This window comes from Flavihumibacter stibioxidans (genome assembly GCF_014332695.1).
Classification (GTDB): Bacteria; Bacteroidota; Bacteroidia; order Chitinophagales; family Chitinophagaceae; genus Flavihumibacter; species Flavihumibacter stibioxidans.
In genome coordinates, this window is record NZ_MBUA01000001.1 from 1,153,429 (window position 1) to 1,570,000 (window position 416,572).

Annotated in this window: 357 protein-coding genes, 1 tRNA gene and 2 rRNA genes (2 of these 360 running past the window's edge); 133 read left to right on the forward strand and 227 right to left on the reverse strand. The window is 47.4% G+C overall.

The annotated features are described in order from the left end of the window. From chrA to BC349_RS04905, 5 genes are all read right to left on the reverse strand, one after another. Positions 1 to 192: the 5' end (the start) of a chromate efflux transporter gene (gene chrA, locus BC349_RS04885; protein WP_187255601.1), read on the reverse strand. It extends 1,080 nt beyond the left edge of the window; the window shows 192 of its 1,272 coding nt (coding positions 1–192); it begins with the start codon at positions 190 to 192; its stop codon lies off the left edge, out of view. Next, positions 192 to 1,703 (reverse strand): aryl-sulfate sulfotransferase, encoded by a 1,512-nt coding sequence (locus tag BC349_RS04890; protein WP_187255602.1) that lies wholly within the window; start codon positions 1,701 to 1,703, stop codon positions 192 to 194. The genes chrA and BC349_RS04890 overlap by 1 nt, the downstream gene beginning before the upstream one ends. Positions 1,704 to 1,727: 24 nt before the next feature. After that, complete coding sequence (locus BC349_RS04895; protein ID WP_187255603.1) at positions 1,728 to 3,302, reverse strand: RagB/SusD family nutrient uptake outer membrane protein; 1,575 nt, start codon at positions 3,300 to 3,302, stop codon at positions 1,728 to 1,730. A 5-nt stretch (positions 3,303 to 3,307) separates the two neighbouring features. Then, positions 3,308 to 6,403 carry a SusC/RagA family TonB-linked outer membrane protein gene (locus BC349_RS04900; RefSeq protein WP_187255604.1) on the reverse strand — a complete coding sequence of 1,032 codons (3,096 nt, stop codon included), beginning with the start codon at positions 6,401 to 6,403 and terminating at the stop codon, positions 3,308 to 3,310. 81 nt (positions 6,404 to 6,484) lie between these two features. Continuing rightward, the gene (locus BC349_RS04905) at positions 6,485 to 7,318 is read right to left on the reverse strand and encodes a family 16 glycosylhydrolase (RefSeq protein WP_187255605.1); all 834 of its coding nucleotides are present in this window, start codon (positions 7,316 to 7,318) and stop codon (positions 6,485 to 6,487) included. Between the two features lie 310 nt (positions 7,319 to 7,628). Here BC349_RS04905 and BC349_RS04910 point away from each other — a divergent pair, with 310 nt between their 5' ends. Then, a complete protein-coding gene (locus tag BC349_RS04910; RefSeq protein ID WP_187255606.1) occupies positions 7,629 to 11,957 on the forward strand; it encodes a two-component regulator propeller domain-containing protein in 4,329 nt (1,442 codons plus the stop codon). 94 nt (positions 11,958 to 12,051) lie between these two features. Next, a complete protein-coding gene (locus tag BC349_RS04915) occupies positions 12,052 to 14,583 on the forward strand; it encodes a family 20 glycosylhydrolase (protein WP_187255607.1) in 2,532 nt (843 codons plus the stop codon). Positions 14,584 to 14,603: 20 nt separating this feature from the next. On the opposite strand, the gene BC349_RS04920 is transcribed toward BC349_RS04915, so the two are convergent. Together BC349_RS04920 and trpS are read right to left on the reverse strand one after the other, a co-directional pair. Next, positions 14,604 to 15,239 (reverse strand): deoxynucleoside kinase, encoded by a 636-nt coding sequence (locus tag BC349_RS04920; protein WP_187255608.1) that lies wholly within the window; start codon positions 15,237 to 15,239, stop codon positions 14,604 to 14,606. Positions 15,240 to 15,281: 42 nt separating this feature from the next. After that, positions 15,282 to 16,289: a tryptophan--tRNA ligase gene (gene trpS / locus BC349_RS04925; RefSeq protein ID WP_246456778.1), complete on the reverse strand. Its 1,008-nt coding sequence runs from the start codon at positions 16,287 to 16,289 to the stop codon at positions 15,282 to 15,284. 38 nt (positions 16,290 to 16,327) lie between these two features. On the opposite strand from trpS, the gene gatC reads away from it, so the two are divergent. The 3 genes from gatC to BC349_RS04940 all read left to right on the forward strand — a co-directional run bounded on the left by gatC (position 16,328) and on the right by BC349_RS04940 (position 17,959). Next, entirely contained in the window at positions 16,328 to 16,618 is a 291-nt protein-coding gene (gene gatC / locus BC349_RS04930; RefSeq protein WP_187255609.1) for an Asp-tRNA(Asn)/Glu-tRNA(Gln) amidotransferase subunit GatC, read from the forward strand. 1 nt (position 16,619) lies between these two features. Next, complete coding sequence (locus BC349_RS04935) at positions 16,620 to 17,333, forward strand: ABC transporter ATP-binding protein (protein ID WP_222840072.1); 714 nt, start codon at positions 16,620 to 16,622, stop codon at positions 17,331 to 17,333. 65 nt (positions 17,334 to 17,398) lie between these two features. Further along, entirely contained in the window at positions 17,399 to 17,959 is a 561-nt protein-coding gene (locus BC349_RS04940) for a cob(I)yrinic acid a,c-diamide adenosyltransferase (protein WP_187255610.1), read from the forward strand. Positions 17,960 to 17,966: 7 nt separating this feature from the next. Here BC349_RS04940 and BC349_RS04945 read toward each other — a convergent pair whose 3' ends face one another. Beyond that, complete coding sequence (locus BC349_RS04945; RefSeq protein WP_187255611.1) at positions 17,967 to 18,626, reverse strand: ABC transporter ATP-binding protein; 660 nt, start codon at positions 18,624 to 18,626, stop codon at positions 17,967 to 17,969. 120 nt (positions 18,627 to 18,746) lie between these two features. Here BC349_RS04945 and BC349_RS04950 point away from each other — a divergent pair, with 120 nt between their 5' ends. After that, positions 18,747 to 18,968, forward strand: a complete 222-nt coding sequence (locus BC349_RS04950) for a DUF2795 domain-containing protein (RefSeq protein WP_039131553.1) — start codon at positions 18,747 to 18,749, stop codon at positions 18,966 to 18,968. Between the two features lie 103 nt (positions 18,969 to 19,071). Here the strand turns inward: BC349_RS04950 and BC349_RS04955 are convergent, their stop codons facing one another. The 4 genes from BC349_RS04955 to BC349_RS04970 form a co-directional block, all read right to left on the reverse strand. Next, on the reverse strand, positions 19,072 to 19,887 hold the full coding sequence (locus BC349_RS04955) for an enoyl-ACP reductase FabI (protein WP_187255612.1): 816 nt from the start codon (positions 19,885 to 19,887) through the stop codon (positions 19,072 to 19,074). Positions 19,888 to 19,936: 49 nt separating this feature from the next. Next, on the reverse strand, positions 19,937 to 21,592 hold the full coding sequence (gene recN / locus BC349_RS04960; RefSeq protein ID WP_187255613.1) for a DNA repair protein RecN: 1,656 nt from the start codon (positions 21,590 to 21,592) through the stop codon (positions 19,937 to 19,939). 182 nt (positions 21,593 to 21,774) lie between these two features. Then, positions 21,775 to 22,530 carry a zinc ribbon domain-containing protein gene (locus tag BC349_RS04965; protein ID WP_187255614.1) on the reverse strand — a complete coding sequence of 252 codons (756 nt, stop codon included), beginning with the start codon at positions 22,528 to 22,530 and terminating at the stop codon, positions 21,775 to 21,777. 14 nt (positions 22,531 to 22,544) lie between these two features. Continuing rightward, positions 22,545 to 23,642 (reverse strand): Nif3-like dinuclear metal center hexameric protein, encoded by a 1,098-nt coding sequence (locus BC349_RS04970; RefSeq protein WP_187255615.1) that lies wholly within the window; start codon positions 23,640 to 23,642, stop codon positions 22,545 to 22,547. Between the two features lie 217 nt (positions 23,643 to 23,859). Here BC349_RS04970 and BC349_RS04975 point away from each other — a divergent pair, with 217 nt between their 5' ends. The 6 genes from BC349_RS04975 to BC349_RS05000 all read left to right on the forward strand — a co-directional run bounded on the left by BC349_RS04975 (position 23,860) and on the right by BC349_RS05000 (position 32,309). Continuing rightward, complete coding sequence (locus BC349_RS04975; RefSeq protein ID WP_187255616.1) at positions 23,860 to 25,392, forward strand: carboxypeptidase M32; 1,533 nt, start codon at positions 23,860 to 23,862, stop codon at positions 25,390 to 25,392. Next, the gene (locus BC349_RS04980; RefSeq protein ID WP_187255617.1) at positions 25,389 to 25,796 is read left to right on the forward strand and encodes a hypothetical protein; all 408 of its coding nucleotides are present in this window, start codon (positions 25,389 to 25,391) and stop codon (positions 25,794 to 25,796) included. The genes BC349_RS04975 and BC349_RS04980 overlap by 4 nt, the downstream gene beginning before the upstream one ends. Before the next feature lie 4 nt (positions 25,797 to 25,800). Next, positions 25,801 to 30,213: a PKD domain-containing protein gene (locus tag BC349_RS20090; RefSeq protein ID WP_281384558.1), complete on the forward strand. Its 4,413-nt coding sequence runs from the start codon at positions 25,801 to 25,803 to the stop codon at positions 30,211 to 30,213. A 2-nt stretch (positions 30,214 to 30,215) separates the two neighbouring features. Further along, on the forward strand, positions 30,216 to 31,250 hold the full coding sequence (locus BC349_RS04990; protein ID WP_187255619.1) for a PorP/SprF family type IX secretion system membrane protein: 1,035 nt from the start codon (positions 30,216 to 30,218) through the stop codon (positions 31,248 to 31,250). A gap of 116 nt (positions 31,251 to 31,366) precedes the next feature. Beyond that, the gene (locus tag BC349_RS04995; protein ID WP_187255620.1) at positions 31,367 to 31,837 is read left to right on the forward strand and encodes a redoxin domain-containing protein; all 471 of its coding nucleotides are present in this window, start codon (positions 31,367 to 31,369) and stop codon (positions 31,835 to 31,837) included. A gap of 142 nt (positions 31,838 to 31,979) precedes the next feature. Then, positions 31,980 to 32,309: a T9SS type A sorting domain-containing protein gene (locus BC349_RS05000; RefSeq protein WP_187255621.1), complete on the forward strand. Its 330-nt coding sequence runs from the start codon at positions 31,980 to 31,982 to the stop codon at positions 32,307 to 32,309. On the opposite strand, the gene BC349_RS05005 is transcribed toward BC349_RS05000, so the two are convergent. After that, entirely contained in the window at positions 32,310 to 33,482 is a 1,173-nt protein-coding gene (locus BC349_RS05005; protein WP_187255622.1) for a class I SAM-dependent rRNA methyltransferase, read from the reverse strand. Between the two features lie 181 nt (positions 33,483 to 33,663). Here BC349_RS05005 and BC349_RS05010 point away from each other — a divergent pair, with 181 nt between their 5' ends. From BC349_RS05010 to BC349_RS05040, 7 genes are all read left to right on the forward strand, one after another. Further along, the gene (locus BC349_RS05010) at positions 33,664 to 34,212 is read left to right on the forward strand and encodes a nucleotide exchange factor GrpE (RefSeq protein WP_187255623.1); all 549 of its coding nucleotides are present in this window, start codon (positions 33,664 to 33,666) and stop codon (positions 34,210 to 34,212) included. Positions 34,213 to 34,234: 22 nt separating this feature from the next. Then, positions 34,235 to 35,407 carry a molecular chaperone DnaJ gene (gene dnaJ / locus BC349_RS05015; RefSeq protein ID WP_187255624.1) on the forward strand — a complete coding sequence of 391 codons (1,173 nt, stop codon included), beginning with the start codon at positions 34,235 to 34,237 and terminating at the stop codon, positions 35,405 to 35,407. Positions 35,408 to 35,498: 91 nt separating this feature from the next. Further along, positions 35,499 to 36,122 carry an HD domain-containing protein gene (locus BC349_RS05020; protein ID WP_187255625.1) on the forward strand — a complete coding sequence of 208 codons (624 nt, stop codon included), beginning with the start codon at positions 35,499 to 35,501 and terminating at the stop codon, positions 36,120 to 36,122. 56 nt (positions 36,123 to 36,178) lie between these two features. After that, complete coding sequence (locus BC349_RS05025; protein ID WP_187255626.1) at positions 36,179 to 38,872, forward strand: MFS transporter; 2,694 nt, start codon at positions 36,179 to 36,181, stop codon at positions 38,870 to 38,872. Between the two features lie 9 nt (positions 38,873 to 38,881). Then, positions 38,882 to 39,337 (forward strand): Crp/Fnr family transcriptional regulator, encoded by a 456-nt coding sequence (locus BC349_RS05030; RefSeq protein WP_246456779.1) that lies wholly within the window; start codon positions 38,882 to 38,884, stop codon positions 39,335 to 39,337. A gap of 212 nt (positions 39,338 to 39,549) precedes the next feature. Further along, the gene (locus BC349_RS05035; protein ID WP_187255627.1) at positions 39,550 to 45,105 is read left to right on the forward strand and encodes a S8 family serine peptidase; all 5,556 of its coding nucleotides are present in this window, start codon (positions 39,550 to 39,552) and stop codon (positions 45,103 to 45,105) included. A gap of 33 nt (positions 45,106 to 45,138) precedes the next feature. Next, positions 45,139 to 47,145, forward strand: a complete 2,007-nt coding sequence (locus BC349_RS05040; protein ID WP_187255628.1) for an adenylate/guanylate cyclase domain-containing protein — start codon at positions 45,139 to 45,141, stop codon at positions 47,143 to 47,145. Here the strand turns inward: BC349_RS05040 and BC349_RS05045 are convergent. The 6 genes from BC349_RS05045 to BC349_RS05070 form a co-directional block, all read right to left on the reverse strand. After that, entirely contained in the window at positions 47,122 to 48,765 is a 1,644-nt protein-coding gene (locus BC349_RS05045) for a vWA domain-containing protein (RefSeq protein ID WP_187255629.1), read from the reverse strand. The two genes, BC349_RS05040 and BC349_RS05045, sit on opposite strands and share 24 nt — an antisense overlap. Before the next feature lie 193 nt (positions 48,766 to 48,958). Beyond that, positions 48,959 to 49,498 carry a hypoxanthine phosphoribosyltransferase gene (gene hpt / locus BC349_RS05050; protein ID WP_187255630.1) on the reverse strand — a complete coding sequence of 180 codons (540 nt, stop codon included), beginning with the start codon at positions 49,496 to 49,498 and terminating at the stop codon, positions 48,959 to 48,961. A gap of 1 nt (position 49,499) precedes the next feature. Then, positions 49,500 to 50,660, reverse strand: coding sequence for a glucosaminidase domain-containing protein (locus BC349_RS05055; protein ID WP_222840073.1), 1,161 nt, complete (start codon positions 50,658 to 50,660; stop codon positions 49,500 to 49,502). A gap of 5 nt (positions 50,661 to 50,665) precedes the next feature. Beyond that, positions 50,666 to 51,310 carry an O-methyltransferase gene (locus tag BC349_RS05060; RefSeq protein ID WP_187255632.1) on the reverse strand — a complete coding sequence of 215 codons (645 nt, stop codon included), beginning with the start codon at positions 51,308 to 51,310 and terminating at the stop codon, positions 50,666 to 50,668. Positions 51,311 to 51,357: 47 nt separating this feature from the next. Continuing rightward, the gene (locus BC349_RS05065) at positions 51,358 to 52,053 is read right to left on the reverse strand and encodes an LOG family protein (protein WP_187255633.1); all 696 of its coding nucleotides are present in this window, start codon (positions 52,051 to 52,053) and stop codon (positions 51,358 to 51,360) included. 101 nt (positions 52,054 to 52,154) lie between these two features. Next, positions 52,155 to 53,609, reverse strand: coding sequence for a sodium:solute symporter (locus tag BC349_RS05070; RefSeq protein WP_187255634.1), 1,455 nt, complete (start codon positions 53,607 to 53,609; stop codon positions 52,155 to 52,157). Positions 53,610 to 53,676: 67 nt separating this feature from the next. On the opposite strand from BC349_RS05070, the gene BC349_RS05075 reads away from it, so the two are divergent. Continuing rightward, a complete protein-coding gene (locus BC349_RS05075) occupies positions 53,677 to 54,216 on the forward strand; it encodes an LOG family protein (RefSeq protein ID WP_187255635.1) in 540 nt (179 codons plus the stop codon). A 174-nt stretch (positions 54,217 to 54,390) separates the two neighbouring features. Here BC349_RS05075 and BC349_RS05080 read toward each other — a convergent pair whose 3' ends face one another. From BC349_RS05080 to BC349_RS05175, 20 genes are all read right to left on the reverse strand, one after another. Next, on the reverse strand, positions 54,391 to 54,990 hold the full coding sequence (locus BC349_RS05080) for a hypothetical protein (RefSeq protein ID WP_187255636.1): 600 nt from the start codon (positions 54,988 to 54,990) through the stop codon (positions 54,391 to 54,393). A gap of 111 nt (positions 54,991 to 55,101) precedes the next feature. Continuing rightward, the gene (locus tag BC349_RS05085) at positions 55,102 to 56,145 is read right to left on the reverse strand and encodes a PorP/SprF family type IX secretion system membrane protein (RefSeq protein ID WP_187255637.1); all 1,044 of its coding nucleotides are present in this window, start codon (positions 56,143 to 56,145) and stop codon (positions 55,102 to 55,104) included. Positions 56,146 to 56,162: 17 nt separating this feature from the next. Then, entirely contained in the window at positions 56,163 to 59,819 is a 3,657-nt protein-coding gene (locus tag BC349_RS05090) for a DUF7948 domain-containing protein (RefSeq protein WP_187255638.1), read from the reverse strand. Positions 59,820 to 59,871: 52 nt separating this feature from the next. Beyond that, positions 59,872 to 62,007, reverse strand: a complete 2,136-nt coding sequence (recG, locus tag BC349_RS05095; RefSeq protein ID WP_343063665.1) for an ATP-dependent DNA helicase RecG — start codon at positions 62,005 to 62,007, stop codon at positions 59,872 to 59,874. A 12-nt stretch (positions 62,008 to 62,019) separates the two neighbouring features. Next, a complete protein-coding gene (locus BC349_RS05100; protein WP_187255639.1) occupies positions 62,020 to 63,225 on the reverse strand; it encodes a glycosyltransferase in 1,206 nt (401 codons plus the stop codon). A gap of 91 nt (positions 63,226 to 63,316) precedes the next feature. Next, on the reverse strand, positions 63,317 to 64,480 hold the full coding sequence (locus BC349_RS05105) for a sugar transferase (RefSeq protein WP_222840075.1): 1,164 nt from the start codon (positions 64,478 to 64,480) through the stop codon (positions 63,317 to 63,319). Positions 64,481 to 64,511: 31 nt separating this feature from the next. Further along, entirely contained in the window at positions 64,512 to 64,916 is a 405-nt protein-coding gene (locus BC349_RS05110; RefSeq protein ID WP_187255640.1) for a response regulator, read from the reverse strand. Between the two features lie 291 nt (positions 64,917 to 65,207). Next, a complete protein-coding gene (locus BC349_RS05115) occupies positions 65,208 to 66,386 on the reverse strand; it encodes a glycosyltransferase family 2 protein (protein WP_187255641.1) in 1,179 nt (392 codons plus the stop codon). After that, complete coding sequence (locus BC349_RS05120; RefSeq protein WP_187255642.1) at positions 66,383 to 67,297, reverse strand: ROK family protein; 915 nt, start codon at positions 67,295 to 67,297, stop codon at positions 66,383 to 66,385. Before BC349_RS05120 ends, BC349_RS05115 begins: the two co-directional genes overlap by 4 nt. 27 nt (positions 67,298 to 67,324) lie before the next feature. Beyond that, positions 67,325 to 68,626 carry an MFS transporter gene (locus BC349_RS05125; protein ID WP_187255643.1) on the reverse strand — a complete coding sequence of 434 codons (1,302 nt, stop codon included), beginning with the start codon at positions 68,624 to 68,626 and terminating at the stop codon, positions 67,325 to 67,327. A gap of 10 nt (positions 68,627 to 68,636) precedes the next feature. Next, positions 68,637 to 69,308 carry a beta/alpha barrel domain-containing protein gene (locus tag BC349_RS05130; RefSeq protein ID WP_187255644.1) on the reverse strand — a complete coding sequence of 224 codons (672 nt, stop codon included), beginning with the start codon at positions 69,306 to 69,308 and terminating at the stop codon, positions 68,637 to 68,639. After that, positions 69,301 to 70,320, reverse strand: coding sequence for a sugar kinase (locus tag BC349_RS05135; RefSeq protein WP_187255645.1), 1,020 nt, complete (start codon positions 70,318 to 70,320; stop codon positions 69,301 to 69,303). Before BC349_RS05135 ends, BC349_RS05130 begins: the two co-directional genes overlap by 8 nt. Further along, positions 70,320 to 71,534, reverse strand: coding sequence for a DUF4861 domain-containing protein (locus BC349_RS05140; RefSeq protein WP_187255646.1), 1,215 nt, complete (start codon positions 71,532 to 71,534; stop codon positions 70,320 to 70,322). The genes BC349_RS05135 and BC349_RS05140 overlap by 1 nt, the downstream gene beginning before the upstream one ends. Positions 71,535 to 71,635: 101 nt before the next feature. Next, entirely contained in the window at positions 71,636 to 72,466 is an 831-nt protein-coding gene (gene kduI, locus BC349_RS05145; protein ID WP_187255647.1) for a 5-dehydro-4-deoxy-D-glucuronate isomerase, read from the reverse strand. A gap of 105 nt (positions 72,467 to 72,571) precedes the next feature. Then, the gene (locus BC349_RS05150) at positions 72,572 to 73,942 is read right to left on the reverse strand and encodes a sugar porter family MFS transporter (RefSeq protein ID WP_187255648.1); all 1,371 of its coding nucleotides are present in this window, start codon (positions 73,940 to 73,942) and stop codon (positions 72,572 to 72,574) included. Positions 73,943 to 74,013: 71 nt separating this feature from the next. Next, positions 74,014 to 76,017 carry a DUF2264 domain-containing protein gene (locus BC349_RS05155; RefSeq protein ID WP_187255649.1) on the reverse strand — a complete coding sequence of 668 codons (2,004 nt, stop codon included), beginning with the start codon at positions 76,015 to 76,017 and terminating at the stop codon, positions 74,014 to 74,016. A 14-nt stretch (positions 76,018 to 76,031) separates the two neighbouring features. Continuing rightward, entirely contained in the window at positions 76,032 to 77,384 is a 1,353-nt protein-coding gene (locus tag BC349_RS05160) for a BNR repeat-containing protein (RefSeq protein ID WP_222840076.1), read from the reverse strand. A 3-nt stretch (positions 77,385 to 77,387) separates the two neighbouring features. After that, positions 77,388 to 80,396, reverse strand: coding sequence for a glycoside hydrolase family 88 protein (locus tag BC349_RS19830; protein ID WP_222840077.1), 3,009 nt, complete (start codon positions 80,394 to 80,396; stop codon positions 77,388 to 77,390). A 29-nt stretch (positions 80,397 to 80,425) separates the two neighbouring features. Next, entirely contained in the window at positions 80,426 to 82,042 is a 1,617-nt protein-coding gene (locus tag BC349_RS05170) for a RagB/SusD family nutrient uptake outer membrane protein (protein ID WP_187255650.1), read from the reverse strand. A 20-nt stretch (positions 82,043 to 82,062) separates the two neighbouring features. After that, the gene (locus BC349_RS05175; protein ID WP_246456783.1) at positions 82,063 to 85,005 is read right to left on the reverse strand and encodes a SusC/RagA family TonB-linked outer membrane protein; all 2,943 of its coding nucleotides are present in this window, start codon (positions 85,003 to 85,005) and stop codon (positions 82,063 to 82,065) included. A 376-nt stretch (positions 85,006 to 85,381) separates the two neighbouring features. Here BC349_RS05175 and BC349_RS05180 point away from each other — a divergent pair, with 376 nt between their 5' ends. Together BC349_RS05180 and BC349_RS05185 are read left to right on the forward strand one after the other, a co-directional pair. After that, the gene (locus BC349_RS05180) at positions 85,382 to 86,428 is read left to right on the forward strand and encodes a LacI family DNA-binding transcriptional regulator (protein ID WP_187255652.1); all 1,047 of its coding nucleotides are present in this window, start codon (positions 85,382 to 85,384) and stop codon (positions 86,426 to 86,428) included. An 11-nt stretch (positions 86,429 to 86,439) separates the two neighbouring features. Continuing rightward, positions 86,440 to 87,078 carry a class I SAM-dependent methyltransferase gene (locus BC349_RS05185; RefSeq protein ID WP_187255653.1) on the forward strand — a complete coding sequence of 213 codons (639 nt, stop codon included), beginning with the start codon at positions 86,440 to 86,442 and terminating at the stop codon, positions 87,076 to 87,078. Between the two features lies 1 nt (position 87,079). On the opposite strand, the gene BC349_RS05190 is transcribed toward BC349_RS05185, so the two are convergent. From BC349_RS05190 to BC349_RS05205, 4 genes are all read right to left on the reverse strand, one after another. After that, on the reverse strand, positions 87,080 to 88,498 hold the full coding sequence (locus BC349_RS05190; RefSeq protein ID WP_187255654.1) for an aminopeptidase P family protein: 1,419 nt from the start codon (positions 88,496 to 88,498) through the stop codon (positions 87,080 to 87,082). 16 nt (positions 88,499 to 88,514) lie between these two features. Continuing rightward, positions 88,515 to 89,306 carry an NIPSNAP family protein gene (locus tag BC349_RS05195; protein ID WP_187255655.1) on the reverse strand — a complete coding sequence of 264 codons (792 nt, stop codon included), beginning with the start codon at positions 89,304 to 89,306 and terminating at the stop codon, positions 88,515 to 88,517. Between the two features lie 19 nt (positions 89,307 to 89,325). Next, positions 89,326 to 90,744: a sialate O-acetylesterase gene (locus BC349_RS05200; protein ID WP_187255656.1), complete on the reverse strand. Its 1,419-nt coding sequence runs from the start codon at positions 90,742 to 90,744 to the stop codon at positions 89,326 to 89,328. A 112-nt stretch (positions 90,745 to 90,856) separates the two neighbouring features. Then, complete coding sequence (locus tag BC349_RS05205; RefSeq protein ID WP_187255657.1) at positions 90,857 to 91,276, reverse strand: hypothetical protein; 420 nt, start codon at positions 91,274 to 91,276, stop codon at positions 90,857 to 90,859. Positions 91,277 to 91,659: 383 nt separating this feature from the next. On the opposite strand from BC349_RS05205, the gene BC349_RS05210 reads away from it, so the two are divergent. The 3 genes from BC349_RS05210 (at position 91,660) to BC349_RS05220 (ending at position 94,715) form a co-directional block, all read left to right on the forward strand. Continuing rightward, a complete protein-coding gene (locus tag BC349_RS05210) occupies positions 91,660 to 93,168 on the forward strand; it encodes a S10 family peptidase (protein ID WP_187255658.1) in 1,509 nt (502 codons plus the stop codon). Between the two features lie 14 nt (positions 93,169 to 93,182). Further along, positions 93,183 to 94,283 carry a family 20 glycosylhydrolase gene (locus BC349_RS05215; protein ID WP_187255659.1) on the forward strand — a complete coding sequence of 367 codons (1,101 nt, stop codon included), beginning with the start codon at positions 93,183 to 93,185 and terminating at the stop codon, positions 94,281 to 94,283. Positions 94,284 to 94,430: 147 nt separating this feature from the next. Further along, positions 94,431 to 94,715, forward strand: a complete 285-nt coding sequence (locus BC349_RS05220; RefSeq protein ID WP_187255660.1) for an RNA recognition motif domain-containing protein — start codon at positions 94,431 to 94,433, stop codon at positions 94,713 to 94,715. Positions 94,716 to 95,344: 629 nt separating this feature from the next. Here BC349_RS05220 and BC349_RS05225 read toward each other — a convergent pair. From BC349_RS05225 to BC349_RS05270, 10 genes are all read right to left on the reverse strand, one after another. After that, positions 95,345 to 96,718 (reverse strand): aldehyde dehydrogenase family protein, encoded by a 1,374-nt coding sequence (locus BC349_RS05225; RefSeq protein ID WP_222840078.1) that lies wholly within the window; start codon positions 96,716 to 96,718, stop codon positions 95,345 to 95,347. A 2-nt stretch (positions 96,719 to 96,720) separates the two neighbouring features. Beyond that, complete coding sequence (locus BC349_RS05230) at positions 96,721 to 97,425, reverse strand: gamma-glutamyl-gamma-aminobutyrate hydrolase family protein (RefSeq protein ID WP_187255662.1); 705 nt, start codon at positions 97,423 to 97,425, stop codon at positions 96,721 to 96,723. A gap of 8 nt (positions 97,426 to 97,433) precedes the next feature. Continuing rightward, a complete protein-coding gene (locus tag BC349_RS05235; protein ID WP_187255663.1) occupies positions 97,434 to 98,585 on the reverse strand; it encodes an iron-containing alcohol dehydrogenase in 1,152 nt (383 codons plus the stop codon). 10 nt (positions 98,586 to 98,595) lie between these two features. Continuing rightward, positions 98,596 to 99,966: a glutamine synthetase family protein gene (locus tag BC349_RS05240; RefSeq protein WP_187255664.1), complete on the reverse strand. Its 1,371-nt coding sequence runs from the start codon at positions 99,964 to 99,966 to the stop codon at positions 98,596 to 98,598. After that, positions 99,905 to 101,299 (reverse strand): ethanolamine permease, encoded by a 1,395-nt coding sequence (gene eat / locus BC349_RS05245; protein WP_187255665.1) that lies wholly within the window; start codon positions 101,297 to 101,299, stop codon positions 99,905 to 99,907. Before eat ends, BC349_RS05240 begins: the two co-directional genes overlap by 62 nt. 47 nt (positions 101,300 to 101,346) lie before the next feature. Next, the gene (locus BC349_RS05250; protein ID WP_187255666.1) at positions 101,347 to 102,117 is read right to left on the reverse strand and encodes a LytR/AlgR family response regulator transcription factor; all 771 of its coding nucleotides are present in this window, start codon (positions 102,115 to 102,117) and stop codon (positions 101,347 to 101,349) included. After that, the gene (locus BC349_RS05255; RefSeq protein ID WP_187255667.1) at positions 102,092 to 103,156 is read right to left on the reverse strand and encodes a sensor histidine kinase; all 1,065 of its coding nucleotides are present in this window, start codon (positions 103,154 to 103,156) and stop codon (positions 102,092 to 102,094) included. Before BC349_RS05255 ends, BC349_RS05250 begins: the two co-directional genes overlap by 26 nt. A 20-nt stretch (positions 103,157 to 103,176) precedes the next feature. Further along, positions 103,177 to 104,607 (reverse strand): S41 family peptidase, encoded by a 1,431-nt coding sequence (locus BC349_RS05260; RefSeq protein WP_187255668.1) that lies wholly within the window; start codon positions 104,605 to 104,607, stop codon positions 103,177 to 103,179. A gap of 120 nt (positions 104,608 to 104,727) precedes the next feature. Continuing rightward, positions 104,728 to 106,482 (reverse strand): CHASE3 domain-containing protein, encoded by a 1,755-nt coding sequence (locus BC349_RS05265; RefSeq protein WP_187255669.1) that lies wholly within the window; start codon positions 106,480 to 106,482, stop codon positions 104,728 to 104,730. A gap of 75 nt (positions 106,483 to 106,557) precedes the next feature. Then, the gene (locus BC349_RS05270; protein ID WP_187255670.1) at positions 106,558 to 107,850 is read right to left on the reverse strand and encodes a hypothetical protein; all 1,293 of its coding nucleotides are present in this window, start codon (positions 107,848 to 107,850) and stop codon (positions 106,558 to 106,560) included. Positions 107,851 to 107,887: 37 nt separating this feature from the next. Here BC349_RS05270 and BC349_RS05275 point away from each other — a divergent pair, with 37 nt between their 5' ends. Beyond that, positions 107,888 to 108,979 (forward strand): AraC family transcriptional regulator, encoded by a 1,092-nt coding sequence (locus tag BC349_RS05275; RefSeq protein ID WP_187255671.1) that lies wholly within the window; start codon positions 107,888 to 107,890, stop codon positions 108,977 to 108,979. Between the two features lie 4 nt (positions 108,980 to 108,983). Here BC349_RS05275 and BC349_RS05280 read toward each other — a convergent pair whose 3' ends face one another. Genes BC349_RS05280 through BC349_RS05290 form a run of 3 tightly spaced genes read right to left on the reverse strand, consistent with a single transcriptional unit; the run spans position 108,984 to position 110,994 of the window. After that, positions 108,984 to 109,826: an endonuclease/exonuclease/phosphatase family protein gene (locus tag BC349_RS05280; RefSeq protein ID WP_187255672.1), complete on the reverse strand. Its 843-nt coding sequence runs from the start codon at positions 109,824 to 109,826 to the stop codon at positions 108,984 to 108,986. 23 nt (positions 109,827 to 109,849) lie between these two features. After that, on the reverse strand, positions 109,850 to 110,794 hold the full coding sequence (locus BC349_RS05285; RefSeq protein ID WP_187255673.1) for an SPFH domain-containing protein: 945 nt from the start codon (positions 110,792 to 110,794) through the stop codon (positions 109,850 to 109,852). Continuing rightward, positions 110,791 to 110,994: a hypothetical protein gene (locus BC349_RS05290; protein WP_187255674.1), complete on the reverse strand. Its 204-nt coding sequence runs from the start codon at positions 110,992 to 110,994 to the stop codon at positions 110,791 to 110,793. Before BC349_RS05290 ends, BC349_RS05285 begins: the two co-directional genes overlap by 4 nt. A gap of 198 nt (positions 110,995 to 111,192) precedes the next feature. Between BC349_RS05290 and BC349_RS05295 the strand changes: the two genes are divergently transcribed. Further along, positions 111,193 to 112,908, forward strand: a complete 1,716-nt coding sequence (locus BC349_RS05295) for a hypothetical protein (RefSeq protein WP_187255675.1) — start codon at positions 111,193 to 111,195, stop codon at positions 112,906 to 112,908. A 12-nt stretch (positions 112,909 to 112,920) separates the two neighbouring features. On the opposite strand, the gene BC349_RS05300 is transcribed toward BC349_RS05295, so the two are convergent. Next, on the reverse strand, positions 112,921 to 113,691 hold the full coding sequence (locus BC349_RS05300) for an SDR family oxidoreductase (protein WP_222840079.1): 771 nt from the start codon (positions 113,689 to 113,691) through the stop codon (positions 112,921 to 112,923). Positions 113,692 to 113,773: 82 nt separating this feature from the next. Here BC349_RS05300 and BC349_RS05305 point away from each other — a divergent pair, with 82 nt between their 5' ends. Then, entirely contained in the window at positions 113,774 to 114,010 is a 237-nt protein-coding gene (locus BC349_RS05305; protein WP_187255676.1) for a hypothetical protein, read from the forward strand. A 5-nt stretch (positions 114,011 to 114,015) separates the two neighbouring features. On the opposite strand, the gene BC349_RS05310 is transcribed toward BC349_RS05305, so the two are convergent. From BC349_RS05310 to BC349_RS05350, 9 genes are all read right to left on the reverse strand, one after another. Continuing rightward, the gene (locus BC349_RS05310) at positions 114,016 to 114,378 is read right to left on the reverse strand and encodes an iron chaperone (RefSeq protein WP_187255677.1); all 363 of its coding nucleotides are present in this window, start codon (positions 114,376 to 114,378) and stop codon (positions 114,016 to 114,018) included. 9 nt (positions 114,379 to 114,387) lie between these two features. Further along, positions 114,388 to 114,876 carry a hypothetical protein gene (locus tag BC349_RS05315; RefSeq protein WP_187255678.1) on the reverse strand — a complete coding sequence of 163 codons (489 nt, stop codon included), beginning with the start codon at positions 114,874 to 114,876 and terminating at the stop codon, positions 114,388 to 114,390. 121 nt (positions 114,877 to 114,997) lie between these two features. Continuing rightward, on the reverse strand, positions 114,998 to 115,429 hold the full coding sequence (locus BC349_RS05320) for an RrF2 family transcriptional regulator (protein WP_187255679.1): 432 nt from the start codon (positions 115,427 to 115,429) through the stop codon (positions 114,998 to 115,000). Positions 115,430 to 115,496: 67 nt separating this feature from the next. Continuing rightward, complete coding sequence (gene ric / locus BC349_RS05325) at positions 115,497 to 116,459, reverse strand: iron-sulfur cluster repair di-iron protein (RefSeq protein WP_187255680.1); 963 nt, start codon at positions 116,457 to 116,459, stop codon at positions 115,497 to 115,499. 115 nt (positions 116,460 to 116,574) lie between these two features. Then, entirely contained in the window at positions 116,575 to 118,824 is a 2,250-nt protein-coding gene (locus BC349_RS05330) for a xanthine dehydrogenase family protein molybdopterin-binding subunit (RefSeq protein WP_187255681.1), read from the reverse strand. A gap of 20 nt (positions 118,825 to 118,844) precedes the next feature. After that, complete coding sequence (locus BC349_RS05335; protein ID WP_222840080.1) at positions 118,845 to 119,300, reverse strand: (2Fe-2S)-binding protein; 456 nt, start codon at positions 119,298 to 119,300, stop codon at positions 118,845 to 118,847. Between the two features lie 144 nt (positions 119,301 to 119,444). Continuing rightward, positions 119,445 to 120,074: a response regulator gene (locus BC349_RS05340; protein ID WP_187255682.1), complete on the reverse strand. Its 630-nt coding sequence runs from the start codon at positions 120,072 to 120,074 to the stop codon at positions 119,445 to 119,447. A 1-nt stretch (position 120,075) separates the two neighbouring features. Next, positions 120,076 to 122,031, reverse strand: a complete 1,956-nt coding sequence (locus tag BC349_RS05345) for a tetratricopeptide repeat-containing sensor histidine kinase (protein WP_187255683.1) — start codon at positions 122,029 to 122,031, stop codon at positions 120,076 to 120,078. A 33-nt stretch (positions 122,032 to 122,064) separates the two neighbouring features. Then, a complete protein-coding gene (locus BC349_RS05350; protein ID WP_187255684.1) occupies positions 122,065 to 124,281 on the reverse strand; it encodes a coiled-coil domain-containing protein in 2,217 nt (738 codons plus the stop codon). Between the two features lie 184 nt (positions 124,282 to 124,465). Between BC349_RS05350 and BC349_RS05355 the strand changes: the two genes are divergently transcribed. Genes BC349_RS05355 through BC349_RS05365 form a run of 3 tightly spaced genes read left to right on the forward strand, consistent with a single transcriptional unit; the run spans position 124,466 to position 127,663 of the window. Continuing rightward, positions 124,466 to 125,533, forward strand: a complete 1,068-nt coding sequence (locus BC349_RS05355) for an NHL domain-containing protein (protein WP_187255685.1) — start codon at positions 124,466 to 124,468, stop codon at positions 125,531 to 125,533. Between the two features lie 5 nt (positions 125,534 to 125,538). Further along, complete coding sequence (locus BC349_RS05360; protein ID WP_187255686.1) at positions 125,539 to 126,279, forward strand: fibrobacter succinogenes major paralogous domain-containing protein; 741 nt, start codon at positions 125,539 to 125,541, stop codon at positions 126,277 to 126,279. A gap of 1 nt (position 126,280) precedes the next feature. Next, complete coding sequence (locus BC349_RS05365) at positions 126,281 to 127,663, forward strand: hypothetical protein (RefSeq protein WP_187255687.1); 1,383 nt, start codon at positions 126,281 to 126,283, stop codon at positions 127,661 to 127,663. Between the two features lie 228 nt (positions 127,664 to 127,891). Here BC349_RS05365 and BC349_RS05370 read toward each other — a convergent pair whose 3' ends face one another. The 11 genes from BC349_RS05370 to BC349_RS05420 form a co-directional block, all read right to left on the reverse strand. After that, positions 127,892 to 129,427: a RagB/SusD family nutrient uptake outer membrane protein gene (locus BC349_RS05370; RefSeq protein ID WP_187255688.1), complete on the reverse strand. Its 1,536-nt coding sequence runs from the start codon at positions 129,425 to 129,427 to the stop codon at positions 127,892 to 127,894. 5 nt (positions 129,428 to 129,432) lie between these two features. Further along, complete coding sequence (locus tag BC349_RS05375) at positions 129,433 to 132,492, reverse strand: SusC/RagA family TonB-linked outer membrane protein (protein ID WP_187255689.1); 3,060 nt, start codon at positions 132,490 to 132,492, stop codon at positions 129,433 to 129,435. Between the two features lie 145 nt (positions 132,493 to 132,637). Beyond that, the gene (locus BC349_RS05380) at positions 132,638 to 134,134 is read right to left on the reverse strand and encodes a sulfatase (RefSeq protein WP_187255690.1); all 1,497 of its coding nucleotides are present in this window, start codon (positions 134,132 to 134,134) and stop codon (positions 132,638 to 132,640) included. Positions 134,135 to 134,156: 22 nt separating this feature from the next. Continuing rightward, positions 134,157 to 135,173 carry a formylglycine-generating enzyme family protein gene (locus BC349_RS05385; protein ID WP_246456785.1) on the reverse strand — a complete coding sequence of 339 codons (1,017 nt, stop codon included), beginning with the start codon at positions 135,171 to 135,173 and terminating at the stop codon, positions 134,157 to 134,159. 167 nt (positions 135,174 to 135,340) lie between these two features. After that, a complete protein-coding gene (locus tag BC349_RS05390; protein ID WP_187255692.1) occupies positions 135,341 to 136,870 on the reverse strand; it encodes a sulfatase family protein in 1,530 nt (509 codons plus the stop codon). A 139-nt stretch (positions 136,871 to 137,009) separates the two neighbouring features. After that, positions 137,010 to 141,122 carry a hybrid sensor histidine kinase/response regulator transcription factor gene (locus BC349_RS05395; protein WP_187255693.1) on the reverse strand — a complete coding sequence of 1,371 codons (4,113 nt, stop codon included), beginning with the start codon at positions 141,120 to 141,122 and terminating at the stop codon, positions 137,010 to 137,012. 233 nt (positions 141,123 to 141,355) lie between these two features. Further along, positions 141,356 to 142,792 carry a sulfatase-like hydrolase/transferase gene (locus BC349_RS05400; RefSeq protein ID WP_187255694.1) on the reverse strand — a complete coding sequence of 479 codons (1,437 nt, stop codon included), beginning with the start codon at positions 142,790 to 142,792 and terminating at the stop codon, positions 141,356 to 141,358. A gap of 13 nt (positions 142,793 to 142,805) precedes the next feature. After that, the gene (locus BC349_RS05405) at positions 142,806 to 144,251 is read right to left on the reverse strand and encodes a sulfatase-like hydrolase/transferase (RefSeq protein ID WP_187255695.1); all 1,446 of its coding nucleotides are present in this window, start codon (positions 144,249 to 144,251) and stop codon (positions 142,806 to 142,808) included. A 15-nt stretch (positions 144,252 to 144,266) separates the two neighbouring features. Next, on the reverse strand, positions 144,267 to 145,910 hold the full coding sequence (locus BC349_RS05410; RefSeq protein ID WP_187255696.1) for a right-handed parallel beta-helix repeat-containing protein: 1,644 nt from the start codon (positions 145,908 to 145,910) through the stop codon (positions 144,267 to 144,269). A 105-nt stretch (positions 145,911 to 146,015) separates the two neighbouring features. Beyond that, on the reverse strand, positions 146,016 to 147,416 hold the full coding sequence (locus BC349_RS05415; protein ID WP_187255697.1) for a sialate O-acetylesterase: 1,401 nt from the start codon (positions 147,414 to 147,416) through the stop codon (positions 146,016 to 146,018). A 12-nt stretch (positions 147,417 to 147,428) separates the two neighbouring features. Then, positions 147,429 to 148,271 (reverse strand): glycoside hydrolase family 16 protein, encoded by an 843-nt coding sequence (locus tag BC349_RS05420; protein WP_187255698.1) that lies wholly within the window; start codon positions 148,269 to 148,271, stop codon positions 147,429 to 147,431. A gap of 254 nt (positions 148,272 to 148,525) precedes the next feature. On the opposite strand from BC349_RS05420, the gene BC349_RS05425 reads away from it, so the two are divergent. Beyond that, the gene (locus tag BC349_RS05425) at positions 148,526 to 152,407 is read left to right on the forward strand and encodes a glycosyl hydrolase (protein WP_187255699.1); all 3,882 of its coding nucleotides are present in this window, start codon (positions 148,526 to 148,528) and stop codon (positions 152,405 to 152,407) included. A gap of 83 nt (positions 152,408 to 152,490) precedes the next feature. Here BC349_RS05425 and BC349_RS05430 read toward each other — a convergent pair whose 3' ends face one another. From BC349_RS05430 to BC349_RS05460, 7 genes are all read right to left on the reverse strand, one after another. Further along, entirely contained in the window at positions 152,491 to 153,432 is a 942-nt protein-coding gene (locus tag BC349_RS05430) for a HipA domain-containing protein (protein ID WP_187255700.1), read from the reverse strand. Next, positions 153,429 to 153,761, reverse strand: a complete 333-nt coding sequence (locus tag BC349_RS05435) for a HipA N-terminal domain-containing protein (RefSeq protein WP_187255701.1) — start codon at positions 153,759 to 153,761, stop codon at positions 153,429 to 153,431. The genes BC349_RS05430 and BC349_RS05435 overlap by 4 nt, the downstream gene beginning before the upstream one ends. A gap of 46 nt (positions 153,762 to 153,807) precedes the next feature. Then, positions 153,808 to 154,017 carry a helix-turn-helix transcriptional regulator gene (locus BC349_RS05440; RefSeq protein ID WP_187255702.1) on the reverse strand — a complete coding sequence of 70 codons (210 nt, stop codon included), beginning with the start codon at positions 154,015 to 154,017 and terminating at the stop codon, positions 153,808 to 153,810. A 180-nt stretch (positions 154,018 to 154,197) separates the two neighbouring features. Beyond that, positions 154,198 to 155,736, reverse strand: a complete 1,539-nt coding sequence (locus BC349_RS05445) for a Fic family protein (RefSeq protein ID WP_187255703.1) — start codon at positions 155,734 to 155,736, stop codon at positions 154,198 to 154,200. 396 nt (positions 155,737 to 156,132) lie between these two features. Continuing rightward, positions 156,133 to 156,729 carry a mobile mystery protein B gene (locus tag BC349_RS05450; RefSeq protein WP_187255704.1) on the reverse strand — a complete coding sequence of 199 codons (597 nt, stop codon included), beginning with the start codon at positions 156,727 to 156,729 and terminating at the stop codon, positions 156,133 to 156,135. Next, positions 156,720 to 157,178, reverse strand: a complete 459-nt coding sequence (locus BC349_RS05455) for a mobile mystery protein A (protein WP_187255705.1) — start codon at positions 157,176 to 157,178, stop codon at positions 156,720 to 156,722. Before BC349_RS05455 ends, BC349_RS05450 begins: the two co-directional genes overlap by 10 nt. 367 nt (positions 157,179 to 157,545) lie before the next feature. Continuing rightward, positions 157,546 to 158,040 carry a thermonuclease family protein gene (locus BC349_RS05460; protein ID WP_187255706.1) on the reverse strand — a complete coding sequence of 165 codons (495 nt, stop codon included), beginning with the start codon at positions 158,038 to 158,040 and terminating at the stop codon, positions 157,546 to 157,548. 91 nt (positions 158,041 to 158,131) lie between these two features. Between BC349_RS05460 and BC349_RS05465 the strand changes: the two genes are divergently transcribed. After that, positions 158,132 to 158,938 carry a hypothetical protein gene (locus tag BC349_RS05465; RefSeq protein WP_187255707.1) on the forward strand — a complete coding sequence of 269 codons (807 nt, stop codon included), beginning with the start codon at positions 158,132 to 158,134 and terminating at the stop codon, positions 158,936 to 158,938. A 149-nt stretch (positions 158,939 to 159,087) separates the two neighbouring features. Here BC349_RS05465 and BC349_RS05470 read toward each other — a convergent pair whose 3' ends face one another. The 35 genes from BC349_RS05470 to BC349_RS05640 all read right to left on the reverse strand — a co-directional run bounded on the left by BC349_RS05470 (position 159,088) and on the right by BC349_RS05640 (position 190,763). Continuing rightward, a complete protein-coding gene (locus BC349_RS05470; RefSeq protein WP_187255708.1) occupies positions 159,088 to 159,513 on the reverse strand; it encodes a DUF6943 family protein in 426 nt (141 codons plus the stop codon). Positions 159,514 to 161,149: 1,636 nt separating this feature from the next. Continuing rightward, on the reverse strand, positions 161,150 to 161,530 hold the full coding sequence (gene gcvH, locus BC349_RS05475; RefSeq protein WP_187255709.1) for a glycine cleavage system protein GcvH: 381 nt from the start codon (positions 161,528 to 161,530) through the stop codon (positions 161,150 to 161,152). An 11-nt stretch (positions 161,531 to 161,541) separates the two neighbouring features. Further along, on the reverse strand, positions 161,542 to 161,859 hold the full coding sequence (locus tag BC349_RS05480) for a hypothetical protein (RefSeq protein WP_187255710.1): 318 nt from the start codon (positions 161,857 to 161,859) through the stop codon (positions 161,542 to 161,544). 132 nt (positions 161,860 to 161,991) lie between these two features. Further along, positions 161,992 to 162,765 carry a metallophosphoesterase family protein gene (locus BC349_RS05485; RefSeq protein WP_187255711.1) on the reverse strand — a complete coding sequence of 258 codons (774 nt, stop codon included), beginning with the start codon at positions 162,763 to 162,765 and terminating at the stop codon, positions 161,992 to 161,994. Positions 162,766 to 162,777: 12 nt separating this feature from the next. After that, a complete protein-coding gene (arsB, locus tag BC349_RS05490; protein WP_187255712.1) occupies positions 162,778 to 163,854 on the reverse strand; it encodes an ACR3 family arsenite efflux transporter in 1,077 nt (358 codons plus the stop codon). Positions 163,855 to 163,908: 54 nt separating this feature from the next. Beyond that, positions 163,909 to 164,232 carry an ArsR/SmtB family transcription factor gene (locus tag BC349_RS05495; protein WP_187255713.1) on the reverse strand — a complete coding sequence of 108 codons (324 nt, stop codon included), beginning with the start codon at positions 164,230 to 164,232 and terminating at the stop codon, positions 163,909 to 163,911. A gap of 21 nt (positions 164,233 to 164,253) precedes the next feature. After that, on the reverse strand, positions 164,254 to 164,913 hold the full coding sequence (locus BC349_RS05500; RefSeq protein ID WP_187255714.1) for a formylmethanofuran dehydrogenase subunit E family protein: 660 nt from the start codon (positions 164,911 to 164,913) through the stop codon (positions 164,254 to 164,256). A 5-nt stretch (positions 164,914 to 164,918) separates the two neighbouring features. Next, positions 164,919 to 165,359, reverse strand: coding sequence for a thioredoxin family protein (locus BC349_RS05505; RefSeq protein ID WP_222840081.1), 441 nt, complete (start codon positions 165,357 to 165,359; stop codon positions 164,919 to 164,921). 27 nt (positions 165,360 to 165,386) lie between these two features. Beyond that, on the reverse strand, positions 165,387 to 165,836 hold the full coding sequence (locus tag BC349_RS05510; RefSeq protein ID WP_187255715.1) for a DinB family protein: 450 nt from the start codon (positions 165,834 to 165,836) through the stop codon (positions 165,387 to 165,389). Positions 165,837 to 165,838: 2 nt separating this feature from the next. Next, the gene (locus BC349_RS05515) at positions 165,839 to 166,546 is read right to left on the reverse strand and encodes an aromatic aminobenezylarsenical efflux permease ArsG family transporter (RefSeq protein WP_187255716.1); all 708 of its coding nucleotides are present in this window, start codon (positions 166,544 to 166,546) and stop codon (positions 165,839 to 165,841) included. 1 nt (position 166,547) lies between these two features. Further along, the gene (locus BC349_RS05520; protein WP_187255717.1) at positions 166,548 to 166,946 is read right to left on the reverse strand and encodes a nitrophenyl compound nitroreductase subunit ArsF family protein; all 399 of its coding nucleotides are present in this window, start codon (positions 166,944 to 166,946) and stop codon (positions 166,548 to 166,550) included. Between the two features lie 10 nt (positions 166,947 to 166,956). Then, entirely contained in the window at positions 166,957 to 167,934 is a 978-nt protein-coding gene (locus BC349_RS05525) for a permease (RefSeq protein WP_187255718.1), read from the reverse strand. A gap of 10 nt (positions 167,935 to 167,944) precedes the next feature. Continuing rightward, positions 167,945 to 168,250 carry a hypothetical protein gene (locus tag BC349_RS05530; protein WP_187255719.1) on the reverse strand — a complete coding sequence of 102 codons (306 nt, stop codon included), beginning with the start codon at positions 168,248 to 168,250 and terminating at the stop codon, positions 167,945 to 167,947. A 69-nt stretch (positions 168,251 to 168,319) separates the two neighbouring features. Next, positions 168,320 to 168,778: a rhodanese-like domain-containing protein gene (locus BC349_RS05535; RefSeq protein WP_187255720.1), complete on the reverse strand. Its 459-nt coding sequence runs from the start codon at positions 168,776 to 168,778 to the stop codon at positions 168,320 to 168,322. Positions 168,779 to 168,802: 24 nt separating this feature from the next. Then, a complete protein-coding gene (locus tag BC349_RS05540; RefSeq protein WP_187255721.1) occupies positions 168,803 to 169,000 on the reverse strand; it encodes a hypothetical protein in 198 nt (65 codons plus the stop codon). A 10-nt stretch (positions 169,001 to 169,010) separates the two neighbouring features. Continuing rightward, positions 169,011 to 169,247: a thioredoxin family protein gene (locus BC349_RS05545; RefSeq protein ID WP_187255722.1), complete on the reverse strand. Its 237-nt coding sequence runs from the start codon at positions 169,245 to 169,247 to the stop codon at positions 169,011 to 169,013. A gap of 73 nt (positions 169,248 to 169,320) precedes the next feature. Next, entirely contained in the window at positions 169,321 to 169,626 is a 306-nt protein-coding gene (locus BC349_RS05550; RefSeq protein ID WP_187255723.1) for an ArsR/SmtB family transcription factor, read from the reverse strand. A 40-nt stretch (positions 169,627 to 169,666) separates the two neighbouring features. After that, positions 169,667 to 171,727, reverse strand: a complete 2,061-nt coding sequence (locus BC349_RS05555; protein WP_187255724.1) for a Piwi domain-containing protein — start codon at positions 171,725 to 171,727, stop codon at positions 169,667 to 169,669. A 15-nt stretch (positions 171,728 to 171,742) separates the two neighbouring features. Beyond that, a complete protein-coding gene (locus BC349_RS05560) occupies positions 171,743 to 172,654 on the reverse strand; it encodes a DUF5655 domain-containing protein (protein WP_187255725.1) in 912 nt (303 codons plus the stop codon). A gap of 32 nt (positions 172,655 to 172,686) precedes the next feature. Further along, positions 172,687 to 175,641 (reverse strand): type III restriction-modification system endonuclease, encoded by a 2,955-nt coding sequence (locus tag BC349_RS05565; RefSeq protein ID WP_187255726.1) that lies wholly within the window; start codon positions 175,639 to 175,641, stop codon positions 172,687 to 172,689. A gap of 5 nt (positions 175,642 to 175,646) precedes the next feature. Beyond that, positions 175,647 to 177,665: a site-specific DNA-methyltransferase gene (locus BC349_RS05570; RefSeq protein ID WP_187255727.1), complete on the reverse strand. Its 2,019-nt coding sequence runs from the start codon at positions 177,663 to 177,665 to the stop codon at positions 175,647 to 175,649. A gap of 1 nt (position 177,666) precedes the next feature. Next, positions 177,667 to 178,482, reverse strand: coding sequence for a type IV toxin-antitoxin system AbiEi family antitoxin domain-containing protein (locus BC349_RS05575; protein ID WP_187255728.1), 816 nt, complete (start codon positions 178,480 to 178,482; stop codon positions 177,667 to 177,669). A 206-nt stretch (positions 178,483 to 178,688) separates the two neighbouring features. After that, positions 178,689 to 180,512, reverse strand: coding sequence for a DUF3987 domain-containing protein (locus BC349_RS05580; protein ID WP_187255729.1), 1,824 nt, complete (start codon positions 180,510 to 180,512; stop codon positions 178,689 to 178,691). 61 nt (positions 180,513 to 180,573) lie between these two features. Beyond that, positions 180,574 to 181,494: a BT4734/BF3469 family protein gene (locus BC349_RS05585; RefSeq protein WP_187255730.1), complete on the reverse strand. Its 921-nt coding sequence runs from the start codon at positions 181,492 to 181,494 to the stop codon at positions 180,574 to 180,576. After that, entirely contained in the window at positions 181,481 to 181,777 is a 297-nt protein-coding gene (locus BC349_RS05590) for a helix-turn-helix domain-containing protein (protein ID WP_089766010.1), read from the reverse strand. Before BC349_RS05590 ends, BC349_RS05585 begins: the two co-directional genes overlap by 14 nt. Beyond that, positions 181,774 to 182,073 carry a helix-turn-helix domain-containing protein gene (locus BC349_RS05595; protein ID WP_187255731.1) on the reverse strand — a complete coding sequence of 100 codons (300 nt, stop codon included), beginning with the start codon at positions 182,071 to 182,073 and terminating at the stop codon, positions 181,774 to 181,776. The genes BC349_RS05590 and BC349_RS05595 overlap by 4 nt, the downstream gene beginning before the upstream one ends. Positions 182,074 to 182,271: 198 nt before the next feature. Next, positions 182,272 to 183,297 carry a DUF6617 family protein gene (locus BC349_RS05600; protein ID WP_187255732.1) on the reverse strand — a complete coding sequence of 342 codons (1,026 nt, stop codon included), beginning with the start codon at positions 183,295 to 183,297 and terminating at the stop codon, positions 182,272 to 182,274. Then, entirely contained in the window at positions 183,294 to 184,400 is a 1,107-nt protein-coding gene (locus BC349_RS05605) for a site-specific integrase (protein ID WP_187255733.1), read from the reverse strand. Before BC349_RS05605 ends, BC349_RS05600 begins: the two co-directional genes overlap by 4 nt. Further along, positions 184,397 to 184,771, reverse strand: coding sequence for a helix-turn-helix domain-containing protein (locus tag BC349_RS05610; protein WP_168928005.1), 375 nt, complete (start codon positions 184,769 to 184,771; stop codon positions 184,397 to 184,399). The genes BC349_RS05605 and BC349_RS05610 overlap by 4 nt, the downstream gene beginning before the upstream one ends. A 216-nt stretch (positions 184,772 to 184,987) precedes the next feature. Further along, positions 184,988 to 186,373, reverse strand: a complete 1,386-nt coding sequence (mnmE, locus tag BC349_RS05615; protein WP_187255734.1) for a tRNA uridine-5-carboxymethylaminomethyl(34) synthesis GTPase MnmE — start codon at positions 186,371 to 186,373, stop codon at positions 184,988 to 184,990. A 57-nt stretch (positions 186,374 to 186,430) separates the two neighbouring features. Continuing rightward, positions 186,431 to 187,591: an iron-containing alcohol dehydrogenase gene (locus tag BC349_RS05620; RefSeq protein WP_187255735.1), complete on the reverse strand. Its 1,161-nt coding sequence runs from the start codon at positions 187,589 to 187,591 to the stop codon at positions 186,431 to 186,433. 100 nt (positions 187,592 to 187,691) lie between these two features. Further along, a complete protein-coding gene (locus tag BC349_RS05625) occupies positions 187,692 to 188,525 on the reverse strand; it encodes an energy transducer TonB (protein ID WP_187255736.1) in 834 nt (277 codons plus the stop codon). A gap of 56 nt (positions 188,526 to 188,581) precedes the next feature. Beyond that, the gene (locus BC349_RS05630; RefSeq protein WP_187255737.1) at positions 188,582 to 189,121 is read right to left on the reverse strand and encodes an ExbD/TolR family protein; all 540 of its coding nucleotides are present in this window, start codon (positions 189,119 to 189,121) and stop codon (positions 188,582 to 188,584) included. 26 nt (positions 189,122 to 189,147) lie between these two features. After that, a complete protein-coding gene (locus BC349_RS05635; protein ID WP_187255738.1) occupies positions 189,148 to 189,807 on the reverse strand; it encodes an ExbD/TolR family protein in 660 nt (219 codons plus the stop codon). A 98-nt stretch (positions 189,808 to 189,905) separates the two neighbouring features. After that, a complete protein-coding gene (locus BC349_RS05640; protein WP_187255739.1) occupies positions 189,906 to 190,763 on the reverse strand; it encodes a MotA/TolQ/ExbB proton channel family protein in 858 nt (285 codons plus the stop codon). Between the two features lie 334 nt (positions 190,764 to 191,097). Here BC349_RS05640 and BC349_RS05645 point away from each other — a divergent pair, with 334 nt between their 5' ends. Continuing rightward, a complete protein-coding gene (locus BC349_RS05645; protein ID WP_246456787.1) occupies positions 191,098 to 193,593 on the forward strand; it encodes a zinc-dependent metalloprotease in 2,496 nt (831 codons plus the stop codon). A 71-nt stretch (positions 193,594 to 193,664) separates the two neighbouring features. Here the strand turns inward: BC349_RS05645 and BC349_RS05650 are convergent, their stop codons facing one another. From BC349_RS05650 to BC349_RS05745, 20 genes are all read right to left on the reverse strand, one after another. Continuing rightward, the gene (locus BC349_RS05650; protein WP_187255741.1) at positions 193,665 to 194,939 is read right to left on the reverse strand and encodes an ABC transporter permease; all 1,275 of its coding nucleotides are present in this window, start codon (positions 194,937 to 194,939) and stop codon (positions 193,665 to 193,667) included. A 100-nt stretch (positions 194,940 to 195,039) separates the two neighbouring features. Continuing rightward, positions 195,040 to 196,416 (reverse strand): NADH-quinone oxidoreductase subunit N, encoded by a 1,377-nt coding sequence (locus BC349_RS05655; RefSeq protein ID WP_187255742.1) that lies wholly within the window; start codon positions 196,414 to 196,416, stop codon positions 195,040 to 195,042. A gap of 21 nt (positions 196,417 to 196,437) precedes the next feature. Then, positions 196,438 to 197,895 carry a complex I subunit 4 family protein gene (locus BC349_RS05660; RefSeq protein ID WP_187255743.1) on the reverse strand — a complete coding sequence of 486 codons (1,458 nt, stop codon included), beginning with the start codon at positions 197,893 to 197,895 and terminating at the stop codon, positions 196,438 to 196,440. Positions 197,896 to 197,926: 31 nt separating this feature from the next. After that, positions 197,927 to 199,828 carry an NADH-quinone oxidoreductase subunit L gene (gene nuoL / locus BC349_RS05665; protein WP_187255744.1) on the reverse strand — a complete coding sequence of 634 codons (1,902 nt, stop codon included), beginning with the start codon at positions 199,826 to 199,828 and terminating at the stop codon, positions 197,927 to 197,929. A 1-nt stretch (position 199,829) separates the two neighbouring features. Beyond that, positions 199,830 to 200,168 (reverse strand): NADH-quinone oxidoreductase subunit NuoK, encoded by a 339-nt coding sequence (gene nuoK / locus BC349_RS05670; protein ID WP_187255745.1) that lies wholly within the window; start codon positions 200,166 to 200,168, stop codon positions 199,830 to 199,832. A 36-nt stretch (positions 200,169 to 200,204) separates the two neighbouring features. Beyond that, positions 200,205 to 200,705 (reverse strand): NADH-quinone oxidoreductase subunit J family protein, encoded by a 501-nt coding sequence (locus BC349_RS05675; protein ID WP_187255746.1) that lies wholly within the window; start codon positions 200,703 to 200,705, stop codon positions 200,205 to 200,207. A gap of 8 nt (positions 200,706 to 200,713) precedes the next feature. Next, on the reverse strand, positions 200,714 to 201,259 hold the full coding sequence (gene nuoI / locus BC349_RS05680) for an NADH-quinone oxidoreductase subunit NuoI (protein WP_187255747.1): 546 nt from the start codon (positions 201,257 to 201,259) through the stop codon (positions 200,714 to 200,716). Positions 201,260 to 201,318: 59 nt separating this feature from the next. Next, positions 201,319 to 202,386 (reverse strand): NADH-quinone oxidoreductase subunit NuoH, encoded by a 1,068-nt coding sequence (gene nuoH / locus BC349_RS05685; RefSeq protein WP_187255748.1) that lies wholly within the window; start codon positions 202,384 to 202,386, stop codon positions 201,319 to 201,321. Between the two features lie 54 nt (positions 202,387 to 202,440). Next, entirely contained in the window at positions 202,441 to 203,550 is a 1,110-nt protein-coding gene (locus BC349_RS05690) for an NADH-quinone oxidoreductase subunit G (protein ID WP_187255749.1), read from the reverse strand. 28 nt (positions 203,551 to 203,578) lie between these two features. Then, positions 203,579 to 204,937 carry an NADH-quinone oxidoreductase subunit NuoF gene (gene nuoF, locus BC349_RS05695; protein WP_187255750.1) on the reverse strand — a complete coding sequence of 453 codons (1,359 nt, stop codon included), beginning with the start codon at positions 204,935 to 204,937 and terminating at the stop codon, positions 203,579 to 203,581. 38 nt (positions 204,938 to 204,975) lie between these two features. Further along, positions 204,976 to 205,395 (reverse strand): nuclear transport factor 2 family protein, encoded by a 420-nt coding sequence (locus BC349_RS05700; protein WP_187255751.1) that lies wholly within the window; start codon positions 205,393 to 205,395, stop codon positions 204,976 to 204,978. Positions 205,396 to 205,400: 5 nt separating this feature from the next. Then, on the reverse strand, positions 205,401 to 205,898 hold the full coding sequence (gene nuoE, locus BC349_RS05705; protein ID WP_187255752.1) for an NADH-quinone oxidoreductase subunit NuoE: 498 nt from the start codon (positions 205,896 to 205,898) through the stop codon (positions 205,401 to 205,403). 43 nt (positions 205,899 to 205,941) lie between these two features. Next, complete coding sequence (locus tag BC349_RS05710) at positions 205,942 to 207,183, reverse strand: NADH-quinone oxidoreductase subunit D (RefSeq protein ID WP_187255753.1); 1,242 nt, start codon at positions 207,181 to 207,183, stop codon at positions 205,942 to 205,944. Positions 207,184 to 207,220: 37 nt separating this feature from the next. Further along, positions 207,221 to 207,739: an NADH-quinone oxidoreductase subunit C gene (locus BC349_RS05715; protein ID WP_187255754.1), complete on the reverse strand. Its 519-nt coding sequence runs from the start codon at positions 207,737 to 207,739 to the stop codon at positions 207,221 to 207,223. Between the two features lie 21 nt (positions 207,740 to 207,760). Then, positions 207,761 to 208,342: an NADH-quinone oxidoreductase subunit B gene (locus BC349_RS05720; RefSeq protein WP_187255755.1), complete on the reverse strand. Its 582-nt coding sequence runs from the start codon at positions 208,340 to 208,342 to the stop codon at positions 207,761 to 207,763. Between the two features lie 17 nt (positions 208,343 to 208,359). Further along, positions 208,360 to 208,758 carry an NADH-quinone oxidoreductase subunit A gene (locus BC349_RS05725; RefSeq protein ID WP_187255756.1) on the reverse strand — a complete coding sequence of 133 codons (399 nt, stop codon included), beginning with the start codon at positions 208,756 to 208,758 and terminating at the stop codon, positions 208,360 to 208,362. Positions 208,759 to 208,924: 166 nt separating this feature from the next. After that, complete coding sequence (locus BC349_RS05730; RefSeq protein ID WP_187255757.1) at positions 208,925 to 210,592, reverse strand: tetratricopeptide repeat protein; 1,668 nt, start codon at positions 210,590 to 210,592, stop codon at positions 208,925 to 208,927. A 50-nt stretch (positions 210,593 to 210,642) separates the two neighbouring features. Further along, the gene (locus BC349_RS05735; protein ID WP_187255758.1) at positions 210,643 to 211,563 is read right to left on the reverse strand and encodes a PstS family phosphate ABC transporter substrate-binding protein; all 921 of its coding nucleotides are present in this window, start codon (positions 211,561 to 211,563) and stop codon (positions 210,643 to 210,645) included. Between the two features lie 17 nt (positions 211,564 to 211,580). Next, positions 211,581 to 211,817 carry a hypothetical protein gene (locus BC349_RS05740; protein ID WP_187255759.1) on the reverse strand — a complete coding sequence of 79 codons (237 nt, stop codon included), beginning with the start codon at positions 211,815 to 211,817 and terminating at the stop codon, positions 211,581 to 211,583. 42 nt (positions 211,818 to 211,859) lie between these two features. After that, complete coding sequence (locus BC349_RS05745; RefSeq protein ID WP_187255760.1) at positions 211,860 to 212,681, reverse strand: TonB family protein; 822 nt, start codon at positions 212,679 to 212,681, stop codon at positions 211,860 to 211,862. Between the two features lie 111 nt (positions 212,682 to 212,792). Here BC349_RS05745 and BC349_RS05750 point away from each other — a divergent pair, with 111 nt between their 5' ends. The 4 genes from BC349_RS05750 (at position 212,793) to BC349_RS05765 (ending at position 216,372) form a co-directional block, all read left to right on the forward strand. Then, positions 212,793 to 213,254, forward strand: coding sequence for a low molecular weight protein-tyrosine-phosphatase (locus BC349_RS05750; RefSeq protein WP_246456789.1), 462 nt, complete (start codon positions 212,793 to 212,795; stop codon positions 213,252 to 213,254). A gap of 46 nt (positions 213,255 to 213,300) precedes the next feature. Further along, complete coding sequence (gene hisS / locus BC349_RS05755; RefSeq protein WP_187255761.1) at positions 213,301 to 214,683, forward strand: histidine--tRNA ligase; 1,383 nt, start codon at positions 213,301 to 213,303, stop codon at positions 214,681 to 214,683. Between the two features lie 113 nt (positions 214,684 to 214,796). Next, entirely contained in the window at positions 214,797 to 215,648 is an 852-nt protein-coding gene (locus BC349_RS05760; RefSeq protein WP_187255762.1) for a methylated-DNA--[protein]-cysteine S-methyltransferase, read from the forward strand. 115 nt (positions 215,649 to 215,763) lie between these two features. Beyond that, positions 215,764 to 216,372 (forward strand): alpha-ketoglutarate-dependent dioxygenase AlkB family protein, encoded by a 609-nt coding sequence (locus tag BC349_RS05765; RefSeq protein WP_187255763.1) that lies wholly within the window; start codon positions 215,764 to 215,766, stop codon positions 216,370 to 216,372. A gap of 85 nt (positions 216,373 to 216,457) precedes the next feature. On the opposite strand, the gene BC349_RS05770 is transcribed toward BC349_RS05765, so the two are convergent. Both BC349_RS05770 and BC349_RS05775 read right to left on the reverse strand, forming a co-directional pair. Beyond that, entirely contained in the window at positions 216,458 to 216,853 is a 396-nt protein-coding gene (locus tag BC349_RS05770; protein ID WP_187255764.1) for a hypothetical protein, read from the reverse strand. A 124-nt stretch (positions 216,854 to 216,977) separates the two neighbouring features. After that, positions 216,978 to 217,439: a hypothetical protein gene (locus tag BC349_RS05775; protein ID WP_187255765.1), complete on the reverse strand. Its 462-nt coding sequence runs from the start codon at positions 217,437 to 217,439 to the stop codon at positions 216,978 to 216,980. Positions 217,440 to 217,594: 155 nt separating this feature from the next. Between BC349_RS05775 and rlmN the strand changes: the two genes are divergently transcribed. The 4 genes from rlmN to BC349_RS05795 all read left to right on the forward strand — a co-directional run bounded on the left by rlmN (position 217,595) and on the right by BC349_RS05795 (position 221,372). Continuing rightward, complete coding sequence (rlmN, locus tag BC349_RS05780) at positions 217,595 to 218,638, forward strand: dual-specificity RNA methyltransferase RlmN (RefSeq protein ID WP_187255766.1); 1,044 nt, start codon at positions 217,595 to 217,597, stop codon at positions 218,636 to 218,638. Positions 218,639 to 218,773: 135 nt separating this feature from the next. Further along, complete coding sequence (locus BC349_RS05785; protein WP_187255767.1) at positions 218,774 to 219,358, forward strand: hypothetical protein; 585 nt, start codon at positions 218,774 to 218,776, stop codon at positions 219,356 to 219,358. Between the two features lie 104 nt (positions 219,359 to 219,462). Then, positions 219,463 to 220,617, forward strand: a complete 1,155-nt coding sequence (locus BC349_RS05790; RefSeq protein WP_187255768.1) for a pseudouridine synthase — start codon at positions 219,463 to 219,465, stop codon at positions 220,615 to 220,617. 35 nt (positions 220,618 to 220,652) lie between these two features. Beyond that, positions 220,653 to 221,372 (forward strand): RluA family pseudouridine synthase, encoded by a 720-nt coding sequence (locus BC349_RS05795; RefSeq protein WP_187255769.1) that lies wholly within the window; start codon positions 220,653 to 220,655, stop codon positions 221,370 to 221,372. A 48-nt stretch (positions 221,373 to 221,420) separates the two neighbouring features. On the opposite strand, the gene BC349_RS05800 is transcribed toward BC349_RS05795, so the two are convergent. The 6 genes from BC349_RS05800 to dinB all read right to left on the reverse strand — a co-directional run bounded on the left by BC349_RS05800 (position 221,421) and on the right by dinB (position 227,848). Beyond that, positions 221,421 to 222,797, reverse strand: a complete 1,377-nt coding sequence (locus BC349_RS05800; protein WP_187255770.1) for a Gfo/Idh/MocA family protein — start codon at positions 222,795 to 222,797, stop codon at positions 221,421 to 221,423. A gap of 45 nt (positions 222,798 to 222,842) precedes the next feature. Then, the gene (locus tag BC349_RS05805) at positions 222,843 to 223,442 is read right to left on the reverse strand and encodes a 3-keto-disaccharide hydrolase (protein ID WP_187255771.1); all 600 of its coding nucleotides are present in this window, start codon (positions 223,440 to 223,442) and stop codon (positions 222,843 to 222,845) included. A 187-nt stretch (positions 223,443 to 223,629) separates the two neighbouring features. After that, on the reverse strand, positions 223,630 to 224,550 hold the full coding sequence (locus BC349_RS05810) for a hypothetical protein (protein ID WP_187256002.1): 921 nt from the start codon (positions 224,548 to 224,550) through the stop codon (positions 223,630 to 223,632). Between the two features lie 60 nt (positions 224,551 to 224,610). Next, entirely contained in the window at positions 224,611 to 225,891 is a 1,281-nt protein-coding gene (locus BC349_RS05815) for a metal-dependent hydrolase family protein (RefSeq protein ID WP_187255772.1), read from the reverse strand. A 101-nt stretch (positions 225,892 to 225,992) separates the two neighbouring features. Further along, on the reverse strand, positions 225,993 to 226,631 hold the full coding sequence (locus BC349_RS05820; RefSeq protein WP_187255773.1) for a peroxiredoxin: 639 nt from the start codon (positions 226,629 to 226,631) through the stop codon (positions 225,993 to 225,995). 59 nt (positions 226,632 to 226,690) lie between these two features. Continuing rightward, complete coding sequence (gene dinB / locus BC349_RS05825; protein WP_187255774.1) at positions 226,691 to 227,848, reverse strand: DNA polymerase IV; 1,158 nt, start codon at positions 227,846 to 227,848, stop codon at positions 226,691 to 226,693. 151 nt (positions 227,849 to 227,999) lie between these two features. Here dinB and BC349_RS05830 point away from each other — a divergent pair, with 151 nt between their 5' ends. The 3 genes from BC349_RS05830 to BC349_RS05840 all read left to right on the forward strand — a co-directional run bounded on the left by BC349_RS05830 (position 228,000) and on the right by BC349_RS05840 (position 229,730). After that, positions 228,000 to 228,470 carry a hypothetical protein gene (locus BC349_RS05830; RefSeq protein ID WP_187255775.1) on the forward strand — a complete coding sequence of 157 codons (471 nt, stop codon included), beginning with the start codon at positions 228,000 to 228,002 and terminating at the stop codon, positions 228,468 to 228,470. After that, positions 228,467 to 229,060, forward strand: a complete 594-nt coding sequence (locus BC349_RS05835) for a Crp/Fnr family transcriptional regulator (protein ID WP_187255776.1) — start codon at positions 228,467 to 228,469, stop codon at positions 229,058 to 229,060. Before BC349_RS05830 ends, BC349_RS05835 begins: the two co-directional genes overlap by 4 nt. A gap of 91 nt (positions 229,061 to 229,151) precedes the next feature. After that, positions 229,152 to 229,730: a DinB family protein gene (locus BC349_RS05840; protein WP_187255777.1), complete on the forward strand. Its 579-nt coding sequence runs from the start codon at positions 229,152 to 229,154 to the stop codon at positions 229,728 to 229,730. 10 nt (positions 229,731 to 229,740) lie between these two features. Here BC349_RS05840 and rimM read toward each other — a convergent pair whose 3' ends face one another. The 4 genes from rimM to BC349_RS05860 all read right to left on the reverse strand — a co-directional run bounded on the left by rimM (position 229,741) and on the right by BC349_RS05860 (position 233,297). Beyond that, on the reverse strand, positions 229,741 to 230,253 hold the full coding sequence (gene rimM / locus BC349_RS05845) for a ribosome maturation factor RimM (RefSeq protein ID WP_246456791.1): 513 nt from the start codon (positions 230,251 to 230,253) through the stop codon (positions 229,741 to 229,743). A gap of 195 nt (positions 230,254 to 230,448) precedes the next feature. Beyond that, positions 230,449 to 230,889 carry a 30S ribosomal protein S16 gene (gene rpsP, locus BC349_RS20095; RefSeq protein ID WP_187255779.1) on the reverse strand — a complete coding sequence of 147 codons (441 nt, stop codon included), beginning with the start codon at positions 230,887 to 230,889 and terminating at the stop codon, positions 230,449 to 230,451. Positions 230,890 to 231,003: 114 nt separating this feature from the next. After that, complete coding sequence (ffh, locus tag BC349_RS05855; protein WP_187255780.1) at positions 231,004 to 232,338, reverse strand: signal recognition particle protein; 1,335 nt, start codon at positions 232,336 to 232,338, stop codon at positions 231,004 to 231,006. An 83-nt stretch (positions 232,339 to 232,421) separates the two neighbouring features. After that, positions 232,422 to 233,297: a sigma-70 family RNA polymerase sigma factor gene (locus BC349_RS05860; protein ID WP_222840082.1), complete on the reverse strand. Its 876-nt coding sequence runs from the start codon at positions 233,295 to 233,297 to the stop codon at positions 232,422 to 232,424. Positions 233,298 to 233,610: 313 nt separating this feature from the next. Here BC349_RS05860 and BC349_RS05865 point away from each other — a divergent pair, with 313 nt between their 5' ends. Continuing rightward, positions 233,611 to 233,991: an START-like domain-containing protein gene (locus BC349_RS05865; protein WP_187255781.1), complete on the forward strand. Its 381-nt coding sequence runs from the start codon at positions 233,611 to 233,613 to the stop codon at positions 233,989 to 233,991. Here the strand turns inward: BC349_RS05865 and BC349_RS05870 are convergent. Further along, positions 233,988 to 234,584 (reverse strand): hypothetical protein, encoded by a 597-nt coding sequence (locus tag BC349_RS05870; RefSeq protein ID WP_187255782.1) that lies wholly within the window; start codon positions 234,582 to 234,584, stop codon positions 233,988 to 233,990. The genes BC349_RS05865 and BC349_RS05870 overlap by 4 nt on opposite strands. A 35-nt stretch (positions 234,585 to 234,619) precedes the next feature. On the opposite strand from BC349_RS05870, the gene BC349_RS05875 reads away from it, so the two are divergent. The 7 genes from BC349_RS05875 (at position 234,620) to BC349_RS05905 (ending at position 240,762) form a co-directional block, all read left to right on the forward strand. Beyond that, a complete protein-coding gene (locus BC349_RS05875; RefSeq protein ID WP_187255783.1) occupies positions 234,620 to 236,068 on the forward strand; it encodes an LptF/LptG family permease in 1,449 nt (482 codons plus the stop codon). Positions 236,069 to 236,087: 19 nt separating this feature from the next. Beyond that, a complete protein-coding gene (locus tag BC349_RS05880) occupies positions 236,088 to 236,849 on the forward strand; it encodes a superoxide dismutase (RefSeq protein ID WP_222840084.1) in 762 nt (253 codons plus the stop codon). Beyond that, complete coding sequence (locus tag BC349_RS05885) at positions 236,849 to 237,865, forward strand: cation diffusion facilitator family transporter (protein WP_187255784.1); 1,017 nt, start codon at positions 236,849 to 236,851, stop codon at positions 237,863 to 237,865. The genes BC349_RS05880 and BC349_RS05885 overlap by 1 nt, the downstream gene beginning before the upstream one ends. Positions 237,866 to 237,889: 24 nt before the next feature. Then, on the forward strand, positions 237,890 to 239,257 hold the full coding sequence (locus BC349_RS05890) for a dipeptidase (RefSeq protein ID WP_187255785.1): 1,368 nt from the start codon (positions 237,890 to 237,892) through the stop codon (positions 239,255 to 239,257). Positions 239,258 to 239,315: 58 nt separating this feature from the next. Next, positions 239,316 to 239,702 (forward strand): RNA-binding S4 domain-containing protein, encoded by a 387-nt coding sequence (locus tag BC349_RS05895; RefSeq protein WP_187255786.1) that lies wholly within the window; start codon positions 239,316 to 239,318, stop codon positions 239,700 to 239,702. 213 nt (positions 239,703 to 239,915) lie between these two features. After that, the gene (locus BC349_RS05900) at positions 239,916 to 240,332 is read left to right on the forward strand and encodes an Hsp20/alpha crystallin family protein (protein ID WP_187255787.1); all 417 of its coding nucleotides are present in this window, start codon (positions 239,916 to 239,918) and stop codon (positions 240,330 to 240,332) included. Positions 240,333 to 240,342: 10 nt separating this feature from the next. Further along, entirely contained in the window at positions 240,343 to 240,762 is a 420-nt protein-coding gene (locus BC349_RS05905; RefSeq protein ID WP_187255788.1) for a hypothetical protein, read from the forward strand. A 5-nt stretch (positions 240,763 to 240,767) separates the two neighbouring features. Here BC349_RS05905 and BC349_RS05910 read toward each other — a convergent pair whose 3' ends face one another. After that, positions 240,768 to 241,823 (reverse strand): response regulator, encoded by a 1,056-nt coding sequence (locus BC349_RS05910; protein WP_187255789.1) that lies wholly within the window; start codon positions 241,821 to 241,823, stop codon positions 240,768 to 240,770. Positions 241,824 to 241,953: 130 nt separating this feature from the next. On the opposite strand from BC349_RS05910, the gene BC349_RS05915 reads away from it, so the two are divergent. The 8 genes from BC349_RS05915 (at position 241,954) to BC349_RS05950 (ending at position 250,737) form a co-directional block, all read left to right on the forward strand. Continuing rightward, positions 241,954 to 244,338, forward strand: coding sequence for a heavy metal translocating P-type ATPase (locus BC349_RS05915; protein ID WP_343063650.1), 2,385 nt, complete (start codon positions 241,954 to 241,956; stop codon positions 244,336 to 244,338). A gap of 83 nt (positions 244,339 to 244,421) precedes the next feature. Further along, positions 244,422 to 244,586: a cbb3-type cytochrome oxidase assembly protein CcoS gene (ccoS, locus tag BC349_RS05920; protein WP_187255791.1), complete on the forward strand. Its 165-nt coding sequence runs from the start codon at positions 244,422 to 244,424 to the stop codon at positions 244,584 to 244,586. 20 nt (positions 244,587 to 244,606) lie between these two features. After that, entirely contained in the window at positions 244,607 to 246,730 is a 2,124-nt protein-coding gene (ccoN, locus tag BC349_RS05925) for a cytochrome-c oxidase, cbb3-type subunit I (protein ID WP_187255792.1), read from the forward strand. 22 nt (positions 246,731 to 246,752) lie between these two features. After that, on the forward strand, positions 246,753 to 246,920 hold the full coding sequence (locus BC349_RS05930) for a CcoQ/FixQ family Cbb3-type cytochrome c oxidase assembly chaperone (protein WP_187255793.1): 168 nt from the start codon (positions 246,753 to 246,755) through the stop codon (positions 246,918 to 246,920). A gap of 22 nt (positions 246,921 to 246,942) precedes the next feature. Beyond that, complete coding sequence (locus tag BC349_RS05935; RefSeq protein WP_187255794.1) at positions 246,943 to 248,148, forward strand: cbb3-type cytochrome c oxidase N-terminal domain-containing protein; 1,206 nt, start codon at positions 246,943 to 246,945, stop codon at positions 248,146 to 248,148. Between the two features lie 21 nt (positions 248,149 to 248,169). Continuing rightward, a complete protein-coding gene (ccoG, locus tag BC349_RS05940; RefSeq protein ID WP_187255795.1) occupies positions 248,170 to 249,579 on the forward strand; it encodes a cytochrome c oxidase accessory protein CcoG in 1,410 nt (469 codons plus the stop codon). 10 nt (positions 249,580 to 249,589) lie between these two features. Then, on the forward strand, positions 249,590 to 250,030 hold the full coding sequence (locus BC349_RS05945; protein ID WP_187255796.1) for a FixH family protein: 441 nt from the start codon (positions 249,590 to 249,592) through the stop codon (positions 250,028 to 250,030). Further along, positions 250,030 to 250,737 carry a sulfite exporter TauE/SafE family protein gene (locus tag BC349_RS05950; RefSeq protein WP_187255797.1) on the forward strand — a complete coding sequence of 236 codons (708 nt, stop codon included), beginning with the start codon at positions 250,030 to 250,032 and terminating at the stop codon, positions 250,735 to 250,737. The genes BC349_RS05945 and BC349_RS05950 overlap by 1 nt, the downstream gene beginning before the upstream one ends. On the opposite strand, the gene BC349_RS05955 is transcribed toward BC349_RS05950, so the two are convergent. Together BC349_RS05955 and BC349_RS05960 are read right to left on the reverse strand one after the other, a co-directional pair. Next, positions 250,738 to 250,980, reverse strand: a complete 243-nt coding sequence (locus BC349_RS05955; protein ID WP_187255798.1) for a hypothetical protein — start codon at positions 250,978 to 250,980, stop codon at positions 250,738 to 250,740. Positions 250,981 to 251,033: 53 nt separating this feature from the next. Then, a complete protein-coding gene (locus BC349_RS05960) occupies positions 251,034 to 252,587 on the reverse strand; it encodes a sensor histidine kinase (RefSeq protein ID WP_246456793.1) in 1,554 nt (517 codons plus the stop codon). 308 nt (positions 252,588 to 252,895) lie between these two features. On the opposite strand from BC349_RS05960, the gene BC349_RS05965 reads away from it, so the two are divergent. The 9 genes from BC349_RS05965 to BC349_RS06005 all read left to right on the forward strand — a co-directional run bounded on the left by BC349_RS05965 (position 252,896) and on the right by BC349_RS06005 (position 261,930). Then, on the forward strand, positions 252,896 to 254,173 hold the full coding sequence (locus tag BC349_RS05965; protein ID WP_187255799.1) for a hypothetical protein: 1,278 nt from the start codon (positions 252,896 to 252,898) through the stop codon (positions 254,171 to 254,173). A 90-nt stretch (positions 254,174 to 254,263) separates the two neighbouring features. After that, complete coding sequence (locus tag BC349_RS05970) at positions 254,264 to 255,358, forward strand: efflux RND transporter periplasmic adaptor subunit (protein WP_187255800.1); 1,095 nt, start codon at positions 254,264 to 254,266, stop codon at positions 255,356 to 255,358. Beyond that, the gene (locus BC349_RS05975; RefSeq protein WP_187255801.1) at positions 255,355 to 256,614 is read left to right on the forward strand and encodes an ABC transporter permease; all 1,260 of its coding nucleotides are present in this window, start codon (positions 255,355 to 255,357) and stop codon (positions 256,612 to 256,614) included. Before BC349_RS05970 ends, BC349_RS05975 begins: the two co-directional genes overlap by 4 nt. Position 256,615: 1 nt before the next feature. Continuing rightward, on the forward strand, positions 256,616 to 257,296 hold the full coding sequence (locus BC349_RS05980; protein WP_187255802.1) for an ABC transporter ATP-binding protein: 681 nt from the start codon (positions 256,616 to 256,618) through the stop codon (positions 257,294 to 257,296). A 61-nt stretch (positions 257,297 to 257,357) separates the two neighbouring features. After that, positions 257,358 to 258,140, forward strand: coding sequence for a DUF2490 domain-containing protein (locus BC349_RS05985; RefSeq protein WP_187255803.1), 783 nt, complete (start codon positions 257,358 to 257,360; stop codon positions 258,138 to 258,140). Positions 258,141 to 258,146: 6 nt separating this feature from the next. Continuing rightward, positions 258,147 to 259,193, forward strand: coding sequence for a hypothetical protein (locus BC349_RS05990; protein ID WP_187255804.1), 1,047 nt, complete (start codon positions 258,147 to 258,149; stop codon positions 259,191 to 259,193). Then, positions 259,193 to 260,566 (forward strand): ABC transporter ATP-binding protein, encoded by a 1,374-nt coding sequence (locus BC349_RS05995; protein ID WP_187255805.1) that lies wholly within the window; start codon positions 259,193 to 259,195, stop codon positions 260,564 to 260,566. The genes BC349_RS05990 and BC349_RS05995 overlap by 1 nt, the downstream gene beginning before the upstream one ends. Then, a complete protein-coding gene (locus tag BC349_RS06000) occupies positions 260,544 to 261,170 on the forward strand; it encodes an RNA polymerase sigma factor (protein ID WP_187255806.1) in 627 nt (208 codons plus the stop codon). Before BC349_RS05995 ends, BC349_RS06000 begins: the two co-directional genes overlap by 23 nt. Next, a complete protein-coding gene (locus BC349_RS06005) occupies positions 261,160 to 261,930 on the forward strand; it encodes a tetratricopeptide repeat protein (RefSeq protein WP_187255807.1) in 771 nt (256 codons plus the stop codon). The genes BC349_RS06000 and BC349_RS06005 overlap by 11 nt, the downstream gene beginning before the upstream one ends. Here the strand turns inward: BC349_RS06005 and BC349_RS06010 are convergent. Both BC349_RS06010 and BC349_RS06015 read right to left on the reverse strand, forming a co-directional pair. Next, entirely contained in the window at positions 261,830 to 264,616 is a 2,787-nt protein-coding gene (locus tag BC349_RS06010) for a CHAT domain-containing protein (RefSeq protein WP_187255808.1), read from the reverse strand. The two genes, BC349_RS06005 and BC349_RS06010, sit on opposite strands and share 101 nt — an antisense overlap. A gap of 38 nt (positions 264,617 to 264,654) precedes the next feature. After that, a complete protein-coding gene (locus BC349_RS06015) occupies positions 264,655 to 265,563 on the reverse strand; it encodes a hypothetical protein (protein ID WP_187255809.1) in 909 nt (302 codons plus the stop codon). A 63-nt stretch (positions 265,564 to 265,626) separates the two neighbouring features. Between BC349_RS06015 and trmD the strand changes: the two genes are divergently transcribed. Next, positions 265,627 to 266,304 (forward strand): tRNA (guanosine(37)-N1)-methyltransferase TrmD, encoded by a 678-nt coding sequence (gene trmD, locus BC349_RS06020; protein ID WP_187255810.1) that lies wholly within the window; start codon positions 265,627 to 265,629, stop codon positions 266,302 to 266,304. A gap of 29 nt (positions 266,305 to 266,333) precedes the next feature. Here the strand turns inward: trmD and BC349_RS06025 are convergent, their stop codons facing one another. Next, positions 266,334 to 266,789: an acetyltransferase gene (locus tag BC349_RS06025; RefSeq protein WP_187255811.1), complete on the reverse strand. Its 456-nt coding sequence runs from the start codon at positions 266,787 to 266,789 to the stop codon at positions 266,334 to 266,336. A 41-nt stretch (positions 266,790 to 266,830) separates the two neighbouring features. On the opposite strand from BC349_RS06025, the gene BC349_RS06030 reads away from it, so the two are divergent. Continuing rightward, the gene (locus BC349_RS06030; RefSeq protein WP_187255812.1) at positions 266,831 to 268,207 is read left to right on the forward strand and encodes a Gfo/Idh/MocA family protein; all 1,377 of its coding nucleotides are present in this window, start codon (positions 266,831 to 266,833) and stop codon (positions 268,205 to 268,207) included. Here the strand turns inward: BC349_RS06030 and BC349_RS06035 are convergent. From BC349_RS06035 to BC349_RS06045, 3 genes are read right to left on the reverse strand one after another with little or no spacing between them, the layout of a single operon-like run. Next, positions 268,204 to 269,637 carry a glycoside hydrolase family 125 protein gene (locus BC349_RS06035; RefSeq protein ID WP_187255813.1) on the reverse strand — a complete coding sequence of 478 codons (1,434 nt, stop codon included), beginning with the start codon at positions 269,635 to 269,637 and terminating at the stop codon, positions 268,204 to 268,206. The two genes, BC349_RS06030 and BC349_RS06035, sit on opposite strands and share 4 nt — an antisense overlap. 2 nt (positions 269,638 to 269,639) lie before the next feature. Beyond that, a complete protein-coding gene (locus tag BC349_RS06040; protein WP_187255814.1) occupies positions 269,640 to 271,925 on the reverse strand; it encodes a GH92 family glycosyl hydrolase in 2,286 nt (761 codons plus the stop codon). A gap of 55 nt (positions 271,926 to 271,980) precedes the next feature. Further along, the gene (locus BC349_RS06045) at positions 271,981 to 272,556 is read right to left on the reverse strand and encodes a pentapeptide repeat-containing protein (protein WP_187255815.1); all 576 of its coding nucleotides are present in this window, start codon (positions 272,554 to 272,556) and stop codon (positions 271,981 to 271,983) included. 109 nt (positions 272,557 to 272,665) lie between these two features. On the opposite strand from BC349_RS06045, the gene ypfJ reads away from it, so the two are divergent. Next, the gene (gene ypfJ, locus BC349_RS06050) at positions 272,666 to 273,508 is read left to right on the forward strand and encodes a KPN_02809 family neutral zinc metallopeptidase (RefSeq protein ID WP_187255816.1); all 843 of its coding nucleotides are present in this window, start codon (positions 272,666 to 272,668) and stop codon (positions 273,506 to 273,508) included. On the opposite strand, the gene BC349_RS06055 is transcribed toward ypfJ, so the two are convergent. The 6 genes from BC349_RS06055 to BC349_RS06080 form a co-directional block, all read right to left on the reverse strand. Continuing rightward, positions 273,509 to 274,390, reverse strand: coding sequence for an EamA family transporter (locus BC349_RS06055; protein ID WP_187255817.1), 882 nt, complete (start codon positions 274,388 to 274,390; stop codon positions 273,509 to 273,511). It abuts the gene before it with no gap. 25 nt (positions 274,391 to 274,415) lie between these two features. Next, positions 274,416 to 275,738: a hypothetical protein gene (locus tag BC349_RS06060; protein ID WP_187255818.1), complete on the reverse strand. Its 1,323-nt coding sequence runs from the start codon at positions 275,736 to 275,738 to the stop codon at positions 274,416 to 274,418. Between the two features lie 18 nt (positions 275,739 to 275,756). Further along, entirely contained in the window at positions 275,757 to 276,209 is a 453-nt protein-coding gene (locus BC349_RS06065; RefSeq protein ID WP_187255819.1) for a DsrE family protein, read from the reverse strand. Positions 276,210 to 276,230: 21 nt separating this feature from the next. Then, on the reverse strand, positions 276,231 to 276,440 hold the full coding sequence (locus BC349_RS06070) for a hypothetical protein (protein ID WP_222840085.1): 210 nt from the start codon (positions 276,438 to 276,440) through the stop codon (positions 276,231 to 276,233). Between the two features lie 74 nt (positions 276,441 to 276,514). Next, positions 276,515 to 277,342, reverse strand: a complete 828-nt coding sequence (locus BC349_RS06075) for a ZIP family metal transporter (RefSeq protein WP_187255821.1) — start codon at positions 277,340 to 277,342, stop codon at positions 276,515 to 276,517. A 31-nt stretch (positions 277,343 to 277,373) separates the two neighbouring features. Then, positions 277,374 to 277,925 (reverse strand): NADPH-dependent FMN reductase, encoded by a 552-nt coding sequence (locus tag BC349_RS06080; RefSeq protein WP_187255822.1) that lies wholly within the window; start codon positions 277,923 to 277,925, stop codon positions 277,374 to 277,376. A 137-nt stretch (positions 277,926 to 278,062) separates the two neighbouring features. Between BC349_RS06080 and BC349_RS06085 the strand changes: the two genes are divergently transcribed. Continuing rightward, positions 278,063 to 278,695 carry a hypothetical protein gene (locus BC349_RS06085; protein ID WP_187255823.1) on the forward strand — a complete coding sequence of 211 codons (633 nt, stop codon included), beginning with the start codon at positions 278,063 to 278,065 and terminating at the stop codon, positions 278,693 to 278,695. Between the two features lie 78 nt (positions 278,696 to 278,773). On the opposite strand, the gene BC349_RS06090 is transcribed toward BC349_RS06085, so the two are convergent. From BC349_RS06090 to BC349_RS06105, 4 genes are read right to left on the reverse strand one after another with little or no spacing between them, the layout of a single operon-like run. Then, the gene (locus BC349_RS06090; RefSeq protein WP_187255824.1) at positions 278,774 to 280,969 is read right to left on the reverse strand and encodes a penicillin acylase family protein; all 2,196 of its coding nucleotides are present in this window, start codon (positions 280,967 to 280,969) and stop codon (positions 278,774 to 278,776) included. Between the two features lie 14 nt (positions 280,970 to 280,983). Continuing rightward, positions 280,984 to 281,835: an ROK family protein gene (locus BC349_RS06095; RefSeq protein ID WP_187255825.1), complete on the reverse strand. Its 852-nt coding sequence runs from the start codon at positions 281,833 to 281,835 to the stop codon at positions 280,984 to 280,986. 4 nt (positions 281,836 to 281,839) lie between these two features. Further along, the gene (locus BC349_RS06100) at positions 281,840 to 282,571 is read right to left on the reverse strand and encodes a glucosamine-6-phosphate deaminase (RefSeq protein WP_187255826.1); all 732 of its coding nucleotides are present in this window, start codon (positions 282,569 to 282,571) and stop codon (positions 281,840 to 281,842) included. A 17-nt stretch (positions 282,572 to 282,588) separates the two neighbouring features. Next, positions 282,589 to 283,680 carry a Gfo/Idh/MocA family protein gene (locus BC349_RS06105; RefSeq protein WP_187255827.1) on the reverse strand — a complete coding sequence of 364 codons (1,092 nt, stop codon included), beginning with the start codon at positions 283,678 to 283,680 and terminating at the stop codon, positions 282,589 to 282,591. Positions 283,681 to 283,783: 103 nt separating this feature from the next. Between BC349_RS06105 and BC349_RS06110 the strand changes: the two genes are divergently transcribed. From BC349_RS06110 to BC349_RS06140, 7 genes are all read left to right on the forward strand, one after another. After that, positions 283,784 to 284,518, forward strand: coding sequence for a hypothetical protein (locus tag BC349_RS06110; protein WP_187255828.1), 735 nt, complete (start codon positions 283,784 to 283,786; stop codon positions 284,516 to 284,518). Between the two features lie 175 nt (positions 284,519 to 284,693). After that, positions 284,694 to 285,980: a DUF6242 domain-containing protein gene (locus tag BC349_RS06115; protein ID WP_187255829.1), complete on the forward strand. Its 1,287-nt coding sequence runs from the start codon at positions 284,694 to 284,696 to the stop codon at positions 285,978 to 285,980. A gap of 146 nt (positions 285,981 to 286,126) precedes the next feature. After that, a complete protein-coding gene (leuC, locus tag BC349_RS06120) occupies positions 286,127 to 287,530 on the forward strand; it encodes a 3-isopropylmalate dehydratase large subunit (RefSeq protein WP_187255830.1) in 1,404 nt (467 codons plus the stop codon). Between the two features lie 20 nt (positions 287,531 to 287,550). Further along, complete coding sequence (gene leuD / locus BC349_RS06125; RefSeq protein ID WP_187255831.1) at positions 287,551 to 288,147, forward strand: 3-isopropylmalate dehydratase small subunit; 597 nt, start codon at positions 287,551 to 287,553, stop codon at positions 288,145 to 288,147. Positions 288,148 to 288,169: 22 nt separating this feature from the next. Continuing rightward, complete coding sequence (locus tag BC349_RS06130; protein ID WP_222840086.1) at positions 288,170 to 289,702, forward strand: alpha-isopropylmalate synthase regulatory domain-containing protein; 1,533 nt, start codon at positions 288,170 to 288,172, stop codon at positions 289,700 to 289,702. A gap of 51 nt (positions 289,703 to 289,753) precedes the next feature. Further along, a complete protein-coding gene (gene leuB / locus BC349_RS06135; RefSeq protein ID WP_187255832.1) occupies positions 289,754 to 290,827 on the forward strand; it encodes a 3-isopropylmalate dehydrogenase in 1,074 nt (357 codons plus the stop codon). A 101-nt stretch (positions 290,828 to 290,928) separates the two neighbouring features. Then, positions 290,929 to 291,930, forward strand: coding sequence for a glycosyl hydrolase family 18 protein (locus BC349_RS06140; protein ID WP_187255833.1), 1,002 nt, complete (start codon positions 290,929 to 290,931; stop codon positions 291,928 to 291,930). Positions 291,931 to 291,948: 18 nt separating this feature from the next. Here BC349_RS06140 and BC349_RS06145 read toward each other — a convergent pair whose 3' ends face one another. Both BC349_RS06145 and BC349_RS06150 read right to left on the reverse strand, forming a co-directional pair. Further along, positions 291,949 to 292,980: an NHL repeat-containing protein gene (locus tag BC349_RS06145; protein ID WP_187255834.1), complete on the reverse strand. Its 1,032-nt coding sequence runs from the start codon at positions 292,978 to 292,980 to the stop codon at positions 291,949 to 291,951. Positions 292,981 to 293,048: 68 nt separating this feature from the next. Then, positions 293,049 to 295,808: a family 78 glycoside hydrolase catalytic domain gene (locus BC349_RS06150; protein ID WP_187255835.1), complete on the reverse strand. Its 2,760-nt coding sequence runs from the start codon at positions 295,806 to 295,808 to the stop codon at positions 293,049 to 293,051. A gap of 142 nt (positions 295,809 to 295,950) precedes the next feature. On the opposite strand from BC349_RS06150, the gene BC349_RS06155 reads away from it, so the two are divergent. From BC349_RS06155 to BC349_RS06170, 4 genes are read left to right on the forward strand one after another with little or no spacing between them, the layout of a single operon-like run. Beyond that, the gene (locus BC349_RS06155; protein WP_187255836.1) at positions 295,951 to 297,267 is read left to right on the forward strand and encodes a TolC family protein; all 1,317 of its coding nucleotides are present in this window, start codon (positions 295,951 to 295,953) and stop codon (positions 297,265 to 297,267) included. Beyond that, entirely contained in the window at positions 297,264 to 298,442 is a 1,179-nt protein-coding gene (locus BC349_RS06160) for an efflux RND transporter periplasmic adaptor subunit (RefSeq protein WP_187255837.1), read from the forward strand. The genes BC349_RS06155 and BC349_RS06160 overlap by 4 nt, the downstream gene beginning before the upstream one ends. Positions 298,443 to 298,444: 2 nt before the next feature. Further along, positions 298,445 to 299,191 carry an ABC transporter ATP-binding protein gene (locus tag BC349_RS06165; protein ID WP_187255838.1) on the forward strand — a complete coding sequence of 249 codons (747 nt, stop codon included), beginning with the start codon at positions 298,445 to 298,447 and terminating at the stop codon, positions 299,189 to 299,191. 10 nt (positions 299,192 to 299,201) lie between these two features. Next, positions 299,202 to 300,428 carry an ABC transporter permease gene (locus BC349_RS06170; RefSeq protein ID WP_187255839.1) on the forward strand — a complete coding sequence of 409 codons (1,227 nt, stop codon included), beginning with the start codon at positions 299,202 to 299,204 and terminating at the stop codon, positions 300,426 to 300,428. 33 nt (positions 300,429 to 300,461) lie between these two features. Here BC349_RS06170 and BC349_RS06175 read toward each other — a convergent pair whose 3' ends face one another. Beyond that, the gene (locus BC349_RS06175; RefSeq protein ID WP_187255840.1) at positions 300,462 to 301,559 is read right to left on the reverse strand and encodes an AEC family transporter; all 1,098 of its coding nucleotides are present in this window, start codon (positions 301,557 to 301,559) and stop codon (positions 300,462 to 300,464) included. Continuing rightward, positions 301,559 to 302,743: a pyridoxal phosphate-dependent aminotransferase gene (locus BC349_RS06180; protein ID WP_187255841.1), complete on the reverse strand. Its 1,185-nt coding sequence runs from the start codon at positions 302,741 to 302,743 to the stop codon at positions 301,559 to 301,561. The genes BC349_RS06175 and BC349_RS06180 overlap by 1 nt, the downstream gene beginning before the upstream one ends. A 220-nt stretch (positions 302,744 to 302,963) precedes the next feature. Here BC349_RS06180 and BC349_RS06185 point away from each other — a divergent pair, with 220 nt between their 5' ends. Continuing rightward, positions 302,964 to 303,728 carry a copper resistance protein NlpE N-terminal domain-containing protein gene (locus BC349_RS06185; protein ID WP_187255842.1) on the forward strand — a complete coding sequence of 255 codons (765 nt, stop codon included), beginning with the start codon at positions 302,964 to 302,966 and terminating at the stop codon, positions 303,726 to 303,728. A gap of 172 nt (positions 303,729 to 303,900) precedes the next feature. Further along, complete coding sequence (locus BC349_RS06190) at positions 303,901 to 305,190, forward strand: OmpP1/FadL family transporter (protein ID WP_187255843.1); 1,290 nt, start codon at positions 303,901 to 303,903, stop codon at positions 305,188 to 305,190. Between the two features lie 106 nt (positions 305,191 to 305,296). On the opposite strand, the gene BC349_RS06195 is transcribed toward BC349_RS06190, so the two are convergent. From BC349_RS06195 to BC349_RS06225, 7 genes are all read right to left on the reverse strand, one after another. Next, a complete protein-coding gene (locus BC349_RS06195) occupies positions 305,297 to 305,518 on the reverse strand; it encodes a hypothetical protein (protein WP_187255844.1) in 222 nt (73 codons plus the stop codon). Between the two features lie 23 nt (positions 305,519 to 305,541). Then, entirely contained in the window at positions 305,542 to 305,994 is a 453-nt protein-coding gene (locus tag BC349_RS06200; RefSeq protein WP_187255845.1) for a MarR family winged helix-turn-helix transcriptional regulator, read from the reverse strand. Between the two features lie 90 nt (positions 305,995 to 306,084). Further along, positions 306,085 to 307,209, reverse strand: coding sequence for a glycoside hydrolase family 130 protein (locus BC349_RS06205; RefSeq protein ID WP_187255846.1), 1,125 nt, complete (start codon positions 307,207 to 307,209; stop codon positions 306,085 to 306,087). A gap of 56 nt (positions 307,210 to 307,265) precedes the next feature. Continuing rightward, positions 307,266 to 310,409, reverse strand: a complete 3,144-nt coding sequence (locus BC349_RS06210) for a WD40/YVTN/BNR-like repeat-containing protein (protein ID WP_187255847.1) — start codon at positions 310,407 to 310,409, stop codon at positions 307,266 to 307,268. A gap of 58 nt (positions 310,410 to 310,467) precedes the next feature. Next, a complete protein-coding gene (locus BC349_RS06215; RefSeq protein WP_187255848.1) occupies positions 310,468 to 313,557 on the reverse strand; it encodes a VPS10 domain-containing protein in 3,090 nt (1,029 codons plus the stop codon). Positions 313,558 to 313,624: 67 nt separating this feature from the next. After that, on the reverse strand, positions 313,625 to 314,350 hold the full coding sequence (locus BC349_RS06220) for a LolA-like protein (protein WP_187255849.1): 726 nt from the start codon (positions 314,348 to 314,350) through the stop codon (positions 313,625 to 313,627). 38 nt (positions 314,351 to 314,388) lie between these two features. After that, positions 314,389 to 315,189, reverse strand: a complete 801-nt coding sequence (locus tag BC349_RS06225) for a hypothetical protein (protein ID WP_187255850.1) — start codon at positions 315,187 to 315,189, stop codon at positions 314,389 to 314,391. A 136-nt stretch (positions 315,190 to 315,325) separates the two neighbouring features. On the opposite strand from BC349_RS06225, the gene ade reads away from it, so the two are divergent. From ade to BC349_RS06260, 7 genes are all read left to right on the forward strand, one after another. After that, complete coding sequence (gene ade, locus BC349_RS06230; RefSeq protein ID WP_187255851.1) at positions 315,326 to 316,960, forward strand: adenine deaminase; 1,635 nt, start codon at positions 315,326 to 315,328, stop codon at positions 316,958 to 316,960. Between the two features lie 4 nt (positions 316,961 to 316,964). Further along, on the forward strand, positions 316,965 to 317,555 hold the full coding sequence (locus BC349_RS06235; RefSeq protein ID WP_187255852.1) for a Crp/Fnr family transcriptional regulator: 591 nt from the start codon (positions 316,965 to 316,967) through the stop codon (positions 317,553 to 317,555). A 71-nt stretch (positions 317,556 to 317,626) separates the two neighbouring features. Then, positions 317,627 to 318,043, forward strand: a complete 417-nt coding sequence (locus BC349_RS06240; RefSeq protein ID WP_187255853.1) for an ester cyclase — start codon at positions 317,627 to 317,629, stop codon at positions 318,041 to 318,043. 139 nt (positions 318,044 to 318,182) lie between these two features. Then, the gene (locus tag BC349_RS06245) at positions 318,183 to 319,106 is read left to right on the forward strand and encodes a LiaF transmembrane domain-containing protein (protein WP_187255854.1); all 924 of its coding nucleotides are present in this window, start codon (positions 318,183 to 318,185) and stop codon (positions 319,104 to 319,106) included. Between the two features lie 65 nt (positions 319,107 to 319,171). Continuing rightward, positions 319,172 to 319,531: a DUF4288 domain-containing protein gene (locus BC349_RS06250; RefSeq protein WP_187255855.1), complete on the forward strand. Its 360-nt coding sequence runs from the start codon at positions 319,172 to 319,174 to the stop codon at positions 319,529 to 319,531. Next, the gene (locus tag BC349_RS06255) at positions 319,509 to 320,567 is read left to right on the forward strand and encodes a sensor histidine kinase (protein ID WP_187255856.1); all 1,059 of its coding nucleotides are present in this window, start codon (positions 319,509 to 319,511) and stop codon (positions 320,565 to 320,567) included. The genes BC349_RS06250 and BC349_RS06255 overlap by 23 nt, the downstream gene beginning before the upstream one ends. Further along, the gene (locus BC349_RS06260) at positions 320,545 to 321,315 is read left to right on the forward strand and encodes a LytR/AlgR family response regulator transcription factor (protein ID WP_187255857.1); all 771 of its coding nucleotides are present in this window, start codon (positions 320,545 to 320,547) and stop codon (positions 321,313 to 321,315) included. The genes BC349_RS06255 and BC349_RS06260 overlap by 23 nt, the downstream gene beginning before the upstream one ends. An 18-nt stretch (positions 321,316 to 321,333) precedes the next feature. On the opposite strand, the gene BC349_RS06265 is transcribed toward BC349_RS06260, so the two are convergent. Continuing rightward, positions 321,334 to 322,437: an anhydro-N-acetylmuramic acid kinase gene (locus tag BC349_RS06265; RefSeq protein ID WP_187255858.1), complete on the reverse strand. Its 1,104-nt coding sequence runs from the start codon at positions 322,435 to 322,437 to the stop codon at positions 321,334 to 321,336. 93 nt (positions 322,438 to 322,530) lie between these two features. Between BC349_RS06265 and upp the strand changes: the two genes are divergently transcribed. Further along, positions 322,531 to 323,181 carry a uracil phosphoribosyltransferase gene (gene upp / locus BC349_RS06270; RefSeq protein WP_187255859.1) on the forward strand — a complete coding sequence of 217 codons (651 nt, stop codon included), beginning with the start codon at positions 322,531 to 322,533 and terminating at the stop codon, positions 323,179 to 323,181. 52 nt (positions 323,182 to 323,233) lie between these two features. Then, the gene (locus BC349_RS06275) at positions 323,234 to 324,250 is read left to right on the forward strand and encodes a PorP/SprF family type IX secretion system membrane protein (protein ID WP_187255860.1); all 1,017 of its coding nucleotides are present in this window, start codon (positions 323,234 to 323,236) and stop codon (positions 324,248 to 324,250) included. Here the strand turns inward: BC349_RS06275 and BC349_RS20155 are convergent. Further along, positions 324,212 to 324,355, reverse strand: a complete 144-nt coding sequence (locus BC349_RS20155; RefSeq protein WP_343063655.1) for a DNA-3-methyladenine glycosylase — start codon at positions 324,353 to 324,355, stop codon at positions 324,212 to 324,214. The genes BC349_RS06275 and BC349_RS20155 overlap by 39 nt on opposite strands. Positions 324,356 to 324,498: 143 nt before the next feature. Here BC349_RS20155 and BC349_RS06285 point away from each other — a divergent pair, with 143 nt between their 5' ends. Both BC349_RS06285 and BC349_RS06290 read left to right on the forward strand, forming a co-directional pair. Continuing rightward, entirely contained in the window at positions 324,499 to 325,254 is a 756-nt protein-coding gene (locus tag BC349_RS06285) for an EI24 domain-containing protein (RefSeq protein WP_187255861.1), read from the forward strand. 5 nt (positions 325,255 to 325,259) lie between these two features. Next, a complete protein-coding gene (locus BC349_RS06290) occupies positions 325,260 to 325,973 on the forward strand; it encodes an SAM-dependent methyltransferase (protein ID WP_187255862.1) in 714 nt (237 codons plus the stop codon). Positions 325,974 to 325,981: 8 nt separating this feature from the next. On the opposite strand, the gene BC349_RS06295 is transcribed toward BC349_RS06290, so the two are convergent. Together BC349_RS06295 and BC349_RS06300 are read right to left on the reverse strand one after the other, a co-directional pair. Next, entirely contained in the window at positions 325,982 to 326,389 is a 408-nt protein-coding gene (locus tag BC349_RS06295; protein WP_187255863.1) for a hypothetical protein, read from the reverse strand. Positions 326,390 to 326,419: 30 nt separating this feature from the next. Next, complete coding sequence (locus BC349_RS06300) at positions 326,420 to 327,847, reverse strand: M20/M25/M40 family metallo-hydrolase (RefSeq protein ID WP_246456795.1); 1,428 nt, start codon at positions 327,845 to 327,847, stop codon at positions 326,420 to 326,422. Between the two features lie 66 nt (positions 327,848 to 327,913). Here BC349_RS06300 and bshA point away from each other — a divergent pair, with 66 nt between their 5' ends. Beyond that, positions 327,914 to 329,032, forward strand: a complete 1,119-nt coding sequence (bshA, locus tag BC349_RS06305) for an N-acetyl-alpha-D-glucosaminyl L-malate synthase BshA (RefSeq protein ID WP_187255864.1) — start codon at positions 327,914 to 327,916, stop codon at positions 329,030 to 329,032. Between the two features lies 1 nt (position 329,033). On the opposite strand, the gene BC349_RS06310 is transcribed toward bshA, so the two are convergent. From BC349_RS06310 to dut, 3 genes are read right to left on the reverse strand one after another with little or no spacing between them, the layout of a single operon-like run. Beyond that, positions 329,034 to 330,383 carry a murein hydrolase activator EnvC family protein gene (locus tag BC349_RS06310; RefSeq protein WP_187255865.1) on the reverse strand — a complete coding sequence of 450 codons (1,350 nt, stop codon included), beginning with the start codon at positions 330,381 to 330,383 and terminating at the stop codon, positions 329,034 to 329,036. A 46-nt stretch (positions 330,384 to 330,429) separates the two neighbouring features. Beyond that, complete coding sequence (gene lolB1 / locus BC349_RS06315; RefSeq protein ID WP_187255866.1) at positions 330,430 to 331,248, reverse strand: lipoprotein insertase outer membrane protein LolB1; 819 nt, start codon at positions 331,246 to 331,248, stop codon at positions 330,430 to 330,432. A 3-nt stretch (positions 331,249 to 331,251) separates the two neighbouring features. Then, on the reverse strand, positions 331,252 to 331,692 hold the full coding sequence (gene dut / locus BC349_RS06320; protein WP_187255867.1) for a dUTP diphosphatase: 441 nt from the start codon (positions 331,690 to 331,692) through the stop codon (positions 331,252 to 331,254). Positions 331,693 to 331,696: 4 nt separating this feature from the next. Between dut and BC349_RS06325 the strand changes: the two genes are divergently transcribed. Beyond that, positions 331,697 to 331,900 carry a hypothetical protein gene (locus tag BC349_RS06325; RefSeq protein WP_187255868.1) on the forward strand — a complete coding sequence of 68 codons (204 nt, stop codon included), beginning with the start codon at positions 331,697 to 331,699 and terminating at the stop codon, positions 331,898 to 331,900. On the opposite strand, the gene ispF is transcribed toward BC349_RS06325, so the two are convergent. From ispF to porU, 3 genes are all read right to left on the reverse strand, one after another. After that, positions 331,873 to 332,346, reverse strand: a complete 474-nt coding sequence (gene ispF / locus BC349_RS06330; protein ID WP_187255869.1) for a 2-C-methyl-D-erythritol 2,4-cyclodiphosphate synthase — start codon at positions 332,344 to 332,346, stop codon at positions 331,873 to 331,875. The genes BC349_RS06325 and ispF overlap by 28 nt on opposite strands. Positions 332,347 to 332,452: 106 nt before the next feature. Then, positions 332,453 to 333,646, reverse strand: a complete 1,194-nt coding sequence (gene porV / locus BC349_RS06335) for a type IX secretion system outer membrane channel protein PorV (protein WP_187255870.1) — start codon at positions 333,644 to 333,646, stop codon at positions 332,453 to 332,455. A 163-nt stretch (positions 333,647 to 333,809) separates the two neighbouring features. Beyond that, positions 333,810 to 337,229, reverse strand: a complete 3,420-nt coding sequence (gene porU, locus BC349_RS06340; protein WP_187255871.1) for a type IX secretion system sortase PorU — start codon at positions 337,227 to 337,229, stop codon at positions 333,810 to 333,812. A gap of 151 nt (positions 337,230 to 337,380) precedes the next feature. Here porU and BC349_RS06345 point away from each other — a divergent pair, with 151 nt between their 5' ends. Next, positions 337,381 to 338,952, forward strand: coding sequence for an SUMF1/EgtB/PvdO family nonheme iron enzyme (locus BC349_RS06345; RefSeq protein WP_246456797.1), 1,572 nt, complete (start codon positions 337,381 to 337,383; stop codon positions 338,950 to 338,952). 77 nt (positions 338,953 to 339,029) lie between these two features. Beyond that, on the forward strand, positions 339,030 to 340,325 hold the full coding sequence (locus BC349_RS06350) for a UDP-N-acetylmuramoyl-tripeptide--D-alanyl-D-alanine ligase (protein ID WP_187255872.1): 1,296 nt from the start codon (positions 339,030 to 339,032) through the stop codon (positions 340,323 to 340,325). Here the strand turns inward: BC349_RS06350 and BC349_RS06355 are convergent. Beyond that, positions 340,272 to 341,069, reverse strand: a complete 798-nt coding sequence (locus BC349_RS06355) for a CHAD domain-containing protein (RefSeq protein ID WP_187255873.1) — start codon at positions 341,067 to 341,069, stop codon at positions 340,272 to 340,274. The genes BC349_RS06350 and BC349_RS06355 overlap by 54 nt on opposite strands. Positions 341,070 to 341,160: 91 nt before the next feature. On the opposite strand from BC349_RS06355, the gene BC349_RS06360 reads away from it, so the two are divergent. Next, the gene (locus BC349_RS06360) at positions 341,161 to 341,628 is read left to right on the forward strand and encodes a DUF983 domain-containing protein (RefSeq protein ID WP_187255874.1); all 468 of its coding nucleotides are present in this window, start codon (positions 341,161 to 341,163) and stop codon (positions 341,626 to 341,628) included. 86 nt (positions 341,629 to 341,714) lie between these two features. Here BC349_RS06360 and xylA read toward each other — a convergent pair whose 3' ends face one another. Continuing rightward, positions 341,715 to 343,028, reverse strand: coding sequence for a xylose isomerase (xylA, locus tag BC349_RS06365; protein ID WP_187255875.1), 1,314 nt, complete (start codon positions 343,026 to 343,028; stop codon positions 341,715 to 341,717). Positions 343,029 to 343,072: 44 nt separating this feature from the next. Continuing rightward, entirely contained in the window at positions 343,073 to 344,548 is a 1,476-nt protein-coding gene (locus tag BC349_RS06370; protein ID WP_187255876.1) for a xylulokinase, read from the reverse strand. Between the two features lie 144 nt (positions 344,549 to 344,692). Here BC349_RS06370 and BC349_RS06375 point away from each other — a divergent pair, with 144 nt between their 5' ends. The 3 genes from BC349_RS06375 to BC349_RS06385 all read left to right on the forward strand — a co-directional run bounded on the left by BC349_RS06375 (position 344,693) and on the right by BC349_RS06385 (position 346,740). Next, positions 344,693 to 345,589 (forward strand): AraC family transcriptional regulator, encoded by an 897-nt coding sequence (locus BC349_RS06375; RefSeq protein WP_187255877.1) that lies wholly within the window; start codon positions 344,693 to 344,695, stop codon positions 345,587 to 345,589. A 125-nt stretch (positions 345,590 to 345,714) separates the two neighbouring features. Then, positions 345,715 to 346,014, forward strand: coding sequence for a BACON domain-containing protein (locus BC349_RS06380; RefSeq protein ID WP_187255878.1), 300 nt, complete (start codon positions 345,715 to 345,717; stop codon positions 346,012 to 346,014). Between the two features lie 180 nt (positions 346,015 to 346,194). Further along, positions 346,195 to 346,740: a LytR/AlgR family response regulator transcription factor gene (locus BC349_RS06385; RefSeq protein ID WP_187255879.1), complete on the forward strand. Its 546-nt coding sequence runs from the start codon at positions 346,195 to 346,197 to the stop codon at positions 346,738 to 346,740. A 115-nt stretch (positions 346,741 to 346,855) separates the two neighbouring features. Here BC349_RS06385 and BC349_RS06390 read toward each other — a convergent pair whose 3' ends face one another. The 4 genes from BC349_RS06390 to BC349_RS06405 all read right to left on the reverse strand — a co-directional run bounded on the left by BC349_RS06390 (position 346,856) and on the right by BC349_RS06405 (position 351,744). Further along, positions 346,856 to 349,288: a TonB-dependent receptor gene (locus BC349_RS06390; RefSeq protein ID WP_187255880.1), complete on the reverse strand. Its 2,433-nt coding sequence runs from the start codon at positions 349,286 to 349,288 to the stop codon at positions 346,856 to 346,858. A 309-nt stretch (positions 349,289 to 349,597) separates the two neighbouring features. Then, a tRNA-Ser gene (locus tag BC349_RS06395) sits at positions 349,598 to 349,685 on the reverse strand. A gap of 92 nt (positions 349,686 to 349,777) precedes the next feature. After that, complete coding sequence (locus tag BC349_RS06400) at positions 349,778 to 350,953, reverse strand: asparaginase (RefSeq protein WP_222840087.1); 1,176 nt, start codon at positions 350,951 to 350,953, stop codon at positions 349,778 to 349,780. A 17-nt stretch (positions 350,954 to 350,970) separates the two neighbouring features. Continuing rightward, positions 350,971 to 351,744, reverse strand: a complete 774-nt coding sequence (locus BC349_RS06405) for a TatD family hydrolase (RefSeq protein ID WP_187255881.1) — start codon at positions 351,742 to 351,744, stop codon at positions 350,971 to 350,973. 97 nt (positions 351,745 to 351,841) lie between these two features. On the opposite strand from BC349_RS06405, the gene BC349_RS06410 reads away from it, so the two are divergent. Continuing rightward, positions 351,842 to 352,741, forward strand: a complete 900-nt coding sequence (locus BC349_RS06410) for a hypothetical protein (protein ID WP_187255882.1) — start codon at positions 351,842 to 351,844, stop codon at positions 352,739 to 352,741. 141 nt (positions 352,742 to 352,882) lie between these two features. Here BC349_RS06410 and BC349_RS06415 read toward each other — a convergent pair whose 3' ends face one another. Continuing rightward, positions 352,883 to 353,515, reverse strand: coding sequence for a polysaccharide deacetylase family protein (locus BC349_RS06415; protein WP_187255883.1), 633 nt, complete (start codon positions 353,513 to 353,515; stop codon positions 352,883 to 352,885). A 38-nt stretch (positions 353,516 to 353,553) separates the two neighbouring features. On the opposite strand from BC349_RS06415, the gene gltX reads away from it, so the two are divergent. The 9 genes from gltX to BC349_RS06460 all read left to right on the forward strand — a co-directional run bounded on the left by gltX (position 353,554) and on the right by BC349_RS06460 (position 364,913). Next, positions 353,554 to 355,080 carry a glutamate--tRNA ligase gene (gene gltX, locus BC349_RS06420; protein ID WP_187255884.1) on the forward strand — a complete coding sequence of 509 codons (1,527 nt, stop codon included), beginning with the start codon at positions 353,554 to 353,556 and terminating at the stop codon, positions 355,078 to 355,080. Between the two features lie 168 nt (positions 355,081 to 355,248). Further along, positions 355,249 to 356,229: an NAD-dependent epimerase/dehydratase family protein gene (locus BC349_RS06425; RefSeq protein ID WP_187255885.1), complete on the forward strand. Its 981-nt coding sequence runs from the start codon at positions 355,249 to 355,251 to the stop codon at positions 356,227 to 356,229. Between the two features lie 12 nt (positions 356,230 to 356,241). Further along, positions 356,242 to 357,840, forward strand: a complete 1,599-nt coding sequence (locus BC349_RS06430; protein ID WP_187255886.1) for an ArnT family glycosyltransferase — start codon at positions 356,242 to 356,244, stop codon at positions 357,838 to 357,840. After that, positions 357,806 to 358,750 carry a glycosyltransferase family 2 protein gene (locus tag BC349_RS06435; RefSeq protein ID WP_187255887.1) on the forward strand — a complete coding sequence of 315 codons (945 nt, stop codon included), beginning with the start codon at positions 357,806 to 357,808 and terminating at the stop codon, positions 358,748 to 358,750. Before BC349_RS06430 ends, BC349_RS06435 begins: the two co-directional genes overlap by 35 nt. After that, on the forward strand, positions 358,747 to 359,634 hold the full coding sequence (locus BC349_RS06440; protein ID WP_187255888.1) for a lysylphosphatidylglycerol synthase transmembrane domain-containing protein: 888 nt from the start codon (positions 358,747 to 358,749) through the stop codon (positions 359,632 to 359,634). The genes BC349_RS06435 and BC349_RS06440 overlap by 4 nt, the downstream gene beginning before the upstream one ends. Positions 359,635 to 359,719: 85 nt before the next feature. After that, the gene (locus tag BC349_RS06445) at positions 359,720 to 360,136 is read left to right on the forward strand and encodes a cobalamin B12-binding domain-containing protein (RefSeq protein ID WP_187255889.1); all 417 of its coding nucleotides are present in this window, start codon (positions 359,720 to 359,722) and stop codon (positions 360,134 to 360,136) included. A 77-nt stretch (positions 360,137 to 360,213) separates the two neighbouring features. After that, positions 360,214 to 360,993, forward strand: coding sequence for an enoyl-CoA hydratase/isomerase family protein (locus BC349_RS06450; protein ID WP_187255890.1), 780 nt, complete (start codon positions 360,214 to 360,216; stop codon positions 360,991 to 360,993). Positions 360,994 to 361,043: 50 nt separating this feature from the next. Next, positions 361,044 to 362,444: a class II fumarate hydratase gene (gene fumC / locus BC349_RS06455; RefSeq protein ID WP_187255891.1), complete on the forward strand. Its 1,401-nt coding sequence runs from the start codon at positions 361,044 to 361,046 to the stop codon at positions 362,442 to 362,444. Between the two features lie 135 nt (positions 362,445 to 362,579). After that, complete coding sequence (locus BC349_RS06460; protein WP_187255892.1) at positions 362,580 to 364,913, forward strand: T9SS type A sorting domain-containing protein; 2,334 nt, start codon at positions 362,580 to 362,582, stop codon at positions 364,911 to 364,913. A 180-nt stretch (positions 364,914 to 365,093) separates the two neighbouring features. Here BC349_RS06460 and BC349_RS06465 read toward each other — a convergent pair whose 3' ends face one another. The 8 genes from BC349_RS06465 to BC349_RS06500 form a co-directional block, all read right to left on the reverse strand. After that, positions 365,094 to 365,576 (reverse strand): hypothetical protein, encoded by a 483-nt coding sequence (locus tag BC349_RS06465; RefSeq protein WP_187255893.1) that lies wholly within the window; start codon positions 365,574 to 365,576, stop codon positions 365,094 to 365,096. Between the two features lie 15 nt (positions 365,577 to 365,591). Further along, positions 365,592 to 366,311 carry a lipoprotein signal peptidase gene (locus tag BC349_RS06470; RefSeq protein WP_187255894.1) on the reverse strand — a complete coding sequence of 240 codons (720 nt, stop codon included), beginning with the start codon at positions 366,309 to 366,311 and terminating at the stop codon, positions 365,592 to 365,594. A 41-nt stretch (positions 366,312 to 366,352) separates the two neighbouring features. Further along, entirely contained in the window at positions 366,353 to 368,827 is a 2,475-nt protein-coding gene (locus BC349_RS06475; protein ID WP_187255895.1) for a bifunctional UDP-N-acetylmuramoyl-tripeptide:D-alanyl-D-alanine ligase/alanine racemase, read from the reverse strand. 5 nt (positions 368,828 to 368,832) lie between these two features. Further along, positions 368,833 to 369,792 (reverse strand): TerC/Alx family metal homeostasis membrane protein, encoded by a 960-nt coding sequence (locus BC349_RS06480; protein ID WP_187255896.1) that lies wholly within the window; start codon positions 369,790 to 369,792, stop codon positions 368,833 to 368,835. Between the two features lie 39 nt (positions 369,793 to 369,831). Next, positions 369,832 to 371,544 carry a gliding motility-associated ABC transporter substrate-binding protein GldG gene (gldG, locus tag BC349_RS06485; protein WP_187255897.1) on the reverse strand — a complete coding sequence of 571 codons (1,713 nt, stop codon included), beginning with the start codon at positions 371,542 to 371,544 and terminating at the stop codon, positions 369,832 to 369,834. Between the two features lie 7 nt (positions 371,545 to 371,551). Further along, on the reverse strand, positions 371,552 to 372,298 hold the full coding sequence (gene gldF / locus BC349_RS06490; RefSeq protein ID WP_343063660.1) for a gliding motility-associated ABC transporter permease subunit GldF: 747 nt from the start codon (positions 372,296 to 372,298) through the stop codon (positions 371,552 to 371,554). Between the two features lie 386 nt (positions 372,299 to 372,684). Further along, entirely contained in the window at positions 372,685 to 373,017 is a 333-nt protein-coding gene (locus BC349_RS06495; RefSeq protein ID WP_187255898.1) for a HesB/IscA family protein, read from the reverse strand. A gap of 56 nt (positions 373,018 to 373,073) precedes the next feature. Then, positions 373,074 to 374,249 carry an IscS subfamily cysteine desulfurase gene (locus BC349_RS06500; RefSeq protein ID WP_246456801.1) on the reverse strand — a complete coding sequence of 392 codons (1,176 nt, stop codon included), beginning with the start codon at positions 374,247 to 374,249 and terminating at the stop codon, positions 373,074 to 373,076. A gap of 98 nt (positions 374,250 to 374,347) precedes the next feature. Between BC349_RS06500 and mce the strand changes: the two genes are divergently transcribed. Next, positions 374,348 to 374,752, forward strand: a complete 405-nt coding sequence (gene mce / locus BC349_RS06505; RefSeq protein WP_187255899.1) for a methylmalonyl-CoA epimerase — start codon at positions 374,348 to 374,350, stop codon at positions 374,750 to 374,752. 20 nt (positions 374,753 to 374,772) lie between these two features. On the opposite strand, the gene rnc is transcribed toward mce, so the two are convergent. From rnc to BC349_RS06520, 3 genes are all read right to left on the reverse strand, one after another. Then, positions 374,773 to 375,498, reverse strand: a complete 726-nt coding sequence (gene rnc, locus BC349_RS06510; RefSeq protein WP_187255900.1) for a ribonuclease III — start codon at positions 375,496 to 375,498, stop codon at positions 374,773 to 374,775. 56 nt (positions 375,499 to 375,554) lie between these two features. Next, positions 375,555 to 376,808: a beta-ketoacyl-ACP synthase II gene (fabF, locus tag BC349_RS06515; protein ID WP_187255901.1), complete on the reverse strand. Its 1,254-nt coding sequence runs from the start codon at positions 376,806 to 376,808 to the stop codon at positions 375,555 to 375,557. 93 nt (positions 376,809 to 376,901) lie between these two features. Next, complete coding sequence (locus BC349_RS06520; RefSeq protein WP_026751146.1) at positions 376,902 to 377,138, reverse strand: acyl carrier protein; 237 nt, start codon at positions 377,136 to 377,138, stop codon at positions 376,902 to 376,904. A 198-nt stretch (positions 377,139 to 377,336) separates the two neighbouring features. On the opposite strand from BC349_RS06520, the gene BC349_RS06525 reads away from it, so the two are divergent. Then, positions 377,337 to 377,768 carry a GNAT family N-acetyltransferase gene (locus BC349_RS06525; protein ID WP_187255902.1) on the forward strand — a complete coding sequence of 144 codons (432 nt, stop codon included), beginning with the start codon at positions 377,337 to 377,339 and terminating at the stop codon, positions 377,766 to 377,768. On the opposite strand, the gene mfd is transcribed toward BC349_RS06525, so the two are convergent. Beyond that, entirely contained in the window at positions 377,765 to 381,217 is a 3,453-nt protein-coding gene (gene mfd, locus BC349_RS06530) for a transcription-repair coupling factor (RefSeq protein WP_246456803.1), read from the reverse strand. The two genes, BC349_RS06525 and mfd, sit on opposite strands and share 4 nt — an antisense overlap. Positions 381,218 to 381,305: 88 nt before the next feature. On the opposite strand from mfd, the gene BC349_RS06535 reads away from it, so the two are divergent. Continuing rightward, positions 381,306 to 384,320 (forward strand): T9SS type A sorting domain-containing protein, encoded by a 3,015-nt coding sequence (locus BC349_RS06535; protein WP_187255903.1) that lies wholly within the window; start codon positions 381,306 to 381,308, stop codon positions 384,318 to 384,320. Positions 384,321 to 384,399: 79 nt separating this feature from the next. Here the strand turns inward: BC349_RS06535 and BC349_RS06540 are convergent, their stop codons facing one another. After that, on the reverse strand, positions 384,400 to 384,777 hold the full coding sequence (locus tag BC349_RS06540; RefSeq protein ID WP_187255904.1) for a transmembrane 220 family protein: 378 nt from the start codon (positions 384,775 to 384,777) through the stop codon (positions 384,400 to 384,402). A 111-nt stretch (positions 384,778 to 384,888) separates the two neighbouring features. On the opposite strand from BC349_RS06540, the gene BC349_RS06545 reads away from it, so the two are divergent. Continuing rightward, positions 384,889 to 385,635, forward strand: a complete 747-nt coding sequence (locus BC349_RS06545; RefSeq protein WP_187255905.1) for a ferredoxin--NADP reductase — start codon at positions 384,889 to 384,891, stop codon at positions 385,633 to 385,635. 3 nt (positions 385,636 to 385,638) lie between these two features. On the opposite strand, the gene BC349_RS06550 is transcribed toward BC349_RS06545, so the two are convergent. The 5 genes from BC349_RS06550 to dtd all read right to left on the reverse strand — a co-directional run bounded on the left by BC349_RS06550 (position 385,639) and on the right by dtd (position 388,634). Continuing rightward, positions 385,639 to 385,917, reverse strand: a complete 279-nt coding sequence (locus tag BC349_RS06550; RefSeq protein ID WP_187255906.1) for a hypothetical protein — start codon at positions 385,915 to 385,917, stop codon at positions 385,639 to 385,641. A gap of 88 nt (positions 385,918 to 386,005) precedes the next feature. Further along, a complete protein-coding gene (locus BC349_RS06555) occupies positions 386,006 to 386,296 on the reverse strand; it encodes a hypothetical protein (RefSeq protein ID WP_187255907.1) in 291 nt (96 codons plus the stop codon). Between the two features lie 50 nt (positions 386,297 to 386,346). Beyond that, positions 386,347 to 387,801 carry a glycine--tRNA ligase gene (locus BC349_RS06560; RefSeq protein ID WP_187255908.1) on the reverse strand — a complete coding sequence of 485 codons (1,455 nt, stop codon included), beginning with the start codon at positions 387,799 to 387,801 and terminating at the stop codon, positions 386,347 to 386,349. Positions 387,802 to 387,825: 24 nt separating this feature from the next. After that, the gene (locus BC349_RS06565; protein WP_187255909.1) at positions 387,826 to 388,158 is read right to left on the reverse strand and encodes a nucleotide pyrophosphohydrolase; all 333 of its coding nucleotides are present in this window, start codon (positions 388,156 to 388,158) and stop codon (positions 387,826 to 387,828) included. Positions 388,159 to 388,178: 20 nt separating this feature from the next. Further along, the gene (gene dtd, locus BC349_RS06570; protein ID WP_187255910.1) at positions 388,179 to 388,634 is read right to left on the reverse strand and encodes a D-aminoacyl-tRNA deacylase; all 456 of its coding nucleotides are present in this window, start codon (positions 388,632 to 388,634) and stop codon (positions 388,179 to 388,181) included. A gap of 19 nt (positions 388,635 to 388,653) precedes the next feature. Here dtd and BC349_RS06575 point away from each other — a divergent pair, with 19 nt between their 5' ends. Both BC349_RS06575 and BC349_RS06580 read left to right on the forward strand, forming a co-directional pair. Next, positions 388,654 to 389,433 carry an MbnP family protein gene (locus BC349_RS06575; protein WP_187255911.1) on the forward strand — a complete coding sequence of 260 codons (780 nt, stop codon included), beginning with the start codon at positions 388,654 to 388,656 and terminating at the stop codon, positions 389,431 to 389,433. Continuing rightward, positions 389,430 to 390,431 carry a cytochrome-c peroxidase gene (locus BC349_RS06580; RefSeq protein ID WP_187255912.1) on the forward strand — a complete coding sequence of 334 codons (1,002 nt, stop codon included), beginning with the start codon at positions 389,430 to 389,432 and terminating at the stop codon, positions 390,429 to 390,431. The genes BC349_RS06575 and BC349_RS06580 overlap by 4 nt, the downstream gene beginning before the upstream one ends. Before the next feature lie 3 nt (positions 390,432 to 390,434). On the opposite strand, the gene BC349_RS06585 is transcribed toward BC349_RS06580, so the two are convergent. Continuing rightward, positions 390,435 to 391,079 (reverse strand): hypothetical protein, encoded by a 645-nt coding sequence (locus BC349_RS06585; RefSeq protein ID WP_187255913.1) that lies wholly within the window; start codon positions 391,077 to 391,079, stop codon positions 390,435 to 390,437. Between the two features lie 87 nt (positions 391,080 to 391,166). Between BC349_RS06585 and BC349_RS06590 the strand changes: the two genes are divergently transcribed. After that, positions 391,167 to 392,669 (forward strand): lipopolysaccharide biosynthesis protein, encoded by a 1,503-nt coding sequence (locus BC349_RS06590; protein ID WP_187255914.1) that lies wholly within the window; start codon positions 391,167 to 391,169, stop codon positions 392,667 to 392,669. Between the two features lie 13 nt (positions 392,670 to 392,682). Here the strand turns inward: BC349_RS06590 and BC349_RS06595 are convergent, their stop codons facing one another. Next, the gene (locus BC349_RS06595) at positions 392,683 to 393,333 is read right to left on the reverse strand and encodes an MBL fold metallo-hydrolase (protein WP_187255915.1); all 651 of its coding nucleotides are present in this window, start codon (positions 393,331 to 393,333) and stop codon (positions 392,683 to 392,685) included. Positions 393,334 to 393,403: 70 nt separating this feature from the next. Between BC349_RS06595 and BC349_RS06600 the strand changes: the two genes are divergently transcribed. Next, the gene (locus tag BC349_RS06600) at positions 393,404 to 396,871 is read left to right on the forward strand and encodes a hypothetical protein (protein WP_246456805.1); all 3,468 of its coding nucleotides are present in this window, start codon (positions 393,404 to 393,406) and stop codon (positions 396,869 to 396,871) included. Positions 396,872 to 396,925: 54 nt separating this feature from the next. On the opposite strand, the gene creD is transcribed toward BC349_RS06600, so the two are convergent. The 3 genes from creD to BC349_RS06615 are packed head-to-tail and all read right to left on the reverse strand — an operon-like array spanning position 396,926 to position 399,714. Further along, the gene (gene creD, locus BC349_RS06605) at positions 396,926 to 398,734 is read right to left on the reverse strand and encodes a cell envelope integrity protein CreD (protein WP_187255916.1); all 1,809 of its coding nucleotides are present in this window, start codon (positions 398,732 to 398,734) and stop codon (positions 396,926 to 396,928) included. 44 nt (positions 398,735 to 398,778) lie between these two features. Further along, complete coding sequence (locus BC349_RS06610; protein ID WP_187255917.1) at positions 398,779 to 399,078, reverse strand: winged helix-turn-helix domain-containing protein; 300 nt, start codon at positions 399,076 to 399,078, stop codon at positions 398,779 to 398,781. Positions 399,079 to 399,084: 6 nt separating this feature from the next. Next, positions 399,085 to 399,714 (reverse strand): hypothetical protein, encoded by a 630-nt coding sequence (locus tag BC349_RS06615; RefSeq protein ID WP_187255918.1) that lies wholly within the window; start codon positions 399,712 to 399,714, stop codon positions 399,085 to 399,087. A 117-nt stretch (positions 399,715 to 399,831) separates the two neighbouring features. Between BC349_RS06615 and BC349_RS06620 the strand changes: the two genes are divergently transcribed. The 5 genes from BC349_RS06620 (at position 399,832) to BC349_RS06640 (ending at position 406,813) form a co-directional block, all read left to right on the forward strand. Further along, positions 399,832 to 402,357, forward strand: coding sequence for a DUF5686 family protein (locus tag BC349_RS06620; protein ID WP_187255919.1), 2,526 nt, complete (start codon positions 399,832 to 399,834; stop codon positions 402,355 to 402,357). 46 nt (positions 402,358 to 402,403) lie between these two features. Further along, complete coding sequence (glpK, locus tag BC349_RS06625) at positions 402,404 to 403,903, forward strand: glycerol kinase GlpK (protein WP_187255920.1); 1,500 nt, start codon at positions 402,404 to 402,406, stop codon at positions 403,901 to 403,903. A gap of 85 nt (positions 403,904 to 403,988) precedes the next feature. Then, entirely contained in the window at positions 403,989 to 405,554 is a 1,566-nt protein-coding gene (locus BC349_RS06630) for a glycerol-3-phosphate dehydrogenase/oxidase (protein WP_187255921.1), read from the forward strand. An 11-nt stretch (positions 405,555 to 405,565) separates the two neighbouring features. Further along, positions 405,566 to 406,273, forward strand: a complete 708-nt coding sequence (locus BC349_RS06635) for an MIP/aquaporin family protein (protein WP_187255922.1) — start codon at positions 405,566 to 405,568, stop codon at positions 406,271 to 406,273. Positions 406,274 to 406,300: 27 nt separating this feature from the next. Next, on the forward strand, positions 406,301 to 406,813 hold the full coding sequence (locus tag BC349_RS06640) for a RidA family protein (protein ID WP_187255923.1): 513 nt from the start codon (positions 406,301 to 406,303) through the stop codon (positions 406,811 to 406,813). On the opposite strand, the gene BC349_RS06645 is transcribed toward BC349_RS06640, so the two are convergent. Together BC349_RS06645 and BC349_RS06650 are read right to left on the reverse strand one after the other, a co-directional pair. Then, positions 406,794 to 410,246 (reverse strand): TraB/GumN family protein, encoded by a 3,453-nt coding sequence (locus BC349_RS06645; RefSeq protein ID WP_187255924.1) that lies wholly within the window; start codon positions 410,244 to 410,246, stop codon positions 406,794 to 406,796. The two genes, BC349_RS06640 and BC349_RS06645, sit on opposite strands and share 20 nt — an antisense overlap. 41 nt (positions 410,247 to 410,287) lie before the next feature. Continuing rightward, positions 410,288 to 411,478 carry an aspartate aminotransferase family protein gene (locus BC349_RS06650; RefSeq protein WP_187255925.1) on the reverse strand — a complete coding sequence of 397 codons (1,191 nt, stop codon included), beginning with the start codon at positions 411,476 to 411,478 and terminating at the stop codon, positions 410,288 to 410,290. Positions 411,479 to 411,498: 20 nt separating this feature from the next. On the opposite strand from BC349_RS06650, the gene BC349_RS06655 reads away from it, so the two are divergent. The 4 genes from BC349_RS06655 (at position 411,499) to BC349_RS06670 (ending at position 413,988) form a co-directional block, all read left to right on the forward strand. Then, positions 411,499 to 412,080 (forward strand): gamma carbonic anhydrase family protein, encoded by a 582-nt coding sequence (locus BC349_RS06655; protein ID WP_246456807.1) that lies wholly within the window; start codon positions 411,499 to 411,501, stop codon positions 412,078 to 412,080. A 47-nt stretch (positions 412,081 to 412,127) separates the two neighbouring features. Next, entirely contained in the window at positions 412,128 to 412,295 is a 168-nt protein-coding gene (locus BC349_RS06660; RefSeq protein ID WP_187255926.1) for a hypothetical protein, read from the forward strand. A gap of 25 nt (positions 412,296 to 412,320) precedes the next feature. Then, entirely contained in the window at positions 412,321 to 412,653 is a 333-nt protein-coding gene (locus tag BC349_RS06665) for a hypothetical protein (protein ID WP_187255927.1), read from the forward strand. A 93-nt stretch (positions 412,654 to 412,746) separates the two neighbouring features. After that, the gene (locus BC349_RS06670) at positions 412,747 to 413,988 is read left to right on the forward strand and encodes a PQQ-dependent sugar dehydrogenase (RefSeq protein WP_246456809.1); all 1,242 of its coding nucleotides are present in this window, start codon (positions 412,747 to 412,749) and stop codon (positions 413,986 to 413,988) included. Positions 413,989 to 414,230: 242 nt separating this feature from the next. Here the strand turns inward: BC349_RS06670 and rrf are convergent. Further along, positions 414,231 to 414,342 (reverse strand): 5S ribosomal RNA (gene rrf / locus BC349_RS06675). Between the two features lie 95 nt (positions 414,343 to 414,437). Further along, positions 414,438 to 416,572: ribosomal RNA gene (locus tag BC349_RS06680) — 23S ribosomal RNA — on the reverse strand (it continues 748 nt past the right edge of the window).

Below are 416,572 nucleotides of genomic sequence, written 5' to 3' on the forward strand. Positions count from 1 at the left end.
ATCATTTTCTATTGTCCTGTCTCTATCCACCATGACCCGCTGAATGACAGAAATCAAAGCCATATGTCCGCCAAAGGATACCAGGCCAATCTTAAAAAAAGTAAAAAACAAATAACTAAGGCTTACATCCTTATTATGTTTAATGGCCATTTCCCCCTGCTTTTCCAACATATTAACGCCGATTGCTTCCATCAGAATCCTGGATTTTTAGGTGAAAAACCGGAAATCGCCTCAAGTCTGTAAGGGTCCCCGCCAACCTGAACCTTCCACAAAATTTTACCTTTCATATCTGTAATCAGAAATGCTCTTGGATCAGTCAAACAAAACAGTACCATGTCCTGCCTGTTTCCGAAGAGAGCGGCACTACCCTTTGCGGAGGTATAATATTCCTCCGGCAGGGAAACAATATTAACCGGATTTGCAACCCGCGAGTTTGTATCCAATGAGAAAATCATTGCCCTGGATATTCGGTTTCGTTCACCATTATCTAGCAGCATGTAATGTTGGTCCTGAGTAGGATGAATATAATGCTGGGCACTAAAAATCAACTTTTCATCCAGTTTAAAATCCCCTTTCTCGCCCAGCTTCCAGATTACGCGACCCGTATTATTTTCTACCAGCCAAACCTGGTTCAGATCCCTGAAAGAAATAAGGAAATTCCCGTTCTCCAGCCTGAACACAGCATTTCCATGCACCCAGTCCTTTTTATGTTTTAGTATTTCCGGATCATTTAGGGGATCAAGGTGATCCAGAACGGACCATTCCCAAATCTTTTTCCCGGCTTTATTAAAAAGTACAATACCATCTCCATTCAAGGTATCCTGTTTCAATCCATTCACAGAAGACAAATCAGCAATTTTCTTTGTAAACGTAAGCGCGTAGATGTTACCATCCCTGTCTTTCCTCACTTCATGATGCACCAGTTTATCCATATCCCCCTCTCCCTTCTTCAGGTGGGTAATAATTTTACCGTCCAGTCCCATTTCAATGATTTCATCACCACCGGAGGAAGGAATTTTTTCCGGACCCACAATCGCCAGTATTGTTTTGTCTTTAGTCCAATGGCTGACTTTAACTCCTTTCAGGAATGGTTCATACCAAACAATTTCCCCTTTATTATCAATGATGACGATTGAGCCGGGCTCTGAAAGGATCTGGGTGATGAAATATTGATCCTTAAGCTCACCGCTAATGGAGCTGTCTGAAATTTCAAGGGTAAAATATGGAGTAGCCTGGTAAATTGGTTGTGTTTCCAGCGGGTACTGCTTACTGATTGCATTCCCACGCTTGTTTTTTACACGTACCCGGAATTGGTATTCCGTTTTAGCTGCTGTGTTGGTAATAACCAGTTTGTGTATTTGTTTTGAGGTTGATACTTCCGTGTATAAGGTATCACTGCTACCGGCAACCCAGTATTGTAAGACTGCATCGCAGGTCTGACTGGCTGTAACATTTACTTCAAATCTCAGGCGATTGGATGGTAATTTTACCAGCTCAATATGCTTCACTTTCAGGTGGCCAAATACATCCTGAATTTTTTCATTGAACAGAAATCCTGCAATACCCAAAGCCGCAACTAAAAGCAGCAACCAGAAAATACTTTTCCATTTCTTCACAACTATCACTTTACAAATTTTATAAACATAACTCACGAGTAAAAACTGGTAAAAGATACCGGCATAAACGGTATCTTTTACCAACATATACCCTTAACCAGAATGTATTCACTATTTCACCCTCCCATTATTGATACTTGGGTCAAGGGATGTATTACTTTGAATTTCTTTCTGTGGATACGGAAATAAGGCATAGTTGACCGCATCAGAATAGGTAGACGGATTCTTGAGTGCAGGAACAACTTTCTCTTTAAACTTCAGGAGAGGATTGGATCCTCCGCTCGCCGCAAGTCCCCACCGGATAAGATCGTCCCTTCTCCTGCCTTCCATAAAGAACTCTTTATTTCTCTCCTCAAATATGGCATCCCTCAATGCATCCTTGGAAGAAAAATCAATGAGGGAATAATTTTGCAAACCGCTTCTGCTCCTTATCTGGTTGATCAGGTCCAGGCTTTCCTGATTGATGCCGTTCAATTCATTCAATGCTTCCGCCCGCATTAACAGAACATCTGCATAACGTATAATGGGAACATTGTTATAACCGGAATAATTATAGTTTCCGGTATGCGGATATTTCAGGTTGTACACAAAAATAGCCAGGGTAGTATCCCTATCGGCCTCTTCGCCAATTCCGCCATATTCCTTTGGAACAGCCACCACCTGGCCATAGATGGTATTGTACACTCCGGTTAACAGGTTCCGGCGTGAGTCTTCCGGATTAAAGATTGAATAAAAGGAAAGATGCAGGGGGAAGTTGCCCCATCCCCTGTTGAAATCCCAGGGTGTTGAATTCTGTCCGAAACTATTGGAATTTACACCATAAGCACTGGTTTCATTGGACGATTTCAATACAAAAATGAATTCATTATCCGAACGGTTGTCCCTGGAAAACAAAGAGACTATTCCGCCTTCAGCCGGCGTGCGCAAATCATATCCTTTACCCATTACTTCAGCAAGTTTATCTGCTGCCTTTTTCCATTCCAGCCGGCGCATATATAGTCTGCCCAACAATGATTTAGCAGCTCCTGCAGTTGCCCTTGCAACTTCCGACCCCGGATATGATTCCGGAAGGTTTGCTTCAGCGTATTGGAGGTCTGCAATCATGGCAGCTTCTATATCGGCCTGGTCTGTCAATGGCGGATTTTCATCTGCTTCCGTAAATTCTGAAGAAGGTTTATTCAGCAATGGTACACTTCCCCATAAAGAAGTGGCATCGAAATAGGCAAGTGCCCGCAGAAATCTTACTTCACCGAGATGTTGTTTTTGGAGTGCTTCTGAGGAGCCATTTTCTTTGTAGTTGATCTTCTTAATGATCTCCTCTGACTCGTTGGCTCTTGAAACAAGCCTGTATATACTTGTCCAGACATCGTTAATAGTTGAGTTATTGGCATCATAGGTCAACTGATCAAGTTGCACACCCTGTCTGGCATTGGCCCTTGTAGTCACCACTTCTCCAGGGTATTCATATAACCAGTACAGATAGCCCGCATAATAACCATATCCGCCATTGTCCTTTAATGCAGCATAGGTTCCCCTGACCGCCTGTTCGCCGTTGGCCGGTAAGGAAAGTGTGTTGGCATCCAGCACTGAAAAGGTTTCTTCTTCCAGGCCTTTTTCGCAGGAAAGAAAAGTTGTGCTTAGCATTGCAGCCAGAAAGAATACGTTTTTGTTTATTGTTCGTTTCATAACTATCAGAAGTTTAATTTGGCACCGAAAAGAATCATTTTATTTACCGGATAAGCATTGAAATCCAATCCCCTGGCAACATTCTGGTTTTGAGATGTACTGTTCACCAGGTTGCCAACTTCAGGATCAACTCCTGAATATTTGGTCCAGGTAATCGGATTCTGTGCATTCACATACAGATGGAGAACGGAAACTCCAATTCGTTTGGTCAGCCGCTCTGGAATGGTATATCCCAAGGTGATATTTTTAATACGGAGGAAATCAGAACTTTCAACAAATCTTGAATTCACCCAGCCGCCATGTGCGTTGCCATAAAAGCCTTTGGCGGGAATAGATCCTCCGGTATTTGTCATTGACCAGGTATCGGTTACCAGTTGAGCGAGACCATTACCAGAAGAAATCGGGTTGAGCATATCCTCTTTTTGAATGTTAACCAGTTTACCGCCTGCCTGACCCTGCATTACAATATCCAGCTCAAAGCCCTTATAGGAGAAGCTATTGGTGAAACCATAGTTGACCTTTGGCACGCCAACGCCCAGGACAACTCTGTCTTCCGCGCTTACGATTCCATCGCCATTCACATCGACAAACTTAGGATCGCCTGGTTCGGCATTAGGGTGTGTGGTGGTGAGAACCGGATCTTTGTCCTGAATGATACCGTCATACAGATAACCGTATATTGAGCCGATAGGCTGACCCACACGGATAATAAAAGGAGTTTCAAAACTTGCAGCTCCATCGGGTTTGAATGAACCTACATATATATCCGAATTATTTGTTCCGAGTGATGTGACCTTGTTATTATTCCTGGCATAGGAAAACGTACTTTTCCAGGTAAATCCTTTTGAACGGATATTGGTGGTTTGCAGGAAGAGTTCAAAACCTTTATTGGACACTTCCCCTGAATTTCCGAAACGGGTTTCAAATCCGGTGGAGGGAGAAATACTTCTGTCCAGCAGAAGGTCCTTCGTTACTTTGGTATAATAATCAGCCTGCAGTAAAATCCGGTCATTCAGGAAACCCAGGTCAAGTCCGAGGTTAAAGGAATTGGTTTGCTCCCATTTCAGGTCGGGGTTGGAAAGCCTGGTAATAGCAAGACCGCTGAGAGTAGATACCCCGTCAAATGTATACTTGGTAGAATTATTACCGGAAAATGTTGCCAGTGAGATACCGGAATTGATCCTGTCGTTACCTGTAATACCATAACTGGCGCGCAGCTTACCTGTTCTGAACAAGCCCATATCCTTAATCATATTTTCTTCGGAAAAGTTCCAGGCTATCGCTGCAGAAGGGAAATATCCAAGTTTATTATTATTTCCGAAAACTGAAGAACCATCGATGCGGTAGGTACCGGTAAAGATATATTTGTTATTGTAGTCATAGTCTATCCTTCCAAACCAGCTTTTACGTTTAACCAATGCTTTTCCGGAATATGCAGAGAACTGCTGAGCCATGGCCAGATTATTATAGCCAAGTTCATCACTGCTGAAACTGGTGGCGGTTGTACCCACTTCCTTGTAGGTGAAATTCTGCAGGTTGTATCCTGCCATGAGTTTGAAATTATTTTCCGCCACCCTGAATGAATAATGTGCAGTGGGGTTGAGGATCAGGTCGCGTTCATCCAGATTCGTCACAGAGGCTATGCCTTTTGTACCTACGGCGTTTGGAACGGTAGAAGGTGCAAAATAGTTTACTTCAGTGCGCGACATATCTGCCCCGGCATCAGCCTGAAGAAAGAGTCCCTTAATGAGTTCATAATTCAGTGTGTAATAAGCCTGGGTTCTGAAGGTTGAATTTTCCCTGTCTTCTGCTTCAAAGAAGTGGAGCGGGTTCTGGGCATCCCTGGTGGGAGGCACACCGCTGTCAAAAGTTGAAGCCGGATTGGCTTTCAATACCTGTTTCAGGAAACCGTTAATGGTAGATGGTGCAAGAGGGAGGTCATTTTGTATTCCCATATTACCGAATACGCGTGCTGACATTTTTAGTTTATCATTCACGGTATGGTTGATATTTACCCTTGCACCGATTCGCTTGTAGTTGGAATGCACTACCACCCCGGCCTGGTCCAGGTAATCAAAACTTGCAAAAATATTGGTCTTAGCGCTTCCGCCTTCAAAGCTGATATTGTGGCTCTGCACCTGGGCGGTGCGGAATACCTCGTTCTGCCAGTCTGTTCCCAGCATTCCTTTTTGCAATGAATCAAGTCTTCCATCCGAATAGGGGGGTGTATTCCCTTCCTGCCGGGCAATTGCATTGATGCGCAGTGCATTTTGATGGCCATTCATCAGTTCATAGCGGCTGATCACTTTCTGGAAGCCCGTATAACTGTGAAAGTTCAGGTTACTCTTTCTGGCCGATCCGCTTTTGGTGGTGATAAGGATTACTCCATTTGCACCTCTCGCACCATAAATGGCCGTGGAAGCAGCGTCTTTCAGGATAGTAATGGTTGCAACGTCATCGGGGTTCAGGGAATAGCCGACACGGTCTGCCACCGGAAATCCGTCAATTACGTATAATGGTTCACTGTTAGCATTAAGCGAGTTGGTACCCCTGATCCGGATGGAAAGGCTCGCACCCGGCGTACCATTATTTTGGGTAACCTGAACACCTGCCGCCCTTCCCTGAAGCATGTTTGCCATTGAAAGAGACGACTTGTTCAACTCTTCAGATGTCAGCGTTACAGCGGAGCCGGTAAACTGGCTTTTCTTTTTCAGGCCGTATCCAACGACCATTACATCATCCAATTGGGTGACCGCTCTTTCCAGTGATATATTCAGGCTCCGCTGATTTCCGACCGCAATTTCCCTGGATGAATAGCCGACCATGGAAAATACAATCTTTGTCCCCGGAGTTGCATTGATTCTGAAGGTACCGGCCTCATTTGTGGTGGTACTAATATTGGTTCCCTTAACCGTCACCGTTACTCCCTGCAGGGGCTGATTACCTTCTCCGGTAACAGTTCCCGTAATGCCCTGCTGCTGGTAAGCTCCAACCCCGGCAGGCCCTTCGGCCTCACTGGTATTGCTCGCATTCGCCAGTAGGTTTCCGGAAAGTAATACAGGTACTGCCTGTATCAATAATAGCCGAATCACTGCATTCATGCCCGCAGGACCGGTTTTTTTGTGGTAACATTTTATCATATTTCTATCCATTTATTGTGTGCGGTTTTAAAATTCCGGTCATTAGCGGCGCCGATCACCCTTTTCATTGAACTCTGTTATCCTGATCCAGTCCACATACATATAATCCGTATCAAAATCCGGACGAGCGACCCAGTGCGGGAACCAGATTCCGATCCAGAAAGCCGATGCATTGTCCGGAACCATCTCCTCTGTGGCATGCATGAGTTTGTTATCGAAATACCATTCAATGCGGGGTTTTGACGAATCTCCACCGGTATGCCATTCAAAGCGGTAGAGGTGGTATTGCCCGTCGGCCTGGTCACCAAAATATTTATCAGCATTCCGGTGCCTTTCTGTGCTTACCCCCCTCCAATTTGTCATCAGGCCCCAACTGAGGTCAGAGTCAGACGGTCCATTAGGTGCCTGATTCCTTCCCGGAAACTCAAAATCTATTTCATGATTTACGGTATCATTCTTATAATAGTATGTCCAGAATGCGGAAAGGGCACCCGGCTGGGGACAAATTTTGGCCCTTACTTCATAACTGCCGGAAGCAAACTTCCTTTTGGAATAAACAGCACCACCTACCCTGTTTTTCTCGCCGTGCCCCCAAATTGGTCCCTTGTAATAATTACCATGGGCACGGACAACCAGGTTGCCATCCTGTACAAATACATTCTCAGGTATAACACCGCCATGTGTTCCCTTTGAAAGGTTCTCGCCCCATTTGGCATTTGCTTTCTTCCAGTATTTGCGATCCAGTTTTTTTCCATTGAAATCGTCAAAAAAACTTTGGGACCGACTTTCCAGTGTTCCCGCCAACATTATCAGAACCAATAAAATGGGTTTCAACTTTTGTTTCTTATCCATGTCGATGGTAAACTTGTATTGCACTTAAAATGATTTTACAAGGTTACCTTTTAAGCAATCCCTTCCTGTTTCCTATAGTCCGGATTTCAGGTAATCCTGTACTAATCCGGCCTTTCAGGCCTTTTCCCATACATGAACAGAGATACTTTCTACAGAAAAACTCTTAAGGAAGGAACATGGAATAAAAATTCGAACCGGCACATTATGGTATTATTGTATATAAGGATTTACCCAAAAAGGCCTGCCGTCAATTTTTATTTCCGAAGAGAATTGTCAATATCTATGAATTAATGATAACTTTCTGACGAGCATAACTTTCTAATGCAATCACACTATGAATCGCAGGTGGTTACTTCTTTTCTTTTACTTCGCAGTTTTCCATTTACCGGTTTCAGGCCAGTGGAACCAGTTGAAATTCAGGCAGCTTGGTGCAAACGATGGTTTGTCGGGTAGTCTTGTCCAATATATTTACGAAGACAACCAGGGGTTTATGTGGTTTGGCACGCGCGAAGGACTCTGTAAATACGATGGCTATAAATTCACCATTTTCAAGAGAAGCCTCCATAATAAGAATACAATTAACTGGAATAATGTAATGGCGGTGCAGCAAGACAGCAACAAACTGCTCTGGATTGCCACCACTGAGGGAGGGGTCAACATACTTGACCTTAACAAGGACCAGTTTCAGCAGGTTAATGATTTATTACCACCGGGAAAAGAAATCAGTAAGTATCTTTTGTGCCTTTTCAAGGACAAAAACGAGAATATATGGATAGGCAGCAGTGAAAGCAGCCTGTATGTTGTTAATCCATCCACAGGCCTGTATCGTCAATACAATTTTGGTTCATCTGTCTCTGTGATCACGGAAGATTTCAGCGGCAATATTTGGATTGGCACAGTGAATAACGGTATTATAGTCCTGGATAAAAAAGGAAATCCCACACGATCATTCAGCAGAAAACAAGGAAATGGTGCCGGCCTTACGGATGATCACATCAAATTCCTTTTTGAGGACAGCAAAAAAACAATGTGGGTGGGCACCTATGGAGGCGGGCTGAACCAGTTTGACCGGAAAGGCGGGAGTTTCAGGGAGATCAACCTGGAAAATAACAGGAATAGTTCCGTCCACAAATTCCTTTTGTGTATTGAAGAAGATAAGACCGGCAACCTGTGGATTGGTACTGAAAATGCCGGTTTACAAATATACAATCCGGGTTCCGGCACTACGATCCCCTATCTCCATTATGACAATGACAACACCAGCATTGGCAGCAACACCATAAATTGTATCAGCCGCGATTCCAAGGGCAATATGTGGATCGGCACTTCTAATGCCGGAATATCAATGGTAAGTATTGATGAAGTGCGCTTTACTCATTACAGAAATTTTTCAAACAAAAACAGTCTCTCCAATAATATTGTAAATACTATTTATGAGGACCAGGCACACAGGATCTGGATCGGAACAGATGGCGGCGGGCTGAACCTGTTCAACCCTGTAACCGGTAACTTCAGTTCCTTCAGGCACAAACCGGGAAATAAATCAAGTATCTGCGGCAATTATGTATTGAGCATCGCTGAGGATTCTGAAAAAAATCTGTGGCTGGGAACCTGGGGGGATGGCATTACGGTATTTAACTATGAAACAAACCGATTCAATCATTTCCGGCATGATCCATCTGATCCCGGAAGCCTGAGCAGTAATTATGCCTTCACCATTTTCAGGGACAGCCGGAACAGGATATGGGTGGGCACTTATGGGGAGGGGTTGAACCTGTATGACGGTAAATCAGGAAAATTTATCCGGTTTAAAAATGATAGCAGGCCCCGCAACTACATCAGCAGCAATCATATTCTGTCGATACAGGAGGACCGGAAAGGAAATCTGTGGATTGGTACCGACGGTGGAGGGCTGAACAAATTCAATGAAGCGGACCAAAGCTTTTCTGTATTTACCACAACCGTAGGTTCATATGCTAAAGGAAGTGAAAAACTAAGTAATAACAGCGTTACCTCCATTTGGGAAGACGGGAATGGTCTCCTCTGGATTGGCACCAACTCCGGATTGAATCGTTTTGATCCGGTAACACGTCAAAATAAAACCTACTTCTCTGAGAACGGCCTGGCCAATGATGCCATTGGTGCTGTTTTGGGAGATCGGGAAGGAAATCTTTGGATCAGTACCAATAAAGGAATAAGTAAACTGGCTATCCAAACCGGTCATTTCGAAAATTTTACCACCGCAGACGGACTGCAGGCGGATGAATTCAAGTATGCCAGATGTATGGATCACGAAGGCAGGATATATTTTGGCGGGAGGAACGGTTTTAATGTTTTTTCGCCGGATAAAATCAATGCCATACCATATGATCCGCCACTTTACTTTACCAATTTCCAGTTATTCAATAAGGATATCAGGGTGGCTAAAGATAAAGAAGACCCCTCGCCCCTTAAATCGGTCATTTCCATGACCGACAAAATTGTTCTATCCTACAAACAATCATCTTTTTCGTTTGAATTCGCCTCCCTGAACTATACAGATGCCGGGAAAAAGCAATATTCTTATAAGTTGGAAGGTTACGATGATGAATGGCAGAACCTCGGGACCAGGAACAGCCTTACCTATACCAACCTGGATCCCGGCAAATACACGCTAAAAGTAAAGGGGTTAAAAAATGACCAGAAATGGTCTGACAAAGCAACGCAGGTGGAATTGATCATCACCCCACCCTTCTGGAATACCTGGGCATTTAAGATAGGCATGGTACTGCTACTGGCAGGGTGTATTTCGGCATTCTTTCATTACCGGATAAATTCGGTTAAAAAAAGAAACAGGCAACTCGAAAAAAAGGTGGAATTAAGGACAAAGCAACTTTCAGAAACGAATGTTTATTTGCTTGAAAGCAATGAAAAAATTAACCAGCAAAAAGAGCACCTTGAAAATGTGAATAAGGAGATTGTCAGGAAAACGGACCGAATATTACAGCAGCAGGAGCAAATCCTTACCCAGAACCAGCAACTCGAAACGACTGTAAGTAAACTTGAAGCCAGTAACAACACGAAAGACAGGTTTTTTTCCATTCTGGCACATGACCTTAAAAATCCAATCGCTGCCATCAACGGGCTGGCAGATTTACTGAAATCAAGACTACCCAGCCTGAATCAGGAAGAGATATCAAACTATATAAATAATATCAGCAAATCGTCCGGCTCAGTTCATAACCTGGTAATGAACCTCCTGGACTGGGCAAGGACACAGTCTGACAGCCTTTATTATAAACCGGATGACCTGAATATCCACGAACTGGTACTCAAAAACATTTTCCTGGCGCAGGCTCAGATGACGAATAAAAACATACAATGCCGGGTGGATATCGAAAACACCCATACTATATATGCAGATTACCAGATGATCAATACCGTTATAAGAAACATCTTAAGTAACAGCATTAAATTTACCCCGGCTTCCGGCAGCATTGTCATTAAATCTGAGGCGAGGGAGAATGAAATAGCCATCATCATCAGCGATACCGGAGTAGGTATGCTGCCCCAAATGATTGAAAATCTTAAAAATGCCAGCAGCCAGGGATCGATAGGAACGGCAGGTGAAACCGGAACCGGACTAGGTCTGCAGATTAGTATGGACTTTATCAGGGTGAACCATGGTTCCCTGGACATTGAAAGCATGCCGGGTAAAGGCTCTGTATTTACCATCAGGCTTCCAAAATCCTTACGAATTGTAAATCCCCCGGAAGCTATCCTGACCAGGCAGAAAGAAACCACGGAAGAATGGGCTCCGCAACAACAACAGTCCAATATTCCGGAAACTGAATTCCAGTTGCCAGAACTTCAGCGGAAGGTACTCAAGGGTAAGAGGATACTGATAGTGGACGACAACCCTGATGTGAGAAACTACCTGAAAATTTTACTTTCCAGTGTATTTGAAATTGATGAAGCCACCAACGGACAGGACGGGTTAAAAATTGCGATCTCTTCCCAGCCCGACCTGATCATCAGTGACCTGATCATGCCCGTGATGAATGGAATCGAATTTTGCCAGCAGGTGAAAAACAATATACTGACAAGTCATATTCCCTTACTGATGCTTACAGGTGAAACTACCGAAAAAAGCCAGGTGTCGGGATATGAAGCTGGAGCAGACATTTATCTCACCAAACCCGTCAACAGCCAGATCATCTTTAATGTGATCTATAACCGGATCAAAAACCAGGAAAAGATCAGGAACAAATTCATTGTCACTGAACAGCTCATTCCGGATGAAATTGATTTTAATAAATCAGACAAGGAATTCCTGGAAAAAATGAGCCTGTTTATAGAAGAAAACCTGGACCAGACTGATTTGGATTATAAAAAATTAAGCGAGCATGCTGCTATGAGCCGGACAGTTCTTTATTCAAAATTTAAAACACTCACGGGCATGGGCGTTCATGATTTTATCAAAAACCTTCGACTCAAGAAGGCCCTGAAATTACTGCAGGAAGGCAGGATGAATATTACCCAAATCGCTTACGAAGTTGGTTTTGCCACCCCCTCCTATTTCTCAAAGAGTTTTGCCAAACAATATAAACTTTCCCCCAAAGAGTATGTACTGACATTGAAAAGCAATGCAGAAAACATTAATAATTCAATTAATAACCATTAAAGTAAAGCAGCTGTTTCATTCACCATAAGTACCAGATTACACAATTTCAGGATTATGGGAAAGCCGGAGCATGCAAAACTGACTATTCTTGTACATGACAAATCCTGTAATACTCACCCTGAAGCGTTTATACACTACTGTTATATACTTCGGTCTTTCTGTATCAGTAACCAATGGCCAGCATAAAGCCGTCATTGCAGAAAGCAGACTGGTCTGTGAATGGACCATTGATGACAGGGATTCTGTTCCTGATCCCCTGTTCAACCTGAGAAATACCGGCACTGAGGCACTCCGTCAGTCTGGCTGGAAGATATATTTCAATTCCATCAAAAAGCCTTTCCTTGCCGGCCCCGATACCGCTGCCTATCACCTCAGGCAGGTGAACGGTGATCTTTTTGTCTTAACGGCAGGGAAAAAATTCCCGGTACTCCATCCAGGTCATGCAAGTACCATTAGGATCCGTATTCCTGGCATAAGGAACTATACAGAACTTCCGGCCGGATTTTATATCGTATTTGATGCCTCACCGGAAAAAGGTATTCCGATAAAGAATATCAGTAAGGAAAATTTCAGTACAGAGTATAGTATTGCGCAGGCCACTTACAGAAAAAACGAACAACAGGTACCTGTTTCCTACAACCAGCTTTCACCGGTATTTCCAACTCCGCTTAAGTACACCAAAGGAAATGGGAGTTTTGCAATCACCAGAAATATTCCGATAATATCTCCCCAAGAATTTTCCAACGAAACTGCGCTACTTGTTGCTGACCTTCAATCGATTTTGGGGGCAGTGCCCGGGGTCAGGGAAACCGGGTCGGGACCGGCAATATATTTAAGAAAAGGAAACCAGCCGAAAGGCGGGTATCACCTGAAAGCAGACAAAACAGGCGTACACATTTCCGCATCCGGACCGGAAGGGATTTTTTACGGGATTCAATCATTAAAGTCAATGTTCCCTGCCAAAGTGTGGAAAGAACACCAGAACCTGATAGAAATTCCGGAAGTGGATATAGAAGATGCTCCAAGATTCGGTCACAGGGCATTATTGCTGGACGTGGCGCGGAACTTCCAGTCAAAAGATAAAATCCTGAAATTATTGGACCTGCTGGCGTTGTACAAATTAAACGTGCTGCACCTGCACCTGATTGATGACGAAGGCTGGAGACTGGAAATTCCCGGCTTACCCGAACTCACAGAAGTGGGGTCCAGGCGCGGACACAGCACTGATAAATTCACTATGCTGCCCCCCTCCTATGGTTCCGGGCCCGACAGTACAAATCCTTTTGGATCCGGATTCTACAGCAGAAAGGACTTTATTGAAATATTGCGATATGCAACTGCAAGGCATATAAAAGTGATTCCGGAAATTGAAAGTCCGGGTCATGCGAGAGCAGCGATCATATCCATGGATGCCAGATACTACAGATATATAAATCAGGGAATGAAGAAAGAAGCAGAACAATACCTGTTAAGGGACATCCCGGACAGTTCCAGTTATCAGTCGGTACAAGGATGGAGAGATAATGTAATGAACCCTGCCATTCCTTCTACCTACAGGTTTATCAGCAAAGTAACAGGAGAGATTGTAAAAATGTACCGGGAAGCAGCGGCACCGATTGAAACTATTCATATGGGAGGAGATGAGGTGCCTGAAGGGGTATGGGAGAAATCACCAGCCGTTCATCAACTGCTGAAAGAAAACAGGAGCATTGGAAACAGCTACGATCTGTGGAAATATTATTTCTCCAAAGTAAATGAGATATTAAAGAGCCATGCGATAAAGCTCTATGGCTGGGAAGAAATCGGACTTAAAAGAATCGGAAAAAGGAAATGGGTGGTAGACAGTACTGTGGCAGATAGGAAATACCAGGTAGATGTCTGGAATAATATTATAGGAACCGGTGCCGAAGACCTTGCTTACAGGATGGCAAATGCCGGATTCAGGGTAGTGCTTTCGAATGTAACCAACCTGTATTTCGACATGGCCAGTAATGCCAGTTTTTTTGAACATGGCATGAATTGGGGCGGATTTGTGGACATTGATAAACCATTTTATTTCATTCCTTACAACTATTACCTCACCACCGTTGAAGATGATTTGGGCAGAAAAGTTTCGCCGGATGTATTTAACGGTAAGAAATCCCTGAACCATTCCGCAAGGCAGCATATTGTCGGATTACAGGGCGCCTTGTGGTCGGAAACAATTACAAAAGAAGAAAGCTTTGAATATTTGTTGTTGCCCAAACTGCTTGGACTGGCAGAAAGGGCCTGGGCGGGAGATCCGGCCTGGACCAGCCAAAAAGATTCCATACTGCAGGGCAATGAATACCGGCAGGCCTGGTCAGTATTTACCAGCCAGATTGGGCTGAAAGAATTTGCCAGGCTGGATTATTATCGCGGAGGATTCAGGTATAGAATTCCGGAACCGGGGGTTGAATGCCGTAACGGGCTGGTGATGGCAAATGTTCAGTATCCCGGACTCATCATCCGATATACCACTGACGGATCAGAGCCTGACGCTTCAAGTCCGGAATATGTTGAACCGCTCCGGAAAAAAGGAACAATCATCCTGAAGGTATTTAACCAGGCAGGGCGATCTGGCAAAAAAGTTATCCTGAAGAATTAGACACTCCCTGCTATCACCTATCAGAACAAACCGTATAACTGGGCGTCGACCTTGGTGATGATCTCACCGAGGTCTTCGTCTTTTTCTGCGAATTTGTTTTTGTCTACGTCAATAACCAGTAAAGGGCCTTCCTTATAGGTTTCTATCCACTTGTTATAAAAGTCGTTCAGGCGTTTGAGGTAGTCGAGCCTGATATTCTCTTCGTATTCGCGGCCGCGTTTTTGAATTTGGCCAACAAGTGTGGGTACCGATGCCTGCAGGTAGATCATCAGGTCTGGTGGTTGCACCATTGTTTTCAATGTCTGGAAAAACAGGAAATAGTTATCGTAATCGCGTTTGCTCATCAATTGCATTTCGTGCAGGTTGGGCGCGAAAATATGTGCGTCTTCGTAAATGGTGCGATCCTGTATAACGGTTTCGGTTCCACGATGAATATCCAGTATCTGGTTGATACGGCTGTTCAGGAAATAGATTTGAAGGTTGAAGCTCCACCTGGGCATATCCTCATAGAAATCATTCAGGTAGGGATTATGGTCCACATCTTCAAACTGTGGAATCCATTTATAGTGTTTGCTCAGCATTTCGGTGAGGGTGGTCTTACCAGCACCGATATTCCCGGCAACCGCAATATGCTTAGGTTTTTTTCCTTTGGCCATGATAATTATCCTGTTGTTAGCAGGTCTTTCAATATAGGGAAATTAATAGTATTTCAGTCCAATCGCTTCTCTAACTTTTTCCATAGTGGCAGCTGCACTTTTCCGGGCTTTTTCGGCCCCCATTTCCATGATCCGGCGAAGGTATTGTTCATCATTCCGGATACTCTCGGTCTTCTCGCGGATCGGCCTGATGAAATTCACCATATCTTCTGCCAGCTGTTTTTTCATGTCGCCATAGCGGATTGCAGCATTGTTGTAGTCAGATGTAAATTTCTCCACCACATCCGGTGCGCTGACCAGTTTCATGAGCAGGAAAATATTCTCGATATAATCCGGCATGGGTGTATTGGGTTCCGTGGGCCCCGCATCGGTTTTAGCCTTCATTACTTTCTTGCGAATCAGGTCATCTTCATCAGAGAGATAAAGGGTGGCGTATTGGTTCTCACTCTTGCTCATTTTACCAGCTCCATCGAGACTGGGTACTTTTACCAGTTCTTCCCCGAAGTTGAAAGCGAAAGCTTCCGGAAACACTTCTCCGTAGCGGTGATTGAAGCGGTTGCCAAAATTCCGGGTCATTTCCAGGTGCTGTTCCTGGTCTTTTCCTACCGGAACCAGGGAAGCGCGGTGCAAAAGGATATCCGCTGCCATCAGCACCGGGTAGGTCAGCAGACCAGCGTTGATATTATCGGGGTGTAATCTCGCCTTGTCTTTAAATGTGGTGGTTTTTTCCAGTTCTCCCTTGTAGGCCAGCATGTTCAGGATCAGGTATAACTCAGCCGTTTCATATACATGGCTCTGGCAATAGAGCGCTACTTTTTCGGGGTCCAGTCCGCAGGCGATGTTTTCCGCCAGCACCCGGTGAACATTCGATTTCAGTTCTTTGGTATCGGGATGGGTGGTCAGGGTATGAAGGTCCGCCACCATAAAATAGCATTCATATTCCTCCTGCATCCGTACATAATTACGGATGGCGCCGAAATAATTTCCGAGGTGAAGGAAACCGGTGCTCCGGATTCCGCTCATTACTACCGCTTTTTTTCCATTTTCCATAGCGCGGCGAAGATAAGAACCTTATTTTTGTTCATAGCATGGAACTGACAAATGATATGATCGGACAGCTTGCCAACCTGGCCAGGCTGGAATTTGATGAAAAGGACACTGCCCAGATCAGGGATGACCTGGCCCGGATGATTTCTTTTGTGGAGCAACTGCAGGAATTGGACACTGCGGGTGTAGAACCCCTTTTGCATATGACCGAAAACCTGGATGTGTTGCGGGCCGATGAAATTTCAGGTTCCATGGATCGGAAAACCGCGCTCGAAATCGCGCCGGACGCAGATCAGCAATATTTTTATGTGCCTAAAGTGATCAAAAAATAATATGTCGCAACCGATCATCCACCTTGAATCCATTGAAAAGAGCTATTATATGGGCAAACAGGCGATCCCGGTCTTAAAAGGGATTTCGCTAGACATTTTCAAAAACGAATATGTTGCCCTGATGGGACCATCCGGTTCGGGAAAGAGTACGCTGATGAATATCCTTGGATGTCTCGATTCGCCCACTTCGGGAAGGTATATCCTGAACGGGCAGGATGTGAGCACAATGGTAGATGATGAACTGGCGGCAGTCAGGAATAAGGAGATCGGATTCGTTTTCCAGCAGTTCAACCTGTTACCAAGGCTGACGGCTGCCGAAAACGTTGCACTTCCCCTCGTGTATGCCGGACTGCCCAAAAAACAACGCAATGAAATAGCGCTGGACGTGTTGAATAAAGTGGGACTGGCGGACAGGAGCCATCACAAGCCCAATGAAATGAGTGGTGGCCAGTGCCAACGGGTAGCCATTGCCAGGGCCCTTGTCAATAACCCATCCCTCATCCTTGCAGATGAGCCCACCGGTAACCTCGATTCCAAAACTTCAGCGGAAATCATGGACATTTTTGGTAAAATCCAGTCGTCCGGAAATACCGTGGTGCTGGTTACCCATGAAGAGGATATTGCCCACCATGCCCACCGGATTGTAAGGCTGAGGGACGGACTGATTGAAACGGATAAGCGCAATCCCCAGCCTTCCCTGGCCGGGATGCACTAAGAAATAGGCCATTTACGCAACAATGAGTTCAGTTTATTGTTGCATGACCAATTAGTTTCTACCTTATGGCACTTAAGATTTATACAAAAACCGGTGATGCCGGTAAAACCTCACTAATTGGCGGAACAAAAGTTCCCAAAAGCCATATCAGGATTGAGACCTATGGCACAGTGGATGAGCTGAATTCCTATATTGGCTTTTGTAATGACCTGCTTACAGATGAAGCATCGCGCCTGATGATGAGAGAGATTCAGGACCGGTTATTTACCATTGGCTCTTCCCTGGCATGTGATCCTGAGAAAGAAACCCTGATGAAGATACCCGACCTGAAAGAGTCTGATATCACCTTGCTGGAACAGGAAATCGACCGAATGAATGAAGGAATGCCCCAGATGCGATTTTTCATCTTACCAGGAGGGCACCAGGCTGTATCTTCCCTGCATATTGCCCGCTGTGTTTGTCGCCGGGCGGAAAGACATTGTGTTCACCTGCAACAGGAAAATCTTTTTGTAGAACCCCTTGTAATCAAATATCTCAACCGCCTGAGCGACTATATATTCGTACTCAGCCGATATACCGGCCATTTGCTTGGGGTGGAAGAAATTCCGTGGAAGCCGAGAGTTTAACCGGCATTCATATACCTGCAATCATCTTCCCGTCTTTCATATGCAGCACCCTGTCGCTCATTTGGGCGAGCTCTTCGTTGTGCGTAACGATCAGGAAGGTTTGGTTGAATTCACTTCTGAGGCTGAAAAATAAATCGTGGAGGTCGCGGGCATTGGCAGAATCGAGGTTTCCGGTGGGTTCATCGGCAAAGACGATCCGGGGATCATTGATCAGGGCCCTGGCCACAGCCACCCGCTGCTGTTCACCGCCTGACAGTGCCTGGGGCTTGTTATCAATCCGGTGGCCCAATCCCAGGTGCTTCAGCAATTTTTCCGCTCTTTCCTCCACTTCTTTTTTGGGCCTGTCTGCGATCCAGCCCGGGATACAAACATTTTCGAGTGCAGTAAACTCCGGCAATAGATGGTGAAACTGGAAAACAAAACCGATATACCGATTCCTGAATGCGGCAATTTGACGGTCGCTCAAATTGGTTATCATTGTGTTATTCAGGGTGATTTCGCCCTCGTCCGGCTTGTCAAGGGTGCCCAGGATATGCAGCAGGGTGCTCTTTCCAGCGCCGGAGGAACCTACAATACTTACAATTTCTCCGGGTTTAATATCTATGTCAACCCCCTTCAGTACCTGTACGGCACCATATTTCTTATGGATATTTCTAGCCTGCAGCATTCAAGTAAAATTCGCTCTAAGATATTTATACGAAGCAACAATATTAAGCGTTGTATTCCGAAAGGATTTGGAAATTTCGTTTTAACCCCTACATTTGCCGAAAATTTAAAACCACTACAGATGTTCTGGACTCTAGAATTGGCATCCTATCTGGAAGACGCTCCCTGGCCCGCCACCAAAGATGAACTGATCGACTATGCTATCCGCAGTGGTGCCCCCATTGAAGTGGTAGAAAACCTCCAGGAACTGGAAGATGAAGGTGAAATCTATGAGGGGATTGACGACATTTGGCCCGATTACCCTTCTCAGGAAGACTTCTTCTTCAATGAAGATGAATACTAGAATGGTGAATCGTGAAAGGTGAATCGTGAAGGGAGTCCCCCTGAAAATATTAAAAGCTACCATTCTGGTAGCTTTTTTTATATCATTCACTATTCACCATTCACTATTCCACCCCCAGTTTGGTCATCACTTCCATGCTGACTCCCGTTGTTGAATAACCGCCATCGTGGAAGAGATTCTGCATGGTAACCATGCGGGTAAGGTCAGAGAACAGTGTAATGCAATAGTTGGCACAGTCGTCTGCAGTTGCATTTCCGAGCGGTGCAATGGCGTTTGCATAATCGTAGAAATCTCCGAAACCCTTGATTCCGGTGCCAGCCGTGGTTTTGGTGGGTGACTGGGACAGGGTGTTGATACGCACTTTTTTCTGCATCCCATAGTGGTAACCAAAGCTGCGGGCAATGGACTCAAGCATGGCTTTGATATCAGCCATATCGGTATAGAAAGGATAGGTACGCTGTGCCGCCATATAGGTAAGGGCTACAACACTGCCCCACTCGTTCATGGCATCAAGTTTCCAGGCAACACTCAGCATTTTATGCAGCGACATAGCTGATACATCAATGCCTTTCTGGAAATAATCATAGTTCAGTTCGGGATAGGCGATGTTTTTACGGATGTTCACACTCATCCCGATTGAATGCAGGATAAAATCAATTTTACCACCCAGAACTTCCTGGGATTTGGTAAACAGGTGGGTCAGTTCGTCAATATTGGTGGCATCGGCGGGAATGATTTCAGAACCGGTTTTTTCAGCCAGCTTCTTGATTTCACCCATACGCATCGCGATTGGCGCATTGGTCAGCACAAAAGTCGCGCCTTCTTCATGGGCCTTTTCGGCAACCTTCCAGGCAATGGAATTTTCGTCAAGTGCTCCGGTAATGATTCCGCGTTTTCCTTTCAATAAATTATACGCCATATAACAAGTTTGAAGTTAAATTTTTGAAGTTAGAAGTTGGGCAAAACTACTATTTCATTATCATTTCACGTGCATTTTCCATGGCGGCGGCAGTTGGTTTTTCACCACTCAGCATTTGTGCAATAGCAGTAATTCGTTCCTCTCTGTCCAACTCACGTATATTGGTACTGATGGTTTTCCCGGCAGCCTGTTTGAAAACAAACAGGTGACGGTCGGCTTTACCTGCAATTTGTGGTTGGTGCGTAATACAAATCACCTGCCTTGCTGCGGCCAGTTCTTTCATGATCAGCCCAACCTGGCGGCTGGCCTCCCCCGATATACCTGTATCGATCTCATCAAAAATCAGTGTTGGCAGGTCAATTTTTCCTGCCACCAGTGATTTTATACAAAGCATCAGTCTGCTGAGTTCCCCTCCACTGGCAACCTTCCGGAGTGAAGAAAACTGATTGCTTTTATTACCATCAAACAGAAAATCAATGGCATCTGTACCACTAATGGAGGGTTCTGCAGGATCAAGCTGCACTTTCAATCTTGCATTGGGCATTCCCACCCTGGCGAGCAATTCGTTCACCTGCTTTTCCAGCGAGGGCACCTGTTTTTTCCTGGCAGCACTGATAGAATCTGCCAGGCGCAACATATCTGCTTCAGAGGCCTGAAGCTGTTTCTGCAAGGCAAGTATCTGATCATCCAGTTGCTCAATTGCCAACAGTTTCACCGAGAGTTCATCCATAAGAGCCAGTAACTCGCGGGTAGTCTGAACCCCATGCTTTTTCAGCAGGCGATAGCCCGTATTCAACCTTTCGTTTATCTCTTCAATGCGCCCGGCATCGTGACTGATTTTATCAGCCTGGTGCTCTGCTTCTTCAGCAATATCAGCCAGTTCAATATAACAGGCCTGAATCCTCGCAGACAAATCCGCGACAGCAGCCAATGGGTTGACAAATGGCTGAAGCTGCTGGTGCATTTGCTTTAAAACCTGCACCAGGGGTGTTTCCTGGCCTTTCAGGTGTTCATACACATTTGTCAGTGCCGATTTGATTCCTTCCGCACTGTTCAGAAGTTTAAGTTCATCTTCCAGGCCTTCCAGTTCATCGGGCTTAAACGAGGCTTCTTCCAGTTCGTTATACAAAAAGCGATGATAATCCTGTTCACGGTTGCTGTTATCTTTTCGTTCCTGCAATACTGTTAGTTCCCTCCGGGTATCCTGCCACGCGCGGAATGATTTACGGTACCTGGCAAGATTGTGCTCATTACCCGACATGGCGTCAACCACAGTCAGCTGGAAACCCGTATCGGCCAATGACAGCGTATCAAACTGGTGATGAAGGTCCACCAGCCGGCTGGTAAGGGCCTGTAATTGCCCCAGGGTTACCGGGGTATCATTGACGAATGCCCTTGATTTGCCATTTACGGCAATTTCCCTGCGGATCACCAACTCGGCATTGATATCAAGATCATTCTCCTCCAGGAAATGGATCACTCCCGGTTTATTTGATACGAGGAATACACCCTCTACAAAACATTTTTTATCCTTGTTCAGCACCATGCTGCTGTCGGCCCTTTCGCCCAGGATCAGGGAAAGCGCACCCATCAGGATGGATTTACCTGCACCTGTTTCACCTGTAATGATATTGAGCCCCGCGTCAAAGCGGATCACCAGGTCATCGATGATGGCATAATTTTGTATATGCAGTTCCTGCAACATATTCTGATATGAGGGGGCAATTTATGCAATTGGAAAATGCCTTTGGCAGAAGGGGCATAAATTAAGGGAAAAAACGGGGGCAATGGGGCAATGGGTCAATAAAAAAAGCTACCCGGTGGTAGCTTCCTATTACAAAGTCTTTCATCATTCACCATTCACCCATTCACCCATTCACCCATTCACTACTTCACTTCCACTCCGTCGTTCAGGTCGTTGTCAACCAGGATACGGCCGCAGTTCTCGCAAACGATGATCTTCTTACGCTGCTTGATCTCGCTCTGGCGCTGGGGGGGGATCGCATTAAAGCAACCACCGCAGGCATCACGAAGTACAGGAACTACTGCCAAACCGTTGCGGTAATTGCCACGGATCCTGTCATAGGAATGCAGTAAACGGCTATCAACCTTTTCACGTGCATCAGCCGCCATTTTGTTGAAATGTTTTTCCTCAGCTTCAGTAGTTGCGATGATCTTTTCCAGTTCATCCTTTTTATGCTTCAGCACACCTTCCTTGGTGGCGATGGTCTTCTTGGCCTTGTCGAGTCCAACTACTTTGTCGGATATCTCTTCATTGGCATCCTTGATATGCTTTTCAGCCAGCTTAACTTCAAGCTGCTGCATTTCAATTTCCTTGTTGATGGCTTCAAACTCGCGGCTGTTCTTTACATTGGTGCTCTGCTTCTCGTATTTCTTGATCAGCGCTTCTGACTCCTTGATGGCTTCCTTCTTCTGGTTGATGAATTCATTGATGCCATTGATCTCTTCTTCGATACGGGTCTGGCGAGCGTGCAGGCCCTGGATCTCATCTTCCAGATCGCTCACTTCCATCGGCAATTCCCCTTTCAGGATCTGGAATTCGTCGATCTTGGATTCGATCTTCTGCAATGTTACCAGTGAAACCAGTTTTTCTTCAACCGAAAAGTCTTTTACAGTTGCCATATTTGCTTTTGTAATTAGATATAATAATTCACCGGGTTGGTTCGCACCCCCGTTTTGAAGACGGCAAAGGTAGGAAATTTTTCTGCCAAAATATCATATAGCAGGTCTACGGTGTATTGTTCGCTCTCAAAATGCCCAACATCCGCAATAACAAGCCTGTCATTGGCATCAAAAAACTCATGGTACTTCATGTCACCGGTAATATAAATATCAGCTTTCAATTGTAATGCGTTGTTAACCAAGAAACTACCTGCACCACCACAGAAAGCCACCCGCTGGACCGGTTTTCCCGTAAAAGGGGTATGGCGGATAACAGGTACCCTGAAAACATTTTTCAACCGCTCAAGAAATGCGGTTTCGGCAACAGGTTCGGGTAATTCCCCTATTATTCCTGTCCCAACCATATCAAAAGAATTGGTCAGTGAAATCAGGTCATAAGCCACTTCTTCATACGGGTGACTTGACTTAAGGGCAGCAATCATGGCTGGTTCCAGATAAGCGGGGAAGACCATTTCGAGTTTTACTTCCGGCTCCAGGTGTCTTTTCCCGATTTCCCCCACAAAAGGATTGGCATGGTCACCTGCCCTGAAACTCCCCTCTCCTTCTGACTGAAAACTGCATTCACTGTATTGCCCGATTTGGCCGCCACCAGCGGCAAAAAGTGCGCTGCGGACCTGTTCAAGGTGTGCCGGGGGCACAAAAGTGTACAGCTTTCTGAGGGTGTTTTGCCTGGGAGCCATAACCCGGCGGTTCAGCAGGCCAAGTATGTCCGCGATCCTGCCATTCACTCCATCCATGACATTGTCGAGATTGGTATGGATGGCATAAATCGCGATATCGTTTTTTATGGCAGCTATCACAGCTTTTTCAACATAATTCTTTCCATTGATCTTTTTGAGGCCCGAGAACACAATGGGATGATGAGCTACTATAAGGTTGGCACCCCTTGCTTTCGCTTCCAGTACCACTGCTTCGGTTGCATCCAGTGCCACCACAATTCCCGAGCAATGCCAGCCCGGCTCGCCTGTCAGCAGGCCCGCATTATCATATGACTCCTGGTAAACGGGAGGTGCAAAACTTTCCAGCCCGGCAATTATATTACTGATAATCATGAAACAAAGATAACCTGTGGAGATTCAAAATTTACCGCCGGTTCTGATCACAAAGAGGTACTTCCCCTGGTTTTTTAAATAAACCGCCTCACCCCAAGAGGCCAAACCAGCCTGATTTGGGGAATTGGCAGGTGGCCACTGTCAGGTCCTGATATCTTAAATAAGCCAATGGCCTTTAAGCCCGAATCCTTAGATTGCATCAGGAAACTCCGGTTCTATGGATTTAACTGCTACAACTGAAACCTTATATGAAAGATATGTTGCGGAATTGCAGCAGATTGCCGACATACGTTATGCTGTGGCATTGTTGCAATGGGACCAGGAAACATATATGCCGGTATCCGGTGCAGCTGCGAGATCCAGGCAGGTAGCTACATTAAGCGAGATGGCCCACAGCAGGTTCACGTCCTCCACATTTGGTGAACTGCTGGCTGAATTAATGCAGAGACCGGATCTCACCCCTCAGCAATCAGCCAATCTTCACCTAAGCCATTATGATTTTGAACAACAGGCAAGGGTACCCGCATCATTTGTAAGAACCATCAGCGAAACCGTATCAAGGTCTTTCCATGCCTGGATGGATGCCAGGAAGGCCAATGATTTCAATATTTTCGCACCGGTACTGGAAGAACTTGTTACTCTCAAAAAAGAAGAGGCGGATCTGCTGGGATACGACAAACACCCGTACAATGCATTATTAAACCAGTATGAACGCGGCTGTACAACCGAATTACTTGACAACACTTTCGGCACGCTTCAACCACCGCTAAAAGCTTTACTGGATAAGATTGCAGCCTGTCCGCAGGTGGACGACCGGCTCCTGAAACAGTATTTTCCTGAACAGGACCAATGGCAATTCAGTATGGATCTGCTGGAGAAAATGGGTTATGATCTGGATGCAGGCAGGCAGGACAAGGCCGAGCATCCTTTTACCATAAATTTCTCCAGCCAGGATGTAAGGATAACCACCCGCATTGATGAGCAGGACCTGGGAAATATGACCTGGAGTACAATCCATGAACTGGGGCATGCCCTTTATGAACAGGGTCTACCCGCCGGTCAGTACGGATTGCCACTCGGAGAAGCCGCATCGCTGGGAATTCATGAATCCCAAAGCCGGTTCTGGGAAAATAATATTGGCAGAAGCCTGCCCTGGTGCCAGTATTTTTTACCACATCTTCAGAAATATTTTCCTTCCCAGTTAGGGAACAGCAGTCCGGAACATTTTTTCCGGGCCATCAATAAGGTCTATCCGTCGCTGATCAGGACCGAGGCGGACGAACTTACCTATCATTTCCATGTGATCATCCGGTATGAGTTGGAAAAGGCCCTGATCGGGGGTGAACTTTCGGTTAAGGATATACCCGCATTCTGGGGTGAGCGGTACAACCATTACCTGGGCATCAGGGTGCCTGATGACAGAAGGGGTTGCCTCCAGGATGTGCATTGGAGCCATGGAAGTTTTGGCTATTTTCCCACATATAGCCTGGGAAGCCTGTATGCGGCACAATTTTTCGGGCAATTAAAGAAAGAATTCCCGGACATGGATGAAATAACGAGACAGGGAAAGTTCAATATAGCGCTGGAATGGCTGCGGGGAAGAATACACCAGTACGGCAGGCAGTATACCAGCGAGGAATTATGTAAAAACCTGACCGGGGAAGGAATAAACATTGACCATTTCATGCAATATGTGACAGAGAAATATCGTTTTATTTATTCGTTCCAACCGGAGGGGGATGCATTATGAAAAAATTGTTCTGGCTTACCATAACAATCTGTCTGCTGGGATCATGCAAAAAGGCGATTGAGGATAAGAAAGCAGATATTGTACTTGATGCCATGACAAATGGCCAATGGTACGTTTCTTCGTTTATAGAAGGCGGTTCAGACCTGACGACTTCATTTGCACCCTATGTTTTTCAGTTTTACCGGGATGGTAAAGTGAGTGGATTCACCTCCACCAGTGAAGAAAAGGGAACCTGGGCAGGAGACCCTGATGCATTGACCATTCAATCACAGTTTCCGACAGCTTCCGATCCCGTTAAAAAGTTGAACGCACTCTGGAAGATCCTGGATAGTTCATGGGACTATGTGAAAGCGGAAACAACTGTTGATGGTCAAAATAAACAGTTACAACTGAAGAAGAAGTAGGCTCATGCTGAATAGAACATGGTTTAGAATCCAATCCCCCTTTGAAAACAGGTTGCTTTCTGAAAAAACAAAAAACAGCTTGTTGAAAACAAAGTCGCTATTTATAATCCTTTTCCTGTTAATAACAGGTTTTCGTTTGGCTGCCCAGGCGCCTAATGCTGATTTTTCGGCCAGCAAAACAGAGGGTTGTGCCCCACTTTCGGTAAGATTCACTGATCTTTCGACAAATAACCCAACGGAATGGTTTTGGGAATTTGGCACTGACCAATTTTCTACCCTTCAAAACCCGGTCATCACTTTTTCTACTCCCGGCAAATGGAAAGTACGTTTGGTTGTAAAGAACTCTTCCGGAATTAATGAACTGATCAGGGAAGAATATATTACGGTATATCCTTCGGCAAGGGTTAATTTTTCTGCAAGTTCTAACGTTGCCTGCACTCCCGCCACTATCCAGTTTACAGACCTCACCACAGTCAATGGCGGAACTATCACATCCTGGCTTTGGGATTTTGGCGATGGAACCACTTCCACCCAGAAAAACCCCAGGCATGTATTTACCAACATCGGATATTATAATGTTTCCCTGAGGGTAAAAACAGCAAACGGATGTGAAGTTGAAGTTGCCAAAAACCGCTTCATACGGGTCATCGGTGGTGTTACACCCAATTTTGATTTTTCAAGATCCGGCAGTTGTTCGGCACCGATAGATGTAAATTTTATCAACCAGACTACAGGTCCCGGAGACCTGACCTATCGGTGGACACTGGGAAATGGAAATACATCAACGGATAAAAATCCGTCCACTACTTATACCACATTGGGGACCTTCAATGTTAAGCTTGTTGCAACCAGCAGTTACGGTTGCAGGGACAGTATTACCCGGCCTATTACTTTTTCATCAAACAATACCAGCTTTAATGCACCGGACAGTGTATGCCCGGGTAAGGCGATCACCTTTACCAATAATGGCAATCCGGTTCCAACCAATGCCAGCTGGGATTTTGGCGATGGAACGACTTCAAAGGACCTGAATCCTGTAAAATCATTTACAAACCCGGGCACCTATACAGTTACACTTGTAAATAAGTATGCCGAATGTTCAGGCACATTTACCAAGACCATCAAGGTAACCAGCCCTCCGGTGGTAAATTTTACTTCTGCGAATGCTTTAGGGTGTAAAGCTCCCTACGAAGTAAAATTCCAGGACCTGACGGCTAATGCATCAAATTGGTCATGGGATTTTGGAGATGGTGGTACTTCAACTGAAAAAAACCCCTCCCATACATACCAGGCACCGGGAAACTATTCGGTTACACTTACGATTAAAACAACAGACGACTGCCCGGGAAGCATTACAAAAACTTCCATCGTAAAGATCCAGGAGCCTGGTGAATTGTCGATAAACGGATTACCTCAGTCAGGTTGTTCCCCACAGACAATCAATCCTACCGTTTCATACACAAGCATCGATGGGATAGCCAGCTATGAATGGGATTTTGGCATTCCCGGTGCTATCAGCACTTCAGCAACACCTACTTATACTTACAGCGCAGTTGGTAACTATACAGTGAAGTTAAAAGTGACAACCAACACCGGCTGTACAGATACCCTTACATTGGTAAATGCAGTGAATATCGGCACCAAACCTGTTGTTGATTTTACGGTTGACAATGATACGACCTGTGCCGGAACAGAAGTTACTTTCACATCCAATTCAAGTCCGGCCACCAACTGGCAATGGGATTTTGGGGACGGGGGCAGTTCATCTGAGGAAAACCCTAAATACAAATTCCAGGATACTGGCCTCATGACCATTACGTTAACCGTATCCAATAACGGTTGTACTGAACAACTGGTGAAAACTGATTATGTTTATACCATAGCACCTGTTGCATTATTCACCCCGGAATTTGACTGTAACAACCGGCTGAGGGTATCTTTCCTGAATAATTCCATTACCGATCCTACACACGGAGCCACATCTTACCTGTGGGATTTCGGAAATGGCCAGACAGCAACCACTGAGTCACCAACCATAACTTATGCTGCTTATGGAACCTATACCGTAACGCTTACCGCTACGGATGGTGTCTGTAGTTATACAAGGTCCCAAACGCTGAACCTGTTCGAACTGATAAATACTTTCAGTATCAACAAACCGAATATTTGCCGGAATGAAATTTTCACTCTTTCTGCCTCTGGTACCAGTCCGGCGAATATCAGGTCCTATACCTGGCAGATTAACGGAGGTACTCCATTCCAGGGGGGCAGGACCCTCGATACCAGCCTTGCCGTTAACGGAAAATATGATGTTTCCCTTACCATGGAGGACATCAATGGCTGTACAATAACAACTGCCATTCCAGACATCATCAATATTGTCGGATCCGAAGCTGATTTTACCGTAGTGAATAACGGAGGTTGCGCCAACAGCGAGATCAATATTACAGACCAATCAAGTCCGGCAGGCACCATTACCCAATGGACTTTCAATTTTGGTGATGGCACCAATAAGACCTTTAATGCGCCACCGTTCACTCATGTTTATTCTGGTCCTGGTGTTTTTGATATAAAGCTCAGGGCGAGGGACAATTTTGGATGTATTGATACCATAACCCGTGTAGGTATAGCAACCATTACCAGGCCTGTGGCTAATTTTGGTGCAGAAGACACACTTTTTTGTCCCGGTATAGGATTGCAATTCCGTGATTCATCCACAGGGAATAATCTTACCTATGTCTGGGATTTTGGTGATGGTGGCGGTTCCACCCAGCAGGAGCCTGTGCATACCTATAATGGTCCCGATTCGGTTTACACTGTCAAACTGATTGTTAAAGACGCTTTTGGTTGTACTGACTCCCTGGTCAGGACGAATTATATCAGGATTATGTCCCCTGTGGCTGAATTCTCCATGGTGGATTCATCGGCGATCTGTCCGCCACTGGAAACGAGATTTATATCAGGAGCCAGAAATTATGAATCATTGTACTGGGAATTTGGAGATGGGAACACATCCACCCTTCCGAATACCAATTATTTTTACAATACCTATGGTAAGTATACCGTACGGCTTCACACAATCGGATATGGTGGATGTCGAGATACAGCAACAGCAGAAGTGAATGTATACAATCCTTTTTCCGCCTTATTTTTCGAATATTCACCTAACGAGGAATGTAACGAGATTAAAGTGAATTTCACTGTCGTCCCCCCTCCAAACACGAAATTCTACCTGGTATTTGATGACGGCGCAGTGGATTCATCCCAGGCCACCAACATTACCCACCTATATAACCGCCCCAATGTCTACAGGCCCTGGGTAAAACTGGTAGATAGCCTTGAATGCGAAGTAGCCATCGGCAACCGGCCGGTTATAAGGGTAAAAGGGGTATTGCCGCTTTTTGACATGAGCCAAAGAAGATTTTGTGACACTGGTACGGTTGCCATGAAAGACTTTAGTATTGGCAACGACCCTGTAAGTACCCGTCAATGGGATTTTGGGGATGGCTCGCCGGGCAGTACTGATAAGAACCCTTCACACTATTTCAGCATTCCCGGCACTTATATAGTTACCCAACACGTTACAACTGTCACCGGCTGCGAAAACAGCTATTCAGATACTGTAAGGGTTTTCCGTACGCCCCTTCCCGTTATAACCGGTCCGGATGAAATCTGTCTTAATGAATTGATGACGCAGAATGGTTCAACGGTAGTGCCTGACAGTCTGACCATCTGGAACTGGAACTATGGCAACGGGCAGACCTCCACTGAAAAGGATGCTACTATCAGGTATACCAGCGCAGGACAGGCCACCATCCAGCTTACTACCAGCAACCTGATCGGATGCTCCGCTGACACATCGAAACTCGTTGACATATGGCCGTTACCTGTAATTGAAAATGTTCCCGAGGTTATAATCCCTGTTGGATTTGGCACAACATTGCCCGTTACTTACAGTAATAATGTCACAACCTGGGTGTGGACTCCGTCTACGGCGCTTTCCTGTACCGATTGTCCAACACCATTTGCAAATCCAAAGTTCACGACCAACTACCGGGTAGCAGTAACCGATTCCAACGGATGCCGTGCCACCAGTCATATCATTGTAAGGGTGATCTGTGAAAACAGGAATTATTTTGTTCCGAATACATTCAGCCCGAATAATGATGGCCAAAATGATATTTTCTACCCACGTGGAAAGGGAATCGACAGAATACAATCCATGCGGATCTACAACCGCTGGGGTGAACTGGTATTTGAAAGAAAAAACTTCCCCGTCAACTCACAGGTTGACGGCTGGAACGGAATGATAAGGGGAAAGCAGGCCGAATCAGATGCTTATGTGTATATCATTGAAGTGATTTGCGACAATGCCCAGATCATTCCCCTAAAAGGCAATGTAACCCTGATCAGGTAACCATGAAAAAAATCCTTATCCATATAATTATCTGCCTGCCGGTATTGCTTGCTTTTAGGGGCAATGGCTACGCGCAGGACATTCACTTCTCGCAGTTCTATGAAGCGCCCTTGCTGAGGAACCCTTCCCTGGCCGGTATTTTTACCGGTGATATCAGGGCCCAGATTGTTTACCGCGACCAATGGAACAGTTTTACCAACGCATACAGAAGTGGTTCGCTCAATGTGGAATACAAAATGCCCATCGGCCGGGGAGATGATTTCATCACTGCCGGAATGCAGATGTTGTATGACCGGGCAGGTACGGTAGCACTCACTTCAACCCATCTTTACCCCGCATTAAACTATCACAAAGCGCTCAGCAGTGAAAGGAATATGTACCTGTCAGTAGGGTTTATGGGCGGGCTGGCGCAAAAAAGAATTGACCGCTCCAAGGTAACCACAGACAATCAGTATGCAGGAGGGGCCTATAACCCATCGCTTGCAGACGGGGAAACATTTATAAATTCCAATTACAGCAATCTCGATGCAAGTGTCGGAGCAAGTTTTAATACCAGTTTCGGACCAGACCAGAAAAACAACCTGTTCCTCGGCGTGGCTTACCATCACCTCAACAGGCCGAGAAATTCCTTTTACCGTAATGTCAATGCAGCCCTGAATCCCAAGTGGGTATTTTCCGGCGGATTAAAGTTTGAAGTAAACGAACAGGCCTTCTTCAACCTGCAGGCCGATTACTCACAGCAAGGGGCAGCCGGAGAAGTGATCGGAGGCGCCATGTACGGATATAAATTCGGCGACCCCGAAAACCCTGATTATACCGTCCACATGGGGGCTTTTCTTCGCATGAAAGATGCGCTGATCCCTGCCATAAAAATTGATTACAACCCTTTCTCAATAGGCCTTAGCTATGATGTGAATGTATCCCAACTGAAAACGGCCAGCCAGGGAAGAGGTGGTTTTGAACTATCAATTACTTATATTGGTTTCCTGAACAGGTACAATTCCTCCAAGGAAAGAATCTTTTGTCCCCGTTTTTAATCTGTCCCTCAGCAAAACCATTGGTTATTGTCTGAAAAACAAGAATCCCGGTTATAAGCCGGGATTTTTTTATAACCATTTCATCCCATGATTGTTAGTACGAAAAAAACATGCGTATGAAAATAGAAGTGGGACAAAAAGCTCCTGATTTCAGTTTGTTTTCCTCAGATAAAAGCAAGATTACCCTTTCCGAACAAAAAGGGAAAAACGTGGTTTTGTTGTTCTTTCCCCAGGCATTTACCGGGGTGTGTACAACAGAATTGTGTAATGTGCGCGATAATATTGCATTATACAACAATACAAATGCCCAGGTTTTCGGAATCAGTGTGGACTCAATTTTTACACTGGGTAAATTCAGAGAAGACCAGGGACTCAATTTTCCCCTGCTCAGTGATTTCAACAAGGATGCCTCAAAAGCCTACGATTCCCTGATGGAAGACTTTGTATTTGACATGAAAGGGGTTTCAAAACGATCCGCTTTTATCATTGATAAAGAAGGGATTGTGCGATATGCTGAAATCCTGAATAAGGTAACCGACCTCCCCGATTTTGATGCCATCCAAAAAACTCTTGCCGGTTTGAATTAAATGGCGCTCAATCAGAATATTCTGTTAGAATTTTCATGGGGCCCGGAAATTTCCGGGTCCCGTTTTTAATTTTCAGAAAGGGCATTGTAACTTTGAAAAAATTGGAATACCTTGTTGGGTACTCCTTAACCTGAAATGGCCGATGAAAGTATTTTATACTTTATCAATTTTACTGTTTATCTCTTTCCGCGGTCTGGCACAGTCAGCCCCGCAGGAATCTGATATTCCGGTCATCAGGTTTTACCCAAACCCTGCAGTCACCCAGATCACATTTGACTTTGTCAGGTCTGCCGACCGGAATTATACTTTCCAGGTTTATAATTTCCTCGGGAAAAAAGTATTTGAACAAAAAAGTATCAATCCCAGGACAACCATCGACCTCTCCCAGTATTTCCGCGGGATCTATATCTTCCAGTTGCGCGACAAAACCGGAAGGATCGTTCAATCCGGCAGGTTCCAGGTGGCGAAATAATCAAATCACCTGTACAATCAGGAATTTCAGGTAATGTGTATTTTCCAGGCCCCAAAGGATGGGATGGTCACTGGCCTGGGTCTGGTATACAACCTGGCGAAGTGTCCTTTTCGCGTCTTTTGCCGCCATCTGGATTATTTCCAGGAACAGGTCAGGCTGGACGAGGTTGGTGCAGGAAGTAGTCACCAGGAATCCTCCAGGCTTAACCAGCTTCATTCCCCGAAGATTGATTTCCTTGTAACCGGTAATAGCTTTCTGAATATTTTCCCTGCTCTTGGTGAAGGCAGGCGGATCCAGCATAACCACATCATACTGGCGACCCTCTTTTGCCCATAGTTTCAACACATCGAATGCATTGACTTCTGTAAAACGACAGATATCCCCATAACCGTTCAAGGCAGCGTTCTGGTTTGCCTGTTCAACGGCAGAAGCTGAAATATCCAGTCCCAGCACTGATTTGGCACCATAGTGGGCAGCATGGATTTCAAATGTACCTGTATAGGTAAAGGCGCCCAATACATCGGCACCTTTTACAATATGCTGAATAGCCCTGCGGTTATCCTGCTGATCAAGGAAATAACCGGTTTTCTGGCCATTTTCGATATCCACGTTAAATTTCAGGCCGTTTTCATTGATGAGGATGCGGGTATCAAACGGGGCAGAAAGGAATCCTTTCTGCTGCGGAAGGCCTTCCAGTTCGCGCACCGGCACATCATTCCTTTCATAAATTCCTTTGGGTTGGAAGATCTTTTCCAGTGCGCTGACAATGGCGGGTTTCCATTTATCCATACCAAGTGCCAGTGTCTGGAGGACAAAGTAATCATTGAACTTATCGATAATCAGGGCAGGCAGGAAATCAGCTTCACCGAATACCAGGCGGCAGTTTTCCTGGTACCCGATCTTTATCCGGTACTGCCAGGCTGTATTGATGCGATTGTAGAAAAACGCTTCATTAATCTGTTCTGACTTATTACGGGTAAGCAACCTGACCAATATCTGAGATTTGGGATTAGCATATCCCCTGCCGATAAACTTTCCATCATGGGTCAGGAGGTCCACAATATCACCTCCTTCCAGGGGGCCTTCCACTTTTCCCACTTCGTTGGCAAAAACCCAGGGATGCCCGTTTTCAATTCGTCTGCTGATCTTCTTTTTCAGGTAAACTTGCGTCATGCCCGCAAAGGTAGGGCTGAAATCTGCAGCAGAAAGCGACAAATTGTCCAGAATCACCCCTCTGGCAGAAAAATTGAACCCTATAGAAAAATCTGTAAATAAGGCAAACCCCGGCACCAGGCCATAAGGACTCGGTCAAAAATGGCAAAAAGTACTAGGTTTGCTGCCAATTTGTTCGGTCATGGAAGAAAAAGATCAAAAAGTTACAACAGACATTGACATTAATGCAGACAGCGATGTTCCAGGAACCACCCATTTGAACGAGCCTGTAAAGGAATCCAGTGATCTGGAGAAAATGGAACTGGAATTGGCCGACATGAAGGATAAATACCTTCGTCAGCTGGCGGAATTTGACAATTTCAGGAAAAGGACTGCCAAGGAAAGACTGGAACTGATACAGACGGCAGGAAAGGAAGTGATCGGCCAGTTGCTGGAGGTACTGGATGATGCCGATCGCGCCCAGAAGCAAATGGAGAACAGCGATGATGCAAAAGCCCTGAGAGAAGGCGTACAGCTCGTATTCAATAAATTCAGGAACATATTGCAGTCAAAGGGTCTTAAACAAATGGAAAGCATAGGAACAGATTTTGACCCGGACAGGCATGAAGCGATCACTGAAATTCCCGCGCCGGCAGAGAACCTGAAAGGCAAGGTGCTCGATGAGGTGGAGAAAGGATACTTCCTGAATGAGAAGATCATCCGGTTTGCAAAAGTGGTTGTAGGAAAATAAAAAGTAAAGCACCAGAAAAAAGATGTCAGCGAAAAGAGATTACTACGAAATACTGGGGGTGGCAAAGGGCGCTTCTGCCGATGAGATCAAAAAAGCTTATCGTAAAGTGGCCATGCAATATCATCCCGACCGCAACCCGGGCGACAAAGCGGCAGAGGAAAAATTCAAGGAAGCTGCCGAAGCTTATGAGGTATTGAGTGATGCCGACAAAAGGGCCCAATACGACCGTTACGGACATGCCGGAATGGGATCCGGCGGACGCGGAGGATTCGGAGGCGGCGGAAATATGAATATGGATGATATTTTCAGCCAGTTCGGTGACATTTTCGGTGATGATATTTTTGGCTCCTTTTTTGGCGGCCAGGCAGGCGGAAGGGCCCGTGGCGGCCAGAGAATGAGGGGAGTACGCGGAAGTAACCTGCGCGTTAAACTGAAGCTCAGTTTTGAAGAAATTGCAAAAGGAGTAACCAAGAGCATCAAGGTAAAAAAATATGTCAGCTGCAATACCTGTTCAGGTAGCGGAGCCAAGGATAAAGGAAGTGTTCAGACCTGTTCAACCTGCGGTGGCAGCGGCCAGGTACGCAAAGTAACCAATACCTTCCTAGGCCAGATGCAGACGGTAACAACCTGCCCTGCCTGTAATGGAGAAGGCACCACTATTACCGCAAAATGCGGATCATGTAAGGGCGAAGGACGGGTTTATGGTGAAGAAACAGTAACCATTGATATTCCTGCCGGGGTACAGGAAGGAATGCAACTGAATGTAAGCGGAAAAGGAAATGCAGGGGAAAGAGGCGGAATGCCTGGCGACCTGATTGTGCTGATTGAAGAAGAACAACACAAGGAACTGCAAAGAGATGGCCTGAATGTGGCCTTCGACCTGCATATATCCATTCCGGACGCCATTTTCGGCGTTCAATTGGAAGTGCCCACCATTGACGGAAGGGCAAAAATTAAAATCCCGGCCGGAACCCAGAGTGGTAAGATCTTCCGTTTAAAGGGTAAGGGTTTCCCTGCAGTAAACAGTTACGAAAAAGGCGACCAGCTCATTCACGTGAATGTATGGACGCCGCAGCACCTGACAGGTGAAGAAAAAACGATGATGGAAAAACTTCAGCATTCGGGCAACTTCAAACCTAATCCCGATAAGAATGAAAGAAGTTTCTTCGATAAAGTCAGGGAGATATTCTCCTGAAAATAAAAAGCCGCAAATTTAACATCTGCGGCTTTTTTTATTATATTTCTAATCGGAAATATCACCTGTTCATACAATAAACATGGTTAACATGACAGAATCAGGCTTCCTGAAACTGAAAGAAAACATTATTCAACGCCTCACTGCAGGCCTGGATAAACAGTTAACCTACCACAACCTTGCACATACCCTTGATGTACTGGAACAGGCAGAAAGAATTGCTCATGAAGAAAATCTGACCGATCCCAGGTCTTTATTACTGATCAGGATCGCTGCTTTATACCACGACACCGGTTTCCTTGATACTTATCGTGGGCATGAGGCAAGGTCCTGCGAGATCATGCTTGAAGACCTTGAAAAACATTCATTCAGTGCCGCAGACCTGGATGCAATACAGGGAATGATCATGGCCACCAGGATTCCGCAGAGTCCGGCAAATTTAATGGAGGAAGTGATCTGCGATGCCGACCTTGATTACCTGGGGAGGGATGACTTTCCTCCCATCAGCAACAACCTGATGAGGGAATTTCTGGTATATGGCATCATTAAAAAAGAAACTGAATGGGATCCATTGCAGGTCGGTTTCTTTGAGAAGCACCAGTATTTCACGAAAAGTTCACGAACATTAAGGCAACCCAGGAAATTGGAATACCTTAATTTGCTGAGAGATAAAGTAATCGAAATGAACTCCTCTATAACCCCTGGCCGGAAATGAACTCCATCCGTTTTTGGTTGAATCTTCTAAACGTTCACCGCAGTGAATGGCCAATCGTGAAAAAATTATTCTGGCTGCAGTTTTTCCAGGGAGCCGGAATTTCATTCTTCTTTACAGCTGAATTTGCCAGATTCCTGGAGAAGTTCCCTATTCATGAACTTCCCTGGGTGATGGTATTCTCATCAGGTTTGCTATGGCTGGCAGGATTTGCCTATACCGTACTGGAACACCGCATCTCCTTTAAAAAATTCAATGAAGGCATAATCCTGTTAATGGCGGGCAGCATGTTGCTGGTCAGGGTCGGGAGCAATATTTTTACCGGCGATTGGTTCTATTTTTTCAGCCTTTCATGGTTTTATGTATTGTACCTGCTCAACAACCTTGAATTCTGGGGCATCGCAGCCAGGATTTTCGATATCAGGCAAAGCAAAAGGTTATTCGGGGTCATCAGTGCAGGGGATATTCCTGCCAAATTCATCGGCTACACACTGGCACTCGTTTTTGTTCCATATACCGGAACCCTGAATTTGCTTTTGCTCGGGGTAATCAGTATGGTTATTTCCGTACCGCTTTTCAGAAGTATAGCCAAAGCGGAGAAACAGCATTTCACAGATCCACATGCGACTCATGCGGTTCATGTTTCCAATCATCCTATCCGCAGCCTCTATAATACGTTTTCATCAAATATCATTGTCCGCAGGATCGCAGTTATTTCCCTGCTCGCATCAGCCTGTATCTTATTGGTCAACTATGGCTTTTATGCAAAAGTCAAAGAAGCTTACCATGATGATGTTTCCCTTGCCCGTTTCATTGCCATGTTTATGGCCGGCCTGAGGATTGCGGCACTTATCACCAAAACCATATTCACCGGCCGGCTCACCACATCTCTTGGTGTTCAGCCATCGCTGTTCATCACCCCGATTGTATTACTCCTGCTCGTTGTTCTTACACTTGTTCAAAACAGTATGAATCCGGATGAAAAGATGCTGTTTTATTTTTTCGGAGCATCCTCCATTGCAATAGATGTACTCAGAGCAGCCATCAATTCTCCGGTATTGCTGACCGTTATGCAACCGCTTCCCACCCAGGAAAGGCTTCGGGCACATAATATAGTGAAAGGCATTATGGATCCCTTTGCCACCCTGTTTTGCGGCATCCTGCTTATTATCCTGTTCAGGATCCAGCAGGAAATCAATTTATTGACCATCAGCTACACACTGATCATATTGGCAGTTGGGTGGATCATAGGGATCATTTTTGTAAACAAGGAATACCTGAACATGCTGGTGTCCACCATTTCCAGCAGGTATTTCAGCCAGGAAGAGTTTTCGCTGAATGACAACCTGACTCTTGAAAAAATCAAGGAAAAAATCCAGCTTGGAACGGACCAGGAAGTATTAAGTATTTTGAATATGGTGGGAAGCAAGCAAAACCCTTTATCAACGGACCTGCTGCGCCATTTCATAGCCCACAAATCGGATGCAATCAGGTTGGAAGCCATCCGGCTCATCAGCCAAAAAAACATCAGGCAATTAAAAGAACCACTGGAGGCACTGCTGGATAAATCACAAAATAAAATGATCACAAGGGAAGCTATTGCAGCCCTTTGCAAATTGTCGGAAAGCCCGGCATTGGTTTCAGGATACAAGAGCCACCCTGACAAAGAAATCAGGAATGCTGCTTTATGCGGAATGTTATCTAACCCCCATGAAAGCATAAAAAAAATAGCCGAAGACGAGCTGGGAAATTTGCTTTCATCTGAACATATCCAGGATAAGGAAACCGGACTGGATATTCTGCAGGAGGTTCGGAATGAATACGATCATCCTTTACATGCAACAATCATCCGGGGCGAATTGATCCCATCGCTTTCACGAAAAGCCATTGATGCCATCGGGAAAGCTGCCACGAATGATTCCCTCCTGGCACTCCTGTCACATCTGCCAAAACATGAAAAACCCATCATTTCAGCATTACTGCGTGCGGGATCGAATTCCGTTCCGCATATTGAGCAATACCTGTATCAGCATCACCCATCACCGGCACTTGCCTCACAAATGATCCTGCTTCTCGGAAAAATCGGCGGTAATGAATCCAGGATGGTGCTTGAAAGGCTGGTCAAAACCCAGCCGGTAAGCCTTCCTGCCACCATCAAAGCTCTGTACAGAAGCAAATTTAAAGCGCCCCCTGCCACCCGTGCCATTCTGGAAGACCTGTCCAGGGCATATTTACGGTACGGGGTTGAGATGCTCTACATGCAGATGGCGCTGAAGGAAAAAGGACAGGCAGCGGAGTTGTTATATAATGCGGTGCAAATAGAACTGGCAGAAATCAGAGAATTACTACTCTGTCTTTTCGGCTGTTTGTACGACAGGGAAAAAATAAGGAAATCCAGGAACGGCCTTCTTGCCAATCAACGGGATACAATTGCCAATGCCATGGAAATCATTGAAGTAACTGTACGGAAAGACCTAAGTAAATATTTCAATATACTTTTTGAAGATTCCGGAATTGAAGAACGGTGCCATGCGCTCAGATCCCTTTTCCAGGAAAAAGAATACAATGCCCTTGATGACATAATGAAGCGTATATTGTCTGAAAGACCGATTCTTTACCAGGACTGGACCAAAGCATGTTCATTGTATGTATCACGCAAATACAGGGTAGCGATGGATGATGTTTATTTCAGAAAGTATATTCATTCAGAAAACCAGTTATTGCAGGAAACAGCCCGTTATGCGATGGCTTAAAATAATAGTATGCAACATCAATCATCTGACAGGTTGTTATTGATCGAAAAAGTGTTGATTTTGAAATCCTTGTCAATATTCAGTGAAACCCCGGAAAATATCCTGGCGGATCTTGCCCCGCTGATGCAGGAGGAAGAATATGAGCAGGATTCACTTGTTTTCCCGGAAGGCGAAATTGGCGATTGCATGTATATCATTCATCAGGGAAAAGTAAGGATCCATAAAAATAATACCATTCTGGCTGTGCTGGGGGAAAAGGAAGTTTTCGGTGAATTGTCACTCCTGGATGCGGAAACCCGCTCGGCAAGCGCTACCTGTGCAACAGACTGCACCCTGTTCAGAATTGACCAGGAACCATTTTACGAACTTATCGACTCGAGGCCGGAAATAGCCAGGGGGTTCATTAAAATCCTTTGCCAGCGGCTAAGGGCACAAAACGAAAAGTCAGTTCAATCAAACAATTAAAAGGATAATGGGTATTTTTCCCAGTTGCTGGTAAAAAATTAATTGTTTATCTTTCCCTAATCATTCCCTTCCATCCTCCCCTGAAAACCTTTCCTTAAATCCACCTATCCTAGTTACAGACGTACCACCAGGAACCATCATTTTTATTACCTATTGAAATGTCTGGCATTCAGTATTTAATCTGACTGCCTGGTGTTATTAAACTTTTGACTATGAAATTAAAAGGTACGTCGCATTTCTGTTTCTTTAAGATTCAGAGCCTAATCTTCCTGTTATTATTTGGAACTGTTGTATGGGGTCAGACCAACCTGAAAGATTACGTGCTTTTCAGCGGAGCAACCAGCTGTACAGGTTGTGGTATCGATATCGGATCCGCCGCAAAAATCTGGAGCGGTCAGACAGGAGGTTACGGCCTTATCAGGACGACCGGATCGGCCACTATCAATGGTAATATCCATGCCGGCGGAAGGATTGATCTCACCAACAGCAATGCCATTACTGGTAATATTTCTGCTCAAAACTTCGAAAACCTAACCGGTAACATTATCAGCATTGGTTCCAATGCCCAGATTATTGGCAACATAGATGGCAATGGCAATATTTCTGTGGGTGGCGGCTCTGTAAATGGAAGAATAACGCACCCTGCAGGAACCACCTATTCCGGACCGGCACCCTCTTTAGGAGAAATATTAGGTACTCCCGTACTTCCTGTATTACCCAGCCTGCCGGTTCCATTACAAATGCCTGCAGCAGGTAATGAAGATATTACTACAACGCGATCTATTATCCCTAAGGCCTATAACAAAATAGTACTGAACGGTAATAAGATCATTACATTCGATGGGCCGGGTACCTATATTTTCAGCAGTATCGCCAATACCGGGAATTTCAACAAATTCGTATTTGATTTCAAAGGTTCCGAAACCGGGGTCTTCAGGCTGCTGATACATGGTGACGTGGACCTCTCCAAGTTACTGGTTGAAATTGTGAATGGCGGATCAGGATCCAGGATATATGCAGAAGCCCATGGTACAGGATCCACCGCCAGAGACCGGGCAACAGCCTGGTCGCAATCCAATGGCAGTACCGGTGGGAAAGTGTCGGAATGGTTCGGCACCATTTATGTTCCCTATGGTAATGTGCAGATCGGATCCGGCTCCAGTGTTTCCAAACTCTCCGGTGCCATCTGGTCTGGAAAAAAAATTACAATTGGCAGCAGTGTGGACCTCTACCATTTGCCCCTGGAAGCCTGTCTGGATGCACCAATGGCAAACGCCGGAAGAAATACGACATTGTCCTGCGGCAATAATCCCACTGCATTACTCTCCGGCTCCACCAATATCAGTAATGGTCTATATGCCTGGACCAACAGCAGCGGAACCGTGATCTCCAATGCACTAACGACTTCTGTAACTGCAACCGGCGAATATACTTTCAAAGTAACTGATCCTATAAGCAGGTGCAGCAGCAGCGACCTGGTAACTGTTGAAGACAATTCCCTTGTCTGCCCGCTTTACCAGCCACCGGCACAGGGAAAAGTCACCACTCTCATTGGAGCAGAACTGGAATCACTTGCCGACAATTCCACTTTGGATAACCAGACAGAAAAAATATTCCTTATCCAGAATGGGGCGGTCTACATTGAAATCATCGTGTACGAAGGGAAAAAGAACCAGGTCTTGAACCTGCTGACAGGTACCGGAAATCAATATGACCTGCAGGATATCATCCCCAATGGCCTGAATAATCTGATCATCACCGGCAGGATCCCCATTGGGAACCTGAAAAAACTGAACACATTTAATGAAGACAATAATGATCTGCTGATCAATTTCTGTCGTCCTGTATATCCACCTATTGCCGGATTCGGTCAGACTACAAGCCAGGGAGACAGTGCCATTGCCACCAACAAGGTAAGGGAAGCTTATACACTTACCGGGGCAGGTCTGAAGATTGGTGTTTTATCAGACAGCTACAATACTTTGGGAGCAGCCACAACAGACGTGCAGAACGGCGATTTACCCGGCACGGCAAACGGCAATTTCCCGACACCGGTTCAGGTGCTGAAAGAATACCCTTACGGGCCAAGAAGCGATGAAGGACGGGCAATGCTACAGATCATTCACGATGTGGCGCCAGGTGCCGCATTGGCCTTCAGAACGGGGTTTGTAAGTCCGGGTGATTTTGCCCAGGGCATTCTTGACCTGAAAAATGATGCCGGGTGCGATATAATGGTGGATGATATTACGTTTATAACCGAGCCATTCTTCAAGGATGGTAAAGTAGCGCAGGCTGTGGACCAGGTTACTGCACAGGGTGTCAGTTATTTCTCCGCAGCAGGCAATTACGGCAACAAATCCTACCAGCGGGAATTCAGGCCTGTGGCAGCACCTTCCGGCATAACCGGGCAGGCACATGATTTCAGTGGTGCCGGGGATATGTTCCAGCGTATCAAACTGGTACCGGGAACCTATACCATAGTGTTGCAATGGCAGGACGATGTGTATTCCATTGGCCCTGAAGCACAGGGAACCCAGCACGATTTTGATATCTATCTGACCAACGACAATGGCGTTACATTGTTTGGCTTCAACCGCAATAACCTGGGCGGAGACCCAATAGAAGTCGTGCCATTTTATACCAATACTACCACCTACACCAATATCCTGATTGTGAAGGCAGGAAGTTCTCCAAATGCCTCAGCAGCTCCGATCAACCTGAAATACATCATTTTCAGGGGCGAAGCTACTATTGAAGAATACAATGAAGGCAATGCAACGATCGTTGGACAGTCAAATGCAGCAGGAGCAATGGCAGTGGGTGCCGTACGTTACACCAAGCCAGACAATCCAGGTATAAGCGGCGCTATCAATACTGAAATTTTCTCCTCAGAAGGTGGTACGCCGGTGAATGGAACTATCCGGCAGAAACCTGAATTCAGCGCCATTAACGGCGTGAATACAACCGTTAACCTGGGTACAAATAATTTTGACGGTGATCAATTCATCAATTTCTTCGGAACCTCTGCAGCCGCGCCGCATGCCGCCGCCGCTGCCGCCCTCGTGCAGGAAGCCAGGAAGAAATATTACAACAATGTTCCATTGTCTCCGGCCGAAATGAGAAGCCTGTTAATGAGTACGTCCCTGGATATTGATGCAGGTGGTACTGATTACACTTCAGGTGCCGGCCTGATCCAGCCATTACGGGCCATTGGCACTTTTGCCGCTCCTGTTCCGGTTATCAACAACCTTGACTATCCAACAGGTGACACTGATCCGAAACCAGGACAGGATGGCTTTACAGCTACCATCAACGGAGCATATTTCAACCCTGCCACCCAGGTGTATTTCAGGGAAACACCCCTGCCCGCATCTTCCTACAATTTTGTCAATAGCAATACTATCCAGGTAACGCTTGGCGCATTCAATGACAACCAGACTCTCCAGGCATACAACCCTCCTATTCTTGAGGGTGGTACAGATGGCGGTCTCTCCAATGCAATAAATATTTTAGGGGCCGTAAGGAAGAAGATCACTGTACAAATTAATAACCAGGTTAAAAAATTTGGTGAGCCTGTGCTGGTTGAATCCTTTAGTGCGGATATAAAAATAGACGGGGTAAATATCAGCGACCTGAATATTACTGCCGCAGAACTTGGGCTGAACAATCTTGTTTTCACCACCAATGCAACCCAGTTCTCCCCCATCAATGCTCCGTATTATATAAGGGCAAGGATGCAGCCGCTGGATATGAACGATCCGAATGATGTTGCCCTCAGCGAAACCTACCAGTATCCTGCAACAACGGAAGATGGAACATTTATATCGCCTGAAACACCCGATGGTACACTGAGGGTTCAAAAACTACCGGTCACCATTACCGTTGATTCTAAAAGCCTGGTATATGGGCAGAAGATAGCCGATTTCGGGTATACTTATCAGTTAGTACCGGGCACCCATAATATTCCTGAGAACCAACAACAGGATGTCCTTAATGCCCTCAAGGCAAGTCATGAAACATACCTGGTGAATGATGCCAGCGCACTGGTAGAGGGTAATTTGCTGACGCCGGACCAGTTGGCCAACCTGGATGACCTGGGATTCCTTGTTAGTCTCAGGGGAATCGTTAGCCTCAGGGGAATCGTTAGCCTGAGGGGAATTGTTAGTGGCCAGCCGGTATATGATACCACCCAGGTTCTTGACCTGGCGCCTGGTTCCATCACGCAATATCTCGGCGGGAATGAGATCATAGAAATGGAATCCGCTGAAGGTATTTCCAACCTCAGAGGTATCGTGAGTCTTCGCGGTATCGTGAGTCTTCGCGGTATCGTAAGTCTCCGCGGCATTGTCAGCACGCTTACCAATTCATCCCCCATTGTGTCAAGCGAAGGCTCAGGAGGTTCCAACAAAGCGAATGTAGCTGTCATTGTGGATGAGTCCGACGTAGAACAGGCAGAACAGGGAATTTCAGAATACAGGTCAATTGCCCTGATTACCGGTATTATGGCGGGTGAGCACCGGATCATTCCGGCTGCGCTGCTTTCCGAAGACTATGAAGTCACCTATGTACCGGGAGTTTTGACTGTCAGCAAAGCCCCGCTTACCATCGGTGTGTCTGACAAGACATATTCTTACGGTACAACTGATAACAATTACGACACGACAGTTCAGTGGCTGCAGTTTGAGGACAGGCTGGAAAACGTGCTGACCGGTGAAATTGGTTTTGCCGTATTGGACAATAATGACCAGCCTGTTACCGGTATTGTACCTGGTGGCACATTCAAGGTAGTTCCGACAGGAATCAGTCTTATCAATCCTTCCAACTACACCCTGAACATTGACCCGGGCACACTGGTTGTAACACCATTGACAGTGCATGTCGACCCCGACAGCATTGTGATCAATGAAGGCGGAGCGGTTCCGGTTTATACTTACCAGTTCAGGGGATTGAATGCGACAGACTTACAAAACCTGAATAACCTGATCAGCACTCCACCGGTATTTGGTAGTGCTTACACGGATGGCGGTACACCTGGCATTTATAAGATAACCCTGCAGACACCAATGGTACTCACTGCACCGGGAAGCTTTACCATTTCCTACGGGGAAGATTCACTATTTGTAAACCCGGCCAGGAATAATACCAAAAAGGTTAAACCGATACTGCAATGTGTGGAAGTATTAAGGACACCGGTGAATGGATATGGATTCAAAGCAAAATTCGCATACGAAAATGCCAATGCTTTCCCGATCTATGTACCAATTGGAGCGGAAAACACTATTATAGCTGCACCAGGGGCCTATTCAGGAACACAACCAGAACTTTTCCTGCCAGGCGGAGGTCAGTTTGAAATCCTGTTTAACGGCACCAAACTTACCTGGGTGGTAATGAGTTTTGAAGTGAACCAGAAAGCTTCTGCAACAAGTGAAGCCAGCTCAACTTCATCCAAGTGTACCGGGAAAGGAAAGAGCGAGATCAATGGCGAACTGATGGCTGCACCAATAGAAGATATCAGCATTGGCCGAGACAGGATATACCCGAACCCGGTTTCACAACAGGTGATTCTGGAACTTGATACGGATGAAACAATTACTGCAAAACAATTGAACATTATTCATATGAGCGGACAAACCCGCAATGTGCCATCTGTTAACAGTATTGGTAAACACAAATGGCAATTGAATGTCGGGCATCTGCCTGCCGGACAGTATCTCATAAAAGTTCAGTTAAGATCCGGGCAGAGAATATTCAGACTCACTAAACTTTAACGCTACACATACTCTTTGAACCTTTTATCCATTATGATTAAACGAAACAAAAATGACATAAAGAATCTGCTTATAATTTTGCTGCTGCCCCTCTTGCTGAATACTAATTCAGCAAGAGGGCAGCAGCCTTTTGCTGACAGCCTGAAGAGCATTGCCCTGGGTCAGAAAGAGGATTCCAGTAAGGTCAACACCTATCTGGACATTAGCAAGGACCTGATGCAAACCTCGCTGGATTCGGCTTTTCTGTATGCTGCAAAAGCGACATCGCTGTCAGGTACAACAGGCTATAAAAGTGGGCAGGCGCTGGCGGTAAAAACAATGGGCAATATCCGGTACATGCAGGGCAATTATGTGGAAGCTGTGGATTACTGGGAGAGTTCTCTAAAACTATACGATAACATCGGTGATAAAACAGGCGTTTCAACCATCCTAAGTAATATAGGAGTGATCTATTATAACCAGGGAGACAAAGTAAAAGCCCTGGACTACTACCTGCGTTCACTTAAAGTTGCCGAAGAAAATAAAATCAAACTCAGGGAAGCCATTGCATTGAATAACCTGGGGACAGTATATCATGATAATCCCGAAACCCATGATAAAGCACTGGATTATTTTCTTAAGGCATTGCCGATGATGGAAGAACTGGGTGATAAAGACGCTTATGGCACTGCCGCAACCAACCTGGGGGAAATCTATGCGGCAAAAAATGACGAACAGACTGCTTTATTTTATTTCAACAAGGCCCTTAATGCCTTCCAGGACAGCATCAGCCTGTCATATACCCTGAATAATATTGGTAACCTGTATTCAAAAAAGCAAGAACTCTCAACGGCCATTCGGTATCATTTACAGGCCTATAATATAACCCGGAAGATGGATGCCAAACTGGAGATGGCGGAGTCACTGCTGGGACTTGCGAATACATACAGGATGCAGGAACATTTCAAAACCGCCATCGCCACCTATTTGCAGGCGGAAGCCTATGCAAAGGAAACAGGCGCTTTCAACCTGCTGGAAAAAGCATATAACGGGCTGGCAATTTCCTTTGAAAAAAGGAAAGACTTTTCAAACGCATTGAAATACCAGGGGTTATATGCCAGCATAAAAGATTCATTATACAATACGGATGCGGATAAAAAATTATCCAGGCTCATCTTCAATTTTGAAATTGAGAAAAAACAGAGCCAGATAGATCTGCTGACAAAAGACAAAGAATACAAGGAACTGGAAATCAGCAGGCAGAAATATGCAAAAAATGCTTCCCTTATCGGTCTTGCTTTAATCATAGCGATTGCCACCATGATTTACCGAAACTACAGGATGAAAGCAAAGACCAATGAAATACTGGACCGTAAGAATGCGGAAATTGAACGTCTCCTGCTGAACATTTTGCCGGCTGAAGTGGCTAATGAATTAAAGGAAGAAGGAGTAGCTACGCCAAGATACTTTGAACAGGCATCTGTTCTGTTTACAGATTTCAAGAGCTTCACAAAAATGGCTGATGTGTTATCGCCGCAGGAATTGCTGGCCGAATTGAATGAGTGTTTTGTGGCTTTTGATGATATAATTGAAAAATATCATCTGGAAAAAATTAAAACCATCGGAGATTCCTATATGTGTGCCGGCGGTATCCCTTCGCCGGATCCGAACCATCTGTTAAATATGGTAAAAGCAGCATTCGACATCCTTAGTTATCTGAATAAATGGAATGAAAAAAGGTTGAATGCCGGCATGGAACCATGGTTACTGCGCATTGGCATACATACCGGGCCTGTGGTAGCCGGGGTGGTAGGAAAGAAAAAGTATGCTTATGATATCTGGGGAAGCACCGTTAACATCGCCAGCAGGATGGAAAGCAACGGTGAACCTGGCCAGGTAAATGTGTCAGAAAAAGTTTTCGAACTCATAAAGGATCATTATTCCTGCAGGTACAGGGGAAAAATATTTGCGAAAAACATTGGAGAGATCGACATGTATTTTGTTGAAAATCCGGAAACCAAAGTGCAGGAACTGAGCCTATCGCATGCTGCTGCTTCTTAAACGGGAAGGTTTTCCTTTATAATAAATCTTTTTTGCCTTTTCCAGTAAAGTAAGGAATTCGGCCTGGAGGTAATCATCTGGTTTTATTACCGGATGAACAATTGTATAAACCTTTTGCCAGCTGCAATTCTTTGTAAATCTGGATTCCTTTAGCAGGGAACCAAACAATGCAACCCCCGATGCAAACTGGTAGGTGGGTGGTAAGCTGGTAAACTGCTCAGGCGTTACTGTAATCTTTTCTATCAACTTGCGGGAGATGGAATCCCCCGGTAGTTTATAACTAACCTCCACATCTCCTATGGCTAAGGATGATGTATGGGTGGTATCTTTCAACTCGAGTTCAAAAATTGCCATCAGCGTATGCCCTGAACCGACTTCCCCGCCTTCCAGTATGCTGGATGTATCAGAGATGGCAGCATATTTATTGTCGAACCCAATCAGGCGGTAAGATTTCAATGCTTCAGGGCGGAAATGAACGTGCATTAAAGCATCGTCCGCAACAGAATACATGGTTTGGGTGAGTTCTTTTACCAGTACTTTTTCCGCCTCTTTCTCATCATCGATGTAGGAAAAATTGCCATTCCCTTTTTTTGCCAGTACTTCCAGTTTCGAATCTTTGTAATTCCCCATCCCCACACCCAGGCAGGTCAGGTAGATGCCCTTTTGCCTTTGCTGTATGATCAGCCTCTCGAGGTCTTCTTCACTGGTTTGACCAACGTTAAAATCTCCGTCCGTGGCCAAAATTACACGGTTGTTTCCATTGGGAATAAACTGGCTCTGCGCCAGCCGGTAAGCGGAAAGGATGCCTGATTCCCCGGCAGTGGAGCCACCCGGGTAAAGTTCCTCAATTGATTTATGAATTTTTTCCTTTTCTGCACCAGAGGTTGGTGTCATCCACACCCCAACCGTTCCACCATAAACCACAATCGAAACTGTGTCAATTGCCCTCAGGTTATTAACCATCAGCTTAAAGGCTGATTTCAGCAATGGCAGCCTGTTGGGCATGTCCATGGAACCTGAAACATCTATAAGGAAAACAAGATTACTGGGAGGGATCGACTCAAGGTCAAGTTTTTTGGCACTTGCCTTGATAAAAAAAAGCTGGTTTCCCGGCTTCCAGGGACAATCCGAGAGTTTTGTTTCAATCCTGAAAACATCCCCATTGTCCGGGGCCCGGTGTTCAAGGTTAAAATAATTCAGCATTTCCTCAATGCGCACGGCATCCGGCGGAACAGCCGTGCCCATGTTCAGGAAACGGCGGATATTGCTGTAGGAGGCTTTGTCGGTATTGATGGCAAAATCGGTGAAAGGAAAACGGCTGGCATCCATGAAATCATTTTCCCGGAGGCTGCTATAGGTTTCTCCGCCAAAGGAGTATTTCACCTTTTCCTCAAACTGAAGGTCGCGGGTTACGGACATCAGTCTCTTCTCTTTGCTTGCTGCCTTTTTTACCAGCATCTTCATCACATAATTATTCTCCCTGCGGCTATCAAGCGGCACGGTACGAGGCTGGTATCCATCCAGTTGAAGCGTGATGGAATCCCTGATATTAGGTGAGGTTATTCCAAAGCCACCATATGTACCCGAATAATACAGGTACCCGGTGGAATGCAAAGTCATCTTTACATTCGCCAGAGGTTTGTGTGTTTCGTCTTTGATTTCTCCGCGGAAATAATATTGTGCGCTGACAGGTATGCAGGCCAATACCAGTAGTAATATGGCAATTACAGTTTTCAGGACGGGGGTGTTTCGTTGCAGAAAGGTACATCAATATCTTCTGACTGTCAAGCAACCTGATTAAAATCAGCTTGTCCTATTCACCCTTCAGATGGTATATCTCGGGAATATTGCGGCCAAGGCCATCAAAATCAAGTCCATAGCCCAAAACAAACTTATTCGGTATGGAAAAACCAAGGTACCTGATATGCACTGGATATTCCGTTGCTTCCGGTTTATGCAGCAGGACGGCCAGTTCCAGGGAGGCCGGTTGCTGGTGATTTAACTGCGGCAGGAACTCTTTGAGTGTCTTGCCGGTATCAACAATATCTTCCAGTATGATAACATGACGTTCATGGATGTCGGTATCCAGGCCAATGGCAGTTACCACCTGCCCGGTTGACTTGGTACCCTTGTAGGAAGCAAGCTTAATGAAACAAATCTCAGCTTCAATATTGATCGCCTTAAAAAGATCGGATGCGAACATGAAAGAGCCATTCAGGATCGCAATGAACAAGGGCCTTTTGCCGGCATAATCGTGGTTGATCTCTGCTGCCAGCCGCTGTATTTGTCCGTTGATTTCCTCAGCAGTTAAGTATGGCTCAAACTCCCTGTCTCTGACCTTGATGATTGACATATCAGTTGGTATAAATAATTAATTCCTGCCCGGTTCTTAAATCTGCGCCATTCAGCTTATTCCATTCGATTAGCTGATGGAGGCTTACACCATACCTGCGACTGATTCCGTAAAGGGTTTCCTTGTTACGGACGATGTGGGTGGTAAAAACAGCCTGGGTGCCGGAAACCGTGGTGGCGGTTATTACTGAACCGGCAAGGACCGGTCTCGACGGGGATTTTTCCCTGAGGAACAATCTTTCCCCGGCGGCAGGTTCCATTCCTGCTGACAAATGGTTCAGTTCAAGCAGGCTCTCATACCTGATACCCTGTGCCTGGGCAATACCGTAAAGAGTTTCACCTGCTTTTACATAATGAAACAACTCAGTCCCCGTTTTTCTTTTGCGATGGAGAAAAACGAGCTGGTCCTCTACCAGGATATCACCTTCATCGGGAGTCATGTCATTGAACTCCAGCAGACGGGAAAGGCTGATCTGGTATTGATTGGCCAAGGCCAGTAAGGAAGTGCCTGCCTTTACAAAAACGACTTTTGTGTCATTGATTTCAAATGTTCCCTGTGGATATACGATTGGCGGTGTAGCGTCAACCGGCACTGTTTCTGCTGGTGGCCTGATACCCGTCAGCAGGTCGGAAGTGGGGGGCAATTTTCCCATTGCAATCAGGCTGTATTGCTGCAGGTCATAAGTCTCAATCAGCTTGATCAATAGTTGGGAATATTTGATATTGGTTGCGTAGCCGGCTTTTTTCAGTCCATAGGCCCATGCTTTATAATCGGTTGGATCAAGCCGGAATAAAAAGCCATAACGCTGGTTTGAGCGCAGGAAATTGGAATGGTCGCGGTAGGATTCATCCGGTGCCAGATAACTCCTGAAACATTCTCCCCTGGCATCATCATCATGGTAAACCTTCCCACCTGTCCAGCTCGTTTTACACTTGATGCCAAAATGGTTGTTTGATTTCATTACCAGTTCACTGCGCCCGGCTTCCGTTTCATGAATCCCCTGTGCCAGTTTAATCGCTGCCGGCACCCCGGTGCGCTGCATTTCATCGATGGCCAGCTGTTTATAGGTATTGATGTATTCCAGCACAACAGGATTCTGCTGGGCTATTACAAGGTTCCCGGTAACAAGTGCCAATAGAATAAAAAACAGTTTACGCATCATTCCTATCATTTTTTCCTCAATAAAAATAATCCATCCCGAAGGGTTAACATCAGTTTTTCCACCCTGGGATCATCTTTTATACATTCATTAAATGCCTGGATTGCCCTGGCATTTTTCCCTTTAACCGGATTTTCAAGTACCTGACCGTGAAACAGGACATTATCGGCCATGATCAGTCCGCCTTTCCTGAGCCTGGGTAATACCATTTCATAGTAATCCAGGTATCCCGTTTTATCTGCGTCAATAAATACGAGATCCCACTCCCGGTCAAGGGTGGGGATGATTTTGGCCGCTTCACCCAGGTGCAAAAAGATCTGTTTCGATCTGGGCGACTGAGAAAAATATCCCTGGGCTGTGGCTGCGTCCGCCTCCCTTAACTCTATAGTATGAAGTTCGCCACCTTCTGCAAGGCCTTCTGACAAGCAAAGAGCACTGTATCCGGTAAAGGTCCCGATTTCAAGGATGTATTTCGGCGCCAGGAGTTTGCTGATCAGGGACAGAAATCTACCCTGCAGATGACCACTCAGCATATGGTATTGCGGGTGGTGCAGGGTGGTATCGGCAGCAATTTCCTGCAGTTCCGGAGGTTCCGGGGAACTATACTTTTCAGCATAGGCATTGACTTCAGGACTGATTGGTTCCAACAGCATAGATTTCCGGCAAATTTACACCTCCCTGCCCATAGCACCGCAATATCCTAGAAATTCGGTTGCAGGGGATGCTTGCTGTAAAAATGGAGTACATGTTCGGCCACCTCTTCGGCAGTATCCACCACTTTCAGTAATTCAAGGTCTTCGGCGGAGATATATTCCTCCACCAGCATGGTATGCTGAAGCCATTGCATGAGGCCGCCCCAATAAGCCTTGCCAACCAGGATAAGCGGAACCTGTAACATCTTGCCGGTCTGAATCAATGTGGCAACTTCGAAAAACTCATCCATTGTTCCAAATCCACCGGGCATCATCACAAAACCCTGGGAATATTTGGTAAACATGGTTTTGCGTACGAAAAAGTATTCAAAGTTCAGGTTGGCATCTCTGTCAATATAAGGGTTGGCATGTTGTTCGAAGGGTAATTCAATGTTGAGTCCCACCGATTTACCGGCGCCCAGCTGGGCGCCTTTATTGGCAGCTTCCATGATGCCTGGCCCACCGCCGGAAATAATACCAAATCCCTCTTCAGCCAATCTTTTGGAGATATCGACAGTAAGTTCGTAAGTATCGTGACCGGCCTGGGTACGGGCGGAGCCGAAAATAGAAATACAGGGTCCCAATTTGGCAAGGGCTTCAAATCCATCCACAAATTCGGCCATAATTTTAAAAATCTGCCAGCTTGAATGGGCTTTAGATTCGCTCCAGCGCCTTTGTTTGGTCATTCGGATCGTGTCATTCATAGTCTTCTTTTTAAGGTTAGGAGACAAGAATGCCATCCATATAAACCTTGGATGGCATCTTGTGGTTTCTATTGTAGAAACGTAAATTTTCTACTATTAGTTCATGCCTGTGCTGGTTTTTTTGATATGATTAACAGGCCAAGGAAGGTGATCAACCCATTGATCAGCAGTAATTCTATCCCGATCTGGAAGCCTCCAAGCCAGGTAGCGGCGTTAAGGCTGATTACATAACTGATCAGGGGAGACAGCAGTGCGATGACGGTAACCATGAAATTATCTTTAAAACTTCGCCTGGTCAGGATACCGAAAGCGAATAGTCCGAGCAGCGGGCCATAGGTATAGCCAGCCAGGTCAAGGATGATGCCGATGATGGACTTGTTGTCAATTATCTTGAATATCATGATACAAATCATGAACACCACGGTGAAGGTGAGGTGAACGGTCATGCGTATGCGCTTTTGCCGGGTATCACTCAGGTTAGGGTTGCGTTTGATCCCGAGCATATCGATGCAGAAAGAGGACGTGAGGGCGGTAAGGGCGCCATCTGCACTGGGAAAGAGGGCAGAGATCAGGGCGATGATGAAAATGATGGTAATAACCGGGGGCAGGTAGTTCATGGCCACTGCGGGGAAAAGGTCATCGCCTTTCACATCCATGCCATTTTTCGCGGCAAAAAGATAGAGCAATCCGCCCAACAGGAGGAAGAGGAAATTAACGAAAACGATGATGACGCTGAAGGTCATAATATTCTTCTGGGAATCCTTCAGGGTTTTAACGCTGATATTTTTCTGCATCATTTCCTGGTCGAGACCAGTCATGGCGATGGTGATAAAAGCCCCGCCGATTACCTGTTTCAGGAAAAAGCCTTTGCTGTTGGCATCGCTGTTGACGATGTCGGTATACCCTTGGGCGGAAAGCGCCTGCATGGCTTCGCCAAATCCAAGTCCAAGGTTATTCATGATAAAAATAACACAAACAACCAGGCCCAGCAGCATGAAACTGGTCTGCAGGGTATCGGTATATACAATGGTTTTTACCCCTCCTTCAAAAGTATAGAGAAGGATCATGAGCAGAATGACAAGTGCAGTTACAAAAAACGGAACCCCCAGTGCGTCGAGGATGAAAAGCTGCATGACGTTGATCACAAGGTAAAGGCGCGCTGTTGCCCCAATGGTCCTGGAGATAATAAAAAACAATGCACCGGTTTTGTAGGCGGTGAACCCAAAACGCTGTTTCAGGTAGTCATAAATGGAGGTAAGATTTAGTTTGTAATAGAGCGGAAGCAGTACGTAGGCGATGACAATATAACCCAGCAGGTATCCGAACACCACCTGCATATACGTAAAAGCATTGGCAGCAACTGTACCTGGTACGGATACAAATGTAACACCGCTCAGAGAGGTGCCGATCATACCGAATGCTACCAGCATCCAGTTGGAGTTTTTATTGCCAATGAAAAAACTTTCATTGGTTGCATTCCTTGAAGTGATATAGGCCACTCCCAGCAGCAAAACAAAATAGGCAATGATGATCCCGAAAAGCAGTGTTGTCGACATGCAGGTAAGTTTTTTTAAAAATTGCCACAAAATAACCATCATTACGATTACTTTAGTAGAATTATCTATGAACATAAAAGCAATAGCGGTTTTTTGCGGATCGCAAAGCGGGGTTAACCCGATTTTTATCCAGCACACGGCAGAACTAGGCAAATTACTGGCCATGCTCGGAATTAAACTGGTCTATGGCGGAGGCAAAAAGGGCTTGATGGGAACCATTGCAGATTCCGTACTGAAACATGATGGCCAGGTGATGGGGGTTATTCCGAAAATCCTTACTGAATGGGAACAGCAGCACGATGGATTAACGGAACTCGCGGTGGTACCTGACATGCACAGCCGAAAAAAAATGATGTATGAAATGAGCGATGCGGCTATCATTCTTCCGGGTGGCTTCGGAACCATGGATGAGTTATTCGAGATGCTGACCTGGAACCAGTTAAAGATTCATGACAAGAAGATATACCTGCTTAATTCGACTGGCTATTACGATGCGCTGATCCAGTTTATGCGGACGGCCGAAAAGGAAAACTTTCTGTACGAACCGATCAGCGAACGCATCATCATCTGCCGGAATCCCGTTGAGTTGTTCAATAAAATCCACTGAACCTGTGGAGTTCATCCAGGGGTCTGAGGTTTGGGGATATAGGCGTCTGACGTTTAGTATCATTGAATACCGTGGACCCCAAACGTCAGACGCCTATTCCGGTGGATTCAAGGCGTCTGACGTTTAGTATCATTGAATACCGTGGACTCCAAACGTCAGACGCCTTTCCCTTTCCTAAAGGCCGACGTTGAACCCGATGCTCATGAAGACGTTTTTGCCGTAGGGTGTGCCGGGATCGGAATTCATACCATCCTTATTCAGCAGGTCATACTGGGCCATGATAATAAAACCACCTGCACGACCTGCAGGAAAGAAAGCTCCCGCACCAACCAGGAATGATGGAAGTATCTTCCCGTTCAGGGAGGATTTTGAATCCGGGTTGTAGGTTTTACTATTACCCCAGATATAATTCATCTCGGGTTGTACCTGGAGAAAGCCCTGCCTGATAGGGTAAAGACGGCCAAAAATATTCATTCCCATTACACCATAACTCTGCTTCTCAATTACATCGTTATTAAAATCCCTGTATTTGATCTGGTTGTATTGCCCATTGATCCCAATGCCCGCGGCCAGTAAATCATTGAACCGGTAACCTACCTGGGGAGAAATATTGATGAAAGTGTAATTCCCGAAACTTAATCCGAAGTTGCCCCCGATAAACAAACGGCTGCGATCAAAACCTTTGGAGGTTTCCTCTGCAGGTGGTTCTTCCTGCGCAAATACGCCGGCAAGGCAAAAAAACATCATCAGACCGGTAAACATCATTCTTTTCATAGCCATGATTTAATTAAATACAGCGACTGCTCCAACTGTAAAAATCGGATAAATACTGAAGAAAAGACATAAAAATGTACTGGTGCAGTACTGTTGAAAATTTATCACCTGTTAAAAAGAGGGACAAAGACTCTGTCGCTGGCTGCCATTGTATTCACTGTAAAAACCATGTTTTACCAGGGAGAACTCAATAGCACCCCTTGAATTATTATAGGTTGAGAGCGATGAAGTGGTAACGTCATAGGTAAAACTCATCCGGAAGTTTTTCCATTGAAAGCCTACAAGCGGAATAAAAGATTCACCCGCCCGATAATATAGACCGCCAATCAATTGGGTTTCGCCATCCCCACTCAGGTTATAATTGGCGCTTGCCCCGGCAACCAGTTCTGAAGCAGATGCCTGGTTGGTATAATAAGCCATTGGGTTCAGTATAACCTGCGGACTCATTTTTACGCTGGCATTCAAAAACCCGATATACCGCGGGGACAGGCGGTTGTCAAAAGAATTATCGCTAAAAAAAGTTTCACGGGGGCGATTGATATGGTGTACTGAAAAACCACCGTTTACATACAATTCATCAGTTGGAAAAAACGCGTAGTTCATGCCCGCCTGGATATCAACATAGCTGATACTGGTAGAATTGAACACCACACTGGTAGGAACCCCGGCGTCAAAAAAACCGGTTGACTCATTGAACTGGTCCGGGAACTTCAGCCTGGTAGGATCAATTCTTTTATTTGCCCAGCCAACATTAAAGCCTGCCGACAAAAGGCTGGCATAACCCAGCATCTGGTGATATGCAATGGAGCCATAGGCCTTGGTGGACGTCAGGTTACCGCTTCCGGCCACATCCCGCAGGATGACCCCTCCCAGCCCCAGCCATCCGCTTTCAATCTTTTCCCGGAATACCTGGGCATCTCCGAAAACACTGATGGTTTTATAAGGCACGGCCATTACATTCACCCACTGGCTGCGGTAATTTGCCCCGATCCGGTAATCTGCATCGGGAATAAATCCGGTATTGGCAGGATTGGTGGTAAGTGGCGAATTGAACCACTGTGAAAAGCGCAGATCCTGCGCAAGCAGACTACCGGAGCCTGTTATTGTAAGCAAGCAGGCTATCCATAACCTCCACACCTGTTGAAATCGTCTCATCTTCTGATCATTTATGGTTATCGGATCAAAGTAATATCTCCTTTTTTAGTTGTACGGCTGCCGTCTGTGAACTCAACATCCAGCACATACGCATACACATCCATCGGCTGTACCACACCGTTAAACTTACCATTCCAGCCCAATTTTATGCTATTGGACTCAAAAACTTTCTGACCCAGCCGGTTGAAAATCATAAACCGCATTTTACCGATGGCAAAGCCGCGCACATATATCTCATTATTGGGTGATGGTCCAAGTGGGGTAAAGGCATTGGGCACATCTAACCTGGGAACCACAATAGCCTCCACCGGCAGGCAAAGAGTATCCGGACAACCAGCCTGGTTAATGGCTACCAGGCAGGCATCATACATACCGGTTTTATTGTATTGATGGCTGATGGGCAACCTGCTGGTGGTTTCCAAACCTTCTCCATCACCGAAATTCCACACGAATGAAATCGCATCGGCAGAGGATGTATTGGTGAAAATGTTGGGGGTGTTTTCCACAGGCGTTACCGGAGTTACATTGAAACCGGCTACAGGCGCAGACTGCACCAGTACATCCTGGAAGGCAGAATCAACAATATTACAGGTATTTGGATCGGTTACCACCAGCTTCACCCTGTAGGTGCCGGGGGTATTGAATATTTTCACAGGTTGTTTTTCCGTGGAAGTGGTTCCGTCGCCAAAATCCCAGAACCAGGTCTGGCCTGCAATGGATGTATTACTGATATCGGCAGTATAGGGCACACAACCATTGGGTAAACTGAATTGCGCTTTTACCAGAGGGCTCAGGTTGAATTCCCTGGTCAGGGAATCGCCTTCATTGCAATAAACGGTATCCCTTAAGATCAGCCGGATCTGGTACGTACCGGCAGACAGGTAAGAATGCGTAACAGGACTGGTGCCTGCCACCATCCGTGTGCCATCACCAAAATCCCAGATAAAACTGGAGTCAGTAAAGGGCTTGCCTGCAGGTGGAACAGAAAGGTTGTCAAACCTGAAAGACAGCGACTCACAGGGAAGCAATTTAACAGCATTGAAATCGATCCTGGCTTCGTCGGCCCTCACTCTGATATTGATATAGGCGGTATCGCGGACATTACAACTATTTGAATCAATGGCGATCAGCCTTACCCTGTAGGTACCCACAGCATTGAAGATATGATCAACTGAAGAGCCGGTGGTAGGGAAGTCCGGACTTCCATCCCCAAAATTCCATTCATAACTCTGGGCATTCCGGATTGTATCAGACAGGGTAACTTTCAATGGCACACAACCGGAAGTATCGTACACGCCATTGATTGCAGCAGACACCCCTGCACCCACCCCTGCGAAATTAAAGGCGATCTTCAGCGCTGCGAGATTACATTCTGCACCGTTATCAGTACCATCGGCGCCAGAGTAGCCGCTCGAACAACACCAGGCACCAGGGGTAATGGGAAACCTTGGCCTCGGAGATCCGAGTGAAGGACTGTAACAGTTGGCGCACATAGCCTGGTAGATTACACCATTCTGGTCAAAACGACTGGTACCTCCATCTACATGTTCCGAGAAGTTACCTGTTTGTCCGAAAAACGTTGCATACAGCAGTTCAGAAGCATTACGTTTGATGACAATGAAATAGAAATCGTTATTATCGGTGGTTTTTTTAATGGCGTCGGATGTAACCTGCATACCCATAGTGCCTTCCATGGGATATTGTGCCAGGTTGGTTCCGCCCCAGCCTGATACATAAATGTTTTCACAACGGTCTACCAGGAATGCCACCGGTGAAATATTTGGCAAGGCGCCGGTTGTTCCGTATGTGGTCGTGTAAACCCAATCGGAAAGGTCGGTTTTCAGTTTGCCGACAAATTGTTTGGCCCCATCGGTTCCATAAGCGGCGTTCTTACGCTGCCAGGTGCCATAGGTGACACCCATGACATATGGATCTCCATCCCGGTCAAATTCAAAACCCAGAATAGCATCCGTGGCATTGGTGCCTACGTAGGTTGTTTTCTTGTGAACGGTACCATCATTGGAAAAAATAGAAATAAATCCATCTGTCCGGGCCCCATTGAAAACCGGGCCCAATGTTCCGGATTTATCACCGGGAAAATCATCACTCATGGTGGAGCCACAGATCCAGATATCACCACCATTGGGGTTAATGCCGATCACAAAGGCCGCATCAAGGTTATTGCCGCCAAAATAGGTTGACATCAACAGGTTGGACAATGTGGGGGTAGCTTTTATGAGAACGGCATCCTGTGTGCCCTTTAATGTTTTATAAGGGGCGTTGGGGGTGGTGAAAAAATCATCGGACTGGGTACAGGAAGCCAGGTAGATATTGCCTGCATTGTCCAGCATCACTTCACTGCGGGCATCATCACCATAAAAGTTGATCAATCCCCTGGGAGAACCGGTATGGCTGTCGCCTGTATTGATGCCGTCCCCACTTTTTCCGCAAATCCTGATTGAACCGATACGTGCCGATCCTGCAGCATTCAGTTTAGTCAGCACAATATCCCAGCCACCGGGTGTTCCATAAGTTTGCAGGGCTGGATAATCGCTGGAGGAGGAGCGGCCTGCAATTACCAGGTTGCCCTGCCCGTCAACGATGAGGCTATGCGGCTGATCAGTGGCGTTACCACCAAGATAGGTAGCGTAAACACGTTGAGTGCCCGTAGGATCAAACTTCATAATGCCCATATTAAAAGGGCTCTGGCCGTTCTCGGCATTAAAGGTAGTCTGGTAGGCGCCAATGGATACGGGGAAACCGTTTCCAAAAACAATACCGCCGCTGTAGAGACTTCCATCCGGGCCATAAGTTGCGGTATAACCCCAGTTATCAGAACGGCTGCCGGTGAAGGTCGAAAATATCAGCGTGGGGTCAATAACCAGGGTGGTGGTTTTGTCATATTCCCCCAGGGCAAAGCGGACGGTATTTCCCTTCACCTGGTATCTGGACTGGATGACAGCCCTGCCTTTTGCAGTTACCTGGTAAGTGTAGGGGGGCATTTCGCGGACATTACCCACGCTGGTATTAATAACCAGTTCTCCCCTGCTGAGGGAAAGTTTGCTTACGCCCTCATAGTTCATTACAATACTGGAGGGATTTCCACCCGGGTGAACGACGAACTCATATTTCATGGCTCCTTCATCCGTGAAGTAACGAAGGTCAATATTCGGGTATACATTTCTGTAAGTAACAGTACCGAATAACCGAACTCCTCCAGCATGCGCTGAAGGATCGTTACCGATAAAATAGTTATTATACCCGGGAAGTTGTTTGCCCGGTTCGATGGTCATGGAAGGATTGATTCCTACAAGATCCATATTATAAGCGTGGGAACGCAGGACAATATCGCCTGGAAGGTTTTCGCCGGGAACAGGAACTGTGGCCCTTGCGGATGCCTTGTTATCTCCTCCCGAACCCGTGCCACGGCTGCCCTGATCATGCGCATGACCGTGACCAGTACCCGATAATTTAACCATATCCTCCGGATGGTGCTGCAGTACGGTAAAGCCTGTTTTACGAAGGAAGAAAGCGCCATTTCCGAGTTCGCCCATAAACGTAACCCGCTTGTCCCACTGGCCTTTGTTTTCTATAAACTCGAGGCTGTTGGTATTCTTCTGGGCCAAGGCCGCGAAAGAACATAGGGTCAAAAGGAATATGTGGATATATTTCATCAAGGTCTATTGAATTTACGTCAAATATCTGAATAATACCAGCCCCTGTAACTTACGAAATCTTGCTCCAGGCAAGTTTTCCTTTCTGTGCCTGCAGGAAGTTTTTAAGCCGTTTATTCTCCTCCGACTGAAGGGTCGGATCGGCCTCAATAATTGTTTGTGCCACCTGTTTTGCGGCATCGAGTAAATGTTTGTCCTGCACAATATCCGCCAGCTTAAAATTCAGCATTCCACTCTGCCGGGTACCCTCAATATCACCAGGTCCCCTGAGTTCGAGGTCCTTTTCCGCGATCACAAATCCATCATTGGTGGCGCACATTGTTTTCAACCGTTCACGGGCCTCATTGGTTATCTGGGTGCCTGTTAATAATATGCAAAAACTCTTTTCGGCGCCCCTTCCCACCCTTCCCCGAAGCTGGTGTAACTGCGATAAACCGAATTTTTCCGCGCTTTCAATAACCATTACACTCGCATTCGGCACGTTCACCCCTACTTCGATAACCGTTGTAGATACCATGATCTGAGTATCGTGGCTGACAAATCGTTGCATGTTGGTTTCCTTCACCTCCGGGGCTTGTTTGCCGTGCACCATACTGATCCAGTATTTCGGTTCCGGGAAAAAAGCCTTTACATTTTCGTATCCCCGCATCAGGTTTTCCAGGTCCAGTTTTTCAGATTCCTCGATGAGGGGAAAAATGATATAAGCCTGCCTGCCCTTATCTATTTCCGAACGGATAAAATCCATGACTGTAGCCCGCGCATATTCATAACGGTGGACAGTGGTAATCGGTTGCCGGCCGGGAGGCAATTCGTCAATAATACTGTAATCCAGGTCGCCGTATGCGGTCATTGCCAGGGTTCTGGGAATGGGCGTTGCCGTCATGACAAGGATATGTGGCGGGATGGCGGCCTTTTTCCAGAGCCTGGCGCGTTGTTCAACCCCAAAGCGGTGCTGCTCATCAATTATGGCCAGTCCCAGGTTATTGAACTGCACCTTATCCTCCAGGAGGGCGTGGGTACCTATCAACAGGTGAATATCGCCATTGGCCAGTGCTGCGAGGATTTTCCTCCTCCCGGCGGCCCGGGTTGATCCTGTAAGCAGGGCCACTTTTAGCGGCATTTCGGAAAGCAGGGATGAAATACCCTGGAAATGCTGGTTGGCGAGAATTTCCGTCGGCGCCATCAGGCAGCTCTGGAATCCATTGTCGGCGGCCAGTAACATGGAGAGCAGTGCTACCATTGTTTTACCGCTTCCTACATCGCCCTGTAACAACCGGTTCATCTGACGGCCCTGTCCCATGTCCTGCCTGATTTCTTTCAATACCCTTTTTTGTGCGCCCGTAAGTTCAAAAGGCAGGTGATGGTGGTAGAAACTATTGAACAATTCTCCCACCTGGCTGAAAATCACTCCTTTTGAATACCTGTGCCGCTCGAGCCTGATGAGGCCCAGCCTGAGTTGCGCGATAAATAACTCCTCAAATTTAAGCCGGTTGATTGCCTGCCGGTACTGTTTATCTGAAGATGGAAAATGAATTTGCTGATAGGCGTTGAACCTGGATGGGAAACCATAATGCTGCAAAAATGAGGCTGGCAGGTTCTCGGGGAGGTCAGATTCCTTCAGGGAGGAAAGCAGGCTGAATGTGAGTTTTCCGATCTGGCGGCCACCAAGGGATTTTGCCTTCAGCTTTTCCGTACTGGGATATACCGGCTCCAGGAAAGCCTTTCCGCCTGACTTTTCCGGCGTAAAGACTTCCATTTCCGGGTGAGTGATCTGGGGCATTCCATTGAAAAAACCTGCCTTCCCGTAGACAAGGTAGGTTTGCCCAACCTGCAGACTTTTCTGGATCCAGTTGATACCCTGAAACCATACCAGTTCCATCTCTCCACTGGAATCCTTAATGGTTGCAACCAGTCTCCTGCCCCTGTTCTCGCCCATCAAAACTGAATTGGTAACGGTACCGGCTACCTGCACATAATCCGATGCCGGCGTTACAGAACTGATCGGATTCACCTTGGTTTTATCGATATGGCGGAGGGGAAAATGATCAAGAATGTCCTTGAAAGTAAAGATGCCAAGCTCCTTTTTAAGCATATCCGCACGCAGCGGTCCTACACCTTTCAGGAATTCAATGGGACTGGATAATATGGTGGCATCAAAACTGATGGAGAAAATATTTGCAGCAAAAATAAGCCCCGACGGCTATTCCTGCGATTGCTTCATTCCGGTAAATGTTTTGGGGGTATGCAAAAATTCTTTCCGTCCTTTTTTTACCCTTACCAGTGCCTTGATCATGGAAAGCATCAGGGTCGGAAGGCTGAGCAGTGCTTTAAAGGTTGGGGAGCTATAATACCTGGAGGGCATGGCTATGGCAAGAGTAAGCAGAAAAAACAACATGAGGCTCAGCCACCATCCCGGAACAGGAAAGAACATCTCCCATCCTGTAAGATACCGGATAATCACAAGGACTGTGATGGCACTGAAAACAACCAGGTAGAGTGATCTGGGAAGCAGCATGTTCTGCACCAGCTTATTGTAATAGTGGCGGTCTTTCCGGATTCCTTTCATTTCGGGTTCCCAAAACATCCGCAGGTGATACCACTGGGCTTCCAGCCAACGGAGCCGCTGCTTTTCGAATACATCGTGGCTGGCCACTTTTTCATCAAGCACCCAGGCATCAGGGATGAAATGCATCCTGATGCCGCGTTTAAGCATCTGCATATCAATTTCGCGGTCCTCACCCGGGTTTTCAAGAATCGGTTTCCAGTTAAAGATGGATTTCAGGAGGCGGATTTCAAAGGCCATCCCGGACCCTGAAGGCGCGGCCGAAAATCCGAGGGATTGTTGTCCGAGGCGAAACAGGTGGTTATTGATCTCTTCGCTGATGGCATCCAGCAAGGCTACATTATTGTTTTCATTCTTGGCTGTTCGGTGACATTGAATAGCCATATGCCCTGCCTGAAAATAGTTATTAACCATCCTGAGGCAGCCGGGTTTCATAATATTGTCAGCATCCAGCAACATCACCAGGTCATATTTATCATCGGGAAGTGTACTGAGTGCTGCGTTTATAGACCTGGATTTCATATGAGCATTCACTTCTATAACCCTGATCCCCTGGTTACGGAGTGCATATATGGTGGCATGGTTGAGAGAATCAGCAACCACCACTACATCAAATTTATCTGCGGGGTAATCGTGGTGCAGGGCTTCAGCTGCGGTTGCCGTAATAATATGGTCGTCGCGGTAGGAAGGTATGAGAATGGCGATACGGGCAAAGACCGGACTTTGCGGCGGAGCGTCTTCCTTGTACATCAAACCGGCAATAGCTATTACCAGCAGATAGGTTATACTGCAGAACAGGTAAATGAACAGCACAAGGCCGGCGATATAAAGGAATGTTACCACTTCATGCGAAAAATAGAATAAAAAGATGGTATTTGAAAAATATAACCCGAAAGCCGGCAGTGCCGGCTTGATTCATGACAATTCAGTTACATTACAGGACATTTGACTTCTGGATCAAAGCCGGTGGAGTATGTGCAATAATCCAGAGATCAAAAAGAAAATTCTGTTTTTTCGAATAGGTAAGATCCAGGTTTATCCGTTCTTCAACTGACATGCAGTGCCTGTCTTTTTTCCTGATCTGCCACAGTCCTGTTATACCGGCTGGTGCCATGAATCGCATCGACCATTCATCCGTTGTCAGCATTGCAGCTTCATAGAGGGGAAGAGGCCTGTTACCCACGATGGACATATCCCCCAACAGTACATTAAAAAACTGGGGAAGTTCGTCCAGGCTTGAGTTGCGAAGGAATCGGCCAATACGGGTAGCCCTGGGATCATTGGTCACTTTGAAAAATATCCGGCCCTGGTCTTCATTAAATTCATTCAGATGCTTCAGCTGGTCCACCTGTTTGTCGGCATCAAACTGCATGGTCCTGAATTTGTAAAAATTGAAGATCCTGTAACCCCTTCCGGCCCTTTTTGAAATATAAAACACCGGCCCTTTGCTCTCCAGTTTGATGGCCAGTGCAATCAGCAGCATCAATGGACTAAGCAATATGATGGCAGCAAATGCAGCCAGAATATCAAAAAGCCTGCGGCCTGTTTTTATAGGGTTTTCTTTCGCGAGATCGGCCAATTGCTCCATTTTTGCCCTGGATCCCAGCAGATTTTTCTTCTTCACTTTTTCGAGAAAAACTATTCTTTGCAACAACTTGCTGTCTGCACGACGGGTATCAATAACGTCATCAAACAATCTTTTCAGCAGGCATGGATCAGCAGTTTCTGAATTACTGCAGCTGATATCCATGATGACAGGAATGGTCCGGAATTTTTCAGAGTCGCGAAGGAATGCAGTCAGTTTTGCCACTTCATCCAGGTCTATGCCTGATTCAATGATAAAAACCTGCGGAATACTTTTAGACTGCTTTGCAATTCTTTCCAGGATGTTGAGGGCCTTAGCCGTATTTTCTGCTGCATAACCTCCCTCAAAAAGATTAACCAGGTTATCAATACTCTTTGTATTCCTGCCTATGTAAAAGAATTCGCGGGAATGTAACTGAACAACAGGAGTTTTATCTGTTTCAGTTGAAACAGAATAACGCCGGTAGACTGGCGGTTCCTGTATGTAAGCGGTTAATTGTAAAGTTTGTTCCATTCAGGTAAGATTTACGGTTACGGGCATGTGATCATACTGCTTTCAGTACCTTTTTGTTGCCTGGTACCGGAATTGCGATGAGCCCTTCAAGGGTTTTCTTAAGGTCAACAGGATTAAATGGCTTATGATAGGCTGCTTCCACGCCAAAATGCGTACAATAACTGGCAATTTCCTCTTCAGGCTTGGAAGAGATCACTACCATTGGTATATGCTTGTACAGGCCACTGGTTTTGAAATATTCGACCAGTTCCCACGGTTCTGTATCGGGTAAATTTGGATCGATGACAATAGCATCAGGCATTTCAGATTTTGCCAGCCAGAACATTGCATCACTAGCTTCAGAGGCAGTAATCGCGGTAAAATTGTCTTGGAGCACAGTCTGCAGTAGGAACCTGATGGCCTTGCTTTCGGTTACGATTAGTATTTTTCTTTTCATCCTTGAATAATTAAGTTGTGTAAACTCAATTTTTCAATAGGAGCTCAATTGGAACGGTTAGGCTTTCAAGGGTATTCGGGTCAATCAACTTTTACCGGTAATAATACCGGCAACTTATCAGAAAAATACTACTAATTAAAGGCGCGTTCTTAGGATTGTGGAAGGTAAACTCTTTGGGATTTGTTCGGAAGATTATTCGAACCTATTCCTATGGTAAAAGTAATACTAATTTCCATTTCAGGAAATCAAATCCCGGAAATTTTTAAACAATCCAAAAACTACCGGATTACCTTAGCTGATGCCCCTGCCGGCCTTCTCCCATTGGGCTGATTGCCCGCCACGCCTGTATTTCAGCCAGCCTGCCAGTACGGACCAGTTCATAAACAGAAAATAGTATGGTATAAAAACCAGGGGCCACTTCGTATTTATACGCGCCCCAAGCCAGCCGATAACAGCAGCCGAATAAAATAATACCTGTACCAAAAGGGTAAACCTGTACCAGTCTCCGCCATCCTGAACAACCAGTACAATGTTTACCAGGACAAATAAAAACAGGCATAAGGGGGTTAGGGTCCAGCGGAGTACCCGATGGGAGATATATTGAAATGCCAGCAGCGGGTGTTTGCGAACGTTATATAAGGATTTCAGCCGGCTCATTGCCTGAAATCCGCCGGCGGCGATCCTGATTTTTCTTTTCTGCTCCTCTCTGATGGAAACAGAACCGCCTTCAGTAGCCCATGCCCGTGGTTCATATGCTACCCGGTACCCCTGTTCACAGATCCGGAGCGAAAGAACAAAATCATCCAGGATCGTATCGGGTTCCAAAGGGCTGAACAACTCGCGCCGGAAGGAAAACATTTCGCCGGCTGCCCCAACCAGCGTATTTACAATAGCATCATTTTTTTTGAGGAAGGATTCATATTTCCAGTACAGTCCCTCACCTGCACCGCTTGTGCTGTCATCACCTTCGGCCAATACCCTTTTTTCGCCGGAAACGCCACCCACATCAGCATCGGCATAATGCGATACCAGCCATTTCAATCCTTCCGGATTCAACATGGCATTGGCATCTGTGATCATGACATAAGGGTTCCGCGCCAGCTCCATGGCCTTATTGATGGCCATGGCTTTACCCAGCCGCTCCGGTGAATGCAACAGTTCAACCTGTGGAAAGGCCCCGGCAATGGCATCGCTGCCATCGGTAGAGCCATCCGTCACCACCAGCACCTGCAGTAAATGGGATGGATAACCGAGTTCCAGGGTGTTCCTGATTTTCGATCCCAGCACGGCTGCTTCATTATAGGCGGGGATAATGATTGTAACCGGCATTAATTCATGATCGGAAAGCAGCCGGACCGTTTTCCCTGAAACCCTTCTGGCAAGGACAGCCATCAGGAGTCCATACCCTAAATAGGTGTAAACGACCACCAATAAGCTGGCCCAATAGATTATCTCAGTTAAAATGTTCATTCGGCCACCAGAGCTGCTGCACCAAAAACACCTGCGCTGTCACCCAAAACAGGTTTTACCACGGGCACATCAAGGCGGTTATTAAAAATATGGTGCGACAGGGATTCAATTCCCATGGAATAGATAGTGTCTATATTACCCACCCCTCCCCCTACCACAATCACATCCGGATCAAGCAGGTTGGTGATGATTGAAACAGCCTTGCCGAAATAAAAGTGAAGTCTCTCCATGGTAAGCCTGGCAGGTTCGTCGGAATTGGCTTGATAGAGTTCAACGATCTCGCGAAGATTCCTGTTTTGCCCCGCTACCTGTTTGTAATAACGTTGCAATGCCGGACCACTAAGGATGGTTTCCACACAGCCCTTCCGGCCGCAGTAACAGGGGCCGCCGGAATCATCCAGGAAAATATGTCCCCATTCACCGGCTATCCCGTGTTTGCCATTCCAGATCTTTCCGTCAAAAACTATTCCTCCTCCCACACCAGTTCCCATGATGATGCCAAAAACGAGTTTAGCTCCCGGAAATTTTTCCTTCACAATACCCCAATGGGTTTCCGCAAGGGCAAAACAATTGGCATCGTTTGCCAGTACAACGGGGATGCCCAGGGCCTGTTCAAGGTCTTTTTGCAGGGGCTGACCGTTTAGTGCTGTACTGTTGCAGTTCTTCATGGTATGCAGTACCGGATCCAGCACCCCGGGGGTTCCGATACCGATGGAAGCAGGGAGCAGCCCGGTGGACGATTTCATTTCATCCACCAACCTGGCTATCTGTGAAACGATATGTCTGTAACCCTTTTCCGCTTCAGTATGAATGCGGGTCCTGATCACCGGATGGGGATCCTGCAGGGAAGGCAGGACAACACCTTCTATTTTGGTACCGCCCAGATCAATGCCCCAGATTGGTTGACTCATCGGAATCTATTTAGGCTCCTAAAATAATCAAACTTCAATCTCTTTCATCCGTGGAACCAGGAAATGCATGATCAGCCAGGCAGTCAGGTAGGCAAAGCCGCAAACGATGAACATGATAAAATAGCCGGTTTCGATCTCCCCGAGGGCCTTGTAGTAATCGAATAAATTTCCTGCCATCCTGGCGATCAGGATGCCTCCCAATGCACCTGCCATCCCTCCCAGCCCGGTAACGGATGCCACGGTGGATTTGGGAAACATGTCAGACACTGTCGTAAAAATATTGGCGCTCCAAGCTTGGTGGGCTGCTGCCGCCAGCCCGATGATGCCCACAGCCATCCATACATTCAGGCTTCCCAGCCATTGGGCAAATATGACAGGCAAAGCCGCCAATGCGTAGATAAACATGGAGGTTTTGCGGGAACGGAACAAAGGCCAGCCTTTTTTCACCAGTTTCAATGGCAACCAGCCGCCGCCAATGCTGCCAACAGTGGACAATGTGTACACCAGGGCTATCGGCAATGCAATGGCGGTGCCATCCAGCCCGTATTGTGCTTTAAGGAATGATGGCAGCCAGAAAAGATAAAACCACCAAATCGGATCGGTCAGGAATTTACCCAGTATAAATGCCCAGGTTTGTCGGAAACCCAGCAGGCGGAACCAGGAAATTTTTTGTTTGGTTTCCGAACTGCCAGCCTGTCCATTATCCGTTTCATCGCTATTGATATAGGCCAGTTCTTCCTTTGTTACCCGGAGATGTTTTGCTGGTGTTTCATAAAATATCTGCCAGAATACCAGCCAGATCACCCCTGTTGCACCTGTTATGATAAAAGCCCACTGCCATCCCCATGCGGCGGCTATGAATGGAACCGTCATCGGCGCCAGGATGGCACCCACATTGGTACCTGAATTGAAAATGCCGGTGGCCAGCGCCCGTTCCTTTTTGGGAAACCATTCGGCCACTGTTTTGATGGCTGCAGGAAAGTTGCCTGCCTCAGTAATTCCCAAAGCAGCCCTTGCCACTATAAATCCGAAAGTTGATTTCACCAGCGCATGCCCGCCTGCGGCAAGGCTCCAGCCAATGATGGCCAGCGCATAGCCCAGTTTGGTACCGACCCTGTCTACCAGTGGACCTACCATTACCAGGCCAATGGCATAGGCCAGCTGGAAAGCGATTACAATATTGGAATAATCTGTTTCTGTCCAGCTAAATTCTTTTTCCAGCGATGATTTCAACAGGCTGATAACCGCGCGGTCGAGGTAGTTGATGGTAGTGGCAAAAAAGATCAGTGCACAAACCGTCCACCTGTATTTTCCGATTGTTTCTTTCATGGGAATTGGGTTAACGGATGGATTGTTTAACGGTGGCGATCATTGCCAGTGCCGATACCGATAGTTCTTTGATGGATTGATAATCCTTTTTCTCCAGAACCTCTTTGGAGAGAAATTTGCTGCCGAGCCCAACGGCCGCCACTCCGGAACCAAACCATTGCTGCAGGTTTTCCGGGGTCAGTTCCACCCCGCCGGTTGGCATAAAATGTAATTCGGGAAATATATCCCTGATCCCTGCCATAAAGGAAGGCCCCAGGAGATTTCCGGGAAAGAGCTTTATAAACCTCGCGCCTGTTGCCTGGGCCAGCAGGATTTCTGAAACGGTCATGCAGCCGGGGATCCAGAGTTTGCCGACCTGGTGAACAATTTCTCCCACTTCTTTTACAGTACCCGGACAAATAATAAAATCCGCGCCTGCATCAATAAAACTACTTGCGTCTGCCGGCGTTTTGATGGTTCCGATGGCCAGCAACAATCCAGGCCATTTTTCATTCCTTGTTTTTATCAATTGCCTGAAATTGGCAAGGGCATTGACTCCGCGATTCGTGAATTCTATAATACGCACGCCTCCGTCGTAGAGTGCCTGAACGGTTTGTTCGCAGTTGACAGGGTCATCATGGTAAAACAGGGGCAACATCCCCTGGCTGATAATGGCTTTTATAATGGCAGTTTGTTCAGGCATGGGAAGCAATGTTTTTGTTTACTTGCTGGATGGTTTGGCTGGTGGCATCGCCGGTTTCACTAAGTTTTCCAAAAGCGGCTGCGGCTGCGAAATTGATGATGGACTGACCGGGCTCCCCATTGGTAAACCCATGGATCAGTCCGGCCATAAAACAATCCCCGCTGCCAACCTTGTCTACTACAGAGGAAGTTGAAAATTCAGGGGATACATATTGAGTTTCATCAGCATTTAGCGTGGCGTAATACTGCAGTTTACCGGCATTTTCAAACCGGAAAGTATTGGCAACCCATTTACATACAGGGTATTGTTCCTTTATCAGCTTCGCTGTTTTTGCTGCATGCTCCAGGTAGTCTGATTTGGCCGCTCTATGGTGAATATCTTCATCAACCGGAATTCCGAGCAGGGAGGATGCTGCCCAGATATTACCCATGATACCGTCGCAATACCTAACCAGGTCAGGCATCACCTGAATCGGATCCATTCCATACTGCCAGAGTTTGTTCCTGTAATTGAGATCTACGGAAATGGTTAACCGAAGATCAGCTGCTGCCTGGAGAGCTTCTTTACAGACCCCTGCAAGATTTTCATTCAGAGCCGGACTGATGGCGCTGAAATGAAACCAGGAGCAGTTTTGCAGGTGCCGGTGCCAGTCAATGGTTCCGGGTTTCAGGTCGCTGAAGGAGGAATGTGCACGATCGTAAATAACACCTGCATTTTTGAGGTCAGCCCCCTGGGGCAGATAATAAATACCGATCCGGTTACCACTGCGATGTACAGCCGACACATCAATTCCTTTATCCCTGACTTCCGCCAGTATCTCATCGGCAAGATAATTCGCAGGCAGCACGGTACAATATTTAACCGGATGATTCCACCCGGCCAGTGCAGTGGCTGCATTCAGTTCAGCCCCCCCTACAAATACGGGCACGGATGCCTGCCTGATCCACTGGCGGTCCAATACAGGCGACATACGCAGCAATAATTCACCGAAACAGAATATGGATGGATTCATTACCTGATTAAGATGGGGTGTTGGTAAAGGTTTGCCTGATGTTCTAAAAAATTCCTGAAGCCCTCTGCTGACTTAAACATCGGGGATGATTTTTCCCAGCCGGCAAAAAAGCGAAATCCAACAGGCGATGAAGCATTGGTGTTCATTACAGCAAGATAACTATTCTTTATATCGGAATGCACACCGGATGCATCTGAGAACTTTTCAACCACTGAAGATGCGGCCAATATGGCCATACCAAGATTGTCTTTGTTTTCACTCTGGTTGTGCCAGGTATACAATCCCTTTACTCCGCCGCTTTCGAAATTCTGTTGCTCAGCATGGTGCAGGTTCACCACACCGGTAACCAGTTTTGCATCGGCCGGTGCACCCCTTATTATGACAGTGCTTTCGTAGAAATATTGTCCGCCCCAGATACTGATCGTTTCCGTAAGCTGCAATGGAGGCATGTTTTCAGCAATTTTCCAGTTATGGTATGTCAGGTTGATAATGGCGCGAACCGGACCGTCCACAACTTTTTTATAGCTTACCTTTTCGATATGCCGGCCTCCTACACGCACCAGGCTGTCTTTTCCGTTCATACCAGGAACATACAATGCCAGTGCCCCGGCGCCCAGTGATGGCCCGACTTTTAATACATCCATTCCCCATCCAGCCTGTTGGTGATAATTGGATGCCGGGCTCATACCCACTGTATCCAAAACCATATCAGCAGTTGTTTTCCCCCAGATATCCTTTCCATTCCTGACATCGAAATAGAGGCGGAAACCAACTTTATCATTTTCCCAGGCCGGGCCCTCAGTAAGAAACGGCGGCAGGGGCTGTTTGGAGAAATCGGTGGCAGGCTGGCCGGCGGGAATGGAATCAGCGGCCAGGTCGGGCCCGAAACTATTGTCGGCATTTTTGCGGCGATGCCTGGCATTTGCCCTAACCACTGCCTTGATGGCTGCGGGCGCATCACTTAGCTGCAGTTGAAAAGATTTTTTTTGGGAGGGAAGGAAACTATACAGAAATGCCATTTCATCCCAATTGCCATCCCCGTCCATATCATCATACTGGATCAGGATCGGTTGTCCGTCAGCGTTAAGCTGAACGAATTTTCCGGAAGGAATATTTCCCAGTTTCTTTGCAAGTGATTGCCTGCTCAGCACGATCAACTCATCCTGCCTTTCTGTACCGACCGGGTTTTCCAGTTCAAGGACAGGCTTTTGCATTGTTTTACAGGATGCAAAGCAAATCAGGCCGAGAGCAAGCAGGTGCCCCCATTTTTTTATACAGCAGAATCGTTTCATGTTTTCATTTTGGTGCGTGATCATTACAGTAATTCTGTAATGGGCGCAGGGTCCATATCAGTATACGTATAATTCTCACCCGCCATTCCCCAGATAAATGCATAATCAGCGGTGCCGCATCCTGAGTGAATGGACCAGGGGGGTGATATGATTGCCTCGTGATTATTGGTGATGAGATGCCTGGTTTCCTTAGGTTCACCCATGAAATGAACCACCCGCTGATCGGGCTTTACATCAAAATAAAAATAGGCTTCCATCCTGCGGGTGTGCGTATGCGCAGGCATGGTATTCCAAACGCTGCCTTCTGAAAGCACTGTCAGTCCCATGACCAGCTGGCAGCTTTGGATACCTGCATCATGAATGTATTTGTAAATAGTCCTGTGGTTGGAGGTTTCCTGTGCTCCCATAACCGCCGGAGAAGCCTCTTCCTTATTCAAAAGGCGGTTCGGATAATTCATATGTGCGGGGGCAGATAATAAATAATAAATGGCGGGATCATCGGCATTGTTACTGGAGAAAGAAACTTCTTTCATGCCCTTGCCCAGGTAAAGACAATCGAGTTTGTTCAGCTCAAAAGTTTCGCCATCCGCGCTGATGGATCCTGCACCGCCAACATTGATGATGCCGATTTCCCTTCTTTGTAAAAAGAAATCCGCCCGCAGTTCGGGGTGATTGGGCAATACCAGTTTTTCGTTCACCGGTTTTACGCCACCTATAATAACCCTGTCGTAGTGTGAATAGACCAACTGAATGCTATCATCTTTTACCAGGTGCTGCACCAGGAAATTTTCCCTGAGTGAAGCGGTATTCATAGCGCTGGTTTCCTTAGGGCTGTTTTGAAATCTTATCTCCATATTAATATACCGGGTTTTACCTGCAAACTACTCAATCAGGGCTCCGGAACAGCAGTACCGGACTGGTTTATCTGGGCAAACGTTGGCATGAGTAAAAAATGAAAATCATTTTATCCCCAGTTCTTTCTGAATCTCTTCCAGGGATTTCCCCTTTGTTTCCGGCAGAAATTTCCAGACAAAAATGAGGTGGAGGAACATCATGACTGTATAAAAAAGAAAAGAATAATAGCCACCTTTTTCACTGCCCTCCACGATAACCGGAAAGGTCCAGGAAATAATGGCTGCCATGATCCAATGGGTAAAGCTGCCAAGCGAGCCACCCTGTGAACGAACCGAGTTGGGAAATATTTCGGATATGAATACCCAGATGACCGCACCCTGTGAAAAAGCGAAAAAAGCAATAAAGCCAATGAGGTAAATCAACACATTACTGTTACCTGATATATCGCCGCTGAATGCATTGGCGGTAAGTCCCAGGAACAGGATCATGCCGAAAGAACCAATGATCAATAGTTTTTTCCTGCCGAAACGGTCTATCATTGTCATAGCCAGAAGAGTAAAAAGCAGGTTTGCCGCACCAATATATACCGGTTGCAGAAATGCCTGCTCCTGTCCGAAACCTGCCATTTCAAAAATTCTTGGCGCGTAGTACAATATGGCGTTGATGCCGGCCAGTTGGTTGAACATGGCCAGTAACACCGCAAAGAAAATAGGCTTGTTGTATTTCCCGTTGAACAGTTTCTCCCTTATACCGCCCGCTGCCAGCAAATGTTCTTCCCTGATATTTTGCAGTGCATCGAGGTCACCTGTTTTTTCAAATATTCTTTTGGCTTCCTCATCCCGGTTATTCAGGACCAGCCAGCGTGGGCTTTCCGGAATGGATCTCAGCAGGAAGGCGAACAGGGCGGCAGGCACCACCATAATACCCAGCATCCAGCGCCAGGAATCCTCTCCCGTACCGAGGAAAAGAAAATTAGTCAGATAAGCAATGAAGATGCCAAATACGATGTTCAGCTGGAAGGAACCAGCCAAACGTCCCCGCATATGCGCAGGTGCCACTTCTGAGATATACATGGGCCCAACCACTGAAGAAGCGCCCACTGCCAGTCCGCCTATAAAACGAAAGGTTACGAATAACAACCAAACTGAAGTGAGGGCGCAGCCTATTGCCGAAAGCAGGTATAATATGGCAATAATTCCCAGCACTTTTTTCCTGCCCAATTTCTGTGCGGGCGCCCCTGTGATCAATGAACCAATTACGGTTCCGATCAGACTGGAGGCAACTGTAAAGCCCTGCCAGCCGGAACTGAGTGACCACAATTGCTGAATGGTTTTCTCCGCGCCGGAGATCACCGCGGTTTCAAAGCCGAATAAAAATCCACCAAGAGCCGCAATGAGCGACACCCTCAGTGCGTACCAGGAAATGGGTCGTCCGGAGTTGTTGGACTGAGAATCGCTGCTGGCAATACTTTGCATGTTCGGATATTTTTTACAGGTGCAATCTTTTTTAAATATACAACAGACCTGTATATTATACCCTTTACATTTCAATTATACCTAAGTTGTTTTTGGGTGCCATTCCTGAAGGTCACCAGCACCGAATGTTCTTTGGTATTCAGCTTCAGTTTTTTCACCGGCATTAACTCTTCTGTGGTAAATGGTTCCCCGGATTTCTTCCACAACATCAATGATGCATAGGTGTTGGTTTCTGATATTCCAGGAACTGTTTTGCCTGCCACATTGATAACAGCACTCTCCGCTGCATCGGGGTGCAATCCGGTGGAAGTAATGGTCTCCATTGAATTCCAACCCATCAAAGGGATCATGGCCAGTTGGTAAATGCCGTTGTCAATGATCTGCACTTCATAGCCTTTAACTTTCCTGCTTTCTTTTCTGATGGCCTGGTTTTTCCGGGGCTGTGCATAATGCCCGAGACGAAGTTCAACAGGCAGGTGGCCCATACTTCTGTCGATCCTTAATATGCCATCTGCCAGGGGAATATCTGCCAGGCGAAGGTTTACCAACGAATCGGTTTCCAGCTTCACGTCCCGGTAATACACACCGTCTTCAAATTTCCGGAACTGGTACAACCGCAATGGTTCCCATTTACCAGATTGGTTTTTGATGAGATAGTTCATGGCCACTTCACCAGCCTGCCCATCGGCCTGCCAGGGAAAAGCACTGTTATAAGACAGGCGGTTATAGTTTTCACTGCCCCGAAAATCCTCCCAGTTGCCTGTAACTTTTACATTACACCAGGCCCTGATTTCTGCAGCTCCGCTGTTGGGATAATCAGTGATCAGTATATCGGAGCCCTGCTGGAACCGGTTGACTACCGTTCCTTTCTTTAGCTCAGTTTCCCAGGCACCATCGTTCTCAACAGAGGTCCAGAACGGATTCTCCTCCGGAATCAATAAGGCCATAAATGCTTTTCCCATCCAGTAAACACTTCCCCTGCAACTATATCCCTGAACCGCAGGTTCAAAAGCACCATAGAAACCCAGTGTTGGAACCTGGTCCTGAAGAAATTCAGGATGCTGTAAAAACTGTAGCAGCACGCCGGAAGAAATCCTTCTCATCCAGCCCATATCAACACCCGGTTGATCGAGGTATCCCATCAGGGGAAAGGGTATGATCGAAGCAAAGCGATAGCTCATACTGCGACCCCACATGATCATTTTTCCATCACGGCCAAACATATAAGGATAACTCTTGCCCAGTTCCCTGAAATTGGCCGTGTACCTGGCTGCCAGCTCAGGGAAAAATTTTTTTCCATACAATTCGGACCACATGATGCCATACATCTGGAAAGCCCACATGCTGTAATAGTCATAAGCGGGGTTGTCATTGTACCAGCCATTACCACGGTAATGGTCAAGTGATTTCTGCAGGTATTCTTCCAGCAGTGAATTGTTGACTGTATATCCTTTGTCACGGAAAAAACTCAGGACGAAAATGTTAAAGAACTTCCAGTTGGAGGGAACGGTGGGTCCATCGCCATAACTGATCATGGTTTCCGCAAGGGCATCTTTCTGCGCTTTTGGAAGCGGGTCCCATAACAACTCGGGGGCAATGGAAAGTGAAAGTGCCAATGCACCAAACTCAACAAGTGTCTGGCTGGGACCGCCATTTTTATCCCGGGGCCTGATAAATAAATCACTTTCAGGATCAACCAGGCCGGCAATATGATGTCGATAATATGCTGCCACGCTGATTCCGTTAATGGTAAAATCACCATCCTCCCTTAACAGCGGCGCAGCAAAGAATAAGGTACGGCTAAGTCCCTCCAGTTTTTCAGTTGTTTTTTGCGATTCATTACGCGGATAACTCTTACCCGCCTGTTTCGGAAAAACCATGGGATCGTCTATCTGCTTTATATAACCGAAAGCGCCCTTTAGCATGTACAGGGCCGCGTCCTTCCAATGCCGGCGGGTCATGCCCGTATAAGGACTCTTCTTAAAATCGGGGTTATCTATCCTGAATACCTGGTTTTGTGCCTGCAAAAAAATCCCGGGCAGCAATAAGACTACAGCTATTAAAATCCGTTTCATGTGGTTGATTTTTTTTACCATTCCGGCTTCCATTCAAGCACACTCACCATTTGTGGTTTTGCCTGAACCAGGCCTTCCGCATCAGCTTGTTCCACCTTTTGGATAAATAAGTGCAGGATATATTTTTCCTTCCACAGTTCGGTATCAAATGATGGCTCCCATGCACCCAGGGACCCGGAGCTAAGGTCAATAAGTTTCCAGCGCTTTTTCCTCAACTGTTGAACAACTATTGCCGAAGCCCTGCTTCCCCTTTCCCTGTCACGGAAAAGCATGACCAGCCGCGCCCGTTTCCCGGCACCTGCAAGGGCAATCTGGGGACGGGAAATGGGAATGCTTTTGGTTCCTGCCCCGCTCAGGCTGAAGGCCGTACGCCTGAAATCCAGGCGGGTGCTGGTCCATCTGTTTTTTGCATCCAGGCAAACAATGTGGTAATCTGGAATGGAATCGCCTGCTTCGCGCCAATAGGTGGCGATATATGGCCGACCCCTTTCATCTGCTGCCATGGAAGTCTGGTTGATGAGTTCACTGTTTTGCGGAATACGAAAAGCATATTCAGCGCCGGATGCTGTTATCGGCAGCGTATATGGGTTGCCCCTGGAGTTCTCCCAGGTAATTCCTCCGTCTTTTGACCGGGCATAACAGAGATCATGGTTACTGGCCACATCCGGACTCTCGCGCCAGACCCATGAAATATGAATGGTACCTTTTTTGTCCACACAGGCCTGCCAGTAGGCATTTCTTTTCCCTTCGCCGCTTATCAGCCCCGAATGCAATTGCCGCCATGATTTTTCTTTTAGCATATAACGGTTGATAACCAGGTCGCCCCTGCCGGATTCGCCATTTCGGTACATAAAGAGAATATCACCATCCGGCATGCGGAAAAATTCGGGATAGGAAACCGACTGCTCTTTGATGCCGGTCATAGGCTGTCCGGCTCCGAGTTCCAGTGTTCGCGGTTGCAGGCTTTTCGCATAATGAAGTACGTTATTGTGATGATCCCATGAGAGGTGCAGGTATCCGTCTCCGTCAACCATGATGCTGATGGAATTATGGGCATCTGTTGCCCTGCCTTTCAGACCGGTGTATTTTAATTCCCACTGATTGGAGCCCAGGGTCCGTTTACCAAGTACCACCTGCTGGTCCTGGTCATAAAATGCAATGAACTGCAGGTCACGCCAACTGACAACCGAATTTTTCCGGAACACTACAGCGTTCACGGAATTACCGGCCCATCCTTCCGAAACATTGACCAGCCGTATATGGGGTTGCTTGTACGCTTCCTGCGCAGAAGACATTACCGAACCCAGAACCAGTATGGCAGGCAAAAAAAGTCGCATCATATTTCGGGAATTGGTCAGATGCTTCATGGCTTATTGTTTATCCAGGAACCTGGTGAGTTCTGAAGCTGCCAGAAGGAATGCACCCACGCCAAAATTGGAGGTGGAGTTGGCATCCACCACCTGGCCGGGAATGGCTTTTTCCCCTATCGGTTGGATATAACCGATTCTCCCTGAAGGCTGCAGGGCTGTATTAACCAGGTAATTCCATGCCTTAACGGCTGCAGGCAGGTAAGCCTTTTTACTTAGGTACCCATTGTTGATTCCCCAGAACAATCCATAGGTGAAAAATGCAGTGCCGCTGGTTTCCGGTCCCGGTGCATGTTGAGGATCCATCATGCTCCTGGTCCAGTAACCTTCGGGTTGCTGGAGCTTAACCAGCGCCTTCGCCATCTCCCGGTACTTTTTTATGTACTCTTTCCGATGTGAATCAGATTCGGGCAGGTCTTTCAATACTTTGGCCAGACCTGCAAAAACCCAGCCGTCTCCCCGGGCCCAGAAATCTTTTTTTCCATTGACGGATTTATGTGTTGGGTACACATATTTCGCATCACGGTAGTATAATTTAGCCTCCCTGTCATACATGATGGAATTGGCGTAGGAAAAATATTCATACAGTTTATCCAGATAGGTTTTGTTACCTGTTATCCTGTACAACTTTGTCATAACCGGCATCACCATGTACAAACCGTCGGCCCACCACCAGTAGTCATTCGCACCGGTGCCCATCTGGTATTCCATTACTTCGCGGGCGCGGGCAATTTTATGGTCTGCAGGCTGTAACTGGTAGAGGTCGGCATAGGTCTGGAAACAAATCTGCCAGTCCCCAAAGAGAACATGATCATCCGTTTCCCCATAATTATATTTCCAGTTTGACCTTTCATCCGATCTGGCTCCTTTCCATTGATTGTGTTCGGCCCAGGCTTCGGAATATTGGCGCCATTTTTCGTTTTTCGTAACCGAGAAGGCTTCCATGTTACCGGTATGATATGCGGCATTATCCCAGAAAGCCCGGCCATGCTGCGGATTGGCCGCCTGCCAGTGGTCATTGACCCTGGTGATGATGTTCAGGACATCGGCCTTTGACTCCTTAATGGAAGAGGCTGATTTTTGCGCAGGGGAAGGTCCGGGTTTGAAACCGGCAATTGGTTTAATGCCCTCATGGGTTGGTATCACAGGAAGAATGCTGCCATCTGCAGTGAATTCAAGTTTATCTATACAGACCTCGCGGTTGAAGCCTGCGGCAGTTCCCATCTTGATACCATCAGGGTATTGAAAACGATGATAAACAATGTACCATTCATCTTTGCCCGGCACCTGCAACACTGAATGATGACCCGTGCCATAAATGCCCGCTGCCGGCCGTTTTGCGATCACCAGGTTATTGGCGGGAACGGTCAGTCTGCCCAGGGGCTGGTCAGCTATGGCATACCTGACCCGGTAATCTTCGCTGCGGGTATCATTTTCAGACCACATGAAATAATACTTCCCGTTTCGGAATATTACATAAGTGCCTTCATTGTAGGTCGAATCGGGAGTCAGGATTTTTATTGAACCTGGTTTGAGTGAAACCATATCATCATTCAGTTCTGCTCCTGCCATGTATCCATTGCCCCAGTACAAATATGATTTTCCGGAAATGGGATCGGTGAACACATCAGGATCAATCACCTGCCCATGGCGGATTCCCTCCGGATGAGCGTCCAGCAATGGCTTTCCGGAATCCCTGAATGGGCCAAGGGGATCATCGGCCACGGCAACACCGATCTTTTTACCGGCGGTGAAATAATAGAAATATTTATACGCACCATTGATTTTCTTTTCAATAATACAGGGTGCCCAGGCATTGGTTTTTGCCCAGGAAACATCTGCCGGCAGACTCAGTATTTCACCTCCATCTGTCCAGTTAATGAGATCCTCAGAGGAAAATACCCTGAACCTGTCACCGGACCAGTTTTTGAAACCATTGCTGGTAGGATAGAGATAGTATTTACCTGTTTTCTCTGCATAGAGGATCTCCGGATCAGCAAAGAAACCTCCCAAAACAGGATTACCTGACCTCGGCCATCTGGCCTGCAACCTATGCAATTCGTTTCCTGAAATGGGCAGGATGGTACCATGGCGGGGCTTGAAATTCATGGATATTTTATTACCCAACAGTTTGAAATCTACGAGGTTCGAAGATTCTGTAAACTCATACCGGCCTTTGGTGTACACATCATACATCATGATGTATTTATCCGACTCGTTGAGTTTGAAAACTGAAGAGCCTTCTACCGGATCTTTTGTTTGCTGCAGGTAGCGGTCCTCCTGTTTAAACGGTCCGGTCAGACTGCCTGACGTTGCCTGTTTGATACCATTACCATCTCCTTCCGTTTTATAGAATAAATGATAGACCCCATCCTTCAGGATGATATCTCCATCAATACAACTTCCGCCGGCGGGGTTGGCAAACAACAGTTCCGGTGCAGCTTCCAGGCCAGTGAATGAATCATTGGCATAAGCATAATAGATCTTATCTGCCCCATTACCAGAACGCATGGACCAGTAGATCATGTACTTCCTAACCCTGGGATCATAAATGGTTTGTGGTGCCCAGACCCGGTTCACCTCATGGAACTGGTTGTAGGTAGTAACGATATTAATCCGGGTTGAAGACCAGTTGAGCAAATCGGAAGATTGCATCAGGACCATACCATGGTTGGCCGTCCACCCATTTTTCGCCACATTCATATCAGTGGCAACCATAAAAAATTTACTGCCGTCGTGTGAACGGAGAATATGGGGATCGCGAACACCGCCCGTTGAACTGATGCTGTCGGGGGAGATGATACGCTGGTTATTATTCAGGGCTTTGTAATTATAGCCGTCTTCGCTGGTCGCAAAATACACTGACTCATCCCGTCCGGTGAAATACACGAACAAATAAGCAGTTGCTGCGGCAGTCCGGGATTTTCGGGGGACCTGTGCCTGGGCAGGCATAAGTAACCAGCCGAGAAGGCATATTGTCAAATAAACACTAATTACTACTTTATTATTCATTTCCTAAATTAAGTATTCCATGAAACGTATCAGTATCCGGGGTTCTGCTGCAGTACCGCATCCTTGTTCAAATTAATCTCCGACTGGGGAACAGGCATCAGCAGGTGTTTGTTTTCAATTCCGGTCAGCTGGTTAACAGGACTGACAGAATTATACCGTACCGCACGATCAACAAGGGTTCCGGTACGCATCAGTGTCATGCGCCTGTTTTCCTCCCCAACCAGTTCCCTGATTCTTTCATCGAGGATAAAATCCAGGGTAACATCAGATGCCGTAATGGCGCTTGCGTTACTTCTTCCCCTGATAATGTTGAGTGCCTCTGCAGCTTCTGCCAGCCTGCCCTGCCTGAACAGTGCTTCAGCCAGTAAGAGATAGGTTTCCCCCAGGCGCATCAGCGGGATATCCTTGATCATGGCAAAACCAAATTCATCCTTTGGATCAAACTGGTACCATTTTGTGGTATGCGGGGCTATCCTGAAGATGGTATCAAAACCCGCATAAGGCACTGGTTTCCCATAGGTAGCCGGTTTGGAAGGATCGTTGTACCAGAACTGCCTCCTGAAATTGTAGGGTGAATTCCGCATATCCTCCTGTTCGTACACATCGTATATAACGTGATTGTTTAACCGAAGACGGCCAAGTCCTCTGCCACCAATTGAATCGGCGAGTTTCATACCGGTGACACCCACAAAAAACGGTCCCCATACCCTTCTCTGCTGTGGATTGTTAGTGATACCGCCTACAATGGTTCCGGGATGCTCCATTTCCATTACCCAAATTGCTTCGCGGTTACCCTGGCTCCTGCGCTGGTTTCCGTAGATAAACATATCGGAGAACGGATCACCCGGCTGATTGGCCTTTACGCCAAAGCGACTGGTAGTAAGACTGAATTTTCCGTCATTGATAACAGCCAGTGCCTGTTGTTCAGCCAGGTCATTTTTGCCCATGCGCAGGTAAGCCTCGGCCAGCAACTGCTGCGCCATTGCCTTGTTGGCACGGCTGTACATTTTGCCCTTTGAATTGCCTTTTACATTGTCCACATCGGGCAGGTTTTCACCGGCAAATCTGAGATCTTCTTCAATCAGTGCGTTCACCTCTGCGAGGGGCGCACGAACGAAGTCAGTTTTGGGTGCGGTTAGAGGTTCCTTTACCAGGGGAACATCACCAAAGCAGGTAGCCAGGATATTATAGGCATATGCGCGGAAAAACCGGGCTTCCCCGTTCACTGCGTTCTTCCCTGCCTGGGTAAGGCTGGTAACAGTGGGATCTTCCACGTTTCTAATGATGATATTGGCATTGTTGATCATCCTGAAGGCCCAGCTCCAGGTAAAGGAAGCTGCACCATCATTGGAGTTCAGCAAGGCATAGTTGTAATACGGCACTTCGATACCCTGCTGCTGACCTGCATAGGCAATATCAGTACCCACCTGCCATACGTTTAACCATCCCTGTTGGTCACTGGTGGTAAAGAACTGGCTGAGGTGGTTATGAAGTCCGGATATGGATGCTTCAAAACCCAGCGAATCCTTCAGGGTTTCAGGCGCATAGGATGAATACACTTCTTCATCAAGAAAACTTTTAGAGCAGGCAGCGAATGTAATGGCCAGTCCGAGGAGGACAGATAATATGTTGAATGTTCGTTTCATTTTAATGGCATTTAGTTGGATTAGCGAAGTGTGATATTGGCACCGAATACAATTGAACGAACAGGCGGATAGTTGTTCACCCAGTCTCCGGAACCACGGAAGGTGAAATCATTCTCCGGATCCCAGCCCTGCCAGTTCGTGAAGGTGTAAAGGTTCCTGCCGCTGGCGTAGAGGGTTACCCCCGCCAGCCTCACTTTGTCGAGAACCGACTGGGGCATGGTATAACTAAGGGTAACGTCTTTTATCCGGGTATAACTTGCATCTTTCGGGTAACCATAACCGCGATTCGCTGATACAGCCAGCGCACTCAGGGAAGGCCTGTCGTTAATCGGGTTGGAACTCGTCCAGTAGTCGATCTCTTTCGGAATATTGATCCTGCCCGCTTCATCGGCGAAAGTGAGGTTTACGTTGTTCCGAAGGCCCCCTTGTGAGGTCTGGATAAAAATATTCAGGTGGAAGTTTTTATAATGGAAGGTATTGGTCAGTCCGCCTGTCCATTTGGGAAGCCTTGAACCCAGTACCGTACGGTCGTTTGCGTCAATTTTCTTATCTCCATTGACATCCCTGAACTTCAGGTGACCCGGTTTGGCGGTGGGGTCAACGGATGAAGGATCTTCGCCTTCCTGCCATACACCATCCAGGATATAGTCATAGATCACATACCTGGACTTGCCGATGAAAAGGCCCTGGCCGATATCGCTGATTTCATTGCCCAGGGAATCATAGTTGCCATAAAGGCTTACAATGGTATTTTTATAGGACGCGAAATTCAGCGAGGTTTCCCACTTGAAATTCTTTGAAGCGATGTTCACTGTATTCAGGGTCAGTTCAATGCCTGTATTCTTTGTCTTACCCAGGTTATCAAGGATATTGCCATAGCCGGTAATGATGGGAATATTCCTTCTCAGCAGGATATCATCTGTGGTGGTGCGAAATACATCAATCGTACCAGCAATCCTGTTTTTCATCAGGGCAAAGTCGAGTCCGAGGTTAGCTCCCTTTGTTTCCTCCCAGTGGAGGTTGGCATTACCAAGGTTGCTTGCCAGCACACCAATGGTACTTACGCCGTTGAATGGAAACCGGTTGGTGCCGGCGGTAGTGGCTGTACCATTGATGGAAATGGCTTCATTACCGGTTTTACCATAGGACGCCCGGAGTTTGAGGCTGTTCAACAGCATAGCGTTGCGCATGAAAGCTTCATTGTGAATATTCCAACCAAGTGCCACAGAGGGGAACACTCCATACTTCGTGGTATTGGCGCCGAAAACAGAAGCTCCGTCCCTGCGGGCCGTCAGTGTCAGCAGGTAACGGCTGTCATAGGAATAGTTGATCCGTCCCATCTGTGACAGATTGGTCTTGCGGTCATAAAAGGAACCATTGGATTGCGTGGCTCCTGCACCAAGATTATAGTAGGATAATTCATCATTGATAAACCCGGTTGCGCGGGCATTGGAACTGAAATAGTCCTTGGCCTGTGAACTGTATAAACCGGTAAAATCAACATGATGGTTATTCCAGTCCTTTGTGTAGGAAAGAATATTTTCTATGATCCAGTATTTTGATTCCGAATTGCTGACAGCACCGGTTCCCAGCTGGTTGTTCACACTCCTGCCATCGTATTCCCCAGTGCGACGGGTAACATAGGAATAAGACGCATTGAGCCTGTATTTAAGTCCCTTCAGAAAGCCGGGTTTCAGTTCCGCATAACCGCTACCGGTAAGATTCTGGCCGCGATCCAGGCGATCGGCCGTGAGGCCCAGCATCGGGTTCAGGTAAAGCAATTCAGGGAACATCGGGTAGATGGTATATCGTCCATTCTCGTCGTACAACTGCGCATAGGGACTCATATTGGTTGCCAGGTAAAAATTGGCGCGACCACCATCTGAATTATTGTTATTGAAGAAAAGGGAAGTGCCGACAGTAAGATAATCGGTAACATTCACATCAAGGTTTGAACGAAGGTTGATCCGCTGGTACTGATATCCTTTAACAGCACCTTTTTGCTTCAGGTATTCACCCGATATATAATATTTCGCATCTTTTGTTCCACCTGAAATGCTGAGGTTGTGATCAGTGAGCGTGCCCGTTTGCGTAACAACATCCACCCAATCGGTGGTTTTACCGGCATAATAATTATTCCGCTCATACAGGTTCGGCAGGATACTGGTATCACTGAGATTGTTCTGATTACGGAAATCGGCCCATTTCTGAACATAACGTTCCGGGCTGCTGGGGTTGAGCGTATTGATAATTTTTTCAAAACCCGTATAGGCATTGTAACGGATTACGGGTTTACCTGTATTGCCCCTTTTCGTAGTGATAAGGATAACACCATTGGAGCCGCGAACACCATAAATGGCTACTGCTGACGCGTCTTTCAGGATTTCCATTGAGGCGATATCTGCTGCGTTGATGTCATTGGTACTGGCATCCGGAGCAAGGGGAATACCATCCACCACAATCAGCGGGGAATTATTGGCACCGATAGAGTTGACACCACGAACCTGGACATTTGCTGTTCTGCCGGGTACCGTAGAGTTCACCGACACGTTTACGCCGGCAACAGCCCCCTGGATGGCCTGCATCACGTTAGTCACGGGCAATTGCGAAAATCGTTCTTTGGGCACAGAGGCAACAGAGCCGGTTACATCAGAGCGTTTCTGGGTTCCATAACCAACTACAATTACTTCACTCATTTGCACTTCCGATGGAAGCAGGCTTACTTCAATATTAGTGCGGTTATTCAGATTTACTTCCCGGGAGGCATAACCTACCATGCTGAAAACCAGGGTGGCATCCGCAGGTGCGCTGATGGAAAATCTTCCATCCTCGCCGGTCTTTGTGCCGGTAGCGAATCCCTTAACCTGTACGGAAACGTTTGCCAGGCTGCTGTCGCCGGCTACTACTCTTCCCGTTACCTGAACCTGGGAAAAAGCAGCCAGGAAAGGGAAAATGGTTAACATTAAAATTAGAAAGGTGAATTTGTCAAAAGGAAAAGGCAGGGCGTCCTTTCGGCATGCTAATACATTAGCAGATGGAGGGCAAATCATCGTTAGCAGTTTTTGGTTTAAAAAATCAACACTTGTTCCGAACTCTGTTCATTCCGGTTGTCTTCAACACGGAAAGATTAAGTGTCATTTTTACATTTTTATACTTAAAACTAGCCATTTGCCGTAACGGAATCTGGAATGTGTTGCTATTTATCTGGGCAAACGTGTGCACAGATTAACGCTACAAACTGTAAAAAAGGGGAAATATCATTCAAAGCACTGGCATTATTTAATTGAATTACAGTTAGTTATGTGCATAAATGTTTTGGCCTTATCTTAGTTCCCAAACATGAAAATCCAGAACATTACCATAAAGGATATTGCCAAAGCGCTTGATTTGTCCTACTCTACAGTATCACGCGCGTTGAAAGGAAGCTATAAAATCAGCGAACCGGTGCGCAACAAGGTGATTGCTTATGCCAACGAACATAATTATCGCCCCAACCTGCTGGCTCAAAGCCTGAAAAATAAAAACAGCCGTTGTATAGGGGTGGTCCTGTGTAATATCCCGAACAGTTTTTTTGCAGAAGTGATCAGTGGAATTGAGTCGGTTGCCTATACGAAGAATTACCTGGTAATCATAACCCAGAGTCATGAATCCTATGAAAGGGAAATACAGGCCCTGGAAAACCTGACCTGGCGATCAATTGATGGCTTATTGATTTCATTGTCCACTGAAACCTCTGATTGCTCGCATATTGCAGCACTGCATGCCAAAGGCCTGCCCGTAGTATTTTTCGACCGGGTATCCGAAGACTTCAAGACCCACCTGGTAAAGGCTGATAATGAAGGTGGCGCATACGATCTAACCAATCATTTACTGCACCAGGGTTACAGGAGAATCGCACAAATTACCAGTCCGGCGCATCTTTCCATCACGCAGGAAAGAATTGCCGGCTATAAAAAAGCACTTTCAGAAGCAGGCCAGCCCATTGATGAATCACTTATAAAATACTGTGAGCATGGGGGTATGCTGTTCGAAGAAATTGAAACGGCCGTCAGTGAATTATTTGATTCCGGCAATCCGCCGGATGCCATTTTTGCCGCTTCGGACAGGCTTACCCTTGGCACATTATCTATCCTGAAAAAAATGGGCAAATCGATTCCCGGGGATATTGGGATGGCAGGTTTCAGCAATTTCAGTGAACCGGAATTATTTGAGCCCGCACTCACCACCATCAAACAACCAGCTTTTGAAATGGGCAAAACGGCCGCAGAATTACTGATACAACTGATTGAAAGCAAAAGACCGGTTACGGAATTTGAAAAAAAAGTGTTTCCAACAGAATTGAAGGCAAGAGCTTCCACCAACAGAAAGATTTCGGTTGCCTACTAAAGGCTTACAAAATGAAAGATTTACCAGGAAAAACAAGGGAGTTCCGGTTTGGTGACCGTGTGGTTAAAATTCAGGTTCCCGCCCAACCGGAAATCAGGGAACAATTCAGGCAGCAGGTAGAAAAAGATGCCCAAACCCCTTTCCCCTATTGGGCAAAGATCTGGCCGTCAGCTATTGCCCTGGCAGGGTTTATTGAAGCCAACCCTGAATATGTGAAGGACAGGCGGGTATTGGAGCTGGCAGCGGGACTGGCACTGCCGTCACTGGTTGCCGCAGACAAGGCCAGGGAGGTGATTGCAAGTGATTACCTAGCCGAAGCTCTTGATTACATCCGACATTCGGCTATTCTGAACCGTTATACCAATTGTAAAATCATGCTGATCAACTGGCATGCCATTCCGCCGGAAACCGATCCTGATCTGGTTATTATGAGTGATGTTAACTATGAGACCGGTGAATTTGAACAGCTGATCAAAGTCATCCATGCCTTCCTGGAGAAACATATAAAAATAATTCTGAGTACCCCGCAGAGATTGGTGGCCAAAGAGTTTATAGCAGCACTATTACCTTATTGCATCTACCAGGAAACAGTAATGATAGAGGAAGAGGGCAATAGTACAGCTGTTTCGATCCTTGTGCTGGGAACATGATTTATGCCATGCCTGCCAGGTATTCTTCCCTGATGGCCTCAATTTCATCCACTCCCGAAGGCAGGTATTTTCCAAACCGATGGTATCCATCCTCTGTGATCAGGAAATTGTTTTCGATCCTGATTCCGCTGAAGTTCCGGTAGGCTTCCAGCTGATCATAATTGATGAAAGATGCCAGCTTGTTTTCTGCTTTCCAGCGATCCATCAATTCCGGTATCATATATATTCCAGGTTCCACGGTCAGCACATAACCAGGTTCAAGCTCACGTCCCAGGCGGAGTGATTTCCAGCCAAAATCCTTACGTTTCCCTAACTGTTCTGTGTAACCGACATATTGTTCGCCGAGGTCTTCCATATCATGTACGTCCAGCCCCATCATATGCCCCAGTCCGCATTGGAAAAACAGGGTATGAGCACCTGCCTCTACGCCCTCTGCGGGATCACCTTTAAACAGACCAATGGCTTTTAGTCCGGTTAATAACTCTTCGCAGGCCCTGGCATGAACATCTATGAAACGTACGCCCGGTGCCAGCATTTGAGTTGCCTTTTCGAGGGAGGACAGCACAATTTCATAGATCTCCCTTTGCTGGTTTGAGAAGCGCCTGCCCACAGGGAAAGTGCGGGTGAGGTCACCAGCATAATGCATAGACTCCTCTGCACCGGCATCCACCAGCACCATTTGTCCATCCAGCAGAGTGTTTCCATAATAATGATTATGAAGGATATGACCATTTACTGTCAGGATAATCGGGTAAGATAATCTACCCCCGGCTGCATGGGAAACTTCCTGCACTTTTGAAGCCAGTTCATATTCCTTCATGCCGGGTCTTGCCTGGTGCATGGCAGTGAAATGCATATCGGCACTAATGGATACCGCTTTCTCAATGGCATCCACCTCACGGGGTTCTTTATGTGAACGCTGATGGATAACCGACCTGACAAGACTAAGTGAATGCCCTGCCTTTATGGCTGCCACTGGCTGTCGCAACCATTCTGAGAGCTTCAACAGGTTGGCGTTGCGGTATGGCGGGAGATAATGAATGGTGCGACCTGAACCAGCGGCCTCGCTGAGAAGTTTACCGAGATCTGCGTAAGGCCTTGTTGTGATCACACCGACCTCGCCAGCCATTTCAGCCATAGTAGGTAAAGTGCCGGTCCAGATAATAAAATCGATTCCGGGGTCATCACCGAATAATATCTCCCTGCCTGAATCGACATCAATAATGCCGGCAACCCCTGTCAGATCAAGACCAAAATAATACAGAAAACTACTGTCCTGCCTGAATGGATAACAGTTATCAGCATAATTCATGGCAGCGTCTTCATTACCCATCAGCAGTATCAGTCCTGAGCCGACAAGTTCTGACAACTTCCTTCTTCTGGAAACATAGGTGTCCTTTGGGAACAGTTCAAAATGCATAAGCTACAAAGTTCAATTATAAATCTGAATAGCCAGCTGACCGGGCCAGGATGATATCCGATCTGGAAACATTGTTCTTATACTCAGGCTTGGCCAGCATGGCTTTCCACTCAGGATCATTACCGAAGGTTTTCCAATGTTCATTTCGATCCGCCAGGCTATTGAAGCTGGTCATGTACCAGAAATTAGGCATACGGCTTCCTGCAATTACCTCACCATAAAATACTGCATTGAATCCTAGTCTTTTGAACAATGTGATCTCTCCGCCTTCGTTGAACATGTGAACCTTACTCTGGTAAAGTTTTTCTGTGGCAGATTCATAACTGCGCAGTTCGAATATGTGGTCAGCTTTGTTGCCGGATAGCTGCGGTGTGCTGGGCTGGCGTGCAAAACGGAACGCTTCCATCAGTATATTTTCAACCCGAACAAAAGGTGGATTGTCATGTGGCGCAGTTTCAAATGCCGCAGCCTTTGCCGGATATTCCCTGTCTTTATTCAATCGTTGTTTGATATCAAGCGCATGGTTTATGGACGGGTGGGTTACCAGCACATAAATGGTTTTGTCTGCAGCGGTATCATTTGCCAGTGGCTTGAACACACCAACCGTTCCATGGCCGGTCCGGTGTAAGGCTGGCAGCAGTGCATGCTGCAGGTAATCATCGATCCTGGCTTCCTGGTCGCTGTTTTTAAAATGATAAACACTTAACTGGTAGATGGCTTTTTTTCCTGTTTGTTGGGCCTGCATACGGGTGGCAGGAAAAAGTAGAATAAGCAAGGCGCAAATGGCCGGGGCAATCAGATTTTTCATGGTGAAATATTTCATTTTGTTATTTAACGGGAACCTGTTCAACTGCAAATTGATCGGTCCGGAATGGAATGATGGGTAGGCCCTCTTTTGAAGAAACATTTCCTATCAGTGTATTTCCGAAACCATACCTGACATAATATGGATTCTTCAGCTCCGGGCTCCAGACGGTAATGGTATTGTTCAGAATCTTAGCTTTTGCAGGATACCATTTTTCCTGGCCCGCCGCAGATACAAAGAATCCTTCAGCAGCCTGGCCGTTTACGGTGAAACCATTCATGGCATTTGCAAACCGGAGCAGGACTTTATCCTTCTGTAGAACGGATGCTGTAAGGGCTGGACTCATATAACTAAGACCGGTTTTACCGTAGGTTTCTGCCAATGCCCAGTTTGCCAGCCTTTCTCCGACCGGCTTCTTCCTGGAAGGATGAATATTGGTTACGGAATCTACGAGGTCGGTAATGACCACCATGCCGGTTTTTGGGTGGCTCATACTCCTGGTCTGGGCTTCCTGCAGCAGGGCACCTATATTGGTGGTGCCATATTTATAGGGAGCAATCTGGACATAATAAAAAGGGAACTCCCTTTTCCATACTGCACGCCAGGCATCGATCATAGAGGTAAAAAGCTGCTGGTAAGTATCATAGGTTGTGGTATTGGATTCACCCTGGTACCAGATCGCGCCTGCAATACTGAAATCAGTTACCGGTGAAATCATGCCATTGTAAGCTTTACCTGCGGCGCTTGGCCACCATGGAAAGGTATTAAGTTTGGATGCTGCAGCTTTCAGTGCAGCATTTTCATGAACGATTTGTTCGGGAGTCCAGGTTTCAGCTGGCGTTCCGCCCCAGCTGGCATTGATCAGCCCGATGGGAACATTCAGGTCCTGCTGCAATTTTTTACCGAAAAAATATCCGACCGAGCTGAAGGTTTTGATGGTATTGGAATCGCAGTGGGTCCAGGCAGTCTTCACGTCGTCCTGGGGATAGTCAGCGCCAGTTCGCGGGATATGAAAAAAACGGATGTTCGGGTTCTTCGCAGAAGCGAAATCGGCAGCTATATCTGAAGTGCCGTTGTGATAGTTCCATTCCATGTTGGACTGGCCTGAACAGATCCATACCTCGCCGATCATAACATCCTGAAGGGAAATTGTATTCCGGCTGGAAATATCAATTGTGTAAGGGCCGCCGGCCGCCGGGGTTTTCAATTTCAGTTTCCAGGTAGCCAGGTTGGATACAATCGCCGAATCTGTTTTTTTATTCCAGCTGGTGGTTACATATACCTTTTCGCCTGGTCCGGCCCAGCCCCAGAGAGCAACGGAATCATTCTGTTGTAAAACCATTCCGGAAGAAAGGATGGCGGGTAGACGCAATTGTGCCCGCAAATCCATGGAACTGAGGGTAACCATGGAAATCAGCAAAACAATCAGAGGCTTTTTCATACCTCTAAAAATAAGATTAAATATGACACTTAATCCTGCAGGGCAAGAAATAAAAAACTGGTACTGCCTTTTGGTGCAGTACCAGCGCTACAAAAATCAATTTTTTTCCAGCTTACAGTTTTGCGATCTTAACCTCTTCAACAACAACGCGGTTCCTGTTGATCTGAAAACTTTCAGAATAGTTTTTCCCCTTTGTAGATGCAGTCAGTTTGATCTGGATCGGATCAAGGCTGAAATTGTCAAACTGTACTTTCCTGGAAATCTTTTTATCAAAAAAAGACTCTTTGTACAGTACGTTACCGTCAACATCCTTAATGCTAACGATCATTTCTTCACCGCTCTCATTCTCGAGATTGATTTCGACAATGGGAGACTGGTGATTGCTTCCGATATATTTCACTTCTATCAGTGATTTCTTATCTTCAGTTTTCTTGTCATTGTTAGCCATTGCAGGTGCCGCCACCAGGAAAAGGGCCAGGATTACCATTACAGTTGAAAGTACAGACTTCAGATTTGTGTTTACATTTTTCATAACATACATTTTTTAAGGTTACAATTTTGATTTAACTTCTTTGTGGGGCAATCGTACAATCAGGAATGGAGCAACCGGCAAATTCACTATGGAGCAATCGGGGAATCTTATTTCAGGCGGGCAACCGTGCAGGAACGATCGTTGATAGAACAAAAGTATAAAGACGTAAACGGCCATGCAACACAAATTTTGCCTGATCTTTTTATTGCAAACCTGCTAAAGAAATCACAAAATCCTTACCCACAAAGGATTTCAGAAATCAAAGCCAATGATTTCCAAGCCCTGAACTATCGATAAAAACCGGCCGGAACATTCCATTATTTATCGAAGTGAAAAGGAAAAAGAAAAAAAATTAACCATATATTCATAGGAATAATACAGTCATGAAAAAAATCATTTGCACCATTCTTGTTATGGCCGGTATTCTGGTACAGGTTTCAGCCCAACAGAAAACTGCGGGAACGGACCAGGTATTCAAGGCAGACAGTACTGTTACTACCATTCATGATGTTACCATCCGGGGACAAAAGATCCCCTACAAGGCAATGGCTGGCACATTACCGGTTTGGGATGAAAATGGCAAAACAATAGCCGGACTGTTTTTTACCTATTACGAAAGAACGGATGTAAAAGACAGGGCATCAAGACCGCTGGTTATATCTTTTAACGGAGGCCCGGGCTCTGCATCGGTGTGGATGCATCTTGCTTATACCGGACCGCGAATTTTAAAAATAGATGATGAGGGTTATCCGGTTCAACCCTATGGATATAAGGAAAATCCGCATTCGATTCTTGATGTGGCAGATATAGTGTACGTAGATCCTGTCAATACCGGTTTTTCAAGGATTACGGACAAGGATACACCCAAATCAAAATTTTTTGGTGTGATGGCCGATATCAAATACCTGGCTGAATGGATCAATACTTTTGTATCCAGAAATAACAGGTGGGCATCCCCCAAATACCTGATTGGTGAGAGTTATGGAACTACCAGGGTATCGGGGCTGGCCCGTGAACTCCAGGAATCGCAGTGGATGTACCTGAACGGTGTAGTGCTGGTTTCACCTACCGACCTGGGAATTGAAAGAGGAGTGGCGACTGATGCGGCACTAAGGCTTCCCTATTATGCTGCAACAGCCTGGTATCATAAAAAGCTTCCAACTGAATTGCAGCAGAAAGATCTCGTGGCCATGTTGCCGGAAGTGGAGAGTTTTACCATGAACGAATTGATACCGGCTATAAACAAAGGCAGCATGCTTTCTGATGCAGAAAAAAAGCCAATCGCGGCTAAAATGGCTCGTTACTCAGGATTATCCGAGAATGTGATTCTGCAACATAACCTGGATGTGCCCATCAATTTTTTCTGGAAGGAACTGTTGCGCGACAAAGGGTTTACTGTTGGCAGGCTGGATTCGCGATACCTTGGTATTGACAGGAAGGACGCCGGGGAAAAGCCAGACTTCAATGCTGAGCTGAGTTCCTGGCTTCACTCCTTTACCCCTCCCATAAACATGTACCTCAGGGAAGAACTGAAATACAGAACCGATTTCAAATACAATATGTTCGGACCCGTGCATCCCTGGGACCGCAGCAATGACCAAACCGCTGAAGATCTTCGCAAAGCGATGGCGGCCAACCCCTACCTTCATGTATTGGTGCAATCAGGCTATTATGACGGCGCCTGCGATTATTTCAATGCGAAGTACAATATGTGGCAAATGGATCCCGGAGGGAGAATGAAAGACCGCATGAGTTGGGAAGGTTATCGAAGCGGGCACATGATGTACCTGCGAAAGGAAGACCTCTCTGCCAGTAACGAACATATCAGGCAGTTTATCCTGAAATCATTACCCAAGCCCGGCCAGGCCGCCAAATATGAAGTGACCAGATAAACAACCGCACATTTATGAATAAAAATATCGTTTCGCTTGTTATTGTGTTGGCAGGATTCCTTCTTTCCCCGGCTACTGCACAGGAAAGGTTAACAGACAGTTTCCCTGTCCGTGCTTTCAGCATTGCTGCACCTACGGCAAGGAACCTGGATTCATTTATTGTTTTCATACAACAGGAACTGGCGCCCCGAAAAATCAACACCCTGATTCTGAGGGTAGATTACAGTTACCAGTACAGCAGTCACCCCGAACTGGCAGACACAGCTTTCCTGACCCGTCAGCAGGCCAAACAACTGGTGGCCGCAGCACATGGTGCAGGTATTTCCATCATACCGCAGATCAATTTACTGGGGCACCAATCCTGGGCAAGCCGCACAGGAAAACTACTTTCCGTATATCCCCAATTCGATGAAACCCCCTGGGTGGAAATGCCTGAAAAATATGCGTGGCCCAATAAAGATGGCCTTTATTGCAAAAGCTATTGCCCCCTGCACCCCGATGTCCATAAAATTGTATTTGAACTGGTGGATGAAATTTGTGATGTATTTGAATCAACCGCCTTTCACGCAGGAATGGATGAAGTGTTTTATATAGGTGAGGCCAAATGCCCGCGCTGCGGTGGTTTGGACAAAGCGGAACTATTCGCGGGAGAACTTACAAAAATCCGCAACCATCTCGCCCTTAAGGGAAGAAAACTCTGGATCTGGGGCGACAGGCTGATTGATGGAAAAACAACCGGTATCGGAATGTGGGAAGGCAGTTTTAACAATACCTATCGCGCCATTGACATGATCCCGAAGGATGTGGTTATCTGCGACTGGCATTATGAGCGGGCAGATAAAACCGCGGTGTATTTTGCGATGAAAGGATTTCCTGTAATCACCTGTTCCTGGAATAAACCCGGCGTGGCAAAAACACAGGTTCAGGACATGTACCAGTTCCGACTAACAGCCACACCAGTACTGAAAGAAAGGTACCTTGGTGTAATGGAAACCATCTGGTCGCCGGTTTCCTCATTTTTTAACGGTTTTTACGGCAAAGCACCCATTCAATCGGGTAAGGCGCCTGAAACCAATACGCCGTGGCATACATTTCGGGCAATATTTGAGAAATAATAACCAATCCCAGTTATTAAAGCTACCTTCATTAAGATAACTATTTGAGCCTATCAGCATCTTGTAAGCGAATCATTTCTTTTTTTTAGCATTCATTTACCTCCTGCTTTTTTCTCAGATCATTTTCAATCTAAAAAAATTAAAGAAATGAATATTTACATTTCAAACCTTGGCTTTGGTGTTCAAAATGAAGACCTGAAAAAACTTTTTGCTCCGTATGGTGAAGTAACCACTGTAAACATCATTATGGATAAGGTCACAAATCGCAGCCGCGGTTTTGGATTTGTTGATATGCCTGACCAGGCTTCCGCAGAAAATGCTATTCGCGAATTGAATGGTGTTAGTATGGAAGGCAGGTCCATCAAGGTAAACGAAGCAAAACCAAGAGAAGACAGACCCACAGGAAATTCTTTTTACGGTTCCCGCCGTTAATATTTTATTTCCGGAAGTATTTTGAATACTTCCGGAAATATTTCCAGCATGGAACCTACTTTAATGAAAAGGGATATTTAAAGTGTAGAAGTCGGTTTCGACAACACAGCAGGTACCATTTACTGAAAGTACCTGGGAGATTTTAATTCAGCCACTACCAGGGCAAATCACTTACCTGCTAAGGCACCATCTCGAGGAAACAGCCCTGGCCCTGTTAGCGCAATACAAGTCATTATTCCAGTCAGAACAGTTAAACAGGAGTTTTTCATCCATCATTAACAATTTACTACGGGAATTTATCCAAAAGACCCAGGCGGGATAATTTCTTCTTTTAAACCACGCTCAACCCGGTAATTTCCATTCCATTAAATATACGGCCGAGCTGTATATCACCGGATTTGTTAAAGTCGGTAAAACGTGTTTCACTTACAATACGCCAGAAGTTTTTAGACTTCAGGTCATTGAAATCCCTTGATTGTATAAACAATCCAACCAGTGTTTTCCGATTCTTGAATCTGATCTGTACAGGCTTTGAAGTAACATTGTTACGCTCGAGAAAGTGTTCGATCTGAATGTTTGTCAAATTATTTTGCTTTGTGTAGGCCGCAAATATAGCCTTTTTTACGATATTATCCCCTTATATGCCAGGCCTTTGGTTGAACAAAGGCCCTTATGCCGGTATAGGACAGCGTGGAACCGAGTCCCGAATGTTTACGCCCCGACCAGGGAAGTCCCGCACTAACCCGGTCACAACAGTTCCAATAAACAGTTCCGGTATTCATTTGCCTCATGACAGCTTCCGCCCTTTCAAAACTGGAAGAATATACCGCGGCAGTAAGTCCGTATTCAGTATCCTGCATCAATTTTACCGCTTCGGCATCATCCTTAACTTTTTGAATCCCGATTACAGGTCCAAAGGATTCGTCTTTCATTACTTTCATCGAATGATCCGTACCTGACAGGATCGCCGGCGCCAGGAAATATCCTTTTTCGGGAATCTTTCCGGCTCCTGTTGTCAGCACTGCCCCTTTAGACACCGCATCATTGATCTGGTCCTGCAAAAATTCCACCTGCTGCTTCCTGCTGAGCGGTCCGAGCTCAGATGCCGGATCAAGGGGATCGCCCATCACGAGTTTTTTTGCCTGGGCGGTAAAGCTTTCCAGGAAGCGGTCATACACCCCTTCCTGAACATATATCCTTTCAACGGCACAACAGCTCTGGCCATTATTATATACCACCCCTTCAAGGGCAGCCGCCGCCACCTGGTCAATGTCAGTCACATCATCCATTACATAAAGTGGGTCCTTGCCGCCCAGTTCCAACTGGCAGGGAACAAGTTTGGATGCCATCCTGTTTGCAATAGCCATACCCGTTCTGTAGCTGCCGGTAAAAAAGCAACCATCTATCGGCAGATCAAGCAACAGGCTGCCGGCAGCACCACCGCCAATGATCAGCTGGAAACAATTTTCGGGTATACCAGACCGGTACAAAAGAGACTGGATATGCAATCCGGTAAGGGTGGAAAATTCAGATGGTTTGTACAGTACGGCATTGCCTCCGATGAGACCGGGGATGAATACATTGACACCCACCAGGTATGGATAGTTCCATGCGGAAATATTGGCAATAACGCCCAGCGGCTCATACGTAATCTTTTCCCTGGTTCCCCCAACGCTGGTAATCCACTCCTCTGACAACCATTTTTCTGAATGATCCAGGAAGAATCGAATACGGGACCGGGCGCCATTTAATTCATTATAGGATTGCTGCAGGGGCTTCCCCATTTCCAGGGTAAGGGTGCGCGCCAGTTCATCCTTATTTTCATCCAACAGATCATAGAACCTGCCGATACAGCCGATCCGATCCACCAGGGGTACCTGAGCCCAAACCTTCTGGCCATGCTTAAGCTGTTCAAATTTATATCCGATCGATTCTACCGAATCAGCCGCCAGTTCCCGGATCACCTCTTCTGTTGCCGGGTTAATAATCTTAAGTGTTTCCATGATCATTTTCTTATTTCAGCGAGAAATCTGTTTTTAATATTTTTTGCCAGTTCATTTTCCTGGTCGGGCATTCTTTCAGGATGCCATTGCACACAAAGCATAAAAGCCCTGCCTGATTTATTGGCAAACTCTATGCCTTCAATGGTATTATCACCGGCGCCGGATCTTGCATTGACACGAAGATTTCGCCCCAGTTTATTTTCATCAATCACCTGGTGATGAGCGCTGTTCACTTCACGGGCAGGTATACCTGCAATTTCAAACAGGAGACTGTCCCTTTCCACCTGCACATGATGCAGGTTATCAATATCACCGATCTTCATGTGTTGCTGGTTCGCTTCACCCTGGTCCTGAATCAGCTTTCCTCCTTCCAGCACATTGACCAGTTGTAAACCGCGGCAAATACCTAATAAGGGCAGGCGATGCTCCTGTGAATATTGATAAATAAGTGCCTCAAAACGATCCCTTTCCGGTTCAAAGGTTTCAGGCTGGTTCTCATATCCGGTTTCTCCACCGTAAACAGCAGGATCTATATCAACGCCGCCGGTAAGTACAAAGCCGTCGCAGGTTGCTATGTCAACCTGGTTATTTTTTTCAAATGACAACAATACCAGTTCCAGGTCATCCCGCAAATCATCCGGGGTAAACCAATCCCAGTAATATTGAAAATTTGTCCTGGTGTAACTGATGCCGATCCTCTTTTTCATTGCGCTGGTTATAAAGCCTGCAGGTATAGTTTTTTAAAGTCTTCGCGGGTTACCGGTTTAGGGTTATTCGGATGACAAAAATCTGCCAGTGCGAGGTCAGAGAGCGTTTCAATCTCATTCTCCGTAACTCCGATGGCACTCAGCCTGGTTGGCAAGCCGAGCGATTTATTCAGTGCAAACAAATGTTCAATCAATCCCTCACCGGTTTCAACTTTCAACTCCATCGTCTTTGCCATCCGGCGGAAAGCACCTTCGAATCCCCCCAAATTGAACTGCATTCCATAAGGCAGGTTAACTGCATTGGCCAGTCCATGGTGCGTATCGAGCAGGGATGACAGGGGATGCGCCAGGGAATGCACCACCCCCAGCCCCTTCTGGAAAGCAACAGCCCCCATCAGGGAGGCGATCATCATTTTACTGCGTGATTCCAGGTCGGGTTTATGTACGGCAGTTTCAATGGACTCATTGATGAGTCTCATCCCCTCCAGTGCAATTCCCTCGGCAAGCGGATGAAACCCTTTGGCAATAAACGCTTCCATATTATGGGTAAGTGCATCCATACCTGTTGCTGCAGTTACAAACGGGGGCAGGTCCATGGTCAGCATCGGATCGGCAAATACTATTTTTGCCAGCAGTTTTGGTGAAAAGAGAATTCTTTTCCGGTGTGTGTCATCTTCCGAAATGATGGCGCTTCGACCAACTTCACTGCCGGTTCCGCTGGTGGTTGGTACCGTGATAAAATAGGGAACATCTTCGGTAACGTATTGGTCGCCGCCGATCAGGTCATCGTAATCAAACAGATCCCGGTGATGGTTAATCCTTAAAGCCACGGCCCTGGCCACGTCCATGGCAGCGCCGCCGCCAATACCGATAATACAATCCCGGTCCGTTCCCTTATACAGGTCACCTCCGGAGAGCACATCTGACTTTACCGGGTTCTTGTGAATCTCAGCAAACACCTCTGCCGAAATATTGGCTGCATCCAGATTTTTCAGGATGGCAGCAAAAAAACCAAGCTGTTTAACCACCGGATCGGTAACAATGAGCGGGCGTTTCAGTCCGTTTGCCGCAAGGTGGCCCGGCAATTCACCGATCACATTCGCACCAAAACGAATGGTAGTTGGAAAATTGTATTGACGGATAATATTGAAGTCGGTCATAAATAGTTGATTAGATGATCTCAAAATAACGTTGTAATTCCCAGTCGGTCACCACTTTTGAAAATTGTCTCCACTCCCACTCACGGGTAGCCGAAAAATGCTCTACAAATTCCTTTCCGAATAACTCCTTTGCCAGGGGTGAATGTTTCATTGCCTGGGTGGCTTCCCAGAGGTTCTTTGGCAGTACGCCGTTTGAGGTATCGGCATACCCACTGCCTTTGGTTTGCGGAATGGACAGTTGCATCTTGTTCCTGATACCATACAAACCGGCGGCCAGGCAGGCAGCCATCGCCAGGTAAGGGTTTGAATCAGATCCCACCACCCTTGTCTCCAACCTTGTTGAAGTGGCACTTCCCGGAAGGGCCCGCAGGGCAGTTGTTCGGTTATCCACCGCCCAGGTGATGGTAGTAGGTGCCCAGGCGCCTTCCACCAGCCTTTTGTAACTGTTAACAGTTGGTGCAAACATTGGGAGGATATAAGGCAGGCAATGCAACTGGCCAGCGATATAACTTTTCATCAGGTCGCTCATGGTGTATTCGGCCGCTGCATCATAGAAAAGATTCACGGATTTATCAGCTGCCCATAAACTCTGGTGAACATGTCCGCTGCAACCCGGCAACTGTTCATTCACCTTGGCCATAAAAGTAGCCATAAAGCCATGCCGGTGAGCGATCTCCTTCACGCCCGCCTTAAACAATACAGCCCTGTCGGCTGCTTCGATGATATGGGAATAATGGATGGCAGCTTCGTATACTCCCGGTCCGGTTTCGGTATGGAGACCTTCCAGGGGCACACCGAATTTTTTCATGCTGTTGAAAATGTCATGAAAAAAATCACTGTTCTGCGAGGCCCTCAATACCGAATAGCCGAACATGCCGGGGGTTATCGGCTGCGTTGTACGGAACTTTGTTTCATATAGTTCCTTTACATTGTTGATATAATTGAACCACTCAAATTCCTGGGAAAAGGAAGCATAAAATCCGGCCTGGACTGCCTCTGATTCAATTTTCTTCAGCAGGCTCCTGGGACAAATGGAGAGCGGATTACCATCATGCCCCTGGAAGTCGGCCAGGAACAACGGACAATCATCTTCCCAGGGTATCTGGCGGAAGGTGGCCAGGTCAACACTGGCATTGGCATCTGGATACCCGCTATGCCAGCCAGTATAGGAAACATTATCGTAAGCCTGGTCGCCCGCGTCCCAGCCAAATACCACATTGCAGAATCCGAATCCGTTGCCGGCAACTGATCTGAATTTGTCGAGACTGATGATTTTTCCCCGAAGGACACCATCCATATCGGTAATGGCAAGTTTTACCTTATCCTTCTGTTGTTCTTCCAGCAGGCTGAGTATTTCCGGAATTGATTCTCTGTTGACCATCAAGTTTGCTTTTTACAATAAAATGAAACCATAGAAAGGCTAGCGCCAATATACCAAAATAAATGAGTGACAGACCCGGGTTCAATGTTATCATTGCGATCATAGATACCAGCGCAATGCTTAGCGCTACCAGGGGAGACAGGGGATAGAACGGCACTTTAAACGGACGAGTCAGTTCCGGTTCCTTTTTCCTGAGCACAAGCATCGTGATCATTGAAATAATATAAAGGCTGACAGCCCCGAAACAGGCGAGGGTGATAATTTCCGCGGTTTTTCCAGAAAGCAGGGCGAGGATACCCACCACCATATTAGCGATCAGCGCATTGGCCGGTGTTTTAAACCTCGGATGCACTTTACCGAGCGCGGCCGAAACATAGCCCACGCGTCCGAATTCAAATGTGGCCCGGCCGGCAGCCAGTATGATTCCATGAAAGGAAGCAACCAGCCCCATTAACCCGATGGTGATTAGCAGGTGATAAACCCAGCCGGAATTACCGGTGATCTGTGCCATTGCGAGCGGAAGCGGGGAATCAGAAGGAGCTGCTCCCGGTGATGCATAAACGATGGCTTCCCAGCCTCCGACCCCTATTGCAGAAACAAATACCAACACGCACAAAATAATGAGTGTTGCCAGTGCAGACCCGAATCCCATCAGGATGGTCCGCTGAGGTTTAATGGTTTCTTCAGCCACATTGGCAACCCCTTCAAGCCCCAGGAAGAACCAGATGGCGAAAGGAATGCAGGCCCAAACACCAGAGTATCCGTTGGGGTATGCATTGATAGCCAGGTTTTCAGCTTTGAAATGCGGCAAGGTGATACCTGCGAATAGGAGCAACTCAAATACCGCCAGGATGGTGATCACCAGTTCAAAAATAGCAGCTGCCTTCACACCGGCAATGTTAAGGGCAGTAAATAAGATGTACGCTGAGATAGAAATAGCCACCACAGGAACCTGCGGAAGGAAAATATGAAAATACGCACCGATCGCAGCTGCTATAGCCGGGGGCGCAAACACAAATTCAATGATCTGTGCCATGCCGGCTATGAATCCGCTGTTCCTTCCCAGCGCACGGTTGGCATAATCAAACACACCGCCTGCACGGGGTATGGCACAGGCCAGTTCCGTATAGGAGAAGGTAAATGTCGTATACAGGATGATGATGAAAAAAGTGGCAATGGCAAGTCCCAGCGTACCACCCTCGGGAAGTCCGAGGTTCCAGCCGAAATACATGCCGGAGATCACATACCCAACGCCCAGGCCCCATAACATAAAGGGCCCCAAAGTTCTCGATAAATGCGGATTGCCGGTGGTGGTTGAAGGTGTTTGCTGCATAAAAGATAGTTTTCAATTTAAAAAATAAAAACCATCTGTTCCGAAATTTATCCTCCCATCCATTCCTTAAATGCCGTGGCTTTTTCACGGCTTATGAGTACATCCTCTTCTGCCGGGACGGAGACATCCACTTTCAATTTCCCTTTGAACCATGGGTAAATGGCCTTTACCACATCCTGCGAAAGGATCAGCTGCCGGTTGGCCCGGAAAAATTTTTTTGGATCAACCATATGCTCCACTTCTTCCAGCGTATGATCGATCATGAACTTCTGTTTCTCCTTCGTGATGATAAAATTCAGTTTATTGCTCGCCAGGAAAAAGGCAACCTGGTCTGTATTGACGGAAATCATTTTTTGCCCCTGCCTGATCAGGAAACGTTCCCTGAAACCCGCGGATTGATTTTTACCAAGCTGGCTTAGCAGTAAATTAATCTGGCCGGAAGTATCCGGTACTGCGGAAGTGTAATGCAGGGTTTTGAATTTATTGATGGCAGCGTTCAGTTCATCTTCCTTCACTGGTTTCAGCAGGTAATCAATGCTGTTTACCTTGAATGCCTTAAGGGTATATTCATCGTATGCAGTGGTAAAGATTACCGGGGTGCTGACGGGCACCTGGTTGAAAATTTCAAAGCACTGGCCATCCGCCAGTTCAATATCCATGAGGATAAGGTCGGGCATTGCATTCGAACGCAGCCATTGAACAGTTGACCGGATACTGTTGGTACGCGCAACAACTTCCGCTGCCGGATCAATTCGCATAACCATATTTGTTAGCTGGCCGGCTAGCAATTTCTCATCTTCTACTATCAGTAGTTTCATTTGAATCCATTTTTATTAATGGTACCAATACCTGGAAAACATCTTCCGTCTGCTTGATCATTACATCCCTGTGCCCCATCAACCGGTACTTCGCAATGATATTACTGAGTCCCAGTTTTCCGGTTTCAATGGCCGCAGATTTCTTTTGCAGGTTATTGATCACAACAAGGTTATCGGCTTCATCCGTATAAATTTTTATGATCAGTGGCGATTCAGGTAAAATCACATTATGCTTCACAGCATTTTCCACGAGCAACTGAAGGGTAAGCGGCGGCAGGCCATAGCCCAGGTAATCACTGCCAATGTTGATGTTCAACTGTAATCCTTCATCAAACCTTGTTTTCAGCAAATGAAAATAATGATGAATAAATTCAAGTTCTGCTGAAACCGTGGTCAGATTGGAATCATTGGATTGTAGCACATACCTGTAAACAGAAGCCAGTTCTCCAATAAATTCAACAGCTTTTTTCTGGTCTTCCATCACAAGGGAGGAAAGGGAGCTAAGGTTATTAAAAAGAAAATGCGGATTCACCTGGGCTTTGAGAGAATCGAGTTGGGTCTGTAGGTTTTCCCTTTTTAATGCCTCCGTTTCGGCGAAACTGCTCTTCCACTGGTAAAAATAAAATATCCCTTCGTACAGGCCTGCCACAATAACCACGTACAATAAGGCAATCAGGATATTATACCAGTATCCTTCCGGTGGAAAAATATAGCCCCAGAAAAGAGTCTTGTCGTAGATCCAGATATTGAGATAACGCACGACGATGGTAACTGCCATACACCCGGCAAAAATGCCCAGTAATCTCTGCCTTGACTGGTACAGGGCAGGATAGCGTCTATGAAAATACAGGAGTACAAGCCGGTTGGTTTCCCATAGCACCACACCCTCCGCCAGCGATATCAGGAAGACCTGCCAGAAACTGAATTTCTCATCCTGGCCATGTTGTTCATTGAAGAATATGACATGCGACATCAATGCAATGAAGGGGATTCCCAAAATCCGAAACCATGTATCCTTTAATCTTACAGGGGCCTGCATAGTGGAAGGTTGCAATGATATTATTTATTTGATTCTATCAGCTTCAGCGTATAGTCCAATACAGTATCCCTTTTTTCCACTATATCCCGGATGGATCGTTTAACTGTATGATCAGGTATAATGCCGCGTCCGGCAACTGCTCCCGGAGCATTCATATAGAAGGAAAACAGCGGTATTCCCACCGTAAGCCGGCTATTGGGCAGGGTTACAATGGCAAACACACCACTGTTGTTTACCAGGTCGGCACCGCCGGTTTCTTCACCAATAAATACAGCTTTCCCCTGATGACGCATCACAGAAGCGAATTCGGAAGTTACTGAAAAACTGAAACCATTGGTAAGGATATAGGTGTTGCCGGTGAAGGCATTGGGCTGGGAAGATTTTACCTGCAGGTACTCCTGCATGGGCCAGAGGTATTCGCCGTCCTTTTCAACAATCAATGCCCTTGCGGCATCGTACTGGGGTGGCAGCCAGGCGTACTGCCGGAAACTGAAACTGTCTTTCCTGGCAACCCTGATCCTGTCATAGTATCGGAACTCTTTATTGGTAAGGTAGGAATACAAATAACCTCCCCACTCTTCTATTCCTCCTTCATTATTGCGAAGATCAAGTACCAGGTTTTTAATACCTTTTGTTTTCAGCAGGCTGAAACAGCTGTCGATGAATCGATGGAAACCAGGTTCCTGTTTGTCTGCATAAAACCTTTCAATGGTGAGCATGGCTGTTTCCGCGGTGGGGAAAACAAGCCGGAATGGTTCTGTAGCAGGGCGCTTGTTTTTTTCCTCCCGGGCTAATATCGTCTCACGCGTAACCGACGGCATGGATACCGTTTTTCTCCTGCCATTATGCATAAACGAAACTTTATAAGTCGATGAAGTGCCAATAAAATTTCCATAGTACCCATTGAAGTAATGATTAAGTTCTTCTTCCTGGGCAGACATACCGAAGGCATCAGCCGTAATGTATTTCTTAAGCGTTTCAATCACCACGGAGATCTTCACACCGTTGATACTGAGAATTTCAGCACCCTGCGGAATACTGCTTTCAGGAAGATAACTATCTGCCATATACGCTTTTGTATCAGAGAGGTATAGCTTAAGCGGGAACAGCCCCTCATTCAGGAAAGCATAGCGGTCATCCGGCCTGCCATCCCTGTGCAATTTGGTATGCCCGCAATGAATGGCAGTTACCAGGGGGTACAGGAGACGGTAAAAAGACTGCTCGTCCATATCCTGATTAATCGACCTGCCTGCCCGATCAAACAGGGAGTCCATTTGCTCCCTGGGTGTATAGCGGTACAGACCGGGATGTGCTTCCTTTAGTGCACGTACGAATATTTCATAATCCTGTTTCAGGCGCGTGGCACTGAAAACAGGTGAGCCCTGAGAAAAGCCAGAGGCGAAAATCAACTGCAATACCAGCAGGCAGACAAGGTTTTTAAACGATTTCATCTTTGGGAATTAAGGACCCGAAATTGCAGCCTGCGGGGCAGTGTGTCAAGGTTTTTTCAACCAGGCCGTATAAAATGAACGATAAAACTGCTTTTATGAAGGATGAAAAACCGCGGGGTATCAGGCAACCGGAAATTCAACGGCTAGCTGGCACCCCCTGCCGGGCGAAGTGCGTACCTGCATGAATCCGCCAAGGGTTTCCAGGCGGCTGGCAATATTTTTGAAACCGATGCCGTCATTCCTGCGATCATGATCAAAACCCACCCCATCGTCACTGATGGTCAAACGGACCTTATCCGCGACCAGAAGCAGGTCGATCTGAACATTGCCGGCTTTGGAATACCTGATGATATTACTGGTCTGTTCCTGGATCGTCCGATAGATACACAGTTTTTGTTTTGCATCCAGGGCATCCAGTTGTTTTTTAGATGAAATTTTCAGTTTTACCTTCATCTTTCCGGAAAGACGCAATCCACCTGCAAGACCTGAAATTGCTGCTGAAAGAGATTCACCTTCCAGTTCAGGCTGCACCAGTGCATGTGATAATTTCCTCGTTTCGCTGATCGCTGAATAGACATCATTCCTGGCTTTCTCCAGCAGTGCCTCTTTATTGGCTTCATTATACCTCGCCGTATCGAGCATCATTTTTGCAGATGCCAGCAACTGGCTGATATTATCATGGAGTTCCATGCCAATCTCCTTTCTTTCCCTTTGCCTTGCCTCAATGGTGGTCTCAATAATCTCCTTTTGCCTGCTTATCTGCTGCTGTAAAATAATTCCGGTGATATCTGTTGAGATGCCAGCCAGCGCATATATCTCACCGTTACGGTTTACCAGGGGAAACCTGATGGAATAGAAATGGTGCAACCGGCCATCTACCTGAAAATTCTCCTGTGATTCCTGCAGTTTACCGGATTCCAGTATTTGATCATCTGCGGAACTGTCCATACCATCGCCCTGATTTCCGTAAATCCTTGCGAACTGCTTGTTCATCATGGTCAGGCGCCCGAATATATCCTTCACATATATAGCGGAAGAAGTATTGTCGATAATAGACTGTAACAATTGTTTATTGGATTCAAGCCGGTCTTTTGCCCTGGCCGCCGCCCTCATATTCCTCCAGAGTAAATAGTAGGCAATAAATATCAATCCGATCAGGGTGGCTGCAAGTATCAGGTTTAACCGGGTATAAATTTCATTGCTTGATACGTTGTTTTCCTTTCTCCTCGCCAGGTTCCTGTATTCTTCAGCCTTCAGATCAGCTATAAGAGTTTCCATTGTTTTGATCCTGCTGAAGTCGGTTTTTTCAAGGATATATTTTTGAGCTGCCGCCCTGCTGGTGCCTGTAAGGCTGATGGCCGTTTCCAGGTAAACCAGGTTCTGTTTCAAGTGCTTTACCAGCGCTTCGAACCTGGCCTGCTGGGCAGTGTTATCCGAAGAAATTAATTTCAGGCTGTTGATCCTGGAAAAAATCGTTTGCCGGGTAGAATAAAATGGTCCCAGGAAAGAAATATTTCCGGTAATGACATAGCCCCTCACCCCCAGTTCCAGGTCTTTAACAGCCGCGGAAACCTGTTCGGTTTCAAACAGGACCTTCCGTGACAGTTCAATCCGATCATGGGTGGCCTGGTTGATGAGGTTGTTCTGGTAGATTTTGGCTGCGAGTAATACAATACCAAAAATGATGACCAGCGAACCCATCAGCAGCCGGTGTTCCCATTTTAGTCCTGAATTGTATAATCTCTGAAGTACCTGGCGTTCTTCCAGTTTGTGCATTACAGACCTGATCACCGGCTTAATGCGGGAGCTAAGTAGCTTTTCATATTGCTGCACCAACAGGTGCCATCCCATCGTCTGGGAAATATGCCTCAACATGCCGGGAAGGATTTGCCAAAAAATACAATTAAGTATTGGTTTATGCAAGTCCTGCCGGCATGGAGGCTATCAGCGTCAGACAGTTCTCTTTACCCTGAATTTTCCTGACAGATTCTTTTTGGGTGGACTGTAGTGGCCCAGGAGCCAGACTTCTGCGGTGAATTCACCTTCCATGTAGTCACCTATTTCAGCGGCAAACTTGGTGATCTTCACATGTCCGCCGGAATAAACAATATCGCAGGTTTCGCAGTTCTGCTTTTCTGAAATGTAAGTGTCATCCACGGAATTAATGTTGGAAAAATCCACATAAGCCAGTTTATCTCCTGTTCCATAGGGGTAGGATCCACCACCAGCCACACCGCCCGGAATGGTGATCAGGATATCGCTTCCACTCTGGAAACTGGTAGTAACATAAAAAAAGCTGTCCACCTCCATTCTAAGTGAGCTTTCACCATCTGCGAAGGGATTGTTGATGGTTGTCATGCCATCTTCCCTAAGAATAAAATATTCATCCGGCACGGTATAGATGGAGGTAAGCAGGATGGCCAGGCTTTTCCGCTTATTGTTGTATTGTGTAAACGGTACGGAAACACTTACCACCGCAGGATTTTCAGCAGGTACCTGACCTGGTGCTTTATAGACACAACCGATACCATCGGGCTGGATATGGCCCTTGCCGGAGGATAGTGTCCAGGATACTTTTGACACATAGCCATCGTAATCCACCAGGTCACCAATTGGCTGGTCCTGCGTCAGCGGCGCAAGCAGGGATCCCAATTGCCATTTGAGACGAAGGTTGGCCGCGCCACCCGGTTTCACCTGGTTTGTATCGGCCACCACCATCATCAGTTCTGCCACGGTCCAGTCACTGAAATGCGTGGTCTGAACAGTGAGTTTGTTTGTCTGCTCATCGAGTTCGGTCTGGGATGCCAGATAATGATACCCGTCCTGGTTCTGGTAAGCGAGGTACAATGCATCGGGGATGGTTCCCTTCATTTCCTGCTCGCCATAAGCATAGGTAATGGTTACCGGCTTCAGGAATTCAGCGCCTTCAGGCAGCAACCGAAAAGCCTTGCCCTTGCTGCCTTCCAGCGTATTTTCCACCTGCTGGATGCTAAAACTGACAGCCGCGTTCAGGGCACCTGCCGGAACCTGAACACCGATCGCTCCGTCTGCGGACTGAATAGAACCGCCGGCAGGTCCAATCGTTTTTACAACTGCAGTTCCAACAGGATTTCCATGTGGCCGTTTGACGGGATTAGCGGCCTGGCCATTGCCATCGGGATAAACTTTGGGAGAATCACTTTTAGAACAGGATACCAGTACGGCAGCCAGCAGAAAAGTGATCGAAAATAATTTCCGGATCATAGATAATGTTTAATGGTTTAATTGGTATCTGACATCAATGCAGGCGCAAAATTCTCATGATCCGGGGATAAAGTGCAACGCCAAACGGATTCATTATTACGCCAAATGGATTCATTTCTATATGAGCGGCGCCAACCAGAACAAGCATCCGGGTAGTTTTGCATTTCGAATTATGGCAATTAAGGAATTATCATACCATGATGTGGCAAGCATTGCAATGGATACCCAGGCAGGCGGCGTGAGCAATCAACAATGCCATGACCTGTTCGGCCAATATGAAACTGCCGCAACCAATTTACCAGGGCTCCTGGTGAGCGACTGGAAATGGAGTCTCACGGAAAATATCCGGGTGAAAAGCCAGGGGCTGACGGATGAGGTATTTTTTTCCATTACAGAAAAGGGCTTTATCCGGTCAACTGTTGGAGGGCTTGCGGATGTTGAAAAACAACATTTGATGAACGGGGGCTTGCTATACTGGCCGGAGGGATGTGAGCACCAGTTAAACAGGGGAACTACAGTTACAGGCCTAACCATCAAGATGCCTGCAGGCAAACTGGCAGAACTGGTAATGAATGAAGGCCGGTGGGGTGAATCCATCGCCCGGAAAATAGAAAATTACGAACCCTTCTGGGTGGGAGGGCAGCAGGAACAGGGGCCTTACATACAGGAAAAAATCAGGCAGATCCGCCAGGCAGGCAACCAGGGTATTAGTCGCCTGCTGGTGGAGTCCAGGGTTTTGGATCTGTTATATTACCAGTTGGAATCCATCAGGCAAACCATGGAATCGCCATCACCGGTAAAGGGAATCAGCAAGGATGACATAGATAAACTCTATGCTTTAAAGACTTACCTGGACTGTCATTTCCTGGAGGAACTCAGTCTACACCAACTGGTGCGCATCAGCACCTTAAACGAGTTCAAGCTAAAAAGGGGATTCAAATTTTTATTTGGCAAAACTGCATTCGGCTTTGTGCAGGAAAAGCGAATGGAATATGCCGCTGATTTATTACGTAATACAGATACAACCATTCCGGAAACCGCACACATTGCAGGTTACCAGCATACCCATCATTTTTCGGCGGCTTTCAAAAAACATTTTGGCATGACGCCAAAAGAATGGATCAGATAGGAGTTTATTTCAGTTTCACTTTCACATAAACCGGAAAATGATCCGAGGGGAATTTTCCATTATAGGTATCAGTTAACAAACCCCATTTGGCGACCCTGAAATGAGTCGTAACAAATACGTGATCAATGATCTCCTTTCCGGTTTTCACTGATCCGAAACCGTTGAAGGAAGAATTATTGACATAAGGATATTTCACCTGGGCGTAGCTGTCTTTCAACAATTTTGAGTTGGCTAATTCCAGGTACCAATCGCTATCATGCCCTCCATTCAGGTCGCCCATAAAAATGACCGGGCTACTGCCGGCAATGGATGAAATTTTTGCCAGGACGAGTTTGCTGCTTTCTTTACGCGCTTCCACTCCCTGGTGATCATAATGCGCGTTGAAAACATAAAACTTTTTCCCGTTTTTAATATCCTGCAGGTAAACCCAGGAGCAGATCCGGTTACAGCAGGTTGCATCCCAGCCGAGTGAAGGTTTCTCCGGGCTTTGCGACAACCAGAAATCGCCCTTATCCAGCAGCCTGAATGTTGCCTTTTTATAAAATATCGCGGCATGTTCACCCTTCTCCCTGCCATCATCCCGACCGAGGCCATAGCGACTGTATTCTGGAAGGGCATTACTGATATCATCCAGCTGGTTTTTCAGTGCCTCCTGTGTGCCGAAAATATCAAAATCATGAAAACGAAGCAGGGCAGTGACAATGGGTGCACGATCCACCCAGAGGTTGCCACTGTCCCGCTTATTGTCAAACCTGATATTATATGTTCCGATGATCATCTCCTGTGCATAACTGGCACCCGTAAACGAAACGAACAGGGCAACCAGGAGTATTCTGAAAAATTTCATACCCGCATATTAATAAAGATTCCTCACTTCTGCGTCGAATTCGGCAATTGTATCAGAAGACCGCTGTTTCCTCCGGCAACCGTGGTGGGAACCTGGCCAGACCATTTCTGGATCTTGATATATTCAATATACAGGGGAGTAAGGGAAAGCTGTTCCTTTTTGATGGCTTCCGCGCGACCCGCAGCCTGTATAACTGCCTGGGCTGAATCACCCCGCGCTTCAGCGATTTTCCTTTCCGCTTCGGCGATGGCCACCTGTCGCTGATTTTCCGCCACCTGAACTTCCTGAATGGCCCTTGTTTTAGCCACAATGGATTCAGATATTTCTTTTGGCGGAACGATATTGGTTCTCAGTTGCGAAACATTGAACCACTGCGAAACCCTTTTATTACATTCGGCCACAATGGCGGATTCAAACTCTTCCCTGTGATTGAAAATCGAATCCACCGTATAGCGGTTAGCCACATCATTCACCGAACCGACGATGGCATTTTTCAGCCATCCCTGCTCCATCTCTCGGATGCCTACCCGAAGATTCTGGAACATATCTGCCACATTGCCCGCATTAATCGAATAGTTGAAGGAAGGTTTAATGGTAGCCCTGAAGCCACCCTTGGTTACAATATCCGCTTCTTCAAAATCAATATGCTGCTGGTGGATGGGAAACTCATAGATCCTGGATATCCAGGAATTATAAAATACCCAGCCGGTTACATATTCCGATTTGCCAACACCCCTGTTGTCACCGATATTACTCACCTTGATGCCTACATGCCCGGCATCAATCCGCTCCACATCGATGGGGTTAATAACTGTCAGCAATAAGGATATAATGAGGGCCAGCAAAGGCTTTCCCAGACCAGCTACCCTGAACTGTCCGCCAGGGCTGAAATAATTACTTTTTCTAAAGACCTGCAGAATGAGACCGGTAACCAGAAAAATTCCCAGAAACATGATAAAACTGATCATTTGGAGTTGGTTTTGATGTATTTGATGAAAGAAAAAAGATGTGTGATAAACAGGAACAGCAGGAGAATCATCACCAGTACAAAAATGCTGACATATAACCAGCTTCCTGTTATGTCAAAAGAGGTAAGATAGGACCCTGCAATGATATTTCCCATCGCATGCAGAAATAAGGCGGTAACCCGCCAGAATATGTTGTTCATTTTCTCACAGTTGGTTGGTTGTGTTAAATAGACTTTAACAATTCACGCCGGGTTGCATTCCTGTGTAAATATTTCGGTGAGGGTTAACACTGAATTCATACGCCAAAATCCGCAGTTAATACATTACATGCTTGCCACTGCATGCATGGGCGGCTAATTTCACCCCCTGCTTTTACTTAAGCAGTTAAACCTTTTTTTATGAAACAAGTTTTGTTAGGGTGCAGCCTGCTGTGCCTGGTATTCTATTCCTGTTCCAAATCGGATGTGAGCAAACCAGCGGAGAGGCCGCCGCTGGTAACCCAGCCCGGAACAGCTGACGGATCAGCTGTCAGTAAAAAAATCACTTCCGCCGGCGGCAGCATCAGCAGCAGCGATGGCAGGATAACGGTAAAAATACCGGCGGGCGCACTCACCGAAGAAGAAACCATTACCGTGCAGCCCATCAGCAAGGAGCTGGAATTCGGCCTGGGCAAGGCATACAGGATCACACCGCATACTATCCATTTCAGCAGGCCGATAACCATTTCCTTCAAATACCAGGAGGAGGAAATCCGGAATACCCTGCCTGAATTTCTGGCTATCGGTTTCCAGGATACCACCGGAGCCTGGCGTGCAGTGCATGAACCCAGGCTGGATAAAAACACCAGAACCGTGGAAGTTTCGACTACGCATTTCAGTGACTGGGGATTTTTTCCGACACTTTATATCAGCCCTGCGGACGCCCGGCTGGAACCCGGACAATCACTGGAACTAACGGTAATGGGTACTGTAGATCCTGAGGACATCCTCCTGCCCAACCCGGATGGAAGCCCCATGACCGATCCTTTCAAAGTGGTGGATGAAACGGTGAAGGGATGGCAATACAACGGCGCCGGCAGCCTGTCGGGAAATGGTGCAAGAGCAGCTTATAAAGCGCCTCCGGCGGTGCCGAGTCAAAACCCCGAAGCGGTGATGGCTGAGATCAAATTCCCCAGGCCTGGGAAATTTTACCTGGTGGCCAATATTACAATCCTGTCAGACCTGCACATCGACTACCTGCAGGTGAACGAAACCGAAGTGAATATCCCCGGAACGCAATACGAAAGCAGGCTGATGATCTATGGTAATTTCGGGAATGATCCGGGCGCGGGTAAGCGCCATGTAAAGATCAACGGCTCTCCGCTTAATATTATATACTGGACTCCCAAACTCATTGTCTGTGATATTTATTCGCAGGGACCGCTTTCCTCCGGGGCTGTTGAAGTTCAGTCCAATGCAAAGAAAGACACCAAAATACTCAATGAATGGAGGGTTGACCTGGAGTATGCCAAAATAGAATCTCCGGGTGGTGCATTAACCAGGAAATTCACGCTGATGCTGCGTTTGCGAGGGGATGCCAATGGATACATAAAGGAAGGAGAGCAGAACATGATCCCCTATTCAGACCTTAATAAATCCTCTAAAGCACTCATCAATATTTCTTCTGGCAGCTTCTCCAACCCGGTAAGCCTGGAAGCCTGCGGAACCTACACGGTAAAATGGGATGCAGTTACTGATGTGGAGGTGGCACGTGTCCCCTATTCATCGCACCAGGGATTGGGTGGAAGAATCGAATTCACACCTACGGGCGTCAGACTCAAGATAAGATTTGAATCCCCTGCGGTGCTCCGTTCCACCCGAACATTTGTTCCCTGCCGGGGCATGACGAGCACACAGGTGGTGATGGAGCCGCTCCTGTTTCAGGGTTTTCACGAGGAGGAAATATTCCTCCGGTTTTCAGGTTCCGGAACAGGCGCGTCCATACTGGCAGATGAAATGCCTACCATTCCAAGAACAGGCGTTGCATCGGGATTATATTTTGATGTTACTGACCTTAACCCTGATGCTTACTACACCACACTTAAATGGAAAGAAGAAAAACCAAAATACCAATAAATCATCGGGACATCAAAATGCAGTCCAGCCACCATCAGCCACCACAGTTGTGCCATTGATAAAACTGGCATCATCCGAAGCCAGGAACAATGCCACGCTGGCAACCTCTGAGGGATTGGAAGAACGCGGATTAAGCGACAATCCTGTCATGATCCGTTCATTGATCAAAGGGGTGACCTTACTGTAATCGATGGTGGACCCGATATTGGTTTCCATGGCGCCCGGTGCGATCGCATTGCATCGGATGCCGGATTTCGCATACATATAACCGGTATTTTTTGTGAGGCCGATAAGTGCATGTTTACTTGCGGTATAAGCAGCCCCGGCCCTTGCTCCCTGCAAGCCGCCGATGGATGCTATGTTTACTATCACACCCGACTGTTTTGCCAGCATGATTTTAAGTGACGCCCGCATGGCTTTGAAAGGTCCGGTGAGGTTGACATCCATTAACCGCTGCCAGACCTGGTCATCCACTTCAGCAACCGGGCTGAAATTATCCATGATGCCGGCGTTGTTAACCACGATATCAAGGGTTCCATATTCTTTCACTGCCAGTGAAATCATATTTTCTATGTCTTCTGCTTTAGCCATGTTGGCCACAACGGTGGTGATCGTACCACCGTTTCCGGAAACCTCTTCCTTCAAAGCTGCAAGGCTTGTTTCATTGATATCAGAAGCCACCAGCCTGGCTCCTTCCGCCGCAAATAAAAGGGAAATGGCTTTACCCAGGCCGGATCCGGCCCCGGTTACCAGGGCAACTTTATTGTCGAGCTTTTTCATCATTGAAGTGGTTTATATTTTAAAGTTACGCTATTCAATACAGCTTCGATTTCAACAGAACCAGATCAAACCGCCTTCCGGTTCAATGCAGTACAGACTGCGCATTTACCATCTATCAACCAGGAAAAACAGGGTACCCAAATTAAACCCGGCGTCAATTTTCAGCTTCAGGACTGCAGCAAAGGAATTTCGTTTTAACGGCACCATCCAGGTGGGCTGCCCGGTAGTGCCATGGGTGATCCGGCTTCCTCAGCGATCAGTGCCAATGACCTGTTATGGGAGTTCTTTCAGCGATACCAGTTACCCTAACAGACAACAGTAAGCGCTTTATTTTTTCTTACTGCGATTTTCCTCCAAACGGAACCTGGCAATGTCTGCAATCAATTGAAGAGGTAAGGGATGACTGTATGGAAACTGGATGGCTCCTTTGGAAACCTCGTATTCCTTCAACTGGTCGCGAAACGCTTCTATACCCGAAGGAAGGGGGTAGTATCCGAGATGATTCTTCCACGCAGCAAAATAAACCAGCACACCTTTGAACTTGTATGCCGGCATATTATAACTGATGGTTTCCTCAGCTTCAGGAACTGCCTGGCTGATGGCCTGGCGTACCTGTTCAGCAACCAGCAATTGCTGGTCAGTTAATGAAGACAGGTATTCACCGACTGAAAAAAACTTTTTCAATGACATTACAATTAGTTACAGGCGTACAGTCAAAGATAAAGCCGGTTGCCTGGCAACTTTGAAGGACTTTTGGTCAGGCACCATTATTTTCTGGTGAATAATACTAAGTCCGGCTGCCCGTCGCTTATTCATGGCTGAACTTATGAAAAAAGGAATGCTACCCAATGCAAGTCCTGCTCCCACCCCAGCCACTATAATCCCTTTCTCCAGGTTATCGCCAAACCATTCCCCCTCATCCGTGTCATTTCCAATCAACACCCCCGCAATAAAGAGGGCTGTGCCTCCGCCCAGCATCACCCAGGCTGCGGTCTTCTGGTTCTTGCTTTTCAGCAGGTAATCTGATTTGGATAGTGAGGTATCCATCATTACCGACAAACGCATCGCTGCATTAAATGATGCGGTAAGTTCTGGTGTTACGGCAGTTTGCTGATCATTTTGAATTTGTGCCTCCGCAGGGGAGCATAAAACTATCACCAGCAGGATCAAAAAGGAAACCTTTTTCATAACCTTTATTTAGTGTTATATAATTGGCTTCCTTAAAGTTAGACTCAATGAAAATGGCACTGTATGACAGAAGTCAATCCGGCTCATGAGAGCAGTCAAAACCTTGAAATAAAGACGCTGCCTACCCTATCAGGTATGCCAATCCCTCATTTACCGGTTCATATAAATCACTGATCCGTTTTTGCCGGCACATATCCTGAAAAAGATCCCTGACAATTTTATAATCATTGTGAATGGGACAGGGATGCGTGGCAGAACATTTACTAAGGCCAAGTCCGCATTCATCAAAAACTTCTTTTCCGTCAATGGCATCAATTACGTGCATGATTGGCTGGTTCCGCTGTTTTGCAGTGAGGTAAAATCCGCCATTGGGTCCTTTGACGCTGTTGATTACTGCGGCTTTCACCAGGGTTTGCAATAATTTACCAACTGTATGTTCGCTGGCATTGATGAATTCAGCGATCTCCATAATTCCGGCCTTTTCACCGGAGTCAAATTTTGACGCCAGGTAAATAACGGCTTTGATACCGGTTTTGCAGGTTAGACTAAGCATTTAATGTCCGTTTAAAAATTCACGCCCATCCAACGTGATCCAATCATCCAAATATCCCTGAAAAGATTCAGGAAAACAATTCCTGCTCCATTTGCTGGGCTTTGGGGAAGAGGATATTGTTCTCCAGGTGAACATGCAGGTGAATATCCTCTTCAAATTCCGCCAGCATTCTGTACAGCAGACTGTAGCTGGCACAGGCGTCATCGGGAAGTTGATAATCGTGGGTGAGTTCCCTGATCGCGGCCAGGTTCTTACCAACCAGTTCATGCTCATCTTCCATTACATGGATGGGGTTCTGCACCGTTCCAAAATGTGGTGGCTGCAGGGCACTGGTGTAATTGTTAGCGGCTACCAGTTGTTTGATATAGGGGAATAATACAGTTTCTTCTTTCACCAGGTGGGCGCTCAACTCGGTAAATATCTCCTCCACCAACTGATGAACCTTCAGCAATTCAGGGTGGCGATTGCCATGCACGCGTTTTACTTTCGATGCGTAAGCCCGAATATCAGGCAGGTTCTTCCGCACATAACTATGATGTGTATTCGTAATATAATCTGCCAGGAAGTCGATGTTCCAGTCATCGTATGGCAGTGGGCGGGATGCCTGCAATTGATCTGCCTGCCGCAGTTCCTGCTCTATTTTAGTTATGTCCAGCCCCTTTTCTGCACAGGCCTCCTTAACCGTCTTCCTGCCACCACAGCAGAAATCTATTCCGTGTTTTTTAAACACCTGTGCTTTCCGCAAATCCCGGGCAACAATTTGTCCAAGCGTTTCGTCCTGTTGTCCACTGATTTTTTTGGAGATCCTGACCTTCCACCATTCAGGTCCCTGCTCCAGGTATTCCCAGGTAAAAATATCACCGCGTTCACCCAGCAACTGGTAGTACAGGGGTTTGGGATCATGGTCGTTATGGATGGTCAGGCTTTCCCCTTCTCCCAGTGCATCAAACCGCAGGAAGATGGTCGGATGCTTTTGCCGGGGTTCCAGTAAGGTTACGTTGAGGAAATTGTCGGCGGCTGTTGTAAGCATATACAGATTTTTAAATGATACGATACAACAAAGGTAAAAGCTATTCCCCAATAAAAGTAATTAAATACTTTTATTGGGGATATTTTACCTGCCCCTGACAGTAGGGATAATTCCTTTAAGACAATTTTTCCAATTCCTTCATAAAGGGCTGTGTATAGAAGCGTTTGCCGGTAGCTTTATACAAGGCATTGGCGACTGCAGCAAATACGGGCGGGAACAGTGGTTCGCCCAAGCCTGTCGGATCTTTTTTATTATCCACAAAATGTATGTCGATGGACTTTGGCGCTTCGCCATGCCGGATCATGCGGTAGGTATTGAAATTGTTTTTCTGCGGAACGCCTTCTTTGAAAGTCAGTTCTCCATAGAGGGCATTTCCGATACCGTCCACAATTCCTCCCTCTCCCATATTGATAGCGGCATCGGGATTGATCACGATACCGCAATCCACTGCTGCCACTACATTATGAACGATGGGCTTTTTATTGCGGATCTCCAGTTCCACCACTTCCGCCACATAGGAGTTATGGCAGAAATAGGCCGAAACCCCACGGTGCACTCCTGGTTTGGCTTCATTCCATTTCGATTTTTCTTTCACCAGTTTCAGTACACCTGCATAACGCTCGGCGTCGTAGTCATTGTTTTTACCCACGGGATTGGTGCGGGCCCGTTCCATCAGTTCCAGCCTGAAATCGAGCGGATCCTTACCCATGGTTTCTGCCAGTTCATCAAGAAAGGATTGTTCGGCACTGGCGATGAAATTGGACCGGGGTGCCCGGAAGGCACCGATGGTAATATTGGACTCGATCTGCCAGCCCTCTGCCAGGTAATTGTCAATGGCACCGGCCGGAAAGCGATCGGCATGGATGGGTGTTTCGGGGATACCTCCGGCTTTCACATGCAAAGCCAGCAGGTTATTGTTTGCATCCAGTGCTGCCCGGTAAGTGGCGGTATAGGTTGGACGATAAATACCGTAGGTCATGTCATCTTCCCTGGTGTACATTAATTTCACCGGGGCCTGTATCTTCTGGGAAATGATTGCAGCTTCCACCATATGGTGTCCATAGGCTCTCTGTCCGAAGCCCCCACCCATTCTGGCCAGTTTGATATGTATTTTTTCCTTTGCCATTCCGAGGCGGGCAGACAATGTGTTGCGGATGAATTCGGGCGCCTGGATAGGTCCGTTGATTACAGCGGCATCGGCTGTTACATGTGCATAACAGTTAACCGGTTCCATGCAATTATGGGCCAGGAAGGGAGCGGTATAGGTACGCTCGAGAATTTTGGCCGCTTTACTGAATGCACCTTCGGGATCACCATCCTTACGGAGAATTCTACCCGGTTTTTTGGAAAACTCGGCCATTTGAGCCAGGTGCCCGGTCGTACTTTCGAGTCCGGCCGGTATTTTCACGGTTTGCTTCCCTCCCCATCCTGCTACAACGATATTGGAGTCGGAAATTTTTTCCCATTCGATTTTAAGGGCTTTTTTGGCGTTCATCACTTCCCAGGTGGTCTTTCCTACCACCACTACCAGTTCTGTGAAGGAGGTGGTGTCAAAACCATTCCTTTCATAATCATCTGCCAGGGTTTTGATGGTGAATACATCTTTGATACCGGGCATGGATTTCGCGGCAGCATCGTTGACGGATTTCACTTTCAGGCCAAAGGCGGGGGGATGGGTGATCATGGCCACGAGCATGCCTTCCTCCCGAATATCAACGCCAAAGAGCGGCTTGCCGGTGACGATGTTTTTTCCTTCCACGTTTTTAATGGAGCTGCCAATGATTTTGAAGTTGCCGGTATTTTTAAGTAGCACTTCCTTGGGCACGGGCAGGGTGGCAGCCAGGGAAGCCATTTCGCCGTAGCCTGCTTTTTTGCCACTGGATTGATGAATCAGGCTACCGGCTTCGGTGGTAATCTCAGCTTCGGGTACATTCCAGGTTTTGGCGGCTGCGTTGATCAGCAGGCGTCTTGCAGTAGCGCCGGCGGTACGCAGGTGTTTCCATCCCTGGCGGATGGCCTGACTGCCACCGGTGAACTGGCGTTCGAAGCGTTCGGGATAAAAATCAGCCTGCTCCACTGTAACGTCCTTCCAGTTGATGTCCAGCTCTTCGGCCAGGATCATCGGCATAGATGTTTTCACATTGGAACCGAACTCCGGATTGGGTGACATCAGGGTTATGGAGCCATCTGCACCGATTTTGATATAGCTGTTCAGTTCAAACCATTCTTTAGGCAGGGGTAAATTCTCAGCCTGCTCCTGCGCCCATCCGGCCAGCCAGCTGAAGCTTAGCAAGAGACCGCCACCGGCCATGGAGGAAACCTTCAGGAATTTTCTTCTATTGATGGATGTTTTAACTACTGTCATGACAGGGAAGGTTAAGGTGATTACAATTTTGCAGCTGTTTTGATGGCCGCTTTAATCCGGAGGTAGGTGCCGCAGCGGCAGATATTGCCGTTCATGGCAGCATCGATATCTGCATCGGTTGGATTGGGATTCCTTTTCAACAAGGCGGCAGCGTTCATCATCTGTCCGGCCTGGCAGTAACCACACTGGCTCACATCATGTTCCAGCCAGGCCTTCTGAACCGGGTGGTCGCCATTTTCCGACAGGCCCTCAATAGTAGTAATCTGTTTGCTGCCAACGGCTGATACCGGTAACTGGCAGGATCGAATAGCCGACCCGTCGAGGTGGATCGTGCAGGCGCCACATGCAGCAACGCCACATCCATACTTGGTACCTACCAGGTTGAGATGATCCCGTAATACCCACAGAATGGGGGTTTTGGGATCTACGTCCACCGTATGTTTTTTCCCGTTTACATTCAGGTTGATGATTGCCATAGACTGAATTAATTATATTCAAAAGAACTACAATTAATTGATTCAGTTATTACGCAAATCAAACAATTATCTGTATAGAACAAACCAATTTGCCGGTACAATGGCCGTACAGTGCCGGGGAAGTGTCTAACAGCAGGTAAAGAATCAATCTACACTGATGAGTTTTTGTAAAAAAGCAATGCGGATAAGATCAGCTGTATTTTTTGCCTTCAGTTTGGCTAAAAGACTTTTCCGGTAGGTATCCACAGTATTAACACTGATATTCAGTTTCTCTGCCATTTCGGTATTGGTGAATCCGTTTTTTATCAGTTCGAGAATTTCTTTTTCTCGCCTCCCGAGAATGATGTCATTTTTCTTTTGTTGTTCTGCCGCATGAAGTGTTTTTGCAGCTTCGGAAGCCATATAGGTTTTACCAATTGAAGCAAGATGAATGGCTTCCACCAATTCGCGCTGATTGGCATTTTTCAACACATATCCCGAAGCACCGTTATCCATCATATCCCGGATATAACTTGCCTGGTTGAATGTACTCAACCCTAATATGAAAACAGAAGGGTGTAATTGCCTGATTTCCCTGCAAAGATCAATTCCGTTACCATCCGGCAAATTGATATCCAGCAACAACACATCCGGCTGCCTGTTCTTCAAAAAAGCCATACAGGAAACCGCATTGGAAGCAGATCCTATGAACTCAATATCCTTATCATGCATCAGCAATGAGCGGATGCCCTCAACCACCATGTAATGATCATCTGTTATAAATACTTTTATCATATCAGGTCGTTATAAATTCCAGGTTAACAAAGGTTCCCCTGCCGGGAGTTGATTGCACTTCAATTGCCCCCTTCAGAAAATCAACCCTGGAACGAATATTCTTCCAGCCGATACCCTCAGCCTCCTTCAGTGCTGCAATATCAAAACCTTTTCCATTATCTTCTACATTTACTATTATTTTTTCGGGTTCCCAGAATGTCTGAACCAATACATCTGAAGCTCCGGAATGCCTGATAGCATTACTGATCAGTTCCTGAATAATACGGTAAAGCGCAAATGTGGTAGTTTGATCAAGTTGGCGGTTTTCCGCTCCGATTGTTTGGTGAACAATTTTCATAATCCCACTCTTGTTTATCTCCGTGAAATGATCTTTTAAAGCGGCTTCCAACCCATAGCGGAGTAACACTTCCGGCATCATATTCTGGGCCACCCGGCGCATTTCTTTTATTGAACTGTCAAGCATATCCATGCTTCGTTCAAAGGCCTGGGCATTCTCAGGCGTCATAACAAGATTTCCTTTCATGGTATTAAAAGAATATTTTATCCCTGCCAACATTCCACCCAGGCCGTCATGAAGGTCCCTGGCAAGACGCGTACGCTCCTGCTCCTCACCTTTTAATACAGCTTCGGTAGCAGCAAGCTGTTTCTCAGACTCAAGCTCATGAATTCGCTGCTGTTGTATTTTCCGGCGTTGCCCATAAACCCGGTAAGAGGAAAACAGGATAATACCCAATGCAAGGGTTCCCGCCATCAAGGCATAATTCTGATTACTTTGCTGTTTTATGACTGCCTGCTGCAATTGTAACTGAACATCCTTTTTTTCAGCCTCATACTTTTCTTCAAGATCGAGAATATAATTCCTTCTTTCCTCATTCAGTAAGGTATCCTTAACGGCAGTATACTTTTTATAGGACTCCAAAGCTTCCACATACCTGCCGGTAGATAAATACAAGTCACTCAGGTACTTAAAACCCTCCTTAAGAAAGGTTTTGGCAGAATCTTTTTCTGCATATTCAATTCCCTGTTTCAGGTACTTTTCGGCATTTACATAATCAGTTTGTTTTGTTTTGATATTACCCATCTGCAACAGCGGATCTATCATATTCCACCGTGAATTGTGTTTTTTGGCCAGGTCATGCGCCTGCTGATAAAAATAGGCTGCGCTGTCATATGCATTCAGATTCTGAAAACTAACCGCAGCAAGAAGGTAATAACTCTGTTTCCTGCTGAAATCCATATTATCATTAAAATAAATTCTGGCAGAGTCAATATAATTTTTTGCTTTCAGGTACTCACCGGTTTCTGTATAGTAATGGGTAGCCTGCATGCAGGCAAGGAAGAGTCCGGGCGCTGCATTTAACTGCCTCGCAAGCTTCAGAGCCTTATCCACGTATTCCTTCTGTTTATCTTTTAATTTTAACTGCTGGTAAATCATTGCGATGTTGACATAGTATATCAGCAGTTTATTATTAAGCTTGATTTCCTCCTGGATGCGAATAGCGGAGAGGCTGTAATAAACAGCAGAATCAAATTTTTCAATAGCCCGGTAATAATCGGAGAAATTCCCATAGGTGGCAGCTAATTCGCTTTTTGCATTATGATGACCGGACTTCAAAAAAAGTTTTTCCGCTTTCAGTAAATTATCCAGTTCCTGTTGCCTTTTTCCCTGAATATAAAAAGGTATTGCTTCATACCGCAGGGCAACACCAGCATAATACCAAAGCCTTTTGGATATTGAGAATTCAACAGCAGAGCGGTAAAGCTGGTGTGCCTTTTCCATATTCACCGGCTCCATGTACATCGCATGGTAAATCATATCCTTTGCCCTTGCAGAATCGGGTAGATTCTGCTGAAGCCTTTTCCCGACACTATCCACCAGGGCCTGCTGTGCACGAATGGAATTGCTGCAGAAAAATATTACTGCTACCAACGATATAATCCGCCAATAAATCATCATTCTCTAAATTTAAGGCAATATTTCAATCACATTCTATTGAACAGGACTATGTAACAACCTAAGGTGAATGAGCCCCCTGGTTAGGTCCAGCCCCTCCTCCTCCAGTTTTCTCTTTGTATCAGTAAACTGATCTGCAACAACAGTGGACCGGTTATTGGCGGTAAACAATATCATGGATTTTTTATCATTCACCAGGTTCTGAATTCCCTTTCGATGTTCATCCATTTTCATTTTACCCTCATACTGGTTTTTTAGTTTCTCAACCATCGAACTGCCGGTATTGGTTTGCTGAAACCCACCGATGGTTTTGAAAACATCCTGGCCAAGGTCTGTAAACTCCTCTGCATTTGGTTGTAAATCCCTGCTTACAAAAACCAAATTTGCGAAAGTCAGGAAATCGCTCTTATAGTTTTTGTACACATCATACTTCATACCTTCGGATATATCGCCAGGATCACTGTCCCCCATAAATGTGAGCAACCATGCCGTATCCGGTTTATTGTTATAGCAGAAATCAAATTTGAATTCAGGGAAATCCAGGGAGAAAGATTCTGGACCGGAATAGTTATAATTGACCAGCTTGCCGTTTTCGTCAATCAAAGTTTTAACCCCGGATTTAACGCTGAACGGGATGTAAACATCTTGCAGTTTGGTATCGGACAAATCCACATTAAAGGGGATCATTTTGTAACTGCAATCAACGGGAACAAATTTTCCATATACTTTCCCTTTTGTAGCCATCGCCCCGGTCGCTTTAAATGTCAGTTCATTGTTTCCATCACGTTCCTCCATAATAAAATCAACCTCCATGATCAGTTCAAACCGGTTATAGTCCGTAATCCGCTTCGTTAAACTGGCAAAATCCATATCCCTCTCTTCTGATGCCCCCAACAATGCCTTCTGCCGCAGAAAACCCAGGTGAGATCCGAGATTCAAAACGAAATCGTGATTTTTTGCCTCCATCTGTTCATACAGATATTTTTCATATACATCCATACCTTTAATGACCAACAGCATTCCGTTAAAATTATCGGTATCATTAAAACCAAGCAGTTGCCTTTGTCTTTCGACCCCAAGGACCACCTGCATAACCACCTGTGATCGCGTGAGGTCAGTACCGTATTTTTCAAACAGTATCCGGCTTTTTTCTACGCCTCTTTTTAAAACCTGGGAAGCCGAACTAAAATCACTTTCGGATATTCCCAGGAGCGCCCTCTGCCTTTCAACACCCAGCACTATCTGTAATATCCGCTCCTCTTTTCCCCAATAATTTACAAACCAAATACTATCCTGTTTTTTCTGTTTTTTTATTAACTCAGGGTCACAATTTGCGCACATACCCAACTCATGTGCAGGAGGGGCCGGGAAATCACTTATGGGAGGCAGTTCATTATATAATTTCTTTGCCAACGCCAATTGCTGCTCAATGGTTTCGTTCATCCCTTTCAGGTAGATTTCATTTTGAGACTGTACGGCGTCGGTGTCAAAATAATCAAGGAAGGGGCCCCTGGCGCCGGTGCGGGAAGAACTATTCCCGGATTCTTCCACCGGCATTAACATCCCGGGCAAATCGATAGTATTTTTAACTACCTCTGAAAGTCGCTGGTTCAGGTCATCATACAAGGCGAGTGCTATTTTCAGATCAGGGTAAAACATAAACCCGTTCTTCATTTTATCAAACTTTTCCGCCAGTTCCTCCTTTCTTTGCTCCAGCTTTGTTAACTCCAGCGCAATTCTGTCGAAAGGATCCGACTTTTTAGGCGGCTGAATTTTAACCAGGCTGCTATTCTTATTGTTCTTGTTATATTGAACCAGCAGTCCTTTAACCGTAACAAGAGTTGAGTCATTTATTTTCTTTCCGGTGTACCAAAGCAACTTATCTTTTGCCTGTGCCTCTGTTGGTATGACAACAGTTTGTTTAACAATTACAGGCACTATCGGAGATGGAGTGGCTTTAACTGCCGGCAGCTTTGTAACCGGTGTTTTTGAGGATTGTGCAGACGGTTTCCCTATATTGTCAATCATTGCCAGCATATTCTTCAAAGCAGAGAGTTGCTTTTTGAGGGAAGCCGCTTCTGCCGGATCTGTCTTCTCTGTTTCCTTTATATCATTCTCCAAATCCCTGATTTCTTTTTTTAAATCATTGATGCTTTGCTGTAACTCAGCCTGTTGATTAACAGTGATCTTTACCTGGGCATAAACAGTTCCCAGGCAAAAAAAGGCTGCTAACATGCATATAAGTGTACGCATATAAATAAGTTTCAGTTAAGGGTTTCTCTTTCCCTGAACCAAAAATATTTATAATATGCGGGGCTCCTATCCCCTAAAAAGGGGATGGTATTTCAATTTTCCGAAAATTTATTGGAGACCCCCTTTTTACGGGATTGCCTGCATGCAACAGATAATGGAAGTTTGTCAGTATAAAAAACCGAGAATGAAAAAGATTGCATTAGTTTTTTTCAGCATTACCCTTTCCCTGCATTGCAGTTTTGCCCAAACAAAACCAATTGAACTTCCATGGAATCCCAGAGCCATTGCAATTGATTCAAAAGACAACCTGTATATAGAGTTTGAGAGAATGCTGATGAAAATAACGCCAGATGGGGTTTCCTCGTATGTATCGGAAAATATTGCCAGTGGGTTCAGAGGGGCGGTAAGCCCGGACTGTGAAATCATGGTAGCAGACAGCGAGGACAATATCTACATGACTAAACCCTATATGAACAGTATCTGGAAGTTGACACCGGAAGGAAAATTCACCATTCATGCCGCAGAAGAAAGATATTCCAATGCCTGGGCAGAACCCGCCAAAAAACCGATTGAATTGGGACAAATCGAATTCATGGCCATTGACAATAAAAACAATATCTATTTTTCTGCAAGCCTGAACGGAGAGGAAAGAATCAACCAACTTGCTACCTCTTCCTTTCATAAACTCACCCCGGAAGGTGAGCTTATCACTTTCAATGACAAAAATGGCGATAAGATAAAACTAAACCAGGTGGACGGTATTGGAGTAGATTCAGTCGGGAACCTGTACGTAAGCAATGTTAAAGAAAGGTGTATCAAAAAAATAACTGCGGAAGGTGAAGTCGTTGTCGTGGCCGGGCAATGTGGTAAAAGAGATTTTTGCCCTGTATATTCCCAGGGAGATGTCAGCAAGGCGGAACTCGTTCAACCCGGACCGATAGTCTTTAATAAAAAAGGAGAATTGTTTTTTGCGGATCACCGCATGAACCGGATAATCAAAGTAGCCAATAATAAAGTCACAACAATTGCCGGTGCCAGCCAGATTCAACCCTGTGGATCTAATATGGGGGGGAGGTCCAGAGAGGGATATAAAGATGGTAATGCCCTGGATGCCCTTTTTGATTTTCCGTCACGGGTTAGAATAGCGATCGACAGCAAGGATAATATTTACATTCTTGATGGCGGGAATTATGCCATAAGAAAACTTACCCCGTCCGGAATCGTAAGTACCATTGCGAAAACCAAAAAATAATCAATATGCGTACCGCAATCCTGATCATCATCACCGCTACGCTGCATTATACCGCTGGCGGGCAGACAATACCCAATGCACCGGACAGAAACCTGGAGCCGGTTTATGATCTCGACAGTAATAAATATACCGTTATAAAAATCGGGAAGCAATACTGGCTGCAGCAAAACCTGCGAACCACGCAATACAGCGACACCACCGCCATCGCCAGCAGATTGGATGATAATGAATGGAAGCAAACCAAAAAGGGGGCTTATGCCATCTATGACAACAGGAAAGAGAATGAACTCCTCTATGGAAAACTCTACAATGGTTATGCTGCCGCAAGTGGAAAGCTTTGTCCGAAAGGCTGGAAGATTCCTTCGGATAAAGACTGGAATGAATTGGAGCGGCACCTGGGAATTCCGGCAGCGGAGTTGGAACGCACCGGTGAAAGAGGGAATATTGCAGACAAACTAAAATCAACCGGGGGCTGGCAGGCATCAGGCTTTTCAGGTAATAATTCAACCGGCCTGGCCTTTATGCCGGCAGGTTCCAGATCAGACAACGGCGAGTTTACGAACCTGGGACAATATGGGAATTTCTGGTCTTCAACTGTTTACGATGACCGCTATGGATTGCTGTATCTGTGGAATCATCACACCCACTATAATACCAACGCGGTAGGAAGAATTTATACACTTGCAAACAATGGTTATTCCTGCAGGTGTATAAAAGACAATAAAGTTGCAGATAAAAAGAACTGATATGAGATATTCTCTACTCACCCCGTTCATGATAACGCTGCTGGTCCTCAGCAAGCCATCTAGCGGCCAGACTAATGCAAGTTTTGACCTGGTAAACTATATGATTCCGGGTTCCTGGAAAAGGGAAACAGGCAATGGATCTGTCAGCCATACCATTATTGACGAACGCAACGGCGACTATGCCAAAATAATTGTTTATAAGAGCATTCCGGGCAGCGGCAATTTGCAGGCGGATTTTGAGGCGGAATGGAGTTCCCTCGTTTCCGTCCCCTACAAAACCAATACACCTATCGAAACAGCGGAGAACGAGATGCCCGATGGCTGGAAAGTAAAATCAGGAACGGTGGCATTTACCTTCAACAACCGGAACTCAGCTGCCGTGCTGATTACAGGTAGTCATAAAGCCATCAAATTAAGCATGGTGGTACTTACCAATACAACTGCCTACCAGCAGGAACTGGACGCATTCAGTCAATCGATAGAATTCAGAAAGGTATCGGATCAAACCGCTGATGACTTGGTAAAGATCGCCCCCACCCCCCCGGCAATATCCTCCGGTTTCACCTTTACCACCAGTAATTTTGATGATGGCTGGACAAGTACAGTTCAGGAAGATTGGGTAATGGTAACAAAAGGGAAAACAAATGTGTATTTGCTCTATGCCCTGCCTTATAACGCCGACCAGTTTACCGGTACGGGTATAATGGCAAGAGATTATTACTGGGATCAGTATGTAAGTAAATATTTTACGATTATCAGCAGGCAATACCAGGATAACGGGGAATTTGTGTCCTCCTTCAAACCCGCTTATGTGGAAGGGCGTGCCGTAAACCGGCAAACCGGTGAAAATTGTTTTATAGCCATGACACTGGAAATTGCGCCCAATACTGCCTACCTAACCATTGCCAGTACGCCGGATGAGGCAACCATGCGGCGGCAGTTTCCCAAAGGCAGCGATCGTTTCGCATCAGATCTTACCGCCATGAATCGCTACAACAAGTTTGCAGTAGCTGGCAAGGACATAACAGGTACCTGGCAGAATGGGAATAATTCCACCGCACAGTGGTATTATATAAGTCCGGCCGGCTATGAATCCTATGCCGGCATGACCCTGGCGGCCACCAGTTCCACCTTTCATTTTAACGGCAACGGCAGCTACTCCAGCATCCACAATGGAGCAACGGGTGCAGTTGGTAATATGAACACTTTCCAGCAGGAGTACAAAGGAAATTTTTCAGTAAGCAACTGGAACATTACCGCCACCAACCGATATGAGGGCAAAACGGATAGGTTTGATGCCTCTTTCAAGGCAATTCGGGGGGGAAGGATATTACAACTCAATAATGGAGCCGGGCAGTATTACCACCTGGTCAAAATAAAATAAGATCGAAAAGGGATGGCGCCCTATGGCTGGTCCCCTTTGTTTTGCCATGACAATCTGCTGGCGATGGTTTTGTTTTAACCACCCGCAAAACCAGGTACTTTCCTATCTTACCCTGGCATTAGCGCAGGAGCATTAAATAGTCCCGCCTAACATACAGAACTGGTTTGATAAACCAGTTCTGTATGTTAGGCGGGAGCGTTATGAAAAAAACACCTTAACCTGGTCAGATTATTGCCAAACAGGATTTTGGAGCAGATTTGCATTGGCATTCAACTCATTCTGCGGAATGGGGAAGATCTGGGATTTTTCACCCTGGTAAAATGCGCCATAACCGGCAATTTTATCCGCCGTAACCCGCTGAAATGCCCCCTCCATTGCACCCCATCGCTTCAAATCAAAAAAGCGTAATCCCTCAAAAGCTAACTCTACCCTTCTTTCATGCCTTACAATTTCTCTCAAAGCGTCCTGGCTCAACCCGGTTCCTTCCACCGTCTCAATAGCCGGCATATTTACCCTGGCCCTTACCTGGTTTACCAAAGGATAAACCTCGTCTAATTGATTCAGCTCAAGCAGCGCTTCAGCACGCATTAATAAAACATCCGCGTAACGTATTACAATAAAGTCCTGACCACCCGGGTTAAACACAGAAATACCTGTAGTTGAAGCACTTGACCTGATGTATTTTTTAAGTCCGAATTTGGTGGCAGTATTACCTGTAAAAACCCTGTTTATGTCGGTGAGGAAGATATCATTCCTGAAATAAACAGAAGCAGTTAAACGGGGATCCCTGTTTTCTTTCGGAGTGTTGGCGTTATACAAAGGAGAAGAAGTAATGGGTCGTCCATCAGTACAATAATAATCATTGACCATATTTGGCATGGGCTGCTGGTCCACTTTGGGCTGCGCCAGGTATGTGGAAGAAAATGTTTCTGAATTATTGGAAACATCCTGGGAAAACCGCACAGAAAAAAGAATCTCTTTTGAAAATTCACCCTGCTCAGTAAACAGTTGTGTATAGCTGGGGTTAAGCGTATAACCAAGGGTGAGGATGGCGTTTGTAGCATCCAGGACGCCCTGGTAATCTTTATTATATAATAAAAACCTTGACAGCAAACCCAAAGCCGCACCCTTTGTTGCATATCCATATTGTGCAGCAGGATAAGAGGCCGGAAGCATGTCCGCGGAAGATTTCAGGTCTTTGATGACCTGGTCCGAAACTTCCTTGTAAGTATTCTTTGAAACATAGGACTCTTCCAGTTTCTGAACATTCAGAATGAGCGGTACATCTCCATAATATACGGCCAGATGCATGTAAAACAAAGACCTCAGGAAAAGTGCCTGACCCAATAATGCCTGTTTGCTTGCATCGGAAATAGCAGATGCCGGCATTTTCTGAATACTTTCAATGGCTAAATTGGCCCTGCCGACACCCTTGTAAAGGGATGTCCACAAATCACTGAAGAAAGCACCGGATGGATCAATATTAGCGATCATGAAATTACCGGGCCCCTCAAATTTATAAGCGTTATAAGCATTGTCGCCAAAATTATCATACATGGGCATGCCGGCAGTTCCATTTAAACTGCCACTATACATAATCCGGTCCTGCAATGCATCATAGATGCCATTAATACCTAAAATTGCATCCTGTTCAGTTTTCCAGAAGCTGGCTTCTCCCAACTGGGTAAGTGAGTTTCGGTCCAGATAAGTTTTTGAACAACCTGATAAGACAAATAGGAACCCTATAATAAATATGTTTTTCATGCTACTTAAAATTTAAGGTTTAAACCAAAAGTGTACACTTTGTAAAGCGGTGTCAACTGATCAGTATTTCCGCCTCTCGCCCTTTCCGGATCATAATTTTCCATTTTAGTGAAGGTCAAAAGGTTCTGTGCACTGGCAAATACTCTCAGTTTTGATAAACCGAACCTCTGGGTAAAGGAAGCAGGTACAGTATATCCCAGTTCCAGGTTTTTAAGTCTCAAATAAGATGCATCCTCAATATAGAAATCAGATACAACGGCATTATTCTGGCCACCCAGACGCGGCAGCGTTGTAGAAGGCTTTTCCGGAGTCCATCGGTTGATCCAATAGGAAAGGGAATTGTTCCTGTCGCCTTCAAACGGCAGTTGACCATTATCGTTCAGCAGGCGATCCAAACCATTCACTCCTTCAAAAAGAATACTAAGCTCAAGGCCTTTAAAATTTAAAGAACCGTTGAAGTTATAAATCATCTTAGGGAAAGGATTGCCTATAACAGTTCTGTCGAAAGCATCTATCACACCATCTGGCTTACCGGCAGGACCGGATAAATCAGCATACTGAAAATCTCCGGGAGCGGTTCTGACGCTGCCAAACTGCTTAGGTGCATTGGCTACTTCATCTGCCGTTTGAAAGATTCCCAGAACCTGGTATCCAAAATAGGAATTGAATGGAACGCCAATTCTGACAATACTTTCAGCGGTGATTGTTTCCAGGCCTTTGTCACCCAGTCCGGTCACCTCATTGAGATCAAACTTGCTTAAGCTACCGCCTATGCTGTAGTTAACAGCTTTTATATTCCCCCTGTAATTTACTGCCAGTTCCAAACCGCCATTCACCATGCTTGCAGCGTTTTGTGCAGCCAGGTTGGTTACGCCAATGGTTCTGGGGATGGGGAAATTGCCATATAGAACATCAGTACTGGTGCGTTTAAAATAATCCGCAGTAATGGATAACCTGTTACGGAATAAGCTGGCGTCCACACCGATGTCATATTGCTCAACTGTTTCCCAGGTTATGGTTGGGTTGGCAAGCCCGGTAAGTGCAACAGCCCCCACAATGGTATTGGTACCCAGGTAATAATCCAGTCCGGTATTATAATTTTGTGCATAGATATAATTTCCGATATTATCATTACCGGTGATACCCCAACTTGCTCTAAGTTTCAGATCGGATATCCAGTTTACATTGCTCAGGAAATTTTCTTCATTGATTCTCCAGCCTGCAGATGCAGATGGGAAATTTGCATACCGGTTAGAAGGTCCGAATTTGGAAGAACCATCCCTTCTGATATTAAACTCAAACAGGTACTTTCCATTATAAACATAATTTAACCGGGAAAAGAAGGATTGTACCGATTCTTCATTGGCACCACCGGAAACACTGGGATTCAACACTCCTCCCCCATCAAACTCCTGGATTGAATTGGAGGGAAATCCCTGCAAGGAGCCGGAAAACCCGTCATTCCTGTTATAGAGTACAGAATGGCCCAGGAGAACGGACAGATCGTGTTTCTTATTAATGTTCCTGGAATACCTTAGGATGTTTTCATTTAAAAGCCGGTAATTAAAGCTGGTACTATTGGTGAGTGTATTGACTAAACTCTGTCCGACAAGATTGCCTTCTGAATCATAGGTATTATCAGTTGGACTGAAATTTGACACATTATCATACGACAGATTCAAACTACCACTGGTTTCGAAAGACAGGTCTTTTGTAAAATCAACCTTCACTCCAAAACGATCAGCTATGTTGATATTATCATTCTTATGATCACCCAGGAATCCCCTTCTTATAGCATGTGTAACAGGAAAGCTGGCATTCACCTTAAGGTAAGAGCCGTCCACCACACCATATTCACCATTAGAATAATACACAGGTACAGTAGGGGCTGATCGCTGAAACTGGTTAATGATTCCGGTTTCACCGGTAATAGCACCGGCACCGCCGGATGGCCCTCTGAATTTTGTCCAGAATGCATTGGTAACGTTTGAGATCGTCAGCCATTTTTTAACATTCGAATTAATATTGAAACTTACATTGAATCGCTCAGACTTAAACTTGCCCCTCACAATTGCTTCCTGGTTCAGATAGCCCATTGAAACGCGATAAGTAGTCTTTTCATTTCCACCTGAAAAGGCCAGATAGTGGTTTTGTACGGGAGCTTTCCTGAGAATTTCTTTTGCCCAGTTTGTGTTGGCGTATTTATCCGGGTTGGATCCATCAATAATGGATTGAATGTCTTCTTCGGAATAACGCAGAGGCGCATTTGCTCCATTTGCATTAATATCACGTTCATTTTTTAGCCGGGCATAATCAGCGGCGTTAAGGTATTTTGGCACCACCGTTACTTCCTGAAAGCCGAAGTAGTTATTATAAACTACACTCATGGCGCCACTTTTCCCCCTCTTTGTTGTCACTACAATAACACCATTGGCACCCCGGGCACCATAAATGGCACTGGCTGATGCATCTTTTAAAACGGAAATCGTTTCGATGTCGGCCGGGGACAGATTATTAAACGCCTCCAATCCGCTGTATTGAATATTATCAATTACAACAAGCGGCGTAGTGGCACCAAAGGTACCAACACCCCTGATTACAATACTGGAAGCATCAGCGCCAGGCAATCCGCTACCCTGTGTAAGTTGAACGCCTGAGAACTTTCCATACATAAGCTGCCCGGAGTTCGTAACCGGCTGGTTTACGGCATCATCAAACTTTACGGTTTGTGTAGATCCGGTTTGATTGATCTTTTTCTGCACCCCATATCCCACTACAACCACATCCTGTAAAGCTGAAACATCCTGTTCAAGCTTCACGGCAACTGCTGATGTTCCATCCCACTCCAGGGAATAGGTTTTAAACCCTACATAACTAAAAACAAGCACCGGACTGTTGCCTGCTACATTCAGGGTGAAGAAACCTTTCGAGTCGGTTGAAGTGCCATTGGCGGAACCCTGCTGTACCACAGATACCCCTGCTACAGGAGTGTTATCCCCCGCATTCACAACTGTACCACTAACAGTCGTTGTTTGGGAAAATGAAGGGAGGCTCAATAAAAACATTAAGCAGAATAAGCCAAAGTGGTAGGGTAAATTCCTTTTTAACACAAGCATCGTTTCAGTTTTAGTTACTTAAGAATTGCGTAAACTAAGTAAGCAACTAAATTTCACATGCATGGTGTGTAAGCGCTTCAAAAAAGCGGTGTAATCAGTTCACCGGGGATTTAAATTCAGCAGTATTATCAGGCATCATTGCACCTGTTTCCCCCAGCCAGACAAGCAGTTCCTTCTTCAGTCTATTAAGTATATGATGGTTTGGGGCCGCCAGATTATTCCTTTCAGAAATGTCGTTCACTACATCATAAAGTTCCAGACTTCCATCCTCGTAATTATAAATAAGCTTATAATTTCCTATGCGAACAGCCGAACCCGGCTTACCGCCCTGGTTACTGTAATGCGGATAATACCAGAACAGTTTCCGATCCCGGGAGGCTTGAGGATATTTCAACAGGTCGAATATATTTTCACCGTCAATATTGCTGTCCGCCTGATAATTATTATCAATTGCTTTTGCAATGGTTGGAAATAAATCGGCAGTACTTACAGGCAAATCTGAAATTGATCCGGCCGTGAGCTTTCCCTTCCAGTACATGATCAGTGGCACCCTGATACCACCTTCGTAAAGCCAGCCTTTCCCTGCCCTTAGCGGGTCATTTGTGGTGGGACTGCCTTCGGCAGTGCTAAGTCCACCATTATCAGAAGTGAAAATCACCAATGTATTATCATCCAGACCAGACTGCCTGAGTTTATTCAGTATACGCCCGATATTCCAATCCATATTTTCAAGCATGGCTGCATAAACAGGATTGTCCTGCAGCACTCTTCGCCTCCAACCCGTTTCATGTTTCATCCATGCCTCGTCTTTTAAAAATCTGTCTTTTTCCGAAGTAGCTATTGTCCTTCTTTTGGCTTCATATTTATTGATTAAAGCTTTCGGAGCCTGCATTGGATTATGCACTGCATATAAAGAATACATTAAAAGGAAAGGAGTGTGTGTATGACTCTCTATATAAGAAAGGCATTCGTCGGTCAACCTGTCTGTAAGGTATTCCCCGGCCGGTCCATCCTTTAATGTCGGGTTTTTGTAGGGAGTAAAAAAACCACCCACACTGTCGTTTATTCGCCCGGTTGGAGAACCTTTACTCCAGCCGCCTTTATTGATTTGAAATCCCTGGCTATCGGGCCAGAATTTTTCTTCTTCCCCCAAATGCCATTTACCGGCGAAAAAAGTTTTATATCCCTGGGCCAAAGCGTATTCACTGATGGTCCTTTCTTCAAGCGGTAATTGATTGGCAGTAGGCGGGGGAGTTAATTTTTCATAAGCCCTGACAATACCATCTGCCTGTCTGCCGGGAATCCAATCAGTAACACCGGTTTTTACAGGGTATTTTCCTGTCATCATACTGGCCCTTGTCGGGCTGCATACAGGTGATGTGGCATAACTATGCGTAAACCGAATGCCGGAAGAAGCCAATTGATCGAGATTGGGTGTTTCATAAAATGTACTGCCATAAGAACTGAGATCCGCCCAGCCAAGATCATCGGCAAGAATGACCACAATATTCGGTCTTTGGCTTTTTTCCTGCGCCGTCGTCGTAACCAAAGTGCCTGTGAAAAGGATTGAGCTGACAATATATTTGAACATGGCTTAGACTTATATAAATTCTTTATTTCCCATCAAAATCTTTCACACATCTGAAACCAGTGTGCTCCAGGCCGGTATCGGGACTGCTTTTCATTCTTCTCGCGACCCGGTATCCACTGCAATAACTGTCGTTGCACAGATAACTACCACCACGTAAAACCTTTTTAGGTGTATACGGATCCTGGGGGTCGAAACTTTTTTGGGGACCGGTTGGATTAACACTTTTGCCATTGGCTACTGATTGATAGTAGTCAGCGTTATACCAATCACTGCACCACTCCCATACATTACCGGCCATATCAAAAAGGCCATACGCATTGGCTGGATAGGTTTTTACCGGGGCATATTTTACATATCCATCCCTGACTTCATTTAAATAAGGGAACTTTCCTTCCCAGCTATTTGCTTTTGCAGCACCCATATTTATATGTTCATCACCCCAGGGATAAACAGCGTTCTTCTGCCCGCCTCTGGCAGCATACTCCCACTCGGCTTCTGTGGGTAAACGCTTACCCGCCCACCTGCAATACGCCATTGCATCATCCCAGCTGACGTGAACAACCGGAAAATTTTCTTTTCCCAGTATATTACCAGCCGGGCCTTGAGGATGTTTCCAATCAGCGCCTGAAACCCAGTTCCACCATTGCGAATAATCATTTAAATCAACCGGGCCGGAGCCTTGTTTGAAAACAAGGGATGCTGCTACCAATAAACTATCTGCCGGCTTTGGCGTTCCGGGTGGCAGGTTTTTTTTTAACTCTTCCCAATCGGGCATTCGTTCAGCAGTGGTAATATATCCGGTTGCCTCGACAAATTTTTGAAACTGCGCATTGGTAACTTCGGTGATGTCCATATAAAACGCATCAACCCTTACTGTATGCTTTGGATATTCATCCGGTGATGCCTGTTCATTATCAGCCCCCATGTCAAAACTACCACCGGGAATTAAAACCATACCTGCAGCAGTATCGCCACGATAAACAGCAGAATCAGCAAGACCAGTAACAGCCGCAGATCCAAACCTGGGTGGAACTTTCATGCAGGAAATTGCCGGCTCACTTTCAATTTGAACCTGTTCTTTTGACCCTGTAGTGTCGCAACTGCAAATAATTACAGCCAACGAAAAAATGACAGCAAGCCATTCACTTGAAATTTTCCCGGTCATACCTGAAGACAAAAATTTATTGAGCCGAAAAATCAATGATCTTATTTCCCTTTTATTTTCTCAAGCAATTGCCTCATTTCAGAAACCCGACCGGGATTTTGGTCAGCCAGGTTTTTTGTTTCACCCGGATCAAGGCTCAAATCATACAATTGGGGCTGAGGCAGATTGCCCAATTCGGTATTGGTATCCTTATTCACCTTAGGACCTTTGGAAGGTTCAATATATTTCCAATTTCCCACCAGTAGTGAAAGTGTAGAGTTGATGGATTGTTCAACGAGGTATGACCTTGGTTTCCGGCTGTTATTCAACAATACCGGTAAATGATCTTCGCTGTCGGGGGCTTGCCCGTTCTCTACTGCCACACCTGCTAAATTTGCCAGTGATGCGTACAGATCGACCTGGCTGAATAAGGCATCATTCACTTTACCAGGCATCACTTTTCCCTTCCAGCTCACGATAAAGGGAACCCTGGTACCCGCTTCAAAAGCACTGTATTTGCCACCGCGAAAAATTCCACCCGGCTTATGGTTCCCCAGCTTCTCCACCGCTTCGTCCTTGTATCCATCATCGATCACCTGCCCGTTATCACTGGTAAAAATGATCAATGTATTTTCCAACAAACCATTCTTTGTCAAAATCTCCTCCAGCTGACCAACTGTCCAATCCAGCTGCAGCAATACATCTCCCCTGGGGCCCATGCCACTCTTACCCACAAAACGTTCATGGGCAACTCTTGGCACATGGATATCATGCGTAGAAAAATACAGGAAGAATGGATTTGACTTTTGTTCTTCAATGTAGGACCTGGCCTTTTTCACCAGCATATCTGCAAAATCCTCATCTTTCCAGAGCGCCGTATTTCCGCCCGTCATGTAGCCGATACGGCTGATGCCGTTTACAATTGTCATATCATGCCCGTGGGAAGGATGCATTTTGAGCAATTCAGGATTCTTTTTTCCGGTCGGAGCATTGGGATCAACCGGTCCGGTATAACTGACTTTAATGGGATCATTTTTGTCAAGGTTCACTACATGATGGTTCTCCACAAACACACAGGGAACACGATCCCCGGTAGCAGGGATCAGAAAAGAATAATTAAAGCCAATTTCCAATGGCCCTGGCGCGATCCTGCCATTCCAGTCAGCCCCTTTTTCATCTCCCAGTCCGAGGTGCCATTTACCAATAACGGCAGTATGGTATCCTGCTTTTTGCAGCATGCCAGGCAAGGTGGTCGTTTTAACAGGGATAATCAGGGAGGCATCACCGGGTGCAATTCCGGTCCCCTCTTTTCGCCAGGCATATTTCCCGGTCAGCAAGGAAAACCGGGAGGGGGTACAGGTAGCCGAAGTGGCATGTGCATTAGTGAACCGGACACCGTTTTTAGCCAATCGGTCAATATTAGGCGTGGCAATGGCGGAATACCCGTAAGCACTTACATCCCCATAACCAAGATCATCCGTGTAGATGAGTATGATATTAGGTTTTCGGGGGGAGTTTCCCTGCCCAGATGCAGAACTGACCAATGAAAATACCAATGCCACCAGCAAGAACCTCAAGAATTTCCCTTTCATACATTTTTTTTAATATGACGCAAGTAATCAAACGGCCTGCTCTTGAAACCAATCAGCAAGGCCTGCCAGCTAAATTATTATAACATCATTACTAATTCTTTCCAAAAAAGGGGGGTAACCGTAGCATTGAAAATATACCCTACTTTTTATAATCTGAGGGGGACACACCAAATTGCTCCTGAAAGCGCTTCCTGAAATATTTAATATCATTGAATCCCGCCTCATAAGCGGCCTCAGTCACGGAATAGTTACCGCTCTCCAGCAATTTAACTGCATAATTCAACCGGGTGTTCCGGATGAATTCATTGCCAGACATGCCCGTTACGGCTTTAAGTTTCCGATAAAAAGTGGACCTGCTCATGAACATCAGGTTGGCCAGTTCATCATTATTGAATTCACTGTTGGAAATATTTTCTTCCACCAATTTTATCAGTTTATACAAAAACTCCTCCTCAAAAGTCTTGATCTCAAAATTACCCGAACCCAGCAGGATTTTTTTTGCATACAGCTCTTTCAACATATTCCTGCTGTTGATCAGGTTGTGGATATGAACCAGCAATAACTGGGAATTGAACGGCTTCGGCAAATACACATCAGCTCCTTCCCTGATACCTTGTACATGGTGTGCCATATCCGACAAGGCTGTTAAAAGGATAATCGGTACATGGGAGGTGTTTTTATTAGATTTCAAGGTTCGGCACAATTCAATGCCATCCATTTCAGGCATCATGATATCGGAAACGATCAGGTCCGGGATAGCTTCCAATGCTTTCTCCACCCCTTCCTTTCCATTCATGGCCGTCAGTACCTTAAACGAGGGGGATAGAATCTCGAAAATGTACTGTTGAATATCAGAATCATCTTCAACTACCAGGATGATAGGCTGATCCTGCTCCGGGTTGAGCTCGCTGTTTTCTTCAGACATATTTTCAGGGTTTACAATTGTTTCATTGTTTGGATGGGTGAAATGGACGGCCTCATAAGGTTGGTTTCCATTTGGGCTATTCTGTTCCAGGGAGGGTAAACTGATCGTAAACAAACTGCCATTGATCCCATCACTTTTTGCGACAATGGATCCCCCATGCAATTCCACCAGTTCCTTTACAAAGGAAAGTCCGATGCCGGTTCCGGAAATGGCTGTTGCATCCATTTCCTTGCCACGGAAAAAGCGATCGAATATCTGGTCAATTTCATTGGCAGGAATACCTCTGCCCGTATCCTGGACATTTATTTCACAACTCTGATCCTTATTCTTACGAATGCTGAGTATGATTTTTCCACCATCAGGGGTGAATTTAAATGCATTCGACAGTATATTAAAAACAATGATCTCAAGTTTGTTATGGTCAAATGTAAAGGAGAGAAATTTTTCCTTCACCTGAAACGCATAGTCAATCTGCCGCCTCTTCGCTTCGTCCATAAACAGCATAAAAATATCCTCGCAAAAAGACACCAGTTCACCGGGCTGCAAAGAAAGTTTTAAACTTCCGGCCTCAGCCTTCTGGAAGTCCAGCAACTGATTAACCATGCGCAACATGCGCCTGGATTGTTTTTGAATGAGTCTTAGGCTCTTTTCAACAGGAGGCTCCACTTTTTTTGTCTGAAGCATGTCGTCCAGCGGGCCCAGGATCAGCGTTAAAGGGGTGCGGAATTCATGTGAAATATTGGTAAATAACCTTTCCTTAAAATCGGCAAGTTTGCTTTCCTGCTGCCTTTCCAGTTTGCTAAGCGATAACTGATTCTTTAAAGCCACCTGTCGTAAACCAAGGTGACGTGTCAGCCAGAGAAGGAAAACAAACAAAGCAAAATAAATACTATAGGCCCACCAGGTTCTCCATGGTGGTGGCAATATGTTGATCGTTAATTCATGCGGCACAGGATTCCATATCTTATCGCTGTTGGTAGCCTTAACCTGCAATTTATATGTTCCGGGTTTGAGGTTGGTAAAAGATGCCATCCTGCTTTTTCCGGCATACACCCAATCTTTGTTAAACCCTTCCAGTTTATACATATACTCATTCTTATCGGGCGCATGATAATCCAGTGCGGCAAATTCAATTGAGAATATGTTCTCCTTGTAATTAAGGGTGATACTTTCCGTTTCATAAAAGGGCTGATTCAGGATCGAACTATCATCGGCAGATTCTGTTCCATATTCATATGGACGGTTATTAACAGTCAGGTTGGTAAAATAGATCGGCGGATTAAAGCGGTTGATCCTGATACTGTCCGGAAAAAAATAGGTCAGCCCTTCGAGTCCCCCAAAATAGAATCTACCCGCTGCATCTTTAAATGCGGCGTTCTCAGAAAACACCACGGACTGCACACCATCCCGTTTATCAAACACTTCCAGGGAATTGTTGGACTGATTAAATCTTATAATGCCCTTATTGGTACTGGCCCAGATACGGCCTGCAGTATCGGGTATTATGGCATGAATATAATCACTTGGCAGGCCATCCCTGGTGGTAAAGGCAGTCACTATTAAATGGTCATCCGCCAAACCGGAGATCCGGTTTAATCCATTTTGCGTGCCTGCCCAGATATTTCCAAACTTATCCTCCGCCAAACATAGGATAGTATTATTGCTTAGGGAATTTTTGTAATCATCGGTCTGTGTGAAAACCTGGAACTGGTCTTTGGATGGTTGATAAAGATGCAGTCCTTTATAGGTTCCAACCCAAAGTCTTTTTTTGGAATCTACCAGTAAACAACTCACTCTTTCATTTTGCAATGCACCCTTTACACCATAAGCCGGCAAATAGTTTTTGAAGACGGGGGTATTCCTGTCGTCAAATCCGGAAATATAACTTAGACCGCTTTCCTGGGTTCCGATCCACATCCTGCCCGAGGAATCCTTTACCATTGCAGTAATCTTCTTCCCGCTAAACGAAGTTGCCTTTTGAGGAGTGGGAAAATAAATATCATAGTTGGAAACATCTGCTCCTTTATTTACAATACGAATCAACCCCTTGTTGGTTGCAACCCATAAGTAATCACCATCCTGCATAAATGAACGACTCTCATACGGTATAGCGGGGGCGTTAGTAATCTCTTTGTTGATTACATTAATCCTGTTAAATGTTTTCCAATCGGTTGAATATTGAATACCACCGCCTTTTGTCCCCAGCCATAACTTATTAAAAGGATCTACATAAACCGAAAGCACATGGGTAGATTCAAGAATCGAACCTGTTGGATTTTCATACCCAATATTGTTAAACTTTTTTTGGTTCAGGTCAAATTTAAAAACACCCGTACCATCAGTACCGATCCATAATAATCCGGATGGATCTTCCTTTATCGTAAGGATAATCCGGCTATCGCTGGTATATAAGCCCTTGATATTTAAATTGATCCTTTCAAAGGATTCCGTTTTCGGATCAAAACGGTTCAAACCACCACCCCAGGTTCCCACCCACAATATGCCCTTAGAGTCCAGCAGAATACGGTAGGCATTATTGGAGCTTAGGGAGTTTTTATTATTTTTCTGATGCCGGAAGTTTTTTACTGCCTTGGTCTGTGTATTAAACTGGAAAAGTCCATTATCCCAGCTACCCAACCAAAGGCAATTGTTTGCCTTATCATTTACAATGGATGTGATATTAATATTGGGGATTCCCAGGTCAAACGAATAATCATTCCCCAGGCTTTGATTAAGATGCTTCAGGCCACTGTTGGTAGCCAGCCAGTACCCCGTGTTGCCATCGGGCTGAATGTCAAAGGTTTTCCATATGCTGTTCAGAATTTTAAATTCCCCAGTTCGTTTATCCAGGTATTGAAACCCCTTCCATGTGCCGATCAATAATTTTTCAGAATCGGTATCCAATATCGAAAGAATATAATCGGCATTAAATCCGGTTTCATTTGTATTATGATTGATGTGGTTGGAAATTGTTCCGGATTCCAGGTCGTAACTACTCAACCCGCCGGATTTGGTTCCAATCCAGATATTATTTTGTTTTCCACTCTGCAGCACTTCTATGGACTGGCTCAATAAATTGGCTCCTTTCCCAAAATCATTTTTGAGGAGTTTCATCTCATACCCATCAAAACGCTGCATTCCGCCCCTGGTACCAAACCAGATAAACCCATTTTTATCCTGAATGATCGAAGTAACTTCATTATTAACCAGTTCATCCGAAATGCTAATAAAAGAACTGGCCTGCTGCGAATAACCGGTTACGGATATCCAGATCAGCAGCAGCAGGCAGGCATATTTTTTCTTGGAGGACAACAAAACTTTCAACATTATTCGTGACCACTAACCTACAATTTAGCTGAATTCCATGTTACCAGAAAGTATTTAAAAAGTCCCCAAAAGAACACTATAACAGTATCATCATGGAAACAAACAGGAGAATCAGCAAGAAATATATTAAAGCAAGTTTAATGTTTAATTGTTGGCTATTCTTTTTAATATTTTTATTCTTTTCTCCTTTAAACATCTGTTTAATATTTTAAAGATTCCAAATGGCTGATTCTTCAACGGAATGTCTTCAGTTCATCCGGGTTGCTGACTCTGATCTTACGGTTATTCATTAAATCATCGTGGATCATGAGTGTAATTGTATCCCAAACCGGTCCTTCCGTCCAGATCGGATTCATCTTATCCCGCTCCCACATAAGTAATTGCGATTTTAGCGACGAGAATAATTCAGGTTGCAGCAAGCGAATATCTTTTGTTTCGCCGGGATCATTATTAAGATCATAGAGGCGTTCGCCCAGTCCTTCAACCCTTATCAACTTATACTGGTTAAACCGGATAGCCGCTGCTGCATCTTTCCGCCAAACCAACTGTTGATGAGGGTGCTGAAATTTTTTTGCATTCAAAAAAGGCAACAGGCTAACGCCATCCAGACCATGGGTAGTATCTGGTTTTATTCCGGCCGCTTCAAGAGCTGTAGGAAAAATATCCAGCGAGGAGCTGAGCCCAGAAAAACTTTGGCCGCCTTTGAGATGTTTTGGCCAGCTAACCAGAAAAGGAACCCGGTGGCCTGCCTCATATTTATTCCCTTTAAATCCCTTCAATGGGAAATTTCCGGACTGGTTATTATTTGCTCCGCCATTATCACTCAGGAAGAAAATCAGGGTATTCTCAAACAGTCCCTGTTGTTTTAACGCATCGATCATTTTACCTATGGCACGATCCAGTGAATAGGTCATGGCCGCCAGTTTCTGGCGAGGATGATTGGCAAATTTTTCCATATCAGCCTGGCTGGCTTCCATGGGCGTATGCACTGCATTGGGAGCCCAATACATAAAAAACGGATTATCCTTCTGTTGCCTGATATAATCCACCGCCTTATCACCCAACACATCCGTAAGGTATCCATCGAATTTTACCTGCTGGTAATTCTCCTTCATATTGTTTCTAGCACCGGCCCGGTCATCTTTGGAAGGCTGGTAGAAATAACTCCTGCCGCCACTCAGGAAACCATAATAATATTCGAATCCCTTTTTAAGCGGATGTTGAGCGGGGTCAAAACCCAGGTGCCATTTTCCAAATGCGGCGGTGGCATATCCCTGCTCCTGCAATAGTTTGGGCAGAATGACCACACTGGAATCCATGCCGGTATATCCATCTCCTTCATTACACTCATAACCAAAACGCTGCTGATACCTGCCGGATAATAATCCGGCTCTTGAAGGACTGCATACAGAGGCCGTAACATGTGCATCAGTAAAACGAACAGACCGGGCCGCCAGTTTGTCCAGGTTAGGGGTAAGCAGGTCTTTGGATCCCATAAAACCGAAATCCGCATAACCGGCATCATCGATCAGGATCACAATGATATTGGGCTTTATGTCAGCGGTATTTTTTTTGAACCCGGAAATGAGTATCAGTACCGCTATGGTAACCATGGCCATCAGGATGCCGGCATACCAATATTTGTTTCGTATAAACTGAACTATCATCATATCATTGAGATGCTTAGTAATCCTTCTTCAATTTCTTTTGCTCTTCGTATTGCTTCTCCTGGTTTAATCCATAAAAAGCAGGGGGAACGGTAATGGATATCCATTTTTTTCTTTCCTGCTCGAACCTTAGTAAAAGCTTTTTCTCTTTGCCGGCAATATTGACCGTTTCCCCGATATCGGCTTTCAGGTCATACAAACTGGTAGCAGTATCCGCCAACACAACTTCCTTTACACCCGATGAATGAACTACTGCAAAGTTTTTCTGATCATAATTCCGCCAGAACAAATGCTCGTGAGGAGCGCCCTTTTTTGTTCCATGGAGGTAGGGTAAAAGATCCACCCCATCCAGTTTATTTTTAGGTGCTGCCCCTTTTACATTTGCAGCGATGGTGGCAAAAATGTCAAAGGAAATCACGGGCTGGTCAAACCGGCTATTGACTTTGATCTGCCGGGGCCATTGGATGGCAAAGGGAACCCTGATTCCTCCTTCAAACAGCGAGCCTTTACCGGCGCGCAGCGGACCGTTATCGCTGGCATTATCACTTTCAGGCCCCCCATTATCCGAAAGGAAAATCACCATGGTGTTATCCGTAAGCTGAAGTTCCTGGAGTTTGTCCAGCACCCTGCCAACGCCATCATCCACCGCACTCACCATGGCTGCATAGGTTTTTCGTTTGGTATCTTTGATGTGTCCAAAACGATCCAGGTATTTTGGTGTGGCCTGCAGGGGAGAATGGGGTGCATTATATGCCAGGTAAAGAAAAAACGGTTGTTGGCTGTTTCGGTCAATGAATGAAACGGCCTCCCGTGATAGTGCATCCGTCAGGTATTCCGACTCTTCCACCACTTTTTCATTCCGGATGAGTTTGGTCCGGTAACTCTGGCCTTCATTTTTTGCACTATCCTGTTCGGCGATGTTATATTCATGCGGCAGGTACCGATGGCCGCCTCCGAGAAATCCAAAAAACTCGTTGAAGCCTCTTTTCCAGGGACGGAATTTTTCGTGCACACCCAGGTGCCATTTACCAATTCCCATGGTTGCATAACCAGTTTTCTGCAGCATCTCCGGCAGGGTCTGCTCTGTCAGGGGAAGCCCGATGGATTCGTCAAATGGCCTGTACAGCGGATTGCGGCTGTAACCAAAACGATCCTGGTACCTGCCTGTAATCAGACCGGCACGGCTGGGGGCACAAACCGCATAACTCACATAGCCGTTACTGAATACCACACCATTTTTTGCGATCCGGTCGATGTTGGGAGTGGGTATATCGGTACAGCCATTAAAACCCACATCCCCATATCCCTGGTCGTCCGTAAGGATGATGATGATATTGGGTCGGTCGGTTTTATCCGCCACCGGCTTTTCTGCAGTGTGGGTGAAAGCCAGTGATATGGTAATAAGCACTATTACAGATAGCCCTATCCATCCCCTTTTAAAATTTCCTGTATTTACAAGCATTGTTTTGCATTTGAATTATTCACCCGCTTTGATTTCGATAGCTCCCAAATCGGGTTGCCCGGTAATGGGATTACCTAGGATATCCTGCTTCACTGATAGTCCCACCCGCAAACCGATGGTATCATTTGGTATCGGCAGAATGGAAATACCCTTGTCACGTATCAATTCCTTATGGAGCGGAAGGTAATCCGCCAGTGCAAGTCCCCCTTTGTTTTTATAGCCTGGATCACCATAAACCGGCGCCATATCCCTGATGGAAAAATCAGCCGGCCAGTTATCAGGACGCAGGAAAAGATTGTTCCTGAAAACCACGTTCGGCACACCATCCGCATCGATCTCCATTTTTTTCTGGTCGCCGGAGACAGTTTTGGCAGCGGCTTCGAAATAAAAAATATTATTGGCAATCAGCACCCCATCGGAGCTGCTGCTCACCGCCATTTTGGGAATGATGCTGGCGGAAACATAAATGCTGTTATTGTAAAAATAACTGTTATAGGGACCGGCATTTTTCTTTTCATTACCCTGGTAACCGCTGAGCCAGAAAACCTTTCCTTCCTGGAAAGCGCCATTGGCACCCTTTACCCTGTATCCATCGTTGATGCTTATATTATACCGGTAAGCGCAGTTATAATTATTCCCCAGGATTTCGCAGAAGCCACCGGCATTATTGGCGCTGAGGTTATACTGGATGATCACATCGCTGCAATTAAAGTCTATATGCACGCCTGCGGAATCACCCGGGCCATTCGCATTTTCAAACCGGTTGTATTCGATCAGGATATTGGCACAACTCCAGGTCCACAGCCCGCTGCCCCTGCCCCAGTTCCTGCTATCTGCTTTTGAACCGGAATGGTCAATGGTATTATGATGGATATGCGCATTGCTTACCCCGGACATCTGCATGCCCGGACCACCGGTCTGATAGATCTTACAGCGAGCGACCTCCACATCCTTTATTCCATGGGCGTTAGCCGTAAACTTCAGGCCGGTGTGGCTCACGTTGTATATCTCCGCTCCCAGCACCCGGATATCAGAAAGGCTGCCGGCTTTTGTATTATTGATGAAGCGAATGCCCCAGCCATAACTCTGGGTACCATTGGCCGATTTTGTTTCGGCAGCCGAACGGGTAAAACCCGGAGCATTATAATACACATCGTGAATGACCAGCTCCGAGAGTTGTATGTGCTGATAGGTTTCGTCCTTTGTCACTTCCACCAGGATGCCGCAACGCATGTTTACATTCCCTGGAACATTGTCATTCTGATAAGGAATCAGGCCGGTAAAATCGATGCCACTCACATGTATGAAGGAGGAATTCCGAATCAGCAAGGCATGCAAGTCGCTGCCCGCATCTATAACCGGTTTTTCTTTTTTTCCCCGGCCCGGATAACTGCACACCACAATGGGTTGATGTAAACTTCCCTTCAGATCCACCAGCGCCAGCATGCCGGAAAATTTTTGTCCCGCTGCCAGCAACACCGAATCACCCGCTTTTAACTGAACAGTCTTCAGGGCTGAAAAGGTCTTCCAGGGATTTGCCATACTGGTACCCTCATTGGAATCCTTTCCAATAGCCGGGTTGATATAATAGTTGGTGGCTTTCGTTGTATAACCCAGGCCAAGGCAAAGCAACAAGAAAAATAAAATCCTGATTTTCATTCAATGCGGTTAATCACCTAAAACTAACCGTAACGGCGCTAACAAGGCGAAACCACACTTTCATAAAAGGGGGGTAATTTATTCAAAACAGCAGCAGCGGGGAAACTACCAATTATCCGTCCTGAAAGAGGATGCCGGTAATCCTGCAGTATTGAAAAGGCTTGCTTCCGCCCAGTTATGAAAGGCGTACCGCACGCTGACCGGATTCGGAATACTATCGTTCCATACCCTTACCATGCCGGACTTATCATTGACAATAACAGCCTGGGCGGGATGAAAAACCTTATCCTCACCGGCGATCTCAAAACCGGTCAGGGGCTTACCGAAACTATTTAACCCCATCCCGGCAAAATCAAATGACAATAGTAATTTACCGTTGTCTGCTGTTTGCATACTCTTGTAAACAGGACCGCTATACACAACCTCCTTCAAACCATAATCCCGGGCGAGGGCCCAATAAGCCAGCCTGTTTCCCACCACTTCTTTTTGGGCAGGATGGATCACCTTACGCTCCCCAACATCCAGGGTTACTACCATTCCGGTATTGTTCACCGTTAGCATGGTATTCAATTGTGCTTCCCGCAAAAATGCGGCATTCAGGGTTCCGGGTTCAAAAGGAGCGATCTGTACAAAATAAAACGGGAACTCTCCCTGTTGCCATTGTTTTCTCCAGGAGTGGATCATGGAAGAAAACAAGGCATGGTATTCATGTGCGTTTTCGCGGTTCCCTTCCCCCTGGTACCAAAGTACTCCCTTAATGGTGTAACCGATATAAGGGTGCAACATTGTATTGTACAACATGGCAGGAGTCTTGTTGGGATTGTTCACCGGCAATTGATCCGGGATGATTTTGTTGTGGAAGGCTGACAACGATTCTTTATCCATCCAGCTTTCCACCACTGAAGCGCCCCAGGCCGACTGAATGATTCCCACTGGTACGCCCAATACCTGTTGTAGTTTTTTTGCAAAAAAATAGGCCACTGCGCTAAAATTTCCGGCAGTAAGAGGGCTTGCAGCCTTCCACTCTGTTTTGACGTCATAGAGGGGAGTCAGGCTCACAGAACGGGGCGTATGCAGGAATCGGATCTGGTCATTAGCAGCATGCAGTATGCTTTCATTGCTGCCTATGACCGGCTGGTTTAAATTGCCTTTTAGCGGCATCTCCATATTGGATTGGCCTGAGCAGAACCATACCTCACCGATCAGCACATTCTTTAACACCAGCTGTTTGCTTCCCTTTATAACCACCGTATAAGGGCCACCTGCTTTGGGTGTCTGTAACTTTAGTTTCCAGCGTCCGCTATCATCAGCAGTTACCATTGATTTTTCCCCCCAGCTGCCTGAGACCTGTATTTTGGTGCGGGGATGATCAGTACCCCAGACAGATACCTTCTGCAACTGTTGCAGTACCATATTATCCCCAAAAAAAGCCGGCAGACGGGTTTGCGAATAGGAGTAGTTAAATAATAAGAGAAGGGTCAGGGAAAAGAAAAAAAACTTTTGCATACAATGGAATAATTACAATTTCTGGTAAACCCTGACATAATCAATCATATAGGTAGAAGGCAGAACGGTATTCGCCAGGCTGCCGCCATTTATGCCACCCATGGCCAGATTCAACAACAGGTAATGGGGCTGGCGAAATGGGTTCTTCCCATCGCTTTTATTAAAAGTCTGGCTAAGATCAATTGAATTAAGCAGTTGCCCATCTACAAGAATGTGCATGAAACTTTCATCCCATTCCAGGGTCCACACATGAAACTGATTCGCCCATAATGCACCTCCCAGTGATGCCACTGACTTAGAAGCACCGTCCCATATGGCTTTCCAGGGGGTTGCACTTCCGTAGGCATAATTTGCCAGTATTTTATCATCGTAATATTCCATTACATCCACTTCGCCATTGGAAGGCCATTCGCCGGAAGTACCGAGTGTCCAGATAGCGGGCCACAAACCGGTTTGGGCATCAATTTTAGCGCGCACTTCCAGCTTTCCATATTGAAAGGCATGCTGTTTTTGCATGACCACACTGGCGGAAGTATAATCGATATACTCTCTTTTTGTTTTCCAGTTGGTGCTTCCGGAAACATAGGTTGGATTTGGTTTTCTTTCCTTTTTGCCGGTTATTACCAGAAAGCCGCTTTCACAGATCGCATTTTCACTTTGATACCATTGCGCTTCTTCATTTCTTACAAATCCCGATTCGAATTTCCATTTTGAGGGATCAGGGGCACCATCTGTATTAAACTCATCGGACCATACCAGTTTATAATTAGCCTGGCCTGGTTGCGCAGAAATTTCAGCTGATTTATTACAGGCAACCAAACCCACATGTAACATCAGAAAAAAGACAGCTCGCATAAAATGGACATTTATCATTCTCATAAATATAGGATGGCAAGAACCCGGGCGCGGATACTGCCTGTTCAGGAAAGAGGGATAAATGTGTCAAATATTTAAACAACATTATCCGCATATAACGCTTCGGCATTTCATTTCATAGAAGATATTGTGCAGATAAGACAAATCAACCCCATTAATGATTTGATAGTCCCCATCATAATAATAGCAAAAAAATAGTTTTGAAAAGGACAATAAATCAAAACTTACTTGCCATGTACAACTCTACAACTGCAAAATGGGTGCATTTTTTACAACTGGTCTTGTGCTGTGCGCTGGGAACTTCTGCCTATGCGCAGGAGGACACTGAAAATCCCTGTGATACCACCGGCCGGTATTTATACTGGACGGGGGAACAGAACAATGATTTCTTCAATGAAAAAAACTGGCGGATCACCGTGGAAAAACCATCGGGTCCCAACATTAATGGTGAACCGGTAAAACCAACCTGTCTGCCAGGCTCCAATTCCTACCTGTATGTTATTTGTCCCAATCAACCGGACCTGGAGAAAGACCGCCATCCAAAGGCTGGCACCCTTGAACCTGGTGCACCGATCCGTTATAATTTATGGGTCGAATCAGCCAGCCTAACCGCCAATGGCGCCATCCGGTTTGACTGTGCGCAAAAAGGTATTACCCTGATCCATTCGCAACTGAATGTAACCCAGGGTACAGTCACGCAGGGAGTGGTGACTATGTACGATGAAAGCACTGTACACTTGCGGCAAGGGGATCTCACCAGCCAGGTTTCACTGAATTTCCTGGATGCTGCTTCATGGGTGTACCTGCACCAGGACAACCCGGATGAATTGGCATCGAAGCTGGGCAATATCCTCATCAATCATGTAAGCGGGGTATTGGACAATAATTTCCGCGTCAATCAATACTATCAAAAAGGAGCGGTCATCAGGCCCATCTCCCCTTCGTTTTCAGCCATGAAGATATTTAGTGCCGCGGCACAACAGGGATCCTTAGCCGAACTGCGGGAAGATATTATCTATACCGGTGCTTCCATACCCGAAGGCATGGACAATGCCACCAGTTCCTTTATTTTGAAAAGGGGGTACATGGCCACTTTTGCCATCAACAACAATGGTACCGGCAAGAGCAAAGTATATATAGCATCCGAGGCAGACCTTGAAGTGGATGCAATGGATCCGGCCCTGCAGGGCAATATCAGTTTTATCAGGGTGGTACCCTGGAACTGGGTAACCAAAAAAGGAACCGGTGGGTTTTACAATCAACTGGATGCCGGTTGGTTTTACAACTGGAACTTCACCAATAACCCACAACCCAATTACGAATATGTACCCATGGCCTGGGGGGCCAGCGGGGCTTTGCCATCTGCGCTTAATCAAATGATGCAGAAGAAAAAGACCACCCATGTGCTGGGCTTCAATGAATCGGATAACTGTGAGGATCAGTCGGGCAAGTTCAATAATTTATGCCAGCCTGCAGTGGCAGTGGCCTATTATGAGAACCTGATGTCACTGGGCCTTCGCCTCGGCACACCCGCACCCCGTGAAAACGGTCCAACCGGATGGCTGCAGGAATTCTCCCGGCTGGCGAAAGAAAAAGATGTGCGCTTTGACTTTGTAGCCGTGCATTGGTACGACTGGGGCAGCAACCCGGCCAACAGCCCAAATGCTGATCCGCAGCAGATCTTCAACCGTTTCAAAGCCTACCTGGAAAACGTTCACCGCATTTATAAACTGCCCATCTGGATCACCGAATTCAATGCGAACCCCAACCGGGGCAACGCCATCCAGGCGGCATTCCTGCAGTTGGCATTGCCCTATCTCGAAAGCCTGGACTATGTGGAGCGTTATGCCTATTTCCAGCCCAATCCGCAGTATGCGCAGAACCGGGTGGAAACGGCCAATTATTTAGATGCAAACGGCGCTCTGACCAATATCGGCGAATTGTATAAAAATCATGTGTCCACTGCTTCGATTCCGGAAGCGACCCTGGAATGTGCCAATAACCTGGGGGGATTGGACCAGCCATTTGTCTCCAGGCCAACCAATACCCTGGTATATGAAGCAGAGTGTGGGAAATATATCGGCAACCAGTGGGACATACTGGAGCAGGCAGCCGCTTCCAACGGATTGTACATACAGGGAAATACCAACCTTTCCGGCGCCACGGCACTCGCCAGGCAGGTACATTTTGAATTTGAATTAGCCGGGGCGGGAACCTACCGGGCATGGATACGCGCAGCTTCAGTGGGTACCGGCAGCATCCGGATCAGGATAGACGGAAGGGAGATGGAACAGATCACACCATTCGCCAGCAGCAGTTTTGTATGGTTCCAGGTGCCCAGGTTTTATGACCTGGGGGATGGAAAACACCGGTTGACGATCGAATTCCCGAATGCCAATATCCTGCTCGACCAGGTGGCCATCACCAGTGGCCCGGAAAACCTGGACCAGTTTGTAAAAGAGTCCGGGTATTGTATTCCCTCTACGCTCAAATGGGGATTGGAAGCCACCGACTACATAGGATTCCAGGAGGCCGAATCAGCCACCAGGGGAATCTCCTGGACAACGGAAACCAGCCTGAATGCCATTGGCGGCGCTTACGCTGCCAGCGAGGAAAATGCGGTATCTGCGGAAATACCAGAAGGGGGCGACAAGGTGCTGACCTTTAATATCAATGTGGACAAATCCGATGAATACGAGATCTGGGCGAAGATCCAGGCCTTCCATCCATCGGCCACCAGTTTGTGGATATCGGTGGATGATGAGCCCTTCCAAAAGTGGAATAACCTCGGCAACAACATATACGAATGGTATTGGAAAAAATTCCATTACAGTTATGGTGCGGAAGACAGGAGTTTTACCCATTTCCTGGCGGTGGGGCAACACCAGGTGAAAATTGCCATAGCAAGCGGACATATAAATGTGGATCGCCTGGCAGTGGCCAGCAAAGGCAAGCTGCCGGAAACGGTGGATCCCAATGTGCTGCTGATCACCAAGAACCTGGAATTCGAAGCGGAGCATGCCACCATACTGGGTGCAGCCACGATCGTGAACTGTGCCACTTCATCCAATGGCAAACAGGTGAATATGTTCAATCTGAACACGAATGGAGTTCGGTTCAGCGAGATCGTAGCGGAAGAAGCAGGCCCTTATAAACTGAAGGTTTCCTATATGAGTGCGGCGCTGAGGAGTTTCAGGGTGATCGTCAATGGTACGATACTCGGCAGGCAGAATCCGCCGGTATCCGGGGCCTGGTGTTTTAATGCGGGCAGGCCGGCCATATATGAAGTGGATGTGGTGTTGAAGCGCGGCATCAATACCATTGATATCACACCCTTCAGTGGTGATGCGCCCTTCATTGACAAGATCAAACTGGAAAAGGCGACCCTCAATGGGTTGTCGCTGGAAGCTGAAACAGCAGAGTTCCTTGGCACCAACAGCCTGGTAAACTGTGCCACCGCTTCCAATGGTGCCCTGGTGAATATGGGTTCCAATGCGGGTAATGGTCTCCGTTATAACAACCTCCTGGCTCCTGAGGGTAAAGGTTACCTGGTGGATGTGCATTATATCTCCAAGGTGGACAGGAACATGAGCTTTTCCGTCAATGGCCAGGAACTTCCTGTGCAAACCTTCGCGGCTACCGGCAACTGGTGTTATGAAGGTGGAACGACCAGGGTCAAAACCGTTGAAGTGAATTTCCTGCAGGGCAATAATGTGATAGAATTCAGGCCTGTGGGTACGGATGTGCCCTTTATCGATAAGATCGTGCTGAGGGAAGCCGAGCCGATGGCGAGTGCCATGGTCACCCCGCAGGAGGAAACAGCGGTGGCTATGAACAGCCAGTTGGCCGACAATGGATTGCAGGGATTTGAAATATATCCGAACCCGGTAATGTCCGGCGCTCCGGTAACACTGTCATTACCTGCCATAAAGTATGGCCGCAGTCAGGTGTTTATTCAGATTACGGACGCTACTGGCCGGGTGGTATATGCACAAAACCTCGGCCAGGGCAGCAGTCGCCAGGTAACCCTGGATAAAAGGCTGGGTAAAGGCTTGTTCTTCGTCACCCTGATGCAGGGCTCCAGCCGCAGCAGCAAGAAACTGATCGTTCAGTAAAGCGACGGTAAGTTGGGTTAGAGGTAAAACCCCGGGTTTCCCCGGGGTTTTATGTTTTTGTCAAAGCCCGTTTGAATCATGAGTTATTGAATCCGGTTCATCCTTTCATGGATGATTGCTTTATACTTTTCTTTAAAGTCTTCGGTCATAAAACTGAGGTCTATCTGCTCTATCCATTTGGGCATTGCGTTTGCCATCTTTTTAAAAATGTTTTGCTGTTGCTTTTCTTCCACCTTCAGGGTGTTCAAGGCAGCAATAAAATCCAGTTTTTTTATCTTCCTTTTTCTTCCGTTCAGGTTCAACGCCAGTTCTTCTTCATCGGCAGGATTTACCAGGGCTGTATTAACCAAATCATAGGCTGGCGACAGTGTCATTCCAAGAGTTGGTTGCTCCAACAAGGAGAAATTCTTCAAATGCATATCGGCATTGCCGGTCAGGAAAGAGAAGAGTACCATCTCAAAAAAGTTCACCACATCCAGACCCGGAGTAGCGGAATATTTCTGAATGGCTTTACCAATCTGTTCGTAGCTGCCTTGGTACTTGTCTTCGGTAAGCCGTTCAGTCAGTTGGCACATGTCTTCCATGGAAAGCTTTCCCTTTTTCGTTCGGTCAATCCGTTTGGTTATATAGGCCAGATTACCGGACTTCAGGCGTATCAAACTATGTGGCGCTGTTTTTATTTTAGCCAATTGCGCCAGATGCATGGTAAGATCTTCCACCTCCGGCAACTGCGGATATAAGTCTGTAGGCGGTTTTAAAATATAGCCACCCCATAAGCCCACAATAGTGAATCTTCTTTCTTTACCTTCTTTATTACTACCTGTTATGTGCAATGATAGTTTGGCCTGCACACCAGTAACAGCAGTCTGGCTTTGTATCACTTTATTGGCGAGTGGCTCCAGGTCTTCTTCTGAGTAAGGCAACACAGGAGGGGTTGGCTGACCAAATATTTTCTTTGAGCAGGATGCATGAAAATCCTGCTCATTATTGATCAATGGCTGATAACAAAATAAACAGTTACTCATGGCTTTTCCTCCTCTTTTATTTCTTCTACACTCACTGCGCCTATACAATCTTTACAACAGGCCAGCAATAAGCCGAACCGGTCTCTGGGATTCAGTTTCCAGTTTTTTTCGGCTATATCCAGCAACCACCCTTCGGGTATCAGGCCATCAAAAAACGGAAACAATACATTTGATATAAAGGGAGTTTCCCGTACCGGCAGGGTGAGACTAACCGGACGGGCATTGGGCAGGGCTGCATACGCTTTGTCGTAAACAAAATGGTAACCCTGCTCATCCTGTGTAAGCCATCCGGCTAATTGGTCTTCTATTTTAATGGCAGCTTTGCGCACTATATTGAATCAGGAGTTTTAAAATCGGGGACCAGTGAATCTGGAATCAGGAATCCGGGCTGCGTTTCCCTGGTATGGCCCCTACTTCGTAGCCGAAGAGTTGCAACACCTGGTTCACTTTGTCTAACCGCAAACTTTGCTTGCCCTGCTCCAGTTCCCGAATGAATCGCAAACCCACTCCTGCCTTTTCGGCCAGTTCCGGCTGGGTGAGTTTCACCGTTTTGCGTTTCTCTTTTACAAAGTCTGCAAGGCTCATTTTATACCCTTTTAGGTGTGAAATTAATTTAAACTTTCAATTTTACACCCTTTCGGGTGTATTTTTTCTTCCAGCCATTTAGAATATACCCTTTCGGGTACATTGTTACCGAAAATAAATTATTATAACCCCGTTCGGGTACGTTTCAGATTACAGATTATTACAAATGCCTGGCCACCATTACTGGAATATTTCCTGGTATTTGTTTTCAATTGCTGCCACCTCCTCCTCTGTCAATTCCTTAAATTCCCTGGCTTTTGCCCTGTTTGATAACATTCCTTTTCCCTGCTCCAGGAAACGTACAAGTAGCGCCACCATGTTGTCTGGCATTTCGAAAAGATTATCCAGGTAATCTTTCATCAGATCATATTTTTCCAGATAAGCTACTTCTTCGGGAATGGTTTTTTCGATCGTTTGTTGAACACAACCATACAAAAACTCAACTTGTTTCGTGGCATCGAAATACCGGTATAAATCAATTGTATCATTCAGCACTTCAACATTATTGTTTTCTGCTGCTTTCCATTCAATCAAATCAAGCCTTGGTGTTGAAAAGCTTTCCAATACCCTGCGGTATTCCTCGAGTCGCTCAAGGATAATAGCAGAAACAGGAAAAATTATTCCTTTGGAAACATACTCCTTCCTTAATAATACATGATGAATCAGGTAGCGGTGAATTCTGCCGTTGCCGTCCACAAAAGGATGGATGAAAACAAAGCCGAATGCAATCATAGCTGCAGCCAATACCGCATCAAAGGATTTATCGTTTTCCATTTTTTGATTGGTAGCGATCAGTCCATCCATAAGGGATGTCAGATCTTTCCATCTGGCAGCAATATGATCCGGGATGGGTGTTCCATTGCGCCTGTCATGCTCCCCGACAAAGCCTTCCTGCTCACGAAATCCCATTTTAGTAAACCTTGGATTATCTATCACCATTTGTTGCAGTCTTATCAACTCCTCCCTGGAAATTTGCTTTTGGCCAGCCTGACCAATTGCCCTCCCCCAGCGTTGTGCCCTGTTTTGGGGTGGTCTTTCACCCTCGATAGCGTAGGATGCTTTAGAATCCTTTAATAATAAAAAAGCGGCTGTCCTTGCCATCACATCAGGATGGATCTTACCTATAATCTTCTTTATTTGTTGGGATAAATCGCGGTCCAGATACGCTTTCATCAAAGGTGATTTCATAACCATAGGGCAAAAATCCTTTACACCCGGAAGGTTATTCCTTATCCGATGCCTTTTGGAGATTTCAGTTGCATGGGAAGCGAATTGAATAGTTTCATCAACCAGATCCACATAATTTCCTGTAGTCAGGTCTGGCACATCCAGTTGTACCCCCATCAGCCATTCATACAAAAACCATATTCTCCGGCTGTATTGACCGGTAGGTTCTTCAGTGATCATTTGAATCATATCCTCCGGGGTCTTTTTCCCAAAGACTTTTTTCAGCAGGCCGAGGTTGATTCCTTCATACTTTAAAGCAAAAGTCAGGTGCCCCATGAATGAATCTTCGGGCATATACCTGGGCGTAAACACGCGCCATTCTTCCGTTGTATATTGTTTGTGTTTCAGGCTTATCAATGCCAGGATATCCGGTAGCGGAACTTGTAAATCAAAAGCGAGGTATAATGCGCCATAACCCACCAAATACCCTTCTTCAGGCGCAGTTCTCTCCTGAAAAACGGTTATAATTTGTGAAATTCGATTACGATCCATCTATTTACCTGAATATTAATTATCTCAAATATATGAAAAACATTTACGAATACTGAAAAACAATTACATTTTACACATACTCATGAATTTCTATTATGCAATCTAAGCCTGTAATGGTGAAAGAAGCTTAGTTAATCGCATATCCAGGCTTTGGGCAATGATTTCTTCACCCATATCCCCAGCCCAGGTAGCAATAACCATAAAACTCTGGTTATCAACTACTAATCTTTATTAAACCCAATCTATTTTGGAAGAGCCGACTACGTTACCAGCTTGGTTACCACCACTCCTGCCCTGTCCAGTTTATTATGGGCTTAAGACACTCCTCCAAAGGGGAGGATGGAAAAGACATAAAAGCCTCCGGTGTAGCCTGGTGGGCTGTGATGAAAGGATGTATCAGGAACGGGCAAAGGCCAGGAGCAAACTGTAATCGCCTTTGTCGGCAGCTTTCACGGCCCGGAGGTATGCTGCACGGGAATCCCCTTCGCAGGAGAGATTGGCAGCACCCCAGGTGAATACCGGCAGCTTGTAAATTTTCTCAATGATGATATCGGCCATCAGGCGGCTATGCCTGCCGTTGCCATTGGGAAAGCAATGAATGCTCACAATGCGGTGCTTGAACCGCACGGCAATTTCATCAGGCGGGTAGGTATTGTTTTCGTGCCAAAACCGGGTATCATCCAGCAGGTACCTAAGCTCGGTGGGTATTTGCCATTTGTCTATGCCAATGTTCTTGTTGGTTTTGCGAAACTCACCTGCCCATGCCCATACATCGCCATACATCCGTTTATGTACCGTTCGGATAAACTCTTCGGTGAAAACGGTATCCGGCTTGAAGGAACGGCCTAGTGTCCACTGCACGGCCTGTTCAATGTTTTGCTGCTCAAATTCATCTAACTCGCCACGGGTGGCGATGGTAGAAATGAGCAGCCCAACTTTCTCTTCTTCATCTATGGGAGTTTGTCCATCTATGTAACCTACATCTAATCCCATAAGATTTTAGGCATTTCGTATTTAATGGCTGCTGCCCTTTCCTTTATGGCCGTTTCAATCCGCTTTTTGGAATTGGCCTGGTCTTCGAGTTTCATGGTATTGGCGGTGCGCATCACAATTTGCGTAGCCAGTTCGGTTGCCCGTTTTTCAATAAGGGCATCGAGTGATCCGTCATTGGGTACAAAGCCATACACCAATTGCATATCCATAGCACGGGCAATTTCCCTGAGGGATTTGATGGTAATGGACCCGTCTTTTTCCCGCTTTTCTATATCAAGCACCCCCTGCCTGGAAACATTCAACTTATTGCCCAGTTGCTGCATAGACATGCCAATGGCGGTGCGGATGGCTTTTATCCATCCGATGGGTGGAATGGCCACCTGTTTGAGTGTGGCAAAGCCCAGCATTTTGCTGTTGAGCTGTTGAAGTTGAAGTGATTTCTTGCCCATAAAGTAAAGTTATAGATTGACTTTGACAGGACAAATGTAAAGCTAATACTTTACTTATATAAGTATTTAGTTAAGCTATAACTTTACTTTATAGCGATTGGAGTAAAGCTACGACTAGACAAGAGTCGTAGTTATTGGACTATAAGTAATTGATTTGCAATATAAACAGTGTTTTTTGGCTACACTTTTTTATAGTTCCTGCTTTCAGATTTTCAAAAGTCTCAACGGTGGCAGATTTGTGCAAGTCACTTTCCGATACAAAAAGTATAGTACCCTTGTGTATCAAGGCTTTCGGCCGATTGGGCAACAAATAGGCAACAAAGTTGAGTGAAACAAGGGAAAACTGGTAACAAAATAGTGCTTCTGATTAAAAGTCGTTGACTGTTTGGTACAGTCCTTTTTGATTCGACTTCGCAAATATATTGATTTGCTGAAAATCTGCTAACGCTTCACAATAATACCTGCTGTAAGGCTTTGCAAAGCCCTCCTTAATCATCAATTCATTTAAGCAAGTACCATCAGGAAGAAACACATAAGCCAGTGTACGGCCAAAAGAATCAATGCTATGAGGCTTCTCAAGTTGGATAGTAACAGACGTTCCAACTGGTGCAATTGAGTTCAGAAAATCTTTTGACTTCTTACCCAACAATAAGAGAAGCTGGCCGGGTAAGTGTGTTTCTCTTTCATCCTGTTGCAGCTTTTTAGACCTTCTTATTTCAGGTGCATCAATGCCCAGGAAACGAATTTCTTCTTCCTGTTTGTTGAAAGGGTTCACTACAAACAAGCCATCCCCATCAACCACTTTAGTGATTTTGAGGTGTGTTTTGATTATTGCTTGTCCGTATGCTTTGAATTGCACCATTTTGCACTGCGTAAACAGCTGTAAATCAATGTAATAGAATGTAAATTTGCTAAAGATATTTGAATTTTCAAACTCTTAAAAAAATAGCAAAATGGCAAGACAAACTGGTCTCGTTCGTTACTCCGGCACAATGGGCGGTGTACGACATTTCAAAATCAAAGGACTGCAAGGCGACTTTGCAGGACTTGTAGGCGGTCCCAATGGTGACCAAATCTTAACTGCTCCCGAATTTGAACGTACTCGTGAAAACATGAACGAGTTCGGAGGCTGTGCAACAGCCGGTAAATCTGTTCGGGTTGCTCTCTCTCAAATCATTAAGCAAATGAGTGACCCTCAAATGACAGGTCGCCTCACTGCGATAATGAAAAAAATCAATCTGGAAGATCAGACTGAAGCAAGGGGTTACCGTGCAATTCTGATTTCGCAGCAAAGCCAGTACCTGAACGGATTTGCGTTTGACAAAAACGTGAGCTTGGAAGGTGTGTTTGTTGCTCCGTTCACTCTGTCCCACACTCCAGGTCGTGACAGCGGTACTTTAACCGTTCCAGCTTTCAACCCTGCAAACTTGGTGAATGCTCCTGCTGGTGCTACTCATTTTCGCTTAATCCATGCTCTGGCTTGTGTATCGGATTTTGAGTACAATGACACTACTGGAGTTTACGAACCGATTGACGCAGCCAATAATGAACTTTCAGACGTTCAGTATTCCGGCTACATTGATTTGTTCTCACCAGTTGCAACGTCAACTGTTGTAACTGCTACCCTGCCGGGTTCTCCAACCCTTACGGCTGATGCAAGTGTGTTGCAGTGTATCGGAATCGAGTTCTATCAGCAAGTTGGTTCCAACTATTACCTGTTCAACTCAGGTAATGCGTTGAAGATTCAGGAGATTTTCTAAGGATTGAATTATCTGCTCCATTGAAAAAGCCTCGGTTCATCCGGGGCTTTTTTGTTGGCATAGCTGCCAATATTTTACGCTAAGAGGCGAATCATCTTGCCTTCATCCTTGCTTCATGGTCGGGATAAAGGCGAAACAGGCGGAAGCGATTAACGCCTCCGCATGAACTTGTAAAACACTGCCCTTTTTGCATCAGCTATAAGAAGCAAGTTTTGCTTGTATAGCTTTTCAAGCTGCTGCAACTTTTGAAGGTCGGAAACCATTTTTTGCTCCTTTGGTTCGTTGCCGATTGCCTGGGCTGCTGCCTCTGCAAAAATCTTTCTAAAATCATTGATGCGTAAAAATGAAATGACTGAGCCGCACAAGTGAGGGTGAAAGGCTTTAGACTGCCATAAACCGAAACAAAGCCAATAGTAACGCTTCATTTCTTCTTCGCTTTCGCATGACATTACAAAACAGTTGGCGGTTGGTTGCTCCAGAGGCTTACCACTATTTAAGCCTTTGCAGAGAATGAAAAATGAGTGCTGCGGAACTTCATTTTTGGGGCTGTACGTTTGAATTTTTGCTGACTGCATACACGTAGGGATTTAAAATTTTGCTCCGCTACGCTTCGCACACATTTTTAAAAGAAAACAGAAAAAAAACCGGAAAAAAAAAGAAAAAAGAAAGCCTCTTGACAGGGCGGCAAGGGCAAAAAACCAAAAGGAAACGGAATAAATGATAGCCTTGTGCGTTGGCCTTGTGTTTATGCCGTAGTCTTTTGGTTTTTTATCAGCGTGGGCTTGTGTGTGCCGCCCTAACTTTGCTGCCTTTTTTATTTTTTAAAAGTGGGCCTCCAAAATATTTTTTGATAAAAAGTGATTTTTCCTCAATTCCGACATATTTATAATAAACAACATTATATCTATGGTTTACAATTACAACAAACAATCAATCCTAACTCCATTGGAGAACGGACAACCTCACATTTTTGAGGAATTAAAAAGGACTATGCAAGACCAAATCAATGAAGGTCATTTAATTAAAATCACCAATCAGATTGAAGGATTTCCAATTGAGGATGAAGTATTACTCAGATCCATTCAGGAGGTAGATACTTGGTTTGAAGGATACGGCTTTTAGTGGGTCGGCAATGGGGTAAACAAGTCGCAGAAAAAATAAAGCATACAGCTTTAAAATGTGCGGTGGGTCAAAGGCAAATGCAATGACGCAACGGAGTGAAGCAAACCGGGTTGGCGGCTTGGAGTGGCATGAGCAATTTGCTTAGAAGCATTGGGGGCTTTTGTAAATTATCCAAAAACAAAAGCCATTGCAGCTTGGGTTAAGCAAATGCCATGACACGGAAAGCCAGTGCGGTTGTTTTGCGAAACGCAGAGAAGGAATTGCTTTTGCCGTGCGGTGCTGAGGTGAGTGAAATGAACGTAGACGAAATGAAGTGAAGGATAGTGTAGTGAATGAAGAGAAGCGGAATGAACGGAACGCCTGAACGAAATGGAGGCGAAGAGAATGAACTGACCGCAAGCACATGGCCATAAAACAAATCATGCTTTATTTATTCTGCACCGCTGAAAGGGTGGCGGGGTGTAGGGGTTCTTCGGGTGGGGTGCGTTGGCAAAAAGCACGGCTACACTTTTGATAAAAAGTGCTATGGTGTTGGCTACTTAACATAATGGCGACTTATGTGACAGCCACTGCGTTGGGATGCTTGCATAAGCGTGGGGTGGCTGTGCGAAGCGAACACATAAGACCGCATTATGTTTAAGTATGCTTCCGCCAATTTTTATACTGGCATAAGCGGAACGGTGGTGGTGGTTGGAGTGAAGCGTCTTTTTGTTGCTATGCTTGGGTTGGCTTGGCTCTTTGGCTGTGTAGCGAAGCGGAACAGGCAATGTGCCAAAAGCGTGGGGAGCATAGCCACAAAAAGTATGACAGTTAAAAATGGCGGCAACACCATAGATGCAGTGGAAGGGTTGGCATTGAGGGTTAGCCACTGCATTAGCCGTGCTTGTGCGTTGGCCGGGTGGGTTCATTAAATTACTCATGCCGCTTTTCATTTTCCTTTCAATGGTATTCGTGAATGCTAAAGCATTTCGTGAGGAACGAACACCGCTTTTTACTGCATTAGAGAATGCAGCAAAACCACCCTTGCATTATGCACAAGAATGAAGAGTATAACCCGACCGAAATACGAATGACCACATGAACATGAAATTATGAAACAGTCAGACTTTGATAAGCAGCTGCAGTTAGCAAGTTGCTGATTTCTTCAGGGTTTGTAATTGAAATCTTTATCAGCCAACCTCCATTATAAGGGTCAGTATTTACCAATGTAGGTTCATCTTTTAATGCAGCATTTACTTCGACAATGATACCTGAAACCGGCATAAACAAATCACTGACCGTTTTTATTGCTTCGACAGAACCAAATGCTTCATTCTGGCTAAATGACTTGCCAATATTGGGTAAATATGTATAAACAATTTCTCCCAATTCGCCTTGAGCAAAATCTGTAATACCTACCGTACCCATGTTGCCGTTGAGCAGTAACCAGGTATGTTCTTTGGAAAATTTGAGATTCTCGGGTATTATCATTGTATTTTAATTTACTGTGTATTTATACCGAACTCACCGACTACAGTGCGAATTACTGCACCATTAAAATCGTCTTGCATTGATATTTGAAAATTGCCACTTACTGATACTGAATCAAACCGTGCAATTCTGATAAAGCCGCCTGTTATTTTAAAAGGCATGAAATCAATACCGTCATTATATGAACAATTGGAAATTGTTGGATTTGGATAAAACCCAGTATCTCTCAAATTTGGGAGATAAAGCAGAAAACGTTGGTTTTGGTACCCTACGCCTGTTAGATTCGCCACTTTAGTATTAATATCCCAATTGCCTTCCACCGTTTCCATAAATACATATTCATCATATTCTACAAATCGGACATTGATATATGTGAATGGCTTTCTGGTTGCATCTTTTGTACAGGATGCAAATAGTGCGAAAGCACAACAGCATATAGCTAATGATACCCGCATGTTTCCCTAATAGGCTTTTCTAAGCATATCGGCATATTCATTTGGCAAGGGACTTTCTTCAACTGCCTTTGCTGCTTTTTCTACATCATAGGCAAAGCGAATAAACTCTACGTCAATACTGTCCTTGTCTGTTATGCTGCTGTTGTCATGAATAGTAATCATTACATAGCCACCCTGTGGGTTGCCGTCTTTGGGTTTGCCAACCGAGCCTATATTTATTGCATGACGAAAATGATTTTGACGATCTACCCCTGAATTTAATGTACGATGATATGGTTTGTGGGTATGACCAAAACACATGATGTCTGCATCTGCCTGCTCCATGATGCGGAGTAAACTTTTTTCGTCCCTGTCCTCAAACAAGTATTCATTTATTTTTCTTGGGCTGCCATGCACCAGGAGAAGGATCAACTTATCATTGTTTAATTGGTACTCTACTCTGATGTGAGAAGGCAATGTTCTCAGATACTTACGTTCCTCGGGCTTCACCAAATGATTGGTATAAGAAATGGATATTTTTCCCATATCCTTTTCGGGTTCGGTTTTGTAAGCACATCCGCATTCATCACTCATTAAACCAATGCCCTGGTCATAATTACCAGCAATAGTTGGAATACCTCTTTTACGGATTTCATTTATGACTTCGTTTGGCCAAATGTTGTAGCCTACCAAATCGCCCAAACAGTACACTGCATCGGGCTTACGGGTTTCAAGGTCGGCAAAGAATGCCTCCAATGCAGGGAGGTTGGCATGTATGTCGGAGAATAATGCAATTTTCATATACGTTCAATTTTATGCGGTTATTGATTTTGTGTAATACTTTTTACGGAGCCAAAAGGCCACATTTACCAATGCAATGAGTGCAGGCACTTCTACCAATGGTCCGATAACACCTGCGAAAGCCTGACCGCTATTGATACCAAATACCCCAATGGCTACTGCAATGGCTAATTCAAAATTGTTGCCTGCAGCAGTGAAAGCAATAGAGGCATTCGTAGAATAATCAGCCCCCATTTTCTTGCCAATAAAAAAGCTGACCAAAAACATGATAGCAAAGTAGATGACCAAAGGAATTGCAATACGCACTACATCAAGGGGAATCTGTACAATCAACTCACCTTTTAGGCTGAACATTACTACAATGGTGAACAATAATGCAATTAAGGTAATGGGTGACACGAATGGTATAAAACGGTTTTGATACCACTCCTCTCCTTTTATTTTCAACAAAACAAATCTTGTAAGAAAGCCAGCGGCAAAAGGAACACCAAGATAAATGGCTACACTTTCAGCAATCTGACCAATGGTAATATTTACAACTGAACCTGTAAAGCCAAACAATGGAGGAAGAACAGTAATAAAAACATAGGCATATACACTGAACAATAACACCTGGAATATACTGTTTAATGCTACCAAACCAGCTGCGTACTCTCTGCTACCTTCTGCCAATTCATTCCACACAATCACCATAGCAATACAGCGAGCCAGACCAATTAAAATTAAGCCCACCATATATTCAGGGTAGCCATTTAAAAAAACGATGGCCAGAATAAACATCAGTATCGGACCAATTATCCAGTTCAGTAAGAGAGACACACCCAAAATTTTTGTGTTCTTAAAAACAACTTTCAATTTTTCGTATTTCACTTTTGTGAAAGGTGGGTACATCATCAGGATCAGGCCAATAGCCAACGGAATATTTGTAGTACCGGAGGAAAAGGAGTTAATAAAATCGGCTGACGAGGGAATGAAATAACCAATAGCAACACCTGCTGCCATTGCCATGAATATCCACAGGGTAAGATACCGGTCTAAAAAACTGAGCTTTTTTCTTTCCTGTGCCGGAGTACAATTGTTTGCTGACATACTATTATTGATTGTGTTATTGCAATATTACGATACGTTAGAACAAAAAAATATTTACCCTATGGGTTCTCCCTTCGTGGCAAATAGCCCATCAAACTCTTGCTTTACCTGCAACCACACTTTTTGATCAATGCAATAGCTGATGCTTTTCCCTTCCACACAACCTTTTATAATACCGATGTTCTTCAACTCTTTCAGGTGTTGAGAGATGGTAGGTTGTGCCAAGCCCAAATCTTCTACCAAATCACTGCAAATACAATGTTCGGACCTGGTAAGTTGTTGAATAATGGCTATACGTGCAGGATGGGCCAATGCCTTTAGCATGGTAGCTATCTTGTTTTGCTTTGCTGTAAATATTTCTGACTTGGTAAGTCCCATACGTATCGCAATATTACGATGTTAATTTTTAACGGGCAAACAATTTTTCACGCCTTTATTAATAATATCAGTTTTGAGGAAGGTATTGCTTAGGATGGGCCTCCATTCATACATGCCAATATCCTTTACTAAAAAGAACTGTTGTGGGTTAGCTACCAAAATCTGTTGCAAAAAGAGATTTTCCATTTGCTGTAAGGTGTCTAATCCACAAGCATCCAATTTACCGGCATTGGCCAAATTGCCCAGGCTATCAATGATAGCAGGTTTAATACCGTGCTTCAGGTTTACGCCAACCGTTTTTCCATTGTCTATACGTTGTACAAGGTACATGTAAGGGATGCTGTCTGAAACGTAAAAGCTATTGAACTGGTAGCGACCTCCTGTTAAATAAATGGCTACATCGGTAAGGCAGGGGGAAGACTTACTGATGATTCTTGTATTTGTTCTGTCAATTATACTATCGGGATATATTTTATACATCGCTTCTCTCAATCCTAAAAAGCCAACTGCCAAACCATCGCATAAATGACCGTGAAATTTAGCAGCATCATCCAGGGTAATTGTTTGCTGATGTGTTAATCTACCTTTGGAAAAGTCGGTATCTAATACTTTAAGTTCATGGGTTTGAGCAAAAAGGTTTTGTACCAACAGTAACCCAAGTATTATTGAAATGTGCTTCATTGAATTTACTTGACACCTTTTATTTTTAATATTTTAATCAATTCCATTTCAGGAAAAAACCCTTCGTGCCTAAAATATTCTTTCCCAGACTTATCTAAAAATATTTGTGTTGGAATTACATCGAAAACAAATTGTTTGGCAGCTTCTTTGCCTGCTGCAGTCCACACATCATGAAAAATAACTTTCACCTGGTTGCCATATTTCCTTTCAATTGACCTCATCACCGGCTGCATTTCTTTGCAGGGAATACATTTAACAGAACCCAATTCAATAAAAGTTACTTTGTAATCTGAAGTATCCTGTAAAACAGCAACTGTAGCAACTGCGTTATACTTTTGTGCAAAAATGCTTTCTGGATGAATGGTAATGAGTAGAATAAAGATCAGCACAACGCCTGACATGCTGTAAGTGATTCTTTTGAAAGTGCTGTTAGTATTATTTTTCATGCTGTTGTATTAAAGGGGTTATTAATTCTATGCGTATTTCAATGTCAGGGATAATTGCCCGGCATGATAAGCAGTGTGAGAAATAATTCTGCCTATGGCTTCAGCTTTCGTTTTTGTGCCAAACTCTTTGGTGGTTATTGATTGCTGCCAATCTCCATCACTTTGCTTCTCAATGATTGCTTTCAAATTATCAAAAGCATATTGCTCGTATTCCAGTAACTCAACAATGTTTGTCCATTCACCTGTATCGTGTTGTGCTATTACCGTTTTAGCTTGCACTTTAATTTCGGTTGCACCAAATACATTCTTGGCAAATAATAATTCTACATCGCCAATGTGGCGAATAAGGAACCCTGCACTGTTTTTAGTGTTCGCCAATTTCTTTTTCAAATCTTCTTCCTTTATATCTTTCAATAAATTGGTAAACCTTGTACGGGCTTCTACCCATGTTTGCAGGTATGATTCTGTAATAGTCACGGTTAAATTATTTTGAGATAAATATTCAGATAATACAAACCTGTTATTATAAAGGTGATACCTGCCGCAATCCTCATAACTTTCTCTAATTTGGAAATAGCCTTAAAATACATACCTAATTTTTCCATACTGAATGCAATTACAAAGGCAAAGAAGATAACCGGCAAACCTGTGCCAATAGAAAATACAACAGGCAATCCTATACCAGCCGAAGCTGATAAAGTCATTGGTATTAACATGGCAAAAAACAATGCACCACTATAGGGGCAAAATGCCAATGCAAAAACAACACCCAACAAGAAAGAGCCCAGCAATCCCTTATCTTTAAATTTTTCTGAAAGCCTGTCGGTTAAATTGCCCTGGGAAAGAAAGTTGAGTTTGATAACACCCAGCATGATTAAACCAATAATGATCATTATCGGACCAATAAATTTCTCACCATTACCCTGGAATAATTTTGCCACCTGGAATTTACTGGCTCCAAAATAAATGATGGCTCCCAGTGTGGTGTAAGAAAACATTCTGCCCAATGTGTATAATAAACCACTCAATAAAACTTTCTTCCTGCTGGTGATTGTTTTAGCTATGTAAGCTGTAGCTGTTATATTGGTTGCCAGCGGGCATGGGCTAATTGCTGTAAGCAGGCCCAATGCAAATGCTGCCAATAAGGGAGCTTCCCTGTTTTGAGCCAGTTCGTTTAACCAATCCATATTAACCTTTTATAAAGTCTTCTATATACTTTTTCAGTTCTGCCTCAAACTTCATTTCATCGCCTGCTTTCATAAATGCAAAATCAGTAAGGTCTTTTTTCTTTCCTGTTTTAGGGTTGTACAAGAACAGAGCAGTGCCGGTGGCTTCAAATTGTTCTGCAAATTTTACATTTGCCTTATCATCCACATTGTAGAGTTTAAATGGGATGGATGGAAATGATTTTGCCAAAGTGGCTTTTGTGAGCGTTTCAATTTTCATGCATGTAACACAACGATGCTCTGAGTGGAACTGTATGACCTGAATGATGGCAGCAGCAGTTTGCTTTCCGGTTTGTGCATTTGTTTTTGTAATGGTCATTGTTGCGAAAACGGCCATCAGAATGAATGCTATTTGCTTCATGAAAATTGATTTATAGAATGTTGTTGAATAAGTAACCCGATATGATGATACAAACAGTAACTACTGCAAAGAATATCATCAGCATTTTTGTTGTCATTATTTTTTTAAGTAATAGCCCTTCCGGTACTGACAGGCCAACCACTGCCATGGAAAATGCAATGACCGTTCCCATCGGTATTCCCTTTTCTACCAATACCTGCATGATGGGTAAAATACCTGCTGTATTACTGTACATTGGTACGCCTATAATTACTGCAATGGGAACTGCAAATGGATTGTCCTTACTGATGTACCCCTCAAAAAATCCTGTAGGGATGTAGCCATGCATTAAACCACCAACTGCAATACCAATTAATATGTACAATGAAACACCTTGAATAATACCTCCGGCTTCTTTAAGTATTGCCGGTATTCGTTGAAAGAAATTAGGAGGTTTCTCCTCAAAATTCCTATCGACTACCTGTTTGTTTTTGAGCAATTCTTTTACCCAATCGGTGAGCAACGATTCTAATTTCATCTTACTCAATATGTATCCGGCAATCATTGATAAAACGATGCCGCTTATCACATAAATAAGGGTAATCCTCAATCCGAACATGCCAAAAAATATAGCTACTGTTACAGCATCCACCAATGGAGAAGAAATTAAAAATGCCAATGTTACGCCAAGCGGAATGCCGCCTTTAACAAAGCCTACAAATAATGGCACCGAGGAACAGGAGCAAAATGGCGTAATGGTTCCAAAGAAGGAGGCTACGAAATAATCCAGGCCGTACCATTTACGTTTGGTTAAAAAAGCACGAACCTTATCAATGGGAAAATAAGAGTTAATAATGCCCATTAAAAGGGTAACTCCTGCAAGCAGGATAAAAATCTTGATGGTATCAAATACAAAAAAATTAAGCGTATCCCCCAATTTGCTATGATTTTCAATGCCAAAAACGGAATATATTAGCCAGTCGGAGAATGATTGTAACCAGTCGAACATCTATGGGATTTTATTTTGTTTGAATAAATTTTTCAGCAGCTTCCTTTGCCGAGGTAAGAACCGGGCACCACACTTCGGGAATTTTCACTTCCCGCTTACCCTCCGCCATTGCTTCCCAGCCTTTTTTCATTTTTCGCAGATTGAGTAAAGAAGCAATAAACATGATCATCATTCCACTCATTACCATCATTATACTGAAGAGTAGCTCGGTGGCGTAGGTTGAAAATTGAGATAAGCTAATTACACCGGTTTTAATATAGATGTAAACCGCCCACAGCACAATGCTAACCAGTAGCATAGCACCCATTACGGCCATATAGGCCGGTATATTCTTCCTGGGGAAGGGGTTAATTTTCTCCATCATGATTTATTTAATTCTGCTTAATTAACAACATTTGCTTCCATCTGAATTTGGGCTGCTATCGCAGCATGAATTGGTTTCCTTTTTCGGTGCAGTGCTGCCACAGCAACCGGTAGAAGTATTGCTTCCTGTAACGGTTGTGGTATCGCCTTTTGTTGGAAAACCTTTTTGCACCCAACGGATAATACCGTGCTTCATATTCACCACTTTCAGCGGGTCGTAACCATTATTGATTAAGAAACCGGCAGCCCGCAAGCTGCGGCCACCGCCACGGCAAACGATAACCATTTCCCTGTCAAAAGGCAGTTCTTTGTATCGGATTTCAAATTCGCTGAGGGGAATGTGTACCAAATTGGGTACATCATAAGCCAGTTGTTCTACTTCGTCTTTTTCACGAACATCAACCAGTAATGCACCTCTCTTTACCCATGCCTGGGTAGTGGTGGGGCAGATTTCATTGACCAGTGTTTGTTTTGTCTCCATTGGTAGTATTTATTGTAAGTGGTTTTAAACTTTGTACATGCCGGTTATAATCAATTCCTGATTTTGCGGTAATGCTTTCTTTTTTTCTTCGGCCCATTCCATCACGGCAGCTACCTGCGGATCGGAATTGAAAGTATAAGGCGGGCTTTGTGTTTCTACTACATCTGCTTTGTGTACGTGCCCTTTATCGTCCTGTATCACATAGCTTACATAGGTTTTCATATTATACCTATTATTGAGTGAGCAATGCTTTTATCTCGTTCACATCTGCAATACGGCCTTTTACTTTAGCCACATCGTCTATCATCAGCACCGGTGTGGTGAGCACATTGTATTTCATCATTTCTTCAATGTCCTCAATCTTTACCACCTCAGCTTCCACACCTGTTTGCTTTACGGCCTCCAACACATTGTTGTAGGTGGTTTTGCATTTGGGGCAACCGGGGCCTAATACTTTTATCGTTTTCATACTTCTTTTTATTTGTGCAAAGTTATCAATTGTTCGTAGTTCGCAAAATGACGAACATCATGTGTAAATTTTTTTACTCCAGTACTTCGTTCAATAGTTTTTTAGCAATGTCCCAATTTTCCCTATTGATGCAATATTTAACGGTAGGCGGAGTGATATTTCCCTGTATCAAACCGGCATCCTTCAGCTCGTTGAGATGTTGCGATAAGGTTGATTTAGCTATGGGTAGTTCATCGGCCATATCGCCATGAAAACAACAAGCCTGTGAATTCAGCAGTTGCAGAATAGCAATCCTTACAGGATGCCCTAATGCCTTGGCAAAACGGGCTGCCTGTTCCTGTTCTTTCGTAAAATAGTTTGCTTTTGTAGCTACCGGCATTGTAAATAGTTATTCGCAAAAGTACGAACAATATTTGAATTTACAAAAACCAAAGATTATCCTTTCCGTACTGAGGTATTTCATCACCATCAAAATGGGGGGCTATCTGGGCCACCATTTCGGGGTATTTGATGGTTACCGGAAGGTTTTGCTGCCGCACTGATTTCCAGTACATGCGGCTGAATTGATATACCTGGTCTATGAGTTCTTTTACCACTTTGGTTTCTGTTAATTGTGTTTTGTCGGTGCAATCAATTTTTAACTTAATCGGGAAGGGGAAGCCATCATTCTTATTGAAGCCAGCGGCTGAGTAACGGGTATTGTTGCAAAGCAAATACCTGTTCTCTCCTATATGCACATACGTGCCACTCATGGGCATTAACTCCGGCCAGTTCCTGTCAAACAAAACGATGTCTTCGGATTCTGTTTTGTTGATGGTGACTACAAACACCGGTATATCCAGCCCTAAATCGGCCAATGCCCTTTCAATGGGTTCAAGCTCCTTCTCATTCATGGTTTTGTAGAAATGAATGATTAGCCTGTCGGGGCTGTTGTTGACTGTTGCGTAATCCCTGATGGCTCTGGAAATAGAACCTGCCAGTACATCTACTTCATGCTTCATGAAGTACTCAAAGCGATTGAACCCGCCTGTATTGTTGAAACTGAAGGCTGAGCCTATGTATTGAACATCCGTTGCTATATGCTTGAATGCACCCACTCCTACAATCAACTCATTCCTGATGGGAGTGTTCAAACGCCAGGGAATGCCGTCTAACTTGGCCAATATTGCGACAGCAATGTTTGGCAGGCTGTACACATAGTTTTCGCCTTGCTCAATTACCTTATTTGCCTCTATGCACTGGGAAGTAATTCTCCGCTTCAGCAACAGTTCTTTCACTTTGTAGTATATCTCTCTTTTCTGCAGGTCGGCTTCGTACTTGTTGTATGGAGTAATGTAAATGGCAATGTATTTTACATCTGGGTCGATGGTACGCTGCGATAGCTTCTGCTCAATTTCGGCAATGGGATTCTCTTTGTCAGTAAAGGCTATGCTGAATCCTTCACTGGTGTGAAACAGCACTTTGGAGAAGTCAAATAAGCCTTTGAAGAATTTGAGCCCTGACTGGAAATAGGTTTTCAATCTTTTGGCCGTTTCTATATCATCCCGATGGACAATAAAAAACAAATGCACCTTATTGTAAGGAGCTTTTTTAAATGGGCCATAGGTTTTCACTCCGTTAAACGGCACAATATCCTGACCTGTGCCAAATGCCAACTTGTTGCTATCGGGTGAAGTGTAGTTTAACCTTGTGGTGTTTACGGGCAAAAAGCCTGTGGTATGCAGTGGTATAAAATCCCGGAACGAATCGGTATCTAAATAGTCCTTGTAGAATTTTTCGATGTTCCTGAGGTATTCGGTGTACCTGTTATGACGGGGCGGGGCTTCCGCAGGAAAGCCCATCGCTGTTTTTAATCTTCTGCCTAAAACAGGGTATGCCTTTTTGTAATCAATATCTTCTTTCTTGTCCAGCGTTTCGTACTTCCAAAGCTGGTTCTCGTACAGCACCCAATTAAAGTTTTCGGGAGCAATATCCTGTATCAACACGGCAATGCTTTTTTTGCTCACTCTTGATTTGCCATCATAAGACAGGTGAATCTCCGGAAAGCCTGATACGGTGCAAAGCTGGACCTTGAGGGTATATTTATCATACACGCTGTATTGTGCGTTCGATTCCTTTGGCACAGGCATCCAAATTTGATTCTCTTTGATGAAACCGACCTTTACAATCTTATCCCTTACTTTACGGAAGTAATAACCAATCTGCTTGTTGTAAAACCGCTTAATGAGGTCGGGATTGTCCGTTTTAAAATCTATATCCAACGGTGTGAAGCCCTCGGCTTCACCTGTGAAGGCACATGAGATAAACTCTTTGACCGGGTTTGTAGCGACCTGCGGGAAAATGTCGGCTATTTGCTTAGGGAATAATGACCTGTGAATACGTGGAAACTTATCCTGTTCTTCTTCATGAAAATAAAAAGTAACCGGCTGCTTTGGCCAGTCAAAAGTGAGTATATTGAAGAATAGGTTTTGTTCTTGCATATTCGACCGTTTTCATTATTGTTTTATAGATTGTTTAATCAAGCTCATGATATACTCCAGGTCTTTATCTGTATCCACCTGAATTTGATAATCACCATTGCCCCAATGCCCCTTCTCTGAAACATCTTCTGCCAGCTGCTTGGGGTCATCTAATTTTCCCTTCTTTAGGTTAATCCATATTTTCAGCGAGTTTTTCAGAATGCATATATCTGCAAACACTTTGCTGTCTTTTCTGAAACCAATTTCCATCTTCTTGGGCTTGATCTCAATTTCATCAGCCAACTGCAATATTCCCTGCCTGAATTTCTCATACAATTCGGCAATGGCTTCGCTGGTTTTTGACAGATGCTCTTCTTCTGTGTACACCTTAATTTCTTCGGTTACCTTTTTCAGGGCTTCCTTATTCTGGGTTAATGGCTTGATACTTTCAGCCGCATTTGATTTCTTGATGGGATTGATCATGATGGTATCATTCTCAAACTGCTTCACCTCCCATAATTCAATGGCAATGTCTTTGAAGTTTGTTGCCTGCACCTGGTTGTCGGTAAAGTTTGTAGATACAAAAGCTACCCTTGTTTGGCTCCAATCCACATCCTCCCGTTTCAGGTTGCGTTTCAGACTTTCGTTGTACTCCACAATAAAATCCGCTTTGTTTTCCAACATCAGGCTCAGGTAGGTAAAACCCTGATCCACCACACTGATATTCTTGTCCCGCTTGTACTCAATGATAATGAAGGCGGAAGCCTGTGTATCATAAGCCAACGTATCTATACGCTTGTTTTTGATAGTAAACTCACTCTTCACCAATTCCAAGCCCATAATTTCATACAGATTGGCTTCAAACACTTTCTGGATGTCTTTTTCCAATTTGAAGGGCTTTTCTTTTACCTCCTTGAGTTTGCCGGTGTGATTTATGTATAGAGCCATATCTATGTCATGTTTGGTTATTACAAAAATGATTACTGAAGAACCTCATCAATTATCTGCCTGATTTTTTTGTTATTTAATTGGGTTTGAAACTCCACTTTATACCCATCAATAGTTAATTGGGTAAAGAACACCTTTGCACAATCTATTTTCGCCTGTTCAATACCTCTGAGAGAGGTTTGATTCTCTACATCTTTTGTTTCAACAATTACGTTCAGAATCTTTTCGCCATTATCCTTTTTGATTACATACATAAAATCCGGGCTGTATGACTGACCTGTGATAGTAGGTATAGCAATGCTGCTTTTTGGAATTTTACCGTACACAATAATTTCCTGAATACCATCTACCAGCAAATTGTCTTTTTCTAAAGGAGAATCGAAAGCATATACATCATACAGATATTTTTCAGATGGAGTGCCTTCAATGAATTTTGTTCCTATTACCCCTTGTGTAATTTCGGATTTGGGCGTACCATCTGAAAAAGTGAGTGCAGTTGCCTTCACGGGAAGGTTTGCTTTTGAATAACTGAACCTGCCACTCAATTTCTCTACCTTCCAATCATGAAACAGTTTTACAAAGTTGGCAGCACTTTGCTCATTGATTCTATCGGGCAAAATGTTGTTTTCTTTTGCATACTCCGTTAAAACAGTATGAAGCAGTTGAATGGACAGATTTGTTTGGCGGCTGATACGCTTTAAGAACTCATTATACGGCAATGGCTTGCTTATCTTAAACTGTACCCCTGAGTCTTCATTCACTGTAGCCCGTGAGCCGGTTGTATTCAATTCTTCCCGCCTGCTAGTTATATAAGTATCTGAGAATACACCGTTTTTGAGTAACCCCAATAACTCATTAAAGAGGAAATCATTCTGTTCAACTCTCTCGTAGTGCAAAATATACTTGCTGTTTATTTCTTCCCACAAGGTTTTTAATTCATCGTAAACCGCTTTTCTGATTTTAATTTTCCGTTCCTTCTTTTTGTTGCGGTCTTCAACCTTGCCTTGCTGTAAGCCTACGGTAAACTCAGGGTATGCTTCAAAGAATGAATCAATATTCTCGGCTTTAATGTTCTTATTGCGGTCAATAAATTTCTTGCTGAGTAACTCAACAAACAAATCATCAACATCCATATTCCGTTTGGCAGCTACCTCAGCTAACTTTTCATCAGTGATTGTAAAGCCCTGTGGTAAATCACCATTAATTTCTTTTACTAATTCCTCTGCAAAGTCTGCTTCCGTGAAATCAATGACATAATTCAACTTAAATTCTTCATTAGAAATACGGTTGCCATACTCATCTACCGGCAAACGCAAACCCCTTCCTACTTCCTGTATTTTGCTGTTTTCGCTGCCGCTGCTTCTTAGTTTGGCAATGGTGAATACATTTGGATTATCCCATCCTTCTTTTAATGTCCACTTAGAAAAAAGGAACCTACGTGTATTAAACTTACCTTGTTCATCTTTAATAGCAAGCAGTTTCTTCTTCTCATACAATATTTCCTGAACCTCCTGGGCTATAGCCTCATCAGAACTGCTGTTGTCCTGCGAAAAATATCCTGCATGCGTAGCATTCAAATCTGCTTTTGATGCTTGTAAGTAGTCTTTGTATTCCTGTTCCTGCTCATTCAGCGTAGGTAGTACGGCATTAATTTTCTCTAACAGCAAACGCTCAAAGGTTTCTTTCAGATAAGGCTGCTTATCCTGACCTTCATTTACCCTGTACGAATAAATATCATCTATAAAAAACAGGGCTAAAGTTTTTATTTTATTGTTCCTGGTAAAATTGATGCGTTCCGTTTCAAAATGGCGTTCCAGCGCCAGCCGAATCATGCTTTCCTGGTAGGAGGTAGAATAAATATCTGTACTAAATTCTTCACCGGTAGACTTTACCTGACCGTTTGACAATTCAACCGTGCTGGTAGAAATACCTTCAATAATAATACCTTCTAATTCAGTAGCTATCAAGCCCAGAGAATCACCCTTTTTTAACTCAAATGATTTGGTTGGGCCGCCTTGTTGGATCAAATTAAACTTTACTGCTGTTTTACTTTGAATACTCATGATCTTAACCTTATCCTGCCTTTGGCTTACCGGCTCAAAGTGCTCTTTGGCAATGCCCTTAATCAGGTTTTGGTTAAATGCCTGAAACGAGTTCAAATCATACAAAAGGTTGTGATAATCTTTCCTTTTTATCTTATTCCTTCCCCTTCCGGTTTCTATTTCAGGGAAGGTTGCTCCGAAACGAATGATGGCCTGCGGACAAATATTTTTCTCAATAAATTCGTATGCCTTTTGAGTTTTACTAAAACGATGCGGTTCGTCAATAATCACAAATGGCTTGGTAGCTTTAATCCCTTCAATGGGTTTATAAAAACCTTCTACACCATAGTCGTAACTATCTGTAAGCAATTTGGAAGTGCCGCCCAACAAACTCATATTGGTGAGCAATACATAGATTTTATTGGTATTCTGGCTACTGCCTGCAACAAACTCTCTCACCACTCCGGGGAAGTAATTTTTTCCCTTTTTCTTTTTGGTAGCTTCCAGCACCAATACATCTAATTCTGTACCGTAGCCACATTGATCTTTGAAATGCCGCTTGGTATAGCCATCCTGCATAAACTGTTTAGCACCTGCTTTAATGGCCAGTGTGGGCACTGCCACAATAAATTTGTTGATTCCATAGCGTTTGTGCAGCTCAAACATGGCAGCCGTGTACACATAGGTTTTACCTGTGCCGGTTTCCATTTTAATATCCAGATTGAGGTAGCTGCCTATTTCATTGAATGCTTTGTACTCAGCCGGTATGTTATTGTCTTTTTGAACTATGGCCAAATTGGTCATCAATGCCTGCCTGTCTAACAACAGCGTAGGGTTTTGATAATATAGACTGTTCTTCTGTATTAAATCGTTACTGAGTACATTGGCTATGGCCGTGTATGCTTTTACCTGGTGGGGCAAATCATTTTTTAATATCAGTTCCATAGCTGTTAGTATCTTACGGTAAAGTTGATTTTTAAATTCTTCTCTCCATCGTTGAGGATGCGAAGGTTTTTCTCTATCATTTCATTGATGCTCCAATCCGGGAAGCTATAGCCAAACAATACCATGTTTTCCGGATTGAAATGTCCTTCCGCATCGTACTTGCTTAACAGGGCTTTCATGCTTTCCAGTGTAAAGCCCGGGTCAATTAAATACAAATGCTTTTGACAATAGTAAGCTGTGTACCCGGCCAGATCAATGGCTGCTGCCTGTGCCGTAAGGCCATAACCATCTGCATTGAGCCAGGTGGCCAAAATGGTGGGCTTGCCAAATTCTTCCATGATGGTGGTATCTGCCAACATACCTGCCTTGTCAAAACTATCCAACTTGTCTAACGTGTTTTGGTTAGGCTCTTGCAGGATGTAATGTTTGAAACCCAAATCCAATTCCTTATCCGGGTTTTCCTCTTTTATCTTGGCGCCTGCCCGTTTGATTCGTTCAATGCCTATGTAATCTAAGGTGGTGGGCAGGTGGTTTTCTTTGAGGAATTCATAGGCAGCTTTTTGAGATGAATTGGATGAGTCAAGTTGCTCCGGTAGCTGTACAGATATAAATTTCATTTTTGAACCATGTTCCAAATTTGCCTGCAACACGGCATGAGCAGTGGAAGCAGAGCCAGAAAAGAAGTCAAGAACAATAGAATCGGAACTACCAATCAAATTTAGATAACCAGCTATTATATCTACATCTTTCGGAAAGCTGAATACACCACTGGCAGTTAAACTCTCTACGGATAAAGTCGCTGTTCTTCCATCCTTGTAGAATACGGTTGAGGCAGGTTCGCTATCAATAAACTTCAGGTAACTTTTTCTGCATGGAATTGTTGTTTCATCTGGTCCAAAATGTATAAGTGGTGGTTCTTCAGCAAGAGCCTTCTTTGTACGGTCTTCATCCCAACGCCAACCGGTAGAAGGCTTCTTGCAGGGCTTACCTGTTATAGGATGAATTATGTCATATCTGGGCCGTGATTCTCTTCCATCATCTGGACCTGCAAAATCTGCTGCGAAATACAACCCTCTGCCATCTGAATACTTGTAATGTTTGTGATTTGTCCTTACATCAGACTTTGGTAATGATGAATACCATTTCTGCATTTCTTTTGAAATGACGTCATGATCTGATTGATACTTTATAACTAGTTCGGAATAAAAGTCAAGAACCTCATCAACACCTGGCTTTTTAATTCGCCAAACACCTTTTTCTAAAATCGCACTCTTTGATCTTGCGTAGAAAAGCATGTACTCATGAGTTGTTGCAATAAGTTTCGCATCACCTTTCTTTGATTTTTGCCAAATCACATTCGCTACAAAATTTTCCTCACCAAATACATCATCACATAGCAGTTTCAGGTTTGCCTGCTCATTGTCATCAATAGAAATAAAAATCACACCATCATCTTTCAATAAATCCCTTGCCAGCAGCAGGCGGCTGTACATAAACATGAGCCATGCACTGTGAGAGGCAGAACCCCGCTTGGTAAGGTCTAAAATACGTTCAGCCTCATCTTCGCTCACACTTAGTTTTTCTTGTAGGGTATCTTTGGTGTAGTTAAAGTTATCGGCATATACAAAGCCATCACTGCCCGTATTGTAAGGCGGGTCTATATAAATGCATTTAATAGCCCCGTTATATGATTTCAACAAATGCTTCAATCCATCCAGGTTATCGCCACTGATGTAAATGTTTTCGCTGTTGGCGTTTTCGGGCAGGCTGTTATGGGCTTCATTGGGCTGTATAACAGTGGTAGCTTCGGTACTGGCCAGCAACTTGGCATAGCTCTTACCCAAAAACTTCAGTTCATACCCTTCCTGTACCACATTGGTTGTACCAGCTATTTCGGCTTTGAATCGCTCCACATCAAAACTGCCATCCGATTTAAAGCAGCTTGGAAAATGTTCTTTTAGCACTGCCAGTTGCCTGCTGTTGGGTGTGGTGTTTTCGTTTTGTTGTATGCTGTCCTTTATCATATTACAATTCTATTTTTTCGTTGATTATTACTTTCCATCTTTCGTCTGATGCAAAACCTTTGGCCGGAGCTGAGGCTTTCAGCGGTATCCTAAACAATGGGGCATTGTTCTTTTTCAAGGCCATGTATAAGGCGTTGGCCAGCGGCTTATTGTCAAATACTTTATCCAGCAGATAGCCCAACCGCTGCAAGGCAGTTACCGGAACATGCTGCAGCAGATTGGCATCAAATGCATTGGGTTGAATACTTTCGGCTAATTCAGCCAACACCGTGGCAACCCTGTTGATGCCGCCTACCCGTTTGGCGTACTGTATCAGATCGGTGGCGGTTAAGGCAGGGTTTGAAATTTTTAAGTATCCGGCCTCGGTTTTCCGGGTGTCTAACAGTGTTGCAGGTATTTCCCTTTTGCTGATGTAGTTCAGCTTCAGCCCTTTTTTCTGCATTGGCCGCAGCACAGGAAAACCGGTAACCACAAAAAACTCTTGTGGCTGCTGGTGCGATGCTCCATGATAGGCGGCTGCGTTTAACAAAGCCAGGTAATAAGACCGGTCCAATTCCTTCATAAACGCATCTAAAAACAAGGTGGGGGGAAGGATTCCCTTTGACCTGTATTGGGGCGGTATGATGAGGTAATACCCTTTGTGGATGGAAATAATCTGCTCTTTATCTACCAGCCTTTTCAAGGCAAACTTATTGGCCGTATCTGACTGCTCAGGAAAATCCGCACGGAACTGGTGCAGGGCAAAAGCATATTTACCCTTAGCCAGCAGGTGGTTTACCCAATCTTCTGCACGCTGATGTTGCCTTGAATCTTCCAAGAGAGTAATTTTTTGCGAAAGGTAGTGAAATCCGCTACTTTTTGCAAATGTTTTCTCTTTTTTTCCTTTGTTTCATTCTGGCGGGATTTTGGGTTTTCAGGATTTTGAGGAAACGGAGGAAGCTAAGGGCTAACTGCCCTTAGATTGGGCAGCATACAAGCAGTTTGAACGGGCCTGCCCGAATCTGCGAAAGGGCAAGCATTGGCTTACCCTTTCTTGATTTCCCTTACATCCTGAGTTTCCTCACCTTGCGGATGAGCAGGCTTACCGTTGGGATTCAGGTAATGGTCTTGCTTTTCCCTATGTATCAGCCCCCGTTTGCAGAAGTCGGTAATGTAGCCCTCGGCTGTTTTATCGGGTATGGACATAGAGGCGGCAATTCTCAGGTACTCCTGCCTGTTGAAGCTGGCAGGTAGGGCATCCAGATACCGTTCCTTTTGGTTTTTACGCTTGGGCATTGGTGAATCCTGGGGTAGTTCAGAAAATACCTTACTGGCATGTTTCACCAATACCCGGACCATTTCCAACGTAGTTTGAAAGTCTCTTTCCTTACAAATGATGCGTTCCGGCAAATCTCCATGTTCCATAATCCGCAAAGCGGATAGGATCATGGCAATACGGAAAGCAATCAACCCCAAACGCCTGATTGTTGCCATGTAGTCAAGCCCCTGCAAGCTGAGGTAGGTGTTTTGGATTTGCTCAAAGAAGGCGTTGAACTGCTCCTGCTGCTCTGCCGTAAGGCAGAACTGTATTTCAGGGTTTGCCATCAGGGTTTGGTACAAACCAAAAAAGTCATTGCCTAACTGGTCAAAGTAATCGTCTAAGCCATTATCAGACGAATTGGCGAATACATTTTTCCATACCGGCTGAATGTTCATGAAATAGAAAATGAAACGGCTGAATAAGCCGTTTTCAGCATTCGGGATAAGGGCAGATACTTGCTTGGGTGTTCCGGTGAACATGCCTGAAAGGCATGGACTTTCAATATCAACATACTCTCTGTCTGTTCTGCGGTAGTACGATATTGTTTCGTGGTGAAATGCCTTTCGGAAACCATCGCTGTAATTGCCGTAATCCGTTTTGAATGCTTGTGCCAGGGTGTCGCCTTCTGTTTCAAACATTAAGCCTCTGCCTTCGTTGTCGAACAGTAATTGGAATACTCCTGTTGTGCTATTGTTGGCCGGGATGAACAACATTTTTTCAGGCGGCTTGTTGGGCTTCTCTGCACTTGCATCTTTGCCTTTCATTTCGTTGTACTCCATCATTTCCAATTCATGCTGCTGCTTCATCAATTTGGCTTGCTCCCTTAAATGTTTATGAATGGGCTTTACCAGTTGTTTGCAGTGTACCAACCTGCCTTTACCTGCTGATGCCTGAGCCGTGATGAAAATGTACAGATTTGAGAAAACCTTTTTGCCATCGTAGATGCCGTATAGCTTCTGAAAACAGGCACTGAGTGAAACGATAGTGCCTAACAAAAGAATGTCTCGTTCTTCATTGAATGAAGCAATCTTGACAACCTTTTGCAGAAACTCAGGAAGCTGAGGATAGATAGATTCAGGAAAAGTTGGTAACTGTACTTTTTCCTGCTCGGTGTATTGCGGTGAAACCGCAATGTTTACACCTGCTTGCTTTGCATGAAAGAAGAATGTTTTCAACGTAACACCGTGACCATTTGCCTTTAGGCAATTGGTGTATTGGGTATCACATTCGGTTGCTGAGTAATCAGCATAAAACTTACTGATGCGATGAAAATATTCTCTGCCTGATTCACCAAAGGCATCTGCAAAAGCAAATCCAATATCCCGCCAATCGCTGTAAGCGGTTGCAATGTCAATTTGCTTCGCTTCGATTTGCTGAATGATTTTTTCAATTTCCGCTGCGGCATTATTATTTTCAGTGGCCAGCGGGAACCTCCCAAGGTCGGTTTCTGCTGCATCGGTATTGGCTTCTACTTTCTGCGGTTCAGTATTTATTTGTTGTTGGTTTGGTTGCTCCAACCAATCCAACGGATTGAATATCTTTTTCATCTGAGTGTCTATTATTTTTTTTCTAAGGACAGATGGAATCGCAAAGCGATTTCTCCATTGATTATAAGTATTTGGGATTGATAAATGCACCTGCATCCTCTGCTAAGAAGCAGGCTCTTGAAACGTCCTTACCTGATTGGTCAACTTCCAACTGGTAAGTGTGCTTGATATAGTTGGCAATGGCCTTGAAATAATCGTGATGCTTTGCCTTTGTCAAGTCAATTGGTATTACCCACTTTAGGCCGTCACCGGAAGGAGAAACAAACAATAATTCTGTTTCAAAGTATTCATCCTTCAGTAGCCGGTCTTTCAATTCAGATACATTGCCAATGTGATCAAAGTCAATTGTGATTAAGCCTGAGTGCCTGAGTAATGACTTGTCATTGCGTTTTGAGAATGTGCCTGAAAAGGTCACATAATCAAATACCGATGCTTTGTATTTTCTTGCCTCTTGCTTATCGGTAATGCTGCGAAGTGTACTTGTACACTGAGCAAATTGATTGCCTTTAAGCAAGTGGTACACTTGCAACAAATTGATTTCTTTGAATGGAACCGTATTTGTTACTGGTGCTTTGAAATAACTGAAAGCAGGGATTGGCACTTTTACAAGCTGAGGTTGCGGAGCAACCGGAGCAATGATATTTTCATTGTAAAAGCCTTTTTGCTTTCCGATACGCAAATAGAGTTCTTCATTCAGCTTTTGGCACAATTCATCGCCTTGCAATTTGTAATGCAATGCAGCGAAGTCAAAGGCATCGCCTTTGCTGATGCTGTTCTCTAAATCGTAATGCTCTGCACAATTATTTACTATCTGAATTTTCAATGTTGGCTTGTCGTCATTGAAAGGGTTCTTAGTGGGTTGGCAGTCCCTTCCCGAAAGGGAAAGGACTGTTTGCCCCGGATAGTACTGCCTCAACACATGGGAATAGATTCTAAGCCCGTAGTGTGTTTTATCCAAAATGGCTGTTTTACTTATTTCCATCACCTGTTGATTTAGATTGTGAGTAATTGGATTGCAACAGGTTTTCTATGTCCTCAACCTTGTAGTAAAACTTGCCATTGATGCGGCTGTATGGAAGCGTTCCGTTATCCCGAAGGGATTGAAGGGTACGCTTGCTAATGTGCATGGTGTGCATTACGTCTTGGCCATCAATCCATGTTTCTTTGAAGTTCTCCAACTTGGATTTCTTTAGTGCCAACACATAAGCCCTGATTACCTCAAAGTCCTGGGAGAGTTGCAGGAGCAGATTCATAACTTCTGTCATAGCTGAATCCTCCCTTTTTTGATGAGATAATCTGCTGCCTTGCTTTCTATTTCATCCTGCGTAGTGGTGCGGTTGCGAAGCAACCATTCATCCAGTTCCGCCCTTCTGAAATAGATTTTCTTCCCGTTGGGCTTGTAATGCGGTATAGCCCCGGTACTGGTTAGCTTGTACAGGTGTGACTGCGACAACTCCAAGTAGTCGCAACACTCGTTAAAATTCAGTACGTCCTTGCGTACCAAGTTCTGGCTCTCAATGAGCTTTTCAATCTTTTCAAGACGCTTTAATATTTCGTCCATTGTCTTACTTATTAATTGTTAGAAATGGACTTCTGGCCAAAAGTCATCACCGATTCCCGATGACGATACAAAGCTCAGAATAAGGCTTTGGTAGTCTTGAAAATGGAAATTTGGACAAGGCTAAAAGCCTTGCCAGTAAAGGGTTTCAGAAAAAGAGTGGAAATTTGAAATGGTAAATTGACAGCAAATTACCGCAATTCAGGAAGTCGGTAATTTGTCAATCCAATACTTACTGCTTACAAAATCAGCCAATTCATCAGGCTTATTCGCCCAGGTACGGAATTGTTTATCTGTATTGGAGTTGTAGCGGTGATCTAAAAACTTGCGAATATCAACAGGTTTTATCTCCTTGTTCTTTGGGAACTGCCGCTTGTTGAAGTAGCCCTTCTTAATCAGGGTTTGGAATATGGCCGCCAGTTCTTGTATTTGGCCGTGCTGGTTTTTGAAGTTGTAGTTTTCATCAATCAATTCATGTGAGAAAAGTTCCTCCTCAAATCGGGAGAACCTGCCTGAATCTTTGATGATAGCATCATAAGGAATGATGCCTTTTTTCTCAGTACGAAAATCAAATCCTTTTGCTGCAAACTGGATAGTCTGAGGCTTGGCCGTAACCTGCGAAGCAGGTAAAGGCAATTTGAGTTTTACGGCTTCTATAATGAAAGATTTTGAAGGAGCTTGCTCCGAAAAATATTGCTGATGCAATTCTTCTTCTGATATGGCTTCTTCTTTTAAGTAGCTGGAGAATGTTTCCTGAATCTCCAAGTAAATTCTTATGAGTTGATATTTGAGGTATTGGAGAATGTACGCTTCATCTTGAATTTTGCTTTCAGGTGTGGAGGCTTTTGAAGCTGCTGAAAGCTGCTGAAAAAAGTATTGGTTATCATCAATTACCTTGCTTACTTCTTTCAGCTTTTGTGATAGGACTTTTGTTAGTGTGGTATGCACCCAATACTGTTTTTCTTTTTCATTCAATGCACCGGCAATGATTTGCTGAAAGTTGTTGAGGTAGCTTGTTGCTTCATTCTCTATTATTGAAAAGTAGTACTTCCGCTTTGCAGTTAATGGTTTTGGGAAATCAACTTCATAAAGTGGCTGAAATGTAAAATGCTCTTTGCTGATGCCTTGCATCAGTTCTTTGTATTTGGTTTCTGCAACTTCTCCGTTAGTCCAGGGGCGAAGCTCCAAGAACAAAATTTTGTGATATAGATTTAGTTCATTGTTCATAAGTCGAGTACAATTTTATTAGCAGCTACCTTCTTCTTGTCGTCAATAATCTTTGCATATATCTGCGTTGTTTTTAAATCCTTGTGACCTAATAATTTTGATACGGTGTAAATGTCCGTTCCTAAAGTTAATTGTAATGTGGCGTAGGTGTGCCTTGCACAATGGAAGGTGATTGTTTTTGTTACACCGCCCCGCATTACCCACTGTTGCAATTTGAGGTTATGCCATGCACTGTATTTTAAGCCGATGAAAACACGGTCCTCCGGGTTTCCTCTTTCACCCAATAAGCCGAAGGCTTGCTCTGATATTGGCAATGTTTCTGCTCCTTTGGTTTTCTTCTGCCGGAAGCGTATGTAATAACCAACTTCTTTGCTATGCTGTACTTCTGACCAAACTAATTTCTGAACGTCTGACCAGCGGAGGCCAGTCATTGCACTGAAAAGGAAAGCGGTTTTTAATAATGGTATTTCACATTCAGCTTTTGCAACTGCTTGCAGTTCTTCATAGGTGAGAAATTCTCTTTCAGGTTCACCGGGTTTGATGCCGTCCACAAGGTCGGCAGGGTTCTGCTTGATGATGCCTTCTTTGTAAGCTTGCTTTAATGCTGCCCTGATTTTGTTGAAGTAGCTGCTTTGTGAATTTTGGGATAGTGGCTGCTTGCTTGGGGTCTTTGCTTCCTTCATCAAGTATTCCCTGAAACCATCCAACCAGTTCTTATCTACCTGCCCAAATGAAACGTCAAACTTCACATACTTTTTGAGGTGCTTCAAAGCACTATCCCAATTATCATAATTGCCCTGGCTGCTTTTCCGTTTCTCTGCTAAGTACTCCACATAACGCAGGAAGCTGCCTTTTAACTTGCTCTGATCCTGAAAGCCATAAATACCGTTCTGTATTTCTATCTGCCGCTTTGAACGGATGCTTTCAGCCAGTGCATTGGTTTCCTTGTTGGATTCTTTCTGCTCCTTTGTGAGCTTGCCTTTCTCCGGATCTGGAAACAAGTACAGTTCCAGATATTCATACTCCCTTTTTCCCTTGTGGTAGTAATCAAGGTAAAGGCTGACCTTATCGCCTTTGGTGCGTTGTCTGAGTGTTACTTTCATACGGCTTGTGTATTAAAGAGATTATCAATTGCCTTTCGTGTGATGATGGTACGGCTGCCAACCTTTCCAACTTGGAGTTTGTTGCCGGATATAAGGCGGTGTATTGTTCTGCGGCTTGCACCAATAAGTTTTGCAGCTTCATCAATGCTGAGAAACTCTTTTTGCTGTAATGCAATGTCAAATGATTGCTGCGGCTGTTGCTCGGGCTTCGCCTGAGCTTCTTTGAAGTTGTTCAACTTTTCTTCCCGCTTCAGTTGCTTATAGTGGCGACTGTTGCAGGTGTGGCCGCAATACCTTGTGGTTAGCGTTTTGGCCGTGTACTCCTTACCGCAGTAAAGGCATTTTTTGGTGATTTCTATGTTGCTTGCCATGTGCCTTTATTTGTCTTTTAGTGCCTTGAAGTGACAGAGTCTGTCTATGTGTGACATTTACTCTCCAACTTGTTGCCCAACAACAAGAGCAACTTTTTAGGGCAACAATCTGGCAACAAATATAAGCAAAAAAAAGTAGTTTGGCAACAAATAAAGGAAGGAAAAAAGGGCTAAAACACAAGATAAACAAGCACTTAGAAGAAATCGGAAAACAAATTACTTTCCAATACAAAACTTACTGAATATATAATCCAGCAAATCCTCGTTACTCACTTCACCCGTAATCTCGCCGAGGTAGTGCAGGCTGCGGCGGATGTCGAGGGCCAGCAGGTCGCCGGGTATCTTGTTGTCGAGGCCGGAGCGGATGTCCTGCAGGGAGGATAACATTTCCTGCAGGGCATGGTAGTGGCGGGCATTGGTGACGATGGTGTCTTCAGTGGAGACCTGCCCCTGCAGGACCATATCCACCAGCCGCTCCTTTAATACTTCAATGTGAATGCCCTGCTTTGCCGAAATGAAAATAAGCGGGGTGGAGGCGGCATAACGCTCCCGCATAACCGCTTCTTCGCCTTTGTCCACCTGGTTGCCCACCATCAGGTAACGGAAACCGTTGCGGTCGAATTCCTCCTTGTTGGCCAGCAACTCCGCCGGCGGCATGGCAGTGGCATCAAAGAGGTAGAGGACCACATCGGCCTGGCGCATTTTTTCCAGGCTGCGCTCCACCCCGATGCTTTCAATGGCATCGGTGGTGTGCTCGCGGATGCCGGCAGTATCAATAAAGCGGAACAGTATTCCGTCGATGTTCAGTAACTCTTCAATGGTGTCGCGGGTGGTGCCGGCGATTTCACTTACAATGGCACGGTTCTCATTGAGCAGGGTATTCAGCAGGGTGCTCTTGCCGGCATTGGGTTTGCCCACAATGGCCACACTGACCCCGTTCTTGATCACATTGCCCAACTGAAAGGAATGCGCCAATTTGCTGACGCGTTCAATGGCGCCGCTTACCAGGTGGTACAACTGCGAGCGGTCGGCAAACTCCACATCTTCCTGGGAGAAATCGAGTTCCAGTTCTATCAGTGCCGAAAAAGTGATGAGTTGTTCGCGCAGGGCTTTCAGCTCGGCTGAAAAGCCGCCCCTGATATTATGCAGGGCATTCTTCTGGGAAGCAGCCGTATTAGCGGCAATCAGGTCCGCCACGGCTTCGGCCTGCGCCAGGTCGAGCTTGCCCTGCAGGAAGGCCCGCTGCGTGAATTCCCCCGGCCTCGCCAGCCGCGCACCACCGCGGATACAGGCATCAATAATCTGCTGCAACACATAGGGTGAACCATGCCCGGAAATCTCCACCACGTTTTCACCGGTATAGGAACGCGGGGCTTTGAAAAGGGTTACCACCACTTCATCAATGGCATGCCCGCCTTCTTTCAGCAATCCTACATGGGCGGTATGGGAAGCCTGGGCAGCCAGGTCTTTGGAGGGGAACAAGCCGTTCACGATCTCAATGGCCAGCGGTCCGCTAAGCCTGATCACGCCAATAGCTCCCACTCCCGGCGGGGTGGCCAGGGCCACGATGTTATCATCCCACTGGGGATTGCTGTATTTCATTCGGCAAATTTAGGTGGATAGCGGCATACCGCCTCCGCCCGGCAGTTATAGCCCGCCTCAATAATTCATCGCCACAATCTGTTTCACTTGCTCCGGGCCCAGGTCTTTGTGCTCACCCAGTTTGGTCCAGTTACGCGCGGTAAAACGATCGGCGATTTTTTCCGCGGTTCCCTCAAAGTCGGCAGTATAGGCCGACAGACGGGTGGCAATGCCCATGGACTGGAAAAATTCCTCGGTCTTTTCAATGGCGGCCAGGGCTTTTTTCTCTTCGCTGCCTTCCACCACACCCCACACTCGTTCCGCATATTGCGCCAGTTTGGCTTTTTTGCGGTCAAAATTAAACCGGAAATGTCCGGGTGTGATGATGGCCAGGGTACGCGCATGGTCGATGCCGTACATAGCGGTCAGTTCATGCCCCATGGCATGTACCGCCCAGTCGGTGGGAACCCCTTTCTGGATCAGTCCGTTCAGTGCCATGGTACAGCTCCACATGAAATTCGATGCCGCTTCGTAATCGGATGGGTCTTTCATAATACGCGGTGCCACTTCGATCAGGGTCTGCAGGATGCTTTCTGCAAAACGATCCTGCAGCAGGGCGCCGGCCGGATAGGTCAGGTATTGTTCCAGTACATGCGAATAGGCGTCCGTAATGCCATTGGCCAGTTGTCGTTGCGGAATGGAACGAACCACTTCGGGATCAAGGATGGAAAAAACCGGGAACAAACCGGGACCGCCCATGGCCAGCTTTTCGCCGGTTTCAGCCCGGGAGATGACGGAACCGGAATTCATTTCTGAACCGGTGGCAGGCAGGGTCAACACGGTACCGAAGGGCATGCCTTTAAAGGTACGGATGCTCTTCGCGAGTATATCCCAGGGCGTATCACCATCATAGAGGGCGGCGGAAGAGAGGAACTTGACCCCATCGATAACAGAGCCCCCGCCCACTGCCAGCAGAAAATCGATGTTTTCAGCCTTAATGCGGGCCAACGCCTGCATCAGCACTGCATATTCAGGATTGGCAGGTATACCCCCAAATTCGGTCACCTGGAAGCCTTGCAGGGCAGTTTTCACCTGGTCGTAGATTCCATTGGTTTTGATACTGCCGCCACCGTAGAGCAGCATCACTTTGGCGCCGGCGGGTATTTCGGCAGACAATTTTGCAATTTGTCCCTTGCCGAAGAGTATTTTGGTTGGATTGTTGAATTCAAAATTTAGCATCGAAAAATAATTAAGGGAGATGAAGGGAATGAATCATTATTACAAAAAAATCCCCCTGCTGTTCGCAGGGGGAGGTAAATTTCTATGATCAGAAACCTGTTTATTCGATTTCGAGACGGAAGGTGATCGGCTGCTTCTTGTAAGATTTCACCTGGCGACCGTTCTGCACGGCGGGGGTCCACTTACCAGACTTTTTAATTACGCGAACCGCTTCGTCGCGGAGTTCAGAGGCGCCGCTGATGGCTTCCACTTCACTCACGTTTCCTTCTTTGTCCACGATGAACTGAACCACTACTGTACCCTGAACCTCATTATCGATGGCGTCCTGTGGGTAACGGAGGCTCTTGTTCAGGTAACGCTGCCAGGCGCTGCTTCCACCGGGGTAGTCAGACTCGATTTCCACCTTGGTAAAGGTTTTATCCCAGTCTTCTTCCACTTTCTTGGGAGCTTCTACCACACCCTTACCTTCATCAGATGCAGGTGGTGCAACGATTCCTTCGTCCTTGATACCTTCCTGGTTGATGGTACCAATTTTGGTTTCCTCCAGCTTTTCTACTTCAGGTGGTTTTTCGTCTTCCTTCACTTCCTCATCCTTTACGATTTTTGGGGGAGTGAATTTAGCCATTTCCACTTTGGGAGGCTCCGGCTTTGGCGGAGGCGGCGGAGGCGGCGGTTCATTCTTAGGCTCCTCACGCTTTACTTCTTCCAGTTGAACGTCCTGGACGATCATCTCGGTTTTGTTATTCCTGTCCTTGAGTTTGTTGGCAAGGATGCTACCGAGCAGAAGCAAAACGAGCAGAACAGCAGTACCCACCAGTGCAACAGTCATACGCTTGCCATAGGTCTTGCGTAATTCATAAGCACCATAGTCCTTGTTCCGGCCATCAAAAATGATGTCCAGCACATCAGCACTTAAGATTTTATTTACGTCCATTGTTCGCTTTTTTGAATAAGATGCAATTATTTAGGTTTTCCACAAACCTGCTGTGATTATTGCGGATTAGCGCCTTCAGTCATATTAATCAGTTGCTGCTCCACTTCTGCAATGTCCACCAGTGCGTAACGCTTTACGTCGTTGATAGTCATCTCATCCAGGATATCAACTGTATTCTTGTAGGTGCATTCTTTGGTCGGCTTGATCACCACAACAAAGTCATCAGGATCCGTGGACTTCTTCTTGGTCAGAATCACTTCACGAACTTCCTTAAAGGTAGTGGTCTTAAAGTTTGACGCATCTGGTGCCAGCATTCCTTCGTAGTAGTAAACCACGTCGTTTTTGGACATCATCAGTGTCAAAGCTCCGGACTCCTTGGCTTTGTTTTGCTCTTCAGGTTTTTCCGTGTCCTTGGGCAGGTTCAACCGCATGGCGGTTGGCTGGCTCATGGTAGTGGTAAAGATGAAGAAGGTGATCAGCAGAAAACCCAGGTCCACCATGGGGGTCAGATCCACACGGGTAGACAGCTTTTTCCCTTTTTTAACGCCAGGCCCTTTTTTATGTCCCCCGCCTGACGAGGTATCCATTTCTGCCATTTCGCAAAAATTTAGTTTTTAATTAATTATTCTTCCGCTTTTGCAGCACCGCTTATGTTTTTGCGGTACAACTCAGTTCCTTCAGGAACGCCTTCCGGGTTGGTTACCATCTGGAATTTCTGCTCGTCATTCTTCTTAAAGGCATCGATAACGCCTTTGAAAGAAGGATATTTAGAAGTATTATCTCCTTTAACCAGCAGGTTCATTTTGATACCCTGGAACCCGGATTTTACTGCCCTCATCCAGTCTGTCATTTCGTTGTTGGCGGAATCCAGTACAGGAATACCGGGCATGGTCATTTTAGGCCAGTTGTCAGCGGGCTGTGCAGCCAGTGATTTCAGCTGGCTCATGGGCACCCCGATGAATGGTCCTTTGGCAAGAGCGCTCATTTCGGCATCTGACAATCCGAGGTTACGGTTTGTATTCAGCGCTTCGAACACTTCTTTCTTGGGTGCATCATCAGAGAAAGAAAGGAAAACCTTTCCGTCCTTGTCAATGGTCACCAGGGCCACGTCCTTTTGGGGAGCCACTTTGGAAGCTACCGAACTCGGCGTTTGAACAGCCAGTGTTTCAGATGGCTTGAACTTGGTTGTCAGGATGAAAAATGACAACAGCAGGAATGCCACATCACACATCGCAGTCATGTCGATGTTCGTACTCTTCCGTGGTACTTTAACTTTTGGCATGTTTGATTAATTGTTCAGTTTCACATTTAGATTCAGTCCGGGAGAATTTCCATAAAACTATTTTTAAATAGTCCTTCTCCCCTTTCATATCCCAACTCTTACTTGTAGAGGGATGCGAAGCTCTGCGTCAAAGTGAAACCAGACTCATCAATACCGTATGTGATACCGTCGATCTTGGTTGTGAATACGTTGTACATGATGATCGCAACAGCAGAAGTACCGATACCCAGGGCTGTGTTATAAAGGGCTTCAGAGATACCTTTTGACAGTTCGCGGGCAGCGTCACCACCACCTTCATCACCCAGTTTGGAGAAGGAACGGATCATACCCAATACGGTTCCGAACAGACCCAGCAGGGTAGCTACGGAAGCGATGGTAGACAGGAACACCAGGTTCTTTTCCAGCATCGGCAGTTCCAGTGAGGTAGCTTCCTCCACTTCTTTCTGGATAGAGGCAACTTTCTGCTCAGTTTCCAGTTCAGTGTCGGTGATCATTTCCTTGTACTTGCGAAGGCCTGCCTTCATTACATTACCAACTGAACCTTTCTGCTTGTCGCACTCAGAAAGAGCAGCGTCAACATTCTTGTTAGCCAGGTGATACTGTACCTTACGGATGAACTCATCATTGTTGCCTGTACCGGTAGCTTTGCTGATGGTCAGGAACCTTTCAATAACGAATACCAGTACAACCAGGAAGTTTGCAATCAGGATAGGTACTACGATACCACCTTCATACATTTTGTTGAAGTTACCAATAGGTCCCTGGTGGTTAGGCCAGAATCCGCCATTGGGATCGGGGTTGGTGAAACCGCTGTCTGCACCGGCTACAAATCTCCAGATCACATAACCTCCTACTACACACAATAAAGGGGCAATCCAGGAAATCGCGTTGCTTCTCTTTTTAGCTTGAACAGATGTTGCTGCTTTCGCAGTTGCAGTTGGTTTAGTCTCTGCCATAATCGTTTGTTTTTAGTTTTTTGTAAACAGGTATAAAAAATGTTCTTGAATTGACCCAAAGCGTATTGGGGACACAAGTCTAAATAAAAAAAGTTTAAAAAAATCAAATTAGGACAATAAATATCCGAATCCGGTACAAATTAAAAAAAAATGCGGCCGGATTGGTTCAAACCGCTGTTCCATCCGGTTCTGCCGATTTTATAAAAGCTTAATCCATTGTCAAACTTTTGTGTTATAATGGCAGATATTTTATAGCCTCAAATTATCTTAAACTTTTACACACATGGTTAAAAACCCTTTACCGGGCAAAATGCTCCCGGTTTTATTTTTAGGCATGGCTTTGCAGCTCAGCGCTTTCAGCCAGCAAAGGCCCCAGGCTGGTCCCCCCGCCAATGCAAATGCCGCCGCACCCGCCGCCCCTGCCCGCAGCACCGGCCCAAAACCATACAAAGAAGTCATCACGTCCAAAGCTGTTACCGATGACGGTCTTTTTAAGGTGCACAAGGTGGAAGAAAAATACTTTTTTGAAATTGAAGATTCCATCCTCGGTCGTGATATCCTGGTAATCAACCGCTTGTCCAAGGCGGCCGCCGGCATGCGCAACTTCTTTTTCGGGTATGCGGGCGACAAGATCGGTGACAATGTGATCAGGTTTGAAAAGGGCCCTTCCAACAAGGTATTCCTGCGCGTGGTTTCTTTTGAAGAAATGGCCGGCGACTCCACCCAGCCTATGTTCAGGGCGGTGGTGAACTCAAATATCCAGGCCATCGCACAGAGCTTTGATATTGCCTCCCTGGGTAAGGATTCAACCGGAGTGGTTATAGACGTAACCAGTTTCCTGAACAGCGACAACGATGTCCTCAATTTCGATCCCAGCCGCAAAAGGGCCTTCCGGATTGGTTCCATTCAGGCAGACAAGTCCTATATCAATACCGTGAAGTCTTTCCCGCTGAATACGGAGGTCAAAACGGTAAAAACCTATTCCAGGGCGGCAGCCACGGGTGCGCCTGTCCCAGGCATGCCTGCAGCGCCGCAGGGTGGTGCCTATACCGTGGAGATCAACAGTTCAATGCTCCTGTTGCCGGTTACCCCGATGAAGCCCCGCTACTACGACGAAAGGGTGGGCTATTTCACCCGACGCTATGTGGATTTCAGCAAAAATCCGCAGGGAGTGGAAACCGTACAAATGGTGAACCGCTGGAAGCTGGAACCCAAAGATGCTGATATCGAAAAATACAGGCGGGGTGAACTGGTGGAGCCTAAAAAACCCATAATCTATTACATCGACCCGGCCACCCCGAAGAAATGGGTTCCTTACCTGATCCAGGGTGTAAACGACTGGCAGGCTGCTTTTGAAAAAGCCGGTTTCAAAAACGCGATCATGGCGAAGGAAGCACCAGTCAATGATCCCGAGTGGAGCCTCGAAGATGCCCGCTATTCCGCCATTGTGTACAAGCCCTCCGATGTGCCAAACGCCAGCGGTCCCAATGAAAACGATCCCCGCAGCGGAGAGATCCTGGAAAGCCATATCAACTGGTACCACAACGTTATGGAACTGCTCCGTAACTGGTATTTCGTTCAGGCTGCACCCAATGACCCGCGTGCCCGCACCATGAATTTTGACGATAAACTGATGGGGGAACTGATCCGTTTCGTGTCCTCCCATGAAGTGGGACATACGCTTGGCCTCCGCCACAATTTCGGTTCTTCTTCCACCGTTCCGGTTGAAAAACTGCGGGATAAAAAATGGCTGGAAGAAAATGGCCACACTCCTTCCATCATGGACTATGCCCGTTTCAATTATGTGGCACAGCCGGAGGACAATGTAGGAGAAGCAGGCCTCTTCCCGCGCATCGGCGACTATGATAAGTGGGCCATCGAATGGGGATACAAATGGCTTCCGGACGCAAAAACTGCCGACGATGAAGTTCCCATCCTGAATGCCCTCACTATCGAAAAGCTCAAGAATAAAAGGCACTGGTTCGGACGCGAAACCAATGGCGACGACCCCCGTTCACAAAACGAGGACCTGGGTGATAATTCCATGAAGGCCAGCGCTTACGGTGTGAAAAACCTGCAGCGTATTGTTCCCAACCTGGCAGCCTGGACCCGCGAACCAAACGAGGATTTCTCCAACCTGGGAAAACTCTACAACGAAGTGCTGACCCAGTTCGGCCGATATATCGGGCATGTGAGCAAGAATATTGCCGGTATTACCGAAACCCCCAAGACCGTTGAGCAGGCTGGTCCCGTGTACGAATACGTATCACGTGAAACCCAGAAGGAAGCAATGGATTTCCTGAACAAACAGGTATTCACTACCCCCACCTGGCTGTTGGACCAGCAGATCTTTGCCAAAACCGGTAATACCAGCGTATCGGTGGTAAACCGCGTGCAGGATGCCGCCCTGGCCAGGGTATTGAGTGCCGGAACCATCAACAAGCTGCTGAACGCAGAAGCTGAACTGGGCAATAAAACCTATACCCTGAATGAATTAATGACCGACCTGCGCAGGAATATCTTTACCGAGATCAGCACCCGCAGGCCAATTGATATTTACAGGAGGAACCTGCAGAAGAACATGGTGGAGAGATTACTGGCCTTTGTAAAGCCACCCAGTGCTGCCCCGGCAAGCCTCTCCTCAGGTATCTTTATCAGCTTCGCACCAGCTATCAGCCGCAACAGCGATGCCATATCTTTTGCCAAAGGCACCCTCAGGGCTATTCAGGCAGATATCCGCGCTGCCATGGCCAGTTATCCTGATGCAGCCAGCAAATACCATTTGCAGGATCTGATTGACAGGATCAGCGATGGTCTTAGTGTGAAATAAAAGTTCGGTTGCATAATTAGAAAGGGGATGCCAGCACTGGCATCCCCTTTCTAATATCAGATAGGCAACAATTATTCATATCGAAGCGCCTCTATCGGGTTCAGCCGGCTTGCCTTATAGGCAGGATAGGACCCAGCCGCCAGCCCCACAATTGAACAAATCAGCACCCCCAGGAAAACCCACAACCAGGGAACCACAAAGCCGGTTTTCATCAGCATGCTCACAATGTTTCCCAGCAGTACCCCCAGCACAATTCCAATGATGGCGCCGATCATGCTGATGAGGATAGCCTCCAGCAGGAACTGCCATCTTACATTACTCTGCCTGCCTCCGATAGCCTTGATCAATCCCACTTCCTTGGTCCTTTCGGTTACCGCCACCAGCATGATATTCATGAGGCCGATGGCTGCACCCATGAGGGTAATAAAGCCGATCACGACCGCCGAAGCTGTCAGCCAGCCGATCTGCTTCATGGCCATCTCTGCAAAAGCATCACTTTTATCGATCAGGAAATTGCTCTCCTCCTTGATCTCGTTTTTCCGGATCACCCTGAAAACCCCTTCCGCCTCACCGATAGCCGTTTCAATATTGATGAGATCCGGTGCTTTTACCCCTATCAGGAAGGAAGAATTCGCACTGCTGGTGAAAAATCGACGGACGGAATTATAAGTGGTAATGATATTATTATCGAGGCTGCGGCCAAAAGTAGACCCCTTCGGTTCAAGGGTGCCTACTACCCTGAAGGGGATATTATTAATCCGGATAATCTTTTCCAGCGGCCGTTCGGGGTTCCCCGAACCGAATAATTTATCCGCCACATCCTTTCCGATCAGGCAGACATTCCTGCCGGTGCTTACATCCAGTTCATTCAGGTTACGGCCTGCAGCAATTACAAAGCCATTCATATCGAGATAGTTCTCATCGCCGCCATTCACCCACACAGTCGGATTGGTCTTTTTATTTTCAAACGCAACGGTATTGTTGTTCCCACCACCCAGCGACAAAGCCACTTTGGCGGGATAATCGTATCGTTCCTTGAAAGCCTCTGCCTGCTCCCGGGTAATCGGCTTGTTGGTGCTGGATTTCTTAAGTTTCCTGCCGTTTTTCTGTTCCTTTTTCAGTTCTCCCCTGTCGAACCGGAATGCCGACCGGTAGCGGATGCTGAATCCATTGGCTCCCATGCTGGAAAAACTTTCCATGAACTTCTGCGAGATGGCCTGTATAGCGGTGTTGATACCAATCAGGGCAGCAATACCCAGGGCAATGATGGATACAGTAATACCGGTCCTCAATCCATTGGAACGTATGGTCCTGAAAGACAGCGAAAGCGTATCGGAGAAGTTCATGCAGTGAAAATAAGAAAGGTGTCTGACATATGATGTCAGACACCTCCTCAGCCACGGAAAAAAACTGTATCGGCAGGGCCGCTGGTCTTATGCCCGGCACCTAGAAATACAGGTACTGCAGCACCATATTCGGGAAAATACCCAGCAGGATAATGACCGCGGCCACACCAATCAGCAACCAGCGGAAGCCGGAACTAACAGGCTCAGTTTCGGCAGCGCCCTCCTTGAAGTACATGGATTGAATGACGCGGAAATAATAGTACACGCTGACTACAGCCATGAGGATAGCAAAGAATACCAGCCACAAATGCGAGCCGCTTTTAACGGCCGATGCCAGCATAAAATATTTTGCAAAAAAACCGATGGTCAGCGGTATGCCGGCCAGCGACAACAGGAACACCGTGGTGGTGGCTGCCAGCACGGGCTGGGTGCGGGCCAGGCCATTGAATCCTTCAAAAGTATAATCCTTCATTTTTACCAGCACGGCAAAAATGCCTACTGTTGCCAGGCTGTAACCAAGTGCATAAAGGATAATGCCTTCCTTTGAATAGGAATTGATGCTGAACAATGCAAACATCATAAAACCGGCCTGTGCAATGGAGGAATAGGCCAGCATACGCTTCACGCTCTGCTGGAATATAGCCGTGATGTTTCCGACCAGCAGCGTTGCGGCTGTCAGCACGGCAACCATGAGTTTCCAGTCGGTTCCGCTGGTTGCGAAAATAATATCGAATAACCTGACCAAGCCGATGAACACGGCGGCTTTTACAATAGTTGCCATGAAGGAAGTGAACACAGTCGGCGCGCCATCATACACATCGGGCGTCCAGAAATGGAAAGGCGCCACTGATACCTTGAAAGCCATGCTGATCAGGAGCAGCAATAAGCCGGCATAAAACCAGGCATCCCTTCCCTGGTTGATGGTAGCCGCGATCGTATCGAGGCTGAAACTTCCCTTTGCACCATAAATCAGGGCAATACCCATCAGCATGATACCGGTGGAGAAGGTTCCCATCAGGAAGTATTTAAGGGCGGCTTCGTTGCTCTTAAGATTTCGCTTGTCGCTTCCCGTTAGAATGTACAGGGGAATCGAGATGATCTCAATTCCCAGGAAGAGCATCAACAGTGAGTTGAATGACGAGACCAGCGCCACGCCGCAGAGAATGAAAAATATAAGTGCAAAGTATTCGGCCACGTTGATGCCTACCCTGGTAATATCTCTTGCAGAGAGGAGAAAATACAGGAGGGTTGCTGCAAATGCAATGCTGTTGAAGAGCAGGCCGAACCGGTTGAACTGGAGCATATTCCGTGTATTCACATCGAATACCCTGAAGCCGTTCATCTCAATGATATTTACTGCCAGCAGCAAAACCATCCCTGCGATAGCGATGTTTTTGAGCATCACCTTGTTGGATACGAAGATGCCACTGAACATCAGCACTACACCTAATATTGCGGAAAGAATTATTGCGTTCATACTATTTCAGGTCGTTTGCTGTTATTTTAAATTCATCCTGCCCAGTATCTGCTCTGAGAGGTCACTGGTCAGTGACAACATGGGATTAGGAAATAAGCCGATCAGCAGTATGGCTACCACGATGATGGCCAGCGACAGTTGAACATTAAAGGAAATATCCGTAGCGTTCGCAGTCAGTGCATTGGTTTCACCGTAAAATACTTTCTGGATCATTTTCAGCGTGTACACAGCACCCAGGATGATGGTGATGATACCGGCCACTGCGTAGGCAACCCCGAAATTGGTTGCAGTGGATCCAAGCACCCCGTTGAACATCATGAATTCACCGATAAAGGCGTTGGTCAGCGGCATGGCGATATTGGCCAGTGCCACGATCACGAGCAGGATGGTTAAAACAGGTGCTTTCTGCGCAAGCCCGCCCAGTTCGCTGATCTTCCTGGTTCCGAATTTCTGTTCAATCACATTCACCACGATCCACATTCCCAGGATATTGATACCATGGTTGAACATCTGGATCATTACACCCTGCAGGCCACTGTAGCTTGGCGCAAATACTGCCAGGATCATCAGTCCTATGTGGGCAATGGAAGAATAGGCAACCAGTTTTTTCAGGTCATCCTGGCGCATGGCGATGAAGGAGGCATACAACATGCCCACTACGGCAAGGGTAGCGAAATTATCACCCCACTGGTAGGTGGCGGCAGGCACCACAGGCGCCAGCCAGCGCAGCAGTCCGAATATACCCATCTTGGCCATGATGGCACTGAGGATCATCGTAACCGGTGTGGGTGATTGTTCATAAGTATCGGGTTGCCAGGTATGGAAAGGGAAGAGAGGCATCTTGATGGCGAAGGCCAGGGCCAGCATCAGGAAAATAGCCATTTCCTCCCGGGGTGCCATATTCAGTTTGACAAAGTCTGCCCATGCAAATGATCCGCCTGCCTTAAAGTAAAGCATGATGAGTCCGATCAGCATGAACAGGGATCCCAGGAAAGTATACACAAAGAATTTGATGGTAACCTGTATCCGCTTTTCCCCACCCCAGCGGGAGCTGAGGAAGTAAAGCGGGATCAGTGCCAGTTCCCAGAAGAAATAGAAGAGCATGGCATCCATGGACATGAATACTCCCAGCAGGCCGGCCTGTGACAACAGCATCAGTCCCAGGAAACGGTTGTGGTCGGGGTATTGATTGTTCCAGGTTGAATAAAAAATGATCGGAAAACTCAGTGTGGTGAGCAGGCAAAGCAACTGGCTCATACCATCCAGTGCGAAATGGAAGCGGCTGTTGAGTGCACCGATCCAGGACTGGTTATAGGTCAGGTGCGCTGCATCGTTCCACACACTCATTCCTGCCAGCATCACAGCGAGCGAAACAAGGGAGGCCAAAAGGGCAATTGATTTTGCCATTGCTTCCTGCCGGATCGCAAACAAAGCTGCTCCGGTTATCAGGGGAATCAAGATCAGTAAAACTGGTACCATTATTTGAATCTCGTTTCTTTCAGTTGATCAATTATTTCTTCAGGAAAATCTGCAGGGCGAAAAGCAGGATGATGCCGATAACCATCAGCAACACATAACTACCTACCTGGCCGCTTTGCAATAACCTTACCTGGCGACTTGCATACTGTACACTCTTACCTACACCGTTCACCACCCAGTCAATACCGTATTTATCAAGTTTTCCCAGCAATTTTCCGAACGCATTCACAGGACGCACGATGATGGCATCATACAGTTCATCCACATACCATTTGTTCTCCAGCAGTTTCGCAAGGCCGGAGGTTTCCGCATCAGTCTTTTCGTATTTTTTGAACCTGCCAACGGCCAGGAAAATAACCACCACAATCACTGCCATCAGGCCAAACATCAGCATCAGTTCCGTGCTGTGGTCGATGTGATGGGGCTCAGCCAGTTTAGCTGAACCGGCGAAAACCGGCGACAGGAACTGGTTCAGTGAATGGGCATTGTGCACCAGCACTTCGGGAATCCCTACCAAACCACCTGCAAGGCTCAGAAGGGCCAGGATCACCAGGGGAATGGTCATTGCGGCGGGCGACTCATGAAGATGGTGTTCCTGTTCATGGGTTCCCCTGAACTTGCCAAGGAATGTCATGGAATAAAGCCGGAACATATAGAATGCCGTCATCAGGGCGCCGAGCGCTCCAAGTGCCCAGATCGCGGGGCTTTTGGCAAAAGCGGCAGCCAGTATCTCATCCTTGGAGAAAAATCCGGAGAATGGAATGATACCTGCAATGGCGAGGCATCCTACCAAAAAAGTAAGGTGGGTGGTTTTCATGTATTTACTCAGTCCGCCCATATTTCTGATATCCTGTTCATGGTGCATGGCATGTATAACCGAACCCGCACCAAGGAATAGCAGGGCCTTGAAGAAGGCATGCGTCATGACATGGAATACGGCACCGGTGTAAGCACCCACACCCAGGGCAATAAACATATAACCCAGCTGGCTAACCGTAGAATAAGCCAGCACTTTTTTGATATCGTTTTGTTTGAGCGCGATGGTGGCTGCCAGCAAGGCAGTGGCCGTACCAATAATGGTAATCACGGTCTGCGTGGTGGGCGCCATGGTGTAAAGGATATTGCTGCGGGCGATCATGTAGATACCTGCAGTGACCATCGTAGCGGCATGGATCAGCGCAGATACAGGCGTGGGGCCTGCCATCGCGTCGGGTAACCAGGTGTACAGGGGAATCTGGGCACTCTTTCCGGTTGCACCGATGAACAGCAATATTGTGATGATGGTGATATCCCTGGCAGACAGTTCACCCGCTTTGGCGAATACGTCGGCATAGGTAACCGTTCCGAGTTTGGAGAGGAGCCAGAATAAAGCCAGCAGGAAGGCCGCATCACCGATACGGTTCATGATAAATGCTTTATTGGCGGCACTGGTATAATCAATGTTTTTGAACCAGTACCCGATCAGCAGGTAAGAACAGAGACCCACACCTTCCCAGCCGATGAACATGATCACGTAATTGGATCCCAGCACCAGCAGCAGCATGGAGAATACGAACAGGTTCAGGTATGCGAAATAGCGTGCGTAGTGTGAATCACTCTCCGTGTTCATATACGCGGTCGAATATACATGGATCAGGAAACCGATGCCGGTAATGATCAGCAGGAAAAGGCTGCTGAGCTGGTCAACCTGGAAGGCAAAGGGGATCGATGTCTTCCCGAAGGAGATGAAATCAAACAGGGTGACCACTCCGGTGGAACCGGATTTTACCTGCATGAAAATCATCACACTCACAATGAAGGAAGCAAGGATGGAGCCCGAACCAATGATACCGGCCAGTGGCTTCGACAAACTGTTTCTGAGCAAGCCGTTCAGCAGAAAGCCCACCAGTGGGAACATAGGAACCAGCCAAACGTAGTCAATGATATTGTTCATATTAGTTTTTCAATCTGTTCAGGAAATTCACGTCAACTGAATGGGTATTCCGGTACATCATTACGATGATGGCAAGTCCGACAGTAACCTCTGCCGCAGCCACTACCATGATGAAGAAAACGAATAACTGTCCGTCGGCACCATTGGTGGCAACTTTCAGGGCCGGATTGGCCGCATCGGCGAGGTGCATTTTTGAAAAGGCCACCAGCAGGAGGTTCACCGCATTCAGCATCAGTTCGATGCACATGAAAATGATGATCGCATTCCTGCGGGTCAGCACGCCGATCACCCCAATCGAAAAAAGGGCAATGGCAACGAATATGTATGAGTTAATTGGCATCTTTATAATGAATTAGTCAATGGGTCAATGGGTCAATTAGTCCTTCTTTCCCAGAACAACGGCGCCTACCATGGCACTCAGGAACAAAACGCTGCTGATTTCAAAAGGCACTACGTATTCTTTGAATAAGGTCTTACCAAGATTCTGCACCAGGCCGATATCGCCTTCCTTCATCAAAGCGGTGGTTGTTTTGGTGTCGGCGTCCCTGAGGGCAGCCACCATTACCAGCAACAGGCATCCGCCCGCGATCGTGCCGGCAAACTTCAACCACTTGTTCTTCTGCGGTTCCGTTTCGGTATTCAGGTTCATCAGCATGATCACGAAAAGGAAGAGTACCATGATGGCACCCGCATATACGATCAGGTTTACGATGGCGAGGAATTGCGCATTCAGCAGAATATAGTGTCCTGAAATAGCAAAGAAAGTAGCAATCAGGAATAGAACGCTGTAAACCGGGTTCCTGCTGGTGATCACCATCAGGGCGCTTCCAATTGCCATTACAGTCAGGAACCAGAATAATATTTGTGTAATACTCATGATGATTGTTAGCTTTTTTTGACGCGTGATCCCAACGCTTTCTGGTACTGTTCAGGTTCTTTTTTCGGATCTGGAATCAGGAGGTCATTCTTGCCATAAATAAATCCCTCGCGTTTGAAGTTGGCAGGGGCAAATGTTTCACTAAGGTAAATAGCGTCTTTCGGACAGGCTTCCTCACAGAGTCCGCAGAAAATACAGCGCAGCATATTGATCTCATATTTCGCTGCATATTTTTCTTCACGGTACAGGTTCTCCTCCCCTTCCATCCTTTCTGCGGCTTCCATGGTAATGGCTTCAGCCGGACAGGCAACGGCACAGAGTCCGCAGGCTGTGCAGCGTTCACGGCCTTCCTCATCACGGTTCAGGATATGCAGGCCACGGAATACCGGGCTGAAGGGCCTCTTCTCTTCCGGATACTGTATGGTTACCTTTTTCTTGAAAAAGTGTTTCAGTGTAATACCCATGCCCTTGGCAATGGCGGGAAGGTATAACTTCTCCAGTACCGTCATCGGGCGGCGGTCTACTGGTTTCGCTCTGTTGGTTAGTGTTTGCATATTCGAACAGCGGTTCGCAAAATTATTTTAATCCGGATTTCTCTCCAAGTTGAACCAACTCAGAATGGCCATCCGTTTTCTTTTATCAATACAATCAATCCTGTGATCACCATGTTGAACAATGCCAGGGGGATCAATCCTTTCCAACCCAGTTTCATCAGCTGGTCATACCTGAATCGCGGGATGGTCCACCTTACCCACATAAAGAAGAACAGGAAGAAACCGACTTTGGCAAACAATGATACGGCCTGCAAAACAGCCAGCCAGTTGGTACCGATGCTCTGGCCCATGCTTGCATCATTTACAAATGGGATATCATATCCGCCGAAATAAAGGGTTGACATCAGTGCACTGCTGATAAACATGTTCACATATTCTGCGAACAGGTAGAACCCGAGTTTCATGGAAGAATATTCCTGGTGGTAACCCTGGTTCAGTTCGCTTTCTGCTTCAGGAAGGTCAAATGGCGTGCGGTTACATTCTGCGAAGGCACAGATCAGGAAGATCAGGAATCCGAGAGGCTGGTAGAAGAAATTCCACCATCCCGTGGATTGCTGGTCAACAATTGTTTTCAGGCTTAATGAACCGGTAAGCATCAGCAATGCAATGATTGACAGTCCCATTGCCAGTTCATAGGAGATCATCTGCGATGCACCGCGCAATGCGGCCAGCAGGGAGAACTTGTTGTTGGAAGCCCATCCGCCGATCATGATACCGTAAACGCCCATGCTCACCACACCAAATACATAGAGGATGCCGATATTGATGTCTGCTATCTGCAGGGAGATGGTACGGCCGGCGATGGTGATTTCGTTCCCCCAGGGAATTACCGCACTTGTCAGCATGGCCATGGTCATGGCGATGCCGGGACCCAGGATGAACAGGAACCTGTTGGAAGAACTGGGGATCACATCCTCCTTCATGAATAATTTGATACCATCGGCAAAGGGCTGGAATATTCCACCGGGACCCGCCCTGTTGGGGCCATAGCGGTCCTGGATATAGCCTGCCACCTTGCGCTCACCGAAAGTGGTATACAATGCGACCAGCAGGGAGATGACGATGATCACGGCTATCAATACCAGTTTCTCCAGTATAAAAGCCAGGTCAATTGCCAGATTAATCATATTGATGTATTCAAACTTTTTAAAATTATGCTCCGTTCTTACTTCCGTCCATCACTATTTAGATCCTTTAAAGTCATCACTGTGTGCCGGTCCTTCGATCTTTGACAGTTCAATCTCCGGACGGTTCACTTCGCTTACTTTATGAATGTCCATCAGCAGTTTTGGTCCCCTTCCGCCCATCACTTCAGGCAGGAAATCGGTTGGCTTTTTCACGCCAACATAATGTCCCTGTGAAATAACAGAGTGACGGTTGATTTTTGAGGGTCCATCAATGGTCCAGTCTTTTATGTCCTTCTTATCAAAGCGGCATTCGTTACAGATCCATCCCGGACGGCCATCCGAAGCGTCTTTCACTTCGCCCCATTCGTCCTTGCGGGCGGTTACGCGGAACACTTCATCACCGCGCATCCAGAGCTGTACTTCACCACAGCATTTGGAGCAGTTGCGGTGGGCATCCACCGGTTTGGTGAACCATACCCTGTTCTTGAAACGGAAGGTCTTATCGGTAAGTGCGCCCACCGGGCAGACATCAATTACGTTTCCGATGAAATCATTGTCGAGGGATTTGCTGATATAGGTAGCAATCTCTGCATGATCGCCGCGGTCCAGCACGCCGTGAACACGTTTTTCCGTCAGCTGGTCGGCCACAAAAACACAACGGTAGCATAGGATGCAGCGCGTCATGTGCAACTGTATATATTCACCGAGGTCGTGCTTTTTAAAAATCCTTTTCTGGAATTCGAAGCGGGTGCCTTCCTTACCATGTTCATAGCTGAGGTCCTGGAGATGGCACTCACCTGCCTGGTCGCAGATAGGGCAATCCAGCGGGTGGTTCAGCAGCAGGAATTCGGTTATGCCCGCCCGTGCATCGAGCACGCGATCGCTGGTGATATTCTTCACGATCATGCCATCCATCACAGTAGTACGGCAGCTGGCAACCAGTTTAGGCATGGGTCGCGGATCTGCAGTGGATCCTGCAGCCACTTCCACCAGGCAGGTACGGCATTTACCGCCACTGTTTTTCAGTTTGCTGTAATAACACATCGCAGGAGGAGTAACATCACCCCCAATCATGCGTGCAGCATTCAGGATGGTGGTACCCGGTTCCACGTCAACAGTGATGTTGTCGATGGTTACTTTGAATAATTTTTTCTCTTCGGACATATGTATAAAGTCAATAGGTCAATGGGTTCTAAGCCGTTGTGGGCACATGAATCGGATCCGCGTAATGTGCCAGTCCGTAGTTACGGGTGAGGCATTCCTGCGGGTTATTGATATGCCATTCAAACTCATCACGGAAATGGCGGATGGCTGCAGCAACGGGCCAAGCGGCCGCATCACCAAGCGGGCAAATCGTATTGCCCTCGATCTTGCGCTGGATATCCCAGAGCAGGTCGATATCACTCATCTTACCTTTTCCCATTTCAATATTCTTCAGGATCTTTTCCATCCAGCCGGTTCCTTCGCGGCAGGGAGAACACTGTCCACAGCTTTCGTGACGGTAGAACCGCGCCAGGGTGTACGTGTGCTTCACTACGCACTGGTCTTCGTCCAGCACAATAAATCCGCCGGATCCCATGCTGGAACCAGTAGCAAATCCTCCATCGGCAAGGCTTTCATAGTTCATCAGCCGGGTATCACCCTTTGCTGTTTTCAACAGCAGGTTGGCAGGCAGGATCGGAACGGAAGATCCGCCGGGAATACAGGCTTTCAGCTTTTTCCCGTTTTTGATGCCACCGCAATATTCATCGCTGTAGATAAACTCTTCCACAGAGATGGTCATGTCAATTTCGTAAACTCCCGGTTTGTTGATATTTCCGCAGGCAGAGATCAGCTTGGTGCCGGTTGAGCGGCCAACGCCGATCTTGGCATATTCTTCTCCGCCGATATTGATAATTGGTCCAACAGCTGCAAGGGTCTCCACATTATTCACCACCGTCGGGCGGTCCCAGACTCCTTTTACGGCGGGGAAGGGTGGTTTAATCCTCGGATTTCCGCGTTTGCCTTCGAGTGATTCGATCAGGGCTGTTTCTTCGCCACAGATATACGCACCGGCACCACGCTGTACATAGATCTCACAGTCAAAGCCTGTTCCCAGGATATTTTTTCCCAGCCAGCCATTGGCTTTGGCTTCGGCGATGGCTCTTTCGAGAATATCGGGAATCCATGCATATTCACCACGGATATAGATATAGGTTGCGTTTGATCCAAGTGCATAGGAAGCAATGATCAGTCCTTCAATCAGCAGGTGCGGAAGGAATTCCATCAGGTAGCGGTCCTTGAAAGTTCCCGGCTCAGATTCATCGGCATTGCAGACCAGGTGGCGGGGAACGCCCTCTGGTTTTGCCAGGAAGCTCCATTTCATACCGGCAGGGAAGCCGGCACCACCCCGACCACGGAGACCACTTTTCTTGACTTCCTCGGTAATGGCATCGGGGCTCATGGTTTTCAAAGCCTTTTCAACAGCACGGTATCCACCTTCACGACGGTAAACATCGTAATGGCGGATGCCCTCCACATGTGCTTTTTCTAAAAGTAATTTCACTCCCATATTGATAATAAATTCAAAAGTCCTTTTTTATGCCGGCTTCATATCCTGGTACTTTGCCGGGCAATCAGTTGCCAGCCCTTTTTTTTCTTCCATATCCAAACCAGCAGAACATGGAGCTTGAAATCATATACCTGACCATTTCGGGTAACATTCACTTCCCAGTCTGTGCGCACAATTCCCGTTTTATCTTCCATCTTTATGTCCATTACCCCCTGTTTGATGCTGTTGTATCGCAGCACTCCGTTGAACATATCGGCAATCACTTCCTTTTTTGACTCGATCCATGCGTTCGAATGCCCGTAACTGCATTTACCGTGCAATAGTTTTCTGACGGTGGCAGAGTCCTGTTTCAGCAATGCTTCATTCAGGTCCAGCATTGCTTTTTTCAGCGTGACGGTATCCTGCGCGAACAGTGATCCTGCCCAAAAAAGCGCAATTATAAGGAGGGCGGTTCTCATATAACTCAGTTCAGTACGCCAGCATTCTTCCTGCACTCTTCTATAATTGTGTCAACCCTCTCTTTCGTCAGATGTTCCTTGTAATGTTTGCCCAGCTGCATCATCGGTGCATAACCGCAGGCACCCAGGCACTCAACGGTTTTGAGCGTAAACATTCCATCTGGTGTTGTTTCACCAACACTGATGCCTAAACGCTGTTTTATATAATCAACAATATCATCGCTGCCACTGATCATGCAGGGACCTGTCTGGCAAACTTCGAACAGGAATTTGCCAACCGGTTTCAGATTGAACATGCTGTAGAAGGTGGCCACTTCATACACTTCAATAGGTTCGATCTGCAGCAGGGATGCCACATAGTCCATTGTTTCCGCACTCAACCAGCCATATTCTTCCTGCGCGAGGTGCAACACCGGGATCAGCGCGCTCTTTTGTTTTCCCTGCGGATACCTTGCGATGATCTCTTGCACCTTAGCCAGTTTCTGTTCTGAAAATTGTATCATATCAAATAAATGGTCAATAGTGAATGGTGAATGGTGAATGTTTTTACGCGTCCATTTCCCCGGCGATCAGGTTCAGGCTGCTCATGGTAATCACTGCATCACTTAGCAAAGCTCCTTTGGTCAGTTCTGAATATGCCTGGTAGTAAATAAAGCAGGGTCTCCTGAAATGCAGCCTGAACGGGGCACGGCCGCCATCACTGATCAGGTAAAACCCGAGTTCACCGTTACCGCCTTCCACAGAATGGTACACTTCACCCTTAGGCATATCGATTTCACCCATAATGATTTTGAAGTGCCAGATCAGGGCTTCCATTTTGGTATAAACGTCCTCTTTTTTGGGGAGGTAATATTCCGGCACATCGGCATGGTACACATCGGCATCAGTGCCTTTGAATTCCTGCACTTTCCTGAAAGCCTGTTCAATGATGCTCAGGCTCTGCCACATTTCCTGGTTGCGTACCATGAAACGGTCGTAGTTATCGCCGGTACTGCCTACGGGGATATCAAACTCAAAATCCTGGTAGGAACAATATGGGGATGCCACCCTTACGTCGTAATCCACGCCTGCAGCCCGCAGGTTGGGACCGGTGAAGCCGTAATTCAGTGCTCTCTCCGCGGAGATTCCACCGGTACCCATGGTGCGTTCCATAAAGATCCTGTTGCGGTTGAACAGGTTCTCAAATTCTTTCAGGGTTACGGGGTATTCTTTCAGGAATTTTTCGATCTTTTCAAAGGCAGCGTTGGAGAAATTCCTCTCGAATCCGCCGATGCGGCCGATATTGGTGGTAAGCCTGCTTCCGCAAACCTCTTCAAAGATTTCATAGATCAGTTCACGGTACTGCATTACATAGAGGAAGCCACTGAATGCACCACTGTCCACCCCCACAATGGAATTACAGATCAGGTGGTCGGCGATCCTCGACAATTCCATGATGATCACCCTGAGGTAATCTACCCGCTTGGGAGTGGAAACCCCCAGGAGTTTCTCGCAGGTGAGGTGCCATCCCATATTGTTGATGGGTGATGAGCAATAATTCAACCTGTCTGTAAGGGGGGTGATCTGGTATAAAGGCCTTCTTTCCGCAATCTTCTCAAATGCCCTGTGGATATAACCCACTGTCTGTTCGGAAGAAACGATTCTTTCTCCGTCCACCTCCAGTATATTCTGGAATACTCCGTGTGTGGCGGGGTGAGTGGGGCCCAGGTTCAGTGTGGTGGTCTGTTTCCCGATGGAACCTTCCGGAAGGCTGATGTGGTGCGGTTGTTGGTGTATGATTTCAGACATTACTGTCTCGTTTGTGTGTTGTAGTTGATGGTTTTGGTTAAGATACCGAGCCGCCGCGGCCAAACATCTCATCGTCTTTATCTATGCGCGATTGGTCTTCCAGCGGGTATTCCTTTCTCATGGGGAAATAGTCCATTTCATCCACATTCAGGATTCGTTTCAGGTTAGGATGCCCGACAAAGTTGATACCGTAAAAGTCATAGGTCTCTCTTTCCTGCCAGTTGGCTGATTCAAAGAGGCTGGTTGCGGTAAAAACATCGGGGTCGCTGATATCTGAAAACACTTTCATCCTCAGCCGGACATTGTCCACCAGGTTATGCATATGATACACAACAGCCAGTTCCCTGCCTTTCTGGTCCGGATAATGTACACCGCACAGATCAGTAAGAAAGCGGAACCTGAGTTCGGTATCATCATACAGGAACTGCATCACCTTCAGGTTCATATCTTTAGGAACCTCGAAAGTCAGCATTCCCGCCGGCTCTTCGATATTGGTGATGACATCGCCAAACTTCTCTGTGAGCCTTTCCCTGATATATTCATTCGTCAAAGCCATAAGACTGATTCTTACTGTTTGTTATTCAATACCGTAACTGTTCAACAATGCCTTATAGCGGTCACTGTTCCTTCTGCGAAGGCTCTCCTGTCCTACCAGGTCCTGGCACTTCATCAAACCGTCCAGGATGGCTTCAGGGCGCGGAGGGCATCCGGGCACATAAACATCCACCGGAATAATCTGGTCAATACCCTGCAACACACTGTAGGTATCAAAGATGCCGCCTGAGGACGCACAGGCGCCAACGGCAATTACCCAGCGGGGCTCTGACATCTGGAGATAAACCTGTTTCACAATGGGTCCCATTTTCTTGGCGATGGTTCCCATTACCAGCAGCAGATCACACTGGCGGGGCGTGTGTGCAAACCTTTCGGAGCCGAAGCGGCCGATATCGTAGTGCGACGCACTGGTGGCCATGAATTCAATGCCGCAACAGGAAGTGGCAAATGGCATTGGCCAGAGGGAGTTCTTCCGGCCCCAGCCTACCACCTGGTCCAGGGTGGTTGCAAAAAACCCTTCCCCGCCATAACCTTCAGGCATTTCGTCGGTGATAATGATCTTACCACCTTCATTCTTTACATTATATTGAACAGGACGTGCCATAATAAATTACTTTAATATTAATCTTCCCACTGCAATGCACCCTTCTTGAGGATATAATAAAACCCGGAGATAAAGAAGCCGACAAACATCAGAACGGCCCAAAAACCATTCCAGCCCAGTTCCCTGAAATTCACGGCATAGGGGTAGAAAAAGATAACTTCCACATCAAAGAGTACGAAAAGAACGGCCACCAGGAAATATTTGATGGCTACAGGCTGGCGGGCGTTTCCCACTGCATGGATGCCACTTTCAAATGTTTCCAGTTTTTCAGCAGTCTTCCGGTTCGGGCCCAGGAAGGGTGAAATACCCAGGGTAAGGCCAACGAATCCGGCCGCACAGATAATTTGTAATGCGATGGGTAGGTAGTCAACAGCGGTACTTGCAGCTACCGCATTTTGTAACAAGAAAAGATTCATGCCTTAATTGTTGTGGTGGCAAAAATAAGATAGCCTGCCAAATAAAACGCGCAACATTGAAAATAAGTTCGTTAGAGGCGTTTTATCGGATGCCGCGTTAAAAAAAGAGTCCCCGCCTGGGGCGGGGACTCTTTCCTATACTATTAATTCATCATTTATCGGTATACTAATTACCACTCGACTCGGCCGGCTTTTTCGGCGTGGCACCGGAGGAACTGGTTTTTTTGGCAGGCGCTTTACTGAGCACTTCCTTGATCTTCACTGCGGTTTCATTAGTGGGGTCCACTTCCAGAACCTTGTCAATATACTCAAGGGCTTTATCCTTATCCTTCTTGATATCATTATAATACTGAACCAGGTAGAAATAAGAAGAAACAGCCTGTCCTTTATATTTCACTGCATCCAGTGTACGGGCCATCTCACCAAGTTTTTCATAATGTGGTACCGCAAGACCCGCGGTCATGCTGGTATCCATGGCCTGGTTGGCACGCGCCCTCCAGAGATAACCGAAGATCTCATTGGGATACTTTTCGGCATAAACCGCAAAAATGGAATCGGCGGTCGGATAGTTGGCAGCCTGGTAATTGGCAAATCCCCAGTTATACAGGTCTACATTATTCGGAGTCTTTTTGGTTGCATACAACTGGCCGAGATACTTAGCCTCACCCAGTCGGTTACCGCTTTTCTTTGCCAGGGCCGCGGCATTGGTCATCAGTTCCAGCTTTGATTCCATGGCAGTATCACTGGCTATGGCTTTATCATAGCTTGCCATTGCTTCGGCTTCGTTACCGGGGAACCTGCTCAGCAGGATGGCACGGAACTCATAATCCTTGGGGACAAATTTGTCTTCCTTCTGCCTGGCAAAATACTCATCCAGGAATTTTTTTGCACTTACAGAATCCTTTTTCTCATCATAGCTATACGCCACCAGTTTGTAATAACGCGGGTCGGCTTTGTCGCCCAGTGAACTGATGAATCCATTGGCAGTGCTGATGGCTTCATCATAACGGCGGGAAGCAAAGAGAATGGCGGTTTTTTCATAATCGTTCTCAGGGGAAGGATCAGAAACAGCCAGGTATTTGTCATAATAATCCTTAGCCTTGTTGATATCGCGGTTAAAATAGTAAAAATAAAGTTCATAGATCGCAGGGGCATAGTTGGGATCAATTCTTACCGCATCTTCAAATGCAGGCAGGAAAATCTCCGTGTTCTGCTGGGTAAGGTAGATTTTTGCGATGCGATTTTTGGCAGCGGCATAACCGGGGTTCAGTTCCAGTGCACGCTGGTAAGACTGTACGGCATTTCCGCCATCCACTTTTTTACGGTAGGCGTCACCGATAGTGATCCATGTTTCCGGACTGTTGAACTTCTTTTGCTGGGTTACAGGAGTAAGTTTTTCGATCACATAATCGGCATCACCGTCCTTGGCATCCACCATAGATTTGCCAATAGCATTGAAAATTTCAACGTCTTTGCCTTTGGTCAGGCTGATGGCGGTTTCGAAACGTTGACGGGCTTCATCCTTTTTGCCATCGAGCAATTCAATATGTCCTGTTCCGACAAGTAACAGTGGGGCATTGCCATTGGTTGCCAATGCTTTCTGGTAAAGTGAACGGGCACCCTCCACATCTTTCTGTTCAATCAGGGTTTGTCCCAGCCAGTAAATGGCATTAATGTCATTGGGATTGGCGGCCAAAACCTTTTCTAATGTTTCTTTGGCACTGTTAAATCGTTCGTAGTAATAAAACTTTTTTCCCTGGTCAACGCTCTGCGCGTTCAGGGCATTACCACCTAATACTGCCGCCAAAACCAGGCTGTAGAGGTATTTCTTCATTCGGTTGCTGTTTTTAGTCGAGTTGTAAAAATATTAAAATATGGATTCGTTTACTCACTGATTCCTGCGTTTCTTACCTCAAACTGCATTCTTGCAGGCCACAGGTATGCGCGCCGGAAAATCAGTTGACCTCTTTCATAGATGAGAAAATTCGCGAAACCGCTACCCAGTCCTTCATAATTTTCCTTTAAAATATAATGCAATCCCCGTACCAAAGGGTACCTGCGGGTCGCAATATTACCCTGGTAAGGCTTCACATAGGTTTCCTCCGGGCAGATTCCACAGCGGATGGAAGCGATCGTTACGTTTTTATTAAAACTTAAAAAATCGGGGTCATTGGGGTTCCCGATCCAGCTCACTCCTACAAAACCGACCGCATCCTTATTATTGGCGACATATTCAATTACACCCGCACTGGAGGTGGCTGCGGTAACATCCTTGCCCAGGGGCTGCCCTTTCAGGAGTGAATCCAGCGCATACCGGACCGTACTGGTTGCCGTGAGGCCATCCATCACCGGGCGCAATTTATACCCACTGGTTCCCTTCAGCATGGACCTCACATCAGTGATATCAAAAACGGAATCTTTGGATTGTGTATTCACTACCAGTGCCACCGCATCAAAAGCAATTTTTGCCTGCACAGGAATGAACCGGAGGGTATCCTTCAGCCGCTGCTCTTCCACCGGCATCAGCTGGCGGGTAACTATTACCATCCTGATGCTGTCCACCAGCAGATCTTTCAGGCATTCAGCCTCTGGCTTGTAATGCGCAATGATCCTTGCTTTCGGGAATGATGCTTCAAAAACCTTGATCTGCGAATCAATTACCGGCCTGAAAGACTCGTCCACACTGATATGAATGGTGCCACTGCTGAGTGTATCGTTGCGATACACCACTTCCTGGTTATTGCAATGGCTGAACATCAACAGGCTGAAGGCAGCAATGGTTAGCAGTTTCAAACGCTTATACATAAACGCTGTCGTTAATCTTATTCGGAATAATAATTCTTTTGATACCCCCGGTAGATCCTCCAGCCTCCGTACACTATACAGAGACCTGCGAAAAAGTATTTGAATATGGGTTCCATCTCAAAATCAAAACCCAGTTTTTCAGAGAAAAGAAAGAAAAACCCGAATAGCAGGATCAATGCCCCCATGCCGTAATCCAGTATGGAACGCATCATACTATATTGCTTTCTTCTGTTATCCTGTTGTTCTTGGGCCATTGTTGTTTTGTTTGGTCCGGGTTGGGCAAGTTAGGAAAAAATCTACTGTTCCGGTGTTACAAATATCACGGGGATTGTAAACCATACCGATACCGGCCTCCCCTTTTGCTGACCGGGCTCCCACCGGGGCATTTTCTTAATGACCCTTAACACTTCCCGGTCATAGGGATCCCCGGCAGGCTGGGACAGCTGAACCTGGTCGATTTCACCCTCATCGTTCACCACAAAACGCACTACAACCCTGATCCTTTCACCGGAATCCTGCTCATCCTGTGGCCTGAGCTGGCGGGACAGCCATCGCTGCAGGGCGCCTGCACCTCCGGGAAAGGATGGCATAACGGAAGCAGTTTCAAGAATTTCGGGTTCCTTTTCTGCCGGGGGTGGAATGGGGGCGGCGGGGCCGGTGCTGCTGCCTGCGGCCGGTGACGGGCCTGTAATACCGTCATCTTTGGTTCCTGTCAGGCTTACCGGGCCGATTGCTGCACTGTCAATCCGCGTTTGTTCAGGTATGGGCTCGGAAAGCTTGTCGGGAACCACTATTATGGTCGTGTGTTTTTCCTGTGCCACCCTGGGAGGCTCAGCCGGGGTAGGCGGTGGCGGCGGGGTTGGCTCAGCAGGAGGTGGTATCGGCTCCAGGGTATCCGGAATGGTAAAAATCGATACAATGCCCCCGTTCAGGTTGGGGCCGGGACCACTGTTCCGGGAGATAAGGATGGATAATATCACCAGCAAAATCATTCCCCCAAGCCCGTAATACAGGTGTCTTGGGTAATTCCTCCGGAGCGCATAAGCCCCGTATTGCTTGTTCCGGTTTTCGAAAAGTATGTCCAGTGCGTCACTACGCAAAATAGTAGAAGGCTTCATAAAATTGAAGTTTTGTTACTAAATGGGATGATTAAACGCAGCTGTGTTCCTTTTACTGAGATGCCGGGGCCGGAACAAATCCATAAAACAAACTATCCTATTTTTGCGGCCATGAAGATTTTGATGGTTTGCCTGGGCAATATCTGCAGAAGCCCGCTGGCGGAAGGGATACTGCAGCAGAAAATAGCGGAAGCGGGACTTAACTGGACAGTGGACAGTGCCGGCACAAACGGGTACCACGTGGGAGAAGCACCCCACCATTTATCGCAGAAAGTAGCACGGATCAATGGAATTGACATCAGCAGACAACGCGCCCGCAGGTTTGTGGCGGCGGACTTCGACCGGTTTGACCGGATTTTTGCCATGGCAGGTGATGTGATGGATGAAATGCGGCGGATAGGCGGGAACCGGTTTGATACGGGAAAGGCAGACCTGCTGATGAATACAGTTCAGCCGGGAACCGATCTGGATGTACCCGATCCCTGGTACGGACCAGAACCAGGCTACCACGAAGTGTACGATATGATCTCCAAAGCCTGCGATGCTTTTTTAGAAAGAGAACTGGAGAAATAGACTAATAGAAACTTAGAACGCCCAACTACAAAAAACAAACTCATATATGGCCAAACCCTCCCTCCCATCCGGTACACGCGATTTCAGTCCCGATACTGTGCGCAAGCGTACCTATATTTTCGACACCATCAGGAAGGTATTTGAACTCTACGGATTCCAGCCACTGGAAACTCCGGCCATGGAAAACCTCGATACCCTGATGGGTAAATACGGCGAAGAAGGCGATAAACTGATATTCAAGATCCTCAACAATGGCTTGAACGATCCGAAAAATATTGACAAGGCAAAAGCCGCCTTTGAAAATGTGCTGCAGGGGAAAAATGATAAAAACCTGACGGAAAGGGCACTGCGCTATGACCTCACCATTCCTTTTGCAAGATATGTTGCCATGAACCACGGGCAACTAACGCTACCGTTCAAACGCTACCAGGTGCAGCCCGTATGGCGGGCAGACAGGCCACAGAAAGGCCGTTACCGCGAATTCTATCAGTGCGATGCCGACGTGGTGGGCAGCAACTCCCTGCTGAACGAAGTTGAGCTCACCTCAATTTATGCGGAAGTATTCCAGCGTTTAGGCATTCCCGTTGAGATAAGGCTGAACAACCGGAAAATTCTGGCGGCGCTTGCTGAACACTGCGGCGGTCCTGATAAAATGACGGACATTACCACTGCCATTGACAAGCTCGACAAAATCGGGCTGGATAAGGTAAAGGAGGAGCTGGCCGGCCGCGGTTTGTCATCCCCCCAGATCAGCAGTATTGAGCAATACCTGGCGGTCAGCGGCACCAACTCCGAGAAGCTGCACCAGATTGAAACCCTGCTTGGCCACCTGGCCCCTGCCCGGGAGGGTTTGAAGGAATTAAGATATGTGCTGAACCTCGTTGACTCGGGTTCAGGACTCACCCCCCAGACATCAAACCTTGTCTGTGATTTTACCCTGGCCCGGGGTCTGAACTATTACACGGGAATAATTTTTGAAATCAAAGCAACCGGCGTGCAGATGGGCAGCATTGGTGGCGGTGGCAGGTACGATGACCTCACCGGATTGTTTGGGGTGCCGAATGTACCTGGAGTGGGCATCAGTTTTGGGGTGGACCGCATCTATGATGTAATGGAAGAACTTCAGCTCTTCCCTGCTGCCGTTCATACGGGAACACAGGTAATTTTTTTCAACCTCGGGGAAGAGGAAAGCAGGGCAGGTTACCTGCTGATGCAGGAACTCCGGGGCAGGGGGCTGCGTTGCGAGATGTACCATGAGCAGGCAAAATTTGACAAGCAGTTCAAGTACGCCGATAAAAAGAATATTCCCGTTGCTGTGATCCTGGGCAGCCAGGAGCTGGAAGATGGCACCTGTGTGATCAGGCACCTCCGGGAAGGCACTCAGAATACCGTGGCTCAAAAGGACCTGGCCCATGCTTTAGGCGTCTGACGTGCGTCTGACGTACGTCAGACGCACGTCAGACGGGTGTAAAAAAACTCAGCAAGTTTCGGGTAGGAAACCGCAGGGACGGGGTTTAATTTCGAGGGCAGAAAAAAGGCACCATGACCGCACAGACAGACAATAATTTTGAACGGATTGCAGCAGCCATCGCGTTTATCAGGAACAACTTCAGGCAACAGCCTACGCTGGAAGATGTGGCGGCCGAGATCCATCTGAGCAGCTTTCACTTCCAGCGCATTTTCACGGAATGGGCAGGCGTGAGCCCCAAAAAATTCCTGCAATTCATAACGGTTGAACATGCGAGGAAATTATTGAAAGAAACCGGGGCCAGCCTGTTTGATGCAGCCACAGAAACCGGGTTATCGGGCACCAGCCGTCTGCATGACCTTTTCATCAGCATTGAAGGAATGACGCCGGGCGAATACAAGAACGGTGGCGCCAACCTCACGATTCATTACAGCTATGCCCCAACTCCTTTTGGCGACACCATTATAGCCTCTACTCCCAAAGGCATCTGTCACCTGGCTTTTGCGGATAATCACCAGGATGCATTGTTGAAGCTTCAAGCCTGTTTCCCCAATGCGGCTTTCCGCCTGGCTACCGACCAGAACCAGCAGCATGCCCTGCAGATTTTTTCGCAGGACTGGAGCAGGATGGAAAATATCAAACTTCACCTGAAAGGAACTGAATTTCAACTGAAGGTCTGGGAAACATTATTAAAAATCCCGACTGGCCGGTTGGCCACGTACAGCCAGATCGCGGGACAGATTCAAAAACCGAAAGCATCACGCGCTGCTGGTTCGGCAATCGGTGATAACCCGGTCGCCTACCTGATTCCCTGCCACCGCGTCATCCAGTCTGGCGGAGAATTCGGTCAGTACCATTGGGGCAGCACCCGGAAAACAGCCATCATCGGCTGGGAAGCCGCACGGGTGCCGGAATTGCAGGACTGATAACAGGCTCAACAAACAATTTCATTACTCCATCTGTACCTGTTTTTCCGATATGCCCCGCCATCTGGTACCTTCCTGGTAACTGTTTCGGCCGGGCCCATAAAAAATCTTGAATATGGAACTATTTCCCCCTGATCCTGCTATCAACCTCCTGCCCTATGATGGTACTGTTCAATATTTTGGCAGGGTTCTGAACCCATCAGAAGCCAGTTTTTACCTGCAAAAACTGCTCGATTCCATCACCTGGAAAAACGATGAGGCGGTCATTTTCGGAAGACATATTATTACAAAAAGAAAAGTCGCCTGGTATGGCGATGATGCTTATGCGTATACCTACTCCAATACTACTAAACAAGCGTTGGGCTGGACGGAAGAACTTCAATTCCTAAAGCAATTGGTGGAGAATACCTGTTGCTGCCGGTTCAATTCCTGCCTCCTGAACTTATACCACGATGGTGAGGAAGGGATGGCCTGGCACAGTGATGATGAAAAGTCCCTGGGTGAAAACACGGTGATCGCCTCCTTAAGCCTGGGCGCGGAAAGGAAATTTGCCTTCCGCCACAAACAGACAAAAGAAACGACCGGTTTGATACTTGAGAACGGCAGCCTGCTGGTTATGAAGGATGCCACACAAACAAACTGGCTCCACAGCCTGCCCAAATCAAAAAAAGTGCGGGCTCCCAGGGTGAACCTGACATTCCGGACCATTGTGTCAGGTGTCTGACATGTGGTGTCTGACATGTATAATTTTTGAATACGGCAATCGCAGATGTCAGACACCACATGTCAGACACTTAGGAGACACCAGGTTATTTACGGGTCAGCAGTTGCTCATCCCTGATGGCTATCCGCCAGGTCCAGGTGGTGGAGCCGTTTACCTTTTCGCCATCCAGCACATATCCCATGGCTTCAATATGGATACCGTTGACCTGCCTGGTTGAATCATGGCGCCTGAAAGCCGCTGTACCATTGAAATTGACAATGGTAAAACTGTCTACCCCTTCATATTTCATGGGCGAAGTACCTGCTTCAGAATACATGGAAAGGGCAGTCAGGCTGTCGCCGGTCACCTGCACAAGGGGAACCACACTGCCGGAGGGGAAATGATAGGTCCCAAGGTATTCGCGGTGGGTGCTGTCCTTTTGGGAATGTGCCGTCATTGCCATACCCAAAGCAAAAAGAAAACATAACAGGACTTGCTTCATACAATAATTTTTTCGAATATAAGTAAAGCAATCATACCCCGGAACCTAATCCCGCCAAAGGGAATAAATTTCTTGCCAAAGCAGAAAAAAGCCGGACTGAACCGGCTTTGAATTGATGGTGGATTTATTTCCTGATCCGCATGGACAGGATGGCTTTATCATACTGCTTTGCCTTTTCGGGATCGGCAAAATCATACCCGAGGATAAAACCGCCTTTTTTTGTCCTTCTCCAGCGGGTTCCATCGGGGTTGGTTCCTTCCCCCAGCGGACCAACCGAATTGGTTAGAAGATCCATTGCTTCCTGATTTTTATCAATGGCCAGCGCAGGCTTATCGGACTGTTCCCTGCAGGCGATGTAAAGCCTCGATCCGTCATGGTAACGAAAAGTCCGGACAGAATTGCCCTGTTCATCACGCGTATGCAATTCGGACCTGAAACCATCGGGAATTGCCATTACCAGCCGATATTTTGTGTTCCCTTCGTCAAAGTCGTACTCGAGCCTGTCGGCTACGCCTGCCAATCCGCAGGAACTGATCACAACCATCACTGCCAGTAGCATGACCGGCCATTTTCTTGTAGGTAACATAGTATAAGGTTTTGGTGAGTCAGAAAGGTAGACAGCTATTCCTGAAGGGTAAAGTGAAATAAGGACGAATGCAACCAACCCGATAATTTAAGCAGTCTTAGCCCTGGTCCGGCCAACCCGCACCTCAAACTTCAAACTATAGTTATCTTTGCGGCATGTTAAAACAGGCACATAAAAACATCCGGCATTTGTCGAAGGAAGAACTGGAGCAGTATTTTGAGCAGCTGGGAGAGAAAAAATTCCGCGCAAAGCAGGTGTACGAATGGCTCTGGACCAGGCAGGCAAGGCGTTTTGAGGATATGACCAACCTCAGTAAGGAACTGCGGACCAAGCTGGCAGAGAATTTTTCTTTGCCCGCACTGACGGCTGACCTTACCCAGAACAGTGCGGATGGCACGATAAAAAGCAGGTTCCGCACCGTTGACGGACACCTCGTGGAAGGGGTACTTATTCCCACCGATGACCGGAAAACCGCCTGTGTGTCCTCACAGATAGGTTGTTCCCTGAGCTGTAAATTCTGCGCTACTGGATATATGGACCGGAAACGCAACCTGGAATTTGATGAGATCTTCGATGAAGTGGCCCTCATCAATGAACAGTGTGAAAAGAGCTACGGAAAGAAACTGACCAATATCGTTTTCATGGGCATGGGCGAACCCTTGCTCAATTACAAGAATGTACTCAAGGCCATTGAAATGATCAGTTCACCGGAAGGCCTGGGCATGAGTCCCAGGAGGATCACCGTATCCACTGCCGGTGTGGCCAAAATGATCAGGCAACTGGGGGATGACAAAGTGAGGTTCAAGCTGGCCCTGTCTTTGCATGCGGCCAATGACGCCAAACGTCATGAGATCATGCCGATCAATGACACCAATAATATCAAATCGCTGATCGATGCTCTCAATTATTTCTACCAGCAGACTGGCAATGAGATCACGTTTGAATACATACTTTTCAAAGACTTTAACGATTCCTTAAAAGATGCAGAAGAACTGGTGAAAATCTATCGCCAGGTGCCGGCTGACCTGGTCAACATTATCGAATACAATCCCATTGACCTCGCATCATTTGAAAAACCGGACGAGGAAAAAACCATGCAGTTCATGCATTACCTCGAAAAACACAGGGTGAACGTACGTTTGCGCCGGAGCCGCGGAAAGGATATTGATGCGGCATGCGGACAACTGGCGAACAAGTGAGGATGGCAATATTGGATTAGCGCGTGCGGGTTTGTGGCAGCTGCAGCCTGGCAGGGGCAGTTTTATTTCGGCAGTTAAGATCTGGCAGATTAAACTTTGCGTTTGTGGTACGGTCTATATATTAAACGCAAAGCAATGAAAAGAATACTGACGGTTTTGGTATTGGGAATGAGCTTGCAGATGGCTATGGCCCAGGACAGTACCACCATAAAAAAGACAGACAGGTTTACAAAGGGACAAAGGATGCATCAGGGAGGCCCCATGAAAAAACATTTTCGCGATGGCGGCAGGCAATCGGGGTGGATGAATGACCTGAACCTGACAGAAGCCCAGCAACTCAAAATGAAGGAACTCCGGAACAAACACAAGGCGGAAATGATGGCCGTACTTACACCGGAGCAAACACAGCAATTACAGAAAAAGAAGGCCGAACGCATGCAAATGCGGGCTGAACGCGCCAAGGCCGGAATGGACCGGATGAAAAAGAACCTCAATTTGACCGATGAGCAGGTTGCCCGTATGGAGCAGCTGAACAAGGAATTCAGGCAGCAATCCGATGTGATCCGCGCCAATGAAAAACTGGCCGGAGCCCAGCAACAACAGAAACTGCAGGCCCTTCGCCAGGCTCACCGTGAAAACATGAAGGCCATATTGACACCTGAACAAAAGGAGATGATGAAACAAAGGGCTGAAAAACGCCGCCCTGGTAACTCCCGGTGATCAATCGTTAAATAATACCCTATAAACTATCAAAAGACAGCTATCCCGGCTGTCTTTTGTATTTTTGCCGCCATCCCTGTTGAAAAACAGTAAAATACATACGCATGAAAAAGACCCATGGGTTCGAGAAATTCGCGAACAAGAAGAAGGCCGGTACCGTAAAAGAGCAGTACAAAAAAGAAAGAAGAGTTGAAAAAAAAGAGCGCGAAGAAGGAATCAACCAGCGTTTTGAAGAGAAAAGAAAAACCCGTTCTGAACAATCGGAAACCCCTAAGGGTCATATCAAACGCTCCGATCTTGAAGCCAGGCCTGCAGGTGGTAAAAAGGGATTTCCCGCAGCTTCCGGCCGGCCGGTCAGACCTGGTATCAAAAAGACAGGCGCTGCAACAGGGCGGACCGATACGCGGCCTGCAGCCAAATCCGCTGGCGCTAAATCCCCTGACGCCGCACACAAACAACCATCCCCGGCGCATGCCCAACAACCAGCCAGCCAGCTTTCCGGCAACCACACCGGTTCAGTTATGCCATTGAATAAATTCATCGCCCATTGCGGTATCTGTGCCAGGCGTGATGCCGCCATGCTGGTAAAAGAAGGTGGCATTACGGTGAATGGGCAGACCATCACAGAACCCGGATTCAAGGTGACTGAAAAAGACGAAGTAAAACTGAAGGGCAAACGCATCTCCATTTCTAAAAACCTCGTCTATATCCTGCTCAACAAACCCAAGGATTATCTCACTACAACGGATGACCCCCAGGGGCGGAAAACAGTACTGGACCTGATCAAAGCGGCCACTAACGAGCGGGTATACCCGATCGGGCGACTCGACCGCAACACAAGCGGTGTGTTGCTGCTGACCAATGATGGCGAACTGGCGCAAACACTTTCCCACCCAAAAAACCAGGTGAAGAAAGTTTATGAGGTAAAACTGGATCGCCCCCTTACCAAAACAGATTTTGAGACCATCATAAACGGTATTACCCTGGAAGATGGTTTTGTTGCACCCGATGCGCTGGGATATGCCGACCCGAAAGACAAAAGCGTTATCGGTATCGAGATCCACAGTGGCAGAAACCGCATCGTACGCCGCATCTTCGAACACCTGAAATATGATGTTCGCGGCCTTGACCGCGTGATGTATGCCGGCCTAACCAAAAAGAACGTAAACAGGGGCAAATGGCGTTTCCTGGCTGAAAAGGAAGTTCGTATCCTGAAGCATTTCTCCAAAGATGGCAAAAAGGAAAAAAAACAGCAGTAAACTCCGCCTGATTAACGTTTAGCATTAACCGAAGAATGAAACATCCATTGGAAATATTACTGGAAACTGATGACCTGGTGGCGATCAACAAACCAGCTGGCCTGCTCTCCATACCCGACCGCGAGCAATCAGAGCCCTCATTAAAGGATCATCTTCTGAATCGTTTTGGTTCGATATATACTGTACACAGGCTTGATAAGGAAACAAGCGGTGTAATTGTTTTCGCCAAGAATGAGTCCAGTCACAGGTACCTGTCACAACAATTTGAATCCAGGACTACGGAAAAATTTTACAATGGCCTGGTCCTTGGGAAAGTGTATGATGAAGAAGGTGTGATTGATGAACCGATTGGTGAACATCCGGCCAAAAAGGGATTGATGACGGTTGTCAGGAAGGGTAAGCCCTCCGTTACAGCATTCAGGTGCCTGCAGTCCTTTTCTATGTATAGCTGGATGGAATTCAAGATCCTGACCGGCCGCACGCACCAGATCAGGGTACACATGAAACATTATGGTCATCCCATCGTATGCGATCCGCTTTATGGGGACGGCAAGCCGGTTTTATTATCATCCATCAAGAAGAAATTCAAGCTTGGTAAAGATGTACTGGAGGAAAAGCCCTTGCTGAACAGGCTGGCACTGCATGCGCGGGAATTGCGTTTTTCTGATATCCAGGGAAAACAAATAATCCTGGAAGCCCCGTTGCCAAAGGATTTGCGGGCCACATTGCAACAACTCGAAAAACAAGGCGTCTGACGCACGTCTGACGTACGTCAGACGTGCGTCAGACGCCTGAGGGATTTTTTATTTTTTTACCAGTTCCATTTTCTCGGGGTTCCAGAGCATTGCTTTGTCTTCGCGGTAGCTGTCGTTACAGAGCAGCGCAGGCGCAGCGGCACGGTAGCCGAAAACGGCATCCTCCACCACTTTCCCACCCTTCCCCTTACGGATGGCATCGAAGAAATTGACAAAATGATCATAGGGACCGCCCTTGTAGCCCTTTTCTGCACGGAAGGTAAACTCCTGGGGAGGCAGTATCCTTTTGCGTCCGGAAACAGGTGTGCCGGCTTTTTTCATTTGTTCAATGAAGAATGGATCATCGGAAGCTACTTCCTTGTTGCGCTTCACGGTTACGTCATCCCAGGTGATGTCCATGGAACCTTCACTGCCCACGAGTTTCAGGAAAGTGGTACCACTGGTTCCATCCACGAAATTGCAACGGAGCGACAGGTTGAAGGCAGGATGGGCCTTGCTTTCACCGTAATCGAATGTCCCCAGCAATACATCAGGAACCTCACGGCCATCCTTCCAGTAACGCAGTCCACCCGAAGAGTAAACCTTATTGGGTCCAAAAGAGTCGGTGATAAAGTGCAGGCTTGAGAAAAGATGTACAAACAGGTCGCCCGACATTCCGGTACCATAATCGGTGTAATTTCTCCAGCGGAAGAAACGGGTTTTGTCGAAGGGACGTTTGGTTGTATTGCTGATAAATGTTTCCCAATCAACGGTGGAAGGGGAAGCATCCTCAGGAATGGGATATTGCCATGCGCCTGTTGGAGAATGCCTGGCCCAGAAACCTTCGGCATAGTTCAACTGGCCGATGGCGCCATCTTTAAGTAATTCCTTTGCCTTTTCATTTCCGAGGGATGATACGCCCTGGCTGCCCACCTGGAAAATCTTTCCTGATTCCTGCTGGGCCTTGATCACAGCTGGTCCTTCGCCAATGCTGTGCACCATCGGCTTTTCGCAATAAACATGTTTACCGGCGCGCAGTGAATCGATGGATATCTGCTGGTGCCAGTGATCCGGAGTGGCAATGATCACCGCATCAATATCTTTCCTGTTCAGGATTTCCTTATAGCTGCGGGTGGTGAAAATATCTGTACCCCATCTCTGTTTGGCTTCCTTCAACCGGCCATCGTAGAGGTCGCAAACCGCAACCAGTTTCACTCCCGGAACCTGGAGGGCAGTGATGGTGTCCTGAACCCCCATACCCCCGGCTCCAATCAGGGCGATATTAATCTGGTCGTTGGCCTCAAAGCCTGCCCTGCTTTTGAGTATTTGAAAGGGGGTATCCCGGTTGCCGGCAGCCAGTACCTGGCCACCTGTGGCTACTGCGGCAGTAGCGGCTGCAATATTCCTGATAAAACTTCTTCTGGAAGCACCTGAATTTTTACTCATGGTGTTGATTTGAGATGTTGACGGTGTTGATTTTGGTATTGTGTGTTATTTCTTTTCCTGGATGCGGATGTTTTTCCAGCGCACTTTGATGCCGCCCCCATCATGGATCTGCAGGGCGATAAAGCCGTTACCGGCGCCGATCTTCTCATCCTTCAACTCAACGATCTGGTGACCGTTCAGCCAGGTAGTCACTACATCGTTTACCACCAGGATGCGCATTTTATTCCAGCCATCCATATCGAGCCACTGTTCGTCCTCGGGTTGTGGTTTGATGAGCCAGCCGCGTCCGTAAGACTCATAAATTCCTCCGGAATGTTTACCCTTGGGGGCCACTTCCACCTGCCAGCCGCTGATCTTGGTGCCTTCGATTCCGGAACGGATGAAGATGCCGCTGTTTCCGTTTGCTTCCAGTTTGAATTCAACGTTCAGCTCAAAATTTTTGTAGGGCTTTTTCGTGGAAAGATAACCGTACTGTTTGTCCGGCCCGCTTTCACAAACAAGTTCGCCGTTCTCCACATACCATTTTTCGGTACCATGAACGGTCCACCCTTTCAGGTTTTTGCCATTAAAAAGTGATTTGGTTTTCTGCGCCTGTAAGCCGGCGGTCGTTACGAGTGCAAGCAATGCGATATATAGGTATTTCATTCGCTCAATTTAATGAATGAATCATACAATTTGAATAACAAAATAGGTAAAACGGGATAGCGGGCAATATCAATCGATTGCGTACATGTTTTATTTAGATGGCGCAGGCATCCGGACAATGTCATTAAACGCAATCAGCTAAACAGGTGGCAGAAAAAACTTTCCGGTTTAGGGTTTCCGGGGATGATTATTGATTGGTTTTACTGTTGAGGGGTGCGCCTACCGCGATATCACAACGATGACCTGGTTCTCCGTGTTTCGGGTTCAATCCGGTGGTTGAAGAAGTTGTATTGGGTTGGAAATTTGTATTGGCAACCACAGTATCAGATATCAAAGCAAGTGGCGCAGGAGAGGTGGTCAGATTGGATGAACTGCCCGGATTGGCAGTTGCCGGGGTGAGAGCAGGTTTAACCGGCGGGTTAGAGCCAACAGGTTTTGAATTGAGCGGTGCACCCACGGCAATATCACACCGATGCCCGGGTTCCCCGTGTTTTGGATTCAATCCCGCTGAAGTTTTGATACCGGCACTATTATTCTGGTTTAATGTAATGGAATTGTTCGCTGGTATGGCAACAGGGTTAGCAGTTGTGGTTGTGTTGGTGCTTGAAGCTGCGCTATTGAGAGGTGCACCTACCGCGATATCGCAGCGATGGCCGGGTTCTCCATGTTTTGGGTTAAGGCCCTGTGAAACTGCTGAAACCGGAACGGGAGTTGTTGGCTGCTGCATCACAGGCAGTGATTGACCTGCCGGGTTCAATGGTTTATTCACCAGTGAGGCCAGGTTTGGAGCACTAACTGCCGGAAGATTATTCATACCGGTTGAAGACAGGGATGAACCTGATTGAAGGGAGGGGCCTGATTGAAGGGATGAACCTGATTGAAGGGGAGCTACCCCCGCATTGGCAAGTGGCGCCCCGACAGCAATATCACAACGATGCCCCGGCATGCCATGTGCAGGGTTTAATTGTCCGCCCGATACGGGTGCCGTTCCCCTTAGTCCCGGGAAATACTGGCCGCTTGCAGACAGATCCGTGCGGGGTAAACTCTGGTCACAGGATGCCAGCAGCATGACAGACGCCAGGACCGGGAGAAGGTTACACTTTTTCATATCGGGAAATTTCTATGTATATATACGAATATTCTCCATCTAAAGTATGTAGACACCCCCTTATTCCGGTTTGAATACTTTGCCTTCCTTCATAACGAAGCTTACACGGCCCATTGCTTTCACGTCCTTAACAGGATCACCTTCTACGGCGATGATATCTGCCAGCTTACCTTTTTCAATGGAACCCAGCTGCTCACTGGCACCCAGTAATTCTGCTGCGCCAACAGTGGCGGACTGGATAGCTTCGATTACGGGCATGCCTGCTTCATGCATATACACAAATTCCATCCAGTTCTTACCGTGCGCAAAAACGCCTGCATCCGTACCGAAAGCAATTTTCACTCCGGCTTTAAATGCTTTGGCAAATGTTGCCTGGATCTGCGGGCCGGTAGCCAGGGCCTTGGGGGTTACGATATCTGTATAATAACCCGGAATCTTTGCACTGTCGGCCGTAGATTTTCCTGCAGTAATGGTAGGAACCAACCAGGTGCCGTATTGTTTCATCAGGGAGATGCCTTCATCATCGAGGAAGGTACCATGTTCAATGGAATTTACCCCGCCGCGGACGGCCCTCTTGATGCCTTCCGCTCCATGCGCATGGGCCGCAACCTTGAAACCATAGTCCTTAGCAGCGCCAACAATCGCTTTTACCTCTTCTTCCGTAAACTGGGCATTGGAACCATCCTTTGCCTGACTGAGCACGCCGCCGGTAGCGGTAATTTTGATACAGTCGGAACCCTCTTTATACCGCTGCCGAACCGCCTGGTAGGCATCAGCGCTTCCATTGATCACTCCTTCCCGCGGACCGGGATCCCCCATAAGGTCTTTCCTGAATCCGTTTGTGGGATCCGCATGACCACCTGTTGTAGCGATCGATTTACCGGATGTAAATATTCTTGGTCCGGCTACCTGGCCTTTTGCGATGGCATTGCGTAAGGCAATATTAACACCGCTTCCACCCAGGTCGCGAACCGTGGTAAAACCAGTCAGTAAGGTGCGCTTTGCATAATTGAGTGATTCAAACGCTATGTCGGCAGGATTCTGGATAAACCTGTCTGCAGCGCCGCCCTTTTTTGTTTCTCCTTCCAGGTGTACGTGCATATCAATGAGCCCGGGCATCACCGTTCGGTTTTTAAGGTCAATGAGTTTATCTGTTGGCGTCGGTTGTACATAACCGTTACGAACATCTGAAATTGTTTTTCCATCCACAATGATGGTCATGGATGTCAGGATTTTGCCGGCTTTCACGTCTACCAGCTGCCCGCAATGTAAAAAGGTTTTTTGGGCATGACCAAGCAGGGAACTGCCTGCCAGGAGGGCTACGATACAGAGTTTTTTCATACAGCCTGGGGTGTTTTGAAGGTTGTAACTTACAAAAAAATCCCGGTGACAGGCTCACCGGGATTTTTTATTTAAACTGACTGTTTGTTCATTTGTGTGCTTTACACGGTATCTGGCTGGGGTGTAAATCGCAGGTAAGGTTTCACCACATTTACACCTTTGGGGAATTTTTTAATGGCCTCTTCGGTATTAACAGAAAGTGCCACGATTACATCATCCCCTGACTTCCAGTCGGCCGGAGTAGCAACGCTGTAGTTGGCCGTCAGCTGGAGGGAATCAATCACCCGCAATACTTCATAGAAATTACGGCCGGTTGATGCCGGGTAGGTAATCATAAGTTTGATCTTTTTATCAGGTCCGATAACAAACAATGAACGGACTGTGAAAGTCTCCGAAGCTTTTGGGTGGATCATGTCATACAGATTGGCAACTTCCCTGTTTTCATCCGCAATGATCGGGAAATCCACTGTGCAGTGCTGGGTTTGGTTGATATCATTACGCCAGTCCAGGTGCTTATCGAGCGGATCAACACTCAGGGCAAGAACTTTGACATTACGTTTTTCAAACTCCTGTTTCAGCAGGGCGGTTTTTCCCAGTTCGGTTGTACAAACGGGCGTATAGTCTGCCGGGTGAGAAAATAAAACGCCCCAACTGTTGCCGAGGTATTCATGGAAATCGATTTCCCCTTCAGTGGTAATCGTTTTGAAATTTGGCGCTATATCGCCAAGATGTAAACTCATAAGCTGAAATTTTAAGGATGGGGGCTAAGATAATTAATTTCCTATTATTCCGATAGGAATTACATATTATTTAGCCCGCCTGCTTTATTGATTGCGGTCCTGCCAAACTGATTCTTTACCGAATCGATCGCTTTGTATAATTCAGCTTTCCGGTTGACATCCTGGAACAGGTTGGATTGCCTGGCTTCCGCGGTCAGTTCACTTAGTTTCACCCCCAGCAGTCTTACAGCCTTTCCTTTCCGGTAAAGCTGTTGAAAAATCATTTTTGCCTGGGGCAGCAGTTCATCATCATAAAATGTGTAGGGAATGGAGGTTTGCCGGGAAGTGGTTTCGAAGTCGGGATAGCGGATTTTTACTGCTATGCAGCCCGACATTTTGTTATCCTGCCGCAGTTCGAAGGCCAGTTTTTCTGTCATCCGGACCAGTTCACGCAACAGGAATTCGGGGTCAGAAATATCCTGGTCATAGGTTGTTTCCGTGGAAACCGATTTGGCTTCCTGGTAAGGTGTAACACCGCCTGTATGGATACCATGTGCCTTTTTCCAGAGTTCTGTTCCATATTTTCCAAGATACCGGGCCAGCAAATCCGGATTGGCCAGCCTGAGTTCCCGGATGGTTTCAATACCCAATTGAAGGAGGTCGCGGTAGGTCTGTTCTCCCACTCCTGGTATTTTGTTCACCTTCATCGGGTCGAGGAATTCGGTTTCTGTACCCGGTTCCACAAAAAGCCAGCCATTGGGTTTGGCTTCATCTGTCGCAATTTTAGCGATCATTTTGTTTGCTCCCATACCGAAGGAGATCGGGAGTCTGGTGGTATCGATGATCTTTTGCCTTAGTTCCTGTGTCCAGGCAAGGGGTTTGAAGAATCGGTCCATGCCTGTAAGGTCTATATAAAATTCATCGATGGAAGCCTTTTCGAAAACCGGGGCAGTTCCGGCAATGAGTTCGGTGACAATGCGTGAATATTTGCTGTATTCGCTTCTTGTGCCGCTGACGATCTTGAGGTGCGGGCACATTTTTTGGGCCGTGCGCATAGGCATGGCCGAGTGGATACCATATTTCCGGGCCTCATAACTACAGGCGGCCACTACCGAGCGGTCTCCCTGTCCGCCTATAACCAGGGGGATTCCTTTTAATGAAGGGTCATTCAGACACTCTACTGATACAAAAAATGCATCCAGGTCAAAATGCGCGATCAATCTCTGCGGCTCCGGCATTTCCAAAAATACTCATTTCACCCGTCGGGTGGCACCCGACGGGTGCGAAATATTACTATTGAAAATCAAATAATTAAGAAGTAATTGTCTAGTTCAGCCAGTTTTCACCCGTCGGGTGCCACCCGACGGGTGAAAAACTTATTTTTAAGGGATGGAATGGTTAAAAGCGGGGCTTGGGCCTCTGGAAAAGCTGATCAGTTTTTTACAAACGAAATCAGCCACTAATGATGTGCAGAAAAAACAGGTATTGCGCGAACTTCAGCATAACCTGAACGTCTTCAAAAACGGGTACCTGAACAGTTTCCCGGAAGATACCCTGATTGGCCACCTGACAAATGATGCCTACAAATCGGCCATCACTGCCAATTTCAAATTCAATAAACTCAAAGCAGGAAAAATTGAACCCTACCATATCCTGGATGAAAGGAACCGTCGCTACCAGGGGTGGAGCCTCGAAGAATTGTTTGACAAGATCGATGAAAAGATCGAAGAGTTGCGGACATTGCAAAGGATGAATGGCGGAACGGTAAAAAACCTGCGAAACAATACAGCCCTTATGCTGAGTAATTTATATTTCAGGCTGAAACTGGCAGCTGATTTTATACAATCAGAAATCAAATGATTCAGGCAATAGATCCATTAGAGGCCATGCGCCGGCAGTTAACAGCTGTATATCCCTTAGACAATGAAGCATGGGAGGCGTTCAGTAAAATATGGCTACCTGTAACCCATAAACGAAAATCAGTAATTACAGCAGCAGGTGAAGTGGAGAAATATTTATACTGGGTTACAGAAGGTGTCCAGCGCGGATTTCACCTACATGACACAAAAGAAGCCACTATCGTGTTCACCTATCCCAACTCCTTTTCGGGCATCATTGATTCCTTCCTTTTACAGCAACCATCAAAATATTACCTGGAGGCATTAACCAGCAGCAGTTTCCTCAGGGCCTCCTGGCAGCAGGTGGAACATTGCAGGCGCAGCCATCCGGCCATTGCAGAACTGGTCTACCGTTCATTGTGTATTACCACCAGTGGTATCCTGGAAAGGCAGATCGAACTGATGGTTTACAGCGCAGAGGAAAAATTCCGGACCCTGCTAAAAAGAAGTCCTCACATCCTGCAGATCGTACCCCATAAATACCTGGCATCCTACCTGGGCATTGATGCCACTACGTTCAGCAAGTTGCTGGGGAGTGTAAGGATAGAGTGAGGGCTGAGAAGAGCAGGGTAGAAGGAAATCTTGGTGTGGACCAAGAATTGTTTATTGGCGGCAGAATAGTTTTGTCAGTAAATAATAAGAAATGAAACCAATCAACAGTTCGGAGTTACTCAGCAAACTCAGGGCAAAAAGCCTTTTCCTGCTGGACCAAATCGAAAACATCGGAAATCACACCCCGATGGAATTACTTGAAATGAATGATGGCATGGGGAGGTGGAACACCCTCCAGGTGCTGGAACACCTCAATACCTATTACCGTTATTACCTACCCAGGATCGAAACTTTACTTGAAAAATCAGCCACCGGCCCGAATCAGTATTTCAAGCCGGGGTTTCTGGGGAATTATTTCACCCGTACAATGCAACCAAGGAACGGCCGGGTGGCAAACAAAATGAAGGCGATGAAAAACCATTCACCGTCTCCCGAACTGGATGGCAGGCTGGTTATCAGCGAGTTTCTTCAATGGCAGCGCAAACTTGGTTTACTGATTGAGCGGTCAGAAAATGTAAACCTTAACAAGATCAGGGTACCCATTTCGATAGCACCATTTATCAAATTGAAACTTGGGGACGTATTTGCCTTTATCGTTGCGCACAATAACAGGCATTGGGTGCAAATCGAAAATTTACTGGAGCGGTATCCGGTAACGTTAACGCTATGAGGTTGGACCCTCACGCATAAATCTCCAGTAATCCCTCCGGCAAATCAAGCACAACCTGCTTTTTTTGCTGGTCCATGCTCACCAGTGAACCCTGGTGTACGGGTATCAGGGCTTCCTTCCCATTCAGGTCTATGCGGCACAATACCTGGTGGGGTTGCTCAATCACTTCCAGTATTTCACCTAAATCTTTACCGTCTGTGATAATATGGAATCCAAGCAGGGAGATGGATGCAGTTTTTGCGGCATAAAGCTGGAAATCTTGTTCGGCCAGCCAAACCTCTTTTGATACCAGTTTTTGCGCCTGTTCGCGGGTGGCGACGCCTTCTAACTGAAGGTAAACTTCCGTCTCTGTTTTCATGCGGGATGAGTGCACAAAATATGGCAGGAACTCACCCTTATGTGCCTCGATGAAAATCGTTTCCAATCCTTTGAGAGATGTTTTCTTTCCCAGAGCATGCTTTAATATAAGTTCACCATTCACACCATGTGCGGCGGCAATCTTTCCAATGCTGTTGTAGTTCATCTCGACAAAATTACAAAAGGTGTCTGACATGTGGTGTCTGACATGTAGTGTCTGACATCTTAGATTACCGGATTCAGAAACCATAGATGTCAGACACCACATGTCAGACACCTAAATACCTGCACCTATATCCCTAAAAAAAATCCCGGCACTGATGTACCGGGATCTTTATTCCGAGTTAATCGAATCAATCAATTACTCAGCACCACCTTCCTGACGGGGCTGCGGCCTGCGGGGCGCTGTCGGATAACGACGCTGCTGGCGCTGCTGACGGTTCTCATCGCTTCGCTTCTTGATCTGAGCTTCGTGTTCTTTGTGCCATACTTCAAACTTCTGCATAGCAGTAACTTCATCGAACAAGCCCAGTTTCACGCCGCGCAGCAGGTGTTTCAGGTACAATACGCCCTTGAAAGACAGGATACGACGAACAGTGTCAGTAGGCTCTGCACCTTTGTGCAGCCAATCCAGCGCGCGCTGGCGGTCTAACTGAATACTGGCCGGAACTGTCAGGGGGTTGTAAGTACCGATCTTCTGGATGAATTTACCATCCCTCGGTGCACGGGCGTCCGCCACTACGATAAAGTAGAATGGCCTTTTCTTGGAGCCGTGACGCTGCAATCTCATTTTAACTGGCATCGTAAATAAAAATTTAAATGCGTGAACAAATAGGGTTAACGTTGATAAGGAGTGCAAAAGTAGCAATCCTATTTATTTCCACAAACTTAATAATTATTAAGTTATTGCAAAGCTTTAGCGGCGGCCAAATCCACCTCCCAGTCCGGGCATTTTCCCCCCCATCGGCATCTTATTCATCATTTTCATCATATCCTTCATCTGCTCGAACTGCTTCATGAACGCGTTCACATCAGCAATATCCTTTCCACACCCCTTCGCAATCCGCTTCCGGCGGCTCTGGTCAATGGTATCCGGATTTGCACGCTCAAACGGCGTCATAGAATTGATCATCGCTTCAATGCCCTTGAAAGCATCATCGCTGATGTCAATGTCCTTGATCGCCTTGCCCACACCGGGGATCATTCCCAGCAAATCCTTTATATTACCCATTTTCTTAATCTGATCCAGCTGCTGTTTGAAATCCTCGAAATCGAACTGGTTTTTCCGGATCTTTTTCTCGAGTTTCTTCGCCTGAACCTCATCAAACTGGGCCTGGGCACGTTCCACCAACGTAGTGATATCTCCCATACCCAGAATCCGTTGTGCCATCCGCTCGGGATAAAACACATCCAGGGTATCAAGTTTTTCACCGGAACTCACAAACTTGATCGGCTTGTTCACAGTGTATTTGATCGAAAGTGCCGCGCCACCGCGGGTATCACCATCCAGCTTGGTCAGTACCACACCGGTAAAATCAAGCCGCTCGTTGAAAGCCCTGGCCGTATTGACTGCATCCTGTCCGGTCATGGAATCCACCACGAACAGGATCTCCTGCGGGTTCACGGCATTCTTCACATTGGTAACTTCCGTCATCATCGCCTCATCAATGGCGAGACGGCCGGCCGTATCGATGATTACCACATTTTTATTCAGGCTGCGCGCCTGTGCAACTGCATTTTTTGCGATCTCTACTGCATTCTTATTCTCAGGCTCGCTGTATACATCCACGCCGATCTGTCCACCCAGCACCTTTAGCTGGTCAATGGCCGCCGGGCGGTAAATATCTGCTGCCACCAGCATGGGTGAATATTTTTTACCCTTCAGGTAATTGGCCAGTTTGCCGCTGAAGGTGGTCTTACCTGAACCCTGTAATCCCGCAATCAGAATGACCGCCGGATTCCCCTTGGCATTGAGTTCCGATTCGGTACCCCCCATCAGTTCCACCAGTTCATCCTTCACGATCTTTACCATCAACTGGCCGGGACTCACCGCTGTGAGCACCTTTTCCCCCATGGCCTTCTCCCTGATCTTATCGGTAAATTCCTTTGCGATCTTGTAGTTCACGTCCGCATCCACCAGCGCTCGGCGGATATCCTTCACCGTGGCGGCAACGTTCAGTTCCGTAATCCGGCCTTCCCCTTTTATCTGCTTAAAGGCCGATTCAAGCCTTTCACTTAATGATTCAAACATACCATTGCGATTTTTACCCAAAAAATAAGGTGAACAAACATGTTCACCTTAAAATGGATTGCAAATATACTCGATGTGATTGATTACACACCCAGGTAAGTACGCAACTGTTGCGATCTTGAATTGGTTTTCAGTTTGGTGATGGCTTTATCTTTGATCTGGCGAACCCTTTCCCGGGTCAGATTAAATTTTTCTCCAATATCCTCCAGGCTCATAGGGTGATCTACCCCCAGGCCAAAGAAATAACAGATCACTTCTTTCTGCCTTTCCGTCAGCACCTGCATGGATCGGCTGATTTCCTGCTTCAGGCTCTCATCATGTTCAATTCCCTTATCGGTTCTCTCTGCGTTGGGGTTTTCCAGCACATCCATCATGGTATTCTCCTCTCCTTCCGACAAAGGTGTATCCATACTAATATGGCGGGAAGACACCCCCATGGAGGCAAAGACCTCTTCGGTCTCGAGATCCAGCAATTCGGCCACTTCTTCCGGGGAAGGTTCGCGTTCAAACTCCTGTTCCAACTGGGTAAAAGCCTTTTGTATTTTATTCGTTAATCCCACTTTATTCAGGGGTAACCTTACGATTCTGCTCTGCTCGGCCAATGCCTGCAGTATGCTCTGCCGGATCCACCAAACCGCATAGGAAATGAACTTGAAGCCGCGGGTCTCATCGAAACGCTGGGCCGCTTTGATCAGTCCGAGGTTTCCCTCATTGATCAGGTCGGGCAGCGATAATCCCTGGTTTTGATACTGCTTGGAAACCGAAACCACGAAACGGAGGTTGGCGCGGGTCAGCCGATCGAGTGCCCGCTGATCGCCCTGTTTGATCAGGCGGGCGAGGCGAACCTCCTCCTCGGGGCCGATCAGTTCTACCTTGCCGATTTCCTGCAGGTATTTTTCCAGGCTCTGGGACTCCCGGTTGGTGATGGATTTGGTGATCTTGAGTTGACGCATACTCATAGGTGTGGCTTTAGAGGTTTATTTTTTTCTAAGAATTCAAGGTTCAGTCCATGCAAAACGAACAAATGAGAATTTTCTTGCATTAAAATCCCGGGCTGTTTCGTCAATGGCCGGCCAGCAATTTAACATACCGGTATACTTTTTCCAAATAAACCAGACGTAATACATTGCTTTTCAGTGTTTTCACGGTATTTCTGTTCAGATTTCACCCTCTTTCCCTTTAACAAAAAATACTTGGACTATTATTTTGCAGCGTCATTATATTTTCTATTATTGCATTGATTGTATTCCTTAAGACAGACATGAATTGGAGATGAGTAAGAAACAAATGTATACACTGGAGTATCCCGTAAGGTGTTCGCCATCGATTTTATATGAATTCCTGAGCACCCCGGCAGGATTGCAGGAGTGGTTTGCCGATAAAGTGGACGAAAGAGACCAGGTTTTCAGTTTTTCCTGGAATGGTTCAATAGATAAAGCGGAGGTTTTGGAAAGTGAGGAGAACAGCTTTATTCGTTTTCACTGGTTGCATGCACCGAAAGACGAATTTTTTGAATTCAGGATTGAAAAATCAGAGGTTACCAACCAAACCATACTGGTCATCAATGATTTTGCCGACAAAAAAGAGATCAAGGACCAGAGCCAGCTCTGGGGTTACCAGGTGAAAGACCTGTTCCATCGTCTCGGCAACTAACGCATAAGCAGGTCCATCCAGCTCCTGTAACACCGTTGCAGGAAAGCCGGCGCTTCGATCCACTGGCTGACAGGTAGTGAAAGCGCAAGCTTCAGGAAATCCTTTTGCTGCAACATTTCATCAAGTTCTTGGGTACTGAGCTCTTTTAAAAGAGTGTAATTATCAGTACCGAAGTGATGTTCCCACGGTGATGGATGAACGCAGATATAGGCATCATCGGGCCACAAACCTTTCCGATCTACCACCATTTCTTTAAATATTCCGCTAACCTGCAGGGACACTGAAAAATGATGTCCCCACCAGAAAAAATGACGGATGGCCAAAGTTGCGGGCGGATCGAATACCCGCGGATAATCGAGCATCATCCAGGGAAAATGACGATACTGTTCTCCCCGGGAAATTTTTGGCGGATGTGCAAACACCTCAGGCGGAAGCCGGCTTTTATGGCTTTGTGCATAGGCAGTTGCGTAACCAGCAGCCTCACCAAATAACTCCATAACGCCTTCCATTATCCTGTTCTTCGTTAAAATCAGTCCGGGATCGGAAGCCATTTCTATTTCCTTTGGGGAAAGCTGTATTTTTACGCCACTCATTGATCAAAGTTATTCAGAAATCATTCCGCTTCACTGTGATAAAAAAACTTGACAAGCTCATTTTAAAGGCGTTTATCGGGCCCTTCATAGCCACTTTTTTTATCACCCTCTTTGTGCTGGTGCTTCAATTTTTTTGGCTGTACATTGATGATTTTGTCGGCAAGGGACTCGACCTGGGTACTATCGGGCAGGCCATTGTATATGTGGGTGCAACGGTGGTTCCGCTTGCCCTTCCCCTGGCCGTGCTGCTTTCTTCCATCATGACCTTTGGTAACCTGGGTGAAACTTTTGAACTGGTGGCCATTAAATCGGCCGGCATCCCCCTGCTTCGTTTCATGCGTCCTATCCTGGTCGTAGCCATCCTCCTGAGCGGTGTGGCATTCCTCTTCAATAATTATATTTTACCCGTTTCCAACCTTAAACTGGGCCGGTTGAAATACGATATCATCAACAAAAAGCCGGCATTTGACCTGCGTGAAGGCTCTTTTTATACCAACATCCCGGGTTATGCCATCAAGGTTGGCAAAAAGGAAGATGATGATTCCACCCTACGCGAGATCATCATCTTTGAAAAAGATTATAACCTGCAGGACAATATCATTATTGCCAATAAAGGCGTGATGAAGGTCTCCGATGACAAGCGCTTCCTGGAATTCAAGCTCATAGATGGCTGGCGTTATACTGAAAGAGGTTCCCGAATGAATATGAACACTGAGTTCATCAGGCTTGGCTTCAAGGAATTCAAAAAAGTATTTGACCTCAGTTCCCTGCAGCTGGGTAAAACGGAAGACAGCCTGTTCAAGGACAATTACCAGATGCTCAGCGTGCGGCAGCTCACTGTTACCATCGACTCACTGGAACGTATACACGATAATTTCAGAAAAAAACTGACCACAGAGCTGGGGCCCTATGTGGCATTTACCAGGCAAATAGACAGCCTGGATATAGCCGTGGGAAAAACAGCCCGGCCTGATTCCATGAATGATATTATCCCCGACAGTGTTTTCTCACAAACCAATGAAAGGGTTTTATCACAGTTGTCCATCATTAAAAGTACCCTGGAAATCAATAAATCTGAATTTGAAGCACGCTCAAAAAGCCTGCGTTTTCACAAGATTGCCTGGCATGAAAAATTCACCATGTCGGTTGCCTGTCTTGTATTGTTTTTCATAGGGGCACCGCTTGGTTCCATCATCCGCAAGGGGGGACTGGGAACGCCGCTTGTTTTCGCGGTGATCTTTTTTGTGGTCTTTTTTCTGCTGAACAACTTTGGTAAAAAGTTTGTGAAGGAAGATGTAATGCCCGCCGGATGGGGAATGTGGCTGGCTACTTACATCCTGGTTCCTATTGGGGTTTTCCTGATATACAAAGCCATGCACGACTCTCAATTATTCAATAAAGAATTTTATTACAGGGCCTTTCGCCGTATCCGCCCAATGCTGGAACGGCTGAGAAAAAATCGCGGTGAGGCACAACCGCAATAATTTTATTAAAACCTCTTGTATGAAAATGAAACAACAATCAAGGCGTAGTTTCCTGGCAAACGGCACCAAGGCATCCATTGCTTTAGGAATTGGCAGCACTATGATAGGCAGCAGTATCCTTACCTCCTGCCGCAGCACCAAACCCGGCAGCAGCCCGTTCCATACAGGATTTGACCAGAAGCCGCTCCCCTACGATTACAAGGCGCTGGAGCCGTATATCGATGCCACAACCATGGAGATCCATTATACCAAACACGCTGCCGCCTATGCGAAAAACCTCAATGAAGCAGCAGTGGCTGAAGGTGTGGATCGCAGTAAACCCCTGGAAGATATATTCGGACGCATTTCCAAATTTTCCGCGAAGCTCCGCAACAATGCCGGCGGCCATTACAACCATGAGTTATTCTGGCAGAGCATGCGCGCTTCCCGCACGGATAACAAACCCGAAGGTGCCCTTCTGACAGCTATTGAAACAAAATTCAATTCATTCGGGAATTTTAAAAATGTGTTTGCCGATGCTGCCAAGAACCGGTTTGGCAGCGGCTGGGCATGGCTGGTACTCATGAGTGATAAGCAGCTTGTGGTTACTTCCACCCCCAACCAGGACAATCCCCTGATGGATGTTGCCGGTACAAAAGGTACTCCCATCCTTGGCATTGATGTATGGGAGCATGCCTATTACCTGAAATACCAGAACAAGCGCGCCGATTATGTGGACAATTGGTGGAACCTGGTAAACTGGGATTATATCAGCCAGCGCTATGATACAGCCATGAAATAATGCAACAGCAAAAGGAAAACTTTGGGGTACAGAAATGGGTGGTAATTGTTGCGGTCTTATTGTTTGCTGTAAAGATTCTCGCATATTATATTACCCATTCCGTGGCCATCCTGACCGATGCGCTGGAAAGTACGGTGAACGTAGTTTCCGGATTCATAGGGCTATACAGCCTGTATGTTGCCTCCAAGCCCCGCGATACGGACCATCCCTATGGACATGGCAAAGCAGAATTTATTTCAGCTGCGGTTGAGGGTACACTTATCATCATCGCCGGACTTTTCATCATATATGAAAGCATCAATAGTTTCATCCATCCCCACGAATTAAAACAGCTTGACAATGGTATGATACTGGTTGCTATTGCGGGTGCGCTAAATTATTTAATGGGATATATCGCCATTCGCAGGGGTACCAAAAACAAATCACTGGCCCTGGTGGCCAGCGGCCGGCACTTGCAGTCAGACACCTACTCCACCATCGGCATACTGGTAGGGGTTGCACTGATCTATTTCACCGGCATCAGTATAATCGACAGTATAGTGGCCATGGTTTTCAGCTTCATCATCATGTTCACCGGTTATAAAATACTAAGGGCATCACTGGCAGGTATCATGGATGAAACCGATCTGGAACTACTGCAACAAATGGTCCTGAAACTTAACCAGGACCGTCCTGCCAACTGGATCGACCTCCACAATCTTCGGGTGATCAAATACGGTAGTGTGCTGCATGTGGACTGCCACCTCACCGTTCCCTGGTACCTGAATGTTCACGAGGCCCATAGGGAAGTGGATGCCCTGCATCTGCGGATCAGGCAGGAATTCGGCGACAGCATCGAATTATTTGTTCACACCGATGGCTGCCTCGACTTTTCCTGCGCCATCTGTGCCAAAATGGATTGCGTTGCCAGAAAGCACCCTTTTGAAAAGCGAATCGAATGGACGGTAGAAAATATCATGACCAATATAAAACACCAGTTGCCTGAGGGTACCGGTGCATTAAATAAAACCGCCTAATTTCGTGGCGCTAAATACATGAACATGAATGCATGGAAAGAATACCAGGAACAGCATAAGGAAAGGTTCCTGAACGAATTGCTCGACCTGCTGAGAATACCAAGCGTAAGTGCGCGCAGTGAACACAAGGGAGATATGATAAAATGCGCGGAAGCAGTACGCGACAGCCTGCTGGCCGCAGGCGCCACCGGGGCAACCATCTATGAAACACCCGGGCATCCCATCGTGTATGGTGAGCTGATCACAGACCCTTCGAAGCCGACTGTACTGGTATATGGTCATTACGATGTACAGCCGCCCGATCCGCTGGAACTCTGGCACAGCGGGCCTTTTGACCCGGTAATCAAAGACGGAAAGATCTTCGCCCGGGGCGCCTGTGACGACAAGGGACAGTTTTACATGCACGTAAAAGCAATGGAAACCATGGTGCAGTCAGGTGAATTGCCCACCAATATGAAATTCCTGATCGAAGGCGAAGAAGAAGTAGGCTCCCCTAACCTGGCCAATTTCGTGAAAGCAAATAAAGCCCTGCTGGATGCCGATGTCATATTGATCAGTGACACTGCCATGATCAGTATGGATACCCCATCCATTGATATCGGTGTGAGAGGGCTGTCTTATATCGAAGTGGAAGTAACCGGTCCGAACCGCGACCTGCACAGTGGTGTGTATGGCGGGGCCGTTGCCAATCCCATTACTATCCTGGCACAAATGATCGCATCCCTGCACGACGAAAACAACCATATCACTATTCCCGGATTTTACGATGATGTGGCAGAAGTTACGCCCGAAGAAAGGCAGCTGATGGCGGAAGCTCCTTATGATGAGTCGGAATACATGGCAGACCTTGGCGTGAAATCTCTCTGGGGTGAGAAAGGTTATACCACCAATGAGCGCACCGGTATTCGTCCCACACTTGAACTCAACGGAATCTGGGGCGGATATACCGGCGAAGGCGCCAAGACCGTGCTGCCATCAAAAGCCTTCGCGAAAATCTCCTGCAGGCTGGTGCCCGACCAGCAGAGTGATAAGATTACCAAACTGCTGATAGATCACCTGCATAAGATTGCCCCTGATTACATTTCACTGAAAGCGGAACTGCACCATGGCGGCGAGCCTTATATGACCCCGATCGATTCTGATGGCTACAAAGCTGCGGCGCGCGCCATTGAAGAGACCTTCGGTAAAAAACCGATCCCCGTCAGGGGCGGAGGCAGTATACCAATCAGCGCGCTGTTTGAAAAGGAACTGGGACTCAAGATCGTGTTTATGGGCTTCGGTCTGGATAGCGACAACCTGCATTCACCCAACGAAAAATACGACCTGGTGAACTACTACAAGGGAATTGAGACCATCCCATATTTCCACAAGTTTTTCGCCGAAGGAATTTAATGCGTCTGACGCGCGTCTGACGTACGTCAGACGCGCGTCAGACGCCTATCTTTGCAGCATGTCCACAGAAAAACTCCGCATCGATAAATACCTATGGTCCATCAGGCTGTTCAAAACCCGCAGCCTGGCTGCTGAAGCTATTGACAAAGGAAGGGTGAAATTGAATGGAACTGCTGTAAAAGCATCCAGAAATGTGGTCGTTGGAGATGAATACGAGGTAAAAACCGAAGCCCGCAAATGGCTGATCAAAGTAACCGGACTGCTGGCAACCAGGGTTCAATATAGTGAAGCCATCAAATATTACGAAGATCACACCCCGCAGGAAGAACTGGATCGCATCCAGTTTCAGGCAGCCAGCTTCCACACCGGCAAACGCCTGAGCAAAGTAGGGCGTCCAACCAAAAAAGACCGTCGCGATCTCGACGATTTCACAGATACCCCCTGACCCAGCCGCCTTCCGCCCATCTTATCTATTGAGAGCGTGCCGCCTCTCCGTCCGCTCATACCCGGCGGATTTGCCACACCCGGCGGGTGACAAACTATATTTACCACTGATAAAAGTCATTCAGCCACCCCCCACAAGTCATTTATTTCACTTCCCCCACACGATAGATTTGTATTGAAAATATTTTTCAAGGATCCTTTAAAACGATTGTTTATGGCCGCAGCAGTTACGAAAAGGACTCACCGCATCCGGCAACCACTTTTCGGAGTGGAAGCAATACAGGGATTGCGTAAACGTCAGACAAAATGGGTTCCCGCAGCCAATGTGACAGGAACCCAGGGGGCATACACCATAAAACTGGCTGTTCCCGGTCTTGGGCGTGAGTGCTTCCGGATCCATGTAAAGGGGAAGGATCTGGCGGTCAGCGGCAAAAAAGAAGAACAAAATAATTTAACAGACAGGGCTTCCTGCGAGTATAATTTTTCAGAGTGGCAGCGCAGTTTTTTATTACCCGAAGATGCAGATACCGCAATGGCACAGGCATTTTATAAAGACGGCGAACTGATCATCATCATACCCAGAAGCTCATTAACGATTGAAGAAGGAGAAAGCGATGTATTCATATATTAATGCAACCAGTATGACAATCAATATAACAGAAAACCGTTACCTGCGGGAAGTGCAAAAGGATTTTAACGACCTTTTCCCTTTCCTGAAAATTGAATTCTTTAAAAGAATGCATGGGGTGGAAAAACCATCTCCCGCACAGAGAATGTTCTCTCACAACCTTACCGTGGGCGATGCCCGCACCATAAAAACGGAAGGAGAGCTGCCAATTGACCCTAGCCTGACGGTGTCTGAACTGGAACAGAGCCTGTGGAACCGGTTTGGACTTTCCGTACAGGTCTTCAGAAAATCGGGTAATCTCTGGCTGGAAACAACCATGACGGATAAATGGACCCTTGGCCAGCAAAATGACCATGGCAGGGAAATTTCCAGTCCGGTTGAAAAAGCTCCCCAGCCCGCTGATGATTACGAGCTAAAGCGGGACGAAGACTAGGATTATCAATACAAAAGGTTGCTGAGTTTGGCAAGATCTGTTATCCGGATCTTGCCTTCTTTTATTTCAATGAGTTTCTCTGATTTAAAATCGCTCAGGGTCCGGATCAGCGATTCGGTAGCCGTACCCACAAACTGGGCAATGTCTTCCCTGGAAATATCAATCGGCTTCGGATCCTCTCCCCCATTAAACTTATGCTGGATGTCCACCAGCGCCTTTGCCACCCTTTTGCGAAGGGAATCATAGGCCAGGTGCAGCAAACGGTCTTCCTTTTCCTTTACATTATGTGTAATCAGCTTGATGAATTTCCCCGCAATACCCATGTCATTATACACAGCCTGGAGGAACTCTTCCTTGGGAATCATGGCCAGTTCGGCATCTTCCAGCACTTCTGCAGTATCCTCATAGGTGCTGTTTTCTAACAGTGCCACATAACCGATATAATCCCCCGGGCTATATAAATTCGTAATATATTCCTTGCCGTCCTCATGCAGACGATAGGCTTTTACCTTGCCGGTTTTGAGGTAGAATAAAAACTTAGGCCGCTTTCCTTCTGTATAAACCTGCTGGCGCTTGGATAAAAAGTCTGACTCATACTGCTCGGGATCCATGCTGATCAGTCCGGATTGCTGCAGGTCCTGCATCAGGTCGCTGATACCCTTGTCATCGCCACCATATTTATGCTGGAGAATATCCTGTTTTTTCAACCTGATTTCGATGGCATTCAGCAGTTCGATATCGTCAAATGGCTTGGTGATGAAGTCATCTGCCCCCATTTCCATGCCCTTGCGAAAATCGCTTCTTTCTACTTTGGCCGTCAGGAAAATAAAAGGAATATGTTCCGTATCCGGATTTTTACGCAGCAGGTGCAACACTCCGTACCCATCGAGTTCGGGCATCATGATATCGCAGACCACCAGGTCGGGCTTCTCCTGAAGCGCCAGTTCCACCCCCTTTTTGCCATTTTCAGCCGTAAAAGCATGGTAACCGCCAAGGGTCAGGATCTCCGCGATATTGTCGCGGATCTCGTTATGGTCATCAATAATAAGAATGCGTTTCATCCAGGATTTGTTTATTTGGGACCCTCAAATAAACGAAAATGCCGGCATTGAGAAAAATCAGTTCCCAACTTGAGGTTCATCACTCCCGGCAAACCCGCTTAAACAGTAGTTTAGCATCAAATTAAAATTGGTGTCTGTAGAGGTTAAAAAACAAACCACCTGTTACCATTGCGGAGAAGACTGCCAGGAGGGAAAAATCGTACTCGAAGAAAAAAACTTTTGCTGTGAAGGCTGCAAAATGGTGTACCAGCTGCTCAATGAGCATGGGCTTTGCGATTATTATGACCTGAACAACAACCCGGGACAGAGTCAGCGTATCGCAGTGCGTAAGGATAAATTTGCCTTCCTGGAAGACCCCGGAATTGCGCAGCAACTGATCAGTTTCCGTAATGAAGAGCAGACACATATCACATTTTACCTTCCCCATATCCACTGCAGTTCCTGCCTCTACCTGGTAGAAAACCTGCACAGGATTCATCCGGGTATTGTGAGAACAACGGTCAATTTCACCCGGAAGGAAACCGACGTAATCTTCAACCACAAAAAAATATCTCTCAGGGAAGTGGCCGAACTGCTTACCAGCATCGGTTATGAACCCTATATCTCGCTCAATAACCTGAAGGCTAAAAAGCCCCGCCTGCCCCGAACCATGATCTACCAGCTGGGGGTGGCCGGATTCTGTTTTGCCAATATCATGCTGATGAGTTTTCCGGAATACCTGGGCCTGGAAGAAGCCGAGAAAAACCTTCAGAATGCATTCCGCTACCTGAATCTAATCTTATCACTGCCGGTGCTGTTATTCAGCGCACAGCCGTTTTATGAATCGGCCTGGAAAAGCCTGAAACACCGGTTCCTGAATATTGATGCCCCCATAGTGCTGGCCATCTGGGTAACATTTTTCCGCAGTGTGTTTGAAGTGCTGACCAATACCGGATCCGGCTATTTCGATTCTTTCGCAGGCATTGTTTTCTTCATGCTGATCGGGCGGGTATTACAGGACAAAACCTACCAGCAGCTTTCATTTGAGCGCGATTACACTTCCTATTTCCCCATTGCCGTGACCGTTTTGAAGGAGGAAAAGGAAATACCTACCGCCCTTCCCGACATCAAGGCCGGGGATACCCTGATGATCCATCATGAAGAACTCGTTCCTGCTGATGGCATCCTCACCCGGGGCAAGGCCTTCATTGATTACAGTTTTGTAACGGGCGAATCGCTTCCGGTTTTGAAAGAGGTGGGTGAGATCATATACGCCGGTGGCAAGCAGACCGGTGGCAATATGGAACTGCTGGTAGTAAAGGAAGTTTCACAAAGCTACCTGACCCGCCTCTGGAACCAGCAGGAAAAAGAAGTTCCTGAAGAGAAGGGAGTTTCCTTTGTGCACCTGCTGAGCCGGTATTTCACCTATATAGTATTAACAGTGGCCATCCTTACCGCTGTTTACTGGTGGGTGAACGATATCACCAGGATCTGGCCGGCAGTAACGGCCATCCTGATCATCGCCTGTCCATGCGCCTTACTGTTATCCAACACCTTCACCAATGGAAATATCCTGCGGATCCTGGGCCGGAATAAACTTTATCTCCGAAATGCCCAGTCCATTGAAGAGATGGCAGCCATAGACCACATTGTTTTCGACAAGACCGGCACCCTCACCACCACCCACCGGCATGATGTTGTATATGAAGGCGAATCGCTTCACAAATCAGACCTTCAGGCCATTTCAGCCTTATCGTCCCAGAGCAGCCATCCTTTAAGCAAAGCCCTGGTCAGGCATCTTGGTCGCAACCAGCTGACCGTATCGGCCTTTGAGGAGCAAACAGGGAAAGGGATCAGCGGGCAGATAAACGGGGAATCTTTTGCATTGGGTTCTCTTCCTTTCATAACGGGCAAAGCGGCCGGAGCTGAAGGAACCCGGGTGTATGTTTCCCGGAATGGCAGCCTGCTCGGACATTTCAGTTTCCGCAATCACTACAGGAACGAGGTGAACGACCTGTTGAACGACCTGCAGTCAGAATATGGACTGGCAGTTATCTCGGGCGATAATGCGGCGGAACGCCAGACCCTGCAGCACCTGGCCGGCAAAAACACCACCCTGCTGTTCAACCAGCAGCCCCATGACAAACTGGAATATGTAAGAAAAATGCAGTCCGCGGGCAAAAAAGTGATGATGGTCGGTGACGGACTCAACGACGCCATTGCCATGCAGGAAAGTAATATGGGCATTGCCATAGCGGAGGATACCAATTCGTTTACCCCTGCCAGTGACGGCATACTGGAATCGGGGGCCCTGGCAAAGCTGCACCGGTTCATAAGGCTGGCAAAAGCCAACAAACAGATCGTGCTGGCCAGTTTTGTGATGAGCATTGCCTACAACATTGTTGGCCTGTATTTCGCGGTCCAGGGCACTTTATCACCCCTGATTGCAGCCGTGCTGATGCCATCCAGTTCGATCAGTATCATCCTGCTGACCTTCGGCAGCAGCAACCTGGCAGCCCGGTGGTTGAAACTTTAGTGATGAAAATCATTGAAAAATGTGAGTATGGTCATAATACAGTCATGGCCCCTGAAAATACATTTACAAAAATTTAGCACTTTATGGGTGTAATCGTTCTGTTACTGATTGCCAGCATTGCCGTAGCGGCGCTTTTCCTGGGTGGTTTCATCTGGAGTGTAAAAAACGGCCAGTACGATGATGAGTTCTCCCCGCCCGTCAGAATCCTTTTTGACGACAAACCTTCTAATGATAAATCCGACAAATAACCAGATAAACAAGCACCAATATGCAGATTGAAAAGTTCAGTTACGACAACAAAGTCGTTAAGTGGTTTGCCTTTGCTACCATTTTCTGGGGTATTATTGGCATGACGGCCGGACTTTGGGCCGCCATTGCGTTATATTACCCCCAGCTCAACCTTAATTATGCTCCGACCACTTTTGGCCGGATGCGACCGGTTCACACCAACGCCGTGATTTTCGCCTTTGTTGGTAATGGTATTTTCATGGGAGTTTATTATTCCCTCCAGCGCCTTTGTAAGGCCCGAATGTTCAGCGACCTGATGAGCAAGATCCATTTCTGGGGATGGCAGAGCATCATCGCTGCGGCAGCAATCACCCTCTGGGCGGGTTATACCAGCGGTAAGGAATATGCGGAACTTGAATGGCCGCTGGATATCGCCATCACCCTGGTTTGGGTGATCTTTGGTATCAACATGTTCGGCACCATCCTGAAGCGAAGGGAAAGCCATATTTATGTAGCCATCTGGTTTTATATAGCAACCTGGGTTACCGTAGCGATGCTGCATATTGTGAACAGCTTTGAATTACCCATCAGCATGTGGAAAAGCTACAGCTGGTACGCCGGTGTGCAGGATGCCCTAGTGCAGTGGTGGTATGGTCACAATGCGGTGGCCTTCTTCCTGACCACGCCCTATCTGGGACTCATGTATTACTTTCTTCCCAAGGCGGCCAACAGGCCGGTATATTCCTACCGCCTTTCCATCATCCACTTCTGGGCGCTGATATTTATTTATATCTGGGCAGGTCCTCACCACCTGCTGTACACCGCGCTTCCCGACTGGGCGCAGTCTCTCGGTGTGGTGTTCTCCGTCATGCTGATTGCTCCGTCATGGGGCGGTATGCTGAACGGATTGTTCACACTGCGCGGCGCCTGGGATAAGGTAAGGGAAGAGCCCGTGCTGAAATTCCTGGTGGTGGCTGTAACCTGTTATGGTATGTCCACCTTTGAAGGTCCCATGCTGAGTCTGAAGAGTGTAAACGCCATCGCCCACTTCAGTGACTGGATTATTGCACACGTACACGTTGGCGCCCTGGGCTGGAATGGTTTCCTCACTTTCGGCGTACTCTACTGGTTGATCCCAAGGATGTGGAACACACAGCTCTATTCCAAAAAACTGGCTGGCACCCACTTCTGGATCGGAACCATTGGTATTGTTTTATATGCCATTCCCCTGTACTGGGCCGGATTTACCCAGAGTATGATGTGGAAGCAATTCACCGAGGAAGGGCAACTGAAATTCCAGTTCCTGGAAACCGTTACGCATATCATTCCGATGTATGTTTCCCGTAGTATTGGTGGCACGCTTTACCTGACCGGTGCATTCATTATGTTGTACAACCTTGTTAAGACCATGAAGTCAGGATCTTTCGTGGCCAATGAAGAAGTGGAAGCTGCTCCGCTACCCACTGAGATCAAAACACATGGCAAGGAACACTGGCACCGCTGGATCGAGAAAAGGCCCATGCAGATGCTGTTATTCAGTTTTATTGCAGTTGCCATCGGGGGCATACTTGAATTCGTACCAACTTTCCTGGTGAAGAGCAACGTGCCTACCATCAGCAGTGTGAAACCCTATACCCCGCTTGAATTACACGGCCGTGATATTTATGTGCGGGAAGGTTGTTATACCTGTCACTCACAAATGATCCGTCCCTTCCGTGATGAGGTTGCCCGTTATGGGGAATACTCCAAAGCCGGCGAATTTGTGTATGATCACCCCTTCCAGTGGGGATCAAAAAGAACAGGTCCGGACCTGGCACGCGAAGGCGGCAAGTATCCCGACAGCTGGCATTATAACCACATGCTTGATCCGCAGAGTATGAGTCCGGGTTCAATCATGCCATCCTATGGCTGGCTCTTCGAAGACAAAATCGACACCACACTGACACCGAAAATGATCCGGGCCATGCAGACATTGGGCGTGCCTTACGAGGAGGGATATGCGGAGAAAGCCAACAAGGATCTGAACAACCAGGCCAATGGCATCCGGATAAACCTGAAAATGGAAAAAATAGAAGTTGGAAAGCACGACGAGATCGTTGCACTGATCGCTTATCTGCAGCGTTTGGGCAAGGATATCAAGAGTGCGCAGACAGCGGAGAAATAATGAAAAACATCAAACTCATTGTATGAAGTTTATAAACTATCTCGAATCAATTTCCGGCATCAGTATTTACGGACTGGGATCACTCCTGATTTTTTCCGTCTTTTTCCTGCTGGTAACTATCTGGGCATTTAAAGCCGATAAGAACCTCATTGATGAAATCAGCCGGATTCCTTTAGATAAGAACAACTAGACTAACCAATAAAACAACCTGTATGTTTTTCAGCAATAAATTGAAGGCCTTGTTTCCTGTTATGGGAAGAGTAGCCACGCTGCTGGTGGTGCTGCTGACCTCCTGCTTACCCGTGTGGGCAAAAGGCGCAGCGGGACCTCCCCCTGTCAGCAGCCTGGAAAATCCTTTAGCGCTCACCCTGATAATCATGATCGCTGTACTGGCAATAGTAGTGGTATTACTGGCATGGGTAGTGAATGGCGCCGCGGATGTATTTATTACCAAGTATAAAAAGGAAAGGGCAGGCGTCGGATCTGCAGCCATGTTGCTGGTATTACTCTCTCTCCTCGGATCTCCGGCAATGGCACAGGATGCAGCAGAAGCAGGCGCGGCGGTTTCCACTACCATCGGCGGACTCGACAAAACAACTTTTTATTTCCTTACGGGAGTCCTTTTCCTCGAAGTAATTGCTATCCTTTATTTGCTCTATAACCTGCAATTGCTGATCAGGGCTGAGAAAGCAAAATCAGCCGAAGCAATCGCCGCGGCAGCAAAAGCACCCAAAGAGAACTGGTGGACAAAGCTCAACAAATTCAGGCCTGTTGAACAGGAAGCCGATATCGACCTGGGACATGATTACGATGGTATCCGAGAGCTGGACAACAAATTGCCGCCATGGTGGCTCTATGGATTTTATCTCTGCATCCTATTTGCAGCTGTTTACCTGTGGAGATTCCATGTTTCACATACAGGGCCCTCTTCAAAAGAAGAATTCCAGATAGCCATGGCGAAAGCGGATAAAGAGAAGGAAGAGTTCCTGAAAAAATCTGCCAGCAATGTGGATGAAAATACGGTTGTAATGCTGGATGCTTCCGGCATTGCAGCGGGTCAGGCTACTTACATCACCAACTGTGCTGCCTGTCATGGCAAACTGGGTGAAGGAACCGTTGGCCCCAACCTTACCGATGATTACTGGTTACACGGCGGTAAAATCAATGATATTTTCAAAACCATCAAGTATGGTGTTCCGGAAAAAGGAATGCGTGCCTGGCAGGAAGACCTGAGCCCGGTTAAAATTGCGCAGGTGGCGAGTTTCATCAAATCAATTCATGGCACCAATCCACCGAACCCCAAGGAAAAACAAGGCGAACCCTATACTGAGGAAGCTGCTCCGGCAGCAAAACCCGCAGCGGATTCAGCTGCAACTGCGCCCGGCGATTCGGCCATGGTAACAAAAGCTGCTCAATAATTATCTGAAAAGAAAAACAGAATGGCAAAAGAGGACATAGAAACCATAGAAGAAAGTTTCCGCGACAGGATCGCGACAGTTGACGCAAAAGGCAAACGCAAATGGGTTTTCGCACAAAAACCCAGGGGCAGGTTTACCAATATGCGAAAATATGTGAGCTGGATTTTCTTCCTGATCTTCCTCACCCTGCCATTCATTTTTGTTAATGGAAGGCCGCTTTTCCTCTTTAATATCCCCGAGGCGAAGTTCATTATTTTCGGAAAGGTATTCTGGCCGCAGGATTTCTTCATTTTCGGGCTGGCAATGGTGTCCTTTGTGATTTTCATTGTGCTGTTCACGGCAGCATTCGGACGACTGTTCTGCGGCTGGGTCTGCCCGCAGACAGTTTTCATGGAGATGGTCTTCCGGAAAATTGAATACTTCATCGAAGGGGATGCAAATGAACAGCGATTGCTTGCCAAAGCTCCCTGGGATACAAATAAAATCCTTAAAAAGACAACAAAACACGTCGTATTTTATCTCCTTTCATTCATCATTGCGAATTATTTCCTTGCCTATATCATCGGGGTAAAGGATCTCTGGAAGATCATTACTGAGCCCGTAAGCGAACATTTTGTCGGCCTGCTTTCACTGATGGTTTTTTCCGGTGTTTTTTATGCCGTATATGCTTTCTTCAGGGAACAGGTCTGCACCGTTGTCTGTCCTTACGGCCGCCTCCAGGGCGTGCTGCTGGACCGCAACTCAATGATCGTTGCCTATGATTACAAACGCGGTGAACCCAGGGGAAAGGTCAAGGACAAGGAAAGCCAGCACCTCGGCGACTGTATCGACTGCCTGCAGTGCGTGAAAGTTTGTCCAACAGGGATAGATATACGAAACGGCACACAGCTAGAATGTGTAAACTGTACTGCGTGTATTGATGCCTGTGATAATATCATGGATAAAGTAGGACGGCCGCGCGGATTGATCCGGTATGCTTCCGAAAACGGAATTGAGAATCGCGAGCACCTGAAATACACCACCCGGATGAAATTGTACACAGCACTGCTGCTGGTACTGGTGGTAATCCTGTCCACCCTGCTGATCACGAGGAAAGATGTGGATGCCACCATTATGCGTACACCCGGCATGCTGTTTCAGGAAAGGGGCACAGACAGCGTATCCAACCTCTATAACATCAAGGTGGTTAATAAAACAATGAAAGACATACCTTTAACCGTGCGGCTGGAAAGGGGAGACGGCAAGGTCGAAATCATTGGTAACGGCCCCATTCATGTAAAACAGGAAGGACAGGGGTCCGGCTCTTTCTTTATCGTATTGCCAAGAAAATCCATCCTGGACCGCAAAACAACCCTGCAACTTGGCCTGTATGAAGGCGAACACAGAATTGACCGTGTGAAAACAAATTTCCTTGGACCTGTAGCAGAATAATCAAATGACAATGAATTTCGGACATAAACTGATATTGGTTTTCCTGGCATTCGGAGCCCTGATGGGCACCCTGGTGTACATGAGCCTGAACACTGAATTTGAACTTGTGTCAAAGGACTATTACAAGGATGAGCTGGCTTACCAGGAAGTGATTGATGCTTCCCGAAATGCCAATCAGCTGAACTCCAGACTCAGCGTGGCCCAGTCTGATGGACAGGTGGTTCTTCAACTGCCAGGTGAGATGACGGGACAGGCGGTTTCAGGTGAAGTATATTTTTATTGCGCTGCAGACTCCAGGAAGGACCGGAAGATTGCCCTGCAGACAGACAGCCAGGGAAAACAGGCTTTTGAAATAGGCAAAGCGGTTGTACCTGCAGGTTATAAAGTGAGGGTCAACTGGACTGCCGGGGAGAAAAAATACTATAATGAAGTTTACCTGAGGGTAGAGTAATGAGTTGGGATTTTTTCATAGCAGGATTAAGCCTTGGACTGATCAGCAGTTTCCATTGCGTAGGCATGTGCGGACCTATAGCATTCGCATTGCCTGTGCAGCACCTGGGTACAGTTCAGCGAAAGTTTGCCGTATTAAGCTACCATCTTGGAAGGATACTGACCTACTCTATCCTGGGAGCCATTTTTGGACTCATGGGCAGGCAGGTTTACCTGGCGGGATTCCAGCGCTGGTTCTCTATCGGGTTGGGCATACTGGTTTTATTGCTGCTGATACAGTACCTGAATGACCGTAGTAAAATACAGCCAACCATCTTTTCAAAACTTCAATTCAAGGTTCAGGGATGGATGGGACAATTATTGAAGGATGGCCGTCCTGCTTCTTTTGGCCTGCTGGGGATGGCCAATGGCCTGCTTCCCTGTGGCATGGTTTACCTGGCCATCGCAGGCGCCCTGAGTACAAATAATGTGGCGGACGGGGTTTTGTTCATGGCAGCATTTGGTTCCGGCACCTTACCCGCCATGCTGGCACTCAGCCTTTTTGGCCACCTCGCAAGCATTTCCCTGCGCAACCGCATCAGGCAACTGACTCCTTATGTGATCGCCGTTATGGGCATATTGCTGATCCTACGCGGACTGAATCTGGGAATTCCCTATATCAGCCCTGTTCTTGAGTCTGCCCGGGGACAGGCAGTATCCTGCCATTGATCAGAAAACACCCAGCCCTTCCCTGCCGGGCCTGTCTGCATAGCCCCATTCTTCCTCATCTTCCAGTTCCCTCATGTGGACCGAATGATCCGAAAGGATACTTAATACCAGCCAGACCATAATCGCGGGGGAAAATGAAAAAAGGAACAGGATCCAGCCAAACCTGATATCCAGGGCATGCAGTACTATATACACCAGCAGGTAAACGGTGGCAGTTATTGTTACTATTACGCTTCTGGCCATACCTTACCTTTTGAATAAATAACACGCCCGCGGACAGGATGGTTCGGGAAGGGCTATTTCCTGCAGGGTATGACAACAGTAACCGTTGTACCCATATTCAGCTCACTTTCAAAATGAATTGTCCCGTTCAGCAGGCCGATATAGCGTTTAACAATATGTAACCCCAAACCGGTTCCCTGTATATTAAAGGCATTCTTCGCCCTGAAAAAGCTTTCAAAAAGATATTCCTGGTCTTCTTTAGCGATACCGATTCCTTCATCTTGAACCACTATCCGCAGCTCTCCGTCAGCCGTTACAACCGTTACCCTCACCGGCTTCCCTGTTTCCGAAAACTTGATGGCATTACTGAACAGGTTGATCAGGGTGTGTTTGATCAGCCTCTTGTCTGTTGTGCACATTGCCGACCCTTCGTAACGGGTAATAAATTCCTGCCTGTCCTTCAGCATTGGCTTCATTTCTTCTTCCACTTCCTGCACCAGCTCATGGATATCAATATTGGTAATCTGGGTCTCCACCTTGCCCTCCTCCAGTTTGCCGAAAGAAAGAAAATCCTCGAGCAGGTCATTCAGATGTTTTACAGCATCCTTTACCCTTCGGATATGTTTTTCACGTTGAGGCTGTTCATCTGTTTTCTGGTACCGCCCGATCAGGGTGGCAGAGGACAGTATGGTACTCAGTGGTGTTCTGAATTCATGGGAAGCCATCGATACAAACCTCGACTTGATTTCGCTCAATTCCTTTTCCTTACTCAGTGCATCTTCCAGTTCATGCTGGGATCGCTCCAGTTCCTGAAGGGCTTCTTTCAGGATAAGGGTCCTTTCCTCCACTTTTGTTTCAAGATCGGCGTTAAGCTTCCGTACATCGTTTGTCACCTTTTCCAGCTGCTCTTTCTGTTGCAACAGTTTCTGCTCGGCTTCTTTCCGCTGGGTAATATCGATGATAAAAGCGATGACATACTGACCTTTTTTATCACTGAAATAACTCAGGCTGATTTCCACCGGAAATTCGGAATTGTCTTTTTTCCTGGCAAATAGGTCACGCCCCTGCCCCATCCGCCTGTTACCGGGTGCATGGTAAAACTCCTCCCTGTATCTGTGGTGGTTCTCCAAATAACGATGAGGTATCAGCATTTCGATCTTTTGCCCAAGCAATTCAGCTTTTTCATAGCCAAATAACCTTTCCGCTTCCGGGTTAACCAGAATGATCTGGCCTTTCCCGTTGGTCAGAACAATTCCTTCGGTGGCATATTCAAACAGGGCCGTAACCTGCTGTTCCTCTTTTTCAAGGCTGCGGTAAAGCCTTTTCAGGTAAATCACCAGGACCATTGTCATAATGATCACCACCGCAGAAAAAAGGTGTTGCAACAACACCTGGGTGGTTGTAAGGCTCGAATTGGGGTATGATATGGAGATCACCGTCAAAGCAAGGCCCGTAAATCCGAAGATCCTGGTATGAAGGTCATCCTTCAGGAAAATGGTCAGCAGGATGGCAATGATATAGCCCCCGTCAAAAAAACTATAATCAGGTTGCTGGTATTGCATTACAGCCGTTGCCAGGATAACGGCGAAACTGAAAAGAATTATCGGTAAAGGGTTCTCCTTGAACATGGCTGAAAGTTAGGGTAGTTCCGTTAATTTTTAAAAATGGCGGACCTGGATAAGGAAATGATGCAAAATAATCTGAAAACTACGGGACATCATTCGTGCTTTTACGAATATTCCTGGCAATTATGGCCTATATGGGTATAAATACAGGAAAAATGCTTCCATTCATCGAAAAAACCACACGACTACTTGTATTTTCCGAAATCGCAAGTAATCTTTGTTCTATCAATTTAATGATCCACTATCCTTAGAAAGCCAGCGCATCTGATACAATACCTATGAGGAATTAATTAATTCCTATACCCCTTTTTATGAAAACGATTATTTCTTTATTGCTGGTTCTTGTTATTTCTGTTTTCTCTGCCACTTCAATTTCCGCCCAGGAAATCAGTTTCACCAACTATAAATTGATCAGCGGTTCAGCCGGTCAGAAAGGCGCCATCTACCACTTTGCTTCTGTTACCAAAAATGCTTTTGGAAATGCTGAGGCAGATTGCATTGTCAAAATCGAAAACATTACCCCTGGGGTTGTATTAAAACAACTCAATCATAACTCCTCCACCAATCTTTCCACTTTCCAGCCTGAAGTGGAATACCAGTCCATCAATGGCCCTTCCTGGATTGAGTTTTCCTTCAACTTTGTTCCACATAATAATACAGATGGGGCTGCAGCATTTAACCTGCCGGAAATCACCACCTCCGTATCGGGACTAAACAATTATGGTAAGGCGCACGAGTTCGCAGAGTGTAATCTTGGTCGCAACAGCCAGGTGGTGTATGAAACTGAAATCACCCAGCTAATGGTATCCGCCACAGCCAATGGTTACCTTGCCGAAAATAAATGGGGTAAGGAATTCAATAATCAAAGCAAGAGCAGGAATACAGAAAAGCTCAGCCTGGTAAACAGGAATATTTCAACCATCCGGGTGAAGATTGGTGTCAACAGGGGCAACAATGAATGGGCCGGTAACAGTCGTTACACCATCGAACTGAAAAACAGCAGCCCTGATTTTACGAAAGTGTATATGCCCCGGATCGTCGGATTCCAGGCAAGGATGCAACTGGACATGATTGAGTTAGCCTGGTCATGTCCCCGTGTGGAAAATATCCGGGACATTACAGTAGAACGCAGCCTGGATGGAGAGATCTTCCGGGAGGCAGGCCGCTTCAAAAAATCCGACATGGGCAGCAACGGGCTTTTCCATTTTACCGACGAAGCAAAAAATGCAACGACGATGGGCGCAGTATTTTATCGCCTCCGTACCAGGAATATGGAAGGTGAATTTGAATACTCATCCGTGAAGATGGTGGCATTAAATAAAAAAGATGATTTTGTAAAAACAGAGATCAGTATTGATCCCGCCACCGGTGCCACCATTTTGATGACACCACTCGGCTGGCAGCAAAAACAAATCTTTGTGGAGATATACAATGATAAGGGTGAGCTGGTAAAGAAAATAGCAGACCAGCCCGAAGGCGTACAAATGGACCTCGGCATGAGTGACCTGGCTGCGGGCGCATACGTGGTTCGGATTACCTGCGGCAGGCAATATTCCACACAATACCTGATTCATTCAGAAAGCCTTTAACAAAGAAAGGGGGCGGGCAAATCCTACACTGCTAATTGCCAAACTAGCACTAATTTTAAACACTACCTGGCAATTATAAGTAGTCAGCCCATGTCAATTACAAGAATAACATTCCTGTGCATATTTCCGTTGCTGGCAGGCCTTCATTCCTGCCGGGAAAAAACGGAAAAAATTAATCCCGCCATCGAATCTATTACCGAATCAGTATATGCTTCGGGAACAGTAAAAAGTAAGGGCCAATACCTGTTGTATTCAACAGTGAACGGAATCATTAAGGAAGTGATGGCTAAGGAGGGCGACACGGTTAAGAAAGGTGCGCCACTGCTGCGCATCCTGAACGAAACAGCCAGGCTCAATACAGAGAATGCGAGAATCGCCGCAGAGTATGCGGACCTGCGTAATAATACCGGCAGGTTGAAGGAATTAAGGGCTTCCATAGACCTGGCACAAAACAAGTTGAACAATGACTCAGTTTTATACCATCGGCAAAAGAACCTTTGGTCGCAGGGAATCGGCACCAGGAATGACCTGGAACAAAGAGAGCTGTCCTTGCAAAATTCAAGGGCCAACCATGAGATGGCCGTATTGAGGTATAACGAACTGAGAAGGCAACTGGATTTTGCTTCCCGCCAGTCAAAGAAAAGCCTGCAGATCAGCGCGAGCCAGCAGGATGATTTTATCATCCGGAGTGAATCGGATGGAAGAGTTTACCGCATCCTGAAAGAAAAAGGTGAATCAGTGGACCTCCAAAACCCGGTTGCCGTAATCGGAGATGCCAATACCTTTATAATCGAACTGGAAGTTGATGAATATGATATTGCCAGGATCAAAACCGGCCAGCAGGTATTGCTAACCCTCGACAGTTACAGGGGACAGGTTTTTGAAGCCGTGGTAGAGAAGATCAATCCGCTGATGGATGATAGGTCACGAACCTTTATTGTGGAAGCCATTTTCACCAGGAAACCGGAATTGCTGTTTCCAAACCTGTCACTGGAAGCAAATATCATCATCAGTAAAAAAGACAGCGCCATCACCATCCCCCGCAACTACCTCGTGGAAGATAGTTTTGTCCTGATGGAAAACAAGGAAAGGAAAAAAGTGGTAACCGGGTTAAAGGATTACCATAAGGTTGAGATCACCAGCGGCCTGAAACCCACTGACAAAATATTGATGCCAGGGAAATGAGTGTAAAACTTAACATAAGTATTGCCAGAGCTTTACTGCTTGCCAGATGGAAGCAAACGATGGTGGCAGCAGTGGGCGTCACCTTTAGCATTACCATGTTCATTGCCCTGCTGGGTTTTATGACCGGACTAAACATTCTGCTGGACAGTTTGCTGATGAACCGCACCCCCCATGTACGGTTATACAGGGAAGTGAGGGCCAATCCCAACCAGCCGGTAAATCTTTCCTCTCAATACAACCGGCATTACAATTTTATCAGTTCGGTAAAATCGGGTAACAGCCGCGAACAGATTTACAACAGTGCCACCATCATGCAGAACATACGCCGTGATGACCGCGTACTGGGCCTGGCGCCCAAGATCACTTCACAGGTATTTTTCAATGAGGGAAATATTGATATCACCGGTGTTGTATATGGTATTGATGTGGAAGCGGAGATCAGGTTGTTTTATTTCAATGATTATGTAATAACTGGAAATACTTCAGACCTGAAAAATGTTGCCAATACCATTATACTGGGAAAGGGACTGGCAGAAAAATTACTTGCAGACATCGGGGACATTGTCCAGGTTACGAATGCACAGGGCGAAAGGTTCCGGCTGAAAGTAGCCGGCTATTACCAGTCCGGGGTGCAGAGTCTTGACAAAACCCAAAGTTTTGCATCAATTCAGACCGTTCAGAAAATACTTGGCAAGCCCAATAATTATATCACAGATATCCTGGTTAAATTAAAGGATGTGAACCAGGCCGCGGCAATAGCGGGTGAGTATGCGAATAATTATGAAACAGATGCAGAAGACTTCAAGACTGCCAATGCCCAGTTTGAAACCGGCAGCAGTGCAAGAAGCGTCATTTCCTATGCTGTTGGTATTACTCTCCTGATCGTAGCAGGTTTTGGCATTTACAATATCCTGAATATGATGATCTATGACAAAATGGATTCCATTGCCATCCTTAAGGCAACCGGGTTCTCCGGAAAGGACGTTAAACTGATTTTCATGGTCATAGCGCTGGGCATCGGATTGTTTGGCGGAGCCTTAGGCTTATTGTTTGGATTCCTGGTATCATTGCTGCTGGACCAGGTACCATTCCATTCTTCGGCTGCCCCGGCTGTTAACACTTATCCCATTAATTATAACCCGGTATTCTATTTTATTGGTGCAGTTTTTTCTTTAGTCACCACTTATTTTGCGGGATTCTTTCCCGCAAGGAAGGCAAGTAAAGTGGACCCGGTTATCATCATCAGAGGAAAATGATATGAGTCTGCCCATACTTGAAGCAAAACAAATCTGTAAACAGTTCAAAGACCCGGTAGCGATCAATGTGCTGAATGATATCAGCTTTTCCGTCAACAAAGGTGAATTCGTTTCAGTGATTGGGAAATCAGGCTGCGGCAAATCAACCCTGCTATATATCCTGTCAACTATGGACACCGATTACCAGGGAGAACTTCTGATTGATGGAGAAAGAATGACTGGCAGAAAGGATCATGAACTCGCCAGCGTGAGAAATGAAAAAATTGGATTTGTATTTCAGTTCCATTACCTGCTGAATGAGTTCAGTGTTTTACAGAACATAATATTGCCAGGGCAGAAACTCAATAAAAAATCATTAGGGGAACTGGAAAACCGCGCGATGGAGTTAATGAAAATACTTGGCATACAGAAACTCTCCAATAAAAAGCCTAACCAGTTATCCGGGGGAGAAAAACAGCGGGTGGCCATCGCAAGGGCCCTGATCAATGAGCCGCACATTATTATGGGGGACGAGCCCACCGGAAATCTCGACAAAAAAAACAGTGAAATCGTTTTTGATATCTTCAACCAGTTATCAGCGGAGTTGGGGCAAAGCCTGTTGATAGTAACCCATGACCCCGAATTTGCCGCCAGGACCAGCCGGATCATCGAAATGGAGGATGGCCGGATCATAAGGCAATAATTTTTTTTGCATCAGTGGTTACACTTTGTTTCCTGTTGGCAAGTATTACGAAAAGCCACTTATGGGAAACCGGTACAAATTGTTTTCAGTTTTTATTCTCCTTCTGATATCGCATGCAGGATTTTCCCAGGGAATCACCTGGAGAAACTGGCTGTCGGCCAATGCATCCTATTCACTAACCAGGGACTGGAGCCTGTCGGCAGGACATCTCCGATCCTATGAAATCAGCAATAACTACAAAAACAGTTTCAACCAGATCAGCATCAGAACCAGCTATGATATAACCAAAAGAGTTGGCATCAGCGGGGGTGTACAATGGATGACAATACCTTCCTCCGCATCAGGAACCCGTACCCGCATATTTCTTAAAGGAGACCATACCACCAGGATAGCAAAGAAACTAAACTGGAACAATTCGCTGCAGGTTGAAACCAATTCTGCCGCAGAAACCAGGTTCAGGCAGAGAATCATCCTGGGGACAAGGCTCAGTCCGCGAAAAAGGCTCGATTTCCTGAACCTTTCACCATCTGTATCCTACAGGCTGTTTTATAATATCGGCGGTGACACGATATCCTATTATGATCAGGACGGTAAGCTTCTGGCCCGCCAGACTCCTGACGGGTTCCACCGGCATCGCATCCAGTTGAATGCCAACAGTAAGATCAGTGATCTCTTCAGGGTCAACCTGTATTTCATGATGCAGCGGGAATTCAATTTGCTCACAGGAGAAACCCGCAGGATGAATGTTCCCAACCTAACAAAGACCAGGACAGTCCGTCCCTTTGATAACTACAATGTAATAGGCCTGAGTCTGAATCTTGATATTGATGAACTGGTAAAATAATATTTTATGGAAAAGAGGATCAAAAAAACCTTTGTTTGCAGGGATGTACACTACACTACAGCAGATGCATCCATTGCCATGCATTATCAACCCGAAGCTGGTGATGTAGCGCTTTTCGAAGTGCTGACCATTGGGAAACATAAACAGGTGCAGGGCGAAACCGGCCGGAATTGCCTGATACTTCCCGGCGATATTATCATGGCTGCATTTGGAACCAGATATGCCACCTCCCAGTTTGAAGGGTATATCCCTGATTCGCCACAGGATGAATACCACATCCTTGGTGCCGGCGGAACGGTAGGCATTGTACACAGCACACACAGCAAGTTCGAAAAAATGGGTCCTACCACCCTGCGCCTCATTGGTTTTGTAACAAAACCCAATGGCCAGATCGTGAATACCAAGGAAATGTACAGCAGCCAGATGACTACATTTAATGGTTGCCGTAAGGGATCCGCTAAAATCATTTTATCCATTGGTTCCGCAATGGACAGCGGAAAAACCACCACGGCTGCCTACCTGGTAAGAGGCCTCCGGCTGGCAGGTAACAAAACAGCTTTCATCAAACTCACCGGAACCATATATACAAAGGACCGCGATATGGTTTATGATATGGGAGCCTTGATGGCCGTGGACTTTGGAGACCTGGGCTTTCCTTCCACCTATTATGCCACAGAACAGGAGTTACTTGATCTCCACGAAACCCTCGTTCAGAAAACCATGTCAGCAAATCCGGATTATATCGTGATGGAAATTGCAGATGGCATATTACAACGGGAAACGGCCATGCTGCTCAAAAACCAGGCATTCATGCAATCAATAGATGAAGTGATCTTTTCCTGCGGTGACAGCCTGAGTGCCTTGCATGGACTGCAGGTGCTTGCATCAATGCAGATATTTCCCTTTGCCATCTGTGGCACACTGACGGCCAGCCCGCTGCTGGTCAGGGAAGTCCAGGAACTGGTTGATTGCCCCGTATTAACCCTGCAGCAACTGCAGGATGGCTTACCTCTGCAACTTATGAACCGGCCGGCTTTACAATTCGCATCCTGATGAAAACCTTCAAGGCCAGAATGCTCATCGCCACCACAGGCAAACCATTCCTGTGGCAGACGGCAGCAACCGTGCTGGTGGGACTATTACATAGTTTCACCACCCTGTTGCTGCCATTGAGCCTTGGCATCTACTATGAACTGGTCTTCCATTCAGGCGCAGGCAAAGGAAGGATCCTTCAACGGCTAGGCATACCCGAACTTTCACTGAAAGGGTTCTTTACATTCTTCCTGCTCCTGTTGTTGTTCAAACTGGCACTCTCCTGGACCGAAAAATATTACAGCCTGCGGCTAACAAAAACCCTTGGCCTCCGAATCAGGGAAAAACTATTCGATCACAGTCTCTCGGGTAAAATTTCCGGCGCGGGCAGCCAATCGGCGGACCGGAATATATTCCGGTTTGCCAATGAACCGCGGTCCGTTGAAATATTCTTCAGCAAGGTCGTGCTGGCCGGCACCCGCGATATTTTGTTGCTGGTCCTTTCCTTTACCTTTTTATACCATATAGACAGCGCCCTTGCCAACTATATCCTGCTTTGCTTCTTCCTGTTTCTAAGCTTCCAGTACCTGCAGGCAGGCCACTTGAAAACCTCATTTAAACTTTATCGTAAAAACAGGACAATATTGTTCCGCTTTGCGGGCACCGCACTGCTTAACCGTTCAGCAATAGCCGGATTAAACCGCAGGGCCATTGAACTGAAGCGATACAGGAAACTGGGCAGGCAGTTGTTGTCGGAGTCTGATCCCTATTTCCTCCGGAACAGTTTTCAACAGGCGGTATTTCCCGTACTCATGTATGTATGCCTGGGCGGATTGCTCTGGATCATTGCCAGCCATCCCTCCTATTCAGATTTGACAGCCCCAGACCTCTTTTCCTATATCCTGCTGGTCCTTATGCTGATTCCGCCGCTAAGACGCATTGGCCAGTTGCCGAGGTTAACCGCCCAGGCCAGGAACAGCCTTGACCATATCCTGCCAATACTGGCAACACCCGAAAAAAGGAAAGAAAATTTACCCGCAGCCATTGCCAACCCTGACCTTCCCTTGTATGGCAGGAACCTGTATGAGGCCATCGCTCCCTTCAAAAACGAGAAAATGAGGCACCAGATCCTGCAATACCTCGAACAATTGCTGGATGATGGAGGGGATTCCAGGCAATTACTCAAACAAAAACCTGGTTTAAGTGTAAAAAATTGTTCAACTTACCAGCTCAGGTGTTATGTATTGATCAGGGCACTATTGCAACCTTCTTCTTCCCTGGTAATTCCGGAAACTTTCTGGACTGGCATCAGCGAGGTTGAAAAAAAGCGTTTGAAGGATTTTTTATTCACCACCAACAGATTACAATCTGATGAACAGCGGCAATTTAATTAATGAAAACAGGGACAGGACACCGGACTACTCCTTGCTTGCAGCTCTTAAAAAGGCAGATATCAATCAGCCTGTGCGCCAGTTGTACAATGATTATTTCGACCTGTTATCGACATTCCTGAGGACAAAAGGGGCCAGCCAGGATGATGCCGCCGACCTGTTCCAGGAAACCATCCTGGTGTTCATAGACATGGTAAAATCTGACCGGTATAAAGGTGAGGGCAGTATAAAAAATTACCTGTTCGGTATTGCCAAAAATCTTTGGCTCGAAGAAATCAGGAGCAGGGAGAGAAGAACAAAAAGACAGAAGGTATATAGCTATTCGGAACCCGTCAGGGAAGATCTGGAACAAGGTTTATTTCACCGGGAATTGCAGGCCGTATGGATGAAACTGTTCAATGCCATTGGTGATATCTGTAAAAAAATCCTGGTAGGATTCTATTATGAAAAACTATCCATGCGTGAATTGCTGGACAGTTCCGGATTCGCAAGTGAACAGGCGCTCAGGAATAAAAAATCCAAATGCATGAAAAGCCTCAAGGAATTACTTGAGAAACATCCAACCCTGATTACCAAACTGCAAAACATCGATCCTTATGACAAATGATTTACCCATCGAATTATTACTGGATGAATATTTCAAGGGAGAGTTCCCGGCCTCAGAATGGCAGAACAGGTTACCCGGATACACATCCGAAGAGATTGACCGCCTGGTTTCCCGGCACCAGTCTGCCATAGTATTCCTGCAAAGGGCATCTGTACTGGATCAGGTGCAGTCAATACACCGGCAGTTCCTGGAAGAAAAAACCTCCATCCAGAAAAAAACCGGAAAGCTGCTGCACTTCCCCTGGCGCAAATTCCTTTCCGTGGCTGCGATGCTGGTGGTGATTGCAGGCGCATTCCTGTTATACCAGGCACGTGCTGTTTCACCTGAACGACTGTATGAAAACATATACAGCGATTACCAACTCAGTACATTCCGCTCTGAAAATACCACCACCGAAATGGAGCGGTTGTATGCTGAAGGCAGGTATGAAGAACTTATCCATGCATATACAAAACTTACAATGGCAGGCAACAAGGATCATTTCCTTGCCGGGATCAGTTACATGAAACTGCAGCAATATGTTGAGGCCGCCGGAAATTTTGATAAGATACTGGCTGGATCAGGTGCAGGAACTGAAATACTCTTCAGGGATGAAGCAGAATATTATGGCGGACTGGCAACAATCAAAACGGGCCAGTACAGGAAAGCCTATGAATTACTCAGCCTTGTTGAGGCCGACCAGGAACATACCTACCACGAAAAAGTCTCCGCAGGACAACTAAAGCAATTGCTGAAACTAGCAGAACAACACCGGCAATAAGCCAATGACGGGATGGCCGCTGGTCAGCGGGGGTTGCACCACCGATATAAACAAGGTGCGACCAGTAATTCGGGCTCTTGAAAGATGCCGGAACAGATTCATCTTCGAGAAAAGCAATCTTGGCAGATTGCAGGGCAAGTTCAACAGGTTTCCCCTTTTCCAGTTCCCGGTGCAGGTGACTGATCAGGTAGGCCGTTACCTTGTCTTCAGACAACCAAAGGGATGCAACGACTCCTTTGGCGCCAGCATATAAAAACCCCCTCGACAGACTCAGTAATCCTTCCCCGACCGACAACTCGCCCATGGCTGTTTCACAGGCGCTCAATATGACCAGTTCGGTATGTTGCAGGTTCAATGGGTACACTTCCTGCAGGAACATACGATAACCCATAACGGAATCAGGATTGGTGGGATAAAAATTAATCCAGGCACCATTCGGGCTGTCTTCATTTGCTGTGGCATGGGTGGCAATATGTAACACACGGGCTGAATGCGCCTGCGAAAGGAAGATATTTTTTGCTGCTGCAGCACCCTTAAACACAACCATATCCTTACCGGTAGCCTCTTCATTTGAAAAGCTGAGCACAGGAAGGCCGGTTCGCATTATATTCGAATCCCGGATGGCAAACGGGGCCAGGGTTTTCCAGGAGCTATCGGAAAAAGAAAGCAGTTGTGGTGCTTTGTTTGAATTCAGGAGTGAGAATGAATAATGATAACCCAGTTCCTTGTGCTTCACCAGGTAATCACCCGGATCCCCGCTCACGGGAATTGCTTCAAATGGAATATAATGAAGGATGCCATCTGTAATGATGGTCCAGCGTTTCTGTTTTCCGCAAAACTGCCAGGCGGGGTCCACCAGTTTTTGGTATATACTTTTCCCATACTGGTAACCGTTATAACGACTTCCCTCCTTCCGGTCATGAAGGGCGCTGACAAACTGCCTTATTTCATGTTTTACCAGGCTGTCGCCATCTATTTTGAACAGGCCGGCTGATTCATGGCTGACAGCCAGGCAAAGGAAAAGGGAATCCAAAGCAAGGTAACTGATGATGGCATTGTCTTTTCCCATTGATTTCATCATACCCGAAAGCAAATGACCATCCTGTAGATTTCCCGATGAATAGAGCTTATACCCGGGATACTTCTCAAACTTCTTCTGAAGGCGCGACAAAGCCACCACTGCGTTAACTCTTTCCTGCTCCAGTTCATGTTTGAGCGCGGTATCAGAAGCAGCGTTCACCAGTGTTGTATAATAGGCAAGTGACTGCTTGAGTTCATTCTCCTGCTTAAGGAGTCCGGGTTCAACAGTTGAAGCCATCCTGAACCTGTTCTTCCGCAGGTTATCACCCAGGACATTCCCTTTCAGGCTTTCCTCCACAAAAAGATACTCCTCAAGGATATTTTTGTCTTTGGTTTTCTCAAATAAACGGTAAACGGTGAATGCCGCACGTTGATAAATGGCACGCTGGTCGCGGTTGAAAAAAAGCTTCGCCTCATCATTATCAAAATTGCTACGGATAAAATTGGCAACCCGTATGGCGGCAATGTAGTTTTTTACAGACTCCTGCAATAATGCAACTGAACCCATTGCATTAAACTGCTCCACCAACAGGTCTGCTTTCAGTTCCAGCAATTCAAACAAAGTCACCGGGGCATTGATTTCGTTGACACCTGAAAGCCCTTCTTCAATAAAATTCAGGGCCTTGCCCGCACCACCCAGTTCCCTTGCGACAACTGCTTTCAATAGTTGGGCCACCCCATAGTCCCTTGCAGCGCCATTGATCCGGCGGTTGAGTGAAATGGAAGAATCAATCAGTTGCAATGCAGACGGGAATTGCCTTGCAGCAATATTTACCCTCGCCATTTCCTGCAACATTCGAACAGTAGCGCTGTTATCTCTTGGTGTAACTCTTTTAAAATAGAACATGGCACTGTCATAATTGCCCTGGTCAAAATGAGTATGACCAATATTCTGCATAACCCTGTTACGGAGGTAGGGGTCAGCCAGTAAATTGTGATAGATGCTGAATGCACCCTGGTGATCATCCAGCAGCATCATGCAGTAAGCGATATTGTTCAGGAAACCGCTGGAAGTTTCCCTGTATTCGGGTACCGAAGGATCGAGCAGCAACAAGGCTTTACTGAAATAATTCCTGGCCTGTTCGTAATTGGCGCTTTGCAGGTACAATGCCCCGAGTGAATTGAATAACACATCCTGTTCCGGAAGCCCGGCATTGGTACTTACCAGGTCAGATGCTGCTTCCAGGTAATAACGTGCACTATCAATTTTAAAGGAATAATAATAATTGGTTCCAAGGTAAAGATGGGCCAGGTAGAACTGTTGCGGCATATCCTTTTTTCCCCGGGAGAGTCTTATTGCCGTATGATATTCAGGGATTGCTTCACCATATTTTCTTTGTCCCTGTAAAATATTCCCCCTTCTGATGAACGAATTGATGGCGTTTACAGGCAAATCCCCCGTTTCAAGATAGGCAGCTATGGTCTCTTTATAATACCGCAGGGCGAGGCTGTCTGAAGCTGGGGTTGGCGCTTCGCTGTTGTATTGTCTCTCAGCGAGGTCAAATAACCTGGCTGCCCTGGCCAGCCGGTCGGCATCCTGCGAAAATGCGATCCAGAAGGTAAGCAGCAACAGAACGGAAAAAGTCGATATGGCTTTTACAGGCATATATCAGCGTATGCCCAAATCTACAAAATAAGGCTTGCTTACCTGCCCACTATGATGATGATGGGTGGCCGCTTGGGACGGGCTTTTGTTTCGGATACAGCCCGCATATACGCGCTACCGGTTATTTCAGGCGCCATGGTTAAAGCCCTGTCGCGGTTCCGAAGGATCACATCACGTGCCTGGCTGTCACGGTTATTCAGTTCAGCCAGTAATTCCGCCGGAATATCGGCGCGTGTATTGAAATAATAAAACCTGACCGTAATGGCCTGTAAGTTTCGGCTACTCGCATCCGTCAGCCGGTAAAAGAACTGAAAATCAGCGGTAGCGCCGTTGACGGGAATGGCTCCCAATAAACCTGCATCAATACTACCCGCGAGGTCAATGGCACCATTGTCAACATCCACCTTGCAACCGGATGGGTTCACCCCCGGAACCTCATCGTCACCGTCATCATCAGTATCCTTCTCGTCAAATTCACAATCATCATCATCTGTATCGCCATTTCCATTGTCATCGTCAGAATCATCATCATCACAGGGCAAAGACAGCGTAGGGTTTGCATTATAAATCGGAAGGGCTACAGGTCCGGTATCGGCAAGGCTGTATATGCTGTCACGGTAATCAATACCCGAAACAATCAGCTTTGCACTATCCAGGACCCTTGACTGGTCTGCACTTATATAATAGATTTTATACCTGAGTCCTGCTTCACTGTTATTGACATTGACCCTTCCGGTCAGGCTGTCGATGGCAAGTCCCAGCGGAATGGCCTTGAAATATCCCGCTTCAGCCGGTTTGGTAGCCGGATCTGTAAAAACATTACTCAATTGATTTTTGTAGTATAAGGTATCACTGTAAGTGAGCCTGATCCTGGGGGTTTCCGGATCAGATTGCTGGCAGGCCACCGCCAGTAAAAAAAGGATGGCAAAGCTTGATAAATAGCGCATATTATCTGATAACGCAAATTAGTTGCCAAAGATTTCCTAAATGTAACCAATATCTTTGCCTTTATGCGAATTGACATAATTTCTGTTGTCCCAGAGCTGCTGGAAAGCCCTCTGGGCCATTCTATCATGAAACGGGCGCAAACCAAGGGATTGCTGGAAGTTTATGTACACCACCTGCGCCAATGGGCTGTTAACGAGTATGGACAGGTGGATGATTACCAGTATGGCGGGGGGGCCGGCATGGTGATGATGTGCGAACCCCTGGCCAAAGCCATTGACCAGTTGTCTGCCGACAGGAAATATGACCAGGTTATTTATATGACCCCCGACGGGGAAAGATTTGAGCAAAAGACCGCCAACAGGCTTTCGTTGTCGGAAAACCTGCTCATCATCTGCGGGCATTACAAGGGTATTGACCAGCGGATCCGCGACCATTATGTGACCATGGAACTGTCCATTGGTGATTACGTACTCAGTGGGGGCGAGCTGGCAGCAGCCGTAATAGTGGATGCCATTGGCCGCTTAATTCCCGGTGTTCTGAATGATGAAACCTCCGCACTGACCGATTCCTTCCAGGATGACCTGCTGGCACCGCCGGTATATACCCGTCCGGCCGATTTCCGGGGGTGGAAGGTACCCGAAATCCTGCTGAGCGGGGACCTTAAAAAGGTGGAAGAATGGCGTTATGAACAGGCCCTGCAAAGAACCCGCGAACGCCGCCCCGACCTGCAGGAGGAATAATGGCGGGATTATTTTACAAGGTTGTTGGGTTATCCGACCGGCGCATATTCCATGTGCAGCAGGGGATAAGGTTTACCCATCCCATCCACTGGCGACCTGCCTATAACAACAAAGCCCATTTTCCCGTAAAACCCAACCGCCTGTTCATTTTGTTCATTAACATCCAGGCGAAATGCACCCAGTTGCTCCACTGCAAATTGCAGTAATTGCTTTCCAATTCCCCTGCCCCTGGAACCAGGATGAATGAAAAGCATTTCGATCTTCCTGTCGGCAACACCCAGAAAGCCCAGTATCCGTCCTTCTTCGTTTCGTATACAATGCAGGCTCACGGCATTCAGGTATTCATTAAGTATTAACGGGCGGAAATATTCGATATCGGACTCGGGCAAAAAATGATGTGTTGCCCTTACAGAGGCTTCCCAAACTTCCGTTATTTCAGGGTAATCAGCCTTTGTCGGCTGTTGAATGGCATAACTATTGGACACGTTTATTTTTAAGCTAAATTTATTTAAATTCTGTAAAGGAGATGTCGTTACGCCAATTTATTGCAGCCCGGTTCTTGTTAAGATCATTCAATATCGTAAAAGACAAAGCTGTATTGCGATGGAAAGAATTTGCCACCCTGTTCGGACTCGAAGACGATCTGTTCTACAATCCAGCTCATAAACAACTGGCGCAGCCGGTGAAGGTTATACTAATCGGTGCGGGGCACCGTGGAAATAAATACGCCTCCTATTCCCTTAAATTCCCCGATGAGTTAAAGATCGTTGCCGTTGCAGATAACAATCCGGAAAGAAGACGCCGGGCCGCCAAAGCCTATGGCATACCCGACAATATGTGTTTCAACGACTGGACGCATGTATTCTTCAAGGAAAAATTTGCCGATGCCGTCATAATAGCCACTCCCGACCAGTTACATACACAGCCCTGCCTCGCTGCTCTGGATGCCGGTTACGATGTGCTGCTGGAAAAACCCATAGCACCAACAGAAGCCGAGTGTCGCCAGATACTTAAAAAAGCAACAGAGACAAACCGCATTGTAGGCGTTTGCCATGTGCTCCGTTATTCGCCCTATTTCAGGGAACTGAAAGCGATCCTGGATGCAGGATTGATTGGCGATATCATCAGCATACACCATATGGAACCCATTGAACACGTGCACATGAGTCATTCCTATGTACGTGGCAAATGGAGAAACAGTAATTCCGCAGCTCCCATTATACTGGCCAAGTCGAGCCACGATACAGATATCATCCGCTGGCTGGTTGGCAGCAAAGTGCATGATGTGCATTGCTTTGGAAATCTTCGCTGGTTTACCAACGCCAACGCGCCCGAAGGCAGCACGGAAAGGTGTACCGATGGCTGCCAGGTGGAAAGCAGTTGTCCTTACTCTGCCCTCCAGATCTACTATCGCGACAGGAAGCGACTCTATGTATTTGACCTGCCGGAAGATAAATCCGACTGGGACAAACTGATCCTCGAGCAGTTGAAGACCACCGATTATGGCCGCTGTGTGTACCGTATGGATAATGACCAGCCCGATCACCTCACCGTCAATATTCTATTTGAGAATGGTGTTACGGCCGCCTTTTCCATGGAAGCACATGTGTCCTACGAAGGCCGCAGGACACGCATAATGGGGTCTAAAGGTGATATCATCGGTGATATGGAAACCTTTGTGATGACCGACTTCAAAACACGCAAACAAACATCCTGGTCAATGAAGACCGATGCGCACGGAGGTGGCGACCATCCGCTGGTGCGCGATTGGGTACAGGCAGTAGGGCAGCAGGACAAAACGCTGCTGAGCTCCACCATCGAAGCTTCCGTTGAAAGTCATCTTATGTCCTTTGCTGCCGAACGCAGCCGGCTCAACCGAACCATCGAGGAGATCCATTTTTAAAGCGTCGCAGCCAAAAGCTGCGGATACCTCTGGTGCGTGTGCAGCACGAATTCCCCGAACAAGGTATTGGCCCAGGCAAACCACTTGCGGGTGAATTTTGACGGATCATCCTTGTGAAATGCTTCGTGCATGAACCCTGTGCCTGCATGAGTCGCCTTCAGCATCCGCAGGCATTTTTTTACTTCTGCCGGATTGCCGGATGTGAGCCCACGCATGGTAATGCCCAGTGGCCAGACAGTATTCATTCCACCATGCGGTCCGCCGATACCTTCAGCCGCTTTCCCTACAAAAAAGAACGGGTTATCTGCAGACAGGATATAGCGACGTGTATTCGCATATACTGGATCGTTAGCCTTCACCGCATTGAGGTAAGGAAGGGATAAAAGGCTGGGCACGTTGGCATCATCCATCAGGTGGTAACTTCCGAAACCGTTCACTTCAAATGCATATACCCTTCCATATTTGGGATGTATGGTGATGGCATGCTGGCGCAGCGCCTTTTCAACCTCGTCCGCCAGCGCCCGGCATTCGCTTATCAGTTTGCTGCCGGAATGAATGGCCCCAAGGATCTCAGCTGCCTGACGCAGGCTGACAACCGCGAAGAAATTGGATGGAACCAGAAACTGGAACAGGGTGGAATCGTCACTCGGCCGGAAAGTCGAACAGATAAGCCCCACAGGATTTACCGGGTATCCATAACCGCTGAGAGGCACACCATCTGTAGCCCAGGATGTGGTCCGCTGGAACGTGTAAGGACCATCCCCCTGTTTACGCTGCTGTTCTTTAAATGTCTGAACTGTCAATTCAATGCTGCGGATCCATTCGGCATCAAAGACGGAAACATCCCCGGTTATCTTCCAGTAATTATAAGCCAGTCTTACAGGATAACAAAGACTGTCGATCTCCCATTTACGTTCATGGATACCGGGTTTCATTTTGGTGATGTCGCTCTTCCATTCACTCTCCTTGTTTTCATCCTTGTAAAAAGCGTTGGCATAGGGATCGAGCAGGATACAATGCTTCTGGCGGTTGATCACCCCGGCTATCAATGCTTGCAGTTTTTTATCCTCCTTAACCAGCGGAAGATAGGGCCATACCTGGGCTGTACTATCGCGAAGCCACATGGCATCAATATCTCCTGTGATCACATAAGTATCGGGCTTGCCATTGATCATTTCAAACTCTACCGTGGTGTCCAGTGTATTAGGGAAACAATTCCCGAATAGCCATGCCAGTTCAGGATCGGCGATCTGCTTCCGGATACGGACGATGGTGGCTTCCACCGCATCACTCGAAAATTTTCTTTCGGCCAGGGGTGGGCGCTTACTTTCAAACTGGTTGCTGCCGGCAGCAAAAAGCCCTGATGGCTGCAGGAAAACTCCGGCTGATAAAACGCCTGTATTTTTGATGAAAGATCTGCGTGTTGCCATGATTATTTTTTGTTGGAATAGGAATAAGGATAGGCCGAGGGATGGGTTCCCCTTTTTTTATCGGGTGTGCCAGTCATATTAAACAATAGCTGCCCACCTTTCAGAATTTCTGAATGCCTGACATAATTTTTGGAATGAACCTGGCCGTTCCATTTCAGTTCACTTACATATTTATTGGAGGAAGAATTGGCCGGGGCCCGGATTTCAAGCTGTTTCCCATTCTCCAGCTGAACCGTCATTTTCTTAAAGAGCGGTGCGCCCAGTACGTACTCGTCGGTGCCCGGACAAACAGGGTAAAAACCCATCGCGGAGAAAACATACCAGGCCGATGTCTGCCCGTTGTCTTCATCACCGCAATACCCGTCGGGTGTGGGTTTGTACATGCGATTGATCACTTCCCTGGTCCAGTATTGCGTTTTCCATGGCTGCCCTGCATAATTGTACAGGTAGATCATATGCTGAATGGGTTGGTTGCCATGCGCGTATTGCCCCATGTTCATGATTTGCATCTCCCTGATCTCATGGATCGGAAAACCATAGTAGCTGTCATCAAAAGCAGGTGGCATCACAAACACGGAATCAAGCATCTGCACAAATGTTTTCCTGCCACCCATCAGGTTGATCAATCCCTGCACATCATGGAATACACTCCAGCTATAATGCCAGCTATTGCCTTCCGTGAAGGCATCGCCCCATTTCAAAGGATTGAAGGGCGACTGGAAACTGCCATCAGCCTTCTTCCCCCGCATCAATTTTGTTTCAGGGTCGAAAAGATTGCGGTAGTTCAGCATGCGTTTTTCAAAGAGCGCAATCTCCTCTTTAGGGCGGTTCAGGGCTTTGGCCAGTTGCCAGATGGTAAAATCATCATAGGCATACTCCAGTGTACGTGCGGCATTTTCATTGATCTTAACATCATAGGGAACATAGCCCAGTTCATTATAATATTTCACGCCCCGGCGACCTACGGCGTCCATGGGTCCTTCATTATTGGCGCCATGAAGAAGTGCCTCGTAAAGAATATTGATATCATAACCCCTCAGTCCTTTCAGGTAAGCATCGGCCACCACAGAGGCGGAATTGTTACCCACCATCACATTGCGGAAGCCGGGGCTCGACCATTCGGGCAGGAAGCCACCCTCCTTGTAATCGTTTATCAGCGCTTCCTGCATTTCCTTGTTGATGGAAGGATAAAGCAGGTTCAGCATGGGATAAAGCGCACGGAAAGTATCCCAGAAACCTGTTCCGGCATACATATAACCGGGAAGTACCTGGCCGTTATAAGGACTATAATGCACCACTTTTCCTGCCGCATCCAGCTCATAGTGCTTTTGCGGAAAACATACGGTACGATAGAGGCAGGAATAGAATGTACGCAACTGTTCATCGGTACCGCCTTCGGCCTTTAACCGACCCAGCACCTCATTCCACGCGACTCCGGAAGCCTTCATCGTCTGATCAAAACCGTTAGCGCCGATCTCACGGTCAAGATTAAGCTGGGCCTGTTCTGCGCTGATAAAAGAGGAGGCAATTTTTACCTGTACTTTTTCACCCTTTCCGGTTTTAAATCCTACCACCGCGCCTGCATGACCGGCCTGCATTTCGAGCTGGTTTTTCACCAGCACGGAATCATGCCATGTATGTGCAATTGAAAATGATTTATCAAAAACAAGTACAAAATAATTTTTGAAATTGGCTGGTACGCCGCCGCTGTGGCGGGTTGTATAACCAATGATCTTATTCTCCGAAGGGATGATTTTCACATAGGATCCTTTATCAAAAGCATCAATCACCACAAATGAACTATCCTGTTGGGGAAAGGTGAACCTGAATTGCGCGGCCCTTTCGGTTGCGGTGATCTCGGTGGTCACATCAAAATCAGCCAGGTAAACACTGTAATAATGAGGCTTTACGGTTTCAGCCTTGTGCGAAAACCAGCTGGCTCTTTTGTCCTGGTCAAATACCAGCTTACCGGTTACGGGCATAATGGAAAACTGGCCATAGTCATTCATCCATGGCGATGGCTGGTGGGTTTGCTTGAAACCACGGATCCTGTCAGCGGTATAGGTATAGGCCCAGCCATCGCCCATTTTGCCCGTCTGGGGAGTCCAGAAATTCATTCCCCAGGGGCGGGCTATAGCCGGATAGGTATTACCGTTAGATAAACTGTAAAGCGACTGTGTACCCATCAGTGGATTGACATAATCGATCGGGTTAATGGAAGCCTGCGCCCACACATAAGGGGTGATGGCACACAGCAGCGAAAACAATAAAACTTTCAATCGGATCATAGTATTTAATTGCGGGGCGTAAAAATAGACAAATACAGGCAATGCGGCGGGCTGGTCAGGGTTGGATGTCCAGCTCATATTTTTCCAGCAATCCGGGTAGCCCTGCCTGTGAGAACCTGGCTTTTTTGATTTTATTATTCGTCGGGTCGATAGAGAAATTAACCGCGGAGCGGAAATCAGTTTTGAACAGCACGGTATTGTCAAATTTGGTGCCGGGCAATTCGCAGTTCTCAAAAGATGCTTCCGTAAGGTCGGCACCTGAAAAATCCACTTCCAGTAATTTGCAGTTCCTGAACTTTTGCTTTTTTAATACACGTCCTATAAAGGAGGTGTAGCTGATCTGGCAATTTTCAAATTGGACTTCAAACAGGAATTCATTGCAGTCTTCGAAGAATACACCCTGTATCTTGCAGTTGCGGAATATTACCCCGTTAAATGTTGTTCTGGTCAGTTTGGTATTACCAAGGTGGCAACCCTCAAAAACGCAATCAGAAAATTCCGCGCCGGCCAGGCTGGTGTCTGAAAAAATGCAATGACGGAAACTGCAGGATTCATATTCACCCGCTTCAAAGGGATTGCCAGAAAAATCAACCCTTTCAAAGATTTTATCTTCAAAATAAATATCAGGCATAAGATTCTGATTTAAAACAGGAAAGGCATACTAGTTTCATCAAAAATACAGGCAAATAATGATGTGCCGGATGGCTTAATTTTTTAGTTTTATATCAAATTGGAATATTATGCGTTGGACAGGAAGGCGCGAAAGCGGAAATGTAGAAGACCGTCGTAGTATGGGTGGACCCATTGCCATCGGAGGTGGCATTATTGGTGTGGTGGTTTTGCTGATCAACCTTTTTTTAGGTGGTGATGTGGACGTATCACAGCTTCAGTCCCCTACCGGCAGCGGCGCCCCGATGACACAGGAGCAAAAAGCAAGGGAAGACCAGCTTGCTGGTTTTGTAAAAGTGGTGCTTGCTGAAACCGAAGATGTCTGGAACAAGGTTTTTGCAGAGAGCGGCGCACAATATGAAGAGCCTACGCTGGTGCTGTTCACCGGGGCAGTTCAGTCTGCCTGCGGATCAGCCAGCGCCGCCAGCGGTCCTTTCTACTGCCCTGGGGATCATAAATTATACATTGACCTGTCTTTCTACGATGAGTTGTCACAGCGTTTTGGCGCTCCCGGGGATTTTGCCATGGCTTATGTAGTGGCACATGAAGTTGGGCATCATATCCAGACCCTGCTGGGCACTACCGGGAAACTGGCCCAACTGAGGCAGCGTATCAGCCAGGAAGAATACAACCGTTACTCAGTTATGCTTGAACTGCAGGCAGATTTCCTCGCCGGCGTATGGGCCAATCATACCGCCAACAAGAACCTGCTCGACCCGGATGATATAGAAGAAGCAATGAATGCAGCCAATGCTATCGGGGACGATCGTCTTCAAAAACAGGCCCAGGGATATACTGTTCCGGAATCCTTTACCCATGGCACTTCCGAACAAAGGATGTATTGGTTCAGGAAAGGTTATGAAACAGGTGATATACGTCAGGGTGATACCTTTAACGACCCGAGATTACGCTGATCATTTCATGAGAATGATGATAACTGATCCGGATATCATGATCACTGCACCAAGCAGTTTTTTCCTGATATCCTTCTCCCTGAAAATTTTGTAACCGAGCAGGATACTAACGATGGTGGATAACTGAAAAAGAGACAATGCATATCCTACCGGTATATTATCCAGAACATAGTTGGTGGTGAGTTGCATGGTGCCGATACATAGTATGAGCAACAGATACCTGGATAAATGGCGGGGTTTAATACTGGATAGCTCCTTCACGATTCGCAGCCTGTAGGCGATCATCAATACAAAGGCGAAGAGAGTGCCGAACCAGCACCACATAACAAATGCGATCTCAGGGTTCGAATGCCGGATGATTTTCTTGATGATTACTGCTTCAATAGCGGTAAGAACCATGGCCCAGATCCGGTATTGAATTTCCTTCCTTTTCAGCAAGGCCCAGCTGAATTTCTCCTCCAGGGTATCCAGCACAAAATAGCTTCCGCTGATGATCATTGCTATACCAAGTATGCCCCATAAAGAAGGTATTTCACCGAGTAAGAAAACCGCAACGACCAAACCTACAACCGATTTATATGCATTGATGGGCCCCAGTACCGAGAGGTCCCCGGTTTGCAGTGCCTTCACCAGGAATGCGTTCCCAAGGGCACCTGCAATTCCGCCGGCTATGGAAAACCACCAAAACCCGACCGGCAGCTGGGACCATTCTATTGCAGGCAGAAAAAACAAACAGGCAAGGCCAAGAAAAAAATAAGTCAGAAAATTGACCAGGAGCGGATGGTTCCTGCTTTCTGTCAGTTGTTTCTGGAATACATTACCCAATGGGTTGGACACAATTCTTAGAACAACTGCAATGCTGATTAATAAAGTCGATGCCACGGGCTAAAATTAGGCCGAAACATCGTCATTTGCCCAAAGCAATGAACACCTTAAAGATTTTTGTACTTGCTTTGCTCAGGTTATTACCCTGGCTGAAAAAAACATTTGGCGCGGTACTTTCAATGCCACCGATGATATAGCCGGCAAGCAGTTCCTTCCGGCCGATGCTTTCCGCTTTCAGCATTCCGTTTGAAGTATAAAGATAACCGGAAACGGGTATAAATTCGGCGGAAGTGCCCAGCAATCCGGGCATGCGCAATGGTAAAATATATTCTGAGGCCTTCCCCTTTGCACGTTCCACTACGCTGATATGATCAACAAAGGGCACTTCTTCGTCCTTTTCAATTTTACCATCGGGCAGCACGCGATGGAGTGACAGTCCGCCAAAAAATATATTGAATGATTGTTTTTGCCCGACATCTAAAATGGTAAGGGTTGCGGTATGATAATGATTGAATTTCTGTTCAAATCCGGCTAATTCCCTCACAGAACCATTGCCGATATCTATCAGGCTGGTATAGGGTATATCCTGGTCATACTGAAAAACACCTGAATAAATGGTCAGCATATTCCTTCCCAGTGCATCTGTATAGGGTAGCAGGTTAAAATCGCGACGGTGCAGCAGCAGGGAATCCGTAACCGCATCATAATTTACTACATAAGGAGCAGCACCCTTTCTGTCAATCCCGAAACTTCTTACCTGGTTGGTGTATTGTTGTGAAAAACCCGGGCCATGATCGGGTCCATGCGGGTTGTATCGACCATCGAAGCGGTGGCCACCCACCAGGTAAATTCTGCCTTCCATCATGGCCATTCGCCCACCTGCTACAGCCATGCGTTCATCCCTGATCTGATTGATAAATGTTACCGGGTCCTCTCCGTTTATGATGGCATTGATGGTTTCCCTGACCCGGATAATTTGCAGAAAGGGATAAGTGATATGGTCCCCGGAACTGGCACTGTACCCATAACCTCCGGTCAGGAAAAGCTCATTCCCTTCCTGAAGGAATTGCATATTGGTGCTCTGAAGTTGTTCTGCAATTGCTGTGGGAAGACCACTGAGCGGCCTTGAATATATCTTTTGACCTGCCAGGTCCAGCACTATCAGCAGGGAATTATTCTGTTCCGGCCTGAAAGCAGCAAAAGGCTGCCGTCTGTGCAGCCCGTCTGTTCGGCCACCTGCCAGTAATATTCTCTTCCCATCCCTGGCCCAGGCATAGGAATGAAGACCATTGAAATTTTCGACAACAACTTCTTCCAGTCTTATACTGAATGGAAAACTATTTTGCTGCGGGATGGCTGCAAAAGGTAACAGCAATCCTGCCAGCAGGATGCGGAATAATTTCATGGCAAAGATTTTTCCGGATTAAAATCCGACCTTGATATAAGACCAACCCTGTTCCTGTTTCATCACTACTTCCCCTACTCCCATTTTCACAGTACCTGCCTCAGGGATCAGCTGATCTTTTGTAACATTTTTTTCGCGCATGGTGTTTTCACACACCACAAACACAACACCCATCTTTTTGAAATGGGCAATTTTTTCCTGCTGGGTGGTGTTCGCTTTCATCAGCATCTGGATTCCGGGACCATGTGTTACCACTTCAATTTCAACATTATCGCCCCAGCCGGCCTTGAGATTTTTCAGGTTATTCATCAGGCCTTTCCACAACAAAGTATCATTACCGCTGAGCTGCATCACGATCCGGTGTTTTTGGGCTGAGCCCACCTGGCTTTCCTGTGATGGTGATGATTGTGCGCTGGCAGCAAAAGATACAGTCAACAGTGTAATGGCGGCTAAAATTAATGAACGCAGCATAGTAGTTATTTAAGGGATGAATTATTCAACAGGTTTTTTCTTTTCGGTACGCTGGAACATGCTGAAGAGCATAGCTCCCAATACAGCAAAATAAAGTGTGCTGTTCACGGGTTTGGATGTAATGGCGCAGGTACCGGTAACGCAACCGACATATTTGTAATAGAGGTAACCTGTCAAACCACCAACCACAGCCCCTGCTGCCGGTAACCAGTATTTCTTTATAAGGTTCATGAGCATAATTTGTATAATATAGCTGGTAAAATTGGTCAAACATACCCTGAAATTCTGTGACAAGAGTTACTTAATCACCCCAAAGCCACATCCAGCACCATCATCACCACGAAACCACCGATAAAGCCGAGTACGGAAACATCGGTGTATTTATCCCGCTGGGTTTCAGGAATTACTTCTTCCACCACCACATAGATCATGGCACCTGCGGCAAAGGCCAGCGCATAGGGCAAAACCGGTTGCATATGGATGACTGCGTAGGCTCCCAGCACTCCGGCAACCGGTTCCACAATAGCGGATAACTGACCGAACCAGAAACTTTTAAAACGGCTGACCCCGTGCCTGCGGAGGGGCATTGAAACTGCCATTCCTTCAGGGAAGTTCTGCAAACCAATTCCTATGGCAAGAGCGATGGCGGCAGGAATCATCTGCTCACCTCCCACACCGATGGAAGCAGCGCCAAACATAACGCCTACAGCCAATCCTTCCGGGATATTGTGCAAGGTGATTGCCAGCATCAGCAGGGTGGTTTTGTGCCATTTGGTTTTCATGCCTTCGCTTTCATCATCGCCAAAGTTGATATGCAGGTGGGGCATGAATTTATCCAGGCTGAAAATAAACAGCGCACCGGCCAGAAAGCCCACTGCCGCTGGCATCCAGGGAAAATCCGGATACATTTTTTCTGAATGTTCAATGCTGGGCGCCAATAGTGACCAGAAACTGGCAGCAACCATCACACCACCGGTAAACCCCAGCATGGCATCAAAAATACTGCGGCGAACCTCTTTAAAGAAAAACACCAGTGAAGCGCCAAGGGCGGTAATCAACCAGGTAAAAGTCGTGGCAATCAGGGCCGACCAAACGGGACCTATTTCTGTAAAATATTTTTCTAACTGCTCCATTGCCTATAAAAATAACCATTCTGACGTACTGTTATGACTTAAGGGACACTTCATTTAATACCACCAGATATTTTGCCAATACCTCCTTCAGTGCCAACAGCGTAGTTTCATCAGTAATGATGCCCCCGGAATTTATTTTGGTCTTTATGAAGGGGACCAGCAACTGCAGTTCATCAATCCTTTTTGTTGCTATCACTCTTAATATTTCAAGCATTGCCTGGTGGCCAAACCGTCCATCTGTGGAAGCTGTTACCAACAGGGTCGGCTTCTGGTAAAATTCACCTGAACCGACAGTCCAGTCGATCGCATTTTTAAGAACACCCGGAACACCATGGGCATATTCCGGAGTGCAGATGATAATGCCATCGGCAGCTTTTAGCTTATTGCGGAATGCTGCTACAGAGCCGGATGCATTCGCATCTTCAATATCCGGATTGAAAGGGGGCAGTCCCCCTAATCCATCATATAGTTCAATATCAAGACTGTCTTTTGAGAGATCAGCCATTGCCCGGATAAAACTCTTATGGGTGGAGTTTTCCTTAACTGTACCGGGAATTGCCAGGATTTTCTTTTTGCTGTGCATGGTTGTTTATTTCCTTCACGTACACGGATACGTAGTACTACTTAAGTATTTAATTCAGTATATAATTTGAAAAAACAGGAGTTGCCCATATTTAGTTTTGCCATCATAATATTGATCTCAATCATTAAACCTGAAACATGAAAACAATTAAAACCTTATTCCCATTTTTCGCCATTTTGCTGGCTGTCGGACTTTTGTCCTGCAAAAAAAATGATAACAACCCATCAAATCCCGGGCAAAGTAATGGTTTCCCCTTCCTGAAACAAGGCAATGAGTGGATTTATGATTACAAGGCAGTGGATGCCGAAAGCATTGTGAAGTACAAAATCCTGTCGAAGGAAGCAAATGGCTACTATAAAGTGAACTGGTTTATGGGGGCAGATTTCGAAATCTACTGGCATGAAGCTAACGGGGCATTTTCCAATTTCACTGACGGGCCTTCCGGTACGATGAAGTTTCTGCTGTGCAAAACAAACAGCAAACCTGGTGATAGCTGGGGCGAAACAGCATTTGACGACACTTACGAAAAAACTGTTACGGTGACCAATAAAGTCATGGCCATTGATGCATTTGCCAGTACGCCCGCAGGTAATTTCACCAATTGCATCAAAGTGCGCCAGACCAATTCGGCGTACACGGAATACTTTTTTGATTATTATATCAGCCCTGTTTATGGCATCGTTAAAATGGAAGGAATGGGATATAAGAACGAAGATGGAGAGATCACACACTTCCCTTTGTCCTATATCCTGAAGTCCAAGAATTTTTAAGCATCACTGCCCTTATCCTCCGAAAAAAAGACCAGCAGGCGATTTGCCTGCTGGTCTTAATTTTTTTCCATTAAACCATTACTGACCCGGGTGGTATTCCCTTTCGATATGTTTCATTACGTCTTCTTTATAAAAGAGGACATCCCTGAACTTTCCCTTACTGTAAGCTTCCACCTGGTCGTCGAAATGACTGGAAGCCGGATCGCCGCTTTGTCCGCCTGCAAGTAAAGCTTTGGCCTTGACACGTTTCCCAAATTCAACTGCACATACAAAACTGTTTCCATGAACGCCGTATCGTTTACTGGTTCCCGTGAAAGTCCTGCTGTTATAGGAAGGCAGCATGCCCCAGGTGCCTGATGCAAATCCTACCGGATAACTTGGCCGGTTGTCATCAAACTGCATATCAATTGCGGGTGATATCCGCTGGATCCTGTTGATCTCACCCCATGGTAATTGCCAGCGTCCGTATTTCCCCTGAAGCTCTCTTACGGTTTGAACCAATGGTTGCAGTATAGATTCCGGATTGGCTGTTTTTACAAATTGTTTTGTTTTCTCCACCTGGTCCAGTTCCTCATCATCAATTGCCTTTGTGCGAAGGATGAGCGGCAGCAACTTTTGTCCCCACTCCACCGCAAGTGTGGTGGCAACAGAAGATTCGCTGCTACGGTAGTCCCAGTTTTTCAGTACGGCAACCGGTCCGGCAAGCCAGGCAAACAGGCTGTCAGAAGGTGGAATATTTTTTTCAAATGCATCCACCAGTGCGGGCACCAGGATTTCAAATGCTGCCAGGCGCGAATCATATCCTGCACTAATTACTTTATCAAGGTTGTAGGATTTTCCCGACTGCAATACCCTAACGGCATTGATACCACGAAAATTCTCCCCATCGGGAGCCATATAGGCAGGAAAGCCTGAAGGAGCGGGACTATTGTCTCCCGCCACCCTGAAGGGTGTTGAATTGCAATTCTGCAGCCAGCCATTGGAAGGGTTGATGACATGCAGTGTTTTGCTGATGGGGTGCAGTCCCTTCCATTCCGTAGCGCTGGTACTTCCATCTACCGGTTTGCTCCAGTCAATTTTCGGATCGCGATGCGGAACGCGGTTTCCATGCCAGTAGGCGATATTTCCCGCAGCATCGGCATAAACAGTATTATTGGAAATATTGCCCTTCAAGTCAAGGGTTTTCTCAAATGATTTCAAATCCCTTGCCTTGGTGCGCTGCCAGCACTGTACCAATCCTTCCATCAGCCTGTTATCCGCTTTCATGCTGAGGTATTGGCCATTCCGCTGGGCCATAACCGGCCCATGATGGGTGTACCTGGCCTGTATGGTGGTTGATTCCACACCTTTATCACTGATATATTTCAACTGAACTGGTTTGGATTTAACCGGCAGGTCACGGCCATCATACTGGTAGGTCCATTTATCGCCATTGATCCTGATCTTCTCAATATAACTGTCCGCCGCATCCACATAACTGGAAGTATGCATCCAGCCGCATCGTTCATTAAAACCCTGGTAAATAAAAAACTGTCCCCAGGTTACTGCCCCATAGGCGTTCAGGCCTTCTTCACTTACCATATGCACTTCAGGCCTGAAATAAAAAGTAACGTGCGGATTGATATACAATATAGCATTTCCCGATTCTGTAATCGAAGGGGCAAATGCAAAACCATTGGAGCCGGTTGGCAATGGCTCTTCAAAAGCTGCAGGCTGCGAAACATTTTTTGCCAGGGGCGCCGCACAGCAATAGAATTCCTTCAGTTCGGTCATGGTGATATCAGCAGTACTGATGGCGCCAATACTGCCATCCGTCCACAACAGGGGATACCATGGCTGGAATCGTGCCAGCAGCGCAGGTTTCTTTTCCGGATGGCGCGACAGATAAAAATTAATCCCGTCGGCAAAGGCATTACACAATTTTTTCAGCCAGGCCGGTGCCCGCTGGTAATCGCGTATGGCATCTGATGAATCGATGACCAGCCGGATCAGCAGGTCTTCATATAAGGCATCCTTTCCCTTAATCTCGGCCATCCTGCCCAGTTTTTCAATATAGTTACGCTCTACGCGGGAAAAATCATCTTCGCATTGCGCATACATCAGGCCGAAAACTGCATCGGCATCTGATTTGCCATAGATATGAGGAATGCCCATGTTATCACGGATGATCTTAACCTGTGTGGACTGTTTTTCCCAGCGTGAAATTTCTGCACTGGTAAAACGCTGTGCCAGTAATTGTACCGGCAGGAGGAGGAGTAAAAAAATTATTCTCATGGTGTGTTGATTAACTATTTGATGGAATCATTGTAAAGCGCCGCGGCGCCGATGATCCCGCCGTTTTCAAGTTCAGAAACTTCAATGGAAAGGTCTTCCAGGTATTTTTTATACGCGAATCCTTTAATGCTTTGCCACATGGATTCATGAAACCATTGCCATGCGGCGCTCACCGATCCACCGAGTACGATCAGTTCAACATCCAGCGCATACAGCACAAACTTAATCGCATTGCCAAGGTGCGTGCCGAACTGTTTGTACATATCAATTGCCGCCTGGTCGCCATTCGTAGCCCGTTCAAAAACGATTTTACCATTTACCCGGTAAACATGTTCAAAGAATTGTCCGCTGGTATAATATTCAAGGTTATGTCCCAGGTAGTCGATCATCCCGAATTCACCCGCACCGCAGTGTTTACCTGAGTGCAGTTTATTATTGATCACGATGCCAGTACCCATGCCGGTACCAAGTGTCAATCCGGCCAGGTTATCGCGGCCCCGCCCCTTTCCTGCCTTCCACTCTCCCAGGGCAAAACAGTTGGCATCATTGTTTATGCAAACCGGCAGGCCATACCTTTCCCGGATGATCTGACCCAGTGGTATATCCTTCCAGGATGGTATGAACACCAGGTCGTACACGACTCCATCCTGAATATCTACAAGGCCTGGAACACCGATTCCGATGGAACGGGTTTCATTTGTAATAACCTGGTCAATTACAGAAAACAATTGCTGCAGCACCTCATCTGATGTGCCCCTGCCATTGGCGGGCAGGGATACCATCCGGTGAATGTTATCCTGTTCCACCAAACCGGCCCGAACCTGGGTGCCACCCAGGTCAACCCCTACATGTATATCGCCTGGCATCCGCTTAAATTGTTTTTAATAGTGAAGCTGCATCCCTGTCCAGGTATATCCTCGCTCCCGAATGATTCCGCAGGAAACTGGCAGGCAATGAGGTCGTCAGCGGACCTTCCAGCATTTGCTTCACCACAGGGGCTTTACGCTCGCCACTTACCAGCAGGAAAATGGTCCTTGCTTCCAGGATCGTAGCCATACCCAGCGTAAGTCCGCCGGTTATTTCCCGGGCACTGCTGAAATATTTTTGGGCGGTTTGTATGGTAAGCGGATCCAGTTCGGCTATATGGGACCGTGAGTTCGGATCAGAACCGGGTTCATTCATGCCGATATGGCCATTTAAACCCAGTCCCAGTATCGCCACATCAATTCCATTATGTTGGGAGATAAATGATTCCACCGCCGTGCATTCCTGTGCCGGATCGGCTGCCCTGCCATTAAAAAAACAGATCCTTTCCGGGGCAACAGCCAGTGGAGTAAAAAGTTGCTGGTCGAGATGGTACCTGCAGGAACCTTCATCACTGCCGTTCATGCCGATCCATTCATCCAGCCCGACATATTTCCAGTGATCTGATTCCCAGCCATCATTCCGAACACCTTTTACCAGGTTCCTGTACAAACCGGCAGGGCTGTCGCCCGAAGCAACACAAAGCAATGGGGAACTGCGTTGCGACATAAATGATTTCAGGTGGCCGGCGGCAAGTGCCGACATATCCTCGTAAGTATCTGTAATATAAACCTGCATGTAAATAAGGTAAAAGTTTATTTTGTTTTTTGTTCCAGCCAGAGGTCAATCGGCTTTGAAACCGTAGCATGGAAAGGAAGCATTATTTTTTTCCCAAGCCCGGCGGAAGCATAAGCTGCATAAATGATTTCCAGCACCGCCCTGCCATCCTCACCAGTTACCAGGGGTTTTTTATCCTGCTGTACGCATTCAATAAAATGCTTCAGCTCATGCGGATATCCCTGGTTGAACACTTCTTCAAAAATGGTAAAACTCCAGCCAACTGTGGTGTCGGCCTTTTCCATCGCATAATCATAACCGTGTTTACTGTAGGATACTGCCGCATTACCCATGAAGAGGTCGGCATATACCACACCGCCGGTTCCATACACTTCGCATCGATCGTCCATGCCACCGTGTTTGGCCCAGCTGTTCTCTGCTATGGCTGTAACACCGTTCTCAAATTCTATGATCACCACCGAATTATCCTCGCAATCCGTGCGGTCTTTGTGCAACACGGTTGACATGGTTGCATATACGCTTACTGCCTTATTGTTGTTAAGCATCCACCGGAACCATTCCACGGCATGGCAACCCATATCCATCAGCACTCCACCTCCGGAAAGTTCCTTATTATAGAACCAGTCGGAATGCGGTCCGGAATGCTTTTCCCCCTGCTTGAGCATGTAGATACTACCCACGCCTCCATCGTTTACCATCTTTCTTACCCGCTCGTATTTTGGGGCAAAACAAAGTTCTTCTGCGTACATGAGTTTTACGCCGGCTTTTTTGCAGGCATCGATCATTGAGTCGGCTTCCTCCAGTGTAACGGCAAGTGGTTTTTCTATAATGATATGCTTACCTGCTGCGGCAGCTTTGAGGGTAGCGGTGGCATGCAGAAAATTGGGCAGGCAGATATCCACCACTTCACAGCCGGACTCATTGATAATGGCATCGAGGTCATCAAACCAGGCGGGGATATTGTGCTTTGAAGCGAATGCTTTTGCCTTATCGGCATTGCGGGCATAAACGGCCACCACTTCCGCCTCCGGAATAAAACGGTGATAGCTTTCGAAATGAATATCGGCTATAAATCCGGCGCCGAGGAGCGCAACTTTGGTTTTTGGCATTTTTTCTTAAATATCTGTAAAAATGTGTTAAACAGGAAAGATTGATGAGCCCGGAGGCAACATAATAAAAACCTGATTGTTACATTAAATAAATCTTGATAGTATGAGAACTCTGACGCTGTTATTGCTGCTTGCCGTTTCCTCCAGCGTTTTTGCGCAAAACCGCAAGTACCAGTTCATGATGCCCCAATCCACTTTTGGCATTGGAGTCGGCTTCCAGGAATTTGACGGACTCAAAGAAAGGATGGCCAATTTTTCACAATACGAAGAACTGAAGGACTATTCCGCCACCATACAACTGGGCTGGCTGAAGGAAAGGGACCGCCTCATTTCCGCTTCCAGTGTCATGCTTGGCAGCAGCATGAGTGGCGACCGGGATAAAAAAAGCAGCACCGTAAGATTTATTGGCCTTGGCGCCGATATAGGGTATGACCTGATCAAAAGTGAAAAGGTAATGTTATACCCCCTTGCCGGTATCGGTTATGAATTTTACCAGGCCCGGTTTTATACTGATAATTCCGGGGTGGATTTTGATGATGTGGTGGGATCACCAACCGTGCAGAACGCTATCCGTCCATTGGCTTTAAGGAATTCTTTTTTCACCTACAGGCTCGGGATGGGAGTATCCCTCACAGGCCCTAAGGATCATGGCGGATCTATCGGCGTACAGGCAGGTTATGTGGGAAGCTTTGACAGCAGGGACTGGAAAAGCAATGACAACCAGGTGCTGAACAATGCCCCTGAAGACCAGCTTGGCCGCTTCCAGGTTTCCCTGGTCCTGAGCCACCAGCCGATGATGTTCGGAAAAAATAAGCCTAAAAGAAAAACTGGTCGCTAAATCCATATTTCTGAAAACAACAATATCCACTATAACCTGGACCTTAACCGGTTCAGGTTTTTTATTGAAAATAACCACCGCCGGATAACAAGGCCCCATATCATAAGTGCCGCTGACCCAAGTCATTTGATGGCATCCTGGCCGGATGTACCTTACTGCTTCTAAATACCTTTTTATGAAAAAGGTGCTAAGGATGATGTCAGCAGGCCTGATAATCCTGTTTGCCAGTTGCAGCAAAAGCAGTGATAGTCCAACACCTCCCCCGCCGCCACCGCCCGTTCTCAAACTGACCATTTCCAACCTCCATTACGAGCCGGAAAAAATTCCGGTTAAATTGTACGAACCCAATTTTACCGTTACCGGAACCATTAATTATACCAATGCACAGGATGGATTAGCCAAAATACGCATTACCAGTGTCAGCCCTGGATTTGATCTTACCGTTACTGTGCAGGGTGCCACCCAAACCAGTGGAACCGTGACCGGATTTTTTGAATTCACCCGTCCGGATGATGCGCTTGATTTACCATTCGAAATCTGGGCAATAGATGGCAAGGGAAATGTATCCAACAAACTAAGCGGAACCCTCCGGGTTATCATTGATGAATCCGCCACCAGTTGGTGGACAGTGGGCATCAACGCCCCTTCCATCATGAATGATATTGGCTGGTTTGACAACAAGTATATAGCAGTTGGCAATGCCGGCGCGGTTTTACTTTCGGAGATGGGAAACACCTGGAGCCTGCAGCCAACGGGCATGAATAACCGGTTAACAGCCATCGCCGGGTCGGGTTCCCGGTTTGTTGCCGTGGGTGATAACGGATCTATCCTCAGTTCACCCGACGGCATCAACTGGTTTATCCATGCTGCAGAACCGACCAATACCACCCCACTCACCGATGTTGTTTCCTTTGACACCACATTTGTTGCCGTTGGCAGCAACCATGCAGACCGAAGTGCAGTGATCATGAACTCCCCTGATGGCATTCACTGGACACGCAATGCATACTCATCGGTAAATGGAGAGCTGAATGCCATTGCCTCATCGGGCAGTTTATTGGTAGCCGTAGGAAAAGCAGCGGGTCGCCTCGTCGCCCTGAGTTCCCCTGACGGAATGTTCTGGAAGGAAACCCCTCTCCCGGACACCACATTACAACTGGCATACGATATCATCTGGGCGCAGAACCAGTTCCTGGTAACCGGCTATGGCTTTATCGCCCGGTCTCCGGATGGTATCAACTGGACAGTCAACAATATGCCGGCCAGCTTATTAATCAACAGGATGACCCACACCGGGAATATTTATGCAGGTGCGGGGAACGGGATTTACACTTCGGCAGACGGACTTAACTGGAACCGCACTTATGAAGGCAACGCCTATTACCCTTTCCGGAGCATCGCCTGGTCCGGCACCAACTATGTGGCTACCGGACTGCTGTATAGTATGGCGGTATCACCCTGAAGCCTGACGATAAAAACAAATGATAGTTAGCTTTTTATAAGAATAATTTCAAGCAATCGTCCAAATAAATAAACAATAGTCAAAATAAATCGCCCGTTTTTGCTCATTTTTTAAGAAATTTGCATTTCTATTATAAAACGTATAAAATGAGCAATAACCCCAGCACCCTTTTTGATAAAGTGTGGGACGCACATGTGGTTCGAAAGATCGATGATGGTCCGGATGTATTTTTCATCGACCGCCATTTCATTCACGAAGTAACCAGTCCGGTTGCTTTCCTGGGACTGGAAACGCGCGGGCTCACAGTGATGTTTCCGGAGAAGACTTTTGCGACCGCCGATCACAATACGCCCACTATTAACCAGCACCTGCCGGTGCAGGACCCGCTTTCCGCCAAACAGTTGAAAGCGCTGGAAACGAATACTGCCAAATATGGTATTTCGCATTGGGGGCTGGGCAATCCAAAGAATGGAATTGTACACGTGGTAGGACCGGAGAACGGTATCACCCTGCCGGGGATGACCATTGTTTGTGGCGACTCCCATACATCCACCCATGGCGCTTTCGGGGCGATAGCGTTTGGTATTGGAACATCTGAAGTGGAAATGGTGCTCTCCTCGCAGTGCATCATGCAGCCCAAGCCCAGGAAAATGCGCATCAATGTCAATGGCAAACTGGGTAAGGCGGTGTTGCCAAAGGATGTGGTACTCTATATCATTTCAAAACTGACAGCAGCCGGAGCCACCGGTTATTTCGTGGAATATGCCGGGGAAGTGTTTGAGAACATGAGCATGGAAGGCCGGATGACGGTTTGTAATATGAGCATCGAGATGGGTGCACGCGGAGGCATGATTGCCCCCGACGAAACCACTTTCAATTATATTAAGGGCCGCGAGAAGGCGCCGAAGGGCGAAGCCTGGGACAAGGCCCTGGCGTATTGGAAAACGCTCAAAACAGATGAAGGTGCGCAGTTCGATATTGAATATAATTACGATGCTGCCGACATTGAACCGATGATCACCTTTGGCACCAACCCGGGAATGGGTATTGGAATCAGCCATCATATCCCGGTTTCGCAGGAAGCGGGCAGTGGAAAGGCCAGCTATGAAAAATCGCTCAACTACATGGGCTTCCACGAAGATGATGCCATGCTGGGCAAGAAAGTGGATTATGTATTCATCGGAAGCTGTACCAACGGACGCATTGAAGATTTCCGTGCATTTGCCTCCATCGTGAAAGGCCGTAAGAAAGCAGACCATGTTACAGCCTGGGTCGTTCCCGGATCACATATTGTAGAACAGCAGATCAAAGATGAAGGCATCCTGGACATCCTGACTGAAGCCGGTTTCCAGTTGCGCCAGCCCGGCTGCAGTGCCTGCCTGGCCATGAACGATGATAAGATCCCGGCAGGAAAATATGCGGTCAGCACCAGCAACCGCAACTTCGAAGGAAGGCAGGGCCCCGGTGCCCGCACCATGCTGGCCAGTCCGCTGGTAGCCGCTGCCGCCGCAGTAACCGGTGTGGTTACAGACCCAAGAACATTACTATAACCAACAACAACCTATTTGTCATGGCTTACGATAAATTCACCATCCTCACATCTTCCGCCGTTCCGATGCCAATCGAGAACGTGGATACAGACCAGATCATTCCGGCACGTTTCCTGAAAGCCACCCAGAGAAAGGGCTTTGGCGACAACCTGTTCCGCGACTGGCGCTATAACGGTGACGATACACCGAAAAAAGATTTTGTCCTGAATAATAATATTTACTCCGGCAAGATCCTGGTAGCGGGGAAAAACTTCGGCAGCGGCAGCAGTCGCGAACACGCGGCCTGGGCTATTTATGATTATGGATTCCGTTGCGTGGTATCGAGCTTTTTCGCGGATATCTTCAAAAACAACTCGCTGAACGTGGGCATCCTGCCTGTACAGGTGAGCGCGGTTTTTCTTGATAAAATCTTCAGCGCCATTGAAGCCGATCCCAATGCCCAACTGGAGATTAACCTGCCGGAACAAACCATCACCATCCTGGCAACAGGTGAAAAGGAATCCTTCGATATCAATGGCTATAAAAAACACAATATGATAAATGGATATGACGACATCGATTATCTGCAATCGATGAAGGATGATATCCGGGCATTTGTGTCTACCAGCCAATATTAACAGCAAGCAGCAAGCAAGCAACATGCCCCAGACCAAAAGAACCATTGAAATAATGGACACCACACTCCGCGATGGTGAACAAACCAGCGGAGTGTCTTTTTCTGCCTCAGAAAAACTGACCATCGCCCAGCTTCTCTTAACCGAAGTGAAAGTGGACCGGATTGAAATTGCCTCTGCCCGTGTATCTGAAGGGGAATTTGATGCGGTTAAGAAAATCACCAAATGGGCAAAGGCAAACGGGCTGCTGAACAGGGTGGAAGTACTCACATTTGTGGATGGTGATGTATCCGTCAAATGGATGCTGGAAGCCGGTGCCAGGGTGATGAACCTGCTTACCAAAGGTTCACTTAACCACCTGACTCACCAGTTAAAGAAAAAACCCGAAGAACACTTCGCCGATGTGGCCGCCGTGCTGGAGCTGGCAAAGAAAAAGGGACTGGAGGCAAATATTTATCTCGAAGACTGGAGTAATGGCATGCGGCATTCCCGCGAGTACGTTTTCCAATACCTCGACTTCCTGGTTACCCAGCCATTGAAGCGGATCATGCTTCCGGATACATTGGGTATCCTGACCCCGGCTGAGGTCTTTGAATTTGTTTCGTCTATTGTTCAGCGTTATCCAGGCATACATTTCGATTTCCATGCCCACAATGATTATGACCTGGGCACCGCCAACGTACTGGAAGGCGTGAAGGCAGGCGCACACGGTTTGCACCTGACCGTAAATGGCATGGGCGAAAGAGCCGGCAATGCGCCGCTTGCAAGTGCCATTGCCGTACTGAATGATTTCATGCCAAATGTGAAAACACATGTGGTGGAAAAATCACTTTACAGCGTGAGCAAACTGGTGGAAACCTTTTCCGGTTTCCGCATTCCGGTCAACAAACCGGTGGTGGGCGAAAATGTGTTCACCCAAACCGCGGGCATCCATGCCGACGGCGACAAAAAGAACAAACTGTATTTCAGCGACCTGATGCCCGAGCGTTTCGGTCGCCAGCGCAAATACGCCCTGGGTAAAACCAGCGGCAAGGCCAATATCGAAAACAACCTGGCCCAACTTGGCATACAACTATCAGACGCTGACCTGAAAAAAGTGACCCAGCGCATCATCGAACTGGGCGACCGCAAGGAAGTGGTGACCCAGGCAGACCTTCCCTATATCATTTCGGATGTACTTGACAGCAATACCATCCAGGATAAAGTGAAGATCGAAAACTATGTGCTGACCCATTCAAAGAACCTGAATCCCTCAGCCACCATCCAGGTATCCATCGAGGGAGAAACCTTTGAAGAGCATGCGCAGGGCGACGGCCAGTATGATGCGTTCATGAATGCACTGAAAAAAGTTTATAAAGCAAAAAAACAGGAACTGCCTGTGCTGACGGATTATGCGGTGCGAATTCCGCCCGGAGGAAAAACGGATGCACTTTGTGAAACCATCATTACCTGGCGCCTGAACCACAAGGAATTCAAGACCAGGGGACTGGACAGCGACCAGACGGTATCGGCCATTAAAGCCACCCAGAAAATGCTGAACACCATTCCCCATGGATAAATTAATTTAGCGGTCCATAAATCAAATTATCTCCCTATACAATTAACCTGAATGGCAACAAAACAAATTTTGATTGTTCCTGGTGATGGAATCGGACAGGAAGTAACAGCAGTAGGCAAAAAAGTGCTGGACAAGATCGCAGAGAAATTCGGCCATACATTCACGTATGATGAAGCCCTGATCGGCCACGTGGCCATCGAAGCCACCGGTTCTCCCCTGCCGGATGAATCACTGGAAAAAATGCGCAATTCAGACGCTGTGCTCTTCGGTGCAGTTGGTCACCCAAAATATGACAATGATCCTTCAGCCAAAGTAAGGCCTGAACAAGGGTTGCTGAAGATGCGCAAGGAACTGGGACTTTATGCCAACATCCGTCCCATCAAATTATTCGATGAACTGCTGGGCGCTTCCAGCATCAAGCCGGAAATCCTGAAAGGCGCGGATATCCTTTTCTTCCGTGAACTTACCGGCGATATCTATTTTGGCGAGAAGGGCCGCAAGAACAATGGTGATACCGCTTATGACATCGCCGAATACAGCCGTTTTGAAGTGGAGCGCATCGCACGCAAGGCATTTGATGCTGCCCGCACCCGCCGGAAAAAACTCTGTTCAGTTGACAAAGCCAACGTTATTGAAACCTCCAGGCTCTGGAGGGAAGTGGTACAGAAAGTTGCCCTCGAATATCCGGATGTGGAAGTAGAGCACCAGTTTGTAGATGCTACTGCCATGTTACTGATCAAGGACCCGCGTCGCTTCGATGTGGTGGTTACAGCTAATCTGTTTGGTGATATCCTAACAGATGAAGCTTCACAAATTGCCGGTTCAATGGGTATGCTGGCCAGTGCTTCCATTGGCGACGGCACAGGCGTTTACGAACCGATCCATGGTTCCGCCCACGACATTACTGGTAAGGGTGTGGCCAACCCCCTGGCTTCCATATTATCTGCTGCGCTGCTGCTGGATATCTCCTTCGGCATGAAAGCGGAATCAGAAACGGTGATCAATGCGGTGGACAAGGTCCTGAAAGCAGGATTCCGCACCGGCGATATTGCCGATGCCAACACTCCGGCCGACAAGATCCTCGGAACAGCGGCCATGGGAGAAGAAGTCCTGAAAAATATTTAAGTCTGTTTTTAGTTTTTAAGACTCAATTGTGGTATAACCCGGATCAGCCGATCCGGGTTTCTTTTTTCAATGGCATTATATTTTATGCGACATTTAGTACTATGCCGATTGCACCACACATTGCAAAGATTGCCCGCTACCTGATAATACTACTCATGCCGGCACTTATGACTGGTTGTCACCGTAAAGCTTCACCGGCTTCGGTTACAGGCGCTCCCGGGATTCGGATCCTGGGTTACCTGAATGGTTCCAAAAACTGGAGCCTTGCCTTTCAATCTGTTGACCTGGACAGGATCACCGACCTGAACCTGGCATTTTTCAATCCCGATACCAATGGCATTATACCCACCGATCCGCAATTGGCAGAACTCATCCGCCAGGCTCACTCGAAAAAAGTAAGGGTCTGGATGTCAATTGGCGGCGGCAGTCCACCCAGGCACCTGGCAGCACTGATGAAAGCTGAACAGCGTAAATCGTTTATTGAACACCTAACAGCTTATGCCGTTCAAAATGGTTTTGACGGAGTGGATGTGGACCTGGAAAATGATCTCATCAATGAAGAGTATGCCCCGTTTGTGTTTGATCTTTCGGCGATGCTGCGTTCAAAGGGGCTTCAGATGACTGCGGCCCTGGCCAGCTGGAATAGCCATAAAATCCAGGACAGTACCCTACGTCTGTATGACTTCATCAATATCATGTCCTACGACAAAACCGGGCCATGGAATCCTGCCAAACCCGGTCCCCATTCTCCCTTCAGCATGGCGGAGTCAGATTTCCGTTATTTCAATTCAGACAGGAATATTCCAGCCTCCAGGTTACTGATAGGCGTTCCGTTTTACGGTTATGGATTCGGCGGGTCAGCTCCGGAAAGCATTGCCTGGCGCAATCTCCGGCTTCAATACCCCGACGCCATTCATTCAGACAGTATTATACTGGCTGATGGCGGCAGGATCTATTACAATGGCATCCCTACCATTCAACGAAAACTACAATTTGCAAAACAGTCCGGTGCCGCCGGTATCATGATCTGGGAACTGAGGCAGGACAGCAGGGATCAGCATTCCCTGTTGCAATCTATCCATGAGGCCATCAATAAAAATTAGGCCGCACACCACAGGCAACTAGCCGGTGACCAGGTTCAACTTATAAGGATACACTTTCCCCGAATTCCATTGCGCCACATACATATTTTCCTCGTCGTCGATGCATACATCGTGCGGATATTGGAACACCGCAGATGACTGTGTCATAGGCTGAAGAACACCATCCCTGTAAACCGGCCCGGTACCACCCGGATTGGATATCACGCGGTTATCTTTGTCAAGTATGGTTACAAATCCGGAAGACTTCCAGGGACGGTCGCTGGACTGCAGCACTGCCGCATACAGGTACTCGCCCCTTATAACCGGCCGGCAAACCCATGCACCGGGAAGAGCGATGGTGTCAAGATGGTTCCCTTCCAGGTCATAGCGCTTGAATGCATTTTCCTCCCTGGAACTAACGATGAGGCATACTCGCTTTGGATCGCGGGTATCAAGTGTTACCCCATGTGCATTTTTCAGGTGGGCCGCCGTTTCGCCCCTGCCACCAAAATATCCCTTATAATTTCCTTTGGCATCGTAGCGGTGGATATAATCCTTTCCGTATCCATCGGCCACATAAATATCACCATTGGGTGCGATGGCGGTTTCAGTAGGAACATATTCTTCCGCTTTGGCATAGAGCCCGGACGCGGCAGGATAATCCAGCACCATCAGCTCACGGCCATCAACCGTGGTTTTGATCACCTGGTGACGGTTATTGTCGCAGATAAACAGTGTATCCGTTCCTCCTTCATCAAAAAGCGTGAGTCCATGGGCGCCGGGATACTGAGTTCCCCAGGTGGATATCAGCCTGCCGGCTTTATCATAAATCAACACATTGTTCCTGGTTTCATTTGTCAGCAGGATGATCCTGCCCTTACGGTCCTGTACCATCTCATGGCAATCCTTTACCGGATATCGGGCCACATCAGCCTGGCTCCATTGGGTGTCAAGCCTGTAGCGTTTGTTTCCATGCCCGATGGTTTCACCGGCCAGTAAGCCGCCCATTGGGGCAACCGTAATTCCGGCCAGTGTTAATGTAGTGTTGCAAATAAATTCCCTGCGATCCATAACAAACAATTGTAATGTTCAATTTACGCAGGGAAAATCAAACGGCAAGTTTTTAAAAACGAACCCGGCTACCATTCAAAATGGTATTTCCCCGACCCTGCCCTCAGGTGTAAAAAGCCCCCTTCGTTTTTCACGATCACAACACCGGCCGATTCCTGCAAGGGTTGGCCGTTTTCGGTTATACTTGCAAGTGAGGAAACCGGCAATACGATATCCGCAGTTGTATTGACTGGTATTTCAAGATCCAGGGTCAGTTTCTCCCCCTCTTTTTTCCAGCTGCTGCTGACCATGCCATGCTTTGAAAGAAAACCGGCAGATGCCTGTGACAGGCTGCCAAACTGGGGTTGTATGATTATTTTATCATACCCCACCGCATCTTCAGCAGGGCGGATACCCGCGAGCCAGCGGTAAAACCATTCACTCACCACCCCGAACATAGGATGATTGTGTGAATAGGTATTATCACTGTATTCCCAATGTTCCCATAAAGTGGTAGCCCCGTTTTCCAGCATATGCACCCAGCCGGGAAAGCCGCGCCTGGTGACCAGCCGGTAAGCAAGATCAGCATACCCATACCGGCTTAGTACCTCGGGAACATATTTGGTTCCGAATATCCCGGTTGCAATGTGTTCCGAATGGGTATTGGCCACCTGTGATACCAGCCATTGAACTGCTGCAGGTATAGCCTTTTCAGGTACCAACCCAAAATACAATGCATGCGCCTGGGTTGATTGTGTTCCCAACCCCACCTTACCTGAAACAGTATCAACAAATTTCTCCACAAAGCTAACCTTAACCCGATCCGCCAGTCTGTTGTAATAATCAGCATCCTCAGCAAGGCCGAGGATCCCCGCCATTCTTGCCAGTAGTAAAACATTGTAATAGTAAAAAGATGTTCCGCTCACAGCAATATCCTTCGGATCAATGCTTTCGTGATCACCCAGTGTGGTGTCAATGATGTTTTCTTTTGCTTTTCCCTGCAAATACCTGATCCAGTTTTTTGCAACAGGATACTGTCTTTCCAGCAAACGCCGGTCACCATAATACTGGTACATACGGTACAGTAAAACCGGATGAACGGAACCCCATTCAATTGGTCCCGAACCATTTCCCAGTCCGGCATCTGCAATGCCCACGTAAGGTGCTGTTTCCGTTAGTCCGCCATCGCTCCGCGCGGCATCCGCAAAGTCCAGCACCGTTTTCGCGTAAAAGCCCTGCATGTCAAAATTGTTCAGGAAGGCTTCATGCACGCCAACGATATCACCGCCATAACCGAATTTCTCGCGGTGCGGGCAATCTGACTGCACGCTGAAAACATTGCTCAGGAAAGTATTCCTGCAGACCTGCTGGATATTATTAATGACCGTATCGGAACAGGTGAATTCACCGGCATTGGGCAGGTCGGCCTGCATGACCAGTCCGGAAATATCTTCTGCTTTCAGTTCACCGGCATAGCCGCTGATCTCCGCATAACGGAAGCCGTGATAAGTAAACAGGGGTTGAAAAAATTCCTCTCCTTTACCGGAACAAAAAAATTGATCTGCCTGGTAAGCCGTGTCAGGTGCACCAGGTCCGCCCATCCCCTTTCTTTTAACCTGTCCGGCCGCACTGGTCATTACATTCAGGAATCCATCGGGATACAGTAATTCACCATAACGGACACTGATCTTTGTTCCTGCCGGCGCCTTTGCCAGCATCCGTACAACCCCGCCGAAATTCCTGCCGAAATCAACCAGGTAGCGGCCGTCTTTTTGTTTTTTAACCCATACAGGACGAAGCGTATCCTTGATGACAACCGGAGGCTGGAACTGCGATTGCAGTATACCCCCAGGTGCTTTTGCCCTTGCAACCTTTCTCCAGCCAATATCATTGAAACCGGTTTTGTTCCAGCCCGGCAGGGATTTGCGGTTATCATGATGTTCTCCCAGGTAAACGCTGTTCCTGGTGACGGGACCATCCATAACCTTCCATGTTTCATCAGACACAACAGATTCGACGGAACCATCTGCATACACCATATCAAGCTGCAACAGGAATGAAGGGGTTCCTGTGGTCAATGCCTCCCGCAGGTTAAACCGTCCCCACATTCTTAGGGGCAAAGGATTGTACCAGCCATTGCCCAGCATAATTCCAATACAGTTTTTATCGGTTCCCACCAGCTCAGTTACCTCATAACTACTGTACAGAACCCTTTTTGAATAGTCGGTCTGGCCGGGATCCAGCACACGGTTACCGACCCTTGCACCATTTATGAAGGCTTCATAATAACCTGCTCCGCTGACGTGCAAAGTGGCTTTGCTGATTTTTTTCACGGGGGTGAATTCCTTTCTGAAAACGGGTGCCGGATTGTCTGCATACATGGCGCTGTCTGTCTGCGGCTGCGGCCCGGAATCCCTGATCCACCTTCCCTTCCAGTCTCCGGGATGAAGCAGTCCCATCGACCAGGAATCCGGTTCACTCCAGCCTGTTGGGATATCCTTTTCATCCCAGGCTTTCACCCGCCACCAAACCGTTTGACCCGACCGAAGGACTTTGCCGTTATAAAAAACCTGCCTTCCCGGCTGCCAGGGTTGTTTATGGCTGTCCCAGATATCTGCCTGGCCGTTTAGCAGCAGTTCTTTGGCTGAAGCAACCTGCACACGGTAGGCAGTCTGGTATTTACCCCTGGTAAAATCATCCACGGTTACCAGTTTCCAGTCCAATACAGGATGTTGTTCATCCACGCCGATCGGACCTCTCCTGTTTTCGCACCTGAGATCAGTTACCCTGAGGACTGTCGCTTGGGAGAAAGCAAAAAATGGCAGCAGGCAATACAGGATCAGGGTCATGAAAATTTTTACCTGAAAATAACAAAACAAAACCATCCTCCACTGACCTCATACTATACCCTGACCCAGGTCAGGAAAGAAACCGGGCATTTCAGGTAAATTTATTGCAATAGGGTATTATATGCGGTTCCTATCAGTTTTAATGCCAGTCATTTTTGCAATGACGGCAGTTGGCCTTTCAGCCCGGGCACAGCAGCCCACGGGTAAACTATGGACACTGGATGAATGCATCGTTTACGCAGAAAACAACAATATTGCACTCAAAAACCTGAGGCTCCGGAAACAGGTAGTGGAGCAGGACCTGGTGCAATCAAAAGCGATGATGCTGCCTGATTTGTATGCAGGAGCCGGGTATGATTTATCCCATTATACAAAAACCTCCAACCAGGGTTCAAAGGCCATCAACACCAGTGGTTCCCTTGGACTGAATTCACAAATGACCTTATACAATGGCGGAGTCCTGAAAAATAATATCAGGCGTCAGAACCTGAATCTGGAGATGGCCGGACTGGATATCGAAGTAGAAAATAACAATCTCTTCCTGGATATTATCGGTGCTTACACAAATATCCTGCTCGCCAGGGAAACCATACTGTATATGGAAAGCCTGCTTGAAACCAGTAAAACCCAGACGGACCAGGCCAGGCTGCAATTCAATGCAGGGGCCATTTCCAGGAAACAATTGATACAATTTGAATCGCAATTGGCTAATGACCAGTTTGCGCTTACCAATGCGGGGAATGCCAGCAGATCCAATAAGATCGTCCTGAAACAATTACTCCAGCTACCGGCCGAAGACAGTTTTGATATTGCACCCGGTACGCTGGATGTACCACTTAGATTGTTGCCGCCATTAAATGAATTTCTTTCCGATGCCAGGAATACCAGGCCGGAGATCAGGAACAGCCGGCTTTTTATCCAGGGTGCTGAACTGGATATAAAAATTGCAAAAGCGGGATACCTTCCATCCGTATCTGCAGGAGCAGGCATCAGCACGGGGATGAGAAACAGTATAAACAAGGGCACATTCACCCAGTTGGGAAATAATTTTTATCAGAACCTGGGCATCACCGTTAGTTTCCCTCTCTTCAGCAGGAAACTGAATGAAACCAATATGGCAAGGACAAAAATAGCCAGACAGCAGGCAGAGCTAAGCCTTGTGAACACCAACACTTTGTTATCGCAGGCAGTGGAACAGGCATACATAAACTATCAGAATGCGATGGCAGAATACCTGGCGGCAGAAAGACAATTCACAAATTACGAAGAGGTATATAAAATTTCAACAGAGGAACTGAGGCTTGGTGCGGCCAATATCACTGAATTCGTGCAGCAAAGGAACCTTTACGTGCAGGCACTGCAATCATTTACCCAGTCCCGGTTCAGGGCCATACTGGCATATAAGATCCTGAATTTTTATGCCGGCCGATTGAATAACCAGAATAATTCAGGCAGATGAAAAAGAAACATATCATATTGCTGATCGCGGGCCTTTTAATACTTGGGGCTGCCGGTGCATATTTCTATTTTGGCAGGGCGGAGAAAAAAAACTCCTATTCACTGGTAACAGAAAAAGTCAAAAGATCTTCCATCGCCAATATTGTAACTTCCACCGGCACCATTCAACCTGTTGATACGGTTGCGGTGGGCACCCAGATCAGCGGCATTATTAAACACATCTATACCGATTATAATGCCATTGTGAAAGTTGGCCAGTTGCTGGCAGAACTTGATCCAACACTCATGCAGGCGACCGTTGACCAGATCAAAGGCAATCTTGCCCTGGCCAGAAGCAATCTCGACTACCAGAAAATAAATTTCGGGCGCCAGAAACAATTGTATGACGTGGGGTCTATCAGTCGGGCTGCTTATGACCTCGCTGAGAACAGCCTCAGAAATGCCGAAGCCGTTATTACCAGCACCAGGGCGCAGTTGAATGCAGCACAGAAGAACCTGAGCTTCACCAGAATCTATTCACCTATCAATGGGGTCGTCCTGAACAGGAACATAAATGTAGGACAAACCGTTGCTGCCAGTTTTAATACACCGACATTGTTCAGCCTGGCAAAAGACATTACCAAAATGCAGGCCCAGGCAAAAGTGGATGAAGCCGATATCGGCAAAGTGAAACCCGGCGAACGGGTCACTTTTACCGTAGACGCCCACATCAATGATGTCTTCAATGGCACCGTTTCAGAAATCAGATTGCAGCCAACCATCGCTGCTAACGTTGTCACCTATACGACGATCATCCAGACCAACAATGACCAATTGAAGCTGAAGCCGGGAATGACGGCCACCATTACCATCTTCACGGAGGAAGCCGAGAATGTGCTGACCGTACCCTTACCGGCACTGAAATTTAAACCGGACAGCGCCTTGCTGGAGAAAAAATATAGCATCATTCCATTCAGCGGAAAAAGGGCCCGCACCGATTATTTTGTATGGGTGCTGGACAATTTGTTAATCAGGGAAAAGAAGATCATTACAGGAATCAGTGACAATACCAGGATCGAAGTGGTCAGCGGATTGAATGAAAATGACAACATTTTAACCGGTATTGTGTCGGGGTCCGGTGTTACCGTTCAGGATACTGAGAGAAGTCCGTTTTTACCCACCATGAGAAGAAGATAAGCATGTCAGCGATCGTACATATGGAAAATATCAGGCGGGACTTCATCTTTGGTCCGCAGGTAGTAAAGGCGTTAAAGGGCGTCAGCTTCAGTGTGCAGCCGGGTGAATTCATAACGATCATGGGTAGCAGCGGATCAGGAAAATCAACCTTGCTGAATATTATCGGATGCCTGGACAAAGCCACGGAAGGCGAATACCTGCTGGATGGCACCAATGTGAAATCCATGGACAAAAACGAACTGGCTTCCCTGAGGAACCGTAAGATCGGATTCGTCTTTCAGTCCTTTAATCTTTTACCCCGAACCAGTGCTTTGGAAAATGTGGAATTGCCATTGTTATACCAGAAAGGTATTTCACAATCGGAAAGACGCGATCGGGCGATGAATGCACTGGAGAAGGTAAAACTTGCCGACCGGTACGAGCACCGCCCAAACCAATTATCAGGTGGCCAGCAGCAAAGGGTTGCCATCGCGCGTGCGCTGGTCAATGAACCGGTACTGATCCTGGCCGATGAGCCCACAGGCAACCTCGATACGCGCACATCCTATGAGATCATGACCCTGATACAGGAACTGAACCAGGACCAGCAGAAAACCATCCTGGTAGTGACACATGAACCAGACATAGCAGCCTTCAGCGGCCGCACGCTTACCCTGCGCGATGGCAGGTTGCTGCGGGATGCCCAAAATCCCAATATCAGGTCAGCGAAGGAGGCATTGGCATCCATACCCAAGGCAGATGATTTTTAAAACCTGAACCATGAGCTTCATCAACCTGTTAAAAATAGCCCTCAGGGCACTCCGGAGAAACAAACTCCGGGCCTTCCTGACCATGCTGGGAATCATCATTGGAGTGGGCGCTGTAATCACCATGATGTCTATCGGCGAAGGCTCCAAAAAAAGTATTGAATCCACGTTCTCCAGCATGGGTACCAATATGATCACCATCAGGCCTTACAGCAATATTCCCATGCCGGGTGGGGTGAGGATGGGCTCTTCCAATATCCAGACCCTGACATTGAACGATGTTGAAAAAATTGGTGAGGAAGTAAAAAACATTTCTGCCCTATCACCCGGATTAGCAAGTGGCGGACAGGCCATCCGGGGATCTAAAAACTGGCCGACTTCCATACAGGGCGTGGGGCCGGACTATTTATCCATCAGAAAACTGGAAATAGCCAGTGGCTCCAATTTTAATGAGGAGCATATCAAATCCTTCGCGAAAGTTTGCGTCATCGGGCAGACAGTCGTGAAGAATCTTTTTGAGGCTGGAGAAAATCCGGTAGGACAAATCATCCGGTTTGGGAAAATCCCTTTCCAGGTCATCGGCGTACTGGCGGCAAAGGGACAGAACACATTTGGCCAGGACCAGGATGATATCATCGTTGCGCCCTATACCACCATCATGAAGCGGATCTCCGCCACCATTTATTTGCAGAATATTTATGTATCTGCTGTCAGTGAAGATCTTTCCAATTTGGTGACGGATGATATAATCAGGACCATGAGGGCAAGTCACAAATTGAGAACGGGACAGGCAAATGATTTTGATGTTCGCACCCAGGCCGAACTGATCAGCAACATGAGTTCCACCAGCAATATGATGACGACACTGCTGACGGCGGTTGCAGCCATTTCGCTGGTGATCGGGGGTATTGGAATCATGAATATCATGTACGTATCCGTAACCGAAAGAACCAGGGAAATAGGGCTTCGCATGTCTATCGGCGCCAAAGGCAGGGATATATTATTGCAGTTCCTTACCGAAGCCATCATCATCAGCATCACCGGTGGATTGATTGGGGTACTCCTGGGAGTAACAGCCTCCTGGTTTGTTTCGCGTTTCCTTAACTGGCCCACCATCATCAGCGAATCATCCATGGTGATATCCTTCTTCGTCTGTGTATTCACGGGAGTATTTTTCGGATATTATCCTGCCATCAAGGCAGCTTCCCTTGACCCCATTGATGCGTTGAGGTACGAGTAATCTGCAGGTGTGCAAAGCTTCCGCAACAACATACTAGGAGGTTTTAGGATACCGGTGAACCAGACGCAGTCGGATATGAGGTATGGCCCCGGCCAGTACAAGGATGCCACCGCTTAACACCAGCACAAGCGGCCTGGTGAAAACCTCCCCTGAAGATAAAATTCCAAGGATGATGCCGGTGGATAATGGAAGGGAGAATGCCAGCACCAGTACCGCCAGTTCGGGGTCAAAACTCCTGCTTTCCACGGGCAGGCCTGATTGGTCTTCGCGCTGGTGGAATACCGTAATATGCGCAAGCGGCCAGAAACTGGCAGAGCTAAGCGGAACCACTACAGCCAGCAAAATCATGGATGTATCACTGAGATGCATAACCGAAATGATGAATGCACTGAACAACATGGTAATACCGGCCCTCAACAGGAGTATGGACACCACCAGTTTTTTCCTGCTTTCCTTCCATTGTACGGCCAGTCCGATGAAAATCAGTACCAGCGGGGTCATAAGAGCGCTGGTTTTATCGGCGAGTTCAGCAAACGGGGAGGGCAGGGTATTGAAACGGATACCCGATAACAAAAGAATAACTGCCAGCAAAATCAGCATATTAACCGGCTCCTTAAGCAGGCTCAGCAACAGACTGCGGATTTTACCGGTGAAATTAACCGGCTCCCTGGCTCCATTTCCGAGGAACATATTCAGGGCCATGATATAGAGAAAGATGAGCACGAAGAATTTATTCCCAACATCTGCAAGGGCTGCAATGGCCAGTGGCTGTTCACCAAGGAATTCTGCAATAAAGGGAAAACAGGACAGTCCGGGCGCCAATGACGGAACCAGCATCATCAGCGTCCGGCTGTCGGCACTGTTTTTTTCCAACCCAAATAAAGGAAAGGCCAATGGTACGAGGTAATACAATAAAAGATTGAACAGCAGCATCAGCAGTGGCACCACCAGCAGTGTGCTGTCCATTTCAATTTTCATGAGCGCGATAAAAATGGTGGAAGGAAGTGCAACAGAGAGAATAATTTCCTTTAAGCCGCCCAACGCTTCCTGTTTCCAGATACGGGTGCGTAACAGCATGCCAAGTGCAATCAGTAACAACAGTGTCATCGTTTTTTGCAAAGCCGGATTCATCAGCTGATGGATTTCAGGGTATTGACAAATAATTGCATTTCCTCCATGGTGCCAATGCTTACCCGGCACCAGGGCTTGTTTTTGATTTCAAAAGCCCGGACCCCGACTCCACCGGCTGTCATCAACTCAAGGAAAGTCTTGCCTGGCTTGCGGATAGGGAAAAGCACAAAATTTGTATGAGAGTTAATATACTGGTACCCAAGTTTATCCAGTTCAGCATAAAGCCAATTTTTAGTGGCCAGGTTTCTTTCTATTGTCATGGACTGAAATGCGCCATCATCCAGGCTTGCACTTGCAGCGAATATGGAGGTGTACGCAATACCCATCCCTCCGCGGGTAATCTGGTCAATGGATTCAAGAAATGAAGGCAGTGCCGCTATATACCCCACACGTATACCCGCCAATCCCATGACCTTGGAAAAGGTACGGGCAATGATTACATTTTTGTTCTTTGCCAGCAGTGTCACCATGCTTTCAGTAGCTCCTGCATCTGCCAGCTCCATATATGCTTCGTCAATGAATACCGGTACTTTTTCAGATACCCTGGAGCAGAAATCATACAACTCCTTTCCTGAAGTAACTGCACCCGTCGGGTTATTGGGATTACAGATATAGACCAGCCTGGTATTGGCGTCGATGGCAGCTTCCATGGCTGAAAGATCATGTGACCAGTCGGATTTGCAGGGGATAGCCTTCCAGCCGGCGCCCACCGCCTTCGCCACATTAACCAGTGACATATAGGTGGGATCTGCGGACACAATATTTCCACCCTTCTGAAAACAAACCATTGCGACTTTTTCGAGCAAATCGGACGAGCCTGGTCCCATCATGATATGATTGGCCGGTATACCTTCTTTTCCCGCAATTTTATTGATCAGGTCGAAAAGTTCTTTCCAGGCATAGCGGTTGCCCCGTCCAACAGAATGGATGACCGCCTGTTGTGCGGAATAGGAAGGGCCATAGGGATTTTCATTGGCGTTGAGTTTTGCTTTCAGTTCAGCCACCATGGAAGAAAATGGCGGCCGGGCTGGCAAAATCTCACGAACAAGGGGGCTCCTTGTTATTCGACCCTGTTTATCCGGCGCCGGCGTCATGTCAGCAAATGCACCCAGTGGAAGGGAAGACAGTCCGGCTGCTGCGCCTAAGGAATAAAAACCTGATTTCAGTAATTGTCGGCGATCCATATTTCATGTTTTGGTTATCGTGTTACTAATGATTCACGATATGGCATAACATGGCACTATGGGTGCGCCTGATAAATAAATCGTTGAGGAAAGTTGCGGGTAGCTCCACTAATTTAATGAAAAAAAATGATTCCGGTTTTTAAACCTTCTTCGCAAATGGTAGTTTTATTTAATGTTGCGTTCCCAACTCAACACCAGTTCATCATTAAACCTAAGCGTAATGAAGAAAACTCTTTTATTCACAGCGATCAGCCAGGCAGTGCTGGTCTTTACCGGATGTAAAACAACCCACACGCCCGCTGTCACAGGGGACAATAGTATGACATCCCTTGACTGGAGCGGAACTTATTCCGGCATCCTGCCCTGTGCAGATTGCGATGGAATTGAAACCCTGGTCCAGCTCAACCCCGACAAAACCTACACCCTTAAAAGGAAGTACCTGGGAAAATCGGACAAAGTGTATTCCGGCTCCGGCACTTTCAGCTGGAATAAAGAAGGAAGTCGGATAACCCTGTCGGGTGACAAACCCGGTATCTACCAGGTGGGCGAAAACAAACTGGTTCATCTCGATGGGGACGGGAATAAAATAACCGGCCAACTCGCCGAAAAATATTTGCTCATGAAACAGTTGAACGGACTCACAGAAAAATACTGGAAGCTTACCGAACTGATGGGCAAACCCGTTACGAAATCAGCCACTATGGCGCGGGAACCTCACCTGATCCTGCGTACGGAGGGAAACCGCGTAAATGCACATGGTGGCTGTAATTCCCTCATGGGTACTTATGAACTAATGCCGGAAAACAGGATCAGTTTCGGCCAGATGGCCGGAACCCTGATGGCCTGTCCTGATATGACGGTAGAGGACCAGCTGAAAAAAGTACTGGAAATGGCGGATAATTATAACCTGGATGGCGACAAACTGGTGCTGAACCGTGCAAAAATGGCGCCTCTTGCCAGGTTTGAAGCGGTTTACCTGAGATAATATCTAATTACCCGCAATTACACACATGATTTTCGTTGTGATAACCACTGTTAATGGTCATAACGCATGATGATTATGCTTATATGTGATTTGGGTCACACAGGCCCTTTGGGTTGATTATTAGCTTTAACAAGCTGTTAATTAAAGGACAGTTTCCTAAAACTCGACGATTATGAAAAAGTTATTATCACTATCAGTGCTGGCTTTTTTACCCGTACTGCTTTTTTCCCAGGTGGGCCATATCATGCAGGGAATTGGTGCCCATAACATGTCTATGGGCGGTGCTGCCACAGGTCAGCCACTTGATATCAATGGTGCGTTGAACTGGAACCCCGCAGGAATATCAGCCTTTAACAAAAAAATATTCTCCGCCAATGCTGGTTTGTTCTTTTCTTCTCCGGAATTATCATCCACAGTACCTACCGAAGAAGGCCCCTTCAGCGGAGTTACAAAGGATGACCGCGGTGTGTCTGTGATGCCTGCACTCGCTATGGTATGGGGTAAAGAAAACAGCAAGCATACATTTGGCGTGTCAGCTTTCGGTATCAGTGGATTTGGGGTAACCTTCCCTGAAAACATGAACAACCCGATCAATATGCCACAGCAATACGGTGGTTTTGGCCGGCTTCAGTCCGACTACATGCTGATGCAGGTGGGCTTTACCTATGCTTACGAAGTTTCAGACAAGTTTTCCATCGGTATCGCACCCACTTTTAACTATGGTGCACTTGAACTTGAACCCAATCCCCTGGCATCACCTGATCCTGAAAAGGGCTATCCCATCAGCGATAAAGCAGGTGCACTCGGATTTGGCAGTCAGGTGGGCGTATTCTATAATTCGGGAATGGGACTGAAACTGGGTGCTTCCTATAAAACACAGCAGTTCTTTGGTGAAATGGATTTTGAAAACACTTACCTGGATGGAAGCAGGGCGCCCAATGTAAAATTCAAAATGAATTATCCGGCTATATTATCAGTAGGTGTAGGTTACTCCAAAGATATGTTTGATGTGGCAGTGGACTACCGGTATGTCGACTACAAAAACACAGATGGATTCTCTGAAAAGGGCTGGACACAAACAGCTTCTGTAAAAGGATTTGGCTGGGAAAATATTTCAATTGTATCAGCCGGCATCCAATATAAGGGAATCAGCAAGTTCCCACTGAGGGCGGGTTATACATTCAGCTCCAACCCGATCAAGGAAGAACTGGCTTTCTTCTCAACCCCGGCAACCGCCGTTATTAAACACGCCTTCCAGTTTGGATTTGGCTATGAGATCTCCGACCGCTTCACCCTCAATGCCGCCTACCACCATGGTACCAGCTCAGGGGAAACAAGTGGTCCATTACTCCACCCAATGATGATCAGTTCATCCAACCCTTACGGTGCGATCCCGAACAGCAATGTTTCTTATAAGATGAGTACCGACCTGGTCATGCTGGGAATTAACTATTCTTTCTGACAGATATTTCAAGGTCACGATAGCACAACAAAATGGCTGGGTGAATATCCCAGCCATTTGCATTTTATATTTCCCCGTACTGAAAATTCCTGCAGTTGCAGGTGGATTAAAGTATATCCAATACCATGCTGCCCAGAGGGGAGCCGGTCAGGACTTCAGGTTCGGTCTCGCTCTTTTTGGCAGGAACAGCCTCCTGCGGAGCCTGTTGGGATTCGCATTTCACAACAAGTTTCAGATCCAGGCTTCTTCTTTCCATTAATGGGATGGAGCCTCCTGAAAAGACGCTACACAGGAGTAATAAAAGCTGTATGGAAAAAAGGCGAAGCATTGGAATAGGTTTAATGTTTCGGTTTAATGTTTGCAGTTTTCGGTAACCTGGTCGAGCATATTTTTGGCCAGCAGGATGGTATCCTCATCAATGTTTTTTAAAGCCCTTTTTCGGTTATTGTTAACCACCGGCTGCATGTCCCGAAGTGTTCCTTTTCCCTTATCCGTTACCGTTAGCTTTGCCATCCGCCTGTCTGTCTGGTGAACTGTTCTCTCCAGGTAGCCGGCTTTAACCAGCAACTCAATGATACGGGTTACAGATGCATTGTCCTTGAACACCATCCCGGCAAGATCCTGTTGCTTTATTCCGGGATTCTCCAGTAAAGCCTTCATCACCAGCCACTGGTCGATGGTAATATCAAAACCATGGTCCCTGAGCTGCTTCTGGGCATACTGCCGATAGGTACGGATGGCCTTGTCGATACTATAAAAAATGACATCATTTAATTTACCGGCTACAGGAACTTTGCTTGACATTTCAATAATTGATATATCAAATATATCAAAAAAAATAAACCTGCCAAAAAAAATTACCGTTTTAACAGTGCCCGAAATTGAAAGGGTGAATCACCTGACTGCGACAGCTATCTTCGAATCTGCTGTGCCGTAATACAGGAACCACCTGCCTTTGAATGGAACCAGCCCTTCCAGGAAACAGACATTGTTGACCTGGCCGGTGATTTCAAAAGGACGGTCGGGTTTGAAAAAATAATTTTCTGAGCGGTCAATTACCTTCATGGGTTCATTCGGGTCCAGCAAAACCTGGCCGGCAGCATAGGTTCCGGCCGGCAGGGAGGTATCACCATGTTTCGGGCTGTTCCTGCTATTGTAGAGGAAGATGATTCCCTTTTCAGTCAGCATAGCCGGGGGACCCGGTTCCACCAGATCACTGTCAAATTTCCCTTTGCGTGGGGCGAAAACAATTTTAAATGCTTCGTGCTTATTGGTGGAATCATATTGTTTCCTGGCAGGATCTGTTTCCGGCACGGGCACCCAGTCGGTCAGGTTGTCTGAAGTTGCGGCGTAGATATTCGAATCACCCCAGTACATCCAGTATTTGCCGTTGATTTTTGTGGCCACCAGCCTGTCTCCTTCCTGCTTTGTTATGATGGCGCCTGACTTAGACCAAAGGTTGACATACTTCCCTCCTTCTGCATTCTTAAATACAGAACCATGTTTGGTCCAGTTGACAAGGTCCGTTGAACTGGCAATAAAGAGGCGGGCAGTGCTGCCATCATAAGTTGTGTAGGTCATGAAATAGCGACCGGTTTCATCTTCCACGATCCTCGGGTCTTCACAACCGCCTTCCCATTCATACTGTTTGTATTCGTCCTCCGCCGGAAACAAAACCGGGGTCTCCCGGCGGGTAAAATGCAATCCATCAGTACTCTCGGCAAGCCCTATGCGCGAAGTGCCCGCAAACCGGCCAATGGTATCTTCCGCACGATACAGGAGGTACACTTTGCCATCTTTTACCACGGCAGCGGGGTTGAACACATCTTTGTTCTCCCAGGGAATGGTCTTCTTCCAGATGGGGTCAGGAAAACTATCATTATTGGGAACAAGGCAGGGATTTACCGTATCATCTTTTACAAATCCTGTCAGCATCCATGTATCATCAGCAACCTGTTTACAGGATGGCTGGAACAAGATCATACCGAAAGAAAACAAACCCAGCAGATATTTTTTCATCTCGTAAAAATTAAAGCAATTAGGGCTCCGGTTCCCCGGAGCCCATTCACTCTTGACTATTCACCATTAACCCTGATCACCGGCAGGGACTTCTCCCTCACCAGCTTGTTGAAGGTATCAAGGTCTTCGGTTCTGATCTTTTTCAGCCTTGCCAATTCTGCATCACATTGCCTGGCCAGTTCCGCATACACTTCGCGGGACTGCTTACTTGGCGCCATATTGCCACTATTGGCAGTATTGAATACACCCGCCAGTTTATCATTTAAACGGATGGGAAAATTCAGCACATCCTGGAAACTCTTAGCCTTTGTCTGGTACAATGCTTCCTCAGTAGATGTCAGCTGCTTCTTAATGCTGTCTGCCAAAGCCTTCACTTCCTTCGGACAATCCTTACCCTGCCTGGTCACAAAATCGGTTAACTGTGTTCTCAGGGAACGGATATCCTTAATGCCTTTCTGCACATCATTGAATTTGCCCTGTACCTCACGCAGGAAACTGAACTGGGCTTCGTAGTCGGACTGTGTTATCTTATAATTGGGATCAGCCTTTAATACAAAAGGCACTTCTGCGGAATCCTTGCCAACCCTTATCCTGGCAAAATAATTTCCGGGAGCAGCAGTTATGGAACCCGGAACACCATTCCAAAGGATCATACCATCTATTCGCTCACCTGCGGGATACTGAAGATCCCACACGAACTGGTTCAGGCCTGCTTCGAGCTCCAGTTTATTCTCTTTTGATTTGGTTGAAAATTCCTTCACCAGCTTTTTGTCTTTGTCGAAGATCGTTAGGGAAGCGCCTGATGTATCGGCCACCGGCATCCCGGACGCCAGGAAATTGATTACCACACCCGAGGGAGGATTGGCGCCGGCATTAACGGGAGCAGCACCGCGGAATCGGCGGCGCCCGCCGCCGGATACCATACGCCACGCATCGTTCACAGGGTACACATGCAGTCTCTTATTCACCAGTGATGCATCATACTGCTGCACCATGGTTAGATCATCAATCATCCAGAAAGCACGCCCCTGGGTGGCTGCAATGAGATCATTCTCCTTAATGGTAAGATCCGTAATGGGCACTACCGGCAGGTTCAGCTGGAAGGGCCTCCAGTTGGCGCCATCGTCGTAACTGATGTACATGCCATACTCCGTTCCCGCATACAGCAACCCATCGCGTTTGTGGTCCGCGCGCATTACACGGGTGAAATGACGGTTGTCAATACCGCGCGTAATTAATGTCCAGCTCTTGCCATAATCCGTGGTCTTATAAATATAGGGAGTGAAGTCATCGAGTTTGTAGCGGGTGCCGGTTATGTACGCCACTCCTTTTTTCGACGGATGGGTTTCAATGGCATTCCACATGATCCACTTCGGTGCATTGGCAGGTGTTACATTGTCCCAGTTCTTGCCACCATCCCTGCTAATATGCACCAGGCCATCATCGGAACCTGTCCAGAGCAGGTCTTTTTCCAGTGCACTTTCAGCAGCCGTGAAAATGGTACAATAGTATTCAACGGAAGTGTTATCCTTGGTGATAGGGCCGCCACTGGGTCCCTGTTTGCTTTTATCATTGGTGGTCAGGTCCGGTGAGATCTGTTCCCAACTGGCACCCTCATTTTCAGTAACAAACAAAGCATTGCCTGCGCAATACAAACGTTTAGGGTTATGCGGGGAAAAGAAGATCGGGAAATTCCACTGGAAACGATACTTCAATACATCGGCACCTGCACCCATCGGGTTGTCAGGCCAAACCGAAATAGCGCGGTTCTCGCCGGTCCGGTGATCTAACCTCGACAGGTAACCGCCGTAGTTTCCGCCGTAAACGATATCCGGATTCAGCGGATCGGCTACGACATAACCGCTTTCCGAACCTGCCGTTTCCTCCCAGTCGCGGTCGGTAATGGCAGCACCATAAGTCCTGTGTTTGATCCGGAAAGTAGAGTTATCCTGCTGTGCACCCAGGATGCGATAAGGGAAACTGTTATCCGTGCTTACCCGGTAGATCTGCGATGTAGGCTGGTTGTGCATGGTACTCCAACTGTTACCTCCGTCATAACTCACCTGTGCGCCGCCATCATCGGCTACGATCATGCGCCGTCCGTCTTCCGGATCGATCCAGAGATCATGGTGGTCGCTGTGGGGGGTGCCCACACCCTGGAAGGTCTTACCGCCATCACGGCTTACCATGAATCCTACATTGGGTGCGTAAACCAGGTTCTCATTTTTCGGATCCACAAACACCTTGGTATAATACCAGGCGCGCTGGCGGATATTGTTGTCACTGCTCTGCAATGTCCAGCTTTTACCCGCATCCTGGCTCGCATACAGTCCGCCGTTAGCATTCTCCATTATGGCATATACTTTATCAGGGTTGGATGGCGCAACAGCTACGCCCACAATACCCCAAACACCAGATGGCAGTCCTTTCGCCGCAGTAATATTCTTCCAGGTTTCGCCTCCGTCGGTGCTCTTCCAGAGTCCGCTGCCTTCACCGCCGCTTTCCAGGCTATGGGGCGTGCGGATCAGTCGCCATGTTCCGGCATAAAAGACCTGCGGATTGCCGGGTTCCATTACCAGGTCAGATGCCCCGGTCTGGTTGTTCACAAACAGTGTCCTTTTCCAGGTCTTGCCGCCGTCAACGGTTTTGTACACCCCGCGTTCTTCATTGGGTCCGAACAGGTGACCCATCACTGCCACCCATACAATATCAGGATTTCGCGGATGGATCACCACGCGGATAATATGCCTGCCGTCTTTCAGCCCGATATTGCGCCAGGTGCGGCCCGCGTCATCGCTCCGCCACATGCCACCCAGGCCTTCGGCCACATTTCCGCGCATGGTGTTCTCCCCTTCGCCCACATAAATCACATTCTCATCCGATGGAGCCACAGCAACCGCTCCCATGGTACCGCCAAAATATTTATCCGAGATATTTTTCCAGTTGTTGCCGCCATCTGTTGTTTTCCAGACGCCTCCGCCAGTTGCCCCCATATAGAAGGTCTGGCGGTTTTTATAGGATCCTGCTACAGCAGCCGATCTTCCCCCGCGCCAGGGCCCGATCAGCCGGTAACCTGTCTGGGAAAAAAGCAGTGAATCGGTGGTGGAAATGGCCGGAGCAGAAGCCGGGGCCTGCTTCTTTTTTTGTGCCACCATGCCCAGGGCCGGCAGCAACAGTGCTACCAAGAGTAACTTTCGCATATGCTTATAAGTGTTAGTCCTATGAAGATAATAAAAAAGCCACCTCAGGCACCTCGCCTTACTCTTTCCCTTTTTTTGCTTCCACCTTCACACCTTCCTTCACCATGGCTGCTCTTACCTTGTCAGCATATTGTTTACCAATAGCAGCATGTGTTGCCTGCGCATCCCTGACCTGTTGTTTCACCACGCCGATTCTTTCCAGTTGCAGGTTGCTGGGACCGGCTTCCTGGGTGCAAATGGCCATATAAATTTCGCCCAGCCTTTCCCTCAGTTGCTCCTCGTCGGCGAAAATGGATTTCTGTTTGGTGGCCAGTAATCCTGCCCTGAGTTTCTCCAGTTCCGATTCATAGGCCTTCAACTGCTTTTTAACTTTCCCGCTCTTCAGCCTGGGCTCATTGTCGCGCAGTAATTTCTGTTCATCATTAACTGCACTGATCAATCCGTTCAGTTCCTGCTGCATGCCGTACAGTTCCATGGCTGCTTTGTGCTGGGCCTCCCTGTCAGCCATAGTGAAGGAATGGTTGGAGCTGTCATGCACCAACACAAGCCGGTCAGTATATTCCTTATTACCCACTTTTAATTTCATGGTATATGTACCAGGCAATACCAACGGTGCCGTATAAGCGCCATAATCCATTTTCACGCCTCCCGCCACTGCCTTATTGGGTGTCATTCTTAAATTCCAGGCAACTTTGTTGATGCCCTTCCTTTTGGTACCGGGTATGCTTTGTACCAGTGTTCCGGCAGCATCATAGATCTCCAGTTTCACATCTCCGCTCATCACCCTGTCTTTCAGGTAATACTGTATCGGTGGAATACCGGCGGCATTGTTTGTAACCCAGCCACCAGTTGCGGGAAAGCCGCCACTGCCGTATTTGCCTGTATTGATGGCAATGGGCTTGCTGTCGAAAATATGTACTTCTTTATTTAAAATATCGGGGGTAAGTGCCCGCATCGGACTGATGTCATCCACCACAATAACGCCTCTTCCATGGGTTCCGATCACCAGATCATGCGTTTCAGGATGTATTACGATGTCCCTGACCAATGAATAATCCGGGATATTATTCTTCATCCGGAACCACTCACGACCACCATTAACCGAAGCAAACAAACCCATCTCAGTTCCCAGGAACAATAGTTCGCGGTTCACCAGGTCTTCCTTCACCTTGTGTGCAAAACCGGTGAATTCACTGCTGTTGAACATGGTCCAGGTTTTGCCCATATCGGTGGATTTTGCCACATAGGTTTTGTGGTCGCCGTACATGTGGTTGTCAAAGCTGGCGTATACAGTATTTCGATCAAAGCGGGATGGCTCCACGCTGCTTACCCAGGTCTGTGGCGGTACACCGCTGAGCGCGATGTAAGCCGCTACATTGGTCCAGGTTTCCCCCCCGTCGGTAGTGTATTGCAGGTTGCCGTCATCGGTTCCCACCCAGATGAGTTTTTCGTCAAGTGGTGATTCCGCTATCGTGAAAATAGTGGTATGATTTTCTGCAGAAGTGTTATCGGCACTTAGTCCGCCGCTGTTCTCCTGCTCCTGTTTCTTTTTATCATTGGTTGTGAGGTCGGGTGAAATACGGGTCCAGTTGGTTCCCTTGTCGGTGCTCCTGAAGAGATATTGCGCACCGGTGTAAAGGTTACCCGGATTGGCAGCGCCAACATGGATGGGCGTATTCCAGTTCCAACGAAGTTTGGCTTCGTTGGCACCTGCCTGTGGTTTGATGTTTACACTTTTGAATGTCTTCAGGTTAACCCGACCCATGGTTCCTCCCTGTGCTTCGGCATAGGCAATATTCGGATCAGCAGGATCAGGAACGGTCCAGAATCCGTCGCCGCCATAGATCGCCTGCCAGTCGCCGTTGCCCACCCCGCCTGGCTTTGCAGAGGGTGCCACCCAACTGCCATTATCCTGCAGTCCGCCATAAATGCGGTAGGGCTGCTGGTTGTCTACAGCCACATGATAGAACTGACCAACCGGAAGATTGCTGAGGAAGATGAAAGTCGCACCACGGTCGAGACTGACATACATGCCGCCGTCTGTACCCAGGTACATCTGGTTGGTATTGGCCGGGTTGATCCAAAGGGCATGGTGATCGGAATGAACCCATCCGCCTTCATTACTGGCGTCGGCAAAGGAATACCCGCCATCATCGCTGTACGAAAAACTGTAAGCAGGCCGATAAACCCTTTTGGCTTCTTTCGGATCCACTACCAGGGTGCTGAAATAAAACGGTCGTGATACCACATTCATGGTGGCACTCTGCTGTTTCCAGTTTTCACCGCCATCTGCAGAGATATAGAGTTTGGTTTCCGCCGCTTCCACGATGGCGATCAGGTTATTCGGGGCACTGGGCGCCAGGGCCAGGGCTGTTCGGCCAAAGGGCTTTGACGGCAAACCATTCGTAAGCTCCTTCCAGGTTTTACCGCCATCAAGACTTTTAAAGATGCCGGATCCGGGGCCACCGGAATTAAACAGGTAAGGCAGGCGACGGAACTCCCAGGTGGTGGCATAAACGATATCCGGATTATTGGGGTCAACGGATACATCCGCACAGCCTGCTTTTTCAGAAATAAACAGGATTTTATCCCAGGTCTTGCCCCCGTCCACAGATTTATACAGTCCGCGGTGTTTGCTCTCACCCCAAAGCGGACCCGGCGCCGCGACATAAATGTTTTTTGAATTCTTCGGATCGATTACAATTTTGGCAATGTGCTCGGTACTGTCCAGTCCCACCCTGGTCCAGTTATCACCCGCATCTGTACTGCGATAAAGGCCGTTGCCGATGGAAACGGAATTGCGCATATTGCTTTCCCCGGTTCCCGCAAAAACAGTCCGGGGATTTTGCTGGTCGATAGCGATGGCCCCAATGCTCTGGCAGAATTTATCGAATATGGGTTTGAAAGAGGCCCCGGCATTGGTAGATTTCCAGATACCTCCGCCGGCTGTTCCTACATAAAGTGTTTTGCCGTCGGCATTCACGCCTTCGATGGACGTGATCCTTCCACTCATGGTGCCAGGCCCCAGCCAGCGGGCTTCCATGGTACCGAATGTAGCGGATGATACAGTTGTTTGGGCCACAGCAGTGATGCCCGCGAGTATTCCTGCAACCAGTATGACAACCGGGCGCAACTGAAAACTTTTCATCTAAGTGTAGTTTTGGTCAGAAAGAAATAAGCCCGGAACAGGTTCCGGGCTCTTGATTTTGCAGTAATTATTTTGCCGGTTTAAATACTTCCGGTGAAACGGTCTTGTTGATCTCCACCTTGCTCAGGACCATATCGGCATTCATGCCGGGGCCACCCAGCGGTATATTCACCGTCATGGGAATGGATATGCCTTCGGGCAGTTTCTGGTAATTGCTGTAACTGGTGGTCATTTCAAATTCCTGCCCATTTATAGATTGTTTGGAGGTTGATTTGAGCAGAAGATAACTGGCAGGATCAATGAAATAGGTTGTTTCCTTTCCTCCTTTCAAAACCATTTTCACCTTGTGGCATTCCGTACCTTCCACATCTTCCTTGCCCAGGTATTCAACGGCATGTCCCTTTGCCTTGTAATCAACCAGCGCGCCCTGGGTATCCAGTTCGTCGGCGCCTTTTTTTACCTGCTCCTCCGTCATTGGCTCAACGGTTGTTTTTCCCTGAACCGGCATATACATCCAGCCTTCGGTGGGTGTCATGATTACATAGTTACTCTGACCCATGATGGTAAGGTCCTGGCGGGAACCGGTATTGTGTACCGCAGTAACTACCACGTTGATATCAATGCCCTGGAAGGAGATCAGGCCTTCGGACACAACTGATTTCACTTTCCTCCAGTTTTCCTTTCCGCCGATGGCTTCGATGTGTTTGTCAACCACCTCATCGGCTGTTTGTGCATAAGAACTGATGCCGCCCAGCAGGGCAGCGCCTAAAATGGCGAGTTTAACTGACTTCATTGGTTTTAATTGTGTGGTTTAATGGTATTTGTGTGTGTTTATTCAGGTTTGTACAGTTTGGGATCTACCGGCTTATTCACCTCGATCTTTTCATAGATGGTATTTCCTCCCATTCCGTTGCGTTTTACGGAAAAAGGAAAAATAAATCCGTCTGCATTCTTGGCATAATCGGAATAATCGGTAACGACCTCAGCGCCGCCCGCACCGCCCGGCCCACTGCCGCCACGGCGTGCCTGTCCGGCCTGGGCACCCTGTCCGGGACCGCCGGGACCGCCGCCCATGCGACCGCCCATTAAGCCCCCGGTCCTTACATCACGAACAATATACCAGGTAGCAGGGTCGATAAAGTAGGTAATATCACTGCCGGTATTGAGGATGAGTTTGATCTTATAACATTCCTTCCCTTCAACGGATTCCTTGCCAAGCAATTCTGCCTTATGTCCCTTGGCAGCATAGTCAACTAACGGTCCCGCACAGTCGAGCTCAGCCTGGGCAGCTTTCACCCTTTGCTCGGGAATTGGCTCAAACTTACCGCCATTGCGGGGATTGGAGGCCCATCCCTCCTTGTCGGTCAGCAACATCGAAAAACTTCCCATCCCGAAATTGATCTCGGTACGCAACAGTTCCCTGTTCACTTTGGTCATTTTTGAATTGATCTCATTACCGTTCTGCATAACCGAAACGCCTTCCATGTACACCGACCTGATCGATTTCAGTTTTTCCTTTCCTCCCATCGCGTTTTCATAATTGCTGATAATTTCCTCCACCGTCTGGGCCTGTACTGTTAAAAACCCAAGGACCAGGCAGGTGAAAATGGTTACAGCGATTCCTTTCGGCATAATGATTGATTTTATAGTCAAATGTATGGTCAATTATTGCTATTAGATGCGCTTTCAGCCAAATCATTACAGGTAAGCGGCGCTTTTTCCGCCTTTTAGTGGTTCTTGGGTATATTGCATTGATAACAAACCGAATATGGAAAAAATCATCCAGGGCAATATTGTTGATATCGCAGACCGGAATATCTACTTTGGTGAACTGCACCTGGCAGGTTCCCGTATAACGGCGGTGAAAAAACTTTCGGAGGGAATCAATACCGCTGCGCCTTATATCACCCCCGGATTCATTGATGCCCATGTGCACATCGAGAGTTCGATGCTGGTGCCTTCGGCCTTTGCGCGACTGGCGGTGGTTCACGGAACAACCGGCACCATCAGCGACCCGCATGAAATTGCCAATGTCTGCGGCATTGAAGGCGTTGAATACATGATTGAAAACGGCAGGTCGGTTCCCTTTAAATTTCATTTCGGTGCGCCAAGCTGCGTACCGGCCACCAGCTTTGAAACGGCCGGGGCCTCTATAGACGCGGAAGGCGTTCGCCGCCTCTTGCAAAGGGATGATATTTATTATTTGAGTGAGATGATGAATTTTCCCGGCGTGCTCCATGGCGACGATGAGGTCATGCAGAAGATCGCCGCCGCCCGGCAACTGGACAAGCCCGTTGATGGGCATGCACCTGGTTTAAGGGGTGCAGATGCAGCCGCTTATATTGCTGCCGGCATCAGCACCGACCATGAATGTTTTACACCCGAAGAAGCCCGTGAAAAACTGCAGCATGGCATGAAGATCCTGATCCGCGAAGGAAGTGCAGCCAGGAATTTCGAAGCACTGATCGGACTGCTGCATGAATACCCCGACCACATGATGTTCTGCTCCGATGACAAACATCCCGACAGCCTGGTAGCCGGACATATCAACCAGTTATGCGCCAGGGCAGTGGCACATGAAGTGGATGTTTTTAACGTGCTGAAAGCTGCCTGCCTGAATCCTGTGCTGCATTATAAAATGGATGTCGGTTGGCTGCGCGAAGGTGATTCCGCGGATTTTATTTTACTCGGTGACCTGGAACATTTTGATGTGCGCGAAACCTGGGTGAACGGTGAGATGGTTGCCCGGAACGGAAAGTCCCTGATACCACATATCCAGGCCGGAACTATCAACCGGTTCTCCTGCGAACCAAGGACAGTGGCGGATTTCAGGATACCGGCAGACCGCAGTCCGCAGCCTGCAATTGAAGCCCTGGAAGGCCAGCTGATCACCCATGCCATCCCGCTAAAAACCGAAGACCTGGTGGTAAAGGAGGAAGCCTTTCATTCGAATCCCAAAAAGGACCTGCTGAAACTCTGTGTGATTAACCGCTATTCCCCCGCTCCGGCAGCCCTCTGTTTCATAAAAAACTTCGGACTTAAAAAAGGAGCCATCGCCTCCTCTGTAGCCCATGACTCACACAATATCATTGCAGTTGGGGCAGATGATGAAAGTCTGTGTGAAGCAGTGAACCTGGTCATCGCCGAAAAGGGTGGCATCAGTTGCGTGGGACCAGACCAGTCGGCAGTATTGCCCTTACCGGTTGCCGGACTCATGAGTACCGACGACGGATATGAAGTGGCTGCTTCCTATACGAAAATTGATGCCATGGCCAAATCGCTGGGATCAACGCTGGTGGCGCCTTTCATGACCCTGTCGTTTATGGCCCTGCTGGTAATTCCGGAATTGAAACTAAGCGACAAAGGATTGTTTAACGGAACGAGTTTCCAATTCGAAAGCTGAGAATATGGATGCCCGGTCAACCAGTTTATTGATACAAAAAATCAGGGCCATCCACCCTGTAAGCGACAGCAGCATTTCCCTTTTACTGGGTAACATGAAAAGGATCCAACTCCGCAAAAACGACTGGCTGTTAAGAGAGGGGCAGGTCTGCAAAGAAGTGTTCTATGTAAACCAGGGACTTGTAAAAACCTACTTCAATAAGGATGGAAAGGACATCAACCTTCGGTTTACTATGGAGAATAATTTCCTTACGAATTTAAGAAGCCTGCGATCCGGTGAACCCACAGACATCAATATGCGGGCAATGGAGGCGGGTGAGATTTTTTCCATAGACAAAAACTGCCTGCTGGATCTGTACCAGACCGCCAATGACATAGCGCAGTTCGGCCGAAGCCTGCTGGAACTGCTGCTGGCAGAACAGGAAGACCTCAATAATATGTTCAGGTTACAAACGCCGGCGGAACGCTACCGCCATATTGAAAAACATCACCCGGACATACTGCAGCGGGTATCGCAGACCCAGCTTGCCTCCTGGCTGGGATTATCCCGGGAAACACTCAGCCGCATCCGGAAACAGCGCCCCCCGGTTTTGTGACATTTGACGCAGGTGCCACCTGAAATGTTTGTAGAGTTTTGCAGGCATTACTCATTTACAAACATTTTCAAATGGAAAACTATTCTTTGAACGCGGGCATTGTACGGGATTTTATGGATACAATCTGGAACAGGCGTGAATTTAACCAGTTGGGGCGATTCCTGCATCCGGACTTTGCTGATTTGTCCTTACCGCCAGGATTGCAGCCAGGCTGGCAGGGATTGCAGGACTGGATCAACACCACCAGTAAATCCTTTGAGCATTATTCGGTCATTGAAGAACAGGTCACGGAAGCAAACAGGTCTGTGATTCAGCTCACCATGAAAATGACACATATCGGGGAATGGAGGGGATTGCCCGCTACCGGTATCAGCCTGGTCGCCCGGGGCTTCCGGTATTTCAGGCTCGAATCAGGCCTGATCATAGAACACAGGGCCCTGATCGATGGCACTGCCATTGAGAAACGCCTCAGGGAGACTACATTATGATAACGCAGTAAGTGCCTGACGCCTCAACCGGAATTTTTACCGACAATTACCCCCTGTTTACCGGGAAGCCCGGGGCCTTCGCCTAACTATACTTGCGGCAGGTGTTGGATGCCCCTACTTTTGGTAAAAATTCAGCGTCATGGATGCACAAAATATACAAGAGGAAAATAAAAGTTACGGAGCAGGTTCGGGCCGGCGGGAATTTCGCAGGCAGGGCCGCAACAGGCAATGCATGAATAAAAACAGTTCGTCCATTTTCGGGATCGTACTGGTGGTCGTGGGCGGATTGATCATTGCCAGCCGGGCCGGACTCGGGATTCCATCCTGGGTGTTAAGCTGGCCCATGATACTCATTACTGTGGGACTGGTAGTGGGCATCAGCACCGGCTTTCGCAGGTCAGGATGGTTTGTTCCATTACTCATCGGACTGTTCTTTTTGCTGGATGATATCCTGCCCGGATTTTTCCCGCGTGAATATTTCTGGCCTGCCCTTTTAGTGGTTGGTGGCATACTGCTGATCTTCCGGCCATTCCGCAACAGGGGAGACTGGTTTACACCCCGTACGGAAAATGGTCCGCAGGCAGGCCAACAGTATGGTCAACAGGCAGACCAACAGTATAGCCAACAGGCAGGCACAACCGAAACCTGGCAATCAGGACAGGAAGATGCTACCGGCGGGTTTGGCAGTACCGGAACTTCTGCTGCCGGCCATTCCGCCAGCTACACCGGCATTGACGGCCTCAATGAAACCGCTGTCTTCGGCAATGTGCGTAAAATCCTGGTCACCAAAAATTTTTCCGGAGGTGAGGTCTCCGCGGTCTTCGGCAGTGCTGAAATCAACCTGCTGCAAACGGATTTCCAGCAGCCGCCCCATCTTGAACTGAATGCCGTATTCGGAAGCATAAAACTGGTTGTACCCTCCCACTGGCAGGTCAAATTCGAATCCAACGCCGTACTCGGTGGTATTGAAGACAAGCGGCCACGCCACACCATCTATTCCGACAAGGTCCTTTACCTGGAGGCCAACGCAGTATTTGGCGGCATACAGATCGAAAGCCACTGATCCGGTTCAGCCACTGATCCGGCTCCGCCACTGCAACCAACCATTAACCTTCCAACTCACCCACCATGCACTGGTTCATTGCAAAAATCGTTTACGAGATCGTCTGCGGCGATGGTGCGCATTGCCCGCAATTTGATGAACAGATCCGGCTTATATCGGCTCCTGACCACCGGGAGGCACTGACTACCGCCTCGGGAATCGGGCAGGCAGAGGCGCTTTCTTTTGAAAACCACCACCGGCAAATGGTTCAATGGAAATTCCTCGGCGTGTCAGAACTACTGCAACTCCAGCCGATGCAACATGGCGCCGAATTATATAGCTGTATCAAGGAGATTGATCATCCCGACGGTTACCGCAAAATGATTGGCAACAGGGTAAAACAACTCCACCAACACCTGCCACATGCCTACCATACCTTTCAATAACACCACCCTGAAAGTGCTCACGGGCATTTTCATATTCATGCTGTGGCAACTTAATTTCTTCAGCATCTGGTCAATGGGCTTTTCACTGCAGGTAAGCCTGACCGATTCGCTGGTAAATACCGCCCTGCTGGTATTGGCGAACCTGACCATCATGCAGATCTTCCAGTATTACCAGCCGCCCGCTTCGCGATTCTGGTTCACTTTTTCCGTAGCCATGGTCTTCGCCATATTACTTGTCATCATCGCACAGCTGATCCTGAAAAACATTCTTACTAACGATAAGGAATACACGATTTTCCTGAACAAGAGCACCTTTATCAGGATGGTGTTCTCCATGCTGATGACCGGGTGGATCCTGGTATTGAACCTGCTGTGGAATATGCTGGGAAGGGAGCGTGAAACCAAAAACCGCCGCGAGGAAACCATGGCGCTGGCAAGGGAAGCAGAACTTTTCAAACTGCGCCAGCAACTACAGCCCCACTTCCTGTTCAACAGCCTGAACTCAATCAATGCACTGGTGGTCAGCAGACCCCAGGAAGCCCGCCGGATGATTGAGCAGCTTTCCTCTTTTTTACGCGCTACGATCAACACCAGGGATAACCAACTGGTACCCCTGACCGAAGAAATGGAACAAATAGGCCGCTACCTGCAGATCGAAAAATTCCGTTTCGGCCACCGGCTTAACACCGTACTGGAAACCGATGAAAGCTGTGCCCATGCCGTCATTCCGCCGCTTTTGCTACAACCTTTGGTGGAGAACGCCATCAAGTTCGGCCTTTACGATACCATCGGTGAAGTGACCATCCGGATGAAGGCTGACTGCTTTGGCGGCTACCTGGATATTTCCGTTTCCAATCCTTTTGACCCGCAAACCAGCCAGGTAAACAAGGGCACAGGTTTTGGCCTGAACGGCCTCCAGCGCAGGTTGTATCTCCTGTTCGGGCGGTCAGACCTGTTGACAACCAGCACTTCAGGCAACCTGTTTATCACCACCGTAAAGATTCCCCAGAACTATGTTGAAAGCAATAATAATTGATGATGAACCATTGGCCTGCCAGATCGTGCAGGAATACCTCGCCTCCTGGCCGCAGGTTGAAGTAGTGAATATTTGCCACGATGGGTTTGAAGGATTCAAAGCCATCCAGCAACAAAAGCCCGACCTCTTATTTCTCGACATCCAGATGCCGAAGATCAATGGTTTCGAAATGCTGGAGCTGGTGGAGCACCCACCCGCCATCATATTCACCACCGCCTTTGATGAGTATGCAATCAAGGCATTTGACCATCACGCGGTGGATTACCTGCTGAAGCCATTTTCGCAGGACCGGTTCAATAAGGCCCTCGCCAAATTTACCGGTGGTCTTGCTGGCCAGTCCAATGCAATTTCCGGCCTTTCTTCTCCCTCTTCTTCTTCCCTTTCTTCCCTGCTGGAATCCACGGCCCTTTCGCCGCAACAGCAGAACCGGATCGTCATCAAGGACAACGGGAATATCAAGATCATCCCGATTGAGGACATCCATTTCCTGGAAGCTGCCGATGATTATGTAAAGGTCATCACAGCGGCGGGACAGTACCTGAAGAACCGCACCATGGCATCGCTGGAAAAACAGTTGCCGGCACAGGCATTTGTCCGGATTCACCGCTCCTATATCGTAAATGTCAGGGAGATCACGCAACTGCACGCCCACGACAAGGAAACCTATACGGCTGTGCTTCGTAACGGCAAACAATTGCCGGTAAGCAAGACGGGATATCCGAGATTAAGGACGGTGCTGGGGATGTAAATACTAACGGTGATCTCTCTACGCTTCTGTTCCCAGCCACATGGCGCCGCCAATGCTGTCGCGGCGGGCACCGGTTACGGAAGAAAGCACATTATATTCCTCGCGCCAGCGGAGAACCCCTATCAGGGCCATGATCACGGCCTCCTTGTATTCCACCAACTGGCGGTCCGGCACTTCCACTTCCAGGCCCAGCGGCTGCAATAATTCCCGGATCCGGCCCACCAGGAAATCATTCAGTGCGCCGCCACCGGTTACCAGCAGCTTTTGTCCGGCCGGGCTGATGCCTTCGCGGGCAGAAATCCTTTCGATATCCGATGCCAGTTGCATGGCAATATGTTCAGTAAAAGTTCGCAGCGCATCAGCTGTTGGCAGGTTAAGTTCATTTACCATGGGGTAAACCAGGTCGGTTCCAAAATCATTGGCCAGGCTTTTCGGGTAGTCCATACTGTAATAGTCAAGCCGCCCGAGGTCTGCCAGCAGGGGCTCATACAGTTTTCCGGAGGATGCCAGTTTTCCACCCTCATCAAAAGCCAGTTTTTCTTTTGCGGCAAGCATGTTCAATACGCGGTTGGCCGGACAAACATCGTAGGCGTAATATTGGCCGTTGTTGCGGAAGGAAAGGTTGGCGATTCCCCCGATATTCAACAGGAATCCATAATCGCCCAGCAGCAGTTTTTCCCCGATGGGAACGATGGGTGCACCCTGTCCGCCAAAAGCAACATCCAGTGCCCGCAGGTCACTTATGACCGGCAGTCCTGTTTCGGCTGCAATAGCCGCGCCGTCGCCCAGCTGGCCTGTCATGCTCCGCAGCGGCATATGAAAAGTAGTATGGCCGTGGGAAGCGATCATGTCGACCTTATGTTCCAGTTGGTATTCGGAGATAAAGCGATTCACTTCCTGACCGATATAATGACCGTAATCGGCATGTAAGAGCATATAATCCAGGGCCGGAAGGTTAACAGCATCCCGCAGCCTGGCTTCCCATTCTTCACTGTAGGGATAACAGTCTGCCTGCTTGATTTCCATCGACCACTTGCCACCGGTTTCCAGGAAATGAACATAGGCAATATCCAATCCGTCGAGCGAACTGCCACTCATCAGTCCTATTGCTTTATACACCATGGGAAAAAATGTTTTTGTTATAACTGCCTGCAGTTTAGATTTGTTGGGCGGGTGCAAATTACAACGAATGCTTTCCGCAGAAAAATTGGAATCATGGTGGTAAATTTAAGCAAGCATTATTCGCTGTTAAGCGACTGGATCAGCGAGATCAGGAATGTTGATGTACAGAATGACCGGATGCGTTTCCGTCGCAACCTGGAGCGCATTGGCGAAGTGGCGGCTTATGAAATCAGCAGGACCCTGCCCTTTGAACAGGTGGAAACCCAGACACCGCTGGGGACTTCCAACAGTAAATTGCTGCAATATCAACCCGTACTGGCCACTATCCTGCGGGCAGGGATGCCCTTACACGCGGGACTGCTTAATTATTTCGACAAAGCTGACAATGCCTTTATTTCCGCCTATCGCAAGCACCACCCGGATGGCAGTTTCGAGATCAGTATGGAATATATTTCCTGCCCCGACCTCGAAGACCGCATTCTGATCATTGCCGACCCCATGCTGGCCACGGGGGCATCACTTGTAAAAACCATCCAGTTCCTCCGCGAAGAGGGCAAACCCAGGGAAATACATATTGTTTGCGCTATTGCATGTACGGTAGGAATTGAGTATGTTCACCGCAGTGAACCAAATGTAAAGATCTGGTGCGGGGCCATTGACGAAGAATTAACTGCCAAAGGATATATCGTTCCGGGGCTCGGGGATGCCGGGGACCTGGCATTTGGTAGTAAACAACAGGCCTGACGGCAGATTTTAAGCCTTGCCATTCGGCATTTTTTTATATTTTACCGGACCTATGTTGAAAATTCTTACTGGTATATTATTATTGATGGGAACCTGTGCAGCACCTGTACTCGCACAAGACCCGCATTTCTCGCAGTTTTTCGCCTCTCCCCTAACGCTGAACCCGGCCTATACCGGTAAGTTCAACGGACAACTTCGTGTGGCCGGAAATTACCGCGACCAGTGGCCTGCCATCAGTAAGGCTTTTGTTACCTCAACTATTTCCCTCGACGCCCCTCTTATGAAGGGCCGTCTCAATAACATGGATACCTGGGGCATTGGTGGTATGGCGATGACCGATCGCACCGCAAACGGTATTCTCACCGCCAATTACCTGGCTTTTTCAACTGCCTACCATAAAGCCCTTGATGAGGACGGATTTCACCAGCTCGGACTGGGATTCCAGGGTGTTTATTCCAATAAAAGACTGGACGGATCACAACTGAATTTCGAAAGCGAACTGGCCCTGGACGGCACCTGGACCAATCCCAGCGGCGAAGCGATTGATGGCAGCCGGATCAATGTCAGTTATCTTGGTGTGAATGCCGGTGTGCTTTACAGTGGTTCCACGAATGGTGATGATAATTTTTATGTTGGCGCATCTGTGTACCATATCAACCGGCCAAAGGAGAATTTCACCAACGGATTTTATACCCTGCAACCCAGGGTAAGTGTTCACGGCGGGGGATATCTTCCTGTCGGACAAACCACCACCCTGCATTTATCCGCACAGCACAGCAGGCAGGCAGGTGCATTTGAAACCGTTGTCGGCGGCGCCATCGCCTTTAACCTGAATGATGATTTTGACCGCCCGACCAGCTTTTATGCAGGTTCCTGGATGCGTATGGGTGATGCCCTGATCCCCTATCTCGGCTTTGAATGGGCGGATTTCCGTTTAGGCGCCACCTACGATATGAATACCAGCAGCCTTAAGACCGCATCCCAAAAACGCGGCGGCATTGAAATTTCACTGATCTATATCAAACGTCCGTCAGACGGGGGGAAGGACATTCCCTGCCCGAAATTCTAACTGCTGACACTCGCGCCGGAGGTACTCCACATTGGTAACGATATTGAACAAATGATGTATCCCATAACAGAGATACACATACGCAGTTCCTCCCCTTCGGTACATGATTTAAAGGATTTTACCAATCAGCAGTCGGGCCATCTCCACCACATCAGCCCCTTCAAAAAAGGAAAGCGGTAACTTTGTCATCTTTATTCCGGCTGTCTAGGCTCAAAGTAATAAATTTAGGCGCTCAAACATCATTACTATTGCTCAAAGAGATCATCATAGCCATTGAATCCTATTTCAAGGCACACCAGTTTATCCGCCAGCACAATCTCTGGCGCTGGATTATCATACCAGGTATCATTTATATGCTCCTCTTCATGGCGGGCATGTATTTCTTCCTTATTTCCAGCAATTCGGCGGTTAACTACCTCAGCAACCTGATTGGAATCGACAACTGGCTGCAGCAGCAGAAAAGCCCCCTGCTCAGTTTTATTTTCATGATGGGCAATATCATGGTAAGATTACTGCTGGTATTCTTTTATTTCTCGCTGTTCAAATATCTTTTTCTCATCATAGGATCGCCTATTCTTGCCTATCTGAGTGAAAAAACAGAATCCATCCTCGAAGGGCGTGATTTCCCTTTCAGCTTTCCGCAACTGATGAAGGATATTGTGCGCGGTATCAGGCTGGCCCTGCGCAACATGCTCTGGCAAACAGTGTACACCATATCGATCCTGATACTTTCCTTTATCCCGGTCCTGGGTTGGATCAGCCCCATGTTATCGCTTTTCACCGAATGTTACTATTATGGGTTTTCCATGATGGACTATAGTTGTGAGAGAAGAAAAATGTCGCCTGCAGAAAGCGTCCGCTTCATCAGTGACCACAAAGGGCTTGCTATCGGGAACGGATTGTTGTTTTACCTGATGCATGCCGTTCCGGTAATTGGCTGGATACTGGCGCCCACCTATGCGGTGGTGGCAGCCACCCTCAGTCTGCGTCAACTTAAAAATTAATCACCATGGCCAGCAGCGCACTGGGATCAGTTTACCTGATTCCAACTTTCCTTGATGAAAATAATCTGCAGACAATTCCGCCCTATGTGCTGGATGCAGTAAAAGAATGCCAGGTATTCTTCGTGGAGAACGAACGCAGTGCCCGGCGCTACCTGAAGCTGCTCTGGAAGGAGATGGTGATCGACAATTACGAGTGGTTTACCATCCACAAGGCGGAACAGGAAGTGCGCGACCATTTCAGGCAGCAATTACAAAGGGGCAAGACCATTGGTATCATCAGCGAAGCGGGTTGTCCGGGTGTAGCAGATCCCGGGCAGTTGTTGGTGGCTACGGCGCAGGAAATGGGCGCATCGGTGAAACCGCTGGTGGGGCCGAGTTCCATCCTGCTGGCCCTGATGGCCAGTGGCATGAACGGGCAGGAATTCCGTTTCAACGGCTACCTACCCATTGATGCCGCGCAGCGCAACAAAATGCTGAAGGACCTTGAAGCCGAATCTTCCCGCACTGGAGGTACACAGATCTTTATTGAAACGCCCTACCGCAATAACCAGCTCATTGAAGCGCTGGTTACCCAACTGAAGCCAACCTCACGTTTATGCATAGCCGTGGACCTGACCGGCCCGCAGGAATTTATCAGGACCCGCAGCATCCGCGACTGGCAAAAAAATAAGCCGGACATTCATAAACGTCCGGCGATATTCCTGGTGAATGGTCAATAAGTCAATGGTCAATGGGCGGCCTTCGGAGAAATAACTTTCTCCCCCGGTTCTCCTTTCATCGACATGATGCTGTCCACGATGTATTTGGTATTTCCGCGCCAGGGAAGGGCTCCGAAAAACTCTTTATAATGCAGTTCGAATTCCTTGCCGCTGTTGCTCATCAGGGTCTCAGCAATGTTTTTGTCCACAATGGAAAACTCAAATTCATTGGATTGGATGGCACTTCCCAGTCCGCCCCGAAATCCGCTCTGGATCAGCTTTCCCTCATAGGTTTTGAATATATAACCCTTTCTCACCACAAAGTTCAGCTCACCGGCCTTCACTCCTTCGCCAAACACGTAATAGAAGCGCCAGTAAAATGCCGCCGCCCCGATCACAAGCAGGGAAATGACGAGAATCGATAAAAATCTTCCCATAGTATTAGTTTAATGGTATAGTGAAAATAATCATAATCCGTATTTATCGATCATATAAATCAACAGCGCCATATTCAGGGCACCCATATCCAGTTCGCGCTTGTTTACATTCTCAAAAACGTCATTGGGGGCATGGTGAAGGTCAAAATAACGGGAACCATCAGGGCTTAGTCCGGCCACCGGCGTACCCATCAGTCGGTTCAGGGGGCCAATATCGGCGCCGCCGCCGCCATTGCTGAACTGGTAAACGCCATATGGTACAAATAGGGGCAGCCATTGACGGATATTTTCCAGCTTCTGCTTATCCAGGGTAAAGCCGAAACCGCGGGGAGTAAAACCGCCGGCATCACTTTCCAGTGCAAATACATGCTGCTCATTTTTAGCCTTTGCTTCCTGTGCGTATTTGTTCCCGCCGCGAAGTCCGTTCTCCTCATTGGCAAAAAGCACGGCACGGATGGTATGCCTGGGCTTATATCCCATTGCCTTCAAAGCCCGAAGCACTTCGATGGATTGGACGCAGCCTGTTCCGTCATCGTGCGCACCTTCAGCAGGATCCCAGCTGTCCAGGTGACCACCTACAGTGATGATCTTTTCCGGAAACTCAGTTCCCGTCAGTTCTCCGATGACATTGTGTCCTTTCGCATCGGGGTAGAATTTAGCGTTGCTCTTATAATACAAAGACACCTGGGCGCCGCTCTTCAGCAACGAAATCAGTTTGTCTGCATCTTTCAGCCCGATGGCCGCAGCAGGAATTTTCGGGTAGGCGGTATCGTAAGAAGTGGCACCTGTATGCGGATGATTGTCCTGGGCCGCCGTAACAGACCTGATCATAATGGCTGCTGCACCATATTTGGCAGCCCTGCTTGGACCCGACCTGCGGTAGGAACCGGACTCACCATAGGATTGTCCGACTGACAGGTTACGTGGATTGAAATGATTATTAAAGATTACGATAGCATCCTTTACCTGGTCCTTTTTTGCTTCCAGGTCATCAAAATCGTTGACCAGGACAGCTTTCTTCGTTACACCCGATGAACCGGTTCCCATGGAATTACCCAGGGCAAGAACATCCAGTTTTATCTTTTGTGTTTTGCCTTTTTCGTCTTTGTAGGAATACCAGGCTTCGTCTGTTCCACCGCGTTCCCAATGCGGCACCATGCATTCCTGCAGCCAAACCTTATCGGAGCCGGCCTCTTTCATTGCCTTTTCACCCCAGGCCTCGGATTTATACATTCCCGGTGAACCGGCCAGGCGTGGACCAACGGTTTTACACAATACCCTCAGGTTTTCATAAGCAGCCGGAGAGCTCAAAACATTATCAGCCATTTTACGGAAAAAGACAGAGTCGGCCTGGAAAGCCCCGGCAGTGGATCCTGCAGGCGCTGCTGTTTGCGCCTGTACGGGAAGCAATGCCGACTGCAGGCCGATCATGGAGACCATCACAACAATTAGTTTCATGTAGGTGTTTTTTTAAAATTAGCTAAACATTTTATTCCTTTACCTTCACAATCAAGTTTTTCAATTATGCGCATAGGAATTGTTTGTTACCCGACTTTTGGGGGTAGCGGTGTACTTGCAACAGAACTGGGAAAGGCACTGGCCGATAAAGGACACCAGGTTCATTTTATCACCTACCAGCAACCCGTTCGCCTGAATGAATTCAACGCAAATATCTTTTACCATGAAGTAAGGGTTCCTACCTATCCCTTATTTGATTACCCTCCATACGAAACCGCCCTGGCAAGCACCATGGTGGATGTGATCAGCAACAATAAGCTGGACCTGCTGCATGTGCATTATGCCATCCCGCATGCGTCTGCGGCCTATATGGCCAAACAGATCTTAAAGAAAACCGGTATTGATATTCCGGTAATAACAACCCTCCATGGTACGGATATCACCCTGGTGGGCCGTGATAAGACTTATGCGCCGGTGGTTACATTCTCCATCAACGAGAGTGATGCCATCACGGCAGTGTCTGACAACCTCCGGTCTGAAACCTACAAATGGTTCAAGATCGAAAAGGAAATAGAAGTGATACACAACTTTGTGGATGTAGGAAGGTTCCGTAAAAAAGGGATCGATGCATTCCGCCGCGTGATTGCGCCAAATGGGGAAAGGATTTTACTGCACGCGTCCAACTTCAGGAAAGTGAAGCGGATCGAAGACGTAGTGCGCATATTCGCCAACGTGGTGAAGCAGGTTCCCAGTAAATTATTGTTTGTGGGAGACGGCCCCGAACGCCCTGCAGCCGAAAGCCTTGGCCGCGAACTCAATATCTGCGACCATATCCGCTTTGTGGGAAAACAGGAACAGATGGAAGATATATTTGCCATCGGCGACCTTTTCCTGCTGACATCCGATTATGAAAGTTTCGGACTGGTTGCCCTGGAGGCAATGGCCGCCGGTGTTCCGGTTGTGAGTACCAATGCGGGGGGATTACCCGAAATCAATGTCCATGGTGTAACCGGCTATCTCAGTAATGTGGGTGATGTGGCCGACATGAGTAAGAACGCCATCGAACTGCTTTCCAATGAAGAACTCCTGGCTCGCTTCAAACACAATGCCATGGCCCAGAGCGACAGGTTTGACATCCATTATATTGTACCGATGTACGAAAAACTCTATGACAGGTTCCTCTGACTTACCTTAACCAGGTTTCCGGATTGAGGTAAACATTCTTCTCGTTGGTGATCTGGAATTCAAGTTCCCCACGACCCGCATCCTTTTCATCCAGGCGACCCAGGGATTGTCCGGCCTTTACCTGCTGGCCTTTACTTACACTGACACTGGAGAGGTTACTGTAGATCGTGAAGTATTTTCCATGCTTGATGATGATGGCCTGCACTGGTCCGATGGAGAATACAGCAGACACTTCTCCATCAAAAACCGCTTTGATGGTACTGTTGGCTTCTGCTTCAATGGTAATCCCTTCATTGTCGTAGTCGATGGCCAGTCCTTCGTATTTGTTGCGGCCGAATTTCATGGAGATCCTGCCCGCGTTGACGGGCCAGGGAAGGTTGCCCTTGTTCTTTTCAAAATTATCCGAAACCAGTTTTACTTCCTCCCGGCTGTCGAATAAGCCAAGGGGTTTGGCTGGTTCGGCAGCAGGTTTTTCCACAGGCTTGCTGGCAACGGGCGCAGCGGGTTTGCCGGCTGCCGCATTATTTTCAGTTGCTTTTTTCGCAATGGCAGCATCGGCTTTCCGGGCCTCGTCTTCCTTTCTCTTCCTTTCCTTTTCTATTGCCGCCACACGCCTTTTTTCTGCTTCCACTTCCCTTCTGATGGCCGCCCTGATGGAATTTTTCAGCGCATTGTCCTGCTTCCTTTTGGCAGCCATATCCTTTAGAAGTTCCTTCTCCTGGCTCTTGATTTTGTTCACCACCGCATCCTTTTCCTTTTTTTCATCGGCAAGCACTTTGAATTGCTTGTTCTGCTCCTGCAACACCTGGCTCTTCTGCGCCTTATTCTGGTTCAGGGAGGCGATCTTCTGCTCCAGTTGCACCTGCGTGTTCATGATATTGGTGGCCTGTTGCTCCCGGTAGGCCCGGTAGGATTTCAGGTAGGACATCCGTTTCAGGGCATCATTGAAACTGCCGGCAGAAAATATAAAATTCAGGAAATCGTAATTGCTGCGGTTCTTGTAGGCATACACCACGCTCTTTTCGTATTGCAGTTTCAGTGTATCGAGTTCGCTGCGAAGCTTTACAATATCCCTCCAGCTCGCATTGATATTGGTCTGGATCAGGTTGATCTGGTCGTTAATATTCCGGATCTGGGCTTCCCGCAGGCGCAATTTTTTTTGCACCAGGTTCAACTGGCTCAGGCTCTGCCTTTTATACTTTTTGGTTTCATCCAGTTGCTGGCGGAGGGCATCAATCTCTTTCTGTATTTCGGCCTGTTTTTTCTTCAAATCCGCACTGCTCTGGTTTTGCGCGAAACTGCCTGCCGCAGTTACGATCATAATAGCGAGGATCAGAATTTTTTTTATCATGCCTTTCAATTGATGAGGAATGTTTCAAATATAAAACCAGTAACGCTTATTGGATGCTATAATTTTTCGGAATACTAAACGGGTAGGCTAAACTTTCGTTAAAGCTGAACTGTTTGAACTCCATTTGCACGTCAATTTTCGATTTCTCTGTAAAACTGATCTTCCTGAAAGTAGAAAATGGTATTCCGGCAGAACCATCATAATTGCTGAAAGTCATGTCGCAGGTCCGGTTCCGGATGACATCCACATCGTCCAGTTTAATATGCTGCAGGAGATAGTTTTCATTACCCATTGTCAGCAGGTTTTTGAAAAGTTCGCCGATGCTCAGCAGGCTGATGCTGTTGGGACCTTTTTTATAGGAAACAATATTTGAGTCCAGGAAAAGCGGATTCCCGATGATCATCTCCTGGACATTTTTAAAGTCGAAAGGTATTTTGGCCATTTCTTCCAGGTATTTCACCGATCTGAATTGCACCACCTTGTCCTTTTTGTTGATCAGTTTAACACTGTCGGGGGTGATGAGTATCCTGAAGGCCTCATAACTGAAGACCGTGGCATTCACCGATAACCAGATCAGGCTGTCTTTCTGCATCCGCACAAAAACCATCAGTTCCGGGCCTTTGCCATCCTTATCCCAGTACTCCACTTTCATTTTGGCGGAGAAGGTTTTGTAGTCGATCCTGTTTTTCTCCAGTTTGCTGAACACGTCCCTGATATAATTCATGGAATCTGCGTGGGCATCTGCCAGTACTGTGGTGACAACGGAATCTTTTTTTGCGATAGCCGTATTTAATTTTTTGGTAGACCGGCAACCAATGACCCCGATACTAAAGAGCAAAACCAATAAATAAACTAACTGCTTCATGAACTATGCTTTTCCGGTATGGCCGAATCCACCGGCATCCCGTTCTGTTGTTGATAATAAATCGACCAGTTCCCAGCGGACCTGTTCCACTTTTTGCACTACCATCTGCGCAATACGGTCTCCCGGATGTATGACCTGCAATTCCTGCGACAGATTAATGAGGATGACTTTAATTTCTCCCCTGTAATCGGCATCGATCGTACCTGGCGTATTGAGGCAGGTAATTCCCTGCTTAATGGCCAGTCCGCTCCGGGGGCGGATCTGTGCTTCATATCCCAGGGGCAACTCAATAAACAGCCCGGTGGGTACCAGCGTTCTCTGCATGGGCTGCAATTCCAGCGGCATTTCAATATTCGCCCTGAGGTCCATTCCCGCCGACCCTGCTGTTGCATAGGATGGCAAATCGAAGGGGGAGAGGTTTTTGATGTTGACGGTTATTGGCATTTGTGTGGTTTATTTTGATCATTTCACCCGTCGGGTGGTTTTCGATGAGTTCGCGGTGGCCACCCGGACGGGAGAAATATCCTACCCGTCGGGTGATTCTGATTTCACCCGTCGGGTGGCTTTCGGTGGGTTCGCGGTGGCCACCCAGACGGGAGAAATCTCCCACCAGACGGGAGAAATCTACTTCGCCAGCAATACGTTTGCGTAGGCCACCAGACCTTCTTCCCTGCCCACAAAACCCATGGTTTCGGTGGTGGTGGCTTTTACGGAAACATCATCAATGGTCAGGTCGAGGCAGGAGGCAATGACTTCCCGCATCTGGCCCGAATACTTTTTGATCTTGGGAGCTTCCAGGCAAAGCGAGCTGTCCACATTTACCACCCTGTATCCTTTCTCCCGGATCAGTTCAAAACATTTTACCAGCAGGATCTTGCTGTCAATATCCTTAAAAGCCGGATCTGTATTGGGGAAATGCATACCGATATCTCCCAGCGCCAGGGCTCCCAGCAGGGCATCACAAATGGCATGCAACAGCACATCCGCATCGCTATGCCCCAAAGCGCCCTTGTGGTGCGGAATGGTTACCCCTCCTATGACAAGATCACGTCCCTCCACCAACTGGTGAAAGTCTATCCCAAAACCTATTCGATACATAATAGAAATTTGTGGTTTGTTATTCACCGTTCACCCTTCACCCTTCACCAACGGCAAACGTCCCGCAAAGATGCAGGACGTTTCCCTAAAAGAATGAAAAAATATCTTATTCTCCTTCGGCCACGCTACCCAGGTCAAACAGAAGGCTGAAGCGCAGGGTATTGGAAAGGGGATTCTGGTTCACACCAGTTCCGGAAGGTACGATGTAGGAAAAATTCAGTCCGAATACATTGTATTTGATACCGGCACCTACGGTAAAGTATTTCCGGTTACCCTTGGTCTTGTCTTCGAAGAAATAACCCGCCCGCAGTGCAAACTGGTTCTGGTACCAGTATTCCGCACCCGCAGACACCGTGAACTCCTTCAGCTCTTCACTGAAGCCATCCGGCGCATCGCCGAAAGATTTGAACCAGCTGCTCACAACGCTCTGGTCGCGGTACTTGCGGTTGATATCAGCATTGATAGCATCCCTTTCTTCCTGTGACAGGGCAGGGTCATTATTATATTCCGGTGCGGTGGGCACCAGGAGTTTGTTGATATCAAGAGCGAAAGTGATTTTGTTGTCCTCATCGAACACCTTGGAATAAGCTCCACCCAGGCCTAGGTTGGCGGGAATAAAGTCTTTCTGTGTGGCATCTGAAGTATAACCGATCTTGGAACCCAGGTTGGTGATGGTGGCACCGCCGCTGAAACCGTCACCGTTTTCGTTGGTACCATTGTAATAAAAGCTCAGGTCACCGGCTACGGCATTACCTGCCTTATAGGTATTTCCATCGATGGTCTGGCCCGCAGCCAGGTTGGAATAGATATAACGCAACGCAATACCCAGACCTACTTTATCGGACAACTTCCGGGAATAACCCAGGTCCAGTCCCCATTCGCGGGGCCTTCCTTCAGAAAACAGGTTACCCGCATTATCTGTAAACTGAATGCTACCGAGGTTAAAATAACGCAGGCTGGCACTCAGGGCCTGTTCATCATCCAGCTTGTAATACCCGGTGAAAGAACCCAGGAACACATCGTTCAGTCCAAGCCGCTTCAGCCAGGGCGTATAGGTGAGGGATACCCCTGATTTGCTCTCATTAAAAGGTGTTTTGGCCAGGTTCCAGAAAGCGGAATTTACATCCGCGCTGGTGGCGATACCGGTTTCACCCATACCACCGGCACGGGCTTCGGGGGAAATTCTTAAAAAGGGAACAGCAGAGGTCACCACATTGATTCGTTCCTGTGCACCGGCATCCTGAAAAGCGATGCCACTTACCATTAGCGCTAAAGCCAGTTTTAGGGACTTTTGTCTCATTTGATTGTTTCTTTCAAGTTTTAATTCGGGAAACGGCCGGGTTCAGGCCTAGTGGAATAAAATATTTACCCATTGGTAGGCGCAGGGTTGCCTGGTCGTTTCAGTAAAAGCGTTGGGTAAATTTTTCTCTATAAGCGGCTAAAATAATAATTAAATCTAAGCTTTATAATCTAATCAGTTTTTTCACGATCACAGCCTCCCGGCCATCGCGGGTTCTGATTAAAATCCTGTAAACATACATTCCCGGCGGTACCGGGTGGCCACGGTCATCTTTCCCATTCCACTCCAGGTACGAACGATTACCGGAGGCAATTATTGTACCGGATATTTTTTTTACCGGTTTCCCTTCCATAGAAAACAGCTCTAATATTGCCTGCAACGGCTCATCCACGCGGTTGTGGTCGAATACAAACCTGACCCCGGCACGGGATGGATTGGGCCAGGCACCTGCAGATTTTACCACCAGCACCCTGCTATTCCTGACCATAAAAACCAGGCTGATCTCATTACTGTTATTCACCTGGTCCCAGGCTTTGATCCTCATCCGGTGCTCCCCGTCTTCGAGTGCCGGCAGGCGGAACTTTACCATCCCGCTCCGGTAAGTATCGGTATCCGCTTCAAAAAAAGCATTCAATACCTGCGGGCTGCCGGTGGCCTCATCCAGGATCGCTGTGATATCATGGCCGATGCCATTGCCCAACACATTGATGCCTGAGGTATCCGTTAACCTTATTATTAATAATGGTTGGTCGTTAACCAGCCCGCCGTCCCGGAAACTGGTATCATTCAGCCAGGCCCTGATGGCTGGCCCCTCCAGATCTGCCGGCGGCGGCGCCGATCCTGCCACCACCAGCCTGCCGGTTGCGCCATGGGCGTCACTGAGGCTGTCCATGGCATAATATACTATCCTGATCTCCCCTGCCGTGTAGCTGATATCTTTGGGGATCACAAAAGAAAAACTGAACTGCCCGTTCTCCACGGTGGCCTTTCCCTTGAAGATAAACCTGTCCTGCACCCTGAAACCCGTCACCTGGCTGCCGGCGTCATTGCCAAGGGTCCTGCGTTCATAAGGCTGGTCCAGCACCTGCGGGTATACGATACCGTTAAAGCCGGACAAAACCTGTCCGCTTCGGTCCGTGACCTGCCCCCTTACGGTAATCTCCTGCAGGGCCCGCAGGGTATCCATCCCCTCTTCCACCGGTTTCCCGTTGATATGGGTGGTATGCACCTGGTGCCGGGGAAATGCCAGGGTAATAGCCGGATCGCCCAGCAGGGTGAACTTGCGGTTATTGAACACATCACCCGACACATCCGCGGTAGCATTCTTGGCATCCCGGACGGCCTCGCCCAGGCTCCGGTAACGCCCGTCGGGCTGGCGTTTCAGGGCCATGGCCAGGTAATTGGCATTCATGATCCGGTTGCTGTAGGCAAATACCAGCCGCGTAGTGGTCATCAGCGCAATGGCCCCCGCAGCGGGTTTGGTCAACAGGTATTCTCCCAACGATTCAATAGCCGGATTATCAAACGGCGCGAAATCGCAGGTTGCGGTGATAAAAAGCGGCAGTCGTCCATTCTGCTGCCAGCCATCCGCAATATCCTTATCCAGCACCACTTCCTCCGCCAACCGGCGAAAACCGCCATGGCCACTGTAATTCCAGAGCAGGGTCCCTTTTTGCATCTGGTCCTTGATAAAGCGGTTCACTTCGGGGTAGCGGCTGCCGGCAGCATCGCTTTCCTGCTGAAACGCATCGAGGTAGATCTTCTGCTGCAGGAAAAGCTCACTGGCCGCAGCAGCCGTGGCGCTGATGTCTTCGGCATCATTCAGGTGAAGGTTGAAATCCTCATCATCCGCAATAAAACTGAGTTCATTGCGCCAGCTTCCGCGGGAAGCCGGCTGATGGTATAGGACGATCTTATCTATATAGTCATTGGCCGCGGCCACAGTAGCTACGGGTATGCGGCCGATGCCGATATCAACCCGGTTCTGCACCAGTTCTGAATTGATGTCCTCCCAATCGTCGAGCAACCCGAAATAATCGTCGCTCACATAGGTAACCAGGGGATCCAGGGAGAAGGTACTCTGGTAGGATGGCACCCCGTTCTGGCCGGGCGCCACCCGGTTTTTGCTGTCAAAGGAAGCATCCCCAAAAAGTAACAGGTAGCGGGGCCGTTTGCCGGTATCGGCGCCGGCACGGTCATAAAACATCTTCACCAGGTCGCGGATGGCGGTAGGGTCGGGCTGGCCGCCAGAGAATTCGTGGTAGACCTGTTGGGATGTCAGCACCAGGCTGTTGAGTCCATCGCGCACCCGGTGCCAGTCGGCCAGTCTTTCCGCCGCCGGAAGCAGGGTTTCGGTGGTTACGATGATCATACCCGGAATAGCTTCGGCATGGAGGTCCTGGTTGGCTACCGGGCCCAGTGGCAATGGGGCGGACAATTCTGCCGCATCTGCGGTAAATGCTATGTATTCTTCGGCCTTTTCGTGCCGGTCGTTAAAGCTGAGCAGGCTGCCGTGGAGGCTGGTGGCCATTTCCACGGGATTCAGCGGGTCCGATACCCGCCAGACCCGTGTGGCGGAACCGGCTTCCTGCAACTGGTAACGGGCAATTTTACCGGGTCCGGCATTGGCTTCCGTGCGGAAGTCCAGGTTCCTGCCGGCAGTCATTCTAAGATGGCAGTCGGCCAGCAGTTCGAACCGGTTGATCCAGCCAATGGCGGAGGAATTGGCCGAGATGAAACGATAGGTCAGGTTGATGGTCTGGGTAGCAGGGAAACTTGCTTCCAGCCGGTTTTCGCGGGCGAAGAGGTCGAGGCTGGAGCTGCTGACCGGCGCAATGGTATGACTGGCAAGTGGGGCTCCATTGAGCTGGAGATCAAACTCTGCGTTGTTCCCGACCGAACGGGCGGCAACGGTGGAGAACAGCCGCGCACTGCTTCCCTCCACGGGCTGGGGAATGCTGGCAGCGATAGTAACCGGACTGCTGTTTTCCGCCAGAAACCTTTCCCCATACCATTCTTTTCCGCTGGACAGGAGGTTGTAGAGATCCTTTTCATACCAATCACGAAACTGGTAGCGGGTGATCGTATCGGTAGCCGGTGAGGGTTCTGCCACCCTGGCCACTCTTTTCCCGGCAGTACCGGTGGTAAGGTAGATATAAGCGGTATCGGTGTAGGGGTTCAGCCGATGGCGGACAGTCTGCGTGGCGGGATCCTTTTCCCACCAATGCGGTCCGGGTGCATAAAAAACCAGGTAATCCCCCGCCTGGAGCTGGCCATCCCCCCCGTCAAAAACAGTTACCGCCAATTCGGTCAGGTCATCACTGTAGGGGGATGAGAGTGCTTCTGCGGGAATGCCTGCGGGCCGGCCGAACAATTTCACCGCGTCGGCGGGCAGCGGGAGGGCAAATCCCATGGCAGGGAGATTAGCGGCATCAATTTTGTATATACCCGCGGCAGGAATACCTAACCTGTACCATTTGCCGGATGCCAGGACTGAATGACCGGAATAACTCCGCTGGGCCACCAGAACCGAAGCCTGGCAAAAGAAAACAGTTAAAAGAATAAAGCGGAAAAGGCTGTACATACTATTGTCAAAAATAGCATAAACCCTAAGCGTTTTAAGATTTTGGCAAGGGTATTGATCAGGTAATCTGATTATATTCGCGCTCAGCATTTGGATGAACACACAATAAACGGAAAAGCCTTCCGTTATTACTGTCTAAAACCCAGCTTAAATGGCTATCAATATGAACTGGAAAAACCTCACGATCCTAGTATCCTGCGCCGTTATGGTGGCATCCTGTAAGAACGGGAAGCTCTTCGGCAAAAAATCCGAGAAATCCGACGTAACCGGTTGGAATTATAACGACAAAAACCAGGGTGGTTACCAGGTTTCCAAAGAAAAAGAGCAAAGGACCGGTCCCGGACTTGTATTTGTTCAGGGTGGTACCTTTACCATGGGTGCAACTGAAGAAGATGTAATGGGCGACTGGAACAACGTTCCCCGCCGTGTTACCGTAAACTCATTCTATATCGACCAGACTGAGGTGGCCAACGTTCACTACCGCGAGTATCTCTACTGGATCAATACCGTATTTGATGGCGATGAGCATGAAGCCATCCGCAACGGCGCTCTGCCCGATACGCTGGTATGGCGCAGCGAGCTGGCTTACAATGAGCCACTCGTAGAATATTATTTCCGTCACCCTTCCTATAACTATTATCCTGTGGTGGGTGTAACCTGGAAGCAGGCCAATGACTTCTGTCTCTGGAGAACAGACCGGGTGAATGAGCTGGAACTGATCAAAAGAGGTTTCATTAACGATAAGAGCCTGAAGAACATCAGCGGTATCGCTGAAGAGAATTTCAATACAAAATCATACCTGACCGGCGAATTCCAGGCTACCCCCGGTAAAGCCGCCAAGTCAAAGAAGAATACATTGAAGAACCCGAATGGTACCCCCCGTACCCAGGTTACTTTCGAAGATGGTATCCTGTTGCCTGCCTACCGCCTGCCGACAGAAGCAGAGTGGGAATATGCAGCACTGGGTTATGTGAACCAGAACCCCATGCCGTCTAAAAAAGAAGGCAAGCGTGGTGAGGAACTGGTAACCAACAAGCAGGTTTATTCCTGGAGCAATAACGTTAATGGTTTGCGCGATACCCGCAAGGGCAGCTGGCAGGGAACTTTCCTGGCCAACTTCAAGCGCGGATCAGGCGATAACATGGGTGTTGCCGGTGGCCTGAACGACCGTGCCGTTTACACTGCACCAGTTCAATCCTTCTTCCCTAATGGTTTCGGCATCTACAATATGAGTGGTAACGTGAACGAATGGACCGGTGATGTATACCGTCCGCTTTCACTGAACGACTTTGATGATGTATCTCCATACCGTGGTAACAAATACGAGACTGTTGACCGCACTTCCGGAAAGCCTGAAAGGGATAGCCTGGGCCGCATCAAATACCGTATGATGACCGACGATGAAAGCAAGAACCGCCGCAACTACCAGAAAGCCGATGTGATCAACTACCTCGATGGTGACTCACTGCTGCAGGGTGTAACTTATGGTTACGGTGTAACTACCCTGATCAGCGACAAGAGCCGCGTGATCAAGGGTGGTAGCTGGAACGACCGCGCCTACTGGCTGAGCCCCGGCACCCGCCGCTTCCTTGAAGAAGACCAGGCCAGCAGCACTGTAGGTTTCCGTTGCGCGATGGACCGCGTAGGAAGTCCGGAAGGTAACGGCCGCAAGACCGGTATCAACTACAAGCAAAGAAGACAAAATACCCGCAAGAAAAGATAAGCGGAAAAGATAGCCTTGAAAAAGCCACCCATGAGGTGGCTTTTTCTTTGGTACCTGGTCCTCATTATATTTGCCCTATGACTACCGCCGAACTCTACCAGATTTACCTTGCCCACCCTTCCGTACAGACTGATACCCGCAAGTTGAAGCAGGGTGATATTTTCTTTGCACTGAAAGGTGATAATTTCAATGGAAATGCCTTTGCCCAATCGGCACTGGATGCAGGTGCGTCCTATGCGGTGATTGATGAAGCTGCTTATGTTACGGGGGATCGCACCCTGCTGGTTGATGATGTGCTCAGCGCACTGCAGCAACTGGCCCTGCACCACCGCCGCCAGTTCAGTATTCCCTTTATCGCCATCACCGGAAGTAATGGAAAAACAACCACCAAGGAACTGGTACACGCGGTGCTCTCCACTACCTACCGGACATACACAACCGAAGGCAACCTGAACAATCATATCGGCATCCCGCTGACCCTCTTAAAAGTGAGACCCGATGCGCAGATGGCCGTTATTGAAATGGGTGCCAACCACCAGAAAGAAATTGAAGGTTATTGCAAATACACGGAGCCGACGCACGGGCTGATCACCAACCTGGGCAAGGCCCACCTCGAGGGCTTTGGCGGCGTGGAAGGTGTTCGCAAGGGCAAAGGGGAGCTGTTTGACTGGCTCCGGGCACACGAGGCCACTGCATTTGTAATGTGGGATGATGAATACCTGCGCAGGATGTCACAGGGCATCGAAACCGTGATCCGCTATGGCACGAAGGAAGGCGATATAGTCGGCGAAGCCATTGCTTCGGGCAGCACCGGGACAGAAGCCTTCCTGCATGTAAAACTGAACAGGGGAGCCGATACCGGCATCATCCATACCCAGCTGGTGGGCGATTACAACCTGCCCAATGTGCTGGCGGCAGTGGCTGTCGGAAAATGCTTCGGGGTGAATGAGCAACTCATACGGTCCGCCATCGAAGCCTATGCGCCGGAAAACAGCCGCTCTCAACTGGTGGAGAAAGACGGCAACCACATTGTGCTGGACGCGTATAATGCCAACCCCAGCAGCATGCGGGCGGCTATTGAAAATTTCGCCAGGCTGCCTGCCCGCCAGAAAGTGCTGATGCTCGGAGCCATGGCCGAACTGGGTAAGGAAAGCCTGGATGAACACAGGGGGATTGTAGCACTGATTGGCCAATACCCCTGGAAAGCCGTGGTACTGGTGGGGGGCGATTTCGCAAAAATTGAACACCCCTATATACAACTGGAGAACAGCCTTGCCGCGCGCGACTGGCTGAAACAACAGGGGTTCCTGGATACCCATTTACTGGTCAAGGGCTCGAGGAGCATGCAGATGGAAAAAGTTCTCCAGGGCTGATTCGGCCTGGCTGCGCAAGTCCACCTGGTTACGGAAACTTCCGCTGATCCAGGCTTCAAGCCTGGCTGCCTCCTGCCTCACCGCCGGAAGAACTGCCAGCCGGCGCACTATGGCAGATTGCACCACATTATCCTGGTAATCCCCCAGCAATTTCTGAAGGGAATCGATTTCGGTTATAGGTAACTGTGAAATAAACACTGTTTGCGACTGTCCCATTTTGGTGACCCAGGCCTGGTTATACAGAATATCTTTCAGCAGTTTCCTGATGACATGTAATTCCTCATCGTATAAGGGTTGACGGTAGTACGTACGCAGTTCTGCAGATATCGTACGGAAATATCCGTCGTAGTCATCTGCTTTCTTCCATTGGTCAAAATGTTCCTTACCCGGGTCTGATTGCTGGAGGATGGCGTTGAAAGAATCCTGGTGTGTCGCCAGTTGCGAGCGGAGCAGAACTGCCAGGGGCCCCTCTCCCATCTGGGTTATTACCAGTTTATGCAGCAGCTGGGTATCCCTTACCGTGCCTGCGCCCTGGTACACCTGTTTCCAGGCTTTCTTCAGGCGGAATGCCTTGCCGGTACTCATCATTCCGGCCATCCGGTACAGGGCCCTGGTCTTTTTATAGAGCACCCTGAACTGGTGAATGATTTCTTCCCCTGGATCAGTTTGCATGGTGATGCGCATCTTCTCCAGTTCTGCAATAGCGGCAGCAGCCCACCTTGATGGTGAATGTACCTGCGACATATTACTCAATTTTAACAGACCATGCGGGGTGATAATGATCACATTTTATTCCGGCATGTTTATGGTAATTTTGTTCAAAATCAGTTGATTAATGTCTGAACATAAAAAACTTCCCAGCTACCTGGGAGCCGTACTCACCAATCGTTGCCCCCGCTGCCGGGAGGGCAGGATTTTTGAAGCTTCCAATCCTTATGCTTTCGGAAAGATACTAAAGATGAACGACCAATGCCCCGTTTGCGGGCAACCCACAGAAATCGAGGTTGGTTTTTATTATGGAACAGCCTATGTGAGTTATGCACTGACGGTGGCGTTCTCAGTGGCCACTTTTATTGCCTGGTGGGTGCTGATCGGATTTTCCCTGGAAGATGGTGACCTTCGTGTATTATACTGGGGCATTCTCAATGCCGTGTTGATGATTGTGCTGCAGCCGGTATTCATGCGGTTATCCCGCTCTATATGGCTGAGCTGGTTCGTGAAATTTGAACCCCGCTGGAAAGAAAAAGAAATCGATAAGTCCACACTGGAAAGAATCGTAAACGAACATAAAGGGGGCTGGTAGGCCCCCTTTTTTTGTGGCTGATTTTTGCCGCCCGCGACTGTTTCCACAGGCAGGCTGCCGTTGATCCGGCGAATGAATTGCCGGTATCAGATAAAACGATTGATGAGGTTTTCCAGGTACTCCTGGCGGCCGCTTCTTACCGCAGGTTCCCCCCCTTCAATAGCCAGGGCGCGCAGGTCTTCAAGACCCAGCCGGCCTTCTTCAAATTCCTTTCCTTTTCCGCTGTCAAAGGATGCATAGCGGTCTTGCCTGAACGCTTTGTAGTCGGACTGCTGTAATACCGCATCGGCCACGATCAGGGCACGGGCGAAGGTATCCATGCCGCCGATATGCGCGTGGAACAGGTCTTCGGGGTCGGTGGAATTGCGCCGGATCTTGGCATCGAAGTTGATGCCGCCGCCACCGAATCCACCGGCTTCCAGGATCACCAGCATGGCTTCTGACAATTCATTGATGTTATTGGGGAACTGGTCGGTATCCCACCCATTCTGGTAATCGCCGCGGTTGGCATCGATGCTGCCCAGGATACCCGCGTCTGCAGCCACCTGCAGTTCGTGCTGGAAGGTATGTCCGGCCAGTGTGGCATGGTTCACTTCGATGTTCAGGGAGAAATCGTTCAGCAGGTCGAACTGGCGCAGGAAACCGATCACGGTCTCGGAATCGTAATCATACTGGTGCTTGGAGGGCTCGCAGGGTTTGGGTTCGATGAAGAACTTACCCTTGAACCCGTTCTTGCGGGCATAGTCCTTCGCCATATGCAGGAAACGCGCCATATGCTCTTTCTCGCGCTTCATGTCGGTATTCAGTAAGCTCATATAACCCTCACGGCCACCCCAGAACACATAGTTCTGTCCACCCAGTTCGATGGTGGCATCCAGTGCCGCTTTCACCTGCGCGCCTGCATGAGCCAGCACCTGGAAATCAGGATTGGTGGCGGCTCCGTTCATATATCGGCGGTTGGAAAAGAGGTTGGCAGTACCCCAGAGCAACTGAATACCGGTGGATTGCTGGTATTGTTTCGCATAGGCGGTGATGGCCTGCAGGCGGCGTTCGTTGTCGGCCACATCATTGGTAAAATCCACCACATCCACATCGTGGAAACAATAAAAAGGCATGTTCAGTTTGTTCATGAATTCAAAAGCGGCGTCCATTTTGGCTTTTGCACGATCAACCGGGTCAGCGATCTCATTCCATCCGAAGATATGGGTGGGTTCACCAAAGGGATCACCACCGTTGCCACAGAAAGAATGCCAGTAGGCGCAGGCGAAACGCAGGTGTTCCTTCATGGTCTTGCCGGCCACTACGTGGTTTTCGTTGTACCAGCGGAAAGCAAGCGGGTTATCGGTTTGGGGTCCCTCATATTGAATGGGACCAATGTTTTTGAAATATTCGTTTGCCATGCTTACGATTGTTTTAGGTTTGAAGTTTTAGGTTTGATGTCGGTTTAGAGTTGTTTGTTCAGTTGTTGCAGCCAGCCCTGGTAGGCCTCTTCGAGGGATGGGCATTCGTCTGGTGTTAAAGTGCGGATGGCCTGCTGCAAACTGAAAGCGTCCTTCACATCCTTATAATATCCCGCTCCTATGCCTGCCCCCAAAGCCGCGCCCACACTGCCATCGGAAGGATATAGCGTTACGGGCACGCCTGTTGCGGACACAAAGGATTGCAGGAAGATCTCACTCTGGAAGAGGTTGGCGCGGCCTGCACGGATAGACAGCGGCTCCAGGCCATTGCTGCGCATGATATCGAGTCCGTAACGGAACGCGAAAGCGATGCCTTCCTGCAGTGCGCGGAACAGGTGCGCCTGCCTGTGATGGTTCAGGTCTATTCCGCTGAATTGTACCCCGGTGGAACGGTTTCCCAGCATGCGTTCCGCCCCGTTTCCAAAGGGCAATACGGTAACCCCATCGCTGCCGGGTGATACCGTGGCCGCCAGTTCATTGAGCTGCTCATAACCGGCGCCGCCTCCTATTTGCTGTTTGGCCCAGTTGTATAAAATGCCCGTGCCGTTGATGCACAACAGCACACCGGTTCGCGTCTGGTCTTTGGTATGGTTGACGTGCGCAAAACTGTTGACCCTCGATTGCGGATCAAAACCGGGTTTATCGCTGACAGCATAAATTACGCCGGAAGTTCCCGCCGTGGCTGCCACTTCTCCGGGTTCCGTCACACCCAGGCTAAGGGCATTGTTGGGCTGATCGCCGGCTTTGTAACTAACGGGAATGCCCACACGAAGCGACAGGTTTTCGGCAATTTGCCTGTCCAGCCGGCCATGTACAGAGAAAACATCCTGGAGCTTATTGAAAAACCCTCGGTCAAATCCGAAATAATCCAGCACATCACCGCTCAGTTCATTGCGGGTAAAATCCCAGAATACACCTTCCGATAATCCCGATGCCGTAGTAGTAACGGTGCCGGTCAACCGAAATGCGATATAATCTCCCGGAAGCATCACATGTGCTATGCGGGCATATACTGCCGGTTCATTTTCTTTGACCCAGGCCAGCTTGGAAGCGGTAAAGTTTCCCGGTGAATTAAGCAGGTGCTGCAGGCAGTAGTCCACCCCCAGGGCCTCATTGGCAGCCTCACCGTAAGGCACGGCCCTGCTGTCGCACCAGATGATCGATGGCCGCAGCACCATATAGTCCCGGTCGGTTACCACCAGTCCGTGCATCTGGTAGGCAATGCCGATGGCGCCTACCTCTGCGGGGTCATATGCTTTTGTTGCGTTCGCTTTTTTGATGGCGTCCTGCACATGCTGCCACCATAGTTCGGGAGACTGCTCTGCCCAGCCGGGTTGCGGTGAACTGATAGGGGTTTCCTTATCGGGATATTGCACTGTGGCGAGGCATTGCTGCGTGGCGGCATCCACTACGGAAACCTTGATAGAGGAAGTACCGATATCTATTCCGAGGAGTAACATGGCAAAATCGTTGAATGGTATGCTTTCAGGAATCTAAATTAACCAGCAGATAAGAAGATTCTTATCACTTTTTTGTTTATTTATAAAACTATTTTAATAATAATTCTTATTTTGATCTCCTTTACGGGTTAAGATTGTTGCAATATGAAACCACTGATTGAAAAACTGCCAACCGGGCGCGACCATTCTTTTGTGGCCCGCTCCTACCGTACGCCCCATTTTGAAGTGCCCTGGCACCAGCATCCGGAGTTGGAGCTGATACTTTTTACTGAAGGGGAAGGTAATGCCTTTGTGGGCAATCATGTGGGTGAATTTGCCACCGGCGACATCTATTTCCTTGGCAGCAACCTGCCGCATACTTTCCAGAAAGCTGATCCTGACCTGGTCACCAGTGCCATGGTCATACAATTCCTGCCGAACTGCTGGGGCGACCAGTTGTTGGAAATGCCCGAGAGCAGGGACATAAACAGGTTGTTTGGGCATGCATCGGTCGGATTAAAACTGAAAGGCAGTACCATTGAAAAAATCACCCCGCTCCTTCGTGAGCTGGAATTTACCAACGGTTTTAACCGCATCATCCTGTTATGGCAATGCCTTCAGTGCATTGCCTCCGCAAAAGAATACGAGGAATTGTCCACCCATGAAATGGGCGCCCTGCAAGTGAAACAACAGGCCAGGATTGACCTCATATTCCAGTATACCATTGACCATTATGCGCAGAATATTACCCTGGACGAGATCGCGTCCTATGCGGGCATGAGTGTACCTGCATTCTGCAATTATTTCCGCAAGAGCACCAAAAAAACCTATATCGAATTCCTGAATGAAGTGCGGATCGGCAAGGCCTGCCAGCAACTGATCGATACGCAGAAAAGCATTTCTGAGATTGCATATGAAAACGGCTACAATACACTGGCAAACTTCAACAAGCAATTCCTGAAAGTCAGGAGCATGCAACCCAGCCAGTACCGCAAGGTGTTTTCCGCATCTGCAGAGGCACAGGCCAGCGGCCTGGAGTTCAGCGGCAAAATATACAGTTGACCGGCAGCGGAAAGCCGGTGTAAGTATTATTACTGACTCCGGCTTTCAGGTATTGCATTGTATAAATCTGAGGCATACTATTTCCACCTTTGCCATGATAATTTTATACGATAAATACCGATTTTATGAAGCAACTCACCTCCATGCTGGGCCTGGCCCTCATCCTCTTTATTTCGTCCTGTAAAAAGGATCCGGTTTTTATACCGACACTAACCATGACCAGTACCAGTATACAGGTTTTAACCGATGGTGGCAGCAGGGAGCTGGAGATCAGTTCCAATACAGACTGGAAAATTACGGTACCGGCAGAGGCCACAGGCTGGGTCAACCTGGACAGGAATACAGGCAAAGGAAATGCAAAGGTGACAATAACTGGAAATTCCGCGCAACCTGATCACTATTTTCCGCTCCAAACTGAGCATTAGTTTCCGGGGCAAAAACAACCACTACTTTACCGCGTCAATCTCATCACACTTGATGCACAAAACCGGGCCATGATGATGGATATTATTAAAGACCAACATAAAATATAGTAACTTTTTCAACACTAAAGTGATAGTAACAATTAGTGGTCAGTTTGCTACGGAATAAGGTGGTCAGCTTCATTGGAATTTCCAGTCGGGATTGAAGTTATAAAAATTCTGGGCTCAACCGTACAGGTCATATTTTGTACAGCATTTTCAGAATTCGCAGTAACCAGTTATGATCTTGATGCAGTAGACTATTTAATGAAGCCGATTGCTTTTAGCCGATTTGTGAAAGCCATAAATAGGATCAAAAGCAAAGAAAGAACTGAAATTAAAAACATTGACATATCAGATGATTACATTTTTGTGAAAACAGAACACAAGGGTAAGTTAATCCGGATAAGTTTGGCTGACATTGATTTTGTTGAAGCACGCAGCAATTATATTGCTATTCATAGAGGGCATAGTAAAACAATGGTATATTCATCCCTAAGGGACTTTGAGCAAAGATTGCGTTCCAGCCGATTTATTCGAATTCATAAATCCTATATTATCGACTCCTATAAAATAGCGCACGTGGAGAACAATGCTATCTTACTAAAAAACAGGTCGGAACGTATTCCATTGAGTAAGACATATAAAGCAGGGTTTCTGGATCAAATAAAAAACAGGCTCCTACTGTAAGCCGTACAAGCGAACCTCATCCTAAATTAATCGATTTAAAGTAAAAGAGACGGTTACAAAGAACCGCCCGCATTAGATAAATCTGAGTATCATAGTCACCAGAGCTCAGGAAACACTATTCCGGCAATTCTGTTTTCCTTGCTTTAGCGGCCTGCTTGGTCTGCCGTATGCGGTAACTGAAGCTCAGGTTGAGCTGACGCCGCCTGAACTGAAAATCCCCCTCGGTGTAAAAGTTATCGCCCCTGTTGACTGTACGGGTGCGGCGGGAATTAAAAACATCCATGATATTCAGGTTGATGGTCCCCCTTTCTTTCAGTATATCCTTACTAAAGGAAATATCCGCAAAGAACATTCCCTTCCTCCTGCCCTGCACTGTTTTCTGCGGTGCTTCGTAATTTGTCCTTACCTGTATATCCAGGTTGCGTGGCAGGATAAACCTGGAAGTCTGGCGGGCAAACCAGCTATAGGTGGATGCCCTGAAATCCGGTAGCAGGTTGGTACCATCGATATCGGAATAAAAGAAATTCAGGTTGAGGTCCATCTTCCACCATTGCCTGGGATTATACCCACCCGTGAACTCAAGTCCCATAGCATTTTCCGATTGCAGGTTCTGCGGCTTCGTGATGGCATTGCCTTCCGCATCCACCGTGCGGATCCGGTCTATTTTATCCTTCGTATTACGGTAATAGATAGCCGAAGTGAAACTTCCTTTGTCGAATGTTTTCAAATGCCCCAGTTCCATGAGGTTGGAATATTCAGGGTCCAGGTCGGGATTGCCACTGAAAAAATTCCGGCTGTCGGAAAAGGTAACATAGGGACTCAAATCATTGTAAAAAGGTCTCCGGACCCTTCTGCTGTAACTGAACTGGATCGCGTTCTCCTTTTCCAGATCAACACTTAAATGCGCGCTCGGGAAAACATTCATATACTTTCTAGGGTTCACCTCGGCCGTTTTCCTCAAGGTGGTGGTTACATCGGTCCACTCAGCCCTTAATCCACCCTGGTAGGACAACCGCTTTGTCTTGTTGCCGAGTATGCCGTATGCTGCCAGTATGTTTTCATTGTAATCAAAGATATTATCCAGTCCCGGTACCGGTTCAAAACTGCCGCCGGAACCCTGGCGCGTTACGAGGTAGTCATTGACCATATCCCGAAAGCTGCTCCTGAAGCCGGTTTCAAACTTTCCTTCGGCCGCTATCGGCTTGGTATAGTCCACCTGGAATAACCATTGGTCCTCATACTCATCGTTCAGCGATTTCTCCAGGAGCGCCTTGCCGGCATTCTCCGTTCCGTTGGGCTGGAAAAATCTTTGCGTAAATAGCTGGTCGGAATTTTCCCAATAATTCAGGTATTTCAGTTCTGCCACCAGTTCATGTCCCTTGCCGGGAAGCGTCTGTTTAAAATTCAAACTGTATTCCGAGTTGGGCTCAGTCTCATCTTCATCCTGTGTGCGCAAACTGATGCCTTTCAGATCAGACAGGCTGTTCAGGTAATCTTCATAACGGATGTTGGTCAGGCGGTTACCCTTGCTCCTTCGATTAAGGTAGGAGGCAGTTAAGATGCTTTTTTCTGTGAAATAATAATCCAGCCCGCCCCGGATATTATTGTTAAACCCGGTGAAGGTTCCGTTATTGGTTTGCTTTAAAATCGAAACCGTATCTGTGCCATACACTTCCTGGTATTGTGATCCCCGGTAGGGTTGTTTGCGATAGGCAATGCCATAGTTAAGGAAGAAATTGATTTTCCGGTGGCGGTAGTTCAGGTTGAAGGCAGCTCCCAGGTTGGTGGGAGTTCCCGTCACCAGTTCCACCGTTCCATTGAATCCCTGTTTGGTTTCCTTTTTAAGTACGATATTGATGATGCCGGCCATGCCTTCGGCCTCATAACGGGCAGATGGATTGGTGATGATCTCCACCCGTTCCACCATGCTCGCCTGCAATTGCTGCAAGCCACTGCCGCCCTTGATGCTCACCATTCCGGATGGTTTCCCATCGATCAGTATCCTTACATTATCGCTGCCTCGCAGTTTTACGCCGCCCTCGGCATCTACGGAAACGGAGGGAATATTGGTGAGGATATCCGAAGCGGTTCCCCCTGCGTTCGCAAGGTCCTTTCCCACGTTGAATACTTTCTTATCCAGCGAAAGCTGCATGGAGCTTTTTTCCGCCTGGACAATGACCTCATCCAGTATGCCGGATATGGGTTGCAGGGAGATGGTTCCCAGGTCATGGACCGTTCCTGTGGTGGCCAGGCTGAATTCCTTTGACCGGAACTTAGTGTAACCCATGAACTCAATCTCAGCGAAATATTTTCCTGTTGGCAGTTGTACGGAAAAGTATCCCGAATCATTTGACAGACCACCATTCACCAGTTTGTTTCCATCGGGTTTTATTATCCTGATGCTGGCATGTGACAGGGGGGATAAAGAAATGGCGTCAACGACCCTGCCCTTTACGGATGGCGTGGTGGCAGCCTGGGAAAAAGCGTTTATCCTTAACAGTAAGATGGTAACCAGGAAGCCTGTCACCAAAAATATTTTCTTATTCATGTTGCCCTTTAAAGCTAACCAATCAATCGGTGACGGTAAATTATTTCAAATCGATACCAGGTGGTGGCAATACTGTAAGTTCATTAAACGGTAGTTTTTATCGGAGTCGCTCATGTCGAATAATCATCTGATTTTCGACATAAAATCAGGTCAACACCCATTACTGTTCAGCTTTTTTACAGGTAAATAGTTTTGAGGTGGTTTACGAAACATGTACTCCCGCAACGTCCCGAAAAATGTTCAGTGACAGAAAAAAGCCAGCCAACGCTTAACACGTTGGCTGGCAAAGGTCGCTGTTGCGACAGGAGGCGGAGAGAGCGGGATTCGAACCCGCGATACCCTTTAGAGGTATACACACTTTCCAGGCGTGCTCCTTCAACCACTCGGACATCTCTCCAGTTTTTTTCACCCGACCCGGCGAGCGGATCACCCGTCGGGTGCCACCCGACGGGTGGATCTTCTCAAACGGGACGCAAATATAGGGGAATCTCAACCAATCGTCAACTCCCCACGCAGGGAAGTTTCCAATAATTCCTTCAGCCGCACCCGCGAATGCTTCTGCGCCAGCAGGAACATCAGCTTGGCCAGGGTGGCTTCGAAAGTCATGTCGTGCCCACTCACCACACCCATCTCCTTCAGGTCAATACTGGTCTCATAGCGGCCCAGTTCCACCGCCCCGCCGTCACACTGCGTAATGTCGATGACCAGCACCCCTCTTTTGATCGCAGCCCGCAAAGCCGCCAGGAACCAAGGCACCGTGGTGGCATTGCCGCTGCCAAAGGTTTCCAGGATCACTGCGCGGATGCCCGGGGTACCCAACACCGCTTCCACCGTGGCCGGCGTAATTCCCGGAAATACCTTTAATACCCCCACCGAGGGGTCCATCCTGCGGTGGACTTTCAGGCCCGCTTCCGGATGCTTTAAGATGAACTGCCGCTGGTATTTGATGGTAATCCCCGCTTCGGCCAGGGGCGGGTAATTCATGGAATAAAAAGCCTCAAATTTCTCTGCGTTATATTTCTTGGACCGGTTTCCCCGGAATAACTGGTAATCGAAATAAATACATACCTCGGGTACCAGGGCCTTCCCCCCCTTGCGCGCCGCAGCTATTTCCAGGGCCGTGATGATGTTCTCCTTCGCGTCGGTCCTGATCTCCCCAATGGGCAATTGCGAGCCTGTTAAAATCACGGGCTTGGACAGGTTCTCCAGCAGGAAACTCAGGGCCGATGCCGTAAAAGCCATGGTATCCGAACCGTGCAGGATCACAAACCCATCATACGCCTCGTAATTCTTTTCAATGATCCCCGCCAGTTCCACCCACACATCGGGATGCATATTGGAGGAATCCATCGGCGGGTTGAATGCATGCACTTCCACCTCGTAACCAAGTTTCACGATCTCGGGGATATTGTCGCGGATCTCTTTGAACCCGATTGGTTTCAGTGCCCCTGTGGCGGCATCCATTACCATTCCCACCGTTCCGCCGGTGTAAATGATCAGGATGCGGGGAATGGCAGTCCTGCGGTTGGCAGCAGATTTGCCGGTGGCAGCAGATTTGGTTGTGGCAGCAGATTTGCTTGTGGCAGCAGACCTGTGATGAAGAGTCCCTTCCTGGTCTGGAGAGGATTTTATGGTGGGGCGCGACTTGCGGCTGGCTTTTCTCATACAGTGTGTTAATTTGTTCAGGAGGCAGCGGCAAAAAGTTTTTCCGCATTGGCAGTGGTGACGGCAGCCACTTCTTCCGGCGAGACCTTGTAGATCTCCGCCAGTTTCTCCACCACATATACCAGGTAACTGCTTTCGTTCCGCTTACCCCGGAAGGGAACCGGGGTCAGGTAGGGCGCGTCGGTTTCCAGCACAATATTTTCCAGGCCCAGCTTTTCCAGCACGGCCGGCAGGCCTGCATTCTTGTAAGTGACCACCCCGCCGATGCCCAGGTAGAGTCCGGTTTTCACCACCTCACGGGCCAGTTCATAACTGCCGCTGAAACAATGAAACACACCCCTCAGGTTACCATCCTGCGCAGCCTTTACTTCATTGATGCATTCCTGGGTGGAATTGCGTGAATGAATGGCGATGGGCAGGCGATAATGTTTGGCCAGTTCAATCTGCCGGCGGAATACTTCATACTGCTGTACCTCATAAGTGCGGTCCCAGTAAAAATCAAGTCCAATCTCCCCTACCGCCGCAAATTTTCTTTTTGCCAGCCAGTCTTCCACCAGTCGTAATTCTTCTTCGTAATTCTCCTTCACATAACAGGGATGCAGTCCCATCATAGACAGGCATTCACCCGGATAAGCAGCTTCCAGGGACAACATGGCTTCGTGTTCCGAACTGTCAATAGCCGGCAGATAAAACCGCTTAACGCCCGCCCCACGGGCTTTTTCGAGTACTTCTGCAATGTCGTTCCGGAATTCTTCCACGTATAAATGGCAATGGGTATCGATGAGGATCATTTAACAAAGTTCAATAAAATTTAAAACTATTTTAAACGTTTTGGATGCAACCCGGTCATATCCACACAATAAAATTGACCACCACAAATTATTACTTATGAAAATGACAGTATCATTTGGCCGCATGGCAGCCGCCTTACTGATTGGCACAGGACTGTTCCTGGCCTCCTGTAGCAAAAACAATGATGAAAAGACCATCGTTTCAGCCGAGCAGGTAGCAATGACCACCGCCTCCGCTGAATCCGAAGCAGAAGGCGAAATCATCTTCGATGATGTATTTAACAACGTGATGGGTGTAAATGCCACCGTTGGAATCGGCGGCACAGGCGAATTCCAGGCCAACCAGTCCGACCAGCCCGGCACATTGCAATCCACCTGCTTTACCCTGAACTTCGATTTCCTCGCCGCACCGGACACCTTCCCGCTGAAAGTGACCATCGATTTTGGCACCACAGGCTGTACCGGTCGCGATGGCCGCATACGGATGGGAAAGATCATTACGGTTTACACCGGCCCGTTGATCAGGCCCGGATCTGTGGCAGAAACCAGCTTTGAAGGCTATTCCGTAAATGGTATTAAGGTAGAAGGACAGCACCGGGTGGAAAACAAGAGCACATCCACCCAGTTCACCTTTGAGACCAAAGTTACCAATGGCAAGCTTACGAGGCCGAATGGTAATACCTGGACCTGGAACCGCACCCGTACCATTACCCAGACAGATGGCTGGGGTACACCCTGGCTGGCTTCCGACGACGTTTTCACCATCGTTGGAAATGGCAGCGGCACGGTGACCATCGGTGACCGCACCGGAACCTGGACCAGCACTAATGTGGAGCCCCTCGTAAAACGCTTCAACTGCCGCTGGATCGTGAAGGGTAAACAAGCCATTCAGCGCAACGATGGCCCCGAGGGAATTATTGACTTTGGCACAGGCGATTGCGACAATAAGGCAACACTCACGGTAAATGGGGTTTCCAGAGAAATTACTTTGAAGTAATTAAAAAAATATTTTACCTTTAAATCAGTTTTCATAGGGTACGGATTAAAAACGGGCCAGGGTTTCTACCCAGGCCCAACTTTTTTTACAGAAGTCACCAATTTTTCATATTAGAGATTTCCCCATTTATTTCCCCCTGTTTTATTTGAAACTATCCATATTAAGGGACTCAAATGTGTATCCCATGTGGGAAAATTTTTCAAGCACCAGGGGCAGGGAATAGCTCAGACGATCCCATGCTTTCTCAGAATCATGGAACACAATGATGGCTCCTTTCCCGGCATTTTCCTGCACCATTTCCCAGCATTTTTCAGGTGTTAATTTGAGGTCAAAATCACCGCTCAGGATGGTCCACATAACCAGTTCATAACCGGCCTCACGCAAGGCCCTTCCCTGGAACCGGGTGAGCTTTCCATAAGGGGGCCTGAACAGTTTGCTGTCGATATATTTCCCGGCTTCGAGGATATCGCTGAAGTATGCCGCTGTGGCCGATCTCCAGCCATTCAGGTGGTGCATGGTGTGATTGCCTGTTGTATGTCCGCCGGCAAGAATCTGTTCATACACAGCTGGGTATGCAGCCACATTTTTCCCGATACAAAAGAATGTCGCCTTTGCATCGTATTGCTTTAATTGCTGCAGGACCCAGGGCGTGATGTCAGGATGCGGCCCGTCATCAAAACTTAGGTAGATTTTTTTCTCCTTTGTCTTCACCTGCCAATGCCAGTTGGGATACAGTACCCGCAACAATTTATTTGCCGTCGACCAATAATACATAAAGCGAAATTACCTTAAACCTCTTTTATCTTTGCGCCATGTCAAACAAAGTACGCGTTCGATTTGCCCCCAGTCCCACCGGTGGTCTCCACCTGGGCGGAGTGCGCACGGTTTTATACAATTACCTGTTTGCCCGTCACCACGGCGGGGATTTCATTCTTCGCATAGAGGATACCGATAGCAGCCGGTTTGTGCCGGGTGCCGAGGAGTATATCATGGAAACCCTGCGCTGGTGCGGTATGGAACCGGATGAGAGTCCCGCTGTGGGCGGCCCCTGCGGCCCCTACCGCCAGAGCGAGCGCAAGGAAGGATACCGTGAGTATGCGGACAAACTGGTTGCCCAGGGCAATGCCTACTACGCCTTCGACACCCCGGAGGAACTGGAAGAAATGCGTTCGGTGTTCAAAACCGCCGAAAACCCATCCCCCCAGTATGACCACCGGCTGCGGATGAAAATGCGCAATTCCCTCACCATGGGCGATGATGAAGTGCGACGGCTGCTCTCTGAAGGCATGCCTTATGTGATCCGCATCAAAATGCCAGACAATGAAACGGTTAGTTTCACCGATATGATCCGGGGGGAAGTGAGTTTTAACACCTCCACTGTAGACGATAAGGTTCTATTGAAAAATGACGGTATGCCTACCTACCACCTGGCCGTGGTGGTGGACGACTACCTGATGAATATCACCCACGCTTTCCGGGGGGAAGAATGGCTGCCCAGTGCGCCGGTGCACCTCCTGCTGTGGAAATACCTGGGACTGCAGGAATCCATGCCGCAATGGGCCCACCTGCCCCTGATCCTGAAACCCGATGGCAATGGCAAACTCAGCAAGCGCGACGGCGACCGCCTTGGATTCCCGGTATTTGCCATGAACTGGACCGATCCCCGCACCACTGAATTCACCCAGGGCTTCCGCGAAAGGGGCTTCCTGCCGGAAGCTTTCGTGAACATGCTGGCCATGCTGGGCTGGAACGACGGCAGCGGTCAGGAGATATTCTCCATGCAGGAACTCATTGAACGTTTCTCCATGGACCGTGTGCATAAGGGCGGTGCGAAATTCGATTTCGAAAAGGCCAAATGGTTTAACCACGAGTGGATCAAACAGGCGTCGGCAGAAAGATTGTTACCCGACGTAAAACGGGTAATGGAATCCGGCGGAATTACGGTTACAGATGACCGTTACCTTGAGACGGTGATCAATATGGTGAAGGAACGCTGTACCCTGCTGGGCGATTTTGCAGAACAGGCGGGATTCTTTTTCAGGACACCGGTTTCGCACGATATTGACAGCATCAGGGCAAAGTGGAACAGCGACAAGGAAAACTTCTTTGCTGAAGTGCAAGGGGTACTGAAGGACCTGGAAGACTGGTCCGCGCCGGCCATTGAAACCGCATTCAAGGACCTGGCGGTGGCAAGGGGCATCAAGGTGGGCGAATTGCAACTGCCCTTCCGCATCATGCTGGTGGGTGGCAAGTTCGGTCCCGCAGTATTTGACATCGCAGCCACCGTCGGCAAAGCTGAAACCCTCACCAGGATTGCATCCATGCCTTCGGTGGTGTAATCCTTCATCCGCCCGCAACCCTTCACCCGTCGGGTGCCACCCGACGGGTGAAGGGTTGCGGGCGGATGAAAAGCTTCTTTTGAAATAACAGGATTGTTGTAAATTTAATAGCTGCCATTTTGATAAAATCCGATCATTCAGTGAATACCACTACTGAAATTTCAGGAAATGCCTTATCAAAAGATCCTGTTGACGGGAGGCGCCGGTTTTATCGGCAGCCATGTAGCGGACGCGTTACTGGCGAACGGAAAAGAAGTTATCTGCATTGATAATTTTGATCCTTTTTATAATGCCGCCATTAAGGAAGAAAATATTTCCGGGGCAAGGAAAAATCCTTCTTTTCAACTACTTCGGCTTGACCTGGCAGATACGAGTCCGGCAGAGCTGGCATCACTGCTGGAAGGCGCGGGCATTGATGCCATCATTCACCTGGCAGGCCGGGCGGGTGTGCGACCCAGTATCCAGTATGCTGAATCCTATTATGAGTGTAACCTTATCGGCACCCTGCACCTGCTGGAATTCGCCAGATTACAGCATATTACCCAGTTCATATTTGCTTCCTCCAGCAGCGTATATGGCAATAATCCGGCCCTGCCCTGGCGGGAAGACAATCCCGAACACCATCCCATCAGCCCCTATGCAGCCACCAAACTGGCAGCGGAAGAACTGGGGGATGTGTACACACATCTTCACGGCATCCGTTTCATTGCCCTGAGGCTTTTTACCGTGTATGGACCCCGGCAGCGACCAGACCTTGCCATCCATCGCTTCTACGATAAGATCAGCAAGGGAGAACCGATTCAGTTATATGGGGATGGCAGTTCCAGCCGCGACTATACTTTCGTTACAGATATTGTTGCCGGAATCCTGGCAGCGCTGGAATACCAGGGCGGATCAGAGGTGATCAACCTGGGCGATCACCGCACCATTTCACTTCTGACACTGGTCAGCACTATTGAAAAAGCGATGAACAAAAAAGCCATAATCGAGTGGTTGCCCATGCAGGCGGGTGATGTGAATACCACTTATGCTGATATCAGCAAGGCAGGCATGCTCCTGGGGTACAAGCCAGGCGTTCTGTTTGAAGAAGGGATAGCCCGTTTTGTGAAATGGAAAGAAGATCAATCCCGTTTACTCACCCACGCCTGATAACTACCGCAAATGGAAAAATTTAATAGTATATGGCTCATTCTTTTTGCGGCCATACTATTATTGTTTTTGCGACTTGGCTCCACCACTGTGTTCCAGGTGGCTGAGGCCCGTAATGCGGAATGCGCGGCAGAAATGATGCGGAATCATCAATACATCGTTCCCGTTTTCAATGGTAAGATCCGCACCGATAAACCACCGCTTCATTATTATGCAATGATGGCGGCCTATTCCGTTGCGGGAAAATCAGAAGTAGCCGCCAGGTTTTTTTCTGCCATCTGTGGCATACTGGTAGTTGCTGCAGTTTACGTCTGGACCCGCAAACATTATGGAAACAAAGCCGCAATTTTATCTGCGCTGATTTTATTATCCTCCCTGCATGTATGTCTGCAATTCAGGCTGGCCACGCCGGACCCCTATCTCATCCTGACACACCTGCTGGCATTGCTGGCCTTCCATGAAGGATATGTTTCCGGCAACAGGAAATGGATCTATGCCATGCACCTGTTCCTGGGCTTTGCCATCCTCGCCAAAGGCCCGGTTGGTTTGTTATTGCCGGCTTTCACCATTTTTGTTTACCTGCTCAGTAATAAAGACCTGAATGCAACCAGTATCCGGGGCCTGCAACCAATTGCCGGCATCCTGGTCATTGCGGCTGTTGCACTGCCCTGGTACCTGCTTGCACACAAGCATTCTAACGGCGAATGGACCAGAGGTTTTTTCCTGGAACATAATATCGGCAGGTTCAAACAACCTACGGAAGGACATAAGGGACCTTTCTTTATGCCTTTACTTTTTTTGCTGGGGGGCTTATTTCCTTTTTCCCTTTTTCTGCCGCGGGTGATCATTACCGTTATGAAAGACTTTAGAAGGGACAAAAGCCAGTGGTTGTTGCTGGTGTCAGCTGCCTGCATCGTTCTGCTGTATTCGGTCTCCAGCACCAAACTCATCAATTATACCAGTCCGGCCTATCCATTCCTGGCAATAATCATGGGTGTGAATCTCAGCCGTGTGGAAGGCAGTATCTTCAGGGCTGAACGAATCATTCTTGCCATCATAACTATGGCGATACCAGTTACGGCTTATATCCTGTTCGAAAAAGAAGGGATGGCTATACCGGAATACACTCCCTTGCTTTTCCTCCTTTACCCGATTGCAGCTATCGCAGCATGGATATTGCTGGATAAAAGTCAAACCTTTAAAGCACTGCAAGCCCTGGCAGTCATCAGCATGGGGCAGGTATTGGTTTTTTTTGGCCTGGTATTTCCCTCAATGGACAGGACGGGATCTGTATACCGATTAAAGAACATCATACGCGATGCACCATCAGTTATTGCTTTTGACGACCTGAACGATGCATTTGTATTTTACCGAAATGCACCCATTTCCCTTGTAAAAGAAAAGGACAGTCTGTTGAATATTTTGCAGCAGCAACCCGGCACTGTGGTAATTGAAAAAGCGAAACAGTCGGCCATCGAGGAATGGAGGCCTCCGCTTGAAATAATCGCGCAGGCAAAAGATCTGTTCAGCAGCCGGACATCCTTTATATACAGGCAAACGGAAAAAATACAAACTGATGGAAATAACCCTGGTAATCGCGGTCTACAATGAAGCGGATAATATTGTACCGCTTTTGAAAGCGGTGGAAACAGCCATGGACGGCTTTGATTATGAAGTTGTTATTGTAGATGACGGCTCCATAGATGGAACGCTAAGGCAATTAAGAGAAAATATCCGCGGTAATACCAGGGTGCTGGCGCTTCGAAAGAATTACGGGCAGTCGCTGGCAATGGCGGCAGGTATCAATGTGGCTGAAGGTGATTTCATTGCCACTCTTGACGGTGACCTGCAGAATGATCCTGCCGATATCCCGGCCATGTTGCAATTGGCAAAGGATGGTCAGTGGGACCTGGTGGCAGGCGTCCGCAAAAACAGGCAGGATGGTTTCATACTGAGGAAGATACCCAGCAGGATCGCCAACCTGATCATCCGGAACAGTACGAAAGTGATGTTGCACGATTATGGTTGTACGCTGAAGGTTTTCAGGAATGAGATTGCACAGAGTCTTGGACTTTATGGCGATATGCATCGCTTTATTCCGGTGCTGGCTGCGCTGCAGGGCGCCAGGATGACCGAAATGGAAGTGCGTCATCATCCCAGGATTCATGGCAGTTCCAAATATGGTATCGGGCGAACGATACTTGTGATCAGCGACCTTTTTTTCGTCCTGTTCATGAAAAAATACTTTCAGCGACCTATGCATATTTTCGGGCCGGCAGGCATCCTGATTTTCATGGCAGGCGCTGTTATCAATGGGTTCCTGCTGGTACGGAAATTACAGGGTGAGCAAATCGCCCAGAGACCTTTGCTCCTGGTGGGTATAATATTCCTGCTGGCTGGATTGCAACTCGTCCTGACCGGGATACTGGCAGAAATCATGATGCGTACCTATTACGAGTCGCAGCAAAAACAGCCATACCGGGTCCGCGATATCATACTGCCCAAAAAAGGTAGCATATGAAAAAGGTGATACTGCTCATCGTACGAATTACTGTTATAGTTTTAGCTTTCTACCTCGTTTTCAGGAAGCTGAGCCTGCAGGATCTGCTGCAGGCCTGGCGTTCCATCCATGCGGTTTGGCTGATTCCGGCACTGCTGCTGTACAATCTTTCCCAATTCACCAGCGCGCGGCGCCTGCAGCATTTTTATCATGCCATCAGGGTGAACATCTCCTTCCAGTCCAACCTCCTGCTTTATTATAAGGCCATGTTCTACGGGTTGTTCCTTCCGGGTGGTATCAGTGGCGATGCTTACAAAGTGATCCGGTTGAAAAGGGTTTCCACTGTCTCCAACCGGTCACTGATTACTGCCACATTTCTCGATCGTGCAACGGGATTAATGGTATTGGTCATATTGATCGCCCTGCTCCTGATCCGGGTACTGGAAATCAGGTACACATGGCTGTTATGGACTGGGACTGTGTTAATTATTATCGCCGTAACAGTCCTGGCAGCCTGGTTAATAAGAAGGTATATGGCTGAATTCAGCCTTGCGGCAGTGACGGGTGCCGGCCTTTCAGTACTTATCCAGTTTTTGCAGCTTGCCTCGTTTTTCTGCATCCTGCAAAGCATGTCAACCCCTGTTCATCAATGGTTATCCTATGCATTACTGTTTTATTTGGGATCGGTGTTATCTGCTGTTCCTGTCAGCATTGGCGGGATAGGTATCCGCGAATGGGTATTTGCTACCGGATCCGGCTGGCTGGGGCTGGCAGCATCCACCGCAGTTACGGCAAGCCTGCTCTTTTTCCTGCTGGCAGCAGGCAGTGCCCTGGTTGCCGCCTTCCTTCCGGACCCTGCCCTTCACCCGTCGGGTGGCACCCGACGGGTGGCACCCGACGGGTGAAGGTTTGCGGGCGGATAAAAATCATCCCACGACCTGTCACTTCTCAGCTCTCACTACCCGCCAATTCCTATCTTTACCCCGCCATATGACTACAATCAATCGCCCCATACGAATATTGGTAGCCAAAGTGGGCCTGGACGGCCACGACCGCGGTGCCAAAGTTATTGCCACCGCCATGCGCGATGCCGGCATGGAAGTAATTTATACCGGACTGCGCCAGACCCCTGAAATGGTTGTCAACGCTGCCTTACAGGAAGACGTGGATGCCATCGGCATCAGTATCCTCAGTGGTGCGCACATGACGGTTTTCCCTAAGATCATCCAGTTGATGAAGGAAAAAAGGATGGACGATGTGCTGCTGACCGGCGGAGGCATTATACCTGAAGACGACATGAATGAACTGTACGAAATGGGTGTGGGAAAGCTTTTCGCGCCGGGCACTGCCACGCAGGAAATCGCCGCCTACATTTCCAACTGGGTAAAAGAACACAGAAATTTTTAACCTTAACCGCCACTTCGGTGGTCCCGTTGGACGTTCACCCGTCGGGTGGCACCCGACGGGTGAATAAACTCAAGAATATGTACCAGACCATTTTTACCGAACTCCACGACCACGTACTAACGATCACCATCAACCGTCCGGATAAACTGAATGCCCTCAACAAGACGGTCATCGAAGAACTTGGCAAGGCCCTTCATTCCTTCAACAAACACCCTGAAATGTGGGCAGCCATCATTACCGGAGTTGGCCCGAAAAGTTTTGTGGCAGGCGCCGATATCAGTGAGTTTCTTGAACTCGATGGTAAAGGCGGCAGGGAACTGGCAATGAAAGGCCAGGACCTGGTTTTTTCCGCTATCGAAAACAGTTCCAAGCCCATCATTGCGGCCGTGAACGGTTTTGCACTGGGTGGTGGTTGCGAACTGGCGATGGCCTGCCATTTCAGGATTGCATCCGACAATGCCAAATTCGGCCAGCCCGAAGTGAACCTCGGACTGATCCCTGGTTATGGCGGTACACAAAGGCTTACACAACTTATCGGCAAGGGCAAGGCAATGGAACTGATGATGACAGGCGCCATGATCAGTGCCCAGGAAGCCCTCAGGCTCGGACTGGTAAACTATGTTACAAGCCCTGAAGAACTCATGCCCAAAGCAACCGAATTGATTACTACGATTACTTCGAAGGCCCCTATCGCCATTTCCAGAATAATTGAGCTCACCAATATGGCAGCAATCGGGCACCCGGACGGACTGCAACGCGAAGCTGCCGCCTTTGGAGAACTTTTTGACACCGAGGATGCCAAGGAAGGCGCCAGGGCTTTCATTGAGAAAAGGCCTGCCTATTTCCACGGGAAATAAGGAAGGCAAACTAATTTTGCGACCTATTAATCAATCACAATAATAGCCACATGGAATACAGAATAGAAAAAGATACAATGGGCGAAGTAAAAGTGCCCATTGATGCATTTTATGGTGCCCAGACCCAGCGCAGCATCGATAATTTTAAAATTGCGCAGGACACTAACAAGATGCCAAAAGAGATCATCCGGGCTTTTGCTTACCTGAAAAAAGCCGCGGCCCTCACGAATTACGATGCCGGTGTGCTGCCAAAAGAAAAATGCGACATGATCGGTCGCGTTTGTGATGAGATCCTGGAAGGCAAGCTGGACGCGTATTTCCCGCTGGTGGTTTGGCAAACCGGTTCCGGTACACAAAGCAATATGAACGTGAACGAAGTTGTGGCTTACCGCGGTCATGTGCTCAACGGCGGCACACTGGGCGACAAAGAAAAATTCCTGCACCCCAATGACGATGTCAATAAATCACAGTCTTCCAACGATACCTTCCCAACGGCCATGCACATAGCAGCCTACAAAATGCTGCAGGAAGTAACCATCCCCGGTATCGAGAAACTGCGCAATACCCTGGCGGAAAAAAGCAGGCAGTTCATGCATGTGGTGAAGATCGGCCGCACCCACTTTATGGATGCCACACCGCTCACCGTAGGACAGGAATTCAGCGGATATGTATCGCAGTTAGATCATGGCCTTAAAGCCATAAAGAATACATTACCGCATCTTGCCGAACTGGCACTTGGCGGTACCGCGGTTGGTACGGGTATCAACACCCCGCCTGCGTATTCGGAAAATGTTGCCGCTCACATTGCAGCACTGACCGGACTTCCATTCATCACTGCCGAAAACAAATTTGAGGCCCTTGCAGCACACGATGCCATCGTGGAATCACATGGCGCCCTCAAAACAGTGGCCGTCAGCCTGATGAAGATCGCCAATGATATCCGTATGCTGTCCAGCGGTCCGCGTTCCGGCATCGGCGAACTTTTCATTCCCGATAACGAACCCGGCTCATCCATCATGCCCGGAAAAGTAAACCCCACCCAGTGTGAAGCCCTCACCATGATCTCCGCACAGGTGATGGGTAACGATGTTGCCATCAATATCGGTGGGGCAACCGGGCATTTTGAGCTGAATGTCTTCAAACCGATGATGATCTATAACTTCCTGCACAGTGCGAGGCTGATCGGCGAAGGATGTGTAAGCTTCAATGATAAATGTGCCGTAGGTATTGAACCTATTGAAGCCAATATCCAGAAGCATGTGGACAATTCGCTGATGCTGGTTACTGCACTCAATCCAAAAATCGGTTATTACAAGGCAGCAGAAATAGCACAGAAAGCACATAAGGAAGGAACTACCCTGAAAGAAATGGCGGTAAAACTGGGTTACCTCACACCGGAAGAGTTTGACCAATGGGTAATTCCAGCCAATATGGTTGGCAAATTATCCTGAACGTCCATAAAACTTAGGGGGAAATGGTGATTTTTTTGCCTTATTAAGCCACCCGACAATTTCGAAAGCCAATAAGCGTTTATAACTCGCTTATTGGCTTTTTTTATATGTGTTCCCAGAAATCCTTCCAATGTCATGAAAAATTTCTACCCGCCGGCCTGTTTATTGAGAGTCTTTACCCTGCTGTTCATCCTTTTGCTGTTGGGCAACGGTTCTGCCCTGGCACAGAAATATGGTTATAGTTATGTAAACCTCACCAAAAAAACTGTTGGCGGCACAGTTGAGCCGGGAGATATCCTGGAAATCAGGTACAGCGTTTTATTTCCCTGGGGATTCAATCCCAGCGGCAACAGAAGGGTGTACAATGTCCGCTATTTTGATTATGTGCCCACCAATACCCAGATGCTTACCAGTTCCACTGATTCAATAAGGATCATCACCAACGAGGGACTTACCCACAGAAAATATACACTCGCCAGCGGGGATGATGCTGCCATTTATGTGGCACCCACACCCACCAGCACCTATTATAATATACGCATCAATATCGGAACCGGTGCGGGTAATGCTACCAATACCAATATCACCCCCTTAACAGGCGGCGGCCAAATTAACCTTGCCAGTTCAGGGGCCGGTGACCAGCCCAAGTGGTGGACAGGTCATCTCTTTTCCACATCATTTCGTGTAAGGGTAACCGGGAACTACAGCGATACCATTTCCCTGGGGGGCGGCAGATTGTACTATACCATGTCCACCTCCACCAGTAGCCCAAGGTTTATGCAGGTCCCTAATTTTAAAATACTTATTTCAAGGAATGAATCACTTTGTGCCAATGCCACAGGAACAAACTTCCTGGGTGAATTCGGGGGAAGTTTCGGAACGGGTTCAGGTTTAAACCGCTCTACCGCACCCGAATACAGTAATCCCAACTATACTTATATAAATAATGTGAGCCCCTCTGTTTCAGTAGATGACGGATCATATGCCATTGTAAACAATACCAGTCCCCGCTCCGGAACCAATACCAATGCACAACGTGTGCCCAACTGTACCGGTACACCCATTGCAAATGACAATTGTAATAACCGCATGTTCAATGGCCAGTGGGATATAATTGGCGACCACACAGGGCAGAGTACTTCGGCAAGCAACCCACCTCCGTCCGGCACCACCACAAGCGGTTATATGCTGATGGTGAATGCTGATTATGTAACATCGGAAGCTTATAAGCAAACGATCACCGGACTATGCGCAAATACCACTTACGAGTTTTCGGCCTGGTTCAGGAATATCTGTCCCACCTGCGGTGCTACAGCAAACCTGCAGGCGACCAACCAACCCGGGGTATTACCCAACCTCACTTTTGTACTGGATGGACTTGACCGCTACAGCACAGGTGAAATTGCATACGACCCCAGTGGCAACTGGGTGAAAAAAGGATTCACATTTACCACAGGTGCCAACCAGTCTGCTGTCACCTTGTCCATCCGCAACAATGCACAGGGAGGCGGGGGCAACGATTGGGTAATGGACGATATTTCCCTTGCAACCTGCCAGCCAAACCTGGTTATGAAACCTTATGGCAATGCCGTTGTCTGCTATGGTAATCCCATCCAGTTTTCAGCGGATATCCAGAGTTATTTTTCCAACTATACCCATTACCAGTGGGAAAGAAGTACCGATAGTGGTGCAACCTGGGTAAAAAGTGCCGCGGCCGTCGGAAGTCCGGTTCTGACAAACGGGCAGTATATGTATACAGTAGATTACCCCGGATTTATAGGCGATTCTTCCTCCCATGGGGATATTATCCGGCTGAGGGTAGCCACCACGGCAGGCAATCTGCAGGGTGATGAATGCTCCTTCCTTGCCAATACAAATGTGGTGGTGATGGTAAACAATTGCGGCGAGGTGCTGGATGCAGACCTGGTGCAGTTTAAAGCGCAACTGGTTTCCGCAGGGGTTTCACTTCGCTGGACCTCGGTCAATGAAGTACGCGGTATGAACTATATCATCGAAAAAAGTCCGGACAGGCTGAACTGGCAAAGAATTCAAACTTTGCCGGCAAAAGCGATATCAAACCGGAACGACTATTCCCTGCTGGACCCCGGCAACATACAGAAAGAAATGTACTACCGGATCAGAATGGTGCAGAATGATAAATTCAAATTTTCGGAGGTGCTGCTGGTGAAGCCAGAAAATAATCGCCGGTCCTTCACAATAAAAGCTCTTCAGAATCCGTTTCAGAACCATCTTCCGGTAGAACTGACAATGCCGGCGGGTGGCGAGATTAACCTGTTCCTGTTTGACCTTTATGGTAAAGTGCAAAAACAGATTTCAGCGAGGGTTACAGCAGGTAACCATCAGGTAAGTTTTACTGAAACAGGCTCAATGCCGGCAGGAACCTATATTCTCGTGGCAAGGTATAACGACCAGATACAACAAAAGAAAGTATTAAAGACTAACCAATAAACGAATTCAAGTTCTGTTTTGGTCCGTACCTTATATTGATTTGACGACCAATATCCATCGAAAAACCAAGAGGCTTGGTTAAAAGGAAATGTTGTCAATTTCGAATATAGGGTTTAGCTCCCCTCCTTTTCCTGGGAGGGGATTTTTGGTGAATGGTGAAGGGTGAATGGTGAAGGGGGGTTAGCGGGTGGCGGAGAAGGAGCCGGAGGTGATTGTCCTTTCGGCGCCGGTTGAATCGAGGGCCTTGCCAGAGAATGTACCGATTACTTTTTCAGCGTCCAGGCGGGAAATGGTGATTTTGAAAGCCGACGGGTCGGGAGTGGATTCATATACTGTCAGGCCTTCCTCCAGGTATATCATGGCAGAAAATGGCGCCAGGTAATCACCCGCCTGCAAAACGGCACCTCCGATCGCCAGACCCAGTGACCCGACACCATCGAGCGTCATTCCCTCAATGCCCATGATCTGCAAACCATTTATTTCTTCAATGATCACGGTGTCTATGACACCACTGTAAAGTGTATTCCCTTCCGTGAACCGCCAGGTATTTTCCTGGCTGGCAGCCGGATCAGACATTTCAAGACTTTTCTCCTTGGTACAGGCAACCAGTGTAAACATGCTCACCACCACCCACAACCATCCGGATCGAATAAACTTTTTCATACAAAAAGATTTGAATCAGGATACCTGAACATCGTCATTCACCCTGGTACTGGTTTCAATTGATTTTTTTACTTCAGGCGTTTCGGTTTGCAGGAACCGCTTCTGGAATATCAAAAGGGTGATCACACCAACAGAAATGGATGCGTCTGCAATATTGAAAACCGGACTGAAAAATTCGAACTCATCGCCCCCTACAAATGGCATCCATTCGGGATAATGAGACCGGATGATGGGGAAGTAAAACATATCCACCACCTTGCCGTGAAGGAAGCCCGCATAACCTTTATCGGGGAAGATTTTCGCAACGGAAGTATAGGTGCTTTCATCAAAAATGAGTCCGTAAAACATGCTGTCAATCAGGTTCCCCAATGCCCCCGCGAATATGAGTCCCACACATACAATAAACCCCGGATGCTGTTTCTTCTTCATGATCTCCCTGATATACCACACGCCAAAAAGAACGGCCACCATGCGGAACAGAGTCAGGGACATTTTGCCGATCTCACCGCCGAACTTCCATCCCCAGGCCATGCCCTCGTTCTCCACAAAATAAATCTGGGCCCATTCCGCGTCTTCACCAAAAGGCCTGATACCCCTGTCATAGGCTGTCAGGGGATGATGACTCGTATCCCAATGATAACTAAGGGGCATATTTGTCTTCACCCAAATCTTCAGTACCTGGTCTGCCACCAGGATCAAAACAATCAATAAAATTAAATTTCTCGCCTTTGCCATAGCTTCTTGTAAAGGGACAAAGATAACCGTTGGCCCCGGTTCTAGTCCTGGTAATAAATTCTTTTTACCCGCTGTGAAATGCCTGTTAACATTTCATAGGGAATTGTGCCAGCCCATTCCGCCACCGCATTCACCGATAGCTCCCTCCCGAATACCACTACCTCATCGCCTTCTTTCACTCCAGGGATGCCTGTTATATCGATCATCGTCATGTCCATACAGATGCTTCCGATAACCGGTGCAAGGTGGTTTGCCACCAGCATTTTACCGCGGCCATTCCCCAGGATGCGGGGATACCCATCGGCATATCCAATCCTAACGGTAGCGGTGACCGTGGGTTCCGTAATTTTTCCGCGCCGGCCATACCCAACTGATTCTCCCGGCTCAAGGGATTTTATCTGGGCGATGGTGGTCTTCAGGGTGGAAACTTCCTCCAGCCTGAGTTTTCCGCTGGCTGCCGCATCCATTCCATAAAGCCCGATACCCAGCCTGACCATATCGAACTGCCATTGCGGATGCCGGAAAATGGCTGCCGTATTTTCAATATGCCGCAGGAACGGGTAAGGCAGGATGCCTGCAATCTGGTCGCAGTATTCCTGGAAGCGGCCTGCCTGTTCACGCGTAAAACCGTCCTGTGCGGGGTCTTCACTGGCGGCAAGATGGCTGAAAACTGACTGCACCTTAAAAACGGCACCGGGCAGCAATTGCAGCAATTCAGGAATATCCTGCCGGGAAAAGCCCAGGCGGTTCATACCCGTTTCCATTTCGAGGTGTACGGGATACAAGGGGATGCCTTCCTGGCGGATAAACGCTTCAAAGCGGCGGTACAGCCTGAGGGAATAAATCACCGGCTCCAGGTTATTGCTGACCAGCGCGTCAAATCCTGCCGGGTCTGCGTTCATCACCAGGATGGGAAGATGGATGCCGGCTTTCCGGAGGGCCACGCCTTCGTCTGTATAGGCAACGGCAAGGTAGTCGACCCCATGGAACTGCAACAGGTTGGCAATTTCAAAGCTTCCGCTGCCATAGGAAAAAGCTTTCACCATGGCCATCAGCCTGGTGCCCCCCTGTAACAACTGCTGGTATTGCCTGAGGTTATTCAGCATCGCATTCAGGTTGATCTCCATAACGGTCTGGTGTACCTGCATTTCGAGCTGGGCCGATATGGCTTCAAAACCGAATCTACGGGCACCTTTCACGAGGATGGTCTCATCCTGGAAGCTAAGCTCATCGAAATGCTGCAGGAAGTTTTCAGTGCTTAAAAACGATACAACCGGCAGGCCGTATTTTTCAATAACCTGCTGGTATTCGCTGATCACAGGGCCGATGGCCAGTAAACGCCCCACTCCATGATGCTTCAGCAAAGCGCCAATCCTTTCGTATAATTCAGCGGGACTGAGCCCGGCTTCCGGAATATCGGACAGTATAACGGTCTTGTGTATGTGCTGTTGTTGCTGGGAAAGGAAATCAAGTGCGATAGCAAGTGAACTGAGGTCCGCGGAATAACTGTCATTAATAACCGAACATTGATTGATGCCTTCCTTCAGTTCGAGCCGCATCGCCATCCGGTGTAACTGCCCGATCCTGGATTGTATGGTGTCAGCGGGCATTCCAAGATAAACCAGTGTGGCACAGCAGGTGAGTGCGTTTTCTATGGAAGCTTCATCCGTAAAGGGAATCTTCAGTTCAAACCTGTCCCCTGCCGTAAGGACCTGGCAAAGAGTATGTGTTTCCTGCTTCGCAGAAACCTGCACCACCATATCGCCATCCCCATCAAAGCTCCAGCCGAACAATGCTGGCGAGATGGCTCCGCGTCGGGCAATCATCTCGTCCACTAATCCTGCATCACGTTTGTATATGACGATGTCTGCATGGGCAAACAGTTTCCATTTTTCCTGCAGCTTTTCTTCCATGGAAGCAAAGCCTTCATTGTGGGCGGAACCAAGATTGGTAAAGATGCCGATGGTGGGCCGGATGATTGCTTCCAGGGCATCCATCTCGCCACAGCGGGAAATACCTGCTTCAAAAACAGCCAGCTCATGCTGCGGTTCCATCAGCCATACGCTGAGCGGCACACCGATCTGGGAATTATAACTGCGCGGACTCCTGATGACCTGCCGGTCTGGTTCCAACAACTGGTGCAACCATTCCTTCACCGTCGTCTTGCCGTTGCTGCCTGTAATGCCGATAACAGGAATCGAAAAATTCGAACGGTGCCGGGAAGCCAGCAACTGCAATGCTTTCAGGGTATCAGCCACCAATAAAAAATCAGCCTCCGGAAAGGAAGTGAAATCCTGTTTTTCACTGACAACAAAATGCCTGACTCCCTGCTGGTAGAGTTTACCTATGAACTGGTGGCCATCACGGCTTGCCGTTACCAGGGCAAAGAACAGGGTCGTTGGCGGGAATAATAATTTCCTGCTGTCGATCAGCAAATGGGCAACCGAACCGGTGGCTCCCTGCTGCACCCATCGTGCATTGATCATTCCGGCAATATCGGAAATTGTATACTGCACAGTTTTTAATGTAGGTCAGTATCCCTTTTCGCCAGTTCTTTTTTCTCTGCGGCATTGGCAACACTAACAGAGTAAACGATGGAGGCAGAGATACAGGCAACGATCACCAGTAGCGATACATACACCGGCACTTTGAAATGAAATATTTCCGCCAGCATTTTCAGTCCGATGAACACCAGTACAATGGCAATGCCCTGCTGCAGGTAAGCGAATTTGTTTACGGCCCCCTTCAGCAGGAAGAAGAGCGAGCGCAAGCCAAGTACCGCAAAAATATTGGAAGTGTACACCACCATCCTGTTCTGGGAAATGGCAAATACGGCCGGAATGGAATCCAGCGCGAAAATGATATCGGTTGTGGCCAGCATGATGATCACCACAAACATGCTTGTATAATACCTTTTACCATCCTGGCGGATTACATACTTACCCTCACCATCATGCGAAACCAGCGGTAATATCCGTTGCAGGAATTTATACACCACATTTTGAGACATATCAGTTTCCTCATCATGTTTGGCGGTGAACATCTTAATGCCGGTATAGAGCAGCAGGGCCCCAAAAACATAGAGCAGCCAGTGGAAGCGTTCAATCAGCACGATGCCTACCGATATGAAAATAATCCGGAACAGGATAGCCAGGATGATACCGATCAGCAAAGCGCGTGGTACGTATTGCTGCTTCACGCCGAAGAAGGAAAATATCAGGATGAAAACAAAGATATTGTCGATGCTGAGTGACCATTCCATCAGGTAGGCGCTCAGGTATTCAATGGCGGGTGTACGGCCATCCTCAAACCAGATGAATACGAAAAATGCCAGTGCCAGCGATACCCAGAAGATGGTTTGCACCAGTGCTTTTTTCATGGTGATCTCTGCCGACTTTTTACTCATCAGTCCCAGGTCAAAAACCAGGGCGACCAATACTACAATTCCAAAGACCAGGTAAGTAATTTGTTCAGGTGTCATGTCTGTTTTTATTTCTCTATTTCTCTATCTCTCAGGTTGCTATTTCTCTGTTTTCCCCTGGTACCGGTGTTTTCTCCACCACTGGTAAACCAGGCCAAACAATATGATCAGTAAAACGGGAACCAGTATATTGATCAGTTGCCATTTTGTTTTTGCTGCTTCCATTTTCTTTTTATCCAGCAGGCGAAGGGTAAAGTCTTTGCCCCTGGTTTCCAGGATACCGGATTCATCCACCAGGTATTCAATGCAATTCTGGATAAAATCGCGGTTGGCATACTGGTACTTGGTATAGGAGTTCATACCCATTGGCAGGGGACCTTCGTTCTGGGTTACTGCATTCAGTGCGATATCGCCATCGGCAATGACGATCATTTTATTTTCGGGAGAGGAGGTGTTGAAAGGCTGGCCTGCCGCCTGCAATGCCGCCCTTTCTTCTGCCGTAGCACGGTTGGCGTAGAGGGAGCTGAAGCTTCCTTCCAGCAAGACGGCCACGGGTTTGTTTCCCTGGTTGAATGTTTTCAGGTCATCCTCTGTTTCGATGCTCTGCCAGCTTACCCTGGCGGGTGTTGCCAGCAACCTGGTGTCAATGGAACTGGACAGTAAAATATTTTTACGGATTCCCTTAGCTTCCACCGTGTCGATGGAATTCGGGAACTGGGATAATACATAGTCCATGTTTTTGGCAACCGGGTGCCCGCTGTAATTGCTAAGCAATGGGAAATAGGGCCAGGGCAATAATTGGATTTGCGGTTTTCCCCCAACGCTTCCTATCACCGAAGGGATCTTGTCGGCGTTGAGGTCCTGGAGCAGGTCCTGGTTGATCCTCACGCCATATTTGAACAGCAGGTCTTCCAATTGCAGTCCCCTGTCAAAAGCGATAAAATCAGCCTGTGATCTTTGCAGGCTGTCCATTTCGGCATACAAATTATCTATCATCCACAGCATTTTGCCACCCTGCATCACGTACTGGTCAATTTTCAGTTTCTGGTCATCACCGAAAGCGATGGACGGCTTGGCAACGATGAGGGCGTCAAAAACGGGTGGTATGATGGGAACACTGTCGATCGGGAGTATGCGAAATGCGTAATTCTTCTTCAGCACATTTTCAATCAGGTCGTACACCTGGTAGGATTCAGGCTCACCATTGCCCACGAGGTAACCAATCAGCGGAACTGTATCCTGGTTCAGTTGGCGGATGGCATTGGCGAATTTGTACTCAAGCAGGGCTTCTGCTTTATTGAGTGATTCGAGTCCGCCTTCAGAGCTGACACCCTGGAGCAGGTCAATAGCTGTTGTACGGCCTTTGTGCGTAATAACCGCCCCGGGGAAAACCAGTCTTTCTTCCTGGCCTTCGCCTTCTTTCGTTTGTGCTTTAATGTTAGTAGGGTTCAGTCCCAGGTTTGCCAGTGAATCATAGAGGATAGCTTTTGACGAATCATTCAGTCCCTCCCCCGGTTTGATGAACCTGAAACGGAAATTGGTTTTCCCGGCAGATTTGAATTCCTGCAGGAGATCGTTGGTGCTGTTGGCCAGTTTCCGGAAGCCGGCGGGCATTTCACCGCTGAGCAATACATCCACACTAACAGGTTCATTCAAACCGGTCAGCAGTTGCCTGGCAGGTTTGGACAAAGTATAACGTCCTTCGGCGGTAAGGTCGGCGCGGAAGGGGACCAGGCCTGCGATCCAGTTGATCAGCAGTACAAGTACAAGCAGGACGATCCAATAATATTTTGAATGCGGTAATTTTTTCATAGGTCAATCAGCTCAGCGCAATTTTTCTGTTGGTGATCAATAAAAAGAAAGCGATGATGCTTCCGAAATAAACTATGTCGCGGCTGTCAACCACGCCCCTGCTGATACTTTTATAATGGAAATCGATTCCCATCAATTCCAGGAGATAATCGGCATTTCCCTGTAACACAGGCAGTTTGCTGACAGCGCTGAACCCGGTATAGAGCAGGAAACACATGAAGGCGCTGAGGAGGAATGCTACCACGCTGTTGGAGCTGAGGCTGCTGCACCAGGTTCCTATAGCGGTGAACACAGCCGCGAGCAGGAAGAGACCGATATATGACCCGGTGGTTCCGCCCACATCAATTCCTTTATCCTGGGCCAGTGCCTGCACGCTTACTGCATACAGGATGGTAGGCAGGATGGCAATGGCGACAATTAAATAGGCTCCCAGGTATTTGCCGGCAACCAGTTTGGCGGGTGACAGGGGTTTTGTTTTCAGGATTTCAAAAGTGCCTGCCCTGAATTCATCGGCCCAGCTTCGCATGGTAACTGCGGGCACGAGGAAGAGCAGGATCCATGGCGCCAGTTCAAAAAATTTTTCCAGGCTGGCATAACCATAATCAAGGATACTGGAGTCGGGGAATACGAACAGGAAGAGCCCATTCAGTAATAGAAAGACCACAATGGCAACCAGTCCGGTCAGACTTCCGAAGAACTGGCGAAACTCTTTTTTACAGATAGACCACATAGCACCAAAAATAAGTTTTCTCACGATGCCCTTTACAGATTCAGTGAATTTGTTGGATGATAAATCAGATTCTTTTAAATTCGCCCCCTACTTAACGAATTTGATTCGGTAGTAACCAAAACCAACTGCAAAACAAATCCCGCCGCCTGGCGGGATTTGTTGTTTTGCAACCCGGCGGAAAACCCCGTCTGACGTTTGGGTTCATGGGAAACCCGTCTGACGTTTGGATCCACGTTTTCCAGCAATGCTAAACGTCAGACGGGGGGATCACGTCAGACGGGTGGATCCGTTCGCGGGAAACCCGTCTGACGTTTGGATCCACGGTTTACAGCAATGCTAAACGTCAGACGGGGGGATCCGTCAGACGGGGGGATCACGTCAGACGGGTGAGACTCCGCATACCGGCTTCCCTACACCGCAAAGCTTTCACCGCAACCGCAGGTGCGGCTTGCATTGGGATTGTTGAAATAAAACCCCTTACCATTCAGTCCTTCTGAAAATTCGAGGGTGGTATCAACCAGGTATAAAAAACTCTTCAGGTCGGTGACCACTTTAATGCCATTGTCTTCAAACACCTGGTCGGCCGGCTGGCTTTTATTGTCGAAATCAAGTTTATAACTCAGGCCCGAACATCCTCCGCCTACGACGGAAACACGAAGGAAATAATCACCGCTATTGTCTTTATCGGCTTCCTTCAGCAAGGTCATCACTTTCTCCCGGGCTTTATCACTGACATGTATCATATAGTTCTATTATTTGTTATGTATGGTTGGTAAATGGTGGCTCCCTGGCCGGCTATTCATATACCGGCGGGTTTTAATTGCCTTAGCCGATCTACGGTTGCCTTCACCTGTTGCAGTATATAATCTATTTGTTCTTCGGTCGAAAACCGGCCAAGGCTGAAGCGCAGGGAAGCAAAGGCAAGCTCATCACTGATGCCCATGGCCTTCAGCACATGCGATGGCTCCATAGAGGCAGAAGTGCAGGCAGATCCGGATGAGACGGCAATATTTTTATTGAAGCCAAGCATCAGCCCCTCCCCGTCCACTTCTGCAAAGGAAAGATTGGACACATTGGGCAGGCGGTTTTGGGTATTGCCGTTAACAAGCACATCGGGTAAATCGGTGAGGGAGGCTTCCAGTTTATTCCTCCAGCCTGAGATTCGGCGGGATTCTGTTTCCATTTCGTTCCGGCAGATCTCACAGGCTTTACCAAACCCCACAATACCCGGCACATTCAGGGTGCCAGAGCGCATTCCACGTTCATGGCCGCCGCCATCCAGTTGTGCGGTAAGCCTTACTCGGGGGTTTTTCCTGCGCACATACAAGGCACCAACACCTTTCGGCCCATAGAGTTTATGCGCTGAAAAAGCCATCAGGTCAATTCCATCCCTTTTCACATCCACCGGAATTTTTCCCACGGCCTGGGTGGCATCAGAAAAAAACAGCACTCCATGCTTTTTGGCGATCGCGCCGATTTCAGGAACCTGCTGCACTACGCCCGTTTCATTGTTGGCATACATGAGTGAAATGAGGATGGTAGTGGATTTGATGGCCGCCTCCAGTTGGGAAAGGTCTATAAGTCCCTCACTGTTTACCGGAAGCCAGGTGACCTCCCCACCCATTTTTTCAATATGCCGGCAGGTATCCAGTACGGCTTTGTGTTCGGTAACGCAGGTAATAATATGATTGCCCTTGCCGGCATACATATCGAAAACGCCTTTGATAGCCAGGTTATCGCTTTCGGTGGCACCGGAAGTGAATACAATTTCTGAAGGTTCTGCCCCTACCAGCCTGGCCACCTGCTCACGGGCAAGGTCAACCGCTTCTTCTGCAATCCACCCGAAAGAATGGGTTTTACTGGCGGCATTGCCAAATTGTTCCGTGAAATAAGGCAACATGGCTTCCACCACCCTCGGGTCACAGGGTGTGGTGGCGTTGTAGTCGCAGTAAACCGGCAGTTTGAGCATATCCATACAACACAAAATTAGCCAAATCAGTTCAGATACCCCTCAATCCGTACTCCGGCCCTTCCATGAGCAGCCCGGTTCATTCTTCTCATTATCTTCGCTGCATGCGTAAAATCGAACACATCGGAATTGCCGTCAGGAGCCTGTCAACAGCCATCCCACTGTATGAGAAATTACTTAATACCCCCTGCTACAAAACTGAGGAAGTGGAAATGGAAAAGGTAAAAACGGCTTTTTTTGCCACTGGGGAGAACAAGATTGAGTTGCTGGAAAGTACTGATCCGGAGGGAGTGATCGCCCGGTACATCGACAAAAAAGGCGAGGGAATCCACCATATTGCCTTTGATGTGGAAGATATCGAAGCCGAGATGAAACGCTTGCAGGAAGAGGGTTTTGAGTTATTGAACCCTGCTCCAAAAAGGGGAGCTGATAATAAACTGGTTTGTTTCCTGCACCCCAAAGGCACCAATGGCGTGCTGATAGAACTCTGCATGGAGAACCGCACCTGACACCATTCACCTTTCACCCTTCACCCTTCACTGTTTCCCAGCCCCAGCTTTTCCACCGCGGCCTGGGCAGCAATCTGGCTGGCGTCCTTTTTATTGTAGGCTTTTCCCTGGGCCAAAAGTTGGCCGTCGACCACTGCGCCCACCGTGAACAGGCGCCTTCCCCCTTCAAATTTTTCCTCCAGGGTTTCGAATTCCAGGTTCTTGCCGTTTTTATTGGCCCAGCCGTATAATTTGTTCTTGTGGTTGATCTCCAGGTTTTCCAGGTCGTCCATGAACATATAAGGCTGGATCAGCCTTTCAAGTACCCAGGTGCGTGTTTTTTTATAGCCTTTATCGAGGTAAACCGCGCCCACCAGTGCTTCCAGGGTATTACCAAAGATTTGGCTCACTTTCAACGAGTTATCAAACTTATTGAAGTACACGATCTTTTTCAATCCCATTTTGATGGCCACCTCATTGAGGGTGTTCCGGTTCACCATCTTGCTGCGCATTTCGGTGAGGAATCCTTCTTCGCGGTAGGGGTATTTCTTGAACAGGTAGTCGGCCACGATGCCGCTCAGGATGGCATCTCCCAGGTATTCGAGCCGCTCGTTATTATCTGCTGCCGAGTCCCTGACAGAGCGATGAGTGAGGGCTGTTTTGTACAGTTCGGTATTACCCGGGGCAAAGCCCAGCACATTCTTCAATTGTTTTTTGAAGGCAGCTGTTTCGGGTGAACCTTTTAGAATACTGTCAAATAAACCCACAGATTAATTGGTTGATTACCTGAATCAAGTTAAGCGATTGGCATCAGAAAAGATGATCAACCTTCAAATTTCTTCACAATAACGCAGGCATTATGGCCGCCGAAACCAAAAGTGTTACTAAGTGCAGCCCTTACGGTTCTTTGCTGTGCTTTATTGAAAGTAAAATTGAGCCTTGGATCCAGGTCCGGATCGTCAGTAAAATGATTAATGGTGGGAGGCACCAGGTCGTGAATAACCGCCTTAATGGATGCGATGGCCTCAATAACGCCTGCCGCGCCGAGGCAGTGCCCGGTCATGGATTTGGTGGCGGAAATATTCAGGTTATATGCATGGTCCCCAAAAACATTCATGATGGCTTTCACTTCGGCGACATCCCCCAGGGGGGTGGAGGTACCATGGGTATTGATATAATCAATATCGGATGGTTGCATTCCTGCGTCTTCCAGGGCCGCCAGCATTACGTTGCGGGCACCCAGTCCTTCGGGATGCGGGGCGGTGATATGATGCGCGTCGGCAGTGGCGCCACCGCCGGCGATCTCGCAATAGATTTTGGCGCCACGGGCTTTGGCATGTTCCAGTTCCTCCAGGATGAGGATACCGGCAGCTTCCCCCATCACGAAACCATCACGGTCCTTGTCGTAAGGGCGGCTGGCGGTTTGCGGATCGTCGTTGCGTTCGCTCATGGCCTTCATGGCATTGAAACCACCCACTCCGGCTTCGCTGATCACGGCTTCGCTGCCACCGCTGACGATGATATCAGCCTTACCCAGGCGGATCAGGTTCACCGCTTCGATGATGGCATTGGTACTACTGGCACAGGCGCTGACCACCGCGAAATTGGGGCCGCGGAGGTTGTGGCGCATGGAAATCTGGCCGGCAGCAATATCCAGGATCATTTTCGGAATGAAAAAAGGATTGAAACGCGGGGTGCCATCACCTTTGGCAAATTCCATCACCTCATGCTGGAAGGTGATCAGTCCGCCAATTCCGCTTCCAAATACCACCCCGATACGATCGGGATTGATATTTTCCTTATTCAAACCGGCATCTGCCATGGCTTCATCAGAAACCACCAGGGCAAATTGGGTGAACCTGTCTATTTTTCTTGCTTCTTTTCTGTCGAGGTACTGGGTTGCATCAAAGTTCTTTACCTCGCAGGCGAATCTTGTTTTGAATTTAGACGCGTCGAAGGAAGTAATATTAGCTGCACCGGGAACGCCATTAATCAGCCCGTTCCAGTACTCTTCCAGGGTATTACCCACCGGAGTAAGAGCACCCATACCTGTTACTACAACTCTTTTCAGTTCCATGTAGTTTGCCGGATTTTAAACGTGAATAATCCGCCTTCTGAGCATTTAAAGCTTTCGAGAGGCGGATTAAATATGCCTGTAACGGTAGCCCGTTTACTTAGCGTGCTCTTCTAAATAAGCAACAGCCTGGCCAACAGTAGTGATAGTTTCAGCCTGCTCATCCGGGATAGAGATATTGAATTCCTTTTCGAATTCCATGATCAGTTCTACTGTATCCAGAGAGTCAGCTCCCAGATCATTGGTGAAAGAAGCTTCGTTGGTTACTTCCGCCTCGTCTACTCCTAATTTGTCAACAATGATCTTTTTAACTCTTGTTGCGATGTCTGACATTGTAGTAAAGTTTAGTTACGGGTGCAAAAATATACTTTTTGAGTAAATAACAATTTTTGACACTTTTTTTATTCTTACCGCCTATACACATATAAAATTCCTTTACTACTAACAATTGTAAGCAAAAAAGGCTGCAAACGATTGCTGTGCGGATGATTTTCGTAAATTGACCATCCCAAACAACCAAATACTATACTGATGGCCTTAAAACTGATAGATCACGGTTCCCCGGAGTATCAACAGATGGTTTCTTTACGCAATGAAGTTTTAAGGAAACCGCTGGGACTCAGCTTTTCCCACGAAGAACTGGAGAAAGAAAAGGAGGAAATCCTTATCGCCGCCTTTGAGGACGAAAAAATGCTGGGCTGCTGCATGCTGGTGCAGGAAGAGCCCGGAACGGTACGCCTGCGACAGATGGCCGTCAGCAATACCCTGCAGGGAAAGGGTATCGGCAGGGCGCTGATGAACTTCGCCGAAAACATCGCACGCGACCGCGGATACCGCAAACTGACCATGCATGCCCGCAAAACAGCAGTGGGTTTCTACGAACACCTGGGCTATAATGTTTGCAGCGAGGAATTCGAAGAAGTGACCATTCCGCATTATGTAATGGAAAAAAGGTTGCGTTAGGAAACTTCCGCTTTCACTTCCTTACCAACCACCACCCCGTGCATCCGCTGCAGGAACGCAAGGATAGTTTTCATGTCCTTCATTTTGTCTGCCACCAGTAAAAAGTTTTTACCGGTCTGCTTAAGCCTTGCATTGTTGACATGGGTTTGCAGGTAAGATAAAATATCACGGAAAAGGTCAGACTCGAAGTAAGGCGAGTCATGTTTGTTCACGAAGAAACATTTCAGGGTTTCATCGCGCAGCAACAATTTCTCAAAGCCAAGGTCCACCCCCAGCCTGCGCACCCGCACCGCATCGAACAGGTCTTCCACCTGTTGCGGGATCACGCCAAAACGGTCATGCATCTCTGTATGGAAGGCCCGCAACTCTTCTTCGGTTTCGCAGTTATCGAGCCGCTGGTAAAGGCTGAGCCTCTCCGTTATGCTTTCCACATAACTGTCGGGGATCAGTATCTCCAGGTCAGTATCGATGGTACAATCCTGCACATAGTCTTCCTGTTTCGCGATCTCCTCCCTGAACAGTTCGCGGAAGGAGGTGCGCTTCAGTTCGCGGATGGCTTCATCCAGGATTTTCTGGTACATTTCAAAGCCGATCTCTGCCATGAACCCGCTCTGCTCCCCTCCCAGCATATTGCCCGCGCCCCTTATGTCAAGGTCCCGCATTGCAATCTGGAAACCACTGCCCAGTTCACTGTGCTGCTCAAGGGTCTGCAAACGCTTCTTTGAGTCCGAAGGCAGGGTGCTCATCGGAGGTGCCAGCAGGTAACAGAATGCCTTCCTGTTGCTCCGGCCCACCCTGCCACGCAACTGGTGCAGGTCACTCAATCCGAACTGGTGCGCGTTGTTTACAATGATCGTGTTCACATTCGGGATGTCCACACCGCTTTCCACAATATTGGTACATACCAGCACATCGTATTTTTTGTCGATAAAATCCATGATCCGCTCTTCCAGTACATGCCCCTCCATCTGCCCATGGGCATAACCGATAGAAAGGTCAGGGCAGTGCCCCTGGATAATTGCGGCCATTTCCGCCAGCCCGTTGATGCGGTTGTGGATGAAGAACACCTGCCCTCCGCGCTCTGTTTCATAGTAAATGGCATCGCGGATAAAGTCCTCATTGTACACCTGCACTTCGGTCTGTATCGGCTGACGGTTGGGAGGCGGGGTATTGATGATACTGAGGTCTCGCGCGCCCATCAGGCTGAACTGCAGGGTTCTTGGGATAGGCGTTGCCGTTAGCGTAAGGCAGTCCACATTTGTCCGCAGGGTTTTGATCTTCTCCTTGTGCGCCACCCCGAACTTCTGCTCTTCATCGATGATGAGGATTCCCAGGTCTTTGTACTTCACCTCCTTGCCCAGCAAACCGTGCGTACCGATGATGATATCGATCTTGCCTTCTTCAAGTTTCTTAAGTGTTTCCTTCTTCTCTTTGGCGCTCTTGAACCGGTTGATATAATCCACAGTTACAGGAAAATCCTTCAACCTGTCCTTAAAGGTCTTGTAATGCTGGAATGCCAGGATGGTGGTGGGAACCAGTACCGCCGCCTGCTTGCCGTCCACCACGGTTTTAAATGCCGCACGGATGGCCACTTCCGTTTTTCCGAAGCCCACATCGCCGCAGACCAGCCGGTCCATGGGCGAGGGCGATTCCATATCCTTTTTCACATCGGCGGTGGCCTTGCTCTGGTCAGGGGTATCCTCGTATATAAAGGATGCTTCCAGCTCGGTCTGGAGATAGGTATCCGGAGTATGCTGAAATCCTTGCTGGGACTTCCTTTGCGCATAAAGTTTGATCAGGTCAAAGGCAATTTCCTTCACCTTTGTTTTCGTCTTCTCCTTCAGTTTGGCCCAGGCATCGCTTCCCAGTTTGTTCACTTTGGGAACCGTTCCTTCCTTCCCGGTGTACTTGGATATCTTATGCAGCGAGTTGATGTTCACATACAGGATATCGCTGTCCTTATAAATGATCCGCACGGCTTCCTGCAATTTGCCGTTCACTTCCAGTTTCTGGAGGCCGCTGAACACGCCTACACCGTGATCAATATGCGATACAAAATCGCCGGGCTGCAGTTCACGCAGGGTTCGCAGGGTAAGGGCCTTGTTCTTGTTATAGGCCTGCTTTACCTTGTATTTGTGGTACCGCTGGAAGATCTGGTGATCAGTATAACAGACTATTTTGAGATCCTCATCAATGAACCCGCCGTGGATGGCTGCGGGTATGGGTGTAAAAGGTATTTCCGCTTTCAGGTCTTCGAAAACACTGTGCAGCCTTTCAAGCTGTTTCGGATTCTCGGCAAAAAGATAGAGGCTGAATCCTTTTTTAGCCCACTGCTGGAAGTCCCGGATCAGCAGTTCAAACTGCCGGTTGAAAGATGGCTGTGGTTTGGTGTGAAAACTGATCTCGGTGCACAGCCCCCCCGGGAAGGATGCATGCCCTTCCAGTTCGATCACATGGTGCTGTCTGAGTTGCGCTTCGAGGTCCGCTGCACTGATAAACTCATCCCGCCGGATCGTTTTCTTTACCAGTTTATCTTCTTCCTCTTCTTCCCTGAACACCACGCCTTCATTACGGTCGAGGTAGAGATCCAGGTCTTCTTCCTGGATCACTATGCGCTCTTTTACAAACTGCCAGTCATTCATCCATGCAACGGTATTGCCGGGAAGGAAGTCTAAGAGGGTAACCGTGGCCTTTTCGGGCATTTCGGACTGCAGGTTCGGAATAATGCTTACCTGCAGAAGTTTGCGTTCACTGAGCTGCGATTCAGGGTCAAAAAGGCGGATGCTGTCCACCTCATTACCAAAAAGTTCCACCCGGTAGGGCTTTTCGTTGCCGAAGGAATAGATATCCAGGATGCCGCCCCTGACCGCAAACTGTCCTGGTTCGTACACAAAATCAGTGCGGGTGAATCCGGCATTGGTGAGTTGTTCGTATAGTTTTACGGTGTCGAGGGTATCATTGACCTTGATCCGGATAATATTTCCGCTGAGGGTTTCGGGTGGCACCACTTTTTCAAAGAGGGCTTCCGGGTAGGTTACCACGATCTTTTTGTTCCCCCCGGCGCTGAGGCGGGTGAGGGTTTCGGTTCGTAGCATCACATGGCTGCTGTTGAGCAGCCGGAAGTTCTTTTTATTCCGGAAAGAGGCCGGGAAATAAAACAGGTCCAGGGCCCCCGTCAGGTTTTCAAGGGTATTATGGAAATAAGCGGCTTCTTCGGCATCGTTGAGGATGACCACATGGTTCACCTGTTCGGTTATTTTGTTTTTGAAGAGCGCAGTTACGAGGAATTCCGGGGAGCTGCCGGAAAGATTTTTCAGCACCAGGTGCTGGGGTACGGACATGGTGAGCCTGTCCGCCAGTTGAAAAAGGCGGGGGTCCTTGCCATACTGCTCCAGTAAATGTTCCAGGTTCATGTACACAAAACCGGACCTGTCGGGTCCGGATTGCAAAGATAAGCAGAATGCAGAAGGTAGATTTTTTTCTATCTTGTGCCAACCAGTATCCCCTCTCTTTCGTTTTCTTTAATATATGCCCCGTATGAATAAAACATTCCTGACTGTATCCCTTTCTGCCATAAGCGTAATGCTGGCCGGCTACCTGCTGTACCAGGGTCCCGACGCCTCCGGAAATGAGCTTTTCATGGGGGGAGGTAAGAAGAAGAAAAAAACCATGGAGGAAAAAGCCATGTTCGCGGAACAGCGGATGCGCTATGAATACGATATGGTTAAGGATGGCGGAACAGGGCTGATTCCCGGTGGCATCCATGAAATGGAATTGCAGCAGGCAAGACGTATACCGGAAAAGGAAAGGTCACAGGATCTCTTCCTCTCTCCTTTTGCAGATAACAGTTATACAGCCGCGGGCCCTTTCAGTTTCGGTGGCCGCACCCGGGCTGTGGCATTTGATAAAAGATTTGGTACCGGCTCCAACAGGGTCATCCTCGCCGGCGCCGTGAGCGGAGGCCTGTTCCGCTCTGCCGACGGTGGTACTTCCTGGACACTGGTAACCCCGCAAAACGAGATCCACAATGTATCCGCTATAGCCCAGGACCCCCGTGCCGGCAATGAAAATACCTGGTATGCCGGCGGTGGTGAGCCAATAGGAAACTCAGCAACCCCGTCCGCCGGTGGTGCTTTTTATTATGGGTATGGCCTGATGAAATCAACCGATAACGGACTTACCTGGAATCGGGTGAGCAGCACTTTCGCCGGGGAACTGGAGACCTTCGATGATGCCTTTGATTTTGTCCATAAAATACTTGTCCACCCGATAACCGGGCATGTTTATGTTGCCGGACACCGCAGGCTGCTGAGAAGCACTGATAACGGCACTACTTTTTCAAATGTTTTCATTGGCACCCAGGGTTCCTTTGCCGATAACGGGCAACTGGACATTGCCTGTACCAACAGCGGCCGGATTTACCTCGCTGTAAACGGGGGATTTCCGGATAAGGACCGGAGGGGATTATGGTTTTCAGAAACCGGAAACCTGAATTCCTGGACGCGTTTCGCAGGCGGGCAGACCCTGAACGCTGATTCTATTCCCGGCTGGAGGGCAAATTCCTATACCTCCAGTGGCGGTATTTCCACAGATTCCAGGCGGATTTTACTGGCACTGGCACCTTCCAATAATAATATCCTGTATGCCTATTATGAAAACGGCCTATCACAGGAAGGGAGCACAGGTACCCCGGAGGCGGATCTTTTCAAATTTGATTTCGGTGCATCGACCTATACCAATCTTTCGGCCAATATGCCTGATTTTAACGGGCAGAAAGACGGCATCGATCCGCTCGCCGTCCAGGGAGGTTATGACATGATGGTGGTAGTGAAACCCGATAATCCGAATATGGTTTTTGTGGGGGGCACGAACCTCTACCGGTCGAACAATGGATTTACCAATACATCCGGCACCAGCTGGATTGGCGGTTACAAATACTGGGGACCAGGTTCCACCACATTCAATATTCTGCAGTATGACAACCACCATGCGGATGTCCACAACCTGGTATTTGATCCTTCCAATCCCAACAGGGCATTGTGTGCCACAGATGGCGGATTGCACCTGACCACAGATATCACCGCCACCACCACTGCCACTGAGCCGGTAAAATGGACCATGGTACAGGGTTACCAGACAGCCCAATATTACCATGTACGACTAGAGCATCGTGCTTCGGGAACCCAGCCTTACAATTTCATCGGGGGCATGCAGGATAATGGTAGTTACCTGAAGGCGGAATCAGGCAATGACCATACCAGGGCGGGATCAGGTGATGGCGGTGCAGCAGCGATCGGAAAATTCATCAGCTTCGACAATTATACCCTCTTTGTGAGCAGCCAGCTGGGCAGCCTGGCAAGGTTGACGCCGGGTAACGCCACATCCATCAAACCAACCAACCTTACCCCCAATTCCAGTTCCGGGGAAGGCGAGTTTGTAACCTATTTCGGGTTTGATGCCGACAATCCGGAAGATCTGTATTATGTCAACTTTAACCGGGTATTCAGGACAACCAATGCCACAACGGTCACCGCTACCACTGGCTGGACGGAACTCACCGGTGTGGCTGGTGCCGTGAACCCTGCGGATCCTGGCGGTGATGATATTGGTATCAGGGCCATTGAGCTAAGCCGGGGGCCCTACCTGTCCACCCATGCCATGTATATCGGAACAACCGAGGGCAGAGTGTTCAGGCTGAACGATCCGCGCAATGCGGCGGCGGCTACCCAACCGGTTGACATCACGCCCCCCCAGATCAATACGATCATTACCAATACCCTGATTTCTCCAAGTCCCCGGGTGAACGTGTCAGGGATCGCCATTAACCCCAATGATGACAATGAAGTGATGGTGGTTTATTCCAACTATACCGTCACCACAGGCACCGGAGGCACCAGGCGGGATTTCAATATCTGGTGGACCACCAATGCGAAATCCGCTAATCCGACCTGGACCCTGATCGAGGGGAATCTAACCCTGCCGTCTATACGTAGCTGTGCCATCGTTGCGCGGAAAGATGGAACCGGCAAGGCTTTTACTGAATATTATGTAGGCACTTCGGTTGGTTTATATAGCACTTTGGGTGTTAAGGACACGCTGGCGGCAGGCAAGCCGATCACCTGGAAAAGGGAAGGCGGACGTACATTGAATTACGCCGTGGTAACCTCCCTTGCCTACCGGCCCCAGGACAATACCCTGCTGGTGGGAACCCACGGTAATGGCATGTTTTATACCACCATACCGCAACCGAATTTTACGCCCAACCTGAATACCGGGGTGAATGATCCGGTGAGAAATGACAAGAATTTTATCCAGAACTCCTGGCCGGGCATTACAGACGGGCAGCTTCAGTACCGGATCGGTAACATGTTTGAGGTGAAAAAACTGGTGGTTCAGGTTCACAGCCTGAATGGTCAGCTGGTTTATCGCAATGAAACCGGCTACCAGAACGGAAACCTCAACCTGGGTCATCTTGCCAGGGGAACTTATGTACTGACCATTACCAGCGGCGATTATAAGCAGCAGTTTGTCCGTAAGTTTTTGAAAAAATAGGGAGAAATTCTCCCGTCCGGGTGGCAAAGACGAATCGCGACAGATGTCCACCCGACGGGTGAATTTCCACCGAATAAATTCACCCCCTGCCCTTCCTCCTAAACAAGAACCAGTTAATCCCAAGTGCAGCCAACAAAATCAGGAGGCCTCCGAACTCGCGGGTTTGTTCAATCCAGGGTTTGGTGGCCTTCATACTTTGAACGATATTCTCCGCATCATGTTCCCGGAGCCAGCTCAGTACACCATCGCCGGCAAAAAGCAGGTAGGTAGCGTACAACAGATAAACCGTAAAACCAGCCAGGTAGAGATAGGAATTAAAACGATTCTTCAGTGCCTGTACGCAAAGCAGGGCGCCGAAAAGGTAGATGGCCATCCATACCAGGGGATCAGGATCATTGTACTGCAGGGCCGCTGATAAAACGAAAACCCCGATCATTACCGCATTGAATATTTTCATTCCCGCTTTTATAATAAAAATAGTGGTTCCCCCTTAATCCCTGCTCATCACTTCCCTCCCCCTTTCTCGCCATGCCTTAATATTCACTAACTTCCCACACAAAAACCACCCATGCTGCAACCGTGGCGAACCGGAAAAATCATTCAGATAGTTGATGAAACCCCTACCACCAGAAGGTTCTGGATCGAGGTACCGGAACTGGACCGGTTTGATTTTAAACCCGGACAGTTTGTAACCCTGGACCTGCCCATTCATGAAGCAAAAAACAAGCGCTGGCGAAGCTATTCCATTTCATCCTGGCCCGATGGGTCGAATGTTTTTGAATTAATCATAGTTCAGCTGGAAGGCGGACTCGGAACCAAATACCTGTTCACTGAAATGAAGGTGGGCAGTGAACTGACACTCCGGGGTCCCCAGGGGGTATTCACCCTGCCGGAAACTATTGAAAAGGACCTGTTCCTTATCTGTACCGGTACCGGTATAGCCCCTTTCCGGTCGATGGCCCACCATATCATGAGGAATAATATTCCGCATAAGAATGTATACCTCATTTTCGGAAGCAGGAAGGAATGCGACTGCCTGTATGCCAATGAATTGAAGGATTTGCAGGAAAAAGCTCCCTGGTTCAGGTTTTTGCCGACCTATTCAAGGGAAGAAGCGAGGGATGGTATCCTGACCGGATATGTACATTCTGTGTACGAAGATGTTTGCAATGATATCAGGAATAAGACAGGCCAGCCATTGAATCCGGCATATTTCTACTTATGTGGCTGGAAAAATATGATCGACGAAGCCAAACAACGCATTCTGGCGCTGGGCTTTGATAAAAAAGATATACACCTCGAATTATACGGGTGATGATTATCCTTTGGCTTTGGCTTTCACCTGTGCGGAGGACGATTCGCCCAGGGTCAGGCTGATCACCGGTACTTTTTCGGATTGTTCCTTTCTGCCAGACTGAATCTTGTGCAAGCGAAGTATCTCGGCGTGGTTTTCAACCATCTCCGTCTCTAATTCCAAAATCCTTTTACGTGATTTTAAAAGCTGGTGCGACCTCATGGCAAATCCGCCAACAGCACCAATGGCAAATGCAAGCAGGGTCCAAAGCAGTACGGCTATATTGATGTTGGCATACATCATAGAAATTGGTTTGAATCATTAACGAACCAATTTCATTTATATTGCCTGCAGTGGAAAATTGAATTGATTAACGGGAAACTGTGCCGGATTATTGGGAGGCCCGCTTGTTTTTTCCATTGTCCGGCTGTCCTGATTCTTTTTCAATCAGTGGTACAACCGGAGTTGCTGCGGGCGGGTTGGAACGGCTTTGTTGCTGGTCTGCTATTTTTTTCTGGAGTTGAAGGATTTCGGCATGATCCTGCATTTTTTCACTTTCCAGTTCAAGTATCTGGCGACGGAGCGCTTTCACCTGCAATACGCGGAAAAGTAATCCTGCGACAAAGGCACAGAGCATAACCAAAGCAAGCAATCCAAGGTGTACTGTGATTTGCATATTCATACAGCAGGCCCCTTTTGGGGAGCCATTGGTTTAGGGTTCTAACAAATATATTATTCCTGAATGGCTTTTTCAACCATTTCTTTCACATCTTTCAAAAGAATCCTCTGTTGAACCATGCTGTCGCGGTGCCTGATTGTTACCGTACCATCCTCCTTGGTCTGGTGGTCGATGGTTACGCAAAACGGCGTGCCAATAGCATCCTGTCTTCTGTATCGCTTTCCTATTGTATCTTTTTCCTCATAAAAACACCTGAAGGAGGCTTTGCACTCATTCATCAGGTCCCGGGCAATTTCCGGCAGGCCATCCTTTTTCATCAGGGGCAGGATGGCCAGCTTGACCGGGCTCAATTTCGGCGGAAACTTAAGCACCACGCGGCTATCAGCCTTTTCCGCCGTGCTGAGATCCTGCTCCTCATAAGCTTCACTCAATACCATCATCACGGTACGGTCCAGTCCGATGGATGTTTCAATTACATACGGAATATAGTTGCCGTATGGTTTGCCATCAGGGCCCGGATCATTGTCAAAATACTGCATTTTCTTCTTGCTGTACTCCTGGTGGTTGCGCAGGTCGAAATCAGTACGGGAATGAATGCCTTCCACTTCTTTGAAACCGATCGGGAAATCGTATTCGATATCGCAGGCGGCATCGGCATAGTGTGCCAGCTTCACGTGGTCATGGAAACGGTACCTGTCGGCCGGAATACCCAGGCTGAGGTGCCATTTCATCCTTTCCTCCTTCCAATATTCATACCACTCTTTTTGTGTGCCGGGACGGATAAAAAACTGCATTTCCATCTGTTCAAACTCCCTCATCCGGAAAATGAACTGGCGGGCAACGATCTCGTTCCGGAAAGCTTTTCCCACCTGGGCAATACCAAACGGGATCTTCATCCGGCCGGTCTTCTGGACATTCAGGAAGTTGACGAAAATACCCTGGGCGGTTTCGGGCCTCAGGTAAACCATGTTATCATCGCCCTCGCCGCTCACCGCGCCGAATTCAGTGGCAAACATGAGGTTAAATTGCCGCACATCGGTCCAGTTGCAGGTACCGCTGACGCTGCACTTAATCTTATTATTCTCGATCAGGGTCTTCAAACCCGCGAAATCTTCTTTTGCCAGCAATTGATCCATTTCTGCCAGCAAGGCCTCCCCCTGTTCTTTGGGCAGGGCATCTGCATGGGCTTCGATCAGGTGATCCACCCGGTAGCGCTTTTTGCTGTCTTTGTTATCGATCATCGGATCGCTGAAATTATCCACGTGACCGCTGGCCTTCCAGGTGGTGGGATGCATGAAAATGGCGGCATCGATTCCAACAATGTTTTCGTGGAGCTGGGTCATCCATTTCCACCAGTAATCGCGGATGTTCTTTTTCAACTCACTGCCGTACTGACCGTAGTCGTACACGGCACTCAGACCGTCGTATATTTCACTTGAAGGGAATATGAAGCCGTATTCTTTACAATGCGATATAATTGCCTGAAATTTATTGTTATCGTTCGCCATAAGGCGGCAAAGATATTGGGAAAATTACAATTTATCATTCCCTCTGTGCCTTTCGGCATCCCGGATGTGCTTCTTTTCAAAGTTCTTCTCCAGGGCCCGGGTAAGGTCTACCCCGGTCTGGTTGGCCAGGCAGATCAGGACCCAAAGAACGTCCGCCATTTCATCCGCCAGGTCCCGGCCTTTGTCCGATTCCTTAAAGGATTGTTCACCGTATTGCCTGACCATCAGGCGGCTCAGTTCCCCCACCTCCTCCATTAAAATGCCCAGGTTGGTAAGTTCATTGAAATAGCGGACCCCAACGGTTTTGATCCAGGTATCCACCTGGGCCTGGGCCTCCCGAATCGAAATATCAGACATATAATAGTTTTTTTTACCCTTCACCAATCACGATCCTTCGTGTCCATCACTATGGTCACCGGGCCATCATTAAGCAGGGAAACCTGCATATCTGCGCCGAATTCACCTGTACCAACCACCTTCCCGAGGTCTTCGGTCAACCGGGCCACGAATCGCTCATACAAGGGAATGGCTACCGGAGGTTTGCTCGCTTTGATATAGGAAGGGCGGTTCCCCTTTTTGGTGCTTGCATGCAGTGTAAACTGGCTTACCACCAGTAAATCACCCCCGATATCCTTCAGGGAAAGATTCATGACACCCGCTTCATCATTAAAAATCCGCATCTGGACGATCTTCCCGCTGAGCCAGCAGAGATCTTCCTCCGTATCGGCATCTTCGATGCCTACCAATACCAGTAACCCCTGCCCTATGGCCGATTTAATATTACCGCCGATGCTGACGGAGGCCTCGCTTACCCTCTGTATGACAACCCGCATATTTTTGTAACTTTCAGCTGTGAAAACCGAAAATAGTTATAAAGCGCTTACCGTACTCCTGGCCGTACTCTTTATCCTGAGCGGGTGCCAAAAAGAAAACAGTGTGGAGAGTCCCCCCAGGGCCACCCTTGAAATCCGCTTTATACCGGTCATTAATGGGCAGCCGCTGCAACTGAACCAACCCTATACCAACCCATTCGGGGAAACTTATAGCTTATCCATCTTTCGATTCTATGCCGGGCGTTTCAGCCTGGGCGACCAGCAAAGCGGACTTCAAAAGGCGGTTGAAGGCGAACCCTATTACCTGCCAGATCTCGCTGATCAGAATTCCATGCAAATTGCCATGCCCGTTGAGCCAGGTATTTATGATGCACTGGCATTCATCCTGGGGGTTGACAGCGCACTGAATGTGAGCGGGGTGCAATCGGGCGTGCTGGATCCTGCCAGGGGAATGTTCTGGACCTGGAACTCCGGTTATATTTTTACCAAGATCGAAGGCAATTCAACCGCATCAAGCCAGCCCAATGGCAAGTTCGAATACCATGTCGGCGGGTTTAAAAATCCCTTCAGTGCCATCCGGCCCATGGTTGCCCAACTCACCGGTACGGATAAATGGATACTGGGCAAAGACCAGACCCTGCATGTGGACATAGCTTACGACATGAACAGTTTTTTCGATGCCCACTTTCCCTTACGCATAGCCGAAAATGCCGTGGTCATGACGCCGGGGGAATTGGCCATGAATATATCCCTCAATTTTGCCGGTGCATTTGAAATAGTTGATTACAGTATCCGATGAAGACCGGCACTATTTACATATTATTTCTTGCCGTTTTCCTGTCAACAATAACAACGGGTACGGGATGCAACAAGGAGGATAGCCCGAAATCCCCGACTGCACTGGATTTCCCGATGCCGGCAGGATGGCCGGAAACCAGTTATGATTTTGCATCGAATCCGCTTACCAATGAAGGCTTTGAACTGGGAAGAAAATTATTTTTTGATGGCCGCCTTTCAAAGGATGGCAATTTCCCCTGCGCCAGTTGTCACCAGCCATTCGCGGCATTTGCCACTTTCGAACATGACCTCAGCCATGGTTTCAATAACCAGTTCACCCTGCGCAATGCCCCCGCACTCTTCAACCTGGCCTGGCACAGTGAATTCCATCATGATGGCGGTATCAACCACCTCGACCTGCAGCCACTGGCGCCACTCACGGCACCCAATGAAATGGCGGAAACCATCCCTTCAGTAATTGAAAAATTATCGGCTGATCCTGCTTACCAGCAGGGATTCGCAAAAGCATTCGGAACGCCGGAGATCAATACTGCACGCCTGACAAAAGCGCTTTCCCAGTATATGCTGATGTTGGTTTCGGCGAGTTCAAAATACGACAGGGTAAAACAAGGTAAAGATGTTTTCAATGTAAATGAAGCGGCGGGCTACCAGGTATTCCTGCAGAAGAAATGCAACAGTTGCCACGCCGAACCGCTGTTCACCAATCTCGCCTATGAAAGCAACGGATTACCGTTGAACCCCGGACTGAATGATGTTGGGCGTATGCGCATCACCGGTAGTTCCGCTGATTCGCTCAAATTCAAAGTCCCAAGCCTGCGGAATATCATGGTGAGCTTCCCCTATATGCACGATGGCCGCCTCTGGGATATTTCAGATGTGTATGAACATTATAATAAAACAATTCCCCTTTCTTCTGTTGAAAGGGGATTGTTGACAGAGTTCTTTAAAACCCTGACCGATTCTGCTTTTATCAATAATCCAAGGCTTGGGCAGCCATGATTTTCAGTGAGCCAGTTTTCGTGCCCTGATTGCCTGCAGCGCCTGCCTGGCCTTCTCCAGGTCCAGCGCATGCTGTTTAACAGCATTGGAATTCTCAGCAATTTTTTCTTCTATCTGAACTTTTCTCTTTGCCAGGTCCGCTCCTTCATCGAGCATGCTGGTATGTTTTTTCTCCATCTTGTCAATCAGGCTTTCCTGAGCCAGGATCTCGAGGTTCAGGTTATAATCCGCAACGAAGGGAGTAACGCCCGCGAGATAGGTTTTGCCGTCTTCGATACCGGTGCGTTCATCAGCGGCCCTCGATGAAAGCATTTCATTGGGTTTTGCCATGATCATCTGCACCAGTGATGCAGCTTTTTCCTTTCTGCTTTTGCGGTCAACTTTTACATACACATCATATAAATTTCCGCCATCGCCCAAAGGCACATTCCGGTATAACTGGTAATCTTTCGCCTTTGCAGGTTTGAAGCCCATGGTCTTGAATTTTTCTTCCATTGCCTTCTCCACTACATCAGGCGGGTAAGGCAATTCCAATACTGCTGCCGGCATATTCTTTTTCTGGAACTCCGCAATACCCTCCATGGGTTGCTGGGCCTGCACTGCAAATGCAAGAGATACTGCCAGTAATAATCCTAATCCTCTTTTCATATTCATGGTTTTATTTCAGTGACAAAGTTATAAAATCCATTTCGTCAGTTGATTTACAACTATTTTTGCCCAAATTCTGAGCATCCTTTGAGTGAGATCAAAAAACTGGCCGGACAAACCTTGTGGTATGGTGTACCCACCATTGTAGCCCGATTCCTCGGCTACCTGATGAATATGGCGCTTCCCTTCCTTTTTGAAAAGCCATCCGTTACTGCTGATATCACCCAGGTATATGCGATGATCCCATTCCTGAATGTTTTGTTTACTTATGGAATGGAAACGGCTTACTTCCGGTTTTCCCAGGATAAGGACAAACACCATTTATATAACACATTATCGGTCTCACTGTTCATCAGCAGCCTGGCTTTTACTGCATTATTATTTTTCAGTCGTGGTACCATTGCCGCTGCAGCCGGACTGGAAGCTCATCCCGAATACATTACCTGGATGTGCGGCATCCTGCTGTTCGACACCCTGGCCACACTGCCTTTTGCCAAACTGAGACAGGAAAATCGCCCCCGCCGGTATGCATTCGTGCGGATCAGCGGCATCCTGATCAACCTGCTGATCGTGCTCTTTTTTGTGGGAGTACTGCCGGCATATATTTCCAACCACCCCGACAGTCCGCTGAGACTCTTTCAACGTTTCGATATCGGGATTGGCTGGTACCTGGTGGGTAACCTGCTGGGAAGTATCGCCACTTTTGCGATGCTGGCCCCTGAATGGAAGGAGCTGAACTGGGAATTTGATAGCAAACTATTCCGGGAGGTGATGCACTACAGCTATCCATTGGTGATAGTTGGTTTCGGCGGCATGGTAAATGATGTGCTCAGCCGCCTGATCTACCAGCATGTGGTGGACCTCCCGGCAGAACAGGCCAAACATGAACTGGGAATTTTTGCCAATGTGTACCGGCTGGCCGTGATGATGAGTATCCTGATCCAGGCCTTCCGGATGGCAGCCGAACCTTATTTCTTTAACCAGTCGAAACAGGAAGGTGCACAGAAATCATATGCCCGTGTCATGAAATTCTTCGTGCTGGCCTGCTGTTTTATGTTTCTCTTCATCGGGCTCTACCTGGATGTGCTGGAATGGATCATCACCGTAAAATCCGATGCCTGGGCCGAAGGCATGTACATTGTACCCATACTTGCCATGGGTAATATTTTCCTGGGAATTTATTACAACCTCAGCATCTGGTATAAACTAACGGGAAGGAACATGTACGGAGCCTATATCACCATTGCCGGCGCAGTCCTGACCATCGTACTGAATATCCTGCTGATCCCGCGCCTGCATTACCTCGGCGCGGCCCTCGCCACCTTCGCCTGCTACCTGCTGATGATGGTGATCAGCTACGTAATGGGACAGAAATATTACCCTGTCCCCTATGCGCGTAAAAAACTGATCTCCTATCTGGTGCTGGTGAGCCTGGTTTATGCGTTTCACCGCCTGGTACTCTATTTTTATTCCCCGCTCTGGTTCAGTGTGCTGACCGGTACCCTGCTGCTGGCGGGTTTCGCAATGTTTGTAGCAAAGGTGGAAAAAAAGGAACTGTCGAAAATCCCTCTTCTCAGCAAATTTGTATAACCTCCTCACCTCCTCACCTATCCCCCCCATTCAAAAAAGGATTGTTCTTCTTTTCAAACCCTATCGTTGTGCTTTCCCCATGACCCGGGTAAACCCTCACCGCATCCGGCAGGGTGAACAATTGGGTGCGAATGCTGTTCAGCAACTGGGAATGGTTGCCACCCGGAAGATCGGTGCGCCCAATGCTTCGCCGGAACAGGACATCGCCGCCAATGACAAATTGCTGGGACTCAGAATAAAAGCAGACATGGCCGGGTGAGTGCCCGGGAGCCTCGATCACTTTTAATTCGTCTGTACCCAACCTTATGGTATCTCCGCCACGTATATAATGTAATGGACCGTCGTAATTGCGGAAAGGAAGGTTCCAGCGTTTGCCCGAATCGGGGGCAAAGTCCAGCACCAGCTTTTCCGTGGGGTGAATATGCAGCTCAAGTTTCCATGTACGGTGAACAAAATCGTTGCCGAACACATGGTCAAGATGGCAGTGGGTATTCAGTAAGAGGCGGGGAGTCAGTTTATGCTGGTCGATGAAAGCCTTTAACTGCTGCTCCTCGCGCTGGTCGTAACAACCCGGATCAATGATCATGCAGTCGCCCGATTCGTTGAACAAAACATAGGAATTTTCCATTATGGGACTGAACTCGAATAAATGGATTGTTAACATAGCTCTATTATTTGGGGGGGATTTCCGGGTTAACCCTGAATATCATAATTTTAAACCACAATCACTGGATATGCAATTTCCGAAGAATCATTTGTTTTTGCGCGTGTGTACCAAGCTTACCCTGATTTTTATCCTTTTCCTGATGATTACCCCCTCCCTGGTAAATGCCCAGGTGAATACGGTGGAATTTGGGAAAAACCGGGTCCAGTACAGGAAGTTCAAATGGCAATATTACCAGACAGATAATTTCAATACCTACTACAGCCAGAATGGCGAGCCACTCGCAAAATCAGTTGCACAGATGGCGGAAATTGAATTGCCCGACCTTGAAACCTTTATGGAATACGGCTTGCAGCGCCGGGCCAACATCGTCCTCTACAACAATTTCAACGACCTGCAGCAAACCAATATCGGGTTGACCACAGACTGGCAGATCAATGGTGGCAACACCAAGCTGGTGAACAATAAAGTGGTGGTTTATTATAACAGCGACCATCGGAACTTACGCATCCAGGTAAGGCAGGGAATTGCCCGCATCCTGCTGGATAATATCCTTTTCGGGGATGACCTGGGCGAATTTGCCGCCAACCAGGCCTTGCTGGACCTTCCCAAATGGCTGACCGACGGATTTGTGGCTTATGCTGCAGAAAACTGGAGCACCGACCTTGACAACCAGTTGAAATCTGCGATGCTCTCAGGCAAATACCGGAATTTTTACCAGTTTGCCTATGACCAGCCCATGCTGGCAGGCCATTCATTCTGGCGTTATGTCGAAGAGACCTACAAGAAGGAAAACACCAAGTATTTCCTTTACCTGGCAAGGCTGTACCGCAACCTGAACGGCGCTTCCAACCGGATCGCCAAAAAGAAATTCAAGGAAGTCCTGTCAGATTTTATGACCTACAATGAAGACAAGTATTATAAGGATATCCGCGGCCGCCGCAACAACCCCAAAGGGTCTATGTCAGTGGTGGAGGAAGTGGACAAGAATAAGGACTTCTACAATTTCACCCCCAACCCGGCTCCACGTAGCCAGGCCTATGCAGTGGTTCAGTATAAAAAAGGATTACAGACCGTTCTCTTTTATGAAGATTATGTAACCAGCAAAGTGCTCCTGAAAAACGGTGTCCGCAACCTGGAAGCCAAACAGGACCCGCATTACCCATTGCTGGCCTGGAATGGCAAGGGCAACAAATTACTGGTGGTGTACAGCAGTGAAGGAAAACTGAGGATGTTTACCTACGACATATTCTCCCGGATCAAACGCGATAAACTGGTGCTCGACCAGTTTGAACAAATCCAGGATATAAAGTTTATGACGGACGATAACACACTTTTATTGAGTGGGGTTAAAAACGGGCAGTCAGATATTTTCACCTTCAAGATCGACCGCGAGCGTGTGGAACAGATCACGAATGATATATATGACGACCTTGATCCATCCTTCGTGGCATTTCCAAACAAGATGGGCATCCTGTATGCATCCAACAGGCCATCCGCAACCGCTGTATCCGGAGATACTATCCTGCCATCCAACCATCGCTATAATATTTTCCTGGTTGATAATTTCAATAAGAGCGAATTCAAGCAGATCTCGCAAATGAGCAACCTGAAATATGGAAACGCCAGGTACCCTGCGCAGTATAACGTATCACACTTTACATTTGCGGCTGATGAAAACGGTATCAACAACCGGTTTGCCGGATTCTTCACCACTGAAAGGGCCGGTGTGGATACCATCTACCGGATTGGGGATGATGTGTTGCGCAATCCCGAATACAAAGAGATTGATTCACTCCTGAAGGTCTATGACAAAACGGAGCCCGATACCATCTTCACTTTTTCCATCACCAATGATTCCGCATATGTGTTCCCGTTAACCAATTACCAGAGCGGACTGGTGGAAACAAAAGCTGCGGGCGATAAAGACCAGGTAAGTGAAGTCAGGCAGGAAGGAGAACTGAAGTTTCTCTACAAACTGAAAGTGGATGAAAACACCCTGAGGAAACGGAATATCAATCCGCGGCCAACCGATTTCAGGAAGAGAACGATTGATGAGCAAAGGATAGCGGCAGGGGCAGCCATTCAATTCCGGCAACCTGAACAGCCAACAGATACAAGCGGCAAAAAAGTTGAATTTGAATCAGAGTTTGAGGAAGACAAAGCCGACTCCGCGGCGGTTGAAAGGATCAGGAAAGAACAACAAACAGAAAGCCAGCCCTCCATCCTGAAAAAAGCGGGCCGGTTTGATTACCGCCTGAAGTTTTCTGTTGACCAGGTAACCGGTTCGCTCTTCAACAACGATGTGCTGGTTACCCGCTACGAGCCATTTACCGGTTCGCTGCCTGTTACCAACAGTGCCAATAACGGATTTAACGGAATGTTCAAGGTAACGGTGTATGACATGCTGGAAGACCTTCGCTTTACCGGCATGTTCCGTTCACCATTGATCAATACAGCCGGCCAGGGTGTACCGATCAATCTCGGAAGCCCTAATATCTTTATTCCGGGTTCCCAGTCATTGTTCAATTCGGGCTCTGAATACCTGGCGCGTTTTGATTACATGAAACGCAGGATCGATTATACCGCCATGTATTACCGCCGCACCGATGTGGGCGGAAGAGACATTGGTGTCGGATTCCTGATCCCTGCCAAACTCTACACCAATTTGTACCAGGCAGGCATCAAGTACCCGTTTGATAAAGTGAGAAGCGTGCGCATCAACCTTGGCCTGAGGACCGACAAAGTGGTAACCAAAGCCATCTCGGATCCCAACACCATTGAAGTGGAAGATGAGAAGAAGAGCTATGGTTTGCTGCGGGTTGAATACGTGCACGACAATGCCATCATGAAAGCCACCAATATCTGGAATGGTCTCCGGTACAAAGTCTATATGGACCTGAATACCCAGGTAAACAAATTACAGACCACTGCCGGAAGGAACACCTTTAATGTTGGCTGGGATGCGCGGTATTACTATCCCATCCTCCAGAATTTCATCTGGGCCGGCCGGGTGGCAGCAGATTTCTCCTGGGGTGACCAGAAGATATTGTATTACCTGGGCGGACAAGATGGATGGCTTTTCCCGAAGGCTAACACCGAAGTACAACCGCAGGACCCGACTTATGCTTTCCAGGCACTGGCTGTTAACATGAGGGGGCACCGCCAGAATATTACCAATGGCAACAATGCCATGGTGATCAACAGTGAATTCCGTCTGCCGGTATTCACCACCTTGCTGAAACGCCCCATCAACAATGCCTTTCTCCGCAATTTCCAGCTTGTCCAGTTCACCGACCTCGGTACTGCCTGGAATGGTAAATACAATGGAATGGCAAGGCCGTCGAAAGTTTACCAGGAAGGAAATGTGCTGGTAAAGATCAAGGCAGGTGGTGTGGGACCATTCGTAGGAGGATACGGATTTGGCGCGCGCAGCACCCTGCTGGGTTATTTCATGCGCCTCGATACCGGTTGGGAAATGAATGGCTTCTTCAAGGGCAGGCCTATCTGGCATTTTGCACTGGGTGTTGATTTTTAAAGGAATCATTTTATATAAAAGCGGGTGTATCCGAAATGGATACACCCGCTTTTTTTATGCGGCAGGAACCGGCTTTCCGTACCACTGAACTTTGCGGCTTCCATACATTACCAGGGCCAGTACCAGGAAGAGGCCAATGCTACCGATCAGCAAGGCGGTATCTTCGAGGCGAACCAGCACAAAAGTGAAAGCATACAGGCAACTCAGCACAGCCCCAAAGATGAGCGCCGTTTTCCATAACCCGAAATGCCCTTTTGCATAAAGTGTTATCAGCGTGATGGTAGCGGTAGCTGCTAACCCATATGCATAATCGAAAGCAATGAATTCACTGAAGGAAAGCAACAAGGTATAAAAAACAGATAATGCAATTCCGATCAGTACGTACTGGACAGGATGCACCGGATTTTTCTGCATCAGCTCAATGATAAAAAACAGCGAAAAGGTAAGCCCGATAAACAGGATGGCATATTTCGTACTCCTTTCAGTTTTCGAATACTGGTCAGCAGGTTGCAGCATGGTGACACCAAATGCAAATCCTTTTTCCTCAAAACCCTTGTCCAGCAACAATGTCCCGAAAGGAAGGTTGGCTTTATTGAAAGACCAGCTCGCGGTGAAGCCACTGTCGTTCACGACCCTTTCTCCAGGCAGGTAATTGCCATCAAAAGAAGGGTTCTGCCAGGAGGAACGGATAGAAAAAAGGCTGTTACCGGCAAGTGGAATAAAATGCAGTTTTTCACTGCCCTTCAGTTTGATCTGCGAACGGAAGGCAATGGATTGGTTCAGTTTTTCGGGCAGCAATTCAAGAGGAGCGGATAAGCCGTTATCGGTAATGACTTTATTTGGTAATCCGGGCGACAGCTCAATGGATGAACCATCCAGGTTCACCATGATCTTTTCTTCAATGCCCTTGATATCCGTGAGACCTGCACAGATCCTGCTTTCCTGCCATTTCACCGAGGCGGGATCAATCTCCCTTGGCAGCCTGATCACAAAGCGGCCGTCATAGTTAACGGTGGTTTTGTATAACAATACCTTGTAAATAGAACGGGGACGAACCTCGGGAAACATAATACTGTTCACCTGCTGGGTCTCGGGTAAGATCGTCAGTTCTTTTCTCTCCGTAGTTTGCTTGCCGGCCGCATCGGTATGAATGACCTCATAAGGGAGTACCAGGAAAAATCCGGAAAGGGTCTGGCCGCTTCCCCATTTACTGCTGACCTCTTGCACTACCTGTTGTTGTCTTTCTTTTCGTTCACCCACCAGGTTGTTGATGAAGAGGGCCGGAATCATCATGAGCAGAATGAGTACGCCGGTAATGATGCCTTTATAAAGAATGGCATTGGAAGTACGGCTAATGGGGTCGGGATGTGGGTTGTTGGTTACTTGTTCCATGATTATGATTGATTGATTAGAATGCGCGATGGCGGAAACAGGTTTTTCGAAGTAGATGGCTGTCTCTTTGCGTACAGACCAGAACCCGACGAAAGCTGAGGCCGAAAGGAAGGCAGTGCCACCGGCCCACCACCCTAAAAATTCGGTGAGCCAGTTGCCGTCATAAAATGGCACGGAAACCAGTCCGGCCACCAGCCCATAACCGGTAATTACCAGGAAAATGATTCCATAAAGCCTGGTGGTTTTCCCGCGGTAATCTGTTGACAGCCGGGAAAGGAATGGCAGGAGAAAAAACAGCAATACCAGTATGGGAAGGCTACCCATGGCTGCAGCAATCGTAACGGGAATGACCAGGATCATATCTGACCAGTCCCACATAAAAACCGCCACCACCGTACTGATCAGTCCGAAAGCCAACAGGGTAAATACCCAGATTTTGAAGGCCATCAGCCTCGAGTTAACAGGTTCCATATTTACAAAGCACTTTTTATTTCAAAGTATAAAGGCAAAAAAAATCAGTTGATAGAGCGGATCATTTTTTCGAGCGCTTCCAGGTGCAGTTTGAAGGCCTTCACTCCTGCTTTGGTCACCGAATAGGAAGTATTGGTCTTTCGCCCCACAAATCCCTTCTGCACCTTGATAAAACCATTTTCTTCCAGTGTTTTCAAATGGGTGGCCAGGTTACCGTCGGTCACTTCGATCAGTTCCTTCAGTTCATTGAAACTGAGGCTTTCGTTGACCATCAGGGAACTCATGATGCCCAGTCTTATCCGGCTGTCAAAGATTTTATTTAGTTGTCCGATTGGATTGATCATGATGTTTCAGGATTTATTGCGCTCATATTTCCACCACATGGCAAATCCATATACAATGTGCAGTATGCCAAAACCGAATGCCCATGCTGGCAGGCCGGAACGCGGGATCCACAAACTTATGATGCCTGTAAGAATCTGGGCATAACCCAGCCATTTAATTTCTCCAAGGGTAAAGCGACTGCCATTTACCAGTGCCAGGCCATAAAAGATCAGTGAAGCCGGGGCAACCAGGGTATATTGCTTCAATTCCATCAGGCGCAGGATAAATATACCTCCCGCGGCCATTGGCAGCAGGGTATTCCACATCAGCCTGCGGGCGGTATTGCCCCAGATGGCAACTCCTTCCCTGCGGCTCCTGGCATAGGTAAAAAGGAAGGCGATCAGCACCGCCACAATGAAAACCCCGCCAGCAATCTTCACCAGGTCCGATTTCAGGCAGTCGATGCAGGGAGCGGCCGAACCGTAATCGACGGAATAATATTCCCCAATCCTGTTGCTGGCCAGCCATGCACCTGCCAGCGCGCAGGCGCCTGCACCTACCCCGCTCCAGCCGCTCAGGCTGATGAAACGGCTGCTTTTTTCCATCATTTTCCGGATATCCTGCAAGGCGCTGAGGCCTGAAAGTTCAGTTGACATAAAAGCACTTTGTAATTCAAAGTAATGAAGAAGCTTTCACATAACAAAATTTTCATTGTTTATACAAGTGTTAAAGTAATCCCATCGTTATTGGACATATACTAAATTTGCGGCTCTATGGACTTGAGACCCAAATGCCAGCGCGCCATCGGGGTAATGCTTACGCTGCTGATAACCTTATTCGCCCATGCCCAAAGCAAAACCATCCGGGGATATGTGAAGGATAGGCTTAGTGATGAACGCATTCCCTTCGCCTCGCTGAAATTCATCCAGTCGCAACACGGGCGGCTGTCGGATTCTGCCGGCACTTTTACGTTTTATTTTAATAACTGGCCTACTGATACCCTGGAAGTTACCTATGTAGGTTACCAGGATGTGAGATTTGCCATCAGTCCCGATATTGCCGCCAGGCTTTCTAAAGACGGTGGCCAGTCGATCGATATTGTCATTGGAATGGAGAGAGGTAAACTTACCAGTGAGGTAATTGTGAAGACCAAGATCGACCGCGGTTACCTGATGTGGAAGCGGATCAACAAAAGGAAACCCTTCAACGACCGCTACCGTTTCAATTCCTTTACCTACGAATTGTATAACAAACTGGAACTGGACATCAACCGGTTCAACAAGGAAAAAATGAAAGAGATGGGCCCCCTCCGCCCATTCAGTTTTATTTTTGATAATGTGGACACCACAGAAGGGCAGCCCTTTCTTCCTGTTTACCTGACGGAAACCATTTCCGATTATTATTACCAGAAATCACCCAGGCGCACGCGTGAAACGATCAAGGCGGTGAAAGCCATGGGGGTGGACAATGAAAGTGTCACCAAACTGTTGGGGGGAACCGAACAAAACGTCAATGTTTACAACAATTACATTCCTGTCTTCGACAAACAGTTTGTGAGTCCCATCAGCGACAATGGCCCTGCCTATTATAAATACCAGGTACTCGACACCCAGTATGTGGCCGGTCAGCGGCTCATCCATTTCCTGTTTACGGCACGGAGAAAGGGTGAGAATACTTTTGAAGGCGATGCCTGGGTACATGATCCCACCTGGGCCATCCAAAAAATGACCCTGAACCTGAGCAAGGAGGCAAACATCAATTTCGTGGAAAAGCTCAGCCTGATACAGGAATACAAACTGATCAATGATACCACCTGGTTCCTGTCAAAGGACAAGTTTGTGGTGGATGTTGCCCCCATCGGGAAAAACAGGCTGGGCGCCATCGGTCGTAAAACATCCACATACAGGGATGTGATCGTCAACGAACCATTTATCCGCGATTCCATTGCCAAAAACAAAGTACAGTCGGAAATACTTTTCGCCGATGGGGCTTTGCAGAAAGCAGACAGTTTCTGGGTGGGAACCAGGCATGAATCCCTGAGCAAAAATGAACAGGCCATTTATTCCATGATTGACACCCTGCAAAAAATGCCCCTGTTCAACAAATATGTAAACACCCTCAACTTCCTTGCCACAGGCTATCGCAATGTAGGCAATTATGAGATCGGCCCCTGGTACAACTGGTTCACCGGAAATTCCTGGGAAGGATTCCGGATGCGGTTTGACCTGGGCACTAACCCGAAATTCAACAAGGACCTATACCTGCACGGCTACCTGGCTTACGGCTTCGGCGACCGCGCTTTCAAATACAAGCTGGAAGGAAAATACCTGTTCAGCCGCCATCCCCGTTCGTATATTCATGGTAGTTATACAAAAGACCTTGATAACGGCCAGGTGTATTATGATGAGATCAGCACCGATAATATCTTCGCGCTGGCCATCCGCAAATCAGGCATACCCATCAAGTTCATGCAGATCAAGGAAGCCAAGCTGGAATATTTCAGGGAATGGAACCCGGGGATATCGGCTACTTTCACCGGCATCCACAAGAGCTTTGATCCCTTGAAAAACCTTCCGCCAAAAGAAATATTCCTGCGCAATGGTGACAAGGGTGCTGCCCTCACCAATTTTGAAATGGGGGTTCGCGTACGCTTCGGTTACAATGAAAGATTCCTGGAAACCAATTTCAACCGCTTCAGCCTGGGAAGTTCCTACCCGATACTTGAATTCATGTACGCAAGGGGATTTGCCGGCGTTTTTAACAGCGATTACAATTATGACAAGATCTACGGCAGCATCTCCGACTATATGAAGATCGCGCCCTTCGGAAGCCTGTATTACAATTTCTTCGGTGGTAAAACCTATGGCACATTGCCTTATATGATGCTGAATGTGATGCCGGGTAACGAGATCTATTATTACAACAAATACGCCTTCAACCTGATGCAGCGTTTTGAGTATATCAGTGACCGTTATGCGGGATTCAACCTCGAGCATAATATCGGCAACGGCCTGTTCAAGTATATCCCCTTAACGCGCAAATTGAAGTTCCGGCAGTTCTGGAGCGCCAAGGGTATAACGGGAGCCATAACCGAAGCCAACAAAACGCTGAACTTTGACAACCCCTATAACCAGTTCAAGGACCTCGACGGCAAACTGTACCTCGAGCTGGGAACCGGTGTGGACAATATCTTCAAGGTATTCAGGCTGGATTTTGTCTGGAGGCTTGCTCCGCGCCCGCTGCCTGTTGACCGGGTAAGCCGTTTTGGTATTTTCGGAAGTTTCCGGCTGGCATTCTGATATCCAACTGTTTTTTGCTTATCTTAAAAAGCCAAAAACAGATTGCATGTCGGAAAAATATATTCTCGCCCTTGACCAGGGTACAACAAGTTCCAGGGCCATTCTTTTTGACAAGTACGGGCAGATTTGCCATGTAGCACAAAAGGAGTTTACCCAGCTCTACCCCCATCCCGGCTGGGTGGAACATGATGCCGAAGAAATCTGGGCTTCACAGTTTTCCGTGCTGGCAGAAACGATGGCCAAAGCTTCCATCACCACTTCCGATATTGCGGCAATGGGTATCACCAACCAGCGAGAAACGACGGTGGTATGGGACAGGAATACCTCACGCCCGATATACAATGCTATTGTATGGCAGGACCGGCGCACCGCATCGTTTTGTGACAGGTTAAAAGCCGATGGACTGGCACCCATGATCCAGCAAAAAACCGGACTGGTGCCGGATGCCTATTTCTCCGCCACCAAACTGAAATGGATACTCGATAATGTCAGCGGCGCCCGCGAGAAAGCGGTCAAAGGCGAACTGGCATTCGGCACCATCGACTGCTGGCTTTCCTGGAAACTTACTAACGGTAAGGTACATGTGACCGACGTGTCCAATGCGTCCCGTACCATGCTCATGAATATTGAAACCTGTGAGTGGGATACTGACCTGTTGAAACTATTTGACATACCTGCATCTGTGCTGCCTGAAATCATTCCCAGCAGCCGGGTCTATGCGGTGAGTGAATCGGTGGTAAAAAGCGCCAATATTCCACTGGCAGGCATCGCAGGCGACCAGCAGGCCGCCCTCTTTGGACAACAGTGTACTTCGCCTGGCATGGTAAAAAATACTTATGGTACCGGCTGCTTTATGCTGATGCATACCGGCGATAAAATCGTTCATTCGGCCAATAACCTGCTGACCACCGTAGCCTGGAAAATCAATAACCGGGTGGAATATGCCGTGGAAGGCAGCATCTTCATTGGCGGCGCCGTGGTACAGTGGTTAAGAGATGGACTGCACCTGATCCGCTCCTCCGCTGATATTGAAGAACTGGCTTCAAAAGTAAAGGACACCGATGGCGTATATATGGTGCCCGCATTTGCAGGCCTGGGAGCACCCCACTGGAACCAGCATGCAAGGGGAGCGGTGTTTGGCCTGACAAGAGGTACCACCAAGGCGCATATTGCAAGGGCATGCCTGGAAAGCATCGCCTACCAGACCAGGGATGTACTGAAAGCAATGGAATCGGATGCCGGACTTCCCATCAGGGAATTACGGGTGGATGGCGGCGCCACCATCAATAACCTGCTGATGCAGTTTCAGTGCGACGTATTGCAGGTTCCTGTAGTAAGGCCGGAAGTATATGAAACCACCGCCCTGGGAGCAGCCTACCTGGCCGGACTGGGGGTTGGCTACTGGGAAAGTATCGCAGACATACAGCAGCAATGGAAGGCCGCCAAACATTTTTTCCCGCAGCACACTGCAGATGAAATGGCCCCCTATATCAAAGGCTGGAACCGGGCAGTGAAAGCAAGTATTGCCTGGGCGGATGCAGAATAGTGTTGGTGCGGTGGATGGAGAATAACGATGGTGCAGCGGAGTATAGTGAAAGGGTGAACTGAAAAAGAGAACCAGAAAATAAGAGATGAAGAGAGAACAAATGATCAGTGCGTTGAAAAGCACATCCCGGTGGGATGTATGCATTGTAGGCGGCGGCGCAACAGGATTAGGCATTGCCATTGATGCGGCATCACGGGGATACAAAACGGTGCTGCTGGAACAATTTGATTTTGCAAAGGGCACATCATCGCGGTCCACAAAACTGGTACACGGCGGAGTGCGTTACCTCCAGCAGGGAAATGTGAAACTGGTAATGGAAGCCCTGCGCGAAAGAGGTTTACTTCGTCGCAATGCCCCCCACCTGGTGAAAAACCAATCCTTCCTGTTGCCCAATTACAAATGGTGGGAAGGCCCTTTTTATGGGATCGGACTGAAAATCTATGACTGGATGGCTGGCGACCTGGGGCTGGGATCTTCGGTTTTCCTTTCCCGTGAGGAAACCCTGGAACGTGCTCCCACACTGGACCCGGAGGGTTTAAGGGGAGGGGTACTGTACCAGGACGGACAATTTGACGATGCAAGGCTGGCCATCAACCTGGCACAAACAGCGGCAGAACAGAATGGTGTGGTAGTCAACTATGTGAAAGTGAACAGGCTGCTGAAGGAAAATGACAAAATCACCGGTGTGGAAGCCTCGGATATGCTTAACGGTGAGGTATACACGATCAATGCGGCTGTTGTCATCAACGCTACCGGTATATTCACGGACAGGCTGCGTCATGCCGATGACCCGGCAAAGGCACCGGTATTATCATTAAGCCAGGGCACCCACCTGGTGGTAGACCAGAAATTCCTTCCCGGCGATACAGCCATCCTGATACCGGAAACGTCTGACGGCAGGGTGTTGTTTGCCGTACCCTGGCACCAGAAACTTATTATTGGCACAACCGATATTCCGGTGTCACAGCCAACTGAGGAGCCTGTTCCAAAAGAGGAAGAGATCACATTCATACTGGAAAATATTCGTGTATACCTGGCCGGGGATCCGAAACGCGAGGATGTAAAATCCGTTTTCTCAGGGCTTCGTCCCCTGGTGAAAGGATCAGCCGGCAGTACGGCTGCGTTATCACGCGATCATTTTATTGAGGTGAGTGAAAGCGGGCTCGTCAGTATCACCGGTGGCAAATGGACCACCTACCGCAAGATGGCGGAAGATGCGCTGAATGTGGCCATCCGGCAAAAACTATTGCCCGATAAGCCATGCACCACTCCCCTGCTTTCCATTCACGGGGCAAAGGAAGTGAAGGATTATGCAGAGCATGGGTACTACTACGGAACCGACCTGGAAAAGATCAGGGCACTGGAAAAGGAAAATCCCGAATGGTCCGAAAAGATCCATCCGAACCTGCCATACAATAAAGCTGAGATCATCTGGGCAGCAAGGGAGGAAATGTGTATGACCGTAGACGATGCCTTGTCCCGCCGAACCCGCGCACTTTTGCTGGATGCCCGGGCCGCCATTGAATCAGCACCTGCAGTAGCGCATATACTTGCCAGTGAGCTTCACCGCGATACGGCATGGGAACAGGACCAGGTAGACATATTTACCGCCATTGCCGTCAACTATTTACCCTATAAATCATCTAATTAAATCTAACCAGGATGCATCCTTACCTTGCAGAATTTATCGGAACGGCCATACTGATAGCTTTTGGAAATGGCGTGGTAGCCAACGTATTACTGAATAAATCAAAAGGACAAAACAGCGGCTGGATCGTGATTTCCTTCGGCTGGTCCATGGCGGTTTTTGTAGGGGTTTATGCTGTGTCAAAATACAGCGGCGCCCACCTGAACCCTGCGGTATCCATCTGTCTTGCCTTAACCGGCAAATTCAGCTGGGCTGATGTTCCCTATTACATATTGGCACAGGTTGCCGGTGGGTTTTCCGGATCGGTACTGATGTGGCTGACCTACCGCAACCATTTCGATGTTACAGAAGATACTACCGCCAAACTGGCCATCTTCAGCACCATTCCGGCCATCCGCAACCCGGTATTCAACCTGGTAACGGAAACAGTTGCCACTGCTATCTTCCTGTTCCTGGTACTGATGATCATTTCTCCTTCCGATAACCACGGCGCACTGGAAGCATTACCTGTAGCTTTCCTGGTGCTGGCTGTCGGTTTATCATTGGGTGGACCTACCGGGTACGCCATCAATCCGGCACGTGACCTGGGACCAAGGATTGCGCATACCGTTTTGCCTATAGGTAAAAAAGGCAGCAGCGACTGGGCCTATGCCTGGGTGCCCATTGTGGGTCCCATCCTCGGCGCCATTATCGCCGCCCTCACCTTTAACGCCTTGCAATAACCCATTCACCATTCACCATTCACCATCATGAAGCCCCTCCTCCTTTTCGCCCTCCTCTTCTCGTTCAACCTCGCCGGCGCACAGTCACCGGAATCAAAATTATCATCCCTTGGCATTACCTTACCTGCAGTAAAGAAACCGGTTGCCAACTATGTGAATGTGGTACAAAGCGGCAACCTGCTTTTCCTGTCGGGCAAAGGCCCTTCCAGGCCTGATGGCACTGATATAACAGGTAAGCTGGGAAAAGACCTGAATATTGAACAGGGCTATGAAGCAGCGCGCCTGGTAGCCATTAATCACCTGGCAGTACTGAAAGATTACCTGGGCGACCTGGGTCGGGTTAAACGCATAGTAAAAGTGCTGGGTATGGTCGGTTCCGAAAGCCATTTCACAGACCAGCCCAAAGTGATGAACGGATATTCAGACCTGATGGTAGCCGTGTTCGGCGAAAAGGGAAAACATGCCCGTTCTGCTGTTGGCATGATTTCCCTTCCCAATAATATTGCCGTGGAAGTAGAGGTTATTGTTGAGATTGATTGAGGAAATCCCTGAACTGCTCCAAAACCTTTTTTTCTTCCAGCACAGCTTCGGTATGTAATCCGGTAAGGGAACCAATTGAATTCGAGACTTTTCCGGATGGTTCATAAGGACCGGCAACCCCCAGCACATTCATTTGTTCATCACCGTTACCAACAACCACCCTGAACAGGTAGAAGCGTTTGTTTTCACCATCAATCAAATGCTTCTGTTCCGACAAAAATGTCACCGTCCTGATATCATAGTCTTCCCAGATGGTATTGAACAAATGGCTGGCAGCCAGTTGCGGCTGCCTGGCATAACTGTTCGGGAACAGGGATAATTTGTCCTTCTCCATCAAATCCTGGTACAGGTGCATCCTGTAGTAATCATCTTTCGCAAGCCTCAGTCGCCAGGATTCATCCGGAACCAGTTTGCGGGCGAGCATGGCCGTTACAACCGCGTTGACCACATCAATATTGGAACTTTCAGCGAATCCGCGCAACATGTTCAGGCTTGCCTTATCATTATAGAGGGCGAGTAAATTACAGAACCGGTTGAACCCATTCGGGAAATAGGCCGTATCTGCTTTCATTGAATCGGCATAATTTTTTCCGAGGGCAAGCATATATGGCAGAACGCTATCCAGTTGCGCCCTGGATATTTTCGCTGAATCATACAATTTCAGCAGTACATCGGGCATCATCCTGACAAACAGGCTGTCACTGCAATAATCCAGCAGTTCGGGTAATAAAATTCCGGTCAGTTCAAGGCTGTCGGTGATGGATGGATTCAGGATATTGGCATATCCGGAAGTAGGCAGTCCCTTTTTAAGCAGCGCTTTCAATGTTTCAAAGGATTCCCTTGTTTGCGTCCTGGTTAATACCGACAACAACGGGTATTGCAATTCACTGTTTCTTTCCTTCAGGGAAAGAAAGGCGCCGGGAATAAACCCGGTGGTGGAAGGATCCCTGGCATCGAGCAATACCTGGATCAGTTCATCGTGTGTGCAATAGCGGTTGGGACTGAAATCCGCATAGGGATAAAGAATTGCTTTTTGCAGGAAGGGGATATCCTCTTTCCCGAAATGCACCCGGCTCAGGGCTTCGGACGCTTCGGAAAAAATAATGGAATCAGGCAATAGCAGGTCGGCCAGCAGCAGCCTGGCTTTTGATTCCGTATAGGAATGTTTTTTCACCTCCCCTATCACCCTGAAACCATCGAATAATTCCCTGTAAGACTGGCTGTTCATGATCTCCGCGGGAAGGAAAGCATACATGGCATATACGGTATCCCCATTTGCAAACAGCCTCACCCTTTTCAGGTTATGCGTTTCGCCATGCCGGATTACTGCGTCGGCCACCATTTTGCCGTTCGACCGGGAAGTTTTGTAGGTAAGCAGGCTGTCTTCACTGGTCACATATAGCTGTGTCTGCTCGCGAAGGAAACTGCTGTCTGATTCAGACCAGTAATATTTAGAGAGTGGTTCAATATCCACATGTGCAGAAACGGCACTCACGGAATCATACATCATGAATTTCCTGTTGCCATTTTCCAATGCCACACCATCTGCCACAAAGAGAGCAGGTGAACTTGTGGTGAAATTGGCAGCAGTGATCTGTACTACTTTATTGCGGGGTTCCCTGTATGGCAGGAGGCGGACACTGTGCAGGAATCGTTGCGCATCCTCTTTACGACTATCCCCGGGCGCATAACTGGATACAAACAGGTAGCGCCTGTTTCCCCGATTCAGCAAACTAAAATGGGAATGCACGGTATCTCCATCTACACGCATGCCCAATAATGCTTCCGCCGCCGGGAAGCCATCCATCTTGAAATTACGCCGACTGATCAGCCTCGAATCACCATTTGCGACTGCCTGGGAGATAACATTTTCAAAATAACCGGAATCAAGACTCGAGAAATACCCCGGCTGGCTTTCATACACTTTCACCATGTAATAGATTTGCTTCAGCACGTCCAGCCCACTGAAAGAAAGTTCCTTCCATACTGAATCCGACAGTGATACTTCCCTCTTCAGTTCGACCGGCACTTCAAATGATATCAGCGATTGTTCCTCCCTGTTATACCGCCATTCGCGGATCCCTTTCGCGGTTTCCCGCCTGTTGATTGTCATTGAAGAAAAAAACCTTTCTGCATCCTTGCCTTCCGCCAGGTTTTTGTCCTGGGAGAAAATCATATTCATCACCATCTTTCCGGGCATGGAATGAATGGTCATGAATCCCTTCCCTTCAGCAACCACCATCTGGATATAGCGCGCACTGAACTCACTAAATTTCCTCACTGAATCTGCCAGCAATTTTCCCTTCTCTTTGTACATCTTTCCCAAAGAGGATGCTATTGAATCGATCTGGTTTTCGCTTACTCCCGGCAGGTCGACGGTGGCAGTGAAATATGCCGACATGGTAAAGAAGTCAAAATAGATTTGTGCCGCCTGCAGGTTTTCGATTTTATTCAGGAGGGATGGTTTTCCTGGCATCCACACGCTGTAACTGCTGTCGGGGTCCTGTACTTTTTGCCAGTCCAGGAGCCTTTCGGCCGGCAGTTGCTTGTCGGGGTCCAACCGGGCTGTAGAATATACCGGCTCCACCTGATAACCCTGTTTCCGGAGCAATTTGATCACCCCTGAATCACCCGGAAGGTGAGCGGCGCCCACTGCATAAAAGCCGGTCCGGATGGCGGACAGGCTGTCAATACGCTGTGCCATCTTGAAGTTTCGCTGGTTGATTTTATAAGCGCCAAGGTAACCGCTTGTTTCCTGCACAATGTCATTGAGCTGACTGAGTTTCCCATCTGCATATATCCGGATGAACTTATCCAGGAACTGCTGTTTTTCCTTTTCGGGTTGCAGCACCTGTTCAATTTGTGTGGCCAGGTTGGACCTGGCAATACTCATCTGGTCTTCCATGTCTTCCAGTCCGCCCACCCATTTGCCTTCGCGCCTTGCGAAATCAAACAACCAGGCATCCATAAAAGTGGACATATCATCTTTCTTCTTCAGGGAATACATCCAGCCATCCGATCTGGATTTCAACTCGCCGTAGGTGATCCTGTCATATTTTTTCCTAAACTTTTTCTCCAGTGCTGCGGCGTATTTTTTCTTCTGCTCTGCTGACAACATTTCGCTGAGCAGTTGTCCTTTACCGTTTTCCCTTTCCTGCATCATGCTTTCAATAACTGCATTGCCCAGTTGTTCCAGGTCAAGTTCTGCAGCGAAGCCCTGGGTGTTGCGGATGCCGGCATATACCGAATCCCCAAACTGGAACAGGCGCCTGTCCTGCAGGTGCATGGTGCCAAAGAGATAGGAAGGGGCGGACAGGTTTTTTCCTGTGATCCGCCAGAGCATGGTATTGGCAATCGGTTCCTGGGCTTGCAGGAATAAAGGCTGGAGTAGTACCAGGAGAACAAGGATAAGGACAGTACGGCGAACGGGCATAAGTAGTATTTAGCGAATCCAAAATATACAAAGCCCGGGGATTATTCAACTATGATCTCATCAATCGCGGAAAGAATGATCTCACAGGCTTTCCTGATTTCTTTTTTGGTGATGGTCAGCGGGGGAGCGATCCGCATGCTGTTGGCGCCAAAAAGGAACCAGTCAGTCAACAACCCTTTTTCAATACAACGGTCGATCACCTTTTTATTGGTTTCAAAGCTGTCAAACTCAACTGCCATCAGCAGGCCTCTGGATCTTATGGCCTTTATGGCGGGATGGTGGAGCAATTGTCGGAAAAGGGCTTCTTTCTCAGCGACTTTTTGGATAAGTTTTTCTTTCAGCAATACCTTCATTGCGGCCATCCCCGCGGCACAACTAACCGGGTGGCCGCCAAAAGTGGTGATATGTCCCAATACAGGGTTGGCGGTGAAACAATCCATCAGTTCTTTACGGGCGACAAAAGCGCCCAGGGGCATACCGCCGCCCAGTGCCTTTCCCAGCAATATAATATCCGGGACAATGCCGAATGCTTCAAATCCCCAGAGATGGCCTGTGCGGCCAAATCCTGTCTGGATCTCATCCATCACCAGCAGTGTGCCGGTTTCCGTGCAGCGGTTACGCAAGGCCGTTAACCACGAATTTAATGGGGCGTGTACTCCCCTTTCTGCCTGTATGGTTTCCAGTATCACACAGGCAGTATCGGTGGTGATATGTTCAAGGACGGCATTGTCATTATAAGGCAGGTGAAGGATACCGGGTAAGAGCGGCCGGTAGGCATTTCGCCAGTATTCATCGCCCAGGATACTGAGTGCGCCCTGAGTAGATCCATGGTAGGATTGCTCGAAGGCAATGATATTGGTACGACCGGTTACCCGTTTGGCTAGCTTCATGGCCCCTTCCGTAGCTTCCGCACCGGAATTGGTGAAATAGATACTGTTCAGCGATTCGGGAAGGTGGTCGGCCAGCATTTTCGCATACTGCACCTGGGGAGATTCAACAAATTCTCCATACACCAGCAGGTGAAGGTATTGCTCCGCCTGGGCTTTGATGGCTTTTACCACTTTCGGGTGGCAGTGGCCAACATTACAAACGCTGATACCCGCAATGAGGTCAATATATTCCTTTCCGGCGGCATCTTCCAGGATAACACCCCTTGCTTTGACAATTTCCAGGGCCAGCGGAGCCGGCGATGTCTGGGCTACATGTTGTAAAAATAACTGCCGCTGATTCATAACATTCTTTGTAAGCAAAGATGCTGATATTTGTCCTGAAATTCACCATTCACCATTCACCATTCACCATTCACCGTATGCCTGTTATTCTTCACGTCAACGGAGTTTACCCCCAGTTCGGGGAAGATTGTTTCATTGCGCCCAACGCTACTATTGTAGGAGATGTTGTCATGGGCAACCAATGCAGTATCTGGTTCAATGCGGTGGTGCGGGGTGATGTGAACAGCATACGCATGGGTAATAAAGTGAATATCCAGGATGGGGCGGTGATCCACGCCACATTCCAGAAAACCAAAGTGACCATCGGCCACAATGTTTCCATTGGACACAATGCCATTGTACATGGCTGCACCCTGCACGACAATGTATTGATAGGTATGGGTTCCATCATCATGGACAACGCGGTGGTCAACAGCAATACCATTATTGCTGCCGGGGCAGTGGTGCTGGAAGGAACTGTTTGTGAGCCGGGCAGTATCTATGCCGGAGTTCCTGCCAAAAAGGTAAAAGACATCTCCCAGGAACTGATCCACGGTGAAATTGACCGGATTGCCAATAATTATATCCGCTATTCCGGCTGGTTCAGGGACCAGGTAAAATAACCGGCATACTTTTTTCAGAGGGTTTACGTTATAAAAAGAAAAGCCTTATGAAATTGTTTCGTTACGGTTCCCTCCTTTTTGCTGTGGGAATGCTGCTGATGATGACATCCTGCAAAACATCGAAATCAGGATGTCCGTCCAACGGGAAAAACGTGGGTGCTGAGCGGATCCTGAGCGGAGAGAAATTGCCGAAAACAAAGAAATTCAAGGCTTAGTCCTCCGTCACCTAAACCCTATCATATGTGTCCCGTACTACACACCCACGACGGCTTTACCGAGGCTATCATCGATGAGGACGGCGGCCTGAAACGTTTTTATGAAGTGGCCAACCTCCTTACCGATGGATTAAAAATCAGTTTCTCCGGGAAACTGGACGATTTTGATTCCCTGACCTGGGATTTCAGCTACAAAGGCCATCCCCTTTGCCTGCATTACAATATTTATACCGGCATCTGCCTCTACCCCAGGCAGACGGGGAAAGCTATCCCCCGCGACAATAAAGTGATAGCCGAAGTTGCCACCTTCCTTGAATCCAGGCTCATGGTCAATACGGCAAGGAAATTCATCGCTTAGGATTCACTTACAAAATTTAACACGGCGGGAAACATCCGGTTATATTAATTGTTAGGTTTACATTTTTGTAATAACCAGACAACTAAAATAATCATGATGCCTAAATTTCTGCCTATTATCGGAGCTTTTCTGGCTGTGGCGTTCGCATCCTGCAGCACGCAAACTACCAGTAATAACCAGCAAGCAGTAACAGACACCAGCGGAGCGGGCGACCCGGTGGAAACCAAAGCCCCCAACAGTAACTACAAACCCGCATTTGAAGGGCAGACCCGTATTGCAGGTGTAAAAACCACCACCCCTTATGAACACAAGGTTTTATTCAGCTCCCTGGATAAGCCCTGGGGAATCACCAGCCTGCCCGACGGCAGGTTACTGATGACCCAGAAAACCGGCACCATGCGCATTGCGACCACTGATGGCCAGGTTGGGGAGCCCATCACCGGACTGCCTGCGGTGAACGCAAATGGACAGGGAGGTTTACTGGGACTAACCATTGATCCTGATTTCTCCAATAACCGGATGGTTTACTGGGCGTTTTCAGAAAAGGTCGCCGAAGGAACCCACACCTCCATCGCGAAAGGAAAGCTGTCTGCCGATGAGAAAAAAATTGAGAACGCAACCGTGATCTACCGGGCCACTCCGGCAAAACAAGGAGGTGCGCACTTTGGTGGCAGGGTATTGTTTGATAAGACCGGCCATCTCATTTTCGGTACCGGTGACCGTGGCGATAAAGAGAACAGGCCCCTGGTTCAGCAGTTGAACACCAGCCTGGGTAAGACCTTCCGCATTACCACTGATGGCAAACCTGCGCCTGGAAATCCTTTCGAAGGGCAGGCTGACGCCAGGGCGGAGATATATTCCTTAGGCCATCGCAACCCGCAGGGACTGGCGCTTCATCCTGTAACAGGTGAACTCTGGGAAACTGAATTTGGTCCTAAAGGTGGCGATGAACTCAACCGGATTGTTCCGGGCAAGAACTATGGCTGGCCAACCATTACTTACGGCATTGAATACAGTGGTGAAGCTGTGGGCGACAGCCAGACACAAAAAGAAGGTTTGGAGCAACCTGTGTATTACTGGGATCCGGTTTTATCGCCGAGCGGAATTTGTTTTTATTCCAGCGATATTATGCCTGAGTGGAAGAACAACCTGTTCATCGGCGGGCTAAGCAGCACACATATAGCGCGTATCGTCATTGAAAACAACAAGGTGGTGGGAGAAGAGCGATTACTCGCCAATGAAGGCGAACGTTTCCGCGACATCACCATGGGCAAGGATGGGGCACTATATGCTGTTACGGATGGTGGAAAGCTCTACCGCATTGCGAAGAAATAGTATTGAAATCCAACTTCAATAGTCATGACCCGGAGGCTGTGTATGCACTGCTTTCGGGTCTTTTTTTGAGTCTATTAGCGGGCTTAACAGTTACGGGTGGGTTTCTATTTCGGGAGGGGAATAGGCGAAACCTTCTTTCAACAGAATTTGGGTGGGGGAAATCTGAGGGTATTAGTTAGCGCGGGGTAGGGGTATGTGCAATAAAAAAGCCTTTCAGTTTCCTGAAAGGCTCTTTATAATAAATATGGCACCTACCTACTCTCCCGCCTGGTATAGCAGTACCATCGGCCATGAGGGGCTTAACTTCTCTGTTCGGTATGGGAAGAGGTGAACACCCTCGGCATAAGCACCATAAGACATTGGTGGAATGATCCACTTCAATAAGATAACATATTGGGAAGTTGCAATTTCACGGGTATGTAATATTTCCTAATCCATATAGAATTAAAAAATTAAAGCTTACGGGCAATTAGTACTACTCGGCTTTGATGTTACCACCTTTACACCTGTAGCCTATCAACGTCATAGTCTCTGACGACCCTTAAAAGAAAACTCATCTTAAGGTAGGTTTCACGCTTAGATGCTTTCAGCGTTTATCCTTTCCGTACATAGCTACTCGGCATTGCACCTGGCGGCACAACCGATACACCAGCGGTACGTACGACCCGGTCCTCTCGTACTAAGGTCATGTCCTCTCAATTTTCTAACGCCCATCACAGATAGGGACCGAACTGTCTTGCGACGTTCTGAACCCAGTTCACGTGCCACTTTAATCGGCGAACAGCCGAACCCTTGGGACCTTCTCCAGCCCCAGGATGTGACGAACCGACATCGAGGTGCCAAACCTCACCGTCGATATGAGCTCTTGGGTGAGATCAGCCTGTTATCCCCAGAGTACCTTTTATCCTTTGAGCGATGGCCCTTCCATACAGAACCACCGGATCACTTTAGCCTGCTTTCGCACCTGATCGACTTGTATGTCTCACAGTCAAGCACCCTTATACTAATGCGCTCTGCGTACGATTACCAACCGTACTGAGGGTACCTTTGCGAGCCTCCGTTACTTTTTAGGAGGCGACCACCCCAGTCAAACTACCCACCATGCAATGTCCCCCTTCAGGGGTTAGGTTCTAAGCAACAAGAGGTTGGTATTTCAACGATGACTCCACAATGCCTGGCGACACTGCTTCATAGTCTCCCAACTATCCTACACACTTGGTGCTCAAAATCAATGCAAAGTTGTAGTGAAGGTTCATGGGGTCTTTCCGTCCCGTGACGGGTAACCGGCATCTTCACCGATACTACAATTTCACCGGGCTCGTGGAGGAGACAGTGTTCAACTCATTAGACCATTCGTGCAGGTCGGAACTTACCCGACAAGGAATTTCGCTACCTTAGGACCGTTATAGTTACGGCCGCCGTTTACTGGGGCTTCAGTCAGAAGCTTTGGATTACTCCGAACATCCTTCCTTAACCTTCCAGCACCGGGCAGGTATCAGGCTCTATACGTCATCTTACGATTTTGCAGGGCCCTGTGTTTTTGTTAAACAGTTGGTTGAACCATTTTACTGAGACCGCATCGCTGCGGTACGCTTTATCCCGAAGTTACAGCGTCAATTTGCCTAGTTCCTTCTCCACGGCTCACCCGAGCGCCTTAGAATATTCATCTCGACTACCTGTGTCGGTTTACGGTACGGGCGGCATTAGCCTATCCTTAGAGGTTTTTCTCGGTGCTATGATTAGGGTCACTATCTATCCAGCCGAAGCTTTCTAGTACTATCACCTTCGACATCCCGTGCGGATTTGCCTACACAGGATATATCTACGGGCTTTAACGCAGTATTCCGTAACTGCGCGGACCTTTCACTAACACGTCACCCCATCGAAACTAATGCCGGTACTGGAATATTAACCAGTTTTCCATCAGCTGCCCCTTTCGGGTTTGCCTAAGGACCCGACTAACCCTGATCCGATTAACGTTGATCAGGAACCCTTAGTCTTACGGCGAACAAGTTTTTCACTTGTTTTATCGTTACTTATGCCTACATTTTCTTTTCCAACCGCTCCAGCATGCATCACCACACACCTTCAACGCAGATTGGAATGCTCCCCTACCACTCCATACAAGTATGGAATTTAGAACTTCGGTTCGTAGTTTGATGCCCGATCATTTTCCGTGCAGAGTCTCTCGACCAGTGAGCTGTTACGCACTCTTTAAATGAATGGCTGCTTCCAAGCCAACATCCTGGCTGTTTTAGAAACTCCACCTCGTTTGTTCAACTTAACTACGTATTAGGGACCTTAGTTGCTAATCTGGGTTATTTCCCTCTCGGCCATGGACCTTAGCGCCCACAGCCTCACTGCCGCAGATATTTATTAGCATTCGGAGTTTGTCAGGGTTTGGTAGGCGGTGAAGCCCCCTAGCCCAATCAGTAGCTCTACCTCTAATAAACTTCTATATGCGACGCTGTTCCTAAAAACATTTCGGGGAGAACGAGCTATCTCTCAGTTTGATTGGCCTTTCACCCCTATCCACAGGTCATCCCATAACTTTTCAACGTTAATGAGTTCGGTCCTCCAGTGT

Excerpts from the sequence above, each read along its gene's own strand:
- BC349_RS04890 (WP_187255602.1), bottom strand. The coding sequence starts at position 1,703 with ATGTTGGTAAAAGATACCGTTTATGCCGGTATCTTTTACCAGTTTTTA.
- BC349_RS04895 (WP_187255603.1), bottom strand. The coding sequence starts at position 3,302 with ATGAAACGAACAATAAACAAAAACGTATTCTTTCTGGCTGCAATGCTA.
- BC349_RS04900 (WP_187255604.1), bottom strand. The coding sequence starts at position 6,403 with ATGAATGCAGTGATTCGGCTATTATTGATACAGGCAGTACCTGTATTA.
- BC349_RS04910 (WP_187255606.1), top strand. The coding sequence starts at position 7,629 with ATGAATCGCAGGTGGTTACTTCTTTTCTTTTACTTCGCAGTTTTCCAT.
- BC349_RS04915 (WP_187255607.1), top strand. The coding sequence starts at position 12,052 with ATGACAAATCCTGTAATACTCACCCTGAAGCGTTTATACACTACTGTT.
- BC349_RS04920 (WP_187255608.1), bottom strand. The coding sequence starts at position 15,239 with ATGGCCAAAGGAAAAAAACCTAAGCATATTGCGGTTGCCGGGAATATC.
- trpS (WP_246456778.1), bottom strand. The coding sequence starts at position 16,289 with ATGGAAAATGGAAAAAAAGCGGTAGTAATGAGCGGAATCCGGAGCACC.
- gatC (WP_187255609.1), top strand. The coding sequence starts at position 16,328 with ATGGAACTGACAAATGATATGATCGGACAGCTTGCCAACCTGGCCAGG.
- BC349_RS04935 (WP_222840072.1), top strand. The coding sequence starts at position 16,620 with ATGTCGCAACCGATCATCCACCTTGAATCCATTGAAAAGAGCTATTAT.
- BC349_RS04940 (WP_187255610.1), top strand. The coding sequence starts at position 17,399 with ATGGCACTTAAGATTTATACAAAAACCGGTGATGCCGGTAAAACCTCA.
- BC349_RS04945 (WP_187255611.1), bottom strand. The coding sequence starts at position 18,626 with ATGCTGCAGGCTAGAAATATCCATAAGAAATATGGTGCCGTACAGGTA.
- BC349_RS04950 (WP_039131553.1), top strand. The coding sequence starts at position 18,747 with ATGTTCTGGACTCTAGAATTGGCATCCTATCTGGAAGACGCTCCCTGG.
- BC349_RS04955 (WP_187255612.1), bottom strand. The coding sequence starts at position 19,887 with ATGGCGTATAATTTATTGAAAGGAAAACGCGGAATCATTACCGGAGCA.
- recN (WP_187255613.1), bottom strand. The coding sequence starts at position 21,592 with ATGTTGCAGGAACTGCATATACAAAATTATGCCATCATCGATGACCTG.
- BC349_RS04965 (WP_187255614.1), bottom strand. The coding sequence starts at position 22,530 with ATGGCAACTGTAAAAGACTTTTCGGTTGAAGAAAAACTGGTTTCACTG.
- BC349_RS04970 (WP_187255615.1), bottom strand. The coding sequence starts at position 23,642 with ATGATTATCAGTAATATAATTGCCGGGCTGGAAAGTTTTGCACCTCCC.
- BC349_RS04975 (WP_187255616.1), top strand. The coding sequence starts at position 23,860 with ATGGATTTAACTGCTACAACTGAAACCTTATATGAAAGATATGTTGCG.
- BC349_RS04980 (WP_187255617.1), top strand. The coding sequence starts at position 25,389 with ATGAAAAAATTGTTCTGGCTTACCATAACAATCTGTCTGCTGGGATCA.
- BC349_RS20090 (WP_281384558.1), top strand. The coding sequence starts at position 25,801 with ATGCTGAATAGAACATGGTTTAGAATCCAATCCCCCTTTGAAAACAGG.
- BC349_RS04990 (WP_187255619.1), top strand. The coding sequence starts at position 30,216 with ATGAAAAAAATCCTTATCCATATAATTATCTGCCTGCCGGTATTGCTT.
- BC349_RS04995 (WP_187255620.1), top strand. The coding sequence starts at position 31,367 with ATGAAAATAGAAGTGGGACAAAAAGCTCCTGATTTCAGTTTGTTTTCC.
- BC349_RS05000 (WP_187255621.1), top strand. The coding sequence starts at position 31,980 with ATGAAAGTATTTTATACTTTATCAATTTTACTGTTTATCTCTTTCCGC.
- BC349_RS05005 (WP_187255622.1), bottom strand. The coding sequence starts at position 33,482 with ATGACGCAAGTTTACCTGAAAAAGAAGATCAGCAGACGAATTGAAAAC.
- BC349_RS05010 (WP_187255623.1), top strand. The coding sequence starts at position 33,664 with ATGGAAGAAAAAGATCAAAAAGTTACAACAGACATTGACATTAATGCA.
- dnaJ (WP_187255624.1), top strand. The coding sequence starts at position 34,235 with ATGTCAGCGAAAAGAGATTACTACGAAATACTGGGGGTGGCAAAGGGC.
- BC349_RS05020 (WP_187255625.1), top strand. The coding sequence starts at position 35,499 with ATGACAGAATCAGGCTTCCTGAAACTGAAAGAAAACATTATTCAACGC.
- BC349_RS05030 (WP_246456779.1), top strand. The coding sequence starts at position 38,882 with ATGCAACATCAATCATCTGACAGGTTGTTATTGATCGAAAAAGTGTTG.
- BC349_RS05035 (WP_187255627.1), top strand. The coding sequence starts at position 39,550 with ATGAAATTAAAAGGTACGTCGCATTTCTGTTTCTTTAAGATTCAGAGC.
- BC349_RS05040 (WP_187255628.1), top strand. The coding sequence starts at position 45,139 with ATGATTAAACGAAACAAAAATGACATAAAGAATCTGCTTATAATTTTG.
- BC349_RS05045 (WP_187255629.1), bottom strand. The coding sequence starts at position 48,765 with ATGACTTTGCATTCCACCGGGTACCTGTATTATTCGGGTACATATGGT.
- hpt (WP_187255630.1), bottom strand. The coding sequence starts at position 49,498 with ATGTCAATCATCAAGGTCAGAGACAGGGAGTTTGAGCCATACTTAACT.
- BC349_RS05055 (WP_222840073.1), bottom strand. The coding sequence starts at position 50,660 with ATGATGCGTAAACTGTTTTTTATTCTATTGGCACTTGTTACCGGGAAC.
- BC349_RS05060 (WP_187255632.1), bottom strand. The coding sequence starts at position 51,310 with ATGCTGTTGGAACCAATCAGTCCTGAAGTCAATGCCTATGCTGAAAAG.
- BC349_RS05065 (WP_187255633.1), bottom strand. The coding sequence starts at position 52,053 with ATGAATGACACGATCCGAATGACCAAACAAAGGCGCTGGAGCGAATCT.
- BC349_RS05070 (WP_187255634.1), bottom strand. The coding sequence starts at position 53,609 with ATGTCGACAACACTGCTTTTCGGGATCATCATTGCCTATTTTGTTTTG.
- BC349_RS05075 (WP_187255635.1), top strand. The coding sequence starts at position 53,677 with ATGAACATAAAAGCAATAGCGGTTTTTTGCGGATCGCAAAGCGGGGTT.
- BC349_RS05080 (WP_187255636.1), bottom strand. The coding sequence starts at position 54,990 with ATGAAAAGAATGATGTTTACCGGTCTGATGATGTTTTTTTGCCTTGCC.
- BC349_RS05085 (WP_187255637.1), bottom strand. The coding sequence starts at position 56,145 with ATGAGACGATTTCAACAGGTGTGGAGGTTATGGATAGCCTGCTTGCTT.
- BC349_RS05090 (WP_187255638.1), bottom strand. The coding sequence starts at position 59,819 with ATGAAATATATCCACATATTCCTTTTGACCCTATGTTCTTTCGCGGCC.
- BC349_RS05105 (WP_222840075.1), bottom strand. The coding sequence starts at position 64,480 with ATGGAACAAACTTTACAATTAACCGCTTACATACAGGAACCGCCAGTC.
- BC349_RS05110 (WP_187255640.1), bottom strand. The coding sequence starts at position 64,916 with ATGAAAAGAAAAATACTAATCGTAACCGAAAGCAAGGCCATCAGGTTC.
- BC349_RS05115 (WP_187255641.1), bottom strand. The coding sequence starts at position 66,386 with ATGAACATTTTAACTGAGATAATCTATTGGGCCAGCTTATTGGTGGTC.
- BC349_RS05120 (WP_187255642.1), bottom strand. The coding sequence starts at position 67,297 with ATGAGTCAACCAATCTGGGGCATTGATCTGGGCGGTACCAAAATAGAA.
- BC349_RS05125 (WP_187255643.1), bottom strand. The coding sequence starts at position 68,626 with ATGAAAGAAACAATCGGAAAATACAGGTGGACGGTTTGTGCACTGATC.
- BC349_RS05130 (WP_187255644.1), bottom strand. The coding sequence starts at position 69,308 with ATGCCTGAACAAACTGCCATTATAAAAGCCATTATCAGCCAGGGGATG.
- BC349_RS05135 (WP_187255645.1), bottom strand. The coding sequence starts at position 70,320 with ATGAATCCATCCATATTCTGTTTCGGTGAATTATTGCTGCGTATGTCG.
- BC349_RS05140 (WP_187255646.1), bottom strand. The coding sequence starts at position 71,534 with ATGCAAAAGCCTGTCCTTGAACTGGAAAACCCGGTCGGTACAGAAAGG.
- kduI (WP_187255647.1), bottom strand. The coding sequence starts at position 72,466 with ATGGAGATAAGATTTCAAAACAGCCCTAAGGAAACCAGCGCTATGAAT.
- BC349_RS05150 (WP_187255648.1), bottom strand. The coding sequence starts at position 73,942 with ATGCAAAGTATTGCCAGCAGCGATTCTCAGTCCAACAACTCCGGACGA.
- BC349_RS05155 (WP_187255649.1), bottom strand. The coding sequence starts at position 76,017 with ATGAAACGGATTTTAATAGCTGTAGTCTTATTGCTGCCCGGGATTTTT.
- BC349_RS05160 (WP_222840076.1), bottom strand. The coding sequence starts at position 77,384 with ATGAAGCATCTGACCAATTCCCGAAATATGATGCGACTTTTTTTGCCT.
- BC349_RS19830 (WP_222840077.1), bottom strand. The coding sequence starts at position 80,396 with ATGAATAATAAAGTAGTAATTAGTGTTTATTTGACAATATGCCTTCTC.
- BC349_RS05170 (WP_187255650.1), bottom strand. The coding sequence starts at position 82,042 with ATGAAACGAACATTCAACATATTATCTGTCCTCCTCGGACTGGCCATT.
- BC349_RS05175 (WP_246456783.1), bottom strand. The coding sequence starts at position 85,005 with ATGTTAACCATTTTCCCTTTCCTGGCTGCTTTTTCCCAGGTTCAGGTA.
- BC349_RS05180 (WP_187255652.1), top strand. The coding sequence starts at position 85,382 with ATGAAAATCCAGAACATTACCATAAAGGATATTGCCAAAGCGCTTGAT.
- BC349_RS05185 (WP_187255653.1), top strand. The coding sequence starts at position 86,440 with ATGAAAGATTTACCAGGAAAAACAAGGGAGTTCCGGTTTGGTGACCGT.
- BC349_RS05190 (WP_187255654.1), bottom strand. The coding sequence starts at position 88,498 with ATGCATTTTGAACTGTTCCCAAAGGACACCTATGTTTCCAGAAGAAGG.
- BC349_RS05195 (WP_187255655.1), bottom strand. The coding sequence starts at position 89,306 with ATGAAAAATCTGATTGCCCCGGCCATTTGCGCCTTGCTTATTCTACTT.
- BC349_RS05200 (WP_187255656.1), bottom strand. The coding sequence starts at position 90,744 with ATGAAAAAGCCTCTGATTGTTTTGCTGATTTCCATGGTTACCCTCAGT.
- BC349_RS05205 (WP_187255657.1), bottom strand. The coding sequence starts at position 91,276 with ATGAAAAATGTAAACACAAATCTGAAGTCTGTACTTTCAACTGTAATG.
- BC349_RS05210 (WP_187255658.1), top strand. The coding sequence starts at position 91,660 with ATGAAAAAAATCATTTGCACCATTCTTGTTATGGCCGGTATTCTGGTA.
- BC349_RS05215 (WP_187255659.1), top strand. The coding sequence starts at position 93,183 with ATGAATAAAAATATCGTTTCGCTTGTTATTGTGTTGGCAGGATTCCTT.
- BC349_RS05220 (WP_187255660.1), top strand. The coding sequence starts at position 94,431 with ATGAATATTTACATTTCAAACCTTGGCTTTGGTGTTCAAAATGAAGAC.
- BC349_RS05225 (WP_222840078.1), bottom strand. The coding sequence starts at position 96,718 with ATGGAAACACTTAAGATTATTAACCCGGCAACAGAAGAGGTGATCCGG.
- BC349_RS05230 (WP_187255662.1), bottom strand. The coding sequence starts at position 97,425 with ATGAAAAAGAGGATCGGCATCAGTTACACCAGGACAAATTTTCAATAT.
- BC349_RS05235 (WP_187255663.1), bottom strand. The coding sequence starts at position 98,585 with ATGACCGACTTCAATATTATCCGTCAATACAATTTTCCAACTACCATT.
- BC349_RS05240 (WP_187255664.1), bottom strand. The coding sequence starts at position 99,966 with ATGGTCAACAGAGAATCAATTCCGGAAATACTCAGCCTGCTGGAAGAA.
- eat (WP_187255665.1), bottom strand. The coding sequence starts at position 101,299 with ATGCAGCAAACACCTTCAACCACCACCGGCAATCCGCATTTATCGAGA.
- BC349_RS05250 (WP_187255666.1), bottom strand. The coding sequence starts at position 102,117 with ATGAAACTACTGATAGTAGAAGATGAGAAATTGCTAGCCGGCCAGCTA.
- BC349_RS05255 (WP_187255667.1), bottom strand. The coding sequence starts at position 103,156 with ATGCAGGCCCCTGTAAGATTAAAGGATACATGGTTTCGGATTTTGGGA.
- BC349_RS05260 (WP_187255668.1), bottom strand. The coding sequence starts at position 104,607 with ATGAAATCGTTTAAAAACCTTGTCTGCCTGCTGGTATTGCAGTTGATT.
- BC349_RS05265 (WP_187255669.1), bottom strand. The coding sequence starts at position 106,482 with ATGTTGAGGCATATTTCCCAGACGATGGGATGGCACCTGTTGGTGCAG.
- BC349_RS05270 (WP_187255670.1), bottom strand. The coding sequence starts at position 107,850 with ATGATCCGGAAATTATTTTCGATCACTTTTCTGCTGGCTGCCGTACTG.
- BC349_RS05275 (WP_187255671.1), top strand. The coding sequence starts at position 107,888 with ATGCAGGCGCAAAATTCTCATGATCCGGGGATAAAGTGCAACGCCAAA.
- BC349_RS05280 (WP_187255672.1), bottom strand. The coding sequence starts at position 109,826 with ATGAAATTTTTCAGAATACTCCTGGTTGCCCTGTTCGTTTCGTTTACG.
- BC349_RS05285 (WP_187255673.1), bottom strand. The coding sequence starts at position 110,794 with ATGATCAGTTTTATCATGTTTCTGGGAATTTTTCTGGTTACCGGTCTC.
- BC349_RS05290 (WP_187255674.1), bottom strand. The coding sequence starts at position 110,994 with ATGAACAACATATTCTGGCGGGTTACCGCCTTATTTCTGCATGCGATG.
- BC349_RS05295 (WP_187255675.1), top strand. The coding sequence starts at position 111,193 with ATGAAACAAGTTTTGTTAGGGTGCAGCCTGCTGTGCCTGGTATTCTAT.
- BC349_RS05300 (WP_222840079.1), bottom strand. The coding sequence starts at position 113,691 with ATGATGAAAAAGCTCGACAATAAAGTTGCCCTGGTAACCGGGGCCGGA.
- BC349_RS05305 (WP_187255676.1), top strand. The coding sequence starts at position 113,774 with ATGCAGTACAGACTGCGCATTTACCATCTATCAACCAGGAAAAACAGG.
- BC349_RS05310 (WP_187255677.1), bottom strand. The coding sequence starts at position 114,378 with ATGTCATTGAAAAAGTTTTTTTCAGTCGGTGAATACCTGTCTTCATTA.
- BC349_RS05315 (WP_187255678.1), bottom strand. The coding sequence starts at position 114,876 with ATGAAAAAGGTTTCCTTTTTGATCCTGCTGGTGATAGTTTTATGCTCC.
- BC349_RS05320 (WP_187255679.1), bottom strand. The coding sequence starts at position 115,429 with ATGCTTAGTCTAACCTGCAAAACCGGTATCAAAGCCGTTATTTACCTG.
- ric (WP_187255680.1), bottom strand. The coding sequence starts at position 116,459 with ATGCTTACAACAGCCGCCGACAATTTCCTCAACGTAACCTTACTGGAA.
- BC349_RS05330 (WP_187255681.1), bottom strand. The coding sequence starts at position 118,824 with ATGACAGTAGTTAAAACATCCATCAATAGAAGAAAATTCCTGAAGGTT.
- BC349_RS05335 (WP_222840080.1), bottom strand. The coding sequence starts at position 119,300 with ATGGCAATCATCAACCTGAATGTAAACGGGAAAAAACATACGGTGGAC.
- BC349_RS05340 (WP_187255682.1), bottom strand. The coding sequence starts at position 120,074 with ATGATAAAAGTATTTATAACAGATGATCATTACATGGTGGTTGAGGGC.
- BC349_RS05345 (WP_187255683.1), bottom strand. The coding sequence starts at position 122,031 with ATGATGATTTATTGGCGGATTATATCGTTGGTAGCAGTAATATTTTTC.
- BC349_RS05350 (WP_187255684.1), bottom strand. The coding sequence starts at position 124,281 with ATGCGTACACTTATATGCATGTTAGCAGCCTTTTTTTGCCTGGGAACT.
- BC349_RS05355 (WP_187255685.1), top strand. The coding sequence starts at position 124,466 with ATGAAAAAGATTGCATTAGTTTTTTTCAGCATTACCCTTTCCCTGCAT.
- BC349_RS05360 (WP_187255686.1), top strand. The coding sequence starts at position 125,539 with ATGCGTACCGCAATCCTGATCATCATCACCGCTACGCTGCATTATACC.
- BC349_RS05365 (WP_187255687.1), top strand. The coding sequence starts at position 126,281 with ATGAGATATTCTCTACTCACCCCGTTCATGATAACGCTGCTGGTCCTC.
- BC349_RS05370 (WP_187255688.1), bottom strand. The coding sequence starts at position 129,427 with ATGAAAAACATATTTATTATAGGGTTCCTATTTGTCTTATCAGGTTGT.
- BC349_RS05375 (WP_187255689.1), bottom strand. The coding sequence starts at position 132,492 with ATGTTTTTATTGAGCCTCCCTTCATTTTCCCAAACAACGACTGTTAGT.
- BC349_RS05380 (WP_187255690.1), bottom strand. The coding sequence starts at position 134,134 with ATGTTCAAATATATTGTCAGCTCAATCCTTTTCACAGGCACTTTGGTT.
- BC349_RS05385 (WP_246456785.1), bottom strand. The coding sequence starts at position 135,173 with ATGAAAGTTCCACCCAGGTTTGGATCTGCGGCTGTTACTGGTCTTGCT.
- BC349_RS05390 (WP_187255692.1), bottom strand. The coding sequence starts at position 136,870 with ATGAAAGGGAAATTCTTGAGGTTCTTGCTGGTGGCATTGGTATTTTCA.
- BC349_RS05395 (WP_187255693.1), bottom strand. The coding sequence starts at position 141,122 with ATGTTGAAAGTTTTGTTGTCCTCCAAGAAAAAATATGCCTGCCTGCTG.
- BC349_RS05400 (WP_187255694.1), bottom strand. The coding sequence starts at position 142,792 with ATGATGATAGTTCAGTTTATACGAAACAAATATTGGTATGCCGGCATC.
- BC349_RS05405 (WP_187255695.1), bottom strand. The coding sequence starts at position 144,251 with ATGCTTGTAAATACAGGAAATTTTAAAAGGGGATGGATAGGGCTATCT.
- BC349_RS05410 (WP_187255696.1), bottom strand. The coding sequence starts at position 145,910 with ATGAAAATCAGGATTTTATTTTTCTTGTTGCTTTGCCTTGGCCTGGGT.
- BC349_RS05415 (WP_187255697.1), bottom strand. The coding sequence starts at position 147,416 with ATGCAAAAGTTTTTTTTCTTTTCCCTGACCCTTCTCTTATTATTTAAC.
- BC349_RS05420 (WP_187255698.1), bottom strand. The coding sequence starts at position 148,271 with ATGCGAGCTGTCTTTTTTCTGATGTTACATGTGGGTTTGGTTGCCTGT.
- BC349_RS05425 (WP_187255699.1), top strand. The coding sequence starts at position 148,526 with ATGTACAACTCTACAACTGCAAAATGGGTGCATTTTTTACAACTGGTC.
- BC349_RS05430 (WP_187255700.1), bottom strand. The coding sequence starts at position 153,432 with ATGAGTAACTGTTTATTTTGTTATCAGCCATTGATCAATAATGAGCAG.
- BC349_RS05440 (WP_187255702.1), bottom strand. The coding sequence starts at position 154,017 with ATGAGCCTTGCAGACTTTGTAAAAGAGAAACGCAAAACGGTGAAACTC.
- BC349_RS05445 (WP_187255703.1), bottom strand. The coding sequence starts at position 155,736 with ATGGATCGTAATCGAATTTCACAAATTATAACCGTTTTTCAGGAGAGA.
- BC349_RS05450 (WP_187255704.1), bottom strand. The coding sequence starts at position 156,729 with ATGGGATTAGATGTAGGTTACATAGATGGACAAACTCCCATAGATGAA.
- BC349_RS05455 (WP_187255705.1), bottom strand. The coding sequence starts at position 157,178 with ATGGGCAAGAAATCACTTCAACTTCAACAGCTCAACAGCAAAATGCTG.
- BC349_RS05460 (WP_187255706.1), bottom strand. The coding sequence starts at position 158,040 with ATGGTGCAATTCAAAGCATACGGACAAGCAATAATCAAAACACACCTC.
- BC349_RS05465 (WP_187255707.1), top strand. The coding sequence starts at position 158,132 with ATGGCAAGACAAACTGGTCTCGTTCGTTACTCCGGCACAATGGGCGGT.
- BC349_RS05470 (WP_187255708.1), bottom strand. The coding sequence starts at position 159,513 with ATGCAGTCAGCAAAAATTCAAACGTACAGCCCCAAAAATGAAGTTCCG.
- gcvH (WP_187255709.1), bottom strand. The coding sequence starts at position 161,530 with ATGATAATACCCGAGAATCTCAAATTTTCCAAAGAACATACCTGGTTA.
- BC349_RS05480 (WP_187255710.1), bottom strand. The coding sequence starts at position 161,859 with ATGGAAACGGTGGAAGGCAATTGGGATATTAATACTAAAGTGGCGAAT.
- BC349_RS05485 (WP_187255711.1), bottom strand. The coding sequence starts at position 162,765 with ATGAAAATTGCATTATTCTCCGACATACATGCCAACCTCCCTGCATTG.
- arsB (WP_187255712.1), bottom strand. The coding sequence starts at position 163,854 with ATGTCAGCAAACAATTGTACTCCGGCACAGGAAAGAAAAAAGCTCAGT.
- BC349_RS05495 (WP_187255713.1), bottom strand. The coding sequence starts at position 164,232 with ATGGGACTTACCAAGTCAGAAATATTTACAGCAAAGCAAAACAAGATA.
- BC349_RS05500 (WP_187255714.1), bottom strand. The coding sequence starts at position 164,913 with ATGAAGCACATTTCAATAATACTTGGGTTACTGTTGGTACAAAACCTT.
- BC349_RS05505 (WP_222840081.1), bottom strand. The coding sequence starts at position 165,359 with ATGAAAAATAATACTAACAGCACTTTCAAAAGAATCACTTACAGCATG.
- BC349_RS05515 (WP_187255716.1), bottom strand. The coding sequence starts at position 166,546 with ATGGATTGGTTAAACGAACTGGCTCAAAACAGGGAAGCTCCCTTATTG.
- BC349_RS05520 (WP_187255717.1), bottom strand. The coding sequence starts at position 166,946 with ATGAAGCAAATAGCATTCATTCTGATGGCCGTTTTCGCAACAATGACC.
- BC349_RS05525 (WP_187255718.1), bottom strand. The coding sequence starts at position 167,934 with ATGTTCGACTGGTTACAATCATTCTCCGACTGGCTAATATATTCCGTT.
- BC349_RS05530 (WP_187255719.1), bottom strand. The coding sequence starts at position 168,250 with ATGGCCGTAATGGGTGCTATGCTACTGGTTAGCATTGTGCTGTGGGCG.
- BC349_RS05535 (WP_187255720.1), bottom strand. The coding sequence starts at position 168,778 with ATGGAGACAAAACAAACACTGGTCAATGAAATCTGCCCCACCACTACC.
- BC349_RS05540 (WP_187255721.1), bottom strand. The coding sequence starts at position 169,000 with ATGAAAACCTATGTAAGCTATGTGATACAGGACGATAAAGGGCACGTA.
- BC349_RS05545 (WP_187255722.1), bottom strand. The coding sequence starts at position 169,247 with ATGAAAACGATAAAAGTATTAGGCCCCGGTTGCCCCAAATGCAAAACC.
- BC349_RS05550 (WP_187255723.1), bottom strand. The coding sequence starts at position 169,626 with ATGCCGGTAGCTACAAAAGCAAACTATTTTACGAAAGAACAGGAACAG.
- BC349_RS05555 (WP_187255724.1), bottom strand. The coding sequence starts at position 171,727 with ATGCAAGAACAAAACCTATTCTTCAATATACTCACTTTTGACTGGCCA.
- BC349_RS05560 (WP_187255725.1), bottom strand. The coding sequence starts at position 172,654 with ATGGCTCTATACATAAATCACACCGGCAAACTCAAGGAGGTAAAAGAA.
- BC349_RS05565 (WP_187255726.1), bottom strand. The coding sequence starts at position 175,641 with ATGGAACTGATATTAAAAAATGATTTGCCCCACCAGGTAAAAGCATAC.
- BC349_RS05570 (WP_187255727.1), bottom strand. The coding sequence starts at position 177,665 with ATGATAAAGGACAGCATACAACAAAACGAAAACACCACACCCAACAGC.
- BC349_RS05580 (WP_187255729.1), bottom strand. The coding sequence starts at position 180,512 with ATGAAAAAGATATTCAATCCGTTGGATTGGTTGGAGCAACCAAACCAA.
- BC349_RS05585 (WP_187255730.1), bottom strand. The coding sequence starts at position 181,494 with ATGGAAATAAGTAAAACAGCCATTTTGGATAAAACACACTACGGGCTT.
- BC349_RS05590 (WP_089766010.1), bottom strand. The coding sequence starts at position 181,777 with ATGACAGAAGTTATGAATCTGCTCCTGCAACTCTCCCAGGACTTTGAG.
- BC349_RS05595 (WP_187255731.1), bottom strand. The coding sequence starts at position 182,073 with ATGGACGAAATATTAAAGCGTCTTGAAAAGATTGAAAAGCTCATTGAG.
- BC349_RS05600 (WP_187255732.1), bottom strand. The coding sequence starts at position 183,297 with ATGAACAATGAACTAAATCTATATCACAAAATTTTGTTCTTGGAGCTT.
- BC349_RS05605 (WP_187255733.1), bottom strand. The coding sequence starts at position 184,400 with ATGAAAGTAACACTCAGACAACGCACCAAAGGCGATAAGGTCAGCCTT.
- BC349_RS05610 (WP_168928005.1), bottom strand. The coding sequence starts at position 184,771 with ATGGCAAGCAACATAGAAATCACCAAAAAATGCCTTTACTGCGGTAAG.
- mnmE (WP_187255734.1), bottom strand. The coding sequence starts at position 186,373 with ATGAAATACAGCAATCCCCAGTGGGATGATAACATCGTGGCCCTGGCC.
- BC349_RS05620 (WP_187255735.1), bottom strand. The coding sequence starts at position 187,591 with ATGCTAAATTTTGAATTCAACAATCCAACCAAAATACTCTTCGGCAAG.
- BC349_RS05625 (WP_187255736.1), bottom strand. The coding sequence starts at position 188,525 with ATGGACGTAAATAAAATCTTAAGTGCTGATGTGCTGGACATCATTTTT.
- BC349_RS05630 (WP_187255737.1), bottom strand. The coding sequence starts at position 189,121 with ATGGCAGAAATGGATACCTCGTCAGGCGGGGGACATAAAAAAGGGCCT.
- BC349_RS05635 (WP_187255738.1), bottom strand. The coding sequence starts at position 189,807 with ATGCCAAAAGTTAAAGTACCACGGAAGAGTACGAACATCGACATGACT.
- BC349_RS05640 (WP_187255739.1), bottom strand. The coding sequence starts at position 190,763 with ATGGCAGAGACTAAACCAACTGCAACTGCGAAAGCAGCAACATCTGTT.
- BC349_RS05645 (WP_246456787.1), top strand. The coding sequence starts at position 191,098 with ATGGCTTTGCAGCTCAGCGCTTTCAGCCAGCAAAGGCCCCAGGCTGGT.
- BC349_RS05650 (WP_187255741.1), bottom strand. The coding sequence starts at position 194,939 with ATGAACTTCTCCGATACGCTTTCGCTGTCTTTCAGGACCATACGTTCC.
- BC349_RS05655 (WP_187255742.1), bottom strand. The coding sequence starts at position 196,416 with ATGAACGCAATAATTCTTTCCGCAATATTAGGTGTAGTGCTGATGTTC.
- BC349_RS05660 (WP_187255743.1), bottom strand. The coding sequence starts at position 197,895 with ATGGTACCAGTTTTACTGATCTTGATTCCCCTGATAACCGGAGCAGCT.
- nuoL (WP_187255744.1), bottom strand. The coding sequence starts at position 199,828 with ATGAACAATATCATTGACTACGTTTGGCTGGTTCCTATGTTCCCACTG.
- nuoK (WP_187255745.1), bottom strand. The coding sequence starts at position 200,168 with ATGCCAATTAACTCATACATATTCGTTGCCATTGCCCTTTTTTCGATT.
- BC349_RS05675 (WP_187255746.1), bottom strand. The coding sequence starts at position 200,705 with ATGAGTATTACACAAATATTATTCTGGTTCCTGACTGTAATGGCAATT.
- nuoI (WP_187255747.1), bottom strand. The coding sequence starts at position 201,259 with ATGCAAACACTAACCAACAGAGCGAAACCAGTAGACCGCCGCCCGATG.
- nuoH (WP_187255748.1), bottom strand. The coding sequence starts at position 202,386 with ATGATTAATCTGGCAATTGACCTGGCTTTTATACTGGAGAAACTGGTA.
- BC349_RS05690 (WP_187255749.1), bottom strand. The coding sequence starts at position 203,550 with ATGTCCGAAGAGAAAAAATTATTCAAAGTAACCATCGACAACATCACT.
- nuoF (WP_187255750.1), bottom strand. The coding sequence starts at position 204,937 with ATGGGAGTGAAATTACTTTTAGAAAAAGCACATGTGGAGGGCATCCGC.
- BC349_RS05700 (WP_187255751.1), bottom strand. The coding sequence starts at position 205,395 with ATGAGAACCGCCCTCCTTATAATTGCGCTTTTTTGGGCAGGATCACTG.
- nuoE (WP_187255752.1), bottom strand. The coding sequence starts at position 205,898 with ATGATACAATTTTCAGAACAGAAACTGGCTAAGGTGCAAGAGATCATC.
- BC349_RS05710 (WP_187255753.1), bottom strand. The coding sequence starts at position 207,183 with ATGTCTGAAATCATACACCAACAACCGCACCACATCAGCCTTCCGGAA.
- BC349_RS05715 (WP_187255754.1), bottom strand. The coding sequence starts at position 207,739 with ATGGCTTTGACGAATGAATATATCAGGGAAAGGCTCACAGAGAAGTTT.
- BC349_RS05720 (WP_187255755.1), bottom strand. The coding sequence starts at position 208,342 with ATGGCACGTCCTGTTCAATATAATGTAAAGAATGAAGGTGGTAAGATC.
- BC349_RS05725 (WP_187255756.1), bottom strand. The coding sequence starts at position 208,758 with ATGAATCTTTTCTTGTTACAAAATGCGGTAGCTGCAAGTACCGCTGTT.
- BC349_RS05730 (WP_187255757.1), bottom strand. The coding sequence starts at position 210,592 with ATGAAGAAATACCTCTACAGCCTGGTTTTGGCGGCAGTATTAGGTGGT.
- BC349_RS05735 (WP_187255758.1), bottom strand. The coding sequence starts at position 211,563 with ATGTATAAGCGTTTGAAACTGCTAACCATTGCTGCCTTCAGCCTGTTG.
- BC349_RS05740 (WP_187255759.1), bottom strand. The coding sequence starts at position 211,817 with ATGGCCCAAGAACAACAGGATAACAGAAGAAAGCAATATAGTATGATG.
- BC349_RS05745 (WP_187255760.1), bottom strand. The coding sequence starts at position 212,681 with ATGAAGCCTTCTACTATTTTGCGTAGTGACGCACTGGACATACTTTTC.
- BC349_RS05750 (WP_246456789.1), top strand. The coding sequence starts at position 212,793 with ATGAAGATTTTGATGGTTTGCCTGGGCAATATCTGCAGAAGCCCGCTG.
- hisS (WP_187255761.1), top strand. The coding sequence starts at position 213,301 with ATGGCCAAACCCTCCCTCCCATCCGGTACACGCGATTTCAGTCCCGAT.
- BC349_RS05760 (WP_187255762.1), top strand. The coding sequence starts at position 214,797 with ATGACCGCACAGACAGACAATAATTTTGAACGGATTGCAGCAGCCATC.
- BC349_RS05765 (WP_187255763.1), top strand. The coding sequence starts at position 215,764 with ATGGAACTATTTCCCCCTGATCCTGCTATCAACCTCCTGCCCTATGAT.
- BC349_RS05770 (WP_187255764.1), bottom strand. The coding sequence starts at position 216,853 with ATGAAGCAAGTCCTGTTATGTTTTCTTTTTGCTTTGGGTATGGCAATG.
- BC349_RS05775 (WP_187255765.1), bottom strand. The coding sequence starts at position 217,439 with ATGTTACCTACAAGAAAATGGCCGGTCATGCTACTGGCAGTGATGGTT.
- rlmN (WP_187255766.1), top strand. The coding sequence starts at position 217,595 with ATGTTAAAACAGGCACATAAAAACATCCGGCATTTGTCGAAGGAAGAA.
- BC349_RS05785 (WP_187255767.1), top strand. The coding sequence starts at position 218,774 with ATGAAAAGAATACTGACGGTTTTGGTATTGGGAATGAGCTTGCAGATG.
- BC349_RS05790 (WP_187255768.1), top strand. The coding sequence starts at position 219,463 with ATGAAAAAGACCCATGGGTTCGAGAAATTCGCGAACAAGAAGAAGGCC.
- BC349_RS05795 (WP_187255769.1), top strand. The coding sequence starts at position 220,653 with ATGAAACATCCATTGGAAATATTACTGGAAACTGATGACCTGGTGGCG.
- BC349_RS05800 (WP_187255770.1), bottom strand. The coding sequence starts at position 222,797 with ATGAGTAAAAATTCAGGTGCTTCCAGAAGAAGTTTTATCAGGAATATT.
- BC349_RS05805 (WP_187255771.1), bottom strand. The coding sequence starts at position 223,442 with ATGAAATACCTATATATCGCATTGCTTGCACTCGTAACGACCGCCGGC.
- BC349_RS05810 (WP_187256002.1), bottom strand. The coding sequence starts at position 224,550 with ATGAAAAAGTGTAACCTTCTCCCGGTCCTGGCGTCTGTCATGCTGCTG.
- BC349_RS05815 (WP_187255772.1), bottom strand. The coding sequence starts at position 225,891 with ATGAAAAAACTCTGTATCGTAGCCCTCCTGGCAGGCAGTTCCCTGCTT.
- BC349_RS05820 (WP_187255773.1), bottom strand. The coding sequence starts at position 226,631 with ATGAGTTTACATCTTGGCGATATAGCGCCAAATTTCAAAACGATTACC.
- dinB (WP_187255774.1), bottom strand. The coding sequence starts at position 227,848 with ATGCCGGAGCCGCAGAGATTGATCGCGCATTTTGACCTGGATGCATTT.
- BC349_RS05830 (WP_187255775.1), top strand. The coding sequence starts at position 228,000 with ATGGAATGGTTAAAAGCGGGGCTTGGGCCTCTGGAAAAGCTGATCAGT.
- BC349_RS05835 (WP_187255776.1), top strand. The coding sequence starts at position 228,467 with ATGATTCAGGCAATAGATCCATTAGAGGCCATGCGCCGGCAGTTAACA.
- BC349_RS05840 (WP_187255777.1), top strand. The coding sequence starts at position 229,152 with ATGAAACCAATCAACAGTTCGGAGTTACTCAGCAAACTCAGGGCAAAA.
- rimM (WP_246456791.1), bottom strand. The coding sequence starts at position 230,253 with ATGAACTACAACAGCATTGGAAAGATTGCCGCCGCACATGGTGTGAAT.
- rpsP (WP_187255779.1), bottom strand. The coding sequence starts at position 230,889 with ATGCCAGTTAAAATGAGATTGCAGCGTCACGGCTCCAAGAAAAGGCCA.
- ffh (WP_187255780.1), bottom strand. The coding sequence starts at position 232,338 with ATGTTTGAATCATTAAGTGAAAGGCTTGAATCGGCCTTTAAGCAGATA.
- BC349_RS05860 (WP_222840082.1), bottom strand. The coding sequence starts at position 233,297 with ATGAGTATGCGTCAACTCAAGATCACCAAATCCATCACCAACCGGGAG.
- BC349_RS05865 (WP_187255781.1), top strand. The coding sequence starts at position 233,611 with ATGAGTAAGAAACAAATGTATACACTGGAGTATCCCGTAAGGTGTTCG.
- BC349_RS05870 (WP_187255782.1), bottom strand. The coding sequence starts at position 234,584 with ATGAGTGGCGTAAAAATACAGCTTTCCCCAAAGGAAATAGAAATGGCT.
- BC349_RS05880 (WP_222840084.1), top strand. The coding sequence starts at position 236,088 with ATGAAAATGAAACAACAATCAAGGCGTAGTTTCCTGGCAAACGGCACC.
- BC349_RS05885 (WP_187255784.1), top strand. The coding sequence starts at position 236,849 with ATGCAACAGCAAAAGGAAAACTTTGGGGTACAGAAATGGGTGGTAATT.
- BC349_RS05890 (WP_187255785.1), top strand. The coding sequence starts at position 237,890 with ATGAATGCATGGAAAGAATACCAGGAACAGCATAAGGAAAGGTTCCTG.
- BC349_RS05895 (WP_187255786.1), top strand. The coding sequence starts at position 239,316 with ATGTCCACAGAAAAACTCCGCATCGATAAATACCTATGGTCCATCAGG.
- BC349_RS05900 (WP_187255787.1), top strand. The coding sequence starts at position 239,916 with ATGGCCGCAGCAGTTACGAAAAGGACTCACCGCATCCGGCAACCACTT.
- BC349_RS05905 (WP_187255788.1), top strand. The coding sequence starts at position 240,343 with ATGACAATCAATATAACAGAAAACCGTTACCTGCGGGAAGTGCAAAAG.
- BC349_RS05910 (WP_187255789.1), bottom strand. The coding sequence starts at position 241,823 with ATGAAACGCATTCTTATTATTGATGACCATAACGAGATCCGCGACAAT.
- ccoS (WP_187255791.1), top strand. The coding sequence starts at position 244,422 with ATGGGTGTAATCGTTCTGTTACTGATTGCCAGCATTGCCGTAGCGGCG.
- ccoN (WP_187255792.1), top strand. The coding sequence starts at position 244,607 with ATGCAGATTGAAAAGTTCAGTTACGACAACAAAGTCGTTAAGTGGTTT.
- BC349_RS05930 (WP_187255793.1), top strand. The coding sequence starts at position 246,753 with ATGAAGTTTATAAACTATCTCGAATCAATTTCCGGCATCAGTATTTAC.
- BC349_RS05935 (WP_187255794.1), top strand. The coding sequence starts at position 246,943 with ATGTTTTTCAGCAATAAATTGAAGGCCTTGTTTCCTGTTATGGGAAGA.
- ccoG (WP_187255795.1), top strand. The coding sequence starts at position 248,170 with ATGGCAAAAGAGGACATAGAAACCATAGAAGAAAGTTTCCGCGACAGG.
- BC349_RS05945 (WP_187255796.1), top strand. The coding sequence starts at position 249,590 with ATGAATTTCGGACATAAACTGATATTGGTTTTCCTGGCATTCGGAGCC.
- BC349_RS05950 (WP_187255797.1), top strand. The coding sequence starts at position 250,030 with ATGAGTTGGGATTTTTTCATAGCAGGATTAAGCCTTGGACTGATCAGC.
- BC349_RS05955 (WP_187255798.1), bottom strand. The coding sequence starts at position 250,980 with ATGGCCAGAAGCGTAATAGTAACAATAACTGCCACCGTTTACCTGCTG.
- BC349_RS05960 (WP_246456793.1), bottom strand. The coding sequence starts at position 252,587 with ATGTTCAAGGAGAACCCTTTACCGATAATTCTTTTCAGTTTCGCCGTT.
- BC349_RS05965 (WP_187255799.1), top strand. The coding sequence starts at position 252,896 with ATGAAAACGATTATTTCTTTATTGCTGGTTCTTGTTATTTCTGTTTTC.
- BC349_RS05970 (WP_187255800.1), top strand. The coding sequence starts at position 254,264 with ATGTCAATTACAAGAATAACATTCCTGTGCATATTTCCGTTGCTGGCA.
- BC349_RS05975 (WP_187255801.1), top strand. The coding sequence starts at position 255,355 with ATGAGTGTAAAACTTAACATAAGTATTGCCAGAGCTTTACTGCTTGCC.
- BC349_RS05980 (WP_187255802.1), top strand. The coding sequence starts at position 256,616 with ATGAGTCTGCCCATACTTGAAGCAAAACAAATCTGTAAACAGTTCAAA.
- BC349_RS05985 (WP_187255803.1), top strand. The coding sequence starts at position 257,358 with ATGGGAAACCGGTACAAATTGTTTTCAGTTTTTATTCTCCTTCTGATA.
- BC349_RS05990 (WP_187255804.1), top strand. The coding sequence starts at position 258,147 with ATGGAAAAGAGGATCAAAAAAACCTTTGTTTGCAGGGATGTACACTAC.
- BC349_RS05995 (WP_187255805.1), top strand. The coding sequence starts at position 259,193 with ATGAAAACCTTCAAGGCCAGAATGCTCATCGCCACCACAGGCAAACCA.
- BC349_RS06000 (WP_187255806.1), top strand. The coding sequence starts at position 260,544 with ATGAACAGCGGCAATTTAATTAATGAAAACAGGGACAGGACACCGGAC.
- BC349_RS06005 (WP_187255807.1), top strand. The coding sequence starts at position 261,160 with ATGACAAATGATTTACCCATCGAATTATTACTGGATGAATATTTCAAG.
- BC349_RS06010 (WP_187255808.1), bottom strand. The coding sequence starts at position 264,616 with ATGCCTGTAAAAGCCATATCGACTTTTTCCGTTCTGTTGCTGCTTACC.
- BC349_RS06015 (WP_187255809.1), bottom strand. The coding sequence starts at position 265,563 with ATGCGCTATTTATCAAGCTTTGCCATCCTTTTTTTACTGGCGGTGGCC.
- trmD (WP_187255810.1), top strand. The coding sequence starts at position 265,627 with ATGCGAATTGACATAATTTCTGTTGTCCCAGAGCTGCTGGAAAGCCCT.
- BC349_RS06030 (WP_187255812.1), top strand. The coding sequence starts at position 266,831 with ATGTCGTTACGCCAATTTATTGCAGCCCGGTTCTTGTTAAGATCATTC.
- BC349_RS06035 (WP_187255813.1), bottom strand. The coding sequence starts at position 269,637 with ATGGCAACACGCAGATCTTTCATCAAAAATACAGGCGTTTTATCAGCC.
- BC349_RS06040 (WP_187255814.1), bottom strand. The coding sequence starts at position 271,925 with ATGATCCGATTGAAAGTTTTATTGTTTTCGCTGCTGTGTGCCATCACC.
- BC349_RS06045 (WP_187255815.1), bottom strand. The coding sequence starts at position 272,556 with ATGCCTGATATTTATTTTGAAGATAAAATCTTTGAAAGGGTTGATTTT.
- ypfJ (WP_187255816.1), top strand. The coding sequence starts at position 272,666 with ATGCGTTGGACAGGAAGGCGCGAAAGCGGAAATGTAGAAGACCGTCGT.
- BC349_RS06060 (WP_187255818.1), bottom strand. The coding sequence starts at position 275,738 with ATGAAATTATTCCGCATCCTGCTGGCAGGATTGCTGTTACCTTTTGCA.
- BC349_RS06065 (WP_187255819.1), bottom strand. The coding sequence starts at position 276,209 with ATGCTGCGTTCATTAATTTTAGCCGCCATTACACTGTTGACTGTATCT.
- BC349_RS06070 (WP_222840085.1), bottom strand. The coding sequence starts at position 276,440 with ATGAACCTTATAAAGAAATACTGGTTACCGGCAGCAGGGGCTGTGGTT.
- BC349_RS06075 (WP_187255821.1), bottom strand. The coding sequence starts at position 277,342 with ATGGAGCAGTTAGAAAAATATTTTACAGAAATAGGTCCCGTTTGGTCG.
- BC349_RS06080 (WP_187255822.1), bottom strand. The coding sequence starts at position 277,925 with ATGCACAGCAAAAAGAAAATCCTGGCAATTCCCGGTACAGTTAAGGAA.
- BC349_RS06085 (WP_187255823.1), top strand. The coding sequence starts at position 278,063 with ATGAAAACAATTAAAACCTTATTCCCATTTTTCGCCATTTTGCTGGCT.
- BC349_RS06090 (WP_187255824.1), bottom strand. The coding sequence starts at position 280,969 with ATGAGAATAATTTTTTTACTCCTCCTCCTGCCGGTACAATTACTGGCA.
- BC349_RS06095 (WP_187255825.1), bottom strand. The coding sequence starts at position 281,835 with ATGCCAGGCGATATACATGTAGGGGTTGACCTGGGTGGCACCCAGGTT.
- BC349_RS06100 (WP_187255826.1), bottom strand. The coding sequence starts at position 282,571 with ATGCAGGTTTATATTACAGATACTTACGAGGATATGTCGGCACTTGCC.
- BC349_RS06105 (WP_187255827.1), bottom strand. The coding sequence starts at position 283,680 with ATGCCAAAAACCAAAGTTGCGCTCCTCGGCGCCGGATTTATAGCCGAT.
- BC349_RS06110 (WP_187255828.1), top strand. The coding sequence starts at position 283,784 with ATGAGAACTCTGACGCTGTTATTGCTGCTTGCCGTTTCCTCCAGCGTT.
- BC349_RS06115 (WP_187255829.1), top strand. The coding sequence starts at position 284,694 with ATGAAAAAGGTGCTAAGGATGATGTCAGCAGGCCTGATAATCCTGTTT.
- leuC (WP_187255830.1), top strand. The coding sequence starts at position 286,127 with ATGAGCAATAACCCCAGCACCCTTTTTGATAAAGTGTGGGACGCACAT.
- leuD (WP_187255831.1), top strand. The coding sequence starts at position 287,551 with ATGGCTTACGATAAATTCACCATCCTCACATCTTCCGCCGTTCCGATG.
- BC349_RS06130 (WP_222840086.1), top strand. The coding sequence starts at position 288,170 with ATGCCCCAGACCAAAAGAACCATTGAAATAATGGACACCACACTCCGC.
- leuB (WP_187255832.1), top strand. The coding sequence starts at position 289,754 with ATGGCAACAAAACAAATTTTGATTGTTCCTGGTGATGGAATCGGACAG.
- BC349_RS06140 (WP_187255833.1), top strand. The coding sequence starts at position 290,929 with ATGCCGATTGCACCACACATTGCAAAGATTGCCCGCTACCTGATAATA.
- BC349_RS06145 (WP_187255834.1), bottom strand. The coding sequence starts at position 292,980 with ATGGATCGCAGGGAATTTATTTGCAACACTACATTAACACTGGCCGGA.
- BC349_RS06150 (WP_187255835.1), bottom strand. The coding sequence starts at position 295,808 with ATGACCCTGATCCTGTATTGCCTGCTGCCATTTTTTGCTTTCTCCCAA.
- BC349_RS06155 (WP_187255836.1), top strand. The coding sequence starts at position 295,951 with ATGCCAGTCATTTTTGCAATGACGGCAGTTGGCCTTTCAGCCCGGGCA.
- BC349_RS06160 (WP_187255837.1), top strand. The coding sequence starts at position 297,264 with ATGAAAAAGAAACATATCATATTGCTGATCGCGGGCCTTTTAATACTT.
- BC349_RS06165 (WP_187255838.1), top strand. The coding sequence starts at position 298,445 with ATGTCAGCGATCGTACATATGGAAAATATCAGGCGGGACTTCATCTTT.
- BC349_RS06170 (WP_187255839.1), top strand. The coding sequence starts at position 299,202 with ATGAGCTTCATCAACCTGTTAAAAATAGCCCTCAGGGCACTCCGGAGA.
- BC349_RS06175 (WP_187255840.1), bottom strand. The coding sequence starts at position 301,559 with ATGAATCCGGCTTTGCAAAAAACGATGACACTGTTGTTACTGATTGCA.
- BC349_RS06180 (WP_187255841.1), bottom strand. The coding sequence starts at position 302,743 with ATGGATCGCCGACAATTACTGAAATCAGGTTTTTATTCCTTAGGCGCA.
- BC349_RS06185 (WP_187255842.1), top strand. The coding sequence starts at position 302,964 with ATGAAGAAAACTCTTTTATTCACAGCGATCAGCCAGGCAGTGCTGGTC.
- BC349_RS06190 (WP_187255843.1), top strand. The coding sequence starts at position 303,901 with ATGAAAAAGTTATTATCACTATCAGTGCTGGCTTTTTTACCCGTACTG.
- BC349_RS06195 (WP_187255844.1), bottom strand. The coding sequence starts at position 305,518 with ATGCTTCGCCTTTTTTCCATACAGCTTTTATTACTCCTGTGTAGCGTC.
- BC349_RS06200 (WP_187255845.1), bottom strand. The coding sequence starts at position 305,994 with ATGTCAAGCAAAGTTCCTGTAGCCGGTAAATTAAATGATGTCATTTTT.
- BC349_RS06205 (WP_187255846.1), bottom strand. The coding sequence starts at position 307,209 with ATGAAAAAATATCTGCTGGGTTTGTTTTCTTTCGGTATGATCTTGTTC.
- BC349_RS06210 (WP_187255847.1), bottom strand. The coding sequence starts at position 310,409 with ATGCGAAAGTTACTCTTGGTAGCACTGTTGCTGCCGGCCCTGGGCATG.
- BC349_RS06215 (WP_187255848.1), bottom strand. The coding sequence starts at position 313,557 with ATGAAAAGTTTTCAGTTGCGCCCGGTTGTCATACTGGTTGCAGGAATA.
- BC349_RS06220 (WP_187255849.1), bottom strand. The coding sequence starts at position 314,350 with ATGAAGTCAGTTAAACTCGCCATTTTAGGCGCTGCCCTGCTGGGCGGC.
- BC349_RS06225 (WP_187255850.1), bottom strand. The coding sequence starts at position 315,189 with ATGCCGAAAGGAATCGCTGTAACCATTTTCACCTGCCTGGTCCTTGGG.
- ade (WP_187255851.1), top strand. The coding sequence starts at position 315,326 with ATGGAAAAAATCATCCAGGGCAATATTGTTGATATCGCAGACCGGAAT.
- BC349_RS06235 (WP_187255852.1), top strand. The coding sequence starts at position 316,965 with ATGGATGCCCGGTCAACCAGTTTATTGATACAAAAAATCAGGGCCATC.
- BC349_RS06240 (WP_187255853.1), top strand. The coding sequence starts at position 317,627 with ATGGAAAACTATTCTTTGAACGCGGGCATTGTACGGGATTTTATGGAT.
- BC349_RS06245 (WP_187255854.1), top strand. The coding sequence starts at position 318,183 with ATGGATGCACAAAATATACAAGAGGAAAATAAAAGTTACGGAGCAGGT.
- BC349_RS06250 (WP_187255855.1), top strand. The coding sequence starts at position 319,172 with ATGCACTGGTTCATTGCAAAAATCGTTTACGAGATCGTCTGCGGCGAT.
- BC349_RS06255 (WP_187255856.1), top strand. The coding sequence starts at position 319,509 with ATGCCTACCATACCTTTCAATAACACCACCCTGAAAGTGCTCACGGGC.
- BC349_RS06260 (WP_187255857.1), top strand. The coding sequence starts at position 320,545 with ATGTTGAAAGCAATAATAATTGATGATGAACCATTGGCCTGCCAGATC.
- BC349_RS06265 (WP_187255858.1), bottom strand. The coding sequence starts at position 322,437 with ATGGTGTATAAAGCAATAGGACTGATGAGTGGCAGTTCGCTCGACGGA.
- upp (WP_187255859.1), top strand. The coding sequence starts at position 322,531 with ATGGTGGTAAATTTAAGCAAGCATTATTCGCTGTTAAGCGACTGGATC.
- BC349_RS06275 (WP_187255860.1), top strand. The coding sequence starts at position 323,234 with ATGTTGAAAATTCTTACTGGTATATTATTATTGATGGGAACCTGTGCA.
- BC349_RS20155 (WP_343063655.1), bottom strand. The coding sequence starts at position 324,355 with ATGTACCGAAGGGGAGGAACTGCGTATGTGTATCTCTGTTATGGGATA.
- BC349_RS06290 (WP_187255862.1), top strand. The coding sequence starts at position 325,260 with ATGGCCAGCAGCGCACTGGGATCAGTTTACCTGATTCCAACTTTCCTT.
- BC349_RS06295 (WP_187255863.1), bottom strand. The coding sequence starts at position 326,389 with ATGGGAAGATTTTTATCGATTCTCGTCATTTCCCTGCTTGTGATCGGG.
- BC349_RS06300 (WP_246456795.1), bottom strand. The coding sequence starts at position 327,847 with ATGAAACTAATTGTTGTGATGGTCTCCATGATCGGCCTGCAGTCGGCA.
- bshA (WP_187255864.1), top strand. The coding sequence starts at position 327,914 with ATGCGCATAGGAATTGTTTGTTACCCGACTTTTGGGGGTAGCGGTGTA.
- BC349_RS06310 (WP_187255865.1), bottom strand. The coding sequence starts at position 330,383 with ATGATAAAAAAAATTCTGATCCTCGCTATTATGATCGTAACTGCGGCA.
- lolB1 (WP_187255866.1), bottom strand. The coding sequence starts at position 331,248 with ATGAAGCAGTTAGTTTATTTATTGGTTTTGCTCTTTAGTATCGGGGTC.
- dut (WP_187255867.1), bottom strand. The coding sequence starts at position 331,692 with ATGCCAATAACCGTCAACATCAAAAACCTCTCCCCCTTCGATTTGCCA.
- ispF (WP_187255869.1), bottom strand. The coding sequence starts at position 332,346 with ATGTATCGAATAGGTTTTGGGATAGACTTTCACCAGTTGGTGGAGGGA.
- porV (WP_187255870.1), bottom strand. The coding sequence starts at position 333,646 with ATGAGACAAAAGTCCCTAAAACTGGCTTTAGCGCTAATGGTAAGTGGC.
- porU (WP_187255871.1), bottom strand. The coding sequence starts at position 337,229 with ATGTACAGCCTTTTCCGCTTTATTCTTTTAACTGTTTTCTTTTGCCAG.
- BC349_RS06345 (WP_246456797.1), top strand. The coding sequence starts at position 337,381 with ATGGCTATCAATATGAACTGGAAAAACCTCACGATCCTAGTATCCTGC.
- BC349_RS06350 (WP_187255872.1), top strand. The coding sequence starts at position 339,030 with ATGACTACCGCCGAACTCTACCAGATTTACCTTGCCCACCCTTCCGTA.
- BC349_RS06355 (WP_187255873.1), bottom strand. The coding sequence starts at position 341,069 with ATGTCGCAGGTACATTCACCATCAAGGTGGGCTGCTGCCGCTATTGCA.
- BC349_RS06360 (WP_187255874.1), top strand. The coding sequence starts at position 341,161 with ATGTCTGAACATAAAAAACTTCCCAGCTACCTGGGAGCCGTACTCACC.
- xylA (WP_187255875.1), bottom strand. The coding sequence starts at position 343,028 with ATGGCAAACGAATATTTCAAAAACATTGGTCCCATTCAATATGAGGGA.
- BC349_RS06370 (WP_187255876.1), bottom strand. The coding sequence starts at position 344,548 with ATGTTACTCCTCGGAATAGATATCGGTACTTCCTCTATCAAGGTTTCC.
- BC349_RS06375 (WP_187255877.1), top strand. The coding sequence starts at position 344,693 with ATGAAACCACTGATTGAAAAACTGCCAACCGGGCGCGACCATTCTTTT.
- BC349_RS06380 (WP_187255878.1), top strand. The coding sequence starts at position 345,715 with ATGAAGCAACTCACCTCCATGCTGGGCCTGGCCCTCATCCTCTTTATT.
- BC349_RS06390 (WP_187255880.1), bottom strand. The coding sequence starts at position 349,288 with ATGAATAAGAAAATATTTTTGGTGACAGGCTTCCTGGTTACCATCTTA.
- BC349_RS06400 (WP_222840087.1), bottom strand. The coding sequence starts at position 350,953 with ATGAGAAAAGCCAGCCGCAAGTCGCGCCCCACCATAAAATCCTCTCCA.
- BC349_RS06405 (WP_187255881.1), bottom strand. The coding sequence starts at position 351,744 with ATGATCCTCATCGATACCCATTGCCATTTATACGTGGAAGAATTCCGG.
- BC349_RS06410 (WP_187255882.1), top strand. The coding sequence starts at position 351,842 with ATGAAAATGACAGTATCATTTGGCCGCATGGCAGCCGCCTTACTGATT.
- BC349_RS06415 (WP_187255883.1), bottom strand. The coding sequence starts at position 353,515 with ATGTATTATTGGTCGACGGCAAATAAATTGTTGCGGGTACTGTATCCC.
- gltX (WP_187255884.1), top strand. The coding sequence starts at position 353,554 with ATGTCAAACAAAGTACGCGTTCGATTTGCCCCCAGTCCCACCGGTGGT.
- BC349_RS06425 (WP_187255885.1), top strand. The coding sequence starts at position 355,249 with ATGCCTTATCAAAAGATCCTGTTGACGGGAGGCGCCGGTTTTATCGGC.
- BC349_RS06430 (WP_187255886.1), top strand. The coding sequence starts at position 356,242 with ATGGAAAAATTTAATAGTATATGGCTCATTCTTTTTGCGGCCATACTA.
- BC349_RS06435 (WP_187255887.1), top strand. The coding sequence starts at position 357,806 with ATGGAAATAACCCTGGTAATCGCGGTCTACAATGAAGCGGATAATATT.
- BC349_RS06440 (WP_187255888.1), top strand. The coding sequence starts at position 358,747 with ATGAAAAAGGTGATACTGCTCATCGTACGAATTACTGTTATAGTTTTA.
- BC349_RS06445 (WP_187255889.1), top strand. The coding sequence starts at position 359,720 with ATGACTACAATCAATCGCCCCATACGAATATTGGTAGCCAAAGTGGGC.
- BC349_RS06450 (WP_187255890.1), top strand. The coding sequence starts at position 360,214 with ATGTACCAGACCATTTTTACCGAACTCCACGACCACGTACTAACGATC.
- fumC (WP_187255891.1), top strand. The coding sequence starts at position 361,044 with ATGGAATACAGAATAGAAAAAGATACAATGGGCGAAGTAAAAGTGCCC.
- BC349_RS06460 (WP_187255892.1), top strand. The coding sequence starts at position 362,580 with ATGAAAAATTTCTACCCGCCGGCCTGTTTATTGAGAGTCTTTACCCTG.
- BC349_RS06465 (WP_187255893.1), bottom strand. The coding sequence starts at position 365,576 with ATGAAAAAGTTTATTCGATCCGGATGGTTGTGGGTGGTGGTGAGCATG.
- BC349_RS06470 (WP_187255894.1), bottom strand. The coding sequence starts at position 366,311 with ATGGCAAAGGCGAGAAATTTAATTTTATTGATTGTTTTGATCCTGGTG.
- BC349_RS06480 (WP_187255896.1), bottom strand. The coding sequence starts at position 369,792 with ATGACACCTGAACAAATTACTTACCTGGTCTTTGGAATTGTAGTATTG.
- gldG (WP_187255897.1), bottom strand. The coding sequence starts at position 371,544 with ATGAAAAAATTACCGCATTCAAAATATTATTGGATCGTCCTGCTTGTA.
- BC349_RS06495 (WP_187255898.1), bottom strand. The coding sequence starts at position 373,017 with ATGATACATGTCAGTGATAAAGCCCGGGAGAAAGTGATGACCTTGCTG.
- BC349_RS06500 (WP_246456801.1), bottom strand. The coding sequence starts at position 374,249 with ATGGATATGCTCAAACTGCCGGTTTACTGCGACTACAACGCCACCACA.
- mce (WP_187255899.1), top strand. The coding sequence starts at position 374,348 with ATGCGTAAAATCGAACACATCGGAATTGCCGTCAGGAGCCTGTCAACA.
- fabF (WP_187255901.1), bottom strand. The coding sequence starts at position 376,808 with ATGGAACTGAAAAGAGTTGTAGTAACAGGTATGGGTGCTCTTACTCCG.
- BC349_RS06520 (WP_026751146.1), bottom strand. The coding sequence starts at position 377,138 with ATGTCAGACATCGCAACAAGAGTTAAAAAGATCATTGTTGACAAATTA.
- BC349_RS06525 (WP_187255902.1), top strand. The coding sequence starts at position 377,337 with ATGGCCTTAAAACTGATAGATCACGGTTCCCCGGAGTATCAACAGATG.
- BC349_RS06535 (WP_187255903.1), top strand. The coding sequence starts at position 381,306 with ATGAATAAAACATTCCTGACTGTATCCCTTTCTGCCATAAGCGTAATG.
- BC349_RS06540 (WP_187255904.1), bottom strand. The coding sequence starts at position 384,777 with ATGAAAATATTCAATGCGGTAATGATCGGGGTTTTCGTTTTATCAGCG.
- BC349_RS06545 (WP_187255905.1), top strand. The coding sequence starts at position 384,889 with ATGCTGCAACCGTGGCGAACCGGAAAAATCATTCAGATAGTTGATGAA.
- BC349_RS06550 (WP_187255906.1), bottom strand. The coding sequence starts at position 385,917 with ATGATGTATGCCAACATCAATATAGCCGTACTGCTTTGGACCCTGCTT.
- BC349_RS06555 (WP_187255907.1), bottom strand. The coding sequence starts at position 386,296 with ATGAATATGCAAATCACAGTACACCTTGGATTGCTTGCTTTGGTTATG.
- BC349_RS06560 (WP_187255908.1), bottom strand. The coding sequence starts at position 387,801 with ATGGCGAACGATAACAATAAATTTCAGGCAATTATATCGCATTGTAAA.
- BC349_RS06565 (WP_187255909.1), bottom strand. The coding sequence starts at position 388,158 with ATGTCTGATATTTCGATTCGGGAGGCCCAGGCCCAGGTGGATACCTGG.
- dtd (WP_187255910.1), bottom strand. The coding sequence starts at position 388,634 with ATGCGGGTTGTCATACAGAGGGTAAGCGAGGCCTCCGTCAGCATCGGC.
- BC349_RS06580 (WP_187255912.1), top strand. The coding sequence starts at position 389,430 with ATGAAGACCGGCACTATTTACATATTATTTCTTGCCGTTTTCCTGTCA.
- BC349_RS06585 (WP_187255913.1), bottom strand. The coding sequence starts at position 391,079 with ATGAAAAGAGGATTAGGATTATTACTGGCAGTATCTCTTGCATTTGCA.
- BC349_RS06595 (WP_187255915.1), bottom strand. The coding sequence starts at position 393,333 with ATGTTAACAATCCATTTATTCGAGTTCAGTCCCATAATGGAAAATTCC.
- BC349_RS06600 (WP_246456805.1), top strand. The coding sequence starts at position 393,404 with ATGCAATTTCCGAAGAATCATTTGTTTTTGCGCGTGTGTACCAAGCTT.
- creD (WP_187255916.1), bottom strand. The coding sequence starts at position 398,734 with ATGGAACCTGTTAACTCGAGGCTGATGGCCTTCAAAATCTGGGTATTT.
- BC349_RS06610 (WP_187255917.1), bottom strand. The coding sequence starts at position 399,078 with ATGATCAATCCAATCGGACAACTAAATAAAATCTTTGACAGCCGGATA.
- BC349_RS06615 (WP_187255918.1), bottom strand. The coding sequence starts at position 399,714 with ATGTCAACTGAACTTTCAGGCCTCAGCGCCTTGCAGGATATCCGGAAA.
- BC349_RS06620 (WP_187255919.1), top strand. The coding sequence starts at position 399,832 with ATGGACTTGAGACCCAAATGCCAGCGCGCCATCGGGGTAATGCTTACG.
- glpK (WP_187255920.1), top strand. The coding sequence starts at position 402,404 with ATGTCGGAAAAATATATTCTCGCCCTTGACCAGGGTACAACAAGTTCC.
- BC349_RS06630 (WP_187255921.1), top strand. The coding sequence starts at position 403,989 with ATGAAGAGAGAACAAATGATCAGTGCGTTGAAAAGCACATCCCGGTGG.
- BC349_RS06635 (WP_187255922.1), top strand. The coding sequence starts at position 405,566 with ATGCATCCTTACCTTGCAGAATTTATCGGAACGGCCATACTGATAGCT.
- BC349_RS06640 (WP_187255923.1), top strand. The coding sequence starts at position 406,301 with ATGAAGCCCCTCCTCCTTTTCGCCCTCCTCTTCTCGTTCAACCTCGCC.
- BC349_RS06645 (WP_187255924.1), bottom strand. The coding sequence starts at position 410,246 with ATGCCCGTTCGCCGTACTGTCCTTATCCTTGTTCTCCTGGTACTACTC.
- BC349_RS06650 (WP_187255925.1), bottom strand. The coding sequence starts at position 411,478 with ATGAATCAGCGGCAGTTATTTTTACAACATGTAGCCCAGACATCGCCG.
- BC349_RS06655 (WP_246456807.1), top strand. The coding sequence starts at position 411,499 with ATGCTGATATTTGTCCTGAAATTCACCATTCACCATTCACCATTCACC.
- BC349_RS06660 (WP_187255926.1), top strand. The coding sequence starts at position 412,128 with ATGAAATTGTTTCGTTACGGTTCCCTCCTTTTTGCTGTGGGAATGCTG.
- BC349_RS06665 (WP_187255927.1), top strand. The coding sequence starts at position 412,321 with ATGTGTCCCGTACTACACACCCACGACGGCTTTACCGAGGCTATCATC.
- BC349_RS06670 (WP_246456809.1), top strand. The coding sequence starts at position 412,747 with ATGATGCCTAAATTTCTGCCTATTATCGGAGCTTTTCTGGCTGTGGCG.